This is a genomic window from Leptospira johnsonii, from assembly GCF_003112675.1.
Taxonomy (GTDB): Bacteria; Spirochaetota; Leptospiria; order Leptospirales; family Leptospiraceae; genus Leptospira_B; species Leptospira_B johnsonii.
On sequence record NZ_BFAY01000006.1, the window covers coordinates 57672 to 400688 of the forward strand.

The window sequence follows — 343017 nt, forward strand, 5'->3', positions numbered from 1 at the left end:
GATTCCCAACCTTCTTTTCCTGCATGGACCCAAACTAGATCCGACCTTTCTTTCTTAGCCTTTTGATAAGCCTTCAAAAGTGTTCCGAAATTCTTCCTAGGTTCCAAAGTGGAAACGGTTAAGAAAAATCTTTTAGGTAATTTGCCGATCCGTTTTGTAGGAGGGGTTTTGATCTTCTGGATCTCTTTAGGATCGTAACCCGGATATATAATTTCTATCTTTTCTTTCGGGAAAGAAGAGTATTTTAAGATCTCGGAAGAAGTGAATTCAGAGTTTGCCAAAATGAAATCAGCTCTTTGGATACTTCTTCTTAAATAAAAAAGCTGCTGGAATCTTGCAATACGCCTCATGGTCTCCGGAAAACGATAGGCCACAAAATCGTGATAAGTCAAAACCCCTGGGATATTTTTGGGTAAGAATAGAGGAAATACTTGCTGTGTTCCCCAAAATAGATCGATCTCATATTTTCTAAGTTGGAAAGGAAGGTAAAAAGCAAAGTAGATCCCTCCTTTTTTGGAGAATAGACCTTCTCCGATCACAGGTTTTATATTCGGATTCTTGAATAGATCCGAATAACCATCGTGTATCGGTCTATGGGAAAAAAGATAAAATTCAAAATCTGGATCTTTCTCGAAACCTTTCAGTATGGATTCGATCAGTCTTCCTACTCCGGAAACCGGAGTGGATAATGGCCTTGCATCCAAAGCGATCTTGTATTTTTTTCTGCCTAAGTCGGACAAACTAAGAACTTGCCTTTTCTAAAATTAATTTACCAACGATCCCTAACGGAAGCTTGGAGGGAAGTTTTAAACTTTTCCCAAAACTGGGTCACGAGCTTTGCATCTCCGGCGATTAGCCCTATCCCTAGTTTCGAAGTTAAAAATGGATAATCTTTTCCGGAACGGATTTCCAGATCTTTTCCTTGAGAAGCACGTAGTATCGCAATTCCTCCCGCTACATCCCAGTCGTTTTTAGGTCTTAAGGAAAGTGTTAATGGATATTTCCCGACTGCAACAAGCGCTAGTTTATAAGCAATAGAACCTTTTGGCTCGAATACAAAATCATTTCCATAATCTAAATTTTTGAAAAGACCTGCTTTAGTTTCCGAAACAGAGACAAGAACCTTAGAAGGCTCCGAAGATCCGGATCTTTGAAGATAGAAGGTATTCTCCCAATCTATCTGATTTTCTACATAAGGAGACTTTAGGACTTTATAATATGCTCCCTTACCTTCCGCTCCCCAAAAAAATTCTCCCGTTGCGGGATTCATTACGATCCCGAAAACAGGTCTACCTTCTTCTAAAAGTCCTAGACTAATCGCAAACTCAGGGTTTCTAGCTACGAATTCACGGGTTCCATCGATTGGATCTAAGATCCAAACTCTTTCTCCTTTCAGAGTGGAATGAGAAAAATCCGAATCTTCTTCGGAATAAACTTTGTCTTTTAGGATTTTGCGGATGCCGCCTGCAATGATCTCATTTGCCTGCAGGTCGGCTTCTGTAAGAGGATCACCTTTGGATTTTTCCATCACATGGAAATTTGTTCCATAGATGGAAAAGATCCGGTCTGCGGCTTCCAGAACAAGTTTAGAAACTAATTCCGCTTCTTCCGGAAATCGCATGAAAAAGGATTATTTTCCGGAAGTTGGCTGAGCCGGTTGTTTATCTTCCTTATGAGGTTCCTCATCCAAATTATCAGGACGGACGTAGAATACCTCGTTGATAGGAGTTTGGAGATAGATTTCCGGATCCATTAGATAACTGTAAAATACGATATAGGTTTTGTATTTTACATACACTCCGAAAGTTCCCTTTTGGGGCTCATACGAAATGGAATCCGCTTTTAGATCCTTAGTGTATTCCTTGTAATCCAAGTATTTACGATGAAGGCTATATTTTAAAGCGGAGAGAAGATTTTTTTCCAGAGTCGCTTTTTTAGCGGATTCGGAAACTTTTCGATTCTTATTAAATTCTTCTACTTTATTAAATTCTTCTACTAAACCGCTGACTTTTCCAGCAAACAATGGGGTCCCTAGGCAGATAGCCAAGGCTAGTATTACGATCCGTTTCATTGTTTCTCCTATGTTCCTGTGAATAATATCGGTATTTTAGGGGGTGAACTTTCCCCCTTGTTATAATTTCTCTAAGGGAGTATAGGCAAGGAAAAAGTTCTTCTCCAGGCTCCCGAATTTGATTTTTACTTTACGGTTTTTGCCGGTCCCTTGGACGGAAATCACCTGTCCCAGGCCAAATTGTGCATGTTTGACCTTATCTCCTTCTCGGATATCCGCCTCTTCGCCCAGCGGTTTAGAAGAATCTTCCCTTTCCCGAGCAGTTTCCTGGATTTTATAGGCTCCGGAGGAAGCAACCGGAGGCCCTTGTGGTCTTCGGACTCCTTTTTGGGCCAGGATACCTTCTTCGCCGAAACATTCTGACGGGATTTCCGGAAGGAATCGAGACGGGATCCGGTCCTCTACTTTTCCGAATTTGCGGGAAGTTCTGGAATAACTCAGGTATAATTTCGCTCTTGCCCGGGTCAATGCCACGTAAAAAAGCCTTCTTTCTTCTTCTTGGCCGTTCGGTTCTTCCAAACTCATGGAATGGGGGAAGGTCCCTTCTTCCAAACCTGTCAGAAATACCGTGGGGAACTCCAATCCTTTTGCATTGTGGACAGTCATCAGATGAACATAGTCAGTGAGCTGCGCGGAATCCTCTTCCGAAGTGAGAAGACTGATCTGGTTCAGATATTCTTCCAAGTTGGGGGAATCTTCTCTGGACTCATATTCTTCGATGGAGTTTACGAATTCTCTGACGTTCTCTACTTTAGAAACCGCTTCCTCATCATGGGCATCCCTTTCCATATAGTCGATCCAACCGGATCTTCCTACGATCTCTAGGGCAATCTTTGAAGGTAGCTCCCCTTTTTCTTTCCGGTCGATCAGGTCTTCGAATAGATGATAGAGTTCTTTCGCTTTTCCCAAACTTGCTTTTTTTAAAGGAAGATCGGGATGTCCTATCGCCTCTAAAAAAGAAATTCCCTGGTCTAAGGAGAATTTACGGATTTTTTCTATACTTGCCTCTCCTATTCCTCGGGGAGGTGTATTCACAATTCTTAATAAAGAATTGGAATCCATAGGATTTGCCACCACGTTCAAATACGCGATCATATCCTTGATCTCGGCTCTATCAAAGAACCTAAAACCGCCGAAAATTTTATACGGGATGCCGGAGGATCTAAGTCCTTCTTCAAAATATCTGGATTGTGCGTTCGTTCTGTAGAAGATCGCAAAGTTTTTATACTCAGCGCCCCTTGCTGCTCCTGACCTTATCTTTTTTACGATATCATAAGCTTCTTCCGTTTCATTCTCGAATTGAGAAACGGAGATTGGCTCACCTAGTTCGTTATTTGTGAATAATTCCTTTTCTTTTCTCCCGCTATTATTCGCGATCACCTTGGAGGCTGCACGGATGATCCTGGAAGTGGAGCGATAATTCTCCTCAAGTTTTACTACATACGCGTTCGGGAAATCACTTTCGAAATTTAGAATATTCGAAATATCTGCTCCTCTCCAGGAATAAATGGATTGGTCGTCGTCCCCTACTACGCAAAGATTTCCCCTGTCTCCGGACAGTAAACGTACCAAAGTATATTGTGCCTTGTTTGTATCCTGGTACTCGTCCACCATAATATAATTCCATCTATCTTGGTAGGACTTTAAGACCCCTGGATTCTCTCGAAAGAGCTGCACTGTTTTTTGGATCAGGTCACCGAAATCTAAGGCCTGGTTCTTCTTTTTACGTTTTTCGTATTCCTCATAGATATTTGAGATCATCTGAGATCGATGGGAAAAATTCTCCTTTCGAATATAAGAATCCGAATCGGAAAGCCCATCCTTCCATGAAGAAAAGATCCCGGTCAAAGAAGAAGGTTTGTATTGTTTAGGATCCTCATGTAGATCTTTGATCACCTGCTTAATTAAGGATTCCTGTAATACGGAATCATAAACCGTAAATCCGGAAGGCATTCCTAGATAAGAAGTTTCCCTTCTCAAAATATATAAACAGAGAGAGTGAAATGTTTTGATCTGAACATTCCAAGGAATAGAAGGCACTAATTTTGCCACCCTTTCCAACATTTCCGCAGCAGCTTTATTTGTAAAAGTTAGAGCGCAGATAGAATCCGTTCTTTTGTTCAGGATCAGGTTCGCAATCCTATGAGTGATTACCCTGGTTTTTCCCGAACCTGCCCCTGCTAATATCAAAACAGGGCCTTCTAATCTTTCGACTGCGGCTTTTTGCGGATCATTCAAGCCTTGTACTAGGTCAACTGACAAAGCAGAAACTCCTTAGAATCGGTAATCACCGATACCGAATACGAACTGGAATGCATTGTCCGATTCGTATCTTTCGAAAGGTGCCCAGAAATTTCCGGTAGGTTTTAATTTTTGAGCGAAGTAGATACGAAGAGGAAGAACAGGGATCTGGACTCTAAGACCAACACCCCATGAATATCTCATTCTATCCATAGCAACGTTATCCGATGATAGGATCAATCTTCCCGGATTATTCAATTCGTCGTAGGTAACGTCGGCCTTACGTCCATTCTGCAAATTGAAATTATTTTGAATATACCAACCGATCGGGTTCGCAGCAATCTGATCTTCTTTATTCTTATCATAAGATTCGAAATAATCTTTTTTTGTTCCAACTGCACGGTTCGTCTGTTCGTATAGGGCTCCCCCATCCAAAAAGACTACAAGCCACAATAAGCTTGGTTCAATCGGAATACGGATCTCCGTATCGAAAAGAAGACGATGCTGAGCACCATCTCTCCATTCTACAGGATACTTTTGGTCGTTATAATACCAACCTCTTAAGGATTCATAGCCACCTATAATGAGCAAATCCTGAGGACGGATGTACGGATCCTGGACGGGGTCCTGGTTATGAGCTCCTCCGGCAGGAGATCTTTGGAAAATGAATGTATCGGAGGTCCTGAATTCTTGGACCACTCTCCATCTGCGAAGAGCGTTGTTCCGGATCAAACCTCCGAACGTAAAATCGAACCAAGTATGATAATATTCCGCTAATATCCTATATTGGTCGAAGTGAGAAGTTCCACCTAAGTATTGCCCCACGTTATCCACCTGGAAGAGTAGATCGTAACCTCTAGTAGGAGCGAATACGTTGTCTCGGATATCGTAAGCAAGACCGTTTGTAACCTGAGAACGGAACTGCCATCCCCTTCTTACGTTAGCCAAAACCGCATCGGACACAAGTGCCGTTGGGTTGGAATAAGAATAGAAAGCAGGAGTATATCTATGGAAGTGGGTCCAGTTGGTCCCAAGCCTGTGAGCAACCCCCATTGTAACTCCTAAACCGTTATTATCATAAGTAGCATTTTCAACGGTAGGCGCGGTTGTACTATCTGAAATGGAGATCGTGGAAGTAGAACCTAAGAATATACTTCGAGAGAAATAGAACATCGAAAGTGAAAGGGACCAAGGAGTATCATACATCCAAGGTTCCGTCCAAGAGATCTGGAAGGATCTACGATAAGGTCCGAATTCCAAACGGCCTGAAACTTTTTGGCCGGTTCCGTTTAAGTTATTCTCTCCGATCTCGGTGAAGATAGTAAATCCAGTGATGGTCCCATAACCACCACCCATGGAAACTGTTCCGGTAGGTTGTTCCAATACTTCAATGACAAGGTTCATCTTTGTATCGTCTGAACCAGGTCTCATGTTAAAGTTTACTTCTTTAAAGTAACCTAGGTTAAAGATCCTTTCCCTGGAACGGTTTACCAAACTAGAATCGAATAAGTCTCCCGGTTTGAAAAGTAACTCCCTTCGGATTACTTTGTCCTGGGTTTTCTTATTACCTTTGATGATTACGTTCTCTATCTGTGCCAGGTTGTTCTCGCGAATGGTGAAATCCACGTGAACAAATTTACGTCCTCTTAGTTCCGGATTATCTCTATAGATTTCTCTTAATTTACGAACGTTTAATTGTTTGTATTCTTCTTCGCAGGCCTTTTTTTCCAGCTCGGTTCTTCTGGTGGCACAATTTTCATAATATTCTAAACTTTCCGTATCCAAAGAAACGATCTTTCTTCTTGGAATTACCTGAGCAAAAATATGCCCTTTAGAACCGTAGAGTTCGTTTACTGTGGCCCTGTCCCTGGAAAATACAGTCTCGTCGAAAACTTCTCCTGCATCTTTGGCGCTATAATCCAAAGACTTCTCGATCTCTGGGATCGTGAATAGAGGCTTTAATTTGTCCTTAGGAGTTTCGGGCGGATTATTTTCTTTGTTCAAGAAGATTGGTCTACCTTCTCCGTCAGTAGTCATATCGTGAGCAACAGTATATCCGTTAAAATAATACACCTGTCCTTCATACAGTTTGATATTGACTATGATTACCCTTCTGTTTTTCTTTTCGGGGTTCTCCCAATGGATCTCCCAGTTCGTACCTTCTCGGATCAACTCCGAATCCAAATAACCTTTACTTCTTAAATAAGCTTGGATAACTTCCTTATCTTTTTCGAAGGAACTTTCTTTGAAGTTACCGCCTTCGAATAGACCTTCTTCCTTTAACTCCATGAGTCCAAGGATCTCAGAAGTTTCGATGGTCTCGTTACCGTAGATATTGATCTTTGCGACCGGGATCTCTTCTCCCTCGTCTATGATAAAACGGACCTTTACTAAGTTTGTCTTGGGATCAGGCTTTCCAAGCTCGACCTTTACATAGGCGAGAAAGAATCCTTCATCTTTATATTTTTGTAATATAATATCTCTGGACTTAGTGACCTTTTGCGGAGTGATCACCTCGTTATCCTTAAGAGGCATTTTGTCCCGGAGATCAGCTGGAAAAACTTCATCCGCTCCGACAAATTCGATGTCTTTAACCCGAGGTCTTTCCCTGAGTTCAAAGGTGACACGGACACCTCCGTCCATCTCTTCCGCTTTGATATCTATAAAGTAGAAGAATCCGGAAGCGAATAATGCCTTTAAGTCTCGGTCTATTACTCCTTTTGTCAGAAGTCTACCTGTTCTCAATTCCAAAAGACCGCTGATATCCGAGTCGGAAGTGTTCTTATTTCCGCTAAATTTTATTTCTCTTACGATCTTTCCGAAATAATCGCTTTTTTTAGAGAAAAGTTGAGAGATCTCGCCGGAGTAAAAAAAGAATCCGCTTACAAAAATAACGGCAAAGGATTTATATATAGATGCTTTTCGTTTCAAGAGTCTTTTGAAATCGCCTTAAGGCTTTATTAAAAATCGAGAAAGTAAAGAACCTTCTCGAAATAAGTCTTTAGATCCACCTAAGCGGATCACTGACCTCCCGGTTGACGAACCATTGCAAGATTAAATCTTGTTACTCCGGCTTCGTTCACTTTATCGATCACTTTGACGATGGTTTGGTAGCTTGCTCCGCCATCTCCTCTGATAATCACCCGATTTTTACTCTGTTCTTTTTTGTCTTTGTCGTCGCCTTGGTTTTGGCCATTGAACAATTTTATCTTTTCTGTCAGTTTTTCCAAAGGAACAGGCTCAGTGTCTTTATCTAGAAAAATTTTCCCGTCCTTATTGACAGTGATTACCAATTCGTCCTTTTTCTTTTCCTGAGCAGTGCTGGAAGATCTAGGGAGTTCTATTTTTACGACTGTGGATTTTTCCAAGGTCGCATTCATCAAAAAATAAATTACGATGAAGCAGATAACGTCGATCATAGGAGCAAGCTCGATCTGGCCTGCCCTAAAACTTCCGCTTTCTCCCCGATTCCATTTTTTGAATTTCATTTTATTTTAAAAACCTAAGCGCCTGCTCAGAAAGACTTTCCATTTCGGAAATCGCGTCTTCTTTTTTCTTTTGGAAGAAGTTATGGAAAATATAAGCTGGGATCGCTACTGCAAGTCCCATAGCTGTGGTGATCAACGCCTCACTGATCCCTACTTCGGCTCCTCTGGTTCCGGAGCCTTCTGCGAAGGAGCGAATGATCCCAAGAACTGTCCCCAATACTCCTAAAAGTGGAGAGATCGTTGCAATGGTAGCTAACGGAGAAAGGAATTTTTCCATTCTCTGGATCTGGTTTAATCCTTGGGTTAAAATTTCGTCATCCACGGAAGATGAATTTCTTTTAAACTGCGTAATACCAGCTTGTAAAACCTGGGAGACAGGTCCTTGGCTAAGGCTTCTCATCAGGTCAGAAGCGGAGTCATAGTTTTTCTCTCTGAGTAGATCTTTTACCCTTCTCCAGTCGTCTGGACTAATGGACTTCCAACGAGAGAAAAAGATCAGCCTTTCTATGATTATCGTAAATCCCACTATAGAAACTAGAAGGATCAGAATGGGTACGGTTTCCGGCGGAATAATGGAAACCAAAGAATCTGTTTTGGCAAGAATCATATCGGCTTGAGGTTCTCCAAGGAGTAGGGTTTCCAACTCGGCTGTCCCTGCCAAACGATTTTTAAAAGGAAGTTTTCCTTTTTACCGGAGCGGAACATTCTGCCCCGGTAAAAAATGGGAACCCAAGAAGGTGAATTATACAGCCTTCTTTTTGAGTAATTCCTTCGCGTGATGGAGGGCGCCTTTGGAGATATTTTGACCCGCAATCATTCTCGCAAGTTCCATCGTTCTCTCCTCCATTCCTAGGAATTCAGTTTCGGAGACAGTTCTTCCCTCTTTTAATCGTTTACTCACAAGAAGATGATGGTCTGCAGCAGCGGCAATCTGCTGTAAATGTGTGACCAAAATGATTTGGTGAGTTTTAGAAAGAGTTCTGAGTTTTTTTGCTACATCCGAAGCGATCTCTCCGCCCAGACCAGAGTCAATCTCGTCGAAAACTAAAACTTTTCCGTCGAAATTGGAACCAAGTACACTTTTGATGGCCAACATCACTCTAGAAATCTCTCCCCCGGAAGCGATCTTACGGAGAGGTCTTGGCTTTTCTCCAGGGTTCGGACTGAAATAGAATTCTGCCTGGTCCAATCCGAATTCGTTTACCAAATAGGATTTTCCTTGGGCTTCTACTTCGCCTTCTGGGCTTGTCTCCCAACGAAGTACTACCTGCAACCCTGCTCCTCTCATTCCCAGAACTTCTAATTCTGATTTGAGTTTGGACTCGAATTTGTTCAGCGCTTCTCTTCTAGATTTGGAAAGCTGCAAACAAGCCTGTGTCAATTTGTCTGCCGCCTTTTTCTTTTCTTTTTCCAAGGAAGTTTTAGAATCTAAGTTCTGCTCTAAGGCTGCAAGTTCGTCTTCTGCCTTCTTCTTTGTTTCTAAAATTTCAGAAACAGAATTTCCATATTTTTTCTTAAGCTTTTGGATCAGATCCAGTCTGGACTGCACATGGGATAATCTTTCCGGAGAGAAAAATACCTCTTCCTTTTGGTCCTGGGCGGTAGTATTGATCTCACGGATCGTAACGTATGCTTCCTTGAGAGCGGAATCCATTTCATTTAATGATTCATTCAAAACTTTGATCTTATCAGAAGCGGCAAGCACCTTGGGAAAAATCCCTAAAACGGAAGATTCACTTTCGTGCAAATAGCCTGTAATAATATCCAGATTCTCTGCGAGTTTTTCTCCGTGGACGAGCAAGTTCTCTTCCTTACTCAGTTCTTCCTCTTCGCCCTGTTTTAAATTGGCAGTATGGATCTCTTCTATCTGGTATTGAAGTATCTCTTTTTTGCGGTTTCTGTCCGCATGAGACAGTTCCAATTCCTCTAGTCTTTTTTTGAGGCTTTTATAGGTTAAGAACCCTTCCTTTACTTCTCCTCTGAGTGTATGCAGACCGGCAAAACTATCCAGGATATCCAACTGCTGTGCCTTGTCCAAAAGTAAGATCTGGTCATTCTGGTTATGAACTTCGGATAGGATCTCTCCTAGGCCTCGAAGCACCTGAGCGGAAGAAAGTGAATGATTGATCTGTATCTTTGTTTTTCCATCTCGGGTGAACTCTTTTCGGATCACGATCGCCGACCCATTGAGTGGAAATCCATGTTCCAGCATCCATGTTTTAACCGCTGAATTTTGGGAAATATCGAACTCCGCTTCTAAACAATACTTATCCGAGCCTGTACGGATATCCATAGTACTGCTCTTGCCTCCGAGTAAGGAAGAAAGAGCATCCAATAAGAGGGATTTTCCGGAACCTGTCTCTCCAGTGATCGCGGTCAGCCCTTTACTTAAGTCGATTTGAGCGGATTCAATTAATGCGAAATCTCGAATTGTAATTGTTTGAAGCATGATTTGTCCTCTTTGCAACGTCATACTATTCGTACGTTTATATACTTTTGTAAACTATTTTTTTGTATAGTATTTCAAAAATTTACAGGATTCATAGAAGACTAAATTCTATAGAATATAAGGGTTTAATAATATTTCTAAAAATGAGATTTGTCTAAATTTCGCTAGTCGGATTCTCACCACCCCAGCGAAGGACGCGGCCGGCCCTTTACGTTTGTATCCTTTTTGAGATCTAGGACCCCCTGATTTTTGATTGCATGAATCCTCCTAGAGGAAACACTGGGTATCGATTTTTCTCCCACAGAGGACTAAACGAGCATGGCAAAAAGTTTCAAACAATTAGACGCCCAGCTCTCCGAATACATCCTCAACCGCTCCCGCATCTCCGTTCAATCTTCCAGAATGAATTCCAAATTGGAAAAATACGTTTTGCGTATTCTAACGGAAGTTCTGGAAAAATTGGGCCAAACAAGATACATCGAAATGTTGTATACGATCACCAAAGAAATGGCGATCAACGGCGTTAAAGCCAACCAAAAGCGGGTTTTCTTCGAAGATCTGGGTTTGGATATCCGGAATCTAGATCACTATGACCAGGGTCTGGCTCAGTTCAAACAGAACTTCTCCGAAAAAATGGCCGACGAATACGGGAAACGTTGTCTAGCCAGAGGCGTTTTTGTCAAAATTACGGTAACCTATACTAGCGAAGGTTTGGTAGTCGAAGTAGTAAACAATACTCCTGTGATCGAGATCGAAGAATCTCGTATGAGGGAAAAAATGAAGAAGGCGATGGAATACAACGATATCGCCGAGTTCTATATGGATAATATGGACAATACTGAGGGAGCAGGTCTTGGGATCGCTCTTATCATGATCCTTCTCAAAAGTGAGAATATTGATCCGAACTTATTCAGGATCCAGACAGACGTCGCTGAAACTGTCGCTAGAGTAGAAATCCCTTTCACCGACAATTACGTAACCATTAGAAGTAAGGAAATCAACCAAGTTGGAAATAACAAATAAGACTGCCGTAATCACCGGTTCTGCCGGAGGTTTAGGCAAAGAGATGGCCCTTCATTTTGCGAAATTGGGAGCCAATATCGTTCTATCGGATATCTCCGCAGACAAACTAGCAGAAGCCAAAAAAGACATCGAAGCACTCGGCGCTAAGGTGATCGCAGTTCCGACAGACGTTTCTAAGGAAAAAGACGCTGTTGAACTCATGGAAAAAGCGGTTTCCGCATTCGGATCCGTGGACATCGCGATTTTGAATGCAGGTATCCTAAGAGATGGTCTCTTAATCAAGGCGGATAAACAAACTGGTAAAGTTGCCTCCAAAATGTCTTTGGCAGAATGGCAGGCAGTGATCGACGTTAACCTAACTGGAGTATTCCTAACAGGTAGAGAAGCTGCGGTCCAAATGGTAAATAACGGTACTAAAGGGGTAATCATCCCGATCGCTTCCGTATCCATGCACGGTAACCCTGGCCAGACCAATTATTCCGCCGCAAAAGCGGGTGTGGCAGCCATGACCAGGCTTTGGGCGAAAGAACTCAGCCGTTACGGTATCCGCGTTGCAGGGATTGCACCAGGATTCATCGCAACTGAAATGGTAATGAAAGACATGAATCCGGAAGCTCTCAAAAAATGGGAGTCCCAAATTCCGATCGGTAGATTGGGTAGACCGGATGAAATTGCAAGCACTGCGGTATTCATCGCTCAAAACGATCTGGTAGACGGAGTCGTTTTGGAAATTTCGGGAGGGGTCAAAATTTGACCCCTTTGTTTCTTCAATCCCTTTCTCCAGTCCATTAGTTTTCCCTAATTCTTCCACACTTTTGCCTTCAATACTTCCATTTCGCCTATCTTAGTTAGGCTGAAAGCTTGCCGACTCTTCTACACGTTTTCTTGAATTAGAATTCTGGCAAATTCGAAGTTTATAATAGTACGTTTTTCGTTTATTGTTAAATTAGAATATTGAATTTTTGGGATCTTCTAAACGTAAGAGGCTTCTAATATTCGAAGGATTGAAAGTTATAATATTCAATATATGTAAGCTATAGAGGTTAATAATTCTACAATTGGTAATAAATTATTTTCCATTTTATTTACATAATTATATCATAATTTACACGAATTATAATTTAGCAAAAAATAGAGATAGTTTTCGGAAATCCTTGTAAATTTCAAAGGTTATGTTAGAGTGGATTCAAATACAACAGAAGGCAGATTATGGCAGCCCAAAAGTTAGACATTAAAAAAACTCATCTGGATTCTACTATCCGCGGACTTAAAGCAGTAGCTCATCCTGATAGATTGAAAATTCTTCTCCATCTTTCTAAAAAAGAACACAGCGTAGGAGAACTTGTAGACGCACTTGGTATCAGCCAATCAGCTGCTTCCCAGCACCTTAGCAAAATGAAAGAAGCAGGATACTTAGGAAGCAAAAAAGTTTCCAATCAAGTATTCTACTCTATCAAAGACGCAAAATTTAAAGCATTCGCAAAATCTTTACTTCAGATCTTTTCTAAGTAATTAATAGCTGTGGGGGGTTCTTAGGAGCCCCTTTTATTGTTCTTCTTTTCTGATCAAATCCACGTAATCCGCAATCGCAGTTTCCAAATCAGTAAATCCTTCCTTGTAACCGCTGGAGATCAGTTTCTGTGTCTCGGCCTTTGTATAATATTGGTATTTTGCCTTTAAACTTTCGGGCATCTCCATATATTCTATGTTTTCCGGTTTTCCCATCGCCTTGAATAATGCGGAAGCAAGCGATTTCCAGGTCTCCGCCTGTCCCCTTCCCACATTATATAAACCAAATTTACGATTTTCTAACAAATATAGACTGATCTTGGCTGCATCCTTTACGTAGAGGAAATCCCTTTTTTGTTCTCCATCCTTATAATCAGGGCGGTAGGACTTGAATAATTTTAATTTTCCTTCGGAAGAGATCTGTTCGTATCCTTTTAATACTACGGACCTCATGTCTCCCTTATGAGCCTCTCCGAATCCGAATATATTGAAATATTTCACTCCAGTGATCTTATCTAAGAATCCTTTTTTTAAGGCATATAGATCGAACATATGTTTGGAGTATCCGTACATATTCAAAGGTTTGAGTGAATGGATCGGAGCCTTATCGTCATATCCGAATTGCCCGTCCCCATAAGTGGCTGCAGAAGAAGCGTATAAGAATTGGATCTTCCTACGTAATGACTCTTCCGCTAAGATCTTAGTATATTCATAATTGTTTCGAATTAAATAAGAAGCGTCCGTTTCCGTTGTGGAAGAACAAGCTCCCAAATGAAAGATATGAGAATAATCCTTTAAGATATCTGTGGTCTGGATTTTTTCTAAAAATTCCTCTTTTTCAGAATAATCCGTATATTGCAAACCTCTTAGGTTTTTCCATTTGGATGTTATGCCCAAATGGTCTACAACGAGGATATCAGAAATCCCTTGCTCGTTTAGAAGTCTAACTATATTACTTCCGATCAGTCCGGCTCCACCGGTAACGATTACTCGTTTCATTTCCATTCTTCCATTCGATTATAATGAATCCAAAAGTCTACCAAATCTATTCTCCACCTGCTTGGAGATTTTAGGATCTTCTTCCAGGACAGGAGGATACCAAGTTTTTAATCTAGCATCCACGAGAATAGGACCCTGGAAAGAAATATGATTTCGAACCACCTTAGAATCTCCGTAGATATCTGCTGCAGGTTCAAATCGAGTGAATACATTCCAGATAAAATCGTGATCGGATTTAGTTGCTTCTCCAGAATCATCTACTAAGAATACAAATAAAAATCCTTGGGTGATCGCTTCCTTACGAAGTAACTCTAATACACCGTCTCCTTTTTTGTATTTCGGTCCGGAAACCACTAATACCCCAGGGCAATATACTTTCGGATTTTTGAATCTAGAATTTTTAAGATTAGAGGTGATCTTAGGTTTTAGTTTTTGGGTTTTAGGTCCGACTCCCAGTAGAATTGCCTTACTTCCTTCGTTTACTTTCGGTCCTGTATAATCTAAAGTATCTTGAGAAATATTGGAAAAGATATGTAAGTCTGTCTCCGGTTGGAATCTTTCTAGTGCGGCTATGAAAGTAGTTTTAAAATCCATCAAAGGCACTTCTTGGTCGGTTACGATCAGGAATTTAGTGAGAGATAATTGTCCTTCTCCCAAAATCCTAAGGGCTCCCATGAATGCTTCTTTTTTGTATCTTTCTTTTACGATTGCGGCAGCTAAAGAATGTACTCCGGACTCTTCATAGGCCCAAATTCCTTTTACCTGAGGCATTACAATCGGGAACATAGGAGATAATAAATGCTGAAGATATTCTGCGATCCAATGGTCTTCCTGCGGAGGACGTCCTACAACTGTCGCAGGCCAAATTGCATCCTTACGAGCGTAAATTTTATCCACTTCGAATACTGGATAATCATGTTTTAATGCATAATATCCGTAATGATCTCCAAAAGGTCCTTCTGGTCTTCTGATCTTGGGAGGAATTTTTCCGATCAACGCAAAGTCTGCATCCGCAACAATCGGTAATGGACTGATCTTTTTGTTTTTAATCACTTTGAGTCTTTCACCTAACAAAAGTGAAGCGAGAAGGAATTCACTTATCTCTTCGGGCAAAGGAGCCACAGCGGAAATTGTAAGTGCTGGCGGACCTCCTACATAGATATGAGCCGGTAACGCATTCCCTTCTGCTTCGGCCTCCGAATAATGAAAGCCTCCTCCTCGATGGATCTGTATATGCATCCCTGTGAGTTTAGGTTCGTGGAATTGGATACGATACATTCCCAAATTTCCCTTTCCGGTTTTGGGACTTTCTGTATACACCAAAGGTAAAGTGATAAATCTTCCTGCGTCCTTAGGCCAGGATTTTAATGCAGGCAATTCATCTAGACTCTTTAACTCGGAATCCAAAACAGGAGCCTTGCTAACTTTCCTAAGACCTACTTTTAAAGCAGTCCAGGCAAGTGATCTTGCTTCCCATACTTTTTTGGGAGTGGGAGGCATAAGATGTTTTGCAGTATATGCAATTTTTTGAATAAACTTTTCCGGATCCTCTCCAAATGCGATCTTGATCCGGTTCTCCGAGCCGTATAAATTAGTGGCAACGGAAAATTTGGATCCTTTTACATTCGAAAATAGAAGTGCAGGTCCTCGTTTGGAGACTACTCTTCTCTGGATTTCTGCGATCTCTAAGACTGGATCTACTTCTTCTTTGATCTCCAAAAGTTCACCTTTTTTAGAAAGTTCTTTTACGAATTCTGAAGTGGATCGAATGCTCATAGTTTTCCTTTTGAATATCAGTTTACTTTTCTAAACCCGGCAGAATTGTTCCTTCTTTAGCCAGGGTCTGTTTGATCTTTTTTGCGATAGAAGAAGGGAATTCAGTCTCTAAATTTTTCCAATTACAGTATTTGATCTCTATGGAAGGACGGATTTTGCGGAAATTTTCGAGGATCTTCTTTTCTGATTTTTGATCCAGTTCTGCTTCGGAAACAAAACCTTGGATCTTATGATGAGTAATCGTGTGTTTAAATTTGATTCCAAGGTCAGTCGGTTTTAAATTCCAATCCAAAATAGGGTCAGCTTCGTAAGGATTTTTTCCTTCGAACAAAAAAGGCAAAGAATAGATCGTTTTAAAAAATCTTCTCTCCGGATAACGAACAAGAAGTATACCTTGTTTGGTTTTCAGAATGTAAAAACGGATATTTAAAAGGATTTCCTTTTTTTTCTTTTCCATTTCCGGAATACTTTCCTGTATTCCGTTTTGGTAGGCCAAACAATCATCCTGTAGAGGACATTCAGTACATAAAGGTTTTGGAATACAGATACGAGCTCCCAATTCCATAACTGCTTCATTATGGTCTCCGGGAGATTCCAAATTTAAAAATGAATCAGCTATCCTTTGTAAGGCAGCATCCGCTTTAGGTCCGGACTCTTTAAACAAGAACAAACGGGAGAGAACTCTTTTTGCGTTTCCATCTAAAACAGCGAAAGGTAAGTTATAAGAAATGGAAAGAATAGCTCGGGCAGTATAAGGTCCGACACCCGGAAGAGAAAGTGCCTCTCCCAAGGTTTTCGGGAATTTTCCGCCGAACTCGTTGACTAAGATCCGAACTCCAGCCAAAAGATTTTTGGCTCTGGAATAATAACCGAGTCCTTGCCAATAACGAAATACTTCCTCTTCTTCGGCGATCGCAAGATCTTCCGGTTTTGGAAATCGATGCATAAACTTTTCGTAAAGAGGAAGCATTGCAGCAACCCTTGTTTGTTGCAGCATGATCTCGCTCACCCAAGTAGAATAAGGAGTTCTGTTTTTTCGAAATGCGAGTTCTCTTTTTTCTTGGACGAACCAATTTCTAAGCTTCAAATTCGTTTTAGGATCGAATTCGTAGTTTTGAGGATCGGTTTCCTTTTGTTTCAGACTCGCGCGCATTTATCTGACTATCCAAGCCTTCTACTCCAGGGCGAAAAGGAGTTTTCGAAGTCGATTTGTTGGAATTCCTACAAAATTGATCTCCCCGCCCTTCTCTGGGTGGGGGCTGCTGTGAAGGGGGCTGGTCGGTGGTACCCAAGAAAAGTTTTCGATCCTATCCTATCGTTTTGATTTCATCTATTATCTCGTTTGACCTTTCGGTCACCGACTCGTCAAAGACGGTCGTTTTCTCGCTCCCTATGGGTCGCTGCGAAAGGACCGAAGCGCTAGCGTTGCCCGAAGCAGCCTGGTTTTCGCGAAGCGAAAAGTCGCCCCGCAAAACCTTTTGGATCCCTTAAAGTAAAAATCCTCCCGAAACTTCCAAGTCCTGTGCTGTTACCCAAGAGAATTCATCTGATAATAGATTTACAATCACCTTGGCAATATCGTCCGGACTTCCGATCCTTCCGAGCGCAGTCTGATCCGCTAATGGTTGGATATATTCTGGATGTTTATCGAAGACTCCTCCTCCCAGATTTGTATGAACTGGGCCGGGAGAGACTGCGTTCACTCTGATCTTTCTTGGAGAAAGTTCTTTTGCCAGATACTTTGTCCATGAGGTCAACGCCGCTTTAGAAGCTCCGTAAGCAGAATATCCTATAAAAGATCCATGACTAGAAGAACTGGAAGTATTCACGATCCTTCCGTTATCTTCTATAAATTTAACAAGATATTGCGTTATGAAAAATGGCCCTTTAAAATTCGTGTTCAATATATGATCGAAATATTCCTCCGTGATTTCCGTGAATGGCATCCCTCCTCCGATACCTCCGTTATTCACCAAGTAATCGAAAGTTTTTCTTTTCCAGATCTCTTCCAGGTTCTTTTTTGCAAGCTCAGCAAAACTTTCAAAAGAAGACTTTTGGCTTAGATCTAGTTTTAGACAAACCGCTTTGGAACCGCTCTTCTCCACTTCTTTTACAACTTCTTCCGCCCCTTTTTTATCCGAATGATAAGTAAGGATCACTCCGATTCCTCGTTTTCCTAATTCGATCGCGGTATTTTTTCCGATCCCGTTACTTGCTCCAGTGACAATTGCTACTTTCATAGTATCCTCCGATCTTCTGATCGTAAGAGGTTTTTAGAAAATCGTAAAGATCGGATCATACCTTTTCATTGCCTAATCCTACCGCTTACATTTTTATGTTATAATTATAGAATGAACGATATCCTAAAAGAGATCGCCCAATTAACGACCAAGGCAAGCACCGAGCCGACTAAGACGGAATTGCCTAGAGTTTTGATCATTAAGGGAGAAGTATCCGAACACCAACTTGCAGCGATCTACGAACCTATGATCGGACTAGTCGTTCAAGGAGGCAAAACGATCTCTATAGGAGACCAGACAATCCAATTAAATGCGCCTTCTTATTTTGTGATCACCGCAGATATTCCTGCAACAGGAAAAGTGCAACAAGGAAAGGCCGGACCTTATATATCCTTAGGTCTTCAATTAGAACAAGATTCTATTTTAGATTTGTTGAATACTCTTCCCCAAAATTTTCCGGAAGAAAACGGCTCCGACGAGTTTTCGGCATGCGAAGCTTCGAACGAATTTTTAGAAGCTTGGGTCCGAATGCTCCGACTTCTAAAAACTCCGGAACATATCCCAGCACTTGCACCTATTTATGAAAGGGAAATACTCTATAGAGCCCTTCTTGGTCCACAAGGTTGGCGCTTAAGAAAATTCTGCCAAGCCCAAGGAAAGGGACCAACCGTATATCCAGCTATTCGATGGATTAGGGAAAATTACACAGCTTCTATGGAAATAAAACGTCTGGCCGCAAAGTCCAGGTTAGGTGTTACTACATTTCATAGACAATTTAAGCAGATCACCGGCTTAAGTCCTGTACAATTCCAAAAACAACTTAGATTACTCGAAGCAAGAAAACTTCTGGTTTATAGTGCTTACTCCGCATCCCGCGCCGCATTTGAAGTCGGATACGAAAGTGTAACTCAGTTCAATCGAGAATATTCCAGATTTTTCGGGGACTCTCCAGCCAGAGATGCTTCTCAGTTAAGAGAAAAAATAGCATTGACGAACTCCCGAAACTTATAAGAATCCAGCGGATCTATTTTAGTGAAGAAAAAAATCAAATGCAAACTTCTAAACTCAACCTTACCCTTGCCCGCTTAGTATTCGCTTCTACCGCTCTGATTTGTTTTGTAGGAGTTCTATTAGAACTATGGTATGCCTACCATCATAAATCCTCTCTTCCACCAAACGCAGGTTTTACTCGTACATTCGGTCCTGGGATTGACAGTTTATTAAATCAATTTTCATTTTTTACCACACAGTCCAATTTGATCTTGGGATTTACTACTCTACTTCTTGCATTAAATTTGGATCGGACCTCTTCTTCTTTTCATATTTGGCGTTTGATAGGGATCATCGATATTACTATCACTGGGATCGTTTTTAATTTCGTTCTACAGACTGTTCCTAAGAACGATATCATCGCTGATACAGCAAGTCACTTAGAACATGATATCGCTCCTATACTTGCAGTTCTTGGTTGGATTATTTTCGGGCCTGCAAAAACGGTAACTCTTCGCAGGATATTATTAGCAGCGATCCTTCCAGTCGCCTATGCAATATTCACTCTGACCAGAGGCGCCATTATGGAATGGTATCCTTATAATATTATGGATGTTCCTCGTTTAGGTTATCCAGGAGTGGTAATTAATATCGTAGGGATATTTGTTCTATTCTTATTGATCGCAGGATTTTTAGCGTTAGTAGATAGACTTCTTCCATCAAAATTTGGAAGAATCTCTTTCCCAAACTCTTAAGTTTCTTCTCATTTGTTTGTAGGAGATCCTACTCACGGCGGAGTCCTGAAAATAACTTTTGAATTCTTTCTCATCCAGGTCCGAGAGATTTTCTTTTTTGAAAAGATCTCGGATCTTAAATTCACCTATCTCAGTTTTCCAACCTTTCTTGCGCGCCTTTACCTGGTTCCAAGGACAGATCTCTTGGCATATATCGCAACCGTACACCCAACCATGTAAAGATTCAACATCCTCAGATCGATCTTCTATCGTTTTGTAAGATATACATTTTCGAGCGTCAATTTTGTAAGGTTCCAGCGCACCGGTAGGACAAGAATCTATACAGGCCCTGCAAGTCCCACATCTGTCCTTTGCATTTACGGAAACAAAACGGACAGGAAGATCCGTAAAGATCAGGCTAATAAAGAAGAAGGACCCATATTCTTCATGGATCAAATTCGTATTTTTTCCGATCCAACCTATACCTGCTTCTCTCGCTAAAATTTTCTCTGGAACAGGAAGAGAGTCCACTCCCTGTCTGAATTTTTGATTTGGAAACTTCTTCTTTAGAAATTCCAATAAACTGGAAGCTTTTTTACGAAGAACGGAATGATAATCCTCTCCCATCGCGTATCTGGAAAATCGATAAGGAAGATCCAGATTTTCATATTCAGGATCATTGTATAACGCACCTAACGCAATCACCGATTCAGGTTTAAATCCAAGTCCTTCTAACTCCAACCGAAGGTTCATGTTTTTAGGATACCAATCCATATTTCCATGACGACCTTCTTCGACCCAATGAAGAATATTCTCTTTGTCTTCGGACGGAACGTAGGCCGGGGCCACTCCGAATAATTGGAACCCATTTGTCTCCGCGATATCCTTTAGTTCATCCAGAAGTTCTTTACTTTCAAGAAGCATATCTTATTCTTTCTTTATGCAGGAAGGAGAAGAAACATCCTTACTTTCTTTGTCCGGAGGAATTCCGCTCCAGGAGCTTTTAAGCGCGGCAAAAGAAGCCGGTTTGGATCTTCCTAAAGAAAGAACAAGACCATTAGGTAGGATTTTACTCGCAGGACTTTTAGGGGCGCTGCGAGGATTTGCGGAAAGAGGGCTTTCCCCCTTCTTACCTACTCATAAATACATCTTTGCCGAGATCGTTTCGGATTTAACTGACGCTTATTCTATCCTGTCCCAAGAATCGGATGAAAAAATGATTTTACAAGCAGCTTGCGATTTCGGGATCAAAAAAGTATATCATCTGGAATGGAAATTATACTCATCCCAGGATTTATTCTAATTTCAAACCGAAAAAAATATAATAGCGGAGAAGGACACAAGCACAACCGCTTCTAAAAGTCCTGCTCCAAAATTTTGATCCCTTTCTATTTCTTCCTTCAATGTGGAACCAGGTAGAACAACCCAATCCGCAAAAAAATGTAAAATAGGAATGATCAAGAATGCAAGCCCCAGATCCAAAAGTAATAAGATCCCTGTTTGGTATAAGGATTCAAATTCTCTAAACAATGCCCTGGTAAGTAAGATCCCAATTGCAAGTAATGCTCCCGCAAACGCTGTTCCTGCAGCCAGGTTTTGTTTTTCTTCTAACTCACTCTTAAGTTTATAAGGGATCCAAAGTTTATAATATAAGGAGAATAAAACGATTCCGATCTGTCCTACCGAAAAGAAGATTACTGAGATAATGGATCCAATGATCGTTTTTTCCACAAGTGGAGAAACTGCGATTCCTAAACCTTGGGGAAATACTTTCTCTCCTATATCTCCATTCAATGCTGCCGCGATAAAAAAGGAACTTGCGATCGTTCCTCCGAATAAAACGGAAGCTACCGCTAAATTTCTTTTTTCGTATATCTCTTCGATTGCGTCTATCCCGCCTAGGATCAAGCCATCATTAATCTTTTGGGAAATAAGAAGAAGTATCACTCCTAAAATGGAAAAGGAAGATACCTGAAAAAGGTCCCCTAGTAGGTCCCCTTTTTCCCCCGGATGGGAAACTATGGTGATAAATAATATAATGACCCCGATATAATAACCGGACAAGCTCAGGGCGAGCGCGCTATTATCGGATTTTACTAATTCCTCGTCTAACTTACGAGGTTCCGTCCAGTCCTTGAGTTTTTTGCCGATGTAAAAGACTAAAAAGCCTAAAACGAAAAAACCAAGATCCTTACCGAGTAAAGAAATATATTTCCAAACGAAATCCATGCACGACAGAATACTATGCTTGGGTTAAAATTTCATAGCCTTTTTCAGTGACTAGAATGGTATGTTCGAACTGAGCGGACCATTTTCCGTCCCTTGTGGTCACAGTCCATCCATCCTTTTTAGAAAAGATCACTTCCCAGGTCCCTAAATTCACCATTGGTTCTATAGTGAATGTCATTCCTGGTTCTAGTTTGGCTAGTTTACGGCCAGAGCGATAATGAGGGATTTGAGGTTCTTCATGGAAACCTCTTCCTATTCCGTGGCCCATTAGATCTTTAACGATCCCATATCCTTTCGGAGTCAGGTAATCATCGATCGCATTTGCGATATCGCTTACACGATTTCCAGGTTTTACCTGTTCTATTCCCACCCACATGGCACGTTCCGCATCTTTTACTAAACGTTCTACTTCGGGAGAAGTTTTACCGCCCACGATAAAAGTACGAGAACTATCCCCATGATATCCATCCACAATAGGAGTTACGTCTACATTGACGATGTCTCCTTCTTTCAGAATATCTGCTGCTTTGGGAATCCCGTGGCAAACGACTTCGTTGATCGAAGTACAGACAGATTTCGGAAAACCCTTGTAACCTAGAGGAGCCGACTTGCCTCCATGCTTCTTAGTGAACTCTTCGCAGAGATCATTGATAGCAAGAGTACTTATACCGGGCTGAATGAACCCGGATATATAGTCCAGAAGCGCGGCGGCTAATTTGCCCGCCGCCCTCATTTTCTCGATTTCAGTCTTGTTCTTGATGTAGATCAAGAATGGATTAGAAGTCGGTTGGTCTAACCGTAGTGCGTTTGTTCGCCTCGGTACGTTTTAAAGCATCGTCGATCAGTCCGTACAACTTTTCATTCAAGCCATCGACCGCGTCTCCGGAAGTCATAAAGCCTTTAGATTTGATATAAGCTTTTACCTTGCTTGCGACGATGAGGGTATCCTTTTCAGCGCTTTGAGCCATGGAATTCTTCCTCTTAACAGTAGTTTTCTTTTTTTGTACCATACGAACGAGCTTTGGGAGCTTCTCCTTAATTCCATCCCGAGACTTGCCGGAACGTGTCAAATTTACTTTGATACGTTTCCAGATGCCTCGAAAAAAGGAATCATTTTCGGAATGCCACCCTACAATTTCAGTTTTTTATTAAAAACGAAAGGTTTCCCCCATGAAATTTTTTGCATGTCGTATAATACAAGTGGGAACGAGACATATTGGGGGAAAACATTGGGGTCAAGAAAAAAATCATCCCTTTTTCACCGTCTCGTTTTGAATGATAGTCTGGACCAAAGAAGTTTCGAGCCCTAATTTCTCAGCGATCGTCTCTGGCTGCCAATGAAAATTATGAAATAAATTCAACACTGTTGCTTTCTTTCGAGCTACTAAGGGATCTTGCCCTTGAGTCTTACCGGATTTCGCCCCTCCGGTCTTAGACATATTGGTTTGGACCACATCCATGAATGTAGAAAGTTTTTCGAAGGTATCTTCCGCTTCGGAGAGTAAACCTTCTAGGTCGTCCTTAACAGATAATGCACCTTCTTTCATGTCATCTAATCTTTGTTGGAGAGTACTGATCTGTTTATGACGCTCTCCTAACTCTGACATCAGGTCTTCTATCTTATCAAACTTAGCTTCTACTGAGAGTATTTCTTCTTTTCTGCCTGCAAGAGTCTCGAGTCTGTCGTCGGTCTTCCTAAGAGTCTCCGCAACTTCTCTTTCTCGCGCTTCTATTACGGAGATCTCTTTTTCCATCTCGCGTATTTTTTGGGCCAGCTTGAAGGAGTTTTCCTTATGACCTTGGCTATCTTGGTCTAGCAGTTTGATCTCTTCCCTAACGGAGGCAACTCTACCTAGACGATCCTCCAGATCCAAGAAGCGAGATTCCATTTCAAATGCCCTCTCTCCTGCTTCGACCAACTTGCGATGAGTATCGTTCCATTGAGAAGATTCTTCCATGATCCGTCCGAATTCTTCTTTTAAGACTTCCGCTTTTTCTTCTATAGAAAGAATTTCCGAACTTCTCTCTTCTGCCTGAGAAATACGGGTCTCCAGATCTTCTTGTACCTTTTTGATCCGAACTAAGTTTTGGTCCAGATCCTCGTACGTTTTTTCCGTATGGTTTGCGTCTTCCAATGCTTCTTTCATCTCGGAAACAAACTCTTCGGAACGTTCTATAATTTCTTTTACATCCAAGAAGAGTGCAGAACGTTTTTCCGCATCCAGGATCCTTTCCGAGATCTCATCTACGGAAGAACGGAGTTTTTCCGCTTCTTCTTCCAGTTCCGAGAATAGGGAACGTTTTGCATCTTGGATCTCTTCTAAGTCTTTGCGAAGATCGATTTGAAGCACACGATATTCTTTTTGTGCCTTCTGGAATTCTTCTCTTCCGGTTTTTAGGAATTCTTCCGAAGATTCTTCGGTTTCTTTCAACAGGTATTTTACCTGGTTTTGGAATTCTTTCATCTGGCTTTCGCTTTCTTTGATCCCTGAATCTAAAGCTTCTTCCAGATGTAGTTTTACGTCCGCTAAATGTTTTGCGATCCTTTCCTCTAATTGGCTAAGCTGGACCTGGCCCTTATCTAAGAGTGCGGACAATTGTCTGTTGATCTTAGAGTCGATCGTATCGTTCAGACGATCTATTTTTTCTTCCTGTCTTTCGAAGAAATCTTGGCCGGACTCTTTCAGTTTATCCAGAACGGCCCGTGCCTGCTCACCCGCTTTTTCCAATTGGGATTCGGTAGAAGTGCGGATCTTTTCCGCCTGCATTTCTAAAAGTTTTTCATTCTTGCGTAGAAGATTTTCAAATCTTTCTCCCACCGCAGAATATTCGACTTTTACATTTTCTACACTAGTAATTGCTTCGGCTTTCAGGTCTTTAAAACGAGAAACAAGTTCCTCTCTGACCTCATCTCCCTCTTTATGGAAGTTTGTTTTATATTTAGATACGAATTCTTCGATCTTATCTTTCTGTTCAGCATAAGATTTGGAGAATTCTTGCAGATATTCCGCGCCTTTAAAATGGATCTGTCCCAGTCTTTCTTCCAATCCACGGATCGCATCCATGGTATGATTTTTCTGGGACTGAACTTCTTCTTCCCAAGAACGGGAGAAGTGTTCGAATCTTCTGTCCATTTTGCGGAACTCGTCTTCGATGGAGAGTCCTATCTCGCTTACTTTGGATTCTGTTTCCGCTAAAATATCTCCGGCGGTTCCTTCCAAGGCTTCTCGGATATCTTTTACATAAGAATCCATTTCTTTCATCCGGGTAGAGACCTGGACGTCGAAAATTTTTACATTCTCTCTAATAGAATCCCATTCGGAACGGAAACGATCAGAATGAGAAGCATGTAATGCGCCGACTTCTTCTTCTAAAGAATTTTTTAGTTCTTTTACGGAGCCTTCTATCTCTTTCATTCGAGTTGAAATTTGAGAAGAATAGTCCTTAACGTTTTCCTTAATATTTTCCCAGTCCGCACGGAATTTTTCCGCCTGAGAAGTTTGAAGAACTTTTAGTTCTTCTTCTAAGGATTCTCTGATCTGGTCTAACTTCAGTTTAGATTTTCTTTCTTCTTCCGAACGAGAAGATTCTAATGCAGTATGGAATTCTTTTAGTCCGGAAAGGATTTCCTTTCTCAGATCTTCTGCTTCTATTCTTAAGCTGCTGGAAATACGATTGAATTCGTCTTCAAAAGAATCTATCTGGCGCATCAGATCCGCTTTGCGAGAATCCGCCTGCTTGAGTAATTTGTTCTCAGCTTCCAGATATTTCTCTTGGAAGATATTGATGGAGTCGTTGATCCCTTCTGCTTGGCGTCTAGTCTCGTTTAAGATCTCGTCTCGCCTAGTCAGAGTTTCCAAGCTCATTCCTTCAATTTCTTTACGAATGGCCTCGATCTCTATACGAACTCCGTTTAAGAATGCTTCTTTAGAATGAACTACTTGTTCTAATACTTGATCGTATTTTTGACGAATGACTGATTCGTTACGGGAGAAGGTTTCTTCTAACTTACGATCCGCAAGTTCCGCCTTCTCATCTACTCTAGTTTCTAAACGATCAATCTTTTCGGAAACTGATAAGAATGCAGTTTGCATACGATCCGTTCTGGCATCTAGATCTTCTTCTTTTGCTTTTACGGATTCCAGAAGGGATTGCACTTCTTCACGTGCATTATCCACCTTTCCTACGGTTTCATGATATAATGACTTGGTCTGGGCTTCCAATCTCTGGCGGAATGCTTCACCTAATTCTTCTAGACCGGATTCGATACGATCCGCTTTAACTTCTAATAATCCTTCCAACTCCACAATTTTGGAAGCGAGCGACTGAAGGATATCGTCCGAACGGAAATTTAATTTTTCTTGGAATGCTTCGAGTAGAACCTCTGCCTCGGAGCGTAGTTCTTGGATACGATTTCCGATCCCATGGACTTCCTTTTTGCCCAGTTCCAATCTTTGTAATCCATCCTGGATAGACTGGGACTCTTGGCGAATATCCGAAGAAAGATGAACTACTTCTTTTAGATCTAAGGTTACTGCGTTTAAAAAATCCCGGTTGGAACGGATTGTTTCCAGTAATTGTTTGGATTCTTCGTTGAGACCTTTTACTTCTTCTGCAAGTTTTCTGGTCTGCTTTAAACTGATCTCTAATTCTATTCCGGAATCTTTTACGGACTGGATTTTTTCTAGGGCAATCTCTTGTAATTCTTCCTGGAGTTTGCCAGTATATCTTTTGATTTGGCTGAGCTTATAATTCGACTTGTCCATCCTGCGAAGGAGGATAGTAATGCCTACACTGGCTAAAAAGGGTAAAAGTAATTCTAGGCCCATACTTAGAGTTTCACGAAGATTCGATGAAGAAAACCCTTCAAAGAATTATGTCGCATCAAATGGATAGGAATACTCGCGAGCAGGGGAATAAATCAAGAATTATTTCTCCAATCCCTAAAAAAAGGCCTTATACTGCATTTGCAGGCATTTATGACGGGTTCATGAAACGGGCCCCTTATTCCGATTGGGCCCAGATGATTTTGGAATCTTACCAGATAGGAACCCAAAAAATCCATCCAAAACTCGCTTTAGATTTGGGCTGCGGCACCTGCAAAATTTGGAAATTTCTGCCCTCTTCCACGGAGCTCTGGGGGATCGATAATTCTCCTGAAATGCTTCAAATCGCCGATTCTCAGCAGATCAGAGGGGTCAGAAAATTTGGGGACCTTCTCTCCTTTCCCCCACTTCCCAAGTCATTTGATCTGGTTTTCTCAGTCCATGACACCCTGAATTATTTCCAAAGAGAAGAAGAACTCTCCCAAGTCTTTTCCCAGGTTTCAAGGGTTTTAGAGAAGAAAGGAGTCTTCTTTTTCGATGTAAGCACTGCCGAAAATTTTCGAAAAAATTTTCAGAACAAGGTCCTAAAAGAGACCCATGGGAAGACAAAGCTCCTTTGGAAGAACGAATTCGATCCGAAAACTTCCGTGCTAAAGACCAGCTTGGAATTTTCAGGGCCTGAGATTGGCGTGCTGGAAGAGCATTATCATAGGGCTTACCCACTTGAAACTTGGTCGAAGTTACTACAAGATTCAGGCCTCGAAATTCTAGGAATCGGGTCGGATTATGAGTCTTGGGAATTTTTTCCCAAGGCGAATTATTGGAATTTTATGTGCCGGAAAATATAAGTCGCTTGTTTGGATATTAGGACCGGAGTTCCGCTAGGTTTTATTGTTGGGATGGTCCGGTTTTAGGAGTCTATTTCAGTAATCAAGCTTGTTACTTATGGCCAAATTAACGATACAAAATAAACACGGAATCGTTCGTTTCGAAAATCAACTTCTGGACGGATACGAAAAAGTTTTCGATGAAATCTCGGAACAGGCATCTAGGGCTCATATCTTAAATTTGACCTTGGACATGACCCCAACCAAAAAAATCACTTCTAGTGGCGTTGCTAAATTACTCACTCTTAGAAACCTTTTGGATCATTTCGGAGTAAAATTAGAGGTGGTGAATCTTCAGCCCACTCTAATGGATATCCTTCGTAAGTTCAAAGTGGATACAATGCTCCGTATCAAAGCATAATCTCCCGGGAAAAGAAGTTGCGTAGGTCTTCAGGCTCGAAAGAATAACTTTCGTGGCCTCTCTCCAGGTATCCGACCTTTCCAAATCCTATTTCGGGAAGGTCGCGATTTCCAATCTGAATTTCTCCATACCTAAAAATAGGATCACAGGTTTACTTGGGCCGAATGGTGCAGGTAAAACAACAGCACTTAGAATACTCACCGGATTTATACAGCCTGACCAAGGTTCCGTTCTTCTAGACGGAGTCTCTTTGGAGAAAGATCCCAAAACTATAAAACAAAGATTAGGTTATCTTCCCGAATCTTCCGCAATCTATCCGGAAATGACTGTGGGAGAGTATTTGGATTTTCTTGGAACTGCAAGAGGAATGGAGACTTCCTTCTTCAAAAAAAGAAAAAAAGAAGTATTAGAGATCTGTGATCTAAGATCCCAAACTTTTTCTTTGGCGGGGATTTTATCCAAGGGAACTAGACAAAGATTAGCATTAGCAGGAGCATTACTACACGATCCGGATTGGATCGTTTTAGACGAGCCCAGCTCAGGTTTAGATCCTATCCAAATTTCTCATTTCAGAGAGATAGTTCGTAATTTAGGAAAAGATAAAATAGTTTTATTATCCACTCATATACTATCAGAAGTGGAAGAAACCTGCGATCATGCCTTAGTCTTGCATAAAGGGAACCTAGTCGCAGATCTCCCTGTTTCGGAATTCAAAAGATCCGATTCGGTCCTTTTAATCGCCAAAACGGAAAAAGAAATCTTAGAAAAAGTTTTGGAAGGTAAAAATGTCAGAATTCTTTCTTCCGAAAAAGAAGGAGAATATAACAAATTTAGATTGGAATCTTCTTCTCTCAAACCGGAGGAAATTTTTGAGATTATCCGAAAAGAGACCTTTTCGATCTTAGAATATAAGATTTCCCAAAAGTCCTTAGAATCGGTCTTTCAAGACCTGGTTTCCGGTTAAGATATGAAACTTCCAACCTTGCCATCAGGATTACTCGCCGTTTTTCAAAAAGAATGGGCTAGCTACTTCAATACTCCGATTGGCTATGTGTTCTCTATCCTTTACTTATTCTTATCTTCCTTCTTATTCTTTTACGGATTAGGAGAAGGTTCTTTCTGGGATAGAAAAGTAGCCGGTATGGAGGAATATTTCGTTTGGACTCCCCTACTATTCGTTGTATTTATTCCAGCGATCACAATGAGGCTTTGGTCCGAAGAAAAAAAATCCGGAAGTTTAGAGATCTTATTCACTTTACCACTTTCTAAATGGGAAATCGTCGGAGCAAAGTTCTTAGCAGCCTGGGCATTTTTAGGATTCACCGTTTGTTTAAGTGCTAGTATCCCATTTTCCATTTGGGCCTTCGGAGATCTGGATCTTGGGATCGTATTTGCAGGATACTTAGGTTGTATATTACTAGGTGGGGCTTATATAAGCCTTGGGATCTTTCTTTCTTCTTTTGGAAAAGATCAGATCAGTTCGTATATTCTAACAGTTCTCGTTTGCCTTTTCTTTTTTCTGTTAGGAACTCAGCCTGTTCTCAAATTTTTCGGCGGCGGGCCTTCCGCATTCGCATATTTATTCGCATTATCCTCTCATTTTGAATCCTTTCGTTTGGGGATCTTAGATCTATCAGACACACTTTACTTTTTTAGTTTTATCTCAATAAATCTTGCAGGGAATGTTTTCTTTCTCAGGAGAAATTATCCATGAGAGAATTACTCCGCCCTCTATTAGAAATTTCTAAATCTCCTTGGTTCGGATTTGCAAATGGGATTTTACTGTTCGTGTTGCTAAATGGGATCTTCTCAACAATTCCTTGTAAGGCAGATCTTTCCAGATCCGGAAGATTCCAGATCACTTCCAGCACTGTAAAAGTTTTAAAAGAATTAGATAATCCTTTATACATAGACGCGTTTTATTCATCCGAGATCCCGGGAGAATACAAGGCAAGAGCGGAACTTAGTAAGGAACTCTTAAAAGAGATCTCAAAGATCGGAAAGGAAAATGTTTACTTGCGGTTTTATGATCCTTCTAACTCGGAAGAAGATGCAAGAAAAGCAATGGAGTTAGGACTTGAGCCCCAGATCTTGCAACAAACTTCCAGAGATTCCGCCTTGGTCAAACAAGCATTCATGGGGATCGTTCTGACCTTGGGTCATAAAACGGAAGTTTTATCATTCGCATTCTTCACTGAAGATCTAGAATACCAAATCTTAAATTCTGTCCGCAAGATGCAAAGACAGGACAGAGACTCAGGGATCGTTCTTTTAAAATTAGAAGGAAATCTTTCCATCCAAGAACAAAGTTCTCCCAAAGACAGGATAGAAATTTTTGCAAGAAGAGTTCTAAGAGGAGAATATGGGCCCATTTTAGAATTGGATCTGGAAACCGAAGATCTTCCTCCTGAAACTGAAATTGTGCTTTGGATAGGAGGAGGTCCTCTTTCAAAAAATACGGAAAAAAAACTAGACAAGTTTATTTTAGAAGGAGGAAGTTTACTACTTTTAGCAAAGACAATGGAGTTCAAAACGAACTCCGAAAGAGGAAGTTTCGGACTTCTTTCCGGAGATTTGGGGGCTGGGCTTGCCCAAAAAAATCCAGACTCCGAAGAAATGGTCCGATTTTTGGAACATTACGGAATTCGAATTAACTACGATATTATTTTAGAGCCGGATCATTCTCTTCCGATGGGTTCCGTGATCGAAATTGAACCGGGAGTTCTGGGAAAATATCCTTATCCACCTTGGATCGTTCCAGACCAAAAATCCAGAACCTTAGATCCGAACAGCCCCTTTACTAAAAACCAAGAAAGCCTTTTGGTGCCTTGGTCTTCTAGTCTAAATATTCTTCCTGAAAAACAAAAAGAAGTACAGTTTACACCTTTGGCAAAAAGTGGACCAGATGCGGAAGCGAGAACTGAACCGATTTCCTTGGGAGAAAAACAGATACTTTCTACTCCGATCCAACCAAACGGTGGGCCTTTTGTATTAGGGGTAATTGCAGAAGGAAAATTTACTTCCTATTTTTCCGATAAAAAACAAGGATCTAAAACCGCGGACGTATCAACAGAAAGCAGGCCGGCAAAGACGGGCAGAATTTTAGTATTCGGTTCTCCTTATTTAGTTTCCGATCTTTTGGCATTTCCGGAATTTTCAGAAATCCTGAAAAACTCTAATATTCCGTTTTTATTAAATTCCATCGATATACTCAAAGGAGAAACGGATCTTTTAGAAGTTCGATCCAAACAATCTGCAGTCCTAAAACTGAAACCTTTGCCATTCTTCTTTGAAACTGCGATCAGCTTATTTCATTTATTTTTGGTTCCGGGCTTATTAGCTCTTTATGCTTTCCGCAGATTAAAAAGAAGGAACGGATAATGGATTTTTCGAAGTATCTGCACCTTCTCCGCGAGTCATATAAGGAACATCCTCAAGTCCTTTTATTTTTTGGGAATGTACTTTTAGCCATTCTACTTTTGATAGCAAAAGATCCCTGGGATTGGTTCAAGAAAACTTATCAAAATTCTGAAAGCTTCTATAAGATCAGATCGGAAGAAATCCAAACGGTTATCAGCGGAAGAAAAGGACAAGAAAGTATCCTCAACCGAAATCTGGATGGATGGACAGTTCAGTTACCTTCGGGGCTCGTACTGCCGGGAGAGTCTGCAAGAATTGAAGAATTGATCCAAACTTGTTTACATTTACGTAAATTCACTCTACTCTCTGAATCCAATTCAGTCTCTAAAGAAGAATTCGGATTAGGAGGAGATGAGCCGGTATTAGAGCTCAAAGACGTTTCCGGGCACTCTTTAGGAAAAATTTTAGTAGGAGCGCCGGTCCGAAAAGGTTCCGGGACCTATATCCTAGACGAAAAAAATCAGATCTGGTTAGTAAAAGAAAATCTAAAATCCGTAACAGGCGGAGGTAAGCTGGACTTTTTCCTGAGTAGATCCTTAATTCCGCCCTTTCCCGCCCGAGAGAAAGTTTCGGAGATCAAGATCTTCGGATTTTCCTCTAGGGATTTTTCCTTAAGTAAACAAGGAGAGAATTGGATCTTAGAAACTTCCGGCGGGCAGATCCAAGCATCCTCTGATGAAGTAGAAAACTATTTGGAAGAGATCAAAAAACTAAGTGCGGACGAAGTTCTTTTGGAGAAGTCGGAAGAATATGTTGCTGTCCCGAAAGATCGGAATTTCAAAATAGAGATCGTTACTACTACGGATCGTTATTTAGTTTCTCCAATCGGAATGACCAAATTAGGAAGTTATATTTTCCAGAGAGAAGGTTTAAGTTACAGATTGGTCTTGGATCCCTGGAACCTGGAAAGGATACTACAAAAGGATCTCGCCGACTTTTCCACCAGGTTTCTTTCCCCCTGAAACGCCTCAGAATCAATGGTTGACACTCCAAGGGGATAAAAGTTTCCTTCCTTAATACTATAAACCTCGTAAGGAATTCGTATGGCATTAATCGAAGAATTGGATCAGCAGGGGAATTTTCTATTTCGCTGGAGATCTTATATACCGGGATTTATTCTTCTTCTTTGTCTATACTCCTTAAGCAAGTTCGAATTTTTAGACGATTCTTACGAGACCAACTTATACTACGCAGGCGCTTGTTTTATAGTGAGCTTACTCGGCTTAGCGGTTCGTTGTTTTGTGATCGGCTACGCTCCTGCCCGAACTTCCGGTAGAAATACTAAAGAACAAGTAGCGGATGTGGTCAACCAAGAGGGAATTTATTCTCTTGTTCGCCACCCTCTTTACTTAGGAAATTTCCTAATGTATTTGGGACCTGTCCTGTATTTCAGAGATGTACCTTTACTTATAGTATTCGCTTTATTCTTCGGCTTCTATTACGAAAGAATAATGTTCGCAGAAGAAAAATTCTTAAGAGATAAGTTCGGACAGGATTATCTAAATTGGGCGGATAAGATCCCTGCATTCATTCCTAAATTTTCAGGTTATGTAAAACCTAAACTCGGTTTCTCTTTCCGAAACATTCTAAAAAGAGAATATCCGAGTTTATTCGGGATCCTAGTGATCTTCGTAGTATTCGATTATGCTGCAAGTTTCAAGGTAGGATTCGGAGATTGGAAAGAACCTTGGGCAGTGATCACCGAACCTCAGATCTGGGCATTCGGAATCGGCGCCGCGTTCTATACAATTGTTAGAGTTATAGTAAAAACCACTAAGTGGTTGGTGGTAGAAGGCAGATAATTTCCTGCCTTCTCGCCTTCTTAAGCGTTAGAAGTATATTCCAAATAAGATTTGAATTTTTCCCCGTCCTTGGTCAGAAAGATCGGGGTCGGGTATTCTCTTTTTAAGGGAAGTAATGCGAAACCTTGGTCGTAAAAAACGATCTTCTCCACTTCATTCAGTTTATAACTAAATTCAGAGTTTCTGGCATGGAATGTAAATCCGCCGGGGACCTCTCTGATGCTACCTTTTCCCATTCTTCTAAAACCTTTTAGAGTTTCAGGACGAATCTTCTCTTGTAACGCCTCGTAAGGTAATCTTCCGGAAAGATCTAGGAACAATACTCCTTCCATGGACCATTCTTCTTCTTTAGGGATTCTAGGTTGGGTTCTTTCCGGTTCCGTTACCATTTCCAAAACTTCTCCCCTTTTTGTTTCGTCCCAGATCTCGGTTCCGAATTCTTCTTGGTCAGAAACCTCCGACTCAGCCTCCCTCGCTTCCATTCTTTGCCTTTCGGAAAGAGGACGGATCTTTCTTTCTTCTGCAAATGCAGAATCCATTTGAGAATAGGATTCCGGACGTCCCTGTTTTTTTAGGGAGGCTAAAGATCCTTGAGAAATTTTTTTCTCTCTTGCTGGAGGCAGGTTTCCTTTTGAATATTGGCCGCCGCTAAACTCTTTTTTAGAATTTGGCTGGAAGGAAACATAAATAAAGCAGAGGATCCCGACTAAAATAAGTGCTAAGGCAATATAGAGCATCATTATATGTATCTATCTAATTTCGCCGTTTCTGAAGCATTTTTCGGGCGGTTTTTCTCCTTTACAGATTCCAGGCGCGGGCCAGCCTTCCTTGTAAACGTAGTTTTATGACAAATCCAGACGGAATTTCAATTAAAGATATTTTATTCAAAGTCGGATCGGCGACTTTTCTTACTATCCTAGTAGTCATGTTAGGATTTATGCTTCTAAAGTCAGATGTCGAGCAAGCCGGTATCGATATGCTCTTCGGCAAGGGAAACATTACGATGGGAAGCATCGACGATCAAAGTGTTCCGATCGATTCCTTTCATGCTGCCAAAAGATTTTGTATCCAGATGTACCAAGGACAGGGATCCGAGGCACTTTGGGCGGACTGTGCCTTCCAAACTTTAAAAGGGCAATATATCTTCCGTAAAATCGGAAATTCTGTTGGTTTCACAATTACCGAAGAATCCGAAAAACAAGCCCTTATGCAAGAAGCTGAAAAAGTTTCTAAAAATTCTCTCCAGGGAGCAGGATATTCCGAGGAAGATCTGAAAAAACCGATAGAAATTTATCGTCAGTTCCTCCAGCAGGCACCTCTGCGCTTTAGGATTGATTATAAAGTGTCCCAGTCTCTTTTCCAAAACTTCCTACCTACTGAGATCCGACGCACGGACGGAGAATTAAACATACTCTCCGAGGCTTCGGGTGCCAGAGTGGACTTGGACGCAGTATTATACACGGAAGAAGATCTAGTCAAAGCATCCGAAAGAAATTTGGAGCCGACAGACGCACAACTGAAAGAGTTGTACGATAAAGAATCTTTGGATCCAAATACCTTAAAAGGCAAAGACGGCAAAGCGATTCCATTTGAGGAAAGAAAAACCGTTTTAAGAAGTAAGTTCTTATTAGAAGCGCGTAAAAACTCTTTAGAGACTTTAAAAGCAAAGTTAGTAGCACTTCAAAACGAGCCAGACGGTTTGCAAAAGATCTCTACACTTTTAGGAAGACAAACTGTTTCTCTTAAAAATAAATCTCTCTCCGACCTGAAAAAGATCAGCGTTGGTAAAGATGTATTCTCTTTGAGTTCCGACAAAAAATTCCTACAGGATTTAAGCCTTCCAGGTTTGACCCAAAAGAAAAACATCGGACCATATAGAGAGGGGGAAAAATACGCTATCGTTTCCTTCTCCGGAGTCAAATTAGGAAATCCTGATCCTTCATTCCTAAGAACCAGGGATAGCGGGTCTATACTCACTGCAATACTCATGGAAATTCCACAATCCCTAGAGGAAAGTATCAAAGTCGAACGAGCATCCGTTAGATCCGTTTCGGAGGAATAATGCAAATCCGCGCCGAGTTAGTAAACCCTTTCCTGGAAGCAGCCACAATCGTTTTCCGGGATATATTACAGACCGACCTGATCCGTGGAAAGATCGGGATCAAAGATACTCCGGAAACCAATCTGGAACTCGCGATCATCATCGGAGTTTTAGGAACGTTCAACGGAGAAGTGATCTACGGTCTGAACTACGACGCGGCTTATAAGATTTCCAAAAAGCTGATGCCAGGCATGAGCGACGACGATATCAAGAACGAATACAAGGACATCTTGGGTGAGATCGCAAACATGACAACAGGTAACGCGATGAATATTTTCGCAACCGCAGGTCAGTCGATTGAGATTACCGCTCCGAATATCGTAGATGCAAAAAACGAAACGATCAAGATCCCTAAAAAACAAGCTCTTGGGATCAGCCTATTTTCCAAATTCGGAAAATTAGAAGTAAACGTAGCCTTAACTTAAAGATCGCTTTTCGCGAAAGATTCCATTTCCGTTCTCAGGGGGGAATATACTCCTTGGGATTCGGAAACAGATTTATCCAAATACTTTTTCAAGAACCTTTTTGCCCATTCCCCTTCTCCTGCCTTATAGCTGGATTTAAAGAGTAAATAAGCTCCTAATTCCTTTTCTTCTCTTTGTCTTTTGAATTCTCTGGAGGCGGTATCTTCCGCATTCGGAAAAGTTTTACCGAAACGATTCCAAAAATCCATGAGATAACTGCGAGCGTCGGAATACCTTCCCATCCTGAAAAGCATATCACCTAATTGCAATAAAGCCCTGGATCTGTATTCCCCTTCTCCTTCCGTTGCGGTCCTAAGAAGGATCGACTCTGCTTCTGAATTTTTACCCTGAGCCCGGAGCGATCTTGCTGTTTCCAGAGAAGTTTTCCATCTGGAATCATCTTCCGCCGGACCTTCTACGCTAGCTTCTGGGGCCTTTGCATTTTCTAATTTAGATAATTCTAATTTTGCTTGGGAACTTGATGTTCCTTCCGTCGCAGCCGCTTTACCAAATTCTTCTTTGGCAGCATCTTTTTGTCCGTTCCTAAGACGTAAAAGTCCTCTTTCATAAGCGGCACGACTCGGATCTGCTACTTCCTTCTTCTTGCCGTTCTTTTTATCTTTTTTTTCTGTAAGATTTGGAAGTTTTGTCTTCTTCTCTTTTACAGGCTCTGAAACGGTCGGTTTTGTCTCTAGGCTCTTTTGCTCTTCGCTGACTATAGTAGAATTTTCTGAAACCAGTTCCGATCCAACTTGTTCTGATCTTTGTTCTGTGACTACTGAGCTCGCATCAATGGGAGGAAGCGGTTCATCCGGAGAAGTTCCCCTGGAGGAAAAATTTCCTTCTGCCTGTTCCGGGATAGGCAGAGGAAAATCCGCAGCCAAATTTCCTGCAAAGAATAAAATACTTAAAGAAACGATAATGTATTTCATCTCATTCTCCCCTAGGTCTTTGTTCTTTTCTAGGCGGACGACTGAGTCTGGACTCTTCCTTTTCTGTAGGAAGTTCTCTATTAGGTTGTTTTACGCTCGGTTCCAAACGAGGAGAATCGGATCCTTTGTCGCTCGGAGCTAAATCCTCTCGAGCAGGTCTTTCGTTTTCTGTGGGAAAGAAAACCCTGGAATCTCCATCCTTCATTTTAGAATTACGGATCGTGTCCGACTCTTCCAATTCAGGTTTAGGGGAAGAAGGTTCCATCTTCGGTTTGTCCAAAGAATATCTTTCGATATCCAAAGAAGAACTTCCCGCATCTGAATAAGAAGGATCGCTCCATCTTACATCCTTTCTTTTCCGGTTGTATTCTCTTTCAATATCTTCTAAAAATAATGCCTTACGATCCAGTTCTTTGGCCTGGTCTTCTTCTCCCGCCAATTCCAAACCTTTTTGGAAACTGAACCAGGCGAGAACGACCGCGACTAGGACAGCCAAGCTGAGAGCCGCCGTTCCAATCGTCTTTACCACTTTTGGGGGAAGATTTCCCAGAACCTGGTCTATCGATACCCTGATATTGGTTAGGATGGAGAATGGGTTGAGTGCCATAGTATTACCCTAGGATCATCGGTCGTTTTGTCCGATTTTTCAAGGACATAATTTTGGAAAAAAGGAAGGGGGATCTGAGGTTTGTAGTAACTTCGACTGACCTGGCCCAGTCTCAAAATAAACGAATTTAAACGTTTTTTTCATCCTTAGGCATTAAGTCTTTTTACAGGTTTTCGATTGTAAAAAATAGGATGGGACTTACTCTCCAACAACGGCCCCCCAGGATGAGCGACTCGATCCGCAATTATACAGAATCCCTAATAAAAGATCTAGAAGAGAACGAAAACGGATTTTTCAAAGTAGAAAATCTGGACGGGCTCGCCTATCTCACCCTCTTTCCAGCAGGAAAGAAGGGGAAGGACGTAGAATATCGTGAAATTCTAAAACGATTGGATGTTTTTAAAATTTCGGGAGTCTCTGAAGAAGAAATCAAACGGATCTTAAAATCAAAAGACTCCGAACCGCATCTGATCGGGAAATGGCCCGGCAAACCGGAAGCCTCCAGCCTGGATCTAAAAATTTCAGAAGATAAAATGACTGTCTACGGGATCCTTCATCCTCCAAAATTCGGCGGAAAATTATTAACCAGGGATGAGATCCTTTCCCAACTGCAATCCTACGGGATCGTTTTCGGAATTATAGAAGAATCAGTACTCAAACTTTCCCAAGCGGAAGATTACGGAAAAAGAATCTTAGTTGCCCAAGGCGAATCTCCTATCCCGGGAAAGGATGGAGACATACGTATCTTATTCCAACACCCGGGCATGCCTACGCTTGAAGAAGACGAATTCGGAAGAGTGGACTTTAAGAATATACAGATCATCCAAAGTGTTAAGAAAAACCAGAAACTTGCTGAAAAAGTTTCTCCTTCTCCCGGCAAGCCAGGCAAAAACACAAAAGGAGAAGTACTTCCATTTGAAGAAGGCAAAATTGCCGAATGGAAACTGGGGCCTAACGTTAAAATTTCCGAAGATGGAAATTTAGTGCAATCTCTGATAGACGGCCGACCTCTAATAGATCGTTTTGGCACCATTCGAGTGGACGAGGTCTGTTTACTGGAGAATGTAGACTTCTCCACTGGAAATATCAACTTTCCCGGTACGATCATAGTAGAAGAATCCATCGCAGACGGTTTTACTCTGGAGACTGACGGATCCATCATAGTGAAAAAGTCCGTCGGTAAAGTTTACCTAAAAGCAAAAGGAGATATCGTTCTTTCCGGAGGATTTATGGGAAGGAACGGTGGGATGATAGAATCAGGCTCCGACATCTACGCAAAATTCGTAGAGCAAGGAAAGATCATCGCCAAAAATTCTATCTTTATCGAAGAAGCTGCAATGCATTCGGAGCTGATCGCGGGTGAATCCGTAGTAGTCAGAGGAGGAAGAGGAGAAATTATAGGGGGTCAAGCTGTTGCAGGAAAAATGATCACCTGCACTAAGTTAGGTGCCATTGTGGAAACCAGGACCGTACTAAGCTGCGGTATGCCGCCGGAACTTCTTTCGGAATTAGAAGATCTAAAGAACGAAATCCGTAAAAACCAAGATATATTAAAAAAAGTAGATACTAGTATCCAAAAATTAAGCGACGATTCCCAAAGAAGAAGCCTTAGCCCGGAAGAAAAAGACAGCTTACCTAAACTACAATCAATCCGTCAAAAATACAGTTCCGTCTTGGAAAATCTATTTGCTCAGGAACAATCCGCCATTCTATCCTTCGATCCTGATAAAAATTCCTTTGTGGAAGTGGAGAGAGAAATTTTCCCGGGAGTAGAAGTAAATCTGGGTAGAAATAAAAAGTTCAGCGTAAAATTAAAAGAGATCCCGGGTCCTTCTTTCCTATACTTGGGAGCAGATGGACAGATCGCACATTCTAAGGTAAAACCGAAACGATTGGGACTTTTACAGGAAGAATCTTCGGATTCCGAATCTTCTGCGGATTAATGAATCCGAGGCGATCACGGGCCCTCTGCCTATCGTTTTTTCAGCCGCCGTCCGGAAACAAATCCCTGCAAGATGGGATCCCGCCCGCCTGCTCCATTTCGGAACAAGGAGTCTTGAGAAGATCGTCCATACATCTTTTGATTTTTTCGATCTGCTGATCGGTAATTCTTTCGTAATCGTCGGTAAGAATGGACTGGTTACTTTGTTCTGCCATACACTGGTCCAGGGAAGAAAATCCGGACTTTGCAGCACTCTGTTCTCCGGAAGGAAGTGTCTCCAGATACTGGGCAGAACATTCTAAATTCTTTTTACACAACTCTTTAATATAATTTTGGCTGAGTTCCTTCACTTCATCTTTCGATAAGGATGGTCCCTTTCTACATGAAAGAATAAAGACCGAAAATACTAGTATAGAGATGAATTTCATTTGGGTTACTGAAAGCATATGCTCGAATTATACAGAATAGACGGACAATTCTACTATTCTGCAAGCCGTTCTTTTTAATTATTTCATTTTTGTGAGAATCAGACGATTCCCTTTCCCGGATTGGTCTATATAAAAATGGTCCGTTAATTTTCGAACCAGGTATAGTCCGATCCCTTCTTCTCTATAATCTCCGGGATCGTATCCTCGAATTTCGGAAATATTTTTTTGAACTCCGAAATCCCGAATACGCACTTCCATACGATTCTCGAGCACTGTGACTTCCAGAAAAATAGGATAATTCGTTTTTCCTAGGTAAGCGTGTTTGATCACGTTCAGAAGGCATTCCCCCACTGCCAATTTAAGATCGGCAGCATCATAAAGGGAAAATCCGGATTCTCTTGCTAGGTTATAAACGAAATTCCGCGCTACACTCACGTAACGCGGATGGGAAGGAACTTGTATCCGAAACTGATTCGAATAATCGGTTTTTTTAATCTCCGCCAAAATTCGGTCCGGGGCAATTATCCTCTAGGATGGAATTTCTTATGAACTTCCTTCAGAGTTTTATTCGCCATATGAGTATAGATCTGTGTGGTGGAAATATCGATATGTCCCAATAGTTCCTGAACCGATTTTAGATCTGCGTGGTTTTCCAAAAGATGTGTCGCGAAAGAGTGTCTCAAAGTATGTGGAGTCACTTTTTTCTTGATACTGGTCCTTTTGATATAATGGTTTAGAAGTCTCCAAACCGATTTTCTGTTGATAAAAGATCCTTTTTTGGAAACGAAAAGATAATCACAATTTCTGTTTTTCAGAATATAAGGTCTGCTCTGTTTCAAGTAACGGTTCAGAATATCCAATGACTTCTCACCGAAAGGAACTAGTCTTTGGCGTCCGCCCTTACCTTCTACGGTCAGGGTCATTCCAGACATATCCATGTCGGTCAGTCTCAGATTACATGCTTCCGAGATCCTAAGTCCGGAAGAATACAGAAGTTCGAAAATACATTTGTCTCTGAGTTCGTAGAGATTATCCTCTTTGATCACAGTGAACAATTCTTCGATCTCTTCTTGAGTCAGATAATCTGGGATGGATCTCATCACTTCCGGAGTTTCGATCTTCTCCGTCGGATTGGAATCCAGCTTCTTTTCGTCTTTTAGAAATTTATAAAATTGGCGAATTGCAACCACTTCGCGAGCGATCGTCTTTGCGGAAATTTTACGATTCCTTTCCTCGTTCAAGAAACGAACTATGTCGTTCGCTTGGACTTCCAAGAAGTCCAGATGTTCTTTTTCGAGGAAGTTCTTAAACTTGTTCAGATCGTATCCGTACGAGTAAATGGAATTGTCGCTCAGACCCTTCTCAACCGAGAGGTATTCTTGAAAATTTTGGAGTAGATTCTTATGAGAAGATGTCACTTTCTTAGTCCCGCTTCCGATTATTACAGTACTAAATCCTTCGGACAAATTCTCCCTCGAGATTGAAACTTTTTTAAGATTGCGGCGCGAGGTGGCCCGTAAATTGTACAAATTCGACGGGCCGACATAACAAAAAACCGCCCTTTTCTTATCCCCTAAGGGAAAAAAAACTATGGAAATGAGACAGAAGTTCCGATACGCCATAATTTTGCTTATGTCCCAAATTGCTTTGAATTGCGATTCCTCGGGGGAGTTAGCGAGCAAGGCTAGAGAAAAAGAAGCTCAAGGTAACACTGCAGAGGCTTTGTATTATTACGATTTAGCACTTAGAGAAAATCCTGAAAATTTTACGGCGAATAAAAATTTAGGAATTCTTTTAGCGGAAAGCGGAGAAGCACCCGGATCGGCTGCTTTGTATCTAGAAAAAGCTCTCAAAAAGGATCCTAAAAATCCGGAGATACTTCTTTATCTGTTGGAAATTTATTTATTAGCAGGGTCCAAAGACGAAACTGAAACCATTTTGAGAGGATTTTCGGAAAGTTGGGACAAAGACAGAGAGAGTTTGGCCAGGTTCCTAAGTTCCTGCATCTTAGATTCCAAGAAGAATGTTTCGGAAAGGAAACGGTTTATAGAAAATCGGATCCCTGAATCCAATCCCGCTTCCAAAAGACTCTTTGCGGTTTGCGAGAAAAAACTCTACGAGGAAACTTCGGGTAAATGAGAGAAACTGCCCATTCTAGAAAAATTCGTTTTCAGTTTTTATTATATTCTATTTTTATTTTTTTATCCTTAGAAGTTCTACTTCGACTTCCTTATTTCCCTTCCGTTCAATTCAGATTGGAAGATAAAAAACTACATTGCCTACAAACTCCGAAAAACCTGTTTTCCATTCCTTGGATGAGACTTTGCCCGAACCAAAGTTTAGAACTTTATCATCCGGAGAAAAATATTCGCTATCGTGTTTCTACGGATTCGAGAGGAGAAAGACTCACTTCTTCTAATGAAACCCGCAGTTGGAGCTCCTACAGGATAGATACTCCGGAAGTTTGGATTTTGGGAGACTCTGTGGCTTTGGGATATCTGGTTTCCGACCAACAAACCCTTCCTTGGGCTGTCCATTCGATTTTCCAAGAAAGGAAAGGTCAGTTAGGTGTCAGGAATTTGGGAGTGGATGCACTCGGAAGTTTCGGCATCCAGGAAAGACTATCCGAAGTTTTAGAAAATTCGTCCCCTCCTCTTGTTGCCTACTGGATCTATCATATTTCGGATTTTACCGATTCTTATAGAGAATTAGAATTACAGAATTCTCTAAAGAAGAGAATATTCGTCCGAGTTTCTTATCTTCTTTCTAAATACAGTGCAGTATTCAACACATTCAAAATTATTTATGAAAAGTACAAGCCCGAGTCTAGGGATAATTTAGTGATCCCTTCCAGCGGAGCTGTTTTAGGTCCGGATCATCCTCATAGAAAAGCGGCCGTTTCTTTGTTTGAATTTGTAAAAGAGAAGAAGATCCCACTTGTTCTGGTATTTCTTCCAGAACCGAACGAAAAATACGAGCCTGTAGTAGATTCCGCCTTAGTGAAGGAAGTCAGACAAATCGCAATCGATTCCAGAATTCCGGTGTTGGATCTCCAACAGCCAATCTATGATTTATGGAAAAAGAATGATAAAGAGATTTTTATTCCAAAAGACGGACATCCAAATCCTGCACTCTATCATTTTATCGCGGAAGAATTAGCAAAATCTACGCGGCAGTGATGCGTAGACCTTTAGTCCGAGTGAAGCTCGGATGAGCGTGAATGCGCGAAGTCGAAGCAGCACGACCCGAGCAAAGCGAGGGAGCCGCCCAAATCCTAAAATTGGAAATACAAGAAAGGCGCGCTTACAGTCACACTATATAAGATAAAACAGATAGAGATCAGTATGCCGGAAATCCCATAGACCCAGATACGATTCTCGAAAAGTTTTTTTGCCCAAGGAGTTTCTTTTTCCATCAGATAATCTCCGAACATTAGGATGAATACAGTGGCAAGAACGGATAACGGTACGGATAAGAAATCACCTTCGGCTCCAGAGAACATTCTGCTTACCATGGCCCAACCTACTTGGACACTGTTACCGATCCCTTCGACAGGTCTTGCTCGGAAGAAATACATGGAAATCCCGAAGATGGTGAATGGATACGCTACTTTGATAGTGCTTGGGATCTTGTCCCAATAGTTTTTGATCCTTTCGAAAGAGAATGCGAATCTTTCGATCACCATTAAACTTGCGTGTACGAATCCCCAGACAACAAAATTCCAATCGGCTCCATGCCATATCCCGCTCACAAATGTTGTGAGAAATAAGTTTATATAAGTTCTGGAAATACCTTTTTTGTTTCCGCCTAAGAAGATATATACGTATTCTTTCAACCAAGAACTGAATGAAATATGCCAACGTCTCCAGAACTCGGAAACTGTTTGAGAAAGGAACGGCTGTCTAAAGTTGATTGGGATATGGAATCCCATGATCCTTCCGGTTCCGATAGCTACATCCGAATATCCGGAAAAGTCGCAGTACATTTGTATGATGTATAAGGAACCTGTGACCGCTAAAGAAAACCAACCGTAATGGAGAGGATCCGCAAATACCGGATCGATAACTGCCGCGATAGGATCTGCTACGAATGTTTTTTTGAAAAGTCCCCAGGCAAGTTGTCTGATCCCCGGAAGTAAATTTTCTTTTTTGAATGTATATGTGTCCAGAAATTGATGGAGCATATCCTGGGCGCGGATGATAGGTCCAGCCACCAATTGTGGAAAGAAACTTAAGAATAATCCGAATTGGAATAAGCTCTCCGCTCGTTTTACTTTTTTATGATATACATCCACCGCGTAAGCGATCGCCTGCAATGTAAAAAAGGAAATCCCCATAGGCAACAGGATACCGGATGGATACGCATAGTAAGGCTCACAAGGCACAAGCCCTAGGATCGTATTCCAAACCGTAAAAGAAAAATCCAGATACTTAAAGAAGTAAAGAAGCGAGAGGTTTCCCCAGATGGCTATATTCAGGAAAAATAATTTTCCGAATCTGGACTCAGACTTATCCATCCAGAGCGTGCAAAAATATGTGATCGCAATGGAGTAGATCAGTAATAAGATGAACGGAACGCGAAAAACCGCATAAAAATATAAACTTGTGACTAATAACCAAAGTTTTTGGAATCTGGAAGGTACCAGAAAATAAACTAAGATGACTACGGGCGCAAAAATTAAATAATGAAGGGAATTAAAGAGCAAGATCTGTCTCCTTCAATTTGGCTTTGAGAGAATCCGCCGCCCAAATATTTCCTCTTTTAGTAAAATGCCCGTCTTCCGGAATATAATGATCTAAGATCCCAAATTTTTTACCGTTTTGATCAAAACCACACATGGAAGCGGTTTCTTTTTTGAAACGTAAAACTTTCACTCCGCGCTTTTCGAAGAATGCCGATGCGCGAGTCGCATAATTTTCTAAAGGATGGTATTTTCCATTATTATAACAATAGATCTCTTCTATTTGGATAGGAAGAATGACCGGAACCAGTTTGAATCCTCTTTCCTTGGCAAGATCTATCATCTTTTGATAATATTCTTGTGTAAGCTCCGGCAAGGAAGGAAGAGTTTCTAAAGAAGGGGCTGAATCCGTGCATGTCACATGAGAAGGGATTGGTTCAGGACACATTGCCCCGAATACTGCAGAAGTTGGTGTGATATCCGAATCACAGTTCGATCTTTTCACAGTTCGAAAAAAGGAAGATTCAAAATAAGAAACTACATTTCCGGAAGGCTTTTTAGGTCCGGTGGAAACTTCGTCCCCGTCCAAAAGTCTGCATCTATAAAATCCTGCGGAATCCAGCTCTTTACATACTGAAAGTTTGGTGACCGCAAATGTGACTTGGATCTGCTCGTAGGCGAGTTTGAGTGCTTGGAGTGTATAAGAAATTCTTGTTAAAATAAATTGTAATTTAAAATTTCTGGCATAATTCGAATCTTTTTCTCTGATTGCGTCCGTTTGGTCGTCAGGCAATATTCCTTTTTTTGCAAGCACTTCCGGCATATCGAAATCGTTAGGAGAAATAAAGAATAGAACTTCTTTTACGTTATCCAGTTTGGATGAAATATCTTTGAGTCTATAATAAGAACCTCTGGATCCGTAAGCGTCGACTCCTAGATTCAAAGCTTGTCTTGCTTCTCCCTTTAATTCTATCCCGTCCAAGAGTTGGCAGAATGTGTCCGAGTCGCCTACTCCGAATCCCATCACCAAACTATCTCCCAAGCAGAGAAGTTTCGGTTTTCCAGGGATAGGTTCTTCCTTTCCTCGGAGGCCGAGTGAATTGATACTGAACTGACCTTCCCATTTTCCAGCAAAATGACTGACATATTTGGATTGGCCAGGCTCCAAGGCCACGTAGTAATCCGGATGAAAACTATGGATAAGTTTGAGATCTCTATAATATTGGAGAGAAGGACTGCGTAATAGAACCAAACCGGCTTCGGTTCCGAGGAAGATCAGTATCAAAAAAACTAGGCCGAAAAACGATTTTTTGGCGAAATCCATGAATACTGGATAGCATTTGGATTCCTACCCGGATGACAAGACAATTCATCTAGGAAAGGGACTGTAGGAATTCCGACTCTTTCTTTTGGAAAAAAAAGATCTACTTTACAATTCTCCAGTCTAAAAATAAAATCAATTTAGAATCATTCTAAATCATTAGAGGAAATGAGATGCCCCATAAAGTAGTCATCATTGGATCCGGTCCTGCGGGTCATACGGCAGCGATTTACGCAGCCAGAGCGAATTTGAATCCTGTTATGTACGAAGGGTTTATGGCGGGGGGGATCGCCGCAGGCGGCCAGCTCACCACCACCACTGAGGTGGAAAATTTTCCAGGATTTCCGGAAGGTATAGACGGAACCCAACTCACGAATTTGTTCCGCGCTCAATCCGAAAAATACGGTACTAAAATTATCACCCAAACCATCACAAAAGTGGACTTCTCCAAGAGACCTTTCCGTATTTGGTCCGACGATGAATTGATAGAAGCGGAGACTGTGATTATCGCAACAGGCGCTACTGCAAAAAGAATGTTCATCCCAGGCGAAGACTCATATTGGCAAAAAGGAATTTCAGCCTGTGCAGTTTGCGACGGAGCACTTCCGATTTACAGAAACAAGGAATTGGCAGTTGTAGGCGGAGGAGATTCTGCAGTGGAAGAAGCAGCTCACCTGACTAAGTTCGCATCCAAAGTATATTTGATCCACAGAAGAGATTCTTTAAGAGCTTCTAAGATCATGCAGAAAAGAGCCACCACTCATCCTAAAATAGAAATTATCTGGAACACTGCTGTAGAAGGCGCACAAGGAAATGGAAACCAACTCACTTCCCTTTCTGTGAAAGAATTAACTACAGGAAAAACGAAAGAACTTCCTGTGGGCGGTCTCTTCTATGCGATCGGCCATAAACCGAATACTGAAATTTTCGAAGGTCAATTGGATCTGGATGAAACAGGTTATATCAAAACCGTTCCCGGCACAACTCGCACAAGTGTAGAAGGTGTATTTGCTGCAGGAGATGTTCAGGACAAAACATATCGCCAAGCGATAACCGCCGCGGGCTCAGGATGTATGGCAGCTCTAGAAGCGGAGAGATGGTTAGAAGCTCAGGGAGAGTAGAAATACAGCGCCTATAGTATTATGGGCGCTCTATCATCTGACCTCTTTTCTGAAGAGTATCATAAATATATAATGTAGGAAGGTTCGGTTTCTTTTTGTTGGGACTGGACTCTTCTTCCCTTTTTACGATCATTACGAGTTTGTTTTCAGGAGTGTCCGGTAGGATCTTTTCCAGATAGAATTTTTTGGGAAGAATGGGAAGTAGTTCGTCGGAGTTCGGATCGTATACAAAAACTTTCTTAGAATCCTTTTGGTTCAGATAACCGTCTTTATTCGTATCCTCAGGCATCCCAACGATCACGAATTTTTTTCCAGTTTTTAAACCGGAGAATACATCCTCAGAAACCTCTTGTGTTTCAGAATCGGCACTCGGCTTTTCAGGTTCTGCCCCGTAAAAATAGTCCCAGATATATACACTTTTATTGAATACCTTACGGTTCCTTCCAGTTTGTAAGTCTACGAAGACAAGGTTTTGTGCATGATTTAAGGTTTTACGCGGACCGAAGTTTTCTCTGTCCCTATTGAGGCCTAACGGGTAGTATAAAAATTTTCCCCAAACTACGGAAGAATGTTCTACCAGATCGTCGTCCGGTTCTACATAAACCGTTTGGATGCTGTTAGACGGATGTTTTGCGAGCTCTATCCCTCGGTCGTATACGAACCAACTTTTTAAGAGGGTAAATACGATCAGGATGACGATGATCCCGATCACAAAATATACGGAGAGACGCAGCTTTTCCATAGAACGGATCTAAACAATCCGTTCTTATGCCTTAGGGGTCAATCTTCTTTCTTTCCAAAACTCCGGTTCTGGTAGGAACTACTAATGCAGAGGAGATCTCTCCAGTGTCTTCTCTTAACACCGTAAGAGGATTATAAGTATCCACTACGATCTTTCCATCTACCAGGAAATTGTATTGGTATTCGCCCGGTTTCAATTTCTTTACTACTTTAAAGGTTCCGTTCCTTTCTTTGATCAAGAAGTCCGATTCTGGATCCCAATGATTAAAATCTCCGATCAGACTTACTGATTCTGCTTGTGGTTGGTAAATTCTGAATTCTACAGTTCTAAATTCTCTTTCTTCGTAAGGAGAATCTTCTAAGACCCTGGTGCTTGTTTGTTTATTAGGTCCGCCTTCTCTGAATGCGATCCTGGATATTAGAGAACCTTCTCCATCTTCTACGGTATCCGGATTTTCTGGATCGTGTGTGAAGATCCCATCCACTTTAAACTTGTATTCATAGGCAGGTTTCGGTTCGTAAAGTTGGTCTCCGTGAATGTCCACCACTCCGTAAAAAATTCCCTTATCGTTTTTCTGTAAGGAAACACATTGCCAATGACTGAATTCTCCGCACACGCTTACCTCGTCGTTTGCAAGACCTTCATAACTGAATAAAACCCCACGGTTCAATAGTTTCCCGGTCTTTAAAGCGGAGAAAGTATCCACAAATCGGATAAACCTAGGAGGGACAGCCTTTCTCAAATTTTCCAATTGCCAGAAATAATAAATTTTTTCCTCAGGAAGGGCTTCTTCTCCTTCCTCATAATCCACGGACCGGAAGGCTCCGATCCAATCTTCCGCCTCCTCCGCAGCTAGGGCGAAGGTCAATATTAAGGTAAGTAAGGCAACCGCCTTGGCTTTATGCACCATAAACCGATTGTCGTAGGATTTCCCGGAAACCCTAAGCGTATTTCCGGGGCTTGTCCTAGATCCGACATAAGGAAAAAATCTTTGCTCTTTCTGAGACCAGCCGATACTATTGGAAGGACTTTATGGCTGATTATTCAGAACAGGAACTGGATCAGATCCGCTCCATCTTGGATCCGTTGAACAAGAATCCGGAATCCTCCGAAGATTTGAATCCTATGCTTTCCACTTTTCGTGAAAAGATGGGATACGGCGTTCCTATATCTATCGGGGACGACGACGAGGACCAAGCGGAAGAAGGATCCGAAGAAAGTTTCGATCTAGGCGATGAGGACGAAGCTCCTACGCCTATCCAAAAGCCAAAGCCATTATCCTTCTCCGAAGACGACGATATTGATCTAGATGAATTATTAACTGAGCCTTCTCAAGGAGGCGAACCGAGCGCAGATGCGGGAGAAGATCCATTTGGTGGATTTGACGAAGCTCCTACAGAATCCGACGATTTCGGTGATTTTGCAACTCCAGAGCCAGAATCGGACCCATTTGCAGACTCCGGACTGGATGATTTCGGGGCAGCTCCTGAAGCAGAGGAACCTTCCGCGGGTTTCGAAGATTTCGGAGCTCCTACAAGTGAAGATCCATTTGGCGGATTCGATTCCGCTCCTGAACTAGATACTCCTTTTGAAACTTCTCCTAACGAAGACCTCGGTTCTACTCCAAGCTCCGATCCTTTTGCAGATTCCGATCTAGGAATGGAAGATTTTGGGGCAACGCCTAGCTCAGATTCTGAAGATCCGTTCGCAGGCTCGGGTCTTGAAGATTTCGAAGCTCCTACAACTGCAGCCAGTGACGATCCATTTGCAGCATTCGACGCTTCCGGAATGGAAGATACTCCCGGAGACGAATTCGGTTTAGAAGAAGGAGATCCGTTCGGAGCCTCCCCTTCCGGCGAGTCAGACTTCGGAGACCTGGGTGGTTTCGATTCGGAACCTTCCGGAGACTTTGGAGGCGCTGATAATTTTGCCGAAGCTCCTACAGACTCAGACCCATTTGCAGATTTCGCACCTGTTTCAGGAGGAGATCACGATCCATTCTCCGATCTTTCCGGAGCAACCTCTGTTCCAGAATCGGATCCATTTGCAGATTTTGCGACCGAACCTGCATCCGCAATGGAAATGGAGTCCGTTCCGGAATCTTCCGATTTTACAAGCTTCTCCCCAGATCTGGACTCGGACTCCGGAGACGAGGATATGGGAGCTGCTTCCTTCGAAGAAGACTTACGCTCTTTGGGTGGAGAAGATAAGGACGAAATAGACAAGTCTCTCACTGACGAAGAACTCGCAATCATCCAAAGAGAAATACTTCGTTATCCTCCGCTTCTACGCAGAACGGTCATAGAGTCCATAGTCCAAGACCGTCTTTCCAAAAAGGCCCAAAGGGATCTATTAGAACTTATTAAAATAGAAAGTACCCCGGAGGATATCGCTGCATTCTTGTCCTCCGCGTTAGGGATTACAGTTGCTCTCACAGATAGAAGTGGCGCTTATTCCGCTGACGGTGTTCCTATCATATCTTCCGACCCGATCTATACCAGAGAAGGTCTTTTAGAGAGAAGGAAGAAGATCCGTAGGACATTCTTCGCTGCTGCCGCGGCGATCCTCATCGGATTCGGAAGTTATTTCACTTACAAACATATCATTCTTCCTAGACAGGCAGCTCAGAATTACGAAGCGGGTCTGGAACAAATCCGTGAGATGGGAGCTAAAAGGTTCGCAGGAACTTTAGGCGAAGAAGAGAGAAAAAAATATCTGATCAGTATAGAAGATTCTTATGATAAAGGATTCGATATAGATCCTTATAATTTGAAATACATGAACCGCTACGGAGTGGAATACAGCCGAGCGGGAGAATACGAACTCTCTTTCCAAAAATTATTCGGTAAGATAGAGCCGGATCTTGGAATGGGAACATTAGATTCTTGGAATAAAAGAGAACAGTCTCCTATGGTCCGATTGGCCCAAGGAGAATCTTGGAATGATAAAAAGCTAAAAAACAGCGCAGGCGTAAACCAAGGAAAAGAAGGGATCAAATTCCTTTTGGACCAGGAAAAAACTCCTAGAAAGGTACTGATCGCTGGTGCATTCCTTGCAATGAGACTAAAAGAAAGGACTCATGATAATAATACCTATAGAAATCTAGGCTGGTTCCATTCTCAGATCATGCCTGATTTCGCAGAACCTGCAGAAGGCAAAAAAGGAAGATATAAAAACGACGCGTTAGCCGTTGATTATTATTCCAAGGTATTCACGGATGGGGAAAGTCCTTATGACGAGGATTCAACAGCTGGTATCGCTAAAATATATTATAATAGAAGAGAATTCGGAAAAGCAGCTTCTTTCTATAATAGGATCGTAGAAGCGAATCCTAAAAGTATCCAAGGCCAATCAGGGCTTGTTTCCACTTATTTAGAAATGTGGAAAGAAAGTGGAGATCCTCAATTCGTTTTAAATCACCATCGTCTGCTTAGGAACAATCTGGACATGGAGTCCGAACTCCCCTTCTACACTTTGGCAAAACTTGCATCTTTTTACGCTGCAATCGACCCGGAAGAACTTAGGATCAAATATAATATCAATCCTGTTGACCAAGTTTCCGGGATAGAAATAGAAGAAAGTGCAATCCGACTCTTAGATACGATATATAGAAAGTCCATGGAAGACGAAAGGACTGGAGTTGAGATCGAAGGAAAAGATTACGCGGAAGGTTATTACCAAAGAGGACAATATTATCTTTCTCAAAAGGAAAATAGCCAGGCTAGAAGGTTCTTCGAAAAAGCGGCAACTTTAGATCCAAAACATTGGCTCGCGGTCCTGGAACTTGCAGAACATTCTATCCGCGTAGGAAACTTTGAAGAAGCAAAAGATCTTTTAAAAGAAGCAGAATCCCGTTACGAAATAAGTGAGCGTTGGTTCGGTTCTAAAGACGAAGACGAAACTTTATTCGAAGGAAATCCTGCACGTATCCATTTCGATCTTGGGAAAATCAGATACTTATTGTCCGCAGGACTTTCCGACAAGGATTCGCTGAAAGAATTCCCCGGTCGAAAAATTTATCCATTCCGTTCCCGCTCCGAATCTGATGAAAAAAGTCTCTCCGTCTTAAAAGAAGAGGAAGAAAAAAGAAATCGCAGGAATGAACTTAGAAATTCCCTCCAAGAATTCGCGAAAGTGGATTCGGAAGAACCTAAGTTCGAACTTGTCCGCAAATGGAGAAGAGAACTTCCTGCATCCATGTTGAGAGAAATGAAATTTTTCAAAGGCTGGGTGGAATATATGGATTCCGACTTCGACAAGTCTTTGGCGGATTGGACGGGTTTCGAAGATAAGGACGAATATTATAATCCTACTCTTCTTATGGCAAAAGGAAACGCATTCTTTTATACCGGCCAGACTAAAACCGCTCTTGGATATTTCCTAAGAGTGAAAGATGATATGGAAGAAAAACTTCCTCAGATGAGTTCTCCTAAAACGGAAGATCCATACCACCAGGAAGTGTATCAAACTCTGACCGCTGCTTATAATAATATTGGCGCTTGTTACGAAACTCTTTCTAAAAAAGCGAACGCACAAGAATCAGAGAATTATACAGCTCAGGCTCTACAGAATTATTGGAAGGCGATCGAAACTGCGCGCAAGATAAACGAAGCCAGCGAAATTTCACTTTCTAACAAAGATCTTTTATTCAAAAAAGAAGCTCTTAAAAGAGAACCCCTCTTAGAAGATTGGGTTTCTCCAACCTTGGATTCGATTAAGGATCTAGTTCGTAAGTAAATACTAGTCAAGATTCACAAAGAAAAGTTCTCTGTGAACTCTGTGCAAAACAGATCTGAAATAATTACTTTTTCTTTTTTACAAAAAGAGATTTAATAGCAACTACGATAAAGAATCCGAACATTCTGCTCAGGCGGATTAATCTCCAAGGACGGACCATAATTCTCCAAAGCCAGGTTAAGCCCTTGAGTTTGAAAACATTTGGAGCTTTTTTTACCTTTCCGGAAAGAATGTCCATAGCAGGACCTACACCGATCACAACTGCGTGACCGAAAAATGCGGTGTTATTTTCGACCCAGATCTCTTGATCTGGAAAATCCATTGCAAGAAATATAATATTCGGACTTGTCTTACGGATGGATTCTTTTACAAGCAACTCGCGTTGTGTGTTTAAGTATCCGGCATGACGTCCTACGATCCTAACTCCTGGAAAATGTCTGGAAAGATTGAAATAAACTTTCTCGACGATCTCTTCCTTTCCACCCAAAAGAAAAATAGAATAATTTCTAAGCTCGCAAAGACGAACTAAGTCCATCATGAGTGCGATTGTGGGAATTCTTTCTTTTAATTCTCCACCTAATTTTTTAGCGGCCCATTGTAGACCTGCACCTTCCGCTAAGATTAAGCTAGCTTTTTGCGCGATCCGATGTAACTTCTTCCCTTTGCGAAGAGCCATAGTCTTGATAGGATCCAAAAGAAGAACATGATGGAATTTATCCTTCTCTTCCATGAGATGATAAATTTTTGCCACCGCCTCGTCTAGGCTGGCGTTATCAAAAGGTACACCTAAAATGGGAGCCTTTTCCAAATCGTCCACATTCAGGGTCTGATAATCTAGTAAGTAGTCGCGATCATCCTTTGCAGATAGATGGCGTATTTCCCCTGGCTGTTTCATAGGGATCATCTTATTGGACATAATTTGGGAGTCAATTGAAACTTAGGGTTCCGAACCTCCAAAAACCTGGTCCTTTACGGATTCTTTATCTCCTTAAGGATACGAATGCAATCGTAAAAGGAATCTTTTTCCGATGCGGAAGCGATCATTGCATAGGATAATGGTCCCAATTCTGATAATTCTATCATCTGTTTAGGACCGATCCCTCCGATCGGAGTGACAGGTATTTTAGCAATTTGTAAGGCTTCTTGGACACCGGAAAGACCTATGGGAACATCTTCCGTGTCCTTGGAGTTTGTAGCGTATACCGGTCCAAGACCAGTATAGTCCCAGACTCCAGGCTCTAAACCTGCAATATCTTCGGAATTATGACAGGAAGTGCCTAGGTATAATCCGCTGGAGCGGATCTTCTTCCTATCCTCTAAAGAAAGAGAAGCATAATCTTCTTTTCCTATATGAAGTCCGAAACATTTCCATTCCAAGGCCTCTTTCCAATAATCATTCAGAATGATCGGAAAATCTGGAAATGCATCTATCAGACTTTTATAAACCTTCTTTAAAGTTTCAGGGGTCTCTTTTTTGGCGCGTATCTGATAGAATGGGATCCATTCTCTTTGGTAATTCCAAAGTTCCACGATTCGGATCGGATCCTTGGAAAATTTGGAACAATATTCTAGATCTAGGATTGGATAAATACCAGGCGCTTTCCAGATACTATGTCTGGGTCTAAGTGGGAATTCCAAAAACGATTCAACCCCCGCCTACAAATTTCAGGATCTCTATTTTATCCCCTTCCTCTAAGGAAGAGTTCTTCCAACGGTCCCTTTTTAAGATCTCTCCGTTCTTCTGGATCGCTACCGTTTCCGGTTTTAATTTTAAGGATTCTAATAGCGAAAATAAATCCGGAGAAGAAAGTTCCCGAATAGAGAATTCCTTACCGTTTACAATCATTCCATGCACCTCGGTCTAGATACTTCATTCCTTTCGATTCTCCGCTAACGTCGAATGTTTTTTAGTTTACCGTTCTATCAGGGCCGAAAACGATTTACTTATATGACCCGATTTCTCCCGTTTTTTCTAGCAATCGCACTCTTAGGTATTTTGTCATGTAATAGCGGAGAGAGAGATATCAAGGGAAATGCCTTGGCGACATTTTACGCAAACTGCACCGGCGGGTCATATCCGGCCTGTAAGAATGCCTGCGAAAATAAGTACGGGACCACAGTCACAACTACGAATCTAGCAGGTTTAAACACCTGTCTTTCTAACTGCAATACAAGCTGCAATATTTCCACTTTTTGCTTCCAGTTGTCCCAAAGTTGCAAAAGTGATTGTGATTCTTATATGACCAACTGTGTATTAATTCTAGGCGCGACAGGATTCGGCCAATAATCAGCTCAAATTTCCTAGTCTAAACAGGGAGGCCGCAAAAATTCCAGCGGTCTCTATTCTCAAAATAGATTCTCCTACATTGACAGATAAAATCTTATACTGAGAAATCAGTTCTAATTCTTCTTTTCTAAATCCGCCTTCCGGTCCTATCAAAACGATTCTATTTTGTATGTTTTCCGAATTGATCCGTATCTCCGACCTTGGATCAAAAAGAAGAAGTTCCTCTTTTTTAGATTTGGAGTCTTCTAAAAATTTAGAAAGTGAGATCGGCCCTTTAATCTCAGGCAAAAAATCCTGACCGGATTGAGAAGAAGCTTCTGCAGCAACCTTCAGAAGTCTTTCCGGATTTAAGTCCTTTCTATCCGAATGAGAAAATACTAAAAAATTAAATTCAGTGATCCCAAGCTCTGTTCCTTTTTGGATGAGCCACTCTAGCCTGTTTCCTTTAGGAATGGCGGTCGCGATCTTTGCAGAAGTTTTAGGTCTTTCTTTTTTTTCAGTACCTATCAGACTTCCGATTTTAGAAGAAGAAGGTACACTGTATGCAAAACTTGCGCCTGCACCGTCCTTTATGATTACCGTTTTTTCTTCCGAAAAAACTCGAAATGCTTTTAGATGAGAAATTTCCTCTCCCTCTAGTTTCAGTTCGGGAGAAGAAGAAAACCCAGGTCGGAAAAAAACGATCTCTTCCGAGGACATTAGAGTCTGTTTAGATTATCCAATTCGAATAAAGAAGGATCCGGTTTTACATCCCGATCCACTTCAGTATATTCCAGTACACTGATCGCACCTGTATTCAGATCCAACATTTCCAATCTACTGACAATATCTTCTTTTGTGACTTTCTGTTTTGCTTTTACCTTAACAGGACCGTACTTTATATTCATGGTTTTATAAAGTACCCCGTCTTTATCATGGAAATCCAAACGAATGGGTCTCAATGTATCCGGTTCCAAAAGTAAAATGAGTTTGGAATAAAAATACGGAACGATCGGTCTAAGTGCCACTCGTTTCATTTTTTTTCCTGCAATATCCAAATCGCTTTGTACGATCGGATTATAATTTGCTTGGTAAGAAGTTCCCGCCAGATCCACGAAACTGAATCCTGTATTGAGATGATTCTCGTATTTTTCTTCGTCGTTCTTTTTGAAAATTTTCCGGGAAAGTGCATTGAAGGCGAAGATCAATTCTCCGTCTTCCTTAAATAGGATCTTATATTCTAGACCGCGGCCCTTGCTTTCGAATAGGGAGAGAGAATCTTCTCCCTTTCTGAAAATGCTCATATCCCATGTCCAGGAATCCCCTGTCTTTTTGATCAGGATCAGGTTTGCTTTGACTAAACCGTCCGCTTTCAAGAGTGCCTGGTCCAGTCTTGCAACTAATTCCTGGGCGACCCTTGCTTTATCCGGTGGAGCCTGAGCATGGGAAATTTTCCCAGTCATGAGAATCGGGAATATTAGGAGTATCGAAATAAGATGAAACTTTTTCAAAACCTTTCCTTCCCGACAAATCTAAGGGTTCTATTATTCTGCTCTTAAACTAGGTGCACTATAAGAGTAAAGACTATGAACGGAACCTTGGGCTTGAGCGGATTCACTCCTTCTTTCGAATCTGAGTTTTCCTTCTCTAAGTCCTTGATGTAAGTCTTGGACGGAACGAAATCCCATATCCTGAAAAGAAAGTCGTAGTCCTAGGCTTAAATATGGAATAAAGTTCAGAATTGAACCTCTATCCACGACGGAACCGCTGACTCCTTGAGCCACTTTCACTTTTTGGCCCTCGTTAAAATAACGTTTGTCCCCACCGGCTTTCATGGCTTCGATACTTGCCATTCCGCGATACTTTTTGAGACGTATTCCATTCTCGTAAAAATACTCTCCGGGTGCCTCAGTTGTTCCGGCGAACATAAATCCCATCATACATGCGGAGGCTCCGATTGCCAAAGCATTTGCGATATCTCCGATATTGGAAATTCCACCGTCTGCAATAACAGGAACATCGTGCTTTGCTGCATGGGCCGCAGTTTGGTATACCGCGGTTGCCTGTGCTCTTCCCACAGCCATGGTGTCTTGGGTAATGCATATGGAACCAGGTCCCATTCCGATCCTAAGTCCGTCCGCACCGGCGCTGATCAGATTTTCTGCTTGGCCACGAGTGACTACGTTTCCGCCGATCACTTCTAGATTTTTAAAATTGGATTTAATGAATTGGAGCATCTCGATCTGGTAGATTGAGTTTCCTTGGGCAGAGTCGATGATGATCACATCCGCTCCTGCCTCATACAATGCAGCGACCCTGTCCCTGGATTCAGGTAAGGTAGAAACCGCAGCCCCGCATCTAAGTCTTTTGTTCTCGTCCTTGGAAGAATCTGGGAATTCCTTATTCTTTTTCAGGTCGGAACGACTCACTAAAGAGACAAGTTTTCCATCCTTGTCAATGATCGGAAGTTTTCCGATCTTCTCTTTTTTGATGATATCGTTTGCTTCTTTTAAAGTGATCCCCGCTTTTCCGGTAATCACCTCCGTGGTCATAACTTTTTCCACAGGAATAGAACGATCTCTTTCAAAATCGATATCTCTATTGGTTACAATTCCTACCAGTTTAGAATTTCTGGTCCCGTCCGCAGTGATCGGAATTCCGGTAAATCCTAAAGTCTCTTTGATCCTGTCCAGATCGTGGATTGTGTTTTTCGGTCCTAGTACCACAGGGTCAGAAATGAATCCGTTCTCGAAACGTTTCACTTTGCTCACTTCTGCAACCTGTTCTTCTACAGTATTATTGTAATGGATAATTCCTATCCCTCCCATAAGGGCCTGTGCAATAGCCATGGAGGACTCAGTCACAGTATCCATCGGGGAACTCACGAATGGTCTTTTGAGTTTGATCTTTTTTGTTAATCTAGTCTCTAGTTCTACTTCGGAAGGATTGAAATCGATAAAACCGGGCAGGACTAAAAAGTCCCGATAGGTAAGCCCGATTTGCATGCTGAAAAGTTCTTCGCCGGATAGGCCGTCTAAAAATTGGGAGTCTCGGTAAGATTGGTTTGACATTAGTGTACCTTACCTATTACATCAAAACGAAGCCAAAGGCTGGAATCAAGATAATTTTCCGCCGGAATCCGATCGACCTAGGAATTTAATGGAAAAGGTTCAAAGGAAACAAAGAGACAAAGAGTTCATCACAGATCCTGGTAAAAAACTCCATATCATTGGAAAATTTCTACTCAAAACAGATCTACTCGTAAGGGATACGGAAACTCACGAATCCGTTCAACTGCTCTCCGTCAATAAAGACGCCACAAAAATTTTAGTACAGGGTCGGATGGCCGAACAATTTAAGCTGAATGCTCATATTGTTTTATACAAACTGCTCGCAAGATACGTCGAACTAGAATGCGAGGTTCTGGAAGAAAAACCCAATAACCAATTTATCATGCTAGTGGAACATGTTTCCATCGCGAGCAGAGAGAGAAAATTCACTAGGATCAAACCTCCAGATGGAAGCGTTTGGATCACGAACCTGCGCACTAGCAGGACCACAATCGATGCGAACTTATTCAACATTCCCACTTCCGTAAAAGTGAATTTTGCGGACACGGAAAGAACTCTTAAACCTAAGTTCGATATTGTCAAAATTGACGTCTTCAATTCTATCGGGGATAAATTCGATCTAGTCAAAAAGACCGGAAAAATATTATATATCCCGAATACACAAAAACCAGATTCTTTTAAATCTTCCGATCCGAACGGATTCATAGATTATGAGCAGGAGCTAGGCGACGAAGAAGATGTTCGCAAAAAGATCATAGAATACGCCAACCAAAAGATCAGATCCGAGCTGATCGTTCCGGTTATATATATCAACCATGATGAACAAGCAATTCCAATTGGATATGTACATGCCCAAAATAGGAATAAAGAAATTGATATCTCAGAAGTGATGGAGATAAAAACGCTCACTTTCGATATGGTTGACCGGATCAGAGAATCCAATACAATCCTAGTCAAAGAAAGATTTGCAGTAATAGATCTTTCCACCGGTGGTTTGAGAGTGAAGATAAATCATCCGGATCTAAACAGCGAGCTACCTAGAAGAAAAGGATTCACGTTCGATATATTTTTCAAAATGCAATCTCCGATCACTGCATATGGAGTTGTTCGTTCCGTTGCAAGAGATACGGACGGGAATTTGTATGTAGGACTTTCTTTGGAAGGAAATTCTGCGAGACCTGGAGAGAAAAAACGTTTTATAGACAATGTAAATCGTATGCTTTCAGATTCAGGTGTAAAAGTTGGCTAAAAAAGAAATCAAACCTTAAGCAACAGTTGATAGAAATTAAGGAAAATCCCACATCCTAACATCTACAAATAGAACATTTCCTTCTTCCATTCTTTTGGAATAAGTGACTAAGAGTAGATGACTTTCCAGATCGTAATATGGATTACTTGCGATCCAACCGCCGGAAGAGTCTTTTGCATTTTTGTAAAATTGCTCCAAGAAATATGGTCTCCAACTCCAATTCCTTCCCACAAAGGAATCGTCTTCTAACATGCCAGAATCGGAGATCCCTGAATAGTTGGGAGAAAGTTGCCTTCCCTCATGATTGGTTACGTATATTCTAAAAACAGATTTTTCTAAAAGGTAAGAATTTCTTAATTTAATGGTCGCAATACCATCCGAATTGATCACTTCAATGCCGGAAGATTCCAATCGATCTTCCAGTTCCTTTTCCTTTTTAATCCTTCGTAATAGTTGGTATTTTTTATAATTAAAGAATAATTCATGAAGTTGGGAGAATCGGATGCTTAAACCGTTAATGTCCAGCAACTCTGGAGTCGGCTCTGCAAAATAAAAACCTTGTAAAAACCTGGCTCCATAAGTGAGAGCATTGTACAATTCGGTCTCGGTTTCCAAACCTTCGAATAAAAGGGAACAGCCTAAACTTTCGGCAAGTCTGGACAAAGTGAATAAGATCTCCTGAAAATTTCTAGAGGCCACCGAGCTACGGATGAGTCCCAAATCCACTTTGATAATATCGGGATGTAAAGCGCCGATCCGATCCAGGTTAGAAGACTTGGATCCCAGGTCGTCTATCGCCACTAAAAATCCCGATCGTTTGTATAGATTGATCAAAGGTTTTAGCTGGTCGATCTCTCCGGAAAAATGTTCTTCTACAATTTCAATCACAATCCGTTTCGGATCTAAACCGGAACTTTTTGCGATTTGTAAAGTATAAGGTTCTTCGTCCGTTTTGGAGGAAAGATAATCCTGCATGAAAGAAGGAGAAATATTCAGGAAAAGTTTTGCTTTAGGATCGATGCCTGGAGCATTACTGATCTTCTCCACCGCTTTTTTGCGAATGGTTCTATCTATTTCTAGTTTAAGATTTTTGAATTCTATTCTTTCAGAGACGGAAAAAGAATGAGGAATATCGGCTAAAAAGAAGGGCCCAAGGCTATGTACAATACCCTCCCTGTCTTTAAAACGGGCGAGAGCTTCGTAACCAAAGATAGAGTCTTTTTCAACAGACAAAATGGGCTGGAAGTACGGAACGATCTCACCTTCGGAAAACCATTCCCGCCATTTGGATGCATTCCAAGAAGCTCTTCCTTCACTCATTCTTAACAATAAAATGAAAACCCTGCAAGAAGGATCAAGAATTTAAAATCAAAAGTTCAGATCTGAAGATAAAAGAAGAATGAGGGCTACTGAAATTAGTAACCGACTCCTAGTCCACAACCGAAACCTTCAGGAATACCCACCCACGGAGTTCTAGGCTCGGAATTTCGGATCAAATTTCTATTCCCGCCTAAGTTTTCTCGGAGAATTTCCATAAATCTCTCTTTTGTGAAAAGGTCTTCCGATTCGGTTAACAATTTCAATCGATCATAGTATACTTTCAGATCCGGATCTTGGATCTTGTTTTGTCCGGAGGAAACAGATTCCAAGTATCCTAAAGGAATATTTCGAGTAAAATGCCCTACTCTCCAATTAGAAACTGATTTCAATTTACTTAATAAAGGGTCTGTTAAAGCGTTTGAGTCCACAATCTTACGATCTTGTCCCGCAAAATAACCGTAAAAGCCTACGTTGATCGTGGCGCAGGCCTTATCAGGTTCGTTAGGAGCCTTTTTAAACTTTCTACCGGCTTCTGCCCAGCCATGAGTTGGGAATTCCCGGAATTGGACGGAACGCAGAAAGTTCGTGCTTCTAAAATAAGCACCTTTTTCGTCCTGGATCTCTCCGTCATTTCTAAGTCTTGTATAGTCTTTTGTAATATACAAATAAGAGTTTTGGTTTAACAAGAATAAGGCGACAAAAAATAGAACGCCCACTCTAGGAAGATATGAGGGTGAAAGCTCCGAAAGTAAGAACACGCAGGCCACAAAAGGAAGAGCAAAAAATCTTCCCGACATAAAATCCCCGCCTATGGAGCAAACATATAGAATATAAAGCCCAATGCCGGAAGAAAGAGCAGCCTCCAAAAACTTCTTTTTCCAGATGAAATAAGGTAAAAGTAAAATCGCAATGGCAATCGCAACCGAAGTAAAAAGATCCCAGCGAAAACTATTTTCCAAATAGTCCAGACCATAAGGCCAAAGATGAGAAACGGTAAGATCCGTGTTCAATTTTGCATATGCGGTATTCGGGAACAGATATCCGTAATATACCAATGAAAATCCAGACCAGAGAAGAATAGGTAGAAGTCCCAAAACTGCTGCACCTATGAATCTACCCCAAGATTTTCTCTCTTTTACAGGTTTGTACAGGTATAAAAGAAATGGGAGTCCAAAAAGAATCGTGTCCTGTCTGTTCAGATAAGATAAGGAAAGATAAAAAAAGAAAAGAAGAAGGTCCTGCAAATCGCATCGTTTCTCCAGATCGAAGGCCTTATTTAAAAACAAAACTATAAGCAGAAAAGACAGAGGGTTTTCCAAACCGGAACTAGAAAAATCCACGAACGCCCTGGAAGTGAGTAATACCAAAAGAATCCAAGAGGCCGAAAGATAGCCTTCTTTTTTTTCAAAGCGAGAAATGAGAAGATAAGAAGTCGCACCAACACAAATCCAGGAAAGAATTAAAGAAGAATAATATACTGGAATCTTCCAAAAGGAAAGAAAGATCAGACCGAATAACCAAAGAGGATGAGTATAAGCCTGGACTCTTTCATAAGTATTCCATCTCAAGCCCTGCCCATTTAAAAAATTCTCCACAGTCCTAAAACTGATATAAGCATCTTCTGTTACCCAGGAGTTCACGATCATCACATAAGCAAATAAAATACAGGAGATCGGAAAAAAGAATTTAGGAAGAGGCTTTTGGAAGAAGGATCGGATCTTTTCTAAAAGAGGAACCACTTCTTCCAAAGAAACATTCGGAATCTAAGTGTCATTCAGAATTCGGACGCTAAAGAATGGTCCAAAACTTTCTTTGGGGATTTCTTCTTGACCCTGGATTTTCCCGAGGCTTCTTAGCAGAATGTTGAATCGTCTTCTTTTCCGGGTCTCTTCCTTTACCGGCAAGTCTTCAGGCTTTCTGATTTTTGGAACGGTATTCTTGTCCATATTTCTGGCATGGCAATACCAAACAGGGATCCGGGTCGGGGATGGAGCGATCAAGCAGCAACAACTTGCAGACCTTCTACAAAACGGTTTTCCGGATTTTTCCTGTAGATACTCCGGAAAAGAAATAGATCCAGAATTTAGATTTTTGCCTTTGGATCTCAAAAAAGGGTCCACCATGACCCATGTTTATAAAGGAAAATGTTATTATGTTTTTCCTTTTTATTATACAGCGATCCAGTATCCCTTCGCTTATTTTTTCGGAAGATTCGGAAGTTTCTTCTTATCTTTAATCTTTGGAGTTTTAACTTTAAGAGCATTGTTCCAAATTGGCGAACTACTAGGACTGAAGGAAAAATCTAAGTTTTTCTTTTTGATCTTACTACTCTTAGGTTCCGCATTCAGTTTATTCTCCACGGACCTTTCCGAAACGGTTTTAGCAATCTACGGAGTGACCCAAGGGATCTATTTTTTACTCAAAGAAGAAGGATCTTCCAGATCCACGGACCTAGTATTTGCAGGCGGATTTTTCGGATTTGCGGCATTCTTTCGACAAGAAACGATCTTATTGGCAGCCAGTCTCTCCTTAGTTTATGCTTTTAGAATATTCAGAAATCCAAAAACAGCCTTGTTTCCATTTACTTTTGGGACTTTTTTGATCCTCCAAGCTGTGATCAATTATTCTGTGGTTGGACATCCTTTAGGCTCCAGAGGATATCTGCAAGAATCCTCTTCTTATGAATTCGTTTCTCAGATCTATTACCTAGGTCAATTGGTGTTTTTAGGGAATGGTTCTTTGGGATTATTGGGAGCCTATCCTGCCTTAGCGTTTATCGTTTTATGGAGACCAAAATCGGATCCTTTAACTCGGACCTTATACGGATTAGGGATATTTATACTCCTCTCAGGTTTTTTGACTTCTACCAGATTTTGGCAAGGAGTATTATTCGGGCCTAGGTTCTTAATGACCATTCTCCCCTTTTTACTTTTGTTCCTATTTTCCATCTTAGAAAAAAATTGGGAGAAGCTTAGTAAACCATTCCAGATTACAGCCATCCTTCTTCTTTCTTACTCTATCGTAGGTGGAATCGTATTCGACAGGTTATATTACAAATTTACGAAGTCGGTCGTGACTGAGCAAAGAGAACTCAGCGATCACACTTCCAAAACTGTGATCTACAGAAAAGGTTCCGTATTCTTACCTCCCAATTCGTTCAGAGAAGAAAGAGAAGTATACGAAATCGATTCAGCTGAATCCTTTGATGTACTTTTAGAAAAATTGTATGGGCTCGGAAGGACCCAAGTAACTGTAGTCGGCTTTAAGGATTCTTATCCGAAAGAAATTTTGGTCCCTAAATCGGAACATTTTGAATTTAAGAACAGGACATTCTACCAAAGTCCGTCGATTAATATGGAGACTTTAGAGTTTTCTAAAATAGCAAAGTGATATTAATCAAATCTCTTGCCGTGTAGGAACTCCAACACGGCATTAGAGTTAAATGCACTCGATGGTAGAATTCCTCTACACCATTTCACTCATCATCACCTCGCGCGCAGGAGTTCCTGCACGCGGCTCAATAGTGAGGTTTTATTTTCCCCAGACCCTTCTAAACAAATCCGACTCTAATAGATTTTTCGGATCTAGTTTCTTTTTCATGGCCCTGAACTTTTCCAGGTTCTGTTTAGGCATGGATCTTCTGTAAACTTCGGGACGAAGAGTGCTATCTTTTGCAAAATAGAATCTTCCTCCATTCTTCACTACGATCTCATCCAGTTCTTTAGCAAGTTCCCAAAGTTTCGTTTTATTTCCTTTGGTGACTGGAAAGTCCATAGCCATCGAATAACCGTCTACTGCATGAGTGAGTAAAAACTTGTCAGGTCTATGCTTCTTAAAGACTGCAAGCCAGTTCACGATCCCTCTTTTTTGGCAAATACTAAGGATCTCTTCGAAACCTTTCACTGCGTTCTCTTTCGGAATAAAACTTTGGTATTGGATCATCGCACCAGGCTTGTACATAAATTTCCAATTCGGAACATAGTCCAAAAGAAAAGCGTATTCCGCATGTCCTTGCTGATAAGGTTTATTATTGTTTAAAAATCCGGAGATCCATTTTCCGAAGTTCACAAATCTCATTCCAAGTTTATTGCTGAAAGGATACATGAACAACCACATCCAAGACTTAGGAATGATCCCTAAGAATGTGCTTGGCAAAATTTGGTTTTCCAATTTGCAATTTTCAGGAAACCCAGGATCCTCTCCCGCTTTTAGATGGACTGCTTTGTGGATCTGGCCTCTTCCCAGGGCTTTTCCGGAAGCAAATGAATCCACCCAACCAACTAAATAGTCGGATTGTTTATATTCTCTTTCGAAATAATCGTACATCTCTTGGAGGTTTGCGGTATTCACCGGCCAAACCTTCATCTTGCCAGAGTAGATTTTTTTCAGTTTGATCGTAACCGTTAAAAATGCTCCGAGCATTCCGAAACCGGAAATCGCGGAATAAAATATATCCGAATTCTTTTTGGGGGTACAAACGGATTCTTTTCCGTCAGGACTTAAAAATGTAAATTCTTGGATATGATCTCCGATTGGCCCAACAGCAAAGTTATTCTTTCCATGAATATTCATAGAAAGCGCTCCGCCTAAAGTTGGGAACATTGTTCCACTTACAACGGGAGGCCAATATCCTCTTTCGATCCCGAACTCCCAAAGTTGTTTAATGGTAACTCCGGACTCAGCGACCAAGATCCCTGTTTTAGGATCAAAGGACAAGATCTTGTTAAAATTACGAATATCTACTACGATCCCTTTCTCGTTTGTAGCTGCATCGCCATAACTGCAGCCACCACCTCTAAATGCGACCTTTGTGTTCGTATCTCTTGCATAAGAGAATAGATCTTTAAAGTCCTGGATGGATGTAGGTAAAAAAACCTTACTATTGGAGAAATGGTTCATCCCCCATGCTTCCACCTTTTGGACAGGACTTAAACGGGACTCGAACTCTTTCAGATCGAAGCCTGCTTTTTTAGCTTTGGGAGATGTCTTTTTTTTAACGGTCTTTTTCTTAGAGGCAGTTGCCATTTTTAGATCACCTTTTCCTTAAACGGAAAGTCTTCTGAAAATAAAAGAAGGGATAAGTCGAATGATCAAAGAGACCAAGGCCCAACGAGCAGGCACGTAGAAGTTCTCTTTTCCCGCATTCACTTTTTCTAATATGACTTGTGCAGCTTCTTTAGCAGTGATGAGCCACATAAGACCGGGCAGACCTTCCGTCATTGGAGTTTGGATCATACCAGGTTTTACTGTTACAACTTGAACACCTTTCACCGCTAAACGATTACGTAAAGCTTCTAGGTAAGTGGACATTCCCGCTTTAGATGCGTTATAAACCGGATTTCCTCTACGGCCTCTGTCACCTGCGATGGAAGAGATACCAATAATTTTGCCGGCCTTCTTCTCTTGGAAATATGTAGCTGCGGAATCCAACCAAGCCACACAACCTAAAAGATTCACTTCTAACATTTCTAAGTCTTTATCGACTGGAAATTCGTCTGCTCCTACTCTATGCATCACACCGGAAGCGTAATAAATTTCGTCCAAGCCGCCTAAAGCTTTTACAGCCTTAGCAAATTCTCCCGGGACCTTTGAGTATTCCGTTACGTCATGTTTGACGAATAAGTTTTTACCTTTGGAGGAAGAAGGAAGTTTTTTCAGTTCCTTCTCTCTTCTTGCAAAGGCAGCGACCTGATGTCCCTGTTCGATCAATTGAGATGCAATTTCTTTTCCGATACCGCTAGAAGCGCCTACTACGATGATCTTTTTAGCCATACCAACCTTTCTGGGGCGTAAGGCCAGTATGACAAGCCTGATTTGGGGGGTTTTATAAGAAGAATGACCCAGGTTTAAGTACCTGCTCGTTTGTCTCCGTTGGGACCATTCTCCAAAATATAATCGGAAAGAAAAGATCCGCTTTCTTTCCAAACACCAGTACTACGATCTAAAATTTCAGAAGGCCTCCAGTTCTTTTTGTAATCCATCTTAGGATGCCCCGGAAGAAAAAGACCCAATTGAAATTCTTTAAATCCATTCTCCTTCGCCCATAGAATAGAAGAAAGGATCAGAAAATTTCCCAAACTTCTTTTACTTTCTTCCGGATCAAAAACGGAATATACTGCAGACACTGTCTCAAGTCCTAAGTCCAATAAGATCCAACCTAAAAGTATATCCTTTTTATAAAGAAGAAGTTCCGTAGAATTATTAGAACCCTCGTACATCTGAAATTTCATGTTCTTCAAAATTTCGGATTCCGATTCTCCATAAGATCCTTCATGACGGGATTTTTGGTATTTAAGATATAAATTCTTTTTTTCAGCATCGATAAGCGGCAGAGAAATTTTTAAGGTTAGATCGTTATTCTTTTTGATCATCCTTTTGTGATTCGAACTAGGAAAAAAATCATGCAACAAAACCCGATAGCTCAGACAATGAGAACATTGGGAACAATTGGTTCTATAAAAGAAATTGCCGGACCTTCTGAAACCAAAACGAAAAAGATCATCTAAAATTTCAGGAGGAAGTTTTTCCTTAGAGAAGAAACCCTTCACCTTGGAATTCCGATCCGGATAATAGGCGCATTCCGACTCTGGAGTTTCCGGAAGAGAATTTAAGAATTCAAAATAGTCCAGCCCCATGTTTGCCATGATACGGATCCATTTTTACATTGCCAAACCAAAGCCTCCGAAGGATAGGACTATTGATGGTATTTGGTTTAATAATGGATCATCCGGCACGTTGGAACGCTTATAGATTGGCTTTCGGATTCACGGTCCTCAGCTATCTTTTTTATTTTTTATCCCTTCCTTTCGTTCTGTTCGCTTTATTAGGAGCCGGACTTTTCTGCCTGATCGGAGGGTTATTCTTCCCTCATGTATTCGATCATTTGTATCGGAGATTCCAATTTTTGGTATTAGGAATACTCTCATTTTTCTTTTCACTATTGGTCCTGATCGGATATCTAATTTTCTGGAGACCTTTCCAATTCGTGTTCGGATCTAAAAACCGAGAATAATCCTGTGAAAAAGTTCAAAATATATTGCGACGGTGCTTCCAAAGGAAATCCGGGACCTTCTTCTATTGGGGTTGCCGTTTACGAGGGAGAAACAGAGGTCCATTCCATTTCCCGTAGGATCTCCGACGGAACCAATAATATGGCAGAATGGGCCGCTCTGGAAGCAGGAGTAGAATATTGCCTCTCCCAAGACGCAGGCGAAGTTACAGCCTATCTGGATTCCGAGCTGGTAGTAAAACAATTCAAGGGGGAATACAAGGTCAAATCCCCTCACTTGCAAGTTGCAAAAGAAAAGGTCAAAGTTCTCACTTCTAAACTCAAACTATTCTCCATCCATCATGTCCTCAGGGAAAAAAACAAAAGAGCGGATAAACTAGCTAATCTAGCTTTCGAATCTTAAACTGACCGCCCGGTTGGAATTCCTACAAAATAAAAAATGGTTTCCTTATCCGCTTCTTTCTAAAAAATTCTTAGGATGAGTTCTCGAAAGTTCTTACTTCCGATCTGCTTTAGCTTTCTTGGCTTTCTCATTTTATCTAACTGTAAGGCAAGTATCTTAGACAAAATGTTAGAGCTGAAAAAAGAAGGAAAGTATTTGGAACTGGCCATCCTGTGTAACGAACATACGGACGAAGAATACAAAGAGATCTGCAATACTGCCTGGGACGAAACAGGAAGAAAGATCGACCAAATCCTTTCCCAGCAAGCGGACCTTCCCTTCTTAAGAGTCTCTGTAGACCAAAAGACCAAAAAACAGGTAGAAGAAATTTTTTCCAAGAACCCTGCACTCAAAGAGCGTTATCTATCGATTTGGAAGAAGATCGTCCAGGAATGATGAACCAGGATCCGAACCAACTCATCTCACAAATCCCTTCTCCTTTCTTAGAGGATCTATTAGAGATCAGCAAAATCATACAAAATTATGGAGGAGAAGCTTATCTAGTAGGTGGAAGTGTCCGAGATCTGATCTTAAATAAGGTCCCTCACGAATACGACCTTGCAGTTTCGATCCATCCGGAAGATATGCAGAAGATCTTCAAGAGAACTGTTCCAACCGGGATCAAACATGGAACCATCACTGTTTTATTCCATGATAGATCATATGAATTAACCACATTCAGAAAAGACGAAGACTATATGGATGGAAGAAGGCCGGAAACAGTACAATTCGGAGTAAGCCTAAGCGAAGATCTCAAAAGAAGAGACTTCACAATGAACGCACTTGCCTTGGACCTTCAGAAAAAGATACTAGTAGATGAACATTCCGGATTAGAAGACATTCAAAATTCTTTAATTAGGACCATAGGAAATCCGGAATCCAGATTTACCGAGGACGGACTTAGGCCGGTCAGAGCAATTCGATTTGTTTCCACTCTTGGATTTACTATTCATCCGCAAACAGCAGAAGCGATTGAAACATGTAGACCGGTTACAGCAAAGGTTTCTCCGGAAAGAATACACGACGAATTTTTAAAAATAATCAGAAGCAAAAATCCGATCGGAGGATTGGATCTATTAAAAAAATATAAAACTCTGGAATTATTCACCAAAACTAAATTGTATTCGGAAGATTGGGAAAAGCACAAAAATGGATTTTCCAAACTACTCCAAGCTTCCGAAAGGACAAGACTTGCCTACTTCTTAGCTTGTTGTTTATCGGAACAAACCTGGCTCAGCGATTCGAATGTATTTTTTAAAGAACTCAGATTCTCCAACCAGAGGACCAAGGATTCTCAGTTCCTAGTAAAAACCCTGTATTCACTCATACAACAGAAAGAAGAATTACGGACTTCTCCTGGGCTCCGCACACATCTGCTCCATCCAGTCGCACAATATTCAGGAAAAAAAGAACTTTGGGACTGGTGTTTAGAACTTTCCACCCTTTGGTCCGCCTTTCTAAACGAAGAAGCGTTCTGGCTCACTCAGGCCGAAGAAGAATGGAAGAAGAATCCTCCACTTCTGCTTTCCGATCTTGTCCTAGATGGAAATCTGATCCGGGAAAAATTCCCAGAACTTCCTGCACCAAAATTGGGAGAAGTATTGCGGTCCTCATTGTTTTCTGTGCTCCAAGATCCGAATCTAAATTCAGAGAAACTTCTACTGGATCAGATCAGAAAATCTTTGTAAGCCTAGCCAACTGTCGAAGTTACTACAAAATTCACCCAGCCTTAACCTCCCAAACCCCATCTTTATCAAAACATCTTCTACTTTGCTTAGTCCTTCAGCAACTCAACTTATGCTTAATTTTTAGGCACTATGCCGATATAGAAAAATTAGTCCAAAAAGTTTATAATATCTAAACACTGAATATTGGATTTAGAATCGTTTTTAAGCCTTATTTAGTCTCTTTGCCTATTTTTATCCTATTGGCACGCTAGTTGCATAGTTAGGAGCATAGGAGATTTAGGAGAATGATGAGAAAAAAAACAGCCAGCCTCATTGCTACCTTTACTCTGGTGACCGCCTCTTCGGTTTTTGCCCAGCCGAAAAAGGAAACGCCGGACCCGAAGGCAGCAGGCGCAGTGAAAGCTGCTCCAGCCCCAGAACCTGAAGATACGAAATGGTATGATAAGGTAGACTTTTCAGGATTTGTGGATGTGTACTACATGTACAATAACAACCCACTCCAAGGAAGCGCCGTAGACAGTACCAGAGCGTTCGAAACTAGCAACAAAAACTTTGGTGTTAACGCAGCAGCACTTGCTGTACAAAAGACCGCAGAAAAATCCAGCCCTTGGGGATTCCGCGTGGACTTCCAAAATGGACAGAACAACGCGTACCAAGAATTTCCTTATGTTCAATCCAACGGAATTTACAACTATAACATGCTGAAACAAGCTTACATTAGTATGTATTTCCCAGTGTTGAAAGGGATGACCTTAGACGTTGGTAAAATGGCAACGCATATTGGATATGAAGTGTTAGAATCGATGAACAACCCTAACTACTCGATAGGGGCCATCTTCCAAAACACAATCCCGTTCATTCACACCGGTGCTCGCTTAACTACTCAATTTACAGACAAATGGGCAGGAACCTTTTATCTGTATAACAGTGGTGGTGGTACCGGTTATAGAACTGGAGTTCCAGACGGAAGCACTACGAATAACTACTTCTTCGAAGCGGCTACCCAGCATAAAGCGATCGGAACTCAGGTTAAAGGACAATTGATCGAAGACAAATTATCGATCACTTGGAACACATTGTATTCTCAAGACGGTGCTACTGGAAGAATCGATCCGACCAAACAATATGTGGCTGATCAATTAGCGGCTCAAACCGGAGACCCTGCTGTATCTGCTCTTACTGCTCCTGCAGCAAGATATAACAAAGATTATTGGTTCATGAACCATGCAATCTTGTCTATGACCCCTACTGATAGGATCCAAGTTGACTTAGACTATACTTGGAGTGAGAAAGCAGGTGGTGCTGCAGCAGCTAACCTTGCACAGCAACAGTACAACCCAACAGGCGCAGCTACAGTTGAAACTATCCTTGGCGGAACCGTATCTACTGAAAAAACCAAAAGTACCTATAAAGCTTATGGTATCTTCAGTAAGTTTAAAATCGGTGAGACTTGGGGAGTTAACGTTCGTTTCGAGTATATCGACGATAGCCACAACAACGGTCGTTTGACTACCTTCAACCCATTTGCAGGTTCTCAAGCAGCTAACGCGTGGTACGAAGGCAAATATGCTCAAGACAAAGCAATCGCAGAGCAAATCATTGCTGCAACTCCTGCTTTGGGAGGCTTAACTGCTGATCAACTACTTGCGGCTTTAGACCCGAAAAACTACAAAGATTACGGTGGATCTTCCAACTACGGACAGTATAAAACATTTACTGTTACTCCAGTTTGGAACTACACTGAAAATCTACTCATCAAATTGGACATGAGAAGAGACTGGGCGACCGGTTATCAATTCGTAACCCAAAGCGGTGAGAAAAGCAAAGACCAATACGGTATAACCTTAGGGGTCGTTGCTAAGTTCGATTAATCGGATTTAGTAGATTTCTACGAAAAAGAGCGCCCACAAGGCGCTCTTTTTTTATCTTCTTAGAAAATGGATATGATTTAATATGAAAAGAAGAAGGTTAACTCCTTAGAAATCCAGATCCGATTGCCCAGACATGGCAACTAATTGTCTTCTAAAAGAATGAGGAAGAATATTCCAGCAGGACCTGAGTGTCTTTTTCCAAAAGCCGCTATCTGCTTTTTTCAGTTTTGCTTTTAAGTGCTCACTCATCTTCAAGATCCTCTTAAGATTTTTAGAGTGAAAAAACTGTAAAAAAACTTCGAGTTATTGTTCGTTTCTTGGTTCGGAATTTCAAAAATCTATCCAAGAAATTGTAGGGTCCCTAGATAGATTTTTACGAATTATACGTCGGATAATAAATCGGTTTTGAAACCGGTAAGCCTATTTGATCCTTCTTCCCCAGAGATTAAGCCGCTAAAACTCCGTAAACGATAATCCCAATCCCGACTAGATTCGCTGTAACACCAATTCCACCTATAATCTTTCCAAGTGGAGGATTCTCTTTGAATTCGTCTTTGATCCCTTGGAGCCAATTGACAGTGTCTTTTAATGCTAGAAATCCGGAAGAAGCAGCGAAAGAAACCGCTCCTACAAATGACAGAGTTTCGGACAGAGCAGTAGCATACTGAAAAGCAAGCACTAGTCCTAAGAGCATTGCCCCTTGCATCAAAGAACCTATATGAGCCGCCTGCAAGTACCTGGAAGGGAATTCAGCCTTCATTCTCGCAAATGCATACGCAAATCCTGTTAGACTTCCGTATGCTAAATTTAAGACTCCGGTTAGGATCAAAATTTTTTCGGGTAAATTCATAGTCATCACCTATCTATATTTGGGATAAGTGCATAACCTAACGCTTCTTTTTAGCGAGAACTTTTTTCTTTACCTTCTTACTTCCGTTCTTATGGGTAGGAGGAGTATCTTCTAAATCTTCTTCATCGTATAAGGAAACATACGCTTCCGGATGAAGTTCGAATGTTTCAGTCTCTCCGACCGGATGTTTTCTATCCCCCACTAAGACTAAATAGAGTGAAGGTAAGACAGTCAATACAAGGAATAAAGCGGAGAATAACCCACCTACAATCACAGTAGCCAACGGCCTCTGGACATCGGACCCAACTCCGGATGCCAGAGTAGCAGGGATGAGTCCAAGCAATGCGAGTAAAATTGTCATTAACATTGGTCGCAATTGGATAACAGCTGCTTGTGTGACTGCTTCTTTTGTGGTCAATGTAGGCTCGTCTCTTAAAAGGTGATTTGTCCTCGAAACGAAAAGAACCCCTGACATGGTGGCAATCCCGAATAAGGAGATAAAGCCTACCCCGCTGGATACGTTAAAATAATATCCCCTGAACAGAAGTGCATACATTCCTCCCACCAAGGAAAGAGGAAGACAGGCCAAAGCCACGTAGACATATTTTAGATTTCTATAAAGTAAGAACAATACACCGAAAATGATCGCGATAGTTACAGGAATAACGATCGCTAACTTTTTACCCACACGAGCAAGGTTCTCGTATTGTCCGCCGTAACGTACCTCATATCCTTCCGGAAATTTTATTTTCTGTTGTATCTTTTTTCGAAGTTCATTTACGAAACCACCCTGGTCCCGTCCTCTTACGTTTGTTCGGACAGTAATCGTCCTTCTACCTTCCTGACGAAAGATCATAGTAGGTCCGTCTTCCAATGTGATCTTTGCTAATTGAGAAAGTGGAACTCTTTCTCCCTTAGGAGAAATGATCGGCATTGCCTCTATCGCTCTTTTAGAAGCTCTATAATCCTTGGAGAATCGGACTACTATACCAAATCGAGCAGGCGTTTTTGGGGGAATGTCGGAAGGCCCCTCATACAAAGTACTGACCCTTTGCATTCCGATGGCAGCTTCTACCATCTGCTGTATATCGCTTACATTGATCCCGTAACGAGCCGCGGCTTCCCTATCGATCCGAACAGTCAACTGGGGACTGTCCGCTTCCTGTTCGATCCCGAATTCACTTGCTCCCGGCATATCTTTTACAATTTCTAGGATCTCTTCTGCAAGTTTACGCATCACTTTTAAGTCTTGCCCGGATACGAACACAGCGAGGTCCGCAATGGTACCCATGATCGCTTCCGACAAGTTGTCCATGATAGGTTGAGAGAAACTGATCCTTGCACCTGGAAGAGTCGCCTCCAGATCGTTTTTCATTCTTAGAAGAAGTTCCTGCTTAGTAATCCTTTCCTTCCAATCGTCGTAATCTTTCAAACTTACAAGCACTTCCAATCGGTTGGGAGGAAGAGGGTCTGTTCCGTCGTCATTCCTTCCCAACTGAGAAAGTACTACGCTTACTTGTTCGTTTTTATAGATCGTTTCCCGGATCTTAGGCATAAATTTACGAGCTTCCGGAAGAGAGATCCCCACTGGGAAAAAGATCCTGAGGTTAAAACCTCCTTCATCCATTTCCGGTAGGAATTCGGTCCCAAGTTTGTATCCGCCTATCCCTAAAAGTATGATCACCACGGTGAAAGCGCTGATGACCACCCTTCTGGATCTTTCTACCAAATAATCTATTAACTTTTTATAACGTTCTTCTATCCAGGCATACACCGGGTTATGCCATGCGATCGGTCCGGGCTTCTCTGATTCGAAATACTTACGGAACATAAAAGTCATCAAAACAGGGACGACAGTCATAGAAAAAATTAAAGCTCCAAAGATCGCAAAAGAGATAGTGAAGGCCATCGGCTTAAAGAGACGTCCTTCGATACGTTCGAAGGAAAAAATCGGCAAATAAGCAAGTATGATGATCAGAATGGAAAACAAAATTTCGGTCCCAACCTCGGAGCCGGACTCTGCGGTAAGCTTAATGATCCCCTTACTTTTATCACTAGGAGTGGCGTCCCTATATCTTCTCATGATATTTTCTACCATGATCACGGCCCCATCCACTACGATCCCGAAGTCGATAGCTCCCAAGGACAATAAACTTGCAGGGATCCCGGTAATATTCATAAGAAGAAAGGCGAATAATAACGCAAATGGAATGGTTGCCACTACCACAAGAGATGCCTTTGCACTTCCTATGAAGAAGATTAGAACCAAACTGACAACCATTACTCCTTCCAAAAGAGTTCTTCCGATAGTGCGTAACGTATAATTTACAAGGTCACTTCTATCATACGTAGTCCTAAGCTGAACTCCTTCCGGAAGATAGTTCTCGTTGATTTCCTTTACTTTGGCGCGGATCCGATCTCCCATCTCGTTCGGATCTCCCCAACGACGCATAGCCACAAGACCCTGGACGGAGGAATCTATATCCATGACCTGATTGTCAATGCGGACCGTATAACCCAAGACCCCGCTCGGAATCGGGTGAGAAATTTCCACGGTAGCCAGATCCCGGACGAATACAGGGACCCCATTCACTGTTTTTACTACGATATTTTCTATATGTTGGGCTTCTCGTATTGCACCCAAAGAACGGATCGGAAATCCCTGCTCACCTTGTAAAAGTAGATTTCCACCTGTGTTCAGATTATTCACTTGAACTGCTTGGATTACATCGTTTATCGTAAGTTTATAACGTATTAATTTATCTGGAGAAGTTACTATATGGAATTGTTTAGGTAAACCTCCGAACGTAACCACATCCGCAATTCCAGGAATAGAAAGCATCTTTGGCATTACGATCCAGTCTTGGATCGTTCTTAATTCCATCGGAGTGTGATTGCCGGAAGACTCGACCACATATCTGAAAATTTCTCCCACTGGAGAACTCATAGGTCCTAAAGCCGGTTGGACTTCTTCAGGAATATCCGCATCTGCGACCCTTTCCATAAGTCGCATCCTTGCAAAATAATCATCTGTCCCGTCTTCGAATACAAATTGGAATACTACAAGACCGTTGATGGTTCTGGATCTACGTACTGCTACTTTAGGAATCGCATTCAATACCCTTTCAATCGGAAGAGTGATTCTTTCTTCTACTTCGACGGCTGCTTTTCCCGGAAATTTTGCGATCAAACGGACTTGGGTGTCCGCAATATCAGAGTAAGCTTCCTTTCGAATATCTGTCCAGGCCCAAACTCCTAAAATCGCTACAAAGAGTGAGGCGATAATGGTGGGAACCCTAAACTTAAGTACAGATTCTATGAGTTTATCTATCATTAGTAAGACCTCGTATCGAACAGGTAGCCCAACTGGATGAGAAGCTGAGGATTTTTATAATCTCCGCTTCCTACCCCTCCGCCAAGTTGCAAAAAGAAATTTCCAAGAAGGAAATCGTAAGTAAGTCCAACATATCTTTGGTTTAAAGTTACCTTCTGTTTGTCCCTACTATCGTATTCTAAAACAGCAGCCAGATTCGGATTCTGTTCGGCTACATAAGATCGTATGATCAGATCTTCGAAAGTAGGATTCCTATGCTGGTATCCTGGAAAATCTGTACCTGTAGGATAAGAAGTTTGTCCGCCTCTACCTAACTCGGGAGCGAAAGGATCTACTTGGAATTGTCCTAATACTACCGAAACACTATGTGCGATGACAGAAGTTTTCCAAAAACTAAATCCTAGATCCGCCTGCCAACCCCACCAATGAGGTCCCCAATGCCCGCCGGATCCGCGTATTACGATATCCTTATAATAATATCCTAAATTGAAATTGATACTTCCGGGAGAACCGATACTTGCTCCATACACGAAGAAGTTCGTAGATTTAGGGAGAGCCTTCTGAGTAAGTTCGTCTTTTTCTTCTTCTCCGAATCTGGTTTTACGCTCCGAGTCGGGAGCCCATTCGGGAGAAATGTCGTCGTTCTTATAGTCCTTCTTCTTTTCCTCCGAATAAACGGATGAAATAAAAGAAAATAAGAATATTATAATAATAAAACTTAGTATTCTTTTCATATAGATTAAAATCCGAAACTAAGTCCCTTTAAAAGAATGGCGCCTTCTACAACGACCTTGTCACCTTTGGTCAAACCTTCCAGAACGTTGACTCTTTCTCTAGTGGAGATGCCAAGAACGACTTCCCTTCTGAAAAATTCGTGGGCGGTTTCTTCTACGAATACATAATTTTTACCTTCTACAGTAACTACCGAATTGAAAGGAATGACCACTGAGTCACTTCCTGTTTCTTCTGGAAATCTTACCGTAGCAAACATTCCAGGTTTTAATCTATAACCTTCGTTTTTGATCGCGATCCTGACTTTTACAGTTCTTGTATAAGGATCCACGTTATCTCCCAATGCTTCAGCGGTCCCTAACCATTCCTGGTTCGGAAAGGAGTTGAATACTACCTTGACCCTTCTTCCTTTCTGCAGACTGGAAAGTTGGGATTCTGGAACGTCCGAAATGATCCAAGCTGTTTGGCCTGGTGCTTTTTTGATCAATGCAGGATTTAAACCCACAGCTCTCAGTTTTCCTTCGAACTCTGCGAATTCAGCCTCATCGTTATTCACTTCGGTTTCTGCTTCTACCAAATCTTTTTCGGTAGCGACCCGATGTTTGAACATATCTTTGATACGATCCAAATTTTTGCGGGATCTGTTCAGACTGTTCTTGGCATGAACATAGCCTACATACAGATCGTTCAATTCCGCAGATTCGAATAATACGATCTGTTCCGAATCAGATACGGAAGGAGAAGTAGTGGCAATCAGCCTTGCAGGAGCTTCTACATTTACGAACTCTCCCGGTTTGCCGATCTCAGCACTTTTGATAATCTCGAGTCCCGGACTATTCTCCTTGAACTCAATCCTTTCTCCATGATCATGGACGATCGCTTTCTGAGGGCGAGGCGGAGTCTTCTTTCCACCCTTGTTTAATGTAAAAGAAACGATGGAAACGGAAACAGCCGCCACCAGAACGATTAATAAAATTCTAAGTTTGTTAGATGATGGAATCATTTCGAGCCCCCTTCCTTAGCACCACCGGATTCTCCGTTGGATTTGTAACTTGGGACGATCAGCCCCGTTCCGACCGAGTAATTTACTCCTTCGATCGCTTCCATTCTATCCGTTTGGAGGCGTAACATTTCCACGATACTGGATCTGTATGTTTCGAAGAAGTCGGCGAATTCTAAAATAGATATATAACGTTTTTCGTAACTAAGGATCATATCCTCCGCTAGATCGGCGTAGTCCTTAGTGTAAGTGTTTCTGAACTTTTTGTAGAGATCGTCTTTTGCTTTCGCAGTAGCCAAGGCAACGCTCACATCGTTCTCTACTTCCAAGATCAGGTTTTTTAGTTCCTGTTTTCTGACTTGGATGGATTTTTCGGCAGCCTTGATATTACCTTGGTTCCTATCGAAGATCGGAATATTCAACTGCGCGGTAATCCCCCAATAGTTCTGGAAGGCGGTTCCCCCTCTGTTATACATAGGGCCGAAGGCAAGATCCGGGATCGCGTTTGCATGTTGCAATTCCAGGTTTGCTTCTTCATATCTTAATGCCTGGACCGCTTTTTTCAGGTCGGGCCTGTATTCCCGGGCCTTAGCAAGCATATTATCTAATTTTAATCCTTCCATGGTCGCTTTTTCAACGAAGTCCAGGTCCAGAACGGGAACGATTGCAACTGATTGGTTTTTATAAGTGTCTTCGTTCAATAAAACTCGTAGGTCAGCTTCCTTCTCTAGGACCTTGATCCTGAGATCTTCTCTTTCTTTTCGTAAGAAAAATAGAAGTGCCTTTAAACGTAGAACTTCAGACTGAAGAACCGCTCTTCTTTTTTGGGCGAGTTCCGCGGAGTTTACCGTTTTATCCAAAGCGATCAGACTTTTGTCGTAAAATGCGATCGCGTCCCTGTAATAATGAATAAAGTAGAATGTCCTACGCAGTTTTGTAATGAGCGCTCTTGCAAGATCGTAAAATTCCTGCTCGCTCATCTTAGCGCTTAGCTCTGCGACTCTGATCCTTTTGTCTATCTTACCGCCGAGCAAGAATACTTGTTGGATCTGCACCACTGTTTGTCCCGATCTGGTAAAATCGAAATAACGTTGTGTAGGCTCCGCGAAAATACTCTGATCCACGAAAATATTCGGGTTCGCATATAGACCTGCTTGCTCTATCCCCGCTTTTCTCGCGTCGATATTAAACTTAGAAGCAAGTAATAGAAGGTTATTCTTCCAAAGAAGTTCTTCTGCCTTGGCAAGTTCTAATCGAACTTGTGTCCTTTCCTGATCTCCGGAAGCTGCAGCGATCTTTGCATCCGTATACAAAGTTTCACCACTCCCAGGAGCACCATCCGGTAAAGGATCCGGCTGAGAAACGGTCTGATTCGTCGCCCAGACCAAGATTAGGAACGTTAGTATCTTTTTATTCATAGTTGTACGAAGTTATCCCTGAAGATAGCTTTTGCTTATGCAAGACTCCCCTATGGAACGATGCCAATAGACCTATGGCGCGAAAATCGTTCCGAAGTAATATAAAACCGATTAAGCCAGGCTAGGTGGGGGGAGATTTGTTAGGGAAAAGTGGAGAAGTCGGTCCGATCTGTATCGACCGTTTACAAATACGATCTTAGAAACAAATGTGGATGGAGTCCAAGGGTAGCTGGATGACGCATCTACGAGAAAGTCAGCAAATCTGCTGTCTCTTTCTCTAGCTTGTGTATAAACTAATCCTTCGGAATCCGTAAGATCCGATTCAATGGCGGTGGAAATGTTTTTCTTTGTTTGGGATAAAGAAATAGCCCGGCTCTCTAGGTCTTTATCCACCCATTCCAAAGTGGAAGAAAAGACTACCAGAGCAATCTGTAGAAAGATCAGCAGAATGAAAGGTATGCGCCGCACTATTATGCCAAAAGAATATAGACGATTATTCCGTCAATCCTTAGTATATATTACGAAGAAACGTTAGCTATTCCAATCTGTTTTTTGTTGAATTAAATGGAAGATGTACTAACGATTTGGACTAGGTGGAGTATAACCCACGTGGACTACTGTACCTCGTTGAAAACGTATTAAGATCTCTCTATCAGGTCTGGAACCTTCAGCAAATTTAGAAACAGGCCTATAATAAAGCCATTCCTCCATCCCAGGGGCCCAATTATTCACGACCCTTTTTTCATCCGGCTCCCCGAGCTTACCTTTTACGAATAATTTGTTTTGGTAGAGAAGAGATTGGATCAGTTGAGCGCGAATATAAATGTTCGCGGAAGCTTCTGCCGTTTTTGCATCTACATTTTGTCCCAATAAATTGACATCAGCATCCGGAATGGATTTGAGAACGAACTCCTTGCATTTTGCATCGTCTGCAAACGTCCCCATACATTCGGAATACAATTGCGCAGGACTTTTACTTTCTCTCGCCCCCGCGCCATCTCCGGAGAGATAAGCGCATTGAGAGAAAGTTATAATACAAAATGGAAATAGGAGCTTAATATTCATTTTCGTTTTCTCCGACTGGTTTTCCTTTCGGAACCTCCGCCTCCGGAAGCCACAGGCAATGCCTCTGCTGCAAGATTTTTAGGTTTAGCTCCCTGTAATTCTTGGAAGCCTCCAGTCAGTTCTTGTCCTACTTTTTTATACTCTTTTTTCTCTTCAGGCAACTGAGTTTTTTCGGTAACTTCGACACGGAGTAAGAAACTAACGATCTCATACTTCATGTTCTCGATCGCTTGGTCGAATAATCGGAAACCTTGTAGTTTATATTCTACAAGCGGGTTCTTTTCTCCATAACCTACCGTCCAGATACCTTCTCTCAAGTGGTCCATGGAATACAGATGTTCTTTCCAACGATGGTCCAGAATATCTAAGAAAATATTTCTTTCTAAAAGTTTCCAAACGTCCGCGCCTATACGATCCGCTTTCTCTTGGTAGAAAGTTTGGGCGGCATTATTCAAAGCATCAAAAATAGCTAATTGAGGATTTTTAGATTTTCTAATGGCATCTTGGTCCACCTTCCAAGGAAGTCCTAGACCTTCGAACCATTCTTTTAAAACATCCAATTCCCAACCGTTAGGATTTCCTCCCTCGCAGGTGGCGACCACTTGGGCTTCTATCATTTCTTCTAAGAAACTTTTTGCCTGACCGGTTACGTCTCCGCCTTCTAGGACCTCGTTTCTCATTTTATAGATCACGATCCTTTGGCGGTTCATTACATCGTCGTATTCCAAAAGGTGCTTACGGATGTCGAAGTTATGACCTTCTACCCTTTTTTGGGCTCTGGCGATTGCGTTAGACACCATCGGGTGCTCTATCTCTTGTCCTTCCGGCATCTTAAGTCTTTCCATGATGCCTGCGATCCTATCGGATCCGAAAATCCTCATTAGATCGTCTTGTAAGGAAAGATAGAATCGACTAGAACCTGGATCTCCCTGACGACCGGAACGACCCCGAAGCTGGTTGTCGATCCTTCTCGCCTCGTGTCTTTCGGTTCCTAAAATATGAAGACCGCCCGCTTCCAAAACTTCTTCGTGATTCTTTCTCCAGATCTTTGCACTGGTCAGGATCTCATTTGCTTTGGATTTTTTTGACTGAGAATCCAATCTTTGGGAAATAGATTCTGCTCTATCAAAATCAGCACGAACTACAGCTTCTTTAAATTCTGTGATCACCGGATCGGATTCTTTCCAAGATTCCAGACTTTCTTTAAATAACTGAGCTCCACCCAATACGATGTCAGTTCCCCTTCCCGCCATGTTCGTAGCGATGGTAACAGCTGCAGGTTTTCCTGCGTTTGCGATGATCTCTGCTTCTTTTTCATGGAACTTTGCGTTTAATACATTATGAGCAATTCCGGCCTGAGCCAGAAGTCTTGCGAGAACTTCCGATTTTTCAATGGAGATTGTTCCTACAAGCACAGGTTGTTTTTTATCTCTGCATTCTTTAATCTCGTTCAAGATTGCGGTGAACTTTTCTTTTTCAGTTCTATACACTCTATCGGCTGCGTCCTTTCTTTGGACTGGAACGTTCGGAGGGATTACGATCACATCTAAATTATAGATCTTATGAAATTCTTCCGCTTCCGTATCAGCAGTTCCAGTCATACCGGAAAGTTTTTCGTACAATCTGAAATAGTTCTGGAAGGTAATACTTGCGAGAGTTTGGGATTCTCTAGCGATAGGAACCCCTTCTTTTGCTTCGAGAGCCTGGTGCAATCCGTCCGAATATCTTCGACCGGACATCAAACGACCGGTGAACTCATCTACGATAATCACTTCTCCGTTTTGGACTACATAGTCCACATCTCTCTGGAATATTTTATGCGCCTTTAAAGCCTGGTGAACGTGATGAACTAGATCCACATTTTGAGGAGCGTATAAGTTCTCGATCCCAAGGATCTCTTCCACATGGGCCACACCCTTTTCTGTCATCAGAGTGTTTTTGGCCTTCTCATCCTTCTCGTAATCCTCACCTTCGATGAGTCTAGGAATGATCTTGTCTATACGAGTATATTTGTCTGTGGATTCGTCGGAAGGACCGGAGATAATAAGTGGAGTCCTCGCCTCGTCGATCAGGATCGAGTCCACCTCGTCCACGATCGCAAAAAAATGAGATCTCTGCACCTTATGATCAATATGAGAAACCATATTGTCTCTCAGATAATCGAAACCATATTCGTTATTGGTCCCGTATGTGATATCGGAAGAGTAAGCGTTCTTACGATCATCGTGTTCCATATCGTGTTGGATAATTCCCACGGATAATTCCAAGAAATCGTAAATCGGTTTCATCCAAAGTGCGTCTCTTCTTGCCAGGTAATCGTTCACTGTAACCACATGAACCCCTTTACCAGCGAGCGCATTCAGATATACTGCTAAGGTAGAAGTAAGAGTTTTACCTTCCCCAGTCTTCATCTCGGAGATATTTCCCCAATGAAGAGCGATCCCTCCCATCATCTGCACATCGAAATGGCGCATCCCTAATTTTCTTAAGGCGGCTTCTCTTACGGTAGCAAACGCTTCCGGAAGAATATCATCCAAGGTCTCTCCTTTCGCGAGTCTTTCTTTAAACTTTCTAGTTTGAGAAGAAAGTTCAGAATCGCTAAGAGAACGCATGGACTCTTCCAAAGAATTGATTTGGACTACAATCGGAGTGAGTCTTTTGAGGTCTCTTTCGTATTTACTTCCGAATAAAACCCTGAGTATTTTCTGAATCATGTATGCACCATCAATCGTTTCGTCTTATAAATAGTCCCGGGAATTCGGGACATTGGATAGAAATATTATAATTCCAAAATTCCTTCAAAGAGCGCTCTGCCAGCTCTTTCCATCTGAGACCTAAGATCTTCCGTTTCGGGTCCGGGAATCCATCCTGCTTTTTTGATAAACTCAGAATGTATATTCTTCCAAACGTTTAACATATTCTCTGTTACTTCCAGATGGCATTGGATACCGAAAACCCGATCCTCATATCCAAACATCTGGTTAGAATAGAAACTTCCTTGTAATAAATGATCCGCGCCTTTCGGGATCTCGAATATATCCTCATGTAAATGGAATGCTGGGAAACTAGAAGTTCCATTCAATTTAGAAAATGCAGGATGAGATGGATTCACTAGTTTCACGTCAGAGAAGCCTACTTCTGGCCCCTTCTCCCCTTCGTATACCTTAGCACCTAAAACGGTTGCTAAGATCTGAGAACCCAAGCAGATCCCGATCACCTTCTTATCTTTCATAGATACCAAGTGAGATGCAAGCTCTAGCCAAGGTTTAAAAAATTTATGCTGATTAGGATCATGTACGGTTTGAGGCCCGCCCAAGAATACTACCAAATCGAACATCTGGTGAGCTGCCGGAACGATATGTACTCGTTCGTCGTACGCGTTATGATAAGTAATCCTATAATTCCTAGCTTGCAAAGAATCTAATAGAGTTCCCGGACCTTCGCAATCCTTGAACCGAACGATGAGACATCTCATGATTGGCCGGCCATTCTTTTGAAGAAGATCACTTTCATAGTTTTAGGGATTTTATTCGGGTCGGACTCTTCACTGATCGGACCGATAAAATTATAATATAAGATCAAAGGTTTCGTTTTGAATAGAAGTGTTTCAGGAGTTCCGGTCACTAGTCCTTCTGTACGATCCACTTTGAAAGGGGGCTTCATTATGAGGACCGGAACTTGGATGCCGAATTTTTTTACTTCTTCTTTCATCAGAACTGCTGCTTCTTTCATCTTTTGTTCCGTAGAAAGAGCTTCCGGATTATCGAAAAATATATCCGGGTCCACGATCATGTATAACTTGATATGAGGAGATTTTTTCAGTTCTGCATTCAGATAATTTAAAACTGGGATTTCCTTAATACAAGGAAGACAATTTGGTCCGTACACATTCAGTGCGATACGATCCGCGGCAATGTCGCCGATACGGATATTTTCACCTTCCAAACTAATGCCTTCAAAATTTTGGACACCTAGATTGGATTGTTCTGAGGGAGCACATACGGTAAGAAGGCTCGCTATTAATAAAAGGGTTAGGCGGAAGAAAATCCCCTTGGAAAAGGGAAAACTAAGCCTGGAATCGGAGTTGGCCTGAGAATCCATGGGCGATTACCAAAATTGAAGATTCTCCCCAGAATTCAAGGAATAAACAAGATATAAGGGATTGACAGAGAGGGGAAATTGAGAATGATGGTAGTTTCAAAGGCCTCTATCCCCTTTCAGGAATACAAAATGACCCAAAACCAGAATTCAGAATTCGATATTGTAACTTTGATTGAACTGGCCAAAAAAAACAAGTACGAAAGAGCCGTAGCCGGCTTTCAAATCCTGGATAGAATCGACAGGCTCGAATTACCCAAAAAAATCAAAGGACGCAAACTTGCCGTCCAAGCGATGTTCGCACTCGCAAACGAAGAAGTTCAGTATAAATACGTAACTAAAGAAGAAAGAGCCGCAATCGAAGCGGAAGCACAAGGAAACGGAGCCACTTATTCCCAATTCAACGGACTATTCGAAGCTCCTCAAGCTCCCATCGCAGAAGAAGATACGGAAGAAGATTTCATTCCGGAAGAAGCTGCGAAACCTCTTATGGACATGGAAGATGGTGAAGAGGGAGAATCCTACGAAGAGGAAGATGATTCCGATGACGACGAGGATGAAGAAGAGGAAGATGATGATGATTCCGACGAGGATGAGGACGAAGAAGACGAGGATTAAGCTATCTTTCAGCTTGTCCGGCAATCCGACGGTTCTCTGAATTTGAAGGAGGAAAATTCCTCCTTCCATCTACATTCTACACAAAATCCAATCAAAGAGGGAGAGAGAATCTCCCTTTCTATTCCTAAAACATTAGAAAATGACGAATTGCTAGTCCTAATCGGGATTGGTTGCGGCTATCATGCGATTTCTTATTTGAAATCTGTCGAAGTGCCTACAAAAATCCTATTACTGGAACCATTCTCAGAGTTAGAAACCCTAGTTGGACCCTTGCTTAAGGAAAAATTAGGCAACACTCCGGTATATTACGGTTGGGAGAAGTTTGAAAAATTAGATAGATCCGACTGGATGCCGACCGGCACCAAAAACTTACGAATTTTCATTCACCCGAATTATTCCAGACGTTATCCTGATCTAAGCCAGAGGATCGTTTTCTTCTTCCAAAAAAAAGGATCCGTTTCTCAAAACAAACTCGCTAAGCAGGAATTCGGAAGACTCTGGGTCAGAAACTTCTTCAGACATCTAAAAAAATCTTCTGAAACTCCAAACTCATATCATATCCTGGGTCGTTCTCTCGCTACAAAGCCAGGAAGGATCGGATGTTTTGTAGGAGCTTCGCCAAATTTAGAATCAGAGATCGATTGGATCCGGCAAAATCGTGAAAAATTCTTCTTACTGAGTTCAGACACTGCGCTCGGATATCTATTAGAAAACGGTATTCAACCTCATGGAGTGCTCTCAATAGACAGTGGACTTGGAACATTCTACCATTTTCCGGAAAATGTACCCGAAAATATTCCAATCTTCACTTGGTTTGGCGGAGCGTGTAGGATCTTCGACCTGAAAAACCCAAAAGTAATCTATCTTTCCACACATCCATTGGACCAGATCCTGGGTGCGAAATTTTATCCGAAGGCCCCGATCTTAGAAAATCCGACCTTGAATGTAGCCGGCCTCGCAGTTTCCTTACTCAAATCCTTAGGAGCGGAATCCGTTCTACTGAAAGGATTCGGATTCGATAGACAAGCAGGAAAGACACATTGCAGATCCACGGGTTACGAAAGATACGACAGATTCTTCATCGATCGTAAAAGAAGCCTCTATAATTCGAGATATACACCTGAATCTCGATGGAGAACAAGAACGAGTGTCCTAGAAATATTACAAAAATGGAGTCCTATCCCGATTCTTTCCGAAATGGGCTCGAGAATAGAAACATTCTCTGACTGGGAAAATTCTTTAGAGAACTACCCTTCTTCTTTTCCTGGTTCCGGACAAGAATGGAGAAAACTCTGCTCCGGAATTTCGGAACTTCCTAGTGAGATCCAAATCCTGCTCCCCAGAGAAATCAAACTCCTGGATCCCAGAACCTAATTTCCGTAGAAGATACTACAAGAAGAAGATTCTACTACTTGACATTCCGGGAGAATTCTCCAAAACTCTCTAGTTCCGGGAAACCGGCCAACCTTTCGGTCTAGGATTATGAATAAAGGTTATATTATTTGTGTCGATGATGAAGTGTCGGTACTGGAAACTCTCCAGGAACAGCTTCATAACGAGTTCGGAAAAACTCACGAGATCGAAACCGCAAGAAGCGCCGAGGAGGCACTAGCCTTATTGGATGAGATCCAAGCTTCCGGTTATGTGATCGAAGTTATCATTACGGATCAGGTGATGCCCGGTATGAAAGGCGCCGATTTTCTGGAATCGGTCCACAAACGGTCTCCAGATTCGATCAAAATTTTGCTCACCGGTCAGGCCGGTTTGGATTCCGCCATCCACGCGATAAATTTCGGGGGATTGAGCAGATACGTGGAAAAACCCTGGAACATAGAGGATCTAACAAAGGATATCCGATCTTTGATAGAGAAGTTCCGGCAGAACCTGGAGAATCAACATTTAGTCAATGAGCTTAACAGAAAAATTAAGGAACTCGAAGAAGAAAACCGCAAACTGCAGCAGACAGGCGAATAATAATCCCCTGGAGCGTTCCCGCTTTTTTTCCAAAACTGAAAAAGGGTTAATTTCCCTCGGAAGCATTTATGCTCTCTCCTTGGTGCTTTGCTTTCTTTCCTTCCACGAAATTTCTTCCAAAGAAGCTCCACCTAAGCCTAAATACACGGAAGAACAGATCCGCAAAAAGAAAGAAGTTCTCTACCAGATCCTAAAATACGGGACCACAAAAGAAAGAGCTAGCGCTCTCAGAGAACTAGAAGATTTTCCAAAAGAAGAAGCAGGAGAATTGTACGATCAAGTCGGAGTGATCCTTTCCAAGGATCCGGATTGGTCCATGAAGATCTATGCACTTCGAATTTCCAGCATTCTAAAACTTACCCAATTCGAAAATAAGATCATCGCATTATTAAAACACGACCAACAAGATGTGCAGAAGGAAGCGGTCTATGTAGTCAAAAAACTAAAATTCGATTCAGGCATCCCGGTTATTACCGAACTACTCAAAAGCCAGGACTTCACCAAAAATTCGAATTTTTTGATCGCACTCATCGAAACCTTAGGAGAATTTCCTCAGGCAAACGAGGCATTCTCCGTATTAGAAGCAAGATTCCAGGAGAAGTTTAACGATCCGGAAGTAAGAGCCCAGATCGCACTCTATTTCGGAAAAGTAAAAAAATCTTCAATTGAGAATGTTCTGATCGCGGCAGTAAAAGATGAAAAGGAACCGATCACACTTAGAGCTTATTCAGTAAACGCACTCGGAAAGATCAAATCGGAAGCTGCTATCACTCCTCTCCGAGAACTTCTTGAAAAGATCCGGGCCTTAAAGTCCAAGAACGATATCCAAGATTACCAAGCGCTCAAGATCCATACGATCACCGCTCTTGTCTCCTTGGGAGATAAGGAAATTATAGAAGAATTATATTCATTCGCAAGAGACGACGATGCAATGGTCCGACTTCGCGCAATCAAACACTTGGCGGAAACGGAAGATCCAGCAGTTATCGAAATTTTAGAATACAAGGCACAAAGAGATCCTAGCGAAAAAGTAAAACGTGCCGCCCAAAACGCCTTAGACCAACTTCGTAAAAAACTAGATCCTAGTTTTGTTCCAGCAAACTCCGACTCTAAACCTACAAAGGACACCGGCACGCGAAAAGCGGGTGGACCCAGCTCCAGCTCTTCTTCCAGAAAATCCAGACCGAGTAGCGGAGGAGGAGAAGGTTCTAATCCAGTTCCGTTAAGCGGAGAAGGAAGCGGATCTTCTTCCGGCGGTGGATCTTCCAATCCAGGTGGCGGCTCAGGAGGTGGGAAACCATCCGGCGGAGAATCAGAGGACCTGGAAAACGATTAGTATGAAACGATTTCTTCTCCTATCCGCGATTCTTTGTTTCATACTAGCATCGGATGGGAGAAGATTGGATGCAGAACCCGCTGGAAACACTTACCGAGGGACCATCACTCTACAAGAACCTAGAGCGCTGGATCTAAAAGAATCCTTAACGGATTCTTCTCCCAATTATCCGGAAACGATCAAACTATATTACCAAGGTTTAAAGGAAAACTACGTAGTATTCTACGATTGGAACGGACATACTTTATATTATAAATATAGAGATAATAAATTCGATAAAAGATTAAGAAAATATGTTTCTAGGCTGGCGTCCGGCGCACCTTACGAGGTCACAGGAGAATACCAAGGAGTATTCGTATTCGAGAACAAAACCATCCGAAGATTCAAAAAAAAAGGAGAAGATACGCTCGCAGATAGAAAGGAAAAACAATCCATCCCTGTATTCCAGCTACTCAAATACAAAGAATTGATCTTAGAGGAAATCATCTTTTGATCCGATATCTCTTCTTCTTTCGAATTCTTCCGTTCTTCCTTCTCCTCGTCAGCTTATCTGTAGATCCAGTTCCTTTAGATCCTGACCAAAAAGTATACCAACCGGGAGAAACATTCGTCGAAGATTTTATCAAAATCGATTTCCCGGAAAAAGCTCTCGTCCGCACCGACTCCAGAAAACGTTGGAGAGCGGTTCCGCTCAAAGACAGACCCTGGCTTGCCATCTGGCGAAAACTGGACCGAGTCGGAGAAGAAACCCTCGGAACCAAGGTATTGGAAGCGGTGTTTCCGGAGACTACACCCGAAAAATTCAGTATCTACAGGACGGAGATCCTACGTTGGTCCAAAGAGGACAATTCGGGAGGAAACCCACTCCAGCTCTATTTCTTTCTGCTCCGAAAAGAAGACAAGGCCTACACATTCTACATCGCATTTTACAAAGAACGCCATGACCTGAAAGAATGGTTTTCAAATCCAAACCGTTACTTGAACCCACAGTAAAATCGACTTGCTAGGAGGCGTGGTCCTCAAAAAATGGAGCCTCCGGGCCTATAGCTCAGTTGGTTAGAGCAGCAGACTCATAATCTGCGGGTCGAAGGTTCAAGTCCTTCTGGGCCCAAAGTTTTCCTCTCATTCGTTCATACTGCAGATTCAAAATCTCCGGGTTGCAGGTTCAAGTCCTTCTGGGCCCAAGAAATAATTCCCTACAATCAAAATTAAGTTCCAGAAGGACTTGAAGCTTTCGAGCGAAAGCGTTTATAGCGACCCATAGGGAGCGTAAATAAACGCGTGCCGAGTCCATGGATGGATGAAGGAGCGAGAAAGACGCCGTGGAGCCAAGTCGAGCAGGATGCGAGACTGCCTAACGGCAAGTCCTTCTGGGCCCAAAGTTTTCTTCTCATTCGTTCATACAGCAGATTCAAAATCTGCGGGTTGCAGGTGCAAGTCCTCTTCCTTATACTGCAGTAGATCCTACCCTCCTACCCCATGATCCAAATTGGTTCTCAAAAACCAATCCACCCCAAAATATAAAAAGATACTTCCCGAATAATATAGGAGAAAGAAGACCCATTTCCATCTGGAGCCGTAACCTAAACCGAAGTAGATGAACAAAAACTCATTCAAAACAAGACATAAACTCTATAATGCGACAGAATAAGGTAAAGAAATCTTAATATTATGTCTTTTGCATTAGTTTTTCCTAAAACTCAAGCTCTTAGAAACCAGTCTAAATTTTTCGGTTTTGCTTGCTCTCTTAATTGGGATAACGTAAATTGTGTCATAATCTTGAAATTCGTCAAAACTTTGACACAGTTTACGTTAGGAGAAATTCGGGATGATTCAGACGGTTGAAAAAATTTTTAGAGAATACTTTCCCATCCCGGAAGAAAGAAAGAAAACCATTCTTCTTGTGGAGGATGAGGCAATCATTGCTCTCTCCGAAACTCAAAGATTAAAAAAGAATGGGTTCAGAGTTATCTCCGCTTCCTCGGCAGAAGAAGCAGTTCAAATAGCGACTAACGATTATACCATCGACTTAGTTCTTATGGACATAGATCTAGGAAGAGAAGAAGACGGAACCGACGCCGCTGTCCGCATCCTGAAAACAAGGGACATCCCTATCGTATTTCTATCCAGTCATACAGAACCCGAGATCGTTGAAAAAACTGAAAAGATCACTTCTTACGGTTACGTTGTTAAAAATTCCGGAGAAACTGTTCTAATCGCATCCATCAAGATGGCGTTCAAATTGTATGAGTCCCATCTTCGATTAAAAAGAAGTGAAGAATCCTTAAAAGAAAACCAAGAACTTCTAAAGGCAACTTTAAGATCCATAGGAGACGGAGTTATTTCCGCGGACGAGTTAGGCAATATTACGGATATGAACTACGTTGCGGAGACCCTAACCGGTTGGACTAGATCGGAAGCGATCGGAGAGCCTATCGAAAGAGTTTTTAAAATTGTTAACGCAAAAACCAAAAGAAGAATGAGAAACTCTGTGGATCCATTGGTGCCCAAGGAAAAAAACATGGGCCTGGACAACCAAGCATTACTCATTTCTAAAACAGGTTCGGAACATAGGATTGCTGAAAGTTCTGCGCCTATCCTCTCTGAAAAAGGATATACAATAGGTTCCGTTTTGGTCTTCCGGGATATTTCCAAAGAATACTCACTATTGGAGAATATTAAAGAAAGTGAATCTAGATTTAAGATCGTAGCGAATGCAGCTCCAGTTATGATCTGGGTTTCCGGCTTGGATAAAAAATGCAATTGGTTCAACCAAACCTGGTTAGACTTTACCGGAAGAAGTATGGAGCAAGAACTTGGGGATGGCTGGGCAGAAGGCGTTCATCCAAACGACTTAGAAGAATGTTTTCAGATTTATTCCAGTCATTTCGACGAAAGACAACCTTTCAGTATGACCTATCGTTTGAAAAATCATAACGGGGACTGGAGATGGATCCAAGACAATGGACTCCCTATTACTAATGAATCAGGCATTTTTACCGGTTTTATCGGATCCTGCGTAGATATCACCGAAGCAAAAGCGGCCTTGGAAACCTTAGCAAAGGACCTTCACGAAAGAGATTATCTTTATAAAGAACTCCAACATCGGGTCAAAAATAGCATGAGTATGATCAGTTCTATAGTGGAGATAGAAGCATCCAGATCATCTGATGCTAAGCTGGAAAATACTTTAGAGAACCTAGTAAATCGTATCCATTCCGTTGGAAATTTGTATGAGATGTTATATACTTCTGACAATTCTCATTCTGTTCGTCTGGATCGTTATATCCAAAAGATCACCGAAAACCTATTGAATGCTTTCCAAGAAAAAACGAACGGGATCTCTCTACAACTCGATCTAAAAGATCTAGAAATAGATGTGAAAAGTGCAATTCCTCTCGGACTTATCTTAAATGAGCTAGTCACTAATATTTTCAAATATGCATTCCCCAAAAAGCAGGAAGGAAAAATTTCCATCCGACTTTTTAAAGAAGATTCTTGGGTAAACTTAGTCGTATCAGACAATGGAGTTCCTTTTCCAAAAGGATTCCGCACGGATTATTCTCCGGGCCTGGGTCTCCAACTTGTAAATATGTTAGTCGATCAGTTAAAGGGAAGCATTCAATGGAAATTAAATGGAGAGAAGGAAGTTTCGATCCGATTCTGTAACAAAGAAGAACATTCGGATGAATTTTCAGTCGTAAAATCTTAAAAATTTCTCCCTAATTTTTCCGAATTTCCTGCCAAAATTAGCCAGAATTCCAGATTGCCAACCTGTAGGGCGAAATGGAAACTTAATCTATGGACCAGACCCTAGCCCGAAAGGTCAACCCCAAGCCCCGCAGGAAAGGGAGCGCTTATGCGGTAGGAGCGGAAGATATCTATATCTTTCCACTTTCCGAAAGTACGAACTTATTTCTCCAAAAAGTTTGGACTGCATTCGTAAACAAGATGGTCTCCATGACCCTTCCGAATGGAAAACCAATATTCCAATATTCAATTTTCGAATCGATCCAAGATAAAAACCTAAAGATAGTAGCATCTGCCACTCATTTTAGAATGAAACAGGTGACCGATAGGATCGGTCTCCAAAGTATAGATGACTTTATCCGAACTACAATTCCGATCTCTATCCAAGATCCCGGAAATCTCTCTGCCAAATATTTGAGAGAAGCAATCCTCTCTGTGGAAAAAAAGGCAAGGCCGGAAGTTTATTTCCATAGTTTGGATGATGATAGGGTCCATCCCAACTTAAAGCAGCTTCTTACCAAAACAATGAACTATGCCGCGGGCATTCCATTGTTTGTGAAAGGTTTTCCGATCGGTATGTTATGGGGGATCCGCAGGGATAATATGAGTCCCGAACAGGAAGAAGAAGTCAGACAACAATTGTACAGTCTTTACGACGTAGTCGACTTTGTGATCTCCAAAGAGATGGGTGTAAAAGGAGATCCTTATTATGCGCGTAAGAATATTGAAAAGTCGGATCTCCATTCCAGAGCAAAACATCTATTCTATACCAGAGGTTTCGGCCAAGACGAACCTGTTACTACCATTGTTTTCGATTCTCATACCTACCAAAGATCTTATAGACTGGATGCGAGTTTTCTCATTCCTTCCGGAGACGGGTACTCTGTTAGTTTAAAACGTTTCGAACCAAAGGATAAGAACGATACAGGTAAGAACCTTCTTCTTATTCCGGGTTTCTTTTGCAGAAGGTCCGTAATGGACAAGGTGGCCAGAGAGTTATCACTCCGCCATGGGTATAGAGTTTTCTCCATGGATATGAGGGGAAGATCCAGAAGGACCCTGCCTCTTTTTGGGATCAGAGAAGGCTGGACAGTGGATGATTTCATCCAAGAGGACTTTCCTGCTGTTCTGCACTGGATCAAAGAGAATTTTCCGAACGAACAATTGGTAGTGGTCGGTCATAGTATGGGGGGAATGATCCCTCGTTTCTACTGTTCCGCATACGAAGAGATCGTAAAACGAAAACCAAACTCCCCTGTTCCGCTTACTCGTCCTGATGAATTGATCTCCGGAATTGTTTCCATCACCTCTCCGAATTTCGTGAGACTTCAGGCTCAAATTCCGGGTCTGGACATTCTAAAAATGGGACTAAAACTGGTTCCTTCTAAAACGATCTCAGATTTTCTTTTCGATCTGACTTCTTTTTCCCTACAAACAACTCTCCCCACGGTGGATCTGAATAAGTTTTTTAAATTTCTTCTTGGACTACATTCCTCTTTGAGAGCAGTCTCTTTCGATCTGCATGCAAAAGTTGTAAACCTAAGAGACTTCGTGGGTTATAAACAGATTTCTCCTCCCGAATGGTATTTTCTGATCGAAGATATTTTTTGCGAAGAATCCACAAAAGTAGTTCTCCAGTTCCTAAGATCTCAATTGAGTCAGGACAGATCCTTTCTTTCCTACGACGGAACTTTGGATTATACCGCGCTCCAAAAAAATCTGCAGATCCCACTTTTTTCCGTTCTGGGTTCCGTGGACAAAGTAGTTCCGAGCGAGACAATCGAGAACGATCTTGCTGCACTTCCTCACAAAAAAAATAAGATTCTTTCGTACGAACAGGGTCACTTAGGTATCGTTTTCCACATGCCGGTTGTTAAAGAAATGTGTTCCGAAATTGACTCCTGGATAAAAGGATTGGACTCGACTTGATCCCCAGGTTTAGAACGCTTGACATTTCGGGAAACGAAAGATAGGTTCAAATACTAGGAAATGGATCTTTTGGAAGCGACCATATATAATATCTCTCTCACGAACGTGGGCTTTGCCGTATTTTTAAAGGCAAAGGACGATTCGGATCAGAGGGTTGTTCCGATTTTTATCGGCCCTTTAGAAACACATTCCATTACTTCGGTTTTAGAAGGTACAAAACCTCCAAGACCGATGACCCATGATCTGATGACAATTTTACTCACTACTCTGGGAGTGCAGATCGTGAAGATCGCAATCGAAGAGATCATAGACAATACTTTTTATGCAAAGATCACTCTACGTAAAGACGAGGAATTGATTGTGCTCGACGCTAGGCCGAGTGATTCGATCGCACTCGCTCTTCGCGCTAATGCTCCGATTTATCTGGCAAAAAAAGTCATCGAAGAAGCAGGGATCGTGATGAAGGACGACGAGATCCCTGGAGAGACCATCGGAAAAGAAAAAATTTCCCAATTGCCTAAGTCCCAGTTGGAGATCCTACAGGACTCTCTGGACAATGCCCTAAAAGCGGAAGATTACGAGACTGCCGCTAAGATCAGGGATCAGATCCGTAAACTTCTGGAAAATCCCTCCTAATTTCTTTTCAAATCCGTAAAAAATCGGATTTTTCTTCCGAACATACTGGACCTAAGTCCTTTCCTTCTGTATCCTTGGTTCCCTTGGAGCAACAATCATGGAAAAATCTTTAATGGACATCCTAAACGCCGGAATCGCTTTATTTCAATCCGGAGAAGATAAACTAAAACAGAGCCTTTCTGATCTCGACCATGCCTACCAGGATCTCAAGAGCAAGGGAGCTCAGAACCAATCGGAACAAGCAAACAGGCTCAGGGACCTGATCCAGAAAACTGTGGGCGACGCTCAGGATAAGTTACTGAATGCAAACGAAAGTTCTAAAGCTGTGATCAGTCAGCTCAAAGAGAATTTCGAAAAAATTTCGACACAAATTGACGAGGCTCTCCCGGAAGAATTTAAAGCTAAGGCTAAGTCTGCATTAGAAGAGCTAAAAAAACTCACTAAAAAGTAAAATTCGGAAAACTTGATAAAAGCTGTGGCTTAGAAAAATTCGGGACAAAGAAAGCGGGTCCCGGATACTAGGCCTGATCTTATTCAGGCCACTCGTAATGAGGAAACAATCCTTCATATTAATACTTACAGTCTTCATTGACATGATGGGATTTTCCCTCATCTTCCCTATCTTTCCGGAAACATTAAATCATTTCTTGGCCCAGGCAGGAGATCCTGTCTTAGATCTTTTGGCAGGTTGGACTTCCCGCATTTTGGACGGAAGGACAAGCGACTGGAAACTTTTTGTGGCTCTCTTTGGTGGGATCGTAGCAAGTTTATATTCTATCCTTCAATTTTTGTTCTCACCTATTTGGGGAAAACTTTCAGATAGTACCGGGAGACGACCGGTTCTAGTTTTTACCTGCACAGGAAGTTTTCTAGGATACCTTGTTTGGCTTTTCTCCGGAAGTTTTTCCTTATTCGTTCTTTCTAGAATAGTCACTGGTCTTATGGGTGGGAATGTTTCTGTGGCAACTGCTGCGATGGCGGACTCCACTTCAGAACAGGACAGAACAAAAGGAATGGGAATGATAGGCGCCGGGATCGGTCTTGGATTTATCGCCGGTCCTTCCATCGGTGGGATTTTAGCTCATACTGATCCTTCTTATCTTCTTCCTTTTCTACCATTGGAGAAGATGACAATCTTCCCTTCCGTCGCCTTGATGGCAACCGCTGCATCTTTTGTAAATTTACTCTTAATACTTTTCAGATTCAGAGAAACTCTTCCTCATAATTTACGTAAAAAATCGGAAGGCAGAATTCACCCTGCATTGGGAGTTTTTGATCTTGGTTCCAGAGAGATCATGTATTTGGGATTCCTAAATTTATATTTTCTTCTCTTCTTCTCCGGATTCGAATTCTCTCTGAATTTTTATTTGGATCAATTCTTAGGATATAAACCGGTAAGTATAGGTTACACTTTCGTATATATAGGACTGATCATAGTTTTTGTACAAGGTGGAATTATCCGCAGGATCAGCGGAAAAGTCGCGGAAAAAAAAGTAGGACTTCTCGCCGCTGTATTCTTGATATTAGGATTTTCTTTCTTATATTTTTCAAGCACGTCTGTAATAGCTTCCGAACAATCCACATTCTTACTTTTCGTGGCATTGACCTTCTTGGCTATGGGCAGCGCATTCTTAAATCCAACTGTCTCTTCTATCGTTTCCTTATTCTCTTCTCCAAGTGAACAGGGAAAAAATTTGGGGATCTTAAGAAGTTTAGGATCTTTCGGAAGAGGGATCTCGCCTATCTTATTCAGCGTAGTGTATTCCCAAAAAGGACCTCAGATTTCTTTCTTGGTATCTGGGATCTTAAGTTTTATTTTCTTAGGCCTGTTCATGTTTGTAAAACAGCCGCCTTCTAAGAATTAAAGAACTGCGTTTAAAGCTTCTTTCAATCTATTGAAGTGTAAATTTTCGTCCAGCTTGGATCCATTCTCCAATCTAAGTAAGAATGTGTCCCGCACCTGGCCTGAATCCGTTACCGCTTTAAAGGAAAGAATATCTACTCCGAATAAGAATAAGATCTGAGAGATTTCGAATAAGATCCCTGGTCTATCTTCCATTCTAAGATCCATTACTGTAGAATCGCTGATCTCGGAGTTGAATAGGAAAATTTCCGGTGCATTCTCCACCTTGGCTCTTAAACTTTCCATCTTTTCAGGATGATTTGACAGATAGTTCATTACGGACATTCCACCATAAAACAACTCGTGAAGATCCGCATGAATCGCATTCAGATGTTCGTCCGTCATAGGAGAACCATCTATACGTTTCACTATGAAGATGTCCTGGATATAACCATCCGTAGATGTTTCGGCGATCGCTTCTTCTATATTCCAACCATGAACATAGAGAACTGCGGTAACCCTATAAATGATCCCTATCTCATTTTTGGAAATATTGACCTTTAGGGCATAGGCCTCGCCCCTAGGAATGCAAGAGAGGTGCAGAGGTTTTCCTGGAGTAGTGATCATCGGATACCTTTGATGCTAAATGCTGAATTCCTGAACATTCTATCCATTGGAACCCAGACTTTTGCATTCTACTAACAATACTGCAAAAGGCGTGCCTTTTTTATAATTACTTAAAATAAAATAAGGGAAATTGAAAGCCCGGTCGGTTCCCGGGCCTCACTTTTAGGGTAAGCTATTTTATAAAGCGAACTTGATACCAAGGTTCGCTGAATAGATCTTATCGTCGGTAGCCATTGCCTCTGCCAAAACCTTGAACATCAATATGTTCAATTCAAAACCACCTACGAAATAGTTCATCTGGGTTCTAACGTCGGCAGAGCCGCTAGTCCTTAAGGATAGTGTACCGCTTGCATTACCGTTCATCTGTTGGATGATCTCAGGAGGAAGACCGGAAGCGTTAGGATCTAAAGCCAAATATAGAGGGCCGCTTACTCCTAAATTCAATTTGGTATATCCAGTATTATTCGAAATACCAGCTCCCGCAAACAAGGTTAAGATATAGAAGAGTCGAACCCCCGTTCTAATATCTACAGGAACGGATTGCACCTTCGATTGATAAGCGAAGTTAACATCCGCATCCCATCTACCTGTTGCAGGACCGAACTCTACTTTGACAGCATCTGTTCCACTTGGATGATAATTCATATTGATCTCTTCCCATTTTCTATGGAAACCGATCCCCAAACTAATACCTGTAAATCCGAAGAAGTCCAGTTTAGTATACCTTTCTCTTGCGATCTGGAATCGGACAGTCATTCCGAAACTGTTTACATTCCCTGACATGGACAGATCCTTGGAAGTGGAATCACTCAAAGATTTTATATCACCGTTAGCGATATTACCTTGGAAACCATGGGCATAAATATTGATCCTATGTAGAAAGGATCTACCGGAGTTTTTATTCTTTTCGTCCGGATCCGCTTGATCCGCAGGTCCCTGTCCGAGTAACCATCCTAGGTTTACACCCGCCATTACCGCTGGGTTGATCGAAGCTCCTACATTCGGGAACTTAGGAATAGAAATATCGCTGTATTGGATATTGATATCGTCCTTTTGGACTCCGGCAACTCCAAGGCCCGCTCCCACTTGGAAACGGTTGATGGTCCCTGGTCCCATCATAGAAGCATTGATATTGGCGAGAACGGATGCGTCCGCCATGGACTTGGTCAGTTCGTTTAGATATTCTTTACGAATGGTTTCTTCCAAACCATTGAACTGAGCCGCTGTCGAGGCTGGGATTAGACTACAAACATTGTTTCCGGAAGCAGGAGGAATACAGGAAACCTGTGCTTCTGCGGAGGAAACCGGGATGAAATATAAGGAAGAAGCTAAGATAAGGAAGGCGGCATATCGAATATACCGCCCAATTCTACTCTCTAAAGGAGCCATTCGATCCATTTTACCCTTGGACGATGACTATTTCGAGATTATTTCAGAGTCCTAAACTTCCACCAATAATTTCTTTCATGATTTCGGTGGTTCCCGCATAAATCGTCTGGATCCTTGCATCCAAATACGCTCTTGCGATCGGGTATTCCATCATATAGCCGTATCCTCCGAAAAACTGGAGGCAGAGGTCAGTATGACGTTTTTGCATCTCTGTGGAATAATACTTAGCCATAGAAGCCTCTACGGTTAATTTTTTTCCTGCGATATGCTCCGAAACCACTTTGTCGACGAAGGTACGGCACATTTCCAGTTCCGTAGCCATCTCCGCCATTTGAAATTTGATGTGTTGAAAACTTCCGATCTTTTTCCCGAAAGCCATCCTCTCTTTAATATATTTTAGAGTCATTCTTTGCACTAGTGCAGTGGCTTCTACCGCTGCGATCGCTAGTACGAGACGCTCTTGAGCGAGTTTCATCATCAAATAACGGAAACCTTGTCCGTCTTTTCCGATTACGTTCTCTTTGGGAACTACTACGTCGTTGAAGTATAATTCCGAGGTATCCTGGGCTTTTAGTCCGATCTTCTCGAGATTACGGCCTCTTTCGAAACCTTTCATCCCCTCTTCTATCATAACAAGCGAAATCGTGCCGTTTTCATGTTTCACGGCGGTAATTACTAAATTTGCAAGCTGTCCGTTGGAAATAAATGTTTTTTGACCGTTGACCACATAATGGTCTCCTTTATCCACGGCAGAAGTCCTGAGACTTTTTAGATCAGAACCTGCTCCAGGCTCTGTCATAGCGACTGCTAAAATGCTGTCCCCGCTGCAACAACCAGGCAACCATCTCTTCTTTTGTTCTTCGTTCCCGTAAGCGCTGATATAAGGTGCGATTACATCGTTATGAAGGGATACGAAAAACCCGCTGTTTCCGGATCTGGAAGATTCCTCTATTACAACAACGTTATATAGAAAGTCCGCACCCGATCCACCGTATTCTTCCGGAACGTCCGGGCAAAGCAGTCCACTTGCTCCCGCTTTTTTCCAAAGTTCTTTCGGAACCATTCCGACTTTTTCCCATTCATGATGATGAGGAGCTACTTCAGTTTCGAAAAACTTGCGTGCCATATCGCGAAAAGCTTCATGCTCTTCGGTAAATTGTAGGACTCTTTCCATATATATCCCCCGTGTCAGTAGACGGTATTCATTCTCATGTAAACGCCGGGGTTCCGTTTAATGTACTGGATGAGTTCGTTCTGAGAAATAGAGAACAATTCCGTTTCTGATTCTGCTTGGAACGTGTAATTGGACACCAGTTTTTTAGACATCGCGTAGATCTCTCCCACGAAATCCCCGTCGGTCAACTCGGCTAATTTTTTGCCGTGTTGATATACGCTTACTTTTCCATGACGAATGATATATGCCTCGTGGTAAAACGCTTTTTCCGCGATAAGCACTGAACCTTTGTTCACCTTGGAAAGTCTCATGATCATCTCTAATTGAGTGACTTGATGGCTTGTAAGTCCTTTAAAATGGCGCGAATCTAACAGCGTTTTCCATGAGTTACTATCACGAATGCTGTTCAGTCGTATTAAGTTTTGTCTTAGGTCTGTATTTCTAATAAACTGTAAGAATTTATTCTTCTCTATTGTAAGAGCTACTACATCTGTTTCCGCAAAAACGTCCGCGGCTCTAGGAAGATCCAAAACTAGAGAAGCTTCTCCGAAATATTCGTACTGACCGTATCGTTTAATGGGTGCTATATCGGAATCCCCGAGGAGTCCTTCGAATTTTACGTTCCCGGAAGCGATGATATAGAATTTATCACCTGGAGTTCCCTTCTTGATAATCTGGTCTCCACGTTTGTATTTTTCATCGCGGACGATCAGTAGGAATTCCTTCGCTTTTTCGATCGGGAATCCGCTAAATATATCTATTTGGCTTAGGATATCGAGAAGGTTATAAGCCTCCATATGTTTTGGAGGAGTGATCTCAGGATAAACAGTGTTCTCTATTCCGAAACGGGCCAATTTCAATTTGGTCCCAGGAGGCATATCCGTTCTTGCGATATGATATACGGTGATCTTTTCCTGGATCTCAGGAGGAAGACTTGCTAGATAACTTACTCTTGTGTGAAGAGGAGGAATACCCGCCTCATGATAGATGATCCTTCTGTCCCAAGGAAATTCTTTTAAAAATTTCCAACGAGATTCAGGAAGAACTCCCTTCTCGTACATCTTATCGTGTACATCAGGTTCATTCAAATGATCAGATGTATACACAAAGGATTGGTCTTGGAAGAAGAACTCAAATCCTACAGAAGGGATCGAATGTAATGCATAATGAAAATTGAATTCTCCCCCATTGATCATCAAAGGTCTTCCGATGATGATTGGTTGGAAATGAAAAAGTTCCAGCAATTCCCTGCGTGGGATCTTAGTGAGAGCAGAATATTTTCGGATAAAACTTTCCATTACTGTTGCGGTGGCATGAATAGTGATCTTGGTCTCTTCCATAATTTTTTGGAAGGTTCCTGCGTCATGATCCGCATGGCAATGAGTGAGAATAACGTGGTTAATTAGTTTCGGATTCACATTGGACATGCGAAGCCACTCTGTCGAATTCACAGGCGGATCCACCATGATACCTTGGTGGTTTAACCAGATGATAAAGCCGGAAGTATTATCCTCAGGATCGAATCCGTGAGAAGGTCCAAGACAAGTGATCCCGAGTAAAGGAGCTTGGAAAGGTTCCTTTAGTCTATGACCGATCTCGTATTTTATATTAAATCCAACTTCTCCAGGGATCTCGGTCTCTTTCGTTCCATCAGTAATTCTAAAATCACCGGACGGAAGTTTACGTACCAAAACTTTTCCCAGGTTGACCATATTATCTCTATCGAATACTTGGAATTCGACTACATCGTCTAGTCCTTTGTATCCTCTGAAATAAGCCATCTCCGCTTTCATATCGGGAAAGCCGAAAGATTCCGCACCGTCTAAGTATTCAGATTCCAAATTGATCTCTTCCGGACCCATTAAGGATTCTTTAAGCACGGTGATAAGCTGATCTTTTTGTTCAGCGGTACAGATGATAGTGGTCTTTTTTTGTCTTAAGAAGAAGTTAAAGTAAATGGGGAATTCAAGCTCTGCCGTGCTGATCCCCTTTTCTACGTGGAAAAATTTATTAGGAAGTATAAATACCAGGGGAGTCTTTTTTTCGGCCATCGTGTCTTTGATGGTTTCGGGAGGAGAGCCGATCTGAAAGAAGCCCTCGCTTGTTTCAACTAGATACCCCCCTCTAGGAAGTTCTATATATCCCCTGGTTTGTTCTTTTAGCATGGAAAATTCCGCCGCAGTCGAGATCGAATTTTTATTTATGTCTTTCGATGAAACTTTTGATTTGCGCCTTAGGAAGAGCTCCTATGATCTTATCCACCAATTGTCCGTCTTTGAAAAGTAGAAGGGTCGGCAAAGATTGGATATTTAATTTTTGTGCCGTGTCCTGGTTGTCGTCTACGTTTAATTTTTTAATTTTTAGAATATCGTTCATCTCTGACGAAAGCTCTTCCAGAACCGGGGAGACCATTCTGCAGGGACCGCACCATTCGGCCCAGCAATCCACTAGAACCATGCCCCCGTTAATCTCCGAGCTGAAAGTTGAATCGTTTATTTCGGTCAATGCCATGAGTTAGATTTTCTCCTGTTTTTTTCCCACTCTTTATAACAAATTGGACGGGTCTATTTCTTCTTTTTCTTCTTTTCCTTCTCAGCTTCTATCGCTTCTACCTTCTCTTTTAGGGATTCTATCAGGGTTTTTGTCTTCCCCAGATCTTCCGTTTCGCCTGTGGTTTGCAGGATTTTACGGTTTACCTCCAAAAGGGATATGGATTTTTTCAGATCCCCGGCGTCCTGAGTGGACAAATCGAATTTGGCGCGATATTCCTGAGCGGCAAAGTTACAAAGTTCCAGGATTAAATTATAGTGTTCCTGTCTGGGATAATAAAACGGATTTTCTAAGTCTCTTTCCTTCTCGAAAGCCCTAAAGTCAAAAAGATTCTTACTGAGTATGGCGATTTTGAAATGGATCTCCGGAAAACTCCATTTCCATTTGGAGTTGGAGCCGAACGCCTCGATCGTGTTCGTGGTGCAGGTCCTGAGCCCCTTTACGTAATTCAGTCTTTGGAGGGGATTAAATTCTATGATTTTAGCAAGAAGGTCCTTATTTTCCCCTAAACCGGACTCGAAGTCGGTTCCGACTACTTTCTCCATAAAGGAGATCGCGCTATAAATTTCTTTCCTCCCTTGGTTGAGGTAGGTATCCGATTTCAGATCCAGAATAGCGACAGAGATCTCATTGATCAGAAGACAGGTATTTATGTTTTTGATAGAATTTAAGGAAAGAGCCACATTGAAGTAAGGTTCCATTTTAGGATCTTTTCTGGATTGGGCTTTGAGAAGATTTCCTTCCTTCTTCAAATCCTCCAAAAATGCCCGAAAATCCGCCAGTTTTTCCTGGAATTCCTGCTTCTGTTCCTTAGTAAGAGCCATTAATTACACCTGCACATTTATCAAACTTCCGACAGAAAGGGCGTACATATAATCGGAATTGGGAGTATTCTCCGCTTTTTTCCGATCTTCTTCTTGTTCTTCCGCTCCGCCAGGTTCTCGAACTGGAAGAGGAACGGAGATGGAATCTAAGGGATTGGATTCTATTCTCATAAACTCGTCCGTTTTTGCCGTTCTATCTGAACCGAAGTCCCAATAGAATTATCGGCTTGTTCCTACTAACTATTTGACATATATTACAGAGGCAAAATCCTAACTAAGGAGATAGTATATGTACGCACCACTCGCATTTTTAAATTTAGGCCCTTGGGAAATCTTTTTCATACTAGGTTTAGCTCTCCTACTTTTCGGGGGCAAGCGACTTCCCTCTTTAGCAAAGGATTTAGGGGACGGAATCCGCCAATTTCGCAAATCTCTTTCCGGAGATTCCGAATCTGAATCTGCTAAAATCCAGGAACCTGAAACGAAACCGACGGCTCCAAGTTCTTCCCCTAAAAAATCCAAAAAATCCGCTTAATAATGAAAGGGGCCTTGGGGCCCTTTTATAACCGAGAAGGAATTCCAACCTTTCGATATGCCTTCTAAAAAAAAGCGCCTTTCAACTAGCGAAATGAAGTCACCTTCCATCTCTGCCTCAGAGGAAAGTCTTCCTCATGACAGAGAAAAGTTTATGACCCTGGGTGAACATTTAGAGGAATTACGTTCCGTTCTAATACGTTCCATTCTGGTATTTACAGTTTTCTTCGTAGTAGCTTTGTATTTCGGAGAAGAGCTCCATAAGATAGTCATTAAACCGTACAAGAACATTTTGGGAGAATCCGCGACATTCTACCAAATCAAACTCATGGCTCCTTTCATGGTTTATCTACGAACAGGATTTATGGTTTCTATCTTGATCACCTTTCCTTTCGCGTTAGCTTTTTTATGGGGATTTGTTTCTCCCGCATTGGAACCAAGAGCAGCAAGACTCGGAAAAGCACTAATCGCATTCTCCACCGTTCTATTTTGGCTGGGAGTTTGGTTATGCTGGGCCCAAGCATTTGAAAGTTTTTTAAAGATATTCTTAGTCACTGTTAGGCCTCTGGATATAGAAACCAAACTCCCTATAGACGAATACTATGACGTATTCTTCAATATGCATCTGATCTTCGGATTGTCTTTCCAACTTCCGGTGATCATGGTATTACTCGCTGCAGTCGGAATATTAAAACTTTCTTTTTTACTCAAACATTGGAGAGAAGCATTCATAGGGATCGCATTTGCGGCAGCGGTATTATCCCCCGGACCTGACGTGATCTCTATGTTGATGTTATTCGTTCCATTGTTGGTCTTGTTCGCAATCTCTTTGGTATTGATCGCAATCATAGAGAGGAAATGAATTGTTTCCGAATATCCAGTCCAAGCAGAAATTAGCATTCGCTTCTTTTACCGCTTCTTTCGTATTATTTTTATCTTATCTACTTTTGGATGATTTTCTTTTTGGAGAGGAGATCAGAAAAGAATTAAGAGCATTCGTTTGGATCCGCTTAAGTGTCGGACTTCTCTTTTCCGTTGCACTTGGAATACTCACCTACTATCTTTTAAACTTAAGTTTTAAATCCCTTAAATCCATTTCCCAACTTTTACAGAACTGGACTCAGGATGTGTATGAGGATTCGGGAGAAATAGAAAGAGAAGACGAACTAGGAGAACTTGCTAGACATTTCAGGATCGCTCTCTATCAGAAAAAGACCAAAGAAGAATCGGTTTCCCAAGAATCTTTAAACAAGAAAGAAAGAGAACTCTCCGACCAGATCCAGAAATTTTTTCATAAGATCAGACTTCATAAGATCAAAAACCTGGACATCACCGTTTTCCCTCGGTCTTCCGATAGTGGAGATGCGGATTATGCAAATATCATCCCGACTGCAGACGGTTGTTTCGGAGTGCTTGCGGGATTTCCAAACCATGGAGCGATTGAATCTTCTCTCAAGGTACGGATAGAAGGGATGATCTCCCTTGCTCAGGAAACTACGGGCCTAAGGGGAGAAGATCTACTCTATAAAATGGATCGTGCACTCAGATCCACACCTATCTCCTATCTAAGCCTTACACTTTTTTATTTAGAAACCAGAAATGGAGAAGCTGGTATCTTACAGTTCCAAAAACTTCCTGCACTTATTCATAAAAGTGGTAAAACGACTGCATTACCGATCTCTAAACAAGTATTCTTTGATTTCAGAAGTACTACAAGGGATGTTAAAAAGATCCAAGTCAGGCCGGGAGAATATTTGGTATTCCTAAGTGATAGACTGACTGAACTTACTAGTTCCGCCGGTGTAGCTCCACTTCTCATCCAGCTCCAAAACTGGAGTTCAGGGAGAGAATATAAAAACTCCAGAGAACTCACCTTGGATTTTGGAAGATTTCTAGAAATGGAATCCGGCAAAAAGGGACTCTCCAAAGCTGCGATCCTGACAGTTGGTAGAGTCAGGGATTAATATCACTGATAGACCGCGGGATAGTATAATTTTTTCTGAATAGAAGAAAAAAGAAAAACAGTTCTTCTTGCAGTCTGTCTAATTCTCTGGAAAATCAGTTCGGAAAATTCTCCGAATTCGGTTTTCGAATTTCTTCCTTCCACTTGAAATTCATCCAATATTAAATCCAAAACGAGGAACAAAATGATCCAAGCAAAAGGTTATGCTGCCGCTATTGCAAAGGCTCCCTTAGCACCTTTTCAATTCGATAGAAGAGATGCCAAAGACGAAGACGTAGTCATCGATATTCATTACTGCGGTATCTGTCATTCGGACATACACCAAGCAAGAGACGAATGGGGAGGATCTATCTTCCCTATGGTTCCCGGACATGAGATCACAGGTGTAGTATCAAAAGTAGGACCCAAGGTTACAAAGTTTAAAGTAGGAGATAAGGTAGGAGTCGGATGTTTTGTGGACTCTTGCAGAGAATGTGAACATTGCAAAGCAGGTTTGGAACAATTCTGCGAAACCGGAATGAGCGCCACCTACAATGGAAGAGAACAAGATAGAAAGACCCCTACTTATGGAGGATATTCCAATAAGATCGTAGTGGATCAGAATTATGTTTTAAGAATTCCTGATAATCTGCCATTGGATGCCGCAGCTCCTCTACTTTGTGCAGGGATCACTCTGTATTCTCCGCTTGCTCATTGGAAAGCAGGTCCAGGTAAAAAAGTAGCGATCATTGGACTTGGAGGACTTGGTCATATGGGTGTGAAGATCGCTCACGCACTCGGAGCAGAAGTTACAGTACTCAGCCAATCCAACAAAAAAGAAGCGGATGCAAAACGTTTAGGCGCGGATCATTTCTACGCAACTTCTGAGAAGAGTACATTCACTAAATTAAGAGGAAGTTTTGATCTGATCATCAATACTGTTTCTATGCCCCTAGACTGGAATGCTTATCTCAGCCTATTGAGGGTAGACGGTTCCATGGTAGTGGTCGGTGTTCCGGAAGAGCAGGTACCGATCGGAGCATTTTCCTTGATCGGTGGTCGTAAGAGTCTTGCCGGTTCTTTGATTGGAGGTATCGCGGAAACCCAAGAGATGTTGGACTTCTGCGGGAAACACAATATCACCAGTGACATTGAATTGATCCCTATCCAAAAAGTGAACGACGCTTATGAAAGAGTAGTCAAAAGCGACGTACGTTACAGATTTGTGATAGATATCGCCAGTCTGAATTAAAACTAAGTTTCGAACTGAAAAAAGAACTAAGCGATTTTTGGTTCTTTTTTCAGTATCAATTTCGGAGGCTTGGTTCCATTCACTGCATCTTCCGTTATGATCACTTCTTCCACGTCTTTGCGAGAAGGGATCTCATACATCAGATCCAGCATTAGATTTTCCACAATAGCACGAAGTCCCCTGGCACCAGACTCTCTTTCGATGGCAAGCTGAGCGATCTTATCGATAGCACCTTCTTCGAAGGAAAGTTTTACATTTTCCATTTCTAGGATCTTAGTGTATTGGCGTAAAATTGCGTTTTTAGGCTCTCTGAAAATACGTTTGAGCATTTCTACACTCAAGTCTTGCAGAGTGGCGATTACAGGCATACGACCTATAAATTCTGGGATCAGTCCGAACTTCATCAAGTCTTCTGGGATCACTCGAGCTAGGATCTCGCCCTTGCTCTCGTCTCTCAGGATTTTGCCGTCTTTTTCGTCGCTGCCGAATCCGATGGTTTTTACACCCGTCCTGGTCTTGATGATATTATCCAGGTCTACGAATGCTCCACCTAGAATGAATAGAATATTTTTAGTATCTACTTGCAGATACTCTTGGTGAGGATGTTTTCTTCCGCCCTGAGGAGGAACGTTCGCAACTGTCCCTTCTATAATTTTTAAAAGAGCTTGTTGTACACCTTCTCCACTCACGTCTCTTGTGATGGATGCGCTGTCTGATTTGCGAGCGATCTTATCTACCTCGTCTATGTAGATAATCCCTATTTCGGCTTTTTTGATATCGTTGTCCGCGTTTTGGATAAGTTTGAGGATGATGTTTTCCACATCTTCGCCCACATATCCTGCCTCGGTGAGCGCGGTTGCATCTACGATCGCAAATGGGACCTTAATGATCTTTGCAAGCGTTTGAGCTAACAAAGTTTTTCCGGAGCCTGTAGGTCCGATCAAAAGAATATTCGATTTTTCTAATTCGATATCCGCTTTTTTGTCTTTGAGATAGATTCTTTTGTAATGGTTATAAACCGCAACGGACAAAGCTTTTTTAGCATGGTCTTGTCCGATTACATATTGGTCTAGTATCGCTTTGATAGCGGCAGGGTTAGGGACTTCTCCCAAAAGTTCTGTGCGTTCTTTTTCCTGTTCAGGTTCTTCTGCAATGATCTCATTGCAAAGAGAGATACACTCGTCGCAAATATAAACACCTGGACCGGCAACCAGTCGCTTTACGGAATCTTGTTCTTTTCCGCAGAACGAACAAAATAATTTTTGTTTATTATTGGTTCCGGTCGGTTTTTTTGCCACGGGATCCCCCTATCAGTTCTTTTGACGCTCTATGGAAATTACGGAATCAATGATCCCGTATTTTTGGGCTTCTTCCGGAGTCATGTAAAGGTCTCTTTCGGTATCCTTTTGCACGTCTTCCACGGTCTTGCCCGTATGTTTAGCGTATAAACCGTTCAACACTTGTTTTAATTTCAGAACTTCCTTTGCTTGGATAGCGATATCGGAAGCCTGACCGGTAGCTCCTCCGGTAGGCTGGTGCATCATAATTCTGGAATGAGGAAGAGCGGATCTTTTGCCCTTTGCCCCTCCTGCCAGAAGAAGTGCCGCCATAGAGGAAGCTTGACCAATACATAGTGTACGAACGTCCGCTTTAATATACTGCATAGTATCGTAAATGGCAAGCCCGGAAGATACGTATCCGCCCGGGGAATTAATGTATAAATAGATATCCCTGTCGGGATTTTCTGCGTCCAAAAACAGTAATTGAGCGATGACTACGTTTGCGTAATCGTCAGAAATTGCGTCACCTAGAAAGATAATTCTATCTTTCAAGAGGCGGGAAAATACGTCATACCGCATTTCTCCGCGACCGGTTTGTTCTATAACTGTAGGGATTATTGCCATACTTCTCCAGTTTCCTTATTAGAAAGGAATTCCTTTAGCTGACGGATACTCATCTTCTCGTTGTATTTCTTTTCTACAAGCTGGAAGAGGGTATCGTCTATCTTTTTTGCTAAAAAATTGTCCCGGTAAGTTTCCAGAAGTTTACCTTTTTCCAACTCTTTTTTAAAATCGGCGTCAGACATACCGTATCTTGAGGCAAGAGTAGAGATTTCCCGATCGAAATCCTCTTCCGTCAAAACAATATTTTCAGCAGACGCGAGTTTCTGTCTGGAGAAATACCCTTTCAGTCTGTTTTCAGCTATGGTTTTGAAGGAATCCCGTACTTCTTCTAAAGGTTTTCCTACCATTTCCGCGTATTTTTCGATGCTTGGGATCTGTTCTTTCGGAATTCTAGCCTGGCCTCTTCCTAAAACATCTTGCATCATATTTTGATACACATGGTCGGATTCTTCGGTAAGATAAGATTCAGGGAATACGAACTTGGAATCTGCGACCAGTTCCTTGTAGATATCTTCCATCTTCTTCGATTTTACCGCTTCAGTATAATTCTTTTGTAGATCGGTTTTGATCTTGTCCTTCAAAGCTTGTAAAGAAGAAGAACCATCATACTCGCTAGCAAGATCATCGTCCAATTCAGGAAGAACTTCTTTATAGATCGCCTTTAAGGTCATGGCGAATTCCATCTTTTTGCCGGCAAGGTCTTCTCTTGGATAATCGCTTGGATACGTATAGAAGAAGTTCTTAGTTTCGCCGGTCTTGATCCCGAACAGATTATCGTCGAAACCAGGAAGATTATTCGGTTCTCCTAATTTATAATCGCTTGAACCGTTTTTAGCGTTCTTAGGCTCCTGCCCTTCTTCCTTCACTTCGAATTCCATGTCTACGATATCGCCGTTCTCGGCTCCCTCGCCTGGTTCTCTCAGAAGTTTTCTGGCAAGTTGTTTACGAACGAACTGAAGTTCTTCGGTGATATCCTCGTCGGTCACTTGCACTTCAGGAAGTTTGATCTTGATCTTTTTATATTTCCCTAAGGAAACTTCAGGATCAGTATCATAGACCGCAGTTGCCACTAAACTTTTTTCGGGAACATAGTCCTCGACTGTAAATTTAGGGAAACGAACAATCTTGTGTTCCAGTTTTCCTGAAAGTTCACTGACAGTCTCTAAAAGTAGAAGATTGATTGCGTCGTTTGCGACCGAGTCTCCCAAATGGCGTTTTACCATTTCGATCGGTGCCTTGCCGGGACGGAAGCCCGGTATCTTGAGATCCTTTTGTTTTTCTTTATAAGTCTTTTCGAACGCCTTTTCTAGATCGTTCTTATCAAAGGTTAACTTAAGGTCTACGGATGCGTTTTGATTTTTCTTTGTCTTGAATTCCATGGTCTCAGAAGACAGAAGGCGGAGGACGCCTACTGTAAGCGGGAAACGGGATTCGAACCCGCGACCCCCTCCTTGGCAAGGAGGTGCTCTACCACTGAGCTATTCCCGCATGGTTGGTAGAACCATGATTTCTCTCTCAGGGCCTATGTAAATCGGTTTTTGACCGGAAACTTAGGACTTTGGAGCCTTCAGATCCTCGGGAGAATTCAGATTGATAAAGGAAGATTTTTCCGCTTCTGAAACTTCTAAAAGACTAGGATTTCCCCTTTCGATCAGGATCTTAGGGGAAAATGAATTTAAGGCACCTTTTTGGAATTCTTGGAATAAAAACCCGAGATACTCGGAAGAATAAAGACCGCATAACGGTTCTATCCCTTCTTCCGTTTGATAAAAAACTCCAGAACCGATCATTTCTTTTTTAGAATATAACCTAGCCAAGGTTTTGATCCTCATATAAGGAAGGTCCACGGCTAAAACTAAGAAGTTCCGAATATTAGAGTCGTCCCGAAAAGGAAGAAAAGAACTGAAAATCCCTTGGAGAGGACCTTCAAGATCCGGAATGGAGTCGCTAATCAGGAATTCGTTTTCTATATGTTTGGAATATTCTGCTCTTTGTTCTTCCCGAATGGAAACACGAACGTTCTTACATAAGAATTTTAGTTTTTTATAAGATTCTACAAGAAAGAATTTTTGGCTTTTTAAGGATAAGAAGGCTTTATCTCTTCCCATTCTGGAACTTTTCCCGCCGGCAAGTACGATCCCTACAGTATCAATGACTCTCATGTACGCAGCCCTTCGACCACTGAGAAGAACCGTCTATATAAAATTCCTTTTTCCAGATCGGTACCTCGTGTTTTACTCGGTCTATGATATAACGGTTGGATTCATAGGCTTCCGCCCTATGCATGGAGCCGGTTTCTACAATCACAGCGATCTCGGAAATTTCCAATTTTCCGACTCTATGAATACAGTTTGCATGAAGAAGATCCCATTTTTTGCGAGCATCTGAAAGGATCCCTGCAATCATCTCATCTGCCATAGGAGCGTAAGCCTCGTATTCCAGATGTGTAACCTTCTTCCCTTCGTTTAGATTTCGGACAATCCCTGAGAATAAAACAAAACCGCCCATCTCAGGAATATCTGGTACATCAGAAGAAACAAAAATGGGAGAAGAAGAAATATAAGAATATGTTTCTAAAACTGACATATCAACCGCCGCTGGAAGGAGGAAGCACAGCTACTACCGAACCTTCTCTCAGTACAAAATCATCATTTACGATGGACTGGTTCACTGCGAACCTACTGACTTTTAGAATAGATTCAGATCCGGGATTTGTATGAGTGAGAATTTTACGAAGATTTAAAATAGAATCTCCTTCGGAGACTTCGATCTTTTTTAGATCCGGAAAATGATCTTTGACTGCGGCAAAAAATAAAAGTTGAATATCCATCTTATCCGCCTATATATTTCATAGAAAGTTCACTTCCGGTAAACTCGTTTTTTTTGGTTTTCATTGCCTGATCTAAGGAATGTTCCAACTCTGATTCATCTTCTGAAACTGGAAAAGAACGAAAATCGCTTAAACATCCGTAAATTTTTCCCAAATGGTCCATCCTGAGCCTATTACAACCGTCACAAAACGGTTCCGTATGATTTGCTATAATCCCAAATCTATAATTTTCAGAAGTGCAGTAATATTTTGCAGTGGATTCGATCGGAGTGTTCTCTGGTTCAAAATTAAATTCTTGGCCCAACTCTTCTTTCATCTTTGCTGCAGAGAAGAATAATTCAGAATGTTTTGCCCTAAGAGGCCCCATCTTCATCAGTTCCAGATACCGGATCGGAAGATTTCTTTCTCCTGCCCAGCGAAGAAGAGGACGTATCTGTTCTTCATTATAACCTTTCAATACGGTACAATTCAGTTTTACTTCGAGTCCTTCTTGGATGGCTTCTTCTATCCTGTTTAATAAGCGAATTACAGGAAGATTTTTTCCTGAGATCAATGAAAAGGATTCTTGAGAAAGAGAATCTAAGGAGAAGTTCATTCTATCCAGGCCCGCGAGTTTTAGATCCCGTATGAGACCGTCTCTAAAAAATCCGTTGGAGGTAAGAGCAATATTTGGGATCTTCTCCTCTTTTGCCACCTGGACCAATTTTGGAAGATCTTTATGAAGAGTGGGCTCTCCACCGGTCAAATGGATCTCTTTGAGTGATATTTTACGGGAAAGAAGAAGTATGTTTTTACGAAGAAGTTCCGCGCTTAGGAAAGAACCCTTTGCACCTTCTCCATTTAAGGCTGTGCCAGGAGCACAATACACACATCCGAATCCGCAAGAGGATGTAACACTCACTCTAAGAACTTCGAATTTTCGACCGTATGCGTCCACGATGTCCAAGCTTAGCATACCCGGACGCTTAAGAAAGCCAATTAAAAAGTCTTGTCGGACTTGTGAAAATATAAGATCCTTTCCTTAGATGAGTCCGGAACAGAAGAAGTATTTTTCCAGACAAACTAAATTGCCATTTTTAGGAGAATCCGGCCAAAAAGGACTTCTCCAAAAATCTGTATTGGTGATCGGTCTCGGAGGTTTAGGCTCTCCTGCTTCTTTACATTTGGCAACCGCTGGAGTGGGAAGATTAGGTCTTTGGGACTTTGATACTGTAGAACTGAGTAATCTTCATAGGCAAACCGCATTCACTCTTTCCGATATTGGAAGAAAAAAAACGGATATTACTAAGGAATACATACAAGCGCGAGTCCCAGGTATCCAGATAGAAACATTCAATAGGATTTTTTCGGAAAAGATTGATCCAAGTATATTCAAAAATTGGGATATTGTTCTGGATTGCACCGACCAAGTCCAAGCAAAATACACGATCAATAGATTCTGCATTCAAAATCACCGACCGCTCGTCACAGCTTCCGTTTTTAGGACAAGTGCACAAGTAGCGATCTTTTCTCCCCAAGGAAAACCGTGTTATAAATGTTTATATCCGAATTTAGAAGGATCCGAACTTCTTTCCTGCGAAGACGGAGGAGTTTTAGGGATCCAAACTGCAATTGCAGGTTTATACCAGGCATCCTTTGCGATCCAATATTTACTCTTTCCGGAAAAATCCCCTACTCGTTCTGCATTCCAATTGGAATGGGAGTCTCCATTACTTTATGAAACTTTTTTAGAAGCGGATCCGAACTGTACAGAATGTGGAAGCGGTAAAAGAGAAGAACTTACCTCTCAAGATGAGATCGATCTTTCTTATTGGAAAGAATGGAAGAAGGACCCGAAATATATCTTATTAGATGTAAGAGAATCCGAAGAAAGAAAAGAAATACCGATAGGAAATTCGGTGTTTTCTCCTCTTTCGGAACTTTCCATAGACACTGCATTAAGTTTTTCTAAAGAAAAGATCTATATTACAATTTGTGAATCAGGTATACGATCCAAAAAAGCAGCCAAGATCTTAAAAGAGGCAGGACTCACCGCATATTCTCTACAGGGTGGAAGGAAAATTTTAGCGTTAGAAGAGATTCTTTAAGAATAAGGATCAGAGTTAAAATTGTTTTCGAATAAGTAGATAAGCTATTATGCAAACTGTTCCAAATTGAAGCAAAAATCGTGATAAAAGGATTCCAGTTAGCCGAAAAGAAAAATTTCCTCTCTTATCATTTAACTTTTCTTTTATTTCGTTCAAAGCATCTTTGTCCCATCCAAAACATTCAAACCAAATCACTTTTCCTGAGATCGTTTCCAGCGCTATCGTACTCATCAATTGATAATATTGTAGATATACAGATTTGATTTCATCTTTACTAAAATTCCCTAAAGACAAAATCCGATTTTTAGAGTATTGTTTATATAAGAACTTTTCATCGGTAATTAGAATCTCTAAATTTGGGCTAAAAATCCCAACGACCACTCTTACTAAAACCAAGGAAATGACTATAAAAATTAATAAGACAACGGAATTCTCTGTAGGAAAAAGGTTTAATAGAATGAACAAGACAATCACTCTCAAGACTATGATAAGCGAATCTACAAAAAAGGATTGGGATCTAAATTTGTAACTTTTGCTTTTTTCCATTCTTACTAACTATAAATAAACTATTCTTTAATAAATAACTTTATCTTAGGACTTATTTAATAAGTCTCCATTCACCATAACAAATCAAGAATAAGAATCAAATTCCATTCTTCTTGCAGTAAATTCTGCGATCTTTCTCCCTACTAATTTTTCCACCAAATACAAGGACATTAAAATCCCTCTGGAGACTCCGCCCGAAGTGAGAATATGTCCATGATCAATAAACTTTTCGTTAACTACTTTTTTGATCTTAGGATAATTTTTACGCAAAGTTTCTTGGTCCATCCAATGAGTGGTGACTTCCATACCGTCAAGAATGCCTGCTTCGGCGAGTAAAAACGCACCAGTACAGATAGAAGCTAAGATCTTTACCTTAGGCTCCATTTCCTTGATCCAATTGAGTAATTTCCTATTATGGATTTCTATTTCTTCTGCGCCGTATCCTCCAGGGATGACTAAAATATCCGGTACACCTGCCTCTTCTAAAGTTAGATGAGGAAATACAGGAAAACGATTCCTTGCATGTAGTAGCTCCTTCTTCTCTGCAACTATGAAAACTTTGAATAATTTTTCCTTATTTTCATTCTCAGTGATGGAAAAGACTTCATAAGGACCGGAAAGATCCAGAACTTCCACTTCGTTAAACGCCAAAATATGAACTACAATCGGCTCCATAATCCCTCTCTGTCATATTCTTAACTACAAAGGATTTCGAAAATAATTTCCTAAAAAAGTACTTGCTTATTTCAAATATATAACCATATGGTTATATAAAATATGAATCATGCACTTAGTAAGTCTGATCGATTGGATGCAACTTTTGCCGCCCTCTCAGACCCGACCAGAAGGGCGATACTGGCACGTTTAGCGGATGGAGAGGTTTCCGTCATGGATTTGGCCAAACCATTCTCCATGAGCCAACCTGCAATTTCTAAACATCTAAAGGTTTTAGAAAGAGCGGGACTCATTTCCGGGATCAAAAACGCGCAGAAAAGATTACGCAAAATAGAGGCCAAACCTCTGGCGGAGGCCACTGAATGGTTGGAAAATTATAGAAAATTCTGGGAAGGAAGATTCAATCAATTGGATTCACTTATAGAAGAATTAAAACTTTCTAAACAAACTTCCCCTAAACGTAAAAATAAAAAAGGAGAATAGAATGAGCTTTGTTGGAACCTTAAAGGTAGAAGCTAAAGGAGATAGAGAACTAGTAATGACTCGGGAGTTTAATGCCGAGAAAGATCTGGTATTCGACTGTTTTACGAAACCTGAATTAATCAAACGCTGGTTATACGGTCCGGATGGCTGGAGCCTAGATGTATGCACAGTAGATCTGAAAGTTGGCGGAAAATATAGATATGTTTGGAAATATCTAAAAGACGGATCTACAATGGGAGCCGGGGGAACTTATAAGGAAATTTCAGGACCAGACAGACTCGTTCAGACTGAATCTTTTGACGAGGCATGGTATCCTGGAGAAGCTTTGCTAACAACTACGTTTGTCGAAAAATCCGGCAGAACATATATTACGATCAATATTCTATATGAAACCAAAGAAGGAAGAGACACGGTAATCAAATCTCCGATGGAAGGCGGAGCCGCCCAAAGTTATAATCGTCTGGAAACTTTGCTGAATACTCTTACTGAAAGCCCACAAGGAAGAAAATAATCATGAATACAAAAACAATTTCGATCTTAAAAAGTATTGGAGCCGTTTTTACGGGAATTCTGATCAACGTTATACCTGCTACAACGATAGACGCAGTATTACATGTTACTAATTGTTATCCTCCGATGGGAGAAAGGATGTCCGACAGTCTATTCCTTCTTGCGAGTTCCTATCGTTTGGCACTTGCAATTCTTGGGGGCTATTTTACGGCAAAACTTTCTCCTTATAGTCCGATGGGGCACGTGATCACATTAGGTGTCATAGGTACGATCGCAAGCACTTTGGGTCATATACAAATGGGAGACCAAGGTCCCGCATGGTATTCTATCGGACTCATCGTAATTTCTATCCCATTGTCTTTGTTAGGTGGATTCATTTACCTAAAGCGTAGAGGATAAGAACATGCAAAAAGCTACCCCATTTTTAATGTTCGATAAGGGCTTGGAAGAAGCACTCCAATTCTATTCTGGTATATTCAAAAATATGAAAATAGAAAAGCTTACAAAACTAGGCGGCGGAATGGTCTCTGCAAGTTTTGTGATAGAAGGCCAAAAATTTTTAGCTTTCACCGGAGGTCCTCATTTTCAATTTTCGGAAGCGTTTTCCATCTATATCAGCGCAGAGACTCAAGAAGAAATAGACAATCTGTATGAAAAACTTTCCGCGGGTGGGATCAAACAACCCTGCGGTTGGGTAAAAGATAAATTCGGTCTATCTTGGCAGATCATTCCTCCCCTTTTGGAAAAATATCTATATGATAAAGACCAGGAGAAGGCGCAAAGAGTCATGCAGGCAATGCTACAAATGTATAAGATAGAGATCTCTAAACTGCAGGAAGCTTACGATAAAAACTGAGTTTTACCTCCGCCCTTGATTTGGGCGGATGGTCATTCTAGGTTTAAGCGGATTTTTTACTTAGGAACACCGGGATGCCGCTAAATGCTGCATTTCCGGAAAGTTCATCCAAAACCTGATCGTCAGTCAAATCATTGATGCTAGACCCAGCAAATTTAGAAGCGACTTGCAAAGAGACTCCTTCCTTAGCATGTCCGAATCCGTGAGGAATACTTACCACCCCTCTCATTATCTCTTCGGTGATTTCGGCAGGTAATCCGATCTTACCTACTCTGGATTGTACAAAGACTTCCTCTTCTTCTTTGATACCGAGTATAAGAGCATCTTCCGGATGGATCATGAGCGTACAGCGATCTTTTCCGGTCATTAGTTTTGGAAGATTATGCATCCATGAATTATTATTTCGTAAATGTCTTCTTCCTATCAGTAAGAAAGAACCGTTATCATTTTTGTCAGCGAGAAGTTTTTGTCCGTATTTGGCCAATCGATCTAGATCTGAAACCACTTCTTTTGGTACAAGTCGGATCATCTTTTCTTCTGTCCATAGTCTGTCCGGAAAGCATGGTTTCAACGCTCCCAAATCCACTCCATGAGGACTGTTTTTTAGAAGTTCTAAACTCATGCCTACAGAAGATCCCGATTTTTCCCCGTAAGGGCCCGACTTCAAAGCATGATCTATGATCGCGGAAGGAGTGATCTTGGTCTTGATCAATTCTTTAGGCAAAGGTTTTTCCGATTTTAAGAGCTCTATTCTTTTAGTTAGATCCGAAAAGATTTCCCAATCGTGCAACATTCCTTCTTCCGGTTCGAAAGCGGGTTGGTTGTATCTGACAGTATTTCGTACTGCAAAAACGTTAAACACTAAATCGTAATGGTCATGTTCCAAAGCGGAACTAGGAGGAAGAATATAATGAGCATGCTTAGTTGTCTCATTTAAATAAAAGTCCACACTTACCATAAATTCTAGATTCGATACCGCCTTCTCCAATTGAGAACCGTTCGGAGTAGAAAGTATAGGATTTCCTGCAGAAGTTACTAGCGCCTTAACCTGGCCTTGTCCAGGAGTTAGAATTTCTTCAGCGAGGGCTGCGACTGGTAATTCTTCGTTAAACTCGGGTAAGTCCCTGACTCTGGAACCATAGGTATGAAAACTTCCGGGAGAACTTTTCATCACTCCTTTTGGATCTATCATGTCCACCGCGGGAAGAGTGAACATTGCACCTCCCACAGAGTCCATATTTCCGGTGATACAGTTAATAGAATTGATAAGCCATTGGCAAAGTGCACCGAATGCCTGTGTAGAAACGCCTACACGACCATAACATACTGCACCCGCAGCCTTAGAAAATTCGAGTGCGATCCGCTCCACAGTTTCTGCGGCGATACCTGTTAGCTTTTGTGTCTCAGAAGCGGGATATTTTGCGGCAATCGATCTCAGTTTCTCTAGATCTTCTTCTTTAATTAGGGAATTTTTCTTTGTTAAATTTTTCTTAAATAATACATCTATAATGGAGAGTAAGAAGAAAGCATCCGTTCCAGGAAGGATGAAATGATGTTCGTCTGCATGAACTGCAGTTTCGGTCTTTCTAGGATCTATAACTACGTATTTTCCTCCTCTTTCCTGGATCTCTTTGAGTCTCTTTTTAACATCCGGAACTGTCATTAAACTTCCGTTAGATGCAAATGGATTTCCTCCCAAGATCAGAAAGAAATTGGTCCTATCTATATCGGGGATCGGAACCAGAAGTTGGTGACCGAACATCCAATAAGAAAGTAATTGGTGAGGAAGTTGGTCTACAGAAGTCGCAGAATAATTGTTTTTTGTTCTTAGGCGTCCTATAAACCTTTGGCCGAATAACATGGAACCGTAATTATGAACGCTTGGGTTTCCGCTATACACAGCGATGGAATCGTTTCCGTATTTATTTTGGATCTCTACAAGTTTCGTAGCGATATCGCTAAGAGCTGTGACCCAGTCTACCTTCTCCCATCCGTTTTGTGTACGTTTTAAAGGAAATTTGAGTCTATCCGGATCCTCGTATAAATTTTTAAGTTCAGGTCCTTTGGCACATAGATGGCCTCTACTGAACTTATCCTCTTTATCACCTCTGATTGCGGTTACTACATTGTCTTCTATCTCGAGTCGGAGTCCGCACATAGCTTCGCATAAAGTACATGATCTATAATGTTGGCGTACCATTTCTTGTTCCTGTCCCGGGTGAGTTATCTCCCATCCGAAATTAGAAAGCAAGCATTTACGAAGTTTATAGTACTTTATATGATTGGAGGCTCGAACTATTTCAATAGTTTGTTCAAATAAGGAACCAGATGTTTGGAAAGGATCTTATGACCTTCTGCAGTGGGATGGATCCCATCGTCTTGGTTCAGCCTTTTGTCTCCGGCAACACCTTCCAGTAAGAATGGCATAAACTCAGTCTTTTCCTTTTTAGAGATCCTGGGAAATAGTGCCGCAAATTCTTTTGCGTACTGTGGACCCATATTCGGAAGCGTTCTCATTCCAATTAATAGAATTTTGATGGAAGGATATTTCGCTCTGGCTTCTCTAATGATCCTGGTGAGATTCTCCTCAGTCATCTTTGTAGGAAGTCCTCTCAAAGAATCGTTTGCCCCGAGTTCCAGAACGAATACATCGTATTTTGTATTCAAAACCCAGTCCAGTCTTGCAAGCCCTCCGGAAGTGGTGTCCCCGCTCACTCCTGCATTTACATATTGCAGATCCGGATATTTTTTTTGAAGTTCTAAGGCGGCTAGGTGAACGAAGGATTCTTCCGGCCCATTCAATCCATAACCTGCGGTGAGACTATCTCCAAAGAACAGTATCTTTTTGCCGTTTGATTTTATTTCCATTTTAGGAGAGGCCTTTGGTTCTTGTTCGGATCCTTCTTTATTGCAAGAGGCAAACAAAGAGAAGATTACTAAAAAACTAAAAAATCCATAATACGATAAACGGCTCATTTTTTCTCCTATCTCCAATTCGACCCATCTGATACAGCCAAGGTCCCAAAAACTAGGGCTTTAAGTTCTGCTTTACGAATACGCAACCGATTGGGATCTAGTAAGTATGTTCAAACGGTTTTTAGTCGCAGGCATTTCTGCCGCTTTCTTATTCTTCTTATTCTTTTGGTTGGGCCAATTCAGAAGTGAACTCCAAGCCCAGGAAATCCAAGAAGGAATGCTCCGTCAAGCTGAGGAGATCAGTTCCAAACTCAGCCCGGAAGAATTAGTAGGACAGGTCATCCATGTTGCGATCCCTGGAACCGTTTTAGATCCGATCGCTAAAAAAGAAATCGAGACGATCAAACCTGGTGGAGTAATATTATTCGGAAGAAACTTGGGTTCCAAGTCCGAGATCAAATCCTTGAACAAGGATCTGCAAACAAGTGCATTAGAAAATACTGGATTACCATTGCTCATCTCCGTAGACCAAGAAGGCGGAAGAGTGATCCGTGTAAAAGACGGAGTGACCCAATTCCCTGGAGCAATGGCACTCGGCCAAACCAAGGACAAGGACATGGCTAAAAAAGTGGGCTTTGTCACTTCTTACCAATTGAGAAAACTGGGACTGAACTTTTTATTCGCTCCCGATATGGATATCAATAATAATCCGTTCAACCCGGTTATCAATACTAGATCTTTAGGAAGTAATTTAGAAACTGTATTAAACGCTGGAGTTTCTTACGAAGAAGGTGCAAGACTCGGTGGTTCCATTCCTGTGATCAAACATTTCCCTGGTCATGGGGACACCAATGTGGACAGTCATTTAGGACTTCCTAAAATAGAAAAAACATTAGAAGAATTGAAAAACTTCGAACTGATCCCGTTCCAAACTTCTATCCAAAACGGCGCGGATGCGATCATGAGTGCACATATCGTATATCCTAAGATTGATCCGAATTTCCCTGCCACTCTCTCCTCTAAAATTTTAGGAGATCTTTTACGCAAAGAATTCCAATACCAAGGGCTTATCATCACTGACGCGATGGAAATGGACGCGATAGACGAACATTACCAAAAAGAAGATCCAGGTGTTTTGGCTCTAATTGCAGGTGCAGATATTATCCTTATGACTAGTTGGGGCCCGACCACTCAATCCATGAGAGATCAGATCCTAAAGGCTTACAAAAAAGGAACTTTAGTAAGAGAAGGAAAAGATCTTCTAAAAGAAGCGGTCAAAAGACAAATTTATTATAAACTAAAATATGGGATCATTTCCGAATTTGGAGAACTTGCGACTGCCGGAAGGGCTAACTCCGTTTTTCCAAAAGAACTACCTGAAGTATTAAAAAATCATTTTATTGAACAGGATAAAAATAGAGAAAGTTTATTCTCCCAATATTACGAGGACACTCTAAACAGAGACGTAAGTAGAAAGGCAATCGTTTCCTTTCCTAAAACTTTCCTTCCAGAACAAGTGTCAGTAGATAAGACTGTATTCTATTTAAAAGGAGAAGAATTTGTCTCTGACCTAAGAACTCGCACTATTCCTAATTCGGATCTTTCTAACCTTCGTAAAAAATTGGAAAAGAAAGAAGCAAAACGTGCGGTCTTAAATTCATTTACTCAAACTGAATTGGATCTGGCTCTTTCTCTTGCCCAAAAATTTCCGGAAGCGGAGATCGTATGTTTACATTACGGAACTCCGTTCTTGGATCTTCCGGATGCACCAAATCTCAAAATATTATTCTCTTTTTCTCCTACTTTAGAATCCAAAAAGGCATTACTCTATTCCGTTTTGGACAGAAAGAACGAGGTCCCACTTGTGGATCTGATCTTAAAACCGAATCCTAGAAAAGCTTCCGCGTCAGCAGAAACGGAAGTGGATTCGGTAAGTAAGAATACTAAGTAATTTGGAAACAAGGTCCCCGGTCGTTCAAAAAACAAACAGACCGGGGATCTATGTACATTATCCATTCTGCGTTCACAAATGCAGCTACTGTGATTTTTATTCGGAAGGGATAGGATTAGAACCTTCTCCCCTCGAAGAAAATCTATTCTCCAAATATAAGGAAGAAGTTCTCCTCAGACTTAAAAATTTTCCGAACTACCAGGACCTTGTATTTGACAGTTTATTTTTCGGCGGGGGAACTCCTTCCAAAGCATCGTACACACGATATGCAGATTTTATAAAATTCTTAAAGAACAATCTAAATCTTTCTCCGGATTCGGAGATCACATTAGAATGTAATCCGGAAGATGTGACTCCAGAATATCTGCAAGGATTATATGATGCTGGGATCAACAGAGTCCATGTAGGGATACAATCCTTTCTTCCTAAAAATCTGAAGTTTTTGGACAGATATTTCGATCCGGAAACCTATTCCAGGACACTAGAAGCATTACAAACTTCTAAAATAGAGAATTACGGTGCGGATCTAATGTTCGGAGTTCCCGGGCAAACTGAAAAAGAATTTTACGAGGATGCAAATTCTGTTTTGGCTTCCGGAGTTTCTCATATCAGCATCTATGCCCTCACTGTGGAAAAAGGAACTGAATATAGTAGAAAAGTTTCCGCTGGAACTGTTCTACCGCCTTCTGAGGAAGTGCAAGAAAGGATCCTCCAAGACCTTCCTGATTATTTAAGATCTAAGGGATTTGAGCAGTATGAGGTTTCCAATTACTCCAAGCCTGGACTTTTTTCTAGGCATAATATGAAATATTGGACCTACGAAAATTATATAGGGATTGGTCCAGGCGCACATGGTTTTCTACCTGGAGGTAGGTATTCCAATCCGAGAAACACTTCCGCTTATATCAATGGAACCGGAAAAAATCCAAGCTCTTACGAAACTTCTGATCCGTTTGAAGAGATCCTAATTTCTCTTTTTAGAATATTTCTCCCCATAGATCTAAAAGATTTTTTGGATTATTTTCCAGACAAAAAAGAGAGGATCCTTTCCAAACTGAGACAAAAAACCTTAGAAGGAAAATGCAGTTTGGACGGGACCATTTTCCAATGGAATCCCAAATCAGTCCTATTTTTGGATTCCGAAATTTTAGATCTGGCAGATCAGGAAGATTAATCCACTTTAAACTTTTCTATCAATCTGGAAAGTTGTTCCGCTAACATTTGGGTCTCACCGGAGAATGTGGTAAGATCGTCCGCACCACCTGCGATCTCCTGGGTCCCTTCCGAAATGCTGATAATCGTTTTAGTGATCTCGTTCGTAGCGTTTTTCTGTTCGATAACCGCTTCTTCTATCTGCATACTGAAAGAAGTTAAAGTATTGGAACTAGTTTGGATCCGGGCAGTATTCGCTTCTTGGTCTTTCACAGAAACTAAAACCTTGTTCGCAGAAATTTCGAACTCATTCACACTTTGTTTCAATTTTTTTAATATTTGAGAAGCTTCTTCTACCTTAGAGTTACCGTTCATCACAGCATCGTTTGTGGACTCTACAAGTTCTCCGATCTCCTGCACAGAGCTGGAAGTTTGGGAAGCAAGTTTGCCTATCTCTTCTGCGACTACTGCGAATCCTTTTCCAGCTTCTCCTGCTCTGGCCGCTTCTATTGCTGCGTTTAATGCGAGAAGATTCGTTTTTTCTGAAATCTCAGTGATAATAGATAAGATTTCCGTAATTCTAGAGGCACTTTCTCCGATCTCGCCCATCGCATTCGTGGAGGCAAACATTGCATTCTCACCGGTCACTGCCTGTCTTTTGGATTCAACAGCTAGATTAACAAGACCCTGCATCTCCTGGTTGATACTTACGATCTGTTCTTTCAAGCGCATGGAGTTGCCGTCTATCTCTTTGGTATTCTCTACCGCTTTTTCCATGGACTTGCCCACATTTTGAGCCGAGGCAGCGAGTTCTTCTACAGCAGCGGAAGATTCTTCTGCGGCTGAAGCTTGTGTCTGCGCGATATCTGCAAAGTTTCTGGAAGAAACCGCCATCTCTTCCGATTTGGAACCCAATTTTTCGGAAGAAGATCTCATCTCCTTGACCACGTTCAGAAGATTCTCTCTCATCTGGTCCATGGATAGAAATAATGTACCTATCTCGTCCTTTACTGGATAATCATTCTTTACCGTCAGATTTCCCTTAGCGATCTCATCCGAAAAACCGATCGCTTTCAAAAGACCGGAACTCACCAATCGATCGAATATTAAATTTAAAGAAAGTAGTACAACAATCAAGATCAGCAAAGAGGAAAGAGCGGCTTTTAAAATAATATCTCCAATACTTTCATAATATACTGAATTTGGAATACTCACCATTAGTGTCCAAAATTTGGGATCCTTTCCTATATGAAATGGAAAATAATAAGCGGTGTTCCCGCCAGATTCGTATACGAATCTTTTTCCCTTTTCTACATTTTCCAGATATTGTTTTAGTTCGTTTTCATCCGGGATCTTTTTGCCAAGAAACTCAGGATTTTCTCCATTGATCGCATACAAACCTGCAGGAGAAATAAGAGCGATATGCCCCTTATTCCGGAAAGGTTTTTTATTCCCGATCTTCTCTTGTAAATTTTTCAGATCGATATCCATACCGGCAGCACCGAAAAATTGGCCGTTCACACTGATTGGGACCACAAGAGAGATCATCAGTATATTCTTACCGCTCACGGTGTAATAATAAGGTCCCACTACCGTAGGCTTATCCGTCTTCTTAGTAACCTGATAAAAATCTCCGGTGCCGTCCGTATTATTATAATCTCGTAAAGGTTCTAGATCAATAATGTCCGTCGCACGAGCTCGGTTTAAGTATGGAATAAAACGGCCTGAGCCGTCATGACCGGGTTTATTCTGATATATTGCGTCCTTTCCGTCATACGCATTCGGTTCATAACAAAGCCACATCCCGAAATAGTCTTCGTTACGTTTCATGATCTCACGAAGCGTTTGGATTACTTGATCCCTTGGAGGAGAAGCATAGATCAAGGGAAAACGAAGGCCACGGATCAAACCCATGAGAGTATTCAGCTGCTCCATAATCTCGAAGGTCCATCTTTCTGCGGTAACATCGGAACTTTGTTCCACTTCCTCTCTCAGGTTCTGGTAAGAAGAATAGGAATTATAAGCCGCAAGCAATGAGAATGCGGTAAAAAGAACGATGGAAATATATAAAGAAATTCGGAGCCGAATACTCATAAGGGCTCCATTCTTAAAATGGAAAGAAATATGGGAACGCTTTTTCTTTCTAACTGACTTTGAATTTTCCGATCAAATTGGACAATTGCTCGGATTGCCCATGCATATCACCGGAGAATGTAGTGAGATCGTCCGCACCAGTCGCAATCTCCTGTGTCCCTTCGGAGATATTTACGATGGTTTTAGTGATCTCCTCCGTTGCTCTCCTTTGCTCTGTCACTGCTTCCTCGATCTGAAGGCTAAAGGTCATCAAAGAATTCGCACTTTCAGCAATCTCTTTGGTATTGGATTCTTGGGTTTTCACGGAACTCAAAACCGCCTTAGCGGATTTATCGAATTCGTCCACCCTCTCCTTGATCCTTTGTAGGATCTGAGACGCCTCACCCATTTTATTATTTCCGTCTAAAACAGCATTGTTGGTAGAATTCACCAGTCCACCAATCTCTTGCACGGAGCTGGAAGTTTGAGAGGCAAGTTTGCCTATCTCTTCTGCGACCACTGCAAATCCTTTTCCTGCTTCTCCAGCCCTGGCCGCTTCTATCGCTGCGTTTAATGCGAGAAGGTTCGTTTTTTCCGAAATTTCAGTGATAAGAGATAGTATCTCATTGATCCTAGAAGCACTGTCCCCGATCGCACCCATGGCCCGATTAGAAGTGCTCATCGCAGATTCTCCGGTTACAGCTTCTTCTTTGGAAGAAGCAGCTAAACTTACCAGACTTTGCATTTCCGCATTGATACTTGCTATCTGTTCTTTTAATAAGATCACGTTTCCGTCAATCTCTCTCATACTGGAGACAGCTTTTTGCATGGACCTACCGACGTTTTGAGCGGAAGCTGCTAATTCTTCGACCGCTGCGGAACATTCTTCTGCAGCAGAGGCTTGTGTCTGAGCCACGTCAGAGAAATTCCGGGAAGATACAGCCATCTTCTCTGCTGTTCCGGCTAACTTATTTGTGGATACACCGATCTCTTTTACCACTCCAAACAGATGTTCCCTCATCATGTTCATCGCAGACAATAACGCACCGATCTCGTCGTTACGTTTATAATCAGAAGAAGCGAGTAAATTTCCTTTTGCAATTTCTTCCGAAAATCCAATCGCCTTCAGTAGACCTGCGGAGATCAATTTTTGGAATATAAAATGAAGAACGATCACTATCATACTCACAATAAGTAAAGAAGAGATCGCATTCTGAAAAAGTACACTAATTAGTTCTTTCGCAAAAATAGAATTTGGAATACTGATCTGCATCACCCATTGTTTCTGTCCTTTTCCGATCTTGAACGGAAAGAAATGATGAGTATTTCCATCTGATTCATAAGTAAAACGTTCATGCTCTTCCGATTTGGATTGTACTAATTTTAATTCTTCCGCATCAGGAATAACTTTACCGACTAGACTAGGATCCCCTCCATTCGCAGCATAAATTCCTTTCGGAGAGATAAGAGCCAAATATCCTAAACCACGAAAAGGTCTTATACTTCCCATGGTCTCTTGTAATTGGGCAGTAGTGATGTCCATTCCAAGCACACCCCAAAACTTGCCTGCATTGCTTACTGGAACACAGATAGAGATCATCTGTACTTGTTTTCCACCAGCATTGTATGTATATGGATCCGTTACCAAAGGTTCCATTGTCTTTTTAGGGATCTGGTAAAAATCTGCAGTTCCATCGGTTGCCTCATAATTGGTAGAAGGCTCTATCACTGCATCTGTAACCGATTTTACGGAATGAACATAGGTCACGAATCTTCCTGTGGAATCATGCCCCTTCGTATTTTTATACTTAGCATCCAAGCCATCGAATTCGTTCGGCTCATATACGACCCACATTCCGAACCATTTCGGATTTCGATGTAGGATCTCCAACATGGTATTCACCACTTCTTCTCTTTTAGGATTGGAGAAGATAAGAAGCATCCTAAAACCCCTGGTCATTCCCATAGCGGAATCCAGATAATCTTTCACTTCGAAAGTATATCTTTCAGCGCTTAATGCAGAACCGGACTCTATTTCCTTATGCAAGCTACGGTACGAGATCACTGAATTGATTGCAGTGAGTACTGCAAAACCTAAAAACAAAACTAAGGATAAGTATAACGAAATTCTGGCCCTGATACTCATAGGAGGGAATTAGAATAGGGAAACCTTAAATATGGAACAAAAAAAACTCTTTCCGATACGAAATTGTAAAAAAGAAAAACGATCTATATATGAGATCGCTTCATTTTGTTAATACGTTTGTTTTTATTAGGAAATTAATTTCCAACGCCAATTTTATTTGTAATCTAATTGTAATAATTTTGTAACAATCAATTTGCCTTAAAATTGACGACCTTTAATGGTCAGTTAGATCTGTATTTTAAGGCGATTTGGCCAGTACGTGCGATTTCTTGGATCCCGAACTTCTGCATCATTTCCATAAAATGTTCCACCTGCCTTGTATTGCCGGAAAACTCTATGGTCATAGTGGTCTTGGTCAGGTCCGCGATCTTTGCTTGGAACACTTCACAAATAGAAATGACCTCGGTACGATTGGAATCCTCCACTTTTACCACAACAAGTACGAGTTCCCTGCTGATACAGTCATGATAGGCAAGATCTTCTACATCGATCACATCCGGAAGTTTTAGAAGTTGGCGTTTTACCTGTTCTACTACGGAATCGTCTCCCTTGACTACGATCACCATATTCGAAATTTCAGGATCCTGGGTAACACCTACCGCAATAGAATCTATATTATAACTTCTTCTGGTAAATAGACCGGACACATGGCTCATCACTCCCGGATGATTGTTTACCAAAATTTTCAGTATATGTTTCATTTTTTACCGGCCCGAACTGTGTCGGAAAATTCGATCATGTCTTTTTGGGATTTGCCCGCAGGGATCATCGGGAATACTTTTTCTTCCGCGGGGATCATAACTTCTAAGATCCTTGCATCATCGTCTTCTAAGAAAAATTCCAATGCCTTATCGATCTCCGATTTATTAGAAATCCTTAATCCTTTTATGGAATAAGCCTCTCCTAATTTTACGAAATCAGGATTATAATTCCATTCAGACTCGGAAAATCTTTCCTCATAGAATAGTTCCTGCCATTGACGGACCATTCCTAAGAAGTTATTGTTAAAGATCAGGACCTTGACCCCTTTCTTATACATTGCGATGGTTGCCAATTCCTGGATATTCATCTGGATTGAACCGTCTCCGGAAACACAAATTACTGTTTTATTAGGATTTCCGAATTTAGCCCCGATAGCTGCCGGAAGGCCATAACCCATTGTACCAAGTCCTCCGGAAGTCAGCCAACGATTCGCTTCTTCAAAAAGATAATATTGAGCGGCCCACATTTGGTGTTGTCCCACATCAGTGGAAACAATTGCTTTTCCTTTACTCTTTTCGTATAATTTCTGCAGGAACCCTTGCGGTTTGATAGTGTCGGTGGAATCGTCGAACTCTAATGGATGATTCTTCTTTAATGTATCTAAAAATCCGACCCAATCGGAGCGATCTACCTTATTCACTTTCGGAATAAGCGCCTTTAGGACTTCTTTCAGGTCACCATGTAGAAGATGATCCACAGAAACCCTTTTATTAAATTCCGCAGTGTCTATGTCAATATGAGCGCGAACGGCGCCCTCGGCAAATTCGCCAGGTTTGGCGACTCGGTCGTCGAACCTAGCTCCCAAGTTTAGAATATAATCACATTCTAATACAGCTTTGTTAGCGTAAGCAGTCCCGTGCATTCCTAACATTCCAACAGCAAGTTGGTGAGTGCCTGGAAAAGCTCCGATCCCCATAAGAGTTGTGGTAACAGGAATATTTCCCTTCTCCGCAAGCTCCTTGATCTCCTTGGAAGCATTCGCATTGATCGCTCCTCCTCCTACATAAAGAAGAGGACGTTTTGCCTTATTCAATGCTGCTGCGAAAGAATCCAAATCTCCTCCAATCGGAGGCTTTTGGTAATGTCTAGGATCTATTTTAAGTTTATCCACTTTACGAACGGAAGTGAGCTCCGTCTGTACATCCTTTGGAAAATCCAAAAGAACAGGACCGGGTCTTCCGCCTAAGGCGACTAAGGTTGCCTCTTGGAAATGTCTAGCGATATCATCCGCGGACTTGATCAGCGCATTGTACTTTGTGATTGGGATAGTGATCCCATAAATATCGGCCTCTTGGAAAGCATCTGTTCCAATTGCGTTGGTTGCTACCTGTCCGGTGATTGCAAGGATAGGAACCGAGTCTAGTTTTGCGTCAGTAAGTCCAGTTACAAGGTTCGTAGCCCCCGGACCGGAAGTGGCAATACATACCCCTAGCTTTCCTGTAGAACGAGCATACCCTTCTGCCATATGGATAGCGCCTTGTTCATGGCGGACTAGGATATGTTTGATTTTAGTACTTTTATATAATTCGTCGTAAAATGGCAGAATTGCTCCGCCAGGATATCCGAAGACGATATCCACTCCGTATTCTTCCAGGAGTTCGACCATCAAGCGGGCACCGGAGATTTTTGCTTCGGTTTTCGGCATCTTTCCCTCGTTAGAATCCATTCCATGCGAAGTAAGGGCCCTGTCAAGAAGGAAGAATGGACTATAACTTTCGCATTATTTTATGCGCTGCAAACCGCGATTTCTCTCTTTTTTTCCAATTTCAAATTTTCTTTACGGATTTAGTACCAAGGAAAACCTTTACTCATCCGTCAAAGTAATATTAAATAAAAAATTGAATGAAGAATCTTACGGATCTTCCTTCTAAATTTAAAAAGGAACTTCGGTCCTATGAACGAGCCTATTGAAAAACCCCAAGCAGGAAAGGAAGAAGAAGATTCACATTTTGCTCAGATCAAAAGTTTAGCAAAAGAGGCCTACCGTTTTCTGGATAGCAGACAATGGGACAAAGCCGAATCTAAATTGAAGGAACTTCTGGCTAAGGAACCGAGTAATACTTACGGTTTAGTTGGGATGGGAGACCTTCATTTTAAACGAAAGGAATTCAGACAGGCCCTGGATTTTTATAACAGATGTATCAAAGAAGATTCATCCAATAAGTTCTCTCTGATGGGGCTTATGAACTGCTACAGGGAGATGAACCTACTCAATCGAGTCATCGAAGTAGCGGAAGAATACAGACATATTACTATCACAGACGCATCCATTCTAAGTAGAGTTGCGGACGCTCATAGAAAACTCAAAAACTTCAAAGAATCAGAAGTATATTATATGCAGGCATTGCAGATCAATCCTAAGGATCAGTATGTGATCGTAGGTTTGGGGCATTTATTCTTTGCCTGCCAAAGATATAAAGACGCAATCAGCTGGTGGGAAAAACTCTTGGTTATCCAACCGGATAATATCAAGATCCTAACCGAAATCGGTAACAGTTATCGTAAGATCAAAGACTTTGACGAGGCGATCCGTTATTATCGCAGAGCTGCCGACCTGGATCCAAGGAACTTTTTCGCATTATACGGTTTGGCAGAATCTTATCGTGGTAAAAAGGATTTCCGCAAAGCGAACGAGTTCTGGGAAAGAATTCTGGAGTTCGATCCGGATAATAAACTTATCATCAACAGATATGCTGACAGTTTAAGAGGTATGGGAGAATTCGACAAAGCTTTAGAATGTTTTAACAGAATTCTTTCCGAAGGTGAGGATTATTTCGCGCTTCTTGGTAAAGCTTCTTCTTTGAAGATGAAAGGTGCAAGAGATAAGGCGGAGGAAATTTATGTGGATCTCCATAAAAAGTTCCCAATGGATCCTCGCCCAGTGGTAGAACTTTCGGAACTCTATTCCGATATAGGAAAAAGAGACGAAGCCCTCAAGTTATTAAACGACTTCCACAAAAAGCAGCCTCTAAACGAGGAAGTAAAACAAAAGCTGGATTCTTTCTCGGAATAATTCAGTCTTTTACTTCTACCCTATTTTTCTCCCTCTCTAGAAACTCAGGGAGGGGAAAAATTTCCTCCGTTCCATTCTTTAAATATTTTGCCTCAGCATTCCAAACTCCGTTCTTTCTAGTCAGCTCTACATGATGGTGCCAGATATTTCCTTCTTTGTCTGAAAATATGCGAGGGACTCGCGCAGGATTTAGATACAGAATACCTTCTTCTTTCTTTTTCCATATTCTGGTCTCAACTCTTAATTTTCTGGAAGAATGGTGCATATGCCCTGCGATCACTACCTTGGGAGTTTTGCCTTGGCTCGAAAGTTTTCGGATAAAATTACCTAAATCCTTATCTCCAAAGTCCCCCTCTTCACTTTTAAAATCGCAGCCCCAAATATCATGAGCCCTAGCTCCTAAACCGAAGGGACCATTATGGGCAAGTATGATCAGATCCTGTTTTTGAAAGTCCAGACCTTGGACTAACTCCAGAAGTTTATTCTCCGACTCTTCGTAGGAAGAAATCCCGAACACAGACTTAATAAAGATCTGAAAATTAAATCTGGCTCCCATAGAAAGAGGTCTAGCCCCTAAAAGTGAAATACCTTTACCGTCATCGGAAAGATTATACCCGCAAATTCGAGTGTCTCCCAGATCTTTTAGAAGTTTTTTGTATCGAAGCAGATGAAAAGTATGACTTAAGTAACCCATGTTAGGCGAAGCATTGGTAATTTCCATGAGCAACTGAGGGATGGAAGTAGTATCATGATTTCCTAAAATAATATACTTTGGTTTCCGAATTTTAGAGATCGATTGAGCGATCTTGTTCGCATTCCTCGGGAGATTATTTCCAAGATCTCCGGTAAATATCACAGAATCATAATTGCTTTTGGAAAAGTACTCGGTATCGACCCAGGTCCAGAATCCATGTATATCGCCTACTACAGCAATCCGCCTGTCAGAAGAATCAAATATCAATTTTTCCTTCCTAAATTTTAGGTTTCGTCCCTAAGACTTTTTTAAACAAACTTTTTCAGATCGTACTAGGTCGAAAAAAAAATCAACCAGGATCGCGCATGAAAAACATAAACAAAGAAATTTCCGTCTTCTCCGCAAGGTTCCTATTCTTAACCGAGGGTCTAGGTTATCTAATCGGAACTCCATTTGCGATCGTATTTCTGGTCCATTTCATGGACTTAGATCTAAAGGGAGCCAATTCTCTTTGGTTTGTCATGGGTGTGATCTTCGTCCTAGGACTTATCACCAGTTCACTTTCTTCTTTTTATAAATTAAAACCGCTACGAAAATATTCCAAACAATTTGCAGAAGGTGCAGTAACTCGAGAAACGGTCATGGGCGCTCAAAAAGCGGTGTTCCGCCTCCCGATTCTACACGCATCGGATATTCTGGTGAGGATCTGGCTGGGAGGTGGGCTCTTTGTAGTTTCACTCGGTATCTTTTTACCGATCAGCAAAACAGATTATTCTATCCTTTTAGGACTAATAGTATTCGGAGGACTTGCGAGTGCGGTTTATTTTTATCTCATCACGGATTGGCTAAAGGACAATTTAACCAGAACAGATCTATTCGGTTCTATATCTTTAGAATCCTTGGTAAAACTCAATCTGACCAGATCCTTGGCGCTGATCTTCTTTTCTATCGTTCTAGTCTTGGCGATCGGAGTCTCGCTAGTAGTTTACAAACTCAATTACGAATCCCTAAAAAGTGCTTATACTAATCAAATGCTGAATGTGGCCCAAACCCTGGACATTCTCACCCAAGGTATCTATGAGGACACGGAAGAAGAAGCCGAACTAATCATTCGAAACAAAACCTTAGGACTTTTGGTCTCGCAAAAAAAATGGAAGGAAGCGGAGAATTTCTTAGGTAATTTTTTAGGGACCAGCCAAAGATTCGAAGGAATAGCAGTCTGGAAAGAAGCAGGAGACTGGTTCTCTCATTCCGTCGGGACTGGCACCTTAGCAAGTAGCGCGATAGTTCCTTTAACTTCCGCATTCCAACTTCCTGGAGCGGACGAAATAAGAAATATACATAAGGAAAAAACGTTCTTTTTCAGCGAGCCTTCTAACTCCACCCAAAACGGTTCTCCTGTCATTCTATATATTAGAGAATTTGAATTAACGGACGGCTCCAAGGCTTTTCTGGTATTTTCCGTTCGGATAGGAGACCTTACAAATAATATCATCCAATCCATCAAGATCGGAAAAACAGGTTATCCCGGACTACTAACCCCTAAGATGACCTTCTTAAATCATGTCAGCGAAAGTATGAGATTAAAAAAGATGGAAGATCTTCCTTTTGCGAAATTCTTTGTAAACGCTCAAGATGGAGTCCCTATCAAGTATGTGATGGACGGCGCTTATAAATCCATGTTAGTTCATACTAATAAAAAATACGGATTTAGATCTTTTGTAACCATCGCAAATGAAGAAGTTTCCAAAGAAGCGATCTCTACGATCTTTTATATGTTAGCCATCTCATTCAGCGGGCTATTTGTTATTGGGTTTATCATTTACTTCATTCTATCCAAAAGTCTAAAGCCATTAAGCGATAGCCAAAACCTGATCGAAAAAATGTCGGAAGGAGACCTGACCCATAAACTCACAGTTCTTTCCAGGGACGAAATCGGAGAGATGGCGATCAGTATCAATGAGTTCAATCGTAAGGTAAAAGCGGTACTTCATAAAATTTTTGATGCGTCTCATAGTCTGGCAAATTCTTCCGAAGAGATGTCAGGCACGTTAAAGACGATCTCCGATAATGCACAAAGCCAGGCGGCGGCCTCCGAGGAAATTTCCGCTTCTATCGAGGAGATCTCCGCTGGAATGGACGCAATTTCTTACAGAACCAAAGAGCAAGTCAGTCTTTTGAATTCTTTGGATTCCGAAATGGAAGAATTTTCTTCTTCTATCCAAAACACTTCCGAAAATCTGGAAAACACTCTTTCTCATGTAAAAGAGATCACTGACGAGGCCAGAAGAGGTGGAAAGTCTTTGGAATTGACTGATCAAAGTATCAAGAAAATTTCCCAGAGTTCTGACCAGATCACCGGTGTGATCGAGATCATCACAACCATTTCGGAACAGATCCATCTCTTAGCGTTGAACGCAGCTATCGAAGCAGCAAGAGCCGGGGCAGCGGGAAAAGGATTCGCGGTGGTCGCGGACGAAATTTCCAAACTAGCGGACAAAACTTCCGACAGCATGAAAGAGATAGAAAATATTATCCAAGCAAACGAAACAGAGATAGGGATCGGTGTCAGCAATATCCGGGACACAGTAAGTGTGATCGGAGGGATTATCCAGAAAATAGAAACGATCTATATTCGGATGAACGAGGTATCTTCCGTGATGGGAGAACAGCTGGTCCGAAATCAGATCGTGAATAAAAAAGGCCAGGAAGTAAAGGAAAGGTCAGAAGGCATCCAAACCGCAATCCAGGAGCAAAAACTGGCAGTAGAAGAAATTTCTAAAACAATTTCGAGCATCAACGACCTGACCCAATCTAACGCGTCTTCTACAGAAGAATTGAGTTCCGGTTCAGTAGGACTCGCCCATTTGTCCGAGGATCTGAAAAACCAAGCAGAGTACTTTCATTTTTGAGATTACTCTCTCCGAAATTTCGGGAGAATAAGAAGATCCCGAAACTTAGTTGCATTTTAGAGAATTTATTCTAATTTGCGCTTATATGGAATGGGAAAAAATCTTAAGGGACTCTGTACGGGACGGTTCAATCAAGGAATTGTATCTCCGGAGAGTGCCCACCCTGAAAACCTGTGATGATTGGAATAAGGTAAAAGAAATAGGTCTGATCGATCACAAAACCAAATATGCCCACTATAAGGGTGGATTGGTTAAATTCGGGGAAGGTCTTTTTTTCGTGAGTGAAGAAAGGCTCCAGGCCTTGGCTCCATTTCGCAAATGGGAATTCAAAACCAAAATCAAAGTCACCCCGGACTGAAGAGTCGCGGAGTTTTTCTCACACAGAGGCGCTAAGCCGCTTTAGTTTTCTTATCTAGTTAAGTTGATGATCAGGTTCAGTTTTTCGGCGACGGTGATCACGTCTTGGACCCTAGTTTTATCCACAAGCACTGCGGTTGGTCCAATTTCGTCCAAAACTATCTTCTTGCCTTTGATCTGACCAAGTAAAAGTTCCATCACGTTCTGGTCTTTGGTTCGGACAAGCACACAATCCTCTGCAACTTCCACCACAGGCAGGTTTCCGCCCCAGTCTTCTAATAAGAATAGAAGGTTTTGGGCCAGCTCCGCTTTGCTAGAAGCTTTTAAGAAGTCTACGAACTCATTCGTTTTATATCCCAGTAGAATTCCCAATTGGTAGGCTTCTTTGGTCAGAACGAAAGTATAAACCCTGTCGTAGTCTTTGAGTTCTGTGAACGCTTTTAATAGATGAATTCCGTAGATAGAAACTTTTTCCGGGAATGCGATTACGGAGAAGTCCGGGTTGATCGTAATTCCACCCTTCTCTGTAACTCCTGCAAGCTCTCCCGTTTGGAAGAAATATTCTCCCAACTTAGAAAGAGTTAGGAAACGGTTCGGGTATTCTACTTCTAATAGTCCGAATAAATGCAGATAGAAGATCGCACTCATGATCTCCTTACGAAGATCCGCCAGATCCGTCTGGAAATTTTTCGTGCGGAAACCAGGGCTGAAGATCAGATGTTCCCTGATAATATTAGAGAAAATAACGGAAAGATGGATACGTTTGGACTTGATGATCAGATTCACACATTTGTCCAAGATCATCTTATCGTAAAAAGGCATTTCCGTAGGTTGGAAAACTTCAGGAGGATTGACCCGTTTCATTCTGGCCTCGTTCACCTCATGGATGACGAGTTTCATGATCTCGAATATATCCTTGCTTAAAAAACCGTCCAGGTCCCCTCTCAGAATGATATTCTCGCCTTTGATGTCCGCCAGGTTCAAAAGTTTCAGGATAGGAAGGATAAGTTCCATCTGATAGATCTGGCTTTTTTCCGGGAAGATACTGATATCCGGATTTAATAATTCTTGTTCCGTTCTTTTATGATCCGCCTGTTTTACCTTGCCGGATTTAGCCAGAACCAAACCTTTTCTGCTGATATAAGAAAGGAGTTTTTTGGTATTTAAAAAGAAGTCCAACTCGTTAGTCGCGAGCTTTTCCTGTCTTTGGCGAGTTCCTTTTTTAACGGAAGGCAGGATCGGATTGTTTTGGATATATTTAAGAAGTTCTTCCGGAAGAGCAAAAATCCTGACGAACTTCTCTTCTACGAAACAAACGTCTGCAATCATCCCTTTTTCGACCAAGGAAGGAATAATGGTCTCGTACTTGCCTCGGCTCATTACGATAAAACTTCTGATATCGTCCGCGTCAGCCGCACCGCCACTCAGGTAGATCCTGACCACGGTATCTCTTTCCAGTTCGGATAAGGATACAATAGCTGCCTCATACGCCTCGTCGGAAGTCGCGTGAGTGATAAACTTGCGAATACTATCTATCTTTGCAGGAGCCTTGACTGCTTTTTTCCATTCGTTGGAAATATCAGTCAGCTTCTTACGATCTAGAAGTTTTTCGACGGAGACCTTATATTTGTCTCCTTTCAGGTTTTGATCTAAGGAAACTAAATCTGCCAGCTCGTCAAAGGCATGGTACTTATCCAGGTTATTGGTAAGTCTTTCTCTGTTTTTTCTTTGGTATACGAGTTGGTATTTGCGAAGAAGGTTAAGTTCCATCTCCACGTTGATAGGAGGAATGTTTACTTTTCGGGAAATCTCTCCCAACGTAAGAACATTCTTATTTTTTAAGATAGAAGTATAGATATTAACTTGGAGTACAGTGAGTTTTTCAAGAACCCCTTTGAGGTAAAACTCGTCTAGAAAACTGTCATAAAGAAACTTAACGTTCTTATTCTTTTCCTTGAACGGGAGCTTGGGAATGTTCCAGAGAGAGGCGGTCTTCTTTAGGTCGTTCAGTTCGAGTTTTTCTAATTCTTGCAATAAAACCGATTCGCCGCTCATACCACTGACCGAAATTATCGTTCGAGAGCCATACTCCAATTCTCGCCGCTCCCGTAAACTAAAATACGGTTTTCTCGGCCGAGCATGAAAAATAGACCCGAGTACCTTTCTTTAGGTTCCTTATCCCGAACAGAGTATCTTTCTCCCTGATTTGGATTGTGTTCCTTTCAAGTTATCTTAATCTGGAGCTGAAATGCCAGGATTTCTAGACCAACTTCTGCAAGGGGTAAACAGTGCTAGTCGCATAGTGACCAGTAGTTATGTTTTTTCCACCAAAACCATCCTACTTTTAAAGGATTTAGCTACAGGAGGAAGCAGTTCGCGTAATATTCCAGTCCGACTGAGAGAAGCGTTTGAAGAATTAGGAGCAACGTATATTAAATTAGGCCAATTCATCGCTTCGGCCCCTTCTCTCTTTCCAGAAGAAATCGTAACAGAGATGCAAAAATGTTTGGATTCCGTACGACCTCTTCCCTTCTCTGAGATCGAAAAAGTATTAAAAAAAGAACTGGGTAGAGATTACCAAAATTTATTCCAAAGTATAGATCCGGTTCCAATGGCGTCAGCCTCCATCGCGCAAGTACATTCCGCAGTGACCAAGGACGGTTTGGATGTGGTAGTTAAGGTGCAAAGACCGGATATAGAAGGTGCGTTAGGAGCAGATCTCAATCTTCTATTCTTAGCCTCAAAATTATTCGAAGTATTCGTGCCGGGCCTGAACAAATCAGGACTTTCAGAAATGGTGGGAATGTTCCAATCTTCCATTTTAGAAGAAATTGATTTTATAAAAGAAGCAAATAACTGCGAAGAATTCGAAAGATACCTTCTAGCCTCCGGAGAAACCAGAGCAAGAGTTCCTAAAATTTATAAAGATCTCAGCACCAAAAAAGTTTTGGTTATGGAGAAATTCTACGGAGCGCCTATTACGGACGAAGTTTCTCTTCGTAAATTCAGTAAGGACCCTTCTAAGACGCTTTCAGACGCATTGGAGATCTGGTTTTCTACACTTTCCAGATCCGGATTTTTTCATGCGGATGTACATGCAGGAAATCTAATGATCCTAAGAGATGGAACAGTAGGTTTTATAGACTTCGGGATCGTAGGTAGGATTTCCTCAAAAGTCTGGGAAGGTCTAATGATCTTTTTAGAAGGTCTTGCTTTAAATAGAACGGATAGGATCGCAAGCGGCCTAGTTCGTATGGATGGGACCGCTAAAGGCGTAGACGAAAAAAAATTAGCCAAGGACTTGGAAACTGTCTTCGATCAAATGAGTAAGATGGTCTTGGACATTCAAATGGGAGAATTGGACGCATTTGACGAGCAGAAAATGAATGCTATGCTTTTCGAGTTCCGAGACATTTCGGACAGGAACGGATTAAAGATCCCAAAAGAATTCGGACTTCTTATTAAACAAATCTTATACTTTGACAGATATATCAAATCTTTCGCACCGGAACTCGATCTGATCCGGGACAGGGAAAAATTTATCAAATGAAATCCAAACTTTTCGAATTGGAAGAGGGAGAATCCGGAAAAATTACCGGAATTAAAAACGAATCCGGAAAAACGGGACTGGTCCGTAACCTTTTAGATATGGGTTTTCTTCCGGGAACAAAGATCACCGTGGTCCGAAAATTCCAGGACCAGGACAAGATGATCGTAAAATTAGGCCTTGTTCGATTGGCCATTCGAAAATTAGAAGCGGATCTTCTGGAATTGAACTAGTTTATGAAATTATTAAATACTGAAATACAAACTCTGGAAACTAAAACGGAGAAGTTCCGGGTTTTACTTACGGGGAATCCAAACTGCGGCAAATCCACATTATTTAATAGGCTTACCGGTCTTAGACAAAAAACAGGAAACTACCACGGAGTCACCGTAGAAAAAGCGGAAGGAACTATCCATACGGAAGATAGAACCGTTCATATAGTAGATCTTCCTGGTGCATATAGTTTAGGCGGAGAATCGGAAGACAAACAGGTAACCACCCGCATTCTTCTTTCCAAGGGAACGGAAGACAAACTCATCTTCGTATTGGACGCTGTTGCGATAGAAAGAGGACTCCAATTTTTATTACAGGTTACTTCTCTAAAGATCCCTATGATAGTAGCGGTCACAATGAACGATACCTTGGAAAAAAAAGGAGTTCATTTAGATCTGAAAGCTCTATCCAAGGCATTCGGTGTTTCTTTTTATTTCGTAAATCCAAGATCGGGAGAAGGTGTAGAAGTTTTAGAAAAAGTTCTGACCGATCCTTCTTCTTATAAGATCCCGGAGCCTGATTTTTCCTGGGATAAAAAAAGAACTGCACTCATAGAATCAGTACTTTCTAAACTATCAGTAGACGATCCAGACTCGGTCCGATTCGTATTAGAAAATAGTTTTAAAGAATTCAGCGGTGAAAGTCTGCAAACAGGACTTCCTTCTGTCGGATTTTTCCCCGAAAAAACCAGGGACTTCATCCGCTCCGAATGGCAAAAATCTAAATTAGAATTTTCTTATGGAGAAGAATTGGTCCAAAGATCCATCTGGATCAAAAAACTCTTATCCAAAGCAGTTTCGGGTTCCGAAATTGCCGAAAAAGGGATATTAGGATTTGCGGATAAAATACTTCTCCACCCGATCTGGGGCCTTACGATCTTTTTAGGGATCATGGCCCTTGTATTCCAATTCTTATTCACCTGGTCGGAAGTGCCCATGGATTGGATAGAAGCAAGAATTAGCGATCTTGCGGATTGGACGGGCAATTATTTACCGGAAGGACCGGTACGTTCTCTGATCCAAGAAGGAATGATAGGTGGAGTCGGAGCAGTTTTAGTATTCGTTCCTCAGATCAGTTTATTATTCTTATTCATCGGGATCATGGAAGAAAGCGGTTATATCGCAAGAGCCTCCTTCCTAATGGACAGGTTTATGGGAAGATTCGGCCTTTCCGGAAAATCCTTCATTCCATTACTTTCCAGTGCTGCATGCGCAGTCCCTGCGATCATGGGTACGAGAACGATAGAGAACAAAGCGGATAGGCTCACTACAATCCTGGTATCTCCGCTCATCACATGTTCTGCCAGATATCCGGTTTATATTTTAGTAATAGGAACGGTTTTCTCAGCGGAGCCTGTTCTTGGGATCTTCTCCCCTAAAGTCCTAGCGTTATTCGGTCTTTTCTTATTGGGAATGTTCACTTCGATGGGAGCTGCGTTCTTATTCAAAAAGACTTTTTTCAGATCGGAACCTGCTTACTTTTTGATGGAACTTCCCAGATACCAATTGCCTTCTCTCAAAAGTTTATTTTTTACCGTTTATAAAAAGATCAGAGCATTTATAGGGAACGCTGGAAAAGTAATCCTATTCATTTCCATCATTCTATGGTTCCTAGCAAATTATCCAAGGGTAGAAGGTTCCAAAACAGAAAACTTAAGCCCTACACAAGCAAAGTCCCTGCAAATCTCTGAATCATATGCAGGAAGAATGGGGAAAATGATGGAGCCTGTCTTAGCGCCGATCGGTTTCGGCTGGAAGATGGGACTCGGGATCATTACATCCTTTGCAGCAAGAGAAGTAATGGTATCCACATTATCCATTGTATACGGGGTCCAAGGAGAAGATTCTGAAGATGAAAATCTAAGGTCAGCTCTCCGAAAGGACAAGGATCCAGAGACTGGAAAACCTGTTTGGACAATTGCGAGCGCTTTAAGTTTACTCGTATTTTTTGCGTTCGCATGTCAATGTATGTCCACTCTCGCAGTAGTAAAAAAAGAGACAAACTCTCTTTTTTGGCCGTTCTTTATGTTCACATACATGACAATTCTTGCATATACTTCCTCTTTTTTAGTTTTCCATTTTTCTAAATCTTTAGGCTGGAATTAATAATGATAAAAAGGCTACCAACAAACCTTAGGATAATTTTATTTTACTCTTTTTGTTTTTTGATCCTTTTAACTATTTTTAGATTTGTATTACTCTTTATCTACTTTTCTAAACTGGGGAACTCCTCAATTAGCGAAGTAATTAACTCATTTTTAATTGGGATACGTTTCGACCTATGCGTGATCTCCATTGTGATCGGGTTATCTTGGATCTTATCATCTTTTCATTATCCGAATCGTTGGAAATACTACAGGTATATTTGGGGGATTCTTCCGATTCCATTATTCTTATGGATGACCGGACATTTGATCGGAGACACGATCTACTTCGGAGAAGCTGACAAACATCTAGGATATGAAGGTTTTGTATTTTTAGGAAAAGACCTGATCATACTAATAGAAGCCGGGATCAAGAATGACACTTTAAAAGTGGTTCTGGGACTGATCGGAATATTTACGGGACTTCCTGCATTAATTTATCTTTTTATAAAATACAATGGATATCAATATTCTCCGGAAAATAGAACCAAAGAATTAGCTCAGATCCCTATCTCCATCATCTTATTACTGCTTCTATTCCGAGGAGGGGTCCAATCTAGACCATTAAGGTCCACGGAAGCAATCCATTCGGAAAATCCATTTTTAAACCAGCTCCCTTTAAACGGTGTATTCACCACGATCATGGATCTAAAATCCAAATCCATTCTTCCCGAATTACAAATGTCCAAAGAAGAATCGATCCGGATCGTACAAAATGAAATAGATTATGCAGGTGCAAAGTTTATAGATCCTGAATATCCGCTGTTAAGAGAAACTTCAGAGACAAGAAAAGAAACTCCTCCGAATATAGTGCTCATTCTTCTGGAAAGCTGGACTGGAAAATTCCTGAAGCCAAACGGAGACGGAATTGTAGGAGGAAGAGAACTCACTCCTAATTTTAATTCTCTCGTAAAAGAGGGTAGATACTTTCCTAGATTTTTTGCAACTGGCGGAAGGACAGTAAACGGACTCATGTCCGTTCTCACAGGAATTCCGGATCGTCCAGGGATCACAGTGGTGAGAACCCATCAGGTTCTAGGAAATTTCGGTGGTCTTGGATCCTTGTTAAGACCTTTAGGATATTCTACTTACTTTGTGCATGGCGGAGATGTGGGATTCGATAATATGAGTTTTCTTTTTCCTCATTGGGGCTTCGACAATATCATCGGAAAAGAGGAAATCGAAAAAACTGGAAAGTATAAATCTGGAGCATGGGGATTTTACGACGGAGACGTATTAGAAGAATTACATAATACCATATCAAAAGCAAAACAACCTTTCGCAGCAGTCAGCCTTACATTAACCACACATTACCCCTACCAAGTACCGGATACATTCAAAAATATGTATCCGGAAACGATGAAGGATGGCGACTATTTTAATACATATCATTATTCGGACGAATCCATCGGAAAATTTATGGAGAAGGCGAAAAAGTCTCCCTACTTCAAAAATACCATCTTCATATTCGTGGCGGACCATACTCATCATAGAGACCTGAATCCATTCGAAGATCGTAATATTCCTCTCCTAATCTATTCTCCTAAATATGTAAAGCCTGGATTAGATCCCAAGGTCTCTTCTCAGTTGGATGTGATCCCTACTATCTTAGGGCTCGTAGGCAAGAAGGTAAAATTTTCTTCCTTCGGTAGGGACCTACTTTCTAATTCTTCGTATTCTAGAACCGGCGGTTCTTATTTTGCATTTTCCAGCGTGATCGGCTGGATCGAGAACGAATATGCTCTTTATAGGTCCACGGAAGGTGAACTCCGAGAAGCCTATCCTATGCCTTGGAGCGAAAACAAGTCCAAGTGCGCCTCCATTAAGGAGACCTGCGATCAATATGAGCAGAGGGCCAAGGCGTTTCTAAATCTGAGCTATGAGCTTTTAAATACGAATCGGATCTTCCCGGAGAAGTAAGAGAAATTCTTCCCTTTCCGACCAGGTATTCCGATCTTAGTCTAAAGGGTCAGCCCCTTTCACTTCAGGAGAAAGAATGTCTTTTTCGAAAAGTTTTCGTTTGGAAGAAAAATGGGAGATAGGTCCGGTTTCTTCCCCATTTATAATCGCTGAGATCGGATTAAATCATAACGCAGATCCGGAATTAGGAAAGAAAACCATCCAAGCCGCGAAAAAAGCGGGAGCAAACGCAGTAAAATTCCAAACCTATAAGACCGAGAATTTTTTAGATATTAAAAATCCTAAGGCGAAAGTACTCGTGGATATCTTCCAGACCTACGAACTTTCCGAAAAACTTCATATTGAATTCCAAAAAACTGCAAAAGAAGAAGGGCTTTTCTTTTTTTCCACTCCTCTTGATCCAGGAAGTGTAGACCTTTTGGTAAACTTGGGAGTGAAAGCTCTTAAGATCGCAAGTGGAGATATAGTGAATAAACAACTTCTGCAAAAATGTGCAGGCACGGGACTTCCTTTATTCTTGTCCAGCGGCGCCGCCGAAGGTTTCGAAGTCATTCGCGCGTTGGAACTTTTGGAATCCGAAAAAGTGAAAGATCTTGTATTATTCCATTGTGTTTCCCTTTACCCTACTCCACCCGAAAAAGCGAATTTGCAGACTATTGAATATTATAAAAATATATTTAATGGCCCCCTAGGTTTTTCGGACCATACTGCCGGAAGTATTGCAGGTGCGTTGGCAGTATCCCTAGGCGCAAGCGTTTTAGAAAAACATTTCACTCTAGATAAAACTCTTCCCGGTCCGGACCATACCATTTCTGTGGATCCTTCCGAACTAAAATCCTATGTAGAAAATGCGAAACTTGCATTTCAAATGAGAGGAGAAAAGAAGAAGATCGTGCAACCTGCGGAAGCCGGAGGCAGATTTTTCGGAAGAAGAGGATTATATGCAGATCAGAACGGAAATCCGATCGCACTACGCCCCGACCTAAGCCAAGAAGATAAGAGATATTTTGATTCGTGGAAGCTGGATGAGGCATACTCTATCGTCAAACAAAGTAAGGGACCGAAACCGGGAGAATCTTTCATCTCTTAATATGATCCGAAAAATCTGTCTTTTATTTACGGCTCTTTCTTTCGGCATATCCGCAGCTCCCAAGTCCTATGGTTCCTTGGGTTCCGAAGTGGATTTTTTGGATTTCGGAAAAGTGACAGTGGCGCCCTTTTCCTATTCCGTATCTTCTTCTTATGATGAAGAATACGGTGCATTCAATCTATTCGATTCCAATCCTAAATCCTATTGGTATTCTTCCGGAGAAAATAAACCGGAATGGATCATTGTGGATTTCGGTTCTAAAAGGCTGATCAATTCCATCGAAGTCTTGGTTCCTATGTTCCGAGGAAAAAGAGCCACCGACGAATATGAGATCCAAGTTCTTCATCAAGAAAACTGGAAAACTATTTTTAAGAATGATAAGGTCGACTTAGTCAATCATCATAATCTTCCACCAATCGATGCATCCATTCTTAGATTATATTTTCCTAAAAAAGAAGAAAAGAGCATTGTGATCGGCGAATTTAAGATCCTGCTCAACGGCACCGTACTAAATTCGGTTTCCAACAGATTCACCGGATACCAATATCCTGTTCCTGATGGACTTCTTCCGGAAAAAGATTACCAACTTCCTGGGGCACCTAGAGAGTATAGGAATGGGATTCATAAAGGATTAGATATTTATTATAAAAGAGAAAAGATTGGCCCTCCCCGACGTTTAACCTTTGACGATGTTTTGGTGTCTCCTGCAGACGGAACTATCATCCGGGCAGATCTGGATTATTCTCCTATGACACTTTCAGAATTCCAAAGATATTCCGCTCTAGCCCAGAAAAACGGTGTTACGTATGTGGAAAAAGATTTTGGAGGCAGACAGGTTTGGATAGATCATGGGAACGGGGTTATGACCTCTTTCAATCATCTTTCGTCTATCAAAAGAGGGATCAAACCGGGTGCAAAAGTAAAATCAGGCGAAGAGATAGGTAACGTAGGTAATTCGGGTCTTATGGGAGAAGCAAAAGGAAATGATGAAAACATTCATTTGCATTTCGAGATCTGGGTGGACGGAGAATATCTAGGAGCGGGAGTTCCTACCAGCCAGATCCGAAAGCTTCTGCAGTTTTTCTTTTCTAAATCGAATCTAAATTAAAGGATCCCTTTAGATCTCAAATAGCCTAAAATTTTTATCCCGAAAAACCAAGTGATCCAGCCTCCCACTGCTGCAAATGCATATAGAAAGGAAAATAACAAGCCGTATTTGATTGTCCATTCCAGAGATATTTTACATTTTTTCAAAAAGGTTATAAATCCTCCGGATACTGCGCCGGTTTCCTTTAAGGTGAATTTGATCGTACAGAATTCATTCTCCTGATCGAATTCGCCTAACTTCACTCCCAAGTCTTGTATCTTACCTTCTATCTCTAAAATTTCTTTTTCCAGAGAGATCAATTCTTCTATCTTACCGTTCTTTCCTTTTAAACCCAAAAGACCTGCTTTAGATTTTTCCAAGGAGATTCGGGTAGCTGTGATGTTTTTGTACTCGTTTGTTTTGTCCGTCTTATTCACTGAAATGGAATCGATAACGCCTATAGTTTGGATGGACTCTACCACAGAATCGAACTTGTCCGGGTTCACACCTATACCCAACTGTAATGTCCTTTTGCCAGGGAGTCCGGATCTTTGCTCGTATTGGATGACACCTTTTACATCTTCTACCAACTTGCGGGTCTTCTTTTCGTTTTCATCAAACTCGGAAGTTTTGGAAGAAACTGCTGCAACCTTCTCATATTTTTGAGAAGATGCGCTGATGGTGGTTTTGTCCTGAGGAGCGTAAAACTTTTCCGATGCATAGTTTTTACGTCCATAATCGAAATTGATAGAGGAACCTTGTTCTTGGTTTACGATATTAGTTTCCGGACCTACCGCATAACTGTAGATGAGCCTGATTATAAATAAAAATAAAAAAATCCCCGCAAATACTAATGAAAACTTTTTAACAAACTTAGAAACGCCGCTGAATTGTTCCATCCTACCCTACTTTTTAACTGAAAAATTGACTTATTGGACCCTTCTAGATTCCGATCGGATCCTTTGTAATAGGTCCGATTCCACAAGATTTCCGTTATGAAGGCATTTTTTATAATAAGAATTTCGAATATGGACCCTTTCCTCTTCCGTTAAAGACCAATCCGGTATTTCTTTTCTCATTCTAAATCCTAGATGAGAAAGCACAATTGCCACCGTTACAGAAATATTATAACTTTCGGTAAAACCGTACATCGGAAGTCTTAGGAATACATCCGCTTCTTCCATTGCGTAAGAAGATAATCCTTTTTCTTCGGATCCGAATAGTATTGCACTTGGTTTGTCTAAAGGTAAAGTATCCAGTTCGTAAGAATTTTCTAATGTATGCGGAGAAGTTCCCACGATCCTGTAACCTTTCTCCTTTAAACCGCTTATACAATGTCTAGTATTATCGAAATTTGGCTTTTGGTATCTATGAATCTGGATCCACTTTTGTGCACCCAGAGAAATACCTTCATTCGGTTTATAGGAGTTTCGATTTTCTATTACATGGATCTCTGTTAGGCCTAAACACTCCGAAGTTCTTACAGGAGCACTAGCATTATAAGGTTGGAATATATCCTCCATTACAATTGTTAAGTACTTTGTACGATAAGAGGCTACTTCATGGATCTTTGAGACCTTCTCCGCCGATATAAGAGTTTTAAAATATTCTTCTAACTGGATCGCTTCCTCTAGATTTACAAAATTTGAATGTTCTTGCGAGAGTTTCATGTTCAAAATGTTTTATTTCCTAGACAAATCTTGAGAGAAAATCGAAAGCGCTCAGAATAACACTAAACATATATCAAGCAATTATGTACATCCGGATTTATTTTCTGCTTCGAAGTACATTTCAAAAGGGATAATATAAAAAAACCGGAGAAAATAAAAAAATTCTAAAGTTTTTTTAAAAAGGGATTGTACTTTGTTTCCGAAAATCTATTATGTCCCCTATCTTGTCCGGTGGTGAAGGAAAATGCCCGAGCAATTGCAAAAGATTCTGAATAATATCAAGGAGTTCTTCAACTCTTTAGATACGACAAAGAAACTGATTTTAGGTGGAGTGGCGATCACTGTGGTCGTTGCCTTAGGGCTTCTGACAACCGTTTCCTCCCAAAAGAATCGAGTCATACTATTTCAAAACCTAACAGCGAAGGATTTCGCAGAGGTTACTAAAAAATTGGACTCTATGGGCTATTCCTATAGCACAGGAGACACGAGCATCGTAAGTGTGGATCCGGAACAAAGGCAAGAAATTATCACAAAACTTGCTCAAGAGAACCTGATCCCTGCAGGTGTGCAAGGCTGGGAACTCTTCAATGTGGAGAAATTCACGGAAACCCAGTTCGACAAGGACATCAAAAAGTATCGAGCACTCAAAGGAGCAATCGAACAATCCCTGATGACACTACGCCCTGTAGACAAAGCATTCGTGAACATCGCAATACCGGAAGATGAACTGTTCAATTCGAATGCTTCTCCCGTAAAAGCCTCGGTCATTTTGCATTTTATCCCCGGAGTCGAAGGGATTTCCAAAAAAGAAGTCAAAGGTATCGTAAACTTGGTTTCCAGAGCGGTTCCTAAGCTCAAACCGGAAAACGTAGTTGTTGCGGATGCTGACGGCAAGATCATCTCCGACTTCGAAGAAGACCTGGAAAAAGAAAGATTAGAACTCAGAGTTGTACAAGAGAAATTAAGGATCCAAGAAGAACAAAGGATCCAAAGACTCATCGACGTTAGAAACACTCTTCGCTGGTTTTTAGGCGGAGAAGACAGAGTGGATATCACCCGCTTTGAATACATGTTAAACTGGGACAAAGAATCTTATAAAGATAACCAAGTATCCCCTGTGATCGAAAGACCGGACGATCCAAACACTCCTTATTCCGAATTGAAGATCGTAGACGGCTATAGCTTGAAAGTTTCTTCCAAAGAAACTAGCGAACAATTCACAGGAAGAGGATTCACTCCAGACGGGCCTGCAGGAACTGAGCCTAACCTTCCTCCTGGTTATAAAGATACCGACTACCAAAAAGCGGATTATAAGAAAACTGAGAACATTAATAACTTCGAATTCAACAGAAGAGTTAGCGAAGTCCAAAAACAACCTTGGAAGATCGAAAAAGTAAATCTCTCCGTGGTAGTGGACGGCCAATGGACTAAAAAAGAAAACGCGGATGGAACCGGATATGATAGAACCTATATCCCAGTTTCTGACGAAGATATTCGAACTGTCCGTAAAAACTTAGAAGCAGCAGTTGGTATAGACAAAGCAAGAGGAGACCAAATCTCCGTAATCAGCATTGCAAAAGACCGCACCGCTCAATTCGCCGCAGAAGACGAAGAATTAAGAAAACAAAAAGCGATCCGCCAAATGGTCATCGCATCTTTGGTAATCGTACTATTCTTAATACTCACCATCCTCATCTACAGAGCGATCAAAAAAGAAATCGCAAGACGCCGCAGACTACGTGAAGAAGAACTCGCAGCAATGCAGCAGATGATGAGAGAAGCAGCTCTCCGAGTTATGGACGACGGAAGCGCAGAAGTCGAACTCTCTCTGGACGAAAAACTCAGAAGAGAACTTCTCGAAAACGCGATCACACTGGCCAGGGAAAAACCGGAAGAAGTGGCACAACTTCTACGCACCTGGCTATCTGAAGAGGAAGCAACCTAATGAGTATCCTGTCCGGAAAAAGAAACCGGGCGGGACAGCTCCTCCGAATCCTGGGGGAGCATCTTCCCCCGGAAGTGTTTCGCCACCTTGGGCCTCAGGACACGTCGAAACTTTTAGAAAGTTTTCACAAGTCCGGCAAAATAGAAGCGAAACAAGAAAGAGAACTTTTAGGCTCCTTCTTAGAAGGACTCTCCAGCGTTCCTAAAGAAGGGATCGATCGAGACACCTTGGCTTTGATCCAAGAACTCGAAACCATCCTAAAAGAGGATCTGGTTAGAGAGCCGGAATGGTCCGAAGAACTCAAATCCTATACCAAGGATGAACTTTCCAAGATCGTAGCCGGAGAATCCGCAGACAGAATAGCACTTATATTCTGCTACGCGGATCCGGATACTTCTGCCAGAGTCTTGGAAGAATTTCCGGAAGAGACCCAGGAGGAGATCCTACTTGCTATCCGAAATTTGGATCTTTCCTCAGTGGGACTTTTGGACTCTTTGGAGAGGTTTTTACGCTTCAAGAAGGAAGTCCTAAAATCTCCAGGGTCCGGAGTTCCTACCAGGGACAAGGGTGGCAAAAGAGCCGCGGAACTTTTGGGCAAATTGGACCCCCAAGATTCCCAGAAATTATTCTCCAGGATACGCGAAAAGAGCCAGTCGTTTGCCGAAAATATAAATAAGCATTTCTTCCGAATGGAAGACCTGATGGATCTAAGCCGCGAAGCCCTAAACAAGTTTATGTCGGAACTCCATCCAATCGTGACCGCGACCGCTTTTAAAGGCACCGAACCGGAAACGAAACAGGTCTTACTGGAGAGGTTGGATCCTTCTCTCGCCTCCTCCATCCGATTGGAAGAAGATTCTATGGGACCGGTTTCTTTAGCAGAGATTGAAACCGCCCAGAATGGACTACTTGAAATTTTTAAGGAATCCGTAGAATCAGGAAGAATCAAGTTCCGGAGAAAGAACTAATATGTCAAAACTAGTCTTCAAACCTATCCAAATCGCGGACATGCAGGATCAGGTAGAGCTGCAAATTCCGGACAAATATAAGAAATTCCATAGGGACGAAGACGCCGAAGAGTTCGAGGTCGACCAAGAAGGAAATATTATAGAGCAATACCAAGGCCCATCCATCGAAGAGATAGAGGCCGAGCTCAACCGTTACAAAGAAGAAACGGAAGAAAACATCAAAACAATGCTCGAGGACTCCCGCCGCAAGTCGGAAGAGATCGAGGAAGAAGGTCGTAAAAAAGCCTTCCAAATGATCCAGGATTCCAAAGAGAAGATCAAACTCGAAGAGGATTCAGGTAAGGCCAAAGCGGAACAGATCTTGGAAAGAGCCAAGATGGAAGCCGAAAGAATGATCAAAGAAGCCGAGATGAAAACGGCAGAGATCGAACATGAGGCTTACTTAAAAGGATTCGAAGCAGGAAGAGAGGTAGGTTTTAGAAAGGGACAAGGAGAAGTCCGACGCCTCATCGACCGTCTCGGAACCATCGTAGGTAAAGCCATCGATATCCGCGCTGAACTCATCCAGGCATCCGAAAAGCAGATGGTGGAGATGATCCTTATCATCGCTCGTAAGATCATTAAAGATGAGATCATCGAGCGTAAAGAAATCGTACTCAATAATATCAGAGAAGCCCTAAAACGTATCAAGGATAGGGACCGTGTGGATATCCGGGTCAACTTTGCCGACTTGGAAATCACCACTGCCCACAAAGACGAACTTATCAAACTTATGGAGTCTCTTCGTAAGGTCAATATCTACGAAGACTCTCGCGTCGACAGAGGAGGAGTCATCATCGAGACAGATGTTGGTGCCATCGACGCAAGGATCTCCACCCAGCTCAAAGAAATCGAAGAAGCAATTCGAAATGCGGAGCCGATCTAATCCACCATTCACGTCCAAACTTAGTCTCCTACCCGGCCGCCTAAAACCAAGGCGGTCGGGTCAGGGGGGTTTTCTTTGTAGGCACTTCGACAGGATTTCCATTCCATCCTTAAGTGACATAATTCAGTTATATTCTCATTATCACTTGACTCCGGGTAAAATCCCAGGGACAGTATCCGGTATCTAAGAGCTAAGATCATGATAGAGAAGAAGTTCCACGAAAAGGTAGACGTCATCTCCAAGTATTTCCTGATCTTGGACCGTACAGAAACCATCCGCAAGTCCGGAAGAGTCGTTCGTGTCTCCGGAAACGTAATTTATTCAGAAGGACCTCCCGATTCCAAGATCGGAGAGATCATGGAAGTCCAAAAAGCAGGAACAGAAGGTTACCTGCAATGCGAGATCGTAGGCTTCGAAAGCCATGTATATACACTAATGCCTTTGGGTCCCGTAGAAGGAGTGTATCCTGACGCATTCGTATTTTCTTCGGGAAGAAGTTTGAATGTCCCTGTAGGAAAAGAACTCCTAGGTCGGGTGCTCAACGGTGTAGGACGTCCAATCGATAAAAAAGGACTTATCATCACTTCGGAAGAAAAATCTCCGGAAGGAGAAAGTATAAATCCTCTGGATCGACCTGTAATCCGGGACATTCTTCTTACAGGTGTAAGAGCGATAGACGGAATTTTAACAGTAGGTAGAGGACAAAGATTAGGGATCTTCTCAGGTTCCGGTGTGGGAAAATCCAGCTTACTCGGTATGATCGCGAGATTCACGAATGCAGACGTAAACGTGATCGCGCTCGTTGGAGAACGAGGCAGAGAGGTGAACGAATTTTTGGAGAGGGACCTTGGTAAAGAAGGTCTTGCAAAATCGGTAGTATTCGCTGCAACCTCGGACGCACCCAAAATGGAACAGGTCAACTGTGCCCTACTTGCCACTTCCGTTGCGGAATATTTCAGAGAACAAGGACTGCATGTAAACTTAATGATGGATTCCTTGACCAGGTTCGCGCATGCAAATCGGGAAATCTCGGTTTCCAATCATGAGCCTCCTATCACCAGAGGTTTTAGTTCATCTGTTTTTACTAAATTAGCAAAACTTGTTGAACGTTCCGGTACTTCCAAATCCGGAGGAAGTATTACAGGATTTTATACTATCCTGACTGACACAGACGAGATGGAAGATCCGATCGCAGACGCTGTGCGAGGTTATATAGACGGGCATATTATTCTTTCCCGTAAACTTGCGGAGAGAAACCATTATCCTGCAATCGATATCCCTGCTTCCCTATCCAGGGTAATGCAATCCATAGTAGAAGAAGATCAGTTCATGAGGGCCGGTATGATCCGAGAGCTTATCTCCACATATAATTCGGTGGAAGAATTAATTCTACTAAATGCGTATGTAAGAGGGTCCGATCCGAAAGTAGATCTTGCCATCCGTAAAAAAGATAGGATAGATTCTTACCTAAAACAAAGACTTGCGGAAAGAAGTCTTTTCCCTCAGACCATCAGCGGTTTAAAAGATATCTTAAAAGAAGAAAGAGAAGAAGAGGAATTCTAATCGATGAAAAGATTCCAATTCAGACTCGAACCTGTACTTCGTTTAAAGAAGATCAAAGAGGACCAAAAACTCAAAGAACTTTCGGAATTAGTAGCCGAAGTCAATCAACGTAAATCCGAAATAGATTCTAACGAAGCAAGGATACGCTCCTTATCTTCTACCGAACTGGCAGGAAGTACGGACCTAAGAGAATATTCTTATTTGCAAACTTATATGAGACAACTTCTGACTCGAAATACTGAGTTAGAAACTGAGATCCATTCCTTTGATGAACCTGTTGAGAAAAAAAGAACGGAAGTAACAGAGGCAAGAAAAGAGAAGAAGGTACTGGAACTTCTAAAAGAAAACCGTTTCAAGGAGTACATTCACTCCTATAGAAAGGCGGAAAAAATCCAGGCAGAAGAGCAATTTTTAGCAGATCTTTATAGGAAGACTAGGGAGGAAACATATGGGGCTGATAGATCTAAACGGGATCCGAAAGTATTTACCTATGATACGGGAGGCGTCGAGCGCACCGGTACAGAAGATGCGGGACTTTCTGAACTCAGAAAACTTTACGAGCGTTATAAAAAGTGACCTCCCCTTTTTAGAAGTACGCAAAACTGTCGAATCTTCCGATCCTTTAATCGGGAGTATGTCGAATCTCCAAGATAAGATTTCCCATTTAGAAAATAAGGCCGGGGAGTTGGAAAAAAGAATTTCAGGATCCAGGCTGGACATTCGGGTATAAGAAGTGGCAAGTTTAACCGACAAAGCAAGAGCAGTATATCTAGTACTTCTGATCTTCTTCTTAGTGTTGATCGGATTTTTTGCGTTCCATTATTTTCAGATCATAGACGCTGCTGAAATTTTTCCTTTTTTAAGGACAGAACCAGGTTTAGTAAATGCGGATTCTGAATCCCCTTCCGAATTGGAAAAATTGGAATTCCGCAAAGAAATGGAAAGGCTCGCCAAAGACAGGGACGAGATCTCTCAAAAAGAAGATGAATTAAAGAAAGAAAAAGAGCGTTTAGAAGCCGAATTGGAAAAGATCGAGGAACTGAAACGAGGTCTTACTTCCAAGGAGAATGAGCTCAAATCTTCTGAATCCGAAAGAAATAGCAGAGGCAAATTGGTTAAGGTCATGGCGGAGAAGGTAGCGAATATGCCTCCAGACAATGCCGTTCAGATGCTGACCAATTGGCCGGATAAGGATATCATAGATGTATTCATCCAAATGGACAAGGACGCGGAACAGGACGGTAGACAGACTATCACTACTTACCTTCTCACCTTGTTCCCAGCAGAACGCAGGGCGAATATTACGAATAAATGGTTGTCAAGATCGGATGTGATCAAGGCCCCCGAATCCAATTCTGAATCCGAAGAACTCTAAAATTTTATGAAAAAGATAACGATCCTTTTTTTTTCTATACTAGTATCATACACAGGAGCCATCTACTCAAAGAGTAAAAAGGCAGCTCCTGCAAAACCGAAATATGTTTCCGGCGAAGAACTTGTCAATAACCCAGGGAAAGCCGTGGGAGAGACTGTCCGAGTTGCCGGAACAGTGACCCATGTGCTCTACAAAGGTAATTCGATCCGATTCGTGGTTCACTTCTCAGGAAAACCAGTGGTCTTAGATTCCGACGATTACAGTTTAATGAACCGTGTATCCGTAGGTTCCTACGTAGAAGTCTGTGGATTTTATCTAAAAAATAAGAAGCTGGATCTGGACGGAAAAAGAACAGACATGCCTTCTATCGTTATAGAACAGACTTATTGTACGAATTAGCGTTTCGTGCGGAGCCCACAGAGTTCACTGAAATTATTTCGTGCGCTCTACGTGGTCTCTGTGCGAAAAAAATCCAAGCCTCATTTCGAGCTTCTATTCTTTAAGAAAATTTCCACTCTTTCTTTTGCATTCTTTCTAATATTCGCGTAGAAAAAATGGAAATCTCCAGTATGTAAATTTCCATCCTTTCCTAAATTGGGAGTTCTAGTGATTTCAGGCTCGTGTATCCATAATACTCCTGAATTACATTTAGCATCCGCGCCCCCCGGGATCAATTGATCAAAACTTCTGTTTACGCTTCCTAAGTTTTCAGACTTTGGAGAATATTCCTCATCCTGTTTCCAACTCAAAGGATTCACACAGACTGTGTCTTTTCCGTATCTGTCCAATAATCTACCCGGAGAATTTCCCCAAATATAGGAATTCCACCCTACTACACATCCGGTTTCTTTCGGATTGGAGCATACGGGCAGACCGGTTTCTTCCGCTTTGAACGGAAATCCGATCGAATAAGATGCAATTAGGTTTTTCTTATATTCTAGATTGGAAGAGATTACTTCCTTGAGTAAGCGGATAGAATGTCGGGTGCCTTGGCTATGAGAAGCTATGATAAAAGGCCTTCCCTTATTCCAATGTTTCATATAATACAAAAAGGAAGACTTCACATCCTCATAGGCAAAATCCAAAGCGGCTTCTCCTTCGGAAGCATCCTTTGTAAAAACAAAAAAAGCAGCCTGTCTATATCTGGGAGCATACACTTTACAACACTCATTAAATGCGCTTGCTTGGGTCCGAATAGGATGTTTATCGGTTCTTTCGTTTAAACTCTCGTCCTTGAGATCTCCATTCCAATATTTAGGTCGAAGAAGTAATGTGGTCGGATGAATGTAAAAGGTATCCGCCTCTGCGATAGATTGGTTTTCTTTTAAGTGTGAATTTTCAGGAACCAGGTCGGCATTGTCTTTTTTATCAGGAAGTGCAGCCCAAAATTCAGACTTAGAATAATCAGGAGCTATTAAGTTCTTACTCTCTTCAAAATCCTTTCTAGGTTTGATGAGGAACATACACTGAAAACTAATTACTGCAAACATGGAAATAAAAAGAGAGTTGCGAAAGAATTTCATATTACCTAATCCTTGGTCCAAACATATGAAAGCGAAGAAAGGCGCAGGTTTCCGAATTTACGTAAAATTCTTAAAATAAAATTTCTTCTAAACGAGCCAACGCGAATTCCAACTTATCGTTTATTATGATATGATCGAATTCGTCTTTACGAGCCAATTCTTGTTTTCCGTTCCTAATCCTTTTTAGGATACTTTCTTCGGAGTCTGTCCCTCTTCCTCTAAGTCTGTTCTCCCATTCTTCTTCATTGGGGGGAAGTATAAAGATCGTGATCGCTTCTTTTCCGAGTTTTTCTTTTACTTGAGCCGCACCCTGCACGTCCAGGTCCATGATCACGGATTTACCGGAAGAAGTGCATTGGTTTACGAACTTTGCGGGAGTTCCATAATAATTATCATGGACCTTGGCCCACTCTAAAAATTCCCCCTTCTCTATTCCGGATTCGAATTCCTCTTTCGTTAGAAAAAAATACGTTACGCCTTCCTTGTCTCCCGGACGTGGAGCCCTGGTCGTACAAGAAACTGAAAAAGCCAAATCAGGATGTTTGGCTCTTATCATTTGGATGAGTGTGGATTTACCTCCTCCTGCTACGGAGGATAGAACGATCAGCTTGGGAGAGTTCAGTCCTTTTCTTCCTCTTCTTCTGCAATGGAGTTATCCCTGCTTTCTATCCTTCTTGTGAGGGCTTCCACTCTTAAGTTGGAAAGGATCAGATGGTTGGAGTCCGTGATTATGATGGACCTGGTCTTTTTTCCCTGAGTCGCGTCTACCAAACTGTTATTACTTTTGGCTTCGTTTCGGATCCTTTTTGCGGAAGCCGAATCCGAATGAATGATACCCACAATCTTGGAAACCATGACGATATTTCCAAAACCAACGTTCAAGACGCTAAATTGGGACATTAGGTCCTCCTATTTCTCTCCAACCTAAATCTTTCAATAATGTCCACCTCACCGGTGGCGAGATCCAAGGCTTCTGAGATTTCTTCATGAGAATATCCTTTTTTCAAGAGGAAAACGACCTTCTCAATTTTACTCGCACCTTCTCCCAGGTCTTTTAGCGCCGTTTCAGAAGAAATTTTTACGGAATCCGGCTTTTGAGAAACATAGCCCGTCATTTTCCTTTCTAGGATCTTTCCAAAATTCTCTTCCAAAGGAATTTTATTATCCGTCCTTTTGGATTTAGAACTCGTTTTTTTAGGATCTAATTCGGGAGTATAATCCGGTTCCGCTTTTAAGGAGCCCCCGGTAATATCTTCCGGAAATTCAATTTTATTCTCTTCGAATGGATCCCCATCCAAAGAAATATCGAATGTAGAGCTCGGATTGTACATCGGTTGAGGAGTTCTGGTCGGAGAAATTTCGGACATCAATTCTTGGGAATCTTTCCAACCCATCACATCCTTGATCTTTTTACCAAAGGTTTTTAGAATTCCCAAAGTTCCTGATTCCTCTTCAGCAGAGGACACATCTTCTTTTTTGAGATTTTTTCTTCCCGGATCCAAGAACGGTTTTGGATTTTCAGTAGAATAATTCTCTCTCAGATTTTGTTTATAGAGTCTGCCTACACCTTCTCCTGCTTTTGCTGCAAGTTCCTGTTTCCGGGACTCCAAGGATTCAATCGGAGCCGATTGTAATTCTTTTTGTTTTTCCCGAATTAGAGTTAGATATTCATTCTTGAATTTTTCCTCGTCGGAAATTTTGACTTCTTCTTGGCGAGTAAGGATAGAAGGTGCCTCGGTTCTCGATTCTTCCTCTACGCTCTCGAATTCCAATATTGGTTCGGGAGCTATATTCTGTTTTTCTAATTTTTTTCCTTCCGTAGAAAGTATTTTATCCGGAAGAGATTCCAGTTTTTGGAGGATGGATCTGTATTTGTCTTCCAAAGAATCGGAACGTTGAACCAAAATTTTATAAGCTTGGATCTTGGAATTTAAAAGTTCTATCTGACTTTCCGTTTCTGTTTGGATCTCGTCCACTAAGGTCCGAATCTCTTCGTTGATACGGCGGATCATATGAGAACGGATCCTCTTCGTCACTTGCGCGGATATGCCTACGTACAAGCCTGCGGCTATGATAATGTTTAAGAATAGGACTGTGAATAATTCCATCGCACGAGTGTCCTTTTCGAGGATTTCCAACAACATTCCTCGGGAAGCCGGTGCGAGTTTTTATTAAGCTATATAGTCCACTGTAGAACGAGTAGGCGTCCGAATTTCGGTTTTTCTACCGCTCTTATCATAGGAGAATATTCTCTCCTTTCCACCCTCGGGTTTTGGCCCTTTGAAAGAACGGATTTCCTTTTCTATTTCTCCGATCCTTTGAGTGTATGAGGTGCGAAGTCTTTCTCTGTATTCTGGAGATAGTGAAAAAGTCTCGGTGTACATCTGCACCGCATACTTTTTATCTATGGAATACTCTCTGACCGATTTTTCGTTCTGAGCGATCACATTCGAAAGAGTATGTGGATTCTCCACCATAGTCCTTCGGACCAGATCGTTCACTGCGCCGTATCCGGAAAGAGGTTCGTTCAGCCTCATATCCTTTATTTTCCTCTAGATCTGTTTTTTCTCCAGTCTTTTTTATCCGGTTCAGGATCTTGGTACGGCAATTGTCGGATCACTCCGTTCTCTTCCACGAAGGTCTTATGTTTGATCTCGTTACGGGTCTTGAAGTCCGCACTCTTGATCTTAATGGTAACCCCACCATATAGGGTCTTTTCGACACTGATCTTACCGTTTGCGGCTCTTTCTTCTATATATGCCTTGAGATTCTGGATCTCGTTTTCGTATTCTCTGACCCGGGTCTCTAGTTTTTCGGTAGCCTTGCTCGTTTTGATCAACTGTTGTTCATGGTCTTTGGTAAAAGAAGCAGGGTCATTCTCCTTTCTGGCCTTGAGAGTCTTAAGGCTTTTGGAGATCTGTTCGAATTTTTCTTGGTTTTCGGCCAGTTTCTCTTCGTATTCGGAGATCTGTTTTAATACTTTAGGATCTGTTCCTACGATAAGTTCTGTAGCAGGGTTGGCAGAAGATCCTATGACCTTGGCCGCGATCGTATCAGAAGCACGGATCGTACCTCCTACAATCTGTCCCCTCTTGCCATTGGAGATTACTTTTCCGCCCGCACTCACAAAACAGTGTAGAATTCCTTCTTGGACTACCACGTCTTTTTCCGTGACTACGGTTGCATTTTGGATGAATTTTGCGATTACGTTCCCGCCTGTGGATTCGATTCGAGCTTCGTCCCTTCCGGAAACCCCCTGGCGGATGATGATATCCCCGTCCGCTTCCACATTTGCTTTTTGGACAGTACCATAAATTTCAATGTTTCCCGCAGCCTTAACGGAATAGTTATCTTCTACGTTCCCGGTGATGATCACCGAACCTAAGAATGTAACGTTACCGGTTTTGATACCAACATCTCCGTTGACCCGATAAACTGTTTCGACGGAGAGCCTACCGCTTGCATAGACTACTTGTCCATTCACCTCTGCGGTGAGCTTGGTTCTATCTTCTGAAAGGATTGTCCCCTTTCCTTGTTTTAGTTCCGTATCTAGCCCGTCTTTCGCAGGTAAAAGTTCGTTGAATAATGTACGTCCGTACTTCCCTCTTTCCGCAGGGATTTTTTCCGCAAGAAGTTGTCCTACGACTACGTTTTCGATCAGGTCCATATCCTTGTAGTCCACTTTTCCGGATTCGTCTTCTCGGAAGACTACCTTCTTGCTGATTCGGACATGATAGACAACCTGAGCATTTTTTCCGTTTACAGGAGGATCTCCTTCTGCGGCGGTGAAAGGTTGGTTATAGAATTCGTCCTCCAACCTTTTTTGGATCTCTTCCTCTTTTACTCCGTATTTGATCCCTGCATTCTTGAGATAATTGACTACGTCTTTTACTTCCAGATCTCTTCCGCCAGGTTTAGGTGGGATGAAAGTGATTTTGGCCTTCATCTTATCTGGAGCAATATCCAATACCATCTTCGCCTCGGCGCCTTGCCTTGGTTTCATATTGGAAATATAGATCGGTTCTCCCTTGCCCTCTTTGACTATCTTGCGAATCTGGTTATCGTCTACTTCGTTTATTCCTCGGACAGAAAGTCTGCGAGAAACTTCTGAAAGTTCGATTGCCTTTCCTTCTCCAGAAGGTGGATAGATTGTGAGATATGTTCCGTTCCTGAAAATTTGAACGACTGCTCTTCCGTCTCTGTCCTTAGGTTGTAGGAATTCCTTCAAGTCTTTGGAGACAAGTTTTCCGGATCCACCCGTTAACTTTTTATCCAGTTCGGAAAGTTCGTCTAAGAATGTATCTTCAGGTAGAATGGAAGCTCTGATATGCCAAGGTTCCGAACCGAAAAGTTTTTTCTTTCCGCGTTTGATTACTATATAATCGAGCTCGTGTGATTTTCTTTTAAGATGGGCTGCCGCTAGCTGAAGACATTTTTCCAATGTAGGGGCTATAACTTCTACCTGCTCATTTTGGAGCTTGTCTAGTTCTTTGGATTGGTCTTTTAGAAAAGATGTAAGACTCAAGAACCTTTGCCCTCGTTCAGTATATTATTTTTTACTAATAACCGATTTTACTTTTCCTAATTTGCTACGAAGTCTTGCTACAGCCCTCGTATGAAGTTGGGAAATTCTTGATTCGGTTACTTCCAATACTTCTCCAATCTCTTTTAAGGTTAGATCTTCGTAATAATAAAGAACGATTACTTTTTTTTCTTTGTCCGGAAGGGTTTTGATCGCTTCGACGATCACGTTTTTGATCTCTTCTTTTTCGATGATCGTGTCCGGATTCATATTCATCGGAGATTCTAATGTCTCCATGAAAGAAACCTCATCGTTCTCATCGCCGAGGAACCAAATATCGTTTAAAGAGACAAGTGACGTGCCACTGATCTTCGTAAGAAGCGAGTTGAACTCCTCGACAGAGATCCCCATTTCTTTTGCGATCGCCTCGTCCTCTACATGAGCGCCCTCTTTGTTCTCGAGCATTCCGATAATTTGCTCCAACTGTTTCGCTTTTTGGCGAATGGAGCGAGGGATCCAGTCAATGGAACGAAGTTCATCGAAGATAGAACCTCTGATCCGAGTCATCGCATATGTTTTAAATTTGATCTGTCTTTCCGGATCGAATTTTTCGATCGCGTCTAGAAGACCAAACACACCATACGAAACAAGATCATCGAACTCGACGTTTTGAGGCATACCGATCGCGATACGACCAGCCACGTGTTTGACTAGAGGAGAGTATTTTTCTACAAGATAACTGCGAATATTCTGGTCTTTCGAATCCCGGTAGGACTTCCAAAGCTCGGTTTCATCCGTATTATTGTATTTTTCGAAAAGTTTGGACATAACAACGGAATAGAATGGTCCTCTGCTTAAGAGTGTCGTGGACCAAACCGATTTGCAATAGCATTTTTTGTCTCAAAAAAGGGAAATCAAGCAGTTTTTTGTCTCATTGGGTTTCTGTGCAGAAATCGAGAAGTTTACTCACAGTTGTAGTTCCTACATTCGGGGAATTTGATACTCGGAGGATGGGAATCCGGTCGGAAAGATTTTTATTATTTTTCCTGGCTTCCGTCGTCTTTCGCAAGCATGGTTCGGATCGCTTCCGCCATCAACTTAGGCTCGTTTTTAATCGCGATATTTTCTACGATGATATGGTCTCCGAATTTATCAGCTTTTTTGCGAGGAATACCGCTTGCAGCTGCTCGGATCTCGTCCGCACTACCTGGAGAATCGAAATTTGGGGCAGAAGTATCCATATCCGCATGTTCCGAATGGGAATGGCGACCTCCACCTTCGAGACCGTCTTCTTCTCCCCCGGTATAGGCTCCGGTGAAATTGCCAAGGAACTCTAAAAATTCAGGAACCTTGGAAGCTAATACGGAATATACTCCGAATCCGAAGACAGCCATACCGACCGTGGATAAAAATGTGATAAATGCAATATGGCCGAAGTAATTTCCGACCATGATCCCGCAGACCAGACTTATGATGAGCCCTAAAAAGGAAAAAAAGCCGAGGAAACCGATTTGCAGGTTCACTCTTCCTCGCTCTGTTGTTTCTCTCTAACGTCTACGAAATTGAAGAATTTTTTGAAGAAGCCAGTGATCCCGGAATCGTCTCCACCATCCATTTCCTGGTTCAGAAGAGAGTATGTGATCCGATTCAAACAGGCAGCAGCTTTGCTCTTAGGTGAATGGATAATATACGGTTTTTGTTCCCGGATACTTTTTTCGACCTCGTCGTCTTGGAAGATGAATCCTAAATTTTCGACTCTTACTTCCAAGAATTGACCGGAAATATCGATCACACGGTCGGCAACCTTCTTCCCTTCGATGGCAGAACGTACACGGTTGACCACCATCTTGAGATTTTTGTCTCTGCTTTGGGAGACGATCGCCTTGATCAATCCGTAAGAGTCAGTGATCGCGGTCGGTTCAGGTGTAGTAACTACGATCACATCGTCCGCAGGAAGTGTGAGTCCGATCACGTTAGAACTGATCCCTGCTCCGGTATCTATGATCATATAATCATACGAATCCAGATCCGCGAATCCTTTGATCAAATTATTTCTTTGAGTATCATTCAGGTTAGCAAGCTGAGAATAGCCGCTTGCACCCGCGATGATATCCACTCCTTCCGGAGCTTGGATGATAATGTCTTTTAAACTTTTATGTCCCTTGACTACGTGATACAAATTGTATTTTGGGATGATCCCTAAGATCACATTCACGTTAGCAAGTCCTAGGTCTCCATCGAATACAAGGACCTTCTGTCCCGCCTTAGCCATAGAGATGGCAAGGTTTACGGAGATAGTACTTTTACCGACCCCACCCTTTCCGGAAGCGATCGCTATAATCTTAGTCATAGGTTTGGTTGAAGACACGAGTTTCAAACTCGTATTACCCTCGGTAAGTTTCCGCAACTGAGTCGCTTGGTCCATCCTAACCTCTTTCTCTCGCACTTAGGTACATTATCAAAACAATTAAGCGGAGAATACTTCTCCACGGATCTCGATAATTTTTTCCGGATTTACTGCGCATTCAGCGAGTTGGTGTTTTTCCGCTGGGATCATATCGAAGGGAACTTCTTGACCAACACTTAAATGGGTAAAACCCTTATTAAGTGTATCGGCTAGTTCCAGAAATCCACCCAAAAATTCCGCTTCATCCAGTTTAGTTAATAAAATTCTACGGAATCCAAGGGGTTCGTAGGCTTTCATTACGGAGTGGGTGTGATGATACGAAGATGTGGCGGATAATACAAGGATATTTTCAACGTTGTCTCTTTCTCCGAAAGCAGACAGATATCCGTACATTTTACTAAGCTGGTCCACATTGCGATGGCTATAACCCGCAGTATCTATCAGGATTAGCTCCGATCCGTCTCTCGCCAGGGTCTCCTGAAAACGTTTCAGATCTTTTACCGCATAAAAAGGCATTTCCATGGTATCCGCGTAGCGTTTTAGCTGCTCGATTGCCGCGATCCTGTAATTGTCAGTTGTGTAGAGGGACACTGATTTTCCCATGTGGAGATGGTACTTAGCCGCTAGTTTTGCGATGCTAGTAGTCTTTCCGCTGCCAGTAGGTCCTACAAAAAAGACCACTTTCCTCTGTCCTCTTCTGGTTCCCTTGAAAATATCAGGCTCCACCTGCACTCTTTCGGAAAGAACTTCTACAATTTTTTCCTGAACTGCAACTGTACGAGAGCGATCCAAAGGAGAAAGCCTCTGCTCCGCTTGAGAAATAATTTCTTCCGCGTAAGCCTCGCTCATTCCCTCACGAACAAGTTTATCCCTCATTTTAAGGATATTGGAATCCTGCTCTTTGCGGACCGATCTGGAAATTTTAGGTTCAAATTCTTTGGAGAAAGAAAGTCCGAGGTTCTCCTCTGATTCGATCTCTTCCGAAGTTACCTCTATCAATTCTTTTGGCAAAGAAGAAGCTCTTGGGCGAGAAGTTCTTTCTTCCCAACTAGGCAATTCTTCCAGACTTCTTCTTTTTTCGGAACCCAGAGTCGACTTTTGTTTTAATAGTTCTTTTAGGTCTTGGAGTTTTTTCTCCACCTTTTCTCTGGAACTTGCCTTTTCAGGGATACCAACTTGGATCTCCACGACCTTACGGGCCATGAGTCCAGTTCCAAATACCCCGCCTTCGGTCAAAATTCTATGTTCGATGACATGGGCTTCTGGGCCATATTTCATCTTCATCTGCATTAGGCAATCCTGTAGATCCTTGCCCCTAATCTTTGCGAAATCCATGCTATCCTCCTATTTTTTCGATCAAAATATTACGTTTTCTTAACCCACTTCTGCGGGTTCGGCCGCTTGGGCCTGTGCGATCCTAAGTTCTCCGGCAATAACTGTCGGAACGGAAGAATGTACCTCTTCCAAAGCGAGTACCGCAAAGTTCCTTGGTGGGAATTCCTTCGCTAAGAAATAAGCAAAAGGCATTCGAACTTCTCTATTCACCACATAGATCGGGAATCCTCTTCCTTCTTGGACCCTGCGGTTCATATCCGCTACGGATTCCAAAAGTCTTCTTTGGAAATCCGGAGGAAGTACCAAAATATCCCTTCCTTCCAAACGGTCCTGTGCAAGAGATTTGTTCAATCTGTCCAGCACCCGACCTTCTACCACGATGACCTGAAGTTTTCCATCCACCATATAATCTTTTACGATCGTATTGGAAATCGACTGTCTTACGAATTCCGTAAGAACGTATGGATTCGGATACTTGCTCATCTTGTTTGCGACTGTTTCTAAAATTGGAACAAGGTTGCGGATTCCCAAACCTTCTCTGAGAAGATTTTGAAGAACCTGTTGTAACATTCCCAAATTTCCGGGCTTGTCCGCTTCCAATTCTTGGATAAGTGTCGGATACTGAGATCTGTAATGATCCAGAAGTTTTTTGACTTCTTCTCTTCCGAGCAAACTGGAAGCGTGAGTCGCAAGTAATTCTCTCAAATATGTGATGATAACTGTAGAAGAATCCACCACGATAAAACCTTTGGACTCCGCATCTCCTTTAGAATCTGCAGAGATCCATTTTGCAGTTCTTCCGTAAGCAGGTTCCAAGAAAGATTCTCCTTCGATAGATGAAAGGTCCTGGCTTTCTGCAGAAGGCATTGCCATGAGTTTTTCAGGACGGATCGTGCTCGAGCCGACTTCCACTCCATTGATCTTGATAGTGAATTGATCCGGAGGTATTTCCAAATTATCTAATATACGAATAGGAGGAATGACGATCCCGCTTTCACGCGCGAACTTTCCTCTTAAATTGGAAATTTGGTCCATCAATGTTCCGCCTTGAGAAGCATCCACTAATGGCACCAGATGATATCCAAATTCGATCTCGATCGGCTCGATCCTAAGTTCGTCGTAATAATCCCGAGGTTTGCGATCTCCAACCGCCTCTTTTTCCTTCTTCTCCAGAACCTCGAGCTGTTCTTGTACAGTTCTCTCAAGAGAATATGCAAGATACGCAAGCCCACCCGAAAGAAGCACCATCGGAATAAAAGGTAGGCCTGGAATAAATGAGCCAAGACCCATGGAGGCAGCAACCACATACAATACCTTAGAGTTTGCAAATAGCTGGGTCTTAAATTGTTTTGCAAGATCGCTTTCCGATCCGGAGCGGGTAACGATTATACCAGTGGCAACAGTGGTCAGAAGTGCCGGGATCTGAGAAACAAGTCCGTCACCTATGGTAAACTTTCCGTATGTTTCAATTGCAGATATGAAGGATTCTCCGCGGATACTTGCACCAATGATAACCCCACCGATCAGGTTGATTGCAGTGATGATAAGCCCTGCCCTCACGTCTCCTTGTACGAACTTACTCGCTCCATCCATGGAGCCGTAGAAGTCCACTTCTGCTTCTATCTTTTTCCTTCTCTTACGAGCTTCCGCTTCGTTTATATTTCCCGTGGAAAGTTCCATATCGATTGCCATCTGTTTACCGGGCAATGCATCCAATGTGAACCTTGCTGCCACTTCGGAAATACGGGTCGCACCTTTAGTGATCACTAATACCTGAACGATCACTAAAATTAAGAAGATAATAAATCCGACTACATACTTACTTAAACCGGATTCACTTCCTACGATGAAGGAACCGAACGCGTCTATGATCGCACTGTTTACCGCAGGACCCTTGGATAAAATTTGTCTCGTAGTAGAAACGTTCAGTGCCAATCGATAGATTGTTGTGATAAGCAATAAGCTAGGAAAAACGGAAAACTCGGACGGCTCCTTGATAGACAAAGAAGTTAGAACGATCAGTAAACTTAACGCTAAGCTGAATAATATCAGAATATCTAAAACGAATCCCGGCAAAGGAACAACAAGCATTCCAACGACAGAAACTGCTCCCGCACCCAGGATGAAGTCGGATTGTGTATACCATTTCTTATCCATAATATTCTCCTAGGGTTAGGAAGCGTTTCGGAACGCTTTCCGGAAAGATTCGAGTTTTGTAAAGATCACACTGAGTGCGGTATAGAATTTGGCAGGAACTTCTTGGCCAATTTCCACCTCATCATAGAGTGTTCTTGCCATTGGGCGGTCTTCGACAGTAACGATATCGTTTGCCTTTGCCACCCGGATAATACGTAATGCGAAATCATCTACACCCTTTGCGATCACAACTGGCGCTCTGTGTTTGTTCGGTTTATACTCTAATGCTACTGCAAAGTGAGTTGGGTTCGTAATGACCACGTCCGCTTTGGGAACTTCTGCCAGCATCTTGCTCTTTTTGATCTGGTCTCTGGCCATTTGCCTTCTTCTAGCTTGTAAAGAAGGGTCTCCATCCTGTTCCTTCATTTCTCTTTTGGATTCGGAAGGAGTCATTTTGAGTGCTTCTTCATATTCATATCTTTGGAAGAAGTAATCTCCAACGCTGATCGCGAGTAATAATATCCCTACTACTATGAAAATTTTGAATGCAGTATAAGTGATTAATGCAACGGACTCTTCGAGACCAATATTACCGAGCATCAGGATCTTAAAGAAGTCCTTCTCGATCACAAAGTAAGAAACCCAGGCTATTACAGCCACTTTGACTAAGGATTTTGCGAGTCCAAATAATGTCTGGCGGTTCGGAAGTACCTTTTTGAAATTCGGGCGTATCCTTCCGAAATTGAATGCAAGAGCCCTAGGAGCGAATAAAAATCCAGTCTGGACCACGTTACCCACAATTGCTGCAACCACTGTGATCCCCATCAAAGGAAGAAGTAGCTGTGTAATATCTGCAAGAGCATTGTTCAGAAGTTCGCTTATTGCTTCGGAGCTGATCACATTCGCGGAACGTATTCCAAAGAAATATTTTCTCAGAAGATAATAGGATTTCATGAAAAAATATTCTCCCATGAGATACATGAGAACGATCCCTGCTAATAGAACGATCGCTGATGCGACTTCGGGACTTTTAGGAACATTTCCTTTTTCTCTTTCTTCCCTTCTTCTTCTTTCGCTTGCGGGCTGGGTACGTCCCTCGTCTTCTGCTGCGAATAATTGCAGATCGATCCGGAAAGGAACGGAGACAGGTGCAGGTAGCGGTCCCTCATGTTGGAATTCCAACAAAGCGGTCTTAGAAAAGAATCCTGACAGTTTTTTCCAAAGAATTCCCATCAGTTTGGCCATCCCTTCAACATCAGGTTCATCTTTTCGAACGAAAGTTGGAACGCGTTGTCCATCTGAGTGATCAGGAAAGGAACAATGAGGATCATAACAACAAGACCGATCGCGATCTTGATCGGAAAACTCAGTTGAAGTATATTTAACTGAGGAGCTGCCTTACCCATCAATGCTTCGGAAACAGTGACCAAAAATAGGACCCCGAGTATGGGCAGAGAAATTTTGAAAGCGACTAGGAACATCGCACCGATCGCTTCTTCCATCGCCTTGTATAGACCGTCTTGAATCTCGGGCACAAGTTTCAGAACCTGCACCTTCTCAAAAGAATATACCAAACTTTCGAATAGAAAACGGTAAGCTCCCAAAGACAAAAACAGAAGCATGCCCAGCATATTCTTAAGAGTACTGATCACAGGAAGACTTGTTTGGGAAATCGGATCCAAGATCTCAGCATAACCGAAACCAAGCTGAACGTTAAAAAATTCTCCGGCCATTTGGAATGAAGAGAATACCAAGCTGACCAAAAATCCCATGAGTACACCTATCAGCACCTCGGCTATCACGACTAAACCGTAATCAGTCATATTGCCCGGAATAGGAGGGACAAATGAAGCGCTTACAGGAAATAAAATTACGGAGATCAGAAAACCAAGGGTCATCCTTTGAGCAAAACTGATAGAGGCAAAGGAGAACACAGGAGCCACGGATAGAAGCCCCACGATCCTTGCCAGGATCAAAAGAAACACTTGGAAATTTCCGATAAAGTATTCCATTTTTCTAATCTAAAACTTCTCTATCATCAGGAAAAGATCCCTGGTATAATCAGTCATGGTCTGAAGCATCCATCCTGCAAAGATCACGATCACCGCAAAAATGGATAATAACTTAGGAACAAAAGCGATCGTAGGCTCTTGGATAGAAGTTGTGGTTTGTAAAATACCGATAACAAGTCCCACTATCATTGCAGTCAGCAAGATGGGAGAAGAAAGTTTCAGGGTTACAAATAATGCGTCCCTGATCAGAGTAATTGCATCTACTTCCGTCATTTATAACTCCTTACGAGCTCGTAGACGATTAAATTCCAACCATCCACAAGTACAAATAAGATCAGCTTAAATGGCAAACTCACCATCACCGGAGGAAGCATATTCAAACCCATGGAGAGAAGAGCGGAAGCAACCACAAGATCCACTACGATAAACGGAATAAATATGATGATCCCGATCCAAAAAGCCTTCTTGATCTCTGAAAGCATAAACGCTGGAATGAGAACGTAATTCGGGACATCGTCGAAGGATTCTACATTCTCCACTTTTCCTATCTTCAGAAATAAGGCCACGTCTTTGGCACCGCTTGTCCCGATCTGCCTCATCATAAATTCTCTAAGCGGAACCATGGACTTATCGAAAAATTCGTTCGTATCTATCTTACCTTCCATGTACGGATTCAAACCTTTCTCGTACACAATATTCAAGGTAGGAGCCATGATAAAGAATGTCATAAATAACGCGAGCCCCACCATTACCTGGTTAGGCGGAAGGTTTTGGATAGAGAGTGCTCTTCTCACAAAATCCAGGACGATTACGATCTTCGTAAAAGAAGTCAAAGACATCACAATGGCAGGAGCCAAAGAAAGAATGGTAACCAAGAACAAGATCATAAGGGAAAGACTTGTCTCTCTCGGACCTTTTGCCTCGTTCACATTGATATTCAGATTTGGAATAGGGATCCTAGGTGCGTTTGCTTGGGCAAAAGTGTCCTCCGGGATCGCTATGATCAAAACGGTAAAAAGAAGAACTCCCGAAAGTATCTTCCACATAACTCTATTATGTCTCATACCTTCGGAAAACCTTTTCCCTGCCTGTGTAGCAAACCCCTCTCCCACTTTTCCCCCTAGTTCAAATCGAATAGTCCGTTCTCGAGACTATTTCTTTCCTTCTTAATTTCGTCTAACTTCTCTTTGAGTTTTCTCTGTTTCTCTTTTCTTTCTCCGGGAGTTTGGCGAAGAGTTTGTTCCTCTTCTTCCGATTTTCCGGTCAAACGAATATTCAAATCCTTTAATTGTTCCAGAGCAGTGACTAAAAATCCACCTTCAGGAGGCTTAAATTCGTCTCTCATTCTCTGTAGCCTTGCCTTTGTCTCTGTGTCCGTAATTTCGGAGATAAGATTTATACCGTTATCCGCCACACCTAATACAAAAATTTGCCCAGTCACTTCTACGATCTGCAACTGCTTGTTCGTGCCCAGGTTCAAGCTCCCGAGAAGGCTCATTTCTCCCCGAACAGGAAGAGAACCTTCTCTGGATTTTGCAAGAGTCCGTAAGATCCAATACGCGGCTCCACAAAGAATCCCTAATACAAGAACGATCCTAAAAAGTATTCCAGCAAGACTCGGCCCGTCTGAAACAGGCTTGTATCTTTCTTCTACAGGATTTGGCGCGGCTTCAGGAGCTACTTCCTTCTTCTCCTCTTGTTTAGGAGTAGAAGTTGCCGAAGATTCGGGAGCTTTTTTATCACCGGTACCCAATTCTCTTTTAAGAACTTCGTCCATTTGTTCTCTTTCGGACCCTTGAGAATACAAATCCCCAGTGATACCCGATAAAATACAAAAGACTCCGAACGCCAAAGCGAGGGAGCCGAATCCTGAAAAAAACGAATGGATCGTTTGAAAAATTCGGCTCATCCGCCTCCCGACTCCGGCTTGATCCTATCGGCCGGACTTACGATATCCGTTACACGCACACCGAAGTTTTCGTCGATGACCACGACCTCTCCCTTCGCAATCAATTTACCGTTTACTAAAAGATCCACTGGCTCACCTGCCAACTTATCCAGCTCGATGATGGAACCTTCTCCCAAACCTAAGATATCTTTAATATACATCTTGGTTCTTCCGAGTTCCACGGTCACAGACATCTGCACGTCCATGAGAAGGTTCAGGTTCGGAGTGCCTTGGGCCCCGCTTGCAGTAGCAAGGTTCGGGAAAGAAACTCCCTTCATACCTACTTGGGAAATTCCTCCGCCACCGCCCATTCCGCCTTGGTAACCACCGCCACCATAATCTCCTCCCCCTCCTCCGGATCTTTTGGAAAGGGAAAGAATATCATTTGCCATGGATAAAGAAAGAATGAACTGAACTCTAAATGAAGGAAGTCCTTCTATCGCTAAATTAAAGAAGGTCCGCACGAGTGGATCACCTTCAGGAAGTACCAATGCCGCAGGAGAAGTTACGTGCCTGGTCTCAGCAGGAGAACCATTAACTCCACCGCCGGTCTTAGCAGCGATTTGAGATTGGAGAGCTCCCATAATAGGAGTTAAACTATCTCTTAAAGTTTGGAGCTGACCTTCGTCCAGACCGCCTGAATCGAAGCCGCCCATCATCATGTTTGCGATACGAGCCGCATTGTCCGCGCCCATCGCAAGCACAACTCTTCCGTTCAGATTTCCTGAATAGGTAGAATATAATAAAAACGTGTTGGACTTAAGTTCCGCTTCCACATCCTTCCTGGTTTTTGCCTCGGAAGTTGGATTCATGAAGTTGGAAGTTTTGGAAAGAATGGCCGCTAAGGTATTCCCCGCAGTCATAAAACAATGAGAAAGAAAATCGGACAGAAGGTCCCTATCTACCGGAGAAAGACCGGCAGCTTCCTTGGACCCGCCTCCAGCAGCCATGCTACTGCCTGGATCGAATGTGTCATTTGCACCCGCTAAAAGGGCGTCTATTTCTTCCTGGGAAAGGGATCCTTCACCCATCTGGGGCACTCTCTCTTAGTTTTGGATTAGGAGACATAATAAAAAGAAATTTGTCGACCCTTTTTTTTCTTGCTCAGAAAATCGGTGAAAAAAGGCCGGGGAGCTTCCATAGATAAGAACCCAATTTGGAAGCAAAAACAAGTATATTTTCGAGAATGTACGCCCGCCGGCCGGGCGACATACTTTAGATCCTTATGCAAGCTCCAGCAACAATTTATCGAGTTCTTTGCAAAGCGGAATCCAACCCTCGGCCGCACCTAGTTCAGCCTCGCGTGCTTCGGAGGAAGCATATTTCCATACATGCGTCAGTAGTGTTAGATCGCCTTCTGTAGTAAAGGAACGCGACTCGACGGTAGCTTCTGGATTTTCCGGACCGTTTGGATCAAACGTAGACATATCCGTAGCGTAATTCTCATTATTCGCCACTTTCTCAGGTACTACTACCTCTAGAAATTTTCCATAAATACCCATTTTGGTCCCCTTGGAATCCACGAAGACATACAGGTATTTTCCCCCGACCTTAAGATCGCTCTCGCAAGTATCAAGCTTCCAGCCTTCCGGACCAGTCAGCCATCTAAGTATCAATTCTGGCTTGGTGAAACAATCGAATACCAATGCACGCGGTGCGGCGAAATAACGTGTAAGCACCACTTCGGTTTCGCCTCGAAGCTCTATCTTCACTTCCTTTTGATCTGTTTTCATTTTTGTTCTTCTCCTTCTATCTGTATTGCTTGTAATTCTTCAAGTAATCCATCGATCGTTTGGTAACGCCCTTCCCACATCTGGCGGTATTTCTCAATCCAATCCGTGGCTTTTTTAAGCGGCGCAGTTTCAAGTCGGCGCGGACGCTCTTGTGCACGGATCGTGGTCGAAATAAGGCCCGCCTGCTCCAAGACCTTCAGATGCCGCGAGATCGACGGCTGGCTCATGTTAAAGGGTTTGGCGAGCTCCATGACCGTTGTTTCGCCTTTCGCGAGACGCATAAGTATCGCGCGGCGGGTTGAATCTGCGAGTGCGGCAAATGTTAAGTCGAGATCTTGCATAGCTAATCTGTTATATAAGCTTATAGCTATATAATGGAACTAAGTCAAGCTTTTTTGGGCAGAATTTTTGCATTTAATGCGATCGGCAGACATCCCCGTATACATAGTCAAAGGATTTCTTACATTTTTGAATGGTTCGTAAGATAGGCTGCGAGAACGGGGCAAAGTAGTTTGACTCAAGAAGTCGGGTTGCGACGTTTGAACATACCATTTCCGATGAACGACATAACAAGCTTCTTATCCTGATTGAATAGCTCAGCCTTCCCTCTCGCTACCCCTATATCTCCTCTGAACTTTGAGCATTCGATAATTGTAAAATTTCCGGTCAGAATATCCCCTGGATGAATTGGCCGTTTCCATCGTAGCAAATCGGCTCCTTGCGAACCCTGGCTTGAAGTTCGGCAGAGAAATCCATCTACATAGAGTTTCATGAATATTGAAGTAGCATGCCAGCCGCTCGCAATGAGTCCGCCAAATTGGGAGGCCTTTCCCCCTTCTTCACTCAAATGAAAAGGCTGCGGATCGTATTTTGTCGCAAATTCCAAAATTTCCTCCCGGGAAACATGATAATTTCCCAGGTCATACGATTGACCTTCTTTGAGATCTTCAAAGAAAATCTCTATTTCTCTTTCGTTCACCATTTTAGAACCGCCTTACCAAATTCAGTTTGTACGAGCCAATCATCTAGATACGGATCAGCGATAATATTTGACCGCACTCTGTCACAATGAATGCAAAAACATTGTGGCTTAAGGTCGTGATTTTCAATAAATAATTAGTTCGTCGCACCTTAACTCAGGTTTTACACCTAACAGATCATAGGCTCTGTAAGAGGAATTTGGCGAAGGCTGGAACCAAGTCTCGGAGAGAGGGGGAAGAGGCGAAAGTTAGGCGGAGTGTGTGGAAATATCTTAATTAGTTATTTGTCAATCTCCAAGCTGCCTTTGGGCCTTCCAAGCCAGGAACTCTCTCCAATAACCCTTGGTCCCTCAATTTATAAAACTCGTTCTTCATTTGGTTTTCAGATCTAATGCCGGTGAGTTCCCGAGCTTGGTAATTTGATATTTGTGAATTAAACTTCAAATATTCTAATATTATTTCCATTGCACTTGCTAAAGGTGAATGCGGTAAAGTAACTTTAACATAATTACCATCTTCTATAATTTCAGGTTTCTTAAGACCGAATTCTTTCATTTTCTGAAACGTTGTGTTCAATCCCTCACCCATATCTTTGTTTGGTGGATCTGGATATCTGTTCAAAGTACGCACTATTTTTGGGTTTCGAGAATATCTTGCGTCTAAAATATTTTCAACGTTTACATAGCCAGGCAATTTTCCAGGACTGAGTATCTCGATCCGATTGTTATATATTAGTATGTGAATATCATCAGAAATTGAATAGTCCCTATGGATGAATGCGTTTACTACCGTTTCCCAAATTGCTTCTTGAGGATAAGAGATTTTTTTTAAACCTTTTGGCGTTAGGACACTAACGTTCGATAAAATCTCAGTAACTTTCTTTATTGCCATATTTATCAACAAATAAAGAGGGCCTTCTAAACTAAATTGATCTTTCAAATGATCACGTTCAGGATCGTCCTCTTTCGTTTCATATCGACTAATTTTTAATGAGCATTTTTTTGGTAATACAGCATAAGGAACAGCATGGAATAATAAAATTGCTGCGACACGGGGTTCCCATTCTTTATAGGATAGAAGATTTTGATTAACGCAGAAATCCAAAGGGTCTGTGACAGGCGAATATGACGTCAGGAACGATTTCAATTCTTTTGAATCAACTATTTGATCTGGCTCCACTGCCTTAACTACAGCGTCTTCATACGATGAAGCCCCCTTCGCAAAGGACAATTCTGAAATTTTTTGTGGATCTTTTATTGGAAGGCATTGCGCACCGTATCGTTGATAAACTGAACCGTCCGATGTCTTGTGCACATTGGCACCTTTTTCAACTAATATACTAAGTATGTAACCCGGTCTAGCATTGCACTTTAAGATATTATATTTTAAATCTATATTTGGATTTAGATTAAATAGAACCTGTAAGTAGCTATTCATCGCTTCAATCTTGTTAAAGCCATCCCATCTTTTTTCAACGTCCTCTTCTTCTTTCTCATCTTTAATTCCTATGCAAATTTCTCCTCCATCAGCATTTGCAAACGCAACTGCAATTTTTTCTAATTTGGCGGGAGCGATCAGTTTTGATTTATTATCATGAAAATGTGATTCTTGTCGTTTGCATAATTCGATTGCATCTCTTTCAGATAGTTCCAATGTTTTCATAGATTTCCTCCAAAAATAGCGTACAACTACAAGATCCGCTCCCTTCCGCCCAACTCCAAATTCCCATAGCCCACCCAATATCCACTAACGTCATCCACCCTTCAACAACAAAAACCCCATACACGAAGGGCCAGAGATCGAGGCGGGGTCCATGTATATTAGTATTTTATGGAATTGTACTTTAGAAAGATCCCATGGACCGGAGCGGAGAGCCCGGTCCTTTGCGAAAGCAAAGGAGGCCCCCGACGACCTTCGCAACTTTCTTTGTTTTTTACGTTTTTGGCAGGCTTCCACGGCGGTCTATTTTTCTGTTAAAAGTTAGCTTTTTACGGTTCTGTACCCAAGGTCTCTTTTGGATTTTTCATATTTTTTCATGGATTGGGCTTGACTGACGATCCGAAGTCCTGTATTTTACCAAATGGTAAATTAACTAAATGGTTAAATACGACACACAATCCGATCGACTGAGTAATACATTCTCTGCCCTGGCAGACCCGACCCGAAGGGAAATCCTTCTCTATTTGGTCTCCGGAGAGGCAACTGTTAAGGAATTGGCGGAACCTTTCAATATGAGCCTGCCAGGAATTTCCAAACATCTAAAGGTTTTGGAAAAGGCCGGCCTAATAGAAAGGGGAAGAGAGGCCCAATGGAGACCTTGCAAGATACGACCGGAGGGTCTAAAGGAAGCTTCCGGTTGGTTGGATCATTACAAACATTTCTGGGAAGAAAGTTTGGATCGTTTAGACGCGTATCTCCAAGAACTCCAAGGAAAAAATAAGGAGCCGGAAAAATAGACCGGCTGCTTCGGGAATTTGTCCCGGTGCTATATTAGAATTATATAAAAAGGTACATTCAGAATGTCTGAAACAAAAACTGAAAACACGGCCAAGGCCACTAAAAAAGAGTGGATTGGACTAGCGGTAATCGCACTGCCCTGCCTGCTATATGCAATGGATTTAACGGTCCTTTATCTGGCAGCTCCTCAATTGTCCGCGGATCTTAACCCTACACCTTCTCAACAATTATGGATCATGGATATCTATGGTTTCTTGGTCGCCGGTTTCTTGGTGATCATGGGGAATCTGGGAGATAGGATTGGTCGTCGTAAACTTCTTCTCTATGGAGCGGCAGCATTCGGAGTGGCATCCGTTCTTGCGGCATTCTCTCCCAGTTCAGAGATCCTGATCCTAACCCGTGCGATCCTTGGGATCACTGCGGCCACTTTGGCTCCTTCTACACTATCATTAATTCGTAATATGTTTTTGGACCCGGAAGAAAGGACTTTTGCGATCGGTATCTGGGGAATGAGTTTCTCTCTTGGCGGAGCCATAGGTCCTCTTGTAGGCGGGGTTCTACTGGAATATTTCTGGTGGGGTTCCGTTTTCTTGATGAGCGTTCCGGTTATGATCCTTCTTCTTATCGTTGGTCCTAAACTTCTCCCTGAATTTAAGGATCCAAATTCTAGCAAAATGGATATTCCAAGCGCAATTCTATCTTTAATATCCGTGCTTTCGGTTATCTACGGCTTAAAGCAGATCGCAGAGAACGGCTGGGGAATTGTTCCTATTCTTACGATACTTACGGGACTTGTAATCGGAGCGATCTTTATCAGAAGACAGACAACTCTCACAGATCCAATGATAGATCTCCAGTTGTTTAAACTTCCTGCGTTCACCGCAGCGGTCATAGGAAATACGATGACCATTTTCGTAGGCTTGGGAGCCTTCTTGTTTATTTCCCAATACTTACAATTAGTTTTAGGACTTTCTCCTTTGGAAGCAGGACTCTGGACCCTTCCTGGTGCACTTGGCAATATAGTCGGCTCACTAACCATCCACATGATCGTTCGGATTATGCGCCCGTTATACGTAATATTAGGCGGTCTTGCATTACTTGCGATCGGAATGTATTTATACACTCTGATCAATACCGAAAACGGGATCTGGATGATTACTGTGGGATCACTGGTCATGTCTTTCGGTATCTGTGCAGTTGTGATCTTAGGAACGGATATCATCGTCAGTTCCGCACCTCCAGAAAGAGCAGGTGCAGCCGCTTCTATTTCTGAAACTGCGGCTGAATTTGGTGGAGTATTAGGGATCGCAGTTCTTGGAAGTATAGGTGTTGCGATCTTCAAATCCAGGATCAACTCAATCGATCTTCCTGGCCTCACTCCGGAACAATTCGAAAGTTCTCATAATACTTTAGCTTCTGCGGTAGCCGTGGCAAAGGAACTTCCGGAACCGAGTAGACAGATCCTACTTACTACTGCTCAAGGTGCATTCACCGATTCATTACATTTTATTTCTCTATTGGGTGTGGGGATCTCCATCGCCTTAGCGTTTGTGATCTTCTCCATATTAAGAAATAGAAAAGAAACGGAAGCAATCCCTGAGCCGGCAGAATTGGAAAAATCGGCTAGATAATATTAAAATATAATAAATAAGGAAAATAGAATGAAAGCAGAAGTTTCAGTTGTTGGAAAAGAAATTATAGGCATCAAGGTACTTGATGCACCCAGAGAATTGGTTTGGGATGTTTGGACCGACCCGAAAAAAGTAGCTATTTGGTGGGGACCAAACGGTTTTACGAATACAATCCACGAAATGAGCGTAAAACCGGGAGGGATCTGGAGATTTATGATGCATGGTCCGGATGGAACGGATTATCCGAATCATATCCAGTTCATAGAAGTGGTCAAACCTGAAAAACTGGTCTACGATCACGGGGATGATGTTAACCCCAAACAATTCCATGTAATCGTTCTTTTCGAAGAAGAAGGTTCCAAAACCAAACTTACTATGAGAACCATATTCTCGAGCGAAGAAGAGGCAAAAGAGATCTCCAAATACGCTGTTGATGGACTTGGCCAGACTCTAGGACGTCTAGAAGAATTCCTGGAAAAGAAATAAGGAGCTTCGGATAAATTCCGAAGTATTTTCGAATATATTAATCTTTTAAAACGAGGAGAAGAAGTTCGTGAGCGAGATCAAACAATCTGAATTTAAGGAAATGATACTGACTAGGACTCTCAATGCTCCCAGAGACCTGGTCTGGAAGGCTTGGACGGATCCTAATATGGTATCACAATGGTGGGGTCCTCATGGTTTTACGGCTCCTCTATGCCAACTGGATCTTCGTCCAGGCGGTAAGATATTGATCCATATGAAAGATCCGGAAGGCGGGGTCAATCCGATGAACGGCGAATATAAAGAGATAGTCCCTTTGGAAAAGATCGTATTCTCCTCTTATATCGCTTTCGAGATGGACGGCAAAAAACCTGCGGCGGAGATACTGATCACAATTCTGTTCGCAGATAAGGGTTCTCAAACTGAAATACAAGTGCGTGCACTTCCTATCAAAGTGGATCCGGAACTTTTCCCTGCGGTGGAAGGTATGGAAGAAGGTTGGACCCAAACTCTGGACAAACTTACGGCGATTTTCGCTTAATTTTGATCGGATAGGCCCGCCGGAAAATCAAAACAAATATTAAGGAAATAGAATATGAAAGTAAATCTATTGCAAATACTGAGCTTTTGGATCATCATTTTTCCTTTTCAAAAAAGGAAAAAAGCCAGGGTTTAAGATGGACATGAAAGTGGGAGGTTACTTCCACTATTGCCATAAATTTCCGACCAAGGAAGAAATTTGGATCAAGGGAATGTACAATGAGATCATTCCTAAGGAAAAGATCGTTTTTACCGCTTACTTTTCGGACCCGGAAGGCAATCAGGTGGAAAAGATCGGATTTCCTCTGGAGATGAAAATCACAGTTCGATTTTTTTCGGAAAAAGAAACCACTCAGATAGAGATCGAACATGAAGGATTGGAGATCGATCAGGGCGAGAGCCAGGGTTGGACGGAAGCCTTGGACAGATTAGCGGAACTTCTCCGTAGGATCCAAGAATCTTAATCGAAGTAAATCCGAGTAGATTAAATTCTATCCCTAAGAGTGTTTTTTGCTCTTGGGGATTTTTTAGTGATAGATTATATCCGCAAAATTTTAGACGCGAGAGTGTACGACGTCGCAGTCCATACTCCCTTGGACCCAATGATCCGAATGAGCCAAAGATTAAATTCTTCGGTTCTTTTAAAAAGAGAAGATCTCCAACCAATATTCTCCTTTAAGATCAGAGGAGCATACAATCTAATTTCCAGACTTTCTAACGAGGAAAAAAGATCCGGAGTGATCTGCGCTTCCGCGGGAAATCATGCGCAAGGAGTCGCACTATCCTCTCAAAAATTAGGTATTAAGGCGATCATAGTAATGCCGATCACTACACCATCTATCAAAATAGAAGCGGTGCAATATTTCGGAGCGGAGATCGTTCTTCATGGAGATACTTTCGACGAAGCGTATTCTCATGCTCGAAAATTAGAAAAGGAGAAGGGACTAAAATTCATCCATCCTTATGACGATCCGGATGTGATCGCAGGACAAGGGACAGTAGGTTTAGAAATTTTACAGCAGTATCCTGGTCCGATCGAAGCAGTTTTTATCCCTATAGGAGGCGGAGGTTTAGCGGCCGGAGTAGCTTCTTATATTAAATTTTTAAGACCTGAGATCAAACTAATTGGAGTAGAACCTTCGGATGCAGCTTCGATGAAAGAAGCAATCTCCGCAGGCAAAAGAGTGATCTTAGACAGAGTCGGATTATTTGCGGATGGAGTTGCAGTCAGGCAAGCCGGGGAAGAAACATTCAGAATTTGTAAAGAACTTTTAGACGATGTGCTGGTAGCAAACACAGACGAGATCTGTGCCGCAGTCAAAGACATATTCGAAGACATGAGAGTGATCGCAGAACCAGCGGGAGCCCTGTCTCTCGCAGGATTAAAATCTTACACAACCCAAAATCCGGAGCGAACCGGAGCTCTAATCGCGATCAATAGCGGAGCCAATATGAATTTCGATAGGCTCAGACATGTTGCGGAAAGAGCAGAGATCGGAGAATCTAGGGAAATTCTACTTGGAGTCACAATCCCCGAAAAACCGGGAAGTTATTTAAAATTCGTCCAGACTCTAGGAAATAAGATCATCACCGAATTCAATTATAGATATGCCACAGACAAACGAGCGCATGTATTCGTAGGTCTGAAATTGAAAGGTTCTCATTCGGAAAAAGAAAAAGTAATCTCCGAATTGGAATCGTTGGGTTACGAAGTCTTGGATATCAGTGCAAATGAGACCGCAAAGATCCATATTCGTTACATGGTGGGCGGGAGAGTTTCCGAACTCAAAGAGGAGATTATCTTTAGATGTGAATTTCCAGAACGTCCAGGCGCTTTGCTGAAATTTTTGGAATCGGTAGGAACCAATTGGAATATTACATTATTCCATTATAGGAATCATGGAGCGGATTACGGAAGGGTCTTGGTGGGATTTCAGGTACCTACTTCCGATAGAGAGGGTTTTAGAGAAAAGCTGAAAAGTTTAGGATACCCTTATGAAGAAGAAACGGATAATCCTGCTTATAAAATGTTTTTGCACAGTGCTTGATGCGAAGCCAGATCGATTGTTTTAGGTATCTATTCTAAAATAGGCTTTTTTGACCATTTTCTGGATATCGTATCTCTGGCTTGGATCTTCTCCTAGGCAAAAAAACATAATCCCATACATTACGTTTTCTTTAAATAATGTAATATGCAGAATGTGAAGATTGCTTCCCTTGTCCTTATAATGTATTCTGAAAGCAGGACGATTTGCTACTTCCAATTCTCCAAATTCCAGTATCCTTCCATTCCCTTTTTTGATGGATTCTATGATCCCTATTTGGAATTCCCGATTGAAGGCACCTTGGTCCACAGGTTCTATTAATTCTTTTCGAGTGATCAGAACGCTTGCAGACTCATTATAATCTTTTGCTGCAAAAATACCTCCTGCAAACGGTTCCATAGGAAACCAATCGAAAGGAATAGTCAGGTTAAGAGGAGAATTCGGTTCCTTCTTCTTTTCCGAAGAGAGGGATGTGAATGTAAAAAATATGAGAAGTACAAAAAGGACCCGATTCATGGAATTCCTAGATCTCCAGGTTCTCCCTGCCAATACAATCGGAGAGAATCGAAACTATAGATCCCGGTATTATGATAATCTCCCCAGACCAAATTGATCGCGTATCTTCCCACCTTGGAAAAAGACAATAATTTGGCCTCTTTGATCCCGCTAGTCGTCGCTCCTACTTTTCCCCCATGACCGCCCTTACATACTACGCAAGGGCATCTTTTTCTGAGTTCCAAAAGAGAGAATTCGGAGACCACTCCGTCCTTCCATTCTATTTTTAGAATATTCTCGTCGAATTCTATGGTTTCGGGCGTAGTCGCTTTTAAACTAAGGCTCATATTATCTCGGAAGTTTTAATACCTGTTTTCTGAAAGTTCCGATCGTGGTTCCGTAAGTTACCTTTTCGTTGAGTGGAAGGTCAGCAAAATCGAAAGTATCTCTTTCTAAGATCAGGATGACTGTGGATCCCATTTCGAATCTTCCGAGTTCCGCACCTTTATCGATCATGATGGAAACGTCTTTGTAATCTTCTTCCTTAGTGGTCCTGATCAAAGTATTTGTGATAATCTTTTTATCATAAGTCACACGGATACGACCTACGTTGGAAGCTCCAACTTTGATTACCGCTACCAATCCGTATTCGGTTTGCAGGAATGTGATCAATCTTTCGTTTTTAGGGAAAAGCCCTCTGATCCCAAAAACCGCCAATTCATTCACTGGGAAAAGTTTCCCAGGTTCATAATAATATCCTAATATTCTACCGTATGCAGGAGAATGTATCCTATGATAATCCTGAGGAGAAAGATAGAATGTGATATATTTTCCGTTCTGGAATTTGGAGAGATACTTATCCCCTCCTATCAATTCCTTCAGGTTATAATCCACACCCTTTGCTTGTAAGATCACCTGATCGTTGATATCTCCGAAACCTGTGATCTTTGCATCCACTGGAGAAACAAGCGCATTCTCCGCAGAGTCGGTAATCCTTGCTCCGGCTTTTAATGCCCTAGTGAAAAACTGGTTTAAAGAATTGTATTCTTGTATTTCGAGTTCTGCCTCGTTCAAATTGATCTTATAAGCTTTTGCAAACGCCTTTAAGATAGGGATCATGATAAACCTTGGCAATCTTAAAGAGGCCAAGATCCCGAATAGCAAAGAAACTAGGTTTTTAGGTAAGATGGAAAGAAGAAGGAGATAGAAGTCCTTAAATATCTCGTAATGCGCCCCGCCTTCCAGGAATTTTCGTAGTTCCGCTTGGGCCACCTTCGCCAAAAGAACCAAACTAATGAGTACAGGAACTGCGGTAATAAGAGCGAGTCCATAACCGATGCCGAATACTTGTAATAAGAATTCTTCTCCGAATTGAACATATGCATATGCAGAACCTAGCAAAGAGGCTACGAATAAGATCCTATATACATTTGCAAATTTTTCTCCGAAGATATATCTAGCGTTTTGTTCGCCCGTATAGAACCATCCGGCGATCGCAATTATGGAAAATATTAAGAAGGATGCAAATAAAGCCAGTCTTGCGGAATCCGTAGGACCGTTTACTAATACGAATAAGAAATTTTTAACCGATTCGAGATCCTTTACTCCAAAGGAGAATAACGCGTAGATTACCAAAGTAGCTACTACAAAACCTTCGAAGAATGTAGCGAGCATACTTACGATCCCTTGTTTTGCAGCGGAATCAGTCCGAACCACTCCTGCAACTCCCGCACTTTTTCCGATCCCGGTTTCAGTGGATAAGAAGAACATTCCTGTTCCCGTGCTGAAAATCCTTGCGAGAGAAAATCCTCCTCCAAGTAATAAGGAGAATGGTTGCATCGCTTCCTTAAAGACCGATTCTAAGAAAAAGTAAAAATTCCCTAGATGATCCCTAAACAATAGGATATAACTTAAGAAAAATAGAATGAGACCTATCGGAGCTAGATAAGAAGAAACTTTTCCGATCCTTCTGATCCCGCCTAATACTACGAATACTACTATGATCGAGACCAAAAACGGAACAGTCATCCCTTGTATATCAAGTCCGTTCTTCGCTAAAAAGGAAGCTCCTAAAATAGGCATAGCGCTTCCCATAGAAAGTACAGTCAACAAACAGGCCAAAGAGAAAGCGATTGCAAGCCATCTAGCTCTAAGTGCTTTTTCGATAAAATACATTGGACCTGAAAGATATCTTCCACTTTCTAACTTGATCCTGAATCGGATCGCTAAGGTGGAAGAAACAAAACGAAGAGGCATGATGAGAAAACTGGAAAGCCAAATCCAAACTAGAACTCCTGGACCTGCCAATACCAACGCCAATGCGGAACCAAGTATTGCTCCCGGAAGTAAAGAGGAACCTGTTCCGGCATAGAATGCCTGAGAATGTACCAAACGTCCTCGGGAACCTTTGTAGTCCATGTTCCCGGAAAAAATTTTAATCGCTAAAAATAAAAAACGGATTTGTGGAAACTTTAAACGGAATGTTAGGTATAACCCGATGAAGAGTAAAAAATAAAAATATGGTTTTAAAAGATCCAAATCCAAGAACGGAAATAGTTTAGTTGTTAGCATTCCAATCCATCTTTTCCTTAAAAATAAAGGCTTTTAGAATTATTGGCCCAGAATTTCCTACTCGTATGCCGGGCTCCTACACAGTTTTTACGCATCCAGTCCCAAAACCACTCCTTTTTAAACAGCGGTCAGGGCCCAAAACGGGAAGAGCAAGTTTCTATTCTATCATCCTTACCGGAATTCTGTTCGGAATGATCTCCTTGGGAGCGGAAGAAAATACCACAACCACGCCTAAACTAAAGGAATTGCCTGAAAAGAGGACTGCAGAAGCCCCAGATACCTGGGAATTCGGAGCCAGACTCGGTTTTGGAATGAGAGGACCGAACAGATTCGATCAGAATTTAAACGGTTTTAGCTCCAACTTGAATCCTCTTGTGGCCAGCCAAACCAAACAAGAAAATACAAGAGGAAGTTTCCAAGGAGAATTTTTAGCAAGGACCAGACTGAGTGAAGATTTCAAGATCGGGTTAATAGGCGGATATAGATACTACGATCCATTCCATCTCACGAATCTTACCTCAGAACCTTTTTATACTCAGCTGAATTTCCAAATGGAAAGTTTTTATGTTTTAGGAATGGTCTGGCAAGAAGGACGGCTGAACAGATACTTCCGCTGGGAAACAGGACTTGGGCTTGGGATCACAAGAGCATTGTGGGTAACAAATGGTTATGCCACGGAAGGAAAATCTTACTACCAACAAGAAGGAAATTTGAAAGGAAGCGGGTTGGAATTCAGACTAGAAGGTTCTCTAATCCATCCGATTAACGACAGAGTTAGTTTAAGTTTCGGAACTTATTTGTCCTGGATCAATATCACTTCTTTCGACGGTTCCTTTAACGGGGACACTGCATCTTTTTATGTAAGACAAGATGGAAGAGTCTCTCCATTAACTGAATCCGCCAATCAAGACAATATATTACTTTCTAATCAATATTCGCGAAAATTAGACATGCAGTCCGCATATGGCGGACTGTTTTTCGGCGTGAACTATAAATTATAAAATTATAATGTTTATTTAGCGACCGGAACGATCAGATCTGGATGTTTCGGAGAATTGATATATTTAGACTCTGTCACCTTCTCTTTCATTTTCCTTAATGTTTCGTAAGGAATATCCACTACCACAAAATTCGCAATGGATGTTGGGATACTTCCACCCGGATCGCTGAGTATCTGGTAAGTAACTTCTATCTCATCTCCTACCGGTACAAATTTCCAAAAACCTTTGAGGGTCCCTCTTACGATTCCCTTCTTTTCCGCCACTATATTTGCAACAGGTCGAATTGTATAAGTCACTGCTCCTGTATTTTTGTCCTGGCTGAAAATAGTATGGATCACAAAGTCCCGATCGTTCACCGGCCAAGGTGCCCCGTTCTGGATATAAATATACTTTTCTCTTGTGTTCAAAACTTTCACAGCTTCTGCATGCTTACAATCTTTGAACCAACTTACGTAATTCGGATTGTCTTCCATGAGAGAGATCACAGTGTTTAGATCCGCTTTGAGTTTTGTTTTTCCACGGAATTCTTTGAAATCCGAACCTTCTACAGCTCTGGTATGGACTGTGATCCCGTTTTTCTCCTTCTCCAGATCCCAAGAAAATATTTGCATGGGGATCAATAGAAAAGCGATAAAATAGAAATGTTTCATTAGAATACAACCTCTCGGAGAATGACTTCGAATTGAAGCTATGATCTAACCGGATCTTAGATCAGATCAACCGTAAAATTGGACCGACCTTTTCTGCAGTGGGAAATATTAATCAAAATCTAAGGAGCTGGGTTCTCTTTTGTATTTAAGGGGTTTTTGTAGGTATTTGATAAGAAGGACCTTATTTCCTTTTTCGTTAAATTTTACCACGTCGAAAACTTTTCGGGTCATCATGATCCCACGTCCATGGGTATAACTCTCCTCGTTCAGTTTTTCTCCGTCCAAATTTAAGATCTTCTTAAAATCGAAACCGTCTCCTTCGTCTTCTATCTCGAAACCGATCCTTTTGGAATTTAAAGAATACGCAACCTTTACATTCCTTGCCCCGTAAAAAGCCTCTCTTTGTCTTTTTTGGATGAACTCCATGTAATTTCCGGATTTCATAGCTTCCGTTTTTTCATCAAAGCTGATACCGAGATTCCCATGTTCGATCGCATTGATCAAAACTTCTCTGAGGCAAGTACGGATCGCAGTGATCACTTCCGATCCTGCAAATTGGCTCAGATTAGAAGTGAGTTGCCTACTCAAGATATCCGCATTTCTTAGATAATTGTTCACAGTGAAATGCATACTTTCCGAGACCAAAAAGCGGGAAAGAATATCCTCAGAGATCTCTGAGACCTTACCTAATACCTTTCTTCCCGCCTCGCTCTCAAAGGATTGGAGACGGATCTTTACAGGTTTAGGTTCCATTACATATTTCTGTTTGAACTCCGAATGGAATTCTACGGTCTTTCTGGTCCTTAAATGTTCCTCTAGTTTTTCCTTGGCAAGAAGAAGTACGATAGAACCTTCCTGAGTATCCAGAGTATAGATCAGATCTAAGAAATTTTTACCTTCCACTTCTAGAGGTTTATAACCTGTAAGCCTGGAAAGAGTGCGGTTTGCATCTTTGATATTTCCCTCTTGGTCCAATGTAAGAAGAAGTTCTTCTGCTCCTTCAAACAAATTCCTAAATCTTAGTTCCGATTGTTCGATTGCCTGCTTTGCCTCGTTCAGATCTTCTACCTTGGAAGAAAGATCCTTGGACAGATCGTTCACACGATCGGCTAATGACAAAGCCAAAAGAAGAATATGCATTGCAGTTCCGATCTCCACTCCCCAATACGCCAAAGAGATTGTATGAGGAATGATCCCGGAAAATCTCAGAGTAAATACGAATGCCCCTGTAACGAGTGCAAGCCAGGCGCCTAAAAAGAAAAGTGTAGGCCTTAGATTTCTGGAAAATCCTTGGAAGCCGAGATACAAGATCGCGACCAAAGTGATCGTAGAAAGGAATATATAAAGCGCCAATGCAAAGCCGAACGGAAGAAAATATCCGACAACTGTAAGTATATAAGATAATATTGATATTCCCTTAAGGACCTTATTAGAATTCGAATAATGATTAGGAGCATCGAAGTAGAGTCTGATAAAATCAGCTGTTGTCCCAGAAACCAAAAATGTAAAAGAAGTGATGATATGACTTGCCCAAACCACCGAGTTCGGCCAGAAAAATTGAAACGAATATCCGTGAAGAGACCATTGGGCCAAAACCCCAGAGCCGACATATCCGAAAAATGCTAGGTATGTTTTTTCCTTAGTAGATAAGAACAGAAATAGATTATATAATGCCATGACCAAAAGAGATCCGAAATAGATCCCAAGTAATATTTGCTCATGGCTTATATTGGAAAAAAAGTCCTGAGACTTATATGCGAACACAGCAAAGTTAACCGAACTTTTGGTCTGGATCCTGAGATAAACTGTGTCCTTCTCCCCTGCCTTTAATTCCAAAGGAAAACTGGGAAATCTATATTGGATCGGCCTTTCTTCAAAAGGAATCCTGTCTCCTCCCCGAAAAAAAACCTTGTCCCCTTTGGAGGCAAGATACAATTCTGCCTTGTCCAACTGGCTATAATGGATCTCCAAAATCCAGGAAATGGAATGAGAAGATTTATTTTCTACTGGGATCTTGAACCAATGAGCCAGATCCGAATAACCTAAACTCCCGGAAGAAAGAGGATAAAACTCTTTCTTTTGCATTTTTTCGAATTGAGTATCCCCATCCTCGTCCGCCCAAACCTCTGCGTAAGGCACCAAGGAAATCCCATCATACGGAAGAGAAGAAGGATCGAATGCGAAAATCGGACTACAAATGGAAAAAGATAAAAAAGTGAACGAGAGTTTACAAAAAACTCTCCAAGACAAAAAATTCTGAATGTCTAAAAGTCCTTTCACTCTTTCTAAAAAACCGGAGGGAAAAGTTTGACTTCTGGCGGATCGGCAAGCAAGTCAAAATTCTCCCTTCGGAGACTAAAAGAGGATTTTAGCCTTTTTTGCTTTTAGACGCCGCATCTTTTATGAGTCCTGCGGCAATTTCGTTCCTCTGGATCTGGCTTGTGCCTTCGTAGATTTGTAGGATTTTAGCGTCCCTGTAAAATTTTTCCACAGGATATTCTTTGGTGTATCCGTATCCGCCGAAAATTTGCACCGCGTCGGATGCCACTTGGACCGAAGAATCGGATGCATAACATTTTGCCATCGCGGAAAATTTTGCTGCGTCTTTATGAAAAGTCTCCGCATACACGCCTGCTTTGTAGGTGAGAAGCCTGGAACCTTCTATCTTGATCGCCATGTCGGCAAGCATATGCTGGATCGCCTGGAAAGAAGAGATTGTAGTTCCGAACTGTTCTCTTTCTCTAGAGTATTCGATCGCAGCATCGAATGCACCCTGCATCAAACCTACTGCCCCTGCCGCAACCGCCGGTCTGGAAAGGATCAATGTTTTGAACGCATGCAAGAATCCCATATTCTCTTTTCCACCCAAAAGATTTTCTTCCGGGATCTCACAGTCTTCCATGATGAGCTGTCTTGTTTCGGAACATCTGATCCCCAACTTGTCTTCCTTCTTTCCGAAAGAAAATCCTTTGGTCCCTTTTTCAATAATGAAACAAGAGATCCCTCTTGGGCCTCTGTCCTTGTCGGTTATCGCAAACACTGTATAGATATCAGCTTGGCCGGCGCTACTAATCCATTGTTTGGTACCGTTCAGAACATAACGGTCCCCTTTTTTCACTGCACTGGTCGCCATCGCAGGAACGTCTGAACCTGCTCCTGGTTCCGACAAACCGAATGCAGCTGTCTTTTCACCCGAGGCGAGAAGAGGAAGCCATTTGTCTTTTTGGGCTTTGGTTCCACCTACATCGATTGGCAGAGCTCCTAGTTTTGTAGAAGTGAATGCGGTATTTACTCCCAAACATCCCCAGGAAATTTCCTCTGCGAGTACGATACCTCCCATCATTCCATAACCTAGTCCGCCATGTTCTTCGTCGAACAATGCCTGGTACAATCCTGCTTCTTTAAATTTTTGTAAAATAGCTTTCGGATACTCGTTGTTTTCGTCGTAGTGCATTCTGTTCGGAACGACTTCCTTTCTGACTACGTCCCTGACCAGTTCTCTGAGTTGTATTAATTCCTCTGGTAATTCGAATTGAAGCGGTGAATTCAAGCTTGCCTCCCAATGATATTCTTTTTCAAATTCGGATATTGATTCCTAGGCAATCTTTAGAATAAGGGACTGAATGATCAAGCGAAGCTTTTCGCTCCGCTTGCAAGAATGGATGGATGGTTTGTTATACGAACTAAAAAGAAAGATCTAAATGATTATTTTAGATTCCAGGCCAGAACGCCCAATAATACAAACTTCAGCACCTCCCATTTTTCCATCTTAGGTCTTCCGTTCCATACAAGACCTAAACTTAAGAACGCAAAGAAGAACCAAACTCCAAAGCCTGAATACATGGCCAGAGATATCTTTCCTAGTTTCAAAAGTTTTAATAGATAAACGGAAAGTCCGGCAAGAACTAGAAACTGCAAGATCCCATAGACCTTTTTGGAAGTTGAAATTGTCGGATCGAATTTAACGTAAGTGGATCTGTTGATTTCTGGGACCTTCTTCTCTCCTCCCAATGAATCAGGTCTCCAGTCCGGTTTTTTGATAAGAAGAAGAAGTTTATCTTTCCAACTGGGAGTGGCCTTTACTAAATTCCAAAGGGAAATATACACATGTAAATTTGCCCAAATAGGATTGAATGTAGGAAGAGGTTCCGTCAGTCCATAGATCGGCTCCTTCTTCTCCTCCGCATATGTTCCAAACCAGCGATCCCAGAGAATCAATATGCCACCGTGATTCTTATCCAAGTATTCAGGATCTCTTCCGTGATGGACCCTATGATGAGAAGGAGTCAAAAGGACTTTTTCCATCCAACCCAATTTTCCGATCAATCGAGTGTGAACCCAAAATTGATAGATCTTCAAGATCCCATGGCAGATAAAGAACATCCACCAAGGAATTCCAAGAAGAGCCAAAGGAAGATTGAAAGCATATTCAAAAATCCTTTGGAACATGGATTGGCGAAGTGCCACAGTTAGATTAAATTCTTCGCTGGAATGATGGGTCACATGACATGCCCAGAGAAGATGGATCTCATGAGTTGCGCGATGAAACCAATAATAAATAAAATCCACAGCGATCAGAACGAATGTCCATGCAAGAAAAGACTCTAAATTGAATTCCCAACCGTTAGAGGTTTTCGACAAAGGAGAAGAAGATGGAAATTCCCCAAAATGAAAAAGACTTTGGACGGAATAATATATTCTAATTTTATCATACAGGAGAATGGCGCCCAATGTAATGACCACTCCAGTAAAGGAATACAGTATCCCAGTCGCCAAATCGGAAACGGAATCATTCCATCTATAAACTGACCTTCTTCTTCCCCATAAAAATTCCAACAAAGCTAGTCCGAGGAAAAAAGGAACTGCCTTGTCTAAAATCGTTTCTTGCATATCGCAAACACTCAACTGCCTAGTTTACTGTATTTAAAAATTTTGCCAATTTACGGACCAAAAACCTAGGAGTGATCCGGATCGATTGTGCCATTACCTTGTTTGCCATTCCTGAGATCACTACAACCTTTCCTGCTTTTACTCCTTGGTATCCTACCTTTGCCACATAAGCCGGGTCCGCTTTAGGAACAAGACTGCTATTTAAGATCGCAGACTTATCCATTTCCGCTCTTTTAAAAAATTCGGTTTTAGTAGGCCCGGGACAAAGACAGGTTACGTTCACTCCGTCTTTACGAACTTCTTCCGCAAGACCTTCCGAGAAGAATAGAACGTACGCCTTGGAAGCATAATAATTCGTCATCATTGGACCTGGCTGGAAAGCTGCAGTAGAAGCCACGTTCAGAATTTTTCCTGTATGTCTTTCTCTCATATCTTTTAGAAAAAGATGAGTTAATTCCACAAGAGAAGTCACATTGACTTGGATCAGATCCAATTCTTCTTTCAGATCTAAAGAATGGAATTTTCCATTTGTTCCAAAGCCTGCGTTATTCACCAGAAGATCCACGATCGCTTTTTTCTTTTTGGCGAAGTCGTAAATTTTTTTAGGAGATTTTGGATCGGATAAATCTGCGGAAAGAACTTCTACATTTGCCCCCAAACTTTCCATTTCCTTTTTTACAGAGTTCAAGGTTTTGAGATTTCTCGCTACAAGAATGAGATCGTAACCATCTTTTGCGGCCAATTTGGAAATTTCATAACCGATGCCTACGCTTGCTCCGGTAATTAATGCTGTTTTTTTCATGATCTATAAGATTCCTTTTCGAAAGAGTAAAAGCGCTTTTTATCGCAGCCAATTTTAGATTTAGATTTCCTTTCAGGAAAGTAGAAATTAAAAATCCGCGGCAGTTCCCATTCTTTCTGATCAAACCTATGAAAAAGACTTTACCATACTACTTGTATTTGAATGATCCTAGGCTCTTATGATAAAACTATACGGTTATCCGATCAGCAATTATACGAATAAGGTCAAATTGGCACTTTTAGAAAAAGGTTTGGAGTTCGAAGAAATTCGTACACCCTTCTCCCAAGAAGAGGAGTTTTTAGAAAAAAGCCCAATGGGAAAAATTCCTTACCTTGAAGTGGATGGAAAATATCTGGTAGAATCCCAGGCAATTATAGAATTTTTAGAAGATGCTTATCCGAATAGCAAACGTTTGATCCCAGCAGATCCATTCGAAGCGGCTCAAGTTAGAACGATTATTTCCTTTATCGAAAATTATATCGATATTCCAGCCCGCAGATTGTACGAATCGATTGTAGAAGGTAAAACAATCTCTCCTGAAACTGTAGAACTAACAAAACTCGCGATCCAAAAAGGAGCGAGAGCACTTTCGAGAGTGGCAAAATTTTCTCCTTATATTGCAGGCAAAGAATTTACAGCTGCCGACTGCTCCGCGTTTGCCACCTTTCAGATCATAAACGATCATATCGCGGATTGGATCTCTCCAAATCCACTCTTCGAAATTCCAGGATTACAAGCATATCTGGATATGATGATGCAGAATCCAAACGCCGCAAAAGTGGACAAACCAAAGTCAGTCGTAATGAAAGCTTTAAAGAGACTCCGAAAATAGATCGGATCTAAAGTTCAGATTTTGTGCGCTGCGTTTTCTCTGAGAAAAATTCGGTTCAAACCTAGTTGCAAAAAATCTGGTTGACTGGCTCGGTTCACAAATTAACCTGCTGGTGTCTTTATGGAAGCAGAGAAAGTCATTTCGGTCCCTATCAAAGAACTTCCTCACTTAAAAGTGATCCTAGCCGGATGGTATAATTTTTTAAAGGATAGTTACGATCAGAAAACGATAGACGCAAACGCCTTTAAAGACTCTTTAAAGACGAATGTGGTCTACAATATTGATTCCGACCAGATAGAATTACTACTTTCAGGCACGGAACAGTTGCTTCAAAGCTTCCGCAAAAAACTTTCTTAAAGCCGCTCAAGCTACTAAATCATAGAGTTTTAATAGAGCGTCCGGTTCAGGATCTCGTCCCAGAAAACGTTTGAATAGGATCATCGCGTTTTCGGAGCCTCCTTTTTCCAAGATCTCAGTTCTGTATTTTGCCGCCAGATCCTCGTCAAAAATCCCCTTGGACCTGAACGCAAAAAAGGCGTCCGCTGCCAGAAGTTCCGCCCATTTATAACTATAATAACCTGCCGCATATCCTCCTGAGAAAATATGCCCAAATCCGTTCTGGAACTTGTTATATTCAGGAGGAAAAAGAACGCTTATATCTTTTCGAACTAAATCCAGAATATTCTGCACTTCTTCTTCCGAATACTTTTGGAGATGGATCCTTATATCAAAAATTCCGAATTCTAGCTGACGGACAACTCCCATCGCAGCCAAAAAGTTCTTAGTATCTTTTAATTTTTGCGCCAATTCTTTTGGGATAGGTTTTCCTGTTTCATAATGAAATGCGAAGAAGTTTAACACTTCCGGCTCATATGCAAAATTTTCCAAAAACTGAGAAGGAAATTCCACTGCATCCCATTCTACACCATTGATCCCGCTGACAGGAGGCTCTTCTATTTTTGCACAAAGATGATGGAGAGCATGTCCCATCTCATGGAAAAATGTGACAACATCCGAATGATTTAAAAGAGAAGGAGCTGAATCCTTAGAAGGAGGAAAATTACAAACCACGAATGCAGAAGGTAGGATCATCCTATTTGGAAGCCTATTACGGGTTTCCCAATGGTTCATCCAGGCCCCGCCCTGTTTGTCCTTTCTTGCCTCCAGATCCAAATATAACCTTGCGATAATTTCGGAGCCGTTTCTGACGTGATAGACTTCCGTTTTAGGATCCCAAATCGGAGCGTTCGTCTTCTCAAATTTTAATCCTAAAAGTTTTTCCAAAAAGGAGAAGGTCCCTTTTACAACTGTACTCTTTTCGAAGTAAGGACGGGTCTCTTCTTCGTCAAAATCGTAATTTTTCTTCTTTAACTTCTCGGAAACATAAGCGCTATCAAATGCTTGGAAATCTGGAATGTGAATGGATGAAGCGAATTTTTTGAGTTCTGAAATTTCCTTCTCCGCTATTGGCCTAGCTAGTTTACCGATTCTTTGTAGGAAGTCCAGCACCTGTTCCGGAGAATCCGCAACCTTAGTTGCCAGAGAAGCTTCTGCGTAATTTTTATATCCGAGTAAGTTAGCGGACTCGTCTCTTAAAGCCAGTATCTCTTCTAAAATTTTACCGTTGCCGGGGGCACGAGTTACATAGGCCTTGTACAATTCTTCTCTTTTGGAACGATTGCTTCCATAAGTCATATAACAATTATAACTCGGGAACTGAAGAGTGAAGGAGTAAGTCCCATCCTCATTTCTGTATAATGCCTTGTCGGACTCTGGAATCTCTTTTACATCTTCTTCAGATTCGATTTTCATTTCGAAAGAATTTGTGGAATCCAAAAGATTTTGAGAAAATTGGTTAGAAAGGTCTGACAACCTAAGTTGTATTTCTTGCAGACGATTTTTTTTATCTTCCGGAAGCCCTACTCCGCCCAATTTGAATTGAAGGATTGCATCTTCCAGAACCTTGTTCTTTGGTCTGTCTAGTGAAGACTTTTCTTTCTCATAAATTTGAGAGTATAATTTGAATAATTCTTCGTTCTGTCCTAACTCAGTATAAAATTCGGTAATCTCAGGTAGGATCTCAGTATAATGTTCTTTTGTTTCTTCGCTGTTCTTAACACTATTTAGGTGAGAAAGTACCGTAAATTCTTCCTGCAATTCCTCAATGGAATCGTTTAGAGGTCGTATTACGGACTCGTAATTTACATCCTTCTTTCGGATTATATCTTCCAAAACCTTTTTAGAGTTTTGTATTTTCTCTCGCACCTTCTCCTTTTGGTAAGAAAGTGCGATTTGGGGAAATTCTCTGAATAGAACTGCTGGACTCATCGATTCCAGACTTTCTCCTCCCGAATGGAAAAGCATCAATTTTCCATCTTGACAAGATTGAAAAACTGATTCGAATTCCTCCATTCCGACCCTTTCTTATGAGATCTTATCTTCTGATTCCTATATTCTTTTTGTATTTGGGCTGCACAAGTCCACCTTTGCCTGTATTCCAAACTACCGAAGGGATCTGTCCTAAGTCGGATCTTTTCGTTTTATCCCAGCCTGAGATAGATGTGCAAACTGGGAATGACCTGGTCGGGATCTATTGTAAGGCGAATATCACGCCGATTGGATTCGAATGGGAAATTAGTTTAGTGTTTCAAGATGAGATCCATCCAAACGCATTGAAGGATTTTTTCTATAGGATATACAGAAGAGTCCGTTACGGTAGGACCTACGACATTGAATCCTTTTTGGTCCGATTAGAACCGGATGGTAAAACTTTTCAACTAGATCTAAAGAATGTTTACTCAGGAGATCAGATCTTCCAAGAGGACCCGGTTGTTCATAAGGATAGGATACTTTCTTCTTCTATTTTGGAAAATAGAAGTTCAATGCCTATTCTTTATGTGAATACCTGGAATCATATGTTTGGGGAGAAGGACAATAACCCGGAGCTTTCCAAGCAAGAGATCCAAATTTCCGAGTTTCGCTTCGGATCCAGAAGCCAACTGGACGGGTATTTCGGGACTTACTGAAGCCGAAAAAGCCTTTTCCGAGCAGAGGATCTCAAAATCCTGGAAGAAACTAAAAACGAAGCAGGAGTTCTCACAATGGCTAAAATCCCTACTTCCCCCTTTGCGGAACTAGGCCCCAAAACTCCGGTGGAAACCGGAACCGTAAAACGGGGTATTTACGGTAGATATCTAGAAGAATTTACCGAAGGAGCAATTTTCGAACATCCGAGAGAACTGACCATCGATCGTTCTTTTGCTCAAGAGTTTGCTACTACTTTTATGGAAGCGAACCCTCTTTATCTTTCCGCTCCTTACGCGCAAGCTCATGGATTCAAAGATCTATTAGTTTCTCCTTTGATGGTGTTCAACGTGGCGCTTTCTCTCGGAGTTCAAAACGATTCCGAAAAAGCGTTAGCGAATCTTGGATACTATGACGTTCAATTCCTGAAACCTGTGTATCCTGGAGATACCCTTTCCGCTAAAACCAAAATTATCAAAATAGATGATAAGGGTGCGGACAAACCTGGAATCGTTCATGTTCGTACGATCTGTTTGAACCAAAACAGGGAACTAGTACTTCAATACGAAAGAAAGATCATGATCTATCATTCTAACGGAAAGCCGAAAGGAACTCCGAAACCTGTGATCAAAGAAGCTTTCTTCCCGGAAACTGATAGCCCTGTTATCGAACTTCCTGAGCTAAAATTTCCCAAAGGTTTCGAAACCGCTACTTGGTCAGATACTTATTTCGAAAATTTCGCGGCAGGTCAGATCTATATCCACCAAAACGGCAGAACGATCACTGACGAACATTTCCCTTGGACCTATAGAGTAGGTAACACTCACCCACTTCATTACGATAAATTGTATTCTTCCGGAATTTCCGGCCCAATGGGTGGAGAACCTGTCGTTTACGGAGGACTCGTATTCGCATGGTTATGTGGACTTTCTTCTAGAGATGTGACTGAGAATGTTCTTTGGGATCTTGGATTTACCGAAGGATATCATACTCAACCTTCTTTCAGTGGGGACACTGTGACTGCGATCACCAGAGTTCTAGCTGTAAAGGACAGAGGGACCGAATTCGGTATTCCTGCGGGAGAAGTTCATCTTCAGTTCATCGGTCTGAAAAACATCAAGGCGAACGACGCCTTCGAAAAATTCGGAGCCGATCTATTCTTAAAAGAGAACGATAAGAAAAAACACGGTAAGGAAAAACTTCCTGAGAAAATTTTCGAGATCGAAAGAAAGATCTTAGTTAAGAAGAAGTAAGAGACTCAGAGGTTAAAAGAGTCGCTAAGATTTTTCCACACAGAGCCACGAAGACACAAAGAGATTTCTTTGGTTTAATAAACTAAGAGACAACTCCGTGGCTCAGTGCCTCTGTGTGAGACTGCCCCTGTGCCTCTTTTATCTCAGTATCTTTACCCCTCTAAGGTCGCGCTCATTGAGCCTTTGGAGGCGGGAAGCAAAGGATCCGGTCCATAATTTAAGATCAGATCTTGGATATGTTCTGCGTGTTCTAATTCACCGGCAAACACTACCGTCTTTTTCTGAGCGTCTACTTCTACAGCATGACCGAAAGCTTGCTCTGGAGTCATCTTACATACGTCCATGAGCATAGTGATCACATATTCGTAAGTATGTTCGTTATCATCCCATAAAACCACTCTCCAGGGTCCTCCGATCTGCACCGGTTCTTCTGTGGTGGTTTCTTCTATCGAGGGTGAGTTAGGCATGACACGAAATCTTAATGCCCGGCAAAATACCGGGCTATTTGGATTGGACTGCTTTTTTTGCTAGTTCCACTATGTTTTTGGATCTAAGACCGAAATAATCCAGAAGCCCGGACCAGGTGCCGGATTTACCGAAACTGTCCTTCATTCCCAGCTTTAGAACACGCACAGGATGTTCTTCGGATAAGAATTCGCTGACTGCAGAACCCAGTCCACCGATCACATTATGCTCTTCGCAGGTAACAACTGCACCGCAAAGTTTAGCATATTTTAATATAGCTTCTTTATCGATAGGCTTAATGGTCGCCATATTCAAAAGAGTGGCTTGGATACCTTCTGCTTCCAGCTCTTTTACAGCGATCATTGCTTCGTTTACCAGAACTCCGTTTGCGATGATAAGAACGTCTTTACCTTCTCTCATCACTTCAGCTTTTCCGATCTCGAATTTATAATTTTCTCTTTCGATCAAAGGAAGATTCGGACGGCCTACTCTTACGTAAACAGGTCCCTTATAATCTGCAATTGCATGAATGATCTGTTTTGTTTCGTTATAATCGGAAGGACAGATCACTACCATTTCAGGAATGGCTCTCATAGTGGCAAAATCTTCGATACATTGGTGAGAAGCCCCGTCCTCACCAACTGTAATTCCACCGTGAGAAGCTACTAATTTCACGTTCAAGAAAGGATAAACTACGCTATTACGCACTACTTCCCAGGCTCTTCCGGATAAAAACATCGCGAAAGAAGAAGCAAATGGAACGTAACCTGAAAGAGCGAGTCCGGCTGCATGCCCCACTAAATTCTGCTCTGCAACCCCTACGTTGAAAAAACGATCCGGAAATGCTTTTGCGAATTTATTGGTTTTAGTAGAACCGGAAAGATCCGCGTCTAGTACTACGATATCGGAACGCCCGGCACCTAATTCGTGCAATGCGTCTCCGTAACCGTCTCTGGTTGCTTTTTGATCTGCGCTAGATGCGGATACTGCTCCCATTAACCTTTCAATGCTCCTGCTTTATCAGTTCTTTCCCAGGTGAATGTTTCTCCACTTCTTCCGAAATGTCCGTAAGCGGCGGTTTCCCTGTATTTTCTTCCCTTATCCAATAACTGTAAGGACTCAGTGATCCCTCTTGGAGTCAGTTTGAAGTTTGCTTTAATTCTTTTAACGATCTCTTCTTCGGAAAGTTTACCTGTTCCAAAAGTGTCCACATGAACCGAAACTGGCTCAGCTACACCGATCGCATAAGCCAACTGCACCTCACATTGGGATGCAAGACCTGCAGCTACCACGTTTTTCGCGATATATCTACCCATGTAAGCAGCGGAACGGTCCACTTTGGAAGGATCTTTTCCGGAGAATGCTCCACCACCATGTCTTCCGAAACCACCGTAAGTATCCACAATGATCTTACGTCCGGTCAGACCTGTATCTCCGTGAGGCCCACCGATAATGAACTGTCCGGTAGGGTTAATAAAATATTTCGTATCTTTCAAGAAATTGGCAGGGATGACCTTCTTGATACATTGCTCAATTACAGATTCTTCGATCTGTTTGTGAGAAACATCAGGAGAGTGTTGAGTGGAAATCACAACGGTGTCCACACGAACCGGTTTACCGTTCTTGTATTCCACGGTTACCTGGGACTTAGCGTCCGGACGAAGCCATTTTAATGTGCCGTTATGTCGAAGACCGGATAAATGCCTTACTAATTCATGGGAATAGTAGATCGGCATAGGCATCAGTTCAGGAGTTTCGTCGATTGCGAAACCGAACATCAAACCTTGGTCTCCAGCTCCTTGCTCCTTAAACAGACCTTCTCCCTCTGTAACACCTTGAGAAATATCAGGACTTTGGGCGTGAATATGGGAAGAAACCACTGCAAACTCAGCATCGAATCCAAGGGAAACATCGTTGTATCCGATATCCTTGATTACGTTTCTTGCGATCTCTACTGCGTCAATTTTTCCCTTGCTGGTAACTTCTCCGGCAACTACTACCAAATTGGTAGTCACTAAAGTCTCGCAGGCTACCCTGGATTTAAGATCCTGAGCTAGATACGCGTCCAGAATTGCATCGGAAATTTGGTCGCAAACCTTGTCCGGATGTCCTTCCGATACGGATTCTGAGGTAAAGATGAAGTCTTGAAGGGACATTCGATTGTAATTCCTGTTAAAATTATTTCTTGGGGAGAATCTTCCCCGCTTAAAACTATAAACTTATGCAAGTCGTCACTGTCAAGTGAATCCGACCCAACCTTTTTCCAATCCTATGGGGTTCGGACAGAAATTTAGTCAAAACTTATGAAATTGGTTTGTAGGATTTATACGGTGAAAAAAGCATTTCTTAGATGAAAATTCGGGTCTCCGATATTAAGGTAAAGAACCGCATTCGTAAAGATTTAGGCGACTTACATGGTCTAAAATCTTCCATACAAAACTTAGGGCTTTTGCATCCGATCATTATCGACCTGGACAATAAATTAGTCTCCGGCGAAAGACGCCTGGAATGTGTGAAACTTCTGGGCTGGGAATACGTAGATGTTCGGATCGTAGATGTACGAAGTAAAAAAGAAAGAGTTTTGATCGAAGCCGAAGAAAACAATGTGCGGCTACCGTTTACCCCGGAAGAACAGGAAAGGGCTCAAAAGCTATTAAGAAGATATTCCCATACAGGGATCCTTGGTAGATTGTTTGCCTGGCTCTTGGATCTTTGGGAATGGTTCTGGTCCTGGCTATTCAAAAACTAAACTAACCCATCCATCATTCCTCATTCAAAATGTTTCCTTCCGTCAGGAGACTTGGAAATTTTTTTACTCTCCAAATGGAACTTGTTATATGATCCGGGCCGGAGGTAAATTACTACTTTGTAAAATTTTTGCACCGCAAAAGAGACCGGGAAAACAAAAAATTATTAATTAGATTTACAAAAAGGAATCTCTTCTCTATCTTGAGCAATCCATACCAAGGAGATCTCTCGAATGAAAAAATCTTCGATCCTTATAATCTCCACCGCTATAATGGTCAGCTTTGCTGCATGTATCGGTGGACTCCCCGGCCTACAAAGTAATTTCTCGGTCGGAGAGCAAGACATTCCAGGAGTAGGAGTTAAGAAGCTTTTCGCGCCTTATTCTGAAACTGTGAACTATTGGGGATACATCAAACCAGGACAAGCCGCTGACGCAGTAGTAAACGGAAAGAAATCATATTTCCTTTATATTTGGGTTCCAGCAGCTATCGTTGAACTAGGCGTTCGCTTAATTTCCCCTACCGGAGAAATCGGTGAGCCATCTAGCGGCGACTTCGTGAGTGAGGCTTTCAAAGCTGCAACTCCTGAAGAAAAAAGCATGCCGAACTGGTTCGATACTTGGATTCGCGTAGAGCGCTTAGCAGCTATTATGCCGAACCAAATCGACGGAGCAGCTAAAGGAAAAGCACTTCAAAATCTTGGCGACAATGATGATGGAGACGATACTTACAATGAAGAGCGTCACAACAAGTACAACTCTTTACTTCGTATCCAAATTCCTAACATTCCAAAGAGCTTGGATGAACTGAAAAACATCGACACTAAAAAACTTTTAGTTCGCGGTTTATACAGAATTACCTTCACTACTTACAAAGTAGGCGAAGTTAAAGGTTCTTTCGTAGCTACTGTTGGAGTTCTTGGCCCTCCAGGTGTTCCAGGTCTTTCTCCGATTCTTCACGCAAACCCAGCTGAATTGCAAAAATTAGCTGTTGATGCAGAAGAAAAATTGAAAGCTGCAGTTGCTGGAGACAAGAAGTAATCCTTCTTTTTTCCCGCTTTGCTTAAAGCCGAAAGCCGTCGGGTCAAACCGGCGGCTTTTTTTATATATAAACACTCCTTTCATTTCTAAAAAAGTGAATATTCTCCACTTTTTCCCTTTCCAGATAAAATTCATAAATTAAGGCTTCCATAAGAAACGCAATCTCGATGAACATATGTTCATTTTAATTCGGAGAATATCCATGCTCGAAAATAATTATTTCTTAGAGAACGAGGACTTAAAACAACATTTCGAATCCTTAATAGATTGGGACGAAATAGTAGAAGCGTTCGAACAAGGTTTTTCCGACAAAAAGGAATATGAAAAGACCGGAAAGGAAGAATTCGCATTAGCTCCGGGAAGTAAAGAAGAAGCCATCGAATTTTACAGATCAGTATTAGAATCCGCCGGCGAGATCGCTGGAAAAGAAGTAGCTCCCTTCGCCCAAAAAATGGATGCAGAAGGTTTAATATACGAAAAAGGTAAAGTTCGTTTTCCTAAAGAAATGATAAACGCTGTCAACCAGGTCAAGGAAGCAGGAATTCTTCCTTATTCCATAGGACGTAAACACGGAGGATTAGGACTCCCTTGTACGGTGCAAGCGATGTTGATGGAAATATTTTCCAGAGCGGACGGATCAGTTGCAATCGCATTAGGATGTATGAATCTTGCAGAGACAATAGAAAGATTCGGCTCCCAAGAAATGGTAGAATCTTACGTACCTAAAATGGCGGCAGGAGAACTCTGTGGAGCTATGGCGCTCACAGAACCGAATTACGGATCCGACCTTCCTAACTTACAAACAAAAGCTATCAAAGGAGAGGATGGGGTCTGGAGAATTACCGGAGCCAAAAGATTTATCACTCATGGTTGCGGCTTCGATGATAAACCTTCTATCATTCTTACATTAGCAAGAACAGGAAGTCCAACGAGCGGAGCAAGAGGACTCTCCTTCTTCTTAGTCAAAAGTGAAGATGTAGAGATCGCAGGTATAGAAAAGAAGATGGGACTTCATTGTTCCCCCACCTGCGAAGTGGTTTATGAAAACACTCCAGGCATATTGATCGGAGAAGAAGGATATGGACTCGTAAAATACTCCATGGCAATGATGAACGGCGCAAGACTGTCCATTGCAGGACAGGCAATGGGGATCGGAGCCGCGGCTTATTACGAAGCCAAAAAATACGCAGACGAAAGAGAACAATTTGGCAAGAAGATCCGAAACATTCCCGCAGTGAAAAAGATGCTGGATTTCATGGACAGAGAGATCCTGGCAATGCGCTCCATTTTGCAGGAAGCTTCTAGATCCATAGACCTCTACCATTGGAAATCCGAAAAAATGAAAGAGAATGGGATCGATGAAAGAGAGATAAAAAAGGACGATAGTTTGAAAAAATGGGAGAAGCTCGCCAATCTATTCACTCCATTATCTAAATATTATATTACAGAACAGGCAAATAAAATCGCATTCGACGCCCTGCAGATCCACGGAGGAGCCGGATACACCTATGACTACGATATTTCGAGGATCTATAGGGATGTAAGGATAACCAATATCTACGAAGGAACCACACAATTACAGGTCGTGGCTGCCATCGGAGGGATTGTCACTGGACTCGGCGCCAAAGGGATCTTAAGACAATATCTAGACGAAGAAATGAGCCTCTTCTCCCCTTCCAGAGAATTATTAGAAAACTACAAAAAACTGGAAGAATCTCATACAATTTATACTTCTTTAGAGAACGGCTCCTCCAAGGACGAGGTAGCATTCGAATTAGTCGAATCCGCAACCAGGGTCATCATTGGGGTCATCTTAGAAAGAGGCTTAAAAAAGATGGATGGGAATTCCAAAAAGGAAAGAGCTGCTTTGGTTCGTTTTTATAATCTAGATAGCTCTGCCTTATTAGAATATAATAAAATTAGGATCCAGAATAAGAAGGAAGTAGCTCTAGTTTAATTTTGCAGAGAGGTTACGGAAGACATAGAGAGGAGCGATGTAGGAACTCCTACATCGCTTATTTACGAAATCATAAGATCGAATCTAAATTCGCTCTTGCAGAAGAAGATCCCAATACTTGGATCTTATCCGATTCTATGATCTTTTTTCCTTTTTGATCCGACCAGGCCAGATTCACCATGGACTTAGCAACAGTCTTAGCATGAATAGATCTGTATTTTTTAAAAGGACCCAAAAGTAAAGGATTGATCAAGAAGGCAAGTTTAGACCCGATCTTCTCTCCTAATCTGAATTCTTTTCGATCTCCTTCTAAAAGAGAAGGTCTGAAAATCCCGAAAGTTTCAAAACCGAGTTTAGAAATTTCTGCTTCTACTTCTCCTTTCACTTGATTATAAAAAACGAAAGAATTTGGATCTGCTCCAAGTGCGGTCACTATAAAGAAAGATTTTACACCCTTCTCCTTGCAAACTTTTGCAAAACTGATTGGGTACTCCAGATCCACTTTCTTAAATTTCTCCTTAGAGCCAGCTTTGCCGATTGTAGTTCCCAAAGTACAGAACGCGTCAGTTACACCTTGGGGTAACTCGGGGAGTTTCTCCCAATCGGTAAGGATCAATTCCAGTTTGGCATGTGTCCATTCCAAGGGTTTTCGTACCAAAAGATAGACCTTGTCCCAAGATGGATCTATCAATAATTCCTGTACAAGTTCTCCGCCGACTAGTCCTGTACCACCTGCAACGATCGCAACTCTATGGTTCATTCTTCCATCCTGTTTATCTAAAGACCTGATTCGATCTTGGTTTTATTTAAAAGTTCCAATGATTCAGTATTTATTTCGGAATTATAACTTTCCTTTTATTCTCTGAGTCAGTCGAAAACAATAAGAAACGATTGAACCAAAAATGGAAAGGAGTATTTTCGGAAGCTATGCCTATAAGAGATTATCTACCTAAGTTTCTATGTAATATTTTGGAAATAACGGATCGAAGTAAAATGGACGATTCAGTCCGTAAGGTTTTAGAAAACGAAGAAGTTATAGGCGCTTATGTATCCAACGCCTTTCGATATCTACTTCTTTTATTTTTTGCAGCTCAGTTGGCCCTAAACTGGAAAAGTGGAGATGCGCTCATCAACGGGATCGCATTTGCAATTTTTACTGCAGTCACCATCGGACATTCTTATGTGATACGAACATGCACTCAATGGGCGATCAAAGGTTTCTCTTATCTTGCATTGGTCGCGGACTTTTTTGTGATCACTTCTTTATTAATGTATTATACACTTCACGAAAATTCTTTTGATCTGGGATTCGCGATCAAAAACCCGATCATGAATTTCCTACTCTTTCCTTTAGCGTTTTCGTTGATCCAGTTTAGATTGAGATATGTGGTTTTAAGCGTGATCTTATTCTACCTGGTTTATTTCGGAATATTTTCCTACGCGTTAATATACGACAAGATGGTATTCGCAAAAGATTGGGGAGACTATGTGATGGGACCGAATGTTTTGGTCACAGACGCCTTATTCGGAAGACCAATGGTCTACTTGATCCTAGCATTTTTCTTTTCTTTCGGGATCTTAAGAACTCTTATCATGATCCGGCGCATAGGAGAAGGAGAAGCACAAAGATCCCTTCTCTCTCGTTACTTCTCTCCTGGAATGGTAGAAGAAATGATGACCAACCCGAACGTATTGGAAGGCAGAAGGCAGACTGCTACCATATTATTTACCGACATCCGCAACTTCACAACTCTTTCCGAGAACATGGATCCTATAGAGTTAAGCAAATTCCTTTCCTCCATTAGAGAAACATTAACTGATTGCGTTTTTGAATTCGGCGGGACTTTGGACAAATACATAGGAGACGCGGTTATGGCCACATTTGGCACACCGTATCCCTCAGCAGATCCTGCCTCTGACGCGATCCGTGCACTCCAGAGTGGACAAAGAATGTTGGAAAAATTGGGAGAATTCAATAAAGTAAGAGAATCCAATGGATTGGAGCCAGTAAGGATCGGGATAGGAATTCATACGGGAGAAGTATTTTCCGGAAATATAGAAACCAGTAAAAGTTCGGAATTCACTGTGATCGGAGACGCAGTTAATACCGCCTCTAGAATAGAATCTCTTACTAAAAACTTTGGAAAAGAACTCTTAGTCTCTGAAGAAACCTGGAAACTCGCTGGAGCAAATTTTATAGGTGAGACTCTTCCACCTATTCAGGTAAAAGGAAGAGAAAAACTGGTAACTGTGGTTGCTGTGGGAGCCTAAGAATTTGGAACCTAATATAAAGGATTATAAAGGTTTAAATTCTCTTTTCCTTATTACAGATATAGGATTCATCTTATATTGGTCGATTACACTTCTTCATTTAATCCCAGATGAATACTTGTTTAAAGATTATGAAAATCCGATCTTACAGGCTTGGAACTGGTCCTTTTTGCCTTTGGATCTTTTCGTTTCTTTTACTGGATTATATAGTTTGTCTCTTTCCAAAAAAGGAAATCCAAATTGGAAAACATTGGCCATTCTCTCTTTGGCGTTCACATTTGCTTCCGGTTTACAGGCCATTGCATTTTGGGTGATCAGTGAAGATTATAATATTAGTTGGTGGATCCCAAATCTGTATCTAATGATCTATCCACTCTTCTATGTACCTAAATTGATACGCTCTTGATTTAGAATTTTTTAATTCTTCTTAGACACTCTTCGCGTGAACGAAAGACCAATTGGCCTCCCCTTCACGCGGAGGTTTAGAAGAGTTGAACGTTTATTTATTTCACTCCCGCTTTTTGTAACTCTTTACCTAATTGTCCGGTAATCGTACAAAAATACATTCTCCAATCACTCACGAAAGATTTGAACGGATAAGTAAATGTGGCAGGACGGTTTTTTTCTAGGAAGAAATGTCCAATCCATGCAAAAAAGTATCCGCTAAACAATGCTCCCAGCAAGTACCAAGCGTTTAGATAGAAGATTGCAGAAAGAATAAACACAAGAGCGCATGTGGTTCCTATAAAATGGAATATCCGGTTCATCTTGTTTGAATGCTCTCTTAGGTAGAATGGCCAGAATTCCTGTAGGGTTTCGTATTTTTTGGTTTCAGTCATCTTTGTCCCTCCGGAACTACATGATACGGCAGGGAAAAAGAATCCGCAACAACTTCTCTTTTATTTATGATAACGTTCGTTATCTAAAGAGTCGGAGTTCCGACATTCCTTCCAGAGACCGGATATATTCCAGATAGGGTTTTAACTTGAATTTTTTAGAAGTAGAATCCGAGGACATATAACGGATATTTCCGAACACCGCTCTTTCTGGGGACCAAGGTCGATCGAATGCTCCAAAACACCAAAGAATTCCTGTATAAGAATTCGGATCCCTACCATCGTATGCATATTTATGATTCAAATCTTCTAATATACGAAATGCCTCTTCCGGAGAGGAAGACCATTCTATTATTTTTTTGCCCCAAAGCATTCTGAGATAATTTTGGATGGTACCAGTAAGAACTAATTCTTTTTGAGCGGCGTTCCAGATCGGGTCATGGGTTATCGCCTTCTCAAATTCTTCCTTGGTATATGTATATTCTCTCTTATCACCTTTATGAGCTTCCAAAGTAAGTTTGGCCCAATTCGGAAGAATGGAGAGATCTTTTCTAAAACTTGGGTCCTTATAGAACAAAAGATAACCCAATTCTCTCCAGGTCAGAAGTTCATCTAAAAAAGAATTTATATTTGGGTTCGGATGAAAGAAACCTTCGTTTTTTCCTCTATAAGAATGATTTAAAATATCGGGGCTCCAATCTATCTTTGGATCCGACTGCAAGACCGCGGTGACAACCTCCTCTACAGAGATCATTCCAAAATGTAAATAAGGAGATAAAGAAGAAGATCTAACCCTTTCCGGCGGTCTGGGTTCGCTCCTTTCTTCCGAATAAAAAGGAAGTCCTTCTTTTAGGAATTTTTTTAGAAGTTTTAATCCTTCTTTTCTTCCTCCCGTTTTACCTAAAACGGGAAGTATATTCGGCAACTTGGAACTCATCTTTTGCAAATAGGAAGATATATCCTCCTTCTTCCCAGAAAATAGAAATTTAAGTTTTTTTAAAGTATCAGAACTTGGGATCCCTTTCGGACTCGGCTTCGGGTTAGATCTATGCACATAAGATTCCACGAATCTATCATGAAGTTTTGGCCTCAAAACCCTGGCATATCCGAAAGATTTTTCGTAAGAAGCGAGTGGAGTAATTGAATTGGAATCCACCAGCAGTAGTTTACAATTTAGGATACCCGCAAGCTTCTCCGCATGTTCCGGAAGAAAAAAGCAGGGGAAATCGTCAGTTACAACTACGGAAGCTTTTTCTAAAATAAAAGGAAGGATCTCAGAAAGGGAATGCTCTTTTGTTTCAATAAAAGGCCAATATGTAAAACCAACACGAGAAGCTTCTTCTGCAGTATCACAGATTCCTTCTAAAATAAATTGGTGAAGCCTGGGAGAACTCCATTCGAAATCCATCAGGACTGATTCAAAGATGACCAATGGCTTTTTGAATTTTTTGGCGAGGTGGATGGAATAATCCAAAGAATGATTCCAGGCCAATCTCCTATTCGCACGAAGCCAATAGAGGATAAATTCTCCTTCTTCCCAGACGGGCCTTTTATTCCCTTCTCGCACCCGGATTAAATTTCTTTCTGAATACAATATTCAACCTTAGACTCCGTTCCCTAAAAAACGGGAAATGAAAAATTTAGGGGTTTAAGAGGATTTTGACGAATATTTTAGCACTCTTGACCTTATAGTGCTTGACCGCCTACCCCTGTTTCGGATTTCCTGGAATTTATATTCAAGCACTCATTTATTTCAAGTGCTAAAAGGAGAAAGTCATGGCGATTAAACCGCTAGGTGACCGTGTTTTGGTTGAGCCTAAACAAGACGCTGAAGAAAAGATCGGCAGCATCTTCGTTCCTGATACTGCTAAGGAAAAACCGCAAGAGGGAAAAGTTGTAGAGGTAGGAAGCGGACGTTATGAAGACGGAAAGCTTATACCCCTTGAAGTTAAACCCGGTGACGTCGTTCTATACGGCAAATATTCCGGAACTGAAATTAAGTCCGAAGGCAAAGAATACTTGATCATCCGCGAAAGCGACATTCTTGCCATCGTGAAAAAGTAATAGGCCGAGGAAAAAGAAATGGCAAAAATTATCGAGTATGATGAAACAGCTAGACGCAAACTTTTAGAAGGCGTTAACAAACTAGCAAACGCTGTAAAAGTTACCCTAGGTCCTAAAGGAAGAAACGTAGTAATCGACAAAAAATTCGGATCTCCTACTATCACTAAGGACGGAGTTACCGTAGCAAAAGAGATCGAACTAGAAGATTCCATCGAGAACATGGGCGCTCAGATGGTAAAAGAAGTTTCCACAAAGACGAATGACGTTGCTGGAGACGGAACTACCACTGCTACTATTCTCGCTCAATCCATCATCAATGAAGGATTGAAAAACGTAACTGCGGGTGCAAACCCTATGGCACTCAAACACGGAATCGACAAAGCGGTTGCCGCAGCTGTTGAGAGCATCAAAAAACGTTCCGTAAAGATCGAAAACAAAAAAGACATCGCTAACGTTGCGACTATTTCCGCTAACAACGATAAAGAGATCGGAAATCTGATCGCTGATGCAATGGATAAAGTTGGAAAAGACGGAGTTATCACAGTAGAAGAAGCTAAATCCATCGAAACCACTTTAGACGTGGTAGAAGGTATGCAATTCGACCGTGGATACGTTTCTCCATATATGGTAACCGATCCTGAAGCAATGATCGCAACTTTAAGCGATCCTTATATTCTGATCTATGACAAAAAGATCTCCTCTATGAGAGACCTTCTTCCTGTATTGGAAAAAGTCGCTCAAGCAGGAAGACCTTTAGTTATCATCGCAGAAGAAGTAGAAGGAGAAGCATTAGCTACTATCGTAGTAAACACTCTTCGTAAAACTATCTCTTGTGTGGCTGTTAAAGCTCCTGGATTCGGAGATCGTCGTAAAGCGATGTTGGAAGATATCGCTATCCTTACCGGTGGACAAGTGATTTCCGAAGACCTCGGAATGAAGCTGGAAAACGCGACAGTTCAACAACTGGGACGCGCTAAAAAAGTTACCGTGGATAAAGAGAACACCACCATCATCGAAGGACAAGGTGCTTCTAAAGATATCCAAGGTCGTGTAGGCCAGATCAAAAAACAGATCGAAGATACTACTTCCGAGTACGATCGTGAAAAATTACAAGAACGCCTGGCAAAACTTGCCGGAGGAGTTGCAGTAATTCACGTAGGTGCTGCTACTGAAGTGGAAATGAAAGAGAAAAAACACCGTGTAGAAGACGCTCTTTCCGCAACCCGCGCAGCGGTAGAGGAAGGAATCGTACCTGGTGGTGGACTTACTCTTCTCAAAGCTCAAGAAGCTGTTGCCGCTCTTAAATTAGAAGGCGACGAAGCTACCGGAGCAAAGATCATCTTCCGTGCATTGGAAGAACCGATCCGTATGATCACTTCTAACGCAGGTCTGGAAGGATCTGTAATCGTAGAGCATGCAAAAACTAAGAAAGGAAACGAAGGTTTTAACGCACTAACTATGGTGTGGGAAGATCTACTCCAAGCAGGAGTCGTTGACCCTGCAAAAGTGGTTCGTTTCGCTCTTCAAAATGCTGCTTCTATCGGATCTATGATCTTGACTACAGAAGTTACGATCACAGACAAACCGGAAAAAGACGGAGCTCTTCCTCCTATGGGTGGAATGGGCGGTATGGGAGGAATGGGCGGCATGATGTAATGCTTGCTCTTCCTTTCAGAAAAGTTAAAAAGCCGAGGACATTCCTCGGCTTTTTTTATAGCTTAATACCGAGTACTCTATCGATCTCGTTCCCGTCCTTGGTGATCGTGTGGCTATATAATAAATTTAGAATTGAGTATTTACTATACTTAGTCTTGGTCTCGTATTCCCAATCCCAGATAAGACCTCCCATTCCAGGAATTGCCAAAATTCCCATCGCATGTAATCCGTTCATATTATTCCCGTATTGTCTATAGTAGAATAATCCGGGACCGACTAACATCAGATCTTCTTCTTTCGAAATTTTTTGATTTCTATAATACAAAAGTCCTAAGCCGAGCATATCGAACCTTCCATCTTTTTCGGAAGAGAAGTATCCTAAAACAGGAGGGATCAAAGTTGCAGTTCCAGATGGATCCGAATGATAATAATAGATCGGTAGGAAATTCGCAAGAGTATCTCCCGGAACGGATTTCCAACGTAACCAAAGGAAATTCGTATCTGAATAATCGGGGCTTCTTTCATATCCGCCCAAGAGTCCTCCAAAGATGGCAACCCTAGTTCTTTGATCTTCCAATTCGGTATGGATCAAACCTAAGAAGAAGTTTAGATTTCTTCTTTTTTGATAATTCTCGTAGTTAGTATCAAAAATTCCCGCAAATCCCCAACGATCCCAATCATTGTCCTTATAACTATAAAAGCCGAAAGCAAACCAGAATCTGGACTCTTTACTTTTTCTATAAAATGCGAGAGGTGCCAAACCATACGCAGTACGTTCCGAATTATCTAAATAGAAAGCGGGACCCACCACTAATCTTTCTAAACCGGAATTTCCGGATTTATAATCGTTAATTAACAAAAAGTTTAAGTGTTTTTCCTTTTTAAAAGGATCATTTTCTGATTCAAATCTATATACCGGAAAAAGATAAGATTTAAAATATGTACTAGTGGTTTCTTCCTTTTTAAGATCCTTAACTGTATGCAATGTATTCGAGAAAAGAAAGAATGCCGTAAAATCCCTCCATTGATCGACTACCTTATCCGTGCTACCCTCTTTAAGGGAAACGGATTCATACTTGGAATAATCGATCAATTTCAGAAAGGTCACGTCCCTTTTGAAATATTCTCGATTTTCCAAATTCTGTTTTTCAGAAGAAGTATATAAAAATGGGATCGGTAAAAAGTAAAAAGAAGAACTAGTTTCTAAATTCTTACTTCCGGAAGAAGAAAAGACCCCGAAAGGGTTCACGTTGAATGTATTCCAACTTCCTGCTTGGAATTCCGTTCTATCCGAATAGTATAAAAGTCCCCAGGTAACTCTTTCTTTGTAAACGTTAGGGACATTTTTTTCCTTATTGGAGTAGAAAGGGTAAATTGCAAAAGAACTCTCCTGGTCAGAACCGGAACCATTCAGTATTCCTAATATATTCCATCCGGAACCGTTTCCTTTTTTATACCCGTAATAGAAAATCGGAACGGTAGTATAACTTTCGACAACCTTTTCCCCTTCCTTCTCCGAGCCTGAAAAATAAAAGGGAAATATATGAAAACGACTGGAGATCCTCTCCCCATTTTTCTCTTTAGAAGAAGAAACCAGACCCAGAAAATTTCCCTGAGAAACGGAAGGAGAAGATTCGCTATAATATCCTAAGACAAAAAGTGTGTTCTGCGTGGAATTTCGTTTGGAATAGACCGTCGGAAAAAACAAAAAGTCTACCTTAGTCGTTTGTTCCTGAGTCTCCGAGGCGCCCTTAGATCTAGAGTAATAATAGAACGGAGTGAACAGAGAAGAGGATTCTTCTCCATTCAGCTCTTTCTTGCTCGAATACGCGGATAATAAAGTATAAAAATTGGATTCGTAAGACTCTCCGGATAAAGACTGCACTTTAGAACCGTAACTCAAATAGAGAGGTATTAAGAGATTATAGGATTTCTCTTGAAATAGATCCTGATTTTGGCTGGACTCTGAACCGGAATGAAACAGAGGCAAAAGTAAAGAATGAAAAGATCTGGAGGTAGTAGTTCCTTCCACAACTCGTTTTCTATAATAAAGAGGAGAAATTGTGCGAGAATGATCTTTTGATTGATCATGTACAACCAGCGGGAAAATCCTAAATCCCCAAGCATCGGGAGAAGAATAAAATCTTGTAATCGGCCATAAAACCGAATAATCTCTGACCTCTCCTTGTTTTCCTCTTAAGAAACCGAATAGTAAGTAAGACTCTTGGAAATTTTCTTTCTGCTGTTGCCTACCATAGAAAGGAAACAGAACGAAATAAGATTCATCTCCAATCCTACTCCAAAAAAATAAAGGAGCAGCATACACTTTATCCGAAGTTTTTTCCGACCAGGAAAACCAACTTAAAGGAAGAAGTCTGAAATGTCGTCTATCGTCTCCTCTTTCATAGCTGAAGATCCCGAATAACGCACTTACACCCCAGAAAGATCGGACCTTATCCTTTGTTAATCGATTGTATTGATTTAGACCCTCTTTTTGTTCCGGGCCGTTCTTAGATCCAACTTCGGAAATATTCTGAGAAGAAGTGTCCGTCGGATGATTTTCCTTCCAGAATTGAAGCTCTTCTTTACTGATTGAAGCTCTCGTGGATACGCTGAATAGACTATAGAAGAAAGAAATGTCCGCATCCAGATAATAGTCCTTCTCCGTTGCGCCCAAACTTGCAGTTCCGGAACTTGCAAAACTTCCCAATGTTTTAGAAGAAGAATAGGCCAATTTCAATTCTAAGGACTTGTCAGCTTCATAATAATTCAACCAAAGAGGAATAAACATATCCCCCTTTGATCTTGAATTATCCCAATTCCAATACAGAGGGAACCAGGTAGTAAAACTTTCCTTGCGGACCTTATCCACATTCGAAAACCATAATAAAGGCCAGATCCAGGTATTATCTTTTTCCGCAGAACGATTCCAATAATGAAAAAGCCCGAAATGAGTATAGATATCGTAATCTTTCCCGAAACGTAGATAGAATGGCAAAACTAAGCGAAAACTGTCCCGTTTATAAAAGTAGAATGGGAAGGTATAACTGTATCTTGCATCTCCGGCTTTATCAAAGCCTCTACCAGTCAAACCAAGCACATTCCAATAGGAATATTCGCTTGTGGTATTAGAGAAATAGATCGGATAAAATCTTCTCCTGGATTCCTGGTCTGTATCGTATTTTTCGTATAAGGTAACTAGTGAATATTTCTCCAACTTAGTCTTATATTCTTTCGAATAAGAAAGAGGAGTTATTAATTCCTTGTATTCGGAAGTATCGTTCCATTGGAAAATCGGCAAAAGTGTATAACTTTCCGATTTATTCCCCTGCCAAGAGTCCCTGTAAAAATACCAGAACGGAAACAATATCCATCTGTCAAATTGGTCCCCGATCTCACTCCTTCTGGAATAAAATGGACCTACCCAAGTTCTAGTCTTATTCCAATAAGTGAATAACGGAATGATCCAAGTATATTCATTGCCTGACTGATTCCCTTTGGCCCATAAAGGAATAAAATGAAAATAATCATCGGACTTATAGAACCAAAGAGGAAAGAAAAATCCTCGCTGAAATTTTCCTTGATCGTCCCAAGAAAGATAGGTATTGATAAAATAATTCTGAGAGGCTTCTTTTTCCTTATTTCGATAAAAAAGGAACCAAGGAAACAGAGTCGTAGTTTTGGAAAAATCCGAAGAATAATAAAAAATCGGCGTGATTACCTTGGACTCATCCGGTTTAAATGAATGATAATAGATCGGGAAAAACAAAAGTTTAGAAGATCCCGTCCAATCCTTCGTATAATAGAAATTTAAAGCATAAAAGTTCAGATCCGTAGCGGTCCGACTATAATAGAACGGAGGCAGTATCCCGAATTTTTCCGTGCCATTATCGAAATAAGCAGGAAACAGATAAAAATAATCGTTCTTTTTGTGGAACATGAATGGAAACAGATAAGAAGAAGAATAATCCCCCTTCTCGTTAGTGCTCCAACCGCTGATCAATAATACGTTTGTATCCGATTTACCTCCCGTCTCCCATTTTCTATTAAATACGATCGGAATATTTGCATTATAATTTTGTAATTCACCGTTATGATAGTTCCGATTTAAGAAGAATGCAAGATAATAGGAAAATTTTTCCTCATTCTTTCCCCCACCTCCCAACTGAGGAGTTTCTTTCCATGTCTGACCGAAGAGAGGAGTAAAGAAGGAACCTTCTTCACCACCATTCCAAGAATTATAAGAGAACAAAGGAAAGATCGTAAAATGAAAATCCTCCTTACTTGTATAACTATTGTACTGAGTATTATAGAAGAAGATCGGTAGAAAACTAAAATGGAATTTTCTCTTTCCTGAGGCCCAATACACCAAAGGAAGAATGGAACCGTAAGATGATTCCCTATCTTCTCCCCAGTGAAAGATCAGAAAATGATTCCAATCATCATTCAAGTTCCGATTCCGAAAGAACAGAAAAGGAACCGCAAAGTAAAAGGATTCTTCTTTGCCGCTTTCAATCGTTTTACTTCTACCGAACAAAGGAAGGAAAGAAGGAAACGAAACCCAACTCTCCGAAAACTTTTCTCCTCTGGATTCGTAGGAGTTATAGTGAAATAAAGAGAAGTTCACCCCCGAATCAGATTGAGGGTCCTGAATGCGTTGTGCGTAATAAAGCGGAAAAAAATAAGATCTAAAAGATTCATTTTCCTTTGCGGATAAATGATCGATGAGAGGGAAAAAACTTGTTTGAGTAAACTTAGGATAATTCGTGCGCGTATAAAGAACTAAGATATTCAGGGAATAATGCGGTCCCCAATATTCTTCACTGGCAAATGGAGGAAGCCTAAACCTGTATTTATCTTCTTTATCGCTTCCTAATATAGGCTTTTTCTCGGAAGTTAGGGTATCGAAGTAATCTGAAGCACTTATCTCGAAAGAAAAACAAAGAAGAAGGATCGGAAAAAATAGAATGGTGCATCCGATTTTAGGAGAAAAAATTTTCAGAAAATCCTTAATCATAAACTTCCAGAAGTTTTAACTTACTCTTTTCTCCCCTGAGAATTTGTACCTTTGAAGGAGCCAGCCCCAATTCTTTCGCAACGGCTCGGACCACGGCGTCATTCGCCTTACCTTCAGTGGCAGGCTCTTTTACAGCAACCGTCCAAATACCGTCTTCCCCTTTAGTTACGGAGGGTTTTTTAGAATTCGGTTTTACTCGGACCTGAATTTTCACCGCGGATCTTCCGGGCAAAATTACTTCTTACGAAATATTTTTCCAGCTATTAACCTTATCTCTTCCAGGCCCAAAATCAGACTGATCAGGAAAAAAATTGCCATACCCGGAAGGATCGCTGCACAAAGTGAGATCCTGGAAGAATTCGCATAACTTAAGTTCTTTTCGGAAAGAAATTCCAAAGCCCAAGGATGGATCATTTCCTTGTAAAAGAATAAAAATGCACCCATTGCTAAAAGAGGAAGGATCAATTTTGCTATTTTAGAAAGAAAACCTTCCCAAGGAAAAGGAACATCGTGCTTTTTTAAGCTACGAGAAAGTAAGGTCCAGGTCACGATAGTAGATACAGCGGAAGATAATGCGATCGCGGAATGTTTTAAGAAAAAGATCAGAGAAAAATTCAAGGACAGGTTCAGGACAAAAGTGAATGCTTGGACCCTTAATGGAGTTTTAGTATCTTGGAACGCATAGTAGGTGGAGATCAAAACCTTATTCATGCTATAGAATGGAACCGCTAATGAATAAAATATCAAAGGTATGATCGTAGTTTCCGTAGCCAAATGATCCCATCTTCCTCCATAATAAATGGAGTCCAAGATCGGCCCGGCTAAGATCCCAATTCCTAGAGCGGCAGGTGCAGTTAAAAAAGCTGCGAATCCTAAAACTCCTAACATTTCCTTAGGAACCTCGGAATGTTTATCTTGTTTTAAGGAAGAAAGTAATGCAGGTAAAGTTGTAGTAGCAAGTGCCACTCCAATGATCCCGGTAGGAAGTTGCACTAACCTCTGCGCATAATCCAAACTAACGACCGCTCCTAGACCAGGATTCGTATTCTGCACATAGTTTGCTAAAAATATATCTACCAAAAGACCAAGCTGATAAAAACCGCCTCCGACTGCCGCAGGCAACATCAGTTTAAATATTTTTGAAATAGCAGGATGTTTATAATTAAAGGAGAAAATCGGGCCTTCTCCATTTTTAGAAACATACCAGGCCTGGACTGTCAGCTGTATGATCCCTCCTCCTACGATCGCAAAACATAAAACCCTCACCTTGGTCAAAAGTTCCCATTCTACAAAGGGGAAAATTCCCAAAAAAACTGTGAGGTAACTTAGGTTCAGAATAATTGGAGAAAGAGAAGGAACAAAAAATCGATTCTTGACGTTAGAGATCGCCATATAGATCGACGAAAGACTTGCGGTAACAATTAAGAAAAATAGAATATAAGTAAGCTCTACCACAAGTCCTGAATACTCAGGAGTTCCGCCGACCAAGATAGGAAGAGCGAATGGAGAGAATGTAAAAACGATTACTACGAAGCTTAAAAGGATTACAAAAAGAAAACTTAATACTGCGCCGCTCATTTTTCGAGCGGCAACTACCCCTTCCTTCTCCGAATCCGAGTATAATGGCATAAAGGATTGGGAAAGAGTTCCTTCTGCCAATAAATTGCGGAACATATTGGGCAATCTATAGGCGACTGAAAATGCGGAAGCCACTGTGCCTGTCCCGAAAGACACGGCCATAAAATGGTCTCGGAACACTCCTAAAATTCTGGAAACGAGGGTGTAAAAAGAAAGAGCGAAACTTCTTCTGGCTGCTTGGGACAAGGAGATCCTACATGGTCGGTGCTTCCGACTAAATTGAAACTAACCTAATAGTTTCTCCAAGTATCGAACTCCACCAGTCCGACTCACGTCAAACTGAATTCCGCAACTAGGACATTGGTGGCGTCCAAGAGTTTTGATCCTCAGTCTTGCCCTGCAAGACTCGCAGTATAAGATCCTTTCTTGGACGTTTCTCGCATTCTCTAAAGAATGATCCAGATCCTTTCCGATCTTAGACTTCTCTGCAGGCTCTTGTCCTGGAATGGGAAGAGTGCTGATCTCAGGAACATATACATCCGACTTGCTTAGACTAGAAGAAGGACTGGAATAAAACTGGATAGGTTTAGTTTGTCTGAGAGAAGAAACGCTTTCCGATCTCTCGGATCTTGTCCTTCTATCTTCTATCTTCAAAGAAGAAAGCCAAACTTCTGCGTCTTTTTCATTCCTGAAAAAATTAGGACTCTTGTTTAAGCCGAACAATCCTAAGACCAGTAGACCTTCTTCGTTCCAATCGCTGAATGCAATATTGCCGCCGAATTTTTCGAAGAAGTTTTTTAATTCCACAAGTGCAGAGATACCGTCTTCTTCTATATATTCCACAAAACGGGCATTGACGAGCACAAGCCTTTCCCCTTCTTCCCAGCGTGTTTTGATAAAACGTACCAGATCGAATGCAGAATAGGAATCCAGAACCCCCTTAGGAGTTACCTTCAATATATGTCCCAGTTTTGTAGTATGAATTTCCAAAAAAGTTTATCCTAGATAAATAGCGTCTATAATTTCCGCTTTCTCCCTATTGACTGCTTGTGCGGGAGAAGTAGTCTGCATCACAGGAGCTGACACAGGGCTCTGCGAAACAGGTGCCGGGTTTTGGCTTTGGTAAGAAGGAGCAGAAGAAGTATTCTCTCTCCAACGAATAGGCCCTTGTGTCTGAGCAAAGTCCACCTTCTCCCATAAAGGAGGAGCAGATGGATGTTCCGCAATATACTTTCCATCCTGAGTAAAGGAAGTGCGAACGCTCTTAATAAGCAAATGAGCAAATCCTAATATAAGAGCACAGATAAGAGCGATAATCGCATTATTCTGCAAAGTCCACCAGAAAAGTTCTGTCTGGATCTTAACAAAATGTGCAAAGTTCCCTCTTTCATATTTCATATGAAGAGAGGCCACTCTTTCCAATTTTTCAGGATGATACACTGCCATAGAAAGAAGAACGCTCGGTTCCGAAATTTCAGGAAAATAAGGAGAAACAATCTGCATCAATTTATCGTTTTGGAATGTATTTTTTTCTCCCAAAAGGATTGGAGTTCCTATCTGCCATTTTCTTAAATGATGAGCAGAAGTATAACTAGGAGATAAAAACTTAGGTTCCGGTTTTCTTTTTGCCTTAGGATCGGACACATAATCCTCGTTAGACGATGCAAGTACGATCCCAGAATCGTCAGCTAAGCTGATCTCGGAAATAATAAATCCTTCCTTATCGCCTGAAGTAACTTTTACGAGTCTAGTAAATGCAAAATTCAGATCATCCAGTCTGTCTTTGCTCAATTTTCCTTCGCTAGACTTAGAAATAGCACCGATTGTATCTCTTGCTCTTTGGTCTGAAAGATTTTTGATCTGCTCGAAAGAAGCAAGAGAAGATTCCAAAAAGGACCAAGCAGAGGCCCCGACAGCGATCCCTTCGCAAACCAAAAGTGCTAAAATGAAAAATAGAATATGTTTAAAAATTTGCACCTGAGGACCTCTCTTCTTTTAAAAATCGGCCGATTTCGGCTTTTTTCTAAAGAATAAAAATCCTTTTAGGTGCGGATTCTCTCTTTTAACGGATTTAAATTTTCCAGGAATTTGGACTGAAAAGCCAGGATCCATTCCTTCTTCTTATCTTCTCCGCTATCTAGTCCCAATTGGGAGACCGAAATCATAGATTTCCAGTCCTGTCCGCAAGGATGGATACACTGAAAGGCGGAAAAATCGTTAGAAACGTTGAGAGCGATCCCGTAGCTAGTGAACCAGGACTTGAACAGAACTCCCATGGAAAGAATTTTGCGATTTGGAGAATCGGAAAGATAGAGTCCAGGTGCATTCGGATTTTTTACCAGATCCAAACCCCAGACTTTCTTTGTGGAATAAATTGCAGATTCCAGGATTTGTTCCAGAAAATCCGAGATGGAAATTTCTCTTTTTTTTAAGTCCAAATGTATATAGGTAACGATCTGCCCGGGCTCATGAGCGGTATAGTCCCCTCCTCTTTTTATGTATTGGAGAGAGATCCCATGTTCGGAAAGGAAGTCCTCATTTCGGAGAAGATTGTCGATATTATAATTGATCCCACCGGTAATCGTAAGAGGGTGTTCTAAAAATAGAATCGATTCCCTCCGATTTTCCCGGGACTTCTCTTGGAAGCGGACGTAAGCTTCGTACGGAAGGGGATTTTTCAGGGAAAAAGCCTGCACACTCGTATTATTTATGGAAAAGCTGCTCGAAGTCATCTCCTTTATACTCCAAAGATCTCCCAAAGGGCGAAACCGTCAGGAACTCGCAAAATTAATTTATCTTTCTGACGGAGTATTCTTCCAAAAATACGCCAAAGTGATTACGGAGCAGAAATACATCCATCTGGAGGATTCTCCTTACCCGATGGAACTGAATCAGGCGCTTCTCCACCTGAAAGAAAATCGTCTAATAGATGTGACCCCAAAATTGACCGAGACCGGGATCTCGGGTTATCTATTAACCTGGGTCGGAACCGAGCATGAGGACGAGATAGACCTGAACCGTCAGGAAAAAAGAATTCTTCGCAAGGTTCTGGAAAATTTCAAAGGAAGTGTTTACGACGAAAATCGAGTGTATCCGAATTTATATGAGAATTACGTGATCACACCCCTTTTCTCGGAAATAAAGTTTAGCAAAGAAACTATTAACACTAAAATCCATTTCTTTAAGAGAAAAACGCTTTTGAATATCTCGGGCAAAATATTTAAGGTACTTTTTAGCGAGTAAACTGAATGCTCATCACTGTTTGCAAAGGTAAAATCCATAGAGCCACCGTAACCGACGCGGACCTGAATTATGAGGGAAGCCTCACGGTAGATATGGATTTAGTAGACGCCGCAGGAATGTTTCCTTACGAAAAAGTTTCCGTTGTGAATGTAAACAATGGTTCCAGATTCGAGACATATCTGATCGAAGGCAAGAGAGGTTCCGGAGAGATCTGTTTGAACGGTGCCGCTGCCCGTCTCGGAATGAAAGGAGACAAAGTAATCATCATCTCCTACGGTTCCTTGGAAGAAAAGGACCTGCCAAAAGGTTACAAACCCCAAGTCGTGCTCGTGGACGACAAGAATCACATCAAAAAAGCCTAATTTCTTAGGTTTAATCCGCTGGACTAAATTTGTACTCCGGATAGAATCTGATACGTTTTCCGCCCGAAATCGAATTCTTCTCATTTTTTTGAGGAAAAACGAGAAGTAACGGCTAAGTTTCAGGGCTTAGAAGTCGATATTCAAATTGAAGAACCGTACTGGGACAATAAACCGCATGAAATCCATCGCAAAATTTTCTTTTATCCTATTATTCTTAATTTTGGGAAATGGCATTTCCGGCCAAAACAATGCAGAGAAGGAAAGCAAAGGTTCCGAGGGAGTGGAATATTACCCACTCGCGTATTACGACGATCGCCTCTTAGTCAAAGAAGTTTCCTTCTTCCGCAGACATGCAGATAACGGAAAAGGCGAGTTCATGGACGTAATGGTAGAACTCGAAAACAGAGACTTCGACGCAGCGAACTTCTCCATTTATATTTTAGCAGTAAATGAAACTCCTCTTTCTAAAGTGGATGATCGCAGAGAATTGGTCCCTTTCCCTAAATGGAGACAATTCGATGTGGAAGAAGAAACAAAGGTAGTAAACTTCCAGAATTTAGTTCCCGTAAAACTAGACAGTAAAAACGTTTGGGGAGAGAAGAAGTTTGCAGAAGTGAAGAAGAACTACGATGAGAAGATCGCGAAAGGAGAAAAAGTAAAATTCCCTAATCCGAATCTGGACACTTTAGTTCATTATCTCACTAATAATCCTAAGGATGCGCTTCCTATCGTTCTTTACGGAGAAGAAGGACCTGCAAAAGATAAAGTACTAATCAGTAATTTTGTGCCTCAAACTGCAGAAGATCTGCAAAAACAAAAGCACGATACTTTAAGCAAACACACTTATACCATATACAATGCTAAGTATAAATCCACGATCTTCTCTCATCATTACACAGAGTATCGTCCTGGATATTTTACTTTTAACAAGGTTGTGGTTTTGATCTTCAACCCTCAAAAAGAGAAGAACAAACTAGTCTATCGTAAGATCATAGACATCAACGGTTTGAAATTGGTGAACTAAGATTTAAAGATTGCGGCTTTCAATTAAGCCTGACTAATAAAAAAGGACCCAAAGAGTGGGTCCTTTTTTTGTGTTCAGGGATTTTGACCGGACCCGGGTCGACGGTAACGATCTATGCTGCCCGGAACGAATCTTGTGGTCCATTGTCCTCGGTCGATGTTTTTCTCCACCCAACCTTTTCCATGATCCCATCTACCGTCCGATATAAAATCGAAAAAGTAAGAGGAATTCATGTAACGATAGGAGTCCATGATATCTAAGATATCTCGACTCTCCGAGTCCTCAGGAGCCTCTTCGAAGAAGAAGTTGCTATCCATTCGCCTCTACCATGAATCGTTCCATCCAAATGTCCATCCTTATTTAGCTAATGAGAAAATAATCTGGGGTTGTCTCATTTCAAGGCTCGTCCCCTGATACCTTAGACTCCGGCTCCTCCCTGTTCTCCTCCCGCTGCTTGGAAATGGAATAGAGAAAAGGCAGAAATCTCTGGTTTTTTTCAGGATTAGACTCCTTTCTCAAAAACTTGGATCGGGTCTTTCTGTACGATTGTTTGGTTTGCCTGAACTTCTCCGCCTCGTCCAAAAGCCCATCCAATCGATTTTCCAGAAAAAACCTTAGTTCTTCCTGCAAATCCTCGCCGATCTTTTCGGCTCCCAGTTCTGAATTTTTTGGCTCCTTCTCCATTTCCGGCCCCCATATTGTATTTTAGGTTTCCCCCGGACAAACAGGTGCTCGATCCGAAGAATGGAGCGCATTTTTTTTCTTGCGACAAAGTAGTTTAGACCCAAATTTGAGGGAATGCTAAATCCGACCGAACTCACGGAAACCCTCGTCTCTGGGAAAGATATCGAACTGGAATATAGATTTATTTCGGACGAGGACCACCAGCAGATCTATCTTCTGCTACTCCAGGTTCTAGGGAACTTGGACAGGTTATTTCTTACGGAAGTGGTTTCTACCATTCTGAAAGAACTTTTGATGAACGCAAATAAAGCGAACGCCAAGAGGCTATTCTTCCTTACGGAGGGACTGAATATAAACGAAGCATCTCATTATAACAAAGGGATGAAACGTTTCCTGGAAGATATCATTCATAAATGGGACGAACAGGAGAAGGTACTCAAAGGTTCCAATTTATCCGTTCGCCTCCGAGCAAAGATCATGAATCAGAACCTGATCTTTTTGATAGAGAATGATGCGGCACTTCTTCCCCAAGAATCCGAAAGGATCAAAGCAAGATTAGAATCCGCAAGCAAGTTCAACGATCTATCGGACGCATTTCTTTCCATGGCGGATAGCCAAGAAAGTGCGGGGCTTGGGCTCGTCCTCATACAGTTATTATTAAAAAACTCAGGAATAGGTTCTGATAAATTTAAGATAGAGACTGACGGTAAGATCACAAGAGCGACTTTAGTGATCCCTAAACAGATCGTTCCATTGGACGTGGCAACCAAACTCAAGGATAGGATCTTGGCAGAAGTGGATGGACTTCCCCCACTTCCTCATACTCTTACAAGGATCATTAATCTTTGTAATAATCCAGACTCGGATCTGGGAGTGATCGCAAACGAAATAGAAAGAAACCCTGCAATCAGCGCGGACCTTCTAAAACTTTCCAACTCTGCAGGTTTCGCGAGTAGGAATAAGGTAAATACCATCGTCCAAGCTGTTAAGGTTGTGGGACTGAAGAACGTTCGGAATCTTTTGTATGTATCAGGCGTACGAAAGATCATGGAAGGAAGATATTCCAAACTCCAGGAAGTATGGAACCATTCCAACCTTGCGAGTTATTTCGCGAGGCAGGTTTCTCAAAGAGCGGGACTCGGAAAACTTTCCGATATCGCAGCAGTCGGTGCCTTACTTCATGATTTAGGAAAATTCATTTTGCTTTCTTTGGACCCTACATTGTTCAAACGTTTGGCGTCTTACCAAAAGCATAGGGACCTTTCAAATTCCACGATCTTAGAAGAAATTTCCACAGGTATTTCTCATCCCACCCTGGGAGCGATGCTCGCCAGAAAATGGGATTTTCCTCCTGACCTTGTACATATGATCGAATTTCATCATAGAGCTTTCATGGCGACTAACACGATTTATACGGATTTAGTTGATTCTGTATACGTGGCAAATATGATGTGCGATTATCTGGATAAGAAAACCAGCTATTATGCCGCTGACTCGAGTATACTAAAAAAATTCCAGTTAGACGATAAGGCAAAGTTCGAAGAGACCTGCGAAAAATTAGCAAAGGCCTACGAGATCGCGAATGAAGAAAACTGAATCCAATAATCTACTCAATTTACACGGAATTAAGTTTTATAGATCAGGGACTCCTATTCTAGATGGGATCGATTTTCAGATCAATTCCGGAGAACATTGGGTGCTCTTAGGCCGTAATGGCGCCGGAAAAACCACTCTAGTAAATTTGATCTACGGTTCTGTGTGGCCTACTGCTGGTAGGATCAATCTTTTCGGCGAGACCTTCGGAGAAACTCCTTTGCAGATTTTGCGTAATAAAATAGGCATCTTGGATTCTTCTCAACAAGAAAGCGCGCTCCAAAAAAGTCTTACTGTTTACGATGTGCTTCTCACCGGTTTTTTTCATACCATAGGTTTTTACAGAGAATCAAATGCCTGGGAAGAAAAGGAAGCGGAACGAATTTTAGAAGAGAACGGATTCGGTGCGAAAAGAAACCAGCTATTCAGGACATTATCCTCCGGAGAAAAAAAGAAAGTCCTCTTCTTAAGAGCGATGTGCACTTCTCCAGAATTTGTGATCTTAGATGAGCCTTGTTCCGGACTGGATCTGACCGCCAGAGAAGAATTTATAGACTTCTTGGATGAATATAAGAAGAATCGAAACTTTACTTCTATTTATATTACTCACAGGATCGACGAGATCCCGCCTTTTTACGAACATGCAGCTCTTTTAAAATCAGGTAAGATACTATTCTCAGGCGAGATCAAGGAAGCATTCAGTTCCGCAAGACTTTCGGAGCTATACGATCGTAAGGTAGAAGCGGAAAATCGGAATGGCACCTGGGTCGCAGTGACTGAAAGAAAGTAATTAAATATATTCTGCATAATCACATGCCGGAAATCTCGAACAGATATAATATTCTTTCTTTTTAGAAGACTTCTTTTTGACCCTCTCTCCTTCTTTACATACAGGACAGATCCCATATTTCGGAGTTTTCGGCTTTTCTTTTAGTTTCTTATTGATCTCAATTATATTCGTTTTCTTTAATTGAGATTCCAGAACTGAATAAAATTCGGAAAGTACCTTGGATCTACTTTCCTCACCAGACGCGATAGAATCTAATTTTTTTTCCATTTCGGAAGTGAATTTTTCTCGGAATAGATCCGCAAACGCCGCCTGCAAAAAAGAATTTACTCTTTCTCCAAGGGTCTCCGAATATAATTTTCCTTTTTCGGAATATACATATTTTCTTTTGTATAATGTTTCTAGGATAGAAGCAAATGTAGAAGGCCTGCCAATTCCTTCTTTTTCCAGTTTGGATACAAGACTTGCCTCGGTATATCTGGGAGGAGGTTCTGTGGTTTTTTCTTGGATCTCCCAAGGATCGGGAGTTAGAGTCTCTCCCTTTTTCCAAGCAGGAAGAATATCAGCATATTGATTATAGATCTTTTTATAACCGGGATCTATGCTAAAAAGTTTTTCTCCTTCCCAAACTTCTCCTCCAGCGTTTGCTACAAATTCCAATCTTTTCCAAGTCTCAGGTTTCATTTGAGAAGCAATTGAACGTTTCCAGATCAACTCGTATAATCTTTTAGAGTCCTTACTTAGATTCCGATCCCCTAGCTCGAATACAAAAGAAGGTTCTAAAAATATATCTACCGGTCGGATTGCCTCATGGGCATCCTGGGATTTTCCTTTTGTTTTTCTGAGTCTGTAAGTTTGGGTCTTGTCGGACACAAATTCAGGACCGAACTTGGATTGGATCTTTTTACGGATGGATCCGATTGCTTCTTCTCCTATCCGGACTGAATCTGTTCTCATATAAGTGATCAGTCCTTGGGATTTTCCTTTTCCCAGATCTATTCCCTCATATAATTCCTGAGCAAGTTTCATTGTTTTAGATGCGGAAAATTTTAAGATCCTAAACGCCTCTTGCTGTAAAGCGGCAGTAGTAAAAGGAGGAGGAGGAAGTGTTTCCCCTAGTTTTTCCTTTCTCTCCGTGATCTGTAATACTTTCGTTTTTTTTACTATAGAATCCAGGAATCCAGAAGCTTCATTTTGAGTGAGAAACGCTTCTCTTTTAGGATAAAAAACGATCTTATCATTTTCTCCAGATCCGTAAAACACGGTAGCGGAAACAAGCCAGGTGGTAACAGGAACAAAGCTGCGGATCTCTTCTTCGCGTTCGCAAATCCATTTTAGAGCGACTGATTGTACTCTTCCTGCAGAAAGACCGTCTCCGCCTACCGCTCTCCATAAAAAAGGACTGATCTTATATCCGATGAGTCTATCTAAGATCCTTCTGGCCTTTTGAGAATCCACTAAGTCCAGATCGATCTCATCAGGTTCGGAGATTGCCTGTAAAATTTTGTCCTTCTGTATTTCTTGGAAACGAATTCGGGAGATCTTTGCCTTCTTCCCTAATTTTTGGGCCAGGATGTAGCCAATAAATTCTCCTTCTCTATCCGGGTCGGTTGCGATGAGTACAGAAGAATGGGATTTTGCCTCTTTTAAAATGGAAGATAGTATCTTCTTTTTGCCTTTTAGAGGAACATACTCCGGCTCAAAATCCTTTTCTATTTTGATCCCGATACGATCAGCCGGAAGATCCAAAATATGTCCGAAGGTGGCTAGCACCTTGTATTCCTTTCCCAAATAGGAAGAGATGGTTTTGACTTTAGTAGGAGATTCTACAAGTACTAGGACGGACATTTTGGATCGGACCGGAAATCCGGCCCTTCCGTATTTTTCTAATGAGGTCCTAACTCTTCAATCAAATATCCGTTCGGATAAGTAGGGTTATTTCTTTTAGTTACATAGTACGGAGTTTTTCTCGGCGGCCAAAAATATCGTAAGAAAAATGCTCTGAATTTCAAAACAGAATAAGTTAAAGCTGCAACGATAGGATTCGGTTTTGGAAATCCCATGGCATCTCTAAGAGGTTTATCCATAAGTGAATATACAGCATGATAGACCAAATATTCTAGGCCGGGGATTTTAGGAATTCTGGCAGAGGCAATCTTCATAGTAGCAAGTGCAACTTGTTCCGAATCAGGTGTGCGGCGGAATTTTTCTTTTTCGAATCGCTGATTGAATTCCAACATTTCTTCGTAGGTTTCCGGAATATTTTTGATATTCATCATTTTTCCGATCCGTTTCCAAAGATAGAAATTGGCTAACCTTTCTTTTTCAGTACTTTTTCTCCACCCGAACTTTTGGTTCCAGCGATCCGGCTCGAATATAAATGTAGTGAGCGTATATAAGAAGTCCTCATTCTTGATATCGTATTCTTTATGGATCTGGTTCAGCTTTCTCATGGCTTTCCTTCCTCTTTCGCTGTCCAATCCATTCTCTATAAATTCCGCCAGGATTAGAGCCGTATCATCGTATCTTTTTTGTCCTGCAAGTTCGAATCGTTTGGTAGTATTTAATATTTTTGAAATAGAAGGGATCGCAAATGTCCTGAAGAAGGAAATAGCAAGCGAGATCTCCACATCCTGAGGGAAATCATAACTTCCTGCAAGAAACACTATCTTTTGTGCATCCTTCTCCGCATCTAACCTATTAATTTGTTTTAATATTTTCAAACGGTTGAACATCTGTTTATTTTTTCCTTTGATACCGAACTTTTTATTTTTCCGCTTTTTCGCACAGATGTTCGGTTAAATGTATATAGCAACTCTTTTCTTTTAATACTTTTATCCCAAACAATGCGGACATAAAAAAATCCCGACGTTTTTACCGCCGGGATTTTAAAAACGATAGATTGTATTCTAATCTTAGCCGTTAGAAGGAACTGGGAAAAGTCCTTCGATAGAAAGATATCTTTCTCCGGTATCGTAATTGAAAGTAAGGACTGTAGATCCTTCCGGAAGTTCAGGAAGTTTTTTAGCTACCGCTGCCAAAGCTGCACCGGAAGATACTCCTAAGAAAATTCCTTCTTCCTTTGCTGCACGAAGTGCGTATTGGAAAGCCTCGTCCTTAGAAACTTGGATCACACCGTCGAGTAGATCAGTATGTAAGTTTTTAGGAATGAATCCCGCTCCAATTCCTTGGATTGGGTGCGGTCCAGGTTTTCCTCCGGAAATTACTGGAGAGGCTTCCGGCTCAACTGCAAATACTTTAGTATTAGGGAACTTCTCCTTTAAAACCTTAGCAACTCCTGTGATATGTCCGCCTGTACCAACTCCAGTGATCAGAGCATCTACTCCGTTAGGAAAGTCTTTCAGGATCTCTGCTGCAGTAGTATCAATATGAACTTGAATGTTTGCTTCGTTCTCGAACTGTTGAGGCATCCAAGCTTTTGGAGTTTCAGAAACCAATTGTTTCGCTCTTTCGATTGCTCCAGGCATTCCTTTTTCGCGAGGAGTGAGGTCGAATTCCGCGCCATAAGCAGCCATAATTCTTCTTCTTTCCACACTCATAGATTCAGGCATTACCAGGATCAAACGATATCCTTTTACTGCCGCAACAAGAGCTAAACCGATACCGGTGTTTCCGGAAGTCGGCTCGATGATTACTGTATCCTTAGTGAGTTTTCCGCTTTTTTCAGCGTCCTCGATCATAGAAAGCGCGATACGATCCTTGATAGAACCGCCTGGATTGCTACGCTCTAATTTAGAATATACATTGTATTTGGATCCAAAGAGTCGGTTGATTTTCACGTGGGGTGTGTTACCGATCGTCTCTAAGATATTATTTGCTTTCATCAGGAATTCCTACCTCTGCAGCTGGGTTTATATGAACTTGTCAATATATTAAACATCTTTTTCACTATATCAAATGCGATCAATGAAAAAAGAACAAAACTGTCCGGATATTTCTAAGACCGGTCATACTTCTTTCAAGACAATTCCGGCTAAAAAGGATTCAGTCTCAGGGCCGAAAGAAAGTCCGAGTCCCTTATAAACCGCATAAATACTAGAGATATGCACGTTCGAATCTCCAGGTGTGGCGGCATATCCCCTCACTTCTTTACCGTTCACTTCCAAGGCGGAAAGTGGAAACACTGCATGAGAGAAAATCCTTCCATACAATCCTCTATCTCTTCCAGAAGAGAAGATCGAGTTTGTGGAAACAAGCTCAGTGATACTTAAGAATGGGTCATTATTGATCTTGGATACCAACCATTCTTTAGAAACTTCTCTCTTTAGGCGTAGATGAAAACGAATCAAGTGCATATAGGGTGAATTTATCGTTACAGAAGAAGACCCCAATTTAATACTAAATCCCAAATCAGAATATACTTCGTTCAATAATCTTCCATGGTGGGTGCCTGTTGGCGATTCAGGAAGAACAAGTAATGGCCCGGTGACGTGGGGATCGTTTTTTGCCATGTCTGCATCTCTTCGGATCACGAAAAAATCAGCTTCTTCTAAAATATTTACCAGTTCTTGCGGTTTTTCTGAGTAGAAGGGCCTAAGTATTCCGGCTAACGTATGAGTGTTACAAGTAGAAATATGTATGAATCTAGGCGGATCTTTTTCTAAAATCGGAGTGCTTTCCGGATATAAAAATTGAGGTCCGAAAGAATGTTCACTTCCCTGGGCGATAAAAATTTTGATCCGATCGTAAATTGGTTCTGAGTATTCCGATTTTCTTTTATCTGCAACTCCAGGAGGAGAAGAATCACATACAACCTGAGACTGAGACAATGCGTCCTGTTTGGAGACCCATTCAGGAAAAAAGTTACGAACCCCATTTGACCCGTCATCTACTATGATCCCGCCTTTTTCTAACAGGGAAAGTATCTGAGGTATTTCTGATTTTTGTAATTTGTACGGTTCTACAAATACTTGGAAGCCGCCAAACTTATTCTTTAATAATAATAACAAAGAAGCCAGAGGCCAACCTATGACCCCTGTCCCTCTTAGGTATACTCCCGGAGTTTTTGTTTCGCTCACATAGTAAAGTATTCCGCAAGTTCCCTAAACGTATAGGAAAATTTTGGAAAATTAAACTATGCTGATCCTATAGGAAAAATCCTCCAGATAATTGTTCTTATAGGAAACGTAATTTGCAGCGGTTCTCTCTATCAAATTCCTTTCTTCTTCCGTAATATCTCTTACGATCTTTGCAGGAGATCCCATTACCATTGCTCCTGGTGGGATGATCTTGCCCGGGGTCACCATAGCACCTGCGGCCACAAAGGAATATTCTCCGAGCTCCACTCCATCCATGATGATTGCACCCATTCCAACGAATGAATTATTTTTAAGTTTGCATCCATGAAGAACAGCCCTGTGGCCAACGGAAACATTGTCTCCGATTTCCACTGGATGGGTGTTTCTGGAAACATGGACAACCGTCATGTCCTGTATGTTTACATTGTCTCCGATACGAATATAATTCACATCTCCCCGTATCAAAGTTTGGAACCAGATAGAAGAATCTTTTCCGATCACTACATCTCCTACTACCAAAGAACCTGGAGCTAAAAACACTCCATCTTTGAAGATAGGGCGTTTACCCATGTATTCTAAAATATTTCCCGCCAGATGTACTTCTTGCATATAATTTCCCTCAATAGCGCTACTATCTTACAACATTCCTTGGCCTGGACAAGTCCAAATTATAGAAGTTTTTCCGAGCGGGCTCTCCTTATATCAAAATTCAATTATGCGCAAATTTTAGGATTTCTATCTTTTCCAAAGTTTCTTTAGAGATCCTTTTCCATCCTGATCCTATAAACCAATTCTCCACCTCGGTTCCTAATTTTTCCGAATCGTTTTTTTTCAAGGTTTGTAAAAGAGATAGTGTAACCGGCTCGTAACGCACCAAAGAAATGGATCCTTTTCGGGAAGAAAGTGTCCTAATTAATCTTGGCAGATCTTCCGTATCTTCTATCCTCATTACTTTTTTATGCAAAATTTCCTGGCCAAATAGTGCGGATACACTTGGATCCATTGTTAGATATATATCCGGATTGGACTCCAATAAGAATTCGTTATATTTTACGTATTCTCGAGAAAGTTTTTCCTGGGTTAATAAGTAGATCTTAGAGAAGAATAAGGTCACTAAAAATAAGATCCCTGTCAAAATCCAAATAGAAGTAGGGACTTTTTCGGAATTCTTTTTGGAAAAGAATAAAACTACTGCTGGGACAATTAGCCAAGAAAGATATCTGGTTCCCCAATCGATATTAGAATCATTTGGCGCAAGGTAAGCTCCAAAGAAGAGGGAGATTAAAATTGCTAAGGAAAGTTTTCTTTCAAAACTTTCTAGATCTTTCCAGCGAGTAAAAAAGTATACCAACCATAGGAGGATCCAAGGGCAGAAGAATAAAAATCCAACTCTTCCATTTCCCAAAAAAAGTAGAGACGAATATTTTTCAAGTCCGGTATCCCAGCCTATTTCCGCATTGGCCTCTATCCTGGTTCCCAGAGCAGAGCCATACAGATAATAGTTAATAATTCCGTAAAATACTACTCCTATACCCGTTCCAATTAGTAAAACCAGTCTATCCTTATCTCTTGAAGAAACTCCGGATCTACCCTTGTAAATGAAGTCAATCAGGTGAAATATTCCCAAGAAGAAGTATAAAATTGTATTCTCCGACCGGAAGAAGAACCCAAGTCCTACAAAGAATCCAATAAAAAGTCCGAGTGGCTTAGTTTTCACCGGACAGGCATAAAAAGTAAGACCTATACAGGTCAAAAGAAATGTAATCGAATAATCCGGAAATAAAGCGGAATGAAAAAAAGCAGGACCTAAACATAAAAATAGAACTGCAGCCCATTTTAAGTCCAATTCGAATTTTAGGAAAAATACTCCGATCCAAAAGAACAAAATAGAAACGTAAAATAGAAAACTATAATCTCCTAATAGGCCGAATACGGATGCATATAGAGAGAATGCTACAGGAAAAGGGCCGGAAATCCCGTTTTCCAAATGGACCTGCCAGCTCGGAAAAAATTTACAACCCCCTAGATCCTCCAATATTTTACAGCTGAAGTATTGGCTTTTATATCCAGAATCGATGAATGCTTGGGCCTGAACGATCTTGTTCTGGTTATCGGAGACTAAAATCGAATTTGCATCTATCTTAAATAAGAATAATGCTGTGAATACAATACAACTAAGTGGAAATAGAAACTGAAGTTTAGAAATAAGATATTTTCTTCCGATTGTTTCCAAGGAGAGGCTAGGTCCCTTTATTTTCTAATCCGGATATATGACCCTCGAAAATCTGATATTTCAACTTTTTTTTGAATAAAATCTACTTTGACCTTTTTTTGTGCATTCGTACCTTAGCCTATAATGTTCTCATTAAAAAAAGAGTTCGGAGAGAAGGAAAAAAAATTCGATCGGAAGAAATTCGCTCAGATACTTTCGATCTCTCTAGTGGTTGGATTTTTATTTGCGACCGCAGTCCGAATCTGGTTCCTATTTCCTTTCGTCCCGGAAACGGAAGAGATGTCTCCTGCCTTTCCTAAGGGAAAAAGAATCTATATCTCCCGCTTCGTCAGGGATTCTTCCTTATTTTTAGGTGATGTAGTCCTAGTCGAACATCCTACACAAAAAGGAAAAGTGACATTGGTCCGTATTATGGGAAAATCTGGAGACCAGATCTCCATCAAGGATAAAGTCCTTTATCGAAATGGTATCTCCGAGGCTCAGGAAAAATCAGACTTCTCCTTACAACACAAGGACGCAAGACCTGCTTTCTCCGGAACCTATTCTACTAGGGACAATCTTTCCAACCTAACGGTAGAAGATCGAAATTACTTTCTTTTATGCGATAACCGAGACGACTGTGTGGATTCCAGAGATTTCGGCCCCTTGCCTTTCGAAAAGATCATAGGCAAAGTTTTCTAACTTTCCTTGCGATCCACATCCGGACCGCGACAGCGATGCGCAGGGTTTAGTCTCGTAGAGACCGAAGCGTAGCGTAGCCCGTAGCAGCGCGGTCTGAGCGAAGCGAGGAGTCGCCCAGAACTCATTTTTAATGATTAGAATCCATCCTAAAATTCACGAAAAAACGGATTTTCAGGATGGTTTTGTTATAAAAAGATGTATTTGAAGAGCCAAAGGCTCCTGTTTTATCAAATAACATTAAGGAAATAAAGGGAAGAAAATGACAAGAATCGCTATCAACGGTTTTGGCCGAATCGGTCGCTTGGTATTTCGTTCGGGGATCAAAGACCCAAATATTGAATTTGTAGCTATTAACGACCTAGTAACTCCGGACAACCTAGGATATCTTTTAAAGTACGATTCAACTCATGGCCGTTTTAACGGAACCGTGGAGCATACGGACGACGCACTTATCGTAGATGGCAAAAAAGTTCTTTGTGTATCCGAAAGAGATCCAGAAAAACTCCCTTGGAAAGACCTAAAAGTGGACTACGTGATCGAATCTACCGGTCTATTCACCGACAGAGTCGGCGCAGAAAAACATATCAAAGCCGGAGCTAAAAAAGTCGTGATCTCCGCTCCTGCAAAAGACAAGGACATCCCTACTTTTGTTATGGGAGTAAACAACGAGAAATACGATCCAAGCAAAGACCATGTTGTTTCCAACGCTTCCTGTACTACGAACTGTCTGGCTCCGATCACTAAAGTGGTTCTGGACAATTTCGGGATCGAAGAAGGTCTGATGACCACTATCCACGCTACTACTGCTACTCAACCTACTGTAGACGGTCCTTCTAAAAAAGACTGGAGAGGTGGAAGAGGCGCAATGCAAAATATCATCCCAGCCTCTACGGGTGCTGCAAAAGCTGTTGGTCTTTGTATCCCTGAAGTAAACGGCAAACTAACCGGTATGTCTTTCAGAGTTCCAACTCCTGACGTTTCCGTTGTGGACTTGACCGTTAGAACTACTAAAGAAACCAGCTTAAAAGAAATTTCTGCAAAAATGAAAGAAGCTTCCGAAGGTTCCATGAAAGGAATTTTAGGTTATACGGACGAGATGGTTGTTTCTAACGACTTCTTAAGCTCCACTCTTTCTTCTATCTTTGACGCGGACGCTTGTATCGAACTAAATTCCAGATTCTTTAAATTGGTTTCTTGGTACGATAACGAGATGGGTTACTCTAATAGAGTTCTAGACCTAATCCGTTATATGGCTAAAAAAGGTTAATAGATGCAGCAATTACCCAGACTCGAAAACGAGGACGTCAAGGGGAAACGTGTTTTTCTGAGGGTCGATTTTAACGTCCCTCTAGAAAACGGAAAAGTTTCCGACAAGACTAGAATTGAAAAGACCCTTCCTACCATTGAACTATTGGTAAAAAAAGGTGCCAGGGTGGTGATCGCAAGTCACCTTGGCCGCCCAAAAGGTAAACCGGATCCTCAATATTCTATGGAACCCGTTTACGAAGTTTTTAAAGAGTTAGTTAAAACTTCCGTAATATTCTCTAAAGACGTGATCGGAGAGAATGTTGTAAAACTTTCCAAAGAACTAAAGGATGGAGAGATCCTGGTTTTGGAAAATTTACGTTTTCATAAAGAAGAAGAGGAGAACAATCCCGGTTTTGCCAAAAGCCTGGCAGCTCTTGCGGATGTTTATGTAAACGATGCATTCGGTGCGGCTCATAGGGCCCATGCTTCTACGGAAGGAATTGCTCATCTTCTGCCTTCTTTTGCAGGTTTGTTGATGTACAAGGAGATTACCGAACTTTCTTCCCTTCTTTCCCGCCCTGCAAAACCTTTCGTGGCAATCATCGGAGGTTCCAAAGTTTCTTCTAAGATCAGTGTGATCAAAAACCTCATCGAAAAAGTGGATCATATTTTGATCGGCGGCGGAATGGCTTATACCTTCCTGAAATCCAGAGCTATTCCTGTTGGTAATTCCTTAGTAGAAAGAGATTTCGAAGTGGAAGCATTCCAACTTATAGAAAGAGCTGGAGTCGCAGGTGTCGATTTCCAACTTCCTGTGGATCATGTGATCGGCGACAAATTTGATGCGAATGCAAAGACCAAAACCGTGGATAAGATGGGAATTTTAGACGGTTGGATGGGAATGGATATCGGTCCTAAAACGATCGCAAATTACGAAAAAGTAATTAAGAACGCTGCAACCATCGTCTGGAACGGCCCTATGGGAGTTTTCGAATTCGATAAATTCGCAGCCGGCACCATGGCAATCGCAAAGGCGGTCTCTAAGTCCAAGGCCAGAACAGTCGTAGGCGGAGGAGATTCCATCGCAGCGATCAATAAGGCAAAAGTGGAAGATAAGATCACCCACGTTTCTACCGGAGGAGGAGCCTCCTTGGAATTTTTAGAAGGAAAAAAACTCCCCGGAGTTGTAGCTCTTCTGAAAGAAAAAACCTAAAACGAAGTAAAGGAAATATATATGCGCCCTAAAATTATCGCTGGTAACTGGAAAATGAATCTTTCCGAAAAGGAAGCGTTGGCACTCGCAAGCGGCCTAAAGGAAAAGTCCTCTTCTCTTCCCGATAATAAAAAGGCGGTTGTATTTCCTTCTTCCATTCATTTGGCTGCTGTCGCAAGAATATTAGAAAACTCGAAAGTATCTGTAGGAGCACAGAATATCTACCCTGCTCCTCTAACTGCCATGACAGGAGAGACCGGTCCAGACCAACTTTCCGAACTAGGTATCAAATTCGCTCTCGTAGGTCACTCGGAAAGAAGACAGTTTTTGGGTGAAACGAGCCTATTCTGTAACCAAAAAATCTCTTATCTTGCAAAACACGGTTTCACTGCGGTGTATTGTGTTGGAGAAACCTTGGCAGAAAGAGAATCGGGCAATACTTTCGAAGTTCTGAAAAAACAAATCCAAGAAGGTTTAGGTTCTATTGAAAGCGACCAATTCTCGCGTATCTGGGTTGCTTACGAACCAGTTTGGGCGATCGGGACCGGAAAGGTAGCAACTCCGGCTCAAGCCCAAGAAGCTCATGCATTTATCAGAAAAGAAATTTCCGGATTATTCCAAAATGGGAAAACAATCTCAGATGTTATGCCTATCCTCTACGGCGGTTCCGTAAAAGCCGATAACGTGAAGGAACTCCTATCCCAAGCAGATATAGATGGAGGACTCGTAGGCGGGGCCAGCCAGAAGCTGGAAAGCTTCTTAGCTTTATTCTAATTTCTTTCTACCGCAATAGTGCGGTATGGGAAACTACGAAACGGCTTGTCAGCCTAGGGCTCAGCGGTAGTTTGGATCTAAAGCGGATTATTTCGCCAAAAAAACATACCTTTTTACCTTTAGGAATTCGACTCATGGGCTTTATCACCGGAACCATCCTTGTTCTTTTCGTTTTCGTCAGTCTATTTCTGATCCTTCTTGTTATGATCCAAACAGGCAAAGGAGGAATGGGTGGAGTTCTTGGTGGAGGAGCAAGCCAATCTGTTTTTGGTTCCTCTACTGCGGATGTTTTGACTAAGGCAACCAGAGTTGCTGGACTTCTTTTTTTGGCTTTGTCTCTGATTCTTTCTTTCCTTTTTGCGAAGACTAGCGGATACAATACCACTCCAACACCTGAGATCCTTCCTCCACCAACCGCGGAAGAGGCCCAGGGCAACCAAGGAGGGACCAATGCCCAAGAATCCGCGCCTACTACCGCACCAAGCACCGAAACCCCAGCGCAACCTAAGCCTTAATTTTTATTTTTCACCGAAGGCGGCTCCCAAGGCCGTCTTCCTTCTGCTCCTTCTTCTTTCCTTCCTTTCAATCAACGCTCAGAACCAGGATGGGACAAAATCCCAGAACAATTCCTCCTCATCTTCTACCCAAATGTTAAATCAGCGGATCTTGCGTGCTTATGAAAGTTTGAGTGTTGCCAGAGAACTTTTGAAATTCGAAAGAATGGAAGCTCTTCCTATCGGGACCTTGGTGACTTGGGTGGGGAATTACCCGAATCGTAAAGGTGTGAAGATCACTAAGTTCTCTGTGACCCAATCTCCTACTCCAGGAGGGATAGAAAGAGCAGAAGAAAAGTCCATTCTTCTGGAATTTAACGGGTCTACTCTTTCTAAGGTGGTCTCTGAAATCAAAACTGCAAATTATTCCGCAGAAGACACCATCATGATCCGCATGACGGACAATACTCCTTTGGATAATAATGTGGATGATCTGGTGATCTATGCGGATCGGAACGGTAGAGAGGCGGAATATCCTCTGAATTACCTACCTGATGAGGGGGTAAACCGGGACAGATCCGAGTTTAAGAAAGAATTTTACTTAAAACTTATCGAGGATTTTTTCGTGCATGTTCTAAGACTTCAGGAAATGCAGACGCAACATTCTTCCAGAAATCAAAAAAAATTACTGCAAAGTTATAAAGAATCCCTAGAATATTGATCCGGATGTCATCCCTAATGGAAAACCTCCACGAAAGAGCGGAGGAACTCCAAGCAATTCTGGACGGAATCACGGAGCCCCTAGTTTTAATAGACTCGGGCTTCCGGGTCCGTCGTGTAAACAAGGCCACTCTTGAATTTTCAAGTGAGCCCGACTTCCCCTCTACCCTGGGCAGGAAATGTTACGAGGTACTGTACAATCGTTCCGCAGTTTGTCCTTACTGTCCAATGAAGGACCATCATGAAAATGAATCCGACTTCGACGCACAATTCGAAGGAAAGGGAGAAATTGGGCGAGAGATCTTTCACGTAGCCAATGACCAAAAGGAAACCTTATACTTGGATTTTTTTCCAATTCGTAAGGATGGAAGTATCGTCTCCATAGTCGAGAAGATCAGTAATATCACACGTATCAAAGAAAAAGAAGAAGAGAACCTAAGGATACGTAACCTGGCTTCTCTTGGGATTTTTATCTCCGGTGTAGCTCACGAGTTGAATAACCCGCTCACTGGTATGAGCCTCACATTGCAAAACCTGATGAATAATCTATCCAGTATGGATCCTGCTTTTTTCCGAAAAAGATTGGAGATGATCAAAGAGGATCTTACTCGTGCAGCGATGATCGTTTTGGATGTGATCAGTTTTGCGAAACCGGATAAATTAGTCACTACCACCGCTGATATTCATGAAACCATAATGAAGGCAAAAGACTCGGTCACCTGGGTCTATCCTGTTCTTTCCAAAAATACTGAATGGGAAATTTTAAGCGAACCTGGTATGACCTTCCAATTCAATCCGGTCAAGATGGAAAGACTATTCATCAATCTTTTCAAAAACTCTCTACAAGCTTACGATTATGGAGAAGGTAAGATCAAAGTAGAAGTCAGACGCACTCGTAATATGATGCATATTTTTGTGGAAGATACCGCTGGGGGAATTCCGGAAGATATGCTGGATAAAATTTTCTCTCCATTCTTCTCTAAAAACAAGTCGGGGATCGGAACAGGTCTCGGACTTTCCATCTGCCATTCCATTGTAAGAGAACATTCTGGAGAATTGACGGTTCGTTCTTATGATAGAAGGACCAGATTTAAAATTTCTCTTCCCTTAGTACAACCCAAAGGAAACTAAATTGTCCAATCATCGTATCTTAGTAGTAGAAGATATACATTCCATCCGGGAGGCGGTTAAAGATATCCTAGTCCGAGATTACGAAGTTTTCGATGCGGAAAATTACGACGAAGCAGTCAAAATACTTTCTAACGAACATATTGATCTTGTCATCACGGATATACGTATGCCTGGTAAATCTGGACTGGATCTGATCAAGACCATCCAAAAGGAATATCCTTCCGTGCAATATTCCTTGATGACCGCTTATAATATTAACGATTATATTAACTTTGCATACCAACACGATATCTGGAATATCATTCCGAAATATTCTTTCTTGGATATTAATCTGATCACTGTGATGGTCAAAAAACTCATTTATAAAGATATCTTCGGAGTAGAAAAATATTTTAGCCCTGATTTCAAAATTTTAGAAAGCGACAGAGAAGAAGAATTCTTAGTACCTCCGGAAAACGGGATAGTGTTCCGTAAGATCAGTTCCGACAAGGATCGAAATTATATCTGCAATCGTGTAGGAAAATTCCTGATCGAAAAAGGAGCACCTAATGCGGTCCAACAAATCTTAGAAGAGCTGACTTCTAATGCAATGATCCGTGCTCCGAGAGACTCCAAAGGAAATTCAAAATACCAATATGAACTTCCTTCCCGTGATCTCCTTGTTCCTTTAGAACATATACAACTCGCTGAAACTGATTATTTTGAGATAGGCTACGGGATCGCAGAAAATTCTTATATTGTAGTAGTCCGAGATCATTTCGGTTCTTTGAACAAAAAGGAAATTTTAAAACGTCTGGATAGACATATCACTGTGGACAGTCCTACAGGTTTGCCTGCGGGTCTTGCAGATTCTCATGGTCGTGGTTTGTATATCTGTAGAGAGATCTCTGATCAGTTGATCTTTAATATCGAAAAGGATACAAGAACAGAAATTATAGCGCTCTTGGATAAGCAAACGAATAAAGGTTATAAGTCTCTTTCTATTTACGAAATTTAATTTTTCTTAAGCAATTTACTGAGACAAAATAGTCGTCTAAATTTTTCCCTTACTCAGAAGAAAAAAAATTTGGAAATAATTAATTCTGTTCTTAGAAGTTTATTGCTTGTATCTATCCGTTCAATTTAGATCCTGCTAGACTATTAATCGCTATTATTCATTAGTAACGATTGATAGGGATCTTTAAATATGAAATATTCCAAATATATAACTCGAGTAACATTTTTTTTCCTAATATTTTGTAATATTCTCACGCTCTCCTGTAGCAGCGATAAGAGTAATAATAATCTATCGATACTTGCATTATTGCTTCAGGATAATAGCTGCGAAAGTACTCCGGAAAATTGTAATCTCGGCGAATTTACTAGCGCCTCAGCGGCTGAAGCAAACGTATGGGTAGGAATTACCTTTGCTAAAAATCAATTTGTTGCAGTTTCTCAAGACGGTACGAATCGAGTAATGACTTCCCCGAATGGGATCAACTGGACTGCTAGAGCGGCTTCTCAGGCAAACCAATGGTTATCAATAGTTTACGCGAAAGACATATATGTGGCACTTGCCAATTCGGGAACAGACCGTGTAATGACTTCTCCCGATGGGATCAATTGGACTACCAGATCGATACCTTTGCTAAATTACAATTGGGTGACCTATGGCAAAGGGCTTTTCGTTGCAGTGGCTGACGGGTCGACATTTCAAACTTCTCCGGACGGGATCAACTGGACCCCAAGGACCGCACCTGCAAATCAATCCTGGCGCAGCGTGGTGTTCGCTAATAATAAATTTGTGACAGTCAGCTCAAGTGGCGGAGTCGGAACCTCTTCAGACGGGATTAATTGGACTCTACGCACGGCAGCGGAATCGAACGATTGGCGTTCTGTTACTTTCGGGCATAATCTTTTTGTGGCCGTTGCATTGACCGGCACGAATAGAGTAATGACTTCCCCGGATGGGATCAACTGGACTGCTCGCTCCGCCTCGGAACAAAATGAATGGTACGAGGTGTATTACGCGAACGGTCTATTTATGGCAGCGGCAGCTACCGGAACAAATCGAATTATGACCTCGACTGACGGTATTAACTGGACAGCTCGCCAACAAACTGAAAACAATTTTTGGAAGGGGATCGCTTATGGAAATGATAAATTCGTGGTCGTTGCTGTAGACGGTACGAATCGAGTCCAATATGCAACTTGGAAATAATGTTTCTATCTCTCCAATTCCCTATAGAGAACGATATCATTCCCGCCTTCTAAGAATGCTTCTCCGTTGTGGCCAGAAGAATAAAAACGAAATGGTTTTTCTCCGGTTCGGATCTTTTCTTCTTTAAGAATATAACCTTCTTCATCCAAGAAGAATAAGTTTCCTTCCCATTCACCAGCAAACCAAGCTCCAGAATGAAATACAGTTTGATAAACTGATTGGGCCTTGTTCCGATTCTTTTCGAAGAGTACTTTACCGGATTTAGAATATAAGGTCAGTTTATCGGAGAAGCCTGCAAGCACTCCGCCATCATCCGAAACTGCAAGATTTATTTTATATGGGATTACTCGACCTAGATTCCATTCTTCCGATTCTGATCCGTCTCTATCGTATACTCGGATAAAATCTCTATTGTTTTTCAGGAAGTGAACCGCGATCTTCTGACCGTTAGCGGAAATAGAGAGACTTTTGGCAAATACCGGCTCCTTCTCCCCTAACTTCGCTTCGAATAGTTTGTTTCCCTTTCCATCCAAAAGGAATAATTCTCCACCCGAAAATAGGACTGAAGTTTCTCCATTAGAAATTCCTTTTGGAGCAAACGAGATATCCGTCAAAAATCTACCGTCTAACTTTTTTGCTCCTAAAGAATTTCCGTTAATATCGGAAACCAAAACTTGGTTATTATCTCCGGATAAAAAGAGGACCAGGTTTCCGTCAGGATGAATACGAGGATAACTTTTGTAATCCTTGGTCCAAAGTAGTTCTCCCGCTTCCGAGAAAAATTCCACAGAACTTCCTATCTTTTTGTAGGCTAAAAATCCTTTGGCTCTGAGCGGATACTCTATTCGGATAGAATCGTCGGTCGGGAGAGATTCTCCCCATGGAATCCTTATATAAGAAGTTTTGGTTTTATACCCGTTGATGGTCCTTTCCGGATCGAAATCGCTACGCGGATCTGGAAAGCTGGCTAACTTGGATTCTTTGTTCCAATACCAGGTTTTTTGTACAGTTCGCGCAGACTCGTACGGATTCCCCAAAAAATAATAAAATCCTAAAAAGAATACAAAACTTAGGGCCAAAATCCTAGAGATCATACGAGTTTCCTCAATCGATTGTACATTAGATAGAGAGAAGTTGCGGCAACCACTTCTCGGAACAACTCCCTTTTAAAAGGTAGGAAGAGTTCCTTCACTTCCGTTTTTTCGCCCTTGATATGGGTTCCTATAAATACAGTTCCTACTTTTTTTGTAGGAGTTCCACCACCGGGGCCGGCGATCCCGGTAATACTGATTGCCAGATCTGTTCCGAGTAGTCTTGCTCCGTTATCCGCCATTTCGGTTGCAGTTTCTTCGCTGACCGCACCGTGAGCTTCCAGGGTTTCTTTTTTTACCCCCACTATATTTTCTTTGATCAGATTGGAATAACTGACTACAGATCCTAAAAAGTATTCGGAAGAACCTGCTCTATCCGTTAGAATCTTAGCTGCGAGTCCGCCTGTGCAACTTTCGATCGTTCCTAAGGTAAGTTTTCTTTCCGAGAGAAGTTTAGGAAATTCTTCGAATAAGTCCCCAGTACAAAGTCCTTTGTATTTTTCTTTGGTCTTTTGGATCAATTCTTGGACTAAATTTTTGTCCTCGGATTGGTAGGTGACTCTGATAAATCCTTTTTTTGCAGCTACCCCCCAGACAGCTTTACCATTTTTTAAAGCCTCAATACCTTCTATAAATTCCTGCTGGAATAGGGACTCGCTCATTCCCCAGATAAACAGAAAATCAGAATATAATTCTCCTGACTGGAATTGTTTCTGGATCAGAGGAACTAATTCTTCTTTGAACATGGCTACCATCTCGGAAGGAACCCCAGGCATACAGGCCAAATAAGCGCCTTGTTGGAGTTCCGACCAAAACCCTGGAGCTATTCCTACGGAATTATTCAAAACTGTAGAATTAGAAGGAATAGATACCTGACGTAATGCAGTAGTCAGCGCCTCTTGAAAACCTTTGCCGCGAAGACGATACAATGCTTGGAGTCTATCATGAGCTTTGTCATTTAGCACTGCTTTCGAAGAAGTAAGTTCACATACAACTTCTAAGGTATAATCGTCTTCCGTTGGACCAAGACCACCAGTCATCACGAGTAGGACCGGATTTTCTTTAGATGCAACACCTGCTAATTTTTTCAACTCATCTCGGATCAGTTTAGGATCATCTGGTAATACTAGGAATTTCTCAGTAGAATATCCTAAGCCGAAGAGTTCGTTTGCGATCCAGGAAGAATTTGTATCTTGGCTTCTTCCTGCAGTCAGTTCAGAACCTGTGGAAATGACAGTGACCTTAGGAGGATTCAATCTTCTTTCTCCAATCTTTCCGGAGCAGAAACCCCGAGTAATGCTAAACCTTCTGCAAGTACGACACGCACCGCTTGGCAAATTCTTGCAAGTCCAAGTCTTGTAGACTCATCCGAATCTTTCAGCCTATTATTCTTTGCTATATAGAACTGAGTGAACGCTCTTGCAAGATTCTGGAGATAATTTGCGATCCTATGAGGTTCCAAGGTGGCTGCGGCATCCAACACTTCTTCCGGAAAACGAGAGATCCAGAAAAGAAGTCTTTTTCTCTCTTCTGTCATTTCTAGATTTTCTAATGCTTTTGCATCCGAATTAGTTCCTACTTCCCTGAAGATAGAACAAACTCTCGCATGAGCATATTGCAGATAGAATACAGGATTTTTGTCCGATTCATCCTTTGCTAGATCCAGATCGAAATCCAGAGGAGAATCCAAGGACCTCATTGTGAAAAAATAGCGAGCAACGTCTTTTGCATGTTTTCCCAAGTAGCCGAGCAGATCTTCCATAGTCTGGAATTCTCCAGCACGTTTACTCATCTTCATCTTCTGACCGGCCATAAGAAGGTTCACTTGTTGGGCGATGATCACTTGGAAATTTTCTTTAGGATAGCCCAATGCTTGTACAGCGCCTGCTAGTCTTGCGATATATCCGTGATGGTCCGGTCCCCAGATATCTATGATCTTCTCATAACCTCTGGAAATTTTATCGTTATGGTAGGCAATATCGGCAAGAAGGTATGTAGGACGTCCATCATCCCTTACGACCACACGATTTTTGTCGTCTCCGTAGTCCTCGGACTTAAAGAGCTGTTTACCTTCTTCTTCAAAGACCTTTCCGGATTTTTTTAGGTTCTCGAGTACTCCCAAAACTTTTCCGGATTCATGCAATGTCGTTTCCGAAAAAAATCTATCGAAGCCTACTCCGAATAGATCCAGATCTTTTTTTTGCCAAACTAGATTAGATTCCACAGTCCAACGGGAACATTTTTCTGCGAGAGCGGAATATTCCTTTTTCTCCAGATGGGACTTGATCTCTTTTTCAGTATTCGGATTTCCTAATAATTGCTTAGCGATGATATTGAGGTAATCACCTCTATATCCTTCCGCAGGGATCACGTTCTGGGAAAGTAACTCATCGATAGATCTTCCGTCCTCCGCATTCTCCTGGATAGAATAAGACTCTCCCAGCGCCTCTCGAATGCGCACCATTGTGGAAACACCAAGTAAAAACACCTGATTCCCGTAATCGTTTACGTAAAATTCCTTATCAACGGAATGGCCTACAGCCTTGAGAAGGTTCGCAAACGCTTCTCCGGTAGCGGCAGCTCTTGCGGACACTATATTCAAGGGTCCGGTTGGATTCGCACTTACGAATTCCAAATTTACCTTTTTAGGATTTTCTAATTTAGGAAAAATATCTTTTTTCTGTATGGTATTTTCCAAGAAACGGATGAGGAAAGAAGGAGAGATCCTAAAATTCACGAAGCCAGGAGGAGTAAAATCCACCTTCTCGAATAGATCTGTTCTTGTTTGCAAGTAACCTATAAGAAGTGCTGCAGAGTCTAATGGCTTTTTGCCTAACAGTTTGGAATTTTCCAAAGCGAAAGAGGTAGAATAATCTCCGAAGGATTCTTCTCTGGAATATTCTATTCGGATCCTAAGATCTGAAAAAGAAACGTTAGGTGCTTCTTTTTCGCAATAGAGTTTTACTCCTTCTTTTAAAGCTTCTAAAACGAGTTGTTTAAGAGTATCCGTTTCTTTCATTCTGTCTTTTGTAATAGTTCCTATTTTTTAGGGGACATCATCTCAATCTGGAAACAACCTTTTGCTTCCGATCAGTTTCCAACTTTTATCCAGGGCCCCAAGGACCAGATTTTTCTCCCTGAGGATACATTCAAGATATTGGCACCTGGAAGCTTCGGAAATGATAGGACGTGGTGGGACATCTTTCTTCCCCCATCTTTCCTGAAGAACGATCAGAAAGATCAGTCCTACAGTATAGATAACTAAAAATGCAGTTTTAAAAAGTTTATCCAAGATTTTCCCCTAAGGATTCGTACAGCATAGGTTCAGATTTGAGTCTTTTTCCAAGAAGAGGTTTTAAGGCCCGGTTGCTTAAGCTATCCGCCTCCTTCAGGAGTTCAAGGGAAATCTTTTTGTCCTTCAGATCTCTGTATCTCAATGCTAAACAATCTTGGACGAATAATACGAGTCCAAACTTGTCCGGTTTAGGAGTTCCGCAGTCTCCACATACAATCTCGAAATGGGTCTCGTCCAAACTGCAAGATTGGATCTCCGATAGATTTTTTCCGCAGCTCGCACATTCCATTTCCTTGGATAAAAACCCGCCTACATATAATAACTTCAGTTTAAAAAAAGGCAAGAATACTGGTTTATAACCGTCTTCATCTAATTCTTTCAAAGCTCCCAGAAGAAGTTTATATTCCATAGGATGAGAACCTCCTTCCGTCAAAAAGGAAGAAACCAACTCCACCAAATATGAAACCAAAACGGTTCCTGAATATCCTGTCTTGGCCTTATCGAATCTTCTGATCAACCCAATCTCTTTTACGTTAAACGTCTCTCTTCCTTGGGTGAAATAATAATCTAAGACCGTTAAAGATCCTGGCTCCACTGCGGCGATAGGTCTTGTCTTACTTTTTTTGATCCCTTTTACTCGGAAACTACCTACTTCACCTTCTTCCGGTAGAAGTCGTAAGAATGCATCCCCTTCCGGAAGGATGCGGCTTTCCATCACGATTCCGGTAGTTTTTTTTAAGGCCCCAGGACTAGATCCAGGCATAGATCCTCCTTCTCTTTCATTAGAGCCTCGTCTTCTTCTCCTCGTTCATGATCATAACCGATTAAATGTAAAAAACCGTGCACGAATAATCTGAAAAATTCATCTTCTTCGCTGTGACCTATATTCTTTGCTTGGGCCTTACAGGTATCCCAAGAGATTACGATCTCTCCTAAACTTAGGATCGGTCCGAAATTTCTTTTTTTGATAGGGGGAAGTTCCCAAGGAGTCAGATCAAAACTTAAGGGAAAAGAAAGAACGTCTGTCGCGTAGTCTTTGCCTCTTCTAACCCGATTCAATTCTCGTATGGATTCGTCATCCGTCAAAACCAAGGAAAGATGAGTTGTTATATTAGGAAAAGCGAAAGCACTTAGAATTTCCCATCTAGATCCCAAGGAAGATTCGGAAAGCCAAGAAGGAATAGAATTCGGATCGAAATCCGAAGAGAACTCGAACAAATTAGTGACTCTTAGGGGCGTTTTTCCCCAGGATATTTTTGTTCTTCTCCTCTAAAGCTTTAGTATCCTCAGGTTTAGGATATTTAGGTCTTGAATGAAGACTAGAAAGAAGAACTTCCTTAAAGGAGAATTTTACGACTTCCAGATCGCCTAAGGTAAGTCCGCATTCGTCCAATTGGTTTTCCGCCAATTTACTGTTCACGATCTTAGTAATGAGAATATCTAAAGATTCGGGAGTTACTTCTTCCAAGGATCTACTTGCAGCTTCCAAACTATCGGCGATCATCACGATCGCAGTTTCCTTTCTTTGAGGTTTAGGTCCCGGGTATTGGAAGTCCGCTTTTTTAAGTTTTTTCTTTTGAGCGGGGGAAAGTTCCGCAAGCGCTTTATGATAAAAGAACGCCATGGTAGAAGTTCCATGATGTTCCGGAATAAAATCGATCACTTCTCTTGGAAGCCTAGCCTTCTTAGCCATTTCAATTCCATCCAGGACGTGATCGATGACTATCTTTGCAGCTTTTGCAGGATTATTCTTATCAATGTTTTCCTTTTTAGGGATCAAGTGTTGGTTCTCTACGAAAAATCCTGCATTCGGGATCTTACCGATATCGTGAAAATACACGCCAACTCTGGTCAAAAGCCAATCCAATTCCAAATTTTGGGAGGCTCTTTCGGACATAGCAGCCACTAAAAAAGTATGGGTATAAGTAGAAGGCGCCTTGGTCAGCAATTCCTGCAGTAACGGGTGTCCTGTATCCGCAAGTTCCATCAGCTTAAATCTGGTAGGAATATTGAACACATACTCATAGATAGGAAGAAGCAGCTGAGTCAAAGTGGAACAGACGAATCCGTTCACTAAACATAATAAATACAATCGGAATATATTCGATTCCCAAAGGTCTCTCAAATGAGAGCCGGACGGAACAGCCACCCAATAATTCCTAGAATCGAACAAATACCCGGAAGAAGAGATGAGCATCTGGACCAAGGCCATATAGAACCCGGCCTTGATAAAATCGATCCTCTTTCTCATCTTTCTTCCATAAGTTGCCGCAACTACAGTCATTACGAAAGCAAGAATGAAAGAAGTCGGATTATACCTGGAAGCAGCGAACACGAAGAACGAAAGGAAGAACCCAATCGCGATCGATAATTGTTCGTCATAGATCATAGATAGAATGAGACAAACCATTCCGGTCGGGATCACAAGAGCGAAGTAAAAAACCGAATCGTAACTGTTCTCAAAGCTGAAAAATGCCTTGGATGCCAAATAAGTCCAGAGCACCAAAGACCAGATCAACGTGAACACGATTACGTTACTCGAAACGTCATTTAAACGTTTCGGATTGTATTTCTTCAGGAAGGCATATACTATAATTACAAAAATGGATTGTATAAGAAGAATGGAGATAATGGACGCGATATTTGCACGAGTAGCGTATCTATTCACTATCAGCAATCTCTGATAGATATCCGGAGTGATAATCTCCCCCGCTTTTACGATGGTTTCTCCCGCGTTGATCCTGCTGCTAATAGGCTCCGTTCTATCCATAACGGCTTGCTTTTGGTTTTTAGTTTCTTCCGCGTTGTAAGTACAGGCAGGATTAGAATATACATAAGTCAGCGCGAGCTTTTGGATGACTGAAAGAAGCTGAGGATCTGTGGCCTGCAACTTCTCCGCTGCCAAACGGTTTAGAGTTTCTACCGTTGCACTGTCCCTATACAAATACATACGAGGAATTACAAGTGCTCCCTCTACCGAGGAAATCTGCTCCTTATTCCCGCTCGCACCTGAATTGCGAATCCTTGCTTCCGCTGTTCGGATCGCAGAATAGTCGTTAGGTTGGTCCCTCAAAATACAAAAATTAGAAAAAACTAAATTACTATATTGTTGGACGAGATCTCTGACCCTGGACTTGCCCGGAGTTTTAAGTAGGAGCTCCAACTCTTCTTTGGATCTGTTTTTCCATCTAGGGACTGCAGCCAATAATTCTGCGGAAGTTTTCACTTCTCCGGTAGGTTTTGGCTCCCTGTATTTCTCCATATCCTCTTGGATAGCAGGGCGAATGACTTCGGCTAAAACCCTATAATCTCTATCGAAAAAATTAGGCGCGGATTGGAAGGCCTTTAGTCTTTTGGCTTTCGTTTTTTCTTCGTCTTCATAAACTATATCTTTGGTTGAGACGACCTTATCCAGAGCATTCTTGCCTTCAGAATAAGGACCGTCTTGAGAAAGATTAATTTTGTCCTGACCGAAAAACGGGATCGCCAGCATCCAGGTCACGATGATCAGAGTGATCGCCGTGAGGATTACCTGGAATTTTCTCACGAAAGAAATTGGACGGATCTTGGTCAAGGTATCCGTGATCCAAGCCATTCCTCTTTCTAAAAGTGATCCCAGTGGAAACATTACAATTCCTCGAACTTCCTCACGATGGTTTCTACCAAAGGATGTCTAGTGATATCTTCTTTTCCGAAAAACACCTGACCAATTCCTTCGGTCTGTCTGAACAAGTTTACCACACGATCGAAACCGGATCTACCATGTTCTAGGTCGACTTGGGTCACGTCACCGGATATACACATCCTGGAATTGCGGCCCAAACGGGTCATAATCATCTTAAGCTGCGCAAGAGTACAGTTTTGGGCCTCGTCCAAAATGATAAAACTTTTGGAAAGTGTCCTTCCTCTCATGAATGCGACCGGCGCGATCTCTATTTTAGTAAGTGCGATATATTCTTGGGTTTTTTCGAAGCCGATACATTCGTTCAAAGCATCGTATACAGGACGAAGATACGGGTCCACTTTTTGGTTTAGATCCCCGGGTAAAAATCCAAGATTCTCTCCTGCTTCTACCGCAGGTCTTGTCAAAACGATCTTATCCACGATCCCATTTTGCAAAAATCTGCAGGCCATTGCAACCGACAGGAATGTTTTTCCGGTTCCTGCAGGGCCGATCCCGAAAGTGATCAGATTATTTAAGAAAGATTGAATATACTTTTCCTGGTTTTTGGTCCTGGAATAAAGATGTTTTCCCTTGTATGTGGTAAGTATCTTCTCTGTAGGCTTGAAGGGTTCATCTTCCGACTTACGCTCTTCCTTCTTCCTTTCACGAGTGGCTTGTTTAAGAAGATAACCGAAATCGAAGGAATCCGTAAAATCCCGATCCGGTCTGTCCCGATAATTGGTTTCCAATAATCTGAAAAAATCCAGGGCGAATTCGACCTTTGTGGAAATTCCTTCCACTTGAAAACCGTTTCCCCTAGGGATTAGATCGATCTCCAATTGTTTTTCCAAATTTCTGACGCCCGCATCGTTGATCCCGCAGATCTTACGATACAGGTCTTGGTTTTCGAAAGTAAACTGTTCTTTCCTGATACGATTAAACCTTTATCAACCTAAGCTTCAATTCTTGGAGCTGTTTCTCTTCCACTTCAGACGGACATTCGCTCATTAAACAAACACCCTTCTGGGTTTTAGGGAATGCGATCACATCTCGGATGGATTTTCCACCAGTCATCAGCATCAAGATCCGATCTATACCGAATGCAATTCCTCCATGTGGAGGAGCCCCGTATTCCAAAGCTTCCAATAAGAAGCCGAATTTCTCTTTAGCTTCCTCTGGTCCAATCCCCAAAGTGGAGAAGACTCGATTCTGCACATCTTTGGAATGGATACGAATGGAACCTCCACCGATCTCTACTCCGTTCAGCACCAGATCGTAGGCCTTTGCGAGTGCATTTCCAGCTTCTTTTTGGAGTCTTTCCTCGGAAGAAAAAATGTCCAAACTGGAATCTCCAGGAGAAGTGAACGGGTGGTGCAAAGAATCCCAGCGTTTGCTGTCCTTGTTCCACTCGAACATCGGAAAGTCCACGATCCAGGAAATATGAAAGCTTCCTTCTGCAGGTTTGTCAAATCTTTCCGAGAGTTTCAGACGAAGTGCACCCAGAGAATGGTTTACTATTTCTCTTTCGTCCGCTCCGAAAAAGACCATGTCCCCTTCTTTTGAGCCGACTGCACTTGCGATTTTGGAAAGAGCTTCCGGAGTGAATCTTTTTGTAATAGTGGATTCTAATCCTTCTGCCCCGTGTTTCATGTAAGCGAGGCCTTTCGCTTTATAATCTCTATTCAACCAAGCAGTTAGATCTTCGATCTCTTTTCTGGAGATCACAGAACCGCCCGGAACACAAACCGCTTTTACGACTCCGCCGTTTGCAACTGCACCAGCAAATACCTGGAAATCGGAATCTTTTACGATCTCGGAAACATCTACCAGTTTCATTCCGAAACGAAGATCAGGTTTATCGGAACCGTATTCTTCTATGGCTTGTTTATAAGGCATTCTGGAGAATGGACCCTTGAATTCCAGACTGAATACATCTTTCATCACTTGGGAGAATAGACCTTCTATCTCGGAAAGGATCTCTTCCTGGGAAACAAAAGAAAATTCCATATCCAACTGAGTGAATTCAGGTTGTCTGTCCGCTCTTAGGTCTTCGTCTCGGAAACATTTTACGATCTGGAAATATCTCTCCATTCCTCCCACCATCAAGATCTGTTTGAAGATCTGAGGAGATTGAGGAAGAGCATAAAATGAATTCGGGTTTAGGCGAGAAGGTACCAAAAAGTCACGCGCTCCTTCCGGAGTGGACTTATTCAAGATCGGAGTTTCAATCTCTACGAACTTGCGAGAGTTTAGATAATTACGAATTGCGAATACGAACTCGTGACGTTTTAACATCCTGTTCTTTAGTTCGTCCCTTCTGAAATCCAAGTATCTGTATTTGAGTCGATTCTCTTCCGAGATCTCATCGAACTCATCCAAGGAGAATGGAGGAGTTTTTGCTTGGTTCAGGATGATTAGATGATCCACTACAAGTTCAATTGTCCCGGTTTTCATCTTGGGATTGATACTTTCCGCATCGCGTTTTTTGAGCTTTCCTTGGACAGCGATCACGTATTCCGAGCGGATCTTTTCCGCAGCCGCAAAGTTTTCTCCCAGGATCTCTTTACGCAATACTACTTGCAGGATCCCTGTTCTGTCTCGGAGATCCACAAAGATAACTCCGCCTTGGTCCCGGAATCGAAATGACCAACCGAATAGAGTGAGAGTTTTTCCTTCTTGGGCGTCAGTGGTTTCTCCCGCCCAGGCTCTTGTTTTATAACCTTCTAAAATCCAATCTTCCAAAGAAATTCCAGTTCCTTATTTTGTATTATAAAAACTCGTTCCAAAACTTCTTTTGGAACAGACAAAATCCAGGCCGTCATTTCGATTAATAAAGACGACCGGTAAAATCCCGCAGTCGGGACTACACGTTATCAAATCTGGAAAGTTCAGGTCGGAAGGCAAGTGGAAAAGAACCTGTTGGTCCTGACCTGTTTTTGGCGATGATGATCTCCGCCATTCCCTTCATTCTAGGATCTTCCTCTTCGTCCTTTCCCTTCTCTCCCCGATAGATGAATGTAACGATATCCGCGTCCTGCTCAATAGCTCCCGACTCCCTTAAGTCCGCAAGTTGGGGTCTTTGGTCCTTGGATCTCTGCTCAATGGATCGGTTCATCTGAGAAAGTGCGATAACAGGACATCTTGCTTCTTTGGCCATCTGTTTGAGTGCCCTGGAAATTGAGGACACCTCTTGCTGCCTTCCTCCGTCCCTGTTTTTGGGATCGTTCATGAGCTGTAAATAGTCCACAATGATGAGTCCAAGGTTTTCGTTGGTAAGAAGTTTACGGACCCTTCCCTTAAAATCGTCCACACTCAGCGCACCGGAATCATCGATATATATTGGAGAAGAAGTTACCTTAATAATTGCATCAATCAGTTTGGGGGCATCCGACTTGGTTACTTCAGAACGTTTTAATTTATTGGATTCCACCTGAGCATAAGAGCAGACCAATTTGAGTAGGAGTTCCATCCTACTCATCTCTAAGGAGAAAATCACCACCGGTCGGTTATGGATCAGAGCCACATTGGATGCGATATTCAAAGCCAAGGTGGTCTTACCGTTACCAGGTCTCGCAGCTAAGACCATCATCTCGTATTCTTTTAAACCGGAGGTCATCTCATCAAATTGGGTAAAATTCGTTCGAAGGCCTTTGATCTGGCCTCGGCTCTCCATGATCTCTTTGATATATTCGGAAAGAGCCGCCTTGTCCCCGGCAACTGGAAGAAGTCCTTTTACATCCGCAGATCTGGAGACTTCCGTAAGGCTTTGTTCAATTTGATTGAATACGGACTCGTTTTCGCCCGGTTCTTTCTGGATCAGCTCCAGGGCGTTCATTAATAATTTGGAATATTTTCTTCTTTCGGAAAGACGTTTAATCCTTTCCGCATAATAACCCAGAGGATGGGAAACTACTGAATCCTTATAGAGAGAATAAATATACTCGTATTCTCTTTCAGGATCTTTGAGTAGAGAGTTTTCTTTTAAGAAGTTTAGAACGGAAACCGGATCTACTGCGGTCCTTTTGTCTACAAGGTCCAGAATCGCCTTGTAAATCCTTCTGTTTGTATCTTGGTAAAAATCCTCAGGAACGAGGGGGATATCGATTAGATTATCCGCTCCTTTAAGAAGCAGAAATCCGAGAAAGGACTTCTCGGATTCCAGTTCGAACAAGGAGTCGGCTTGCATTCTTGTTCCGGCTTACGCTTCGGTAGAAACGACTTCCTCTTTCTTCACATGTACTGTGATAGTCGGGAGGATACCTTCTGCAAGACGCACTTTTAATTTATAGGAACCTAGGTTACGGATAGGCTCTGGGAATTCGATCTTACGTTTGTCTAGCTCGAATCCTGCGGTTTTCAACAAAGCTGCTACATCAGCAGGAGTTACCGCTCCAAAAAGTTTATCCCCGCCTCCGGTTTTAACGGAAATTTCAAATTCCTTTCCGTTCAATCCGCCGGATATGGATTCCATATCTTTTTTGCGTTTTTCTTTTTTAAGATCCGCAAGTTTCTTCTGGTGAAGAGCCATTTTGGTCTTACCTTCGGAAGCTCTTACAGCAAGTCTTTTAGGAAAAAGAAAATTACGAGCGAAACCATCCGCTACGTCCTTAACGTCTCCCGCATCTCCTAAGTTAGAAACATCTTTTTGTAATATTACTCTCATTTGTTTCTCCTCAGTTCACTTTAAACGGCAGAAGACCGATGCTGCGCGCTTTGCGGATCTCTCTCGCAAGGATCCTTTGGTATTTTGCAGAAGTTCCGGTAATTCTTCTTGGAATGATCTTACCACGGTTTGTGATAAATCTTTCCAGAAGTTCGGTGTTCTTATAATTGATCTGCTTAGCAAGTTCAGGGTCTGCAGTGAAACGGCAAACTTTCTTTTTGTACTTGTTTTGTTTTTTAGGCGGGCGTCCTCCGTCTTGGTCTAAAGGCATGCCCTCAGCAGTGATTTCCTGCTTTATTACTTCTTCTTGTACTTCATTATCTGACATGATTGTTGTCCTCGTTAAAAAGGTATATCGTCGTCCATTCCGGAACTTCCATTATCATCTTGAGCAGATGAATAAGAAGAAGCTCCGCTACTTGCGGAAGAGCCGTACTCTCCGCTTCCATTCTCCCTAGCACCTATCATCTGGAAATTTTCCACGACGATACGAATGCGGGAGGCCTTCTTGCCTTCCATGGTTTCCCAGGTGTCCTGCTTCAGGCGTCCCTCGATCACGAGTTGTTTTCCTTTCTTGCAGTATTGCTGGATGATATCCGCGCCTTTTCCCCAAGCCTCGCAGTCGAAAAAATGAGTTTCCTCTTTTTTCTCTCCGCCGGTTACATAAGTGCGACCGTTAGCTAAGGAAAAATTCACAAGGGAAGTCCCGTTTACGGTTTTAAATTCCGGATCACGGGTCAGGCGCCCAACAAGGGTCACCCGATTGATATCGTTAGCCATTGAGGCGGACGATCATAGAGCGAAGTAAATTTTGGTTTAGTCCAAAATCCCGCTCTACCTTTTCTAACGCGGATTGTTCTGCATTCACTTTAAAGTGAGTGAATATTCCGTAGTCTTGGTGTTGGATCGGATGCCAAAGTTTCTTTTGGCCCCAATCTTCTTCTGCGGTCACGTTGATGGAATGCTTTTTGAAGATCTCAAGAACTTCAGTTTTAGCTACTTCCTTCGAGGTAGAACGCGTGATTGTGGTAATCTCGTAGTTTCTCAAAAGTTTCTCCTATGGGAAAATGCCCGTCTGCGCTATGCGGCGAGCAGAAGAACCGAATTTTGTCCTATTTTCGGCTTTAGGGGCAAGGGGTCAAGTGGAATAGATTTGGGCGTCTTAGCTTCCAAAAAGGTTCTAAGGCGTAATTAGAATAATATTCCGAGGACCTTCTTTATTTCTAATTTTCATTTTCGAAACCATTCTTTGAGTCTCCCTAAAATGCGATGGAATCTCTTTTCTGTCCCATGACCTTATGTTTCATGAATTCTGCTTGCAGTTTCATGAAATTGGCCCGCTATATTCTGAGAGGTCCAGAATATGGCGAATTTACAAGTCAGGGACATAGACGATCGACTCTACGAAGCATTAAAAAGGAGGGCCGAAATGGAACACAGATCCGTAAGCCAAGAAGTAGTTCTTCTGATCGAGAACTATCTAGCACACGACAATAAAGAATCCGAACGTAAGACCTTGGGTTTCTTAGAATTATCAGGCTCCTGGGTGGATGACAGAAGTCCAGACAAGATCGTAAAGGACATACGCTCCTCTCGGACCAAGAACACATTAGGAAAGGATGCAGATGAGCTATTTGATTGATACGGATATCATCATTTATAGCCTAAAGGAAGACCCTATTGTTCGGCAAAATTTTTTGGACCGTAAAAATTCCATTAAATCAGTCTCGGTAATCACTTATGGAGAACTGATCTTTGGAGCCCAGAAATCTACTTACAAGGAAAGAAATCTGGCTACTGTCCGAAGAATTGCCGAACTTTTTCCGGTGATTGAGTTAACCGAAGGAATTATGGAAACTTACGGAGAACTCAAAGCCATTCAACAGAAAAAAGGAAATACTCTGGAGGATTTCGATCTGCTCATTGGATCCACAGCTTTGTATTTGAACTATACCCTAGTTACAAATAACGAAAAGCATTTCCAAGAAATCCCAGGACTAAGGATAGAGAACTGGGCTAACGTTGCTTAGTCTAATTCCACCCAACCTCTATCCCCGTCGATCCGAACCTTAGTACCCAAATCCTGGGAAAGGACCGCGACCTCTTTTAAAAAATTCTCGGCGTCCTTTCCTTCAAGCGGTCGAACCAAATGATCTTCGTTCTGGAACTTTCCGAAAATAGGAACAAGCTCGATATTGATCAATTTGCTTTTTTTAATATGAAGTATTACGATTAAGTTATGATTTAAGTAGGCGTTCCTACTTCCGAAGATCAGATTTCCCAGAGAATAAAATACGATCGTATTTCCTATTTTTTCGATACCTTGGGGAATATGAGGATGATGACCTACAATAATATCCAGTCCACCGTCTGCAAAGGTCTTTGCGATCTTTCTCTGCTCAATCGTAGGAAAAGGAGAATATTCCACTCCCCAATGCAGAGAAAGTATCCTAAATTGTTTTGTTGGAGAATTCGTTTTAGATTTTCTATCTTTTTTAGAACTTCGAAGTGAGTTCAGTTGGAATTTTTCCAACTGGAACTTTTTCAGGATTAGTTCCGGATCCAGAGGCATAACACCGGGACCTTGTCCAGCGTAATGTGATCTACCTTCGGCTACATTAGTGGCAGAATAAATTCTAAGATAAGTATCCTTCCCTTCCCAGATCCAAGGGCGAAAAGCGGACTCTAAATTTTTTCCGGCACCGATGGATGAGATCTTTCTATCACCTAAAAATTTGAGAGTTTCTTCCAATCCTTCCGGGCCGTGATCCATTGCATGATTATTCCCTAGAGAAACAAGATCCACTCCTAAAAAGCTCATACTTTCCAGATCGGATTCTTTTGCTTGGAAGACGTAAGCCTTACCATGGTCCCAGCTTTTTTCGGAGACTACAGGAGTTTCTAAATTTAAAACTCTTAGATCCGCACTTTCAAAAACGGATTTTAAACCTTTGACCGGGGCCAATTCTCCCTTGGATTTGATCGTGTCACGGATCCCCCAGTTAAACATCACGTCCCCGCCCAATAGAACTTTTACTACTTCGGGATCTTCTTCTTTTCCGAATAATTTTTCTATTTGGGTTTCGAGCTTATCTACGATACTTGTTTGTTCTTCAGGAAGTTTTTCAGAGCCGGAAGAATTTTCCGGAACTCCAGCGCAGTAAAGCGTAACTAAAAATGGAAAACAAAAAAGGATCCGAATCGCAAGGAAGAAGTGTTTTTGAAAAAACGACATGTTTCGGGACAGTTTTAGGTCCCGTTTCGTTTTCGGAAATAAAATACTGAAAAAAGAAAATCTTTAGGGAGATTCTTTAGAAATAAACAAACTGTCGATTCCCTTTGCCGGATCGATTATATTCAAAAGACAGGACGTAAATCCAACGACAAAAAAGGTATCATTCAATCCCAAGACCACATCTCCAGCACTTACGTTACATTCTGTGGAATCTTGTAAATATTTCAAATTCGACCAAACAAGATTTCCGTTCGTATCGTATTTCGCCAGAAAAGAGCTCTCTATTGCGTTATAGAAAAGTATTTTTGTGGCAGTGATCGTTCCGGTAATATATGAATTCCCACTCGGATCTACGCTGATTCCAAAACCTTGGGTTTCTGCTCGAAAAAAGGAAGAAAAGTCAGGATTCCCGAAAAGCCTTGTCCATAATTTATCTCCATCCTTATTATATTTTGCGATAAATGTATCCGTAGTTCCGATCGGAGTCTGATCATCTAATTCTCCGGATGTATTACCAACGATATAAATGTTTTGATCCGGATCTAAAGCAACATCTGCAGCTAAAGAAATCTGGTCAGGAACGCCTAATAATCTAGCCCAAAGTTTATCCCCGTTAGAATCATACTTAATTAATAACGCATCTTCTACCCCGATCATGGTTTGATCATCAAAGCCACCTTGGGCTGCTCCTACAAAATAAATCTCTCCATTTGGATCAACCGTAAGATCTCCAGCAACCGATTCGTGATTGTCCGGATTAGAATTACGGGACATTCTCGCCCATATTTGGTTTCCATCCGGGTCGTATTTGACCATAAAATAACAATTATTTCCGCCTGGATTCGTTTCTCCAAAGAAGGTATCCGCATTTGTAGTTCCTACAACGTAAATATTCCCAAATTGATCGGAAGAAATTCCTCTTCCTGTAGAAGTCCCGAAATGAAAATCCGTGTTACTTCCTCCACCGATCATTCTAGTCCATTTTTTATTTCCATCTTTATCATATTTTACTAAATAAGCATCTTGGTATCCGATTTTATTTTGCCCATCTATAGTATCCACAACCGTCATTCCGGTATTAAAAATGTTCCCCTCTGGATCTGATGTTATCGCAAGACCGAAGGTGCTTCCTTTTGAAAAGTTTTTTGGACCTCCACCAAAATGCCGGGTCCAAAGCCTAGTACCTTCTTCGTCATATTTAGTTACGAAAGAATCCATTTGGCCGAGAAGAGGTTGGCCACCCAAATTTCCTTCCGTAAATCCTGTAGCGAGTATATTTCCCTGAGGGTCGCTCCCTGCCGCGAATCCCCAGGTAGTGCTTCCAAAAACTCCGAAAAATTTTGGCCAGGGTTTTGAAGGTCCGTTAGGAATTGGAGATTCTGAAGAATTACCGAAAGAAAGAGCGAATGCAGATATAAGATCAGGCTGTTCAGATCCGCTACAAGAAATGGAAAGGAAGGAAACTAACAGGATAAAAAGGGCGTTCTTCTGAAAAGCGGAATTCATGCATGGACAACAAGCGACCAACTTGACTTTCCGGAATTTTCATATAATCCATGTTAGGTTCATTCCGTCTTTTTTAGTGTTCATTCTCAAATTATATTCTTCCAAGGCGATTTTAGGATCAGATCACTGGAAGATCAAAAATCCCAAAAGAACCAGAACAAGTCCCAAGATCCCGATCTTCACACCCACTTTGGCCATATCCTTAATCTCGAAACCTCCCACCGCATATGCTACCGCATTCGGAGGAGTGGACACAGGCAAAGACATTGCCAAAGAAGCGCCTAACGCAGATCCTAAAACTAACTGGATCGCGTAAGATTCATTGCCTGGTAGCAACAAGGTAGCGACAGGAAGAGCCAAAGGAACCAGAAGATTTGCTGTAGCAGTATTGGATAAGAATGTGGAAAGAAAAAGTCCGATCGAGAAGAAGATCCCAAGCACCCAAAGACTTTCTCCCGGACCTGCTTGTTTACCGATCAACTCTCCAAACCAAGTCCCTGCCCCACTTTTTTCAATTCCCGTTCCGAGAGCGATCCCACCCGCAACTAAGATCAAAACATCCCATTCCAAAGAACGTAAATCATTGGATTCTAATATTCCAAATGAAGTAAAAAGAAGAAGTGGAAATAGAGCAACTACTCCCGCAGGGATACCATGAAATGATTCGGTTAACCAAAGAAGGACGGTTACCAAAAAACCAAACAAAACAAATCTCAGTTTTTTTTCTGAACCTTCTTCCGCAATTATTTCATAACGAAGAGAAAGACTTAATCCCTCGCTGGCAGGAAAAGCTCTAAGAAGCCAAAACCACGCGGCAAAAAGTAGAACGACTAAAAGAGGAACCGCAATAAGCATCCAGCTCCCGAAAGAAATAAATTCTCCGTATCCTTGGTTTTTCAGATTTGCAAATGCGATCACATTGGGAGGAGAACCGATTGGAGTTCCTATCCCACCTAAATTCGCTGCGAAAGGAATTCCGATCAGGACCGCTTTTCTGAATTTTTCGTCCTTATCCAAGACCATGAGCAACGGAAATACTAATGCTATCATCAAAGATGCGGTGGCAGTATTACTCATCCAAAGAGAGATAGTTGCAGAGATACACATAAGCCCAAGTAAAACGTATTTGGGAGAAGTTCCGAAATAAGGTAGAACCCGATTGGCTAACCAACGATCCACTCCCACTTTCACACAAGATTTTGCTAAAGCAAAACTTCCCAAAAACAAAATTACTGCGGAATCTGCAAGCGATGCCAAAAACACTCCGGGAGCACTTGGTTTTCCAGGACCTGCATATTGTTTTAAGAATTCCCATTTGCCCGGATTAGAAAAAAGAATAACCTCAGAAAAAATGATCAAAATAGAAGTGGCATGACCCGGAATAATTTCAAAAATCCATAAGCCAGCGGCGATCAGAAAAATAAAAAACATCCCGCCCACCGAAGGAGGGAGGTAACCATAAAAGGAAAATACAATAGGAACACAGGCAAGAAGGATGGAAAAAATAAAACCAACGTATTTCAATTTCATATATGTTCTAAAAACCTAATATTATAATCGTTTCTAATCTATTCAAAAATGATCGTTCTGTTTTGGAAGATCATCACTCTATCTTCCAAAAGCAAGCGAAGAGCCTTTGACAAGACCATCTTCTCCAGATCCCTTCCGTAAAGAACCAAACGTTCCGGAGAATAGCCATGGTCCACGTGACAAACGTCTTGGACTAAGATCGGTCCCTCGTCCAAATTTTCGGTCACGATATGAGCAGTCCCACCTATTATCTTCACTCCACGTTTATAAGCCTGCTCATACGGTTTGGCTCCTACGAATGCAGGCAAAAAAGAATGATGGATATTTAATATTCGATTCTCCCATTTTTTTACGAATTCCGGAGTGAGTATTCTCATGTATTTTGCGAGCACGATCCAATCCGGTTGGAGTTCCTTCAAATAAGAATCCAAGTGTTTTTCATGTTCTTCTCTGCTCATCCCTTCGCTGGAAATATAATGAAATGGAAGTTTAAAGTCTCGGACCAAGTCCCCTAAAATTTCGTGATTGGAAACCACAGCCTGGAGCTCCATGGGTAATTCTCCGTATCTCCAACGAAGAAGAATGTCTCCCAAACAATGAGGCTCTTTCGTAGCGAGTAAGACCACCTTAGGAAATCTGGGATTGGATAGAGTAAGTTCCGCATCTTTCGGAAGGATCTTTGCAAGTTCGGAAATAAGACCTTCTTCTTTTTTGCCGTCTTCGAGAGAGTATTCGGTTCTCATAAAGAATACCTTCTCCAATGGTTCCACGAACTCCTGGTTCCCGACGATATTGGCTCCGATATTCGCTAAAAATCCAGTGATCCTATGGATCAGCCCTGCCTCATCTTTGCAGCGGATTAGAAGTACTCTGTTCTTTTTCAGATTGGGTTCCGGGTTCAAAATTTCTCCTTTCTGGACGGAAAGAATTGCCTAAGAAGTCTAAAATTTCGGCTAATCTTCTTTCCAAACCGGAAAAGGAATATCTTCTTTTTTCCTCTCAAAATCCCGTTTGGGGCAGGAATCTGCGAAATCCAGGGATTAAATTGGCTCCTTCTACCATTGGCACTCGACAACAAAAAGTGCCAAATTTTGTGAAAAATAATTGAAACTTTTTCCAATATTAGCACTCTATATATGTAAGTGCTAAATAAGCCCAGGAGGCGATAATGAGACACCCAAATTTTTTTAGCGAAGTCAGAAGAATTCAAAACAGATTCCATAATTTATTCGATCCAGTCTGGGAAGGCGGGCAGGTATATCCTACTCTAAATGTGTATACAGACCAAGACAAGATCACAGTAACCGCCGAGGTTCCGGGCCTTTCTCCAGAAGATCTGGACATTACTGTGGCTCATAACCTTCTCACCATCTCAGGTGAATGGAAGGAATACACACAAGACAAACCTCGTAGAATAGAAAGAGCCAGAGGCAAATTCCAAAGAAGACTAGAACTGCCAGTAGCAGTAGACTCCGAGAAGGTAGAAGCATCTGTAAAAGACGGAGTTTTAACCTTAGAGCTTCCAATTCTTGAGAGCGAAAAACCAAGAAAGATCCGCATCGAAGCAAAAGGATAAGGAGAAAAAAAATGAGCGTATCAGAATTACTAAAAACAGAAGAAAAAGCCGCAACTGAGCAAGAAAGAGCCGAGAGACCAAGGCCGACCTACACTCCTTCTACGGACCTGTATTCCAACGAAGAAGAACATCTTCTCGTCCTGGATCTGCCAGGTGTAAAAGAATCCGATCTGGAAATTTCTTTGGAGAAGGACGAGCTCAGGATCTCTGCAAAGACCAGCGCCTCCGAACCGAAAGGAAATTTAAGATATTCGGAATACGGAACTGGAGATTATAAAAGGACCTTCCTTTTGTCTGAACCTGTGGATGAAGATAAAATTTCCGCAGTTCTCAAAAACGGGGTTCTACAGTTAAAGCTGCCTCGAAAAAAACCTTTGAGTAGAAAGATAGAGGTAAAAACTAACTAATTGTTTTTCAGCAAATCCTTACTTGTCAAACCGGGCTTTTCGGCCCGGTTTTTTTTTGCCTCTGCGCTTCCTTTCGGTTTTCCTGACTTTATGAGGACTTTTCTATTACTTACATGTTCCAATTTATTCATGACCTTTGCCTGGTACGGTCATTTGAAATTTTTTAAGGACTTTCCCATTTGGAAAACCATCCTGATCTCTTGGGGGATCGCATTTTTAGAATATTGCTTCATGGTTCCTGCAAATCGTATCGGATATGCGGAGGACGGCTTAAGCGGGTTCCAACTCAAAATACTTCAAGAGGTGATCACGATCACCATTTTTGTGGGATTTGCAATTTTGGTCTTAAAGGAAAAAATGAAATGGAATCACGCAGTCAGCTTCTTTCTGGTGATCCTTGCAGTAGTATTCGCTTTTTATGATAAAGAGTAATCCTATCTCGTATGGAGACGACGAAAATCTAAGAGATATTTAGCCGGTCACAAAAGTTCCCTGATTTCCTTAGCTAATTCTTCTCCCTTGATCCCGGTTGGATAAGCTCTCAGTATATTTCCAGTTCGATCCACTAGATATATAAAGAGAGTATGATCCATTCCATATTCTCCATTCCCTTGGGGAATTTGGGTCTTTTGGGAGAATACTCCAAAACCTTTCTGCAACTCTCCGATCTGATCCTTCCCACCTGTTAAAGCCACGAGTTCTTTTCCAGGAAAATGAGAAATGTATTTTCTTAATACTTCCGGAGTGTCTCTTTCCGGATCGATTGTGATAAAAACTGGAGTAATATTTTTGGAATCTTCTTTTAAGGAAATAAATGCGTTCTCTATATCGTTCAAAGCCATAGGACACATATCAGGACAATGAGAAAATCCGAAATAGACCACGAACAAATCCCCTGGTAATTCGGATGGCCTAACGGTCTTCCCTTCAGTATCTTTTAGAATTGCAGTCTTCCATTCCGCTACTGGAGCCTCGGAAGCGAATTTAGAAGAAGGCTTCTTCTTCATATAATATCCAACTCCGAAACCGACTCCTAGAATTAAAAGGGAATAAATTATATTTTTATAATTCGTTTTTAAAAAATTCATACCGCTACTATCCAACCCATTGCTCCCCTGTCCGCCATATGGGTCTGGTGAGGATGGAACATATATCTTCCTCTTTTAGTAAGTGTAAACTCTACGATTGCTCTTTCCGTTTGACCAAGAGTGATCACATCAGTATGTTCATCTGGCACAAGTTTGGTTCCGGTCCTATATACATCGAATGTTTGTGAATGAAGATGGAAAGAAGCGACAGGATCATGCTCCGTCATATTCGCAATATACAATCTTACTTTTTTTCCCACAGGGACCTTGATAGGAAAACGGTCATAATATCCTGCGATACCGTTCCAAGCATAGATATCATTTCTACCGGACTCTTTCAGATCCCAACCTGCAAGTATCAACATGAACTCTAAGGCGGGAGGTCTTCCACCGGGAGGATCGACTATAAATCCTCCATACAAACCTTTGGACATATGGCTCGCTAACGGAGGAACATGGCAATGATAAGGATGAAAGCCGATCGGACCTGCAGTGATCTTATACACTCTTTCCGCTCCCGGAGCGATCGGTTCCCAACCGTCTTGCCCAGGATCATGGGTTCCGTGAAAATGAACCGAGTGAGGATGATTGGAATGATTCCTAAAAAGAAGTTCCATCTCCTGACCTAGTCTTGCACGGATTACTTTTCCCGGAACAACGCCATCGAAGGTCCAAGCATCCACCACCGTGTTATGAGCCACAGTCAATGGCATTTCTATAATATTGGTCTCTGTACGGAACTTGGAACCGGAAGGAGCCTGAGGGATCGTAGTATTCAATTCCATCCTGGATAATAGTTCGGCGTTTGCGAACATCGGAGGATGGATCATACTTCCGTAGGAATTCCCACCTATTGATCCAGGTAGTCGGATAGAAGGATTCGGGGAAGAAGAAGCCGGTCCCGGAACAGAAGACCCAGTCCTACAAAGAGGATCTTCTTTTTTACCCGAGGTAATTCCGGCGATCCCGGTACCCGCAGCGAGTCCGGCACCGCCGATCCCTAACCAACGAAGGAATTCCTTCCGATTCATAACAACTTTTCCGTTTTTTAGAATCTTGCGATCGTGGAGATCAGAAGTGTTAAAACCAAAAGCCCGATCCCGCCATACACAAGGCTGTTCTTTGCCCAAGATGGGATCTTAGAACCGCCGACCAAATGATAGGCTCCTGCCCCGAATAAAGGGACAAGGATGATCGCTGCAGTCCACAAACTTCCTTTCTTAGGATCCACATCCTCTCTTTTAGACAAATCGATCAGGGCCAAGGGAGCCCAGAGAGCGAATAAAATGTAGAAAATATAGTATCCGTAAAAGTTGAAAAGTAAGGTAAAAAATCCTGGATCGTAAAATTGAGCAGTTTCCATAAGTAACTCCTTAGTATATTCTAAAATTATAATGTATCAATTTTCCTAAGTATCAACCCGCTCCCACGTTTCCTACGATGGTGAATCCAAGATAGAAAATGAAGGCCAAGGAAGCTCCGAATCCTGCAAACACAAGAGTGAATCTCAAGTATTTAGGATAGGAAGATTTGCCAGAAAGAAGATAAGCTCCACCTCCGATATAAGGCACCAAGGAAACGAATGCCAACCATACGTATTTGCTCGGGCTTATTTCTGATTTGGAAACCAGATCATAAACACTCAAGCTGACCAAACATACGTAAAGAAGAAGTGGAAGTAAATATCCGAACCAACGGAAGATCACTATCTGAATATCCAAAGGTTTTGGTACCGAGAATCCACCAAGAACGTCCCCGAATTTTGGTTTTCTTTCTGCGAGGATTTTGGCCGCTTCTTCCGGAAGTTTTACTTTATCCAGATCTAAACCGAAATCTTCGAAAGGATGGATCGCAGGTTTAACAGGAGCAGAAACTCCGCCAGGAAGATTCGTTTGAGGAGGAGGAACCGGTTGGTTCTTCCAATCTCCGCTCGGATAAATTCCGTGAGTTGCATCCACCATCAAAGAAAGCGCGTTATAGGCTGTGAAAATCTCTCCGCCCATAGGAAATCTGATCCCTGAACCGCAAGAATTCGTTTTTTCTAATAAAGGAGGGACAGAGGTTTGGAATTTATTATTAGAGAAACAGTTTCCAATACTGATCGGCCCTGCAAGGGTCAAGTCTCCGAAACCGGAAGAATGCACAATGTTTCCTTCCACAACGTTCCTATGAGAGAACCAGAAATTCTCATCCAGGTTTGGGAAGATCGCAATCCCGTGGTTATCATGTCCGATCACTACGTTATTCTTGATAACATTATTGATACCGCCTGCAATCAAGATCCCTGTTCCGTAAGTAGGATATTCCAGAGGTTTGATTGGAGCAGTCAGGTTATTATTGTCATAGATCAGGTTTCCGATGATGGTGGTCTCTCTTTCCGGAGGAAGAAGTTCCCTATCCAAAGAATTCGGTCCTAAACCTACGATATTGTTTCTCCAGATGGAACTGATGATGTATAATTCTCCTCCAGCGTTCGTTCCGGAATAACCCAGGGCACTATTCTCGGAGATCACATCATAAAGGATGGCTTTACAAGGATAACATTGGCCCACATAAATTCCCGCGTCAGGAGATCCGGAAGCATAAGAATGTTCTAATACTCCGTTCACTGAATCGAAAGCGTAAATGCCGTAGTCCCCGTTATTATAAGCGGTAAGATAAGAACCTCTATATCCTTTTACACCAGTCCAAAAAAATCCGTTTAAGGTGGAGTTCCTCGCAGTCATGTTTTCTACTGCAACTCCATTCGCTCCCACAACGATCACACCATTCGCTCTTTGGAATTGACCGTCTAAGATTACTTTATTTCTATCCGTTCCCCTTAAGGTAAGAGAAGGAGTAGTGACCACCACTTCTTCGTAATATACACCTTCGTCGACCAGGATAAGATCTCCCGGAGAGGCAGCATCCACTGCGTTTTGGATAGTAGGATACATTTGTGGAACCTTACGAGTGGTTCCGGAAAATTTTTCGGCGACCTTCCAATCCTTACCGGCTCTTGCCGCAGGATTATAAGCTGCATTTCCTACTACTATATCACCAACCATTCCGCTCTTTCCATCAGGAGAAGCGTGAAAGCTACAGTAATAAGGAAAAACTCCCTCTTTAGGATAAGTGATCTTTACCTTGGCGCCCCTAGGCATCACGATATTACCGAAACTCTTTTCGGTAGACCAAGACTTGTCCACAGCGATCGCATTGTGAGGGTTTGCCCCCGAATTGACAAATTCTATCTGACCACCGACAGGGATCTTTTGCATAGGGGGAGAAAATGCATTATCCACCATAACCACATGGGCAAAACCTTCCGTTGCCTCTCCTTCTTTGCTACTGCAAGAAGAAGCGAAGGCTCCCATCAAAATTCCCAGGACCAATAGCCCTAGAACGGGAACGTATCTTTCTTTTAATTGAAACTTAGGCATCGGAATTCCTCTCCTCATATTCGAAGTATCCGGGAATTTCACCCGAAATATGCCTTTTTTAAAATGTGAGCTTTTGCTCACTTTTCGAGTATTTTCGCATATCGCTGTGACGACACAAGCATTTTTCTGAGATTTATAATCGAGCAAATGTTATAGAAACCTTCTTCTTCTTAAAAGCTAAAAAGATGTCAGGAAAACTCTTTTTTAGATTCCGGATCCTTTCCAGCCAGACCCCAACCTGTCCATCCAGTAAGTAAGGAAAACAAAGGAGAAAGTAAATTTAAGAATGCGTAAGGAAGATACACAAGTGTAGGAACTCCTAATGCAGTTGCCATAAAGGAACCGCAGGAATTCCAGGGAACTAAGGCAGAGGTCATTGTTCCCGAATCCTCTAAGCATCTGGAAAGATTTCTAGGATCCAATCCTTTTCTGGCATAAGCTTCCTTGAACATTTTGCCCGGGACCACAATCGCGAGGTACTGGTCCGCGCAGAATAGATTGGTCCCCACACAGGTAAATACCGTAGCAGTGAACAAGGAACCTCTGGCTTTGGCCCAGTTTAAAACCTTTTCTGCCAGCACCTGGGTCATTCCACCTCCCTCCATAATCCCCGCATAAAACATAGCGGAGATGATGAGCCAAACAGTGGAAAGCATAGAAGACATCCCTCCCCTCGATAATAATCCGTCCACGACTGCGTGTCCAGTTTTAACCTTAGTACCTTCAGAGGCGGCCGAGACAAAATTTTTAAAAGCGGAAGAAGCTGCGTCTTGAAAGTTTAAAGAATTTGCATATATATTGGATTGGGTCAGAACAAAACAAACTCCTCCGCTCAAGATCCCAATGAAGATAGAGGGAATTGCAGAAACCCTAAAATAGATCAGAAAAAAAGTAAGAAGTGGAGGAAAAAGTAAAACCCAAGAAATTTGGAATTCGGTTCTCAATGCGGAGATCACGGGACCCGTTGCAGTTTCCGTTTCCCCCTGGCTTCCGTCCCAGCCTAAAAATCCGAAAGCCAAAAGGCAGATCCCGAAAGCAGGCAAAGTAGTCCTGGCCATATTACGGATATGTGATAAAAGAGAAACTCCAGTGATGGAGGATGCAAGATTCGTTGTTTCCGAAAAAGGAGAAAGTTTATCTCCGAAATAGGCCCCTGAGACAACTGCTCCAGCAACCATTCCCAAAGGTTTTCCAAGTCCCGCTCCCACTCCGATCAACGCAACACCGATAGTGCCTGCAGTGGACCAAGAGCTTCCAGTTGCTAAAGAAACAACGGAAGATAAGATCAAAGCGGAAGGTAAAAAGATCTCAGGCTTTAATAATTCCAGTCCCCATACTATAAGTGCAGGAACGATCCCGGACCGGATCCAAATCCCGATCAATGCTCCTATCAAAAGTAAGATGAGTATCGGTTGCAAAACGTTTCGAAGAGAATCCAGAACTGTGTTTTCAATTTTCTCCCAAGAAATTCCTCTGAGCCTGGAAATTCCCGCAGAGATTGCACCTGCGCTGAATAACAAAATCTGAGCCGGTCCTTCTGCGATCCCCCCTCCGAATAAATATCCTGCAATACTCAAAGAAAGGATCAAAAATCCAAGAGGAAATAAGGAGATCCAAAATCCTGGTTTTTCGTTCATCCCGGAAAATCCTCAGGCAAACTGGATCTGATCTTCGTTTTTATTCCTGTAAATGGATGAACGAATATTAGAGAACTGGAATGCAAAGCCTGTCGATTCATTCCAAGTTTCGAGATAAGATCCGGATCTTTTCCTTCTATAAACTCCAGAAATGCTCCCTCATCCTTACCGTAAATTTTATCCCCGAGCAATGGAAATCCCAAGGAATACATTGTAGCTCGAATTTGGTGGAGTCTCCCCGTTTTAGGAAAACAATATACTTTAGAAAAGGGAACTCCCTGGAGCATACCTTCTCCAATTTTTCGAAATGTAGTCTCACAGGTTTCCGGATTTTCTTCCGGAGTTTCTAATTTTTGAAAAGAATTCTCGGAGACGAATTTTCTTTTTTTACGGATCAAAGAAGAAGGATCCGAAATCAAAAATCCTTTCGCTCTAAGGCGGGTAGGAAAACTCCCCCAGACATAAGAGATATACGTTTTGTTTACCTTTCTTTTGGAGAATAAATCGGATAATTTAGAAGCAGCTTCGGAATCCTTTCCAAAAACCACTACTCCGGATGTTTCTCTGTCCAATCTATGAATGGTATAAATTTTTTCGAAACGGGGATCTTCTTCTAATAGATCCGTAAGATTATTTTTTCTATATCTTCCGGCACTATGGATCGGGATATCTCCCGGTTTTTCTACCGCGATATAACGTGAATCTTCGTATAAAATTTTGAAATCAGTTAGTATAGGTGGTTCGAAACTTTCTCCTGGAAGATAAAGTATCTCGTCCCCTTCTTTTACGGAATAAGAAGGTTTTGCAGGTTTTCCCTGGACAAGTATTTTACCTTCTTCTAATATTTTTCTCCAATTGGATCTGGATTGGTAAGTAAATCTGGAAGCTAGAAATACATCCAATCTGGAACCGGCCTCTTCTTTTCCGATCTTTGTTCTGAGACCTTCCTGTGTAGGAGAATTAGACAGACTCTTCTTCTCCTTCGAAACCCATATCCGGTATTTCTTCCGAAACCGCTTCCATTTCCGGAGGCGATTCCTCTTCAGGAGGAGGACCTGGATCCGGGACGCTCGATTCGGGGGCCTGGGAACCTTCTCCCGGTCCTAATCTTGAATCCACGAATTGGTTGAGCATCTCTTCTTCTTTAGAATTCAAATTGAAGAATTGTAAACCGATACGAAACATTTTGTCTGTGTTCGTGATATTTCGAATAACGGCTCTATAAGTGCCCTTGAGTTCTTGGTTCATTTGCAGATCGAAAAGTAAAATTTCCCCTACAGCAAAACTTCTGGAAAAGAATATGGATTGAGGATGGAAAAAACCAAGTCCGCTTCTACTTATATCTTCTGCGATACATCTTTCCTTAGATTCCTGGAAGAATCCGGAAGCGATCACATCTCTGGAAATTGCGGCTGCAAATAATGTGATCTTATTATAATCTTCCGTATCCATAGGTTTGTCCGAAAGGACTTGAACATATCCGAGAGGTGTATAATTTTTATAACGGATTAGAACCGAAATTTCGGAAACAAATCTGGATTCTATCTTATTCAATGCGAGAAGTTTTAGATATTCTTCGATCGGAACGAAATTTTGTCCCGCTCCGCCTGAACTTCTTTCCAAACGATTGGTAACAAAGATGGATTGTTCAAAATTATACATGATCCGAAGACGGTTATCCATCCGATCCGAAAAATAGATCAAAGAATCAGGATAGGTTTCCTTCATTTTTTTGGCATGCTTTTGAAGGATAGTCTCTACTATTTTATCAACAAAACCTAATGAACGTCTTAAGTGAAGTTGGTTGATGAGATTTGTGAGAATGATAGGTTCTCCGCCCCCGCCTTCCAATTCCACCCTGCCTTGGGCACGTTTTGCCTCGCTGACCTTTACCGCCTGGATCCTAAGTAATTCCAGTCCATTGCCCGTATTTCTTTGGACAACTGTAAAGACTCCGTGGAAAAAATGATTATTGTGGGTGAGAAATAGTATCCTGGTCTTCTCCCCATCCGCTTTTCCAGGGAAAGAAGCCAGAAGATAGAGACCGTCTTTGATCCCTACGATTTTTGCGGGATAAGACCTGCCCTTAATTTCCACAGAAACCGGCAGTCTCGCAAACAATGTTTGGAGGATTTTAGTCAGAGCCTCTGTTTCTTTGACAGTCCTATCCAAACTTTCCTCCTAAAGGATTCCTTATCCGTCGGCAAGGAATCCGAGTTTAACGGCTCCCTCGTTTAGGGAAAGGAAATTACTGGTTCCAATGAATTTTCCGGATCATTCTTCTTACTTTTTGAAGAAGTTCCTATCAGGAATAGCATTCTATACTTTGCATTATATTCTACTAATACGTTGTGGGGATGCCCGGGAAACCTTCTGTGGAATTGTATCAAAAGTCTGGCAAAAAGAAAAATCTAAGGTTGAATTTAAGAAGAAGTTTCTTCTTTTTTTCTGAAAATAAATTCTTTCCTAATTTCGGAAATTTTGGAAACGCCTACCGTATTCATTGCCTGTGCCAGACCTTCCGTGTATTGGCTCACCAAGAAACGGACTCCTGCCACTCCTCCACCTACCGCGGAAATTGCCATCGGTCTTCCGATCAGAACGTTGTTCGCTCCTAATGCATGCATTTTAAAAACGTCTGCCCCACTTCTTACCCCTCCGTCCACTAAGATCGGAAAATCGGGGCCTAAGGCCTCTCGGATTGTAGGAAGAACTCTCGCAGTTCCTGGCATATCGTCCAAAACTCTGCCTCCATGATTGGAAACAACGATCGCATCCGCTCCCGCTTCTCTTGCAAGGATCGCATCTTCAGGACTCATCACACCTTTTAAGATAAAAGGTAGTTTTGTATAAGAACGTATTTTAGAAAGAGCATCCACTCCTCTCGTGATGGAAGGGATTTTTTTCTGGACTAATGTTTTGAAATTCACCGCATCTATATCCATTCCGAGAGCGAGAACTCCTTGAGCCTCCGCTTCTTGGAATCTTTCTTTGATGAGCCCCTCGTCTTCACGAGGTTTGCAGATGAGTATACCCTTTCCTTCCACTTTTTTGAGAGCTTCTAGAATGATCAGATATTTTTCGGGGCTTGCTCCGTCGCCTAACCATGCTAAGCTGCCGGAAGCCAAACATCCTTCCAATAAAACTGCAGCCAGAGTATACTCATCCATGGCTCCGCTCATATTTGTGATTGCACCTGTCATCGGAGCACACATGAAAGAAGTGGATAATTTCTGTCCTAAAAATAAGCTATCAGTGCTCGCCAGCACATTTTCTCGGATATATCTGGGCAGAATGGAATATTCTTCTAATGCCTTGGTATTGTCCTGGAAGCTGAGCATTCTTCCTACTCCACCCATTCCCGGAACTCCGGAAGCGCAGTCCGTTCCATCGCAAACCTTGCAGACCCAGCAGATCTCCTTTCCGAAACGGGATCTTGCGTTAGCCGCAATTTCTTTTTCGGAAATAGAATACAATTCGTCCGAACTAAATTTAATGGTTTCTAATACTTTGGAGAATATACTCTCTGCCTGGCTCAAATTCTCAGCGGAGATGATCACATGCCCTGTTTTTTCAATATTATTCGTGGGCTCAGGAATAATATCTCCCACTTTGTGCAGAAGAAAGATATCGGTTACACCTTCGATCTTTTTAGCTTCTTCCAATCCGTCGATCGAAAGTAGTTTTCCTTTAGGCGCAAGCAATGCTCTTTCTATAGAAACTCTGTGAAATAATGGTTCCAAGTTATCAGGCTCTTCACCCAGGGCAATCAAGATGGCTGCGCGATTCAAATTGATCCCGCTTGATAAAGGAAAAGTCAAGGCTGACATGAACCCACCGGAAAGACGTGCTGCGATCTCTCCCACTTTTACACCTGTCGGAGTGACCTTGATATCTCCTTTACCCGCACCTCTTCTGATCCCGAGTGCCTGCATTCCTCGGAACATCACATCCTCTATTTCCTTTTGGATCTCAGGAGAAAGAGCAGAAGGCATATTATGGCCCATCTCTATAAAATACGGTTCTCTTTCTATGATACGGTCTGCAAGACCTGTGATCATAAATTTGCCGTCCCATGCAAGTGCGTCCACGGAAACTTCAGGACCTGGCATATATTCTTCTAAGATCATCTCGCCTGTAGGAGAATATTTTTTTGCATGTTTGAATGCTGCCTGGAGTTCTTCTCTATTATTTACTTTTACAACTCCACGGGCTCCCATATTATCCGCAGGTTTCATTACCAACGGAAATTGTAGGAATTCCAACGCGTCACGAGTATCTTGGATACTCCATACTGGAGCAAAACCAGGAATAGGAACTCCGGCCTTTTTTAAACGTTCCCTCATCTTTACTTTGTTGGAAGCCGCTTCCGCATCAACGAATCTGATCCCAGGAAGATCCAGAGCGTTTGCTACTGCGGCTACGGTCATACTTGCATCCGTTCCTGCGGTGATGACCCCGTCTATCTTAGTCGTTGCGGATAATTTTTTGGCCTCTCTTACCATTCCTTCTATGTCCTTAGTGGACATGATCAAAGGAAGATCACAAATTTTCAGACCTGGCGCCTCCGGATTCATATCCGCAACTACAGTTCTAAGAAGCATCGTTTTTGCCGTTTGGATGATTGGGACCTGTAAAAGTCCTCCACCTATAATTAGGATCGTCTTACCTGCGATTTTTTTACTCACGGAAGAACGCTTACTCCTAGTTCCGATTTTTCTAATGTACTGAGATCAGATTTTTCGTAAGTGGTCACGCTCCCTTTTCGGATGATCCCACCTGCAAGTAAATAGTCTGAATCGTTCGGATAGAATACCGCGGATTGACCAGGAGCCACTCCCTTTACTTCTTCCAGAGGAAATACTTGTATAAAGTTTTCGTTGCGTACTACTTTTGCTTTGATAGGACGGGAACGATATCTTACTTGAACCCTACATTCCGCACTTTCTGTCCCGAGTATTGGAGCCCAGGCTTGCAGATTCAAATCTTCTACGATAAAGGAGCCCACAAAGGTTTGTTTCTCTTCTGCCAAAACTACAGTTCCATCGTCTTGGATAGAGATCACATATAAAGGTGCCTTCCAGGCGATGCCCAGACCTTTTCTTTGTCCTATGGTGAAGTTTTCTTTTCCGGTATGTTCTCCTAGTACCTGACCGTCTTGCAATTTGAACAGACCGGGAGTGAAGTTAATATTCTTCTTAGCCAAAAACTTTCTATAATCGTTCTCAGGAATAAAGCAGATCTCTTGGGACTCCGCTTTTTCGGCGACTGGAAGTCCCATTCTTCTAGCGATCTCTCGGACTTCGGGTTTAGTCATTCCACCCAAAGGAAAAACAGTATTTTTCAGATTTTCTTGGGACAATCCGTACAGATAATATGCTTGGTTCTTATTCATATCCTCTGCATTAGAAATAGCATATCTTCCGTCTATCTCTACGATGTTTGCGTAATGTCCGGTTGCTATTTTATCAATTCCTAATGCAGAAGCCTTTTCGAATAAGGCGCCGAACTTCACGAAAGTATTACATTCCACACAAGGATTCGGGGTCTTTCCTTCCTTGTAATCGTTTACAAACCTGTCTATGACCTTCTCTTGGAAAAGTTTCTCCATCTTGATCACATAAAATGGGATATTCAAAGAGAGACCTACGTCTCTTGCATCCCTTATATCTTCCGGAGAACAACAGGATTTTTTAGTAGTATCGCAGGCAGGTGCCTCGTATTCCCAGGTGCGCAGGTTGACACCGATCACTTCGTAACCTTCTTCCATGAGTAGGCCTGCTGTGACCGCACTGTCCACCCCTCCACTCATCGCTACTATGATCTTACCCTTACTCATTTCCTGGGACCAATTCCTTTCCTACTATACCAATAAGACTCCTTTTTGTGTCCAAAAGAATTCGATAGTTTTCCATCCAATTCCGTCCCAGTATTCCGACGATCCCTCTCCGATGGTCCGAATGCAAAGCATCAGAAGGAATTCCTCCTGGAAAAACCTCCAATTCGGGAGTGCAGAAGCCTATACCTTCAGAATCGTTTTTCACGAAAACAGGACAAAAAGGCCGGAGTGTTCTAATCTTTGCCTTTAGTCGGCCCCCACCAAAGTTGAATACTGTAGCTTCTTTTCCTTCTACATATTCTGTTGAGTGATCCGATTTGATCGTGTCCCAGTCTAGAACGCTGTATTCCGCTCCGGTGTCCAAAATCCAAGATTCTTTTCTAGTTCCCGGCGGACGAAGAAGCACCGCAGATGGTTGGCCAGACTTCAAAAACATTGGAAATAAATTTTCTTCTAAAAAACCGGGAGCAGGACTGGAAGTAGAAGATCTCCAAAGAGAAATTCTATCCGGCAGATCTAAAACTACGACGGAACCTAAGAATGCATTCATTCCCAATATCCCATCAACTCTAAGTTCTCTAGGAAATTCATGAGAATAAAATTCTACTGACTCGAACGGACGAATTCCTCCGATGAATAGATCATTTTTGATCGTCCTTCTTACAGACTGAACGGAACCTCCTGGAAAACTCGCACTCAAAACTCTTTTGGGAGAATTTTCCGGAACATGATCTTCCGAAAGAAAGGAAACAAATGCACCCGTATCAATCAGGAATCTAAGAGGTTCTCTATCCTTGTCCAAAGAAAGATAAATTACAGGAAGATGATCCACTTCTTTTAAAGGAAGCCGGATCCAGATCCCACCTGCATCTTTTTCGTAACGAATATAACCTGAGAATAAATTTCGAAAATCGAAAGTAGTACAACCAGCTACATAAAAGAAGAATACCCCAAGGATAATCTTGGAAAGAATAGTTCTTTTTTTGAATGTACGATTTGAAAGAAAAAGCATCGCCAGTGTTCGAAAACCCGATTAGGATTTCAAATTTAGGGAAAAAATCGATTCTTTTTTATTAAGAGAAAATTTAGAAAAGCGAACTCCGTCCAAGTTCGCTTTAGAATTACAAAAGTTTTTTGATACAGCGGGAATTTGGACAGCGTGTATAGTCGATTACACAATCCCTATACTCTATTCCTGTCTGAGCATCTTTTGCTTTGTACTCTATAAAACAGGAATAAGGAGAAAAATCGAACTCTTCTCTTCCTAAAGCTCGGTTACGGATACGTTTTCCGAGCTCCGCCTCTTCGATCTGGCTGATATAATAATGGTCCAGCTCAAGTTGTTTTTCCATGATAGAGATTTCGGTCGAATTTTAGAATTCGATAAGCCCGAAATCCCCGAGAAAATGGGAAAAAACTAGTTCTGGACCGGTATTTGGAAGGAAACAGTCCTGTTTTTACCGGAATGTTTTGCCTCGTAAAGCGCCTTATCCGCCCTTTCTATCAGATCCTTATTGTTTCGGTCATTTGCCCAAAACTCGGAAACTCCTATGGAAAGAGTAACTTGGAAATCAGGTCCTCCGTTCGGATTCGGGATAGAAGCAGTTTCTACCGCCTTTCTCAAACGTTCTCCCATTTCAAAGCCTCGCTTTAAGTCCGCGCCTGGCATGACTAAACAGAATTCCTCTCCACCATATCTGGCGGCGATATCATGTTTGCCTGCACATTGGATCAGCCTTGCAGCGACTTCGATCAATACCTGGTCACCAGCTTGGTGCCCATGAGTATCGTTGAACTTTTTGAAGTTGTCCACATCAGTGAATAGAAGAGCAAGATTCGTTCTTTTTTTACGGCAACGTTCCATCTCTTCTTTCAGTTTGGTTTGGAAGTAATGATGTACTTTCAAACCGGTCATCATGTCAACGGTAGCAAGTTCGTACAGTCTAGAGTTCTCTACTGCAATCCCTGCAAGGGTGGAAAGAGTTGTGAGAAAGTCCCTGTCCTCTTCCATCCATTCTCCCATGGTGATCTTTTCACCTAAGAGAAGAAGTCCGTTCACTTTTCCTTTTGCGTTCAAAGGAATGATGAGGTCTCCGCCTATTCTTCTTAAAAATTCCAACTCTGGACTTAAGCCCATGGACTCTTCGACTTGATCGGGAGTCATAGCCTTAAGTTTGGTTTCTAAAAAAGTAACTAAAGGTGCATCTGTTTTGATCCGGAACCCTGCATCATCTTCTGCAAGATCGAATCCTTTGAAGCTAGGTTCCAATTCGAAATAATTGGAGTCTGCTTCCGGAGCTAAAAAGATAGCCGCGCTCAATGTTTGAAGTTGAGCTAAACAAATATTTAAAATAGCATCGATTAGATACTTATAATCCAGTGTGGAATTAAGAGCCTTACTGATCTCGAGAAGTTGTTTCTGATCATAGATCTTCTTCTCATAATATTCGATCATCAATGGGTCATTGTCTTTTCCGATCAACTGTGGAATCTCCCAATACAAAATTGAAAAGATAATTTATTTCGCTAATCCGTTTCTTCGCCTACGGACTTTGAACATTTTCCGTGAAGTCGATCCGCAAGAGGTAGTAGCATCAAAAAGCTTTCCTCGGGGAAATCAAACTCTTTTTGGTTTTTCATTTGACTTTCAGCCTGGGTTAAGGAAACATGGTTCTAGACGCCGCGCGGTGGAGCAGCCGGTAGCTCGTTGGGCTCATAACCCAAAGGTCACAGGTTCGAATCCTGTCCGCGCTAGAGCGTTTTACATCAAATCATTATCCTCAAAAGTAGACAAAGAGACGTTTAATTTCTACCTTTTCTACTCTTTCCTGATAAAAAAGAAACAAATCTCTTATTTGCTAATCCTTTCTAGTTAGTTTCCTAACTCTTTAGAACGTTCCGTTGCTCTTTTGACTGCTGAGATAACGGCAAATGGGAATTTATTCTTCTCCAACTCTTCTAAACCTGCGATTGTTGTTCCGCCTGGAGAAGTTACTTTGTTTTTCAAAACTTCCGGATGAGTATCAGGATTCTTTTCCAATTCTTTTGCAAGTAATTCAGCACCACCTATCACAGTCTGTATGGAAAGCTCCAGAGCTTGAGAGTATGTCAAACCGGAGGCAACTCCACCTTCCGCCAAACTTTGGATAAACCTAAGTACGTAGGCAGGACCTGAACCGGAGAGTCCAGTCACCGCATCCAATAGTTCTTCTTTGGAAAGTTCCAAACAATAAGAGATAGGTGAGAATATCTCTTTCAGACTTTCGTATAATTCCTTATCTCCATAATATCCTAAGGCGCCCTTTCCTACAAGAATCGGAAGATTTGGCATAATACGGACAACCTTGGATCCGTTAGGAGCAGAAGAAGAAAGTACCCTCGTGTCAATTCCAGCCGCTACGGAGAGAATCGCCTTAGGAGCTTCCAAAGATCTAAGAGTTTTAGAAACTTCTGCCGGTTTTATCGCTAAGATAAGAAGGTCTGCTTTCTTTTGAAATTGGGACCAATCTGTTTCTATAACCATTCCTTGCGCTTTTTTAGGATCTAGATACGGATCGTAACCGATCACATCTATGTTTCTAGCTTGGAGAGAACGTAATATTGCTCCTCCCATATTTCCGCAGCCTATGATACCGATCTTATTGTATTTCATGTTCTTTCTCCGAATATTGCGGTCCCAATCCTAAGATAATCGCTTCCTTCTTCCAATGCAATCCTGTAATCGCCGGACATTCCCATGGATAGTTTTCCTTGGGGAAAAAATCCTTTTCGGATCTCCGCAATCTCTCTAAACACTTTGCGGGTTTCTTCCGGATCTCCGGAGCTTGGGCCCATTGTCATAAAACCTTCTAACACACAGAACTCGGAACTGAGAGTTTCTTTTTTTTGGAGAAGTCCCAAAACTTCTTCTTTCGAAAATCCTGATTTTGAATCTTCTTCCGTTAGATTAACTTGTAGGAAGTAACGTATCTTCCAGCGGTCCCCATCCATTCTTCTTTTCAATTCCTGTAAGATCTTTTCGGAACCTACTCCATGAACGAATGAATATAGACCGGCATACTTTCGGATATGAGAAGATTGCACAGGACCGATATGATGTAGTATAAAATCTTTTTCAGGTTTTCCCAAGTCGGAAAATTTTTCGATCCCTTCTTGGACCCTATTTTCTCCGAAATGGATCACTCCTCCGGAGATCGCTTCTAGTACTTTTTCTTTGGGTTGGAACTTGGAAACTGCTATAAGTGTTGGAGTTCCTACGGGTTTTAAGGACTCTAATTCTTGTACTATAGATCTATAATTCTCAGAAACACCCACACCTAATCGGCCTTGGACTTTTTTTTCATCCCGGAAACTTCTTGTTCCAGGATTTCCACACGTTTGCGCAAAGATATTTTGCTCTTTTTCTTAGGTGATCCGTTTTTCATCCCTAACTTCTTTTCTAAACGCCCTACTCTCTTTTCCAAAGAGCTGATCTTTGCGTTTACGGAAGAATGAGCCGTTCTTCTTTTCTTGTACTTTTTAGAATGACGTTTTTCTTTTTTCGGTTTAGGACCGTCGTCGTATTCGACTAGGCTTTCATCCCTTTGTTTTATTCTAGGGCGCTCCATTTCTTCTCTTTTGGGAAGATCGGAAGTTTCAGAAACCTTTGTCTCCTGCTTCTCAGAAGTTTTTGTAGAAAGGGAGTCCTTCTTCTCCTTTCCTAAACCTGGAACCTCATAGTCTTTTGGCAAAGGTTGGGAAGAAGGTTCGGTAACCGTATCTTTAGGTTTCGAAAAATCGGAGTCAAAGTTTTGGCTCGGAGAAGATAGATCTTTTCCGTCAGGCACTTCTTCCGGAGTAAGAATGGTACGTTCCGGTTGGGACTTTTCTTCTATTTGTAGATTTTTATCCTTATACCAAGCGGCAATCCGATCTCTTTCCACATATAAATAAAATGCGAGAGATCCAAGTAGTAGGATGAGAAGTCCGCTGAGTAGGATTTTGAGAATATCCCGGTTCATAAAATACCTTTTACAATTATCGGCTTGGAAAACCCGAGAATTGGGCAAAAAACCCGGCTTCTTATTAGGAGATCCACAAAATCTACCGAAAGATCTAGAGTGATACGGACCGTTCTATTCTGCTTTTGCCTAAGTTTATGGATCCTTCCAAAACCGACCTGGGCGCCTCCCGTCAAAAGAGACCAAGACGAGGCAAGTAGAGTCCTTCAATTAGAAAAAGTACTAGCCGATTGGAAGCATTACAATCTTTTTCTAGTAGATTCATTTGAGGGAGAAAGACCTTGGGAAATATACCGAGGAGTTTCCTTCTTAAACAGAATAGACTATGTGTCTCAGGTCCCGGATTCTCTTGCATTTTCGAAAGAAAGAGAATTATACAAGGCGTCTCCCAAAGAAGAATACAGGTCTATGATGGTCCAAACATTCTTCGAAAATCCAAAACATGAACATTTGGAGATCCGACCTAAGGAGCCGATCCGTCTTCCGATTGGAATTCCAACTCGTGTATTTTTTTGGGCTTACTCCAATAATCATAATGTTGTTTTGGAGTTGGTATTCCATCAGAAAAAATCCAAAGAGATCGTTTTGGAATTAGGAGACCTCAAATTCGACGGTTGGAAAAGAATAGAGACACAAATTGCTGTCCCAGCCAGAAATCTCAGGCTCAACCAATCGCTTCGTTTTCCCTTGGAGCTGGTTTCTATCCGGATCAAACCGAATCCTTTCCAACCGAAAGGTGAATTTTATTTTTATATGGACCGTTTAGGGATACTGATCGACAGCAGAGAAGAATCTTATCCCGGAGCGGATGTCAAAGACAATTGGGGTACTGCTCTGTAAGGAATTCCTTTAACTCTTCCGGCTTTTTGGGATTAAACTTAAAAGCATTCCAGTTCATATATCCTGCGACTTCCACATTGGTTGGATTATCATCTATAAACACATAATCTTTTCCTGGAAAATCAGTCTCTATCCATTGGTAATATTCTTGGGCAGGTTTTCTCACACCCATCTCACAGGAAAAATACAACGCATCCAGAGAATGTAATAACTCAGCTATCTCCGGGAATTTCATGACCTCTTTGTACCAAATCGAATAATTGCTAGCTAGGACCACTGAAAATCCTTTTTCCTTCAGACTTTTTACGATCTCCAAGGTTTCAGGAATTGGATTGATGCGGGAAAACATCTTTTCCTTTAGATCCTTAGGATGAGGAAGTCCCTTGTCCTTATAAGGATCCAAATAAAATCTCTGGAAAAAATCCTCTTCTTCGATTCTTCCCATTTCGAAATCCAAGAAGGCTTGCTTTTCCCGACCGTTCTTAAAATCTTCCCAATGTTCTCTCGGTAAAAGTTCTTTTAAGGCCAGATGGAATGGGTCCTGGATCAGAGTATCCATTAGGTCGAATACAAAAAGAGGAGATCTCATACCACTATGCTAATAACGTATCGGATTTTGACGATCCTTCTTTGGCCCTGGATTTTCATTTTCTCGCTGCTGATCCCTGGCGCAAAAAATTTTCTCAAAACCAGAAAAGAAGATAAGAGAAGGATACTCTCTTACCCCTTCGCACCCAAAGCACAAAAAGTGGTCTGGTTACATGCGGCTTCGGTGGGAGAACTAGACCAATGCAAAGCGCTCGCTCTAGTATATAAGAAGAAGGAGCCAGAAACTTTTCTTCTCCAAAGTGTATTCTCCGATTCAGTTAGAGATTCTAGTCTGGAAGCATTTCCGGCAGATCTGAAATTTCGTCTTCCCTTGGATTTTCCTTGGAGTTACGATTTTATTTTAGATAAATTTTCTCCAGAAGTTTTGGTATGTATGGCCTGGGATCGTTGGCCCAATTTACTTTTAGCTGCCAAAAGAAGAAGGATCCAAACCATCCTCGCTTCCGCTGTCATCACTCTCCCCAAAGGATTTTTAAAAAGAAAATTTTATAAGGCAGCATTCAACTTATTCGATAAAATTCTAACTTCTCATTCTTCAGGAGAAGAAAAATTCAAAGAATTACTCGGAGAGAAAAAACCTATTAAAACTCTGGGAGATTCCAGATTCGATTCTGTGATCCAAAAAATAGAAACGAGCCAAAGAGAATTTAAAAGACCGAAAAATTATCCTTTCTCTCAGGTATTCTTACTCGCTTCTACTTACGAACCTTGTGAAAAATTGCTTCTTCCACTTTTGCAAGAATCTTCTCTCAAAAATACAGCCTTCTGGATCTTCCCCCATAAAACCGATCCGGCAAGGATCACTCAGTTAGAATCGGAGATCAAAAAATTCACATCGGATTCTACTTTGTATTCTCACGCTGAATTTAATTCCATTTCTTCCAGAGTGATCTTATTCGATGTGCTTGGGATCTTGGCCCATGCGTATAGAGCCGCGGACTTTGCATATGTTGGAGGAGCATTACATAATAGAGTGCATAATGTTCTGGAGCCTGCCTATTTTGGACTTCCGCTTTTGAGCGGCCCAAGGATCACACATGCGCCGGAAGCAATAGAACTAAATCATAGAGGTGGACTTTTTATCATCCGCACAAAAGAAGAAGTTTTAGAAATACTGCAATTAAGCTCTGAAAGAAAAGAGGCCATTCGTTTTTCTAATCGCCAATTTGTAGAAACAGGTAGAGGAGCAGCTGAAAGGATTTATTTGGAGATCGGTCCGCGCAAAGAACGCTGACTTGGCGAGCTCAGTAAGCTCTCCGCGAAACAAAAAATCCTTTTCTCCCATTACGAATAGAGGATACTAGGAAGGAAATGTCCTTCTACCGTTGCACAGCAGTAAGTTTAAAAACGACCGCCTTAGATTTTAAAGGGAATCGAGAAAAGATCCTGTCTGCTATCCAGGCCAATATGAATTCTTCTTTGATCCTTTTTCCTGAACTGTGCATTTCCGGTTACGGTTGCGAAGACACTTTCTATTTTCCTTGGGTTTGGGAACAATCTTGGAAAAGCCTATTAGAGATAGCAAAAGCGACTTCCGATAAAACGGTAATTGTTGGACTTCCATTCTTCCAAAGTCCTTATCTATTCAATGTTTCTGCGGTTTTGCAGAATGGACAAATACTAGGACTCGTCCCAAAACAAAACCTGGCCCAAACGGGCGTACATTACGAAAACAGATGGTTCACAAAGGGAGAAGAATCCAGAAATTATGCGATCACTCCTGACGGATCAGAACTGCCATTCGGTTCCCTACTTTTTGAAAGCCCTGATTTCAATTTTGGAATAGAGATCTGCGAGGACTCCTGGGTCCAGACAAGACCAGGTCAATATTTAGTCGAAGCAGGCGCGGATCTGATCCTTTCTCCGGGAGCTTCTCATTTTGCTTTGGGAAAACAAGAGATCCGTAAAAAAATGTTCTCCGAGTCTTCTCGAAGTTCTTCTACTGCAATTCTTTATGCCAATTTAGATGGGAATGAGTCGGGCCGTTTGATCTTCGAAGGCGGTTGTATGGGGATCGTAGACGGAAATATAAAACAAGAAGGTCCCAAACTTCACTTTACGGATTTTGAAAGTACTCATTTGGATCTGGATTCAAAAGAGCTTAGATCCAATCGGGCGAGAAACTTCAGGTCTTCCGGAACAAGAGAATTCAGATCCAGGGGAAAAGGCCTACAAAGAATAGAGATCCATCCTCTCAAGTCCCAAAATAGTCTGGATCATTCGATCCAAGTTTCCAAGTCGGATCTATTCCAAGATTTTACTAGGGCAACTTCTCTTGGCCTATTTGATTATCTGATCAAATCCAAAACAAAAGGTTATACATTATCTCTTTCAGGCGGAGCAGATAGCGCAGCCTGTGCACTTCTTGTTAAAGCGGGAATTCTATTCTCCCAAAAAGAACTCGGACCCAAATATTTGGAATCTATAGGATTAAATCCAAAAAATCTACTATTCACACTTTTCCAAGGAACGGAGAACAATTCGGAACAAACCAAAAATTCCGCAAAACAACTTTCGGAAGAATTGGGTTTTACCCATGCAGAGATTACCGTGGATTCGGAAGTAAAATCCATGTTGGAAAAAATTTCCTCAGTGAAAGGACTTGTTCCAAATTGGAAAGAGCATAATCTTGCACTTCAAAATATCCAAGCAAGGGTCAGATCTCCCTTGATCTGGTTACTTGCCAACCTGAACGGACATCTTCTTCTTTCCACAGGAAATAGAAGTGAAGCAAGCGTAGGATATACTACGATGGACGGGGACTCTTCCGGTTCTGTTGCTCCACTCACCGGGGTCAGTAAAGAATTTCTACTTTCTTGGCTTAAGAATGTATCCGAAGGAAAAGATTTAATCCTTCCTAAGATAAATGCTCTCGAAGGTATCGTCCATTCCAAACCTACTGCGGAACTAAAACCGCTTTCCGAAAAACAGGAAGATGAGAAGGACCTAATGCCTTATCCACTTCTCCAAAAATTAGAAAGGAATTTTGTGTTCTTAGGAAAATCTCCTGACGATCTTTTAGGATCCCAAGAATGGTCCGACCAGAAAGAAGCAGAAGAAGGCAAAAAGAAATTCTTAAAATTATTCTCCGCAAGCCAATGGAAAAGAGAAAGGCTCCCGCCTTCTTTTCATTTGGACGAATACGGTTTGGATCCTAAATCTAGTTTCCGTTTTCCGATCCTGAGCGAGATCTCTTTCTAAAGCCCGGCTTGTTCGTAAGCTCTTTGCTTATCCTTCTGTACTTGTTCCAATTGTTGGATCATAGTTTGTTGGATGGTCTCTAATTTCTTTTCTTGTTCTGGATCACCTGATCCTTTTTGCAGATCTACCAAATATTTTACGATCTCCAATCTGTCCTTGGATTGTTTCTCCATATAATCGTAATAAGTAACGGTTTGGTCCTTGGATGCGGTACGGCTTAAGACTGCTCTGGTAGCTTCTGAAACTCTTTGTTCAAAAACTTTTCTTTGCTCTTTTTCCGCAGGGCTCATACGGCTGGGAAGAAGCGAGTTATTAGGAAACTTTTCCTTGAGCTGAGCGAATCTTTCCATTTCCTCATTTGTGTAAGGTTTACCTGATTGAGGATTTACAGGGTTATCCGAATCTGCTGCAGGAGCTCCCGGTTTATTTTCAGAAGAAGGTTCTCCCGCTTCAGGTTCGCGATATTCTGCTTTTCCGGCCTTATAAAAATCGGAGTTTGAATCGAATAGAGAAGGATCCGCACCTGTTTTGCCATAACCGGAGCGTCCGGAACTGGATCCCGATCCTCCTCCGAAAATACTGGCGAGCGCTTCTGCTTCACTTTGTTTATTTTTGGAATCCGATTTGTCATCGTCGGTCCAAAATAAGACCACCAATAAGAAGATGAAGAATACTATAAAAACTACGGAAATTAATAATGTTCGAACTCTAGTCACGACGAGGAAGCCTCAGTTTTTTAGTTGTAAGACCGCTCCAAGGTCGAATTCTATCCTTGTGGGTTGTAAATTTAGAATCCAACAGACCCAAAAGGCAGGCAACCTAAAAACCCCTGCCGTTCAGACGGTTTTACTCTCGTTTTTTCTGTTTTTCGCCTCTTGCGGAACGAATACCGAGGTGACCCAGTCCCCTTTTGTATTCTTAACTCCAGTGGGAGTTCCCCAAATTTTTTCCATAACCGCTAAATACGATAATATAGATACTCATAAGCCAGAGTATGATCTGAGATATTATATCACTAACCTGGAACCTCAATTCGTAGGTTATAATCTTTATATCACTTTCGCCATCCCTTCCGCGGGAGAAACTCTCAATAATGCCAATCTATATCTAGAAAACGGGGTCCAACCTTCTTTTCCTCAGTTAGCGATCCAAGCTTCCACTTCCAATGTGGTGACCCAGACGATCGAAAACTTGCAGCCATTCTCCCCAGTGCAGATGTTCCAAAAATGTGAGGTCTATACTTTCACATTAAGAGCATTATTGAATACAGGCATCACTTCTAATATGTCCACTCCGGTCACAAGATGTAGTTCCATCTATCCGGACCATTGTGGAACGAATACAAGTTGTAATCCTACTGCATGCACTACGGCAAGCTGCTCAACTTCCACCCAAGCTCTTTGTCCTGTCGGAACCGCTTGTAATCCCTGCACCAAGGGAAATGCGGCTACCGGTTGCGCCTGCCCTGCGGGAGAATCTCCGCCGGGTTGCAATCTATGACCGAAACTCCCAACTCTAAATTTACTATCCGACCTGGAGCCGCTTACGTAGTTGCTACCCCCATAGGAAATTTAGAAGATATCACCTTCCGAGCGGTTCAGGTCCTCAAACAAGTGGATATCATCTATTGCGAAAATTCTTCTCATAGCAGAAGACTTCTTCAGACATACGAAATTTCTACCCAGACTCGTACATTATATAAGGACCAAGGCGCGGAACCTTATAAAGGTATTATAGAAGATCTAAAATCAGGAAAAACCTTAGCCTTAGTTTCGGATGCAGGAACTCCTGGTGTCTCAGACCCGGGCTCTCAACTGGTTCGCATATTACGAGAGGAGAATATTCCAATCGTTCCGATCCCGGGGGCAAGCGCTCTCACCTCTATGCTTTCCGTTTCCGGTTGGCAGGTGCAGCCTTCTCTCTTTCTTGGTTTTCTGTCCGAGAAAAAGGGTAAAAAAAGAAACCAACTAAAAGAATGGGAAAACTTCGAAGGAGTACTCACCATCTTCGAATCGGTTCATAGGATCAGGGATACTCTGTCTGCTATCCGGGAAATTTTTCCAAATTCTCCGATCCTTTTAGGAAGAGAATTGACTAAAATCCATGAGGAAATCCTGAAAATAGAACCTGTTCAGCCCCTGGAATCCCTGAAATTCCCGGAAAAGGGAGAATTTGTGGTGCTAATCTATACAAATCCTAAAAAAATGCTTAACGGACGTGTCGGAGATGCCGATACTTTAGAGTGAGAGGGAAAACCCATGACTATCGATAAAATAGGCGGCATTGGTGGAGGATCTTACGAGCCACGTAAGTCGGCCCCTGTACGCAAAACTGAATCTAAAGAATCATTCGACAATATTTCTATTTCCGACACTGCAAAACAAAAGGCTTCGGAAGCTCGTATCCAAGCGGAAGTTCAAACGATCGCACAAAAGATCGTGGCAAGCCCGGTGGATTCTGAACGTTCCACCAAGCTGAAAGAAGTTAAGGAAAAACTAAAGAATGGAGATTACGATAATCTCAGCCCTGAGATCTTGAACGCAGTAGCTGATCGTATCGCAGAATCTTTTTTAGGCCGTTAATTTATAATTAAATCCGGAATTGTTTCCCTTGGATTCCGGATTTTACATACTTCCTCTCAATTAAAAGGGAGAACGACACAAAATGCCGATACTCCCCGACTGGATCAATTTTAGTTTTCCCACCAAAATCCATTTTGAAGTCGATTGCGGCTTTAAAATGGGAAACTTCATTAAGAATATAGGCAACCGCGCGGTCATTCTTTCCACTCAAAGTGAGTTGGAGAATATGGACGAGTTCTCCATCATCAAAACCTCTCTTGAGAAACATATAGACGGTGTCATTCTGTACGACAATATAGAGAAAGAACCTACATTAAAAGAACTAGATACTGCCGCCTACTTCGCTAGGATCTCCAACGCAAACTGTATCATCGGCTACGGTTCTTACGAAAGTTTAAATATGGCAAAGTTAGTCGCACTTCTTGCGAGTAACGACGCGTTCGCAGAAGATGTCTTTATCCTGAAAAAAAATATTAGACTAAAAAAACCGATCCCTCTCATTCTGATCCCTACTCACCCAGTGATGGGCCTGGAATGCTCTCCAACAGCTACAGTGTACATGGATGACGACAGGACCGTTCGTTATTATTCTAATGAGTTTCTTTTTCCGGAAATGGTGATCGCTGACGCTAAGATCAGCAGTTTTATGACTTCTGCGGACGTGGCAAAAGTGGGTGTGGGAATTTTAGCCGCTGCTGTAGACAGTATTCTTTCCAAATATTCGAACGAAATTACAAACTCCTCTTCTTTGAGAGCGATAGAGATCATTTATAAAAACTTGGTCCCTGCCATAAGGGATCCTAAGAACTTGCAGTACAAAAATGCGATCTTCGGTGCGAGTCTGCTTGTAGGAATGTCCCATTCTTCCAGTTCATTAGGACTTTGTTATGCACTTTCTTTAGCGGCTTCTAACCTAACGAACCTGGACGTTTTCCAAGCGATGTCAATTCTTCTTCCCCACGTGATGGAGTACAACCTGACCTCCTCCGCAGGTAAATATGTGATGATCGCAAAAGCCCTGGACGAGGACATCACCAATATTTCGGTGATCGAGGCTGCCATCAAAGCGGTAGAAGGTATCCGTAAAATTTATATAGAACTTAAGATCCCGCAAAGGCTTTCTGAATACGAGGTTCGTAAGATTGATCTGCCTGGGATCGCAAGCCTTGCTTCTTCTTTTCCTTTCTTGGATTCTCTTCCTAGGGAACTTCCTAAAAACGAGATCGAAACCATCCTAGTCGCTGCGTTCTAAGCCGTAAAAAAAGCGGTTTATGTCGGGAAAAACATTTGAAAGGTCCGATCGGGGTCCGAGAATGGAGACTCATGAGCGAAGAATCCATAGACACGATTATCGGGGAAGACATCCAATTCCGAGGCAAACTACGTTTCAATAACGCACTCAAGATCAAGGGCCAATTCAAGGGTACCATTGAGACCACTGGATCTTTGATCGTAGGAGAAACTGGAAGAGTCGAGGCCGATATCGAAACAGGAACCTTGGAAATCGAGGGAGATCTAAAAGGAAATATCAGCGCTGCCTCCAAAGTTTCCGTCCGCAAGACAGGAAAATTAGTCGGAGACGTTCGCACTCCGGATCTGGAAATCGAATCGGGAGCAAAATTCAGCGGGAATTGCATCATGTAATTATGCCCCAGCATGGACCAGATTTTCATAACCTACCAAATTCTTCCATACAAGGCTTAACTCCTCTCCAGTCCCATGTGTTCGGGACTAAATTCGGAGGGGTTTCCGATCCTACCAAGATCCTTGCCCAAAATATTGCAGATCTTCCTTCTCCGTTTTTATTACCGGACATGGATGACTCTATCCGCATTCTTCAATCCGCTGTTCGGGAAAAAAAATCCATCTTACTCTATGGAGATAGAGACAGCGACGGAGTTTGTTCTACAAGCCTACTCGCCAATTTTTTAAGAGGGATACATCCAGGGAAGCTCACAGTTAAAACTTCCAGCGAGGAAGATTACGGACTCTGCGAACCTGCGATGAAATATGTAAGAGAGGTCCGACCGGACTTACTCGTGACCCTGGACTTCGGAACAAGCAATAGTACCGAAATAGAAGAATTGAATAAAGAAGGTATACAAGTAGTGGTACTAGACCACCACGAGATCCCGGACAGAATCCCTTCTTCTTGTAAACTGATCTCTCCTAAAAGAGGAGATTCCCTCTATCCAACCGAAAAGATCTGCACTTCCGTAATCGCATGGAAACTTATCACAGCCTGGCTTTATAGTACATTAGAAAATTATAATTCTTTAGTTTGGATCCCAGATGGAGAGACATTTTTTAGCGGCTCGCTCGTCAAAAACGGGATCAAACTTTTCAAAGGGGACAAGTCGGAAGCAGAAAAACATTTTGCCGGTAGTTTCATAGATTGGCCCACCGCTTCCAAAACCCAATTCCCTGAAAGAGAGGTTTTCTATTCTCAGATATCTTCTTCTCCTGCGATCTGGGAACAGGTTTTGAAAAATTTAGATCTAGCTTCTATAGGTACAATCACCGATATGATGCCTCTTGTGGGAGAAAATAGGATCATAGTTAAAGAAGGTTGTTACACTTTACAAAAGATCAAAACGGGAGAATTTTCACATCGTCCAGGTTTGGAAAAACTTTTCTCTCAATTGGATCTAGATAAAAAAAAGGTACTCTCCAGAGATCTGGGCTGGAGTATTGGTCCTGCATTAAATGCCGCTGGAAGAATGCAAAAAACGGAGGCAGCGCTTGGACTTCTTCTTTCCAACTCCGACAAGGAAGCGGAAACACTCGCAACGGACCTTCTCAAATTAAACGAAGAAAGAAGAGAAAGAACCAAAAGAAATTTATTCAGAGTAGAAGGTTTCCTAAAAAGAAAAAGAGAAAGAACGGAAAGACCGATCCTCTTTTGTTACGAACCTGATTTCGAACCTGGAGTTTCAGGGATCGTAGCCACAAGACTCGTGGAACAATACAAAAGACCTGTAGTATTTATTGCACCCGATCATGGACATGCAAAAGGAAGCGTAAGAGCTTACGGCAGCGAGAATGTACTAAACCTTCTAAAAAAAGCGGAGACTATTTTTCACCAATTCGGCGGTCATAAAGAAGCAGGAGGATTTTCACTTTCCATTGATCAGATCCCAAGACTTGCAGAAATTCTTTTCCAAGAAGCAGGAAGCTGGTTGGAATCGGAAAAAGTTTCCGGCCTACAAGAAGACACTAAAAGTTTAGTCAGTCTAAGACCACAAGAGTTAAGAGAAAATTTATATACGGAGCTTGGACTATTCGAACCTTTCGGAATGGAAAATCCTGCTCCGTTACTTTCCGTAAAAGGAGCAAAAATACTTTCTTATCGCCCTTTGTCGGACGGCAAACATGCAAGGTTTAAAATTCTGGCGTCTTCCGAATCCATCCAAGCGATTATCTGGAATAAGGCGGAAGAATTCTCCCAAGTTTTAAGAGAAAAAGGTGAGTTAGATCTTTGGGGATGTTTAGAAGAGAACACTTTCAAAGGAAAGACCAGCCTTCAGTTCGTGATCCAATCCTTCGAATAAGATCAATATCAATCCGAATCGTTAGAATCGGAATCTTCAGAACTAGCTTCCGGTTGCTGCTTTGATCCTTCTCCGTTTTGGCGGCCCTTTCTGTTACGATCTTTAAATCGGCCACCGCCGCCTTCCCTTTCTTTACGGTTTCGATTCGGACGTCCGCTGCCTTCTTTCCTGGCACCGCCGCCGCCACCACCAATGCTATTTGGAAGCACAGGTCTTTTTCGAAGAGAGATCTCCCAGAAGAATGCAGACTGTAGAGCCTGATCGTTATTATCCGCGATTGCATTGATCTTAAAGACGTAAAACGCATCGTAGAAGAAGTCTTTCTTACGGAAGAAATTGTTTTGAGAGGCTTTATCATCCTCAGTATGAGTGAATCTTTCCTGAGAGGCAAAAACCTTGATCAGTCTTTCCTTATCTTTTTTAGGAGTTCCCAATCTCTGGAAAATCGGCTCCAAAGCTTGTTTTAAGGAAGCAACCAAATGCCCCCCACTCTTCTTAGTTAAAGATTCTTCCGAAAGGTCTGAAAATAAAAGTGCATAAAAGATCTGAGGAGTAAGTTCCTCTCTTTCGGATAATAATTTGTCTGCGATCACCAAACGTTTTCCGACTCTGGTTTCTAAAAACTTGTCCCCAAAGTCCGGATTTTTTCTACGTTCTTTCTCGAATGCTTCTTTGAATAGAACTTCCAAAAGGGAATTTTGTGCCATTCCTTGGAAAATAAGAGAAGTTCTCCAGGTACGGAAAATTTTATTATATTCTTCCAACATACGAGAAGAAGAAGCCTTCTCTAATTCGTGAACATTCTTCTTAATAGACTTGGAAGTCCCCCGATCTATTTTCAGACCGAGAAGCACTGCAAACTTTACAGCACGCAACATTCTCACAGGATCTTCTCTGAAAGAAATATCAGGATTACCGATCACTCTCAGTTGTCTGCTTTGAATATCTTCGTATCCGCCCACATAATCCACGATGGAATCGTTACGAATATCATAGTATAACGCGTTGATGGTAAAGTCTCTTCTGGCTGCGTCTTCCTGTGGAGTTCCGAATTTATTATCGCGTTTGATCAGATAATCCTGATCTTCCACAGGTTTTTCGAAACGATGTTCGGGAAGAGAACGGAAAGTACTAACCTCGATCACCTTTCCCTTAAAGAGAATATGAACGATCTTAAATCTGCGACCGATGATACGGCAGTTATTAAAGATTTTCTTAATTTGATTCGGAGTCGCGTTGGTGACCACGTCAAAATCTTTTGGCTTGCGTCCCAAAAGAAGATCCCGCACTCCTCCGCCTACTATATAGGCCTTGTATCCGAATTTATGAAGACGATGGATAATCTTTACCGCATCCTCATCGATCATTGTCTTGCGGATCGGATGCGAATCCCGATAAAACCTCCGTCCCTCCGGATAAATAAGAATGTCGTCGACGGATCCTATTTTTTTCTTGAAGAGATTGGACAGAAATTTCATATGATGGGATAGTTAAGTCCTATAATCCCTGTCGGACCCCTACCTGCAAGTAAAAATCTATGAACAACGAGGCAAAGTTCGAAGACCGCCCCAGAGCCGCAGAAAGGCTGAAGATCAAGTATCTTCGCTTCCGTTCTTCCTGGCTAAAAATCAAAGAAAAAGGGTCTCGAAAAATTTCTTTCTTACTAGTGCCTCACGATCACGAGGCTGTGCTGAACGTGGAGCTAAGCGTTTTTATGGCTGCGTTCTTAGGAGTACTTTCCGTTCTACTTTTCGTACTCGCGAGTGCATTCGTGGTCTACATGAACTTTTTTTTCGTACCGAATCGGGAGCTGATCCGAGAGACCGACAATAATGTAGGGCTGTTTCTTTATTATAACTCTCTTCTCAAAGACGCTAAGAAAGAAATTTCCGGATTAGAAAAAAAGACAGAACAGTTGAACCTAGTCGCTTGGGAAGAAGTTCCCTGGAAAAGAATTCTCACCTTCGATTACGTACCTGAGTTCAGCTTAAAGAAGAATGTTCCGGAATCTTCGACTAACATGGATCTGTATTCCGATACTGTAGAAGGTTTTGCAGAGAGAAATATAGAATTGTACAAGATCAAACACGCCTTCCAAAACGCATTCGATTACTTGGAAGAAAGAGAGTCCATTCTATACGCGATGCCAAGAGGCAGACCGTTGAAACCTGGAGTAGGATTTGTGACTTCTACTTTCGGAGGAAGAGTGGATCCATTCGGCCTAGTAGAGATGGGAGAATTCCACTCAGGTATCGATTTTGCCGCGGGTGAAGGAACTCCTATATACGCGACAGCTCCAGGAGTTATAGAAGATAATGGACAATCCGCGGGAGGACTCGGAAAAAGTATCCGTATCAACCATTTGAACGGATTTTATACAGTGTATGGACACTGCTCCGTAGTCTTCGTGGAAAAAGGACAGTTAGTAACCAGAGGCCAACATATCGGAAATGTAGGCTCCACAGGAAAAGCCACAGGACCTCACGTGCATTACGAGGTTCATATAGGTTACGATCCTCCTATGGACCCCGCAGAATTCGTTAATATGGAATAATTTTTAATCTCTCCGAAACTTTCCCGATTCGGGGAACGAATATAAGGGAAAAAAGATCCAAAGAAGGAACCATGTATAAAGTCATAGATATTCCCGGACTAGTACCTTTCGTCCAGAAATACATCAGCAGCGGCTGGGAAGGAATTTCCACATTCAGTATTTTAGTAGTGATCGCCTTTTTGGCGGCCTCTTATTTTTTACCAAAGGAATTAGAGAGAAAACATCTGGATCCGACTCATGCAGATTGGCTTTTGATCCTAGGAGTTTTTGGAACATTCGTAGGCGCTAAAGTATTTTTTATCTTCGAGATTTGGGACCAAGTATTCATAGACACTCCCGGCTTTGACGGAAAGTATTTATACCCACTCACCCACTTTGATGGTTTCCCTGGTCGTCCAGGTCTTTGGTCCAGTTTATTCTCCGGAAGCGGTTTGGTATTTTACGGAGGGTTCCTGTTTGGGATCCTATTTATCAGCCTATACATGATCCAAAACAAATTGGATGTAAAAGCTTATTTGGACGCAGCAGTTCCGAGTATGGCATTAGGTTACGCGATCGGTCGACTAGGATGTTTTGTTTCCGGTGACGGTTGTTACGGATTTGCAACTCACGCAGACATTCCGGTTCTAACATTCACCTACTGGCCAACAAGTGCAGTCCCAAGCGGTGTTCCAGTCTGGAATACCCCAGTCATGGAATCGTTCGTATCTTTTCTATTCTTCATCTACTTCCAAAAATGGGCAAGATTCCAGAACTTCAAAAGATTCAGCCTTGGCGCTCAGTATCTTGTCCTACACGGACTTGCAAGACTAGGGATCGAGTTCTTAAGAGTGAATAAAGCTGTGATCCCTTTCTTCGATCCTCCAGTACAATCGAACATTCCTGGAGCGAGCGGAGAAACTACCACCTTCTTAAATGGATACTACTGGCATGGATTTTCTCAATCCCAGTATGTATCTATCGCGATCATATTGGTCGGTTTATATTTTTTGGTTAAATGGAAACTCTGGGAGAAGGAACCAGTCCCAGCTTAATTAAGAGACACAGAGTAAGTAAAGAGACTCAAAGTTTTTCTCACACAGAGTCACTAAGACACAAAGGGGAAAAGATTTTGAGCGATGTTAGAATTTCTACATCGCCATTCCCAAAAATTCTCTGAGGCTCCGTGTCTTTGTGTGAAAATATCTCTGTGGCTCTCGTCCACTCCGCGTCTCATTCTCCGGAGGCGTGGAACTTCTCCCCTTTGATGGTGCGGATCATATCAGCTGTATTTAAATAATTCGTAGTTTTAAAAAGAACCTTTCCATCAGAGGAAAAGATCACAAAGAAAGGAAGACCTATTTTCAACTCAGGAAACCTAGGATCGTTCTCATATATTAGAAAATCCTTATCATCGTCTCTGATCTTTAAAAGGATAGTTTTGCCAAGCGCCTGGTTCAAATTCGGATCGGATAAGGTCAGGTCTTCGAAAGCCTTGCAGTTAGAACACCAATCCGCGTAAAAATCCGCAAACACCAAGCGATCTTCACTACGAGCGGTCTCGAAAGCGGTTTCGGAAATTCGATGCCATTCTAGATTTCCGTGTTCTTCTACTATATCCTTCTTGATCCCGCCGGTACCAACTCCCCAACCAACAAGTCGTATCAAGATTGCGCTAGAACAAATAAGTCCGGTAAGAAGTAGAGCCTTCTTCGTTCTTTCCGTACGAAGAAGCGACTTAGGTTGATAGAAATACGCAGCAATCAAAACTCCAAGAGCGGCAGCTAAGATCCCAAGACTCAGATCAGATGGAACTGACCATAATTGCATTGCCTTATTATAGTAAGACCATGCAAAGTAAAAGACCACAAATCCTAAAACGATCTGTATCCATCTGGTCCATTTCCCTCCGCGAGGAAGGGAAAGTCCAAATACTCCTAAAAACAAGAACGGCAATCCTAAACCTAAACCGAACAACGCCATCTTGAACGAGGAAACCGCTAAAGAAGAAACACTAATACTTTGGACTCCTGCGGTCACTTGGATCAAGATCGCAACTACGATCGGACCTACACAAGGAGAGGAAAGAAAACCTGCTCCCATTCCCAAAAGAAAAGTTCCCTTCCAGCCTTGACAACCTCTCCATTCCTTATTAGGAAAGATGGGTAAATACAAAAATCCTAATGAAGCAAGTCCTAATAAAAAGATAAGTGCAGCTAAGAATAGATTGGTTCCGGGATATCTTAGTACAGTGTTAAACGCTCCGCCAGAAATTCCTGCCACGAGCCCGAAACAAAAATACATGAATGCCAATCCGGTATAATATACCAAAGGATGGAATACTTTGTTCGTGGCGGTCTCACCCCTTGCTTGGATGATCCCCACAGTGATCGGATATAATGGATAAACGCAGGGAAGAAGGCTGGCACAAAGTCCCCCCAATACGAGAAAGATCGCGGAATTGAATCCAAATTCTGAACCGGAGAGTCCGGTTTCCAACCATTGATTCAAAGAAGAGATCCAGGATTCAGAAACGACCTGGGATTGGGCCTGTAAAGAGCTAGTTAGAAAAAAGAAGAATATTAGAAGTCCGGCGCGGGACGCGAACGCTGAGGAGAGAAGGATCCGAATTTTCTTCATGGGATGGACGATTAGACCCAAATAGGATTTCTATTTCTCCTAAGATACATTATCGGACTCCATAACCTTGAAACCAAATTGCGATTTCTAAAAGTATGGTCAATCCTGAATTCCCAGGAGGACACCCTTAGATCTGGTCTGTACTTGTTTTGACGAGTGGAAAGGAAGAAAGGACGGAAAAAGCCCGATCCTTTTCTAAAAAAAGACCGGGCTCGAGCATTAAGACCCTTCAGATGGCGAACTGAAGGGTGAGAGAGAAATACGTACTATTCTTATCGATATTGTATTGTTTTTGGTTTTTGATCGCGTCTCCCGCGTAAAGAACCGTAGCTCCAGCCCAGATCGAGAAATAGTCATTGATTTTCTTGATATAGATCAGGTCATATTCCAGCAAAAGTCTGTGTCCAGGTTGCCAATTTTTCAGGAAAGGATTGTTGGCATAGTTTTCGGTACTTCCTGAAACAGTCTTGTTCGCAAGGAAGTCTCCGTTCGCGTCAAATCCAGTGCTTCCTGAAACTGCTGTCCTGTTACCGTCATACCAAGCATCTTGGACTTTATCCTTGCGAATATCGTAAACTGCGAAAATGAATCTTCCCCAAGTATCATCATAGTATTGGATATGAATGGAAGAAGTTCTTACGTTCGCCCAGAAGGCAGCGTTCGCGATACCGTTCCCTGAGTCGAAGTATGGGAATCCACCGGATCTTGTAGCAAATAAAGGATCCCAGGTAGCGGATTTTCCGTCAGCTCTGTTCGGGTCACCGGAGGCTCTCGCAAACTGTACTCCCACACGGAAACCTTTATAGTTATAACCTGTTTGAGCGAGGAAGAAGGAAGCGTCATGCTGAACAGTTTCCTTGTAAGCAGCATGTTTGTTCGTTCCGGATCCTATAGTAGTATTTAAAGTATCCCAAGAAGCGTCTATAGTTTGTCCTGTGCTTCCAGTTTGGGCTGCGTATTCTAAGCCCCAGTCCCAGGATTTTCCCGCAGGAAGACTTCTACCAGAAGCAGTTCTGTTACTCAAACGAACTCCTGTAGTGAATAGATTGTCTCTTCCGTTTGTTCTTTCGTTCGGATCAACGAGCACTCCGGTAGCGGTTGTAGTATTATACTTTTTGATCACTCCAATCTCATATATATCAACCACTAACTCTTCGGAAGGTTTCCAAGTATTGTATAAGAAAGCGAGATATGTATCGTTGAGAGCTTTTGCTCCGCCAACTTTTTGGTTATTCGCAGTCACAAATCCGTTCGGACCGTTACTTTCTTCTGCAAGAACGGTATAACCTGCGTGCGTAGACCATGTCTTGGTATCGAATGCAACTCTAACTCCGTCAAAAGAGTTACCGATCTGGCTATCGTTACGAGCACCTATGATCCTGGAATCTCCGTAAGAGAAAACCTGACGACCTAAATACAATTTTGTATAAGGAAGAAAATCTTTCCAGATCACATAAGCTTCTCGGATATCCGTATTATTTTTTACCGGGATTTGGCTTCCAGGTGCGTATGCAGTCCCGATAGAATTCGTAAAAGAAGTCGGACCGTATCCGGTTCCACTTGGATCCTTGTACTGTCCATACAGACGAGTATCTTGGATGGTCAATTTTACCGCAAAGGATTCGTTGATATCTAAAAGAGTCCAAAACTGGCTGTTTTGGGTAACGTAGTTCTTAGAATCGCTTGTGGATCTATCAAAGTCTTGGTTATTAAAATTTTCGAATCTAGGACGGATCTGCAAACCGAAACGAAGATTATCAGTGATCCAAAGATTAGAACTTTTTTTAACCGAATCCTGGTGTTCCGGAGTTAAAAGTAAAGTGCCTAGTAATTCCCCATCTAATTTACCTTTCCAAGGACTTTTATAAGGAGCGGCAGGAGCTTTCTCTTTTTCCTTCTCCTTGTCTTTATCCTTAGCTTCCCCATTAGGAGCGGCAGTGGTTGCTGGAGTTTGGGTAGCAGGTGCGGAGGTTTTTTCTTCCGTAGCCGCCGGTTTCACAGGAGTGGTCTCGGCCTGAGTCACTGTTTCCTGTTTTGGGGGCTCTACCCCTTGGGCCCAAAGAGTCCCTAATCCTAAAAGCCCGAAGGACAAAAAGAGTCGGACTGACAAGAGTGAATATTTTTTGTTCCGACTCGGTCGGCTTGTAATTGTATTTTTTAACATATGGGGAGTCCCTTATTTTGGATTAAAATCCAATATAGCGGATATAACTCAGAGTTTAACAGATTTTGTAAACAATTTATTTGATATTTCTCCAGATTTTTTGACCTTGGTCGTTTTTTTGATCAAAAATAACAATTTAAATACGACAAAATGGCATCTCATCTGCTAAAGTAGAATTTCCCGAGATTTCTTTTAGAATCCAGGATTGTGCCAAAAGACCGATAGAATAAGATAGAATGCAGATAAGAATAAGACACATAACGCGGGTCTGGATCCTAGTTTTTCTGCTATTCTCCCCTACATTACAAAAATTGAATCCAATTCCTGTCTCTATCAGTACGGAACCGGATCTGGATTATAATTACGAATACGAGAAGAATGGTGTATATACCAAGTTTTCTGACTGGGTCCCTTACAAACTCCATAAATGGGAGCCTAAGTTCTTAGAAGACTATTACGAGATGTATGGGCTCAAACTCCATTATAAAGAGAATGAGCTAAGAAGGAATATATTCTTTCTAAAAGCAGGTTTACAAAAAAGATTCCGTCATCCAAGGAACGCACTCTGCCGTGTAACAAACGAAGAAGAATATCATAAATACAGACTTCTCATCTTCATGCACATGAACCTGCAGATCATGAGATCCTATATGAGGATCGCTTCTCAATTCGATAAAAGGCATTTATATTTTTATAATTTAGATTTCGCACACGAGCTAAAACAGTCCTTCGAGGTAGCGGATTCATTCTACAAAGAAGCTATTCCTTATTGGGAAGCCTCAAGAAAATACGCCGACCAGGCTTCTGAAATAGACTACGACCTGGATCTAGGCACTATGGAAACGGAAAGATACGAGATCATCACTGGAAAACTAGACTTCGGACAGATCATCTCCGACCATAGAGAAAGACTGACTAAAAAAAGAGAAACCGTAGGCGCTTACCTGGCCAAATATCCCGAAGCGGACAAACCCAATCTAGATCAAATTCCTTAAAAGTTTCACACTGAGAACACGGAGAAGGATAGAGTTCGATCGTGAACTCTATAAATAAAAAACCCCGAGATATTCTCTCGGGGTTTTTTGTTCCATACTGGATCTTGTGATTAGCAAGAATAAGTAGTGAGGAACTCGAACGGATGCGGGCGTCCTTCCCAAGGCCAAATTTCGGTTTCGAATTTGTAAGCCTTGTAGGTTTGGATGAAGTCTTCGGTAAATACATTTCCCTTTTTGAAAATTTCTTTACCAGCCAACATATGCTCAACTGCTTCTCTAAGAGTGTGAGGCATTTGTTGGATTCCCTTCTCGCGGATCTCATCCAGAGAAAGTTCGAACAAGTCTTCTTCCCGAGGAGGTCCCGGATCGATCTTGTTCTGGATACCATCAAGTCCTGCCATAAGCAATGCAGCAAATGCAAGATAAGGGTTCGCAGAAGAATCTGGGAAGCGGAACTCAACACGTTTCGCTTTCTCACCACTTACGAACGGAATTCTCGCACAAGCGGAACGGTTCTGAGCGGAGTAAGCTAAGATCGCAGGAGCTTCGAATCCTGGAAGAAGTCTTTTGTAAGAGTTAGTGGATGCGTTAGTGAAAGCAGCTACGGTTTTCCCGTGCTTCAATACACCGCCGGTGTAATTCAGAGCAAGCTCGCTCAATCCTTGGTAACCGTTTCCAGCAAACAAGTTTTTGCCGTCTTTCCAGATGGATTGGTGGCAATGCATACCGTTACCGTTATCTCCGTAAAGAGGTTTAGGCATGAAGGTAGCGGTCTTTCCCCATTTATGAGCTACGTTTTTAACAACGTATTTCAATTTTTGGACGTTATCTGCCGCTTCGATCAGGGTTCCGAATTTTACTCCGATCTCCCCTTGTGCCTGAGCAACCTCGTGGTGAACCACGAAAGTTTCCATTCCGATCTTATGAAGAGTTTTAACGATATCCGCACGAAGATCCACTTGAGAATCCACAGGAGCTACTGGGAAGTAACCACCTTTGGTTCCAGGACGGTGTCCTGTGTTGATGGAACCAGGCATATCAGTATGAGAATTCCAAATACCTTCGGAAGATTCTAATTCGTAGTATTGGATATTGATCGCGTCTCTTACTTTTAAACCGTCGAAAAGGAAGAATTCGTTTTCTGGTCCAAAGTAAACAGTGTCGCCGATACCGGTATCTTTCAGGTATTTCACCGCATTTTTAGCGATGGAACGAGGACATTTTTCGTAAGCTTGGTTCTTATAGATGTCCCAAACATCGCAGAAAACTACCAAAGTAGGGTCTGCAGTGAACGGATCTAAAAAGATAGAAGTCGGGTCAGGGATCAGCTGCATGTCCGATTTGTGGATCGGCTGCCAAGCAGGGATGGAAGAACCGTCGAAAGGAAGTCCTTTAAGAGTAGTTTCGTCTACGGAATCTACGTGGTAAGAAACGTGGTGCCAAGCTCCTTTAATATCCGTAAATCGGAAATCGTAGAAAAGAATCTTGTTCGCTTTTGCGAAAGCGATCACTTCTGCGGCATTTTTCGCCATTGATACTTATCTCCTATATGTTTGTACTAGGGGTCTCTAATTCGCACGCGAAGAGCGTGTTCTGCTTATGCTTATGCAAAAGATGTGCCAAATCCTAATACCCATCCTGCAAGTATCTTCCCTCTCTATAAAAAAAGAAGGAGCCCCTAGAAAAGCAGTCCATGCTCAGGCTAAAAATCCTTGAACCTGAGGCAATCAGTAAAAAACTCCGATTGAATGGATTCGATAGAATTTTCAGAACCAAGGTTTTGGATCTATCCGTCCTGTGCCATGCGCTAGTTTGGTACACTACGCTCAAAATATAATCATGGGAGAAACCATGCAGACCCTTGCCAAATGGCCTAGTCCATCCGAGCTTTCTTTTTCAGACGGGAGAGATTCCGAAACAGGAATTCCAAATTCCAAAGAATATTTTCAATCCGTATTGGCATGGGGAAAGGAGAATGGAGCGGAGGAATACTTTTTAGTTCCGTTAGATGAATGGGTCCCTACTTCTCAACTACTCTCTACTCTCCCTTCTTATCCTATCCGAGCTCAAGTGGAGATTCCGGATCCAGTTACCTTCTCCTATTTGATCCCTCCCGTATTATTCGGAAAAAAACTTTGCTTCTGGACCTCTGATGAAAAGAGCCTAACTGACTCTTACTTCCGTGTTTTAGCAAAAATAGAAACCTCAGAAGAGCAACTCTGTAAAATTTTCGAAGAAGAGATCCATTCTATCCCCGAGATCGTTTGGAAAGAAGAAGAGAAACATTCCGATTCTCTATTATTGGAAAGAAAATTATGGGGAAAAAGAGAGAATGGAAAAAGGTATTCTTCTTCCTTCTCTCTAGCGAAGGCGTTTTTTGTAGGATCTTTGACGGATATCCGAGAGATCTATGAATACGAATTAGGATCCCAAAGCTCTTCCGAATTAGAAAATGTTATCCTCAAGTTCTTGTATAAAAGAGCAGATTCTAAATATTTCTCCCTTTTATCAGCATTAGGAAAAGGTGGATCGGAGAACGGATTTGTTTTTAAGCCAAAGATCTATTTTTCATTCGGCCTACAACTTCTGCTCCTTGTATGCGTTCTTGCAGAAGCTTACGAAGAATTAGTATCTCGTTGGATAGAAGAAAGGCCCCCCCTCAAAGATGTATTGAGCAAATTAGAAGAATGGACTGAAAGAGAATCCCACCCCAAAACGGAAGCAGGAATAGAAGCGATCTTTGAAGAAAAGGTAGTCCATTTATTGGACAAATATTCTGATAGATCCGACAGATTCCTTCTCAAAAGATTAGAAGAAGAATATTCACATTCTCAAAAGCGCGTATCCGAACATTTCCAATCTAGAAGACAAGAGTTAGAAGAAAAACTGATCCCTGATCTCTTGTCCCAAGTAGAATCTCATTCTAAACTTTCCCTTCCCGAAGAGCTAAAGATTGAGTGGGAAATTTTAGGAAAAACATTACAAGCTCGACTCGAAAATTTTCTCTTAGAAAGAAAAAATTTACTAAATCCGGAACAAAAAGGGAACGGAAAAACGCCCGAAAGCTGGAACGTTCTCATCGGGCAAAGGTCTGATTAAAGAATATAAGGCCACAATCCTAGGAAAGGTTTCGAATCACCCTTGAGAGAAATCTTTGACAAGGCCGGTATTTCAAAAAAAATGACCGGTAAATACCTTCCAAAGGTATTTCCTAGGAATAACGGCGACGTAGCTCAGCTGGTTAGAGCAACGGAATCATAATCCGCAGGTCCGGGGTTCGAATCCCTGCGTCGCTAGGTCCTTTGGAGAAAACACACCCATGAAAAAAACAATCCTCGCAACCCTAATCTTGCTAGCTACGGTTTTCGCCGGATTCTCCTCCGTTTCCGCTCAAAGCCAAGCATGCAATCAGATCTGTGATTTTTATACAAACTGTGTAGAAGGCCAAAAAAAGCTTAGCGCTGCAGATAGACAAAAAGTGGGAGCCGGATGTTTAAATACATGCCGCAAAAATTACTCAGCAGTTACTTCTTGTTATGAAACTCATTCAGGTCAATGTACAGCTTTTAATAGCTGCTTGATGGAAAGTTATAAAGGAAAAAAATAATACTTATAGTCCGTTCCAAAGCTTAGATTATTGATAAGTATATGATCCCGGGCTTCAAGAGCCTGGACTGTCAGGGACAGGCTCTTAACTTACTCGATCGGGTACTTGAAAAAATGCCCGATCGAAATCCTTAAAGACTGGGTCCAGTCCCTTCTTCCTTAACATCTCCGTAAATTCTTCGATCTTTCTAGTATCTTCTATCTCGAATTGTTTTAATTCTTCCCCGCCCGAATATCCTCCGGGATCCGTTCTGGATTCCACAGACATATGAGTGATAGGCATCCCCGCTAGATGGTTTCTCATCCGAACGGTTTCTCTTGTGGATTGTACTAGTCCGCTGTCAGGTAAAAAAAGACGGAGAGCAAATAAGAATCGAACATACTCTCTATCCGGAACAAAGATCGTCTTATCGAACTCGCCTTCTGCGGGCCTCATACGGGGCAGGGAAATTTGGATCGTAGTTCTCCAATATTTTTTGGAAAGATAATGTGCATGTTCCCCTAGACGGAACATTTCTCCGTACGGATCCGAAAGTCCAAGGAGTGAGCCTACTCCGATATGTCGAAATCCAGCAAGGCCCCCTCTATCAGGTGCATCCAACCTGTATCTCATATTCTTTTTCATACCACGAAGGTGATACTTGGAATAGGTTTCCGGATCATAAGTCTCTTGGTAGACTACCAGACCTTCTACTCCTTCTGAGATCAATACCTCATATTTTTCCCGGTCCAAAGGATAAATTTCTATCGAGATAGAATCGAAATATGATTTCAAGATCGTAACTGCAGATCTCAAATATTCTAAATTTGTGATAGAATAATCTTCTCCAGTCAGGATGAGAACGTGCCTGATCCCTTTGGAATAAAGAACCTTCGACTCGGCATGGATCTCAGACTCGGTCAAAGTTTTTCTGGGAATCTTATTCTCAAAACTAAATCCACAATAAACACAGGAAGATCTGCATTCATTGGAAAGATACATAGGCATATAGAGAGAAATCGTATTCCCGAACCTTTTTTTGGTCCAATCGACGGAGAGTTCCGCCATTTCTTCTAAATAAGTATCAGCGATCGGATGTATTAAGGAAAGATACTCTTCGAAATTTAGAGCTTTTCCCGAATGAGAGGTATGAAGCGCCGATTCTATATCTATTTTAGATTTAGATAATACTCTTTCCTTCGCTTCAGAGAAGGTGATTTTATCAAATAACTCCGTGTACATTTCTAGATTCTTCTTCTAAAAATCCTGTGAGAGGACTGGAAGCGGATGCTTGTTTGGATGTGGAAATTCCGGAATTGGAATACAACCTGGAAATCCTTCCTGCTTCCGTTGCAAGTTTGAATGCGTAGGCCGTTTTTGCTGGATCTTTTGCGATCGCTATTGCAGTATTTACAAGGACCGCATCTGCTCCCAACTCCATAGCTTGCGCAGCATGAGAAGGTAATCCGAGTCCTGCATCCACAACCACAGGAATATTGGATTGTTCTATGATAATTTCTAGATTTGCCAAAGTGCGGATCCCTTGGTTGGTCCCGATAGGAGATCCCAAAGGCATAACCGTAGCACAACCTGCTTCTTCTAAATGTTTACAAAGGATTGGATCTGCGTTGATATACGGTAGAACATGAAATCCTTCTTTTACCAGGATCTGTGCGGCCTTCAAAGTTTCGATAGGGTCCGGAAGAAGGTAAACTGGATCGGGAGTCACTTCCAGTTTCACCCAATTGCCTCCACCTAATTCTCTGGACAGTCTTGCAAGTCGAACAGCTTCTTCCGCATCTCTTGCGCCGCTCGTATTAGGTAAAAGTAATATTCTTTCCCGGTCGATCTTAGTTAAAATATCGTCCTCAGGCGAAGACAGATCTACTCTGCGTAGAGCTACAGTCACCACTTCCGTTCCCGAAGAATGGATCGCTTGTTCCAAAGCAGCACCGGAAGAGAACTTGCCAGTGCCCAAAAACAGCCTGGATTTGAACCTTCTGCCTGCGATGATTAGATCGTCGGATTCTGCCACAATTCCAGATTATACTGCTTCGATCGCTCTTCCAGCAAAATCTCTGGCTTCATCAAGTCTCAGGCTGATAATTTTAGAAATTCCAGGCTCTTCGTTTGTGACCCCAAAAATGGAATTTGCCCTATGGATCGTGGACTGAGCGTGAGTGATCACCACAAACTGGGACTTGTCCTTGAACTTATCCAAGATCTGACAGAAACGAAGTTTATTCGCCTCGTCGAGTGCTGCGTCTATCTCATCCAAGAAACAGAATGGAGAAGGTTTTACCATATAGATCGCGAATAATAGAGCGATCGCAGTTAGGGATTTTTCACCCCCTGATAAAAGCCTTAGGTTTTGGACATGTTTGCCAGGAGGTTCCGCCATGATCTCGATACCGGCGTTTAAGCTGTCTTCCCCGTCCACGAGTTCGAGCATCGCTTTTCCTCCGTTGAACAGAGTGGAGAATGTCTCCTGGAAATTTTCCCTGATCCTTTCGAAAGTTTCTCTGAAAAGTTTTTCAGACTCTTCGTTGATGTTTTTCAGGATCTCAGCGATATCGTTTTTAGATCTTTCGATATCTTCTTTTTGAGTGCGATGGTGCTCGTAGATCTCTTTTACGTTTCTATATTCTTCGATAGAAAGCGGGTTAATGGAACCCAACATTTGGATATCAGATTTTAAACGTTTGAGCTTGGTCTCACTTTCTCCCTTTTCAGGCTTCTTGTCTTTGAACTCGTCTGAAAGTTCTTGCTCGGAGATGGAATAATCGTTGTACAATTCTTCGGAGAAAGATTCCAGTTGGACCTTATAAACAGAGACTGCCTTTTCCTTCTCAGTCAAGATAGGGAATAAGTTCTTATAATCTTCTTGGTTTTTATGGATCTCGTTTTTTAAACCTTGGATCTCTTTTACGATATTTCTAAGAGCTTCTTTTTCAGAATCAAGAGCACGGCTCATTTCCAAAAATTCGTTGTATCTGTTCTCGATCTGTTGCTCCAGTTCGATCACTTCTTTTTCGAATTCCGTTTTTTTAGCGCCTAAAGTTTTGATGGATTCCTGAGCCGCTACGATCCTTTTTTGGGTCTCTTCTATCCTTTCGGAAAGAGATTTTGCGGATTCTAATTTGGAATTCTTTTCGGAATTTAATTCTAAGATTCGTTTTTCTAAATAAACGATTTTTTCTCTGATATTCTCCGCTTCTTCTCTTAAGGATTCTATGGTTAGTCCGGATTCTTTGATGGAACGGGTTAGATTTTCGTTCTCTAAGATCAGATCTTCTATCTCTTGGTCTAAACCTTCTTTTTGAGATAAGAATCCGTCTCTATCGAATAATAAAGTGCGGATACTGTCTTCTAAGGAGAAATATTCTCCTAGCTTGGATCTGAACTTTTCTGTTTCTAATTTTCCGGCTAAGTAGGAGATCTTGTTTTTAGTTTCTTCTCCGGTATAAGAGTCCAAAGTAGTCTTCAGTTCCGTTTCGACGGAATGGATCCTGTCTGCTTCTCCGAGTAGGAGTTCCTTCAGACGGTTTCTTTCCTCTTCTGTAGACTGAGCTTCTTTTTTGCGGGATTCCAATTGGGAGATCAGATCAAAAATGACTTCTTTTAGTCTTTCTCTCAATTCCACATGTCGCTTGTCGTTGGATTGGATCTTAGCTTCCTTCTCTTGGATGGAAGTATTCTCCGCTTCTATCTTGGATTCTATTTCGGATTTGTTCTTACGAAGTTCCTCGATGCCTAGTTCCAGAGATTTACTTTCTCCCTCTATATCGATCGCTTCTTTTTCTAATTTTTCTTTTTCGATCTGAAGAAGACTCTGAGCGGATTCTTCCTTCGTTAGGGATTCTCGAATATCCGAAATACGATCCGAATAATCTAGGATAATACCTTTATTACTCTCTACCTTGTCTTTTTGGATCTGGGTTTGGGTGAGATGGTCCAAAAGTTTTTTGTCAATCTCTGCGACCTTTTTCTCCAGATCGGACTTATGATGATCCAGCTCATCGATCCTTCCGGTTTCTGCGGAAATCATTTCTAAAAGAACTCTGTTCTTTTCTTTGATCTCTTTTAATTCGTTCTCGGAAGTTTCGAATTTTCTGGTCAGAGTAGAAAACTTAATATAACGGATGATCTTGTCCGTCTCGTCCAGTTCCTGCTTGAGTCGGAAATATTCTTCTGCCTTCTCCGCTTGTTTTTCCTTAACTTCCATCTCCTTTTTCATCGTATTCATAATGTCTTGGATACGAAGAAGGTTCTGATTCGTGTCTGAAAGTTTTTTGAGGGCCTCTTGTCTTTCCATCTTGAATCTGGAAATACCTGCGGCCTCTTCGAAGATCAACCTTCTCTCTTCCGGTTTGGAATGAAGGATACGATCCACTTTTCCCTGTTCCATAATGGAATAACTGGACTTTCCGATCCCGGTATCGAGTAGGATCTTTTCGATCTCCTTACGCTGTACCCTAGAATCGTTTATTAGATATTCGTTATTTCCATCCGCGTACAATCTGCGGGTTAATTTGATGGTTGGATAATCCATCTTAATGAGTTTGGAAGAATTATCGAAGACTACGCTAACTTCGGCAAATCCAGCAGGCTTACGAGCTTCGGAACCGTGAAAGATGACATCATCCATCTTATCACCGCGAAGACCCTTGGCGGATTTTTCGCCGAAGACCCATTTTAAAGCGTCGACTATATTCGATTTTCCGGAACCGTTAGGTCCTACAACTGCGGTAAATCCCGGATCGAGAAGAACTTCTGTCTCGTCCGCAAAGGTCTTGAATCCAACAATATTCAGGCTTTTGAGATACATATGTATTTTTGTGTTTCTTTGGGAAATTGATTGCAAGTGACCAGAATCGGGCGGACTCTGGAATGCTTAGGAGTATTATGTCTCACGATCTCCCGGAAAAAACAAGAGAAATATTCGGGAAAAAACCCTATCTCAGCCTGTATTTCCAAAATCCTCCTACGGAGATGTTGGAGTTCCGACTGGAAGCGGCCAAAAACCAAAATGAGTTCTTTCTCTCCAAAAAAGGAAGGGCATTAGCAAGCACAGTCGCTCCTCTCACACAAGCAAAACGCCAATTAGATTCAGTTTCCATACAATCTACAGATCTGGTCGCAGTTTTGGGGCTCGGAAATCCACATTTGATCCGAGAAGTAGAGTCCAAATTAGAACCCGGGCAAATCTTATTACTCATAGATAAGGACAGAGATCTGCTCTTTCCTCTTTGGGAAGAATGGCTGGAACCTGTGATGGAAGTCCCAGGAAGACATTTGTTCTTGGGAGAAAATTCACTTTCTCTTCTTTGGAATTATCTAGAATCACTTCCTGTAGAAAGAGTTTCAGGCATCAGGATCGTCCGAAATGCAGCGAGCGTTTCCTTAGAAGAAATGTTCTATGCGGAAACGGATATAAGACTTCGAAAAATTCTTTCCTCAAAGATGAGCGATCTACTTACCAAATTCGAATTCGAAAGAATTTGGGTAAGAAACTCTCTTGTAAACACTGCAAATTTTTTATCTCCGCCAAGTCCTAAAACCAAAATCGAATTCTTAAAGGAAAAATTTAACGGAACACCTTCCCTACTCGTGTCCGCAGGACCGAATCTACGCAGACAATGTGAATGGATCAAGAGTATCAGAGATAAGGTTTTTGTAATGTCCTGCGATACTTCTCTCAAAGTGCTTCTCAAATATGGAATCATACCTGACGGAGTAATGACGTTAGACGCACAAACACATTCAGTATTCCATTTTTTGGGAGAAAAAACCTCCGAAATCCCGTTATTCGCGGACCTGGTCAGCTCTCCTCCTATATTAAGAAATTTGAAATTTAAGTCTGTGGTCCACAGTATTACCGCCAAATATTTGGTAGATGCTTCCGGAGAATTAAAAAGAGAAGCAACAGCCGGAAGTTCCAGTGCAGAGTCCTTACTCGGTCCTATCGGAGATGTACAATCCGGGGGAAGCGTTGCCACGACCGCATTCGATCTACTCAGAAGTCTCGGATGCAAACCCTGCTTTTTAGTTGGCCAGGATCTGGCCTATTCAGGTAGAGAGATCCATTCCACAGGCACACATCATAATGAGAAATGGCTTACCTTGCTTTCGAGAAAAACCAGTTTGGAAAAGATCAATGAGGCAGTGGTCCGGAAAAGAGACACAAGATACGTTCCGTCCGTTACAGGCGGAGAAGTATTAACGGATTATGTTTTGGACTTATACAGACATTGGTTTGAAGAATCTTCCAAGTCCTTGGATTTTCCAGTCTATAATGTAAATACCCAAGGCGCCAAAATAGAGAACGCGCAGAACATAGGACCGGAAGAAGCAAGCCTGATCCTAAACGGATTCCAAGACCACCAATACTTCTGGAAAGAATTTCCAGCCTGGAAACCTGAATTGATCCAGGAAACCCTGGTTGGATCTCCCACAGATTTCAAAAAAGAGTTATTAGAAACAATAGATAAGATCAAAGAAGAATTCTCCCAACCCGAAAAGAAAGAAGCTGCTTATGCGGATCTACTTTCTATTTTTCGAAACATATTAGGCAAATGGGAAGATCTAAGATACTTGATCCGAAAAACGGAAGTATACATTCTTCGCCACAAGGATAAATTAGACGAGGCACGCAAAAGAGAATTATTCTTAGGTGCCATCTTAAAAGAATTCACTATGCTTCGAAGAAAGTTACTAGCAGGAGAAAATTCTGGTTAGACGTAATCTTATGCGATAAACCCAGAGGCTTAGGATTTTCCGTTCTCTTTACAAAAGCGGCTGTTGCAAAATAAAAAAATCCTATGATTACCAGTTTCTATACGGATACTAGTGATCATGGAAATCCCAGGCAAAGAATTCTATAATCGGCTCGATATAGACTCAGTTTTATCCTCTGTCGAAGACGCTGGATTTTCCGTCTCCGGACATTGTCTCGCCTTAAACAGTTTGGAGAATCGAGTTTATGACGTTGGCCTAGAAGAAGGTGGAAGGCTCGTCGTAAAATTCTACCGTCCAGGGCGCTGGACCCTGGATCAAATATTAGAAGAGCATTCTTTTCTAAAAGAGTTGGAAGAGGTAGAGATACCAGTAGTCGCTCCTTTACCTTTGGAAAACGGTGTTACTGTCAGAGAAACAAAAGGAATTTATTATACGATCTGGCCTCTCCAAAAAGGAAGATTGGTAGAAGAGTTGGACAAGAACAATTTAGTCCAAGCAGGAAGACTTCTCGCCAGGATCCACAATATAGGAGCCTCTAAACAGGCGAAACATAGGATCGAATACAATCTGAAAAATTTCGGCGAGGAACCTTTGCGATTTTTGAAGGAGAAGGAGTTCCTACCCACCCATCTCTGGAAAAGATACCAAGAAGCGGCCAATCGAATTTTTAGCTCCTTCTCCGAGGCTTCCAAAGGTATGCCATTCCACCGCATCCATGGAGATTGCCATAAAGGAAATTTAATACAGACAGCAGACGGACTCTGCTTTATCGACTTTGACGATTTTGTGACCGGACCAGCAGTCCAAGATTTCTGGATGCTCCTTCCTTTCGGTGACTCCTCTTCTGAATACGAAAGAGAGATCTTTTTAGAAGGTTATCGCGAGTTTCGGGAATTTCGCTCCTCTTGGTTCGATCTGGTGGAACCATTGCGTGGCTTGCGTTATATCCATTATTCCGCATGGATCGCGAAACGTTGGGAAGATCCTTCCTTCCCGAATGCGTTTCCTCATTTCGGAACCGAAGAATATTGGGAAAGAGAAACCCAGGACCTGGAAAGACTGGGTTCGGATCTTCCTGTATCTTCAGAGCCGGATGGTAGGAACTCCTTTGCAAAGACGGACGAGTCTGAGCTTACGAATAAGGATTTTTTCTGGGATATGGAGGATTAGCCCTCAGCTCCCAAACGGCGCAAAATTTCGCGCCTTCTCCCCTAGTCGAAGTGCCTACAAAATTCTCCATCTGGCAATTTTGCCAAATCCAATTTTTTGAGATTGACTCTCAACCCTAAAATTGGAGATTTGTCACAGTATTGTCAGGAGAAACACCATGAGCCTTGCCCAGTCATTAAGAGACGGAACTTCCGAATCTCATACCATCGCGGAAAACAACGCATTCATTCGCTGCTTTATGAAAGGTGTATTGGAGCCCAAAAGTTACGCCAAACATTTGGAATCTTTCTATTTCGTGTATGCTGCAATGGAAGAAGAGTTGGAAAATAAAAAAGACCATCCAATCGTCGGAAAGATCAGATTCCCGGAATTATATAGAAAAGCGCAGATCGAAAAGGACCTGGCACATTTTTTCCAACCTGGACATTCTCCTAAAACCACACCAGCAACCGAAGCTTACGTAAAACATATTAGAGAAATCGCAAATACTTCTCCGGAACTATTGGTAGCTCACAGTTATGTTCGATACTTGGGAGATCTTTCCGGCGGACAGATCTTAAAAAGAGTAGCCGCTAAAGCTTTAGGGATAGAAGGAACATCGGGTCTGGATTTTTACGAATTCCCTGAAATTTCTAGTCCGAAAGATTTTAAGGATAAATATAGAAACGCCTTAGATTCTCTTTCTTTGTCCGACTCTGAAAAACAGAAGATCGTACAAGAGGCAAACCAAGTTTTCAAATTGAACGGTAAAATTTTTGACGAGTTGGAAGAAACTCTGGTCTCCTCTATTGGCAAAGCCAAATTCGAAGAAGTTTTAGCAAGTCCTGCGAGGCACTGATTTTTGTTAAAAGTATCTGCTAAAAAAGGATCCTCCTCCTTGGGAGTGGATACTTTTCCATGGATCACATTATCCTTCATCTTTTTGGCTATGCTTCCGGTTACGATGATTGTGCCGGTATATAAAGAAATTATAAAAGATAGATTGGGTGGAACCGGATACGGAGTAGCCTGGTTCCAAAGTTCCGCGATGCTTGGCTCTTTTTTATTTTCCCCTTTAGCGGGATGGCTATCGGATAAACTAGGGACTAGAAAAAAATTAATCGGAACTTTTGCTATATTGGATGCACTCTTATTAGCCCTTCTCCCGTTTATGCCAAATATCTCTTCACTTTTTGTTTTGAGATTTTTGGAGGGAGGGGCTCATATTTTTGTAATAGGTTTGCTTCTCACCTGTATTTCCGATCGCGAAAAAGACCAAACATCTAGTTTTTATAATAAAGGAATTTTATTCGGATTAGGAGGAACACTTCTCACATTAGGAGGAGGTGTAGGCCAATCTCTTGGATTTTTAGGGAATAAAAACCCTATTCTCCCCTTCTTCGTGGGCGGTTTCATTCTTTTGATTTTAGGAATTTTTTCCTTCTTCTTTATAGAAGAAGGAAATCTGAAAAAATTAGAATGGGAAGGTTGGCAAAAAACAAAAACTGCCCTATCACTTTCCCCCTTATTACTCGTTCCGATCGCATTCCATTTTGTAGATCGGTTCACTGTAGGATATTTTTTAAGCTCCTTAAATTTGCATTTGAGGGAGCACCTCGGATTTTCCCCAGGACAAGTCGGAGGACTTTTCGGAGTCATGTTTCTATTGATGAGTGTGTTATCGCTTCCTGCTGCACTTCTTTCCAGAAGATGGAATTCTATCTCTTTGGTTTGGATCGGTTCTTTCATTTATGGGATTTCCCAAGCAAGCACAGGTTTTTTGAACACTTCTGCCGGATTGTATTTGTCCATGATCGCTTGTGGGATAGGTGCTGGGATCATGTATGTTCCTGCGATGAGACTTGCTTCTTCTCTTGCACCCGACGGCTTTAACGCAGTGGTCATGACTGTATTTACCGGACTCGGTTCCTTGGGATTTCTTTTGGGACCTCTGGTTTCCGTTTCCGTCCAAGACAGATTCAGTCACATATACGACAAAACTGCGAGCCTGGAATTCACAGGGATTTTGTATGGTGCCTTGGAAGTTTTCCTAGTCTTAAGCACCCTTCCCCTATTATCTAAAATTTTAGAAAAAGAAAAAAGACTTGATTAATACGACCAATCGGTCGCATTAATTTCGTATGAGAATTAGTGCAGAATCGGCCAAGGAGAAGAGGCATACTCTTATTCTGAAAGGGATCGATCGTTTTCGTAAGTTCGGATATTCCGCAACAGGTATCCAAGAAATCTCGGATGAGGCCAAAATCCCAAAGGCCTCCTTTTATAATTATTTTCCTACCAAGCAGGATTTTGCTTCTGAAGCCTTGGAATATTATTCTGAAAATGCAATCTTATGGAATGAGCAAATCCTTCAAAAAACGAAAGAGGATCCGATCTCTTCTCTTTTAAATCTATATAAGGAAAGGATCAAGTTGGAGGAAAAACTCCTAAAAAAAGGTGTTTCCTGTCTTGTCAATGTATTCGGTCAGGAGCTGGGACATTCTGAAACTTCTCTCCAAACACCACTCAAAAACTATTTCGATTCTGCTCTAGAACAACTAGTAGCTGTCATCCAGAAAGCAAGATCATTCAAAAAACTGAATATTCCTGGCTCTGATAGCGAATTTGCTTTGTTTCTGGAATCCTCTTGGAGAGGCGCTCTTCTTGTAGGTAGAGCGATCGGTTCTTTAGAGCCGGTAGAGAACTTTTATAAAATTCTAATACAAATTTTAAACCCTAAGGATTAAAACATGGAAACTGCGGGAACACAAAAGATCAGAGAAGGTCATAAACATTCTTTGAACGTAAGATGGGATGAGTTAGATGCGAACAGACATGTGAATAATAAGAACTATCAGGGTTATTTAGATGAGGCCAGAATGAGAGCCATGAGAGATTGGGGAGCTCCTATGGAAGAATTTGCTGACAAAGGTTTTGGTCCTGTGATCTTAAATTTGAATCTAAAATTTGTAAAAGAGATCTCTTATCCGGAAGAAATCACCATCGAATCGGATCTGGTTTTAACTTCTCCCACAAGAGCTGTATTTGAACAAAAAATACTTTTGTCAAACGGCAAAGTTGCCTGCCAAGCAAGCACAGAGTGGACTTTATTAGATCTGAACAGAAAACGTCCTGCGAAATTTTTAGAAGTTCTTTCCGTAGTTTAGCTCTATGGGTCAGTCATACAGAGTGAAGCGAGTAGAGGAAATTTAACTATATTAAACTAATTTAATAATAATACCGAATCCCCTTCCAAAACAATGTCGATTTAGGATTTAAGTTTGCCATAACGGTAGATTCATCCAAGATAACGAACGAAATGGAGGCAGTAGAAATTGAAACAGAAATTATCCCATTCTTCCAACCGATCCTATCCGTTGAAGACGGACGAATTTTTGCTCACGAAGTTTTAGCACGTAAAAAGAGTATTGATGGTATCGTTTCTGCTGGTTATTTATTCTCCGCGGAGACAGGTCTTTCCGATTCTGAATTGGGAGAATTGGAAGAAGGTCTCTGGAGAAAAGCATTAGAAAAACTTAAAATTCATCCGGACCAATCCAAATTATTCCTGAATATTTCTCCAAATCGTCTTTATAGGGAATTGGAGAATGAAAGGATAGATTCTTTTAGATTATTACGTTTAACCAGAGAGTATGGGATAGAACCGACCCGTATTATTTTAGAGGTTACTGAAGAGGAATTTTCCGGAAGCCTGGATTCCTTAAGAATAGCAGTGGACCTTCTCCGCGCATATGGATTTAAAATCGCATTGGACGATTTAGGATCGGAGGCCTCAGGGATAGAAAGAGTGGGACTTCTCCGCCCTGACTTTTTAAAATTAGACCTCAGATTGATCAGAGCTTCTTCTCGTTCTCCTTCGGTCAGAAAAGTATTGGAACATATTCGCGATATCGCCTTCTCCTTAGGCGCTTCCGTTTTGTATGAAGGTTTAGAAACCCAAGAAGAATTGTATTTTGCATTAGAAGGCGGAGCAAGATTTCTACAGGGATTTTTGCTCTTGAAACCTGGAGCAGAACTTTCCACCGGCAAGGAGCCTTCTTTATCCATCAAAGAAATGGTGAAATTTTTTCATCAGAAAAAAATGGAAGCTCTTCGCCAAGAGCTGAATTTCGAAAATAAGATCAGACTGACTTTAGGGGAGCTTCTGAATCCTTTCCCTGTATTAAAAATAGCTAATAGATATATGATTGACGCTTATACTGTTTTCCAATCTTCCAAAGAGATCCATAGGGTCTATATCACCGATTCTAAAGGAACTCAATTGTCTCCCTACTATATGAGGACAGGAGAGGATTCTTTTAGGGAAACAAGTCATGGGATCGGTAAAAATTGGTCTTACCTTCCGTATTTCTATAGGCAGCTTAGAGATTCTATGAGAAAGCCAGATGATTGGGGAATGAGCGAGCGTTACTTCGATAGCGACGCAGTAAAGGATTTGATCGTTTTTAGCAGAGAAGTAGAATCCGGTGCCTATGTGTTTTTGGACGTGACCGCCCCTCGACTGTATTAAACAACGGTTTCAATGAGCGGTATTGAAAACCAAATCCTACAAGATATCTATAGGGCGTCTTCCGAAGGAGGATTTCTTACGATGAGGGATTTGGAACTGAACACTTCTCTATCCGAATGGAAGCTGAGACCTCACCTAGAAGATCTGAAAGAGGCCAGCCTGATCGTGGAGCACCCAGAAGGATTCCAGGTTGCTCCTAAAGGCAAACATTTTTATCAAAGCAATTGGGGTTAATTCGGAACTTCCAATTCTTCTTCGACCGCCGAAACTTCTTCTTTTTTTCCCTGGGTCCTGTTCAATATGATCACAGACGAGATCGCGAACACTCCGCCGAGTAATGTACTTAATTTAGGCTCTTCTCCCAAAAAGATCCAACTTCCTAAGAGTGCTGTCACAGGCACGAGGAAGATAAAAGAACTCGCGGTTCTTGATCCCAATCTACTGGAAGCATAAAAATACACTGTGGTACCAAAGGTTGTGGATATTACGGAAAGATAAAGTAGTTGGACCCAAAAATTCCAATCATTGTCCATTACTCCGCCTAGATCGTAAGGAAATGCGAGAAATAGATCTAAGATCGTTCCGATGCTGAATACATAAAAGCTGTACACCATCGGAGACATTCTTTGTCCAGTGCTATGACTATTCATACTTAGAATTGCCCAACTAAACGCACAAAGAAGAAAGTAAACGTTCCCTGATTGGAATAAGAGTGTCCAATCTCCTTCCCAAATTTTTAAGAGAAAGAATCCACCGGTTAATCCTATGAACAAACCTACAAATTCTTTTCCGGAAGGAAGTTTTTTCTGGAAGGTATGGACTAAGATATAAGTAAAGATCGGATTCATTGTGGTGACTAATACCCCACCTGCTCCGGCTAGTCCTTGCTTAAGCCCCAATAAGAAAAACTGATTGTATATGGTGTATAAGACAGCGCCTATTGCAACTTGTAGTAATCCTTTTTTGTCCGGTAAGGCAATTGATTCCTTTCTTATGATGAGGATCGGGACCAGTGAAATTGCGGTCGCTAAGAATCTCCAGAATACGATCACGATTGGAGGTTCTGTGCCCACAATCGATTTTGCAGAAGGCCAAGCGAATCCCCAACTCACCATGGCAATCACGAGTAGGATAAAGAATTTTATAGATTGATTTTGGAACATCCCTAGTTCTGCCTCATTACCAGTTTTTTTCTTCTCCTCTTGAAGAGGAGTATAATAAAAAACCCGGCCTTAGTGCCGGGTTTCCTTTCGACTTTTAGTCTGTATCTGAATGATCATGCATTTAGATCGATTAGATAACCCCTGCGAGTAATTTGATCGTCGGTATTTACGCCTACCTTGGCGAGACTCTTCGGCGCTGTCACAACAGACTCCATGTTGCTGAGAGGATGAAGACGATCCGGCATATTACGGATGGTGAATTCGGATTGTGAGAATTGTTGGGCAGCTCGGTTATTACTTCCGGCTGCATTGATTTCTTGTAACATAACTGCGAATCCTATTTTTACAAAATTTAGACTATTCGGCAAGTTTTGTAAAGAAAGAAATTTCGGGAAAGAATGACCACTTTAGCCGTGATTGCAGGAACTCCTACAGAGCCTCGCCTTCCCAGCGTGGGTAAACCATTTCTTCTTCCTCTTGAGGAACGGAAGAACCGGCCTCGTCCTCGAGTAAGGTGAATCCTCTTGGCTCCCCTATGAATTCAGGGAAATATTCGAAGAATAATTTACCCGCGATAATCCTTTTGGCGGCAGGATAATTTTGTCGGAATGTATCTGAAAAATCCAACTCAGGTAATTGGTGGAATTGGATCCTGTCTTCAAAATTGATAAAGTCCTGTTTGGAAAATCCAATATTTCGAGAAACAATCTCGTCCTTGAGTAAGATCCAATCCAATTTGAATCTCATTCGATATCCTTGGAATGCGGAAGATCTTTGGATCAAATTTACGATCCTCATCAAAGGATATTCCATATTGTAATATGGCGTAAGATAGACCATCAGGTATCTTTGAGAAAAACCAAGAGGTTCCCAAACATTTTCTGGAGAAATATTATTATCACCGTCGAATCTTAACTCTTCTAACATAGAGTGAAGAGCCGGAGCGTTCTTTTTTTCGGTATAGAATTCCTGGATGGCGATCTCTCCGAATTCTCCGTAATAAAGCCATTTATATAGATCTTGGATCTCTGCCAAAGGATGAGCTCGCAAGAATCTATTCAGACTCTCGATCTTCTCTTCTCTAGTGCGGTTTTCGTCTATCTCCTTGTGAATCATAAAAACCTTAAGGAAGATTTTTAAATCCGGTCACTTCCTAATTCAAGCCTAAAACGAACCCTCGGAAATTTTAGAAATAGTTTATTCTTGGTCTTTAGAATACTTCTCTTTATCGGAAGCGAATTCCTGCCCTTTGATCAATCGGATCAAATTGGTCCTATGAAGTACCAAGATCGTAAAACTGATACATACGATCGCCCAAAAGATAGGAGTGTTAAAACTTTTACCGTCTATCAAAGAAAGTATATAGTAGGAAATAGGAAGAGTGATGGCTCCTCCTATGGAACCGATGGACACAAACCCGAAGATCTTTTTCAAACTTAAGAATACCATCAATGTGACGAGTATCGGTCCGGGAGCGAGTACTGCAAATACGCCGAAGCTTGTGGCCACTCCCTTCCCCCCTTTAAACTTTAAGAAGGGAGAGAACATATGACCGAGAACTGCAGCCACTCCGCAGATCAATGCCAAAAGTTCATTAGATTCTCCGAATAAGATCCGGATCAAAAGCGGAAAGATCGCACCTTTAAAAATATCCAAAAGCAGGACGGGCAAACCGATTTTCCAACCAAGCAATCTTGTCACATTGGTTGCTCCGATATTGCCGCTTCCTTTTTGTCGAATATCGATCCCCTTATACTTTGCAGCTAAAAATCCGAAAGGAACAGAACCCAAGAGAAAAGAAGCAGGCGGGAAAACGATATACAGCTCGTTCATTTTCGATCGGACCTCAATTCCAAACGGATGGGAATGCCCTTTAGATTATACTTTTCGGTCAGCTTCTTCTTAATGAATGTTAATAGGTTGGATTTGAAATAATCGATATGGTTCACGAATAAGATCAAATGGAACGGAGAAACGGAAACTTGTGTACAATACAACATCTTAGGAGGTTTATTAGCGGAGAAGGACCTACCCGCTTCCGCCATCCATGCCCTAAGAGACTGATTCAATTCGGAAGTGGAGATCTTTTTCTTAGAGCGAGATGCCAGATCTATGGTCATCTCCATCATCTTATGGATCCTCTGCTTTTCCTTAGCGCTTAAGGTGATGATCTGTATTTCTTTTAGAAGAGGAAATCTGGAATACAAACGTTCTTGGTAGTTTTTAAAGGAATCATTATCCTTATCTTCTATAGCGTCCCATTTGTTTACGGCGAGTAGGAAAGGTTTTCCTTCTTCTTGGAGCATTCCTACGATCTTTTTGTCGAATTCTCCGAAACCTTTAAGTGCGTCCAAAAGATGGATGACCACATCCGAATTCTCGATTGTCCTTTTTGTTCTTTGGTAAGAATAAAATTCCAAAGCTTCTGCCTTATCCGATTTTCTTCGGATACCTGCAGTGTCTGTGATACGGATCTTTTTACCTTCGAAGGTAACTGTTGTATCTACAGAGTCTCTGGTAGTTCCCGCAACCTCGCTCACAACCGCTCTATCATATCCGCAAAGGGCATTTAATAAACTGGATTTTCCGGCGTTCGGTTTTCCTACGATGGCGAGGCTGAAATCTTCCGTAGGAGTAGTCTCTCCTTCTTCGGAGGTTTGGTTCTTTCGTTTTGCGTTTGGAAGTAAGAATGCGATCTTTTCCAAAAGAAGCGGAAGGTTCCTTCTACCTATCGCGGAAATCGGTAGGATCTCCGACAAGCCCATCTTATAAAAAGAATCTAGGTCCTCTTCATCTTCAGGATGATCCACTTTGTTAACGCAGTATAACGCAGGGATCTGGTTTAGCTCAGGATCTTTTCTGAATTTATCGATGAGCCTGGAATCGTAAGAAGTAACTTCTTTTAGATCCAAAAGAAAAACTACTAGGTCGGATTCTGCAACTTGTCTGAAAGCGTTCTCGAGAACTGCTTCTTCCAGACCTTCAGGTCTTTCTATGTCTAGACCGGGAGTATCGGCGAGGATAAAGTCCAGGCCCTTCTCCGGATTTAAAACCCTGGCACGAAGAACGTCTCGGGTTACGCCAGGATAATCTTCTGTGATCGCTAATTTCTTTTTCAGAAGCGCGTTGAATAACGTGGACTTACCAACATTCTGGCGTCCTACGATACTTATTATCGGAACTCTTTTTTTGGAGGACATTTAAGAGTAATTCTTGGCCTTCATCGCTCTCGCGATTTCCAGTTTTGCGTCGCTTTTTTTCATATCTTCCCGTTTGTCGTAGAGTTTTTTAGGTTTTCCTAATGCTAGCTCTACCTTAGCCCAACGGTTGTCTTTAAAATATACTTTAGTCGCGACGAGCACCAATCCCTTTTCTTTGATCTGTTTATCTAACTTATCTATCTCTTTTCTATTCAGCAGAAGTTTACGAGGTCTAATATCCGGATGATTTGCATATCCTCCGTTTTTGTATGGATTGATGGAAAAACCATCCAGGTAAACTTCTCCGTTCTTTATCTTTGCAAATGCATCTGTAAGGTTTGCTTTTTTTTCTCGGAGACTTTTGACTTCAGATCCGGATAATACAATCCCCGCTTCGATGAATGAGATCAACTCGAAGTTAAACTTGGCTTTTTTATTTACCAGAGGTTGAGGGCTGTTGTCTTTTTCCTTTTTCGTGGCCATAGTTCCCAGGCGCGGGTTTTACCCGCGTTTACCGTTATCGGGAAGAATGGTGAGTCAGGATCAATCTTCCCAGTTCTGCTCCGATCAAATTCGGCATATTATAAAAGTTTTCGGAAGTGATTTGGATAGAATCCGGAAATAAATGCTCCGCAATATATCTGCGCCCCAATCCCACACCCAAAAACACGTAATTTTTATTCGAATGTTTTAGGATCTCAGCCTTAAGGCGTTTATTGTCCCGGGACTGGATCTCCTGTTCGATCTCCGTTTTGCCCCTTTGTCCCCTAAAGTCCGAAATCATTACCAGTATTTTCGTCTGTGCCTCCGGGGAAAAGTAGGATTCTATCTGTTCCAAGAGCTGGTATTCTTCAATCGCGTCCCCTTGCCAGTCGGAACGGAGGGAATCGAACATTTCTTCTTCCTTTTTGGAATCGAAGTATTCGTCCATTCGTTTCACTTGGACTAGGTCGATCCTGTCTTTTCGGTTCATTCTATCCGAATAAGCCGTTACGGAGAAGTTTACATCATGTTCATCCAGAATATGAGCGCTGGAAAGCATGGCCGATAATGTAGCCACAGAATATTCGAAGTTAAAGATCCTACGGGACTTGGAAACTAAGAAGGCGACTTCTACACCTTTCAGTTTTTCTTCGTCTTTATCTATGGTTGTCTTATCGAATACTTTAGAGTCCCCTTTTCCGGATAGAAAAGAAATATATTTTCTGGTGTCGATACGAGAACCTTCGCTTCGATACATCCGGTTGATATCAATCTCCGGATCAAAAAGTCTTTCGAGGTTCAGTTCCACTTCTTCCAAACTGCGTCCGAAAACTTCCTTAAATTCTTTGATGCTGGTTTGGATGGTGTATTCCCAAAGTATTCTACGTTTTGCTAAGAATGCTTTGTATAATTCTTCAGTGCGATAACCCCAGGCTCCGCCTCCGCCTGCAGGCTCACCTTGGCCCATGTTTCCTCTGGTCTCTTGTCCGTACCAGGCGTCGGGCCCTTCTTTTCTTTGGCCGCCTGTTTCGGGTGTATTGATCTCCAGGCCTTCCCTTAATTCTCTTCCTGAATTTTTGAGTTCTGCCTTTCCGGTGATAGGTTCCCTTTTATGTAATTCCGGATCCCACCAACGTTTCTTTTCGATTTCGGTAGAAGGGGTCAGAGTTTTTTTTTTCTTATCCTCCAAGGTTTGGAAGAAGTCCGATACGATCTCGATACCTGATAAGGAGAATTCTAAAATTCTCTCCAATTCTTTTCTTTCTCCAGGATCGGAAACCTGATTGGTGTATGCTATCCTTCCGCCTCGAACTGCGATCTCTCTAAGTCCATCTTTTCCAAGAGACTCTTCGGCATAACGCAGGATATGGTCCTTCCATTGTAAAAGATTAGAAAGTCCGAATGTATAAGGCATCAAATTCGCAGAACCGATCGTTCTCTTTTTAGAAAGATCCTTAATTTTAGTATGAAACTCCGCCATTTTAGAAACAAGGTCACCTTCTGGCAGATAAAAGTTTAGGATCTCTTGTAATGTTGCATTGTCTTCCAGTTCAGGGAATAGTACAGAAGTGAACCTGTTACGGAATGCTCTGGAGATCGTAGGAGTAGATTTAGTTTTTCTGAATAATTTCAACGCGAATATGCGAGAGTCTTCCTTCAAAGAAAGAGGTTTATCTTCTGAACTTTCCGGAGGAAGAACGAGTGCCCTAGCATCATCCGTAAGCATATTCAATTTTTCTACTAGTTCTGCGCCTGCTGCTTCTAGGTTTGTGATCAGGATATTCCCGCCTTCTCTAATCCCTTTTGTAAGAGGACCGTCTACCCAACCTACTTGGGAACCTACGATCGGTTTTAAGGCGCCTATGATATCCGCAGTATGGATCCCTTTACAAAGATGTACAGCTTCCAAAGGAACTCCGCTGATCTCCGTAAATAATGGTAGAATCAGCTGAGGATCTTGCTCTTCAGAATATTCTATCAGAACATTTTCTTTGAATTGAACTGCTGAGTAGACCTTCTCCGCAAACTCCCTTAGTTTTAAAGGCATTGGAATGGAAGAAAGTATCTCTTTTGCCGTTTTTTCGTTGGTTATATGGATTTCCTTATCGTTGCAGAATAAGGAGCTCTTATGCACTTCGAATTTGGGCTCTGGAAGATTCGGCTTGGATTTTAATCCAGTTTCTTTAAGTAGAAGTTCAATTTGGGAATTCCGGTCTTCTTCCTTACGGAATGGCTCTACGTAAAAATTCCAAAGTTCTCTGAATCTAAGCTCTGGCTGGTCCGCCTTTAAAGCTAAGATACGATTGCAAAGTTTTTTAAGATTCCGGATATTGAAGTGATATTTTTCAAGATCACCTTTTCCTAATGTACCTGAAACAACTTTGGACTCTGTCTCCAAGGAAACACGGATACAAGATTTAAGAATATCTGCGTTCATGTTCGGATACAATTTTCCTAATATGAACAAAATTTCGTCCGGAGTATGCGGATCTATAAATACGGTAGAGTAATATCTAGTAATATCGAAAGGAAGAGGTTTACGTCCCTCGAATCCTTCCGAAGGATTTTGAGTTCCTATAAAATTAAAACCTTCTGCACCATGGATACGAGATCCATCACCTTCGATCAGTTCCAAATAGTTGGATTCATACACAGTAGAAAAACGTTTGATGATATGAGGTGGACAAAGGTTCATCTCGTCCGCCACAAAACTTGCCCCGCTTCTGACCGCTGAAGTTAAGGGACCATCTCCCCAAGCGAAACCTTTTCCATCCAGAAGCAATCGATAAGAACCGATCAGATCTTCCGGAAGTGTGTCCTCATTAAAACTGAATCTTGCAGTAGGATGATTTCTTTTAAAATTGATATAGTAGATGAGTGCGTTCTTACCAACCCCGGCATCACCTACAAGAAGCACTGGACGAGATTCCAGAAGAGGATACAGAATATTTTGCAAATTCCGGATTGTGGAATCTGTTTCCACCAGATCGGAACCTAATGAGCCGGAGTTATTTCCTAATTTAGACTTAGGTACTTTGATGCCGGCGATTGAAATTGTATCCATGTCCCCAAGATCCGGAAAGTGGAATTCCGAGGCAATCTCATTTCGGTATTTCGGAGAACGATTGGTTGGGAACTCCAACTTTCAGCCTTGCGCACCGACGGAAAATTTCTAGCTTCAAGACTAATTTCGGTTTGTTCGTCAAACGGGTTTCACATTAGCGTATTTATATGAGCCAGAGTACCCTTGATTATGTACTAGCGCAAAGAATCCAAGGTTTGGATTCCTCAGCCATCCGAAAAGCATTCGAATTAGCCGGGAGCTTAAAAGACCCGATCAATCTTTCCATTGGACAACCACACTTTCCTTGTCCTCCAAATATTATTGAGGCTGGGGTCAAAGCTCTAAGAGACGGAAAAACTGCTTATACTTTAACGGCAGGAATTCCGGAACTGAAAGAAGCTCTCTCCCAAAAATACAAACAGGAAAATCAGATCGATTACGCGAGTCCTGATCGGATCTTAGTTACCTCGGGGATCAGCTCCGCGTTCTTATTATTATTTAATTCTCTTCTGAACGAAGGAGATGAGTGTTTAGTCGTAACTCCTCACTTCTTGATGTATCCAGCTTATATCAAAATTTATGGCGGAAAGATGCATACCGTTTCCGAGGATTTCCAACCCGAAGATCTGAATGCGTTCAAGGATAAGAAATTGAAGATCATCATCTTCTCCACTCCTTCTAATCCGACCGGAACCGTTTTAACAAAAAAACAACTGGCTGCGCTTGCGGAACTCGCGGAAAAAACCGGGGCTTATCTGATCTCTGACGAGATCTACGAGAAGTTCGATTACGATAAGTCTTTCTCATCCGTAGGATCTTTTTATGAAAGAGCGATCACTCTTTCCGGGTTTTCCAAGACCTATAGTATGACAGGACTTAGGTTGGCATCCATAGTTGCTCCGGCTCCTATTATAAAAACATTAACTACTTTGCAACAATACACTCTGGTTTGTGCTCCATCTGTGACCCAATGGATGGGGATAGAAGCTCTCAAAACGGAAATGCAACCTTATATAGACGATTATAAGGAAAAAAGAGATTTCGTTTACGAAAATCTAAAGGACCATTACCAGCTAAAAAAAAGCGGGGGAGCTTTCTACTTCTTCTTAAAAATAAAAGAGAAGGACGATGATTTTATCGTAAGAGCGGTAAAAGAAAAAAGCCTAATCTTAGTGCCAGGTTATATATTCACGGATTCCAAAGAATATATCCGGATCAGTTTCGCTTCCGAATGGGAGAATCTGAAACGAGGCGTAACGGCACTAAAAGAACTGGCTTCTTAAGAGAAAATTTTGGCGGATTTATATTCCGAATTCCCAAGTTTGCTCTTCGTCATTTGGATAGGAGGCGTTTTAGTCTCCTTTTCCATGGGAAGTTTTTATTCTACTCTGGCTTATAGGATCCTTAGATTCTATTACGGAAAAGAAAGAAAGATCGGCTCCAAACTATTCAGGTTCAAAAAGATCTTAATAGAACCTTCTGCCTGCGAATCTTGCGGCACAAGGATCAAAGGTAAGGCAATCATTCCGGTATTCGGATACTGGCTCTCCAAAAAAGAATGTGCCAACTGTAAGGCTCCAATCAATCCGTTGTACTCACTTTGTGAGGCTGTGTTCGGATTATTATTCGTAGTGTCCTTTCTTCTTTCCGGAAAATTACTCGGTAGTTTTGCATTCTTAGCTTTATGCGGACATCTATTAGTCGCAGCAAGTACGGACTTCAAAAAGTTTTCCTTGGATTACGAAAATTTGCCCTTCATACTTCTATTCGGAGTATTGGCTAATTATCTATTATTCGATTCCGTTCCGGGAAAGGCTGAATTGATAGTGTACGTTTCCTTCTCCGCTGTATTCTTCTTAGTATATTTTATATTCCCGGCAGGAATGGGATTTGCGGACGCAATATTTGCTCCTGTATTCGCATTCCTATGCTTTCATCCTTGGTGGATCTTCTTCCTAAATTCTTCGTATGGGATCGCGATCATAGTCACTTTCCTAAAAAGAAAAAAAGGAGAAAGTCTAAGACAAGTCCCGATCCCGATGGGGATATATTTCTCGATCGGACTGGCATTGACATTTCTTGGTAGAATGCTATCAAATTCAGGTTTACTTCCCAACTGGGCGGATCTCATTCTATAAGCAAGATGCAAAATAAGATCTCCGATATCCGTAACGAATACAGCAAAGCTTCTCTGGACGAAAAAGATATAGGAGATTCTCCCATCGATTTTTTTAAAACTTGGTTCGACCAAGCGGTCCGTTCGGAAGTAAGAGAACCGACCGCAATGACCTTGGCAACTGTTCGGAAAGACGGAATGCCTGACGCAAGGATCGTTTTACTCAAAGGGATCGAAAAAGAAGGATTCCAGTTTTACACCAATTACTCAAGCTCCAAAGGAAAAGAATTGGATTCTAATCCGAACGCCTGCCTTGTATTTTTCTGGGCGGAATTAGAAAGACAAGTTCGGATCAGAGGAATGATCTCCAAAGTTTCTAGAGAAAATTCGGAAGAATATTTTCATTCTAGACCTTTCGCAAGCCAAATCGGTGCGCTTGCTTCTGCTCAGAGTGATCCTTTGGACGATAGATCTATTTTAGATAAACATTATGAAGAATTAAAACTGAAATACGAAGGTAAAACAGTTCCCCTGCCGGAAAACTGGGGCGGTTATATATTAGAAGCTTCTGAAATAGAATTTTGGCAGGGACGAAGAAGCCGCCTACATGATCGGATCTTATTCCGAAAAGTAGGCGTTACCTGGACAAAAACCAGACTACAACCTTAGTTCAGTCCGAGTAAATGCCCCATTCTCATTTTTTTAGTGAATAGATAATGGTGGTTATTTCCTGTAGGTTTGATCTCTATCGGGATACGATCCGTAACTTCCAGACCATAACCTTCTAACCCGACGATCTTACGTGGATTATTGGTAAGAAGTTTCATCTTACCCACACCTATATCTTTCAAGATCTGAGCGCCAACTCCGTATTCTCTCAAGTCGGGAGCAAATCCCAATTTCTCGTTAGCTTCTACAGTGTCCAAACCTTGGTCCTGCATATTATAAGCCTTGAGTTTATTGATAAGACCGATTCCCCTACCTTCTTGTCTCATGTAGAGAAGAATACCCTTCCCTTCCTGAGCGATCATAGAAAGAGCGGAATGAAGTTGAGGTCCACAATCGCAGCGCCCGCTTCCGAAAATATCCCCGGTAAAACACTCCGAATGTACGCGGACCATTACAGGTTCGTTCTTATCAATTTTACCTTTTACTAATGCAACATGCACCTTATCATCAATGATGGTAGAATAAGCTCTGACGGAAAAATCCCCGTATTCGGTAGGAAGACTAGTCTCCACTTCTAGATGGATTAGATTTTCTTTTTTCCTTCTGTAACGAATTAGGTCTTCGATTGTATAAATATTCAGTCCGTGTTTTTCTGCGAATTTTTCCAGATCAGGAAGACGAGACATTGTTCCATCATCGTTCATGATCTCGCAGATCACAGCAGCAGGATAAAGCCCCGCCAATTTTGAAAGATCTACAGAGGCCTCTGTATGTCCTGCTCTTCTGAGAACTCCGCCTGAAACCGCTTGTAGAGGGAATAAATGACCAGGTTTCATCAGGTCGCCCGGGGTAGTTTTAGGATCGATCAGAACTTGTATGGTAGTAGCTCTATCCTGGGCGGAAATCCCAGTAGTAGTTCCGTGTTTTGCGTCTACGGAAACAGTAAATGCTGTCCCGTGTTTGTCTCCCAAACTCAGGTCGTCCACCATTCTGTTCAGACCGAGCTGTCTGAGCCTGTCTCCCTCCATAGGAAAACAAATCAGCCCCCTTCCGTAGGTGGCCATAAAATTCACCTTTTCTTTGTCGGTGAATTGGGCGGCACAAACCAGATCTCCCTCGTTTTCCCTGTCTTCGGAATCCACGAGAATGATCATCTTCCCCGCTTTTATATCTTCGATTGCCTGTTCAATGGAGCCGATCATGATTCCACCTCATTTCTTGGACTGTTTTTTTTCCATGATAAATCCGAGCCAACTCGGAAAAGTGAGACTGATAGTTGGTAATTCGAACCAAGAATACGGTTTCGGGAATAGACCCCTAAGCGTGTTTACCTAGCTGTTCCAAGTATCTAGCAATTAGGTCCACTTCTAAGTTCACCTTGGCTCCTACTTTCCATGCCTCGGAAGCATTAGTGACAATAAGAGTTTCCGGGATCAGAACCAATTCGAATTCTCCCGGTCTTGAATCCACGATGGTAAGAGAGATCCCGTCCACAGTCACGCTACCTCTGACCGCAAAATATTTGGTGAAAGAAGGATCATGGGAAATTACGAACCTTCTCACCTTCCCGGAATCTTTTTCTTCTGAAAGGAGAATAGTTCCTGTTAGATCCACATGGCCAGTCACAAAATGACCGCCCATTCTAGTATGGGGAAGGACAGATCTCTCTAAATTAATTTTGGTTCCTACTTGGAAACTACCAAAATTAGTAAGCTCTAGAGTTTTGTAAGAAGAATAAAATTCGAATTTGTTCCCATTCTCTAAGAAGGAAGTAACAGTATGGCAGGCACCGTTAACGGAAATTGAGTCCCCGCTTTTTAGATCGGGATCTTTCCATGTGGTGGATACTTTAAAAATTTTACCGTCACCTGTGTCTTGGACAGATTCAATTTTTCCGGTACATTCTATAAGTCCTGTGAACATCTTCCCACCTCCCAAAGATCGGAACCTAGTTCGGTCTGCCATTCCATGGAAAATTTTCCCTTCCATTCAGGCAAGATTCCTTTTGGAAAAGAAACAGTATTAGATCTGATTTGTAAGATCGCATCATCTTCGGTAAGAATGGGAGAAAATAGTTTGTATAGAAAATTTCCGCCTTCCACGAGCGCAGTGTTGATTTCCCAAGAATGTAAAACTTCTAAAATTCTGGAGACATCCGAGAAACTGATCTTCTCCAATGGAAATTTGGAAAGGTTCTCTAATCGTTTTAGTAAACTTGGATCGTAAGATTTTTTCTCATCCAAGAAGAATGCGGCATACTTCTTTTCGATCCTATCATTGATCCGATTTTGTTTTTCTAAAAATTTCTCGCTGATAGAATTTTGGTCCGGTAAAAAGAAAACTCTTAGAGGTTGATAATCCTTCTCTTTTTCTTTATGGATCTCAAACACTTTCGGATCAGAAGAATATTCTAAAACCGCTGAGACAAGTCCAGAAAATCCTTTGTAGGAATTCCTACCTAGATTGAAATTCTCAATATTACGTAAAATATTCGGCGCGATACTCGGCAAAGAAGAAGGGATTCTAAAATCCAAACCTGGGTCGTCGACTCGGACAGTATTGGGTCCTACCAGTATCGCATCCACCTTGGCTCGGACGAGAGAGAGAAATACATCCGATTCGTTTGAGGATATTTTCTCCCTAAGACCTTCTCCTGAACTGAAATAACCTTCTTTGCTGAGAGAAGTTTTGAGTAAAACTGCAGGCCTTCTTCTTTTTATCCTGGACTTGAACCCGAACAAAAACTCTGAAGAAATTTCGGCTAATCTAGGATTCTCTACAACCTGGATGCCGATCTCTGATAGTTTGTTCAAACCGGAAGAAGTAGAAACCAAAGGATTCGGATCCTTCCATCCGTATTCCAGACGAATAGGTTTTTCTTCTAAGAATAGATCGATACAAGGAGGGGTTTTGCCGTAATGAGAGCAAGGCTCTAAGGTTACGTATACATTATGATTGGGGAGTTTTCCGTTTGGGAATTTTTCTCGAAGCAAACGATAGGCTTCTCTTTCTGCGTGGTTCTGTCCGGTTTTTTGTGTAGAAGCGGAAGCCAGGATCTCTCCTGTGTTGGCATCTTCTAAAACGCAAGCCACCGGAGGATTCGGACTAGAATATCCGGTGGAGACAAAGGAATAGCGGATCAGTTCCTCCCGAATTTTTTCCGGGAGGGAATGGCTCAAGAGCGTTTCCACCTCTTACTCAAGCCATCGTAGATATCCACGAGAGGTGCAGCAATAAATACTGAGGAGAATGTTCCGAGGATGATCCCGAAGGTAAGAACATAAGCGAAGTCATATAACTCCACGGCCCCACCTATGATAATCGCAACCACGGAGATCAAAGTCGCCACGGAAGTATTGAACGTTCTGGAAAGTGTTTGGTTGATCGAAATATTGATTATTTGGGAAAAAGCATCTCTCAAGTTCCCTGCATTTTCACGGATCCTATCGAATACCACGATCGTATCGTTGATTGAATATCCTAATAAGGTCAGAAGGGCCGCAATAATAGGAACGCTCGGTTTGATCTGGAAAAATCCGATAAACGCGATCGTGATCACTAAGTCATGGATCAAAGCTAAGATTGCTCCCAATGCAAACTTGAATTGGAAACGGAAGCTTAAGTAAAGCATAATGAAGAAAAGAGTTAAACTCAAAAGAGAGATCCCTGTGGAAGTCAACTCGGCCCCTACTACGGAACCTACTTGGTTCGCGGAGAGGATTTTCTTTTTTTCTAATTTGAAGTCTTCTTGTAAAAGTCCTATTAATGCATCGATCGCAGAAGCTTGTTTTGCTTCTATACTATCTTTACCTTTTCTTTCTACATAAAGTTGTTTGATCTGGTCTACAGAGCCTAGGCCTATATCGATTTGGTAATCGTTTTTATCCTTATCCATAAGGACCAAAACAGCTTCTAAGTTTTTAGAGGAGAAATACTCCTCCAAGGTTTTACGTTCCACATTCTCAGGGAATTCGACTACGGCTCTTAAACCTCCGTCAAAATCCAAAGAAGTAGCAAATCCTCCGTATTTTCCGAAGGTTACTCCGAACCCGATCACTATCAGGATCGTAGAGAAAGTAATGGATATGTATTTATATTTTATAAAATCAAACATTTTTGGACTCCAGTTTTTTGAATCCGATACGGAGTTTACGAACTCCAAATTTGTTTACCAATAGATCCATGATCATTCTACTTAAGAACAAGGAGGTAAACAGGGAAGTTACGATACCCCAACAAAGAGTGATCGCGAATCCTTTGATCGGTCCGTTTCCTAATTTGATCATCAAGATCCCTGAGATCAAAGTGGTTACGTTACTGTCCATAATCGTCCAGAAAGCGTTCTCAAAACCTTGGGCAACTGCTGCGGAAACATGTTTTCCTGCCGCAAGCTCTTCTTTGATCCTTTCGTAGATAATTACGTTAGCGTCCACCGCCATACCCACTGTGAGGATAATCCCCGCAAAACCAGGTAAGGTCAAAGTGAATCCCATCAAGGATAGAAGCGCCATAAGCACGATCACATTTACGAGAAGTGCGATATCCGCAACCAAGCCGGACAATCTATAGATGATCAACATGAATACGATCACGAGTGCAAATCCTAAAAGGACCGCCTTTAATCCTACTTCGATGGATTCGATCCCTAAAGTAGGACCGATAAATCTCATTTCTAAAACGTTCAATGGAATAGGAAGTGCACCCTCACTGATCACGTTTGCGAGGTCTGTAGCTTCTTTTTGCCCGAACTCTCCGTCAATCTGAGCGTTACCACCTGCGATAGGACTACGAATGACTGGATCGGAGATGACTTTGTCTCCCCAAACGATTGCAAGCTGTCTTCCTACGTTTTTGGAAGTGATATCGAAAAATTTCTCAGCACCTTGAGAAGTTAAGGAGAAGGAAACGTAATAAGAAAGTCTGTTCTGGTCGTAACTCTCACGAGCATTTCTCATATCCTTTCCGTCTAGAGAAATGGCTCTTTCCAGAACTACAAATTCTCTAGGAAGAAGAGAAGCTTTAGGGTTATTTGCCCTGGACCATTTTACGTACAATTTATATTTTTCAGGAATATTGTACTTCTTCTCCATAGCTGCCAGGAATCTGTCCTGCTCGTCTTTTCCCAGTTTCTGTTTTACGATATTCTGGAATTTAACGATCTCGGTTTCTTCCCTTTTACCTTGGTTCATGAGTTTCATTTCTTCTAACTCAATGGCGTCGTGGTAAGTACCTCTGGAGTTTCCGTTGGAATCAGAAGGTTCTCTCAATCTGTATTCCACAGTTTCCGTATTTCGGATAATATCTAAGATCTGAGAAGAGTTGCTTACACCTGGTAAGGAAACCTCGATGGAATCTTGGTCCTTCTGGATACGCACTTGAGGCTCGGTTAGGTTTTGGTTGGTTAAACGGTTATCTATGATAAGTTTCGCTTTTTCCAACTCCGCCAGTTTTCTGCCAGGAGTTAATTCGAAATAACTTTCGATCTCTTTCAGTTTGTCCTGAGCTTCTTTTCTTTCTTTTTCGGAAAGGCTATGATCGTCTTTTTTACGGGTAAGTTCTTCGATCTCTTTTGTATAAGAATCTTTTAATTTGGAAGTATAATCGTCGAAGTCACCTTTCAGAACGACTCTCATTCCACCTTGTAAGTCCAATCCCAAACGGATCGCCAAAGGTCTTCCGCCGAAAATATATTCTTCTACCCAAGTAGGTCTAAGTTTGTTCTTAGGTTCTAAGATCAGTTCCTGGTTTTCTTGGGAAAGCTGGTTGATCTTTGCAGAAGTGATGAATCTTCCTTTGACTAGATAATAATCCTGCTCAGGAAAAATACTAGGATCAGGCTCAATCTGCCAGTCACTTTTCGGGTTATAATCGGCTTTCCATCTTTCCGCAAAGCTGGAAAGTAATTCTTTGCGGGTTTCTTCCGGTAATTGTTTAAATTCTTTTCTTACTGCGAGTTCCAATTCCCTTTCGGCGAAGTTTGGGTAAAGAAGCGTCAATGAAGACGCAACTACCAATATTGGAACAAAAATCCATTGGACAGATTTCAAATTCGGACTCCTAGTCTCTTCTCACTTTGTTGATGGTCACAGGGGAACGCCGAGTGACGCGTGCGCCTTTCGCTCTGAATTGATATAAAGCAAAAGCAAGTATGATTGCGATAATAATGATCGCCTTTTTATGTTCAGAGAAAAAACCGGCAATGGCTCCCTGCTCTTTTTGTTCCGCAGCCTTTCTTTTCTCTTCTTCTTTTTTCTTATCGTCTCCGAGTTTTAGGATCTCTCCCAACTTCTCACGAATAGAAATATCTTCTTTAGGTAAAGAAGAAGCGCTAGCGTTATAACCAGGTAGATTTCTCGGACTTAAAGTTGTTTCTTCATTCAACCAGTACGGCTTTTGGATCTCAGCCGAAACTTCCGGATTAGAAACTTCTTTGTTTAGATTTCTCTCAGTGGTTTCATTCGGTCCGTTAGGATCTCCTGAATTTTTTCCCTGAGTAGGATCTTCTGGTGCGATTTCCGGATCTACTTTTTTCTTAGGCTCGGATTCTTTCTGCTCGGTCTCTTTGGACTCGACGACCTTCTTCTTTCTGCCTACATTCTTCTTTACTTTTTTCTTTCTAGAAGCTTTTGCAAGGGGAGTTTTTTTGGAAGAAGTGGTAGTTTTCTTAGGTTCGGAAACCTTATCCAAAAAATCGATTTCTTCTCCGTCCTGTCCGAAAATCGGAAGGACCAAAGAGATGGAAAGAAGGAGGCATAGGACTTTATTCATGATACGCACCGGTTATACTGATACTATCGGAAAGACGGATTTACGCCTCTTTCTCTTTTTCTTTCTTTCTTAAAATCGTGCTGGAATTGAAGGTAACATTGGTGTCTTTAGCGATTGCCAGGACCACAGACTCGTTATTGTCCTTAAATTCCACCACCTTGCCATGGATCCCGGAAGAAGTGATGACCACATCGCCTTTTTGTAGGCTCTCGATCATTGTTTTTCTTTTCTTTTCCTCGTTTCTTTGAGGACGGATCACGATAAAATACAGAATGATAAATAGGATCGGGATGAATAATAGAGTGTTAAATCCGCCACCCTGAGCTCCTGCCGGATCCGCTTGAGCTAATAAGAATAAATTTTGAAGATTACTGAGCATGATGAAACCTGTGCTTCCTTTTTTGGTCCTTTTTGAGACCAGTATTTTCCTTTATTATCCCTTGGTAATTAAATTTTGAAAGAAGGCGCCTGTTTTTCCGGAAGCCAACTGTTCTAATGCGATTTTGTAACCATCTAGGATAGAAGGAGCCTTTCCCAAGGTGAAAAGCCCTGCTCCCGCATTTAAGGCAACTGCGTGAGTGCCTGCAATCTTCTCCCCTGCCAGGATTTTTCTTGCCAAGGACTCTGCTTGGTCCGGTCCACTGGTAAATACTTCCGCAGGATTCAGATCTTTTACGCCCAATTCTTTAGGATCGAAGTCTTTTCTGGAGATGACTCCGTCTTCCAATAGAGTATAATCCGTTTTTTCGAAAATGGAGAATTCGTCCAAGCCGTCTCTAGAATGACATACTAAGGCTCTTCTCAAACCCAAACCTTGCAGAACTCTGATAAAAGTTTCCGTCAATTCAGGTTCGTACACTCCAATGATCTGGTATTGAGGAGAGAACGGATTACTTAGAGGTCCGATCATATTGAATAAGGTCCTAAATCCCAATTCTTTACGAACAGGTCCTGCAAACTTCATGGATGGATGCCACATAGGAGCAAATAAGAAAGCAAATCCGTTATCGACCAGATGGGATTCCACTTCTTCTTGGGTCTTCTCCGTATTATAACCTAATCTTCCTAGAATATCGCTAGAACCGGTATGAGAAGAAACAGAACGGTTTCCATGTTTTGCTACCTTGATCCCTAAAGAAGAAAGTACAATTGCAGAAAGTGTGGAGATATTTACTGTTCCTTTTCCATCCCCGCCTGTTCCGCAGGTGTCCAGCATATCGAATGGAAAAACTGTTTTAGGCTTAAGCGCATTTCGGCGAAGCGCCAGACAGAAACCAAGTAGCTCGTCTACGGTTTCTCCCTTTGCTCTCATTGCGGTCAAAAAAGAAGAAAGTAGGATCTCCGACACTTCTCCTTTCATTACGGAATTGATCGAGGCTTCCGCTTCCGAAACTGTAAGATTCTTTTTTTCTAAAACTTTGATGATAGCTTGTCTAATTTCCATTTTTACCGAATGCCCTCCGAATAGAGCTGTAACGGATCACTTCCCTGTTTGAGATCAAATAACGTATTCCGGAAAGCACAGTGATCAGAGTGGTCAAAAGCATTCCGAAATAAGGAACGAATCCACCCAATCCAAACACCAATTCGTTCCAGCCGGGGGCACCGTTTTCCTTCCAAACCTTCACGAAGGCAACTGCGTTTTCGGAAGCGATCCCAAAAACGGTCATACCGGCAAGCTTGCCACTCTGGTAGACCTCGTTGATCAGTATCCTTTTATTCGAAGAAACTAATATGAAGAAGATCAAAATTAGGATAATAGCTCCCATCTGGAAGGCGGTCTTTACCTTTCCAAGCATGGTGGTTCTGATGGATTTTCCCAAACGGATCGCAAGATAGCGTAAGGTTGTGATCAGCATATCCCTTCCGATGATCAGAATGACCATCCAAAGTTCTATTTGTTCATGCAGAAAAATGAATGTAGTAAAACAACCTACTACAATGATCTTATCAGCGAGTGGATCCAGGAATTTTCCGAACTCGGTCTCTTGTTTCCATTTTCTGGCCAAATACCCGTCTATAAAATCCGTAATAGAAGCTATAGAAAACAAGACCAGAGCGGCGATATGATACGCCTGTTCTTTTTGGTACAAAAACCAGATAAAAAAAGGTAAAGAGGCAACTCTTAGTATTGTAAGAGCATTAGGTAAGTTTATATTCGGATTCAAGTTTCCAACCAAGTTCCCATCATGTCGTATTCGTAGAAGGATTCGATTTTCACTTTTCCGATTGTTCCCGGTTTCAAGGAAGGATCTTCCACATAAACCACTTCGTCTATCTCGGGAGCGTCTTGCAATCGTCTGACAATTGCTGTATTTCCTTCCAGTCCATCTACAATCGCAGTATAAGTTTTGCCTATCCTGGACTCGTGGATCTCTTGGAGGATTTTCAAATGAGCGTCTCGGATCAGATTGATCCTTTTCGCCTTCTCCTTATCGGAAACAGTTTGGGTCAGATCCGCACCCTTTGTTCCTTCTTGTGGAGAATAAGAGAATAAATTCAGTTTTTCCGGACGAGTCTCTTCTACAAATCTTAAGATCTCATCCACATCCTCTCCGGTTTCGCCAGGAAATCCTAAGATGAAAGATGTTCTGATCTCCAGATCAGGTCTTACGTCTCTAGCGAGAGAATATAGATCCCTAAATTGGGAATATCCACCGCTTCTATTCATGTTTTTTAATACTCTTTCGGAAACATGTTGGAGTGGAGATTCCAAATAAGGAGCAATCTTAGGAATTTCTCCCATAAGTCTCAGGATCTTTTCAGTTTTCTTATCAGGATATAAATATAATAATCTTAATATTTCCAGGTTATCTACTTCTGAGACTGCTTTGATCATATCTAGAAGTTTGTCAGAGTCCTTCCCGTAATACACAGTATCCTGGGAAACTAGACAGATTTCTTTTGCGCCGGCCGCAATCGCTCTTTTTGTATCTTTCAGGATCTCATCCAAAGGAGAATCCACAAATTTTCCGCGAAGAGAAGGGATGATACAGAAAGCACAACCTCTATTACAACCATCTGAAACTTTCACATAGGCGTAAGGTTTGGAATAGTTTTCAATCTCAGGAGAAAGTTTCATTCTCTCCACGATATCAGAATTGAATTCGATCTTAGCGGGAGAAGAAAGATCTCTACGGAAAGCTTCTTTAATGATCTTTCCAGCTTGGGAATATTTTCCAGTCCCAAAAACCAGATCCACTTCCGGGATTTCTGCGGAAATATCCTTAGGATATCTTTCTGCAAAACATCCTACAACGACTAGTTTCTGGCCCTCTTGCTTTTTAGCGTGGGCCGCGCCAAGTATGGTCTGGATGGTTTCTTCTGTTGCGGAGCGGATAAAAGTACAGGTATTGATCAGATGGAAATCGGACTCTTCCGGTTTTGTAGCCGGAAGAAAACCTTCTTCCAAAAGGGAATGGTGCATGCTCATGGAGTCCACGGTATTTTTGGGACATCCAAGAGTGGTGATGTAGAACTTTTTATCCAAACGAAGCCTTACTCGCCCAACTCCTTAATGATAAACTGTGTGCTATCGTAAGGGTTTGGTGTTTTTATATAAACTTTCTTCACTAATTTTCCGGGGCGTCCTAAGACCACTTTCGGTTTTCCGTTTTGGATCATCTCCACTGCGGAACCGTCTCCTACTTTGATCTCCAGACGATCTTTCGCTTCTAGAGCTTTGTTCTCTCCACCTTGTACAAGACCTCTAAATCCCATCTGACCGTCTATGATGAACTCTGCATAGCTTGGTTTAGAGAAAAATAATGTAACTTGGATCGGAACATCACCTAAAGTTTTGGTGGAATCCTCTCCCTGAGGATTGGGCTGAACCGTAGTGCCACCTTGTCTTTCTTCTTCGCTTAAGGAAACTAAAACCTTTGCAGAACTTCCAGTAACACTTTGAGCGGCAATTCGGATACTTCTACGTAAAGAAGAGATCTCCGGAATAGAATAGCTGAGAACTTTTTCCTGTCCTTCGGATAATCTGAACTTATAAACAGTTAGCTCAGGATACACATTAAAAGCAAGAACTGCAGTATTTGTATCAGACCCTTGTTCCACGGAAGAAATGAAAAGTTTACACTGCTGATTAGACGCACTAAAACTCACACCTTGGTTCGCAGTTAAGATAAAACTTTCAGGTCTCGTCTCAGGAACGGAACGATTGATGAAATCAATATTTTCAGGGATCTCCAACCTTCTTCCACTTTCTTCAGCTACATCGTCACCGGAAGAAGATCCGTCAATAAAGGTATAGAGTAGAACCGCAGCAATTGCTACCATCAGAACTGAGATCGCGGTGATCAGTTTGTTCTTATCGAAATTTAGATCATAATAAAAGCTGGAAGTAGGTTTGGTCAACTCTTCCAAAGGAGCCTGGGATTCTTCTATCTTCTCCCCTCTGTATAAATTGATCAGCATCCCCGTATCTAATTTTAAGTAACTACCATAGTTTTTTAGAAACCCTATGGTAAAAGTTTCTCCCGGAAACTGAGCATAGTCCTCTGTCTCCAATGCAAGAATGTACTTAACGGAAATATTCGTATCCTTGGATACGTCCTTTACAGTGAGCTTTTTTTCTTCCCTAGCCTCTCTAAGGATTTGCCCTACTCGCTTCTGATTCAATTTCGCTCTCCTATCCTAGGAAGATTTATTCTTCCGAAACCAAGGGGTTATTTACGATTTTAGAATTACCATCCGGACGGAAATTAAATACTCCATCCTCGATATCTGCATTCGGATCTACTCCGAAAAATTCCACAGTGGTCGTCTTGCCTCTTCCGTCACTTGCAACAGCCTTCTTAATGAAAGAAGTTTGAGCATCCACATAAAGAGTCATAGTCTCGTAACCGCCGATCTTCTCTCTTTGTTCCAAAGCCAATACAAAATATTGGCGATTGTCTTTAGGAGAGATCTGAGGTTGTTCTATGGATTCGAATTTATAATGATACTTTCTGAAAATCCTGGAAAGGCCTTCCTCCGTCATAGGAGAAAAAATGGGACCAGATTTATTAGATTTATTTAATGTAAGGTCTTGTTTACCTGCGGCATTCAACCTTTTGATGAAGATCCAAAGAGTTTTGCCGTCGGAAACGATCTCGTCCCCGGAAGGATCCGAGAATTCGTATTTGATCTTTCCGCCCTTCTTATAATAGCAGACACCTTTTTTAGTGACCACTTTTTTGTTCGCTTCCGTTTGGATCACGAAATCAGCCTTATACGATTTCAGGTCCGAAAAAGTTTTTCTGACTTTTTTAACCACTTCCGAAGGGGAATTCCAATGGTGTTTCGCGGAAGACTGAGCGCCCAGGGAGAAGCTGCCGAATAAAACGACAAGGCCGAGGGCTATAAATATAGAACGATTGCTTCTGGTATCTTTCATTCTCAGGTAATGCAGGGATTTTTTTCCAGGATGGCGAGTATCCGCCCCCCTGTCACTTGGTTTCTTTTCCCGGCCTGGAAATTCCTAGACCGGGTCGAATTTTTAAGCGGACCTTAAAATTTCCCGTCCCTTAGATCCCAGGATTGGAGAAACGTATCCCCTTTCTTCCATTAATTCCATGATCCGAGCGGCCCGATTATAGCCGATTTTCAAACGTCTTTGCAAGTAGCTCGCGCTCGCCTTTCTATCGGTTCTTACGATTTCCCAGGCCTTATCGAATAGCTCCTCGTCCATCTCTTCTGCAGATTCGGATTCAACTTCTTCTTCGAGATCGAAGTCTACGTAGGTAGGAGCTCCATATTTTTTGGCCTCTTCTACTATCTTCTCTATCTCTTCTTCCGAAATGAATGGAGCTTGGATCCTTGCCAGGTCGGCGGAAGTAGGAGACTTGTACAACATATCTCCTTTTCCAAGAAGAGATTCCGCACCGTTCATATCCAGAATGATCTTGGAGTCCGTTTTTTGGGCCACATGGAACGCGATCCTTGCTGGACAGTTCGCCTTGATAAGACCGGTGATCACATCTACGGAAGGTCTTTGGGTCGCCATCACTAAGTGGATCCCCACCGCTCTGGACTTCTGGCTGATACGAGTGATCGCATCTTCCAGGTCTTTACCGGAAACCATCATCAGGTCCGCAAGCTCATCGATGAACACCACAAGATAAGGCATTTTATTATAACCTTCTTTGTGGTAATGTTCTTCTACCTTCTCATTATAAGAACGGAAATCCCTACACTTCAATTGGGAAACAGCCTCATAACGCGCTTCCATTTCTTGGATCACCCAAGAAAGTGACTTGGTTGCCTTACGTGCATCTTTGATCACAGGCATAAGAAGGTGAGGAATATCCTCGAACAAAGTAAGCTCCACCATCTTAGGGTCTATCATGATAAAGCGAACTTCTTCCGGAGAAAGATTTAAGACCAGAGAAGCGATCATTGCATTTAAACAAACAGATTTACCGGAACCGGTAGTTCCCGCTACAAGCAAGTGAGGAAGTTTATTCAGATCGATCGATACAAGTTTACCAGAGATATCCTTACCGATGACTATGTTCAGATCTTTTTTAGGTTTAGGAGCTAAAGAAGAACGTAATATATCTCCTAAGAAAACATCCTCTCTATGTTTATTTGGAACCTCGATACCGATCGTGGATTTACCAGGAATAGGAGCAACGATACGTATATTTTTAACCGCAAGATACATCCTAAGCTCGTCGGTTAGAGAAGTGATCCTTCCTAGTTTTACCCCAGGAGGAGGAGTAACTTCATAACGAGTAATGATAGGACCTCTTTCCCAACCCACGACCTTAGCTTCGTAACCGTAAACTTTCAGTGCATTCTCGATCTCGAATGCCACCTTTTCTGATTCTACCTTGAAAAGTGCATCCTGGACTTTTGTAGGATTGCTCTTCAAACGGTTTAGAGGAATATGATATACAGATCGTTTAGAATGGAATACCGGCACCATAGAAACAGGAGGAAAAGGAAGTTCAGATTGTTTCGGCTTCTCTTGTTTCTTTTCAAGAGCGACTGTAGGAACTACAACAGGAGTAGAAGGTAACGTACTTGGAATGCCCACCTCCGGCGCTTCAATCGCCTTAGGTTCCTCAACTTCTAAAATATCTTCCAGTTCGTCGGATTCTTCTGCTTCTTTCTCGTATTCTTCTTCCGAGTTTTCGAGTTCTACTAAAGAATCTTCCTCTTCTGTCCAGTCTTCTAATTCTTCGCCGTCTTCTTCCTGGGAGTCTTCTGCTTCAGGAACCGCAGATAGGACTTCTTCTTTCTGGAAAGAAGGAATCTTAGAAGTTTCACTTCTAAGATCCAGGATCTCCCATGCTTTTTTAGAAACGGTAGGAACTTCTTCTTTTCTTTCCTGAACTCCATATACCTTATCCACGAGACGAGTAGATGCACTTTGGAATTGGAAGATCTTTCTATCTTCCTCAAAAAAGCCCTGAAGAAGACCTGAATTTTTATATTGCACGTTAGATTCTTTTAGGTCTGCAACCTTAAAACCGCCTTTTGCCTTTTGGATATAAGATTCCAAATTCGCAGGACTTTTCACTGGATTTTGTTTTTCCGAAGAATGTCCCGAAACTTCTCTGCGAAACCAAGGAGGCACATTATCTTCCGAAATTTCCGTATCGGTTTGTTTCCGAGAACTTACGGAATTCATCATTCCCGCCAAACCAGTGGACCAATCTGCAGATTTGGTTTTAGGAAAGATTGGATCGTAATTTTGGATTTCTTCTTCTTTTTTAGTTCTTCCATTCATATAACCGGAAAGCCATTGCTCCTTCCAGTCCCGACCGCTTTGTGCAAGAAGCCTTCCTAAAAAATGGACCGGAGATTCGTTCAGATAAACAAGTATGCCGTAAAAATAGACCACGAAATGGATCAGAAGTCTTCCAGTAGCACCAAGAAGATATTCCAAAGCCACTGCTAATGCTTGGCCCAAAACACCGCCGTTAGATGCAAATGGGACAGTGGAAACATTTCCGAAAACGTTCAGACTCACCGCGACTGCGAGTAAGAATAACGGAATGGTAAGAAGTTTGTTGGTAATATCCTGGGCAGGTTTCGCAAGAAGGATCCCGCCTGTAAGGATCAACATGATCCCAGGAACAAAGGAAGCATTCCCGAATAGATACAAAAATCCCCAGGAAAGATAATGGCCCAACCTTCCGAAAAGATTAGCCTGCACCCCATTTTCAGCAATGGTAAAAGAACCCAAGGAAAGTGTCAGAAAAATCCCGGTAAAAAGCAGAAGATACGGCAATGCCGCCCGGCCCTTTTCCCAAATCGCTATGTTTTGTCCGACTATTTGGTCCTTTCTATCCATACTCCCTAAGCATCGGCAGAAAATCGAAATCCGAAAAGAGACTTAATATGGGAAAAAGGGATGCAGAGTGGAAAAAAGGGTCAGAAACCTGTACTACCGAAGCCGCCTGCTCCCCTTTCGGATTCAGGAAGTTCGTTCACCAATTCCCAATCGGTATGCCAGGTGCGGCGGATCAAAAGTTGGGCGATCCTGGTTTTGTCTTCTAAAATATAGGGTTCTTTTCCCAGATTGAGAAGAGGAACCATAAGTTCTCCTCTATAATCTGAATCGATCGTGCCGGGAGTATTCGGAATGAGGATCTTAAATTTAGTAGAAAATCCTGAGCGGGGTCTGATCTCAAAATGAAATCCTTCCGGAATAGCAAAAGAAAGTCCTGTAGGAACTAAAACAACTTCTCCCACTGGTAGTTCCAAATTGGAATCTAAACATGCGGAAATATCGTAACCGGCGGAACCGGATGTTTTGATCTCCGGTAGGAGGGCCTTCTCTTTTAACTTTTTAACCGGGATTTTCATATTAGTACGAGTAGGATCCGAAAATGGATTTGATCTTTTGTTCTTCTTTAACTTTTAATTTTGCCAAAACAGAAAGATGTAATGTAGGAAGTGCGAATATTCTTCTGACGGTTTGATTGATCTCTTCTTTCGTTACGGAATGGATCTCTTTGATCCGATCTTGTAAAGAATTGTATTTTCCGTAATACAGTTCTTGGAAAGCGATATTATTCATTCTACTTTCTGTATGTTCGTAACCGATAGAAAGACTTCCCTCGTGGTTGGTTTTAGCGTCTTTCAATTCTTGGGAAGTCACTCCCTTATCCACGAAAAGTTTTAATTCTTCCAAGATTAGTTCAAGACTTTCCGCAAATCTTTCCTTGGAAGTGGAACATACGATCGAATTGATCCCTACGTCACGATAAGAAGAAGGATAACTTGTGATATGATAACAAAGTCCTTTTTCTTCCCGCACCTTTTGGAATAAACGAGAAGACATTCCCCCGCCTAATACATGAGTGAGAAGAGAAAGTCTAGTAGCGTCGTGGAAATTGCGAGGAAAACCTTCTCCGCCTAAAATAAAATAGGCCTGTTCCGTTTCCTTATTCCCCTTGCGGAAATATCCGAATTCTTTTTTAGGAGTTTCGAATGTTCCTTCTTTTCCTTTTTTAGAAGAATGAGAGAAGTATTTGGAAACCAGATCAAAAACAAACTCAGGTTCGTAATTTCCGGAAAGAGAAAGTATCATATTCTCCGGATGATAATAGGTCTCGTAAAATTTTCGAAGACTGGAAGGAGTCACTCCTCGGATAGAAGACTCTGTTCCGATAATATCTCTTCCTAAAGAATTTCCTGAAAATAGATTATTATAATAAAAATCGTGGATCGCATCTTCCGGAGAATCTTCATAACCTTTCATTTCTTCCAAGACAACTTCCGCTTCCGTGCGGATATCCTGGTCCCTAAACAAAGGATGGAACATCATATCTGAAAGTAATTCCAATCCGAGTTCCAGATCTCTGGAAGCTAAGGTTGCATGAAAGTAAGTATATTCTCTGGAAGTGGCTGCGTTGGAGTAAGCTCCTACTCTTTCCCAATCTTCCGCTTGTTGTTTTGCAGTACGCTTTTCTGTGTCTTTGAAAAGCATATGCTCTAGGAAATGGCAGTAACCAGCATTCTCCAAAGTCTCAGACCTGGATCCCACTTTTACGTACACTCCCATAGACACGCTTACGGAATAAGGAGCTCTTTGGAACAAGACCACAAGTCCATTCCCTAAAGTTTTTTTATGATTTTTTTCTTCCAGAAAAACCAATGGTAGACATCCGGCGAAAAGTTTTCGCCGGTCTTATTCGTTTTTAAACTTCCAGAGCGTCTCTTCTGGAAAGATCGATCTTTCCGGTTTTATCCACGTTCAATACGCGGACACGGATGATCTCACCTTCTTTGACTACGTCTTTAACAGAATTCACACGCTTGGAATCCAGTTTGGAAATATGGCAAAGTCCTTCTTTACCAGGTAGGATCTCCACAAAGGCCCCGAAATCGGTGATCCGTTTCACTTTGCCTTCGTAAATTTTTCCTACTTCTACTTCCGCGAAGAATCCTTCAACCATTCCTGCCGCTTTTTCTGCCTGCTCTTGGTTGACTCCTGCGATCGTTACTTTTCCATCGTCGTCTATATTGATATCCGCACCGGAGGCTTCGATGATTCCACGGATATTTTTACCGCCCGGACCGATCAGTTCCCCGATACGATCTTTCGGTATATATTTTACGATAATTCTAGGAGCCGTGCGAGAAACCGAATCTGCAGCCTTGGAAATGGATTTTTCCATCACGTCCAAAATATGGAAACGAGCTTTTTCTGCCTGAGCAAAAACTGCTTCTAGAACGTTAAACGCAACACCTGTTACTTTTAAGTCCATCTGGAATGCAGTTATCCCTTTTCTGGTTCCTGCAATCTTACAGTCCATATCACCGAAATGGTCTTCCAATCCTGCGATATCGGATAGTACTGCAAATCTTCCGCTTTCGTCTGAGAATAATCCCATTGCGATACCGGAAACTGCAGACTTGATCGGAACCCCTGCTGCCATCAATGCCAATGATCCGGAACATACGGAAGCCATGGAAGAAGATCCATTGGATTCCAAAATTTCGGATACAACTCTGATCACATAAGGGAAATCATCCTGCTTAGGAAGTACCAGCTTTAATGCTCTTTCTGCCAGGTTTCCGTGACCGATCTCTCTACGACCTGGTCCCGAAGATCTTCTAACTTCTCCCACTGAGAACGCAGGGAAATTATAATGAAGCATGAAGTTCTTTTCTTTTTGGCCTTCCAATGTTTCATAACGTTGGTTGTCAGAAGCTGTTCCAAGAGTAACTGTTCCCAAAGACTGGGTTTGTCCTCTGGTGAATACTGCAGAACCGTGAACTCCCGGAAGAGGGCTCATCTCTACGCTGATATTTCGGATCTCGTCCAACTTTCTTCCGTCGAAACGAACTCCTTCTTTTAATACCTGCTCTCTTACGATCTCGTATTCGAGTTCATGTAAGAAATTTTTGATGTCCTTGATCTTTTCGGATTCGGTTACGGTCTCTTTGAAGTGTTCTACCACTTCTTTGTTTGCATTAGAGATTTCTTTATTACGAGATGCTTTATCGGCAGTCTTATTTGCAGCGGAAATCTTATCGAACGCATATTTACGGACTTCGCCCAAAAGAGTCTCATCTTTTACTTTGAGTTTAACTTCTTTTTTGACTACTTGTAGTTGCGCTGCCCAGGACTCCTGAAGCTCTACAAATTTTACGATATGTTGGTGCGCAAACTTTAAAGCTTCCAACATCTCAGAGTTGGATAATTCTTTTGCCTCTCCCTCTATCATTACGATATGGGTTTTGGTACCGGCAACGACCAGATCCAAATCAGAATTCTGAAGCTCTTTGTTACCAGGGTTAATTACGAGTTCTCCGTTAATTCTTCCTACTCTTGCTCCGGCAATCGGACCATTGAAAGGAATATTAGAGATCGTTAATGCGGCAGAAGCTGCATTCAACGCATGACCGGCAGTGGAAATTTCATTGTCCGCGGAAAGAACGGTAACCTGCAATTGTACTTCGCAGAAATATCCTTCCGGGAAAAGAGGACGGATCGGTCTGTCGATGATCCTGGAATTTAAAACCTCATGTTCATAAGGTTTTGCTTCTCTTTTGAAATATCCGCCTGGGAATCTACCAACTGAGTAAATTTTTTCGGAATATTCGCAAGTGAGCGGGAAGAAGTCTTGTCCTTCTTTTGGTTCGTCAGCGGCACAAACGGTTGCGAGTAGAACGAGATTTCCGGTTTTATATACTACGGACCCGTGGGCTTGCTTCGCCCAGTCTCCCGTTTCGAGAGTGATGGAATCACGGCCAAATTGGCCATTAATAGTTTTAGCCATGAAGGACTCCTTACTTACGGAGTCCGAGAGTTTCAATTAGCTTTTTGTAACGTTCTAGATCTTGGCGTTTTAGATATTCCAATAATTTTTTACGTTTGCTTACTAATTTAAGAAGGCCTGTTTTAGAATGAAAATCTTTCTTATGAGTTTTAAAATGCTCGTTAAGATCTTTGATTTGAGCATCTAGGAGGGCGACTTGAACTTCCGTTGAACCGGTGTCCCCCTTTCCTTTTGCAAATGTGGAAATAATTTGCTTCTTTTGTTCCGTAGTTACCATAGTTTGATTGTACCTGTTGCCAATTTTCGGGGGCCTAGCCCCCTGTCCAAGCTAAATTTTAGAAAAGACCTTCAAATATTTATAGGAAAGGCTGCCAGGAAGTCCATCCCTCCTGCAATATGCCAAAATCTCTCCTTCCGGAGAGGTAAGTAGGAACTCCTGAGCCGGGACCCAGTCCAATTTGATCTTTTTGCCGTGAAAAACGTCTTTTACCTCGGTACTTGGGATCTCTACCGAAGGAATGTCCAGGATCTCTTCCGGGGGATGTATGATTGCTTTTCCGAGTAACAACGCCTCGTAGGTGTCCGCCTGCTCCAGCTTAAGTTTTCCCACCTTGGTCCGGTTCAAAGACTTGAGACACATTGGAATCCCAACTTCTGCCCCTATGTCCATTACAAGCTTACGGATATAAGTCCCGCCTGAAACTCTGGTCCTCAATTTGAAACCTTCTGGGCAGAATTCTCCTGCTTCGAATTCGAATATTTTGATCTTACGAATGCTTGGTGGAACAGAAATTCCTTCTCTGAATAACTTTGCTCTTCTCTGTCCTTGGACCTTCAATGCGGAAACTTCAGGCGCTATCTGTTCTTCCCAACTGGAAACCTTAGAAAGCACTTCTTCCAATTTGGGCAAAGATTCTTGGTACCAATTTTGGACCTTAGAAGTTTCCCAGTCCTCTACTACAAGACCTTCTCTATCCCCAGAGTCAGTGGAGAAGCCGAACTGCACCTCCGCCTCATACTCTTTATCTTTACCTAAAAATACTTGGGAGAAGCTGGTTGAAGTTCCGACAGGAAGCACCATTAAACCGGAGGCTGCCTTGTCCAAGGTACCTGTATGTCCTACTTTTTTGAGTCCAAGGGCCTTTTTGGCTTTTAAAACCAGATCGGAAGAGGTCATTCCAACCGGTTTATCCAAGAGGAGAAATCCGAATTCAGTCCGGATTTGTTGGTTTTCTCGTAAGTCGGAGGGATTCATCTAAACCTTGGATATATTCTTCGTCCCAAACAAAACTCATCTTGGGTGTCATCCTAAGATTAAGTTTTGTGGAAAGAGTCGCGGCAAATTTACCCGCTGCACTATTTAATCCAGCGAGTAATTTTTCCTTTTTTTTGTCCGTACAGATAGCTGTGACGTACACCTTTAGATTTTTGGAATCGTCCGAGAGTTCCGATCTGTGAACGGAAACCATATGGACCCGAGGGTCCTTGACTTTTCCGGCCAGGATCATCATGGCGACGGTCCGAACCGTCTCCGCTTCGATTTTCCTTTTACGGATCGGATTCACTCTAACTCTACTCCAGTTTCCGTTTTACTACTGTGACAGTATAAGCTTCGATTGTATCGCCCACTTTGAAGTCGTTGTAGTTCTCCAACTGGATACCGCATTCGAAATTGTTCACAACTTCGCCCACTTCGTCTTTGAATCTTCGGAGAGACTTGAGTTTTCCGTCGAACACTTGGACTCCGTCGCTGATCACGCGGATACCGGAAGCTTTTGTGATCTTCCCGGAAGTAACCATACAACCTGCAATATTTCCGACCTTGGAAACCTTGAAGACTTCTCTGATCTCTGCAGTTCCGATAACTTCTTCGATCCTTTCCGGCTCGAGAAGTCCTTCCATCGCCATCTTGATCTCGTCTACAACCTGATAGATAATGTTGTAGTATTTGATCTGAACGCCTTCTTTTTCGGCGAGTGCGATGGTTTTAGGATTCGCACGAACATGGAAACCGATTACGATCGCGTTAGAAGCGGATGCAAGCATCACGTCCATATCCACGATAGCCCCCGCCCCGGACTGAATTACATTCAGTTTTACATCCGAAGTGGAAAGTTTTTCCAGAGCTTCCTTGATCGCTTCCGCAGAACCGCGAACGTCCGCTTTGATGATTACTTTCAGTTCTTTTAATGCACCCTGTTTGATGAACTCGTTCATGTTTTCCAGAGTGACTTTGGAACCTGCAGCTCCTGCGTTTCCGATCCTTTCGAATTCGATACGGTGTTGAGAAATGTTTCTTGCTTCCTTCTCGTCTTCAAGAGCGTCGAAAGGTGCTCCTGCATCAGGAACTCCGTCGAGTCCGGTTACCTGCACAGGGAAAGCAGGGCCTGCTTCCTTGATCAGATGACCGTAATCGTCATACATCGCACGAACCCTACCGGAGAATACTCCTGCCACGAACGGATCTCCTACTCTTAGGGTTCCGTTTTGGATAAGAACTGTTGCAACTGCTCCGCGGCCCGGATCCAGTTTCGCTTCGACGATTGTACCTTTTGCTCTACGTTTAGGGTTCGATTTCAGATCCAGAACTTCCGCTTGGAGAAGCACTGATTCTAATAGTTTATCGATCCCGATATTTTCCTTCGCAGAGATCTTGCAATACATAGTATCCCCGCCCCATTCTTCCGATTGAAGTCCATGGTTGGCGAGCTCTTGCATGATCTTGTCTGGATTTGCAGTAGGTAGATCCACTTTGTTGATAGCTACTATGATAGGAACTTTTGCATCTTTCGCGTGAGACAATGCTTCTAAAGTTTGAGGCATCACTCCGTCGTCCGCAGCAACCACTAAGATTACGATATCCGTAACCTTGGCACCTCTTGCTCTCATCGAAGTAAATGCTTCGTGACCAGGAGTATCCAAGAAGGTGATTTCCCCTCTATTGGTTTTTACCTGATAAGCACCGATATGCTGAGTGATCCCACCGGATTCTGTATCAATTACTGATGATTTACGGATGGTATCCAATAGTCTTGTCTTACCATGGTCAACGTGACCCATGATAGTAACGACTGGAGGTCTATGGATATAATCTTCAGGACTGTCTTTCTCTTCATCGATTAGAGTTTCTTCATAGAGAGAAACTACTTTTACCTTACAACCGTATTCGTCTGCGAGAATAGATGCAGTTTCCGCATCGATGATATTATTGATGGTCACCATCATACCCATTTTCATGAGTTTTCCGATGACATCTCCCGGCTTAAGATTCATTTTCTTAGCCAGTTCTCCTACTTGGACATTCTCCAAAAGAGTGATCTCTTTCGGAACGGAAACTCCAGTAGGCCCGCTTACTTTCGGTTTTCTATACGATTGTCGGAAGAATTTAGAATTTTCGGAGCCTTCTTGTCCGTCTGGTCTTCCGCCCTTATCTTTATCATTACGTTTTTTACCGGAAGGGATTCCTCTTCCTCCCTCTACAGGTCCTAAACCTGGAGGGGGCGCTCCTGTTCCAGGGCCGCCTCTAAATCCGCCACCCTGACCTGGACCACGGAAACCACCGCCTTGACCACCTTGGCCTCCACGATATCCACCGCCGCCTTGGCCACCCTGACCGCCGCGATATCCACCGCCACCT

Annotated in this window: 321 protein-coding genes, 4 tRNA genes and 2 pseudogenes (1 of these 327 cut by a window edge); 131 read left to right on the forward strand and 196 right to left on the reverse strand. The window is 41.8% G+C overall.

Features of this window, described 5'->3' with window-relative positions; genetic code table 11:
• From LPTSP_RS03895 to recN, 8 genes are all read right to left on the reverse strand, one after another.
• Positions 1-740 carry the 5' portion of a glycosyltransferase family 4 protein gene (locus LPTSP_RS03895; RefSeq protein ID WP_108927531.1) on the reverse strand. Its footprint begins 391 nt before the window's first position, so only the first 740 of its 1131 coding nucleotides appear in the window; its start codon is at positions 738-740; its stop codon lies beyond the left edge, outside the window.
• A gap of 29 nt (positions 741-769) precedes the next feature.
• Positions 770-1621, reverse strand: coding sequence for a 3'(2'),5'-bisphosphate nucleotidase CysQ (locus LPTSP_RS03900; RefSeq protein ID WP_108927532.1), 852 nt, complete (start codon positions 1619-1621; stop codon positions 770-772).
• A 9-nt stretch (positions 1622-1630) separates the two neighbouring features.
• Positions 1631-2071, reverse strand: coding sequence for an LIC11625 family surface-exposed protein (locus LPTSP_RS03905; protein WP_108927533.1), 441 nt, complete (start codon positions 2069-2071; stop codon positions 1631-1633).
• Positions 2072-2131: 60 nt separating this feature from the next.
• Complete coding sequence (locus tag LPTSP_RS03910; protein ID WP_108927534.1) at positions 2132-4333, reverse strand: ATP-dependent helicase; 2202 nt, start codon at positions 4331-4333, stop codon at positions 2132-2134.
• 12 nt (positions 4334-4345) lie between these two features.
• Positions 4346-7243 (reverse strand): BamA/OMP85 family outer membrane protein, encoded by a 2898-nt coding sequence (locus LPTSP_RS03915; protein ID WP_108927535.1) that lies wholly within the window; start codon positions 7241-7243, stop codon positions 4346-4348.
• A gap of 89 nt (positions 7244-7332) precedes the next feature.
• Positions 7333-7800 carry an ExbD/TolR family protein gene (locus tag LPTSP_RS03920; RefSeq protein WP_108927536.1) on the reverse strand — a complete coding sequence of 156 codons (468 nt, stop codon included), beginning with the start codon at positions 7798-7800 and terminating at the stop codon, positions 7333-7335.
• Position 7801: 1 nt separating this feature from the next.
• Positions 7802-8407: a MotA/TolQ/ExbB proton channel family protein gene (locus tag LPTSP_RS03925; protein WP_108927807.1), complete on the reverse strand. Its 606-nt coding sequence runs from the start codon at positions 8405-8407 to the stop codon at positions 7802-7804.
• Between the two features lie 135 nt (positions 8408-8542).
• Positions 8543-10249, reverse strand: coding sequence for a DNA repair protein RecN (gene recN / locus LPTSP_RS03930; protein WP_108927537.1), 1707 nt, complete (start codon positions 10247-10249; stop codon positions 8543-8545).
• Between the two features lie 318 nt (positions 10250-10567).
• Between recN and LPTSP_RS03935 the strand changes: the two genes are divergently transcribed.
• The 3 genes from LPTSP_RS03935 (at position 10568) to LPTSP_RS03945 (ending at position 12784) form a co-directional block, all read left to right on the forward strand.
• Positions 10568-11272 (forward strand): histidine kinase, encoded by a 705-nt coding sequence (locus LPTSP_RS03935; RefSeq protein WP_108927538.1) that lies wholly within the window; start codon positions 10568-10570, stop codon positions 11270-11272.
• On the forward strand, positions 11256-12026 hold the full coding sequence (locus LPTSP_RS03940) for an SDR family NAD(P)-dependent oxidoreductase (protein ID WP_108927539.1): 771 nt from the start codon (positions 11256-11258) through the stop codon (positions 12024-12026). The genes LPTSP_RS03935 and LPTSP_RS03940 overlap by 17 nt, the downstream gene beginning before the upstream one ends.
• A 455-nt stretch (positions 12027-12481) precedes the next feature.
• Complete coding sequence (locus LPTSP_RS03945; protein ID WP_100769362.1) at positions 12482-12784, forward strand: ArsR/SmtB family transcription factor; 303 nt, start codon at positions 12482-12484, stop codon at positions 12782-12784.
• 33 nt (positions 12785-12817) lie between these two features.
• Here the strand turns inward: LPTSP_RS03945 and rfaD are convergent, their stop codons facing one another.
• From rfaD to LPTSP_RS03965, 4 genes are all read right to left on the reverse strand, one after another.
• Entirely contained in the window at positions 12818-13786 is a 969-nt protein-coding gene (gene rfaD / locus LPTSP_RS03950) for an ADP-glyceromanno-heptose 6-epimerase (protein ID WP_167396405.1), read from the reverse strand.
• Between the two features lie 12 nt (positions 13787-13798).
• The gene (locus LPTSP_RS03955; protein WP_108927541.1) at positions 13799-15556 is read right to left on the reverse strand and encodes a UbiD family decarboxylase; all 1758 of its coding nucleotides are present in this window, start codon (positions 15554-15556) and stop codon (positions 13799-13801) included.
• Positions 15557-15578: 22 nt separating this feature from the next.
• On the reverse strand, positions 15579-16709 hold the full coding sequence (locus LPTSP_RS03960; protein WP_108927542.1) for an A/G-specific adenine glycosylase: 1131 nt from the start codon (positions 16707-16709) through the stop codon (positions 15579-15581).
• A gap of 334 nt (positions 16710-17043) precedes the next feature.
• Positions 17044-17796: an SDR family NAD(P)-dependent oxidoreductase gene (locus LPTSP_RS03965; RefSeq protein WP_108927543.1), complete on the reverse strand. Its 753-nt coding sequence runs from the start codon at positions 17794-17796 to the stop codon at positions 17044-17046.
• A gap of 111 nt (positions 17797-17907) precedes the next feature.
• Between LPTSP_RS03965 and LPTSP_RS03970 the strand changes: the two genes are divergently transcribed.
• Both LPTSP_RS03970 and LPTSP_RS03975 read left to right on the forward strand, forming a co-directional pair.
• A complete protein-coding gene (locus LPTSP_RS03970; RefSeq protein ID WP_108927544.1) occupies positions 17908-18807 on the forward strand; it encodes an AraC family transcriptional regulator in 900 nt (299 codons plus the stop codon).
• Positions 18808-18845: 38 nt separating this feature from the next.
• Complete coding sequence (locus LPTSP_RS03975; protein WP_108927545.1) at positions 18846-19541, forward strand: Pr6Pr family membrane protein; 696 nt, start codon at positions 18846-18848, stop codon at positions 19539-19541.
• Here LPTSP_RS03975 and queG read toward each other — a convergent pair.
• Positions 19506-20444: a tRNA epoxyqueuosine(34) reductase QueG gene (queG, locus tag LPTSP_RS03980; RefSeq protein ID WP_108927546.1), complete on the reverse strand. Its 939-nt coding sequence runs from the start codon at positions 20442-20444 to the stop codon at positions 19506-19508. The genes LPTSP_RS03975 and queG overlap by 36 nt on opposite strands.
• 16 nt (positions 20445-20460) lie before the next feature.
• Between queG and LPTSP_RS03985 the strand changes: the two genes are divergently transcribed.
• Positions 20461-20823, forward strand: a complete 363-nt coding sequence (locus tag LPTSP_RS03985) for an LIC_11502 family protein (RefSeq protein ID WP_108927547.1) — start codon at positions 20461-20463, stop codon at positions 20821-20823.
• 2 nt (positions 20824-20825) lie between these two features.
• Here LPTSP_RS03985 and LPTSP_RS03990 read toward each other — a convergent pair whose 3' ends face one another.
• The 5 genes and pseudogenes from LPTSP_RS03990 to LPTSP_RS19390 form a co-directional block, all read right to left on the reverse strand.
• On the reverse strand, positions 20826-21749 hold the full coding sequence (locus LPTSP_RS03990) for a DUF350 domain-containing protein (RefSeq protein WP_108927548.1): 924 nt from the start codon (positions 21747-21749) through the stop codon (positions 20826-20828).
• 13 nt (positions 21750-21762) lie between these two features.
• Positions 21763-22518 (reverse strand): type I methionyl aminopeptidase, encoded by a 756-nt coding sequence (map, locus tag LPTSP_RS03995; RefSeq protein WP_108927549.1) that lies wholly within the window; start codon positions 22516-22518, stop codon positions 21763-21765.
• Positions 22519-22525: 7 nt separating this feature from the next.
• Entirely contained in the window at positions 22526-22759 is a 234-nt protein-coding gene (locus LPTSP_RS04000) for a hypothetical protein (protein ID WP_010515511.1), read from the reverse strand.
• 237 nt (positions 22760-22996) lie between these two features.
• A complete protein-coding gene (locus tag LPTSP_RS19385; protein ID WP_439956991.1) occupies positions 22997-25165 on the reverse strand; it encodes a SpiroCoCo family coiled-coil protein in 2169 nt (722 codons plus the stop codon).
• A 165-nt stretch (positions 25166-25330) separates the two neighbouring features.
• Positions 25331-26578, reverse strand: a pseudogene (locus LPTSP_RS19390) (SpiroCoCo family coiled-coil protein); the annotation flags it as partial.
• A gap of 59 nt (positions 26579-26637) precedes the next feature.
• Here LPTSP_RS19390 and LPTSP_RS04010 point away from each other — a divergent pair.
• The 7 genes from LPTSP_RS04010 (at position 26638) to lmtA (ending at position 33045) form a co-directional block, all read left to right on the forward strand.
• Entirely contained in the window at positions 26638-27423 is a 786-nt protein-coding gene (locus LPTSP_RS04010) for a class I SAM-dependent DNA methyltransferase (RefSeq protein ID WP_108927808.1), read from the forward strand.
• A 97-nt stretch (positions 27424-27520) separates the two neighbouring features.
• Positions 27521-27823 carry an STAS domain-containing protein gene (locus LPTSP_RS04015; protein WP_108927551.1) on the forward strand — a complete coding sequence of 101 codons (303 nt, stop codon included), beginning with the start codon at positions 27521-27523 and terminating at the stop codon, positions 27821-27823.
• A gap of 52 nt (positions 27824-27875) precedes the next feature.
• Entirely contained in the window at positions 27876-28787 is a 912-nt protein-coding gene (locus LPTSP_RS04020) for an ABC transporter ATP-binding protein (protein ID WP_108927552.1), read from the forward strand.
• Between the two features lie 3 nt (positions 28788-28790).
• A complete protein-coding gene (locus LPTSP_RS04025) occupies positions 28791-29537 on the forward strand; it encodes an ABC transporter permease subunit (protein ID WP_108927553.1) in 747 nt (248 codons plus the stop codon).
• Positions 29534-31204 carry a GldG family protein gene (locus LPTSP_RS04030; RefSeq protein WP_108927554.1) on the forward strand — a complete coding sequence of 557 codons (1671 nt, stop codon included), beginning with the start codon at positions 29534-29536 and terminating at the stop codon, positions 31202-31204. Before LPTSP_RS04025 ends, LPTSP_RS04030 begins: the two co-directional genes overlap by 4 nt.
• Positions 31204-32205 carry a DUF4340 domain-containing protein gene (locus tag LPTSP_RS04035; RefSeq protein ID WP_108927555.1) on the forward strand — a complete coding sequence of 334 codons (1002 nt, stop codon included), beginning with the start codon at positions 31204-31206 and terminating at the stop codon, positions 32203-32205. Before LPTSP_RS04030 ends, LPTSP_RS04035 begins: the two co-directional genes overlap by 1 nt.
• Before the next feature lie 81 nt (positions 32206-32286).
• Complete coding sequence (gene lmtA / locus LPTSP_RS04040; RefSeq protein ID WP_108927556.1) at positions 32287-33045, forward strand: lipid A Kdo2 1-phosphate O-methyltransferase; 759 nt, start codon at positions 32287-32289, stop codon at positions 33043-33045.
• A 20-nt stretch (positions 33046-33065) separates the two neighbouring features.
• Here the strand turns inward: lmtA and LPTSP_RS04045 are convergent, their stop codons facing one another.
• Positions 33066-33785, reverse strand: a complete 720-nt coding sequence (locus tag LPTSP_RS04045) for an LIC_11490 family protein (RefSeq protein WP_108927557.1) — start codon at positions 33783-33785, stop codon at positions 33066-33068.
• 104 nt (positions 33786-33889) lie between these two features.
• On the opposite strand from LPTSP_RS04045, the gene LPTSP_RS04050 reads away from it, so the two are divergent.
• Positions 33890-35107 (forward strand): hypothetical protein, encoded by a 1218-nt coding sequence (locus tag LPTSP_RS04050; RefSeq protein WP_167396406.1) that lies wholly within the window; start codon positions 33890-33892, stop codon positions 35105-35107.
• Positions 35107-35571, forward strand: a complete 465-nt coding sequence (locus LPTSP_RS04055) for a chemotaxis protein CheX (protein ID WP_100769381.1) — start codon at positions 35107-35109, stop codon at positions 35569-35571. Before LPTSP_RS04050 ends, LPTSP_RS04055 begins: the two co-directional genes overlap by 1 nt.
• Here the strand turns inward: LPTSP_RS04055 and LPTSP_RS04060 are convergent.
• Both LPTSP_RS04060 and LPTSP_RS04065 read right to left on the reverse strand, forming a co-directional pair.
• Positions 35568-36542, reverse strand: coding sequence for a tetratricopeptide repeat protein (locus LPTSP_RS04060; RefSeq protein ID WP_108927558.1), 975 nt, complete (start codon positions 36540-36542; stop codon positions 35568-35570). The genes LPTSP_RS04055 and LPTSP_RS04060 overlap by 4 nt on opposite strands.
• Before the next feature lies 1 nt (position 36543).
• Positions 36544-37149, reverse strand: coding sequence for an LIC_11485 family protein (locus LPTSP_RS04065; protein ID WP_108927559.1), 606 nt, complete (start codon positions 37147-37149; stop codon positions 36544-36546).
• Positions 37150-37373: 224 nt separating this feature from the next.
• Here LPTSP_RS04065 and LPTSP_RS04070 point away from each other — a divergent pair, with 224 nt between their 5' ends.
• A complete protein-coding gene (locus LPTSP_RS04070) occupies positions 37374-39092 on the forward strand; it encodes a DUF342 domain-containing protein (protein ID WP_108927560.1) in 1719 nt (572 codons plus the stop codon).
• A 40-nt stretch (positions 39093-39132) separates the two neighbouring features.
• On the opposite strand, the gene LPTSP_RS04075 is transcribed toward LPTSP_RS04070, so the two are convergent.
• Genes LPTSP_RS04075 through xerD form a run of 3 tightly spaced genes read right to left on the reverse strand, consistent with a single transcriptional unit; the run spans position 39133 to position 40937 of the window.
• Positions 39133-39537 carry an LA_2478/LA_2722/LA_4182 family protein gene (locus tag LPTSP_RS04075; protein WP_108927561.1) on the reverse strand — a complete coding sequence of 135 codons (405 nt, stop codon included), beginning with the start codon at positions 39535-39537 and terminating at the stop codon, positions 39133-39135.
• A 60-nt stretch (positions 39538-39597) separates the two neighbouring features.
• Positions 39598-40023 carry an ATP-binding protein gene (locus tag LPTSP_RS04080; RefSeq protein WP_108927562.1) on the reverse strand — a complete coding sequence of 142 codons (426 nt, stop codon included), beginning with the start codon at positions 40021-40023 and terminating at the stop codon, positions 39598-39600.
• A 17-nt stretch (positions 40024-40040) separates the two neighbouring features.
• Positions 40041-40937, reverse strand: a complete 897-nt coding sequence (xerD, locus tag LPTSP_RS04085) for a site-specific tyrosine recombinase XerD (protein WP_108927810.1) — start codon at positions 40935-40937, stop codon at positions 40041-40043.
• Positions 40938-41109: 172 nt separating this feature from the next.
• Between xerD and LPTSP_RS04090 the strand changes: the two genes are divergently transcribed.
• Both LPTSP_RS04090 and LPTSP_RS04095 read left to right on the forward strand, forming a co-directional pair.
• Entirely contained in the window at positions 41110-41658 is a 549-nt protein-coding gene (locus LPTSP_RS04090) for a tetratricopeptide repeat protein (RefSeq protein WP_108927563.1), read from the forward strand.
• Entirely contained in the window at positions 41655-42698 is a 1044-nt protein-coding gene (locus tag LPTSP_RS04095) for an LA_2486 family SGNH/GDSL-type esterase (protein ID WP_108927564.1), read from the forward strand. The genes LPTSP_RS04090 and LPTSP_RS04095 overlap by 4 nt, the downstream gene beginning before the upstream one ends.
• 95 nt (positions 42699-42793) lie before the next feature.
• On the opposite strand, the gene LPTSP_RS04100 is transcribed toward LPTSP_RS04095, so the two are convergent.
• Both LPTSP_RS04100 and LPTSP_RS04105 read right to left on the reverse strand, forming a co-directional pair.
• Positions 42794-44224, reverse strand: coding sequence for an MBOAT family O-acyltransferase (locus LPTSP_RS04100; protein ID WP_108927565.1), 1431 nt, complete (start codon positions 44222-44224; stop codon positions 42794-42796).
• Positions 44214-45524 carry an LA_2490 family SGNH/GDSL-type esterase gene (locus tag LPTSP_RS04105; RefSeq protein ID WP_108927566.1) on the reverse strand — a complete coding sequence of 437 codons (1311 nt, stop codon included), beginning with the start codon at positions 45522-45524 and terminating at the stop codon, positions 44214-44216. The genes LPTSP_RS04100 and LPTSP_RS04105 overlap by 11 nt, the downstream gene beginning before the upstream one ends.
• Before the next feature lie 170 nt (positions 45525-45694).
• On the opposite strand from LPTSP_RS04105, the gene trxB reads away from it, so the two are divergent.
• The gene (gene trxB, locus LPTSP_RS04110) at positions 45695-46642 is read left to right on the forward strand and encodes a thioredoxin-disulfide reductase (RefSeq protein ID WP_108927567.1); all 948 of its coding nucleotides are present in this window, start codon (positions 45695-45697) and stop codon (positions 46640-46642) included.
• A 19-nt stretch (positions 46643-46661) separates the two neighbouring features.
• Here the strand turns inward: trxB and LPTSP_RS04115 are convergent, their stop codons facing one another.
• Both LPTSP_RS04115 and LPTSP_RS04120 read right to left on the reverse strand, forming a co-directional pair.
• A complete protein-coding gene (locus LPTSP_RS04115; RefSeq protein WP_108927568.1) occupies positions 46662-47384 on the reverse strand; it encodes a hypothetical protein in 723 nt (240 codons plus the stop codon).
• 31 nt (positions 47385-47415) lie between these two features.
• Positions 47416-48294, reverse strand: coding sequence for an early set domain-containing protein (locus LPTSP_RS04120; protein WP_108927569.1), 879 nt, complete (start codon positions 48292-48294; stop codon positions 47416-47418).
• Positions 48295-48416: 122 nt separating this feature from the next.
• On the opposite strand from LPTSP_RS04120, the gene LPTSP_RS04125 reads away from it, so the two are divergent.
• Positions 48417-52121, forward strand: a complete 3705-nt coding sequence (locus LPTSP_RS04125) for a tetratricopeptide repeat protein (RefSeq protein WP_108927570.1) — start codon at positions 48417-48419, stop codon at positions 52119-52121.
• Between the two features lie 64 nt (positions 52122-52185).
• On the opposite strand, the gene LPTSP_RS04130 is transcribed toward LPTSP_RS04125, so the two are convergent.
• The 3 genes from LPTSP_RS04130 to thiS form a co-directional block, all read right to left on the reverse strand.
• Positions 52186-53016, reverse strand: coding sequence for a WecB/TagA/CpsF family glycosyltransferase (locus LPTSP_RS04130; RefSeq protein WP_020771613.1), 831 nt, complete (start codon positions 53014-53016; stop codon positions 52186-52188).
• Between the two features lie 74 nt (positions 53017-53090).
• The gene (locus LPTSP_RS04135) at positions 53091-53759 is read right to left on the reverse strand and encodes a thiamine phosphate synthase (protein WP_108927571.1); all 669 of its coding nucleotides are present in this window, start codon (positions 53757-53759) and stop codon (positions 53091-53093) included.
• 7 nt (positions 53760-53766) lie between these two features.
• Positions 53767-53967 (reverse strand): sulfur carrier protein ThiS, encoded by a 201-nt coding sequence (thiS, locus tag LPTSP_RS04140; protein ID WP_108927572.1) that lies wholly within the window; start codon positions 53965-53967, stop codon positions 53767-53769.
• A gap of 102 nt (positions 53968-54069) precedes the next feature.
• Here thiS and LPTSP_RS19035 point away from each other — a divergent pair, with 102 nt between their 5' ends.
• Positions 54070-54408, forward strand: a complete 339-nt coding sequence (locus LPTSP_RS19035; protein ID WP_135354747.1) for a hypothetical protein — start codon at positions 54070-54072, stop codon at positions 54406-54408.
• On the opposite strand, the gene LPTSP_RS04145 is transcribed toward LPTSP_RS19035, so the two are convergent.
• The 3 genes from LPTSP_RS04145 to guaB form a co-directional block, all read right to left on the reverse strand.
• Complete coding sequence (locus tag LPTSP_RS04145; protein ID WP_108927573.1) at positions 54409-55107, reverse strand: 16S rRNA (uracil(1498)-N(3))-methyltransferase; 699 nt, start codon at positions 55105-55107, stop codon at positions 54409-54411.
• Positions 55107-55850 carry an outer membrane lipoprotein-sorting protein gene (locus LPTSP_RS04150; protein WP_108927574.1) on the reverse strand — a complete coding sequence of 248 codons (744 nt, stop codon included), beginning with the start codon at positions 55848-55850 and terminating at the stop codon, positions 55107-55109. Before LPTSP_RS04150 ends, LPTSP_RS04145 begins: the two co-directional genes overlap by 1 nt.
• Before the next feature lie 81 nt (positions 55851-55931).
• Positions 55932-57458 carry an IMP dehydrogenase gene (gene guaB, locus LPTSP_RS04155; protein WP_108927575.1) on the reverse strand — a complete coding sequence of 509 codons (1527 nt, stop codon included), beginning with the start codon at positions 57456-57458 and terminating at the stop codon, positions 55932-55934.
• An 88-nt stretch (positions 57459-57546) separates the two neighbouring features.
• On the opposite strand from guaB, the gene LPTSP_RS04160 reads away from it, so the two are divergent.
• On the forward strand, positions 57547-58707 hold the full coding sequence (locus tag LPTSP_RS04160; protein ID WP_108927576.1) for a DUF1577 domain-containing protein: 1161 nt from the start codon (positions 57547-57549) through the stop codon (positions 58705-58707).
• 36 nt (positions 58708-58743) lie between these two features.
• On the opposite strand, the gene LPTSP_RS04165 is transcribed toward LPTSP_RS04160, so the two are convergent.
• Together LPTSP_RS04165 and LPTSP_RS04170 are read right to left on the reverse strand one after the other, a co-directional pair.
• Positions 58744-60027, reverse strand: a complete 1284-nt coding sequence (locus tag LPTSP_RS04165; RefSeq protein WP_167396407.1) for an EAL domain-containing protein — start codon at positions 60025-60027, stop codon at positions 58744-58746.
• 95 nt (positions 60028-60122) lie between these two features.
• Positions 60123-61766, reverse strand: a complete 1644-nt coding sequence (locus tag LPTSP_RS04170; RefSeq protein WP_245915470.1) for a hypothetical protein — start codon at positions 61764-61766, stop codon at positions 60123-60125.
• 121 nt (positions 61767-61887) lie between these two features.
• On the opposite strand from LPTSP_RS04170, the gene LPTSP_RS04175 reads away from it, so the two are divergent.
• Positions 61888-63417, forward strand: a complete 1530-nt coding sequence (locus tag LPTSP_RS04175) for an LA_3751/LA_3752 family putative glycosyltransferase (RefSeq protein ID WP_108927579.1) — start codon at positions 61888-61890, stop codon at positions 63415-63417.
• A 141-nt stretch (positions 63418-63558) separates the two neighbouring features.
• Here the strand turns inward: LPTSP_RS04175 and LPTSP_RS04180 are convergent, their stop codons facing one another.
• The 3 genes from LPTSP_RS04180 to LPTSP_RS04190 form a co-directional block, all read right to left on the reverse strand.
• Entirely contained in the window at positions 63559-65052 is a 1494-nt protein-coding gene (locus LPTSP_RS04180) for an FAD-binding oxidoreductase (protein WP_108927580.1), read from the reverse strand.
• A gap of 18 nt (positions 65053-65070) precedes the next feature.
• The gene (locus LPTSP_RS04185) at positions 65071-65799 is read right to left on the reverse strand and encodes an SDR family NAD(P)-dependent oxidoreductase (RefSeq protein WP_108927581.1); all 729 of its coding nucleotides are present in this window, start codon (positions 65797-65799) and stop codon (positions 65071-65073) included.
• A gap of 74 nt (positions 65800-65873) precedes the next feature.
• The gene (locus tag LPTSP_RS04190; RefSeq protein ID WP_108927582.1) at positions 65874-66671 is read right to left on the reverse strand and encodes an arginyltransferase; all 798 of its coding nucleotides are present in this window, start codon (positions 66669-66671) and stop codon (positions 65874-65876) included.
• Positions 66672-66727: 56 nt separating this feature from the next.
• On the opposite strand from LPTSP_RS04190, the gene LPTSP_RS04195 reads away from it, so the two are divergent.
• The 5 genes from LPTSP_RS04195 to LPTSP_RS04215 all read left to right on the forward strand — a co-directional run bounded on the left by LPTSP_RS04195 (position 66728) and on the right by LPTSP_RS04215 (position 71037).
• A complete protein-coding gene (locus LPTSP_RS04195; RefSeq protein ID WP_108927583.1) occupies positions 66728-67039 on the forward strand; it encodes a hypothetical protein in 312 nt (103 codons plus the stop codon).
• A 4-nt stretch (positions 67040-67043) separates the two neighbouring features.
• Positions 67044-67439: a ribonuclease HI family protein gene (locus tag LPTSP_RS04200; RefSeq protein ID WP_108927584.1), complete on the forward strand. Its 396-nt coding sequence runs from the start codon at positions 67044-67046 to the stop codon at positions 67437-67439.
• Between the two features lie 165 nt (positions 67440-67604).
• Positions 67605-67874, forward strand: coding sequence for a hypothetical protein (locus LPTSP_RS04205; RefSeq protein ID WP_245915457.1), 270 nt, complete (start codon positions 67605-67607; stop codon positions 67872-67874).
• Positions 67871-69166, forward strand: a complete 1296-nt coding sequence (locus LPTSP_RS04210; protein WP_108927586.1) for a CCA tRNA nucleotidyltransferase — start codon at positions 67871-67873, stop codon at positions 69164-69166. The genes LPTSP_RS04205 and LPTSP_RS04210 overlap by 4 nt, the downstream gene beginning before the upstream one ends.
• A 284-nt stretch (positions 69167-69450) precedes the next feature.
• Positions 69451-71037, forward strand: a complete 1587-nt coding sequence (locus tag LPTSP_RS04215) for an outer membrane beta-barrel protein (RefSeq protein ID WP_439956985.1) — start codon at positions 69451-69453, stop codon at positions 71035-71037.
• Between the two features lie 105 nt (positions 71038-71142).
• Here the strand turns inward: LPTSP_RS04215 and LPTSP_RS19065 are convergent, their stop codons facing one another.
• From LPTSP_RS19065 to LPTSP_RS04265, 11 genes and pseudogenes are all read right to left on the reverse strand, one after another.
• On the reverse strand, positions 71143-71286 hold the full coding sequence (locus LPTSP_RS19065) for a hypothetical protein (RefSeq protein WP_167396408.1): 144 nt from the start codon (positions 71284-71286) through the stop codon (positions 71143-71145).
• A gap of 196 nt (positions 71287-71482) precedes the next feature.
• Entirely contained in the window at positions 71483-71887 is a 405-nt protein-coding gene (locus LPTSP_RS04220) for a hypothetical protein (RefSeq protein WP_108927812.1), read from the reverse strand.
• A 37-nt stretch (positions 71888-71924) separates the two neighbouring features.
• A complete protein-coding gene (locus LPTSP_RS04225; protein WP_108927587.1) occupies positions 71925-75221 on the reverse strand; it encodes an efflux RND transporter permease subunit in 3297 nt (1098 codons plus the stop codon).
• The gene (locus LPTSP_RS04230; RefSeq protein WP_108927588.1) at positions 75221-75955 is read right to left on the reverse strand and encodes a hypothetical protein; all 735 of its coding nucleotides are present in this window, start codon (positions 75953-75955) and stop codon (positions 75221-75223) included. The genes LPTSP_RS04225 and LPTSP_RS04230 overlap by 1 nt, the downstream gene beginning before the upstream one ends.
• Before the next feature lie 5 nt (positions 75956-75960).
• On the reverse strand, positions 75961-76956 hold the full coding sequence (locus tag LPTSP_RS04235; protein ID WP_108927589.1) for an efflux RND transporter periplasmic adaptor subunit: 996 nt from the start codon (positions 76954-76956) through the stop codon (positions 75961-75963).
• Positions 76953-78236: pseudogene (locus LPTSP_RS04240) on the reverse strand (TolC family protein); the annotation flags it as partial. The pseudogene LPTSP_RS04240 and the gene LPTSP_RS04235, both read right to left, overlap by 4 nt.
• 246 nt (positions 78237-78482) lie before the next feature.
• Positions 78483-78839 carry a hypothetical protein gene (locus LPTSP_RS04245; protein WP_245915458.1) on the reverse strand — a complete coding sequence of 119 codons (357 nt, stop codon included), beginning with the start codon at positions 78837-78839 and terminating at the stop codon, positions 78483-78485.
• A gap of 108 nt (positions 78840-78947) precedes the next feature.
• Positions 78948-79436: a hypothetical protein gene (locus LPTSP_RS04250; protein ID WP_108927591.1), complete on the reverse strand. Its 489-nt coding sequence runs from the start codon at positions 79434-79436 to the stop codon at positions 78948-78950.
• Positions 79433-82150, reverse strand: coding sequence for a preprotein translocase subunit SecA (gene secA, locus LPTSP_RS04255; RefSeq protein WP_108927592.1), 2718 nt, complete (start codon positions 82148-82150; stop codon positions 79433-79435). Before secA ends, LPTSP_RS04250 begins: the two co-directional genes overlap by 4 nt.
• A 65-nt stretch (positions 82151-82215) precedes the next feature.
• Positions 82216-82911, reverse strand: coding sequence for a type 1 glutamine amidotransferase (locus LPTSP_RS04260; RefSeq protein ID WP_108927593.1), 696 nt, complete (start codon positions 82909-82911; stop codon positions 82216-82218).
• Positions 82908-83537: a TlpA family protein disulfide reductase gene (locus tag LPTSP_RS04265; RefSeq protein WP_108927594.1), complete on the reverse strand. Its 630-nt coding sequence runs from the start codon at positions 83535-83537 to the stop codon at positions 82908-82910. Before LPTSP_RS04265 ends, LPTSP_RS04260 begins: the two co-directional genes overlap by 4 nt.
• A gap of 84 nt (positions 83538-83621) precedes the next feature.
• Here LPTSP_RS04265 and LPTSP_RS04270 point away from each other — a divergent pair, with 84 nt between their 5' ends.
• The 12 genes from LPTSP_RS04270 (at position 83622) to LPTSP_RS04325 (ending at position 95642) form a co-directional block, all read left to right on the forward strand.
• The gene (locus LPTSP_RS04270; RefSeq protein WP_108927595.1) at positions 83622-84152 is read left to right on the forward strand and encodes a DNA primase; all 531 of its coding nucleotides are present in this window, start codon (positions 83622-83624) and stop codon (positions 84150-84152) included.
• Positions 84153-84194: 42 nt separating this feature from the next.
• Positions 84195-85526 carry a 6-hydroxymethylpterin diphosphokinase MptE-like protein gene (locus LPTSP_RS04275; protein WP_108927596.1) on the forward strand — a complete coding sequence of 444 codons (1332 nt, stop codon included), beginning with the start codon at positions 84195-84197 and terminating at the stop codon, positions 85524-85526.
• Positions 85527-85634: 108 nt separating this feature from the next.
• Complete coding sequence (locus tag LPTSP_RS04280; protein ID WP_108927597.1) at positions 85635-86126, forward strand: response regulator; 492 nt, start codon at positions 85635-85637, stop codon at positions 86124-86126.
• A 79-nt stretch (positions 86127-86205) separates the two neighbouring features.
• A complete protein-coding gene (locus tag LPTSP_RS04285; RefSeq protein ID WP_174704423.1) occupies positions 86206-87462 on the forward strand; it encodes a HEAT repeat domain-containing protein in 1257 nt (418 codons plus the stop codon).
• Position 87463: 1 nt separating this feature from the next.
• The gene (locus LPTSP_RS04290; protein ID WP_108927598.1) at positions 87464-87955 is read left to right on the forward strand and encodes an LIC_11959 family protein; all 492 of its coding nucleotides are present in this window, start codon (positions 87464-87466) and stop codon (positions 87953-87955) included.
• Positions 87952-88455: a hypothetical protein gene (locus LPTSP_RS04295; protein ID WP_108927599.1), complete on the forward strand. Its 504-nt coding sequence runs from the start codon at positions 87952-87954 to the stop codon at positions 88453-88455. The genes LPTSP_RS04290 and LPTSP_RS04295 overlap by 4 nt, the downstream gene beginning before the upstream one ends.
• A gap of 44 nt (positions 88456-88499) precedes the next feature.
• Positions 88500-88573: transfer RNA gene (locus LPTSP_RS04300), tRNA-Ile, on the forward strand.
• Positions 88574-89290: 717 nt separating this feature from the next.
• A complete protein-coding gene (locus LPTSP_RS04305; protein ID WP_108927600.1) occupies positions 89291-91174 on the forward strand; it encodes a PAS domain S-box protein in 1884 nt (627 codons plus the stop codon).
• A gap of 89 nt (positions 91175-91263) precedes the next feature.
• Positions 91264-93141 (forward strand): alpha/beta hydrolase, encoded by a 1878-nt coding sequence (locus LPTSP_RS04310; protein WP_108927601.1) that lies wholly within the window; start codon positions 91264-91266, stop codon positions 93139-93141.
• A 60-nt stretch (positions 93142-93201) separates the two neighbouring features.
• Positions 93202-93777, forward strand: a complete 576-nt coding sequence (locus tag LPTSP_RS04315; protein WP_008592198.1) for a bifunctional nuclease domain-containing protein — start codon at positions 93202-93204, stop codon at positions 93775-93777.
• 97 nt (positions 93778-93874) lie between these two features.
• Entirely contained in the window at positions 93875-94228 is a 354-nt protein-coding gene (locus LPTSP_RS04320) for a phasin-related domain-containing protein (RefSeq protein ID WP_108927602.1), read from the forward strand.
• Between the two features lie 97 nt (positions 94229-94325).
• Positions 94326-95642, forward strand: coding sequence for an MFS transporter (locus LPTSP_RS04325; protein WP_108927603.1), 1317 nt, complete (start codon positions 94326-94328; stop codon positions 95640-95642).
• Here the strand turns inward: LPTSP_RS04325 and LPTSP_RS04330 are convergent.
• The 7 genes from LPTSP_RS04330 to LPTSP_RS19070 all read right to left on the reverse strand — a co-directional run bounded on the left by LPTSP_RS04330 (position 95639) and on the right by LPTSP_RS19070 (position 102355).
• Entirely contained in the window at positions 95639-96247 is a 609-nt protein-coding gene (locus LPTSP_RS04330) for a hypothetical protein (protein WP_108927604.1), read from the reverse strand. The two genes, LPTSP_RS04325 and LPTSP_RS04330, sit on opposite strands and share 4 nt — an antisense overlap.
• Before the next feature lie 177 nt (positions 96248-96424).
• Complete coding sequence (locus LPTSP_RS04335) at positions 96425-97645, reverse strand: Lsa36 family surface (lipo)protein (RefSeq protein WP_108927605.1); 1221 nt, start codon at positions 97643-97645, stop codon at positions 96425-96427.
• A 34-nt stretch (positions 97646-97679) separates the two neighbouring features.
• Complete coding sequence (locus LPTSP_RS04340; RefSeq protein WP_108927606.1) at positions 97680-98810, reverse strand: acyl-CoA dehydrogenase family protein; 1131 nt, start codon at positions 98808-98810, stop codon at positions 97680-97682.
• 14 nt (positions 98811-98824) lie between these two features.
• Positions 98825-100975 (reverse strand): cAMP/cGMP-dependent 3',5'-cyclic-AMP/GMP phosphodiesterase, encoded by a 2151-nt coding sequence (locus LPTSP_RS04345; RefSeq protein ID WP_108927607.1) that lies wholly within the window; start codon positions 100973-100975, stop codon positions 98825-98827.
• Positions 100976-101006: 31 nt separating this feature from the next.
• Positions 101007-101321 carry a thioredoxin gene (gene trxA / locus LPTSP_RS04350; RefSeq protein WP_008592903.1) on the reverse strand — a complete coding sequence of 105 codons (315 nt, stop codon included), beginning with the start codon at positions 101319-101321 and terminating at the stop codon, positions 101007-101009.
• A gap of 53 nt (positions 101322-101374) precedes the next feature.
• A complete protein-coding gene (locus tag LPTSP_RS04355; RefSeq protein ID WP_108927608.1) occupies positions 101375-102184 on the reverse strand; it encodes a hypothetical protein in 810 nt (269 codons plus the stop codon).
• 3 nt (positions 102185-102187) lie between these two features.
• Positions 102188-102355 (reverse strand): hypothetical protein, encoded by a 168-nt coding sequence (locus tag LPTSP_RS19070; RefSeq protein ID WP_167396409.1) that lies wholly within the window; start codon positions 102353-102355, stop codon positions 102188-102190.
• A 118-nt stretch (positions 102356-102473) separates the two neighbouring features.
• On the opposite strand from LPTSP_RS19070, the gene LPTSP_RS04360 reads away from it, so the two are divergent.
• The 4 genes from LPTSP_RS04360 to LPTSP_RS04380 all read left to right on the forward strand — a co-directional run bounded on the left by LPTSP_RS04360 (position 102474) and on the right by LPTSP_RS04380 (position 105912).
• On the forward strand, positions 102474-102719 hold the full coding sequence (locus tag LPTSP_RS04360; RefSeq protein ID WP_108927609.1) for a Sec-independent protein translocase subunit TatA/TatB: 246 nt from the start codon (positions 102474-102476) through the stop codon (positions 102717-102719).
• Between the two features lie 57 nt (positions 102720-102776).
• Positions 102777-103580, forward strand: a complete 804-nt coding sequence (gene tatC, locus LPTSP_RS04365) for a twin-arginine translocase subunit TatC (protein ID WP_108927610.1) — start codon at positions 102777-102779, stop codon at positions 103578-103580.
• Between the two features lies 1 nt (position 103581).
• Positions 103582-104682, forward strand: coding sequence for an Arg-Lys translocation region protein phosphatase RktP (gene rktP / locus LPTSP_RS04370; protein ID WP_108927611.1), 1101 nt, complete (start codon positions 103582-103584; stop codon positions 104680-104682).
• 183 nt (positions 104683-104865) lie between these two features.
• The gene (locus tag LPTSP_RS04380; protein WP_108927613.1) at positions 104866-105912 is read left to right on the forward strand and encodes an NAD(P)-dependent alcohol dehydrogenase; all 1047 of its coding nucleotides are present in this window, start codon (positions 104866-104868) and stop codon (positions 105910-105912) included.
• A gap of 26 nt (positions 105913-105938) precedes the next feature.
• Here the strand turns inward: LPTSP_RS04380 and clpX are convergent, their stop codons facing one another.
• The 8 genes from clpX to LPTSP_RS04420 all read right to left on the reverse strand — a co-directional run bounded on the left by clpX (position 105939) and on the right by LPTSP_RS04420 (position 111592).
• Positions 105939-107210 (reverse strand): ATP-dependent Clp protease ATP-binding subunit ClpX, encoded by a 1272-nt coding sequence (gene clpX, locus LPTSP_RS04385; RefSeq protein WP_108927614.1) that lies wholly within the window; start codon positions 107208-107210, stop codon positions 105939-105941.
• Between the two features lie 12 nt (positions 107211-107222).
• The gene (clpP, locus tag LPTSP_RS04390; RefSeq protein ID WP_108927615.1) at positions 107223-107816 is read right to left on the reverse strand and encodes an ATP-dependent Clp endopeptidase proteolytic subunit ClpP; all 594 of its coding nucleotides are present in this window, start codon (positions 107814-107816) and stop codon (positions 107223-107225) included.
• On the reverse strand, positions 107807-109195 hold the full coding sequence (gene tig / locus LPTSP_RS04395; protein WP_108927616.1) for a trigger factor: 1389 nt from the start codon (positions 109193-109195) through the stop codon (positions 107807-107809). The genes clpP and tig overlap by 10 nt, the downstream gene beginning before the upstream one ends.
• Before the next feature lie 37 nt (positions 109196-109232).
• Positions 109233-109304 (reverse strand) — tRNA-Gly (locus LPTSP_RS04400).
• A 62-nt stretch (positions 109305-109366) separates the two neighbouring features.
• Complete coding sequence (locus tag LPTSP_RS04405) at positions 109367-109978, reverse strand: molybdenum cofactor guanylyltransferase (protein ID WP_108927617.1); 612 nt, start codon at positions 109976-109978, stop codon at positions 109367-109369.
• The gene (locus tag LPTSP_RS04410) at positions 109965-110402 is read right to left on the reverse strand and encodes a molybdenum cofactor biosynthesis protein MoaE (protein WP_108927618.1); all 438 of its coding nucleotides are present in this window, start codon (positions 110400-110402) and stop codon (positions 109965-109967) included. Before LPTSP_RS04410 ends, LPTSP_RS04405 begins: the two co-directional genes overlap by 14 nt.
• A gap of 1 nt (position 110403) precedes the next feature.
• On the reverse strand, positions 110404-110646 hold the full coding sequence (locus LPTSP_RS04415) for a MoaD/ThiS family protein (RefSeq protein WP_108927619.1): 243 nt from the start codon (positions 110644-110646) through the stop codon (positions 110404-110406).
• Between the two features lies 1 nt (position 110647).
• A complete protein-coding gene (locus LPTSP_RS04420) occupies positions 110648-111592 on the reverse strand; it encodes a radical SAM protein (RefSeq protein WP_108927815.1) in 945 nt (314 codons plus the stop codon).
• A 79-nt stretch (positions 111593-111671) separates the two neighbouring features.
• Here LPTSP_RS04420 and LPTSP_RS04425 point away from each other — a divergent pair, with 79 nt between their 5' ends.
• Positions 111672-112733 carry a HesA/MoeB/ThiF family protein gene (locus tag LPTSP_RS04425; RefSeq protein WP_108927620.1) on the forward strand — a complete coding sequence of 354 codons (1062 nt, stop codon included), beginning with the start codon at positions 111672-111674 and terminating at the stop codon, positions 112731-112733.
• A gap of 15 nt (positions 112734-112748) precedes the next feature.
• Here the strand turns inward: LPTSP_RS04425 and LPTSP_RS04430 are convergent, their stop codons facing one another.
• Entirely contained in the window at positions 112749-113198 is a 450-nt protein-coding gene (locus LPTSP_RS04430) for a hypothetical protein (RefSeq protein WP_135354748.1), read from the reverse strand.
• A gap of 165 nt (positions 113199-113363) precedes the next feature.
• Positions 113364-113954, reverse strand: a complete 591-nt coding sequence (locus LPTSP_RS04435) for a DJ-1/PfpI family protein (RefSeq protein ID WP_108927622.1) — start codon at positions 113952-113954, stop codon at positions 113364-113366.
• Between the two features lie 102 nt (positions 113955-114056).
• Between LPTSP_RS04435 and LPTSP_RS04440 the strand changes: the two genes are divergently transcribed.
• From LPTSP_RS04440 to LPTSP_RS04455, 4 genes are read left to right on the forward strand one after another with little or no spacing between them, the layout of a single operon-like run.
• Positions 114057-114437, forward strand: a complete 381-nt coding sequence (locus LPTSP_RS04440) for an ArsR/SmtB family transcription factor (protein WP_108927623.1) — start codon at positions 114057-114059, stop codon at positions 114435-114437.
• Position 114438: 1 nt separating this feature from the next.
• Positions 114439-114948, forward strand: a complete 510-nt coding sequence (locus LPTSP_RS04445) for an SRPBCC family protein (protein ID WP_108927624.1) — start codon at positions 114439-114441, stop codon at positions 114946-114948.
• Positions 114949-114950: 2 nt separating this feature from the next.
• A complete protein-coding gene (locus LPTSP_RS04450; protein ID WP_108927625.1) occupies positions 114951-115346 on the forward strand; it encodes a hypothetical protein in 396 nt (131 codons plus the stop codon).
• A 4-nt stretch (positions 115347-115350) separates the two neighbouring features.
• Complete coding sequence (locus LPTSP_RS04455) at positions 115351-115803, forward strand: VOC family protein (RefSeq protein ID WP_108927626.1); 453 nt, start codon at positions 115351-115353, stop codon at positions 115801-115803.
• Between the two features lie 43 nt (positions 115804-115846).
• Here the strand turns inward: LPTSP_RS04455 and LPTSP_RS04460 are convergent, their stop codons facing one another.
• Positions 115847-117961, reverse strand: a complete 2115-nt coding sequence (locus tag LPTSP_RS04460; RefSeq protein ID WP_439956992.1) for a molybdopterin-dependent oxidoreductase — start codon at positions 117959-117961, stop codon at positions 115847-115849.
• A gap of 137 nt (positions 117962-118098) precedes the next feature.
• A complete protein-coding gene (locus tag LPTSP_RS04465; RefSeq protein WP_108927628.1) occupies positions 118099-118779 on the reverse strand; it encodes an arylesterase in 681 nt (226 codons plus the stop codon).
• 106 nt (positions 118780-118885) lie between these two features.
• Here LPTSP_RS04465 and LPTSP_RS04470 point away from each other — a divergent pair, with 106 nt between their 5' ends.
• Entirely contained in the window at positions 118886-120670 is a 1785-nt protein-coding gene (locus LPTSP_RS04470; RefSeq protein ID WP_108927629.1) for a glycoside hydrolase family 3 protein, read from the forward strand.
• A 1-nt stretch (position 120671) separates the two neighbouring features.
• Complete coding sequence (gene hemW, locus LPTSP_RS04475; RefSeq protein WP_108927630.1) at positions 120672-121844, forward strand: radical SAM family heme chaperone HemW; 1173 nt, start codon at positions 120672-120674, stop codon at positions 121842-121844.
• On the opposite strand, the gene LPTSP_RS04480 is transcribed toward hemW, so the two are convergent.
• The 4 genes from LPTSP_RS04480 to ilvB form a co-directional block, all read right to left on the reverse strand.
• Entirely contained in the window at positions 121841-123916 is a 2076-nt protein-coding gene (locus LPTSP_RS04480) for a methyl-accepting chemotaxis protein (RefSeq protein WP_108927631.1), read from the reverse strand. The two genes, hemW and LPTSP_RS04480, sit on opposite strands and share 4 nt — an antisense overlap.
• Positions 123917-123965: 49 nt before the next feature.
• On the reverse strand, positions 123966-126041 hold the full coding sequence (locus tag LPTSP_RS04485) for a methyl-accepting chemotaxis protein (protein WP_108927632.1): 2076 nt from the start codon (positions 126039-126041) through the stop codon (positions 123966-123968).
• Positions 126042-126262: 221 nt separating this feature from the next.
• Positions 126263-126742, reverse strand: coding sequence for an acetolactate synthase small subunit (gene ilvN / locus LPTSP_RS04490; protein WP_108927633.1), 480 nt, complete (start codon positions 126740-126742; stop codon positions 126263-126265).
• Positions 126739-128448: a biosynthetic-type acetolactate synthase large subunit gene (ilvB, locus tag LPTSP_RS04495; RefSeq protein WP_174704424.1), complete on the reverse strand. Its 1710-nt coding sequence runs from the start codon at positions 128446-128448 to the stop codon at positions 126739-126741. Before ilvB ends, ilvN begins: the two co-directional genes overlap by 4 nt.
• Positions 128449-128697: 249 nt before the next feature.
• Between ilvB and LPTSP_RS04500 the strand changes: the two genes are divergently transcribed.
• Positions 128698-129816 (forward strand): tetratricopeptide repeat protein, encoded by a 1119-nt coding sequence (locus LPTSP_RS04500; protein ID WP_108927635.1) that lies wholly within the window; start codon positions 128698-128700, stop codon positions 129814-129816.
• 1 nt (position 129817) lies between these two features.
• Here the strand turns inward: LPTSP_RS04500 and LPTSP_RS04505 are convergent, their stop codons facing one another.
• Positions 129818-130777 (reverse strand): metallophosphoesterase, encoded by a 960-nt coding sequence (locus LPTSP_RS04505; protein WP_108927636.1) that lies wholly within the window; start codon positions 130775-130777, stop codon positions 129818-129820.
• A 98-nt stretch (positions 130778-130875) separates the two neighbouring features.
• Between LPTSP_RS04505 and LPTSP_RS04510 the strand changes: the two genes are divergently transcribed.
• Positions 130876-133422 carry a methyl-accepting chemotaxis protein gene (locus tag LPTSP_RS04510; RefSeq protein ID WP_108927637.1) on the forward strand — a complete coding sequence of 849 codons (2547 nt, stop codon included), beginning with the start codon at positions 130876-130878 and terminating at the stop codon, positions 133420-133422.
• 85 nt (positions 133423-133507) lie between these two features.
• Positions 133508-133780, forward strand: a complete 273-nt coding sequence (locus LPTSP_RS04515; protein ID WP_010515454.1) for a hypothetical protein — start codon at positions 133508-133510, stop codon at positions 133778-133780.
• A gap of 50 nt (positions 133781-133830) precedes the next feature.
• Here LPTSP_RS04515 and LPTSP_RS04520 read toward each other — a convergent pair whose 3' ends face one another.
• Positions 133831-135834 carry a phenylalanine--tRNA ligase subunit alpha gene (locus tag LPTSP_RS04520; protein ID WP_108927638.1) on the reverse strand — a complete coding sequence of 668 codons (2004 nt, stop codon included), beginning with the start codon at positions 135832-135834 and terminating at the stop codon, positions 133831-133833.
• 193 nt (positions 135835-136027) lie between these two features.
• Here LPTSP_RS04520 and LPTSP_RS04525 point away from each other — a divergent pair, with 193 nt between their 5' ends.
• From LPTSP_RS04525 to LPTSP_RS04550, 6 genes are all read left to right on the forward strand, one after another.
• Positions 136028-137329, forward strand: coding sequence for an ABC1 kinase family protein (locus LPTSP_RS04525; protein WP_108927639.1), 1302 nt, complete (start codon positions 136028-136030; stop codon positions 137327-137329).
• Positions 137326-137559: a FeoA family protein gene (locus LPTSP_RS04530; protein WP_008592751.1), complete on the forward strand. Its 234-nt coding sequence runs from the start codon at positions 137326-137328 to the stop codon at positions 137557-137559. Before LPTSP_RS04525 ends, LPTSP_RS04530 begins: the two co-directional genes overlap by 4 nt.
• A 3-nt stretch (positions 137560-137562) precedes the next feature.
• On the forward strand, positions 137563-139704 hold the full coding sequence (gene feoB / locus LPTSP_RS04535) for a ferrous iron transport protein B (RefSeq protein WP_108927640.1): 2142 nt from the start codon (positions 137563-137565) through the stop codon (positions 139702-139704).
• Between the two features lie 2 nt (positions 139705-139706).
• Positions 139707-141662 carry an LTA synthase family protein gene (locus tag LPTSP_RS04540; RefSeq protein WP_108927641.1) on the forward strand — a complete coding sequence of 652 codons (1956 nt, stop codon included), beginning with the start codon at positions 139707-139709 and terminating at the stop codon, positions 141660-141662.
• 76 nt (positions 141663-141738) lie between these two features.
• Positions 141739-142752 carry an N-acetylneuraminate synthase family protein gene (locus tag LPTSP_RS04545; protein ID WP_108927642.1) on the forward strand — a complete coding sequence of 338 codons (1014 nt, stop codon included), beginning with the start codon at positions 141739-141741 and terminating at the stop codon, positions 142750-142752.
• Position 142753: 1 nt separating this feature from the next.
• Entirely contained in the window at positions 142754-143860 is a 1107-nt protein-coding gene (locus tag LPTSP_RS04550) for a M23 family metallopeptidase (protein WP_108927643.1), read from the forward strand.
• Here LPTSP_RS04550 and LPTSP_RS04555 read toward each other — a convergent pair.
• Together LPTSP_RS04555 and LPTSP_RS04560 are read right to left on the reverse strand one after the other, a co-directional pair.
• Positions 143857-144738: a DUF4349 domain-containing protein gene (locus LPTSP_RS04555; RefSeq protein ID WP_108927644.1), complete on the reverse strand. Its 882-nt coding sequence runs from the start codon at positions 144736-144738 to the stop codon at positions 143857-143859. The genes LPTSP_RS04550 and LPTSP_RS04555 overlap by 4 nt on opposite strands.
• Positions 144739-144768: 30 nt before the next feature.
• Positions 144769-145509, reverse strand: coding sequence for a TrmH family RNA methyltransferase (locus LPTSP_RS04560; protein ID WP_108927645.1), 741 nt, complete (start codon positions 145507-145509; stop codon positions 144769-144771).
• Between the two features lie 244 nt (positions 145510-145753).
• On the opposite strand from LPTSP_RS04560, the gene fliF reads away from it, so the two are divergent.
• From fliF to LPTSP_RS04595, 7 genes are all read left to right on the forward strand, one after another.
• Positions 145754-147454, forward strand: coding sequence for a flagellar basal-body MS-ring/collar protein FliF (gene fliF / locus LPTSP_RS04565; protein WP_108927646.1), 1701 nt, complete (start codon positions 145754-145756; stop codon positions 147452-147454).
• Positions 147454-148422, forward strand: a complete 969-nt coding sequence (locus LPTSP_RS04570; RefSeq protein ID WP_108927647.1) for a FliG C-terminal domain-containing protein — start codon at positions 147454-147456, stop codon at positions 148420-148422. Before fliF ends, LPTSP_RS04570 begins: the two co-directional genes overlap by 1 nt.
• A gap of 1 nt (position 148423) precedes the next feature.
• Complete coding sequence (gene fliH, locus LPTSP_RS04575; protein ID WP_108927648.1) at positions 148424-149347, forward strand: flagellar assembly protein FliH; 924 nt, start codon at positions 148424-148426, stop codon at positions 149345-149347.
• Between the two features lie 198 nt (positions 149348-149545).
• Positions 149546-150910, forward strand: a complete 1365-nt coding sequence (locus LPTSP_RS04580; RefSeq protein ID WP_108927649.1) for a FliI/YscN family ATPase — start codon at positions 149546-149548, stop codon at positions 150908-150910.
• A 3-nt stretch (positions 150911-150913) separates the two neighbouring features.
• Complete coding sequence (gene fliJ / locus LPTSP_RS04585) at positions 150914-151486, forward strand: flagellar export protein FliJ (protein ID WP_108927650.1); 573 nt, start codon at positions 150914-150916, stop codon at positions 151484-151486.
• A 157-nt stretch (positions 151487-151643) separates the two neighbouring features.
• A complete protein-coding gene (locus tag LPTSP_RS04590; RefSeq protein WP_100707131.1) occupies positions 151644-152285 on the forward strand; it encodes a periplasmic-type flagellar collar protein FlbB in 642 nt (213 codons plus the stop codon).
• Between the two features lie 6 nt (positions 152286-152291).
• Positions 152292-152684, forward strand: a complete 393-nt coding sequence (locus LPTSP_RS04595; RefSeq protein WP_108927651.1) for a TOBE domain-containing protein — start codon at positions 152292-152294, stop codon at positions 152682-152684.
• A gap of 80 nt (positions 152685-152764) precedes the next feature.
• Here the strand turns inward: LPTSP_RS04595 and LPTSP_RS04600 are convergent, their stop codons facing one another.
• The 21 genes from LPTSP_RS04600 to LPTSP_RS04700 form a co-directional block, all read right to left on the reverse strand.
• The gene (locus tag LPTSP_RS04600) at positions 152765-153808 is read right to left on the reverse strand and encodes a DUF3089 domain-containing protein (RefSeq protein ID WP_108927816.1); all 1044 of its coding nucleotides are present in this window, start codon (positions 153806-153808) and stop codon (positions 152765-152767) included.
• Positions 153809-153878: 70 nt separating this feature from the next.
• On the reverse strand, positions 153879-154415 hold the full coding sequence (gmk, locus tag LPTSP_RS04605) for a guanylate kinase (RefSeq protein ID WP_108927652.1): 537 nt from the start codon (positions 154413-154415) through the stop codon (positions 153879-153881).
• Between the two features lie 11 nt (positions 154416-154426).
• Positions 154427-154708 (reverse strand): DUF370 domain-containing protein, encoded by a 282-nt coding sequence (locus LPTSP_RS04610; protein ID WP_008597280.1) that lies wholly within the window; start codon positions 154706-154708, stop codon positions 154427-154429.
• Positions 154708-155916: a hypothetical protein gene (locus LPTSP_RS04615; RefSeq protein WP_108927817.1), complete on the reverse strand. Its 1209-nt coding sequence runs from the start codon at positions 155914-155916 to the stop codon at positions 154708-154710. Before LPTSP_RS04615 ends, LPTSP_RS04610 begins: the two co-directional genes overlap by 1 nt.
• A 63-nt stretch (positions 155917-155979) precedes the next feature.
• The gene (locus LPTSP_RS04620) at positions 155980-156345 is read right to left on the reverse strand and encodes a hypothetical protein (protein ID WP_108927653.1); all 366 of its coding nucleotides are present in this window, start codon (positions 156343-156345) and stop codon (positions 155980-155982) included.
• Positions 156346-156350: 5 nt separating this feature from the next.
• Positions 156351-158333, reverse strand: a complete 1983-nt coding sequence (locus tag LPTSP_RS04625) for a FapA family protein (RefSeq protein ID WP_108927654.1) — start codon at positions 158331-158333, stop codon at positions 156351-156353.
• Positions 158334-158357: 24 nt separating this feature from the next.
• Positions 158358-159158 carry an RNA polymerase sigma factor WhiG gene (gene whiG / locus LPTSP_RS04630; RefSeq protein ID WP_008592176.1) on the reverse strand — a complete coding sequence of 267 codons (801 nt, stop codon included), beginning with the start codon at positions 159156-159158 and terminating at the stop codon, positions 158358-158360.
• A 209-nt stretch (positions 159159-159367) separates the two neighbouring features.
• Positions 159368-159853: a hypothetical protein gene (locus LPTSP_RS04635; protein WP_108927655.1), complete on the reverse strand. Its 486-nt coding sequence runs from the start codon at positions 159851-159853 to the stop codon at positions 159368-159370.
• Entirely contained in the window at positions 159850-160755 is a 906-nt protein-coding gene (locus LPTSP_RS04640; RefSeq protein ID WP_020770813.1) for a MinD/ParA family protein, read from the reverse strand. The genes LPTSP_RS04635 and LPTSP_RS04640 overlap by 4 nt, the downstream gene beginning before the upstream one ends.
• Before the next feature lie 42 nt (positions 160756-160797).
• Positions 160798-162072 carry a flagellar biosynthesis GTPase FlhF gene (gene flhF, locus LPTSP_RS04645; RefSeq protein ID WP_108927656.1) on the reverse strand — a complete coding sequence of 425 codons (1275 nt, stop codon included), beginning with the start codon at positions 162070-162072 and terminating at the stop codon, positions 160798-160800.
• Between the two features lie 39 nt (positions 162073-162111).
• Positions 162112-164229, reverse strand: a complete 2118-nt coding sequence (locus tag LPTSP_RS04650) for a flagellar biosynthesis protein FlhA (RefSeq protein ID WP_108927657.1) — start codon at positions 164227-164229, stop codon at positions 162112-162114.
• A gap of 15 nt (positions 164230-164244) precedes the next feature.
• Entirely contained in the window at positions 164245-165453 is a 1209-nt protein-coding gene (locus LPTSP_RS04655; protein ID WP_245915462.1) for an EscU/YscU/HrcU family type III secretion system export apparatus switch protein, read from the reverse strand.
• Entirely contained in the window at positions 165441-166220 is a 780-nt protein-coding gene (gene fliR, locus LPTSP_RS04660) for a flagellar biosynthetic protein FliR (RefSeq protein ID WP_108927658.1), read from the reverse strand. The genes LPTSP_RS04655 and fliR overlap by 13 nt, the downstream gene beginning before the upstream one ends.
• A gap of 9 nt (positions 166221-166229) precedes the next feature.
• Entirely contained in the window at positions 166230-166493 is a 264-nt protein-coding gene (gene fliQ / locus LPTSP_RS04665; protein WP_108927659.1) for a flagellar biosynthesis protein FliQ, read from the reverse strand.
• The gene (fliP, locus tag LPTSP_RS04670) at positions 166490-167284 is read right to left on the reverse strand and encodes a flagellar type III secretion system pore protein FliP (RefSeq protein ID WP_174704425.1); all 795 of its coding nucleotides are present in this window, start codon (positions 167282-167284) and stop codon (positions 166490-166492) included. The genes fliQ and fliP overlap by 4 nt, the downstream gene beginning before the upstream one ends.
• A gap of 56 nt (positions 167285-167340) precedes the next feature.
• Positions 167341-168129: a flagellar biosynthetic protein FliO gene (gene fliO, locus LPTSP_RS04675; protein WP_108927661.1), complete on the reverse strand. Its 789-nt coding sequence runs from the start codon at positions 168127-168129 to the stop codon at positions 167341-167343.
• The gene (gene fliN / locus LPTSP_RS04680; protein WP_108927662.1) at positions 168126-169199 is read right to left on the reverse strand and encodes a flagellar motor switch protein FliN; all 1074 of its coding nucleotides are present in this window, start codon (positions 169197-169199) and stop codon (positions 168126-168128) included. Before fliN ends, fliO begins: the two co-directional genes overlap by 4 nt.
• A 192-nt stretch (positions 169200-169391) precedes the next feature.
• Positions 169392-169901 carry an SRPBCC domain-containing protein gene (locus LPTSP_RS04685; RefSeq protein ID WP_108927663.1) on the reverse strand — a complete coding sequence of 170 codons (510 nt, stop codon included), beginning with the start codon at positions 169899-169901 and terminating at the stop codon, positions 169392-169394.
• Entirely contained in the window at positions 169898-170242 is a 345-nt protein-coding gene (locus LPTSP_RS04690) for an ArsR/SmtB family transcription factor (protein WP_108927664.1), read from the reverse strand. The genes LPTSP_RS04685 and LPTSP_RS04690 overlap by 4 nt, the downstream gene beginning before the upstream one ends.
• A gap of 176 nt (positions 170243-170418) precedes the next feature.
• A complete protein-coding gene (locus LPTSP_RS04695; protein WP_108927665.1) occupies positions 170419-170883 on the reverse strand; it encodes a MaoC family dehydratase in 465 nt (154 codons plus the stop codon).
• Positions 170884-171157: 274 nt separating this feature from the next.
• On the reverse strand, positions 171158-172543 hold the full coding sequence (locus LPTSP_RS04700) for an ATP-binding protein (RefSeq protein WP_108927819.1): 1386 nt from the start codon (positions 172541-172543) through the stop codon (positions 171158-171160).
• Between the two features lie 434 nt (positions 172544-172977).
• Between LPTSP_RS04700 and LPTSP_RS04705 the strand changes: the two genes are divergently transcribed.
• The 6 genes from LPTSP_RS04705 to ilvA all read left to right on the forward strand — a co-directional run bounded on the left by LPTSP_RS04705 (position 172978) and on the right by ilvA (position 178040).
• Positions 172978-173337, forward strand: coding sequence for an ArsR/SmtB family transcription factor (locus LPTSP_RS04705; RefSeq protein ID WP_108927666.1), 360 nt, complete (start codon positions 172978-172980; stop codon positions 173335-173337).
• 63 nt (positions 173338-173400) lie between these two features.
• A complete protein-coding gene (locus LPTSP_RS04710) occupies positions 173401-174969 on the forward strand; it encodes an MFS transporter (protein WP_108927667.1) in 1569 nt (522 codons plus the stop codon).
• A gap of 30 nt (positions 174970-174999) precedes the next feature.
• Positions 175000-175455 (forward strand): SRPBCC family protein, encoded by a 456-nt coding sequence (locus LPTSP_RS04715; protein WP_108927668.1) that lies wholly within the window; start codon positions 175000-175002, stop codon positions 175453-175455.
• Positions 175456-175522: 67 nt separating this feature from the next.
• Entirely contained in the window at positions 175523-175993 is a 471-nt protein-coding gene (locus LPTSP_RS04720; RefSeq protein WP_108927669.1) for an SRPBCC family protein, read from the forward strand.
• A gap of 136 nt (positions 175994-176129) precedes the next feature.
• On the forward strand, positions 176130-176456 hold the full coding sequence (locus LPTSP_RS04725; RefSeq protein WP_108927670.1) for an SRPBCC family protein: 327 nt from the start codon (positions 176130-176132) through the stop codon (positions 176454-176456).
• A 66-nt stretch (positions 176457-176522) separates the two neighbouring features.
• Positions 176523-178040, forward strand: a complete 1518-nt coding sequence (gene ilvA / locus LPTSP_RS04730; protein ID WP_108927820.1) for a threonine ammonia-lyase, biosynthetic — start codon at positions 176523-176525, stop codon at positions 178038-178040.
• 21 nt (positions 178041-178061) lie between these two features.
• Here the strand turns inward: ilvA and LPTSP_RS04735 are convergent, their stop codons facing one another.
• The 3 genes from LPTSP_RS04735 to asd are packed head-to-tail and all read right to left on the reverse strand — an operon-like array spanning position 178062 to position 181103.
• Positions 178062-178553: a hypothetical protein gene (locus LPTSP_RS04735; protein WP_108927671.1), complete on the reverse strand. Its 492-nt coding sequence runs from the start codon at positions 178551-178553 to the stop codon at positions 178062-178064.
• Positions 178550-178879: a DUF971 domain-containing protein gene (locus tag LPTSP_RS04740; protein ID WP_108927672.1), complete on the reverse strand. Its 330-nt coding sequence runs from the start codon at positions 178877-178879 to the stop codon at positions 178550-178552. Before LPTSP_RS04740 ends, LPTSP_RS04735 begins: the two co-directional genes overlap by 4 nt.
• A gap of 1 nt (position 178880) precedes the next feature.
• Positions 178881-181103 (reverse strand): archaetidylserine decarboxylase, encoded by a 2223-nt coding sequence (gene asd / locus LPTSP_RS04745; protein ID WP_108927673.1) that lies wholly within the window; start codon positions 181101-181103, stop codon positions 178881-178883.
• Between the two features lie 191 nt (positions 181104-181294).
• Between asd and LPTSP_RS04750 the strand changes: the two genes are divergently transcribed.
• Positions 181295-182104 carry an LIC_11366 family protein gene (locus LPTSP_RS04750; protein WP_108927821.1) on the forward strand — a complete coding sequence of 270 codons (810 nt, stop codon included), beginning with the start codon at positions 181295-181297 and terminating at the stop codon, positions 182102-182104.
• 11 nt (positions 182105-182115) lie between these two features.
• Here LPTSP_RS04750 and LPTSP_RS04755 read toward each other — a convergent pair whose 3' ends face one another.
• From LPTSP_RS04755 to LPTSP_RS04775, 5 genes are all read right to left on the reverse strand, one after another.
• Entirely contained in the window at positions 182116-182754 is a 639-nt protein-coding gene (locus LPTSP_RS04755) for an START domain-containing protein (protein ID WP_108927674.1), read from the reverse strand.
• Positions 182755-182862: 108 nt separating this feature from the next.
• Positions 182863-185034, reverse strand: a complete 2172-nt coding sequence (locus LPTSP_RS04760) for a 7TM diverse intracellular signaling domain-containing protein (RefSeq protein ID WP_108927675.1) — start codon at positions 185032-185034, stop codon at positions 182863-182865.
• Between the two features lie 88 nt (positions 185035-185122).
• Positions 185123-186304, reverse strand: a complete 1182-nt coding sequence (locus LPTSP_RS04765; protein ID WP_108927676.1) for an acyl-CoA dehydrogenase family protein — start codon at positions 186302-186304, stop codon at positions 185123-185125.
• A gap of 155 nt (positions 186305-186459) precedes the next feature.
• Positions 186460-187644, reverse strand: a complete 1185-nt coding sequence (locus tag LPTSP_RS04770; protein WP_108927677.1) for a sterol desaturase family protein — start codon at positions 187642-187644, stop codon at positions 186460-186462.
• 19 nt (positions 187645-187663) lie between these two features.
• Positions 187664-188446, reverse strand: coding sequence for an SDR family NAD(P)-dependent oxidoreductase (locus tag LPTSP_RS04775; protein WP_108927678.1), 783 nt, complete (start codon positions 188444-188446; stop codon positions 187664-187666).
• A gap of 178 nt (positions 188447-188624) precedes the next feature.
• Here LPTSP_RS04775 and LPTSP_RS04780 point away from each other — a divergent pair, with 178 nt between their 5' ends.
• Positions 188625-189278: a glutathione S-transferase family protein gene (locus tag LPTSP_RS04780; protein ID WP_108927679.1), complete on the forward strand. Its 654-nt coding sequence runs from the start codon at positions 188625-188627 to the stop codon at positions 189276-189278.
• Between the two features lie 120 nt (positions 189279-189398).
• Positions 189399-189635, forward strand: a complete 237-nt coding sequence (locus tag LPTSP_RS04785) for a hypothetical protein (RefSeq protein WP_108927680.1) — start codon at positions 189399-189401, stop codon at positions 189633-189635.
• 6 nt (positions 189636-189641) lie between these two features.
• On the opposite strand, the gene LPTSP_RS04790 is transcribed toward LPTSP_RS04785, so the two are convergent.
• Positions 189642-191642, reverse strand: a complete 2001-nt coding sequence (locus LPTSP_RS04790; RefSeq protein WP_108927822.1) for a M3 family metallopeptidase — start codon at positions 191640-191642, stop codon at positions 189642-189644.
• Between the two features lie 62 nt (positions 191643-191704).
• On the opposite strand from LPTSP_RS04790, the gene lsa23 reads away from it, so the two are divergent.
• Together lsa23 and LPTSP_RS04800 are read left to right on the forward strand one after the other, a co-directional pair.
• Complete coding sequence (gene lsa23, locus LPTSP_RS04795; RefSeq protein WP_108927681.1) at positions 191705-192304, forward strand: surface adhesion protein Lsa23; 600 nt, start codon at positions 191705-191707, stop codon at positions 192302-192304.
• 75 nt (positions 192305-192379) lie between these two features.
• On the forward strand, positions 192380-193555 hold the full coding sequence (locus tag LPTSP_RS04800; RefSeq protein ID WP_108927682.1) for a MaoC family dehydratase: 1176 nt from the start codon (positions 192380-192382) through the stop codon (positions 193553-193555).
• 152 nt (positions 193556-193707) lie between these two features.
• Here the strand turns inward: LPTSP_RS04800 and LPTSP_RS04805 are convergent, their stop codons facing one another.
• From LPTSP_RS04805 to metK, 3 genes are read right to left on the reverse strand one after another with little or no spacing between them, the layout of a single operon-like run.
• The gene (locus LPTSP_RS04805) at positions 193708-194022 is read right to left on the reverse strand and encodes an ATP-dependent Clp protease adaptor ClpS (protein ID WP_108927683.1); all 315 of its coding nucleotides are present in this window, start codon (positions 194020-194022) and stop codon (positions 193708-193710) included.
• Between the two features lie 34 nt (positions 194023-194056).
• Positions 194057-195016, reverse strand: coding sequence for a transketolase family protein (locus LPTSP_RS04810; protein ID WP_108927684.1), 960 nt, complete (start codon positions 195014-195016; stop codon positions 194057-194059).
• Positions 195016-196176 carry a methionine adenosyltransferase gene (metK, locus tag LPTSP_RS04815; protein WP_108927685.1) on the reverse strand — a complete coding sequence of 387 codons (1161 nt, stop codon included), beginning with the start codon at positions 196174-196176 and terminating at the stop codon, positions 195016-195018. Before metK ends, LPTSP_RS04810 begins: the two co-directional genes overlap by 1 nt.
• A 194-nt stretch (positions 196177-196370) precedes the next feature.
• On the opposite strand from metK, the gene LPTSP_RS04820 reads away from it, so the two are divergent.
• The 3 genes from LPTSP_RS04820 (at position 196371) to LPTSP_RS04830 (ending at position 199764) form a co-directional block, all read left to right on the forward strand.
• Positions 196371-196769, forward strand: a complete 399-nt coding sequence (locus LPTSP_RS04820; protein ID WP_086446566.1) for a ParB N-terminal domain-containing protein — start codon at positions 196371-196373, stop codon at positions 196767-196769.
• A 231-nt stretch (positions 196770-197000) separates the two neighbouring features.
• The gene (gene lipL32 / locus LPTSP_RS04825) at positions 197001-197807 is read left to right on the forward strand and encodes a major surface lipoprotein LipL32 (protein WP_108927686.1); all 807 of its coding nucleotides are present in this window, start codon (positions 197001-197003) and stop codon (positions 197805-197807) included.
• 202 nt (positions 197808-198009) lie between these two features.
• Positions 198010-199764, forward strand: coding sequence for an acyl-CoA dehydrogenase family protein (locus LPTSP_RS04830; RefSeq protein WP_108927687.1), 1755 nt, complete (start codon positions 198010-198012; stop codon positions 199762-199764).
• 70 nt (positions 199765-199834) lie between these two features.
• Here LPTSP_RS04830 and LPTSP_RS04835 read toward each other — a convergent pair whose 3' ends face one another.
• Positions 199835-200524, reverse strand: a complete 690-nt coding sequence (locus LPTSP_RS04835; protein ID WP_108927688.1) for an oxidoreductase — start codon at positions 200522-200524, stop codon at positions 199835-199837.
• Positions 200525-200691: 167 nt separating this feature from the next.
• Here LPTSP_RS04835 and LPTSP_RS04840 point away from each other — a divergent pair, with 167 nt between their 5' ends.
• Both LPTSP_RS04840 and LPTSP_RS04845 read left to right on the forward strand, forming a co-directional pair.
• On the forward strand, positions 200692-202035 hold the full coding sequence (locus LPTSP_RS04840; RefSeq protein WP_245915463.1) for an adenylate/guanylate cyclase domain-containing protein: 1344 nt from the start codon (positions 200692-200694) through the stop codon (positions 202033-202035).
• A gap of 4 nt (positions 202036-202039) precedes the next feature.
• Positions 202040-202441, forward strand: coding sequence for a YvaD family protein (locus LPTSP_RS04845; protein ID WP_245915464.1), 402 nt, complete (start codon positions 202040-202042; stop codon positions 202439-202441).
• Between the two features lie 97 nt (positions 202442-202538).
• Here LPTSP_RS04845 and LPTSP_RS04850 read toward each other — a convergent pair whose 3' ends face one another.
• Positions 202539-202874, reverse strand: coding sequence for an Mpo1-like protein (locus LPTSP_RS04850; protein ID WP_108927689.1), 336 nt, complete (start codon positions 202872-202874; stop codon positions 202539-202541).
• Between the two features lie 79 nt (positions 202875-202953).
• The gene (locus LPTSP_RS04855) at positions 202954-204465 is read right to left on the reverse strand and encodes a deoxyribodipyrimidine photolyase (RefSeq protein WP_108927690.1); all 1512 of its coding nucleotides are present in this window, start codon (positions 204463-204465) and stop codon (positions 202954-202956) included.
• Between the two features lie 182 nt (positions 204466-204647).
• Between LPTSP_RS04855 and groES the strand changes: the two genes are divergently transcribed.
• Positions 204648-204935, forward strand: a complete 288-nt coding sequence (gene groES, locus LPTSP_RS04860) for a co-chaperone GroES (protein ID WP_108927691.1) — start codon at positions 204648-204650, stop codon at positions 204933-204935.
• An 18-nt stretch (positions 204936-204953) separates the two neighbouring features.
• Positions 204954-206591, forward strand: a complete 1638-nt coding sequence (gene groL, locus LPTSP_RS04865; protein WP_108927692.1) for a chaperonin GroEL — start codon at positions 204954-204956, stop codon at positions 206589-206591.
• Between the two features lie 55 nt (positions 206592-206646).
• Here the strand turns inward: groL and LPTSP_RS04870 are convergent, their stop codons facing one another.
• The 6 genes from LPTSP_RS04870 to lipB all read right to left on the reverse strand — a co-directional run bounded on the left by LPTSP_RS04870 (position 206647) and on the right by lipB (position 215918).
• Positions 206647-211608, reverse strand: coding sequence for an LA_1737 family protein (locus tag LPTSP_RS04870; protein ID WP_245915465.1), 4962 nt, complete (start codon positions 211606-211608; stop codon positions 206647-206649).
• Positions 211601-211822, reverse strand: coding sequence for a DUF167 domain-containing protein (locus LPTSP_RS04875; RefSeq protein ID WP_174704426.1), 222 nt, complete (start codon positions 211820-211822; stop codon positions 211601-211603). Before LPTSP_RS04875 ends, LPTSP_RS04870 begins: the two co-directional genes overlap by 8 nt.
• A gap of 20 nt (positions 211823-211842) precedes the next feature.
• Positions 211843-213432, reverse strand: coding sequence for a murein biosynthesis integral membrane protein MurJ (gene murJ, locus LPTSP_RS04880; RefSeq protein WP_108927694.1), 1590 nt, complete (start codon positions 213430-213432; stop codon positions 211843-211845).
• A gap of 39 nt (positions 213433-213471) precedes the next feature.
• Positions 213472-214176: an STAS domain-containing protein gene (locus LPTSP_RS04885; RefSeq protein ID WP_108927695.1), complete on the reverse strand. Its 705-nt coding sequence runs from the start codon at positions 214174-214176 to the stop codon at positions 213472-213474.
• A gap of 6 nt (positions 214177-214182) precedes the next feature.
• On the reverse strand, positions 214183-215163 hold the full coding sequence (locus LPTSP_RS04890; protein ID WP_108927696.1) for an LIC_12071 family protein: 981 nt from the start codon (positions 215161-215163) through the stop codon (positions 214183-214185).
• Positions 215164-215228: 65 nt separating this feature from the next.
• Positions 215229-215918, reverse strand: a complete 690-nt coding sequence (lipB, locus tag LPTSP_RS04895) for a lipoyl(octanoyl) transferase LipB (RefSeq protein WP_108927697.1) — start codon at positions 215916-215918, stop codon at positions 215229-215231.
• On the opposite strand from lipB, the gene LPTSP_RS04900 reads away from it, so the two are divergent.
• The 3 genes from LPTSP_RS04900 (at position 215896) to LPTSP_RS04910 (ending at position 217815) form a co-directional block, all read left to right on the forward strand.
• Positions 215896-216429: a type II toxin-antitoxin system antitoxin SocA domain-containing protein gene (locus LPTSP_RS04900; RefSeq protein WP_036090410.1), complete on the forward strand. Its 534-nt coding sequence runs from the start codon at positions 215896-215898 to the stop codon at positions 216427-216429. The two genes, lipB and LPTSP_RS04900, sit on opposite strands and share 23 nt — an antisense overlap.
• A gap of 5 nt (positions 216430-216434) precedes the next feature.
• Positions 216435-216791 (forward strand): aspartate 1-decarboxylase, encoded by a 357-nt coding sequence (panD, locus tag LPTSP_RS04905; protein WP_008592788.1) that lies wholly within the window; start codon positions 216435-216437, stop codon positions 216789-216791.
• Positions 216792-216966: 175 nt separating this feature from the next.
• Positions 216967-217815, forward strand: a complete 849-nt coding sequence (locus tag LPTSP_RS04910; protein ID WP_108927698.1) for a hypothetical protein — start codon at positions 216967-216969, stop codon at positions 217813-217815.
• A gap of 74 nt (positions 217816-217889) precedes the next feature.
• On the opposite strand, the gene LPTSP_RS04915 is transcribed toward LPTSP_RS04910, so the two are convergent.
• Together LPTSP_RS04915 and LPTSP_RS04920 are read right to left on the reverse strand one after the other, a co-directional pair.
• Positions 217890-218132, reverse strand: coding sequence for a hypothetical protein (locus LPTSP_RS04915; RefSeq protein ID WP_108927699.1), 243 nt, complete (start codon positions 218130-218132; stop codon positions 217890-217892).
• A 79-nt stretch (positions 218133-218211) separates the two neighbouring features.
• Entirely contained in the window at positions 218212-218499 is a 288-nt protein-coding gene (locus tag LPTSP_RS04920; protein WP_108927700.1) for a hypothetical protein, read from the reverse strand.
• 114 nt (positions 218500-218613) lie between these two features.
• On the opposite strand from LPTSP_RS04920, the gene LPTSP_RS04925 reads away from it, so the two are divergent.
• Both LPTSP_RS04925 and LPTSP_RS04930 read left to right on the forward strand, forming a co-directional pair.
• Complete coding sequence (locus LPTSP_RS04925) at positions 218614-220095, forward strand: HDOD domain-containing protein (RefSeq protein ID WP_108927701.1); 1482 nt, start codon at positions 218614-218616, stop codon at positions 220093-220095.
• Positions 220082-220882, forward strand: a complete 801-nt coding sequence (locus LPTSP_RS04930) for an ABC transporter ATP-binding protein (RefSeq protein ID WP_020770812.1) — start codon at positions 220082-220084, stop codon at positions 220880-220882. Before LPTSP_RS04925 ends, LPTSP_RS04930 begins: the two co-directional genes overlap by 14 nt.
• Here LPTSP_RS04930 and topA read toward each other — a convergent pair whose 3' ends face one another.
• From topA to LPTSP_RS04960, 6 genes are all read right to left on the reverse strand, one after another.
• Positions 220883-222727, reverse strand: coding sequence for a type I DNA topoisomerase (topA, locus tag LPTSP_RS04935; protein ID WP_108927702.1), 1845 nt, complete (start codon positions 222725-222727; stop codon positions 220883-220885). It abuts the gene before it with no gap.
• A 38-nt stretch (positions 222728-222765) separates the two neighbouring features.
• Complete coding sequence (locus LPTSP_RS04940; RefSeq protein WP_108927703.1) at positions 222766-223614, reverse strand: oxygenase MpaB family protein; 849 nt, start codon at positions 223612-223614, stop codon at positions 222766-222768.
• A gap of 180 nt (positions 223615-223794) precedes the next feature.
• Positions 223795-224724 carry a cysteine synthase A gene (gene cysK, locus LPTSP_RS04945; protein WP_108927704.1) on the reverse strand — a complete coding sequence of 310 codons (930 nt, stop codon included), beginning with the start codon at positions 224722-224724 and terminating at the stop codon, positions 223795-223797.
• A 123-nt stretch (positions 224725-224847) separates the two neighbouring features.
• On the reverse strand, positions 224848-225918 hold the full coding sequence (locus tag LPTSP_RS04950) for a hypothetical protein (protein WP_108927705.1): 1071 nt from the start codon (positions 225916-225918) through the stop codon (positions 224848-224850).
• 51 nt (positions 225919-225969) lie between these two features.
• Positions 225970-226527, reverse strand: a complete 558-nt coding sequence (locus LPTSP_RS04955) for a gamma carbonic anhydrase family protein (RefSeq protein ID WP_108927706.1) — start codon at positions 226525-226527, stop codon at positions 225970-225972.
• 100 nt (positions 226528-226627) lie between these two features.
• Complete coding sequence (locus LPTSP_RS04960) at positions 226628-228151, reverse strand: LA_3751/LA_3752 family putative glycosyltransferase (protein WP_245915466.1); 1524 nt, start codon at positions 228149-228151, stop codon at positions 226628-226630.
• Positions 228152-228274: 123 nt separating this feature from the next.
• Here LPTSP_RS04960 and lepB point away from each other — a divergent pair, with 123 nt between their 5' ends.
• The 9 genes from lepB (at position 228275) to LPTSP_RS05005 (ending at position 236612) form a co-directional block, all read left to right on the forward strand.
• The gene (gene lepB / locus LPTSP_RS04965; protein WP_108927707.1) at positions 228275-228832 is read left to right on the forward strand and encodes a signal peptidase I; all 558 of its coding nucleotides are present in this window, start codon (positions 228275-228277) and stop codon (positions 228830-228832) included.
• A 259-nt stretch (positions 228833-229091) separates the two neighbouring features.
• Complete coding sequence (gene gap, locus LPTSP_RS04970; protein ID WP_108927708.1) at positions 229092-230099, forward strand: type I glyceraldehyde-3-phosphate dehydrogenase; 1008 nt, start codon at positions 229092-229094, stop codon at positions 230097-230099.
• Positions 230100-230102: 3 nt separating this feature from the next.
• Positions 230103-231293 carry a phosphoglycerate kinase gene (locus LPTSP_RS04975; RefSeq protein ID WP_108927709.1) on the forward strand — a complete coding sequence of 397 codons (1191 nt, stop codon included), beginning with the start codon at positions 230103-230105 and terminating at the stop codon, positions 231291-231293.
• A gap of 21 nt (positions 231294-231314) precedes the next feature.
• On the forward strand, positions 231315-232067 hold the full coding sequence (gene tpiA / locus LPTSP_RS04980) for a triose-phosphate isomerase (protein WP_108927710.1): 753 nt from the start codon (positions 231315-231317) through the stop codon (positions 232065-232067).
• Between the two features lie 134 nt (positions 232068-232201).
• Positions 232202-232582: a preprotein translocase subunit SecG gene (gene secG / locus LPTSP_RS04985; protein ID WP_108927711.1), complete on the forward strand. Its 381-nt coding sequence runs from the start codon at positions 232202-232204 to the stop codon at positions 232580-232582.
• Positions 232583-232625: 43 nt separating this feature from the next.
• The gene (gene lenA / locus LPTSP_RS04990) at positions 232626-233282 is read left to right on the forward strand and encodes an endostatin-like outer membrane lipoprotein LenA (protein WP_108927826.1); all 657 of its coding nucleotides are present in this window, start codon (positions 232626-232628) and stop codon (positions 233280-233282) included.
• 5 nt (positions 233283-233287) lie between these two features.
• Positions 233288-234412 carry an LIC_12097 family sensor histidine kinase gene (locus tag LPTSP_RS04995; protein ID WP_108927712.1) on the forward strand — a complete coding sequence of 375 codons (1125 nt, stop codon included), beginning with the start codon at positions 233288-233290 and terminating at the stop codon, positions 234410-234412.
• A gap of 1 nt (position 234413) precedes the next feature.
• Complete coding sequence (locus tag LPTSP_RS05000; RefSeq protein WP_108927713.1) at positions 234414-235409, forward strand: response regulator transcription factor; 996 nt, start codon at positions 234414-234416, stop codon at positions 235407-235409.
• Between the two features lie 189 nt (positions 235410-235598).
• Entirely contained in the window at positions 235599-236612 is a 1014-nt protein-coding gene (locus tag LPTSP_RS05005; RefSeq protein ID WP_108927714.1) for a hypothetical protein, read from the forward strand.
• Between the two features lie 5 nt (positions 236613-236617).
• On the opposite strand, the gene LPTSP_RS05010 is transcribed toward LPTSP_RS05005, so the two are convergent.
• The 14 genes from LPTSP_RS05010 to rpsF all read right to left on the reverse strand — a co-directional run bounded on the left by LPTSP_RS05010 (position 236618) and on the right by rpsF (position 250373).
• The gene (locus tag LPTSP_RS05010; protein ID WP_108927715.1) at positions 236618-237706 is read right to left on the reverse strand and encodes a hypothetical protein; all 1089 of its coding nucleotides are present in this window, start codon (positions 237704-237706) and stop codon (positions 236618-236620) included.
• Complete coding sequence (locus tag LPTSP_RS05015; protein ID WP_108927716.1) at positions 237703-238959, reverse strand: CinA family nicotinamide mononucleotide deamidase-related protein; 1257 nt, start codon at positions 238957-238959, stop codon at positions 237703-237705. The genes LPTSP_RS05010 and LPTSP_RS05015 overlap by 4 nt, the downstream gene beginning before the upstream one ends.
• Positions 238956-240722, reverse strand: a complete 1767-nt coding sequence (argS, locus tag LPTSP_RS05020; RefSeq protein WP_108927717.1) for an arginine--tRNA ligase — start codon at positions 240720-240722, stop codon at positions 238956-238958. Before argS ends, LPTSP_RS05015 begins: the two co-directional genes overlap by 4 nt.
• Positions 240723-240764: 42 nt before the next feature.
• A complete protein-coding gene (locus LPTSP_RS05025; protein WP_108927718.1) occupies positions 240765-240995 on the reverse strand; it encodes a hypothetical protein in 231 nt (76 codons plus the stop codon).
• Entirely contained in the window at positions 240988-241761 is a 774-nt protein-coding gene (gene recO, locus LPTSP_RS05030) for a DNA repair protein RecO (RefSeq protein ID WP_108927719.1), read from the reverse strand. Before recO ends, LPTSP_RS05025 begins: the two co-directional genes overlap by 8 nt.
• Positions 241734-242135, reverse strand: a complete 402-nt coding sequence (ybeY, locus tag LPTSP_RS05035; RefSeq protein ID WP_245915471.1) for an rRNA maturation RNase YbeY — start codon at positions 242133-242135, stop codon at positions 241734-241736. The genes recO and ybeY overlap by 28 nt, the downstream gene beginning before the upstream one ends.
• An 82-nt stretch (positions 242136-242217) precedes the next feature.
• The gene (locus LPTSP_RS05040) at positions 242218-244626 is read right to left on the reverse strand and encodes an HD family phosphohydrolase (protein ID WP_108927721.1); all 2409 of its coding nucleotides are present in this window, start codon (positions 244624-244626) and stop codon (positions 242218-242220) included.
• Complete coding sequence (locus LPTSP_RS05045) at positions 244626-245594, reverse strand: PhoH family protein (protein WP_108927722.1); 969 nt, start codon at positions 245592-245594, stop codon at positions 244626-244628. The genes LPTSP_RS05040 and LPTSP_RS05045 overlap by 1 nt, the downstream gene beginning before the upstream one ends.
• 4 nt (positions 245595-245598) lie before the next feature.
• Positions 245599-247404, reverse strand: coding sequence for an aspartate--tRNA ligase (gene aspS, locus LPTSP_RS05050; protein WP_108927723.1), 1806 nt, complete (start codon positions 247402-247404; stop codon positions 245599-245601).
• Positions 247405-247525: 121 nt separating this feature from the next.
• Positions 247526-248848 (reverse strand): replicative DNA helicase, encoded by a 1323-nt coding sequence (gene dnaB / locus LPTSP_RS05055; protein WP_108927724.1) that lies wholly within the window; start codon positions 248846-248848, stop codon positions 247526-247528.
• A 12-nt stretch (positions 248849-248860) separates the two neighbouring features.
• Entirely contained in the window at positions 248861-249325 is a 465-nt protein-coding gene (gene rplI, locus LPTSP_RS05060) for a 50S ribosomal protein L9 (protein ID WP_108927725.1), read from the reverse strand.
• A gap of 10 nt (positions 249326-249335) precedes the next feature.
• Positions 249336-249653, reverse strand: coding sequence for a 30S ribosomal protein S18 (gene rpsR, locus LPTSP_RS05065; protein WP_108927726.1), 318 nt, complete (start codon positions 249651-249653; stop codon positions 249336-249338).
• A gap of 14 nt (positions 249654-249667) precedes the next feature.
• Positions 249668-250105, reverse strand: coding sequence for a single-stranded DNA-binding protein (locus tag LPTSP_RS05070; protein WP_108927727.1), 438 nt, complete (start codon positions 250103-250105; stop codon positions 249668-249670).
• Positions 250098-250373, reverse strand: a complete 276-nt coding sequence (gene rpsF, locus LPTSP_RS05075; protein ID WP_100707052.1) for a 30S ribosomal protein S6 — start codon at positions 250371-250373, stop codon at positions 250098-250100. The genes LPTSP_RS05070 and rpsF overlap by 8 nt, the downstream gene beginning before the upstream one ends.
• A 315-nt stretch (positions 250374-250688) precedes the next feature.
• Here rpsF and LPTSP_RS05080 point away from each other — a divergent pair, with 315 nt between their 5' ends.
• Together LPTSP_RS05080 and LPTSP_RS05085 are read left to right on the forward strand one after the other, a co-directional pair.
• The gene (locus tag LPTSP_RS05080; RefSeq protein ID WP_008592560.1) at positions 250689-250967 is read left to right on the forward strand and encodes a FitA-like ribbon-helix-helix domain-containing protein; all 279 of its coding nucleotides are present in this window, start codon (positions 250689-250691) and stop codon (positions 250965-250967) included.
• Positions 250951-251355 carry a type II toxin-antitoxin system VapC family toxin gene (locus LPTSP_RS05085; protein WP_108927728.1) on the forward strand — a complete coding sequence of 135 codons (405 nt, stop codon included), beginning with the start codon at positions 250951-250953 and terminating at the stop codon, positions 251353-251355. The genes LPTSP_RS05080 and LPTSP_RS05085 overlap by 17 nt, the downstream gene beginning before the upstream one ends.
• On the opposite strand, the gene LPTSP_RS05090 is transcribed toward LPTSP_RS05085, so the two are convergent.
• The 4 genes from LPTSP_RS05090 to purU all read right to left on the reverse strand — a co-directional run bounded on the left by LPTSP_RS05090 (position 251352) and on the right by purU (position 256498).
• Positions 251352-252560 (reverse strand): CapA family protein, encoded by a 1209-nt coding sequence (locus LPTSP_RS05090; RefSeq protein ID WP_108927729.1) that lies wholly within the window; start codon positions 252558-252560, stop codon positions 251352-251354. The two genes, LPTSP_RS05085 and LPTSP_RS05090, sit on opposite strands and share 4 nt — an antisense overlap.
• A 63-nt stretch (positions 252561-252623) precedes the next feature.
• The gene (locus LPTSP_RS05095) at positions 252624-254066 is read right to left on the reverse strand and encodes an SBBP repeat-containing protein (protein ID WP_108927730.1); all 1443 of its coding nucleotides are present in this window, start codon (positions 254064-254066) and stop codon (positions 252624-252626) included.
• 123 nt (positions 254067-254189) lie between these two features.
• Entirely contained in the window at positions 254190-255596 is a 1407-nt protein-coding gene (locus tag LPTSP_RS05100) for an SLC13 family permease (RefSeq protein ID WP_108927731.1), read from the reverse strand.
• 38 nt (positions 255597-255634) lie between these two features.
• Positions 255635-256498, reverse strand: coding sequence for a formyltetrahydrofolate deformylase (purU, locus tag LPTSP_RS05105; protein ID WP_108927732.1), 864 nt, complete (start codon positions 256496-256498; stop codon positions 255635-255637).
• 266 nt (positions 256499-256764) lie between these two features.
• On the opposite strand from purU, the gene LPTSP_RS05115 reads away from it, so the two are divergent.
• From LPTSP_RS05115 to LPTSP_RS05125, 3 genes are all read left to right on the forward strand, one after another.
• Complete coding sequence (locus tag LPTSP_RS05115) at positions 256765-257172, forward strand: Hsp20/alpha crystallin family protein (protein WP_108927734.1); 408 nt, start codon at positions 256765-256767, stop codon at positions 257170-257172.
• Positions 257173-257183: 11 nt separating this feature from the next.
• A complete protein-coding gene (locus LPTSP_RS05120; RefSeq protein ID WP_108927735.1) occupies positions 257184-257579 on the forward strand; it encodes an Hsp20/alpha crystallin family protein in 396 nt (131 codons plus the stop codon).
• A 90-nt stretch (positions 257580-257669) separates the two neighbouring features.
• Positions 257670-258011 (forward strand): DMT family protein, encoded by a 342-nt coding sequence (locus LPTSP_RS05125; RefSeq protein WP_108927827.1) that lies wholly within the window; start codon positions 257670-257672, stop codon positions 258009-258011.
• A 47-nt stretch (positions 258012-258058) separates the two neighbouring features.
• Here the strand turns inward: LPTSP_RS05125 and LPTSP_RS05130 are convergent, their stop codons facing one another.
• The 12 genes from LPTSP_RS05130 to LPTSP_RS05190 form a co-directional block, all read right to left on the reverse strand.
• Entirely contained in the window at positions 258059-258667 is a 609-nt protein-coding gene (locus LPTSP_RS05130) for an SCO family protein (RefSeq protein WP_108927736.1), read from the reverse strand.
• Complete coding sequence (locus LPTSP_RS05135; RefSeq protein WP_108927737.1) at positions 258664-259698, reverse strand: multicopper oxidase domain-containing protein; 1035 nt, start codon at positions 259696-259698, stop codon at positions 258664-258666. The genes LPTSP_RS05130 and LPTSP_RS05135 overlap by 4 nt, the downstream gene beginning before the upstream one ends.
• A 17-nt stretch (positions 259699-259715) precedes the next feature.
• Positions 259716-260030: a PLDc N-terminal domain-containing protein gene (locus LPTSP_RS05140; RefSeq protein WP_108927738.1), complete on the reverse strand. Its 315-nt coding sequence runs from the start codon at positions 260028-260030 to the stop codon at positions 259716-259718.
• 52 nt (positions 260031-260082) lie between these two features.
• Complete coding sequence (locus LPTSP_RS05145; RefSeq protein ID WP_108927828.1) at positions 260083-262089, reverse strand: plastocyanin/azurin family copper-binding protein; 2007 nt, start codon at positions 262087-262089, stop codon at positions 260083-260085.
• 188 nt (positions 262090-262277) lie between these two features.
• On the reverse strand, positions 262278-263726 hold the full coding sequence (nhaC, locus tag LPTSP_RS05150; protein WP_108927739.1) for a Na+/H+ antiporter NhaC: 1449 nt from the start codon (positions 263724-263726) through the stop codon (positions 262278-262280).
• Positions 263723-264721: a pseudouridine synthase gene (locus LPTSP_RS05155; RefSeq protein WP_174704430.1), complete on the reverse strand. Its 999-nt coding sequence runs from the start codon at positions 264719-264721 to the stop codon at positions 263723-263725. Before LPTSP_RS05155 ends, nhaC begins: the two co-directional genes overlap by 4 nt.
• Positions 264687-265898: a PilZ domain-containing protein gene (locus LPTSP_RS05160; RefSeq protein ID WP_108927741.1), complete on the reverse strand. Its 1212-nt coding sequence runs from the start codon at positions 265896-265898 to the stop codon at positions 264687-264689. The genes LPTSP_RS05155 and LPTSP_RS05160 overlap by 35 nt, the downstream gene beginning before the upstream one ends.
• A gap of 251 nt (positions 265899-266149) precedes the next feature.
• Positions 266150-268441 (reverse strand): alpha-hydroxy-acid oxidizing protein, encoded by a 2292-nt coding sequence (locus tag LPTSP_RS05170; RefSeq protein ID WP_174704431.1) that lies wholly within the window; start codon positions 268439-268441, stop codon positions 266150-266152.
• Complete coding sequence (mnmA, locus tag LPTSP_RS05175) at positions 268411-269565, reverse strand: tRNA 2-thiouridine(34) synthase MnmA (protein ID WP_108927744.1); 1155 nt, start codon at positions 269563-269565, stop codon at positions 268411-268413. Before mnmA ends, LPTSP_RS05170 begins: the two co-directional genes overlap by 31 nt.
• Entirely contained in the window at positions 269558-270577 is a 1020-nt protein-coding gene (locus tag LPTSP_RS05180; protein WP_108927745.1) for a retropepsin-like aspartic protease, read from the reverse strand. The genes mnmA and LPTSP_RS05180 overlap by 8 nt, the downstream gene beginning before the upstream one ends.
• A gap of 109 nt (positions 270578-270686) precedes the next feature.
• Positions 270687-270917, reverse strand: a complete 231-nt coding sequence (locus LPTSP_RS05185) for a hypothetical protein (protein WP_008592549.1) — start codon at positions 270915-270917, stop codon at positions 270687-270689.
• 65 nt (positions 270918-270982) lie between these two features.
• Complete coding sequence (locus LPTSP_RS05190; protein WP_108927829.1) at positions 270983-272047, reverse strand: sensor domain-containing diguanylate cyclase; 1065 nt, start codon at positions 272045-272047, stop codon at positions 270983-270985.
• Between the two features lie 199 nt (positions 272048-272246).
• On the opposite strand from LPTSP_RS05190, the gene LPTSP_RS05195 reads away from it, so the two are divergent.
• A tRNA-Met gene (locus LPTSP_RS05195) sits at positions 272247-272319 on the forward strand.
• A 118-nt stretch (positions 272320-272437) separates the two neighbouring features.
• Here the strand turns inward: LPTSP_RS05195 and proC are convergent.
• From proC to LPTSP_RS05210, 3 genes are read right to left on the reverse strand one after another with little or no spacing between them, the layout of a single operon-like run.
• A complete protein-coding gene (proC, locus tag LPTSP_RS05200) occupies positions 272438-273217 on the reverse strand; it encodes a pyrroline-5-carboxylate reductase (RefSeq protein WP_108927746.1) in 780 nt (259 codons plus the stop codon).
• Positions 273214-273879: a YggS family pyridoxal phosphate-dependent enzyme gene (locus LPTSP_RS05205; RefSeq protein ID WP_108927747.1), complete on the reverse strand. Its 666-nt coding sequence runs from the start codon at positions 273877-273879 to the stop codon at positions 273214-273216. Before LPTSP_RS05205 ends, proC begins: the two co-directional genes overlap by 4 nt.
• 2 nt (positions 273880-273881) lie before the next feature.
• Positions 273882-274565 carry a hypothetical protein gene (locus LPTSP_RS05210; protein WP_245915468.1) on the reverse strand — a complete coding sequence of 228 codons (684 nt, stop codon included), beginning with the start codon at positions 274563-274565 and terminating at the stop codon, positions 273882-273884.
• Positions 274566-274706: 141 nt separating this feature from the next.
• On the opposite strand from LPTSP_RS05210, the gene LPTSP_RS05215 reads away from it, so the two are divergent.
• Complete coding sequence (locus LPTSP_RS05215; RefSeq protein WP_245915472.1) at positions 274707-275405, forward strand: flagellar filament outer layer protein FlaA; 699 nt, start codon at positions 274707-274709, stop codon at positions 275403-275405.
• Here LPTSP_RS05215 and LPTSP_RS05220 read toward each other — a convergent pair.
• Positions 275377-275994, reverse strand: coding sequence for an HAD family hydrolase (locus tag LPTSP_RS05220; protein WP_108927750.1), 618 nt, complete (start codon positions 275992-275994; stop codon positions 275377-275379). The genes LPTSP_RS05215 and LPTSP_RS05220 overlap by 29 nt on opposite strands.
• Positions 275995-276000: 6 nt before the next feature.
• Between LPTSP_RS05220 and LPTSP_RS05225 the strand changes: the two genes are divergently transcribed.
• Entirely contained in the window at positions 276001-277248 is a 1248-nt protein-coding gene (locus tag LPTSP_RS05225) for a 3-deoxy-D-manno-octulosonic acid transferase (RefSeq protein ID WP_108927751.1), read from the forward strand.
• Between the two features lie 77 nt (positions 277249-277325).
• Positions 277326-279215, forward strand: a complete 1890-nt coding sequence (gene nadE / locus LPTSP_RS05230) for an NAD(+) synthase (RefSeq protein WP_108927752.1) — start codon at positions 277326-277328, stop codon at positions 279213-279215.
• Here the strand turns inward: nadE and LPTSP_RS05235 are convergent.
• Positions 279212-279931 (reverse strand): LIC_20245 family lipoprotein, encoded by a 720-nt coding sequence (locus tag LPTSP_RS05235; RefSeq protein ID WP_245915469.1) that lies wholly within the window; start codon positions 279929-279931, stop codon positions 279212-279214. The genes nadE and LPTSP_RS05235 overlap by 4 nt on opposite strands.
• Positions 279932-279989: 58 nt before the next feature.
• On the opposite strand from LPTSP_RS05235, the gene LPTSP_RS05240 reads away from it, so the two are divergent.
• The 6 genes from LPTSP_RS05240 (at position 279990) to recJ (ending at position 285348) form a co-directional block, all read left to right on the forward strand.
• Positions 279990-280715, forward strand: a complete 726-nt coding sequence (locus LPTSP_RS05240) for an LIC11073 family putative lipoprotein (RefSeq protein ID WP_108927830.1) — start codon at positions 279990-279992, stop codon at positions 280713-280715.
• Complete coding sequence (gene rsmI, locus LPTSP_RS05245; protein ID WP_108927753.1) at positions 280712-281461, forward strand: 16S rRNA (cytidine(1402)-2'-O)-methyltransferase; 750 nt, start codon at positions 280712-280714, stop codon at positions 281459-281461. The genes LPTSP_RS05240 and rsmI overlap by 4 nt, the downstream gene beginning before the upstream one ends.
• 12 nt (positions 281462-281473) lie before the next feature.
• Positions 281474-281797: a flagellar biosynthesis anti-sigma factor FlgM gene (locus LPTSP_RS05250; protein ID WP_108927754.1), complete on the forward strand. Its 324-nt coding sequence runs from the start codon at positions 281474-281476 to the stop codon at positions 281795-281797.
• An 82-nt stretch (positions 281798-281879) separates the two neighbouring features.
• Positions 281880-283049 carry an iron-containing alcohol dehydrogenase gene (locus LPTSP_RS05255; protein ID WP_108927755.1) on the forward strand — a complete coding sequence of 390 codons (1170 nt, stop codon included), beginning with the start codon at positions 281880-281882 and terminating at the stop codon, positions 283047-283049.
• A gap of 71 nt (positions 283050-283120) precedes the next feature.
• On the forward strand, positions 283121-283441 hold the full coding sequence (locus LPTSP_RS05260) for a bactofilin family protein (protein WP_010515397.1): 321 nt from the start codon (positions 283121-283123) through the stop codon (positions 283439-283441).
• A gap of 2 nt (positions 283442-283443) precedes the next feature.
• On the forward strand, positions 283444-285348 hold the full coding sequence (recJ, locus tag LPTSP_RS05265; protein WP_108927756.1) for a single-stranded-DNA-specific exonuclease RecJ: 1905 nt from the start codon (positions 283444-283446) through the stop codon (positions 285346-285348).
• An 8-nt stretch (positions 285349-285356) separates the two neighbouring features.
• On the opposite strand, the gene pcnB is transcribed toward recJ, so the two are convergent.
• The gene (gene pcnB, locus LPTSP_RS05270) at positions 285357-286826 is read right to left on the reverse strand and encodes a polynucleotide adenylyltransferase PcnB (protein ID WP_108927757.1); all 1470 of its coding nucleotides are present in this window, start codon (positions 286824-286826) and stop codon (positions 285357-285359) included.
• 59 nt (positions 286827-286885) lie between these two features.
• Here pcnB and LPTSP_RS05275 point away from each other — a divergent pair, with 59 nt between their 5' ends.
• Both LPTSP_RS05275 and LPTSP_RS05280 read left to right on the forward strand, forming a co-directional pair.
• Positions 286886-287902: a M23 family metallopeptidase gene (locus LPTSP_RS05275; protein WP_108927758.1), complete on the forward strand. Its 1017-nt coding sequence runs from the start codon at positions 286886-286888 to the stop codon at positions 287900-287902.
• A 71-nt stretch (positions 287903-287973) separates the two neighbouring features.
• On the forward strand, positions 287974-288936 hold the full coding sequence (locus tag LPTSP_RS05280) for a prolipoprotein diacylglyceryl transferase (protein WP_108927759.1): 963 nt from the start codon (positions 287974-287976) through the stop codon (positions 288934-288936).
• Between the two features lie 178 nt (positions 288937-289114).
• Here the strand turns inward: LPTSP_RS05280 and LPTSP_RS05285 are convergent, their stop codons facing one another.
• Together LPTSP_RS05285 and LPTSP_RS05290 are read right to left on the reverse strand one after the other, a co-directional pair.
• Positions 289115-290521 carry a cytochrome c biogenesis protein CcdA gene (locus LPTSP_RS05285; protein ID WP_108927760.1) on the reverse strand — a complete coding sequence of 469 codons (1407 nt, stop codon included), beginning with the start codon at positions 290519-290521 and terminating at the stop codon, positions 289115-289117.
• 229 nt (positions 290522-290750) lie between these two features.
• A complete protein-coding gene (locus LPTSP_RS05290; RefSeq protein WP_108927761.1) occupies positions 290751-292685 on the reverse strand; it encodes an alginate export family protein in 1935 nt (644 codons plus the stop codon).
• Between the two features lie 242 nt (positions 292686-292927).
• Between LPTSP_RS05290 and LPTSP_RS05295 the strand changes: the two genes are divergently transcribed.
• Positions 292928-293680: a hypothetical protein gene (locus tag LPTSP_RS05295; RefSeq protein WP_439956993.1), complete on the forward strand. Its 753-nt coding sequence runs from the start codon at positions 292928-292930 to the stop codon at positions 293678-293680.
• 110 nt (positions 293681-293790) lie between these two features.
• Here LPTSP_RS05295 and glnA read toward each other — a convergent pair whose 3' ends face one another.
• Positions 293791-295212, reverse strand: coding sequence for a type I glutamate--ammonia ligase (glnA, locus tag LPTSP_RS05300; protein WP_108927763.1), 1422 nt, complete (start codon positions 295210-295212; stop codon positions 293791-293793).
• A 319-nt stretch (positions 295213-295531) separates the two neighbouring features.
• Between glnA and LPTSP_RS05305 the strand changes: the two genes are divergently transcribed.
• From LPTSP_RS05305 to LPTSP_RS05315, 3 genes are all read left to right on the forward strand, one after another.
• Entirely contained in the window at positions 295532-296779 is a 1248-nt protein-coding gene (locus tag LPTSP_RS05305; RefSeq protein ID WP_108927831.1) for a hypothetical protein, read from the forward strand.
• Between the two features lie 123 nt (positions 296780-296902).
• A tRNA-Met gene (locus LPTSP_RS05310) sits at positions 296903-296976 on the forward strand.
• Positions 296977-296999: 23 nt separating this feature from the next.
• The gene (locus LPTSP_RS05315) at positions 297000-297287 is read left to right on the forward strand and encodes a Cys-rich protein (protein ID WP_108927764.1); all 288 of its coding nucleotides are present in this window, start codon (positions 297000-297002) and stop codon (positions 297285-297287) included.
• 84 nt (positions 297288-297371) lie between these two features.
• Here the strand turns inward: LPTSP_RS05315 and thiH are convergent, their stop codons facing one another.
• From thiH to LPTSP_RS05330, 3 genes are read right to left on the reverse strand one after another with little or no spacing between them, the layout of a single operon-like run.
• Positions 297372-298508, reverse strand: coding sequence for a 2-iminoacetate synthase ThiH (gene thiH / locus LPTSP_RS05320; protein ID WP_108927765.1), 1137 nt, complete (start codon positions 298506-298508; stop codon positions 297372-297374).
• Positions 298489-299301 (reverse strand): thiazole synthase, encoded by an 813-nt coding sequence (locus tag LPTSP_RS05325; RefSeq protein WP_108927766.1) that lies wholly within the window; start codon positions 299299-299301, stop codon positions 298489-298491. Before LPTSP_RS05325 ends, thiH begins: the two co-directional genes overlap by 20 nt.
• Before the next feature lie 9 nt (positions 299302-299310).
• Entirely contained in the window at positions 299311-302094 is a 2784-nt protein-coding gene (locus LPTSP_RS05330) for a chromosome segregation SMC family protein (protein ID WP_108927767.1), read from the reverse strand.
• Positions 302095-302171: 77 nt separating this feature from the next.
• On the opposite strand from LPTSP_RS05330, the gene LPTSP_RS05335 reads away from it, so the two are divergent.
• From LPTSP_RS05335 to LPTSP_RS05370, 8 genes are all read left to right on the forward strand, one after another.
• Positions 302172-304004 carry a motility associated factor glycosyltransferase family protein gene (locus LPTSP_RS05335; RefSeq protein ID WP_108927768.1) on the forward strand — a complete coding sequence of 611 codons (1833 nt, stop codon included), beginning with the start codon at positions 302172-302174 and terminating at the stop codon, positions 304002-304004.
• A gap of 117 nt (positions 304005-304121) precedes the next feature.
• The gene (locus LPTSP_RS05340) at positions 304122-305174 is read left to right on the forward strand and encodes a serine/threonine protein kinase (RefSeq protein WP_108927769.1); all 1053 of its coding nucleotides are present in this window, start codon (positions 304122-304124) and stop codon (positions 305172-305174) included.
• 157 nt (positions 305175-305331) lie between these two features.
• The gene (locus tag LPTSP_RS05345; protein ID WP_108927770.1) at positions 305332-306012 is read left to right on the forward strand and encodes a biliverdin-producing heme oxygenase; all 681 of its coding nucleotides are present in this window, start codon (positions 305332-305334) and stop codon (positions 306010-306012) included.
• 3 nt (positions 306013-306015) lie between these two features.
• Entirely contained in the window at positions 306016-307266 is a 1251-nt protein-coding gene (locus LPTSP_RS05350; protein ID WP_108927771.1) for an MFS transporter, read from the forward strand.
• A gap of 28 nt (positions 307267-307294) precedes the next feature.
• On the forward strand, positions 307295-307900 hold the full coding sequence (locus LPTSP_RS05355) for a TetR/AcrR family transcriptional regulator (RefSeq protein WP_108927772.1): 606 nt from the start codon (positions 307295-307297) through the stop codon (positions 307898-307900).
• A gap of 3 nt (positions 307901-307903) precedes the next feature.
• Entirely contained in the window at positions 307904-308320 is a 417-nt protein-coding gene (locus LPTSP_RS05360) for an acyl-CoA thioesterase (RefSeq protein WP_108927773.1), read from the forward strand.
• Positions 308321-308472: 152 nt separating this feature from the next.
• The gene (locus tag LPTSP_RS05365) at positions 308473-309684 is read left to right on the forward strand and encodes an EAL domain-containing protein (RefSeq protein ID WP_108927774.1); all 1212 of its coding nucleotides are present in this window, start codon (positions 308473-308475) and stop codon (positions 309682-309684) included.
• A gap of 12 nt (positions 309685-309696) precedes the next feature.
• The gene (locus LPTSP_RS05370; RefSeq protein WP_108927775.1) at positions 309697-309918 is read left to right on the forward strand and encodes a hypothetical protein; all 222 of its coding nucleotides are present in this window, start codon (positions 309697-309699) and stop codon (positions 309916-309918) included.
• On the opposite strand, the gene LPTSP_RS05375 is transcribed toward LPTSP_RS05370, so the two are convergent.
• The 7 genes from LPTSP_RS05375 to LPTSP_RS05405 all read right to left on the reverse strand — a co-directional run bounded on the left by LPTSP_RS05375 (position 309915) and on the right by LPTSP_RS05405 (position 317594).
• On the reverse strand, positions 309915-310847 hold the full coding sequence (locus LPTSP_RS05375; protein WP_108927776.1) for a DMT family transporter: 933 nt from the start codon (positions 310845-310847) through the stop codon (positions 309915-309917). The genes LPTSP_RS05370 and LPTSP_RS05375 overlap by 4 nt on opposite strands.
• 113 nt (positions 310848-310960) lie before the next feature.
• Entirely contained in the window at positions 310961-311173 is a 213-nt protein-coding gene (locus LPTSP_RS05380; RefSeq protein ID WP_108927832.1) for a hypothetical protein, read from the reverse strand.
• A gap of 103 nt (positions 311174-311276) precedes the next feature.
• A complete protein-coding gene (locus tag LPTSP_RS05385; RefSeq protein ID WP_108927777.1) occupies positions 311277-311963 on the reverse strand; it encodes a hypothetical protein in 687 nt (228 codons plus the stop codon).
• 81 nt (positions 311964-312044) lie between these two features.
• Entirely contained in the window at positions 312045-312680 is a 636-nt protein-coding gene (gene plsY / locus LPTSP_RS05390; RefSeq protein WP_174704427.1) for a glycerol-3-phosphate 1-O-acyltransferase PlsY, read from the reverse strand.
• Positions 312677-314047, reverse strand: coding sequence for a ribosome biogenesis GTPase Der (gene der, locus LPTSP_RS05395; RefSeq protein WP_108927778.1), 1371 nt, complete (start codon positions 314045-314047; stop codon positions 312677-312679). The genes plsY and der overlap by 4 nt, the downstream gene beginning before the upstream one ends.
• Positions 314048-314530: an SsrA-binding protein gene (smpB, locus tag LPTSP_RS05400; RefSeq protein WP_108927779.1), complete on the reverse strand. Its 483-nt coding sequence runs from the start codon at positions 314528-314530 to the stop codon at positions 314048-314050.
• Between the two features lie 34 nt (positions 314531-314564).
• Positions 314565-317594, reverse strand: a complete 3030-nt coding sequence (locus LPTSP_RS05405; protein WP_108927834.1) for a vWA domain-containing protein — start codon at positions 317592-317594, stop codon at positions 314565-314567.
• Between the two features lie 167 nt (positions 317595-317761).
• On the opposite strand from LPTSP_RS05405, the gene LPTSP_RS05410 reads away from it, so the two are divergent.
• The 3 genes from LPTSP_RS05410 to pdxH are packed head-to-tail and all read left to right on the forward strand — an operon-like array spanning position 317762 to position 320379.
• The gene (locus LPTSP_RS05410; RefSeq protein WP_108927780.1) at positions 317762-318877 is read left to right on the forward strand and encodes a pyridoxal phosphate-dependent aminotransferase; all 1116 of its coding nucleotides are present in this window, start codon (positions 317762-317764) and stop codon (positions 318875-318877) included.
• A 9-nt stretch (positions 318878-318886) separates the two neighbouring features.
• Entirely contained in the window at positions 318887-319732 is an 846-nt protein-coding gene (locus LPTSP_RS05415) for a prepilin peptidase (RefSeq protein WP_108927781.1), read from the forward strand.
• 5 nt (positions 319733-319737) lie between these two features.
• Positions 319738-320379 (forward strand): pyridoxamine 5'-phosphate oxidase, encoded by a 642-nt coding sequence (gene pdxH, locus LPTSP_RS05420; RefSeq protein ID WP_108927782.1) that lies wholly within the window; start codon positions 319738-319740, stop codon positions 320377-320379.
• Here the strand turns inward: pdxH and LPTSP_RS05425 are convergent.
• The 20 genes from LPTSP_RS05425 to infB all read right to left on the reverse strand — a co-directional run.
• Entirely contained in the window at positions 320376-321581 is a 1206-nt protein-coding gene (locus LPTSP_RS05425; protein ID WP_108927783.1) for a bifunctional 3,4-dihydroxy-2-butanone-4-phosphate synthase/GTP cyclohydrolase II, read from the reverse strand. The genes pdxH and LPTSP_RS05425 overlap by 4 nt on opposite strands.
• Before the next feature lie 115 nt (positions 321582-321696).
• Positions 321697-322302: a riboflavin synthase gene (locus tag LPTSP_RS05430; RefSeq protein ID WP_108927784.1), complete on the reverse strand. Its 606-nt coding sequence runs from the start codon at positions 322300-322302 to the stop codon at positions 321697-321699.
• Entirely contained in the window at positions 322284-323558 is a 1275-nt protein-coding gene (locus LPTSP_RS05435) for a bifunctional diaminohydroxyphosphoribosylaminopyrimidine deaminase/5-amino-6-(5-phosphoribosylamino)uracil reductase (protein ID WP_108927785.1), read from the reverse strand. The genes LPTSP_RS05430 and LPTSP_RS05435 overlap by 19 nt, the downstream gene beginning before the upstream one ends.
• The gene (gene secF / locus LPTSP_RS05440; protein ID WP_108927786.1) at positions 323555-324493 is read right to left on the reverse strand and encodes a protein translocase subunit SecF; all 939 of its coding nucleotides are present in this window, start codon (positions 324491-324493) and stop codon (positions 323555-323557) included. Before secF ends, LPTSP_RS05435 begins: the two co-directional genes overlap by 4 nt.
• The gene (gene secD / locus LPTSP_RS05445) at positions 324486-326426 is read right to left on the reverse strand and encodes a protein translocase subunit SecD (protein ID WP_108927787.1); all 1941 of its coding nucleotides are present in this window, start codon (positions 326424-326426) and stop codon (positions 324486-324488) included. Before secD ends, secF begins: the two co-directional genes overlap by 8 nt.
• A 10-nt stretch (positions 326427-326436) precedes the next feature.
• Positions 326437-327147: an SRP-less Sec system protein gene (locus tag LPTSP_RS05450; protein WP_108927788.1), complete on the reverse strand. Its 711-nt coding sequence runs from the start codon at positions 327145-327147 to the stop codon at positions 326437-326439.
• Between the two features lie 40 nt (positions 327148-327187).
• On the reverse strand, positions 327188-327526 hold the full coding sequence (yajC, locus tag LPTSP_RS05455) for a preprotein translocase subunit YajC (protein WP_108927789.1): 339 nt from the start codon (positions 327524-327526) through the stop codon (positions 327188-327190).
• Positions 327527-327580: 54 nt separating this feature from the next.
• Positions 327581-328591, reverse strand: coding sequence for an anthranilate phosphoribosyltransferase (gene trpD, locus LPTSP_RS05460; RefSeq protein WP_108927790.1), 1011 nt, complete (start codon positions 328589-328591; stop codon positions 327581-327583).
• A complete protein-coding gene (gene pgsA, locus LPTSP_RS05465; protein ID WP_108927791.1) occupies positions 328581-329315 on the reverse strand; it encodes a CDP-diacylglycerol--glycerol-3-phosphate 3-phosphatidyltransferase in 735 nt (244 codons plus the stop codon). Before pgsA ends, trpD begins: the two co-directional genes overlap by 11 nt.
• Positions 329312-330637, reverse strand: a complete 1326-nt coding sequence (rimO, locus tag LPTSP_RS05470) for a 30S ribosomal protein S12 methylthiotransferase RimO (RefSeq protein WP_108927792.1) — start codon at positions 330635-330637, stop codon at positions 329312-329314. Before rimO ends, pgsA begins: the two co-directional genes overlap by 4 nt.
• A gap of 8 nt (positions 330638-330645) precedes the next feature.
• Positions 330646-331776: a helix-turn-helix domain-containing protein gene (locus LPTSP_RS05475; RefSeq protein ID WP_108927793.1), complete on the reverse strand. Its 1131-nt coding sequence runs from the start codon at positions 331774-331776 to the stop codon at positions 330646-330648.
• 25 nt (positions 331777-331801) lie between these two features.
• On the reverse strand, positions 331802-332533 hold the full coding sequence (locus LPTSP_RS05480; RefSeq protein WP_108927794.1) for a LolA family protein: 732 nt from the start codon (positions 332531-332533) through the stop codon (positions 331802-331804).
• A 102-nt stretch (positions 332534-332635) separates the two neighbouring features.
• Positions 332636-335440 (reverse strand): FtsK/SpoIIIE family DNA translocase, encoded by a 2805-nt coding sequence (locus LPTSP_RS05485; protein WP_108927795.1) that lies wholly within the window; start codon positions 335438-335440, stop codon positions 332636-332638.
• Between the two features lie 80 nt (positions 335441-335520).
• Entirely contained in the window at positions 335521-335955 is a 435-nt protein-coding gene (gene dut, locus LPTSP_RS05490; protein ID WP_108927796.1) for a dUTP diphosphatase, read from the reverse strand.
• A gap of 1 nt (position 335956) precedes the next feature.
• Positions 335957-337249: a M16 family metallopeptidase gene (locus tag LPTSP_RS05495; protein WP_108927797.1), complete on the reverse strand. Its 1293-nt coding sequence runs from the start codon at positions 337247-337249 to the stop codon at positions 335957-335959.
• A gap of 43 nt (positions 337250-337292) precedes the next feature.
• Complete coding sequence (pnp, locus tag LPTSP_RS05500) at positions 337293-339380, reverse strand: polyribonucleotide nucleotidyltransferase (RefSeq protein ID WP_108927798.1); 2088 nt, start codon at positions 339378-339380, stop codon at positions 337293-337295.
• Between the two features lie 10 nt (positions 339381-339390).
• Entirely contained in the window at positions 339391-339657 is a 267-nt protein-coding gene (gene rpsO, locus LPTSP_RS05505; protein WP_108927799.1) for a 30S ribosomal protein S15, read from the reverse strand.
• Between the two features lie 51 nt (positions 339658-339708).
• Entirely contained in the window at positions 339709-340635 is a 927-nt protein-coding gene (gene truB, locus LPTSP_RS05510; RefSeq protein ID WP_108927800.1) for a tRNA pseudouridine(55) synthase TruB, read from the reverse strand.
• Positions 340592-340945, reverse strand: a complete 354-nt coding sequence (rbfA, locus tag LPTSP_RS05515; RefSeq protein WP_108927801.1) for a 30S ribosome-binding factor RbfA — start codon at positions 340943-340945, stop codon at positions 340592-340594. The genes truB and rbfA overlap by 44 nt, the downstream gene beginning before the upstream one ends.
• A 7-nt stretch (positions 340946-340952) precedes the next feature.
• Positions 340953-343017 (reverse strand): translation initiation factor IF-2 (infB, locus tag LPTSP_RS05520; RefSeq protein ID WP_108927802.1); only part of this gene is annotated, 2065 nt, incomplete at its 5' end.

Bases quoted from the DNA above. Each gene is read 5' to 3' on its own strand.
- LPTSP_RS04470 (WP_108927629.1), top strand. From the start codon at position 118,886: ATGTTCAAACGGTTTTTAGTCGCAGGCATTTCTGCCGCTTTCTTATTC.
- LPTSP_RS04230 (WP_108927588.1), bottom strand. From the start codon at position 75,955: ATGAAAAGAATACTAAGTTTTATTATTATAATATTCTTATTTTCTTTT.
- LPTSP_RS05185 (WP_008592549.1), bottom strand. From the start codon at position 270,917: ATGGAAAAACAACTTGAGCTGGACCATTATTATATCAGCCAGATCGAA.
- LPTSP_RS04640 (WP_020770813.1), bottom strand. From the start codon at position 160,755: ATGGACCAAGCGACTCAGTTGCGGAAACTTACCGAGGGTAATACGAGT.
- LPTSP_RS04545 (WP_108927642.1), top strand. From the start codon at position 141,739: ATGTCTTTTTCGAAAAGTTTTCGTTTGGAAGAAAAATGGGAGATAGGT.
- tatC (WP_108927610.1), top strand. From the start codon at position 102,777: ATGCCTTCTAAAAAAAAGCGCCTTTCAACTAGCGAAATGAAGTCACCT.
- LPTSP_RS05380 (WP_108927832.1), bottom strand. From the start codon at position 311,173: ATGTTACAAGAAATCAATGCAGCCGGAAGTAATAACCGAGCTGCCCAA.
- LPTSP_RS04360 (WP_108927609.1), top strand. From the start codon at position 102,474: ATGTACGCACCACTCGCATTTTTAAATTTAGGCCCTTGGGAAATCTTT.
- LPTSP_RS04710 (WP_108927667.1), top strand. From the start codon at position 173,401: ATGTCTGAAACAAAAACTGAAAACACGGCCAAGGCCACTAAAAAAGAG.
- LPTSP_RS04580 (WP_108927649.1), top strand. From the start codon at position 149,546: ATGATAGAGAAGAAGTTCCACGAAAAGGTAGACGTCATCTCCAAGTAT.
- LPTSP_RS04130 (WP_020771613.1), bottom strand. From the start codon at position 53,016: ATGAAACAGCCAGGGGAAATACGCCATCTATCTGCAAAGGATGATCGC.
- LPTSP_RS05385 (WP_108927777.1), bottom strand. From the start codon at position 311,963: ATGATTCACAAGGAGATAGACGAAAACCGCACTAGAGAAGAGAAGATC.
- LPTSP_RS04015 (WP_108927551.1), top strand. From the start codon at position 27,521: ATGGCCAAATTAACGATACAAAATAAACACGGAATCGTTCGTTTCGAA.
- recO (WP_108927719.1), bottom strand. From the start codon at position 241,761: ATGCCTGGATCTAGTCCTGGGGCCTTAAAAAAAACTACCGGAATCGTG.
- LPTSP_RS05405 (WP_108927834.1), bottom strand. From the start codon at position 317,594: ATGGATACAATTTCAATCGCCGGCATCAAAGTACCTAAGTCTAAATTA.
- LPTSP_RS05345 (WP_108927770.1), top strand. From the start codon at position 305,332: ATGAGCCTTGCCCAGTCATTAAGAGACGGAACTTCCGAATCTCATACC.
- LPTSP_RS05285 (WP_108927760.1), bottom strand. From the start codon at position 290,521: ATGAAGAAAATTCGGATCCTTCTCTCCTCAGCGTTCGCGTCCCGCGCC.
- LPTSP_RS04215 (WP_439956985.1), top strand. From the start codon at position 69,451: ATGATGAGAAAAAAAACAGCCAGCCTCATTGCTACCTTTACTCTGGTG.
- LPTSP_RS04925 (WP_108927701.1), top strand. From the start codon at position 218,614: ATGCTAAATCCGACCGAACTCACGGAAACCCTCGTCTCTGGGAAAGAT.
- LPTSP_RS04525 (WP_108927639.1), top strand. From the start codon at position 136,028: ATGCCAGGATTTCTAGACCAACTTCTGCAAGGGGTAAACAGTGCTAGT.
- LPTSP_RS05315 (WP_108927764.1), top strand. From the start codon at position 297,000: ATGAAAAAAACAATCCTCGCAACCCTAATCTTGCTAGCTACGGTTTTC.
- LPTSP_RS05375 (WP_108927776.1), bottom strand. From the start codon at position 310,847: ATGTTCCAAAATCAATCTATAAAATTCTTTATCCTACTCGTGATTGCC.
- rsmI (WP_108927753.1), top strand. From the start codon at position 280,712: ATGACCGAAACTCCCAACTCTAAATTTACTATCCGACCTGGAGCCGCT.
- proC (WP_108927746.1), bottom strand. From the start codon at position 273,217: ATGAAATACAATAAGATCGGTATCATAGGCTGCGGAAATATGGGAGGA.
- LPTSP_RS04455 (WP_108927626.1), top strand. From the start codon at position 115,351: ATGCAAAAAGCTACCCCATTTTTAATGTTCGATAAGGGCTTGGAAGAA.
- LPTSP_RS03960 (WP_108927542.1), bottom strand. From the start codon at position 16,709: ATGCGCGCGAGTCTGAAACAAAAGGAAACCGATCCTCAAAACTACGAA.
- LPTSP_RS05135 (WP_108927737.1), bottom strand. From the start codon at position 259,698: ATGAATCGGAAGGAATTCCTTCGTTGGTTAGGGATCGGCGGTGCCGGA.
- LPTSP_RS04600 (WP_108927816.1), bottom strand. From the start codon at position 153,808: ATGAAATTCTTTCGCAACTCTCTTTTTATTTCCATGTTTGCAGTAATT.
- LPTSP_RS04315 (WP_008592198.1), top strand. From the start codon at position 93,202: ATGGATCTTTTGGAAGCGACCATATATAATATCTCTCTCACGAACGTG.
- pdxH (WP_108927782.1), top strand. From the start codon at position 319,738: ATGCAAAATAAGATCTCCGATATCCGTAACGAATACAGCAAAGCTTCT.
- LPTSP_RS04650 (WP_108927657.1), bottom strand. From the start codon at position 164,229: ATGGATAAGAAATGGTATACACAATCCGACTTCATCCTGGGTGCGGGA.
- whiG (WP_008592176.1), bottom strand. From the start codon at position 159,158: ATGTCCAAACTTTTCGAAAAATACAATAATACGGATGAAACCGAGCTT.
- LPTSP_RS05010 (WP_108927715.1), bottom strand. From the start codon at position 237,706: ATGATCTCTAGGATTTTGGCCCTAAGTTTTGTATTCTTTTTAGGATTT.
- LPTSP_RS04010 (WP_108927808.1), top strand. From the start codon at position 26,638: ATGGATAGGAATACTCGCGAGCAGGGGAATAAATCAAGAATTATTTCT.
- LPTSP_RS04610 (WP_008597280.1), bottom strand. From the start codon at position 154,708: ATGTCCCAATTTAGCGTCTTGAACGTTGGTTTTGGAAATATCGTCATG.
- LPTSP_RS04090 (WP_108927563.1), top strand. From the start codon at position 41,110: ATGGAAATGAGACAGAAGTTCCGATACGCCATAATTTTGCTTATGTCC.
- LPTSP_RS04320 (WP_108927602.1), top strand. From the start codon at position 93,875: ATGGAAAAATCTTTAATGGACATCCTAAACGCCGGAATCGCTTTATTT.
- LPTSP_RS04355 (WP_108927608.1), bottom strand. From the start codon at position 102,184: ATGGCTCTTACTAAGGAACAGAAGCAGGAATTCCAGGAAAAACTGGCG.
- LPTSP_RS05340 (WP_108927769.1), top strand. From the start codon at position 304,122: ATGGAAATCCCAGGCAAAGAATTCTATAATCGGCTCGATATAGACTCA.
- LPTSP_RS04620 (WP_108927653.1), bottom strand. From the start codon at position 156,345: ATGAGGCTGAACGAACCTCTTTCCGGATACGGCGCAGTGAACGATCTG.
- secA (WP_108927592.1), bottom strand. From the start codon at position 82,150: ATGATTCAGAAAATACTCAGGGTTTTATTCGGAAGTAAATACGAAAGA.
- queG (WP_108927546.1), bottom strand. From the start codon at position 20,444: ATGCTTCTTGAAAGTAAAGAACTTCTGGATGAACTAAAGGATATCGCG.
- LPTSP_RS04685 (WP_108927663.1), bottom strand. From the start codon at position 169,901: ATGAAAACAGATCAAAAGGAAGTGAAGATAGAGCTTCGAGGCGAAACC.
- LPTSP_RS04500 (WP_108927635.1), top strand. From the start codon at position 128,698: ATGAACGAGCCTATTGAAAAACCCCAAGCAGGAAAGGAAGAAGAAGAT.
- LPTSP_RS04270 (WP_108927595.1), top strand. From the start codon at position 83,622: ATGATGGTAGTTTCAAAGGCCTCTATCCCCTTTCAGGAATACAAAATG.
- LPTSP_RS04105 (WP_108927566.1), bottom strand. From the start codon at position 45,524: ATGGATTTCGCCAAAAAATCGTTTTTCGGCCTAGTTTTTTTGATACTG.
- LPTSP_RS19035 (WP_135354747.1), top strand. From the start codon at position 54,070: ATGACCCGATTTCTCCCGTTTTTTCTAGCAATCGCACTCTTAGGTATT.
- LPTSP_RS04180 (WP_108927580.1), bottom strand. From the start codon at position 65,052: ATGGCAACTGCCTCTAAGAAAAAGACCGTTAAAAAAAAGACATCTCCC.
- LPTSP_RS04330 (WP_108927604.1), bottom strand. From the start codon at position 96,247: ATGATCACTACTCCAGGAAAACCTCTGCACCTCTCTTGCATTCCTAGG.
- LPTSP_RS04780 (WP_108927679.1), top strand. From the start codon at position 188,625: ATGATAAAACTATACGGTTATCCGATCAGCAATTATACGAATAAGGTC.
- LPTSP_RS04125 (WP_108927570.1), top strand. From the start codon at position 48,417: ATGGCTGATTATTCAGAACAGGAACTGGATCAGATCCGCTCCATCTTG.
- tig (WP_108927616.1), bottom strand. From the start codon at position 109,195: ATGGAATTCAAGACAAAGAAAAATCAAAACGCATCCGTAGACCTTAAG.
- LPTSP_RS04160 (WP_108927576.1), top strand. From the start codon at position 57,547: ATGGAAAAGGTTCAAAGGAAACAAAGAGACAAAGAGTTCATCACAGAT.
- groL (WP_108927692.1), top strand. From the start codon at position 204,954: ATGGCAAAAATTATCGAGTATGATGAAACAGCTAGACGCAAACTTTTA.
- LPTSP_RS04530 (WP_008592751.1), top strand. From the start codon at position 137,326: ATGAAATCCAAACTTTTCGAATTGGAAGAGGGAGAATCCGGAAAAATT.
- LPTSP_RS05255 (WP_108927755.1), top strand. From the start codon at position 281,880: ATGCCGATACTCCCCGACTGGATCAATTTTAGTTTTCCCACCAAAATC.
- LPTSP_RS05450 (WP_108927788.1), bottom strand. From the start codon at position 327,147: ATGAATAAAGTCCTATGCCTCCTTCTTTCCATCTCTTTGGTCCTTCCG.
- fliF (WP_108927646.1), top strand. From the start codon at position 145,754: ATGCCCGAGCAATTGCAAAAGATTCTGAATAATATCAAGGAGTTCTTC.
- trxA (WP_008592903.1), bottom strand. From the start codon at position 101,321: ATGGCATTGACCGAAATAAACGATTCAACTTTCAGCTCGGAGATTAAC.
- LPTSP_RS04915 (WP_108927699.1), bottom strand. From the start codon at position 218,132: ATGGATAGCAACTTCTTCTTCGAAGAGGCTCCTGAGGACTCGGAGAGT.
- trxB (WP_108927567.1), top strand. From the start codon at position 45,695: ATGCCCCATAAAGTAGTCATCATTGGATCCGGTCCTGCGGGTCATACG.
- flhF (WP_108927656.1), bottom strand. From the start codon at position 162,072: ATGGATTTCGCAAAGATTAGGGGCAAGGATCTACAGGATTGCCTAATG.
- LPTSP_RS19070 (WP_167396409.1), bottom strand. From the start codon at position 102,355: ATGAGAATAGAATCCAATCCCTTAGATTCCATCTCCGTTCCTCTTCCA.
- LPTSP_RS03970 (WP_108927544.1), top strand. From the start codon at position 17,908: ATGAACGATATCCTAAAAGAGATCGCCCAATTAACGACCAAGGCAAGC.
- LPTSP_RS05145 (WP_108927828.1), bottom strand. From the start codon at position 262,089: ATGCCTAAGTTTCAATTAAAAGAAAGATACGTTCCCGTTCTAGGGCTA.
- LPTSP_RS05365 (WP_108927774.1), top strand. From the start codon at position 308,473: ATGGAGGCAGTAGAAATTGAAACAGAAATTATCCCATTCTTCCAACCG.
- LPTSP_RS04735 (WP_108927671.1), bottom strand. From the start codon at position 178,553: ATGAATCGGGTCCTTTTTGTACTTCTCATATTTTTTACATTCACATCC.
- LPTSP_RS05370 (WP_108927775.1), top strand. From the start codon at position 309,697: ATGAGCGGTATTGAAAACCAAATCCTACAAGATATCTATAGGGCGTCT.
- LPTSP_RS04755 (WP_108927674.1), bottom strand. From the start codon at position 182,754: ATGAAACATTTCTATTTTATCGCTTTTCTATTGATCCCCATGCAAATA.
- tpiA (WP_108927710.1), top strand. From the start codon at position 231,315: ATGCGCCCTAAAATTATCGCTGGTAACTGGAAAATGAATCTTTCCGAA.
- LPTSP_RS04830 (WP_108927687.1), top strand. From the start codon at position 198,010: ATGCTCGAAAATAATTATTTCTTAGAGAACGAGGACTTAAAACAACAT.
- LPTSP_RS04820 (WP_086446566.1), top strand. From the start codon at position 196,371: ATGAAAATTCGGGTCTCCGATATTAAGGTAAAGAACCGCATTCGTAAA.
- LPTSP_RS03975 (WP_108927545.1), top strand. From the start codon at position 18,846: ATGCAAACTTCTAAACTCAACCTTACCCTTGCCCGCTTAGTATTCGCT.
- LPTSP_RS04070 (WP_108927560.1), top strand. From the start codon at position 37,374: ATGAGCGACTCGATCCGCAATTATACAGAATCCCTAATAAAAGATCTA.
- LPTSP_RS04195 (WP_108927583.1), top strand. From the start codon at position 66,728: ATGGTATTTGGTTTAATAATGGATCATCCGGCACGTTGGAACGCTTAT.
- smpB (WP_108927779.1), bottom strand. From the start codon at position 314,530: ATGGCCACGAAAAAGGAAAAAGACAACAGCCCTCAACCTCTGGTAAAT.
- LPTSP_RS04280 (WP_108927597.1), top strand. From the start codon at position 85,635: ATGAATAAAGGTTATATTATTTGTGTCGATGATGAAGTGTCGGTACTG.
- secG (WP_108927711.1), top strand. From the start codon at position 232,202: ATGGGCTTTATCACCGGAACCATCCTTGTTCTTTTCGTTTTCGTCAGT.
- LPTSP_RS04055 (WP_100769381.1), top strand. From the start codon at position 35,107: ATGCAAATCCGCGCCGAGTTAGTAAACCCTTTCCTGGAAGCAGCCACA.
- LPTSP_RS03905 (WP_108927533.1), bottom strand. From the start codon at position 2,071: ATGAAACGGATCGTAATACTAGCCTTGGCTATCTGCCTAGGGACCCCA.
- LPTSP_RS04150 (WP_108927574.1), bottom strand. From the start codon at position 55,850: ATGACTGGGAAAATTTCCCATGCTCAGGCTCCACCGGATAAAGCAAGG.
- clpP (WP_108927615.1), bottom strand. From the start codon at position 107,816: ATGGCAATAATCCCTACAGTTATAGAACAAACCGGTCGCGGAGAAATG.
- LPTSP_RS05090 (WP_108927729.1), bottom strand. From the start codon at position 252,560: ATGTCGTTTTTTCAAAAACACTTCTTCCTTGCGATTCGGATCCTTTTT.
- LPTSP_RS04415 (WP_108927619.1), bottom strand. From the start codon at position 110,646: ATGGATATTCAACTTTTATTTTTTGCCGCAGTCAAAGATCATTTTCCG.
- LPTSP_RS05220 (WP_108927750.1), bottom strand. From the start codon at position 275,994: ATGAGATCTCCTCTTTTTGTATTCGACCTAATGGATACTCTGATCCAG.
- panD (WP_008592788.1), top strand. From the start codon at position 216,435: ATGCTCATCACTGTTTGCAAAGGTAAAATCCATAGAGCCACCGTAACC.
- LPTSP_RS04305 (WP_108927600.1), top strand. From the start codon at position 89,291: ATGATTCAGACGGTTGAAAAAATTTTTAGAGAATACTTTCCCATCCCG.
- LPTSP_RS03920 (WP_108927536.1), bottom strand. From the start codon at position 7,800: ATGAAATTCAAAAAATGGAATCGGGGAGAAAGCGGAAGTTTTAGGGCA.
- LPTSP_RS04510 (WP_108927637.1), top strand. From the start codon at position 130,876: ATGAAAAACATAAACAAAGAAATTTCCGTCTTCTCCGCAAGGTTCCTA.
- LPTSP_RS03945 (WP_100769362.1), top strand. From the start codon at position 12,482: ATGGCAGCCCAAAAGTTAGACATTAAAAAAACTCATCTGGATTCTACT.
- LPTSP_RS04690 (WP_108927664.1), bottom strand. From the start codon at position 170,242: ATGCAAGATCTCGACTTAACATTTGCCGCACTCGCAGATTCAACCCGC.
- fliJ (WP_108927650.1), top strand. From the start codon at position 150,914: ATGAAAAGATTCCAATTCAGACTCGAACCTGTACTTCGTTTAAAGAAG.
- LPTSP_RS04900 (WP_036090410.1), top strand. From the start codon at position 215,896: ATGGAAAAGCTGCTCGAAGTCATCTCCTTTATACTCCAAAGATCTCCC.
- LPTSP_RS05210 (WP_245915468.1), bottom strand. From the start codon at position 274,565: ATGAACCGGGATATTCTCAAAATCCTACTCAGCGGACTTCTCATCCTA.
- lepB (WP_108927707.1), top strand. From the start codon at position 228,275: ATGTTCTCATTAAAAAAAGAGTTCGGAGAGAAGGAAAAAAAATTCGAT.
- LPTSP_RS04910 (WP_108927698.1), top strand. From the start codon at position 216,967: ATGAAATCCATCGCAAAATTTTCTTTTATCCTATTATTCTTAATTTTG.
- LPTSP_RS04210 (WP_108927586.1), top strand. From the start codon at position 67,871: ATGATGAACCAGGATCCGAACCAACTCATCTCACAAATCCCTTCTCCT.
- rplI (WP_108927725.1), bottom strand. From the start codon at position 249,325: ATGAGAGTAATATTACAAAAAGATGTTTCTAACTTAGGAGATGCGGGA.
- LPTSP_RS04520 (WP_108927638.1), bottom strand. From the start codon at position 135,834: ATGAGCGGCGAATCGGTTTTATTGCAAGAATTAGAAAAACTCGAACTG.
- LPTSP_RS05120 (WP_108927735.1), top strand. From the start codon at position 257,184: ATGAGCGTATCAGAATTACTAAAAACAGAAGAAAAAGCCGCAACTGAG.
- LPTSP_RS04065 (WP_108927559.1), bottom strand. From the start codon at position 37,149: ATGGCACTCAACCCATTCTCCATCCTAACCAATATCAGGGTATCGATA.
- LPTSP_RS05485 (WP_108927795.1), bottom strand. From the start codon at position 335,440: ATGGATAGAAAGGACCAAATAGTCGGACAAAACATAGCGATTTGGGAA.
- LPTSP_RS05410 (WP_108927780.1), top strand. From the start codon at position 317,762: ATGAGCCAGAGTACCCTTGATTATGTACTAGCGCAAAGAATCCAAGGT.
- LPTSP_RS04185 (WP_108927581.1), bottom strand. From the start codon at position 65,799: ATGGCTAAAAAGATCATCGTAGTAGGCGCTTCTAGCGGTATCGGAAAA.
- LPTSP_RS04265 (WP_108927594.1), bottom strand. From the start codon at position 83,537: ATGGATTCTCAGGCCAACTCCGATTCCAGGCTTAGTTTTCCCTTTTCC.
- LPTSP_RS04335 (WP_108927605.1), bottom strand. From the start codon at position 97,645: ATGGATCGAATGGCTCCTTTAGAGAGTAGAATTGGGCGGTATATTCGA.
- fliO (WP_108927661.1), bottom strand. From the start codon at position 168,129: ATGAGCCGAATTTTTCAAACGATCCATTCGTTTTTTTCAGGATTCGGC.
- fliQ (WP_108927659.1), bottom strand. From the start codon at position 166,493: ATGACGGAAGTAGATGCAATTACTCTGATCAGGGACGCATTATTTGTA.
- fliR (WP_108927658.1), bottom strand. From the start codon at position 166,220: ATGGAATACTTTATCGGAAATTTCCAAGTGTTTCTTTTGATCCTGGCA.
- LPTSP_RS04700 (WP_108927819.1), bottom strand. From the start codon at position 172,543: ATGAAAACATTGGAACTATCTGAAAGAGATGCAATCGAATTATGCAAA.
- dnaB (WP_108927724.1), bottom strand. From the start codon at position 248,848: ATGCAAGCCGACTCCTTGTTCGAACTGGAATCCGAGAAGTCCTTTCTC.
- LPTSP_RS04570 (WP_108927647.1), top strand. From the start codon at position 147,454: ATGAGTATCCTGTCCGGAAAAAGAAACCGGGCGGGACAGCTCCTCCGA.
- LPTSP_RS04175 (WP_108927579.1), top strand. From the start codon at position 61,888: ATGTTGAATCGTCTTCTTTTCCGGGTCTCTTCCTTTACCGGCAAGTCT.
- LPTSP_RS05040 (WP_108927721.1), bottom strand. From the start codon at position 244,626: ATGTTTCCACTGGGATCACTTTTAGAAAGAGGAATGGCTTGGATCACG.
- LPTSP_RS19065 (WP_167396408.1), bottom strand. From the start codon at position 71,286: ATGAGTGAGCACTTAAAAGCAAAACTGAAAAAAGCAGATAGCGGCTTT.
- LPTSP_RS04060 (WP_108927558.1), bottom strand. From the start codon at position 36,542: ATGAAATACATTATCGTTTCTTTAAGTATTTTATTCTTTGCAGGAAAT.
- recJ (WP_108927756.1), top strand. From the start codon at position 283,444: ATGCCCCAGCATGGACCAGATTTTCATAACCTACCAAATTCTTCCATA.
- LPTSP_RS04870 (WP_245915465.1), bottom strand. From the start codon at position 211,608: ATGATTAAGGATTTTCTGAAAATTTTTTCTCCTAAAATCGGATGCACC.
- feoB (WP_108927640.1), top strand. From the start codon at position 137,563: ATGAAATTATTAAATACTGAAATACAAACTCTGGAAACTAAAACGGAG.
- LPTSP_RS04050 (WP_167396406.1), top strand. From the start codon at position 33,890: ATGACAAATCCAGACGGAATTTCAATTAAAGATATTTTATTCAAAGTC.
- LPTSP_RS04445 (WP_108927624.1), top strand. From the start codon at position 114,439: ATGAGCTTTGTTGGAACCTTAAAGGTAGAAGCTAAAGGAGATAGAGAA.
- LPTSP_RS04800 (WP_108927682.1), top strand. From the start codon at position 192,380: ATGGCTAAAATCCCTACTTCCCCCTTTGCGGAACTAGGCCCCAAAACT.
- LPTSP_RS04450 (WP_108927625.1), top strand. From the start codon at position 114,951: ATGAATACAAAAACAATTTCGATCTTAAAAAGTATTGGAGCCGTTTTT.
- LPTSP_RS04655 (WP_245915462.1), bottom strand. From the start codon at position 165,453: ATGGCCAAACTGATGGGAATTCTTTGGAAAAAACTGTCAGGATTCTTT.
- guaB (WP_108927575.1), bottom strand. From the start codon at position 57,458: ATGTCAAACCAATCTTACCGAGACTCCCAATTTTTAGACGGCCTATCC.
- LPTSP_RS04340 (WP_108927606.1), bottom strand. From the start codon at position 98,810: ATGGAAAGAGTCCTACAATTTACCGAAGAGCATGAAGCTTTTCGCGAT.
- LPTSP_RS05140 (WP_108927738.1), bottom strand. From the start codon at position 260,030: ATGGAAACTGCTCAATTTTACGATCCAGGATTTTTTACCTTACTTTTC.
- LPTSP_RS04440 (WP_108927623.1), top strand. From the start codon at position 114,057: ATGAATCATGCACTTAGTAAGTCTGATCGATTGGATGCAACTTTTGCC.
- LPTSP_RS04480 (WP_108927631.1), bottom strand. From the start codon at position 123,916: ATGAGTATTCGGCTCCGAATTTCTTTATATATTTCCATCGTTCTTTTT.
- LPTSP_RS04715 (WP_108927668.1), top strand. From the start codon at position 175,000: ATGAAAGCAGAAGTTTCAGTTGTTGGAAAAGAAATTATAGGCATCAAG.
- truB (WP_108927800.1), bottom strand. From the start codon at position 340,635: ATGAATCCCTCCGACTTACGAGAAAACCAACAAATCCGGACTGAATTC.
- LPTSP_RS05225 (WP_108927751.1), top strand. From the start codon at position 276,001: ATGCTAATAACGTATCGGATTTTGACGATCCTTCTTTGGCCCTGGATT.
- LPTSP_RS05095 (WP_108927730.1), bottom strand. From the start codon at position 254,066: ATGAATTCCGCTTTTCAGAAGAACGCCCTTTTTATCCTGTTAGTTTCC.
- LPTSP_RS05360 (WP_108927773.1), top strand. From the start codon at position 307,904: ATGGAAACTGCGGGAACACAAAAGATCAGAGAAGGTCATAAACATTCT.
- LPTSP_RS04235 (WP_108927589.1), bottom strand. From the start codon at position 76,956: ATGATTCCATCATCTAACAAACTTAGAATTTTATTAATCGTTCTGGTG.
- dut (WP_108927796.1), bottom strand. From the start codon at position 335,955: ATGAAAATCCCGGTTAAAAAGTTAAAAGAGAAGGCCCTCCTACCGGAG.
- LPTSP_RS04435 (WP_108927622.1), bottom strand. From the start codon at position 113,954: ATGGAGCCGATTGTAGTTCATATTTTGGCGTTTAACGAAGTGGAAGTT.
- LPTSP_RS04850 (WP_108927689.1), bottom strand. From the start codon at position 202,874: ATGACTGAAACCAAAAAATACGAAACCCTACAGGAATTCTGGCCATTC.
- secF (WP_108927786.1), bottom strand. From the start codon at position 324,493: ATGTTTGATTTTATAAAATATAAATACATATCCATTACTTTCTCTACG.
- lipL32 (WP_108927686.1), top strand. From the start codon at position 197,001: ATGAAAAAATCTTCGATCCTTATAATCTCCACCGCTATAATGGTCAGC.
- LPTSP_RS04165 (WP_167396407.1), bottom strand. From the start codon at position 60,027: ATGAGTGAAGGAAGAGCTTCTTGGAATGCATCCAAATGGCGGGAATGG.
- ilvB (WP_174704424.1), bottom strand. From the start codon at position 128,448: ATGCCGAAAACCGAAGCAAAAATCTCCGGTGCCCGCTTGATGGTCGAA.
- pnp (WP_108927798.1), bottom strand. From the start codon at position 339,380: ATGGCTAAAACTATTAATGGCCAATTTGGCCGTGATTCCATCACTCTC.
- LPTSP_RS04190 (WP_108927582.1), bottom strand. From the start codon at position 66,671: ATGGCAAACATGGGGCTGGACTATTTTGAATTCTTAAATTCTCTTCCG.
- LPTSP_RS03935 (WP_108927538.1), top strand. From the start codon at position 10,568: ATGGCAAAAAGTTTCAAACAATTAGACGCCCAGCTCTCCGAATACATC.
- LPTSP_RS04250 (WP_108927591.1), bottom strand. From the start codon at position 79,436: ATGAATATTAAGCTCCTATTTCCATTTTGTATTATAACTTTCTCTCAA.
- groES (WP_108927691.1), top strand. From the start codon at position 204,648: ATGGCGATTAAACCGCTAGGTGACCGTGTTTTGGTTGAGCCTAAACAA.
- LPTSP_RS05125 (WP_108927827.1), top strand. From the start codon at position 257,670: ATGAGGACTTTTCTATTACTTACATGTTCCAATTTATTCATGACCTTT.
- LPTSP_RS04410 (WP_108927618.1), bottom strand. From the start codon at position 110,402: ATGTCAGTTTTAGAAACATATTCTTATATTTCTTCTTCTCCCATTTTT.
- LPTSP_RS05070 (WP_108927727.1), bottom strand. From the start codon at position 250,105: ATGGCTAACGATATCAATCGGGTGACCCTTGTTGGGCGCCTGACCCGT.
- LPTSP_RS04555 (WP_108927644.1), bottom strand. From the start codon at position 144,738: ATGGAACAATTCAGCGGCGTTTCTAAGTTTGTTAAAAAGTTTTCATTA.
- LPTSP_RS04425 (WP_108927620.1), top strand. From the start codon at position 111,672: ATGAGTCCGGAACAGAAGAAGTATTTTTCCAGACAAACTAAATTGCCA.
- cysK (WP_108927704.1), bottom strand. From the start codon at position 224,724: ATGAAAGCAAATAATATCTTAGAGACGATCGGTAACACACCCCACGTG.
- LPTSP_RS05335 (WP_108927768.1), top strand. From the start codon at position 302,172: ATGTCTCACGATCTCCCGGAAAAAACAAGAGAAATATTCGGGAAAAAA.
- LPTSP_RS04310 (WP_108927601.1), top strand. From the start codon at position 91,264: ATGGACCAGACCCTAGCCCGAAAGGTCAACCCCAAGCCCCGCAGGAAA.
- fliP (WP_174704425.1), bottom strand. From the start codon at position 167,284: ATGAGACATAATAGAGTTATGTGGAAGATACTTTCGGGAGTTCTTCTT.
- LPTSP_RS04380 (WP_108927613.1), top strand. From the start codon at position 104,866: ATGATCCAAGCAAAAGGTTATGCTGCCGCTATTGCAAAGGCTCCCTTA.
- asd (WP_108927673.1), bottom strand. From the start codon at position 181,103: ATGCTAACAACTAAACTATTTCCGTTCTTGGATTTGGATCTTTTAAAA.
- LPTSP_RS04465 (WP_108927628.1), bottom strand. From the start codon at position 118,779: ATGAGCCGTTTATCGTATTATGGATTTTTTAGTTTTTTAGTAATCTTC.
- lsa23 (WP_108927681.1), top strand. From the start codon at position 191,705: ATGAGATCTTATCTTCTGATTCCTATATTCTTTTTGTATTTGGGCTGC.
- LPTSP_RS04000 (WP_010515511.1), bottom strand. From the start codon at position 22,759: ATGGTACAAAAAAAGAAAACTACTGTTAAGAGGAAGAATTCCATGGCT.
- LPTSP_RS04835 (WP_108927688.1), bottom strand. From the start codon at position 200,524: ATGAACCATAGAGTTGCGATCGTTGCAGGTGGTACAGGACTAGTCGGC.
- LPTSP_RS04805 (WP_108927683.1), bottom strand. From the start codon at position 194,022: ATGCCTAACTCACCCTCGATAGAAGAAACCACCACAGAAGAACCGGTG.
- gap (WP_108927708.1), top strand. From the start codon at position 229,092: ATGACAAGAATCGCTATCAACGGTTTTGGCCGAATCGGTCGCTTGGTA.
- fliH (WP_108927648.1), top strand. From the start codon at position 148,424: ATGTCAAAACTAGTCTTCAAACCTATCCAAATCGCGGACATGCAGGAT.
- topA (WP_108927702.1), bottom strand. From the start codon at position 222,727: ATGTCCGTCCTAGTACTTGTAGAATCTCCTACTAAAGTCAAAACCATC.
- LPTSP_RS05005 (WP_108927714.1), top strand. From the start codon at position 235,599: ATGAAATATTCCAAATATATAACTCGAGTAACATTTTTTTTCCTAATA.
- LPTSP_RS04095 (WP_108927564.1), top strand. From the start codon at position 41,655: ATGAGAGAAACTGCCCATTCTAGAAAAATTCGTTTTCAGTTTTTATTA.
- nhaC (WP_108927739.1), bottom strand. From the start codon at position 263,726: ATGAACGAAAAACCAGGATTTTGGATCTCCTTATTTCCTCTTGGATTT.
- LPTSP_RS04030 (WP_108927554.1), top strand. From the start codon at position 29,534: ATGAGAGAATTACTCCGCCCTCTATTAGAAATTTCTAAATCTCCTTGG.
- LPTSP_RS04750 (WP_108927821.1), top strand. From the start codon at position 181,295: ATGATCTCCTTGGGAGCGGAAGAAAATACCACAACCACGCCTAAACTA.
- LPTSP_RS04775 (WP_108927678.1), bottom strand. From the start codon at position 188,446: ATGAAAAAAACAGCATTAATTACCGGAGCAAGCGTAGGCATCGGTTAT.
- LPTSP_RS19385 (WP_439956991.1), bottom strand. From the start codon at position 25,165: ATGAAAGAGATAGAAGGCTCCGTAAAAGAACTAAAAAATTCTTTAGAA.
- fliN (WP_108927662.1), bottom strand. From the start codon at position 169,199: ATGGGTGAAGGATCCCTTTCCCAGGAAGAAATAGACGCCCTTTTAGCG.
- LPTSP_RS03925 (WP_108927807.1), bottom strand. From the start codon at position 8,407: ATGATTCTTGCCAAAACAGATTCTTTGGTTTCCATTATTCCGCCGGAA.
- rpsO (WP_108927799.1), bottom strand. From the start codon at position 339,657: ATGGTAACTACGGAACAAAAGAAGCAAATTATTTCCACATTTGCAAAA.
- lmtA (WP_108927556.1), top strand. From the start codon at position 32,287: ATGGCATTAATCGAAGAATTGGATCAGCAGGGGAATTTTCTATTTCGC.
- LPTSP_RS04045 (WP_108927557.1), bottom strand. From the start codon at position 33,785: ATGATGCTCTATATTGCCTTAGCACTTATTTTAGTCGGGATCCTCTGC.
- thiH (WP_108927765.1), bottom strand. From the start codon at position 298,508: ATGTACACGGAGTTATTTGATAAAATCACCTTCTCTGAAGCGAAGGAA.
- LPTSP_RS05305 (WP_108927831.1), top strand. From the start codon at position 295,532: ATGCAGACCCTTGCCAAATGGCCTAGTCCATCCGAGCTTTCTTTTTCA.
- LPTSP_RS04940 (WP_108927703.1), bottom strand. From the start codon at position 223,614: ATGTTCAACCGTTTGAAAATATTAAAACAAATTAATAGGTTAGATGCG.
- LPTSP_RS04560 (WP_108927645.1), bottom strand. From the start codon at position 145,509: ATGAAACTCTCGCAAGAACATTCAAATTTTGTAAATCTAGAGGAAGCG.
- LPTSP_RS03985 (WP_108927547.1), top strand. From the start codon at position 20,461: ATGCAGGAAGGAGAAGAAACATCCTTACTTTCTTTGTCCGGAGGAATT.
- LPTSP_RS05085 (WP_108927728.1), top strand. From the start codon at position 250,951: ATGAGCTATTTGATTGATACGGATATCATCATTTATAGCCTAAAGGAA.
- mnmA (WP_108927744.1), bottom strand. From the start codon at position 269,565: ATGAGTAAGGGTAAGATCATAGTAGCGATGAGTGGAGGGGTGGACAGT.
- LPTSP_RS04810 (WP_108927684.1), bottom strand. From the start codon at position 195,016: ATGGGAGCAGTATCCGCATCTAGCGCAGATCAAAAAGCAACCAGAGAC.
- LPTSP_RS04220 (WP_108927812.1), bottom strand. From the start codon at position 71,887: ATGAATTTACCCGAAAAAATTTTGATCCTAACCGGAGTCTTAAATTTA.
- LPTSP_RS04035 (WP_108927555.1), top strand. From the start codon at position 31,204: ATGGATTTTTCGAAGTATCTGCACCTTCTCCGCGAGTCATATAAGGAA.
- metK (WP_108927685.1), bottom strand. From the start codon at position 196,176: ATGTCCCTTCAAGACTTCATCTTTACCTCAGAATCCGTATCGGAAGGA.
- plsY (WP_174704427.1), bottom strand. From the start codon at position 312,680: ATGAACGAGCTGTATATCGTTTTCCCGCCTGCTTCTTTTCTCTTGGGT.
- der (WP_108927778.1), bottom strand. From the start codon at position 314,047: ATGTCCTCCAAAAAAAGAGTTCCGATAATAAGTATCGTAGGACGCCAG.
- LPTSP_RS04785 (WP_108927680.1), top strand. From the start codon at position 189,399: ATGGAAGCAGAGAAAGTCATTTCGGTCCCTATCAAAGAACTTCCTCAC.
- LPTSP_RS04595 (WP_108927651.1), top strand. From the start codon at position 152,292: ATGAAAAAGATAACGATCCTTTTTTTTTCTATACTAGTATCATACACA.
- LPTSP_RS04325 (WP_108927603.1), top strand. From the start codon at position 94,326: ATGAGGAAACAATCCTTCATATTAATACTTACAGTCTTCATTGACATG.
- LPTSP_RS05430 (WP_108927784.1), bottom strand. From the start codon at position 322,302: ATGTTCACAGGACTTATAGAATGTACCGGAAAAATTGAATCTGTCCAA.
- LPTSP_RS04145 (WP_108927573.1), bottom strand. From the start codon at position 55,107: ATGTCCTCGGAAGAGATCGTTTTTTTCCGACCTGGGTTTTCTTCTTCT.
- LPTSP_RS04840 (WP_245915463.1), top strand. From the start codon at position 200,692: ATGCCTATAAGAGATTATCTACCTAAGTTTCTATGTAATATTTTGGAA.
- LPTSP_RS04405 (WP_108927617.1), bottom strand. From the start codon at position 109,978: ATGAGAGTCATTGATACTGTAGGGATCGTACTTGCCGGCGGGAAAAGT.
- rpsR (WP_108927726.1), bottom strand. From the start codon at position 249,653: ATGTCAGATAATGAAGTACAAGAAGAAGTAATAAAGCAGGAAATCACT.
- LPTSP_RS03990 (WP_108927548.1), bottom strand. From the start codon at position 21,749: ATGGATTTCGTTTGGAAATATATTTCTTTACTCGGTAAGGATCTTGGT.
- LPTSP_RS03900 (WP_108927532.1), bottom strand. From the start codon at position 1,621: ATGCGATTTCCGGAAGAAGCGGAATTAGTTTCTAAACTTGTTCTGGAA.
- pcnB (WP_108927757.1), bottom strand. From the start codon at position 286,826: ATGAAATTTCTGTCCAATCTCTTCAAGAAAAAAATAGGATCCGTCGAC.
- LPTSP_RS04790 (WP_108927822.1), bottom strand. From the start codon at position 191,642: ATGCTTTTCCATTCGGGAGGAGAAAGTCTGGAATCGATGAGTCCAGCA.
- LPTSP_RS04515 (WP_010515454.1), top strand. From the start codon at position 133,508: ATGGAATGGGAAAAAATCTTAAGGGACTCTGTACGGGACGGTTCAATC.
- LPTSP_RS04205 (WP_245915457.1), top strand. From the start codon at position 67,605: ATGTTAGAGCTGAAAAAAGAAGGAAAGTATTTGGAACTGGCCATCCTG.
- LPTSP_RS05280 (WP_108927759.1), top strand. From the start codon at position 287,974: ATGTATAAAGTCATAGATATTCCCGGACTAGTACCTTTCGTCCAGAAA.
- LPTSP_RS04955 (WP_108927706.1), bottom strand. From the start codon at position 226,527: ATGCAAGAAGTACATCTGGCGGGAAATATTTTAGAATACATGGGTAAA.
- LPTSP_RS04290 (WP_108927598.1), top strand. From the start codon at position 87,464: ATGAAACGATTTCTTCTCCTATCCGCGATTCTTTGTTTCATACTAGCA.
- nadE (WP_108927752.1), top strand. From the start codon at position 277,326: ATGTCCTTCTACCGTTGCACAGCAGTAAGTTTAAAAACGACCGCCTTA.
- glnA (WP_108927763.1), bottom strand. From the start codon at position 295,212: ATGGCGAAAAATGCCGCAGAAGTGATCGCTTTCGCAAAAGCGAACAAG.
- LPTSP_RS05080 (WP_008592560.1), top strand. From the start codon at position 250,689: ATGGCGAATTTACAAGTCAGGGACATAGACGATCGACTCTACGAAGCA.
- trpD (WP_108927790.1), bottom strand. From the start codon at position 328,591: ATGGAAATTAGACAAGCTATCATCAAAGTTTTAGAAAAAAAGAATCTT.
- LPTSP_RS04725 (WP_108927670.1), top strand. From the start codon at position 176,130: ATGGACATGAAAGTGGGAGGTTACTTCCACTATTGCCATAAATTTCCG.
- yajC (WP_108927789.1), bottom strand. From the start codon at position 327,526: ATGCTCAGTAATCTTCAAAATTTATTCTTATTAGCTCAAGCGGATCCG.
- ilvN (WP_108927633.1), bottom strand. From the start codon at position 126,742: ATGAAACATATACTGAAAATTTTGGTAAACAATCATCCGGGAGTGATG.
- LPTSP_RS04930 (WP_020770812.1), top strand. From the start codon at position 220,082: ATGAAGAAAACTGAATCCAATAATCTACTCAATTTACACGGAATTAAG.
- LPTSP_RS05290 (WP_108927761.1), bottom strand. From the start codon at position 292,685: ATGTTAAAAAATACAATTACAAGCCGACCGAGTCGGAACAAAAAATAT.
- LPTSP_RS04115 (WP_108927568.1), bottom strand. From the start codon at position 47,384: ATGGAAAAGCTGCGTCTCTCCGTATATTTTGTGATCGGGATCATCGTC.
- LPTSP_RS05275 (WP_108927758.1), top strand. From the start codon at position 286,886: ATGAACAACGAGGCAAAGTTCGAAGACCGCCCCAGAGCCGCAGAAAGG.
- LPTSP_RS05425 (WP_108927783.1), bottom strand. From the start codon at position 321,581: ATGATCGGCTCCATTGAACAGGCAATCGAAGATATAAAAGCGGGGAAG.
- LPTSP_RS05180 (WP_108927745.1), bottom strand. From the start codon at position 270,577: ATGCTTTTTCTTTCAAATCGTACATTCAAAAAAAGAACTATTCTTTCC.
- LPTSP_RS04460 (WP_439956992.1), bottom strand. From the start codon at position 117,961: ATGTGCGGACTCCGACTCGAGATAGAAGACAATGTAGTAACCGCAATC.
- LPTSP_RS05480 (WP_108927794.1), bottom strand. From the start codon at position 332,533: ATGAAAGATACCAGAAGCAATCGTTCTATATTTATAGCCCTCGGCCTT.
- LPTSP_RS04770 (WP_108927677.1), bottom strand. From the start codon at position 187,644: ATGCAAGAAACGATTTTAGACAAGGCAGTTCCTTTTTTCCTCGGACTA.
- rfaD (WP_167396405.1), bottom strand. From the start codon at position 13,786: ATGGAAATGAAACGAGTAATCGTTACCGGTGGAGCCGGACTGATCGGA.
- LPTSP_RS05355 (WP_108927772.1), top strand. From the start codon at position 307,295: ATGAGAATTAGTGCAGAATCGGCCAAGGAGAAGAGGCATACTCTTATT.
- LPTSP_RS04075 (WP_108927561.1), bottom strand. From the start codon at position 39,537: ATGCTTTCAGTAACCCAAATGAAATTCATCTCTATACTAGTATTTTCG.
- thiS (WP_108927572.1), bottom strand. From the start codon at position 53,967: ATGATTGTAAACGGTAAGGAATTCTCTATTCGGGAACTTTCTTCTCCG.
- LPTSP_RS04995 (WP_108927712.1), top strand. From the start codon at position 233,288: ATGTCATCCCTAATGGAAAACCTCCACGAAAGAGCGGAGGAACTCCAA.
- LPTSP_RS04695 (WP_108927665.1), bottom strand. From the start codon at position 170,883: ATGGTGAACGAAAGAGAAATAGAGATTTTCTTTGAAGATCTCAAAGAA.
- LPTSP_RS05115 (WP_108927734.1), top strand. From the start codon at position 256,765: ATGAGACACCCAAATTTTTTTAGCGAAGTCAGAAGAATTCAAAACAGA.
- LPTSP_RS04025 (WP_108927553.1), top strand. From the start codon at position 28,791: ATGAAACTTCCAACCTTGCCATCAGGATTACTCGCCGTTTTTCAAAAA.
- LPTSP_RS04740 (WP_108927672.1), bottom strand. From the start codon at position 178,879: ATGAGCCTTAGTTTAAAAGCGACTACGCCCGAAACCATAGAATTCGAC.
- LPTSP_RS05330 (WP_108927767.1), bottom strand. From the start codon at position 302,094: ATGTATCTCAAAAGCCTGAATATTGTTGGATTCAAGACCTTTGCGGAC.
- recN (WP_108927537.1), bottom strand. From the start codon at position 10,249: ATGCTTCAAACAATTACAATTCGAGATTTCGCATTAATTGAATCCGCT.
- LPTSP_RS03955 (WP_108927541.1), bottom strand. From the start codon at position 15,556: ATGAGCATTCGATCCACTTCAGAATTCGTAAAAGAACTTTCTAAAAAA.
- lipB (WP_108927697.1), bottom strand. From the start codon at position 215,918: ATGACTTCGAGCAGCTTTTCCATAAATAATACGAGTGTGCAGGCTTTT.
- LPTSP_RS04540 (WP_108927641.1), top strand. From the start codon at position 139,707: ATGATAAAAAGGCTACCAACAAACCTTAGGATAATTTTATTTTACTCT.
- LPTSP_RS04260 (WP_108927593.1), bottom strand. From the start codon at position 82,911: ATGAGATGTCTCATCGTTCGGTTCAAGGATTGCGAAGGTCCGGGAACT.
- LPTSP_RS04615 (WP_108927817.1), bottom strand. From the start codon at position 155,916: ATGGAATTATTCACAGTCCTATTCTTAAACATTATCATAGCCGCAGGC.
- LPTSP_RS04975 (WP_108927709.1), top strand. From the start codon at position 230,103: ATGCAGCAATTACCCAGACTCGAAAACGAGGACGTCAAGGGGAAACGT.
- LPTSP_RS04225 (WP_108927587.1), bottom strand. From the start codon at position 75,221: ATGATAGATAAACTCATAGAATCTGTACTTAAGTTTAGGGTTCCCACC.
- LPTSP_RS05130 (WP_108927736.1), bottom strand. From the start codon at position 258,667: ATGAATTTTTTAAAAACGAATTATAAAAATATAATTTATTCCCTTTTA.
- LPTSP_RS04485 (WP_108927632.1), bottom strand. From the start codon at position 126,041: ATGAGTATCAGGGCCAGAATTTCGTTATACTTATCCTTAGTTTTGTTT.
- LPTSP_RS05260 (WP_010515397.1), top strand. From the start codon at position 283,121: ATGAGCGAAGAATCCATAGACACGATTATCGGGGAAGACATCCAATTC.
- LPTSP_RS05250 (WP_108927754.1), top strand. From the start codon at position 281,474: ATGACTATCGATAAAATAGGCGGCATTGGTGGAGGATCTTACGAGCCA.
- LPTSP_RS04920 (WP_108927700.1), bottom strand. From the start codon at position 218,499: ATGGAGAAGGAGCCAAAAAATTCAGAACTGGGAGCCGAAAAGATCGGC.
- LPTSP_RS04345 (WP_108927607.1), bottom strand. From the start codon at position 100,975: ATGCTAAAAGAACAAACCAGGGGATATATAGAACTTCCTAGAGGGGGG.
- LPTSP_RS05100 (WP_108927731.1), bottom strand. From the start codon at position 255,596: ATGAAATTGAAATACGTTGGTTTTATTTTTTCCATCCTTCTTGCCTGT.
- LPTSP_RS03965 (WP_108927543.1), bottom strand. From the start codon at position 17,796: ATGAAAGTAGCAATTGTCACTGGAGCAAGTAACGGGATCGGAAAAAAT.
- LPTSP_RS04550 (WP_108927643.1), top strand. From the start codon at position 142,754: ATGATCCGAAAAATCTGTCTTTTATTTACGGCTCTTTCTTTCGGCATA.
- LPTSP_RS04120 (WP_108927569.1), bottom strand. From the start codon at position 48,294: ATGGTGCATAAAGCCAAGGCGGTTGCCTTACTTACCTTAATATTGACC.
- LPTSP_RS04705 (WP_108927666.1), top strand. From the start codon at position 172,978: ATGGTTAAATACGACACACAATCCGATCGACTGAGTAATACATTCTCT.
- argS (WP_108927717.1), bottom strand. From the start codon at position 240,722: ATGAAAGAAACGGATACTCTTAAACAACTCGTTTTAGAAGCTTTAAAA.